Below are 453,728 nucleotides of genomic sequence, written 5' to 3'. Positions count from 1 at the left end.
GAACACGATTAGAAACGCCAGAAACACATACAGGTAATTGAAGGCGAGAAAGACTTTATCCCGCCGGGTTTCTCTGACTCCAGATAACATCGAAGCTCCTCCTCTCTACCACAAACTGTTCTCGCTCGTACGGCGGACGATCTGATTGACGACGATGAGCAATACCGCATTGATGACCGAGTTGAACAGGCCGATGGCAGTCGAGAAGCTGTACTGCGCATCCACCAGACCCGAGCGGTAGACGAAGGTGGAAATGACGTCCGACGAGCTCATGTTGAGCGGGTTTTGCAGCAGCAGGATTTTCTCAAAGCCGACCCCGAGCAGGCTGCCCATATTCAGGATGAGCAGGATGGTCATCGTCGGGATCAGCACCGGGATGTTGATGTGCCGCACGCGCTGGAAGCGCGAGGCCCCGTCAATAATCGCCGCCTCATGCAGCCCCGGATCGACGCCCGAGAGCGCGGCGAGATAGATGATCGTGCCCCAGCCGGCGCTCTGCCACACATCCGAGAAGACGTACATCGTCTTGAACCAGCGCGGGTCGGTAAGGAAGTCCGGCGCTTTCAGGCCCAGCCCCTCGATCATGTGGGTGACGATCCCCGTCGAAGGCGAGAGGAACGTAATAATCATCCCCGCCATAACGACCATGGAAATAAAGTGCGGTGCGTACGTCACCGTCTGGGACAGCTTCTTGAAGAAGCCGTTTCGGACTTCGTTGAAGGCCAGCGCCAGAATGATCGGGATCGGAAAACCAACGACCAGCGAGTACAAGCTGATGCTCAGCGTGTTCCAGAGCAGATCCCAGAAGTAGTAGGAATGAAAGAAGCGGACGAAGTGGTCGAAGCCGACCCACGGGCTTCCCGTAATTCCTTTTGTCGGAATGAAGTTTTTGAACGCGATCTGGATGCCGTACATCGGCCCGTAACAGAAAATAAGAAAGTAGAAAAAGGCCGGCGCAATAAACAGGTACAGCTCCCAGTTCAGAATGATGCGCTTCCACAAGCTTTTGTGGGTTTTCTTTCTCGGCATCACAGCCGGCGGGCCTGCGATGGCAGCTTTTGTCTCATGCATCGTATCACTCCTTCTCTGGTAGGTTCTTTGTTGCCTTTATCTCTCCGTGATGACGGATGTTAAAGCCCGAAAAAGGCGGGTGAATAAGGTTTGTGATCTAAACGTATTCGATCGGTAAAACCCTCGTAAATATGTCATTTTCCACATGAACCTGAAATTCAGGGCAAAACCCGTACGAACAAGAAGAAAATCGACCGGTTTTGGCCAGAGGAATATGTTGTTTTTGCAGCAAATTCGGGTGAATCGAGCAACACTTGACATAATAATGATAACTTAAGTTACATAATTGTGTTCGGTATATTACCTGAACAAGGAAGAGTTTTGGTTAAACTTCCTCTTTGTGAGCCCTATGACGATGTACCCTGCAAACTGTCTCGCATTGTTTCTCCCTTTTACTAAGGGAACAAAAATTTCGGCTGACCAGCATCTAGGTGATAGCCCATCCTCATTAGGGCAGTTAAACAAACCAGGCAAGCAGCTTAGCATCCTCGTTTCGAACAGGATCCCGAGAGAGCTTCCGATCGGTTCTGATGGTTTCGTACAATGAAGAAACATCCTTCTTCAATGAAACCTTCTCCTTAAATGAAACATCCTTCTTCGGTGAAGCTTCCATCCTCAAAGTATCTATCGTCGGGCTGATCCTCCACCAAATGTCCCTGTTTCTCGGCCACGGTTTTTGATCGTTAGTTAAGCCTGCCTGTTTCCCCCGCATCTCGCTTCAGCGGCGGGTGATAACGCTTACAATAAACATATCGGAGCCCCCGCCATGCGTAAATATGTCGTTTTCGCTCCCCCATCAAATCGGCTTGAAATCTGGCTCCGGTGGTTACATTCACTTGTGATTTAGGAGCCGAATATGTCATTTTTGATGATTTGGATAGCTTTTAAGGTATATATATCAAAAATGACAATTCCCGCACGAGCCCTTATGGGGCGCGGTTTTGCGACAGGTCAAAAATAACATGTATGCGTTTACATCAATTTTGCCGGCACAACCGGCTGACAATGGCGTTCGGTCATTTTCACTTCCACCTTTTGGATGCTGCAGCCCGATGATCATTATCGCCGGATGCACTTCGGTCAAGACGCATGGTCACATCAATCATCCTTAATACTCCTTCGAAAGTATTTGCGCACACCAAAAAGCCGCCTCATCAGATTTCAACCTGATGAGGCGGCTCTCACCGCTGCCGCGGGATTCAATCAATAATCGAACCACTCGTGCTTCTGTCCTTCCTTGTCGGTTAACTCCACACGAATGGCCTTAACCTGAAGGATCACATAATCCGGATCATCCGGGCCGGAGAAATCCGCGCTGAACTCTTCCCGCCAAATCTGCTGGCGGAGAGCTTCCTCCGTGTTCACGGTTAATTTTCCGTCGATTTCCACCGTTTCCCGGGAGTCGTTCTCCCCATGCCCTACCAGCAGCGACACCGGCGTCTTGCTTTCCAGGTCCCAGGTTTGGCTTTTCCGATTTGCGACAAGATAGATGCTCAGTCCTTTGTTATACTTAGGCATCCGGCGCAGCCGCGGCTTCTGATTCTCCACCGTCGCAACGGCGGCGTATTCGTGGTGATCCAGAATTTTGGCAACCTCATGCTCCATGGCAAATTTAGCTTCCATTAATAATCACACCCCTTCTCTTCTGACATAACCGACGAAAGGGCGCGAGCCCCTCGTTCATTGGAAATCGTTGAAATCAGCCAAGGTAGGATTCAAGCATCCATACATGCTTATCCAAGTCCGCCTGCATCGCGATCAGCATATCGGCGGTTGGGTGGTCACCGGCGCTTTCGGCCAAGTTGATGGTGTCATGCAGTTCCTTGCTTACCGCCGAGAAGTCATGGATGAGCGACTGCACCATGCCGCGCGCGTCCTCTTTTCCCGTAGCTTCCGCAATCGTGGCGATTTCCAGGTACTCTTTCAATGTAGCAGACGGTCTGCCCTTGATCGCCAGAAGGCGTTCGGCGATTTCGTCCGTTTTTTGCGTAACGTCGTTGTACAGTTCCTCGAATTTCGCATGCAGCGTAAAGAACTGTTCTCCTTTTACATACCAGTGATAGTTATGAATTTTCACGTAAAGGATGCTGAAGTTTGCCACCTGCTGGTTCAATGCCTGTTCCAATGTTAATGTCGTTGTGTTTGTCATCATTTATCCCATCCTTTTTTATCAGTCAGTGAAGGCCTTCGGCAAGCCTTTCAGTTCGTAAGCTTTCTTCTGTAACTGAATTGTACACAATTTAGTTACAGTAAATCAATATGCCATTTCTATCATTTTAATCCCAACCAGGCATGGGTACGATTTCACCCCCCTTCTACTGCCGCCCTTCGATTTTGATACCGTTGGACAATATGCACCCAGAGGCACAGCAGCGGAAGATAGACGTACAGCAGGACCAGTCCGGCCCAGGTTACCACAGAATCCAGCTTGTCGATCGTCTTGGGTCCTTGTAATACGGCGATAATGACAAACGACATCCCGCATGTGAACCATACCAGCGGCTTGGATCTCAGTGGGGTGACCTGTCTCAAAATTCTGGTTCCTGCCCACATTGCCATACATACCGGCGGCAGAATCACGATAAACCAATTGAACACGTACACGTAATCGAACCGGTCGATGAACGGGAGCCGGGCCACTTTCGACAGGATCAGCGTCGGCCAGATCGTATGCTCCAGCTGCTGAACGTTAAAGAACGCCAATGTGACTAGAGCGACGACCAAGTAAAGTACTGTGGAATGGGCTACGGCGATATGAGCCCACTTCCGGGACTTTTCTGGATGCTTGATAAAGGGATACAGCAGAAGCAGAAACTCCACCCCATAAAATAAATTGAGCGAATGAAACGCCGACTGGGCATATTCACGCGGCGTATGATTCATCAGCGGCAGGAGATTCGTCCAATGGGCATACTGCAGCGGAAAATAAATCGATACCAGGAGCAGGGTGGGAATGACGACGCAGAAAAAGCAGATTCCCGTGATCACCCGCAGCCCCCCGGTCACGATATATACGGCGGTCAGCAAAATGAGCAGGCATACGAACCAGAGCGGCGTCGTGGGAAACGCCCAAATATGGATGACCTCCATGTAAGACCGGATTTGATAGACGATAAACAGCAGCATATAACCGTAGAACAGGAGATTCATCGCATCTCCCAGCCATTTGCCGAACAACTGCCGATGCAGGTGGAGGATATCGCCTCCGTCCGCGTGCTTCATAATTGCATAAATGATCCACACGACCGCGTGCAGGCTGAGACCGACGAGCAGTAAGGATAACCAGGAGTCCTGCTGCGCCCCCTTAATGTTCCGGCTTTGAAAGTTCAGCATGGCAATGCCTGTCTGCGTTCCGTGGATCATAAACCACATCAGATAGGGGGATACGGTTAAGCTTTCTTTGATCTGTCTGGGCAACTTCGATCACCTGTCCTTGTCATTCTCCGATTCCCGATTTGGTCAGTTGAAGATTGATAGCGAAATCGAACGCCGTTTTCGGATATATCCTTTCGTAAAACTCCTTCTCGTCCCAGTCCCGGGAATATGCTCTGACCAAATCCCCTACGCCAAGCGGATCCACACCGCTGTCCCTCAGTTTGGCGAGCAGCGACATCAGGTGTTCCCGTATTTGCTTTTCCAGCTGGCGGTCTACCTCACGGTCATTGGAGTCCTTTCGCAAGTCCATCCATCTCGGATATTCCTTTACCATCCCGCTAATGGCGAGCTGGACCTGGATATGCAAGCCATCTGTTCTCATGACCACATGCTTGGATTCCCTTCCATAGCTCACCGAAAAAAGGGCCGTTCCTTCCTGCCCGTGCTTTTTCAGGGTAAACGGAATTTCCCCGCGCATGGAATATCCCTGAAGAAGCTTATAATAGAACATTTCCTCCGGATTCAAGGTGAGTTTTAACCGGTCCCCCTTGAAAATGCCATAGCCCGATACCTGCAATCTGCCCGCAGCGTTTAACCGGATGACCGGAAGCGAAACGTCCCTTCCCAGGCCATGGTAATCAAACAACATCGTCGAGAGGTTGGATCTCGGAATATTCCCCGATTTCATATTCTGCTCAATGAGATGGTATGGCAGCTCACGGCTGCCCTGCTCGGCTATGACCTTGGCCAGGGACGAGACTGGCTCCTCCGATACGGCCACCGTCAAATAATTGCTGATCAGCGGGTTGCGGCAGATCGAATTGATGAAATACGAAAGGCCGCTCTCCGCAAGCTCCCGGCTGAACAGGAGCAGCCGCAGCTTCTCGATTTTGACCGGCTGGGCCGACTGGCCGTTCATTTCGTTCAGGACGAGCTGGGTCTGCCCCGCCCGCCCCTGCAGCGTGCCGACCTTCCCCCTCTGCGTAAAATCGCTGTAGAGAGCGGTCCCGATATATCCCGGGCGGCCGTCGTCAAATCCGAGCACCGTGACGATACGGATATTATCGACCATTCGGTCGTTGCCGCATCCGGCGAGCACCAAGAAGATACCGACAGCTCCCAGCCATCTCGCGAGGCTACTCATGCTCAATATCCTCCTTGTCTTCACTCGGGGTATACCGCTTGGAATCCAGAGGCCTTAGGTAAATGTTCCGGTTGGTGATATAGCGGTACGATCGCCGAACGAAGCTGTCGCCGAAATTGCCTGTCCGCAGCGGGAACAGCGGCAGCAAGTACGGGATTCCGAGGGATTTGAGCCGCAGCAGGTGCCCAAGCAGCAAAAAGAACCCGGCCACTATCCCCATCCCGCCCCATAGGCCGGCCAGCAGGATCAGCGGGAAACGCAGGAGGCGGATGGTGTTGGCCATTTTAAATATCGGGGTCGTAAACGAGGCAAGCGCCGACAACGCAACAATGATCAGCAGGATACTGCTCGCCAAGGCGGCTTCCACCGTGGCTTGGCCGATGACGATCCCGCCTACGATGCCGAGCGTCTGGCCGATTTTGGTCGGGAGCCGGGCTCCAGCTTCCCGCAGCAGCTCGATCGTCACTTCCAGGAAAAGCGCCTCCAGCACAGGGGGAAGCGGGACATGGGTTCGGGACATGATCAACGGCTCCAGTATATTTTCCGGAATAACCTCGAAATGATACGTTAATACGGCGACATAGACAGGCGTGACAAAAATGGAGAAGATGACGCTCAGAATGCGGATGATGCGAAAGAAAGACCCGATAATCCAGGGCAAATAATAGTCCTCCGGCGATACGAAAAAGTCCAAAAACGTGGAAGGGCCCGTAAAGACATAGGGTGATCCGTCCGCAAACACCGCGACCTGTCCGGAAGTAATGGCGTAAGCCACCCGGTCTACCCTTTCCGTCGACAGATAAAGCGGGAACGGGGAGTTGGTATGATCGGATATAATCTGATCGAGAATCGATGTGTCGAATACGACCTCGAAGTCGATCTTGCCGAGCCGCTGTTTCATCGTTTCGATATGCTGCGGATTCGTCACTCCGTCAAGATAAGCAATCATGACCTTCGTATTGGACAGGCTGCCGACCGAAACCTCCTCGATCACCAGCCTCGTTACGGCGATTTGCTGTCTCAGCAAATGGACGTTGACATGAATGTTTTCCACAAAGCCGATTTTGGGTCCCACGACGCTGAATTCATTTTCGGTCTCGTTGCTTTGGCGGTGTCCCTGTTCGGTCTGGTTGATATTAACGATCAAAAAAGCCGGCTCTTCCGACGTGATCTGGAGGATCACATACCCTTTGACCAGCTTGGACTCGACTTCCGACGTATCCTCGGTGATTTGCGCTTCATCGAACGGGATTCGGTTCTGAATGTCCTCCAGCCGATGAATGTCATCATCATGCTGCTGGATTTCAGCGATAAGATAACGGTTGATTTTCTCCGCATCCACAAGAGAAGAATAGTAGCTGATCCGGATCCGGTCGTCCTTCGCAAAGGGTGAAAACTGCCGAAAATCGCTGGACTTGGCGGCTTGCTCCAATATTTCACGGAGGGTCTTGGGTGCATCAGGCTTCATGACGATTTCCTTTCCTGTGAGAAAATGAGCATAGATCCCATTATGTTCGGCGCCCGGTCAAAACATACCTGAAGTCAAGGGTGCAGCATATGGAACAAAACAAAAAGAACCCCCAAGGAAAGCCGGCAGTCCGTATCGGCTCGTTTGGGGGTCCATCGATTTAGCTCAGCGCATTTTTCATAAACCTAAAAATATCTTCTTCGCTCATTTCATTCCTCCGGAACCCTCGGCTTATTCACGTCATCCGGAATCCGCTCATCAAAAACGTCCTGCCCCGGGAAATCCCGGACATGGCCTTCGTGCAGCTCATGATTCTCGTAGTCGAATCGACCCGAGCTGCGCTGGTCCACCCGCCACGGCGTGCTTTTTCCCAGCTGCTCGGCGTTGACCGGCGACCCATAGGGCCCGTCCGGAAACTCCTCGAAGGCCAGATCGTTGCGCTGCGACTCCACGGTCGACAGGTCTGTCGAAAGGGCCCGCTTCTCATCCTTCATTTCTTGACTCATGGGCGATTCCTCCCTGCGTTTTCGGCTCCATGCTGCGTGGCATACTTGGACCCGATCATTCTCCTTATTATGGATGGAATAGAGCAAAGTATTCTGGTGGAAATCGTTGACAAACAAAAAGAAGCGAATTACTAAAAAATAAAAATACATTTTGTTTTTTAGGAGGTTTTAAGGTGCCTCAATTCTCTCCAGCTGAAAAAGAACAACTTCGTCAGGATTTAATCGATGCCGGTAAAAGGTTGTTTGCAGCACAGGGTCTTAAAAAAAATTCACTGGAACAGTTAACCGCCGCAACCGGGATCGCCACAAGCACCTTTTACGCTTTTTTCGACGCAAGGAAGCCATGTACTTGGATCTACTGGAGTTGAAATCGGCCGGGATGGAGGAAAGAGTGTGGGCCGCTGTAGAGAAACAGTCCTCTCGGGCAAATCAAAAATGCTGACCATAACCCTCAGCTGCCCCACCGTCGCCCACGCCCCTCCTCTAAAAAAATATTTCAAAAATTTCCTCCAGATATATTGTCTTCCGCTAATCCGCGTGTTAATATAGCGACAAATGAACAGATTGTGAACATAAACGAGCATATATTACGCAAATAATACTCATTTATGTTTGATTTGGGCATTGAATGTTCATTTTCGCTTGAGTTAAGGGGGAATGATGAATCGACAGTGTGTGGCATATCAGCAATTTGGATTTGACGCTCCGGCTGCTGTTATCGGTCGCCATGGGCGGATTGATCGGCATGGAACGCGAATGGAACAATCACGCCGCCGGCTTCCGGACCCATATCCTGGTCTGTCTCGGCTCTGCGTCCATCATGATCCTGTCCATGTACGGCTTTGAAGCCTTCGTGGACGAAACGAACGTCCGCCTGGATCCGGCGCGGCTCGCTGCGCAGGTGATCAGCGGGATCGGCTTTCTCGGCGCGGGAGCCATTCTCCGCTCGGGACAGACGGTATCCGGACTGACGACCGCCGCTTCGGTATGGGTCGTGGCCGCGATCGGATTGTCGATCGGCGCCGGATTTCTCTACTCGGCCCTTCTGACGACCGGTCTTGCTTTTATCAGCCTGTTTGCCCTGAACAAATGGGAAAAGCTCATCATGCACCGCAAGAGGAACTTCGACTTCCTCATCCGGGTGCCCGACAAGCCGGGCATGCTTGTGACGGTCGCCAGCGAGCTGGATGTGCTTGGCATCAAGATCAACAATATCGAAATCCGCACGCCCGACGGGCTGGCGGATGCCATGGTCGAACTGAAATTCCATATCCGCTCCCCAAATCCGATGCAGGTGGTTGCCGCCATGGACAAAATATCTTCCCTGCCCGATGTGCTTGGCATTGAATCGTCGGGAATCTCCTCAGAATTCGCACAAAAATTTTCCGCAAACAACAAGTATTCCAATTTCAAGATGTAATCGAACTGACGGCAAGCCTGACAAATGAGCAAAAATGAACAAATGTAAGCAATCGTATATGCGATTTGGCGGAAAGGATGGTTATATTGCTGGCAGCTGAACGAAAAATGAGAATCGTCGAATTTGTCAGACAGCATCGGTCGGCTTCTGTCGGCACGTTAGCCAAGGAATTCGGCGTTCATGAAGCGACGATCCGGCGCGACCTGGCCGAGGTCGAGCAGGAAGGGCTTCTGAAACGCACGCACGGCGGCGTTATTGTGGAACAGCTCACACATCACGAGCCTTCGTTCAACGAAAGATCGGGCATCCAGCTCGATCAGAAGGAACGCATCGGCCAGAAGGCGGCAAGCTTGGTGGAAGACGGGGACCACATCATTTTGGACTCCGGCACGACCACGCTGCACATCGCCCGCAACCTGGTCCACCGCTCCAACATCACCGTCATTACCAACGACATGAACGTGGCGGCCGAGCTTCGGGACGCTCCCGGCGTCAAAGTGACGGTCACCGGCGGGGAACTGTATCCGTCCAGCTTCATGCTGAACGGCATGTTTACGGATTACGTGCTGCGGTCGGTACACGTATCCAAAGCTTTTATCGCGACCACCGCGATCCATCCCAAATACGGCCTTACACTTCCAGAAGCCCAGCTGGTTGTCGCCAAGCAGGGCATGATCGCGGCCGCCCAGGAAGTCATCGTCGTCGCCGACGAAACGAAAATCGGCAAAATTTCGCTGTATAATGTCGCGCCGAATAGCTCGATCCATACCCTGATCACGGGCAAAGAAGTTGCGGATTACGACATTAAACAGTTTCAGGACGCCGGCATTCAAATTTTAACCGTATGACAAGACTCGGCTCCCTTAGCGGGAGCTGACGGTGGCCTAACGCCCTGGATGAATGAAAAGAAACCTCAGATCTTAAAAAAACCAAATAACGCTCACATGGAGGTGTTTCCTGATTTGAGTACGATTACGCAAACGGTGGACTCCCGGTCGCTCCGGCTCACCCACCCCCACCATGTCGAAGAAATGACGATGGATCGGACCGTCACGGAAGGTTTCGTCGTCATTGAACCCACTTTGGCCAGCATCTGTCATGCCGACCTGCGGTATTTCGGAGGCCTTCGGAAACCCGAAGTCCTTGCCCGCAAGCTGCCGATGGCCCTGCTTCATGAAGGGATCGGGAAAGTCGTCGGCGGCTCCCCCAAGCTTCAAGCGGGACAGCGGGTCGCCATCGTGCCGAACCTGCCGGGCTATCTGCTGAACGGCGTCAAGCACGACGAGTGCTGTCCGGCCTGCCGGGGAGACATTCCGGAGAATTACTGCTACAACGGCAAGTTTCTTGGGAGTACGATCGACGGTATCGCGCAGAGCCGGCTTGTCATTCCAGAGGCATGCGCCATTGCGATCCCGGATTCGATTCCGGATGACATTGCCGTGCTGGCGGAACTGTGCAGCGTATCCTACCGGGCGATCCGCCCCGTGGCCGATCTGCTGGACAGCGCACAGGTCGCCGTTTTCGGAGACGGCCCGGTCGGCTTCCTGACCGCCGCCATGCTCCATTACGCCTTTGGCGTCAGCACGGAGCGCTTGACTGTATTCGGTGCCATTCAGGAGAAGCTGGAGCATTTCACGTTTGCCCGGACCGAAATGGTGCAGGAATACGATTTTCAAGGCGGCTGGAAGGTTGACGTCGTGCTGGAATGCACAGGCGGAAGGTTTAGTGAAAGCGCCATCAATCAAGGGATCGACTTACTTCTGCCTGGGGGCCATCTGATCGCCATGGGCGTCAGCGAGGATCTGGTTCCTATCAATACGCGGGATGTGCTGGAGAAAGGCATTACGATCCACGGCAGCAGCCGGAGCTCGCACAGCGATTTTCGGAAGGTGCTTGAAGTGATGCAGCAGGAGGAATGTCAGGAGACGCTCCGGCAGTTGGTGCCGGATGACTATATCCCGGTGAGCAAGGCAGAAGACTTTGCGGGCGCAATGGAATCTGCCCTGGCTCACAGAGACTGGAAAAAGATGTACCTCGATTTTCGCTGGTGAGAGAGCGAAAATCTTGTTCAATAGTGTACCACACAAGCGGGTTGAAGTAAAAACGGCTGGAGGATGCCCAGGCATTCCTCCCTCCGTTCTTCATCATATGAAAGCGCTTGCCGTGGACGATGAACCCAAACAACACATAGCAACCGCTGGTGAAGGAGGAATCCGTGTGGCATCCATTGAGTTGGTCGATGTATCCCAATCGTTTGACAAAAACACCATCATCCCCCGTCTGAACCTGAAGATCGAAGACGGCAAATTCACCGTCCTGGTCGGTCCTTCGGGCTGCGGCAAGACCACCCTGCTCCGCATGATCGCCGGGCTCGACCGCCAGACTTCGGGGTCGGTTCTGATCGGTGGCAGCGACGTATCCGCCATTGCCCCGGGTCAAAGGGGCGTCGCGATGGTGTTTCAGAACTACGCCATTTATCCGACGATGTCCGTACGCGAGAATATCGAATTCGGCCTGAAAAACAACAAAGTACCCAAGGAGGAACGGACACGGCTCGTGGAAAGCATCAGCGAGACGGTTGGACTCCGCCCGTACCTCGACCGCAAGCCCTCCACCCTTTCGGGCGGCCAGCGGCAGCGGGTGGCGCTCGCGCGGGCGATGGTCAAGAAACCATCGGTGTTCCTGATGGACGAGCCCCTGTCCAACTTAGACGCCAAGCTTCGGGTACAGATGCGCGTCGAGCTCATCGAGCTGCACAAGAAGCTGGGCTCCACCTTCGTCTACGTCACGCACGATCAGGTCGAAGCGATGTCCATGGCCGATACCATCGTGCTGATGAACCAGGGGGAGATTCAGCAGGAGGCTTCGCCGGCTGAAATTTACCGCGAACCGGATAATTTATTTGCCGCGCAGTTTATCGGGGTGCCTCCGATGAACGTCGGCGACATGGGGCAGGACGGAGTCCGCTTTGGCTTTCGTCCGGAGCACGGGCTGCTGTCCACCGAGCCGGCGGATGCCCATTTTACGGCCAAAGGCGTCATCTCCACCCGGGAAATGCTTGGCTCAGAGACCATCTACCAGGTCCGTACCCGGGACCATTCCTTTATGATCAAATGCACCGAAGACCTGTTCAGCGTGGACCAGGACATCTATCTCTCGGTGGACGAATCCAAGCTTTTTCTCTTCGGAGCGGATGAAAAGCGGATTTACCGCGATGACCGACGGCATAACACCTACCTTCATGCGCTAAGGGGACGTTTCCAATGAACCGGCGCAGAGTATGGGAGACGACCAGGCCGTACGCGCTCATTTTGCCGGCGATGATCGCCTTGTTCCTATTCGTGGTCTACCCGGTCTTTTACCTCATTAAATTAAGCCTGTATAAATACAACCTGCTCAATAAGGACAAAAGCAAGTTCATCGGTCTTGACAACTACCGGGAAATCTTCACCAGGGACGATTTCTATCATGCCCTGGCCAACACCGCCGTCTACACGGTGGGCGTCGTGCTCTGCACCATGCTGCTCTCGCTCGGCGTGGCCGTATGGCTGCGGAAGCGGTCGCGGTTTAACTCCATTCTGCAGGCAGGCCTGTTCACGCCGCATATCATTTCGATCGTCTCCATCGCGCTCGTCTGGATGTGGCTGATGGAGCCGGGGCACGGTCTGCTCAATTATGTGCTGAAGGCCTTCGGACTTCCGGGATCGCCCTGGCTGCAGAGCTCCAGCACTTCCATGATCTCCGTGATCCTGGTCTCGGTGTGGCACAGCATCGGCTATTACGCCCTCATTATGGTAGCGGCGCTGCAGAGCATTCCCCCGACCATCTACGAAGCCGCTGCGCTGGACAATGCCAGCAGGTTCAAGGTGTTTTGGAAAATTACGCTGCCGCTGATCTCGCCGCAGTTGTTTTTCATCCTCGTCATCATGACGATCGGTTCCTTCAAGGTGTTCGATACCGTCAAAATCATGACCGGGGGCGGCCCCAACGGCTCAACGACGACGCTCGTGTACTATATCTACGAGTTCAGAACGACCAGCATCGGCTTCGCTTCGGCCACCGGCGTCGTGCTGATGGCGATAATCGCGGTGCTGACCTTTGTTTACTTCAAAGTCCTTGCCCAGCGGATTCACTACCAATGAGCCGCACCATGGGCAGACAACAACCTGAGGGGGTGCTTTTCCCGTGCTGATCCAGGAAAAGAAACAAGTCGGCGGGAAGCTGCGTTACCGGATCCGGGACCATGCGTCCCTCCGGCTTCTGAAACGGCTTCTGGGCTTCGTGGCCAAGCTCGCCGTGCTGATCGTGTTTATTTTCCCGTTCCTGTGGATGATATCCACTTCGCTGCAAACCTTTGAGGAGACGCTGGCCTTTCCGCCGACGTGGATTCCCGCCGCGCCGCAGTGGCATAACTTTGCCGAGGCCATGAGGTCGGCTCCCTTCGTGACCTATGCGAAAAACTCGGTCATCATCACCGTCTCCGTCATCGTGCTGCAAATGATCGTGATGATCCCGGCGGCGTACGCATTTGCCAAATACCGCTTCTGGGGCCGGAATCTGCTGTTCGGCATCGTGCTGCTCGCCTTCATGATTCCCGGGCAGGTGACGTTCATTCCCGTCTACCTGATGATGGCGGATTGGGGCATCAACAACACCCTTTTGCCCCAGATCATTCCCTTCATGGCCAATGCCTTCGGAATTTTCCTGCTCCGCCAGTATTTTATGCAAATCCCGCAGGAGATCATCGAGTCCGCCCGGCTGGATAATGCCAGCGAGTTCAAAATCATGCAGAAGATCATGATCCCTATGGCCGTTCCCGCCTTGGCCACCGTCGCCTTGTTCAGCTTTGTGAGCCATTGGAACGACTACTTCTGGCCGCTCGTCGTCACCGACTCGACCGCCGTCCGGCCGCTGACGATCGGGATCGCCATGCTCCGGGAATCCGAGGGCGTATCCAACTGGCATATCATCATGGCGGGCAACGTTGTGCTTGTCCTGCCGATCCTGATCGTGTATTTGTTTGCTTCCAAGCAGATCGTCAAGGCTTTTGTATACTCCGGTATTAAATAAGCTGTCGCTATAACGATTTAAATCACCTGAAAATGGAGGAGTTTCTGTGAAGAACAAGTTTCCATTCATCGCGCTGACACTGGCGCTGATCATGACTTTATTGGCAGGATGCAGCGGAGGCGGAAGCGGGTCCGAAGGCGAAACGGCAGGCACGGACAGCAAGACCGCTTCGGGAGAGGCATCCAGCAATGCCGGTAATTCCGGCTCCGGCAAAGAGACCATCCAGTTCTGGCACTCGATCGGCGGCAAGAACGGGGAGTTTCTGGACGCCATGATCAAGCGGTTCAACAGCTCCCAGGACAAAATCGAGGTCGTCGGAACGTTCCAGGGCAGCTACCAGGAAACGGTAACCAAGCTGCAGCAGGCCGTTGCGGCCAAGACCGCGCCGGACGTGACGATGCTTGAGCGTTCCAACGTCCAGCTGTTTGCAGACGCGGAAGTTCTGGAAGACCTGACCCCCTACATGGAAAAGTCCGGCCTCAGCAAGGACGATTTTGAGGAGGGGCTGATGGGGCATTCCTATTTTAACGATAAGCTGGTCTCCCTTCCGTTTAACCGCTCCACGCCGGTGATGCACATCAACAAGTCGATGCTGGACGAAAAAGGCTTGTCCATCCCGACAACCTGGGACGAATTGAAAAAAACAGCCGAAGCGCTGGTCGTCAAGGAAAACGGCGAGGTGAAACGCTACGGGCTGACGATGCCGTACGATACCTGGTATCCAATCGCCATGATTACGCAGGCCGGGGGCAAGTTCTTCAACGATGAAGGCACGTCCGTCGGTTATACGACCGAAGCGTCCAAGACATTCAAGTATCTGAAGGAGCTGCAAAATGCCGGCGCCCTCTACTATCCGCCAAGCCAGGACTCCGGCAACATTACAAACCAGATGTTTACGAGCGGCAAGGTAGGGATTCTTTTCCAATCGACCGGTTCGATCTCCGGCCTGACTCAAGGTGCGAAGTTCGATTATGTGACGGCATTCCTTCCGCAGGATAAGCAGTACGCTACTCCGACCGGGGGCGGCAACGTGGCCATGATGGCGGCCTCCAAGCATAAGGATGCGGCCTGGGAGTTCATGCATTGGCTGATGACCAGTCCGGAAGGCGCGCAGCAGTTCGTTATCGATACGGGCTACCTGCCTTTCACGAAGCAGATGGTCGAATCGGACGCCATCAAGCAGTTGTGGGAAAAGGAGCCGAACCGGAAGGTGGCTTTTGAGCAGCTCCAATATGCCGTTGATACCAACAAGAGCGTCCAGTGGCCGCAGGTCGAGCAGGAGTTTAACAAGGCGATCCAAGCGATCATGTACGATAATAAGGACGTTGATGCCACGCTGAACAGCTACAAGGAAGAAGTGGACCGGATCTTGAAAAATTAACGTGATCCCATTCCCGCCAATAACAAGGAGGTACACTGTCTTATGCTAGAGCATTTGCAGCAGCTGCAGTCCATCGTGGTGTCCGGACACCGCGGCTGGAAGTCCGCTTATCCGGAAAATACGCTCTTGTCGTTTCAACAGGCGCTGGATCTCGGCGTCGATATGCTGGAGCTGGACCTGCGCATGACCCGCGACGACGTCGTGGTGGTCATCCATGATGCCACCGTCGACCGGACGACTGACGGATCGGGCCCGGTCGGCGATTATACGCTGGAGGAGCTGAAGCGGCTGGATGCCGGCGGCTGGTTCGGCAAAGTGTTCGAGGGACTTAAGGTTCCGACCTTCGAGGAATTCTGCGAGCTGATCGCCCCTTATCCGGACGTTCTGCTGAACGTGGAGATCAAACCGGACGAACGGGCTCTGGAAACCGCGGACGCCGCCATTGTCCAGCTGGCATCCCGCGGGGAGCTTCACCGTTGCGTGTTTACGAGCTTTGACGCTACGGTTCTGGCGCATATCCACGACAAGCATGGCCTTAAGACACAGGGCTTCCCCGGTGAGCAGATGCACAACTATGTGCCGGGACCCGAGGGGACGATTTCGAAAATGTGGGCGGTGGGACTCAGCATGAAGCTGCTGACGCCTGCCCGGGTGAAGGAATACGAGGATTTGGGCATCCTGCCGTGGTGCTACTGCCCGGACGACGATCAGCAGGTCTACTACGCGCTTGGCTGCGGTTCCCTGCTGATGACGGTGAACAACCCGCTCCCGGCCATGCGGATTCGGGAGCAGATGGATCTCTCCCCCACAAGTTTCATGCCGCAGCCGTGAATGTCCGGTTTCATCCCAACCCTTGATTGGAGGATTGATGTCCATGGATCATTCGAAATTTAACAGCCGCTCAGCCGTGAAGGGATTGGCCCGCCGCACACTCATGAAATTAACGGCAGGCTTCCTGATCGCCGCCCTCCTGCCTCTCTCCGCTTCCGGCGCTCATGCGCAGCCGTCGCCGCTGAAGTCCAAAATGTTCGACCTGTCGCAGGAGGCGAAGGAAGTGATCCGCGAGAAGCCGCTGCATAACGGGACCGTGCTTCAGTCCTTTGCCATCGATAATGCGAACGGGCGTATTTATACCGTTCAGCTCATGGTCGGCGGACAGCAGCTCCCCGGCGAATCCGCACCAGTGAGCGGAGCCGCCCGCTCCAGCAGCGGCGATCTGGCCCTGACCCAGCTGGATATGAACGGAAACGAGCTGGGGCACATGTTCCTGAAGGGATTTGGCCACGGCGTGCAGATCGGCGTGGAGGCGGACGGGTCGCAGGCCTACTTATGGACGGAGACCGACTCGGTGACGGAGTCGGGCAGTGGCTGGGGAACCCAGCTGACCCGGTTCGCCTTCCAGGACGGTGCCATCCTGACGCCGGAGTCGCCGGAGCTAGAGAAGTACCGGCTCATCCCTGGAGCCGACCGGACGACGGTCCATATCGATCAGGCGAACGGGCTGCTGACGATGCGTTACCGTCTGAACGGAGCCTTCCATTTTGGCGTATATGAGCTTGAGAAAGTTAAGCAGCACATCTACGAGCCGGTGGCGGACGTCCTCCAGCCTTCCCTCGGCACGTTCCAGGGCTTCGCCTCCTACGGTGGTTACCTGTATCTCCTGGAGGGCAGCGCCTACGGTTCGGCCGGCTCGGTTGAAGGCACCGGCAATACGTACATCACCGTCGTGAAGCTGAGCACCGGGGAGGTCGTGGACCGGCAGCTGATCCTTACCGCGCCGGAGCTGACTTACCGGGAGCCTGAGGGCATGTCGATCCGGATTCCGGACATCAGGCACCCGCAGAAAGCCGTGCTGTGCTTCGGCTTTGCGTCCGCCTTTACGCCTAACCGGCTCGCCAGCATCTACGCCTTTGACCGGCTCCTGCCCGAGCAGGCGCTGCAGGATTAAAATTAAAATGAGGAAGGCGGCCGTGTATGGCCGCCTTCCTTTTTATATGAAGCCGTATTCTGGGGAAGTTCTAAGGACTATTCTTCAAGATGCTTATGCCCCTAGCAAATGTAAAGGAAATATTCATGTCTTTGATATTTTACGGCTTGAAGGAAATATCAACATACGTCGCGCTATCCTTGGCGGATGCATTGACGGTTGCCCCTAACACTTCAGAGATAAATCTGATGGGCACCATGACTCTCATAAAAGGCATCTCAGGAGCGCTTGGCAGAATTCTCGCCTCACCATTTACATAAGCAGTCGTACTTCCGATTGTCATGGTCATGACGGTTCCGTCATTCGATTGAATGGTCACTTGCTGTTTATTTTTGTCCCAGCTTACCGATTGTCCCATTCCTTCTGAAATAACCCTTAGCGGAACATATGCGGTATTTGTAGCCGTGTCAATATATGGGGGTGTCGAATTTGATTCAATTGGAGCACCATTTAATTGGACGTACAAAGAATAAACGATCCTTGGAGGAGAAGCATTTGCGGAAATACTCATAAAAATGGTTAGGAGACTGGTTAGGAAAACAGGAATGACAATTTTTTTGAACATTTTGTATTATCCTCTCTATTTAAATAAATCTACTCATAGGATTCATGAAACCACAACGCTGGTCTCGCTCTGGCTGTTACCCCATTTGCTCCATAACATCCCCTAGATGATTTCCGAAATTTTTCAAAGTAAGGAATGCAACGAGCAAGAGGATCGCAATCACACTAATCGCCACAACCACTCGTTTAAAGGTCATTTTTATACCCCATTTCTAATTAGGATCATTAACCATGGCCACGAAGGACAGCAGACTTCGCTCACTTTTTCATTCATATTTAAAACCCCTGTTACTAGAAAAAGTTTAATTCTTTCGGATTTACCATTTTATATGTAACTACTCTTATATTGAGAGCGTCTTGAAAATTCAGTAGAATAGCAGGTGGTTGCTCCCAGCCGTTGTTTATCTGCTATTATCTGTACCTCCGTTACCTTAAGGCTTACCGTGTAGCGGTCCGCTTTTTGTGGTATACTTGAAATAGATCAAGCGTAAACTAAAAAAGCCACGATGCTGGTAACATCGTGACTTTTGACAAAGGCCGGCGGGCGACCACGGCGAGAATTTCATAATTCTATGAAAAACCACCGGATTCCAAGGCGTCCAACCTAATCCCGGTGGTTTTTCTTGTTAAGCCGCGCTTGCTTCCAGGCACTGACCAAAGTTTTCAGGCCAGTAATAATACCGACCAGCTTCAGCAGTCCGTCCAAAAGCTTTATGGCCAATTCAAGAATGGACACGGCGCCACCCCCTTTCGGGTTCGCTTCGCCGCGTCCTCCCACCGGTTACTTTGTCCTTTCGATTATACCACAATATACCATTTGCTAATTGCTAATTCTCTCACTTATCCGGACACCGGATCCTCTCATTTCACATTAAAAATGCCTCTCTCTTCCGATATAATCTGATTTAACAGCCCCAGCTTCCAAACCATATTCCCCGGCTCCCTGAACACTCCACCTATTTGTGCCGCTTACTGATCACAATCAGCCCTTTTGTTGATGGCGTTTCGAAGGGTAAAAACTATAATGTACACATAAGCTCCAAAAAAAGGAGGCAGCGATCATGCAACCTCAGGTATTGATTGTCGGCGCCGGTCCTACCGGCCTCGTTTTGGCTCTGGCCCTGGAGAAGCAGGGAATCCCTTTTCGGCTCATCGATCAACGGACTGGACCGGGAGAAGCCTCCAGAGCCATGGTCGTTCATGCCAGAACCCTGGAATTCTACCAGCAGTTCGGCATAGCGGATTCATTTGTGCAGCGCGGCATCCCCATGCATACCGGCCAAATTATGAAGAATGGCAAGCTTAAGGGAACCATCAACTTTGGTGATTTTGGCGAAGAAATCAGCCCCTATCCCTATGTACTCAGCCTGCCTCAGGACGAGCATGAAGTCCTTCTCATCGAGCATCTCGACTCCAAAGGAATCCATGTGGAATGGGATACCGGGCTCGTTTCCCTTCAGGAAGGGAATGAAGCGGTGCATGCCGTCACGACCCGGCAAGGGATCGAAGAGAATCAAGCGTATGCCTATGTGTGCGGATGCGATGGGGCGCATAGTACGGTCCGCAAGGAGATGGGACTGGAATTTCCCGGAGGAACGTATGAGCAGATGTTTTTCGTGGCTGATGTGGGGAGTAAAGAGCCCGTGACAAACGTGACAATGAACTTTTTTGAAGAAGGCTTCTGTCTGGTCTTCCCGATCCGCACGAGCGGACAGGTCCGGCTCATCGGACTGATTCCGCCCAAGATCCTGAATCAGGGAATTCCCGCGGATTTGGAGCCTCTGATTCCTTATGTGGAAAGAAATACGGGTGTGCACATCAGCCAGGTGAACTGGTATTCGACTTATAAAAGCCATCACCGGGTATGCGAGCACTTCCGCAAAGGGCGGGTCTTTATCGCCGGGGATGCGGCCCATGTGCACAGCCCGGTCGGAGGGCAAGGGATGAATACCGGCATTGGGGACGCCATGAATCTGGGCTGGAAGCTTGCCACGGTTCTTCTGGACAAAGCGGACGCCGGCATTCTCGATTCCTACGAGACGGAGCGGATTGCTTTTGCCCGGACGCTCGTGGCCACCACAGACCGGCTGTTCCAATCGCTCGTAGGGGGCGGCATCATGACCTCCCTGGTTCAGGACATGGTCATTCCCCATATCGTTCCCCTGCTTCTCGATGTCCCGCCTATACGAAAAATGGCCTTCGAGCGGCTGTCGCAAACGCAAATCCGTTACCGGGACAGCATGCTGAGCAGCGGTGCTTCCGGTTCCGTTCACGGCGGCGACCGTCTGCCCTGGATTCAGACCGCCCATGGGGACAACTTCGAACCGCTGCAATCCGTCAATTGGCAGCTGCATGTGTACGGCCAGGCATCGCAAAGTCTGCGCCAGCTCAGCGAAACGACAGGCATCCCCTTGCATGAAATGGGATGGACGCCATCCATGAAAGCAGCCGGCATGCATCCCGATACGGCATTTCTCGTCCGGCCGGACGGATACGTCGCATTGGCGGAACCTCATCAGGATACCGATGCGATTCAGGCATACCTCGATCGATTTCATATCGCTCCGTTTACAAGCGAAAAGAGCTGACGCAGTCGTCGGCTCTTTTCATTTGTTGCCGCGATGCGGTTGTACCCGAGACATGCTGCAGCAGCTATGGCGGAATCAGTTTATCGCTTGGAATATTGCTTGAACTCTTAGCGAGGTACGGCGGCTGGAATTCAGTCCGGATCACAAAACATTGTCCAATCCTTCCGCCGTTTTCAACTCGCCATACCTTTCTATTGTTAGATCCCAGCAGTCACCTTATGTTTCGACGCCGCTATCCGCTTATTCAGCTCCTCCAAAAACAGATCCTCGTCGATGGGGAGCGCTACGGTGTCGCCGATCCAGCTCGACAGATGCATCGCATTGGACAGCATTAAACTGTTGATGCCCTCCTCACCGTCAGCGATCAGCGGCGCACTGTCCAGGACGGCCTTGGCAAACGAAGCGATGACGCCGGTATGCTGGCTGTTGTCACCTTGCGTCTCGATGACGGACACTTCCACGGGAAGCTTGGCAAAGCCGTCCTTCGTTGTAAAACAGTATTCACGCTCGTTCTGGCTCAGCTTGTGCAGCGTCAGCGTATTGTTTTCGCACACTAGCTTGCCCATTTCCAGCGTAATTTCCAAACGGTTCGTTCCCGGCAGGTCGGCGGTCGTCGTGACGAATACGCCCGTGGCTCCGTTCGGAAATTCCATATATGCCGTGACGTCATCCTCCACCTCGATGTTATGCCACTTGCCCTCATGGCAAAAGGCACGAACTTGGGTCGGCATGCCGCAAATCCATTGGAGAAGGTCGATGTTGTGCGGGCATTGGTTGATGAGCACGCCTCCGCCTTCCCCGGCCCAGGTGGCGCGCCAGCTTCCGGAATCATAATAGGCCTGCGACCGGTACCAGTCGGTAATGATCCAGTTCACCCGCTTAATCGCGCCAAGCTCGCCGCTGTGCACAAGCTCATGCATTTTGCGGTACATCGGATTGGTCCGCTGGTTAAACATCATGCCGAAGATGCGGCCGCTTTCCCGCGCCTTCTCGTTCATTTCCCGCACCTGCTTCGTGTAGACGCCGGCCGGCTTTTCGCATAAAACGTGCAGCCCTTTGGTGAAAGCCATAATGGCGAGCCTTGGATGGTCGTAGTGCGGCGTCGCAATAATCACGGCATCACATAGGCCGCTGTCCATCAACTCGTCCGGAGTCGCAAAGTACCCGATATCGCCTTGCAAATACGTTTTGGCGCCCTCCAGCCGGTTGCCGTCCATTTCCGACACTGCGGTCAGCTCCGCTTCAGGCACGATACCCTTGTTTATTTTTTTCGCATGATCCGACCCCATATTGCCCATCCCGATGACGCCGATCCGTAATTTAGACATCTAGACCCTCCATTCTCCTTAGCGGTAGCCAAGGGAAGCCAAATTGTTGTAGCTCGTCTGCAGGCAGTCGAACGGACTCGTCTGGCATACGTCCTGCTCGACCAGCAAATATTTCGTATTCGCTTGTTCAAGCGCTTTCAAAATTGCCGGAAAATTCATGTTCCCTTCCATGACGGGGGCCATCAGCTGCTGCGTTCCCTGGACGGCCATGTCCTTCAAATGCACGCAGTGAAGGCGGTCCTTCAACTTGCCGATCCATTCGCATACGTCGGCGCCGGCCGCCTGTACCCAATATGTATCGAGCGTAATGCCCATCTCCTCCGGCGTGAAATCCTCCACCAGCCGCTCAATCAGGCGCTTGCCGCCGATTTTTTCGAACTCAAAATGATGGTTGTGGTACATGAACAGCTTGCCTGCCTTGGCGATCCGCCCTGCCGCTTCCCGGAAGTCTTCCGCGAAATACCCATACCAGTCGAGACCGCGGTATTTATCAGGCATCGATCCAATTCCGATGTAATCGCAGCCCAGAATATGATGCTCCTCAATGACTTGATCCGTTTCGTTCAGGATCCGGTCCGGGCTCGTATGCGTCAGCGCGATTTGGAGCGACAGCTCGTCGCAAATGGCGCGAAGCGTCTCGGGACGGATGGAACCGATGGCCGAAATCTGGACCGTTGTATAGCCCATAGCCGCAATTTTTTGCAATGTTCGCCGAATATCTTTTTCCGTCTGGAGAAAGGATCGAACGGTATACAATTGTGCGCCTAAAATCATGAAATATGGCCCCTCCTTCAAGATTTCCAAAAGTGCATTCTCCCCTTAATTATAGTCCCGGCACCCGGAATCGCCATTGTAAATCGAAGCCATAACATTGCAAATATAGCGGTCATTCGTTAGACTAAACCCAACATCGCTTAAGGGGGCGAACGGATGCTGTACGCAAATATCCATACCGACTCATTGAATTTCCACCATGCGGCCGACCGGCGCAAAACGGACCAATATGCGCTGCACTGCCACAATTTTTACGAGGTGTACTATTTTATCGCCGGAGAAGTCAGCTATCTGGTCGAGGGCAAGCGCTACGTACCGGAACCGCACAGCCTGCTGCTCATCGCCCCACACGTGTTCCACGGCGTAAAAATCGAAAGCGACATCCCTTATGAAAGGATATCGCTCCATTTTGTGCCCGGATTTCTTCCGCCCGAAAACCAGTCCGCATTGTTGTCTCCCTTCCATCCCGATGATGGTCCGGCAGGGATCTATTACAAGGATGACGGAAACCGCGTCATGTTTACTTTTTTCAAGCAGCTGATGGATGCCCGGCACGCCGATGCCGCCATTCGCGATCTTGCGCTCCGGGTTCGCCTCGAGGCGCTGCTGTCGCAGATCTTGATCCACAGCTATGCGCTGAAAGGCACCTCGGATGCCTCTTCCTCCGGACCATCGGTCCCGCGGATTATCGCTTACGTCAACGACCACATCACCGAATCGGTCTCGCTCGACGATCTGTCCGCCGCCTTTTACATCAGCAAGCATCATTTGAACAAAATGTTCCGCAGAGCTACAGGTACAACCATCGGCAATTATATCATCCATAAGCGGGTCGTGATGGCGCAGAATTTGATGCTTCAAGGCCATACCGCGAGTTCGGCGGCCGCCGCCGTCGGCTTCCATGATTATTCTTCTTTTTTCCGCGCGTATAAAAAGGTGCTGGGCTGCGCTCCGTCCGCCAAACGTCATCCCATGCTGCTCCATTAAATCGCTTCAAGGGCTTGCAGCAGCTTACCCCCGGGTCAGCCATCCTTCGGGAATGACGGTCAGGTCTTCCGGTTTCCGGTACCGCTGTCCAATCTCCCGGAAGCGCTCCAGTACGTTCGCGTCCAGCAGTCCCTGCCGGTTGGGAGCCCCGTTCAACAGAAAGGTCACGTTCTGGCGGTTGCAGTCCTGAACCATGTCCAGTGCCCAATCCACCGTTTTCAGCTCCCTGGCCGTATCCGTCGTTCTCCAGAACCAGGTTTTCGTTAACACGTTACAGCTGGCCCCCGGTCCCACAAAGCCGTCTTCCACTTCCTGTCCTGCCGCATTTTCATAAAAAACGACGTCCGTATGATTCAGGTTGGTCTCGCAGCTGATGTTCATCAGCAAGCACTGAGGCTGCAGCGACTTCACCCATGCGTCGATTTCCTCGAACGGAAGGTTCTCGTACGAAGGGCCGCCCCAATGGGCATTCCAGCCGTCGATAATGAGGAACGGAAGCTCGCCGTAGTTCGTCAGCAGCTCCTCAAGCTGGTTTTTAATGAACTGCTTATCCTCCGGCGTGCATTTTCTCCGGCCGATTTGGTGATGCAGGTCCAGCATGGAAAAATACAGTCCCGCCTCGATCCCTTCCGCCCGGAACGCGTCCAGGTATTCCTTGACGACATCCCGCTGGCTCGCTGCGTTGCGTACGCAATGCTCCGTATGCTCGGTCGGCCACAAGCTGAAGCCTTCATGATGCTTCGCGGTCAATGCCGCAAAGCTCATCCCCGCCGATTTGGCGGCCTTCGCCCACTGAGAGCAGTCCAGCTGCTCCGGATTCCAGTCCTTCGGGTCAAAAGGGAACCGGCGGGGCTCATCCCCGTTCTCGTGATCGTACTCCCAATCGATAATGTCCGATTCGGCAAACTGAAACGTCGCGCTGTTGAAGTGGATAAACATCCCGAACCGCTGGTTCACAAACCACTGCTGCCTTTGGATGAGTGCCTGTTGATCCATAACTCACTGCCTCCCTAACTTCACTTAAATCATATAATATCTACCACTCTACAGGATCATTTCCCTTGACACAGCTGACAATGGCGACTTCTTATAGTACAATCTCTACATTCGTTTTTTCCGAAAAGGAGCTTTAGCGATATGCTCGTACTTGAACTCAAGGTGCCGCCGTTTCCGCTGCTGGCCGCGGTCGGCCATACAGTGTGGCAGGCGGGCGTGATGCACGCCGAGCGCCAATTCGAAGCCTTTGACCTGATCGTTTGCGCCAAAGGCACGCTATATATGGAAGAGGATGGGGTTTCGTATGATATCCGTGAGGGAACGATGCTCGTCCTGGAGCCTGGCAAGACGCACCGAGGCTGCCGTCCGACCGATCGTGAAACCGAGGTGTATTGGATCCATTTCGAATACCCGGCGGACGAGCAGCCGGTTCTGACTGAGAAAAACCACTGGCATCAGCCGCTGCTGAACCGGTCGGATCAGGATACCCAGGCCCAGCCAGGCCTGGTGGACATCCCCAAATTTGCCGAAATCGATTTGCGAACGATGGTGCCGATCCTGCAGGACATGCTGAAAGTGCACGGCATGCTTACCCCCTACGGGGTCTACGAACTGCACATGTTATTCGGCAAGTTCCTGATCGAGCTGCAAGGAAGCATGAGAAAAGGCAGTCCGCATGCCCGCTCTTTTTTCCTTGGAGAGCAGGTCGCAGCCTATTTGGCGGACACCCTTGAGGCTCCCTTCGACTCCGCCGGCATGGAGCGTGATCTGCATTACCATTTCGATTACTTGGCGCGCTGCCTGAAACAATATTCGGGGATGAGTCCGCTTCAATACCGGCATCATCTGCAGATGGAGCGGGCCAAGCGGCTGCTGGCGCATTCGGAGCTGCCCCTGGTCAAAGTCGCCGAACAATGCGGATTTCGGGACAACAACTATTTCACGCGTCTGTTCAAACGCCAAACCTCGTTCACCCCCGGCGAGTACAGGAAACGGTATCAGGTGTTCCGGATGGATTGAAATATCGGCTTGGTTTGATATACTAAATGAAAGCTATACACGGCTTGTGTGCACATTTAAAAGAACGTTTAACGAGAATCGGAGAAAAATAATGCCGAAAGACCCATCAAAATTGTTATATCAAATGATTAAGGACGACATCCTCGCCAGAATTGAAAATCATCAGTTCGAATACGATAAGCCGATTTGTACGGAGAAAAGCCTGTCCGAGCAATACGGCGTCAGCCGCATTACCTCCAAACGGGCAATCGAGGATTTGGAGCAGGCCGGCATCCTGTACCGCAAACGCGGGGTGGGGAGCTTCGTGCGGCGCATTCCTCTATCGGCTCAGCCGGCAAGCTCTGTCACTTCCCTTCCGGACGAACTGGCACCGGGGAGGACCATTCCGGTCATCCTGCCTTTCGCCGTCAACCAGGGCGGTTTCTTCCGGATCGTTGAGGCGGCTACTGCGCGGCTGGACGGCTCCAATGTTCATTTGGCGATCCATATTTGCGAGCCGGATCCGGATAAGATGAGAAGCCTGCTGCTCCGGCTCTTTGCTCAAGACGTGGACACCCTCATACTGTATCCGGCGGGCAACGAGCTGCATTTGGACGTGCTCAGGAAGTTTACCGAGCAGGGCAAGCAGGTCATCATTCTCGATAAGCCGCATGATATTCCTTATTTAAGCAGCGTGGTCTGCGACAATTTCGAGGGCAGCTACCAGCTGACCCGGCATCTGATCGATTACGGGCACCGCCGGATCGCCTACGTCTCCCGCTTCTCGCCCCGTGACATGTCCAGCTTGTCCGCACGCTTTAGCGGGTTTACGAAATGCATGAACGACCACGGGCTCGAAGTGGTCTCCGAGTACGTCAAATTTAATGTCACGCCCGATTACCATATGCTGAAGCATATCATCAACGGGTTTTACCGGTCGGGGGTCACCGCCATCGAGTGCGAGAACGACGAGGTCGCCTTTAACGTGTACATGTGCTGTCTCGGTTTGTCGATCCGGGTACCCAAGCAGATGAGCATTACCGGCTTCGACAATATCGAGTGGGCGGTGACCGGCAGCGCGCAAATCACCACCATCGACCAAAATTTCAGCGTCATCGGCGAAACGATCGCCGACCTCATTCTGAACGGAGACCGTCGCCCCGTCATCACGACCATCCCCGTAAGCCTCGTTCCCAGGGCCTCGACCGGGCCTGCAACGGCGGATTAACGGAAGGAAGACAGCATTCAGGAGACGCGGTTTACTAAATCCCTGGCACAACCATAAACGGCCCCTGCCGCCGATAAGCTTAACAGCTAACCGGTGTACAGGGGCCGCTTGTTTAAGCTAAGCCCAAATCTCTTATTCTTCGAACCGGCTGACCGACAGTCCGCCTACAGCAATGCGGCCATGCCCGCCCGTCAGCCGGATTGTATTCTGCGTTCCAGGCTGCAGACGGACCGTAAACGACGCGGTGCCCACCGCTTCCTCGCCGCTTCCCGTTCCGGGGGCGTTGATCAGCGTGTAATCATGGCCGTTGACCATTAAATTCAGCTTGGCCAGGGCTTCTTCCGTGCCGTAATGGATGTACAGTGCGGCCCGTCCACCGCTGCCGCCGTCGACACCGCCGAATTCACAGTAAGCCCCCTCGGCGTCCAGTCCTCGGACGACTGCTTCTGCCCCAGATCCGCCCGTAACTTCAGCACCGCCTCCCGTAGTGCTTACTGACGCTGCATAGTAGGCCGAAATTTCGGCTTCCGGCGCTTCACCGACAGGCTTGACGCTGTTCTTGGTCTGAACCACCGTTTGAATGGTCCCGTCATCGTTAAAATACAGGCTGTCGATGCACACGCTGCGCAGGTTCCCGTGTCCCGAAATGTCCTGGTTATGATAGAACAGGTACCACTGTCCTTTGTACTCCACCACCGAGCCATGTGTCGTCGAGCAGCCGGTCGGTTCCAGGAAAATGCCTTGATAGGTCCACGGGCCGAGCGGATGCCGGCTTGTCGCGTATCTCATCCGGTTGTTGTCCTCCAGATTGTCGGCGTAGGTGAGGTAGTACAGCCCGCCCCGCTTGAACACCCAGGCGGCTTCATGAAAGTCCTCCAGACCCGTCATGTCCTGCATCGAACCTTTGATGGACATCATGTCCTCGCCCAGTTCTCCGCCCTGGCATTTGCTGCCGCCGCCGTAATACATATACGCCCTGCTGTCGTCATCGACGAAGACGCAAGGGTCGATCATGGCGAAGCCGCCGAGCCCTTCGATATAGCCTTGATCGACAAATCCGCTGGCCGGCTTATCGCTGGTTGCCACGCCGATTTTCCAGGTATCGTTCCAGTCCGATCCGCTCGGATGCGGATAATAGAAATAATACGTGCCGTTCTTGTAAGCGCAGTCAGGAGCCCACATGAATCCGCCTTCCGGGCGCCCCCAGGCCACGTCCCGCGAATGGAGAATCTCGCCTTCGTCGACCCAATTCACCAGGTCATCTGAGGAAAATACGTGGTATGCGTCCATCAGATCGCATCCCCGCGGCGGATCGATATCATGGGAGGCGTATATGTATATTCTTCCGTCCTCCCACACATGGGCGGAAGGGTCCGCCGTGTAAATACTGGTGATGACCGGATTTTGGCCAGCCGGTTTGATAAAGGCTTTCGGAATTCCCTGAGTGGTCATGGTATGTTCTCCCCTCATCTGTATGATATATCATACTTCGTTATTTGATATATAACCACATTGTACACGGCGCCTCCCCATGCCGCAATACCAGATTTAACGCTCAGCTGACTTCCTGATCCGCCCCCCGTTCAGGCGTCGTCCTCTCTTCCCCGCCGGGCGGGAGAATCGGATGACGGATCGTAATTTTGGTTCCCTTGCCCTCCTGGGTCTCGATCCGCAGCTGGTAATCAGGGCCAAAATAAATTTTTAGCCGTTCGTTTACATTGCGCAGTCCGACGCCGGATCTGCCCGCCATTTTTCGGTTGCCGGCCGCATCGTTCAACTCCTTCAGCACCTCTTCCGGAATTCCCTTGCCGTTATCGCTAATATCGATGACCAGATCCCGCTCTTCCACGCGGCCGGAGAGGATGACCTTGCCCTTCTCGAAATTGCCGCGGATGCTGTGCTGGATGGCATTCTCGACCAAAGGCTGCAGCAGCAGGCGCATGAATGTCATATCCAGCATCTCTTCGTCAAAAAAATACAGAACGCGCAGCGGCATGCCGATGCGGGCCTGCTCGATCTGCACGTAGGCCTTCACCTGCTCGACTTCGCGGCCGACGGTCGTAATGTCTTTGCCTTGGTTCAAGCTGAGCCGCAGCAAATTCCCGAGCGCCGATACCATCTCCCCAATATCGTTGCGCCCGTGGTTTTCCGCTTTCCAGCGGATCGATTCCAGCGTGTTGTAGAGAAAATGCGGGTTGATCTGGTGGCTGAGCACCTGAAATTCCAGCTCCCTCTTCGTTCGCTCGGCGCGCGTGGACTGCAGGATGAGATCTTCGATTTTCCGGACGATGCTGCCAAAGCCGCGATACAGCCAGCCGATCTCGTCCTTGCGGTTCTGATGAGGAATGAGCATGCTGAAATCCCCTTCCTCCAGCTTGCGCATCAGCCGGACCAGTTGGAAGACGGGCTGGGTAAAATTCCGTGTGAGATAGATGACCACCCCAACGGCACAGAGCATATAAGCGATCAGAAAAAAGATCAGCAGTCTCTGCATCGCCGTAATAGGCTCCGTCAAAGCGTGCATCGGCGTCAGACTGACGATCGTCCAGGGCAGGCTGTCCATGCGGACAAAGGCGATCAAATTTTTCTCGTCATAAATAGACAGCGTCTCAACGCCCTCCTTGCGATCATTCCGCATCGCCAGTAATTTGGGGGACGGCAGCTGCTCTCCGGTCCACTCGCTTGCCGCCGAATCGTAAACAATTTTCCCTGTTTCGTCGACGATCAGGAACTTCTGCCCCTGCAGCCGTTTGGTCGGCGAGAAGAAGCGGCTGAAATGGTTATCCGCCAGATCGGCCACCACCAGCCCCCTCGGCGTTCGATTATGCAGGCTGGTGAACGTTTTGACATAGGAGAGCAGCGGACCACGGTTCGGCCCTCCATCCATCGACAGATGCCAGATCGGCAGCGTACTGTTCGCCGCGTTCTGAAACCATTCTTCATTTCGGGTCGATGTCGTAACTTCGAGCGCCCTCAAGTATGTGGGATAGGCCTCGGAATTCAGCGGATAGACTCGCAGCTGCAGCGCATCCATCTGCTTTTTCTTCTGGTACACGATGTTAAGGAGGTCCACCGAGGCCGATACTTCATCCTGGCTGCTGGCCGGCGGCTGTTCGAGCAAATCTTGCAGCTTCTTGTCTCCGATCAGCTCGTTCATCTGGTCGTTCAGTTTGGCCAAGTACGCCTCCAGATTAATCTTGGACTGCTCCAAATAGCTCATGGAGAAGGTAGCATTGGCCTGCTGGATTCCTTCCACCGACTTGGTATGCGCGTAAGCCGAGAATAAAATGAAAGGAACGATCGTAATCGCGAGAAAGATCAGAATCATCCGGTTCCGTAGCGAGGAGGCCAGCCGGAGAAAAGACCTAATCATCCAGAATCCCCTGCAGACGGCGGAATTCTTTGGGCGTAACGCCGACCAGCTTTTTGAACAGTTTCGTAAAATGGACCGGATCCTTGTACCCCACCTGATGGGAAACCTGATAAATTTTATATTTCGTATCGCCCAGCATCTCTTTGGCTCTGGCAATACGAACGTTGGTCAGCTCCTCGATGAAGGTGCGGCCCTTTTCTTTTTTGTACAGCTTGCTGAGCCAGATCGGCGTCACATGAACGGCCGCGGCCACCGACTGCAGCGACAGGTTTTCTGCGTAGCGGGTACGGATCATCTTCTCGGCCTCCTGGACGATCTGGCTGGAGGAGGTCGCCATTTTGCGGAAGTCTCCGGCCAGGGACAGCAGCCGGCTCTCCACCTGATCCTGAAGCGACTGCAGCGTGTCATACTGCTCCAATTGCTCCCACAGACCGATCGGGTCCTGCTCCCAGGAACGGTCGGGCCACCCGGCCGACGCGGCCGTACGGTAAATTCCCATCAGCCATTTGAACAACTGCTGCTGGATATCTTTTAGATTGGGCAGCTCCCACGATTTGACCATATCCTCAAAGTCAGCCATAGATTCCGAAATGTCGGCGTCCGTTCCGTACTTCACCAGATCAAGCACCGCCCCCGGCTCCCGGATCGTCAGCCTGCCGACCTCTGCGGCTCCGTCCTCTACGCTGCCGGTGAAGACCCGGTTGCCCCCGCAGACCACCTTTTGCTCCAGGGACTCGGTGCAATCCACGTAGAGCTGATGCAGTTTGTTCAGCTCTTTGGGTGCGGGGCTGATCCCGATGCTGGCCTTGACCTTCACGAATTGGTTGATACGAAGCAGGCAGGTCTCGGCGGTGGCATGGCATGAATCAAGCATCCCGGGATCGGGGCAGCCGATGACGGCCACCCACCGCTCGTGCGTATCCTTGAACAAGGCCGACGGCATGTTCAATTGCTCGGCAAGCGTATGGCTGACGACATTGCCGATGCCGAACAAGACAAGCTCCTTCTCATCCGGCATGCCTGGCCGGGCGGGCAGCGCTCTTAGGTCGTCCCCTTCAATGGCCATCAGCAGCAGCGGCATCCGGCTCATCCAGTCCAGTCTCAACGACTGCAGGCGGTGGGAGATGCGGGTCTCGCGGTACGGATCGTATTCGTTCTCCGCCATTTCACGCAGCAGCTCCTCCTGAAGCTTCGGCTCCGCAAACTGCACCTGGTACGTGAGGCGGTCATGCGTTTGCTGCTGCAGCCGTTCCCGTTCGATCGCATCCACCGCTTTACGGACGATCCGCTCCAGTTCATCCAGTTTGATCGGCTTCAGGATATAGTCCATCGCTCCAAGCTGGATCGCCTGTTTGACCAGGCTGAAATCGTCGTAGCCGCTGATCAGCACCGCTTTCCACAGGTAATCCGGTAAAGTATGCAGCTCCGCCAGAAACTCAAGTCCCGACATCCGGTTCATCTTGATGTCCGTCACGATCAGATTCGGCTGATGGCGACGGGCCATTTGCAGAGCCTCATCCCCATCCGAAGCCGCCATGACGGCGTTAACGCCGTATTCATTCCAGGGGACCCGCTTGCGGAGCCCCTCGCGAATTTCAAATTCATCGTCCACGATTAATACGCTGATCATAAAGGCATCCTCCCCTTGTCATGAATGTTGATGCTGTGCCGCCAGGAATTGGTCGACCTGACGCTGCACCTCCCGGATAATCGTATCCAGCCCATTATCTTTTTGCAGCATACGGTAATCCGACAGCGCCTTGGCGACATCCGGCATCATGCCGTACTCGATCGATTTGCCGTAGTCCTCATAGATCTGGTCGCGCTCTTCAAGCAGCGGACTGATCGACTGATCGTTCAGCAGGAGTCCTTCCACGGGAGAATCCACATTCACGGGCAGCTCCGCAAAGCGGGCTTCCTCCTTCCAGAAGTCCCCAGGGTACGTTTCGGTGGGGCGCAAAAATTGCGGTTTCCACAGCGCCCACTGTCCTCCCCAGTCCATGTAGTTGCTGGTGGAAAAGTTCAGGTTATCCGGGTACTTGACCTTCCCTCCGTCCAGCTCATAGGTTTTCCCCTGAATCCCATACACGACAAGATCAAACAACCTCTCGTCCGTCTCCAGCATATCAAGAAACCGCAGCACCAGCTCCGGATGCTCAGCATTCCGGTTGATGGCCACGACATTTGCGATCGGGCTGCGGTTGACCGTTTTTTTGTCGGGGTACAATAGCGACATCTGCTGCCGGTAGCTTGCATCGGTAAAACCCGGATCGGCTGCATAGGCCCACTCGTGGGAAGTGAGCGTGAACAGCATTTTTCCGTTGCGCCATTGATCCGCAGCGTCTTCGGTATCGATCTTTGAATCGGGATTTAGAATCCCGTCTTCGTACCATGCCTTGCTCATGAAGGCAGCATCCTCGTAAAAAGGCTGATCTTCGATCGCCTTCACTTTGTAATGAGGGTCATTCAGATAAAAACCGAGGCCGTGAAAGCCCAAGTCCACCCATTCGTCCCGGACCACATACAGGGGGAGCGCCGGAATCCGGCTCAGCTTCTGATTGGGATAGACTTTCTTCAGCTCGTGGAGAAGCGAATCGACATCCTCGGCAGTTCGTACCGATTCAGGTTCGCGGTAAATCCCCGCCTTCTCCGCCATGTCCACCCGCCATCCGGCATAGGGCCGCTGATTCATCTTGATCGACCAGGGCAAGCCGACGATATCCCCGCCAATCGTGGCAGAGGGCAGGTTATGCTGCTGCCGGTAGCGGTCATATAAGTGGGGGGCGTACACCGGAAGAAGATCGTTTAATCTCAAATAGGAACCCCGGGACGCCATTTGCTTGAATGAGCCTTCTGAATCGAAATTCAGGTCCCACCGGTCTCCTGCCGCCGCCATGACCAGCAGCTTCCCCGAATATTCCGGCCAGGGAATGAAATTGACGGAAAATTTGACGTTTAATCCTTTGGTTTTGACGTAATCGCTCACGGCCGCCCAAACTTCATCCGTCGCCGCCTTTTTCTCGCCGCCGAAATAAAACTTCAGCGTCGCTTCCGGCTCGCCGGACGTGGCGGCCGCATCGCCGAAAAGAGAGGGACCGTCCATACGGACATCGCCGCCGGCTGCGCAGCCCGCCAGTCCGGATGCCAGCGTGATGCACAGCAGACAGGCGACGAACCATCCCAGAGTTCGGCAAAAGGACATGGCTGCTCTTCCTTTCCGCATCTATTTTGTAAACGTTTTCACAAAAGAGTCCAAATATATTGCGCGGCTCTCTCTCCGATCTACAAAGATTAATATAAACGAAGTGCTGCCAATGGACAATGGGACGATATTAAACAATCCCGTCATATATTGGCCGATGTTTCCGCCCACGGCAAACAGCCCCACAAAGTGGAGCGAAGGCTCTCTCTTATATCTTCAAAAAGGAAGCCGCCAGACTGATGTCCGTCCGGCAGCTTCCCCTCTCTTATTGCTTTAAGGTGGCTCTCACTTCCTGCGTTTTCTTATTCCATGTCTCCGTTTCCGGAATAATGTCGTTGATATCCCGGTCGCCGAAAATAATGTCGTTCAAGATGTTGTTATAGTTGTAGTCGTTCCACCCCGGCACGGTCAGGCCGGATTGGATTTTGGCGTTCTTTTGGGCGATCTTGACGGCTTCGATATTTTTGCCCTGCCAGATCGGAGCCTGATCGTAGTAGCTCGTCAGCTCGGGATCGATGACGGAAGCATTGGCTCCCTGGTCAATTTTCCACTTCTGGGCTTCCGGCGTGAATTGGAAGCTGAGCCACAGGAAGGCTTCCTCCTTATGCTTCGAACCGGACAGAAGTGCCAGCGGTCCGTAAATCGAATACCCCGGCTGGCTGACCTTGCCTTTCGGGAACGGGAGAACGTCCCAGTCGAATGTCGCTTTTTCCTTCAGAGTCGGCAGGACCCAGTCGCCGCCGATAGCGAAGGCCGTTTTTCCGTTGATGAAATCCTTCGTCACGTTGCCGCCTTCTTCCGCGGCTGCGTTGCTCTGCATAGACCCGTCCTTCGTGACCAGCTCCTGGAACCATTTCACATCGTTCATGACGTCCGGCGTGCTGAGCATGCTCTGGGTCAGGTCTTCGTTCATGTATTGATGATTCGCCGCATGGCCGTCGGCAATCGCTTTGGAGGACAGCAGGCGCATTTGGATTTCGGGCTGCGTCGTAATGCCGTATTCACCGGCGCTCGGATCGGTCACCTGCTTGGCGATGTTACGGAAGTCGTCGTAACTCCAGTCGTTTGCCGGCATATCCACGCCGTGTTTGGCCAGCAGATCCTTGTTCACCAGCACCCACATCGGGACGTCAACCATCGGCACGGCAAGCTTCTTGTTGTTGAACATCATCGTTTCGAAGAAGCCGTCGGGGAATTTGGCGTTCTTGAAAATATCGCTCTTCTCGATGTAAGGCGTCAAATCTTCGATGAGATTGTTCTGCTCGAAGGTGATCAGATCGCTGTCGATCTCGGTCACGTCGGCAGGCGTGCCCGCTGCTTCCAGTGATGCGATGATTTCCATAATCGGCTGCGAATTGGTCACCGGTACCTGCTCAATGGTGATCCAGGGGTATTTCTGATGAAACAAGCTGTACAGCTCATCATAGGTTCCGTTTTTCCAGGAAATAAATTTGAGCGTAACCGGATCATGCTTTTCCTCTGCTGCCGGCTGGTTTGGCGCAGGCGTGGGTGCAGGATCATTGCCTGTTCCGGACGGTGAAGCACTGTCATTACTGCTGCTGCACCCGGCAAGGGTGAAGGTCATGAGCATGACCATCGATATAATGGATGACGCGATACGTTTTCTTTTCAATCCTTATTCCTCCCCAATTTGATTTCATCGGATGCTGACGATACCCCTTTGTTCCCAAGCTATACCTGCTAGTTCGGCATTCCCCCTTTCAATGCTTCCGGCAGATCGGCATACCAAGGCTTATTCCACAATCCCCGTCCGTTCGATGCCGGTAATGAACCAGCGCTGCAGAAACATGAAGATCACGAGCGGCGGAAGGATGATCAAGAAGGCGGCACCCATTTTGGTGCCTTCGGTCACCGGATTGCTGACCAGGTCTTTGCTTCCGAGCAGCGACGGGTTCAGCACATCCTCCAGCTGGTCCAGCCGGATGGAGAGCGGCGTGAAGCCCTTGGCCAGGAACATCGAAGGCTCATAGTACATGTTCCAGTACCAGATGAACGAGAACAGAAAGACGACCAGACAGGCCGACTGGGCAAGCGGCAGCATGATCCGGAAATACAGCCGGGCAGCGGAAGCGCCGTCCAGTTTGGCTGCCTCCTCCAGGCTGGGCGGCTGCGCCCTGAAGAACTGGCGGAAAATAAGGATAAACAATGCTCCCTTCAGCCCCTGCCCGAAAATCGCCGGCACAAGGAAGACAAACAGCGTATTAAGCAGGCCCAGCTTGCTGAAGATCACATACAGCGGAATAATGATCACCTGCGGCGGGATCAGAAACGTCAGCAGCACCAGCGCCGTGATCAGCCCTTTAAACGGAACGGCCAGCCGGGCGAGCGCATAGCCGGTCATCGAGCATATCAGCACCTGAACTATCGAGCAGCTCAGGGCGATGAGAGCGGTGTTCCGGAGGGCTTCCGGATACTGCAGCCCTTTGTAGGCTTTGGTCAGATTCTCCCAGGTGACGACCCGGGGAATCCATTTGACGCTGGGATCCAGCAAATCGCTGACCGTCTTCAGCATCGTGCTGATCATATAGAGCAGCGGCTGCAAGTACAGATAGGCCACGATGGACAGCAGCACATAAATGACCATTTTCGCCAGGAGACCGTCCGACAGATTCCTGCCCAGCATGACCATCTTGTACTTCTGCGCCTTACGGCTCCACAAGAAGCTCGTGGCGTAATTTCTGGCCCTTTGAACCCATGGTTCCGTATTCATGGTCTTCCTCCCTTGAGCCGCATGCTGCGGCTGAATAGTCCCGTCACGAGGGCGAGCAGGACGAAAATAAAGCCGAAATAAATCCAAGCGAGGGCACTGGCGTAGCCATATCCGGTGTCGACTTTGAACATGTTGTCCTTAATGTGCTTCAGGACCGGATTCAGCGGGAAGGTGAACAGGTCGATAATGGTATAGAGCACGTTCAGGCTGATAAACGGAACGCTGGCCGGAAGCGTAATCTTCCAGAAGCTCTCCCATGGAGAAGCGCCGTCGATGCGCACCGCTTCGTAAATCGACGGGGAAATCGTCTGGAAGCCGGCGATGAAGATCAGAATCTGCACGCCCGAGTACCAAAGGATAAGAACGACGCGCCCAAGCACTTCCATGACCGTCTTGGCCAACTCTCCCCCGACATACTGCCGGACGACAGGCTCCAGATTGTACTGGTCCAGAAACGGTATATCGCCCGCGCCCTGCGTAAACAGCTCGGACAGCACCTGCCCCGTCGCAAAGATGACCGGGAGGAAGAACAGCGCCCGATACACGAACCGGCCGGGGAACTGCTGGTTCAGCAGCAGGGAAATCAGCAGGGCGAAGATGACGATGATCGGCACCATCAGGATCATTTCCTGAAAGTAGGTGATCAGCTCGATCGGAAACACGTTGTCCTTGAGAAAGGCATCGCGGTAATTTTGCAGACCAAGCCACGTATACTTGAATCCCCCCGGCACCACCGCGACCTTGTGCAGGGACATGAACATGGACCAGCCGATCGGAATCGCCACAAACACGCAGAACCCGATGATCCATGGGAGCATAAACAGCAGTCCGACGCCGTAGCGCTTCAGATGATATTGGGCCGCTTTTCGTTTAAAATCCGGAACGCTGCTCATTTCCCCGCTCCTTTCTCCACGGTAAAGTCCTTGACTCCGTAATCCACGATAACCCTCGTGCCGTCCTCATAAGTGGTGGCATATTTTTGGCCGGACAGCTTTTCATGGCCGATGATCTTCATGGAATACAGCTGGCTCAGTGAATCGAACTTCGCGTATTCCTCCTCGATCCGTCGTTCCCATTTATCGAAACGGCTGCTGTACAAAAAGTTCGAGGGAGTATCCTTCAGCTTCCGGGAATCGTCATGGGTCACAAAGAACGAGGGCAGCGCCCCGTATTCGATTGCCCTTAAAAATTCGGTATCCTCATCGTCGCGAAGGTTGCCGTCCCCGAACGTGTAAGGAATGAAGCCGTGCAGCACAATCGGGTAAAAAGGAACCGTCTCGTCGATCATGAAATCGTAGCTCGATTCCGACGGCAGCCCGTCAATGTAATCCGTTTGACCGAGCGCATAAGCATCCCCCTGGTTGACCGACGCGCTTCCCAGTGCCTCCCGGGTATATTTCAGCAGCCCGTCGTAGACGGTTTTTGCATATTCCCGGGTTTGGATGCCGGAAGGCTCGTAATCGTTCAGCAGCATCTCGCCGATTCCGCTGAAATGGATGCCGTTTACTCCAAGTTTCTTCAGCCTGTTTACCGTATCTGCCGCCGTTACCGCCGTATAGGCGGGCTTGGCGATATACCAGCCGTCGTCAACATAGGCGGTCCCGTCGATCCCCCGGATGGCGTCCGTCTTGCCGGAAAAGGAGGAATGGCCGTCGACCCAGAGGAAGTCCTCGCTGAAGCTGACAGGGACGCCCCGCTCCTTCATCCCGGAAATGAACGTCTTCGCGGCCGCTTCGCCGCCAAGCGCCGGATCGATCGGAAACCGCTTCTCCATGTTGTAGTCGCCTTCATTCTGCCAGCCGTAGAATATGGTGCGTAATGAAGCGACGCCCTTGCTCTGCAAGGTACTGACGATATCGCCCGCCTGCTCGAAGGTCGTGGCGGCCACATACCGGATTCGGCCAAAAGCCTTTTCGTAATTGCCGCCCATGATTTTCAGGTACAGCGGCACATGATCCACCGGTTTCAGCGCCTCGGTAAGACGGCCGGTCTCCTGCAGGTAGCTTCGGTAAGCTCCCGCCATACCGACATAATCCGCGTCCGCGCCGTTCAGGAACCGGTATTCGACCTCCCGGTCCCGGTTCAGCCGTTCCTTCTGAACGGCCTTGCTCGGCGCGGCCAGCCGGCTCATCCGGTAGAGATATTCTTCGCGATAGATTTGACTGGAAAATACCTGATAGAATGACGACTTGAGTCCGGGCGCCATAGCGGATACGTTGGCGGAATCTTCGCCTTTGGTCATGACGGCCAGAAAGGCATGGTCGCCCTTCTTCAACCCGAACACAGGGTAAGCGATGTCTTCCCTCCGTTCTCCGGTACGCGTCCAATTCTCCTCATTCGTTATCTCTTTGCCGTAAACCTGATGCGAGTAACCCCTGGTAAGGCTCGCATGCTCCTGATCGAAGCGGATGAGTCCTCCAGGGCCGTCGGGAACGAACACATAACCATTCTCCTTGGCAGGTGCGGCTCCAAAATAAGGCAGAACGTCGAGCGAGAACAGCGCAGACGCTCCTTCCTCCCGAATGCCGGCTGCAGGTACCTTGACCTTGAGACCGTTATCCGTCAGCTCATACTGCATGACAAACCCCAGCTGTTTGGCGGGAAACGAGTATTCGATTTGCAGCCCCTCTGGCTTGCGGATCATGGCGATTTGCATGCCGGCCGTCTGGTTGCTCAGCGTCTCCCTGACCGTCTGATCGGCTCCCTGCGTCCGGACATGGGTCAGAAGAAAAGGGGATTGCAGGTTGGCCAGCAGCTGTCCTTTGACCGTTTCACCGGCCAGTTCCTCCTTGGTCGGATTGCTGGTCCAGCGGTAGCCGGATGCCTTATCCAGCACGGCGATCTGGGTGTTATCCGGGCGGACGTACAGCGCATAATGTTCGTTCTCCAGCGCCAGCGCATAACCGTCAGCCCCTGCGGCCGGTTTCCAGGGATCGCCCTCATACAAGGCGTCCGGAGTCGGAAGGTTCGCGGCGATGCCCGTTTGGGAGAAGCGCTCGGCTGTCGTTTGCTCCCAAGGCTTGAACACCAGCAGCAGAAGCACGATCAGAAGAGCAAGTATGATAGCGGCAGGCCACTTTGCTTGGCGGAATCGTCGTTTGGCAGCGTTAATGATAGATGTTCACCTCTTTGTAAAGCTCATAGAAAAAGTCATAAAGGTTATAGGACAATCCGAAAATGATGAAGCCGAACATCCAGATCGTCAGAATTGCAAACACCGAGATAGCCGAATTTTTCAGCGTCTCCAGGAAATCGAAGTTGTGGATCACCTGCGTCATCACGATGAACATGACAAGCAGCCATACGGTCATGATCGTGTTCAATGCATGAATGATGACCGCCTCATCCAGCGATGCGATGTTGGACAGCAGGATCGTCGGGACCGAAAAAAACACATAGGGCGACAGCGCATAGACGCTGCCCTGAATGACTTCCCGGAACCGGCCCTCCCCGTCCTTGATGCTGCAGACCAGGTAGTTGGCGATGATCCAGGTGACCCATGGCAGGGCAAACAGGCCGAGTTCCTTCATCAGATTGACTTCCGAGAGGTCGACGGGATGGAACAAAAACCCGGTAAGATAAACTCTGCACAGCTTGATGCCGATGACCAGGAGCAGCAGGGAAATCGTGATCCAGACGGGAATCCTCGCCTCCTTGATTTTGTAGAACCCCTCGTAAGGATGGATCAGGACGTAGCCCAAATTACGGATATACGCCAGCGGCTCCTTCCAGGATGCCGGCAGCGGACGCCTGCGCAGGAACCAGCGGATAAGACGATAGCCGAAGTAAAGGGCAAGCATCACCGCGGCCAGTCCGGCCACCAGGGCGACAAAATGGCGCTGAAGCCATTCCATACGGATCTGCCAAAAAGCCTTCGAATAGCCGTCGGTATCGAAAGCGGCCTTCATGTAGCTCAAGGCTTCGTCATTGCGGTCCTCGTGCAAAAACACTTTGCCCAAGCCTTGAAAGGTCCCGTTGTACATATCGTTGCGGGCATAGACCGCCTCCCAGTACGGCTTGCTCTCTTCGTATTTCCCGTCGGCATACAGTGCGAGCGCCTGAAGCGCGCTGCTGCCGAAGGCGGTACGGACGTATTTGTGGACCGTATTGGTACCACTGTCGGATATCCAGATCGCATGATCCGAGTCGATGCCGATCCCGGTCGGATAACCAAGCACGCCGTACTGCTGCGTTTCCTTATCGATATCGCCGAACTCGAACATAGCCTCGCCGCTGCGGTCATAGAGATTGATGCTCATGGAATCGAGGTCGATATTGTACAGGAAGCCTTCCGGATCAATGGCAACGTCGACGATGCCGTGTCCGTTCACCAGCGTCTTGTTTTTAAAAGCGTCCACCCCGCCTGCATTCAGCTTGCGGATCGCTCCCTTCCCTTCCCCGCCGGCGGTGGCCGTGTACACAAATCCGTACGGATCGATCGCCACATTCGTAATCGGCTTGGGAAGCGCGCCCTTTTCCTTGGACAGCTGCTCCTTGTTCAGCACCAGCTTCTTCAGCCAGTTCAGCATCGACTGATCCGCTTTGTTCGCACCGAAATAGCCCATGAATTCGCCTTTCGGATTCAGCCGGACCAGTCCCTGATACGAGGAGTTCAGCTGGATGTACATCACGCCGCGCCGGTCCACGACAAGTTTGACAGGGACAAAATGCTCCGAGCCGAGCAGCGGGGTCTCCGGCTTCTTGTACTCCCTCTGAAACCGTCCGCTCCCGTCAAACACGGCAATCCGCTGATTTCCGGAGTCCGCCACGTACACCTCGTTGTCCGGAGTAACGTATACGCCTTCCGGTCCCGAGAGCTGACCTTGGCCTTCGGCGTCGCCGAACGTCCGGAGCAGCGTGCCGTCCGGATTCAGCACCGCAATCCGGTCTTTCTTCTTGTCGGCGATATAGACCCGGTCGTCGGCGGCGATATCGAGATCAGCCGGCTCACCGAAATCGGCGGAAATGGCCCCGGCCGGACGGTATATCGGCTGGATGCGGAACCAGGACGACTGGTTCGAGTCATAGTAGGATGTCATATATGGAGGTTTGGCCATGGCGGTACCCGGCAGGGACGTCAAGACGGCCATAAAGACTAGCAGTAATGGAAACCATTTTTTCATCGTTCCGACTTCCTTTGCTGATGACATTACTTGATACCGGAATGGACCATCGTCTCAAGCACTCTGCGCTGAAAGAGCAGGAAAATGATCAGATTCGGGATGAAAATAAGCAGCCCGGCCGCCGCCGCCATGTTCTGCCCCGCCACGTTGTTCTGCAAGCCGCTCAGCAGGCTGTTGACGTAGAAAGCGAGCGTCCGCATCGTCTCCTTTTGCATGAACAGGGTTGAAGTCTCCACGTCACCCCATACGCCCTGGAACGTCAAAATCGAGATGGTCGCGATCGCCGGGACGGACAGGGGCAGAATCATGCGCACGAAGATGCCGACATGACCCGCGCCGTCGATCCGGGCCGCCTCCATCAGATCGCTCGGAATTTGCGAGATGAAGCCGACGAGCATAAACACCGCGACGGGAGATGCCAGCGACGGCAGGATATGCCCGAGATACGTATTGTTCAGCCCGATGCCGTTGATGACGAGATATCTCGGAATGGATACCGTTTCGGGCGCGAACATCAAGGACAAGGTAATCAGCGACATGATGAGCTGTTTGAAATGGAATTGGTATTTGGCCAGAACATAAGCCGCCATCGTACTGACCACCACGACGCTGACCAGCGTCAGCGAAACGACAATTAGGCTGTTGAACAAATACCGTGTGAACGGCACCGTCGCATTGGACGCATGCAGAAAGAGCGTTTCGAAATTGTGCAGGGTCGGATGCCGGACGAAAAACCGCGGCGGAAACAGGAACAGCTCGTTTTGCGGCTTAAACGCATGATTGAAGATGAAGACGATCGGCAGCGACATGAACAAGGCCAAGGCGGTAAAAAGCGTGATCAAAATGACCTGAAAGGGCGACGCCGTGCGGAGCCGGCGCAATTTGGGCATCATGGGCTTACAGTTCCTCCTTCGAGTTAAACATCCGGTAGGCAAACCTCATCACGAAGTAACTGAGGAGCAGCAGAATGACCGAAACCGCTGAAGCATAACCCAGTTCGAACCGGATGAACGCGTAATCGTCGACATGGTTGATGATGAGGTGCCCCGCATACTGCGGCGTAATCGCCATCCCGGTCAGCTGGGTTGAAATGCTGCCGGCCTTCAGGGTCGAAACGATCGTCATGACGGCACTGAACAGCATTTGCGGTTTCATGGACGGCACGGTAATGTAGAACACTTCCTGCAGCCGGTTCGATATGCCGTCGATCCGTCCGGCTTCGTACAGCTCCCGGTTGACCGTCTGCAGACCCGCCAGCATCGCCAGAAATCCTACGCTGAAGCTCATCCAGAGGGATACCAGAATCATGATATTCAGCAGGTACTTCGGATCCTGCAGCCAAGTTACCGGGGAATCGATCCAGCCCATATTCAGCAGGAAGTTGTTCAAATAGCCGACGCGGTCGCCGCTGAAAGCGGCAATCCAGACGACCGTCAGCGCCACGCCGCCCGCCATCGACGGCGCATAGAACACCAGCGTGTAATAATCGCGCACCTTCATCGGCAGCTGATGAATGAGCCAGGCAAACAGGAAAGACAGCAGATACCCGCCCGGCCCGACGATCAGTGCGAACACGAACGTGTTCGGAAGCGCCTTGGTCAGAAAAATAATGTCCTGCGTAAACAGCGCGATAAAGTTGTCAAAGCCGATAAAATGCAGCTTGCTGAATCCGTCGTAGGACGTGAAGCTGAGAGTCGCGGCCATCACGACCGGAATGACGATAAAGACGAGAAAGCAGATGAGAAAAGGAGCCAGGAACGCGTAGCAGAAGGCATCCTTCTTCAAATCCAGCACAAACCGTTTCAGCTTGACCGCTGCCGGGGATGGCGGCTTCGCGGCGGGCAAAGCGGGCGTAACTTCTGGTTTCACGGCTTAGCCTCCTCCCAGTTAAAAGGTTCGGTAATCTGCGGCACGTGCAAGTTTCTTCCCGCAATGCCGAAGTTCCGCTGCCTGCGGTCCATCTCCCGCTGCAGCGACAGGCTGGCCTCTTCCAGCGATTCGCTCGCCGGCACGCCGTCAAATACTGTCTTGTTCCAGGCGAAGTCCATTTCACGGGCCAGGAAGTAGTATCCTGGGACATTGGGCAGGTTCGCCGCCCAGCGGGCCTGTTCCCGGATCGCTTTCAGGTCTTCGGACGGCCAACTCAGCGACTTCATCGCCTCAACATTGGCCGTATTCCAGCGGTATTCGATGCCGTAGTACGACTCCATGTCCCCGGCATACCTCGACTGGACATCCGCCGAAGTCCACCATTTCAGAAACTGCCAGGCCGCATCCTTCTTGTCGCTCTTCTTCATGATCATGGCCGTGGACAGTCCTTGCGGCGACCAGCGGGCCACTTGACCGTCCGGCTGCTTGATCCCCGGCAGGGGCGCGACTTTCCAGTGCCCCGTGATCTCAGGCGCAGCCACCTGCAGCTGCACGTACGTGTTGAAATCGGATATGCCGATCGGGATATCCCCGTCACGGAAATGCTGGAAGAAAGCCGGTATGTCGATCGGCAGGTTGAATTTGGTGTACAGCTGCGTCCACTGCTTGAATGCCTTTTGCCCCGAATCGCTGAACAGGCTGGACTTCAGCCCGTCGGGCGTATACGGCGATGCGCCGTTTTCGAGAAAGAGGGTGGCGAAGTCCGCCTTCGGAACATTCATCGTCATGCCGTTCTCCTGCAGCGTCGGCAGGATGTCAAACACGTCGTCCCAAGTGTCCGGCGCCTTCAAGCCCAGGCTCTCGAAAATATCCGAGCGGTAAAACAGCAGCTGGAAGTTCTGCACCTCCGGCAGGCCGTAAGTGCCGCCGTTGTAGGTCAGGGCTCTCGACGCGCCCGGGATGAATCGTTTCATGACATCGGCAAATCCCGGATAAGAGGACAGATCCTGAACGGCGTCCCGCATCGCATAATCGGCCGGTGTGGCCTCTGCCAGCCCGAGCGCTACGTCGGGCACGTCGCCGGCAGCATTGCCCAGAATCAGCATGTTGGGATTCGGCATGAGATTGATGTTGACCTGAATCCCCGTTTTCGGCGTGAAATCCTGGCTCACCAGCTCCCGCAGCTCATCAACGTAATCGCGGCCGCGGCCGACCCAGATCTCCAGCGCCCCGTCCTTCTTCTCCCCGTCCAGGTCGTAATCCATCGTAAAGGAACGGGCGAAGTCGGCGATGGAATACGGAATCCGGGAGAGCGCCGTTGGCTCTTTGAGGCCAGTTTTGGCGTCTGGCGTCCGTACCACGAAATAATCGAGCATCAGCGGCTGCTGGGTCAGCGTGGACATCCATGTGCCGATGTTGGCCTGGATCGTAGAGAAATCGTTCACCTTGTTCGGAACGTTGTTGACGTCGGCCGTCATCTCTTCCAGCATGCTCACCGCTGAAGCGATCGCTTGCGACAAGTCGGAGCTGCCTTCATTGACGCGGTTAATGTAGTCCCGGATCAGCTTCAGGCGGTCGATCAAGGATTGAAGCGTTTTGCCCGCATTGGGGTCGTATTTATTCATATCCCAAGTGCGGCTGGCATCCAGATTGGCATCCGAGGCGCTTTTGCTGTAATTGCCGGTGATGAGCCGGATATGACGGTCGAAATCCGATATTTGCTTAAGGGTATCCTTCAACGCGATCAGAATCGGCTGCATCGTGCTTGAATCGGCTGTCATTCGCATCGTGTGGGTCCCTTTGTTCAGGTAAAACTGATAGGGCCTGCCTTCCGCATCCGCTATCGCCGATATTTCAAATTCCTTGTGATACGCCAGACCGTAATGAAGCAGCTCTTCGAACGGGACTTTTCCGTCGATTTCGATCGTCCGATACGCTTTGAACCCCGATCTGTAGTTTTGGAAGTTTTTCAGATCGATGACGTACCAGCCGTCGGCTGGAACCTCAAAGCTCCACTCCACCCACTCGCCCGGCTGCTTCCAACGGTTCCCTCCGAGCACGTTATAGGTGATACGGCCCTTGGGATCCGGTGAAATGTACGGCTCCGACCAGCGGTCCGTCTGAATGGACAGGCTTGACTTGCGCTGGAACTGCTCTGCTTCCGTCTGCTTGAACCAGCTCTCTTGGGCCTTCATCGCAGGCTGCTGCTTGACGTATTCCGCATAGGCCTCGATCGGCTGCTGGGTCCGGAAATAAATGTCCCGGATCGCGACTGCCCCCCTCTCTCCGGTCAACCTGAGCGTGTGCTGCCCGGGCTCAAGCCGGTACAGAAGCGGCCGGGAAGAAGCCGAATAATCGCTTGCCGCCTTGTCCGTCCATTCGGGGAGTTCAATCTGCTGCGGACGGACCTGCATCCCGATTTCGTTGACTTCGTACGGATATTTCGCGTCCTTCCACATCCGTTCCAGCTCGATGCGCTCCGATTCCGCGAAGGGGTATTTTCCGTCGATCATGGCCCCGCGGATCACGGAGCTGCCGCCGCCCGGCAGCGCCTTATAGTCCAAATGGAGCTCATACCAGCCAGCCTCGGGGACCGTAAAGGTCCACTCTACCCAGCCGGATTCGTTGCTCCAGCTCAGCATGCTTCGTCCGCTCTCGGTCTCCTTGGCCAGGTCCGCATCGGTGGATGCCGCCTTGTAATTGACCGGATCAAGCCGAATGGCCGTCTCTCCCGCAGCGGCATCTTCGCCTTCCTGCCCCTTCATGAGCTGGGCGTAAGAAAGCTCGCCTTCCTTGCTTGCCAGATCAAGCAGTTCGGCGGCGTTGACGCTGGTGGAGTAAACCACAGGCTCATCGGCCGACAGCCAGCGGACGAGTCCGAACAGAAGCGCTGCAACGATCAGCATTCTCAGGGAAATGCGCGCGAAGCGGGGCAAGGTGCGTTTTTTCATACCTCACCTCTCCCCACCAATTCCTCCGTACTCTCATCGAAAAAGTGGATTTTGTGCATCTGCAAGCCTACAGAGACCACGTCCCCGGCTGCGTACGTCTGTTCAGGATCGGTACGGGCGATCATTTGATAAGAACCGATTTGCACGTAAACATAGGAATCCGCGCCGGTGGCTTCCGTCATTTGCACAAGCCCGGTAATGAAGCCGGCTTCCTCCGTGCTGCCGCGCTTCAGAATGACGTGTTCCGGCCGTACGCCCAAGATGACGCTGCGAACGGTTTTCGGGGCCCGCTCAAAATTTCTGCCTAAGGCCTCAGGTAGGAGCAGCCTCATCCGTTTGTTGGAAAAATAGTATTCTCCGTCGTTTTTCTCGATTGTACCGTTTAGAAAGTTCATCTGGGGCGAACCGATGAATCCGGCGACAAACACATTGGCCGGTTCGTCGTACAATGCGCGCGGGGCGGCTACCTGCTGAATGACCCCGTCCTTCATCACCACGATGCGGGTGCCCATCGTCATTGCTTCGACCTGGTCGTGGGTGACATACACTGTCGTCCGCTTCAGGTCGCTCTGCAGCTTGATCAGCTCAGCCCGGGTCTGCGCGCGCAGCTTGGCATCGAGATTGGACAGCGGTTCGTCCATCAGAAACACCTGAGGCTCGCGGGCGATCGCCCTGCCGAGCGCGACCCGCTGCTTCTGGCCGCCGGACAGCTGACTTGGCTTGCGGTCCAGCAGATGGGCGATTTCCAGGATGGACGCCACCCGCTTCACGCGCACATCGATTTCATGCTTCGCCGTCTTGCGGAGCTTGAGGCCAAGCGCGATATTTTCATAAACGGACAGATTCGGATACAGGGCATAATTCTGAAAAACCATCGCGATATCGCGGTCCTTCGGGGAGACGTAATTGATGAATCTGCCGTCCAAATACAGCTCGCCGCTGCTGATCTCCTCAAGCCCCGCCAGCATGCGCAGCGTCGTCGATTTGCCGCAGCCGGATGGACCGACCAGGACAAGGAATTCTCCTTCTTCAATGGACAAATGGAAGTCGTTCACGGCGGGGCGGGATTCGCCCTTGTACCGTTTGAATACATGATTAAATGTGATGCTTCCCACCGTTCTCACCTCACGCTATCTAACTGCCGTTACTTCTTTAATGGTAGTGCATCCGTCACAGGGCCAAAATGAGGCGGAATTAATGTTTGCAGTCCATTTTTAACGTGTCTGCGTTTAGAGTGCGGCTGGCCCCGAAATTGCTGAATACCGAAATCGCCACACTCACCCCAGACGCAAAAAAAAGCCTGCGCACGATCGCTCGAAAGCGATACTGTGCACAGGCATGTCATGCTGGCCTGCCCTATGGCAGCAGATTATACAAGCGGTACGCCAGAACCGGAGTTCCCTCCTCCATTCGATCCCGGTCCTCCCGGATGCCCCTTTCCGCCCGGAACTGTCCCAAGTTTCGAACCAATGGCAGCGAGCCGGGCCTGCAAGGATGTCTTCAGTCCCCCATCCGGCAGGAGAAGCACGAAATTGGCAGCAGCATCGACGGTGCTGACTTCTCTCTTGTGCATGGCCGACTTCACACTGGCTTGGGCGGATTTCTCCAGCAGCTTCACATAATCGTCCTGCAGGAGGTACAGATTGCCGAATAATCCGGCATCCTTGCTTGTGCCAATGCCTCCGTTAAACTCCATGAATCCGGACCGGCCCTCCCCGTCATTTTCGTTGACAAGGAGTGCAAGCCCAATCGGTTTATCTGCGCGGAAATCGTAGCCTGCACCGTGAAGCGCCTCAAACGGAAGGGTCAGCTCATAATGCGTCACCTTGGTTGTTTCGTCGCGGGTAACGACTGCCTGAACGGATTCCAGCGGACCCGGCGTTATCCCATCCGGAGCACGCCATCTCCATTTCTGCACGCTGCCGTCCTCGTTCAGCGCAAACCCGAGCTCGTTCACCTGGCGGCTGGCCGCGCCATCTTCCTTCGCCAGGTCGATACCGACCTGCAGGCTGTCGCCCTGCCATATATCGCCGCCTGTAAACGTCTGGCTATGGACGTTGTCTTTGACATCCACGTTGACGTATAAATGGGCTTCATCCCAGGTGACCTTGGAGGTGAGCCCGAGATCATCGGCGCCTCCCCAGCTTCCGCCAACGCTGTAGTAATGCTCCGGACCGGACACCTCAATGGATGGTGTGTGATCCGCGGCCTCGCTCCGCGATGCGAAGGACTGGGACAGCTTGACTGAAGTTTCATAACGTTCCCCGTTATCCAGCGCAACCCTGAACTTCAGAGAATCGGCTGATAAGTACGGGATGGCCACACCGCGGGTTTCCCCCTTCTTCAGATCCTCAAAACGGATCGGCTTCAGCGCCTCCTTATACATGCCGGGGCTGACCCATTCGATTTGTCCCTTCAGCGTTCCATCTCCGGCCGCATTGGTTATCGACAGCTCCGTTCCTGTATTTTCCGGGTGTGAAGGATCGAAGGGCGCCTTCTCTAACTTCAGCGTCACAGGATAGAGGTTGCTTCCCGACACTTTGCCCGGCGCATCGTTCTGAATTTGAAGTCCCCCGCTGGCCAGGTTGTTGGATACGACCATCTTGTCGATGCCAGGCCCGGCATACACATGGGTCGTTTGGGACTGCTGGAAATAGGAATCGTACAGTCCGATGTCACCGCCGACGGCGTTAATACCGATGTCGCCGACTTTGGTGAAGTTGGCCTGCTGAATCCGCACGTTGCCCCCGAAGATGTCGAAGGAACGGTTCGTATCGCCCCACATCGAAGAATTGAAAAACACCGCTTTGGAGCCGAAGTCCTTGCCGACCTCGACATAGACCTTGTCGGTCGTGCTGATCGAGACCAACTCCGTGTTGATGAACTGGAGTCCCGCCTTGTCCGCGCCTTCCAGCACGGCTCCTTTTTTGCTTCCGTCCGTGCCGTGGCCGATCACGACGGCTTCAGGGCCCTGCCCGTCCTGTCCTTCGAAATGGATGCCGAACTTCGAACCGAAGACGAATGTGTTAAAAATGGTCTCCTGTTTCACGTTGCCGATGCGGAAAGCATCCAGATGGTCCTTCTGGTAACTCCAGACCATGTCGGAGTCCGCGCCGGTGGATGGATGGTTCGGGTAATTGCTGCGCCCGTAATAATGCGGATTGAACTGGACGTTCCGCAAGTATCCGCCCTGCGCACCTCCGCCCAGGTAAATCCCTTCCTTCAGCGGGGAACCTGCCACGTAATCGATGTAATGCCCGCTCGTATCGTAGGTTCCAAAATCGACGGCCTGGTATGGATTGACCAGCGTCGTATCAATAAGGTAAACGTCCTTCCCTTGGCCTTGAACGGTCCATGGGTAAGGCTTGACCGGATTCGCTTCGGTCCAGGTTTGATGGTCGTAATATACGGATATCCCACGGAGGCCCGCCGACGCTTTTAACTGGATCAACGCCGGGGCGTCCGGTTCATTTTCCCCGTAGTTCGTAAAAATGACCGTGCCGCCGCCAATCGTATGATGCGGAACATCAAAGTTGCCGCGCAATTCTACGCCGGTCGGTACAACCAGCGGCTGCTCGACCCGGTAAATCCCGGCCGGCATATACACCGTGCCGCCGCCAGCGTCACCGGCATCGCTTAGAGCCTGCTGGATCACCTGGGAAGCATCCTCATTCCCGGTCGGATCAGCGGAGTACGGAGCATTCACCACATTAAACAATCCGCTCGTCGCCGGCTTGGGACGTGCGGCGATATCCACGGATGGCACCTCAGGAAGGCGGTCCAGGACATACTTGTCGTCTTGGCGGATATTCAGGTCCGTCGACTGGCTGTGATTGGTTACGGACAGCTTGCCGTCATATCCCGAGTTGATGGAATTTACCGTTCCGACATTCCCTTCAAGCAGGAGATGGCGATCGGATTTGGCGAAGCTGGAAGCCCCCAGTATCAGCGATCCGCCTCGTGCGACGATCGCATAGTCCTCGCTGCCGTCCCCCCAGTTTTCGAACGAGCTGTTTTCGAAGGATAAGGTGCCGCTGCCCTCGTTCAGAACCGCCTGATCGGGGTGCCCGCCAACCGTAACGCCGTTAAACTGAACAATGGAATTGAAGCCCTGCGTCGCGTAAATGGCAATCGGATGCTGCCCGGCGCCAGCTTCGAACCGGCTGTCCGAAATCAGCAGGCCGTAATTGTTGACGCCCTCAATCTTGAGCGCGACATGGCAATCCTCGACCTGGATCTTGTACAGCTGCGCATTGGCCGATTCAAGGCTGCCGGTTCTCGTCGTCATCCGCATGCCCGTCTCATATCCGGAAATATGGATGTCCGACATGTATTCCCAGTCGGAGCGGCCCATCACGATGCCCTCGGCGTGGCCCGTCATGTAATCATGCAGTTCGCCGCGTTCGGGCGATCCCGTCAGGCCCGAGCCGGACCAGAGATCCGGGGACAAATGAATCCCCTCCAGCCGTCCGATATCCGTCGTATAATCGAGAAAAATGCCTGTCTTCAGCGTGGTACCATAGAGATTTTTGACGTAATGCAGCTCGTTCCAGTCAGGTCCGATCTTGATCCCCTGGTAAGCATTGACCAGCGTGACATTCTTGACGGTCGCACTGTCGCCGGGAAGCTGTTCGATCGTCCACGGATATGGAGACAGATCGGATGCGTTTTGTTCCGGATACCAGATGGACAGGTTCGTCACGCCGCTGGAAGGCTGCAGCCTGATGAAGCTCGTGCCTGTCTCCTGTCCCTTACCGGCGTAGACGGCAAGAACGGTGCCCAGAACCTTGCCGCCCTGCGCTTCCGGATTCGCCCAATCGCCGCGGAGCGTGACTCCTGTCGGGACGACAAGCTCGCTTGTCAGCCTGTACATGCCTGAAGGCACGTACACGACGCCCCCACCTTGGCTTCCCGCACCGGCCAGCGCTTCCTGGAAGGCGCGGGTGTCATCCGTGCTACCATCCCCTTTGGCGCCATAATCCGTCACACTGCGGTCGGCAATGACGATATCGTCCGTCGGATATACCGTGTCATAGACCTTGGTTTCGTGGGTCCCCGACGGTTCACGGATCTGCTTCGTCACAGTCACCTTCGCCAAAAACAGCTCGGGATTCTGCGCCTTCGCTCCGGCGCCGGTGACGCCGATCCGGAAATCCGCACCGTTTGTGCGGTTCTCAAAGCGCGCGTCGCTCAGCTTGAAGGTATGCGTCTTCCAGGTCCCCGAATTTTCGTACGAAAACAGCGGGGCGTCCTTAAAAGCGGACTGCTTGGAATCATACTGAAGCACCATGTCCCCATTGCCTTGGTCATAATATTCGGCCGTTACCAAAACGTCCTGATCGCTAAGATCTCCCGCGAAGTCGTCATCCACATTGAAATAAAAGTAGAGGATGTTCTGTGCCGGATCATTCGGATTTACCGCTTGATTGGTCTTCCAGTACGTTTTACCGTCCATTTCGCCCACCTGCAGGCCTTCCTCCGGACCGTCCCCCGGACGGGCGGTCATGCCTTGCCCTTCCGGCGTTTCCCCGAGCGTAATGTATACGGAATCGGTGACCGTTACCGGTGCGGATGGCGGAAGCTGGCTGCCGCCATCTGCATCCTCTCCATCGGCGGCGGCTCTAAGTGGAGCCGGGGCCATCCAGAATAAGGGGACGACCATCACGATGACGGTCATTTGCGCGATAAAGCGCCTAAAGCTCAATCGATTGTTCACGATTATTCCTCCCATGCTTGATTTGCTTATCAAGCTGCACGAAAGCAACGCTGCTTCGCTGCGGGATCATGATTGTATTCGCTTTCAAATTTGCAGCAAAAAAACCATCGGCAATACACTCGAGCTTGTCCCGTATCCAATTTAGCTTGCGGCACCTCCCCCTTTCAGCAGGCGGCTTGCTTCATCTATGCACCTTAAGGAAAACCGGCCTTAACGGCCGGCGTTCCTCCAGGAATGAGCAGGCTCCCAGTTCAGGACCGACTTCGCCCGGGCGTTCGACACGAGCGCCGTCAACTTACCTGGGTCCTTGCCTGGAAAAGGCACCTGCGGATAATACTTGGCTGCCAGCTCGCTGACGCTTGCATCGCTCAGCAAGTCGCTGGATGTGACGTTCAGGCGGCATGCCTCCGCCTGTCCTTGCACGGGTGCTTCCAGCGCAAGCCGGCAGGCTGAAGCGGCGTCGCGCGCGTCAACATAGCTCCATAGAATGCGGTGATGTCTGGCGGTATCACTGAAGGCAGCAATCTCCCGATCGTATTCATTCGGCGCCAGAATCAAAGAGAAGCGGAGGGCATAGACTTCCATACCTGTACGGCGGGCGAACATATCGCCCGTCTGTTCGTTCACCTGCTTGGACAGCCCGTAGCTTTCCTGCGGCAGCAGCACATGCTCCTCGTCAACGGGGAGCGTATGCGGCGGAAAGGGATGCTTCGCCCAGCAGAATCCATAGGCCGATTCGCTCGATCCGAATACGACGCGCTGGATGCCGAGCTTCGAAGAAGCCTCCAGGATGTTGTATGTCGCCATGACATTGTTGGCGAAGATCCGCTCCGGCGAAAAGTTGATAGGATTCGGCACGGCAGCCAGGTGAACCACCGCATCCGACTCCGCCAAAATACCGTACACCTCGCCAAGCTGGGTCAAGTCCCCCTGGACATAACGGGCATAACGGTTTCTCCCGCTTGCCGGGCGGGCATCCGTTCCGATGACCCGGTATCCTGCATGGTTAAGCTCTTGAACGACGTAGTGGCCCAATTTTCCTTCCGAGCCGGTCACGACGATTTGTTTCATGATCTTTTCCTCCTTCCAGCCGGACCTTACGGACGAATCAGCGTTCCATCCGGCTTGCGGTCCAGCTTGTATGGGTTATGGTATGCTGCCAGGGAACCTTGATCCTTTACCAGGGCTGCCGCCTTATGCTCGTCGATATCGATGCCAAGCCCCGGTTTATCGTTCAGCTTCAAATGCCCGTGCTCCAAAACCGCGTGGCCCGGGAAGGCCTCCTTCTCCTCGCTGCGGAAATGGTTGATCTCCTGTACGCCAAAGCTCATGATCGCCATGTCCAGATGCGCGGCCGCGATTTGGTTGACCGGGTCGTTCTCCCCGCCTTCCTGCCACGCGGTGCGAACGCCGAAAGCTTCGCAAACGGCGGCAATTTTGCGGCATGGGGTAATGCCGCCGGCCTTGGAGACGCGCATCCGGACAAAGTCGATCAAGCGCTCCTGAACTAGCGGCAGCCATTCCTGCGGGTGAACAAACAATTCGCCGACGGCCTGCGGCGTGGTGCTCGTTTCTTTGACCCGCCGGTACCATCCCGTATGCTCCGATTGCAGCAAGTCTTCCACGAAGAACAGGCGGTACGGATCCAGCGCTCTCGATAAGCTGACGGCGCCGGAAGGCGTCAGATGCTCGTGAACGTCATGCGTAAAGCCCAGGCTCATGCCGAACCGTACACGCAGCTTCTCGAACATGTCCGGGATCGCCGTGATGTAGCTGGCTTCATCGAATACATTGGCAGGAGGGAATTTCGATACGCCCTGCGGAGTGACGAATCCGCCTCCGCCGTAGCCCCCAAGCTGGCAGCGGATCACACCGAAGCCCTGCTCCTGGAAGGCTTGCACCTCTTCCTCCAGCTGCTCGTAGGTGGCACCGTTAGCATGCGCATAACAAGGAACGGCCGAACGGACCGCGCCGCCCAGAAGCTGGTACACGGGCATCCCCGCTTCCTTCCCCTTGATGTCCCACAGCGCCATGTCGATACCGCCCATGGCGGTATGGAGCGTAGAGCCGTTGCGCCAGTAACCGCTCGTATACATCGTCTGCCACAGGTCCTCGATTTGGCCTGCGTCCCGTCCGATAAGCACCGGTGCCAGCAGTTCCTCAATGACACTGACCACGGCTCCTGGCTGGTAAATATCGCTGGCCGAGCCGATGCCGTACAATCCGTCCTGGTCCGTCATGACTTTGACGATGACCCAGCTTCCATCATGTCTCGTTCGAATGCAGCGTACTGCCGTTATTTTGGCCATACCGCTTTCCCCTCCCCAAAATGGACTATATTATCGCAGAGCCGGACGAATGCCGACCGTCTGAATTTTTGCCGGTCCCAGCTCTGCCGTATACCCGCTTTGCTCGTTTCTTCCCATCTCTTCCCCGCGCTGTTCAATGATGGTGCTCTCATAGACGCCGTTCACATGGAATGAAGGCGTGACCGACAGGGTAGAAGGCGCAGCCGATGAAACGTTAAATACCCGGAACATCAGATCCTCGTTCTCCTCGCCCAGCTTGAGTGCGCTGAAGGCAAGACGGTCGCCTTCCCACTCGAGGAACGTATGATTCGCCGGCAGCTTGCCGCCGTGGACTCCCGTCTGATGAACCGTCCATGGAACCGGGAATTGATAAGCCTCGATAAATGCGCCCGATTCAACCACATCGGCATCATGGGAAATCAGATCCATTTCCAGGACATGCGTTCCCAGGCACTGCGCTTCGGGCGTCGAGAATACGCCCCAATCCCCAAGCTCTCTGACGCCGCGCACGAGCGTGACCGCCATCGTGTTATGCGCGGGCAGCACTTCGTATTCGTTCAGTCCCTGATTCGCGACGGTAAGGCCCGCTTGGCCGTCGCTCAAGCTGATGAACGCGTTCTGATGCTGGGCGTTGCTCGGATTGCTCCACGCGGCTTCAGGCTGAATCGGGCGCCGCGCCACTTCATAAATGGAGTCCGCCATCACATGAGCCGCCGCCAGTCCGGTCTTGAACAGCATACGGATGCGGTGGTCCTTCACCGTGTTGTCGATCATGCTCCGGATGCCTACGCAGCGGCTGTCCTTGCCCAGGGTGAGCTCCGTGACGATCTTCACCCCGGCCGTCTCGCTAACGCGGCGGGATTTGCGGTACCGGAAAGGGACCATGGAGCGAATCTCTTCGTCCAGCAGCGCATCCGCTCCAAGCGGCAGGTTCCAGACGTGCTCGATCCGGTATACGGCGGCCAGCGGCGTATGCTTCACCAGCCGGATACCCGCCGAAAGGCCCTCCGTCGTCAGCGGCGCTTCTCCATCCGGCTGCCGGTACATGTATTCGTTCCCGATGTCGCCCGTGTCCTCGTAAATGCCAAGCCCTTCATACTTCCGGCCATTCACTTTATCCAACAGCGTAAAGGAGCCGTCTTCCGCGATCTCCACCCGAAGATAACGGTTCTCCATCGCGTTGCCGCCTGCGTTCACGCCGCCTGCAGCAGGCGAAACGGACTCGGCTTTGGCCAGGGAATCCTTGCGGACAAGGGCGTAGGACCGATAACCGATCCCTAGAACGTCCTTGACATAGAGCTCCACATCCACCTGAAAAGCCCAATAAGGCTGACGGAATCGGTCATCCGGGAGGTCATAGCCGAATACCGGGCCGAGTGGCTCGATGTTAGCCTCAACGGGCTTGCCTCCTTCGTCCGTTACGATCCATTCCTCCGGATCAAAAGCCTGGTACTCTTCTTGGAACGCTTCGTATTTCTCGTGCGGAGCCTGATGATCGAAATAGCGGCGCTCTATGTCCACCGTCGTGCGAACCACGCCGGAACGGGAATGGCCCGACGTGTTAAAGACGACGAAAGGCCGCGCCGATTCCGGGTCAAAGCCGGAGGTGTCCACGGCAGCAGCTACCGCCGCGGCGCTGTCCGCAGCGATCGACTCCGCCACCTGCTGCGACTTGGCGAAGCGCGTCATCATCTCGCGGTGCACCTCGTCAACGCTGCAGCCGCAAATGCTGTCATGCGGATGGTTTTGCAGCAGCGTCTTCCACGCATACAGCAGTTCGTGCCGCGGATAGGCCGTACCGGTCAAATGGGCCATGACGGCGAGCGGCTCGGCCACCTTTTCCAGCAAGGTCTGGCTCCGCACGTTTTGCTGTTTGATGTACACCCGGGCCGACGCGGTATTGACGAGCGTGATCCACCCGTCCGTCCACTGGCTTCGGAGCTCGCCGCGCACGACATCGAGGGCATCCGGGTTCGCCTGACGAAGCGCTTCAATATACTCGGGGAAGCTGGAATGGCGGAACTCCACGTCCGGTAGCATCTCGGCGGCGGTGCGCAGCGCCCTGGACAGATCCTTCTGCAGCGGCTGGTGGTCGCAGCCGTTCATGAAGAGCAGCTCCGGTCCCGAGGCGAACGCTTCGGCGGCTGCCAGCTTTTCCGCCCAATACGCCTTCGCGGCTTCAGGGTCCGTCGGAATCTCCATTCCATTGTTGTACCAGTTGGCGAACAGGATCGCCAAAACCCGGGAGCCGTCGGGAGATTCCCAGTACATCTCGGAGTATTTTGACGTATGTTCGTTACCGGACTGGACCTCGTTGTTAAAGCCCACCGGCTTGACGCCGCGCCCGTATACGGCCACATCGATGCCCACCTGGCGAATAAGCTGGGGTGCCTGCCCCATATTGCCGAAGGAGTCGGGAAAATAACCGATTTTCGCATATCCCCCCATCTTTTTCGAAAGGAGGATCCCGATCAGCAGGTTGCGCGCATTCGCTTCGCTGCTGACCAGAAATTCATCCTGAAGAATGTACCAGGGGCCGACGATCAGCTTCCCCTGTTCGACCAGCGAACGCACTTGTTCCGCCCGGTGCGGCATCATCTGCAAATAATCCTCCAGGACGATATATTGGCCGTCCAAATGAAAGCTGGCAAACTCCGGGTCCCGCTCGAAGGCCTCGATCAAATCCTCCATCAGGCGGACCAGCTTCAGCCGGTGTTTTTCGTATGGCAAATACCACTCTCTATCCCAATGCGAATGCGCAATAATATGCGCTGTTTTTATGGTCATCTCTTTCATCCCATTCTTGTATGTTTTCTAGTGCGCTAACGAGGGTACGGCATGAATGATGCGTTTTACATTTTGACCGAACCGACGGTCATGCCTTTAACGTACATCTTTTGCATAAACGGAAACGCGATCAGGATCGGTATGACGGTGATCAGCGCTCCGGCCATCAGCTCGTTCCATTTTTTAAATGAGGAGGAATCCAGGTACATCAGCCCCATCGGCAGCGTAAACATCTCCTGCTTGTCGACGATAATCATCGGCCATAGAATGTTGTTCCAGCTTCCGATAAAGTTCAGGATGGCAATCGTTCCGATCGCCGGCAGGGCCAGCGGCAGATAGACCCGCCAGTAAATCTTGAAGTTGCCGCAGCCGTCCAGAACGGCGCACTCGTACAGCTCATGCGATATGGTCCGGAAATAGCTCGTAAACAGGAAAATGGCGAACGGCGCAGCCCCGTTAATCATCGGCAGGATCATGCCGACGTACGTATTCTGCAGGCCGAGATTCGTCATGTTGATATACAGCGGAATGAGCGTCGTCACGCCAGGAACGAGCAGCAGCGCGATGAACGTGTAATACACGAATTTTTTGCCTCTAAATCTGAACTTGGCGAACGAATACGCCATCATCGTATATATCAGAACGACCCCAATAATGACGATGATGCTGACGACCACACTGTTGACGAAAAAGCGGTAAAAGTTCAGCTTGTTCCACACTTCTGCAAACGTGGACCACTCAGGCGCCCCTTTGGGGAGGGGTGACTGCGGATTGGCCAGTGCATCCTGGGATGTTTTCAAAGAAGTGCCGATCATCCACAAGAAAGGATACACGCAGGTCAGCCCGTATAAAACCAGAATGATGTGTTTGATAGTCTTGACCATCTCGGGTCCTCCTCTAAATGTCGACTTTGAACGACCGGATACTGAACATGGCAATGGCTCCGGTAATCAGGAAGGATATCCATCCGATCGCGCTGGCCAGCCCGTAATCGTTATTCAGGAACGCCGTCCGGTACACGAGCGTCCCGATGACCTCCGAGCTGCCTGAGGGTCCGCCGCCGGTCATGATGAACACGTTCTCGAACGCCTGGAACGCGCCGTTGACCATCTGAATGACCGCGATCAGCGTAATTGGCTTCAGAAGCGGCCATGTGATTTTCGTGATCATCGTCAGCTTGCTGGCACCGTCAACGTTCGCGGCCTCATACAAGGTAGGATCGATCGAGGTTAATCCGGCATAATACAGAATCAGCGTGCCCGGAAGGCCGCCCCATATCGAGGTAATAATGATGCCGATCAGCGACGTGGACGAGCTCCCCAGCATCCCCCCGGGTACGGTCAGAAAGTCGAGTCCGATCGCATGAAACAGGGAATTAAAAGCGCCAGTAGGCTCAAACAGTCCTTTCCATACGTAAAAAATCGCCACGCCCGATGCGATCATCGGCAGGAAGTACACCGTGCGGTACAGCGACGCCATCTTTGTATTCTGCAGGACGAACGCCAGCACAATCGCGATAGGGATGACGATAACGACCTGGGCTGCACCGATCAGGACGTTATGCAGCAGTGAGTTGTAAAAGTTCTGAGTGACGATCGGGTCATCCCCGAGCAGAAACTGCCTGAAGTTAGCAAGGCCTTCGAAGCGGGCCGTCGAAAAGTCGATCCCCGACCAGTTGTAAAAACTGAGCAGGATCGAGAAGCCGACCGAATAGACGCCAACGGCGAGAAACAGGAGAACACCCGGCAGCAAAAACAGATACGGTACCCATTTATTTCTAGTTGTTATCATCTTCCATCACCTTTGGATTTGGATTAAGCAAGCGGCGGAAAGGCGCGTGTCCCTGCCGCCGTTTGCATCATACAGCCAGAGCCGATTATCAGTTGCCGCTGGCCTGCAGGCTCTTCATCGTATCGTCGAATTTTTTCGCAGCCTGTTCGGCCGTCATTTTCTTTTCGATCATGGATTGGATGGACTGGGCATACACTTCCCACTCCTTGTTCTTGCCCCGGTAAGCGTTGATAGCCGGCTGCGCTTCCGAATACGGTCCGGGCTCGGTAGCGAACGAGTCAACGATCGCCTTCAGGTTCGGATCGAGATCTTTGGCACGGTCGCCCAAATTCAGGGCCGGAACCGTATAGGCCGCATTCGCGAACGCAACGGCCGCATCCGGATCCGTGGTCATATACTTGATAAAATCAAGCGCGGCATCCTTGTTCTTCGAATCTTTATTCACGGACAGCATCGTCAGCGTAAACGGATCTGTCGTCCAGGAAGTGATTTTCGAGCCGTCAATCGGCGGCACAGGGAACGTGACGATATCCTCCGGTTTCATGCCCATCGCGAGCAGCGTGGACATCGTGAACGAACCGCCAAGGTCAAATGCGGCTTTGCCCGCGGCGAACGCCTGGTCCGCGCCGTCGATATCCGTCGACAAAATGCCCGGCATCAGCAAGTCTTTGTCAGCGAGCGTCTGTACCGCCTGAACAACCGGCAGATGCTCCGGATCGCTCATTTTCGCTTTTCGTTCCAGCAGGTCAATATACGATTGAGGCCCGCCATACATGATCGCCAGCGCGGATCCGGCCCAGTTCTCCCACAGGTCGGACGTTTTGGCGCCAAAGACAAGCCCCGGTGTTCCCGTCTTGCTCTTGATCGTTTCCATCATCGTGACGAACTCTTCCCACGTTTTGGGAGCTTCGGCGGTAAGCCCCGCCTTCTCGATCAGCTGCTTGTTGCCGTAAAAGGTAAAGAATCCGCCGATATCGAGCGGCAGTCCGTAGAACTGCCCCGCCTTCAGCGACTTTTGTACGGTCGTGGCGTTTTTGTCCTTCTGCCAGGAATCGACTTGGCTCTGGGTCACCTTGATCGGATCCATGGCCGTACCGTAATACTTGCTCAGCACGTCGTCGCCGACTTCGCCCGACAGCTCAAGCACGGAGCCTTCGATGGAGTCGCCCGCTGTCGCCCACCAGTTGACGACGTCGGGGAGATTTTTCGAGTTGGCCGCCGCCTGAAACTTTTGTCTGTAAGTATCGTCAGGCGTAAAGGTCTCGACATCCACTTTCACTCCGGTCTTCTCCTCGTACAGCTTGGCTGCCGCTTCGATTCCCGGCGTGTAAGCGACCTTCCAGGTCCACATGGTCAAATGCTTGCTGCCTTCCGCGCTGCTGCCGCCCTCCTGCTTCTGTCCGCCTGAGCAAGCGCTTACAAACAAACAAAGAACGGACAGCATCGTTACCATCAAGGTTGCTTTTCTTTTCATCGGATAACCACCTTTTCGCTTAATCGGTTAATATGGGTTTTTATTTCTGAAGGACCCTACGGATTGCAATCCCTTTCAATATGGCGGATTTGGATACCACCCCCTTGTTAAAATATGACAAGTGCCACCCTTGCCCCGCATCGCTTCCAGCCTTCTTTCCACGATGCCTTCACGATGTTCGACTCAACTTATGATAACAATATAAACATCTTATTTTTTAATGTAAATGTTTATTTTTTTATTACAACTTAATTAGAGATAAGATTAATATCACGAATAACCATTGAAATAACTCGTATTTTTCACTAGATTATTTAGGGAAAGTAACTATAAAAACATACCATTCGATATAATAACTTGTATTTTATACTTGTTCGGGTTGGATAATTGTAATATATTTTAAACAGACCTATTCTCGAATGGAGCGCCAAACATGACGAAAAAGTTTACTCCCATGTATAAAAAAATCGAAAATTATATCCTGGAGCAGATCCGCAGCGGGAACTGGAAGCCGATGAACCGGATCCCCTCGGAGAATGAGCTCTCGGATCAATTCGGAGTAAGCCGGATTACGGTCAAGAATGCGCTGTCCGACCTCGTGGACAGAGGCATCGTATACCGCATGCAGGGAAAAGGAACCTTCGTGTCGGAACAAAAAACGGAAGCTCTGTTTCCCCCGCTGTCGACCGAAGCGGCACTGCCGTCAAGCAAGACCGTCGGCTTTTTGCTGCCCCGCTTGGACAACCGTTTTACCGCCAATTTGCTCAGCGGTATTGAGGATTCGTTAGCGGAGGAAGGCTATCATCTGCTCTTTTCCAAAACGAATGACTCCCAGGAGTATGAAATCCAGAAAATACGCGAGATGAAGCAGGCCGGCGTCGCCGGACTGATCATTTATCCCGTAGAAGGCGAAAATTACAATAACGAAATTCTGTCGCTGACACTGAACCGATTTCCGTTGGTGCTGTTGGACCGGCTGCTGAAAGGAGTGGAGACCAACTCGGTCAGCTCCAACAACTACGATGCCGGCCAGCAGGCCGTTCAGCACTTGTACGATCTGGGGCATCGGCATATCGGATTTATCTCCACCAAATCGGAAGGAACCTCGAGTATCGAGGATCGGCTTGCCGGATATGAACAGGCACTGGAAGACCGCCACATTCTCATCGACCGCAGCCTGCAGATGACCCGTTTGGGGATGGACAATAGCGACGAAGAGGTCATCGAGATGATCCAGCAGTTTTTGCAGGCCAACCCGCATATGACCGCGGCCCTTTCTTCGAATTTCAGTCCGCATGTCATCCAGGCTGCCTTGGCTATGGGACTGCGGGTACCTGAGGATCTCTCCGTGGTCTTCTTTGATGACGTCGTATACCCCGATTTCAGCATCGTTCCCCCGACGGCCGTGGTGCAGCAGGAACGGGAGTTGGGCCGGGAGGCCGGAAAGCTCATTGTCGAGCAGATCGAAAACGACGCACCCGGGTACAGGCAGATCAAGCTGCCGACCCGCCTTATTCCGCGCCGTTCGACGTCGGTGCATGCCGGCGCTTCCGTTTCCCCAAGAGGGCTGTGACGACGCATTTAAAATGCAAAAAACCGACGTTTTCACGTCGGTTTTTTAATAGATAGAGAACCTTACGGCTCTCCCTATCGATTGAAAAATTATAGATATTCGCATGTGAAATTCGTAAATTGGGCAGCAGCGTCTTTGCCGCGTGCGTACAAACCGATGATCACACCCGTAAATCCTCCCGCTACTTCAGATGAAAGGTACTTCGTCTGCGCGGTGCCAAGCTGTATTTCCTGGCCGTCCGCTCGCAGAAGGAACCGGTAGTGCGTAGGGCTGGCCTGGATTACCAGGGAGGCGCGGCTGCTATTTTTCAAATCGACAGCCTTCTCGATGGACTTGATATCCCCAACATTCAGGCGCTCAATGACTTCATATCCGCTTCCGCCTTGACGTATCGCCAAATCGTAATGATGGTTCTCGTCCATATAGAGCGTAATGCCGGCCTCGCCTTGAGTGAGGCTTATGTCGCAGGAAATCACCGCTTCAAAATCTCTTTGGCGAATCCCGATGAAAGTGGGAGAATCCGCTTGATCGAGCGTTATCTCGGTTCCTCTCAGCTCCAGCACGCCATGCTCATACGAGTAGTTGCCAAGATCCGGATGGCGCAAATAGCACCAGTCCTTGCCCCATTCCATATTTTCAAAAGTATAGCGCTTCTTCTCCTGCTGAACGACTTCATCCGGAATGCGGTCGGTTTCAAAGGACGACAGCGTCGTGCCATGATGTCCTGCCGTGAACCAGCCGTCCTCGCCGAACGTAACCGGTGTCAAAAATACCTCGCGCCCCAGATGATGATAAGGAATCCACTGTCCCATCTGCCGGAATCCGAGGTGAAGCAGCCACCAGTTTCCTTTCTCGTCTTGAACGAGATCGCCGTGGCCCACTGCCTGCACTTCATAGCCGCCCATATTCCGGTTGGTTAACACAGGGTTATGGGAATACGGTTCAAACGGTCCGGAAGGAGAATCTCCCCGCGCATAGGTCACCATATGGCCAAACTCGGTGCCCCCTTCTGCGGCTACTAAATAATAGCGTCCGTCGATTTTGTATAAATGCGGGGCTTCGAGATAGCGTCCTCCCGTCCCCTGCCAGATGGAGCGGCTTGGCGTGAGCTTCCGTCCGGTTTCGATGTCGATTTCACACTGCACGATGCCGCCGATGCCTTCATCGTCCACGCCGTTGCTCATAAAATAAGCTTTGCCGTCTTCAAAATACAAATCCGGATCGATCCCGCCCTGATCCACACCGATCGGGTCCGACCATTCTCCGTAGATGTCGTCCGTCCATACATAGAAGTTTTGGCGCGTCGTATCGTTGGTCGTGGTCATGTAGAACCGTCCGCCGTTATACCGCAGGGTAGGAGCAAATATACCGCCCGAGCTGTTGACCTTGTCCAGCTGAATTTGGCTCTTGCGCGTCAGACAATGGCCGATCTGGGTCCAGTTGATCAAATCCTTGCTTTCAAAAAGAGGGACGCCGGGAAAATACTGCATCGAACTGCAAGCGAGATAATAAGTATCGTTCACCTTGCAAACGCTGGGATCGGGATAAAACCCTTTGATGACCGGGTTATCATATTTCATGGGTTCACCTCTGTATGAGATCTGCATAGATGGTTTGAATTTTACCTTACCGCGGATAACAAAAATACCCGAAAAATCAGCAGAAAAATCATGTCAAATTAAAACTTTATGATCATCCTGTTACTTGTTCAGAGCATCCATTGGATATAATCGCTAAAAAAGGAGGTATGTAGATGCCGCGTTTATCTAAACTTGCTCTGACCATGACTCTCCTTTCCGGAATTATTGGCTGCTCCCAGAGGACGGATCATCCCGGAACTCATCCCCAAGAGGCTGTTGTACACGAAACCGGAGGCAAGCTAAGTGAACAAGGCCAGCCCGATTCAAATGCGTTAGAGAATGCCAATTCGGGCACTCCGGATGATGCCACAGCAGAAACAAGTACGACAAAAGACAACCGCAGCAGTGAACCAACAGCTCGAGCAACTGAGGATTTCCCCGAACCAGCCCAAGTGCCGGAGAATGCCGAACAGATTTACGCCCATGCCACAAACTCTGAAGGTTGGTTTATCTATTCCGCCCTTCAAGGTGGCCAAGCCAGCTTATTGACCTTTTACAGTCCGGATCGGGGAGCAAACTGGAAATCGTCCGCATGGAAGCTGGACCCCGACATCAATCAAAAAATGACCGAACATCATATTTTTGTGGCGATAGCTAAAACAGGCGGGAAGAATCAGATTTGGCTCTTGCTTACTTCCGATCCTGGCGCGGGGTTAATGACGAAGAAATTGTACCTTTCAGACAACGAATTACAATCCTTTTCACTTGTTTCCGACGTGTCCGATAAGGTTGAAGGTTATGTATCCGGCGTTACTTTTGCTGATGCCCAGCATGGCTGGACTGCCGCAAGCTACCACGGCAGCGTAACCGTCCCTCTATACAGAACGACAGATGGGGGCAAAAGCTGGGTCCTGCAAAACATCGACATCCCTGAAGGCTTTAAATACGGAAACGTGTCCCCACCTCAATTCGATGCTGCCGACAGCAAGACCGGAAGCCTGACCATAGAATTCGTAAGTGATACGGAGACCCGGACATACATCTATAAAACAAAGGATGCCGGAGAACATTGGGCGAAATAACGCCCTCTTTGCAATCTTCAGATTTTCTTTAGATTTCCCCCCATAAAGTCCTCAGATTTTTTCGTTATGATGGTTCATGCCAACAACAAGCGATACAGCTTGATGAATCATAACTTTTCATAACTGTCTAATCACTTTATTGGGGGGAACACCGCTTGAACATCAATGAACATCTGCTATTTTTACAGGGATTTTTTAAAGAGCCCAAACGGGTAGGGAGCGTCATCCCGAGTTCCCGCTTCCTTGCCGCTAAAATGGTTCAGTCCGTACCCTGGAACGAGGTAAAGTCAGTTGCGGAACTCGGATCAGGTACAGGCGCGATCACACGTTTCATAAAGCCGCAGTTACATGAATCTGCAAAAGTGTTATTGTTCGAAAGAGATAAAAAGATGAGAAATAATTTAAGGATCGAGTACCCGGATTTTCCGTGTTATTCGAATGCCTGCCAGCTCGTTAAAACCATCCATCAAGAAGGCATCGGCCAGCTTGACTGTATTATCAGCGGATTACCCTTTTTTAATTTCACGAGTGAAATGCGCGAAACCTTGCTTCATCAAATGGTTGAGGCGCTTAAACCAGGAGGCGTTTTTATCGCTTTCCAGTACTCCCTGCAAATGAAAAAGCAGTTTGCCAAGGCATTCACCATTGAAAACATCGAGTTTGTCCCCCTCAACTTCCCTCCGGCTTTTGTTTATACCTGCCGCAAAAAGGAGATGCTGTAAAACATCTTTGCGCCGGATCAGCTTGGAAATTGGTTTTGGCTTAACGGTTATGTAGAATAAATATGGGCAGCAAATGTTGAACCACTGTAGGATCCGTAATCCGAAAATAAAGGAGCAGCATACCATGAACACCGTGCTTGTCGTAGACGACGATCCGGAAATTCGAGACGTTATCCACGTTTATTTACGCAATGAAGGATACCATGTTCTGGAGGCGGCAGATGGTCTGGAAGCGCTGAGTATCATCCAGACAACTCCAGTTCATCTGGTCATCCTGGATGTGATGATGCCGCGAATGGATGGGATTAAAGCTTGCATGAAAATCAGGGAAATATCCAGCACCCCCATCATCATGCTGTCAGCCAAAGAAGAAGATATCGATAAAATTACGGGACTGACGACCGGAGCGGATGATTACATGGTTAAACCCTTTAATCCGCTGGAACTGCTTGCCCGGGTCAAAGCTCAACTGCGGCGGCAATCCTTAATCGGAAAAGAGGAGTTTCATTCTCTGATCATCCTTAAAGACCTTGTCATAGATAAGGCCAAGCATGCCGTTACCTTAAAAGGGAACCACATTTCGCTGACACCTCTGGAGTTTTCCATTCTGGAGCTGCTCGCGACTCATCCTGGGCAGGTATTCAGCTCCGAGAAGATCTACGAAAGCGTCTGGAAAGAGCCGTACGGCTATTCGGACAATACCGTGATGGTTCATATTCGCAATCTACGGGAGAAAATAGAGGATCGCCCAAGAGAGCCAAAATACATTAAAACCGTTTGGGGAGTTGGCTATAAAATTGAATGAACACGTAAAAGAGCCAAAAAGAAAGAAAAAGATCCAGATCAATATTTTAATCCGCATGGTGCTCAGTTTGATCATCGCTACGGCCATAAATGATTTCTGCATCTTATTATTCTTAAAGATATTGAAATGGAACGTTCTCCGAGATATCTTTCCTTACTTTCTAACCCCCCTCTTTTTTATCATCTTTATCCTTACCTTTTTTATGTTGACACGGCGGATCGTAAAAGACCTGGTTCATCTGGAACATGGACTGCAAAAGATCTCTGAGGGCGATTTAAATTATCGCGTGGATGTGAACCGAAAAGATGAGCTCGGAAGGGTCGCGCACAACATCAATTTAATGGCGCAGCGTTTGCAGCATCAGATTGAAAAGGAGCGGGAACTGGAGAACTCCAAGATGGAGATGATCACGGGAATTTCCCACGACTTACGTACGCCGCTTACGAGCATTATCGGCTATATCGAGCTTTTAAGAACAAGTTCCTTCCAGGATCAAGACGAGTATACGCGGTTTGTGCAAAACACTTATAACAAGGCTGTGCATTTAAAAAAACTGCTCGATGATCTGTTTGAATATACCCGGCTGACCTCAACTGAGCCTCGGCTTGACTTAAAGCCGATCGACGTGCTTCAGCTTCTCGATCAGCTGCTTTTTGAATTTGAGCCGATTGCCCAGGAGAATGAAATCACCATCGTGAAAGAGAATGGCGGCTCTCCTGCTATTACCCTCATTGACAGTGAAAAGATAGCCAGAGCCATCGATAATCTGCTGATGAACGCCTTGAAATACTCGGAAAAACCGGGGACCGTGCGCGTCATGATGAAGTCGGATCATCGGCATATCATCATTGAAATCGAAAATAAAGGAACCCCCCTTACGGAAGAGCAGGAACATAAACTTTTCGAACGTTTTTATAAGGTAGACCATTCCCGAAGCAGTGAAGGCATTCAATCCGGCGCCGGTCTTGGCCTTTCCATTGCCCGGAACATTGTGGAGCTGCACGGAGGAACTTTGACGCTCCAGCATAGCAATCGATTGTTTACATTTCATCTGAGACTGCCTTTAAGGGATAATACAGATGAATAGGTCAATTAGGTATATAAAAAAACTTAAGCCAGTAGGGACGCAGGAGTCCCCAGCTTAAGTTTTTTTCTTTTCCAGAATAATCGGCAGCGTCCCCGCTCTCAAACACGCATTACAGGACGATTATTTACGTACAACTGTATAACCTTTATCCTCGAGCAGTTTAATCACGCCATGTTCACCCAGATAGTGGGCTGCGCCGACGACGATGAAGTACTCCGCTTTCTTGTCGCTTTTCAGGTATCCGTCGATTTTATCGGCCATGCCGATGTTGCGGTCGATCAGCATCGCTTTGTTATACTCCGCGTCTCCTGCCATGCTGTTCGTCAGCTCCAGCAGCGCCTTTTCGTCCCCTTTTTTCCACATGTCCGCCATTTGGTCAACGCCGTCGTCCAGGACGTCGAAATTGTCCAGTGCTGTATTGAGGTTCTTCTCCTGCAGCTCTTTGGAGAACTGATCAAACATGCTCAGCTGGGACTCGTAGGATTCCAGCTCCACGATCGGAATTTTGCGCTCCAGTGCCTTTTGAATGAAGTACAGGTCAATGCCTTCCGTTGCCTCGTATCCGGCCATGACCGATTTCAGGCTGCTGATGGTCGTCTCCACGACCCATGGTTTGAATGCATCCAGCGCATCCCGCTTCATTCCGTTTTGCTCCAGAATGTCCCCCACTTTTGCATACGTTCCCTTGGACACATGGTCCTTCAGCGTCGTGCCGTCCTGGTACATGCCGAGCTTCATGATCATGTTCTGCTGCTCTTCGTCGGCCGCCTTGCTGAGGTCAATCTCGACGCCCAAATAATCGGCTTCGGCAAAGGCCTGCTCGAATTCCGGGCGAAGCGGGTAGAAGCTGTCGTCCGCAATATGCATGGACCCTACCAGGTACACCGTGTTCCCGTTATTTTGCACTTCCCACATGAAGCCGCGGCCGGCTTCCTTTGTTGCTTTTGAGAGCAAGAATACCGTGCGGGTTGCCGGATCCCAATAGACCGTGTAACCGGCGGCTTCACCAATGGTCCGGACCGGCACGTAAGTCACGCCGTTAACCTGTTTCGTCTTGCTGCTCAGCGTGATCTTCTGATCACCCGCAACGGCATGAATGGTTCCGTTCTCTACATCGGTCAGCTTTACGTTTAGTGCTTCAAGCGTCGTGCGCAGCGGAACCAGCGTAGTGCCCTGATCGACAATAGGTGCACTCGTGGCAAAATCGATGGTCTTGTTATTGACCTTGAGTTCCGGCTGCTGCGGAGCAGCCATGGCCGGAGCCGCCGTAGCGAGCATCCCTGCGGAAATCATAAGAGATAAGAGCGTTCGTTTCCAACTTTTCATCTAGAGGTTCCCCTTATTGTAGTTTATAGACTGGGCTGTTACTGCTCTGCCGTCTTCCGCGGCATCTTGATCAGCGCCAGCAGCATACAGCCCATTCCCGCCCCAGTCAGCAGGCCGTCCGTAAAGTCGTTTAATGCCACACCCGTATGCTTCAGGGCCAGCGGACCGACGATCAGCAGCATGCCTGCCGCGATGACGTATGGAAAAGCCTTTTTACTCATGCCGATTCTCTCCTTATCAAGTTAGAATCCGTGCCTAAATCTTGTAAGCTTTCATGGCCTTACGCAGCTCTTTGATGGATGGGCGCTTGCCGTACATCAGGACGCCGGTGCGGTAGATTTTCGCGGACAGCCAGCCAAAAAACAGTATGGACACCAGCAGCAAAACGAGCGATATGAGAATCTGCCAGGTCGGTACCGTCCCCATCCCGATCCGCACAAGCATCGCGGTAGGAGCGGTGAAAGGAATGAAGCTCGTCACCTTGATCAGCATGCTGCCCGATGCAGTAATGCTGAACAGTCCGATGTAGAACGAGGCCAAACCCAGCATCGTAATCGGCATCACGGCCTGGCCGAGATCCTCGGTACGGCTGACAATCGATCCGATGGCCGCGTACAGCACCGCATACAGGAAGTAACCCAAGATATAGAACAGCAGTCCGTAGAGCAGCACCGGCAGGTTAATATCCGAGATGCTCAGGCTGTATCCTTGCAGAATGTCCTGGTTATGCGGCAGCATCAGGTTCGCCCCGACCACGACGCCAAACACTGCAATTTGCACGATCCCGACCAGGAAAATACCGATCACTTTCCCGAACATCTGGGCCAGCGGCGAAACGCTGGTGATGAGGATTTCCATGATCCGCGAGCTTTTCTCCGACGTTACTTCGGCTGCGATCATGTTGCCTGTCATCATATTGGAGGTAAAGAACAGAATCAGCAGCACATAAACGACCACATAGTTCATGGCTTTCTGCATGTCTTCGCGGTGGGTGTCTCCCCCCGCCTCCGTCTTACCCTCCGCGTTAATCCGCACCGTATCGAGCTTGACCGGTTCGTTCAGAGCGGCGATCTGCTCCGCGGTCAACGCATCCTTGGCGATCACGGTCGTCTTGACCGTCTGCAGCGCGGGCATCAGAAAGCTGCTGATTCCCTGTCCCATGCCGTCTTCACCGCCGGTGAAAGTGACAGCAGGAAATGCCCCATCCCCGCCGTCAAAAGAGAGGTAACCCTCGATCTTCCCGTCTTCCAGATCCTTTTTCGCCTGATCCGGAGCGGTCCCTTCGTATTTGACGAACGTATAGTCCTTATTGCCGGACTGCGCGGCATACTTCTCCAGTTCCGCAGCAATGACCGGCTGCGAGCCGTAGAGAATCCCGATCTGTTCGGCCTTGGATGCGTCGTCACCCTTGATCAGCTTAATGATATACGGCACGTTCATGCCGATCGTAATGAGCAGTGCAAGAATCAGAGTAGTAATCAGAAAAGATTTCGTTCTGGCTTTATTTTTAAACGTAAAGCCGATAATCGTCCCAAGCTTATTCATGCGAATCACCCACCTCTTGAATAAAGATTTGGTTCAGCGTCGGCTCCTTGATTTCAAAGCGCTCCACCGTGGTTTCCTGCATCGCTTTCTGCAGAATGGCCTGTGCCGTTTCCGGCGCAGCGATCCGGATGTGGTATCCCCGATCGATGCGTTCCACTGCCGTCACTCCCGGGATCGCATCCAGGCCGCCGACATCGCCTATCGTATGAAGCAGCACTTCCTCACGCGGATAACGGCTCTTGATATCCCGGATATTTCCCTGAACGACCGTATTGGATTTGTGCAAAATCGTAATGCGCTGGCACAACTCTTCGACATGCTCCATCCGGTGTGTAGAGAATAGAATGCTGGTTCCCTGGTCCCGCAGTTCCTTGACAGTCGCCTTCAGCAGTTCAACGTTGACCGGGTCCAGTCCGCTGAACGCCTCATCCAAAATGACGATTTGCGGCTTGTGCACGATGGCGGCGATAAAGCCCATTTTCTGCTGATTGCCCTTGGACAGCTCCTCGATCCGCTTATCGTAATACTCCGGAACGTCAAAGCGTTCCAGCCAGTAGCGCAGGCTCTTATCCGCGTCTTGCTGCGACATGCCCCGAAGACGGGCCAGATAGACGATCTGCTCGCTGACCTTGATTTTCGGATACAGCCCTCTTTCTTCCGGCAGGTATCCCATGATTTGCTGAAGCTCAGCATGGTAGGGCTTGCCGTTATACAGAATCTCTCCCCCGTCCGGATAAATCAGGCCAAGCACCATACGCATCGTCGTCGTTTTGCCGGCACCATTCGCCCCAAGCAGCCCGTAAATTTCTCCTCTGCCGACCTCCAGCGAGATTTGGTTGACTGCGGTTTTGTCTCCGTATTGTTTGACCACGTTAACTAGTTTTAATGGTTCCATGTGTCTGCTCCTCCCCCTCCTGCACGCCGGCAGGCTTATATCCTTGCACCCACAACGTTAAAATCTCGTCCAGCTCCAAAGCCCGTGTCTTCAGCACGTTGATACCTGAATCGTACAGGATCTGTTCCAACTCACGGCATGACGTCGTCACCACTCGCGTAACGCCATGGGATTCCTGCTGCGTCTGCACAATGTTCGGCAGTTCTTCCAGATCAGCCTCGGGGCACCCTGCCCACACTTCCTTCCAGTTATCCAGCAGACTGTCCTTCTCCGCCATCCCCATCCACTTGCCGTGGTGAATCAGCATGACGTAGTCCGCCAGCCTTTTCACCTCATCAATAATGTGCGTGGACAGTACAATCGTCGTATCTTCGGTCTGCAGGCATTCCCTAAGCACCTCGATCATCATTTTCCAGGCAAAAGGGTCCAGACCCGACGATGGTTCATCCAGCAGCAGCAGCTTGGGATGCGGCGCAAGGGCCGCGGCGATTTCGTATTTGCGGCGCTCCCCCTTGGACATTTTGCGTAGCCTCGTCGCTTTCGGTACCTGAAACAGATCGCACAGCTTTTCAAAATAAGGCTGATCCCATTCCGGATACCAGTACGCCCGAAAGGCGGCGGCTTCCTCGGCGGTCAAGTTATCCTCCTCCAGGTTGGATTTTTCCGCCACATACCCGATCTGTCTGCGCACTTCCATAGGAATGCCTTTACTGTAAGCGTGGCCGAACCAGGAAATGCGCCCCGAATCCGGAAACACCGTCTGCAGCAGCATGTGGATCAACGTGCTCTTGCCGGAGCCGTTCTCGCCAATCAGCCCGTACACATAGCCTTTCGGCAGGGCCAGGTCGATCGGTCCGATCGTTTTATGCCGTCTCTGCTTGGTCACGCCTTCCATTCGTATGATGGACTGTTCCATTTATGCCTCACCTTCTCCCTTCTCCGGATGGTACTTTCTTTTCAGTATCGATAAAAACAGCTCCCTCAGCTCATCTTCCTCGCATTTGACGGACATCCCGACATCCACCGCATGGCTGAGCGCCTCTTCCACCGCCTCCCGCCGGAATACTTCACGCTGTGAAGCACCAACCTTGGCGACAAATGTGCCGGTCCCCTGCTTCGTGCGCAGAAGTCCTTCGCTCTCCAGATCCTGATACACTCTTCGAACCGTAATTACGCTGCAGTTCAGCCCGTTGGCAAACTCTCTAATTGACGGCAAAAGGGTTCCCTCCTCGATCTGTCCGCTGATGATCAGCGATCTTAATTGGGATTCGATTTGATGATAGAGCGGTTCAGCGCTGTTCTCATTCACTTGTATAGGTATCCACACCTTTCGCACCTCACCTTGCTATACTCGTCAATCCTCTTATTGGTTTCAAAGCTTACACCAGATCTCTAGATTCCAGCCTGCGGAGCGTTCCGATCGAGCACAGCACGAGGCTGATGACTCCGGCCAGCAAGATCCCCCACATCACCGGCGATAGCAGGCTCCATCGTTTGGATACCTCCACCGTGTACACCAGCAGGTTCCCTCCCGCCGCATAAACGGCTGCCGCTGCCACTACGGAGCCAACGAGGAAAATGAGGGTCGACAACAGATAAGCTTTGCCATGATTGGAAAACTCAAAATAGATATAGGGTCCAGTCATCATAAGCCCGTAACCGACCCACGTCAGCGCAAAGGCCAGGTAATGGTCAAACCGCATATGATCCAGCAGGGTTCCCTGAACGCAATACATAATCACGAAGAAAATGATGCCGTTCACGGCAAAGGCCAGCACCGATTGTATCACCCGATATACCAGGACCACGCCGTTAGAGATCGGAAGCACCCGGAAGAATGCCAGCATTCGCGTATAGGAGTCTTCCGTTAAATACTTGAAGGATCTTCGGGAAAAGTAAAACCCCAGCATCGGAACTAACATCAGCAGGATGAAATCAGCTACCGGACCAAGGGATCGTGCCTCTTCGCTCCCCAGCATCATGACCCCTGTGGTTCCTCCCATGTAGGCAGCAAATATGATCGACCACAGGAGGTACCTTTTCTCGCTGTGCAGATCCTTTCGTACCATCATCCAAGCGTCTTTTATTGTGTTCAACAACAATCGCCCTCGCTTTTTCCGTAATCCATAAGGGTGTATATACAGCACAGGTTCACTGTGCTTATTCACCACTCAGTGTGTATACTGTGTATATGTTTATACACAGTATACAGTGTGCTTGCCGGAGATGCAACGGCGAAATGAAAATATTAACAAAAAAACAGCACCCCATTGTCGGGTGCTGCTTGAAGCAGTGCATGTTGAGTTAGGAAACGCTTGGCATTCCCAAGTATGGCTGAACCGAAAGGTCGGCGGCAACGGAACTCGGAAAGCGTGCAAAGAAATCCAGCATAACGTTCGCCATATCCAAATCCTCCGGCGGAACGCAGATTTCGTAACGGGTAAACATCGCATCCTGGGGTTCATGGCGCTCAAACGCAGCGCCGACCGTCTTATAAGCCGTGCTGCCCGGTGGTAAAACATACGTGACGACATGGTTCCGAACGTAAGCATGATGCAGGAACTTCATCGTCTTCCCGGGAAAGCCCTTTTCTTCGGCCCAATTCTTTAATGCCGTGAAATAGGAACCGATTAACGCAATGTTGCAGCCCTGACAGGGGCCGCCGTCCAAGTAAACGGCCCTGCGGTCCGGGTGCTGCGGATCAGCAAGCTCAAGGCCCACCGATCCGTTGGCTCCGGTATCGGCCCGGACGACTTCCCAGTGTCTCGGGGCGAGGAGCAGATGCCCCCAGGTTCCGGAAGAATCGCTTAACCAGAACGCTCCCAGATCCGACAGAATCTTCTCCGGGATGACGGTGTCGATCTTCACCTGAAGCGGGCTTGCCGGCTGCATCATGGGTGTGTCTCCGGCATGATATTTCCCTTCGATGCAGTACAGCGGGATTTGATCAACCTGCGGCTTTCGAGCGCCATGTCTCAGCTTCATCACGCCGCATTGAACGCTGCTTGGTTTGAAGCCAGCTTCCTGCTGCTGGCCGGTGGTTCCGCCGCCGGGACTGCCGGTTCCTTGACCCGCTGCCGGATCCCTGTCTGTTCCGCCGGCCTGGGCCGTACGGTCACCGTCGGTCACAGCCGGTATGTATTTCGGGATGAGCGAAGTGGTAAACATGACAATGAAGCCGCAGAAGAGCAGCATGATGAAGACCCACACCATTTTTTTACTATGTATAAAATTCCTTCTTCGCCTCATTTCATCCCCATACCTTCTCTTAGCTTCGTTCATTGAACCTTATATATGAATAACGTTTGAAGAAGCACAAAAGTTTCCGCTAGATTGAATGAACTAAAGAAATAATTGTAATAGGGCCGCATGGGACCCTTATAACTGGAAGTTCAATGCAAAACTTTGGTTCAATCTATGGATCTCGTCTATCTAGAACTTTTTTAACCATTTTTACTGTACCCGACGCCAGTGTCCTAAAAAATGCAATACAGCACTTCGGAACTGCCATCCGGCAAAGAAAACTTGGCGTTATTTCATCCTATTTAAACAAATACGAAAAACCTTGGCTTTCCAGCGGGATCAGCGGCTTTTCATAAAAAAAAGCCCAGCGGATTAATCCGCCAGACTCTCTTTGTACCCGATCCACTCGGGTTATGCTCCCAAAATAACATCCCATACCGGCTTCGTATGCCCGCCAGGATACAGGACGTACAGCAGCACGTAAACCACAACACCGGTGATGGCTGTGACAAACCAAATACTTGCCGTAACCCGGCCCCATTTCCGGTGCTTCGCAAACCTTTCCCGGAATGCCAGAACCAGCGTTGTAATCCCGAATACCGCGGCAACCGTCGCCAGAACGATATGGAAGATCAGGAAGATCTGATAGTAGATCTTCATTTCGTCCGAACCGCCCCATGAGGTGTTGCCGACAAAGGCTGTTCTGGACACGTAAATGATGAAAAACAGCAGCGCTGCGATCGCGCCCCAGATCATCACTTTTTTATGGGCGTCCCGTTTGCCTTGAACGATCAAGGCCCATCCGATGGCCACCAGAATCGCACTGATGACGATGAATGAAGTGCTGATCGTAGGGAACAGCATATACAAATCCATGAAAATCCTCCTTAACGCTTAGACCAACTCATGCCCGGTTCAAAGAACCGTCAGAAAGATCGGTTGGAATGATATCGTCGTCATCCTCTTTATTTTCGCTCTTGTACCAGCGGAAGAATACCCTCGCCAGCATCGAAGCGAATATAAATTCCTGAATGAACTTCATGACGATGCCGCCCAGTTGTTGGTCGACCTTGGTGCTCAGCCCATAGAAAAAGCTTGGTCCGCCGAAAGTCTGCAGCAGAGCCGACGTATCGCCCGATACGCAGTATCCCATCGCTTTAGCCCACGTATTGGGATCGCTGTAGGTCGCATACATCGGTTGCGTTGAGAAAATGATCAGGCCGCAAGCAGGCGTCAGCAGCACCATGTTCAGAAAAATAAACCCGATCTTCGCAAGGCCCGATGCCTGGTGTTTCTCCGGCAGCGGATTAATGAGCGTCCACCACATAAGCGCGGCAGCGATGAACAAAACAATATAGTACAGCCGGTGTACCGCAAAATGCAGCATGACGTAGTCGTGGATCGCAGGGATATGGTAGAACGAAAACAATCCGTTAAATACGACAGCTGCGACCACCGGCTTGGCCAGAAAACCTAGCTTCTTGAACGGGTTGATCCGGTCAAAAGCACGCCACAGCCAGGTTGGAATCCCCAGCATAATAAGCGGCGTAGCCACCAGGTAAGACAAAGCCATCGATGTCATGTGGAACGTAAACATAATGTGGCCCAGCAGACTCACCGGTCCGCCCTGAGCGAGATACAGGAAGAACATACCGCTGACGAACATGATCTTTTTGCCGATCGATACGGGCTCGGCATCCGCGAACTTCTCACTGAGCGGGCCGATAACAACAAAATACGCGGCCGTTACCAGCAGCATAAACGCCAGAAACAACGGACTGAACAAGGCGGCAAAGCTAAAATATTCTAACCCCAGCATATGAAAACCTCCTCCCGCCGGGCGGAATTTCTGTCGATATTGTGACACCTTGATGCCATTTAAAAAAAGAGGGGGCAACTGGCCCGCCTCTTTTTATTTTACCACCAAACCCAATACAATGCTGTGACGATCGCAGTAAATGCGACAAAGGCGCCACCGCACATGAAGATAATCGGCATCAAATGTCCTTTATCCTTCAAGTGCATCCAGTATCCCAACTGAACCAGTGCCTGCAGCACCGCCATCACGACGAGAAGTATAACCGTGAAGGCGACGTTCACCCCGCCAGCCATAACCGAAGCAAAAGCGATGGCGGTCAGGATAATGGAGAAAATAAATACGATGACATGCTTTTGCGGTCCTTCATGACGATGACCGTGTTTTACCGTATCATCTTGATGCTGTTCAACCGTAGTCATAATCTTAGCCCACCTTTCCAAGCAGGTAAACGACCGAGAAGATGAAGACCCATACGACGTCGATAAAGTGCCAGTACATGGCCGACACGTAAACCTTCGGAGCTGTTACGACCGTTAACCCCTTTTTGTACAGCTGTCCGATCAGAATACCGATCCAGCATACACCGAATGCAACGTGAGCTCCGTGGAAACCGACCAGCGTGTAGAACGCCGAACTGAAGGCACTTGTCGTCATGCCGAATTTCTCGGCGGTGACATACTCGTGGAACTCGTAAACCTCGAGGCCAAGGAAGCCAAGGCCCAGAATAACCGTAATGATCAACCACAATCTCAGTGAAGCTGCTTTATGACGGTGCATCGCCTGTACGGCGAATACACTCGTCAAACTGCTGACAAGCAGGATCAACGTGGCTGCAGCCGTCGTTCCCAGCGAGAAGAGCTCATGGGCTGTCGGGCCGTCATTGGTCTGGTTGCGAAGCGCCAGGAACGTGGCGAACAGGGTACCGAAGAGCACGGACTCTCCGCCAAGGAAGAGCCAGAAGCCAAGCACTTTGTTCCGGCCTTCCAGGGTTGCTTTCTCCGGTTCATGCGGCAATGAGCCGTTTACCGATTCTGCGTGTGCCGATGTCATGCTTTAACCCCCTCTTCTTCCAGTTCTTCCGGTTCGATATGCCAGCCATGATCGTCAAACAGCGAACGAAGCAGCATCGATCCGAACGTAATGACAAGTCCGATAATGACGACGATCCAGTTGTTGAAGATCATGCTCATAAAGGAATTGTTGAATTTCTCACTGCTGAACATCAGTCCGAGACCGGCGATGAAAATACCAACGGACATTACAAAAGGCAAAATCGTTGGCGAAGGCATATGGATAGATCCCAGCGGTTCTGCAGGAGTCATCTCTTTGTTGCCTGCCATTTTTTCTTTCCAGTAAGCGTCAAGTCCGCGTACCAGCGGGATTTGTTTAAAGTTGTACTCAGGAGGCGGCGATGGAATCGCCCATTCGAGCGTACGTCCGTCTTCCCAAGGATCGTTGGCCACGCCTTTTGGCTTGGCGGCTGTTATAAAACAGTTGAACAAGAACAGCAGAACGCCGACGGCCATCAAGAACGCACCGACCGTACTTACCAAGTTCAATGTATCGAAGTCCTGGTTAGGCAGATACGTAAAGATACGGCGCTGCATCCCCATGAGTCCGAGGAAATGCTGTACGAAGAATGTCAAATGGAAGCCGATTGCAAAGAACCAGAACGTCCATTTACCAATCGTTTCGTTGAGTACGCGGCCGAACATTTTAGGCCACCAGTAGTGCAGACCCGCAAAGAGACCGAATACCAGACCACCTACGATTACGTAGTGGAAGTGGGCAACGACGAAGTAAGTATCATGGAACTGATAGTCCGCAGGCGCGGATGCCAGCATGACCCCGGTAACACCACCCATGACGAATGTAGGAACGAAACCGATGGCAAACAGGTTTGCGCTCGTAAAGCGGATCTGTCCGCCCCACATCGTAAAGAGCCAGTTGAAGATCTTGATCCCCGTCGGAACGGCGATCAGCATCGTCGCGATCGAGAACAGCGCGTTCGCAATCGGTCCGAGACCGGTTGTGAACATGTGGTGAGCCCAAACCATGAAGCCCAGGAAGGCGATCAGGATGGTCGCGAACACCATCGAGCTGTAACCGAAAAGACGTTTGCGTGCAAAAGTCGGAATAACTTCAGAAATAACCCCGAAAGCAGGCAAAATGAGAATATATACTTCAGGGTGACCAAAGATCCAGAAAATATGCTGCCAAAGAACGGGGTTACCGCCATTGGATACTTCAAAGAAATTCGCTCCCAAAATACGGTCAAATGAGAGCAGCACCAGACCTACCGTAATGGCAGGGAAAGCAAACAGGATCATTGCGGAAGTAATGAAAGATGTCCATGTGAACATCGGCATCCGCATAAAAGACATTCCCGGTGCGCGCATCGTAATGATCGTCGCCAGGAAGTTGATGCCGCCGATCAGTGTACCGAGACCGGCGATCTGGAGACCGACCGTATAGAAGTCGACACCGTGCGTTGTACTGTAAGTTGAAGTCGACAACGGCGTATAGGCCGTCCAGCCGGCGTCAGGCGCGCCGCCCATAATCCAGCTCAGGTTCAGCAGGATTCCGCCGAACAGGAACGTCCAGAAGCCAAGTGCGTTGACGAATGGGAAAGCGACGTCACGGGCGCCGATTTGCAGCGGAATTACCGCATTCATCAATGCAAAGATCACTGGCATGACACCAAGGAAGATCATGGTCGTTCCGTGCATCGTGATCAATTCGTTAAAGGTTTGCGCTGATACTAAATCATTCATAGGCTTAATCAATTGCAGACGGATCAGCAAGGCCTCCACGCCGCCGAATCCGAAGAACAAGCCGCCTGCAAGCAAATACAGGATGGCTATCTTCTTGTGGTCCACGGTGGTGAGCCAGTCCATCAAGCCCGTATGACGCTTGACACTGTGAGCATGAGCCAAGGTTGGTACCCCCTCTTATTCAATCTTGCTGTTACTAGTAATTCAATTTATAGTTGGCCAAGTAATCGGCAATACCATCGATTTGTTCGTCAGTCAGACCGAGATCCTTCGGATTAGGCATTTTGTTGCCTGGCTTAACGGCTTGTGGATCCATCAGCCATTCTTTCAGGTTCTCTTTGACTGGTTTCCCGCCATCTTGGCCTTCGTTCAGCAAGATACCTGCAACCGATTCACGGGAACCGATGCCGGTAAGGTTAGGGCCTACAGGTCCGCCTTGGTCGCCAACAGCATGGCAGGACAAGCATTGTTTCTTGAAGGTTTCTGCCAAAGCCGGATCTTCAGGAAGCACAGCCGGTGCCTTCATGGCAGTTACCCAGTTATTGAAGGAATCTCCGTTAACCGCTTTAACCTTGAATTCCATGAAACCGTGGGAAGGTCCGCAGAGCTCCGCACATTTACCACGGTAAACGCCTTCTTTATCGGCGCTGAAGCTGAATCTGTTAATGGTACCATCCGGGTTGGTATCCATCTTACCCGAGAGCGAAGGAACCCAGAACGAGTGGAGTACATCCGCCGTTTTCAGCTCAAACGCAATCTTCTTCCCAGTCGGAATGACCAGGGTTTGGGCTGTTTTCACACCGTACTGCGGATACTCGAACTCCCACCAGTATTGGTGCGACGTAACCTTAACCTGTACGGCGTCCTTATCATTGTAATGATCGTCACCGAAAGCAAAGATCTGCTGTACGGTAGGAACAGCCAAAATAATAACCAGAACGAGCGGAATCACTGTCCAGATGATTTCCAGCTTGAAGTTGCCTTCAACTTGTTCAGGCACACCGTTCTGCCCTTTTCTTCTGCGGAACTTCACAAGTACGTATGCCGCAATCGCGAAAACGATTACGAGTACCACAATCATGATTGAGATTGCGAGCTTCATCAATCCCAGCTGTTCTTGAGCCACCGGTCCCTGTGGTCTCAGAACCGACAAGTCCTCGCGGCCGCACCCGGCTAAAAGCAGAGAAAATACTGCGAGCAAGGGAAGAAGTCGCTTTACAGCCTGCCACCGTTTCATCATTGATCTACCCCACTTTTTCCATTTTCGCAGGCTCCGCTGAAAGCACATTCAACGGCCATTCACCTGCACTATCACGAATGATTTGCTACTGTCAATTAAAACAATCACCTATTAAATATAAGTTTCCAGTACTATTTTGTCAATGTTTCCAACCTAGTTCACAAATTGTTCGAAAAGTGCCGAAAGTCGCGCCACAAAAGCTTTTGCAATCGTTTTCAGCGGGTTTACATCCCGCTTGCCAGCCCCTTTACGTGCAACCCGGTTCATCCTCCTTCGTATACCCAAGTTTCAACGATTACATTCATTTTTACCTGTTATGGAATTTTTGAATCGTCAAATTCAAACAAAAAAGAACCTGGGGACAGGTTCTTTTTGTCGATCGAAATATGACAAATTGTGGCGAATCCTTCCGGGTCACTGCTGCGTTAATATCAACGGGCCGTCCCGGGTGACCGCAACCGTATGCTCAAACTGCACGCCCCTGCTGCCGTCCGCCGTTTGCACGCTCCAACCGTCATCATTCCAGAGCACCGCCCCCGTAGGACCGAGGGTGAAAATCGGCTCGATGGTGATGACCAGCCCCTCCACAAGCTTCAGCCCCTCGTGACGTTTCCCAAACGCCGGCACGTCCGGCGGCTCATGCAGCGACCGGCCGATGCCGTGACCCACCAATGGCTTGACGATGCCGTATCGGCTCCGCCTGGCCACCTTCTCCAACGCGTAGCCGATATCTCCGATCGTGTTGCCCGCGACGGCCTGCGCGATGCCTTTGTACAGCGCCTTTTCGGTGCGCTTCAACAAACGCTCCAGCGGTTTGCTGACCCTGCCGACGGGATAACTCCATCCGGAGTCGGCCAGCCAGCCGTCTTTGTTGACTACGATGTCGATGGTGACCACGTCCCCTTCCGCCAAGGGAACCTCGTCGGGAAAGCCGTGGCATACGGTATCGTTCACCGAAGCACATGTGGCATAAGGATATCCCTTAAACCCCTTCTGTTCAGGAACGGCTCCCTGCCTGGCCAAATATTCCTCAACCCAGTCGTTGATCTGCATTGTCGTTATGCCGGGCGTGATTTTGTCCGCAACTCCCCGATGACAGGACGAAAGGATGCGTCCCGCTTCCTGCATGTATCCGATCTCTTCCCTGCTCTTCAGCGTAATCTCCAAGCGCCGCACGTCCTTTCCGATGCTAAAGAATGATGAATCAGACCGTGGTTTAGTATATGCCCGGAGCCATGCAGGCAGGTACATGAAATACAAAAAACCGTATCCCGCGAGTTTCCGCGGAATACGGTCATGTTATCAGGCTGTTCTTCAGCTTCATCGTAATCGTGTCCAAATCTTCAACTGCAATTCAATAAGCGATACGCTCGTTACGGCCAGCTTTGTCAGGAAACAGACGAATTCATCCGCCCTAACTCATGTTCCACAACCGAGGTTAATTCCTCTTCGTATCCCCCCATAATATGATATTTCCGGACGTACTCCTTAACAAACTTCTTCGGATCCTTGGGCCGGAAAATTCGTGTCATCTCGCGCAGACTTTCTTTAACTTCATTGTGACCTTTCGTTGCCATGATAGTTCCCTCCCAAAACACTTGAATGGATTGCTCCAGTTTGAGAATGCCGAAAAGACCTTACCTGACATCTGTGAAGTCGTCATTTGCAGTTATAGGTTTGGGCTGAACGCTCCCGGCTGCCGCTAAAGGTATCTGACACTAAGAATACCCTAAGAGGATGTTATTGAATCACTCCCTTCATTGTATCATATTCTAATGGCGAAAACAGCTTTCCAAAAAAATGTAAGGAATTACTTTTTTTCGAGTGCAGTCCTGCCGGATTAAAGTACTTTCCAGACTGCCCGTTTATTTGGATATCGGCATTTCGGGTTAAGTTAATGATACCGGTCAACCATCGCCCGTACCGGAGAACGATCCAGAAGAGAGGAGCCGGTCCCATTGAATCGTCCCGTTCTGCTGTTATCCTCCCCGCCGCTTCATACGCCTGCCTTCCCCACCTCCTCGCCGGAGCATGAAGACGTCAGGCCTGAACCGCTTGAAGAGGCACACGCCCAGATCTTGAGGCGTTATCCGAAAATGCTCAGCTTTCTCGTCATCAGACACGGCAGGCTTATTTATGAGCGGTACTATAATGAAGCTAGACCCGGCACCCTGCATGATCTCCGCTCGGCGACAAAGAGTATCACGTCCACCCTCGCAGGGATTGCCGTGAGCAGACGAGAGCTTCCCGGCCTGGACGAACCGCTGATGCCTTATCTGCGGGACTATGCGCGGAAAATGACCGACCCGCTCTTAGAGGAGGTGCTGACGCTTCGGCGCCTGCTTACAATGTCGACCGGGTTCCGCTGGCAGACAGGCAAAACGCTCGGCGAACCGTTGATCCACCGATTTCACCGCAGCCGTGCCTGGACATCGTTCGCCCTCTCGCTGCCGATAGATGCGCACATGGCCGGCGTCTTCCAATACAGAAGCATCGATTCGCACCTGATCTCGGTGCTGATCTCGGAATGCTGCGGCACGGATGCATACAGCTACGCCCGCCAGCATCTGTTCGGACCGCTCGGGATCGAATATGCCGCCTGGTCTTCCAGCCCCGAAGCCCATACGATGGGCCATATTGGCTTGTATCTGACCGCCCGGGACATGGCCAAGTTCGGTCTGTGCTGCCTGAATAAAGGCCGGTGGCAGAACCGCCCGGTCATTCCCGAAGCATGGCTTGAACAGGCGCTGACCCGGCAGCTCGACGGTTACCCCGCCTTTGGCGACTACGGATATCAGTGGTGGACAGGCCGGATGTGCGGTCAGCCGTTCAGCTGTGCCCATGGTCACGGCGGGCAGCAAATTTACCTTTTTCCAGAGCTGGATGCGGTAGTGGTGTTCACTGCGGACAGCAAGGTCAGCCGCTGGAGAAACCCGCGGTCCCTCCTTCAGCAGCATATTCTCGGCAGCATGGAATGATTAGGCCCGGCGGGATAATCCGCTCCCGGTCCGGGTAACTTAAATGAGAATCAGTTCGTTGAAGGATTTCCTATGGAACGAAGGAGGACTTGTCATGACTAATGAAGATAAACGCATGCTGCCGATTTCTCACGATAAGGTTGAGGTCGACGGCGTATATACCAACGAATCGGGCAGAGAGGAATTGCTTCACCGGGGTGACGAGTTCCCGGCTGACCTGATTTTGGGTTCGACGGAGTGGAAGCTGACCGAATTTACATTCGATAACCATCATGAGGGCCGTACGGACCCGCGCCTGGTTCCCAAAGAAAACGACACCAACAAACGCGAGAAAATCGTCGGCCCGCGGCGCCAGTTCGGCCAAGGCGGCCACGGAGGCCAGGCGTGAGAGCAGCCCCACTCGTTTAATGCTCTCTTTTATTAAGCCGATCCTACTCTAATGGACAGAGTGGATCACTAAGGGCATCCTGCTACCTGCACCCCAGGCGGCCGGGTGCCTTTTTCACTGCTCATAACTTGTCTCCGGGGTTCATATGATAGAAGACAATCCTGCCGTATAGAAGGAGTGGTCTATCTTGTCCCCTTTCAAATCATCCACCGGTCTGCCGGAAAATATGGCCGCCACGCTCTGCTACCTGTTCGCTTTTGTCGGAGGCATCGTCTTCCTTGCCGTTGAGAAGCGCAGCCGCTTCGTCCTCTTTCATGCCTTACAGTCCGTTCTGACTTTTGGCGCGATTATGATCGCCCACATTCTGTCCGGCCTGATCCCGCTGATCGGCCCGGTTATTGCCGCCCTGCTGTCCATCCTGACGCTCGTCGTGTGGGTGGTCATGCTGTTTACGTCCCTGCAGGGAAAATGGCTGAAGCTCCCCTGGATCGGCGACATCGCGGAAAAGCAGCTGCGGCACCTGTAGCCCCATCGCTAAGCTAGCCCTATCAATATGCCCCGTCTAATGCAGCATAGATACGGCCCGACTAAACCGTTCCCTTTTCGGTCCGGACTTCTTACAATAAGAAAGAAGGGTTTACGTTGGCGTTGGGGGAAAAGCAATGTACTTATTCATCATTAATCCAAAGTCCGGCAACGGCAGGAGCCTCCGTACCTGGAAAAGGGTGCGCGAGGCTCTCGATTTGAAAAAGATTGCATACGCATCGCTGTTTACTGATAGTGCGGAGGAAGTTGATGCGATGGTGACGGAAACGCTGGATCAGCACGGCAGCTGGAACGCTATCGTCGTCATCGGTGGCGACGGCACGATCCACAGCCTCCTGCCGGTATTGAAGCGGACCGGCATCCCGCTTGGGGTGATTCCCGCCGGTTCGGGCAACGACACCGCCCGGGGGTTTGGCATCCCCCGCGATCCGCTCGCCGCGCTGAAGCTCATTCTAACCGGCAGCGCCCGAGCGGCCGATCTCATCTCGGTCGCGGGCGTGCCCGTCATGACGGCGGTGGCCGCCGGCTTCGATGCGCAGGTGAGCGAGAACGTAAACGGCAGCCGGTACAAAAAGATCTGCAACGCCATCGGTGCCGGGCGCCTCGCTTACGTCATCGGCGTTCTGCATACGCTGGTCACGTTCAAGCCAGGTCCCGTAAGCGTGACCTGCGGCGGCCAGACGGTCAGCTATCCGTCAGCCTGGCTGACCGCGGTCAGCAATGTGCCCAGCTACGGCGGCGGACTGCTCATCAATCCGCAGGCGAAGGCGGATGACGGCATGCTGGACGTCTGCGTAGTCCACGATTGCTCCCGGCTGCAGCTGCTGTTCCTGTTCCCGACGGTCCTGAAGGGAACGCATGTGAAGCTGCCGATCGTGACCCTCCTGCGCGGAGACACGGTCGGCATCAGGTTTGACCGCCCGCGCCTGGCGCAGGGCGACGGCGAAGACGTATCCGCCCTCCCGATGGATTTCCGGGCGGATCCTGGCGCCATCCGTGTATTCTCGGCGCTGTAAGAAAAACGTCATCGACGTACATCCCATGAAGCCAGACCGCGTTTAGAGGAAGTTTTTCTTGCGATATCAGGAAGCCCATTCTCCGAAGCTTATACTTTCTGATATCTAAAAGAAAAACGTCATCGATGTACATCCCGAGAAGCCAGACCGCATTTAGAGGAAGTTTTTCTTGCGATATCAGGAAGCCCATTCTCCGAAGCTTATACTTTCTGATATCTAAAAGAAAAACGTCATCGACGCACAATCAAAGGCCCGCCCCGTAAGAACACGGGGCGGGCCTTTTGAACTTCTATTTTATTTAGAGGAATTAGGCGGCATGCTCATTCCGGGTGGCTTCTCCCTTTTCCGCTGAGGAGACCCCGCCTTTAAAACCGTTGAACATCAAATTCAGAACAATCGCCGTCACGCTGCCGGCCACGATGCCGTTATCCACGAGGATGCGGAGATCTTCCGGGATGGCCTTGAACAGATCCGGCACGACGCTGACACCCAGCCCCATACCGACGGAGCAGGCGATGACGAACAGATTTTCAAAGCGGTTCAGGTCAACCTGCCCGCCCAGCATGCGGATGCCGGAGGAGACGACCATTCCGAACAGGGCGACCATCGCCCCGCCGAGCACGGATGTCGGCACCAGCTGGGTCAGCGCCGCAATTTTCGGCACAAACCCGATCACGATCAGCAGGCCGCCGGCCACGACAATGACGTCGCGCGTTTTGACGCGGCTCATTTGAACCAGACCGACGTTTTGCGAGTACGTGGTGTACGGGAAGGAATTGAAAATCCCGCCGAGCACGATCGCCAAGCCTTCGGCGCGGTACCCGCGGGCCAGGTCTTTGGAGGAAATGTCTTTATCGACAATTTTGCCAAGCGCCATAAAGACGCCCGTGGACTCCGCCACGCTGACGATTGCCACCAGAATCATGGTCAGGATCGAGGAGGCATGGAACGTCGGCTTTCCAAAGTTAAACGGCTTGACCGCATGGAACCAGCCGGCTTCCTTCAGCGGCCCCAAATCCACATGGCCGAAAATCGCCGCGGCGGCCGTTCCGGCGATCAGGCCGATCAGCACCGAGATGGAACGCAGAAATCCGGTAGCAAAACGGTTCATTAAAATGATAAAGATCAATACACCGAAGCCGAGGCACAAATTCAGCGGACTGCCGAAATCCTCGGCCCCCTGGCCGCCGCCAAGATCGTTCAGCGCGACCGGGATGAGCGTCACCCCGATTATCGTGACGACCGAACCGGTGACTACCGGCGGGAACAGCTTAATCAGCTTGCCGAATATTCCTGAGAACAGAACAACGAAAATCCCCGACGCGATGATCGCGCCGTAAATGGCCGAGACCCCGTCCTTGAGACCGATAGCGATCATCGGCGATACCGCCTGAAACGCACAGCCCAGCATAACCGGCAGCCCGATGCCGAAGAACCGGTTGCCCCATACCTGAAGCAGCGTGGCGACGCCGCAGGCCAGCAGGTCGATCGAGATCAGATAGGTTAACTGTTCGGTCGTAAAATTCAGTGCATTCCCGACAATTAGGGGGACGAGAACAGCACCGGCGTACATCGCCAGCACATGCTGAATCCCGAGCGAAAAGGTTTTAAGCGGATGGCGTTTGCCTGAAAATTGAGTCGTGTCAGCCTGATGATTCTGTTCCATGCCGGTTTCATTCCTCCCGTGTATTGTTTATAAATGAGCTAGTCTTGATCTGCAAAAGTCACTTTACCGTCATCCAGCGCCGCTACGCGGACCAGCGACTCGACGCGGTAGCCGGCTTCCTTCAGCAGCCGCCCGCCAGGCTGGAACGCCTTCTCGATCACGATGCCGATTCCGGCAACGGTCGCGCCCGCCTGCTCCACGATCCGGGCCAGTCCAAAGGCCGCTTCGCCGTTCGCCAGAAAGTCGTCGATGATCAGCACCCGGTCCCCCGGCTGGATGAACTTTTTGGCCACCGTAATTTCGTTCGTTTCCTGCTTGGTGAAGGAGTATACTTTTTCCACGAAAATATCGTCACGAAGCGTCAATGACTTCTGCTTTCTTGCAAAGATCATCGGCACTTCCAGCTCCAAGGCGGTCATAATTCCGGGGGCAATCCCGGACGATTCGATCGTAAGCACCCGGTTCACGGCCTCCCCGGCAAACCGGCGCGTAAACTCGCAGCCGACTTCCTTCATCAGAACAGGATCCATCTGATGGTTCAGAAACGAATCCACCTTCAGCACCTGATTGCTGAGTACGATCCCTTCATCCAGCACTTTCTGCTTAAGTAATTGCAACTTGCTTCCCCCTTTGATGACGTTCCATTCCTCTGTAAAAATACAAAAAAAGCCCATCTCTTCCCCTGCCTTGATCGGCGGAAACAGACGGACTCAGGACAAACTCAAACATTCCGGACAAGCGCCCGAAACATATCGTTCATCCCGTAGTCCGATCATTCCGGTGATCGGGTAGAGACATGCAGGCCGATTCCTGCACATATACGAGAAACCTATATTCATTTATAGACTGATGAAATGACAATGCATGAAGTATAACGCATAATGGGCTGAAAAATAAAGAGGTATTTGATGGACAATTTGAAAACATTTCAGAAACAAATACCAGTTTCAATGTTACAATGCCCTATAGAAAATCTGCTAGAATAGATGCATGACACTCAGGAGGTTTGGTGAAATGAAAGGATTTATTCATGAGTTTAAAGAATTTGCAGTGCGCGGCAACGTGATCGATCTGGCCGTCGGGGTCATCATAGGGGGAGCGTTCGGGAAAATCGTCTCCTCGATTGTGAGCGACATTATTATGCCGCCGATCGGGGTGCTTCTTGGCGGTGTGAACTTCTCCGATCTCATTATCCGCCTGAACGACAGCAAGGTCACCACACTAGCGGAAGCAAAAAAAGTCGGGGCTCCAGTCATTGCTTACGGGCAGTTTCTGAACACGGTGATCGATTTTCTGATTATCTCGTTCTGTATTTTTCTGCTCGTTAAGGGCATCAACTGGATCAAAAACCGGGAGCATGAAAAGCCCGAGCCGGAGAAAACGACCAAAGAGTGCCCGTACTGCCTGTCGGAAATTCCTGCAGCAGCTACGCGCTGTGCGCACTGCACCTCTGTACTGGATACCGATCCCGAGCCGCAGCAGGCTTGAGGGGGCTCATTCAAGCAGAGAGACTGAACCGAGCGGACTTGATGGAGAGCTTGCTCTCCTGATGGTTTGCAGGTGTTATCCTTTTCCATAAAAAAGACCGCCAGCCCCTTTCGGAATTCACTTCCAGAATCAGAGGCCGAGCGGTCCTTTTGGCATCAGCGTGCTGATGACGTTTTTCAAATCGCGGTCTTCCGTGTACTTCTCTTTTCCGGTGTCCAGCTCCGTGATCCGAATCGACGTATACCCCGCGCCCGGATCGAGCGGAACAAATTGCAGCTGCTCCCGTTCGGATGCCCTCACGTTATATTTCATGTCCTTAAACATCTGAATAAGCTGATCTTCGGTGGGGTGTCCGTCCTCTCCCGTCCAGATCAAGCCTCGCAGCTGCTTGTTCCCTTCCGGATATTTGACCTCAAACCGTACGATGCATTCCATCAATGCTTCCTCCTTTCTCTGTTCATGATCAAAACGCTATACTTAAAAGCTTATTTTCAGCAGCCTGTCTCCAGTCTTGCTACTTTTCCGGTAATCCTCCATAATTCAAAAATATGAATGGAGGTTTTCGCCACATGAAGAAAGAGTTCTTCGACATTTATAACGACGACCACGAATGGATCGGCACCGCTCCGCGCGAAGAGGTTCATGCCAAGGGTTATCTCCACCATACGTTCCACTGCTGGATCGTGCGCGATACGCCGGATGGACGCAAGGTTCTATTCCAGAAGCGCCAGACGTCCAAAGACACCTTCCCGGGTTATTACGATATTACCGCAGCCGGACATCTGGCGGCTGGAGAAACCGTCGCCGATGCAGTCCGGGAGCTCGAGGAAGAACTCGGCGTGACCGTCAGCCTGGACCAGCTGATCCCGCTCGGAACCGCCGATTATGAGAATCGGGGGACAGCCGGGGGAAAAGCTTTTATCGACAGGGAGAGATGCTTCATCTTCGGCGCCAAACTGGATCTGCCGTTAGCCGCCTACCGGCTTCAGGCCGAGGAACTGACTGGTCTCTACGAAGCCGGCCTGGACGATGCCCTCAAACTGGCGAATGGCGAGATCGGGGAGATGCAGGCAACCGGCATCCTTTCGGAACCGCGGCCTGCTTCCGACGCCGAAACCTTTGCCTGTACAGTGAGCTTACAGCAATTTGTACCGCATAACAGTGATTATTATCACACGGTTTTTATGAAGCTGCGCGAACTGTAACGGGATTAGCACATCCCCAAACCCCGAAACCTCGTTGCGGCCGCTCCGTCGCAGAAAATCGTTCATGCCATGAACCATCTAACGCCGGACTTCACTAGACAAAACGGGCCCCGTCTCAACGGTACCCGTTTTCGTGTTTTATACTTCCTCCGAATCCTCAGTACCGTCAAAATCCCCGATGACTTCCGAGTCAGCCTCGCGCGTATCGACTTCCACGTACTTGCGGTAGATCCGCTCGTAAGCCGGACCGTACCGCTCCGCCAGCTCGCCGCCCAAGTCCTGCTCCACCTCGTAGAGCACCATTTCCTGTGTAAAATGATGCAGCAGCAGCTCCACCATCACAGGATGCTCGGTGACCAGCGCCTGCGTCGCGCAATCCTCCCCGCGCATGCCCAGCATGCACCAGCGGCGGTCAATGACGAAGGAGAACTTGCGGCCTTTTAAGGCATGCCGGTCCCCTGCGTCCTGATTCCACGCCGGCCAGGGAAGCAGCCGCTCCATGCCCGTATCGCTGCCGATACAGGACCAGAGCAGCTTCACCCCCCGCTGCTCGGCCTGCTCCAGCTCGCTGCGCATCAAAGCCGCTTCCTCGCGCCAAACGTCGACGACGATTTCATGCTCCGCCCGCTCAAGCTCTCGGGCCAGCGCCTCCATAACGTTCCGGTCCCCTTCCACGTTATAGAAGGGCTGCTGATCCGGCTCCACCCGCGGCATCCGGTTCTCGATGAACGAAAGCGATTCCTTCATCTGCCCGGCGATCATCCGGGTGAGCTCCTCCGTCTTCAGCATGCTGTAGCGGACCGGATCCCCTTCGCTGCGGTGCAGATATCCCTGCTGGCATAACCGCTGCAGCGTAGAGTACACATTGGAACGGGACACGCCCAGCCCCTTGGCCACCTCATATCCGGAGGACGGGCCCTTGCCCGCCAGCTCCACCATTATTTTCGCTTCCATCTCCGTGAATCCCAGATTCCGCAGATGATGTAGCAGTTGTTCCATTACGTTTTGTCCTCCCAAAGCTGCCTAAAACCGCTGTCCGCCAAAAAAGCTTCTATTAAGCGTAATCGTGTTTGTTTCTCGTACAACTAAATCTGTTCCGCACCGCATCTCGGGCACCACTTCGAGCCCTTAGGCAGGTCTGCACGGCAAATCTGGCATTTGACCGTATCGCGCGGACCTTCTTCACGCGCCCCCGTATCGTCATCTCCGCTGTTTTCCTTCCAATAGCGGATGCGGCGGTCCAGCTCCAGCTGGCGTTCCCGCTCGCGTTCGAGCTCCTCGGCCTGGCGCCGCTCCCGCTCCGCTTCCGGATCATTTTCGTCGGTAAGGTCAAGATCATCCCACGCTTCCCTCATCGGAAACTCATAGTCATAATCCTGTTCCACCGCGGCTGCGGCTTCCTGCTGGCCGGAATATTCCCGCTCCTCCGGTTCTTCCCGGTAGGTTGGCTCATCTTGGGCCTTGCTCCCGAAAATCGCTTCTTCATCAAAAGCAAAACCGACCTGTTTGGCGGGCTCGCTCGGTTTCACCCCATCATCCGCCAGCTTTCTTCCGCAGGACGGACAGAAGTTGGCATCCAGCGTGGCGACGTATCCGCATTTGCACAGCCGCTCGTTTTTCAGCTCGGCAATCCGGGTACGCAGCTCATCGATTTCTTCCTGAAGCAGGTCGCAGGATTTGCACAGGTCGACCATTTCCTTCTCAGCCTTGCTCATATCGCCAATGCGGTAGCCTTCGTAGAACACTTTTCCCATCTCTCTGTAGTGAATGCCCATTTCCCGTTCGATGTCGGCAATCTGGCTGTTCAGCTTGCTGACCTCCAGCGTTCCCTGAGCTTTTTCCGTTGCGCGGTTAGCCCCTTCTTTGAGGCGCTGAATAATGTTCATGAGTTCTCTCCTCCAGTTTCCATGTCATCCCATTTATTCATTCCAAATGATCATTTACAATAGTAATCTGTGCCCTTGAGCCCATGTCATCTGCCCAGGCCGCTGCCCGGGCTGCCTATTACCAAGATACCATGCCGGAGCTTTCCTGTGAAATCCGGGCCTGCCGTCAAACGGCCTTGAATCTTGGAGCTTGGAATCGAGCGGCTGAGGCGCATCCTTTCCGGATGTGCATATATCATACCAAATTTACAGTGCACTTGTGAAAAAGGCAATCCCTTACAGCCATAAAAGGAGGTCCTATCGATGGCTCAGCCCCCCATACATCTGAATGTTTCGATACATAGCGTGCCTGCGAAGGTGCCCTCTTCCTCTCCGGTTCCCCAGGCACGCCCCGCATCCCTCTCCACCAGCCGGGAGCTGGTGGGCGCAGGCGACGCGGACGCGTTTTTCTTTCGCGAACTGGAGCGGATGGGCATCCTGCTGAATGCGCCGCAGATCGATGCCGTACGCCACGGCGACGGGCCAATGCTGGCCCTGGCGGGCGCCGGCTGCGGCAAAACGACCGTTCTGGCCGCCCGGACGGCTTACTTGATCGCGGTCCGCGGCATTCCGGGTTCCCGGATTTTGCTGGTCACTTTTACGAGCAAGGCCGCCAAGGAGATCAAGGAAAGAATCGGACGCATGCCCGGCATTTCCGCAGCCGCGGCCCGTGCCGTAGAAGCGAGGACGTTCCATTCCTTCGGACTGCTGCTGCTACGCCAGCACGGATATACCGAGCAAATTTTTGGCGAATTCACGGCCCAGCACACCATCATGAAAATGATTTTGCGCCGCCTGGATCACACCGGATCCTATCAGCCCGAGACGCTGCTCGCGGCACTGTCCGCCTGGAAAATGCAGGGCATGTGGCCGGCTGACCTGCCTGAGGCAACCAAAGAAGAATCCGCCGTCAAACGCATTCTGCTCGGTTATGAAGATTGGAAGGCACAGCGGAACCAGTGGGATTTTGACGACATCCTCCTGCATGCCCGGAAGCTGCTCGACAACCCGGCTACGCTGAAACGGCTGCAGGACCGCTTTCATTATTTGATGGTCGATGAATTTCAGGATACCAACGCGATCCAGTACGACCTGGTCCGGCGGTTGGCCGAGCCCCGGCACAATTTGGCGGTCGTCGGGGACGATGACCAGACCATTTATTCGTTTAACGGAGCCCGGCAGGAATCGATTCTCGAGTTCGACCGCGTCTATCCGGGCACCAAAATCGTGAATCTCAACATCAATTACCGGAGCGACAGCCGGATTCTCGGCCTGGGGAGCGCCCTCGTCCGGCATAACCGGCAGCGCCGGCCCAAGGAACTGCTCGCAGCAGGAGCCCGCGGCTTCAAGCCTGCGTACTTGACCCCTGCAACCCCGGACGAAGAGGCACGCTGGGTCGTTCAGCATATCCAGGAGCATGTCGGCCGGGACGGGCTGGACTATGGCGATATCGCCATTTTGCACCGGACGTCCGACAGCAGCCGTGCCGTACTGGAGCAGCTGCTGCTGTGCGGGATTCCTTTTGTCCAGTTCGGCAGCGCACCGGTATTCTACGACCAGACATTGATCAAACCGCTGATGGATCACCTGCGGCTGAGCCTGACGCCCCGGCGGAAGGAATCGCTGCAGAGCGTGCTGGGTCCTTTGTATGTACCGAAAGAGGACGGTATGACTTATATCCGGCAGCAGGAGAAGCTTCAAGCCAAAAAGTATCCGCTCATCCATCTCGCCCGGTGGGAACGGCTTCAGCCTTTTCAGCAGGAGGCGGTCAAGGAGCGCATCCGGTTCATCAAGTCGCTGAAATCCCTCAAACCGGCCTATGCCATTCAGGAAATGCGCAGACAGTTCTACGACAAGTACCTTCAGGCAGGCGATCCTCTAATTTATACCCAGTATAAAGAGATGGTGAGCGATACACTGGAGGAGTTCGAGAGCGCGGCGGGACGCTTTGATACCATTGAGGAGTTCGTGGCTTATGCGGACGAGCTGACGGCCCGCCATGAGCAGATGGAGGCGGCCCGGGAGGAACGGAACGGCAGCGCCGTTCAGCTCATGACGATCCACCGGGCCAAGGGGCTGGAGTTCCGCCAGGTGTATTGGATCGGCGCCAGCGAAGGGATTCTCCCGCACAGCTCCGCCTTGAAGAAGCAGCCTCCGGCCGATATCAAAGCCGGGCAAGCGCTGACGGACGAGCAGCAGCTGGCGGCCGCGGCGCTGGAGGAGGAACGGCGGCTCGCTTATGTCGCGGTCACGCGGGCCAAGGAGAGGCTGTATATCAGCTCGCCCGCGTACTACCACGGCAAGCCGTCGGCGCCTTCCCGCTTTTTGCATGAAGCTTTCGGCATCCTGCCCCATCCGGACTCGCCCAAGCCCGTTTCACCCAGACGCTGAGGTGATTTCCTGATTCAAATATGCCGGTCCCGTGTAAAAAGCAGTAAAAGCGTTCATGCCTGTCCGGAGCATCCACCGGAACTTGCCAATACACGGGATGCGCGGGTGCCATGGATAAGGGAGGAATCTGCCTTATGGATACCGATAAGAAGCGTTACTATATTTCTGTGAGCCATCAGCTGATTCAAGATGTGCCCAATGACTCTGCCGAGTATGAGGTCCTGATGACCGAGACGGAAGTGTCGAAGCTGCGGGATCTGCTGGAGGATCTCACCAAGGAAGACGAGTATGCGTTCAAACGCACCTTTGTTCCGTATAAATCGGCCGACCATGATGAAGCGGCTGATGAGTATAACGATAGACTGATCGCCGTGTATGCTTATCTGCATGAGATCGGGGACGAAAAAACGCGGCGCACGATCGAGGATATGAATATTTTAGGTAAAATGCAGCATACCGATTACCACGATAAAGGGTATGAAGGATCTCCTCTGAACAAATAAAGGGATGATCCCCATATCCCTTTCCGGCCCTTGCCCCGCCTGACTTTCCGGTACCCCGGTACATGGGATTCGGGCGGATGGCAGGGGCTTTTGCGGCCTTTACAGGATTGCTGCACTGCCGTCTTGCTTTGCTTCACCCTCCTATTTTCAGGTAAAATGTATACATAAATAGAATGAACTAAAGCAGCCATTTCTTTCATTCATTCTATACAGCACCCCAATTTGCAGATAGGTAGGAGATTGGCATGAACGAACAGCAGAACCAACAGCTCGTCGTAAGTCCCGTAACGTTGAAAGACCTCCATCAGCTCGATATAGATAACAACCTGCTCCGTCAATTTGAAGAGTGGAAGAAGCTTCCGATGCTGTACAAACTGGCCCTGGAGGAGCTTCAGAGCAAAATCAAGCTGATCAAGACCGAACTGAAGCTGCAGGACGGTTACAGCCCCATCGAACATATCAAGGTCCGGATCAAGGAACCCAAGAGCATCATGAACAAAATGGAGCGCAAAGGATATGAGCTGACGATGGATAATATCCTGAATCATATCCACGATATCGCCGGCATGCGGATCGTCTGCGCGTTTGTCCAGGACATTTACCGGCTGCTTGACCATTTAACCCACCGCGACGACATCCGGCTGATTGAGGTCAAGGATTATATCGCCCATCCGAAGCCGAATGGCTACCAGAGCCTGCACGTCATCGTGGCCGTGCCGCTGATTCTGATCGAAGGCACCCGCTGGATGAAGGTTGAAATCCAGATGCGGACCTTGGCCATGGATTTCTGGGCGAGCATGGAGCATATTATTTTCTACAAATATGACAAGCAGGTTCCGCCCCATGTGGTGGCCGAGCTGAAAGAAGCTTCCCAGGCCGCCGACAAGCTGGATCACCAGATGCTCCGGCTCCGCCAGGAGATTCTTGCGGAGAACGGCGATTTGATCGAGGGAGCCCTGCATGAAATGCACGAGGGAGAAAGCTGATGCCGGGTGAAATTTGAGGTTGCGAATAAGACCAGCGACCATGGATCGAGTTATATAACGATTTATTAGTGAAAAAAAGCCGTCCCCCTAACTAGGGGGGGACGGCTTATTGGTGTAGTATAGCTAGATGGAACGCCATTACAGCTTCATGTTCGCTTCGTCAAAATAGTCCTCGAGCGCAAGCCCGCTCCGGGCGATGTCCGGTGCCAGGTCCGTTCCGATATAGCGGATGTGCCACGGCTCGTACACGTAGCCGGTCACGCTCTCCATTCCGTCGGGATACCGGACGATAAAGCCGTATTCCGCGGCATGCGCCGCAAGCCAGTGCCCTTCCTCGGACGAGCCGAATACAGCCCCCAGCACGTTGCCGACACTGGGGCTCGAAACGTCCATCGTCAGGCCCGTCTGATGCTCGCTCGTCCCAGGGACGGCGCTGACGCGGGCGGCTTCCTCCGCCCCCTTGGTGCGGACATGCTGCCCGTAAACGGCCTGCTGGCGCTCATACGAGCGGTAGCCAGAGACGGCCCGAAGCTCCAAGCCGGCCTGCGACGCCCCGGCGAACAGCCTTTCGAGCGCGGCGGCGGCTTCCTTTCGCAGCTGCCGTTTCTCATGGTGCCCGTCGAACGTAAAAGGCACGTCCGGTTCCACGAGGTCGGGAGGGGCATACCCTTCCGGAAGGCTGCGCTGCTTGTTGACTACCACGGTGACCGCTTCCGGATTGGTCACCACCTGCTTCCCGTTCACGGTCCGGGCCGTAGCCTGCAGCGAATTTTCGCTGCGCTTGGCCAGTACGGGATCGGCGACCCGCTCAAGGCCCGCCTGCCCTCCCGCATCCGAGCCTCCGGGAGCGTGCAGGGCTTGTCCGCTCTCCCGTGCTGCCCCCTCCGACCGCTCGCAGCCGCTGAGCACGGCGGACGCCGAGAGGATCAGCGCCGCCAGAAGGCAGGCGCCCCGGCTTCCGGGGGATGGCCCGGTCATGTTCTGTTCTCCGAAGCCGGAGCCGAGGCGGGGGCTGGCGCCAGCCCAGCTGAAGCCGGTGGTACCCGCTTCAGCTGCTCCTTGGCTCTCGCCGCAGTCTGCGTCTTGATCGAGCGGATCACCTGCCGGGCTGCCGTCACCTTGGGCAGGAGACCCGACCAATCCTCCTCCGGCATATCCTTGGCGGGCACCGCCTTCAGATGGACGGCCACCTCCCGGTACGGCGCTCCCGGTTCATGCAGCATGCCCTGCTGCGCCGCTTCTGCCAGCCATTCGCCGGGAGACGGGCCGCCTTTGCCCTTCTCCTCCAGGGAGGACAGGTCGCCGTCGGCCAACTTGGCGTCACCCGGGGGCAGGGAACCAGCCCAGTCGCTGAAGACCCGGCCGAGCAGCTCCTCGCGCGGAAGCCCCAGCAGTGCCAGCATCAGAAGCGGCTCCTCCGCCAAGCGCTGACGGATGGCCGGCATCGACTCCGAAGCGTGGGGGCATCCGTCTGCGCCGCAGCTGCAGACCGCCTCGCCCCAGGTCAGGGCGGTTTGCCCCAGCAGCTCATCCAGCCAAGGCAGCTGGCTTCCCTGAAGCAGTAAATAAAGGTCGGCAGGGCAATCGGCCAGCCTCTCCACGATGGTGCCTACGGGCACAGCTCCGTCTACCGTCACCGGAATGCCGAGGGTCCATTCCTCACGGCCTTCTGCGGTTGTCCCTTGAGCCCGGATCAATCCGGGTTCCACTTCCACGATCAGCTCCGTTCGGTCTTTACCTTGTGCCTTCATCCCTTGTTCCCTCCTTGGAGTGCCCCCAAAAAATCAGAAGCGTCGAATTAACATGATAGCCGTAGCCTGCTTAAGGAAGCCCTAAGCCGCCGGTTTACATTTACATCCAGTCTTCCCCTTGCAGCATGATCAATTCCTTCAGCTCGTGATCCGACATCTCGGTCAGCCACGTTTCTCCCGAACCGACGACCTGCTCGGAGAGCGACTTTTTATGCTCGATCAGCTCGTCGATCCGCTCCTCGAGCGTCCCTTGACAGATCAGCTTGTGAACCTGCACGTTTTTCTGCTGTCCGATCCGGAATACCCGGTCCGTGGCCTGATTCTCCACCGCCGGATTCCACCACCGGTCATAATGCAGCACATGATTGGCCCGGGTCAGATTCAGACCGACGCCCCCCGCCTTCAGCGACAGTACGAAGAAGGACGGGCCTTCGCCCTCCTGAAAGGCCATGACCATGTCGTCGCGCTCCTGTTTGGACACGCCGCCGTGAAGGAAGAAAGGCGCCCTGCCGTAACGCTCCTTCAGCCTGGACACCAGAAGATGCCCCATCGCCACGTATTGCGTGAAGATGAGCGCTGACTCCTGATTTTCCTGGATGTTGTCAAGTAGATCGAAGAGCCGCTCCATTTTCCCGGAAGACTCGGCTTTGGCGCCCCGCACGTCTTCCCTGCCGAGCAGAAGCGGCGAGTCGCAAATCTGCTTCAGCTTCGTCAGCGAGGACAGCACCAGCCCTTTCCGGGCGATCCCCGTCTGCTGTCCGATCTGGCCCATCATCTGGTCCACGACCGATTGGTACATCGCTCCCTGCACTTCGGTCAGCGTGCAGTAAGATTTGATTTCCAGCTTTTCTGGCAGATCCTTGCGGATGTCGGGATCGCTCTTCAGGCGTCTCATCATGAAGGGCGATACAAGCTTATGCAGCTCCTGCAGCTTCCCTGGCGCGACCTCCCCTGTCGTGTAACGCTGCCGGAACGATGTGGAAGAACCGAGATAACCCGGATTGAGGAATTGGAAAATCGACCACAGCTCACCGAGGCGGTTCTCCACCGGCGTCCCGGTCATCGCGATGCGGTGAGGCGCCGACAGCTTCATGACGCTCTGCGCCTGCTTGGTCCGGTAGTTCTTAATGTACTGGGCTTCGTCCAGCACCACGGTGGACCACAGCACCGAGGCCAGGTCGGAGCCGTCCCTTCCGGCCAAATGGTAGGTTGTCAGCACGACGTCATGCCGAAGCGCCTGTTCCAGAAATTCGTCCCCGTGAAGGCGGCGGTTGCCGTGATGAATGTACAGCTCGAGCCCGGGGGCAAAGCGCTGCATTTCGCGCTGCCAGTTGCCGAGCAGCGAGGTCGGGCACACGATCAGCACGGGAGGATTCCCTTCCTTGTGCTGCTCCAGCAGACAGGTGATCACCTGCACTGTCTTCCCGAGGCCCATGTCATCGGCCAGGCAGACGCCGAAGCCCATGTCCCGCATCGCCGCCAGCCATTGGTAGCCCCGCTCCTGATAAGGGCGGAGCACGCCGTGCAGCGAAGCGGGAACCGGGCGGACAGGCACCTTCTTCGGCCCCTCCTCGCCAAGAAGGGACTGCAGGTAGCCCATCGTCTCCAGCTCCAGCACCGGAATGCCCTTCCAGGTGCGTTCACCGTCTTCTCCTGCACTGAGATGCATCCAGTCGGACATGTTCATTTCGCCTTCGTCATGCTTCTTGATATAGCGCAGCACCTGGCGGATTTCCTTCAGATCCAGCTCGATCCATTCCCCGCGGAATTTCACATAAGGCAGGGTCGACTCGGCCAGCTCGGCCAATTCCTCCCGGGTGAGGGTATAGCCCTCAAGGGCGGCTTCCACCCGGAAAGAGACAAGCTGCTCCAGGCCGATGACCGGATGGCCGGGCGCGCCTCCGCCTGCATTTTCCGCCAGCATCTTCAGCGACAATCCCACGCGGCGGCGCCCCTTCCGGCTCCACCGGGAGGGCATCTGGACCGTGATTCCGGCTTTCGTCAGCTTCGGAACCGAGAGGCGGACAAAGGCGATCATTTCCTCCGTAGTGAGTTCAAGGCTCTCCGGAGCCGGGCCCCTCAGCGCTTCGGCCAGTTCCGGGGACAGCCTCGACGCATCGCCGAGCGCACGGAGCATTTGCTCCTTCACATTCGGAAAGACGCGGCCGCGGCGGCTGATATCCCGCTCCCGATACGACCAGATGGCCCGAATGGGAATCCATGCCCCGAACTCATCCTGAAACTCAGCCCAGAACGAGACGCACCAGCGTTCCTCTTCCTCGGTATGGCAGGGCTCGAGCCGCAGTCCCAGCTGCATCCGGCCCTGTGCCGAAGCATCCCCGTTTTCCACGGCCGGAATCGAGGTCCCCCCCGTCTCACCAACCGCGGACGCCAGCTCCTCCATCTCTTCCGTGCTCCCTTGAACCGGGATCATCCGGCTGGCGGTCAGGGTACTGTTCCACCACAGCTCCGCCACCGGGGAATATCCTCTCCGGTAATCGGCATGGTAGCGGGAAAATTTGCTCTCGTTCTCACGGATCACTTCCCGTACCTGTGCATGGATCATGGCGCCCATAAACGAGTGCAGCAAAAATGCCCCCGCTTCCTCCTTGGTCATCGCATCCCTGCCGGATAGCGCCGGTACTCCAAGCGCCACAGGCGGCATCGCCGCCGCCAGCTGCAGGAACCGCTCCGCGTCCTGCGGCTGGTTCAGGCTCGGCTTCCATTCCGCCGTCAGCGCCTGCTCGCCCGATTTGCGGCGGGTGCCGTTTGTCGGCACAGGGGCCGTACCCGGCGCGATACTGCCGCGCAGCATCAGCTCCAGGGCGAACCGGGCCGCCTGGGCCCAGTACCCCATCTCCGCCCCGGGCTCCATTCCCGCCTGCCGAATATAAGGCTCATCCCATGCGAGAAGCAGGCTGAAGGCGTCTGCGGCGCTCAGGGCAAGTCCCTCCAGCGTTCTGCCCATGAGCTGGCGCCGTTCCCCCCGGCGGCTCGTACGCTGAGCCGCATGCGCGGACGGGTACTTAAGCTCGGCCAGCCTGAGCGCAGCCTGGGCAAAAGGGCGCGTCCCGTCCGTCAGCGTCAGCTGCTTGACCACTTTGCTCCATGCATCCACTCTCGGTTCGGACATCTCTCCTGAAAAACAAAAAAACACATCGCCAAGCCATACGCCATAAAGCGGTTGATTCATGGTAGTCTCCTGTCGTATCCGTAATTACACATATACTTCCATCTTATACGAAAACGCATGAATTTAAAAACGAGATCCGGGTCTTTTTTAGGCATTTTTCACTATTTTTTTATGCTTTTTGCCCACCATGGGGCCGCCTGCCCTCTGCCTGACCTGATCATGCAGCATCAGAGTAAAAGCGTCTCATTGACGAGCATTCAACGAAGCCGAACCGCATTTAACGCCGTTTTTCTGGCAATACCAGAAAGACGACACTCGGAAAATTAAATTTTATTATATCTAAAAAACTAAAAAAGCCGGAAACCGTCCCGGGAGCACTAATCTCCCTGAACCGGTTCCGGCTTGAATCCACCATAGATCTGTATATAGGCTGATCAGGCGGAGATTACCGCCCACTGTCCGCCTTCGGGCAGATCCTGGACCTGAATGATCAGGTCGCCGCTCTGGCCATCGACGGCCCAGCCGAGCGCCCCCTGCTCCATTTGCTCAAGCGTCACCTGCCCGAGCCCTTCGACTTCAGCCGGGCGGAGCTTCGGCCGGCGCAGCACAAAGCGGAGGCGTTCGCGATTCGCTTCATACTGCCGATGCGGGTAAGCATACGACAGGACAAGCCGGCCTTGCTCGGCCCGCACCTTCAGCTCCAGCTCACTGTAAGCTCCGACTTCGTAGCCGTAGCTCACCCCGTCATCCTCATACAGGCGGTAAGAAGCCGCAAAGTCACCTTCCGCTTCCGCGCCGTACACATGGAACGTTAACGCATCATCCGCTCCGTCTTCGGCATGCTGCTTCAGCGGGCCTTCCGCAATCACACTGCCCGTCTTCACGTAGATCGGCATAACGGACAGCGGGCTGTGGGCCAGGATATACCGCCCGCCTTCATGCGCTTCGCCCGTCCAGTAGTCCAGCCAAGTCCCTTCGGGCAGGTATACGGCACGATGGTCGGTGTCCGGACGATAGACCGGCGCGATCAGCACGTTGTCGCCGAGCAGGAATTGATCGCACAGATTCGTCACGTTCGGATCGTGCGGATACTCCAGAATGAGCGGGCGAATGACCGGCAGCCCGGTCACGGCCGCCTCATGGAACAGGTTGTACAATTGCGGCATCCAGCGGTAGCGCAGGCCAATGTACTCCCGCAGGATAGCTTCGGCCTCTTCCCCGAACGACCACGGCTCCTGCCGCACCGTTTCGAGCGCCGAGTGGTTCCGGCAGTACGGGAAGAAGACGCCCATCTGCGTCCAGCGGATCAGAAGCTCCGCGGAGGTATGGTGGGCGAAGCCGCCAATGTCCGGACCCGCAAACGCCAGGCCGGAGAGCCCCATGTTCAGCACCATCGGCATGGCCATGGCCATATGCTCCCAGAAGCTCCGGTTGTCTCCCGTCCAGACGGCCGCATACCGCTGGATGCCCGCATACCCGGCGCGTGTCAGCACAAACGGACGGCGGCGGTCCAGCTGCTCTTTCAACCCTTCAAAGGTCGATTTGGACATAAGCAGGCCGTAGATATTGTGCAGTTCCTCATGCGTCAGCGGCTTGCCGTTGTTGCGGTGTATCACGTCCAGATCCATCGTCTTGGATTCGTTGAACACCGCCGGTTCGTTCATGTCGTTCCAAATGCCCTCGATGCCGAGTTCGGTATAAAAGGCATGCTGATCCGCCCACCACTTTGCTGTGCGGTCGTCGGTGAAATCCGGGAAAGCGCTTGTCCCTGGCCATACCTCACCGAAGAACAGATCCCCCTCCAGCTTCCTGCAGAAATGGTCCTCCCGGATCCCTTCCTGATAAATCGGGTATTTCGCATCCTTCTTGACGCCGGGATCCACAATCGGCACGATCCGGATCCCCATCTCCCGCAGCTCGCGGATCATGCCGGCCGGATCCGGAAACCGCACCGGATCGAACGTAAACACCCGGTATTCGTTCATATAATGAATATCCAAATAAATGACGTCGCACGGAATCTGCTTCGCCCGGAACGTCCGGCCAAGCTCCAGCACCTCCTGCTGGTTCATGTAGCTGTAACGGGACTGATGATACCCGATCGCCCATTTCGGCGGCAGGTTGATCCGCCCGGTCAGAGCGGTGTAACGCTTGACGACATCCTTCAGCTCCGGCCCGTTGATGAAGTACAGGTCGTAGCTTCCTGTCGTGCAGCTGACCGTGAAGGCGACTCCATGGCTGCGCATGTCGAAATCCGAGCGTCCCGGATTATCGAGGAACAGTCCGCAGCTGATGCCGCCGTGCATATGAATCAGCAGCGGAATCGACTCGTACAGCGCCTCGATTTCCGGCATATGCGGGGCGTATACGTCGGTGTTCCAGTTCGTGTACCGCTCGCCGCGTTTATCGAGGAAGCTCGATTTCTCCCCGAGTCCGTAGAAATGGGAATCCTTCGGCATGTCGTACACGCCGAAGGCCGATCCGTCCGGGCTGAAGGTGATGCTCTTCTGCTCGGCCAGCACGTTTCCTGCCAGGTCCCTGACGGTCATGGACAATCCCAGCTTGTCCAGCGTCACTTCCAGCGACGCCGTGCGGAACCGGACGCCCCCTGCCGTCTCCTCCAGCTGTGCCTGGACATCGCCCCCAGCCGCAGCGGCCGGATCGATGGCGACCGAAGTCGACATTTCCGGATCATTTCCGAGGAAATATTTGATGCGCAGCATGTCGTCCGTGACGAATTCCACAGCCGCTCCCCCGCGTTCCGTTCGTACCCAGTAGGTTCCTTCTCTTTTTTCCACGCCGGTATAGATACCCAGGTTCTCCCAAGCCTCCTGCACAATGACAGGTCCGTCTTTATCCGGCCGGATTGCTTCGCTGCCCTCCATATCCTGCTTCCCCCCTCTAAGATGAAGAGGCTCCCTTTCATTGGTTCAAAAGGAAGCCTCCAGGTCATTCGTATGCTGATTAAGCTATTATTTTTTCAAATTATCCCACGTTTTTTGGAAGTCCTCGAACAGCTTGGCCTTGTCGGTCTTGCCGGCGATATACCCCTGCATGCTTGCGCCAAATTCGTTCCAGGCCCCTTCCGGGAATCTCGCGAACTGCCAGCTCAGCAGCTTATTCTCTTTGCTGTATTTCAGCACTTCCGCGCCGAGCGCTCCCAGATCCTCTTCAGTGGCGTTAATGCTCTTGAAGGCCGGAATGAATTTGAATTCCTTGGTGATATAGTTTTTGCCCTCATCGGAGGTGACGAGCCAGTTCAGGAATTCCTTCGCGTCATCCTTCACCTTGGAGTTTTTGTTGATGACCCAGTTGTTCGGCACGCCAACGAGCAGCTTGTCGTTCTCCTCCGCGTTGTCGTTGATCGGCATCGGCAGGATCCCGATATTCATGTTCGGCGTGATGCCGTCGATCTGCACCTGCGTCCAGTTGCCCTGCTGCGTCATAGCCGCCTGTCCGTTCGCAAACATCGTCATTTCCGTGTTGTAGTCGGTCGTCAGCGGATTTTTATTGCCGTATTTCAGCGTCAGGTCAAACAGATTCATGAACTGGTCCATTTGCTCGTTGCCGGCAAACTTGGCCGTTCCGTTGTTGAGGCCCTCAATGTAAGCGCCCGGATCCTTCTGATGGGCAAAAGCCACGTTCAGCGAGTGCTGGCCGAGAATCCATCCTTCTTGGTATCCGTTGACGAACGGGGTGATACCCGCGTCTTGAAGCTTTTTGGCGGCTGCCTCAAGCTCGGTTAACGTCTTCGGAATATCGGTAATGCCCGCCTTTTTGAACAAGTCTTTATTGTAGACAAAGCCGTAGCCTTCCAGGTTCATCGGCATGCCGTACACTTTGCCGTCCTTGGAAATTTGGTCCTTGGCGACATCCACCATATCGCTGACCCATTTTTCACCCGACAGGTCTTCCAGCTTGGCCTGCCACGTTTCCAGATCGGTATAACCGCCTACGTTGAAAATATCCGGCTCCTCGCCCGATGCGAATTTCGCTTTCAGCGCCGCACCGTAATCCGAACCGCCGCCTACCGTCTGAATGTCAAGCTTCACACCAGGATGGCTGGCTTCATAGTCGGCTTTCAGCTTGTTGAGCGCCTCGGCGATCTCCACCTTGAATTGGAAAATGTGAATCGTCTTGGTGCCGCCGCTGCCGCCGCTCGCGCCTTCGGCGCTTTTATCTGTTTTGGAGGCGCAGCCGGCCAGTACTACGGAAAGGGCCAGCACGGAAGCCAGCGCCATTTTGGTCCGTTTTTTCATGATCAAGAATCCTCCCTTTTGTTCTTGCATATCAAGCGGAATGCTTCATTAAAAAAGTTCTCTCGTTGAAATCGCTTACTCCCTCATTATAGGGAACAGCCTGTCCCCCCGGCACTTACGATATTGATCAAACAGGGGGACGGGATTGACCTGTTGTTCGCAACTGAAGGATTCAGCCTTTGACCGCTCCCTGCGTAATGCCTTCGACGATATATTTTTGCATAGCCAGGAAAAAGACGATGACCGGCAGAATGCCCAAGACGAGCGCCGGCAGGGCCAGATCCCACTGCTTTGTGAACTGTCCGAAGAAGGCGAAGGTCGCGATCGGAATCGTCCGCAGGTCCGGGCTTTGCAGCACCAGCGACGGCAGCAGGTAATCGTTCCAGATCCAGAGCGTGTTCAGAATGATGACGGTAACGAACATCGGCTTCATCAGCGGAACGACGATTCGGAAGAACGTGCCGTAAATATTCGTTCCGTCCACCGTGGCGGCCTCCTCGATTTCCAGCGGAATCGATTTGACGAAACCGTGGAACAGGAATACCGTCATCGGCACCCCGAAGCCGAGGTAACAGGCGATCAGTCCCGGAATGCTGTTCATCAGGCCCAGCGTACTGGTGACTTTGACAAGCGGAATCATGATGGATTGGAACGGGATGACCATTGCAGCCACGAAAATCATAAACAGAAAGCGGTTGAACCGCGTATTGTGACGCACCATCCGGTACGAGGCCATGGCGCTGAACAGCGCCAGCAGCACGTTGCTGACCACGGTAATGACCAGCGAGTTCCACAGCGCCGACGGGAAGTTGGTAATGTCCCAGGCCCGGCTGTAATTGTGCCACTCAAAGGTTTTCGGCCAGCTGGCGGAGTTCGTCAGCAGGTCGCCAAACGTTTTCACCGAGTTAACGAACAGAAAGTAGAACGGAACCAGGAAGAGCAGCGCAACCAGCACCATAATGATTTCGGTGGCGAGCGTCCCCCAGCGGTATTGTTTGGATGCTTCCATTACGATTCGACCTCCTTGCTTTTCGTGATTTTAACCTGAAGGCTGGTAATGATGGCAACCACGACGAAGAAGATGATCGCTTTGGCGGTTCCAAGCCCGTAACGGTTGTTCTGGAATGCTTCATTATAAATGTTGAGCGCCACCGATTCCGTCGAGCGGAACGGTCCGCCCTTCGTCAGCGACAAGTTCAGGTCAAACATCTTGAACGACCAGGAAATGGCAAGGAACAGACAGACCGTAACGGCAGGCATCACCAGCGGCACGATGACCGATTTCAGAATTTGCAGCTTGCTGGCCCCGTCGATTTCGGCCGCTTCCAGAATATCTTTAGGGATATTATTGATCGAAGAAATGTAAATGACCATCAGGTAGCCCGCAGTTTGCCAGACGAACACGATAACGATGCCCCAGAAGGCGGTCGTTTCGTCCCCCAGCCAAGGCAGGTTGAAGAAGTGCCAGCCGGTAGCGCTGCCGAGCGCCGAGAAACCCTTTACAAAGATAAACTGCCAAATAAATCCAAGCAGCAGCCCGCCGATGACGTTCGGCATAAAGAAAATCGTCCGCAGCACATTGCGCGACTTCAATGGCTTGGTCAGGAAATAGGCAAGGAAAAATCCGAGGACATTGGTTAAAATAATGCCGATGACCGTGAACCTTACCGTAAACCAGAAAGCCTTCCCAAAATCGGGATCATTGGTTATGATTTGTTTGAAATTGTCGAATCCGACCCAAGTGACGTCGCCGGATACCCCGTTCCAGTCGGTAAAGGAATAATATAAGCCCAGCAGGAACGGAACGACAATGATGATGAGAAAAAAAATCGTGGATGGCCCCACGAATATCAGCTGCTGGAGCAGCCCGGATGACTTTTGGCGATTCATCCTGATCTCCCCTTTACGATTCGTATATGACTATTTCAGTATGAGGGAAGCGGTTCTTCAATAACACGGAGGATCGTGAACCGTTAGGGGGAAAATATTGATATGACATACCTCACGCACCCCGAAAGAGTGGTGTTTCCATGAAATTCCGCAGCATCCGTTCCCGGCTGATTCTGTTTATGCTGCTGGCGACAACCGTCCCGCTGCTGCTCTCCATCACGATCACATACATCCATACCAAGGAGACGATCAAAGAGCAGGCGCTCGAAGAGAACCGGAACCTGATCTACCAGGGCAAGGTCAATTTGACCAATTATCTGAACAGCATCAACCAGGCTTCGCTCACCCTGTACACGGACGCCAACTTCCTGCGCAATCTGCGGAAAATCCCGGACGATTACCGGGCGGTGGCCGAGGTGTACACGTCCTTGCAAAATATTTTGAATACGGTGCACGGCATCGAGCGGATTTACCTGCACGCTACCCAGTCCGGCCAATCCACCTTGGTTACGCCTGCGATCTACCCGAAGCGGGAGTACCGGACCGAGCCCTACATTTCGACCCAAGGGTATGAAAAATATACGACGGCGATCGAGCCGACCCATAAAAGCCATGACTATGGTTTTCCCCCGTCGCCGACCTCCTACTCGGACAAAATGGTCTTCACCTTCCACCGGTCCATCACCAATGTGCCGTCGGAGAAGGTGCTGGCCCTGCTGGCGATCGACGTCAGCCTGGATTCGGTGGCGGATATTACCGAGCAGCTGTTCAACAAGGACAAGGAGCAGCTGCTGGTCGTTGACCAGGGCGGCACCGTCGTCTATTCCGGGCGGGACAGCCAACTCGGCACCCAGATCACGGACAAGGAGCTGCTGACGCGGATCAAGGGAACACAGACCGAGGGCTTTTTCGAAAGCGGCGGAGCCATGAACGTATTCGAGAAGATGCAGACGCCATATACCGAATGGACGATTATTAAAAGAATTCCGAACAGCACGCTGTATGAGCGCGCGCGACAGCTGACCCAGATCAACGCCGCCATTGCGGTCATCGCCCTGGGAATCATCATCTTCGGCACGCTGTTCATCTCGATCCGGATCACCGAGCCGATCAAGAGGCTGACCAGCTACATGAACCGGATTCAATCCGGCCAGCTCGACGTCGACATATCCTGGAATCGGCAGGACGAGACGGGTATCATGTTCACCCGCTTCAGGCAGATGATGGATACGATCAACAACCTGATCCTGCGGGAATACCGGCTGGAGCTGGCGAACAAGACCAATCAGCTCAAAGCGCTGCAGGCCCAGATCAATCCCCATTTTCTGTACAACACCCTGCAGTCGATCGGAACGCTGGCGCTGCAAAATAACGTTCCGCGGATCTATGCCCTGCTCTCTTCCCTGGCCAAAATTATGCGCTACAGCATGCGCAACAACGATGTGCTGGTGACGCTGAGGGACGAGGCCGATCACGTCCGGCTCTATCTGGAACTGCAGAAGGAACGCTTCGGGGACCAGCTCGTCTACACGCTGGACCTGGCCCCGGATACGCTGGATAAGCCCATGCCGAAAATGATTCTTCAGCCGCTGATCGAAAATTACTTCAAGCACGGTATGGATCACGAAGGCCGTCAGGGCATGGTTCGCATTGAAAGCCATATGCGGGAAGACGGCGTGCTGCAGATCGTCATTGAAAATAACGGCAGCCGGATCGAGCCGGAGAAGCTTACCACGCTGCAGGAACAGCTGGCTGGCCGGGGAAACGGCGAACTGGAGGACGAATGGGCAGGCGACAACGGAGAAATCGGCGTGCGTAACGTCCTGCTTCGTCTGCAGCTGTATACGCCGCATGACGTCGGCATGCGGATCGAAAACCTCGAGCCGTATGGAGTCCGTATTTCCTTGGAAATCGATACAGAAGATATGCAAGATATGCACACCGGAGAAAATAAAACGGCTGAAGCCCGCACAGGGGCTGGGCCGAGGGAAGTTCATACAGAGGAGAATTGACAGCCATGAAAGTGTTAATTGTAGACGATGAGAAGCATGTCCGGGAAGCCATCAAGCTGCTCGGGGAATGGGAGCGCCATGGCATTACGGACATTCTGGAAGCGGCCGACGGGAAGTCAGCGACGGAGATGATCGAGGAGCACGCTCCCCAGATCGTGATGACGGATATGCGCATGCCGCGCATGGACGGCACGCAGCTGATGGAATGGCTGAGCGGAAGCCATTCCGGGATAAAGACGATCGTCATCAGCGGTTATGACGATTTCGATCTGGTCCGCCATGCCATCCGCTACGGCGGGATGGACTACATCCTGAAGCCGGTGGACCCCGCCGCCTTGAACGAGGCACTTGCCAAAGCCGCGGCCGCCTGCCGGGAAGAGGAGCTGAAGCGGCGGCAGAGCAGCCGCCAGAGCATCGAGATGAACCGGATGCGGCCGCATTATGCCGACAAGCTGCTGTCCGACCTGATCGGCGGGCACGGGCGCCGGGAGGAGATCCTTCAGCAGCTGCGGGAGGAATACGGCCTGCCGGAGCAAATCGACCGCTGCGCTGCGGCGGTCATCAGCACGGCACAGCTGGACGACGAGCTGCTGGAGAAGTTTGCCCGTATGAAGCAGCTGCTCTATTTTACGCTGACGAACATCGGCAACGAGCTGCTGTCGGCCAAACGAAAAGGGTTCGCCTTCCATCATCTGGCGAACCCCGAAGAAATCGTGCTGCTCCTATGGGATGACTCCATGCCGATGTCCTCCCTGCTGGTGGACATCCACCGCGGCATCGACGCCACCCTTCACCGCAGCGTGCATATCGGCGCCGGGTCCTTCCAGCCGTTCCCGGAGGGCCTCGCCCGCTCCTATCAGGAGGCGCACCGGGCGCTCTGGCAGCGCAGCCTGCAGGACCCCGCCGCCTGGCTGCATACGCTGAGCGCCGCCGGCCGGGCTGCTCCGCGGCCCCTGCGCCTGAGCGCGCATGAGGAGCAGTTCCGCCTGGCAGCGCTCAGCGGCAGCCCCGAGCAGATCAGCGCCGCCGTGGACGGCTGGATGCAGGCCGTACGGCAGCTCGATCGGGTGACGCCCGAGCAGCTGGTGCAGTGGAACGCGGAGTGGGACTGGATGCTGAAGCAGTGGATGGATCAGGGCGCCGAGGCAGCGGCGCCAAGTCCCGACAAGGACGCCCTGCTGGAGCTGCCCCGCTCCCTTCCGCTCGACAAGCATGGGCGGTTGTCCTATGACCTGTGGACTTCCCAATACGAAGGGCGGCTGACCGCAGCCAGCCGCATTTTGACACAGAAGCACTCGCGGGAGAACCATATCATCCACGACATTGCCGCATACCTGGAAAGCCATTATGCCGAGGATATTTCCCTACAGGAAATGGCTGTGCGCTTTTTTCTTAGCCGGGAATACATCTCCAGACGCTTCAAGCAGGAATTCCAGGTGAACCTCTCCGACTTTCTCGCCCGGATCCGGATTGAGAAGGCCAAGCTGCTGCTGCACAATCCGCAGCTGCGCATCTCCCAGATTGCCGAAATGGTCGGTTATCAGGACGAGAAATATTTCAGCAAGGTGTTCAAGAAGCAGGAAGGCCGCACGCCCAACGAGTTCCGGAAGGACCTCCCGGCTCAGACGCACTGAGCTCGGCGGTCATCAGCGGACGCTCAGGTTGTCCCAGTTCTGCTGGAACTGCTCAAACATCTCCAGCTTCGTGATTTTGCCGCCGATGTACCCCTGCATGGCCGCGGCAAATTCGGGCTGCATGCCGAACGGGAACCGGAACCAGTTCCAGGTCAGCGTCTTGCCTTCGTCGGTGTACTTCTGCACTTCCATGCCCAGCTGTCCCAGGTCTTCGTCCGTACCTTTAATGGACTTGAAGGCCGGAATGAATTTGAACTCCTTCGTAATGTACTTCTTCCCGGTATCGGAGGTCACCAGCCAGTTCAGAAACTCCTTGGCCTCCTCCTTGACCGGTGAATCCTTATAGATAACCCAGTTGTTCGGCACGCCGACGTACAGCTTGTCCCCGAGCTGCGGATCGTCATTGATCGGCATCGGCAGGATGCCCAGGTTCAGCTTCGGATTAATGCCGTCAATCTGCACCTGGGTCCAGTTCCCCTGCTGCATCATGGCGGCTTCCCCGCTGGCGAACATCGTAACCTGGGTGTTGTAGTCCGTTGTAAGCGGGCCTGGATTGCCATATTTCAGCGTCAGGTCGAGCAGGTTCGACCACTGCTTCACGACTTCGTTGTCCGCGAACGTTTCCGTCTTGTCGTTCAGATGCTGGATAAAGGCGCCAGGGTCCTTCTGGTCGGCAAAAGCCACGTTGATGTTATGGTTGCCGAGCACGAAGTTTTCCTGATACCCGTTGGCAAACGGGGTAATGCCGGCCGCCTTCAGCTTCTTGCATGCCTCTTCAAGCTCGCTGAGCGTGGTGGGCCGCTTCGTGATGCCCGCTTTTTCGAACAAATCCTTGTTGTAGATAAAGCCGTACCCTTCCAGGTTCATCGGCTGCCCGTACAGCTTGCCGTCCTTGGTCATCGGCTCTTTGGCGATGTCCTTCACGTCCTTGACCCAAGGCTGATCGGACAAGTCCTCCAAATATTCCTGCCACATGTCCATTTCGGCATACCCGCCGATGTTGAAGATGTCCGGCTCTTTCGAGGCTGCGAATTTGGCCCGGAGCGAGGCGCCGTAATCACTGCCCCCGCCGACGGTCTGTATATCCAGCTTGATCCCCGGGTGGGACTGCTCATACTCCGCTTTTAGTTTATTTAATGCATCCGCAATTTCCACCTTGAACTGAAAAATATGAATGGTCTTGACCCCGCCACTGCCACTGCCACTTCCGCTGCCGCATCCGACCAGCAGGGCGAACGAGGCCAGCAGCACACCAAGGCGGGCTCCAACGGCATAGGCCTTTTTCTTCATGCCGCATAACCTCCTTTATGGAATATACTTGAGCTGCCGGGACGGACTGAGGCTGGGTTCAGCCCTTCACCGATCCCTGAGCGATGCCTTCGATAATGTACTTCTGCATGGCCAGGAAGAAGATGACGATCGGCGTAATGCCGAGCACCAGCGCGGGCAGGGCCAGATCCCACTGCTTCGTAAACTGGCCGAAGAACGCATAGGTCGCAATCGGGATCGTCTGCCGTCCCGGGCTCTGCAAAATGAGCGACGGCATCAGATAATCGTTCCAGATCCACAGCGCGTTCAGGATGATGACGGTGACGATGATCGGCTGCATCAAGGGCAGGACGATGCGGAAAAAAATGCCGTACGTGGAGCAGCCGTCCACCCGGCCTGCCTCCTCGATCTCCCGCGGCACCGATTTGACGAAGCCGTGGAACAGAAATACGGACAGCGGCGCGCCAAATCCGAGGTAGCAGATGGTCAGCCCGGTTCTCGTGTCCATGAGGCCGAGCGTGCTGACGACCTTAACGAGCGGGATCATGATCGATTGGAACGGAATGACCATCGCGGCGACAAACGCAGCGAACAGCAGCCGGTTGAACACCGTGTCCCTGCGCACCATCCGGTACGCCGCCATCGAACTGATCAAGGCCAGCAGCACGTTGCTGATAACCGCGATCAGCAGGGAGTTGCCGAACACTTTCGGGAAGGCGGTAATTTTCCACGCCTGTGCATAGTTGTTCCATAGAAAGGCATGCGGCCAGCCCGCGGAGTTGGTCAGAATATCGCCGAAGGACTTGACCGAGTTGACGAGCAGAAAGTAGAACGGCACCAGGAACACCAGGGCCAGCAGAATCATCAGCAGTTCAAGAATCAGCCGTTTGGCGCGATACCCGCGGCTTGTGCTGGCGCTGGCTCTTGGGCTTGGACCTCGTTTGGTGCCTGGGTTTGTTCCTGGGTTGGTGCTTGTGTGCATCATACTTCCACCTCCTTGCGCTTTGTGGCGCGCACTTGAAGGATCGAAATCAGGGCCACGACGATAAAGAAGATGATCGCCTTCGCTGAACCCATGCCGAAGCGGCTGATGTTAAACGCCTCATTGTAAATGTTCAGCGCGACGGATTCGGTTGACTTGAACGGACCGCCCTTGGTGAGCGACAGATTCAGGTCAAAGAGCTTGAACGACCAGGAAATGGCGAGGAACAGACAGACCGTCACGGCCGGCATGACCAGCGGAACGGTGATCTTCCGGAGAACCTGTCCCCTGGATGCACCGTCGATTTGAGCGGCCTCAATGAGGCTTTTCGGCACATTGTTCAGCGAGGAAATGTAGATGACCATCAAATAGCCGGCGTTCTGCCAGACAAAGACGATGACGACCGCCCAGAAGGCCGTCGCCTCGGTGCCGAGCCAGGGCAGCTTGAAGAAGGAGAGCCCGGTGGCCGCACCGACAGAAGAAAACCCTTTCACGAAGATGAACTGCCAGATAAATCCGAGCAGCAGACCCCCGATAACATGAGGCACAAAAAATACGGTCCGCAGCGCATTTCGCGTCAGCAGCGACCGCGTCAGCACATAGGCGAGAATAAAACCGAGCACATTGGTTAGGATGACTCCAAGTACGGTAAATTTGACGGTAAACCAGAACGAATTCAGAAACGCCGGGTCTTCCGTGAAAATATGGATATAATTGCGGAAGCCGACCCAGCCCGCATGCCTCGACACCCCGTTCCAGTCGGTAAACGAATAATACAGTCCTAAAAGAAAGGGAACGACAACAATGACGAGGAAGCACAGGGCCGACGGTCCGACAAAAATGAGCTGCTGCAGCAGCTGAGACGATTTTTTCGAGTTCATGCCCTCACTCCTTACACTTTCATGGTTTTTCATTTAATTACCTATATCGACAAGGATTGAATCTGCATCATTTTGTTCTTTTTGGGACAAATTCGGGTATATTTGTAGGGAAAAGGCCGCTTTGCGGCAAGCCGTAGACATCACTTCAGGAGGCTGGTACGATGCTTAGAAGCAATCCGTATAAATGGTGGAACTGGCTCGCGTTCGTCGCCGCGATGGTGGTCAACGCGCTGGCCAATACTGCTGTGCTCGGGGGAAAAACGACAGGGGAAATATCGGACCAATACCCAACCATGATCACGCCCGAAGGGTATGCTTTTACCATTTGGTCCTTAATTTATGTACTGCTGCTTGGCTTTCTTCTCTATCAAAGCGGACGGGTCACCGAAACCCGGGATTCGGTCCGGTCCATCGGTCCGTGGTTTATCATCTCCTGCGTGCTGAACATCGCGTGGCTGCTCTTGTGGCAGTATGAATATATCGAGCTGTCGCTCGTCGCCATGGTCCTGCTGCTGCTCTCGCTGTTTGTCATCTATCGGCGGACGCGCAGCATCTATTATCCGACATCCGGAGAGATGTGGCTGATCAAGCTTCCCTTCAGCCTGTATTTCGGCTGGCTTAGCGTAGCCGTCATTCTTAATATCGCGATCGTGTTGAAAAAGAATGGTTGGAACGGCTTCGGATTGAGCGAGCTGGTGTGGGCCGTGGTTTTCCTGCTCGCCGGTACACTGATCGCCATTCTGGTCAGCTACCCTTACCGGGACAGCATCTATCCGCTGGTCTTCGTATGGGGCTATGTCGCCATTGCCCTGGAGCAGCAGGATCAGGTGGAGCGGGCGTTTATAGCCGCCCTCATCCTGGCGATCATTCTGTTCGTCTATGCCATCTATCTATTCTTCGCCCGAAGCCGGGATCGGGACTGAATGTAACCCCGCAAAGCGCGGCCTCAGCTCCGGCGTATATCCGGTATTATGCGGGGAGACCCGAGATATAAACAACACAAAAAAGCCGGGCTTTGCGAACGGGGCGGCGCCCCGGGCAAAGTCCGGCTTCCTATAGGATATGTAGCTTCCGATCTATTTAACGGCAGCAATCGTCTCGATTTCCACCAAGCCGTCTTTCGGCAAGCGTGCGACCTCAACAGCGCTGCGCGCAGGGTAAGGCTCGGTGAAGAAGGAGCTGTAAATCTCGTTGACCACGGCAAAATCGTTCATGTCTTTCAGGAACACGGTCGTCTTGACCACTTGATCCAGGCTGCTCCCTGCTGCTTCAAGAATCGCCTTCACGTTGTTCAGAGCCAGGCGGGCCTGCTCCTGAACGCCGCTGCCGAACTCACCGGTCGCCGGGTCGAGCCCCAATTGTCCCGATGTGAAAATAAAGTCGCCGACCTGAACGGCCTGGCTGTAAGGTCCGATCGCTCCTGGCGCGGACTCGGTCGAAATCACCTTTTTACTCATGGAAGTCACCCTTTCGTCTTCGTACTATCCTTCTCATTGTAAACAGAGGTTGGCCAAGTTGCAATACGGCACCGCGCTGCTCCAGGCGTGCGGCTGCCTCAATTGCAAGCTGCCCTTCACCCACCTTCTCCAGCTCTGGCTCCAAGGACCGCTCAGCATATATGAGCAGCGGAAGGACGGTTATTCCAGGCTCGGAACCGTTCCGGTGCGTCCCGGAAGCAGCGCCTTCTGCCCCACTCCGCCGACGGATGGGGTGATTTCCAGGGTGGCACATTCCTCCGCTTCATTGGCCAGCGGCAAATAGAGCGAGAAACAGCTGCCCCTCCCCACTTTGCTCTCCAGCCGGATAAACCCACCCAGCAGATGTGCCAGGTCCCGGCTGATCGAGAGCCCGAGGCCCGTCCCGCCGTATTTCCGGCTGATGGAGCCGTCCGCCTGGGCGAACGCTTCAAAGATCCGCCGCTGCTGCGGCGGCGAAATGCCGATACCGGTATCTTGAACGTCGAACACGATCCATGAGCCCGCAAGCTTTCCCTCCGGGTTATGCTCCGCACGAATGACGAGGCTCACCTTTCCCTGATGGGTAAACTTGAACGCATTAGACAGCAAATTTTTTAAAATCTGCTGCACCCGGCTCGGATCGGTCCGGAACGTTTCCGGAAGCGAGGGGTCCAGCTTGATGGAGAAGCCGACGTTTTCTTTTTGAGCGACCAGTTCAAAATGCATTTGCAGCAGCTGCGGAATTTCGCTGATATTCATCTCTTCATGCATGATTTCCAGCCGTCCGGCCTCCACCTTCGACAAGTCCAGAATGTCGTTGATGATGCGCAGCAGCTCATGGCCCGACTGGTGGATAATTTCACCGTACTCGGCCATTTCCTCCTTGGTGCGGCTGTCGTCGTTGTCGCTGATCAGCTCGGCAAAATTGATGATGCTGTTCAAGGGAGTGCGCAGCTCATGGGACATGTTCACCAGAAACTCAGTTTTGTAGCGCGAGGACCTCGCCAGCTCTTTGGCCCGCTCCTCCAGCACGCGCTTGGCCTGATGCAGCTCTTCGGCCTGGGCCGACAGCAGCACGTTGCTTTGTTTGAGCTGGATGGTGCGGGCTGCTTCAAGCTGAAAATCGCGGAGGATCAAAGAAAAGATCAAACTCAGCAAGAGGGTGAGCGGAAGCGTGGCCGGCATGATCGTTTCAAAATAATGAGCGGCAGGAATAACCCCTAATAATGCAATATCGATACAATTCAGTACGTTCAAGACCAGAATGGCCAAGAAGCCGCGGGTCACAAGACTGAGCCCCTTGCGTCTCATCCAAATATTGAGCAGTGCCGCCGCAGCGCCCAAAATGCACAGATTGAACAAACCGGCGACCGAGGCCTCGTTCACGCCGAACGTAAGGCGCGCGAATCCGATGCCGATGCCGATAATGACCAGCGTCACCGGCTCAGCATAAGCAACCGTCGCAATGATGAGGGGTATGATCCGGAGATCGAAAATCACATTTTCGCTAAGCTTGTATCCGAAAACCATGCTCAGCCATCCGCAAAAGATGATCAGCAGCACCGAGCAGGTGTATTTCACATGTTTAGGGGCACGGGCAAGTCCATATTTGTAGAACAGGTTGGCCATGTAGGCAGCCGCTATGAGCAGGGCTGTGTTACCAAGAAATATTTCGCAAAAATCCATGTACTCACTCCTGAAGATGGATATTAGCCGTGCTCTCATATCATATCACGGCAGATCCATATATCCAGAATTTATATATAAAACGATGCCGGGCTAAGCCGTGATTACCGCGGCAGCCCGCCGAAGCTGGGGGATTCTCGCTGATTTTGCGACCCATACCGGGTAAATGGGGAACCTTCTTGTGGGTAAACCGGTCAGACCTTTGAGGTAAGCCTATGGCGGATGGCGTGCTTGAAGTCATCCAGGTGAGGGCAGGGCTTACTTGGGTTAGGTAGGTGAACACCCGAAAGAAGCGCAGCGCTCCCCGGTTGCCGGAGATTCGCTGCGCCTTTTGCTGTTTCCACATGCCGACCGCAGGACGAAGAGGCCTACAACTGACGCGAACGCGTCCAGTCATGGTACTCTTTTTCCGCGGCGTCCTTAGTATGGCCATAGCGCTCCTGAAGCTTGCCGATCAGCTTGTCCTTTTCGCCGTCGATTTTATCCAAATCGTCATCCGTCAGCTCGCCCCACTGCTTTTTGGCTTCGCCTTTCAGTTGATTCCATTTTCCCTTGAATACGTTATGATCCATGAGGATCAGCTCCTCTCGGTATAAGTTGTTGGTCGGCGGAACCTATCCGCTCCGCCTGTAGTTCTTTATTACCCGCAGGAACGCGGGCTGAATCCAACGAGCACCAGCAATGCTGCCCCAGTCTTCATAGCCATAAACCGGTGTGAAAAAGATTTTAACCAAAATATTGATCGCCTATTGCATTAGGTGTATTAAGTGATATAATACACTTAAATCACATAAGTGACCTGAACGTTTGCGCTTATGCCGAGAAGGAAAGCTGTGCTTCCAGACCAGCAGAGCTTTTTAGGAGGGAAGGCCATGGAAGACCAACAGGTTGGCCCGCTGCGGTTCCACATCGACTTCAGCCAACCTTTATATGAACAAATTCTGGATCAGGTGCGCAGCGCCATTGCCAAAGGAGAGATTGGATTGGGAGACAAGATGCCTTCTGTGCGCGAGCTGGCTCAAGAGCTTCGGGTGAACCCGAACACCGTCATGCGGGCTTATCAGGAGCTTGAACGGGACGGACTTACCGAGAAACGACGGGGTCAAGGAACCTTCGTCACCTCTTCCCCGGAGCATGTCCGGTCGTTCCGAACGGCGCTCGCAGCCAAATATATCGACAGCTTTATGGATCAAATGGAACGCCTCGGACTAACCTGGAACGATATCCAGTCCTATATTGAACAAAAATACGACGCGGAGGAAGGAGGATCCATACGATGACGGCACCGATACTGCGATGCGAACAAGTGAGCAAGGTCTATGGGAAGAAGCAGGCGCTCAACGGGCTGAACATCACCGTTCCCGAAGGGCGGATCACCGGCATTCTGGGCCCGAATGGCTGCGGCAAATCCACGTTATTCCGGATGCTTACCGGCCTCGTCCGGCCAGACCAGGGCACCGTGGAAGTGCTCGGCTCGAAGCCCGGCTGGGAAACCAACCGCCACATTGCCTACCTCCCCGACCGGGCCCGCTGGTATCCGAACCATACGGTGCGGCAGGCGTTCGAATGGGGGCAGTCCTTCCTGTCCGGCTTCTCGATGGAACAGGCCATCCGCCTGGCGGATTATATGGATGTTGAATTGGATGCGAGAATCGGCGGAATGAGCAAGGGTCAGGAAGCCAGGGTTATGCTGATTCTGTGCCTTGCCCGGGAAGTGTCCCTTATTATTCTCGACGAGCCTTTTACCGGCATCGACGTCATGTCACGGGAGGCGATTGTGGCCGGTATCATCGACTACCTCGAGGACAGTGGGCAGTCCGTCCTGATCAGCACCCATGATATTCAGGAGGTTGAAGGGTTGTTCGATTACACGGTCATGATGAAGCAGGGTCAGGCGATCTGGTCCGGCGACACCGAAAGCTTGAGGGCGGAATACGGTTCACTGCGCGATGTATTCCGTAAAATGTACGCAAAGGAGTGGCAGCGTTGATGTCATCAGGCACGTTTATGGACCTTGTCCAGCATGAGTTTATGGTGCGGGGCAGCTGGAGAAAACTGAACCGCGTCCGATTATCCAGAAGATGGTGCGCCGCTTATATCCTGATTGTTGCCGCAGCTGTGGTCATCGTCACCACCTATCTGGCGGCGCGCAATGACCTAGAACTGAGCAGCTTCTGGTATATGACGCTGGCGTTCCCTTATTGGATTTTCTTCCTGGGATACGGCTCCATTAAAAGAGAGTGGTCCAACGATACGTACGGCTGGTGGCTGACGCTCCCAATCCCGAGGTTTCGCCTCATCGCCGCCAAATGGCTGGGTAACTGCCTGAAGGTATGGATCGCTATGATTGCTATCTATATCGCCTTCTCGGCGTACGTACTTATTCTGACCTCGACCATCGATCATTACACCTATGATATGGCTATCTCCTTCGTGATCACGGGCATTAACTGGCTGACCGTCGTCGCCGGCCTGACCCCATTCATCATAGCCGCAGGCATGCTGACCATTAGCGTCATGTACAGCACCGCCAAGCCGCTGACGCCGCTGCTCTGGATTCTATTTATGGGGGGCTTCAGCATCGTATACTCCAATTTGAACGAGTATTTGCTGCCTGAAGGCCGGCTGGAAACCGCAGGACCGGCGACGTTCTTCCCCTTTCCATGGGAGCTTCCGGCAATCATCATTGGCAGTTGGGCGGTAGCCTATGGCCTGATCCGGGCGGTGACATACGTCATGGATAAAAAGCTGGACCTGTAGCAAGTTCAAAACGCTTTTCTTCTATAAACTTAACGGGATATTCAACGTGGCCGCCGGAAGCCTTTCGTTCATCCGCGCGAGCCGGTACTGCCGGCGGCCCGTCATTTTGCAAACATGCTGCTTCACAAAAGTAAAAGCTTATGCTTCCGATGCTAGTTTTGCTGCGACGGTTTTACTTTGAGGTTATGCTTCACAAAACTTAAGCTTATGCTTCCGATGCTAGTTTTGCTGCGACGATTTTACTTTGAGGTTATGCTTCACAAAACTTAAGCTTATGCTTCCGGTGCCAGTTTTGCTGCGACGATTTTACTTTGAGGTTATGCTTCACAAAACTTTTAGGAGGTTGTCCCTATGATCCAAACGACGACTCGCAACAACACCGAATCTAATCAGACTTCTTATAACAACGATTATATGCTAGAGGTTTCCCAACTCCGCAAATCCTATCCGAAGAAACAGGCGCTCCAGGACGTGAGCTTCTCTCTGAAAGCCGGCACTTCGTTTGGCTTCCTCGGACCGAACGGCGCGGGAAAGTCCACCACGATGAAAATTTTGACCGGCATTGTCCAGGCCGACAGCGGCTCCGTCCGGCTGCTCGGCAAGGAAGCGACCAAAAATCCGGACGCCGTATCGAAATATATCGGCTACGTCCCACAGGAAATTACGCTGTATGATAAGCTGTCCGCTTACGACAATCTGGAGTTTTTCGGAGAGGCTTACGGCGTCCGGGGCAAAATGCTGAAGCAGCGCATCCACGAGGTGCTGAGCCAGACCGGTCTGCTGGACCGGGCCAAAGAGGAAGTCGGCACGTTCTCGGGAGGCATGAAGCGCCGGATTAACATCGCCGCCGCGCTCCTCCACCGTCCCAAGCTGCTGATTCTCGACGAGCCGACGGTTGGGATCGATCCGCAGTCGCGGAACCACATCTTCGAAATGATCCGCGACCTGAACCGCGAAGGCGTGACGATCATCTACTCCACCCACTACATGGAGGAAGTCGAAGCGCTGTGCGATGAAGTGGCCATTATGGATCAGGGCACGATCAAGGCGATGGGCCCGCTCGGGGAGCTGCTGGAGAATTACGGACAGAAGGCCATTTACGTGGAAATTGCAGGAGCCCATCACCTGCCGGAAGACCCGGATGTAACCGCGGTCCGCAAGGAGGGCTCCGGTTACGTGCTGGAAACGGAAAATCTGCACGGCGTGATGCAGCGCCTGCTTCGCCTCGCATCCCAGCACAGCTGGGACGTGAAACAATTGGAAATCGTCCGTCCCTCGCTGGAGAACGTATTCCTACGGGTAACAGGTACCGCTCTCCGGGATTAATTCTTTCACAAGCGTTCCTCTCACTCATTAAGGTGATAAATCGTTCATCGTATAAAATAGACAAAGAAATTAACACGCAAAGGAGCAAAACCCATGAGAGCCATGATTATCAAAGAATTGCGGCTGATCCGCAAAGACCGCAAAAGCTTCTTCTTCCTGCTGCTGATGCCAATCCTGTTCATCGCCATGTTCGGTACGATTTTCAATAGCGGCGGTGGCGACAGTTCCTCCGTATCCATCCGCACGATCGACCAGGATCAATCCGCTGCGTCACAAGCCTTTGTGAAGCAAATGCAGGGGATTATGGACGTGAAGCTGGAATCGGCATCCAGCCTGGACGACCAGGTCGACAGAATGAAGCAAGGCCAGTTCTCGGCCATGCTCGTCATTCCCGCCGGATTTGAAAAAGCAATGAAGGAAGGCAATCCCGCGGATATCCAGCTGTACCAGGATCCCACCGCACAGACCGAGCTTGCGCCGATTCAGGCGATCCTCAGCAGCATTTCCAGCCAATACCGCGAGCAGAAGCTGACGGACGTCCTGCTGGCCAAGGGAGATTCCAAGGAGCAGGCAGAGCAGGCGCTGGCCTCCCCGATCCAGATTAAAGATGTGGCGACGACGTCCGACCATGTCAGCTATATGGACTCCATGGTCCCCAGCATGACCGTTATGTTCGTCTTCTACATCATGATCACGATGGCCCGCCGCTTCTTTGACGAAAAGAAGACCGGCCTTCTGTCCCGCATTCGCAGCACGCGCGTAAAGCCGCTGCAGTATCTGGTCGGGATGTGGGTACCCTTCATCCTGACGGTTATCGCCCAGTGTGTCGTCCTGTTCGCCTTCGGCCACTTCGTCTATGATGTGAAGCTTGGCGACGTCGCCGCCCTTACCTTAATTGTGCTCAGCCTCAGCATCTGCGGAACCGGTATCGGGCTCGGCTTATCCTTCCTGGTGCCCGGCGAGGGAGCCGCCATGGTCATCACCCAGGTCATTGCCATGGGCGGTGCCATGCTGGGCGGCCTGTGGGTACCGTCCTACCTGCTTCCGCAATCCGTACAGACCGTCGGGCACTTTCTGCCGCAGTACTGGGCGCTGCACTCGCTGCAGAACATTATCGCCCATGGCGCCCATCTCGGCGACGTTGCGGGACCTGCCCTCATTCTCCTGACGTTCGGGGCCGCCGGCCTCCTGGTTGCATTCTTCCGTCTGCCAGGGTTCCTGCGCTCGGCTGCAAACTGATTCCTTATCCACGTTCAAAGCGACGAAAAAACCTCCCGTCCGGAAGTCATCCTTCACGGCCGGGAGGTTTTCTTGCTCTCCGAACCTTGGTCATCGCTTATGTATCGTTGCCTGCCGCTTTTTCCAACCTTTGATTTCTCATATAGTCGACAAAAATGCGGGCGTATTCCGGATCCCACTGCGTCCCTCCGCCCTCTTCGAGAATGGACAGCGCCTTGGCGACATCCATGCCTTTACGGTATGGCCGATCCGAAGTCATCGCATCAAAGGCGTCGGCTACGGCGATAATTCTCCCGAGCAGCGGGATATCGTCCCCGGCCAGTCCGTCCGGATACCCTTTCCCGTCATATCGCTCATGATGGGACCTTACGCCGGGAAGGAGCGGCGCCAGGGCATCCTTCGGCTCGATCTGCTTCAGAATCGTCTCACCAAGCACCGGATGGGCCTTGATTTGGTCGAACTCCTCTTCCGTCAGACGCCCTTCCTTCAACAGGACGGTGTCCCGGATGCCGATTTTCCCGATGTCATGCAGCAGCGCCGACTGGCGGATCACGTTGATATCCTCCTCCGTCATCCGGCTGAGCCGCCCGATCAGCTCCGAATATTCAGCCACTCGCAAGGAATGCCCTGCCGTGTAGGCGTCTCTGGCATCGAGCGCCACGGCGAGGGTCACAAAGTAGCTGTCCAGCATCGCCCTGGTCTGGGCTTCACGCGACTGAAGCGCCCGGACCATCATGTTGAAGCCAGTGGCCAGCCGGGAAAACTCGTCCGAATACACGTTTTGGACCGTCTTCAGCCGGCCGTCCTTGACATGATTCATGGCGTCGTACAGATGGGAGATCGGCCGCTCCACCTCATGGGTCAACAGCCTGGCACCCGTATACGTAAAAATGATGTCGACCAGCAGGATCAGCCCCGCCCAGCCCCAGTACCCGGTCATCATTTCCTCGTTTAAATTGCCCAGCCGAATCTGGGCAGCCAGGGTGAACAGCAGGAGCGGCGAGGTACCGATCAGCATGGCACTGAGCAGAAACTTCGGACGGATAGACAAGACGACATGCCCCTCCGGATTCAGCTCAATGCGGTGCGTTTCCTGGGCGAGCCGGTGAAATTCCTCCATCAGCGGCCGGACCGTCGCCGTCGTCAGGAAAAACTCGATCATCGCATGCATGCTGGCTACGAGGAAGGCGCCGGCTACCGCAGCCGCAACATAGATCGGCGGGAAATGAAGAAGGCCACGGCTCATCTGCCACAGCGTCAAGCCGGCCGCAGGTATGGCAAGCCCGAGGAAATGCGGGACCAGAATCCGGAACACCGCTAGCTGCGGCAGCTTATGTGCCTGCCGGTAGGCTGTTTCAATGGTCTGAACCGTACAGGTCCGGCAGAACAAACCCTGCCGGATCGGCCGAACGTGCCGCGTGAATACCCAGGATTCCACCGCGACCATGACCGCCATGGAGCAAGCAAAGATGATCGCCAGCCGTTTGATCTCCTGCGGAGAAATGCTGATCGTGGTCAGAACGAGAGCGCTGCCCACGATCCATACCGCGAATAGCGATCCGAAAATATAATTCCGTACCAATTTGTTCCGAAAAGCATAATACAGGGCAACCCCCTGCAAACGGGTAGAATCGGTATCCATAAGCCAGCCTTCCTTTTTCATCAATATAGGCCGTTCGGCGCAGCACTATTAAGAATATCGGTTATTTCATCCCAAAATGTGACATGAATCTGCGACAAAAACCAACTTTTATCATAAAATCCCTCCGTATGAAATGGTGCTTTTGCACATTTATACAAGTCTGGTGGGCGATATAATTTCCTATTGCATTTATAAATAATATGTGATATATTATATTAATATAACTTCATTTAACCCTTTTCGTTCCCCGCAAGAAAGAATAAATCTTCAACCTCGAAGACTTAATTTCCTATTTTGAAATAACCCAATGCGAAGTATGAGATTTAAGGATGCTATTTCTGATTCACGCTGGCGCGGTCATCGGAGCCGCAAGGACAAAAGAGAGGCAGGGCTTTTGTTGTTTTGGAAGTCATTATTCTGTTAACGAACTAGAACAAAGAACCAGACTGCAGCCTTGAACGGCTGTCAGGGGTTAAATATATGAGGCGGCCGCAGCGCCGCCAAAGCCAAACCCCCCGGAGAAATGTCCGGGGGGTTATCCATATTTTTCAATGTATTTACGGCCCACTGCCACTTCCTTCTCTCGTCAGGAGGCTTAGCCGGCTTTGCTGTATCCGCGGAGCGACTCCGCATGCTTCATCGATTCAACGAGCGCGATCGGGTTATTGTCCATGCCGCCCGCGTTGACCCGGTATCCCATGTACTGCCCGGGGCCGTCGATTCCCGGTTTGACGGTAAAGACTACCTGAATGCCGAGATTGCGGCAGAGACCCAGCACCCGCTGCGTATAGCCGCCGTAGGGAAAAGCGAGAATATCGCGGCGGTTGCCGATTTCATTCCGGAGGATTTGATCCGCCCGGGTTAAATCACCTTTCACCCGCCGGATATACTCCTGCTCTGTCTCCACATGCCCTGTGGTTTTGTTATGCTCCGGTCCCATCAGCATCGGCTCCAGCCTGTCATGGGTTTTCCCTTCGGGGCGAACATAAGCGTAAGCGTGCGAATCAAACGTATGGCTGTAAAAATCGATACCGCTCCGGTGCATGAGCTTGACCTGGGCCCAGGTCAGCTTCGGCAGTCCGGGATGCTTCGGATTCCCCACCGTCGACACGATCAGAAAATTCGTTGCCGGCACGTGGTACTTCTTCAGGATCGGGAACACATTGGTATAGAACGTCTCATAGCCGTCGTCAAACGTCATCAGCACGGCGTTGTCCGGCACCGGCTGATGCCGGGTGACGAAGTCGGCGTACTGCTCCATCGTAATCCAATGAAATCCGTTCGCCTTCATGGCCTGGAGCTGCTCCTCGAATACAGCGGTATCCAGACTCTTGTCATTGATCGGACGCGGAGAGACATCATGGTACATCAGCGTGATGACTTTGTTTTTATAATACACCGCATCTGGCGTCGGTCTGGTGGAAATAAAGCTGTAAGCCGGAACACCGCCCTCTTCCTTTTTGATGTGAGGCCTTCCGGGATAACGAACCAGATGATACACATAAGGGCCCTGCCTCCAGACGAAAAACGCCGCGAACAGCACAAGCACGGAAAAGGTGCAATAGAGGATAATTTTTTTTCTCAGCATCACGTTCCAATCCCCTTCGTTCCATAAATTCACTTGCAGAGGGATGCATTCCCCGCCCTATAAACATACTCTGGAAACAAGGAGTGATGCAAATGCCAAAATACCGGATCATCGTCGACCTGTCGGACCGCATGTTATATTTGCTGGACGGCGACCAGACCGTCAAATCTTATCCCGTTGGCATCGGAAAAATGGTGACGAAAACCCCGGCCGGAGAGTTCAAGATTGTCAATAAACAGGAAAATCCCGGCGGACCGTTCGGGGTGCTGTGGATGGGCCTCTCCAAGCCCCATTACGGCATTCATGGAACCAATGATCCCGCCTCCATCGGACGGGAAGTCTCCCACGGCTGCATCCGGATGCACAATGAGGATGTGCTGGATTTGTCTTCCTACGTTCCTGTGAATACAAGGGTGACCATCCGGCCGTAAGTCCCATCAGCCTTGATCCGAAACGACCTTGATTCCCTTCTCTTTGCGGTACTGGATCACCAGCTGCCGCCAGAAATCATAACTTCCCGTTTCATCAGCAATATAAGGCTTGTAATAGCGGTAAGCCTCCTTTGCCCAGTCCGGGCAGGGCATGCTTAACAGCGCCTGCTGCTGCTTGATCCATTCCGCCTGCTTCGCAACCGTGTTCTGCAGCTCGCTAAATGCCGCCTTTTCCTCAGGGGTCATATGCGCCCCCTCCTTCCAGGCATCGTATTGGTCCAGGTTATACTGTACAATAATCCGGATTAGCTTATCTGCATACTCCGGGTCCGTGGCATAACCGGCGGCGCCGATCGCGGCGGCGGCCGATCGCCCGTCTGTGCGGAGCGCGCCGGCATACTTGTCACGGTCCCAGGACACGCCGTTCACCAGCAGGCTTGAGTGATCGGCCACCGATTCGGCCCAGCTGTTGTACGCGCGGAAGTCGGCTATCACCCGGCCGGCCACGCCGCGAACGTACTCGGTGGTCTGCAGGCGCATGCTTCCTGCGGTGCCCTGTCCCTTGATGCCGAACAGATTGTTGGCCTTCACCGCCAGCTCGCTCGTACCCCAGGCGGATTCGAGGGCCGCCTGGGCGATCGTGAGCGATGCCGGCACACCTGACTGCAGCTGATCGAATTCAGCCAACGGTGCCATGATGGCGATAAAGTTTTGTTTCTTCATAATCCTCCCTCCCAACCCTCTGGTACATACAATGCTGACCGCTTGCTAACGGCCTGGACGCGGCTGCCGCCCCACGTCTTCAGAGCACCTGAGTCACATAAAAGTCTCCGGACCGCTCCGGTATGAAGCATTTGCCTAATTCTTCACGGCTTCTTACAATAAGAACATATGTAACGCTTGGAGGGTGGATGTATGAAGCAGGCAAAAGCAGATCATTTTATCATCAATCAGAAGTGGGTTACCTCGGAAATCCGTGCCGTTCAGGCCGGTCCGGAAGATGTCGCGGCCGCGCAGGGACTGCTGTTTCGAACGGCGCAATGGCTTCAGAGCATAGGCTCCAAGCAGTGGAATCAGCTGCTGACCGGCGAGGACAGGCATCATATCGACGAGGCGGTCCTGCGAGGGGACGTCTTCCTGTTTAAAAAGGAGGAGCGCCTTGCCGCCATCGTCATCCTCCAGCAGCATGCAAGCGAATGGGACCGCAACCTGTGGGGCGAGGAGGGGCACGATACCTCTGTCTATCTGCACCGGCTTGCCATTGAACGCGAATTCGGGGGGACGGGTCTTGGCAGCGCCATTCTGCACTGGGCCTTGACCGGAATAAGGTTCCAGGGCAAAGACCGAATCCGTCTCGACTGCATCGCCGACAACCCCGGCTTGAACCGGTTGTACGGCGGGGCCGGCTTTACGCTGAAGGGCCAGCATGAGAGCGGGTTTAATATTTATGAGAAAATGGTGAGGTAGCATTCGCTCCTCAAGCGGATAACTACGCAAAAAGCCTTCCGGCATGCCGGAAGGCTTCTCTCATATCGTATATAAAATGCAGGTTTTACGAGATGGTTAATGGGACGATACCGAGGCTACGCCAATCTTGTCGATGATACGCTGGCTCTCCGGATTCAATCCCCGGACGGCCACCTTTTTGTCCAGCGCCTCATATTTGGCCAGCACCTTGGACACGGCGTTCACGCCCGATTGATCCCAAACGTGGGAGTAGGAAAAGTCAATCGCAATCTGCTCCGGATCCTCCTGGTAATGAAAGAGATGCACAAAATGGTTCATCGTTCCGAAAAACATCTGCCCTTTGATTTCGTACACCTTTACCCCATGCTCATCGATATGGATCTGCGCGTGAATACGCGCCATTTTCCAGCCAAAATTCAGGGCGCTCAGAATGACTCCGGTCACAACGCCGATCGCCAGGTTGGACGTGGCCACAACGATTACGACGGTCACGACCATGACGATCGTGTCGCCCAGCGGCACCTTGTTCATCGTTCGTAAAGAATGCCAGTCGAACGTGCCCACCGACACCATGATCATAACGCCCACCAGCGCCGCCATCGGCACCTGCTTGACGACATCGCCGAGCACGAGGATCAGGAACAGCAGAAAGGCGCCGGCGATAAAGGTCGACAGCCGGGAGCGTCCCCCCGACTTCACATTGATGACCGTCTGGCCGATCATGGCGCAGCCGGCCATCCCGCCGAAAAAGCCGGTGAGGATGTTGGCGACGCCCTGCCCCTTGATCTCGCGGTTTTTGTTGCTGCCGGTATCGGTCAGCTCATCCACCAGGTTGGCGGTCAAGAGCGTCTCGGTCATACCGACGACGGCGAGCGCCAGCGCATAAGGCAAAATCGTCAGGAACATATGAAACGACAAGGGAACCGACGGAACATGAAATGCGGGAAGCGACTGCGTAATGGTACCCATATCGCCAACGGTACGGACATCGGCATGGGTCAGCACCGAAATGATCGTCATGACGATAATGGCGACAAGCGCTGAAGGCACCGCTTTGGTGAGCAGCGGGAACAGATAAATGATCAGCAGCGTCGCGGCCACCATCAAGTACATGATCCAGGTAGCCCCTTCAAAATTCGGCAGCTGCGCCATAAAAATAACGATCGCCAGCGCGTTAACAAAGCCCACGATGACCGATTGCGGGATAAATGTGATGAAGCGCCCGAATTTCAGCGCCCCCATGATCCACTGCAGAATGCCGGTCAGCACTGTGGTCGCAAACAAATACTCGATCCCGTACTTGGCAACGATCGGTCCCATCAAGGATGCCATGGCGCCGGTGGCCGCCGAAATCATCCCCGGGCGTCCGCCGAAAAATGAAATGCTGACGGCAATCACAAAGGATGCGTAGAGACCGACCATCGGATCCACGCCGGCCATAATAGAGAACGCGATGGCTTCGGGAATAAGCGCAAAGGCAACGGTTAGGCCGGACAAAATATCCTTTCTGACATTGCTAAAGAAGCCTTGTTTGATCCAGTTCAAAAACAAGAAATAATCCCTCCTGTGGATATAAAGTTGTATCTGTAGGGCTGATCGTGCTGCTATCCGTTCATGAAATGTTACGGGGTGTTCAAGCGGGCTCCCCACTCTCAGGTTCGCCGGGTCCGATGGTTCACTGTTTTTCATTATAGCGTTATAATCGTCTGAACCCAAAACTGCTTGTATGCGCTATTTCCCTCCGTATACTAATCCATTCTCCCATTTACTCGTCTATATTTCCTTTTTCAATCCCTATGTATATACTGCGGTATCTGCCCTTGTTATGAAATGGCGAAAGCCCCGCCGGAGGGCGGGAGCTTCGTTGCCCAAGGACCGCTTGGGCCCATGGATTAATAAATAAAGGATTTGGTAATGATGACGAGCAGAATAAACAGAACCAGGATGGCTCCCGTTGAGGTAAATGGGTTTCCTACACCACTCATGGTTTCTCCCCCTCTCTCCTGTTTATACTCTATCGTATGCCGCGTAAGGCGAATCGGTTTGGACAAATATCATTCAAGTCCATTTGCCCTATGAAAATGCGCAATGTTCCCGAGGTTAAAGGACCTTGCCGCCACAACTCTATCGAGCTTATCAATGCTGATCCGTGGAAGGAATGATATAGGAAATACCTATAAGTATAATACGGTTTATATATTTCCATAATGAGCGGACTGCCGGTACAATGAAGTCAATTCCAACAATCCACGGGTAAAGGAGAATGGTGATGGACAGATCTGTGATCAAGCTTTTTGACGCCAATGCAAAGGACTATGACCGGCAGCGGAGGGGGCTGATTCCCTGCTTCGACGACTTTTACGGGATGGCCCTGTCCCTGGTGGAGTGCGGCAATTCTTCTCCATGTATTTTGGATCTGGGGGCCGGAACAGGCCTGTTCTCCAGCATGGTACTGCTCAAATACCCTGAGGCCCGGCTTACACTGATGGATTTAAGCGACAGCATGCTGCAGGAGGCCCGCCGGCGGTTCCACGGGGCACCCAATGTAGATTATATTACCGGGGATTACAGCAGTTATCCGTTTACGCAAACTTACGACGTCGTCGCCTCTTCTCTGTCCATTCATCATCTGACCCACCCGGAAAAAAGGCAGCTGTTCGCCACGATTCATCGGCTGCTGAATGAAGGCGGCATCTTTGTCAATGCCGATCAGGTGAAGGGCCATACCGACCAGGCGGACGTATATTACCGGAGACGCTGGCTGGAAGAAATCAGGGCAAGCGGTCTGCCGGAAGAAGCCATTCAGGCGTCGATTGAACGCAGAAGCCTGGATATCAACGCTACCGCCGCCGACCAGATGCAGTGGATGGAAGAGGCCGGCTTTGAAGACGTGGACTGTATGTACAAGTATTTGGACTTCGCGGTGTTTTACGGAAAAAAATCAGGGCGGACTTCCTAGTCCCCCTGATTTTTTTGCTTAGCGCCGGATCAGACGGTCAGCCTCTGCCGGAAGCCGTCCATCAGGACGTCCAGCCCGAATTCGAATTCCTCCTGCCATCCGGTACCGGTCGTATGGGAAGCCAGACGGATCATATTCGGAAACTGCTCCCTTGGCAAACTGCGGAAGAACCCGGCGTACTCCTCGCTGAGCTGAGCCTGGGCTTCCTCGCCGGAACCGGCCATCCCCTTCAGCCGCACCTCCTCGGCCACAAAGCCGAGCACATGGTTCTTCACCATGGATGCCATCCACGGGATGTGATCATCCGCAAATCCGGCCGATGCAAAAATTTGGTACAGTCTTTCAATCTGCAGCAGACGGTGGTACCCCATGGCGATGCCGCCATTGAACAGGTCCACCGCATCACGGTAGCGGTGCAGTACGCGCCGGAATGCATGCCCCCACTGGATCAGCTGTTCCTGCCAAGGCAGGTCCGGGTCGGGCCTGTCCATTTCTTCGCTTATTTTATCCCCGATAAGCTGGAGCAGCTGGTCTTTATCCTTCACATGATAATACAGAGAAGCGGTCTTTACCTGGAGCTCATCGGCAATCTTGCGCATGCTCAGCTCCTTCAAGCCAAATTCGTTCAACACGCGGAGCGCCGTCCGGACAATCCGGTCACGGTCTAGTGGAATGTGCAGCTCCTCCTGTTCCCCCGTGCCGGAGAAGGGATGCTGGGGCACCGTTCGTTTTCTGGCCATCGAAGAGCCCTCCTTTTCACTTGACAATTATAGCATATGCCTTTATTCTAATTCCATTAGATTAATCTAAAACCATTAGATTAATGGGCAGAGTTTATTCCGCAACGGAATCAGAACAGCCTAAGCAAAATTTTACGATGTGAAGGGAGTTTTATATGAATCCAATTTATTCGGTTGTCCGGTCCATGAACCGGCACCTGGGCGAAATTTGGGATGCGATTCTTCAAGAGCATGCGGAGGAACTCAGCAGCATGTTTGCGGAATTCGGCGACCGCGCCTACGGCGTCTATATTCAACAGCTGATGGGTCCGATCTGCGAGGAGGTGCGGAAGTCGGGATATGAGGTCCCCGCCGGATTCCGCTTATCGGAGTCAGTCGAGAACTGGGGCCCGCCCGAGGAGCGTGAGCGATGCGTATGGTATGTGGTCAGAGACGAAACCGGCAATCCGTGCGGCACGGCAGTGCTGCAAATTTTCCATTCTCACGCCCAGTTTCATCTCCCGCAGCCGCCGCGCTTTTTAGCCCTGGAAGAAACGGAGCAAGAAGCCATTCTCCAAGCACTCTGCACCACAGGCGTGCGCCTAAGCGGACTGCCCCAGCATTACCGTCATTCCGCTGGCGACGAGCCGCTGGAATGGGAATACGGGACGGACGCGGGGCTGCTCGAATACGTGCAATCATACCGCGGCCATACGGCGGTGGACTTTAATTATGCACTGTCCTCGTGGGGGCGCCATGGCTGGGAGCTTGTACAGATCGTGCCGCATCAGGACCGCCTGATCGGTTTTTTCAAGCGTCCGGTTCAGCAAGCCGGCGAAGGGCAATAACAGCAAAAAAACACCCCCGGCGCTTGTTTTGAACAAGCACCTGGAGATGTCAGCCAGTGAGCGATACCCGTTACACCGCGGGCTGCCGCTGCTGCTTTACCGCATCAATCGTCGCGTGGATGATCACGCGCAGCGCCCGCAGCATCATTTCCTGCGGCAGCGAAGGCAGGCCCGGCTTCTGCAGCGCCATTTCCGTGGAGGCCGGAAAATGGACAAACCCCGCCAGCGTGGGCAGCTTCTGCTCACGGATATAATCCAGCACGGCGTACATCGTGTTGTTGCAAATAAACGTGCCGGCCGACTCGGACACGGCAGCCGGAATCCCCTCCGCCTTCAGCCGGTTCACGGCCTCACGGATCGGAAGCCGTGAGAACAATCCGTCCGGTCCTGCCGGATTAATGGGCAGATCCTGCGGTCTCTCCCCTTTGTTGTCGGCGTATGCCGCTTCCGGCGCCACGTCCTTGACGTTCACCGCGATCCGCTCCGGCGTTACCGCCGTCCGGCCTGCGGCCAGGCCGCAGCAGATTACGGCGTCCGGCTGAAAGTCACGCACCGCCTCAAGCAGCCTTTCGGCACATTCGTCATAATGGACCGGAAGCAGAACCGTCCGGATCTCGGCCTCCGCAAACGTCTCCTCCCGGATATCCCGCACGAGCTGCTCCGTCGGATTGACCGCATTTCCGCCAAAGGGCTCAAATCCTGATACCAGTATTTTCATGAAGCTTCTCCTCCCGGCAAGTCTTTCCTTCCATCATATCAAACGGGACAGATCGTTCCTACCCGAAATCGCGCCGCCAAGAAGGGATGCTGCTTCCCAGCGGATTCAGCTGCTTTGCGTGGAAACCGGAATTTGGCAAAAAAGACACCCTGCCCGGCAGCTGCAGGCTGCACGGCAGGGTTCCCGTCTACAAATTATATCCGCCGCTGTTCGGCTTGGTCGGGTTGGAGATAATCCCCAGCGTCGCCAAAATTCCGAGCACCAGGTCTGCGGCCGCCACGAGCTCTTGCCGCTTCATATCCGACAGTTCAAACGCGCCTGTGAGATGGCCGATCAGCTGCACCAGCAGAAGCACCTGCGAGACCATACTGATCCAGAGCGCATAGTTGCGAAACCGTTTCTTCTTGAGCATCATATGACCTCCTTTAAGGTCATATATATTCATCCGCCCCGGCAAACTTGTCCGAAACTTTCACGGATGGACGAGCGATACAGCGATCTTAGAGGAGCCCTGAGTCCAGAGCCTCCAAAAACGTCTCTTCGGACATCACCCGAATGCCCTCCCGTTCCAGCATGGCGGTTGTCACCCCGCTGCCAGCAACCTTCTCATTGGCGAAGGAACCGTTATATATCATGGCGCTTCCGCAGGAGGGGCTGTACTCTTTGAGCACCACCATGGACGCACCGACTTCACGGGCTTTTTCCAGCGTCCGGTGAGCCCCCTGAATATACATTCCGCTTACGTCACGGCCCGATTTCTCAACAACCCTGGCCCGGCCCTCCAGCACGTCCCTCCCATCACCGCCTACGATCTCCGCAGGCTCTCTCGGGGTGACGAATCCCCCCAGCAGTTCGGGGCAGACCGTCATTGCCCTGTTTTGCGCCACCAATTGCTGAATCACGTCATTCAGGCTGTCCGTTCCGTTATAGCGGACTTTCAGTCCGGCCAGGCAAGAACTGACCATAATCACATCGTTCACCTCCTGAACTGTTAATCCGTTTCACGTAAACTATTTATTCGTTCCACGTAAACTATTTATTACTTTAATGAAAGTATACTGCATAAGCCAACTGCTGGGGAGACCCGGCTTCACGGTGTAGGATTTGGCCGAAAAACGAGGAAAGCCCGGGACCAGGCTCCCGGACTTTCCTCGATATCTCTTTTCCCCCTTGCCCCAAGTGGTGGAGATGTTACATGCTTAACGCCTTTTTCGCATTTTCCAGATCATTGGCCAGGAGCCGCTCCAGGTCGTAAGCAGGGTACATCGAACGCTCCTCCATAAAATCAAAAACCTTGGCATGGAGTTTGATCGCATTGTTCAGATGCTTAACGAAAACCTCCCTTAAGGCCGGTGTTGCCGTTTCCGTAATCGCAAGCGCATAATTGCGAACCCAACCTTTGGCCTTGCCCAGCAAATGGCCGGCATAAAAGCCCGTCATGTCTGCCGCCTCGGCTTTGCCGCCTCTCGCTGCCGGGACCGGTGCTTGCGGGTAAAACTGCAGCAGGTCCTTTATGTTTTGCTCCAGGCTCATAATAGCCTCTTTATACAGGGCGTGCAGCTGCGGATCGGTGACCTTGCCGATGTCCATTTTCAGGCAAATCAGGTCGTTGGACTGTGCTGCTACCAGCTCATGCATTTCCAATGTTTCATGCCATGCTAAGTGTTTCACTTGAGCTTTCTTTCCAGAAGACAATGCAATCCCTCCAATCGATGATGGGATAGCATATGCCCAGGGCGCCCAGAGGGGAAGATGTCTTGCCAAAAAAATTAGGCGCGCTCCCTTTTCCCCTTCTGCCTTCCCTTCCTCCCTCGGACCGAAGCCAGCGTTGCCTGTTCCGGCAGGCGCAGCAGCCTGGACTTGGACACCCCAATCCGCTGCGACACATAGATGCCGGTATGCCCGGAAAAATAATAGCTGACGACGCAGGCGATGAACATGTATACCAAATTCCCCGAACCGAACAGCTCGATCCCCATAATAAAGCAGGCAATCGGGGTATTCGTCGCACCGCTGAACACTGCAATAAAACCGAGGGCTGCCATAAACGGCACCGCTAGATGCAGCAGGCTCGCCAGCGTGCTGCCCAGCGTAGCGCCGATGACGAAGAGCGGAGTCACCTCTCCGCCTTGAAATCCGGCCCCCAGCGTAATCGAAGTGAACACGGTTTTCCAGAGAAACGCCAGCTTTGGCGCCGTCCCTTCAAAAGCATCGCTGATCAGCGGAAGGCCAAGCCCGAGGTATTCCCTTGTGCCGAATGCGTAGACAATGGCAATCAGGATGCAGCCCCCGGCAAAGCTCTTGACCGCCGGATTCCGGAACCAGCCGGTGAACCGCGCCTTCAGCCAATGCGTCAGCTCGCTGAACAAAATGCTGGCCAGGCCGAACACCATCGACGCGAGCACGACCTTCAGCACCGTGATCAGCGTGATCGCCGGAATCGTGTTTACGGAATAATGAATATGATGAATTCCCCAGGCCTTCGTGGTCAAATCCCCGATAAAGCTCGCCACAAAACAGGCAAACAGCGCTTCGTAACGGATCATCCCTAACGCGAGCACCTCCAGCCCGAAGACCGTTCCGGCGAGCGGCGTCCCAAAGACCGAGCCAAAACCGCTGCTGATGCCGCACATTAGAATGATACGCCGGTCGGCGGGGCTCAGCCGAAGTCTCTTGCCGATCCACTCCGACAGGCTTCCACCCATCTGCACCGCCGTACCTTCCCGTCCGGCCGAGCCGCCGAACCAATGGGTCAGAATCGTTCCGAACAGGACGAGCGGAGCCATACGCAGCGGAATAGCCCCGCCGCCGTCATGAATCTGCTCCAGTATCAAGTTGTTGCCCTTGGATGCGTCCTTGCCGTATTTCCAATACAGGTAGCTCACCAAGGCTCCCCCAAATGGAAGCAGCCATAGGAGCCATGGGTGCTGCAGACGCTGCTGCGTAACGGCATCCAGCGCTGCCAGAAACAAGGCCGATCCGGTGCCTGTGAGCACCCCCACCAGACTCCCGATGACCGACCACTTCACGATATAGCCAAGCAGCGCGAGATGCATAAATTTGCCTGCGTATACATATAACCTGCGTTTTCCCCTCGTCATCCGTTTTCCCATTACAGCGGTTTCCCCCCAGCTATGATGTATTTCCTATTGTTCCTCATTCAGGGGCAAATTACCGCTCCCTGCTTGTCCCGGTGCCGGAATGTCTGCAAAAAAAATAGACTCCTACCAGTGTCTGCACTGGTAGGAGTCATTAGCTCACGGGCGGTTAAAGGCGAACTCCATCGCCTATGTTGTTACAAATTATTGTAATGAGCGATTGGCCTGAAGTCAACAGAAAATCTGAACGCCACAATAGAGAAAAAGCACCCGTATCGCGCTTTCTTTCGCTTTACGGGTGCTCTGCTGCGAAACTAGTTTCCCTGCCGCACCGTCCTCTTAATGGAGAGGTTCGGAAATTTGGCTGAGCGCATCGCCGGCTTCGTTGATGTGGATGTTCATCGTTGCCAGGTCGCCAATTGCGCAGATCCCTACCATTTCTCCGTTCTCTACAACCGGAATGCGGCGGATTTGATGGTCGGCCATCAATTGCGCGCACTCGTGGGCATCAGTGTCCGGCGAGCACGAAATGACATCGCTTGTCATGCAGTCATGGCAGTGTACGCTGCCCGGGTCTTTACCCGCAGCTACGCAGTTCAGCACGATATCGCGGTCGGTAATCATACCTACCACTTTTTTGCCTTCGCAGACCGGAACCGATCCACAGTTGACATCGCGCATGATTTGCGCCGCAGCCGTGATCGAATCATGGGGTGCGCATACCTTTACGTCTTTGGTCATTACGTCGCGAACCATCGTCATTGCTGTTTACCTCCTCTAGGAATGATCCCCCGTATTTTACCCAGGGATACCGGGATTATTCAGGCATGGGACGCTTTACTAGGACTACAGAAGCCCGGGGCAGGCTGTCAGCCTTAACGATTCATATCCGTGATCCCAGGGCTGTGCTCATCGGCCAGATCAGGCATCATCGGTACCGGGAAGCCCTCCGGCGGCTGGATCACTCTCAGCTCCCCGCCGTTACAGCTAGGCGTTTGTCCGCTGAAAATTCCGCCGATGATATGTATAAAAAAAGCGCAGGATCCGTAACGGATCACTGCGCTTCGCTTGTGCTGGTCTCATGCCCCCGGATCGACCAGGTGGGCTAAGGACCGTTCAGCAATTAGTATCCCCAAGTTTTCGCGATGATGACAAGCAGAATAAAGAGGACAAGAATGATGCCGACGCTCGTCGACCAGCCACCACCATAACCAACTCCACCAACTTCGCTCATGTGATATTCCCCTTTCTTCATAGGATCAGTTTTATTCTATGAAAGAAACCTTTCAGCGTTGTGGACAGAGTCAGCGGTTTAAAAGACTATTTTTTCTAGGTCTCGGAGAGCCCCGGCGGGCTGACGGGATTAGCACAACACGTGCTACCCTAGTAACAACTTGTACGTACCCAGATAGTAAGAAACTACTTTATTTATAAATAAAAAAGCCCCTGCCTGCACTTAGCCAGCAGGGGCTTCCTCATTCCTGACTTTTTATTACCAACAGAATGCCTTAACAATAATTACCAACAGAATAAAGAGCACCAGGATAGCACCTACATTGCTGTGCAAACCGTAACCGTATCCTACGCCACCAACAACACCGTCGCTCATACATGTACCTCCTTTGTCAGAAGTTAATATTACAATATGTATATTCCACTATTTGGTATGGGTAAACGCACTTAAGATTTAATTTTTTTTTTTGAATAAAAACGCCCGCTTCGAAAGCGGGCGTTGCCTTACATCAAGGAAGTTTTATGAGCCACTATATAATATGCCCCGTATAGATAATTGGTTCTTACATACAGGTCTTTATCATTCCTGATTCTTGTCCTAATTTGGAATACCTTTGCGTGCCTCTGGATCGCTCATGCTGCGCTGCTAGGACCTGCGACAGCTAACAGGGGAAATTCCATTTTCTTTTCATTGATGGCGAAAAACCCGCTTTACTCGACTAAAGGGTAGAAAAATGGTAGAAGATCGCCCAAATCAACAAAAAAGACGCGGTCTCCGAAATCCGGAAACCCGCGTCCTGTAAGGCTTATGAAAGATGCTGGTGAAGGGAATTGAACCCCCGACCTACGCATTACGAGTGCGTTGCTCTACCCCTGAGCTACACCAGCGTGGAAAATGAAATTTTCCGTCAAACAAAAACTATTATACAACTTCTTTTCCAAAATGCAATACTTCATTGCGATTGGAATTTATTTCAATTTGTCGCGGACCGATTGCAGCTTCTGGGCGCTGGATGAGGCTTTGTCCCGTCTGTCGTCGATTTTGACCGAAGTGGATACGCGCTGCGCGCCGGCCAGGAACGGTGCTTCGTGCAGGGCTGCTATCGCCTGCCATACATCCGGAAGAGCCCCCTCAATAATCGTGCTCATCGACGTCAGTTCGTAGCTGATCCCCTTCTGCTCCGCCAGCACCTGCTGCATTTGTGCCACATAGGAGCTCAGGCTGGTCGTGGCCGTTCCGATCGGAATGACCGTTACCTCTGCAATTGCCATGGTCGTGCGCCTCCTTTATCCTTTTGCAAGCGGATCGAACTTTATTCCTAATTTTATTGTACCCGACCGTCTATGGAATCGCAAAAGGATGGCCTGCAAAATTTTTTATTCGCGTTTTTCCTGCAAATTTCGCCCGATTTCTACCTTTTCAGCCCCCTCTAGAGGCTAATCTCCAATGGTTCACAGTAGCGCCCCGGGGGTCCATCTGGTATAATTCTCATTGCTCGTCTTTTAAGAGGAATTAGGTTTACAAACACAATATATTGGGTTAAATTAGTATGAAAGCAACCAAATATAGTGGAAACAGGTGAACACGGCTCGATTTGCCAGGCGTTCATAATAGGGAAGCACGGTGTGAATCCGTCACGGTCCCGCCACTGTAACCGGAAGGCCGAGAGCTCCGAGCTTTCGGCACGATATCGGCTAAGGCCACTGTCCGTCACGCGGACGGGAAGGCGCCGAATATCGCATTTTCGGGAGTCAGGAGACCTGCCTGTTTTGTCTCACGAAAGGCCTACGAGGAATAGGTGCGTGATGCCAGTCGATATCTATACATAGGGTGATAGATATTTTTTCCCATGCTCGAAAATAGGGCATACGGGATCTAGCGGCATTTTCGTACCTGTGCTCCAGGTTCTTCGGAAATGCCTTTTGTATGGGCAAGCACAGCAAGAGCTCCCTCTTAACAGCATCGTCCTACTTTCCGTTATACCAAATATACAAACTTTGAAAGGAGATCTGCACCATGCCGCAGCTCGTTACCAAACCGAACAACCGCCAGCTGGCTTTTGATGAAATCCGTCTCTCCGTTTATGCCGACCGAATCCTGGAGGGGCTGGAGACCCTGGACAAGGAGCGCCTCCTTCGGGGCGTGCAGAGCAAACTGCGCCGCGAGGAAGTCACCGGCGACGAAATCAGCAGCGCGTTCACGATGTCGGCGCTTGAGCTGGTCACCAAGGAGGAGCCGAACTGGAAGTTCGCCGCAGCGCGCTCGCTGCTGACCTCCCTGTACAAGAAGGCCGCTTACAACCGCCGCTACAAAGCCTATCCTGACGAGCCATATGGTGCGTTCTACCCTCTCATTACCGAGCTGGTGCAAAAAGGAATCTACCGCGAGGAGCTCCTCACCTGCTATACCAAAGAGCAAATTGAAGAATTGGGCCGCTGCATCGATTACAAATGCGACCTGCTGTTTGACTATATCGGGCTGCTGACCCTGTCCGACCGCTACCTGGCGCATGATTTCGACGGACGCGTTATGGAGCTTCCGCAGGAGCGCTACATGGTCATCGCCATGTACCTGATGCACACCGAGCCAGAGAACAAGCGCCTTGAGCTCGTGAAGGAAGCGTATTGGGCCATGAGCAACCTGTACATGACCGCCGCTACGCCAACGATGTCCAACGCCGGCAAGAAGGTCGCCGGACAGCTGTCCAGCTGCTTTATCGACACGGTGGACGACTCGTTGGAAGGGATTTTCGACTCCAATACCGACGTGGCCCGTCTCAGCAAAATGGGCGGCGGCATCGGCGTCTACCTCGGCAAAGTCCGGGCGCGCGGCTCCGACATTCGCGGTCACAAGAACACCAGCTCCGGCGTCATCCCTTGGATCCGCCAGCTGAACAACACGGCGGTCAGCGTTGACCAGCTCGGCACTCGCAAAGGTGCGGTTGCCGTCTACCTGGACGTCTTCCACAAGGACATCCTGGCCTTCCTGGACCTGAAGCTGAACAACGGTGACGAGCGCATGAGAGCGCATGACGTGTTCCATGGCGTGTGCCTGCCTGACCTGTTCATGGAGGCGGTCGAAGCTCGCAGCGAGTGGAGCCTGTTCTGCCCGCATGAAGTGAAGAAAATTATGGGCTGGAAGGATGCCAACGGCCGTCCGGCGGGTCTTGAGGATTATTACGACGAAACGGTAGGTCAAGGATCGTTCCGCGAGAAGTATGCCGAAGCGGTTGCCCACCCGCTGCTTCCAAGAATTACGGTGCCTGCGATCGACATCATGAAGCGCATCATGAAATCGCAGCTGGAAACCGGCACGCCGTACATGTTCTACCGGGATACCGTCAACCGAGCGAACCCGAACCGTGCCCATGGCATGATCTACTCGTCCAACCTGTGCACCGAAATTATGCAGAACCAGTCCGCCACCGTGGTGGAAAAAGAAGAACTCGTGACCAAGGACGGCCAAACCCGGATCGTCATTTCCAAGGTTCCCGGCGACTTCGTCGTCTGCAACCTGAACTCGATTCACCTGGCCCGTGCCGTTCCGGACAATGTGCTGGACCGTCTGGTGCCGATCCAGGTACGCATGCTGGATAACGTCATCGACATTAACAACATTGAAGTCCTGCAAGCCCAATATACGAACAGCCAATACCGCGCGGTTGGACTCGGCACCTTCGGCCTGCATCACCTGCTCGCCCTTGAAGGCATCCGCTGGGAGTCCGACGAAGCGGTTGAATATAACGACAATCTGTACGAAAAAATCAACTACCTGCTCGTCAAATCCAGCATGGAGCTGGCCAAAGAAAAAGGCCACTATCCGAAGTTCAAAGGCTCCGACTGGGAGAACGGCGCTTACTTCACCAGCCGCGGTTATGTCGACGGCGAGCATGAAGGCAAGTTCGTCACCACCGAGCAGTGGACAGAGCTCCAGCAGGAAGTGCAGCAGAACGGCGTCCGCAACGCCTGGCTGTTCGCTATCGCGCCAAACGGCTCGACTTCGATCATTGCCGGCTCCACCGCCAGCATCGATCCGCTGTACGACCTTCTGTCTTACGAGGAAAAAACGACCTACAAGATCGCCAACCCGGCTCCGGACCTGTCCGAGAAGACGATCTGGTATTATAAAACGGCATTCCTGATTGACCAGCATTGGTCCATCAAGATGGCCGCGGCGCGTCAGCGCCATATCGACCAGGCTCAAAGCTTCAATCTGTACGTTCGTCCGGATATCCGGGCGACGGAATTCCTGGAGCTTCACCTTCACGCCTGGAAAGCCGGCATCAAAACGACGTACTACGTCCGCAGCCGTGCGCTGACGATTGAAGAGTGCGAGTCGTGTGCATCGTAAAAGATATTAAAGCCTAAAACCTTTTTCGATCCCTCCCAAACCCTCCCTTCCAAGGGAGGGCCCCGAGGGCGCTGCCCTCTGGACACCCGGAATGTTGGCGGATGACCGGCGGGTGGCGGATTTTCTTGATGTGAATATGTGTTGTGAGTCGCTTTCGTCCCCCTCCTGCTTTGCAGGTTATGGGGGACACGCTTTTACGTTTGAGCGGTGCGCATGGTGGTCTCCTCGATTCTCGGAGACACCTTGCGTCGCGCGGCTTGCTCCCTGTTTTGGCTTTGCCAAAATACGGGAGCTCGCCACGCGTCCGGCTAAACTGCCAACTAAAAACGGGAAAGAGCTACTGTATCAAACCTTATAAATACACTACTGCATGATAAGTACAAAACCATTTAGACAGATTGTATGGGAAAGAGATGAATGATTTAGATCAACTGATATGGATTACAGCATTCTGCGGTGGATGTTGATATATAAGCAAGTAAAAACAGAACTACGAGGAGGAATCGAGTATGCAAATGCAAAAGATTTTTAACACCGAAGCGCCGAACCGCTCGACCCGCATCATCGAAGGTGAATGCTCGGGCATCCTGAACTGGAACGATATCCGCATGCCCCATATGTACAAATTGTATAAGGTTCTGCTGCTGAACCACTGGATCGCCGACGAAATTCCGATGGCCAAAGACGCGCAGCAGTTCGTCAACCTCGATCCGGAAGAGCGGCGCACCTTCAAGATCAACATTTCTTTGCTCGCCGTGCTGGACTCGATGCAGACGATGTTCATCGGCGACGTAAAGCGTTATTTTACCGATTCCTCACTGGAGGCCATCTCGGCTATCATCGGGCAGCAGGAAGTCGTGCACAACCAATCTTACTCCTACGTGCTTTCTTCGATCGTATCCGAGCAGGAGCAGAAAGAGATTTTCGAATACTGGAAGCATGATCCGGTGCTGCTCGACCGCAACCGTTTCATCTCGGAAATTTACCAGGAGTTCCGCGACGAGCAGAATCCGCAAACGTTCTTTAGAGCACTTGTGGCCGACTTGATCCTGGAAGGCATTTTCTTCTACAGCACATTCGCCTTCTTCTACAACCTGGCCCGTGACCAGAAGATGATGGCGACCAGCCAAATGATCTCCTACATCCAGCGCGACGAGAACCAGCACTGCTACTTCTTCGGCGAAGTGTTCAAGCAGCTGCTCAAGGATTTCCCTGAGCTGAACACGAAGGAGAACATGGACTACGTCTACCGCACGATCGACCGCGCGGTAGAGCTGGAAACGAACTGGGCGCACTACACGCTCAGCGAGGTTAAAGGCATCGATCTGAATGAGCTGTCCGACTACATCAAGTACATCGCCAACAAACGCCTGAAAATGATGGGGATGGAAAAAGGCTACGAAGGCGTGGATTCCAACTGCATGCCATGGATTCGTCCTTTCTCCGACGAGGCGCTCAACGCCACCAAAACGGACTTCTTCGAAGCCAAATCCCGCAACTACGGCAAAGTCGGCGACGACAACGGATTCGACGATCTGTAAGCCGCTCGCCTGTAATATACTCGTTTCGCAACAACCGGGAAGTGCAGCTCCGCTGCGCTTCCCTTTTTCATTGGATCGTGTATGATGGAACAAAAGATTAGTTCCGCATGTTACCGTTTTGAAAGGAGCTGCCCGTTGCCCGTGAATAAATCCTTGAAGGCTGTATTGTTTCTTGTCGCATCCGCGATTCTGACCCGGCTGATCCCGTTTTCCTCCTGGTTCCGCACCCTGGATACGATGATTCATGAGTTCGGCCATGCGGTCGTCACCCTGCTGCTCTCCGGAAGGGTTCTGCGCATCGAACTCAATGCCGATCACAGCGGGACCACCTACTCCTATTTATCCTCCGGCTGGAGCTCCGTGCTCGTCTCGCTGTCGGGGTATACGATCGCTTCAATCTTCGCTGTGCTTCTGTTCTACGGGTACGCCAAACGCAAGCAGGCCGCCGGGCTGATCCTGATCACGATGCTGGCTGCCGTCAACCTGCTCTTTTTTGTCCGGAACAGCTACGGCGTTTGGTGGCTCGTCATCTTTATGGCGCTGAACATCGTGTTTTATTTGCTGGGCAGCACCGTGCGCAATTTCTATTACCTTCTGCTCGCCTTCCTTTGCCTGGAAGAATCGGTTGTTGGGCCGCTTACCCTGGCCATCACTTCCTTGACCAATCCGCGGCAGGCCGGTGACGCGGCCAACCTGGCTCACATGACGGTGCTCCCTGCCATCGCCTGGTCGGTGCTGTTTCTGCTGTTTGCGCTTTGGTGCACCACCCAAAGCCTTACCTTGTTTTGGCGGAAGCCCGCGCGAAAGCCTGCTGCAAACACCAGCATGCGGACCGGATAAAACTCACGCCGTTTCGACTTTTCTCAACCCAAAAAAAGGCTTGTCCCACACGTATGTGGGCGCAAGCCTTTTCTGCTCTTATCGAGTCTTCGTATGAACGGGATCAGCGGCGCAGCTAGCGTCAACTGCTCCGTCTTCTGCCAAAAATCAGCGACAGAATAAACAGGATCAGGAAGACGAAAAACAGTACCTTTGCGACGCCAACGAGCGCAGAAACGATGCCGAAGAAGCCGAAAATCGCAGCTACGATGGCAATGATCAAAAACAAAATCGCGAGTCCGATCATCGTGATCACCTTTCTTTCGTTAGAATGTGGTACTTGTTTTTTAACCCTGAATCGGAGATTTGAACCTTGAAAAATGCCCCAGATCCGCATATAATTTGTCCATATTTGAACTGTTCATCATTGAACAAATTAATAAACGAAAGGTTGCCTGAGCCATGGATCACCAAGAACGCCAAGATCCTCCAATCAAGTTGGCCGGTGAAGTCGTTCAATCCTTTTCTGGCATTCAAAAACGCCTTCTGGAGTTTACCCGCAGCAACGCGGAGGGCCTAGGATTAACCGTGCTGCAGCTCGCCATCCTGAACACGCTGTATACCGCGCGCGGCATGACACTAAGAGAACTAACCGAGCGTCTCTCTTCTCCTAAAAGCACCCTTAGCGTTCAAGTGGAAGGCCTCGTCCAATCGGGATTGGTGGACCGTGTTATCTCCGAGACAGACCGCAGGGAGGTCAAACTGAGCCTTACCGCTGATGGACGGGAGCGTTCCCTTCAGTCGGCGGCTAAGCCCCGCTCCTACCAAGCCATGGCGTATGCCCTCGAGCAGCTCCCCGCTTCCGATGTGGAGAGCCTGCTCCGCATTCACCAAAGCATACAAAAGCTTTTGGAGGAGTATACATCCGGGTAAGGGATGTACGTATATTGTGCTTTTGATCGGTTTACGCTATACTAAACCGCAAAGAAATGAACAGTGACATTACGCCGATGAACAGCATCCAACTGTGAGGCGTTTTCGACCGGAGCGGATGGCGTTTCCCGCATGTACGCAGCATGACAGTGCAGCGGCTCCACCATTCTCTCTCTAAGTTAACCGGCCTCCGTCCGTTATCGCGGAACCAAGCGGATCGGCATTGCCTTCGGGCAGGCCGGTCAAATTGGGTGGCACCGCGAGCAAGCGCTCCTCGTCCCAAGGGATGAGGGCGCTTTTTGCATTTTTACAGGACAAAAGGACAAAGGAGACGGTATCGATGCTAAACATTCAATTCATCCGTGACCATCAGGAACAGGTACAGCAAGTCGCGGAGCAAAAAAACATTCCCTTTCAGGTGGACGATCTGCTGGAATGGGACGAGAAGCGAAGAAGGCTGCTGCAGGAGACGGAATCGCTAAGGGCGCAGCGCAATGAGCTGACCAAGAGCATCGCGGGGCTGCTGAAGCAGGGCAAGGACGAAGCCGCGGAGCAGCTTAAGGGCCAAGTGAAGGAGATTAACCGCAGCCTGGACGGCTGCGAAGCCGGTCTGCGCGAGGCAACCAGCAAATTCGGGGAACTGATGCTGCTCGCCCCCAACGTTGTCTCGGAGGACACGCCGATTGGCAAGGACGACAGCGACAATGTGGAAGTCCGCCGGATCGGGACGCCGCGGCCATTCGATTTTGAGATGAAGGATCATGTCACACTCGGCGAGCTGCACGATCTGTTCGATATTCCGCGCGGGGTCAAGACGGCGGGCAGCCGCAGCTATTATTTGAAGGGAGCCGGCCTGTTCCTTCATCTGGCCGTTCAGCGGCTGGCAATTGACCTCCTGGCGTCGCGCGGATTTACGCCGATGGACGTGCCGGTCATGGTCCGTCCCGAAGCGCTGGCCCGGTCGGGATTCTTCCCTACCGGGAAGGATCAGACCTATGAGCTGGCCGGTGAGGACAAGTGGCTCGTCGGCACTTCGGAGGTGTCGTTGGTGTCGTACTACAGCGACGAAGTGATCGACGCCGCCCTCCCTATCCGGCTCGCGGGCGTGTCGAGCTGCTTCCGCCGGGAAATAGGCTCGGCGGGCCGCGACGTACGCGGCTTGTACCGCGTCCACCAGTTCGCCAAGGTCGAGCAGGTCGTCCTCTGCGAGAACGACCCCGCGGCGTCGGAGGCGATGCTTCAGGAAATTACCGGCCATGCCGAGGAGATCCTGCGGCTGCTCGAGCTTCCTTACCGGGTGATGGCCGTCTGCACCGGAGACATGTCGCAGAAGACGTATAAGCAGTACGACATCGAAACCTGGATGCCGAGCCGCGGAGCCTACGGCGAAACCCATTCGTCGTCGAATCTGCTCGACTTCCAGGCCCGGCGCTCGAACATTCGCTACCGCGATGCGGAAGGCAGGCTGCAGTACTGCCATACGCTGAACAATACGGCGGTGGCCTCGCCCCGCATTCTGATCCCGCTGCTGGAAAACCATCAGCGGGAAGACGGCTCGATTTACATTCCGAGCGCCCTTCGGCCTTATATGGGCGGCATTGCCGAGCTGGTGCCCCCTGGCCCCAAAGCAGAGTAACCGTAATGTAGAATCACCTCCCTGCTTGCCGGGAAAGAAGGATGGCCCCTATACTGGTGTGAAGAAGTCATTTTATTGCGGAGGTGGTTGGAATGAGTGCCCACGACATCGGAACTGAATATTTCCGGGTGGTCAACGATAAATTCGCCGAGCTGAAGCGTTCCGCCGAGAAGGCGATCGCGCAGGTTCCGGACGATAAGCTGAATTGGTCGTTAAACGAAGACTCCAACAGCATTGCGGTTATCGTTCATCATATGAGCGGGAATATGATCTCTCGCTGGACGAACTTCCTTGATTCCGACGGGGAAAAAGAAGGCCGCGACCGGGACAGTGAGTTCGAGGGCACCGTGGCCTCAAGAGAAGAGCTGCTGGACATCTGGAACCGCGGCTGGGGCGTCTTTCTGCAGGCGCTCGGCTCCCTCGGCAGCGGGGACCTGCTGCGGACCGTCTACATCCGGGAAAAGCCGCATTCAGTGCTGGAAGCGATCGAACGGCAGATGTCGCACTATTCCAGCCATATCGGGCAGATCATTTACATCGCCAAACAGATCCAATCGGACGCTTGGGAGACACTGACGATTCCGCGCCGAAAGAACTAGCGGACAAAGAAAAACGCTTATCTCACGCACGTTCATATGAAGACAGACCGCGTTTATCCAAAAACGGGACCCGCCGGCATCACGCCGGGCAGGTCCCGTTTTTGCTTTCACGATCCTTATAGACTTTTCCCTTTCACCGCATACCGCTCTTCGATCCGGTAAACCTTCCAAAGGAGCACTGCCACGCCCCAAATGGCCAGAAACGCCACGACCAGGAAAATACCCAAATTTCCAAAGTCGATGCCTGCGATGACATCCCAGATGCCACCCGATAAATGAAGCTTCTCCGTCGTGATCTGCGCCAGCTCCACCGCGCCGACTGCCACAGCGGCGATCACCGAAATCGCCGTGACGATCAGGTTGTAGTAGACCTTCCGGATCGGACGGTCACTGGCCCAGGCATAGCTCTTGGTCATCATGAGGCCGTCCAGCGTGTCGAACAGGCTCATGCCAGCCGCAAACAGCAAAGGCAGCGCAATGATGCCCAGGACCGGAACCTGCTGGTTGGCCGCCCCAGCCGACATGGTAAGCAGCGAAATCTCGGTGGCGGTGTCAAAGCCGAGGCCGAACAGAAAGCCGATCGGGTAAATATGCCAGCTTTTCGTGACCAGCTTGAACCATTTGCCCATAAATCGCGTAAAGAAGCCTTTGGCTTCGAACATCTCCTCAAGCTCCGCTTCCCCGATCCGGTCTTCCCGAATTCGGCGGAACGTGCGCCAGAGCTGGGCAAACAGCATGAAATTGAGCACGGCCAGAAACAGCAGGAACACCCCTGACACGGTCACCCCGATGATGCCGCCGATCTCCTGCATCCCGGACATATGCTTGGCGACAAAGCGCACGGAAATGGCCGTCAGCACCGCCAGCAGGAAGACGACGGTCGAGTGCCCCAGGGAAAAGAAGAAGCCAACACCCCGGGAATCCTTTTTCTGCGCCACCAATTTGCGGATCGTGTTATCCACCGCGGCGATATGGTCGATATCAAAAGCATGGCGGACGCCAAAGACGTAAGCCGCAATTCCCATGCCGACAAAAGCCGGATGGGCGGGCACCACCGCAAATAAGGCAAGCAGCCCAAGGACATGGATCAATGCCACGCCCAGCATGTAACGGTTCCAAATGAATTTCATGTTTCCACCTTTCGCCCTTCATTCATAGGTATGTATCCCAATCCTGCCGTTTCCATCCTGCTGTCTAGTCCTAGTTTATCCTCTAACCTCTTAAAATGGTATCTTTCATTTGCAAAGGCTTACAAAAGTAACGGAAGGATTTCACCTCTCCTTTGTTCTTTGAATAAAACAGCACTCTTATATGAAAATAGCACCTAGTGTGCAATGAGCCCGTCAATGCAAATAAATTAAAAAGGGACAAAGCGAAAGGTCATCTTTCGCTTTGTCCCTCTTGTTTGTGGCCAGAATAGAAACTGGCCCCCCTCCATTGTTTAAGACGAATTCTTGGCCAAATCCGCCGCCTGCGCTGGCGTCAGTGCGCCATCGTACACGCGCAGCTCGTCGATCAGCCCTTTAAACGGCGGATCCCACCAATTGACGCCCAGGCTAAAGCTTGCCTTCGTGCCGGTAAACCAGTCCGGGAAGTTTGCTCCCTTGAACTTCTGCACCCCATTCACGTACACGGTCAGCGTGCCGTTCTCCACGGAAAAGGCCAAATGCGACCACTCGCCGGCCGGAATGGTCAGTCCGGTCGCCCCGTCATACCAGCTCGTGCTGCCCGACCAGACCATCGTATTGTCGGCGACGGCTCCCCGCGGCACGAGGCTCACCCAATGGTCGCCGTCCTTCGCGCCAAAGAAGGCCGTCGTGTACGTCGTCAGCTCCTCCGGTTTGATCCACAGCGCAACCGAATAGGCATTGCTTGAAATCAGACCGTCCGGCAGCCGGATCCCGGAGGCTCCGTCGAACTTGGCGGCCTGGCCTTGTCTGCCCTCCGCGAAGGTGATGCTGCCGCCGGACTTGTCAATCCGGTCGCCGGTCACCGTACCTGCGGCAAACCGCCCCTGACTGTCCGCCAAGTTACCCTCAAGGCCGTAATAAGCAGACAGCTTGGCGTCCTGGTACGGCAGAATGGTCACCGTAAAGGACTTCGTCAGCGACGCGCCGCCTTTGGTGATTGTCGCAGTGAGCACCGCTTGAACCGGGGCGCCACCCGCCGGACGGTGCACCTCACCTTTGGCCGATACAACCGCTTCGCCCGAGCTCTTCCAGGAAATCGCGGTGTGACGGGCTCCTTCCGCCGGAAGGGCCAGGTCCGACACGACCTTCGCCGTATCCCCCAGACTCAGATCGTTGTATACGTCCTGAACCAGCGCCTGATCGGTTTTGTCTTCAAGCCGGCTGCCCCAGACCGCCACGCCCTCCCGCGAAGAAGCCGTGAAGGTCATGACATAACGCTCGGACACCGGATCCCAGCCGCTGGCGAAGACGCCCTTGTACACAGAACCGGCAATGACAAGCTCCGCCTCGTTGTGCCCGGTCTTTTTCCAAGTGCCGGTCACATCGCCCGAAATCGTGTTGTCCTTGTTCAGCCGGATATACACGGAGGACTGGATATCCGCGGTCGTCCCTTTTCCGTGGTTGATGAATTTATATTCCCCGATCAGCTCCTGACGGTCCACCTTGCTCAACGTTTCTCCTGCATACCGGTATGGGGCAACCACCGGCCAGCCGTCCGCATTCATGTACATTTGATGCACCCGCACCTCATGCGCTTCGCCCATCTGCGGGAAACGGGTATGGAAAACGAGGAACCGCTTGCCGTTCGCATCATCCAGCAGCACGGAGTTATGCCCTGGAGACACATAGCCTACGCCGATGCCGGTGCCCGGATCGCCCACGTCTCTGGCAAACAGGTAGTTCCCCATCAGCTTGTTGCCGTACGGCGCGTTGTCCGTGTCTCCGGGCAGAACGGCGTTCTGGCCCTGGGCATCCACATACGGTCCGTCCGGGTTCTTCGCGCGGAACACCCGCATGTTGTAACCGCCGTCGGCTCCCAGCCAGCCGTAGGTCATGTACAGGTAGTAGTAGTCGGTAGCTTTATCAAACACCACATACGGACCTTCGCCCGATTTGCCGTAGCCTCCGGCCACCTTCGTGCCGAAATACCGGTCCACCAGGCGTCCGTCGGCGGTCTTGCCGTCTTTGCCGGGATATTTCACCTTGCCGGTCTTCGGGTCCACGGGAAGGACGAAGATACCACCGGACCAGGAGCCGTAAGACATCCAGAGCTGCCCGTTTTTGTCATAGTACAGATTCGGATCGATCGCATTCGGATACGTGCCGTTGGCAAACGACCCGTCAGCGTTGAACCAGGCACCGCTTGCCCCGCTGAGCTGTCCGGCGTCGATCAGCTTCGGAATGTTCGTGTTCGTCCACTTTTTATTGATCACGCTGTCCTTATCCTTGGCATCCCCCTCCGTAAAGCCGGAGTACACCAGGGTATCGACATACTGATAAGGCCCCTCGATCTTTGGCGACACGGCAAACCCGATGGCCGACCGGATATACGTCGAGGACGTGCAGTAGTACAGCATATAGGCGCCTTTGGTGCTGTCCGCATTCATATACTCAGGATTCCAGAACACGTCGGGGGCCCACACGGAGAAACCGCCCTTGCTGTCCGAATCATTCTGCCCGGCCCAGGCGAACGACCCGGCCAAATTTTGCGCCAGATCGCCATACAGCACGTTGCCCGGCGTCGTATACCCGTTCGTGAAGCGGGACCAGCTCTGCAGGTCCTTAGATTGGGCCGCCTCAATATGCGAACCGAAAACGTAATATGTATCGCCGTCCTTCACGATGGATGGATCGTGTACGGATACGTTTTGATACACCGGCGCCTGTCCCTGCTGCTCCTGCGTCTTGCCGCCTTTCTGCGCCGTACTGTCCGACCCGGTGCCAAATACCTGCCCCGGAACCGTGACGAACAGCATCATCATCAACAATGCCGAAACCCACCTTCTGTTCATGTTTGCTCCCTCCAACAAATAAAATCTTCAGAAAATAAGACCATTCAACCTTTTGCGAAAACGCATTCATTGATCCGCACAGCGCTGCTTCATCGTGACGCCTGCCGTGGCCCAGCGACCGATCCCTCCCTTTTTACCGTTTCATCGACCTGTAAACCGCTTTCAACATGTATTTCATTTAAATAAAACTAAAATGTTTTAAATAATCATATAATGGCAATCATGAAATTTCAATCGCTTTTGGAAAATTTTTAACTTATTGCTGCTGCAATAACAGTTATCACCCTTTATTAAGTTTAAAAAAGTATAAAACAAAATAAGGAATGAGACCCTAAAGTCCCATTCCTTTCGTCAATTCAAGTATTCAGCTGTAAAAAAACGGCTTCGACCGCTCAACCTTACACGTTCAAATCGCCCATACGCCGCAATACAACGCCCGCTTATTCCCAATAAAACGGTCCTTTCCCCTGCAGCCGGGCGAGGCCCTCCACGAAGAAAAAGTCGCCATAAATCAGCGGCACGTCCACATTCGTTTGGTTCGGATAATGGCTCGTCCCATGCAAAATGAGGCCTTCCTGCGCATAATCGTCAAAAGCGCCGTAGTTCACGTACAGCGACTCCAGCATGCGCACGGCCGGCTCACGATAGACGGCCGCTTCCAGCTCGCCCACCTGCTCTGACAGCAGGAGCAGCCCGCTGGCCGCGCACGCGCCGGCCGAGGAGTCGCGGTACTGCCTTTCTTCCAGCGGCGCCCGGAAGTCCCAGTGCGGCACGTGGTCCTCCGGCAGATTGGCAAGGAAGAAGTGGGCGACGCGCTTGGCCGTGTCCAGATAGGCTTGCTTGCCAGTATGATGATAGGCCAGCGTCAGGCCGTATATGGCCCAGGCCGTGCCGCGGGACCAGGCCGATTCCGGCGCATAACCCTGGCCGCCGAGGCCGCCGATGCGCTCGCCCGTATCCGGGTCGTAGCGCATGATGTGGTACACGGAGCCGTCCGGCCGGACAAAGTCGGCGGCCACCGTGTCCATATGCGCCTCGGCGACGTGGCGGTACCGCGGATCGCCGGTCATGGCGGACGCCTGGAACAGCAGCGGCACGTTCATGGCGCAGTCGATGATGGCGACGCCGGCATTATCCTCGCCTGCGGACCACGGATTCCAGGCGCGGATGAACCGGCCTTTCAAATTGAAGCGGGCAGCCAGGTAATTGGCCGCCTTGAGCGCCCTCCGTTTCGACTCCTCGCTTCCCGTCAGCTTGTAGGAAGCCAGGCTCGTCAGCGTCCACATAAATCCGAGGTCATGGTCGAGACGGGTGTAGCCGTCCAGCACTTCATCGAGCCGGGCCTCACATTCCTCGGCGATCCCCCGCAGACGCTCGTCCCCGCTGCCGTTATACAGCAGCCAGAGCATCCCCGGCCAGAAGCCCGCCGTCCACCAGTGCGGGGGTTCCAGCACATACTCGCCGTTTGGGCTGGCATGGGGAAATCCCGCCCCGATGCGCTGGCTCGTGCGCCGGACTTTATCCAGCGCCTTCCCCCAAGCTTCATTTACCCATACCGCTTGCGCGGCCTGTTCCGTCATATTCACTCCCGATCCCCACTTTCCTCTCATTTGGCTCAAACTCGAAGGTGACGACAACCCGGATGGAGGGCTCCGGCTTCCGGACCGTCAAATCGATCGTGTACCATTCGGCTTCACATCCGTCATGGTCCATAAACATCCGCCGGGTGATCTCCGGAGAGAGCATCCCGCCGTCATAACGCATGATCAGCTTCAAGCCCTGCTCTCCTGAACCTTGCAGTTCGATCCGGTCCCCCGCAAGCCGCGGCCGGACGCGGGTGACAAACCGCTCCACCACCGAGCTTGGCGCTCCCGTAAACTGGTACTCGTCCGTAAGCGCCAGACTCGGCAGCCCGCCCTGCATCTCCCAGCGGAGCGCACGGCGCAGGCTTTCCAGCCCTGCGTATCGGTAGGCTTGCGTGAGGTCCACGCCAAACACCGCTCCAGCCTCATCGACATAAGCCTCTTCGACCACCACCCGGCTGTCCTCTCCTTCGGCCTGATACTGGCCGCCGACGATCGGTACGCTGTGCCCCTGCGAGCCGTTGCAGTCGTAGGTGTAGCGCTCCGGTCCGAAATACGACTTCGTGTATTCTCCGCTGCCAAGGTCGGCGAGGAAAAACTCGCCGTCCCCGTACAGCATGAACTGCCCGAGGTCGTTATGATTGTGGGGCTCGGCGTTATGCCCGCCTTTGGCTGCAAAGCCGAACGCGCAGCTGGGGCCGGCATGCCGCCAGATGAGCCACTGTGCGTCGGGCAGGTAGCCGAAGAACGGCCCCCACTCGCTCTGGGCCGGCTCCCCGCTCTGCCACAGCAGATTCCGGATGGCCGGTGCCCAGCGGCTGCAGTGATCCTCCGTAAACGCAGCACGGAGGCGGGCCGGCGGCCGCTGGAACTCGGGATACAGGCCGGCCAGATAATCCGACAGCCCCGGCTGAATGCTGCCGCTTGGCCTGGAGTCGGAGAAGTTCGCCACCGCGCTTCCGCCAAGAAAGCATTTTTGCTGAAACAGCGCGATGCGGCGGACCTTGTCGCTGGCGAACCAGTCAAGCCGTCCACGGGACCGCTTCCGGAGCAGATCGGCGTAGTACGTAAAATAACCGAATCCGTAATTCCAGTAGCCGAGCCCCTCCTGACAGGCGCCGTCTTCACCGAACCCCGTCAGGTAGCAGTGCATGCTTCTCTCCGCCTTCGCCAGAACGGCCGCCAAACGGTCCGCATCCTCCATCAGCAGCAGCGCCGCCGCGCCGATCGAACCGGCGCACACGGCAGACCAGTTATGTACGGCCGACTCCCAGTGAAACTCCCGGGCCAAATACGGCTCGAACAGGCGGCGATGCACTTCATCCCGAATCCGGCTCCGGATCAGAGGCGGCAGACCGTCGCCCGTCAGGCACAGCAGCTCGCTGAGCGCGAAGCCGGTTTCAGCGCTGAACAAATCGATCTCTCCCCCGGCGTCCCCTTCCCCTAAGTGGGCGGGGAGGCACCAGGTATACTCCTCCAAAATAAGCCACAGCGTATCGCACAGAGCCTCGCGGTATTCATCCCGCTCCGGCTCAAGCATTGTCAGAATCGCAAAGGTGTTCAGCCGGCGGCGCCGCTCGAAATACACCCGCTCATACCCAAGCCGGCGCCCGGTGCGGGCAAAGTCGGCATACAGCGAGTACGTTAATACCGGCAGCGGCAGTCCAAGCAGCCGCTGACCTTCTGCCTGAATATCACGCCGGTCCGCTTCATACAGGTCCGAGGTCCGGACCTTCTGCCAGAAACGGGCCGCGTCGCCGTCCGGATAATACAGGTCCAACCCGGCGGGAGCCATGTCATGAGCCACTTCCTTCAGGGACGGACTTCCTTGCTCATGACAGGATGATGATTCCAGCAATTGCGAATCCTCCTCTCTTATGCGGTCCAAGCCTCACCGCAGCCGGCTCCGGTATTCGACCGGGGTCACGCCGGCGTAAGATTTGAATGTCTTAATAAAATAGCTTTGATTGTCATAGCCCAGCTGCTCGCAAATCTCCCCGACGGTCGCTCCCGTCCGGTCCAGCAGCTCCTGGGCCCGCATCATTTTGAGCCGGGTCACGTATTCAATAAAAGTGCTGCCCGTCTCCTTCTTGAACAGCCGGCAGAAGTAGCTGGTGTTCATGTGGAGGTGCTCCGCCACCTCGTCCAGCGAAATCCGGCTGTGCAGCCGCCGCGTGACGTACACGCAGGCTTCGGTAATCTCGGCCCGTCTGCCGGACTTATGTCCGCCAAAATCGGTCGCCGCCCACGACTCCAGATGCCCGTTCAGCCAGGCATGAAGATCAGCAAGCGAATCGATGTCCGCGATTTCCTTGTGGAGCGTATCCGCGGAAGATGCCGTCGAAACGGAAGGGATGGCTTGAAGCTTCAGCTTCAAATCGAGCAGCAGCTTGAGGACCCAATCCTTCACCGTCTCCGGCGGATACCGCTCCTTGCGGATCATCGCCATCCAGGCGGCCGTCGCCGACCGGATCGCCTGCGGCTCCCGGTCCAGCAAGGCCCCGCGCAGCTCGCCAAGTGCCTCATCGTAGAAGCTGAACAGATCCCGCGGCGGCAGGTCATCCCCTTCCGGCTCCGTTTCCAGCTTCGGCCTTGATGCGCGCAGCTTCACCGTCTCTCCGGGTTCCAGATAGAAACGCAGCCCGCCCGAGGCCAGCAGACCGCCAAGCGCCTGCTTCAAGCTCTCCGGCGAAGCGCAGGGCTCACCGATGCACAGCGACATGTCAACCTTAAGTACTTTTCGCAGCGCGGACTGGATTTCCTTCAGCATCTGCGCCGTTTCCTCATAAAAATTCCGATGGAGCCCCGGCTTGCCGGAGAAAAACAGCAGCCAGGTCCTGGCATCGTAACCCGCGTGTACCCCGCATGGTGCAAAGTTCTCCAGCACTTCCTTCATGACGTTGCCGACGGCAAAGCGCAGCGTTTGATCCGAGAAGAAGCGGTATTTCACCTGTCGGTAGTTCTCCAGAAATCCGGCGACAGGCAGGGTGTGCTCGCCTTCCCGGAGCAGGCCGTACTCCGCTGCTTCCTTCCTCCAGTTCTCCGGGAACAGAAGGGGCAGATCGATGAGGTTTTTCAGGCTTTGTTCCTTCCGCAGCTCCTTCGCCTCATCATACATGCGCTTCATCCGGCTGTGCTCCCATCCGGCCTGCTTCTCCTCATCCATCGCCTGCTTGAACCGGGTGAGCCGCTGTACCAGATCCTCCGGGTCAAGGGTGTCCTTCAGCAGATAGTCCTGTACGTTCAGACGGACGGCCTGCTGCGCATACTGAAACTCGCTGTGACAGGACAAAATGGCGATTCGCACGGCGGGATTCAGCTCCCGGATGCGTCCCGACAGCTCCAAGCCGTCCATCTTGGGCATCCCGATATCCGTAATGAGAATATCCGGGGTCTGGCGCTGGGCCTGCTCCCAGGCGCTCCATCCGTTCTCGTGGGTGGACATCAGCCTCAGCCCGAGCTCCTCCCAGCGGATCGTCTCTGACAGCAGCTCAATCACGGGGTAATCATCGTCGGCCAGCATGACATTATACATCCCGCAGCCCCTCCTTCCGTGGAATATGCATTTCAATCACGGTTCCGGCCCCCGGCTCGCTGTTCACGCAAGCCTGGAATCCATCGCCGAACATCATGTTCATCCGCTCCGACACATTAGGTAGGCCAATGCCTGAAAAGGAGCCGCTTGACGGCGAAGGCTCCGCTTCATAGGCGGCTCCGTTCAGGATCCGCATCAGCTCCTGCCTCCGCTCCTCTTCCATTCCCGCGCCGTCGTCAGCGACCGTCAGAATGATCCGCTCCGCCTCCGTCACCGCCCGGATCGATATCGTGCCCGCCTGGCGGCTCAGCCCATGGATCATCGCATTCTCGACCAAGGGCTGCAGGAAGAAGCGCGGCACTTTGATCAGAAACGCCTCCGGGTCAATATCCAGCTGCAGCGCGGCCTCCTCCTTCTGCCGCAGGTTCATCAGGGCGACGTAATGGGAAATCAGGTCGATCTCCTCATGCAGCAAAATTTCGTCTTCCTCGCGGCTGATCGTCATGCGGAGCAGGACTGACAGCGAGCCGATCATCTTGGCGCTCTCCGGATCGCCGCGCTTCATGACCTTCATCCGGATGGAATTTAACACGTTGAACAAAAAATGGGGGTGAATTTGCGCCTGCAGCATTTTAAGCTCGGCCCTTCGTTTGCGGGCCTGGTGGTCCGACACCTCGGCGATCATCTCTTTGACCCGGTCCAGCATCTGGTCAAACAACAGTCCGAGCCGCCCGATCTCATCGTTGCCGGCAACGCCTGAACGCACGTCCAGGTTGCCGCGCTGTACCGCGTTCGTTACCTTGCCAAGCCGGACGAGCGGCGTCGTGAACCTGCGCACCAGCACGATCAGCAGCAGAAGGAAGACGAAGAACGAGATCATTTCGAACAGAAATACTTTGCTGAAGATGGCATTCAGGTCCACGATTGCGTCCCGATACGGCTGCATCAGCACGAGATGCCAGCCGTTCATCGGAATCTCCTGCTCCACCATCAGGAACTTCTCCCCGTCGATCCGTTCAATCGAATACTGCTTGGTTCCCTCGTTCAGATCAGCATAAGCAAACTTCCTGCCGATTTGGCCGGCCGGTCCCGATACGATCGTGCCCGAGCCGTCTACCATCAGCACCCGGTTTCCTTTGGAGAGCCGGTCAAAGATGCCGCTAACCTGGTCCTCCACCCAAGACACCACCACATAGCCGTAAATTTCCGAATTGGCCAGCCGCAGCGACCGGGCTATGGATAACTGGTAAGGGTGATCGGCTTGATCCTGCACGTAGACGGTTCGCTCAGGCCCGGTCCAATAAGATTCCAGCCCTCTCAGCTCCTTCATCTGCCTGAACCAGGGCTGCCGGGTCAGGTCCGGCGGATTGTAATCGCTTACGGAATAATTCATGTAATACGCCCCGTTTGTCAGCAGCACGGTCACATACGTCTGCTCGCCGACCACCGTCAGGCTGTCGAGCTGCTCCAGCACCCGGTTCGCCTCGGTGAACCGGCGGTACGGATCCTTCTCCTCATTGCCTGAGGCGACCTGCTTGAAGTAGGTGTTCAAACCGGAATTGACCTGAATGTAGTTGGCGATGTTCAGCTTGCTGGACAGCAGGTTTGTGACGGATCCGGCCACCAGCTGCAGCGAATCCCTCGCGTTCGATACGGCCTGCCGCTTCACCGCCTCCCGCGATAAGCCGTTGTATACAATCAGGCTGATGACCGCGGGAACGACGATGCAGACAATCGACGCGAAAATGAGCTTGTGGCGAATCGAGCGCAGCGCCAAGTGCCGCAGCCGGTTGATCATGATGGTCCCCCCAGGGTACAAAAAAGGGACGAAATCGCCGTCCCCCGTTTTTGGATCATATTATACCAAAATTATTTTTGGTTGGATTCGATGATTTTGTTCACGCGCTCCTGCGAGTTTTTCACCGTCGCATCGATATCCTGGTTGCCGAGGATCAGCTTCTCGTATTCCTCGTTGACCGCTTTGAACACTTCGGCCTGGTAGGAGGCCGGCGGTACGATCGCCGATGCTTTCGAGGCGACCAGCGTGTCGACCAATGACTTCTTGTCGACCTTCTCCGGGGTTTTCGTGCCGGCGAGGATCGTATCGATGATTTGCTCCACCTGGTCGCTCTTCACCTGGCTCCAGGCCGGAATATTTTTACCCTGGACCGTCTGCCCTTCGGTCGTGTACCAGCGCACGAACTTGTAGGCTTCTTCCTTATGCTTGGACTTGGCGGCGACGGCGACATAATCGGTCGTGACCGGGGTGATACCCGTGGGATCGCCCTCCTTATTTTTCGGGAACGGCGCCACGGCGACGTTAAACTCCAGCGACACCTTATCCGTCCCGCCGATTTCGGTATTCATCCAGCTGCCGATCACGATCATGCTCGCCGATTGGTTAAAAAACTGCGTCCGGTAATTGAGCTTCTGCGAAATCATATCGGTATACGGAACGGAGGACTGGTCCTCTTTTTCCATTTTCAGCCGCAGTTCCAGCGTCGCCCGGAAATTGGGATCATCCAGATTCGAGGAGCCGTCGGCCTTGAGAAAGTCGGAATTTTCCGGCTGATTCTCCATCTTCAGCTTCAGGAATTCGAGCCAGCCCCCGCCCTGCGGGCCGTGGAAGTACGTGCCGTAGCGCTTGCTTGCACCTTCGCCCTTGGTAAGCTTTTTCGCATAATCGGCAAACTGGTCCCACGTCCAATCCGTCGGCACGCTCAGGCCCGCTTCATCCAAATGGTCCTTGTTCAATAGCACGTACCACGGGTTGAACTTGCCCGGAAGCGCATACACCTTGCCGTTCAGGCGGGTATCGACTTTATAATCCGTCTCTTCCTTATAACCGTCCTTGGCAATGTAGTCGTCCAGCGGTTCCGCCATGCCCAAAGCCACGCGCTGCGCGTATCCGGCCGGATCGCTGAACATGAGGATGTCCATCTGCGCGGAGGACGCCGCCTCCAGATCCAGTTTCTTGGAAGCCTCCTGCGTATCGCCTTTTTCGCTGAGCTGCACCAGCTCGATCGTGACGCCGGGGTTGGCGTCTTCGTAGGCTTTGAGCGTCTTGCTCCAATTGTAGGCTTCCTCGGTTCCATAGGTGTATAATCTCAGGTTGACCTTGTCCTGGCCGCCGCTTGATCCGCCGGAGCCGGACGCCGCCCCTTCGCTATCCCCGCCGCCGCTGCTTCCCCCGCAGCCTGACAGCAAACTGATCAGCAGCATGCCGGCTGCCGCGCCGGTAAGCCATCTTTTTCTCTTCATCCCTCAATAACCTCCCTTGGATTATGCTTGCCCGTGAAAATGCTTCTACCGCCAACTACCATACGGCTAACAGGACACGACCTTGGGCAGTATTTACCGCTTTATCTGCCTCCGTGTGCCTCCGTATGCCCACCGCTTGCCGGCTGCGTTTTCCCGTATCTGACGCTTTGATTATACCGGGGCCGTTCCCCCGGCTCATGACGCTAAATTGACCGTTGATCCTGCTATTTTGACGGATGCTAGCCCTTGACTCCCCCGAGGGCGATGCCAGCGATGACGTTTTTTTGCCCAATGATAAAAATCAGCAGCAGCGGGAAAATGGCGGATACCGCCGCGGCCATGATCAGCGAGTAGAACTCCCCGCTTAAAGACGTAAACTTCTGCATCGCCAGCGGAATCGTAAACAGCCGGTCGCTCCGCAGAAAGATCAGCGGATTCTGATAATCGTTCCATGTCCAGATAAACCGCAGAATGGCGTAAGTCGCCACCGCCGGCTTCACGAGCGGCAGCGCGATCGAGGAGAAGATGCGCGGATGGCCCGCGCCGTCGATTTTCGCCGACTCGATGAACTCCTGATGAATGCCCATAAAGAATTGACGGAGCATGAACGTGCCCAGCACGCTGAAGCTGCCTAGAATAATGAGGCCGAAATGGCTGTCGAACAAGCCGATGTTGCGGTACAAAATAAACTGCGGAATCAGGATGGCCTGCCCCGGAATCATGTAGGTGACCAGCACGATCATGAACAGCCAGCGGCCGGCGGCAAACTGGATTTTGGAGAAGCCGTAGGCGGCCAGGGCCGACGCCGTGCAGGAGATCAGCGTCGTCAGCACGCTTACCTTGATCGAGTTCCAGTAATAGAGATAAAAAGGGTAATCGCCGAACCACACCTCTTTATAATTCGCCACCGCGTTCCATTTCCTTGGAATCCACTGGATCGGGTAGACGAAGACGTCCTTTTCGATTTTGAAGGAAGTGACCAGCATCCAGATGAACGGCATCAGAAACAGGATGCTGACCGCCAGCATGACCACGGTGATGACTAGCCTGCGCCAGTCGGGCCCGGTATGTGTCGTCATTTTCCGCTCAGCTCCTTTCGCTTAGTAATTGACCCATTTCTTCTGGGCGGACCACTGTCCAAGGGTAATCAGCATAACAAAGGCGAACAGGACGGCGGCGATCGCCGAAGCGTAGCCCACCTTCAAATTGACGAATGCCGTGTCGTACAGGTACCAGACCATCATCGTCGTAGAGCCCACCGGGCCGCCCTGCGTCATCACCGCAATGATATCGAACACTTTGAACGTCGAAATGATACCCGTCACCATCAGGAAAAAGGACGTCGGCGACAGCAGCGGCACCGTAATCCGGGTGAATTTTGTCCAACCGTTGGCGCCGTCGATGTCAGCCGCCTCGTACAGGTCGCGCGGGATTGACTGCAGCCCGGCGATGTAAATGATCATGTTGAAGCCGATGGAGATCCAGACCGAAATCATCATGATCGACAGCAGCGCAAAATGCGGATCGGCAATCCATTTTGGCGGATGATGCACCCCGATCGATTTGAGCAGTTCGTTGATCGGGCCGTAGGAGGGCTGGAACAGCACCTGCCAAACGACGGCGACTGCGACGACGCTCGAGATATAGGGCATGAAGTAAGCGACTTTGAAGTAGCTCTTCATGTACACGAACCGGTCGATCAGGATGGCGAGCACCATCGAAATGAGCATGTACACCGGTACGGTCAGCAGAAAGATGACATTATTGCGGACCGATTTAATAAACATGTCATCATGAAGCAAATTACGAAAATTTTCAAATCCGACCCAGCGGATGCCGTTCCACCCCTGCACAAAGTTCCAGTCGGCAAATCCGAGCACCATCGTTGCGACGATCGGCACCAGCACGAGGATGAATACCCCGAGCAGCATCGGGCTGACAAACAGCATTCCCCACAGCGTTTCGCCCCGCTGGAGGGAGCCGCCCTTCTGGGTGCGTTCCCCTATGCCCGGCGGCGCTACCGCGGCCGTTTCCATTCGTTGTTCCAAGCTCCACACCCCGTTTCTTCTGCATTCCTTAAAGCCTGATTTGATTAAAAGAAAAACGTCGATCGACGTACCTTCACCGAAGACAGACCGCGTCTAAAGGAAGTTTTTCTTGCAATATCAGGAAGCAATGGCTCTGGATTTCATACTTGATATTATAAAAAAATACCGTCAGCAGCTTTGACGGTATTTTGATCATATTCACGCTAATTTTTACTTTTTTCAGCAGCGGAACTCCAAACCTGCACCGCTAAAACCTCTGCCGCCTGCAGATGACATCCCCAGTCACCTTTGCTCCGGCATCCGATTATGCTGTACTACGTACTATGGAATCACAAGGAGAGAAACTTGATGAATTCAGACCGCTCCCCCTTTATCTCGTCCAGGCTCAAATCGGGGCTGTACGCCCTGAACAAGCTCGCATCGGCCGGCTTGACGCTGCTCCTGCTGGTGATACTCTCCGGCATGCTGCCCCTTCAGGATCAGCTTCCTCTGGCATCGGACACCGATCTGCCCATTCCCTTGTCCTACTGGGTCTACGGTTATGCGATGACCGCCTCCATTCTGGCGGATTTTGTGCTGTACGTGCTGCCCCCCCTGTCCAGGGACAAACAAATCTCCATCTACGCGGCGGCCGGTTTTTTGTGCTTCTATGCGCTGTATGTACATGACGCCGCAGGAACGGACCATATCGCCTCCACGGTGGCGGGCATGTGTACGGTGCTGCTGTTTTACGTCGGGAAAAAGCTGTTTGTACGCGATTCGCTCATCACGCTGATTTTCGCCCTGCTGGTTCCCCTGCTCTGCTGGGGCTTTCTGTAGCCGCCGCTTTTGCGGCTCTGGCCGGCTACAGCGCTTCGATAATATCGCCCGCCACGAGGGATGCCGGATGTGCGCGGCGCCGCGCTGCGGCTTCGCCGGCCAGACCGTGCAGATACACGCCGAACGCGGCGGCCTGCGGACCGCTTGCGCCCTGGGCCAGCAGCCCGGCGATGATGCCGGTCAGCACGTCGCCGGCACCGCCGGTCGCCATGCCCGGGCTGCCGGTCGCGTTCACGTAAGCATCGCCGTCCGGCGTGGCGATGACCGTCCGTGCGCCCTTGAGCACCAGCGTCACCCGGTGCGCCTTGGCGTATTCGGACGCCAGGCGGATCCGGTCGCGCTGCACCTCGGCGGTAGACAAGCCGGCCAGCCGCGCCATTTCGCCGGGATGCGGCGTCAGCACCGTGGCCGCCCGGCGCGGCTTCCACGCGTCCAGGTCGTCGCTGGCGGCCAGCATGTTGAGCGCGTCGGCGTCGACGACCATCGGGCATGCCGCCTCCTCCCAGAGCGTGCGCAGCCAGCGTCCGTCGCCCTCGAAGCGCCCCAGCCCGGGGCCGACGGCGAGCACGTCGCGCCCGGCCAGCAGCTCGAGGACGCGGGCGGCGGAGGCCTCGTGCCAGTCGGCGGCGGTCGCCGAGGCGAGCATGACCTCCGGCGCGGCGCCCGCCATATGCGGCAGCAGCGGACCCGGCAGCGCCCAGGTAACGAGGCCGCTGCCGGCGCGCAGGGCCGCCCGCGAGCAGAGCAGGCCCGCGCCGCTCATCGGCAGGCTGCCCGCCGCTACAAGCACGTGGCCGTACGTGCCTTTATGGCCGTCCGGCGAGCGGCGGCGCGCCGTATCGACCCCAAGCCGCGTGCGCAGCACCTCCTCCGTCAGCAGAAACGTGCTGACGTTCTGCTGCGCGCACAGCAGCGCGGGGATGCCGATGGCGCGCACCACGATCTCCCCGGCGGCTTCCGCGCCGGGGAACTGCGCCAGGCCTCGCTTCAGGAACGCGAGGCCTACGGTCCGCCGTGCACGGATGCAGGGATCGTGCACGGCCCCCGTGTCGGCGTCCAGCCCGCTCGGGATGTCCGCCGACACGATGTCCCTGCCGCTGCCGTTCGCCGCGGCAATCAGCTCGGCGTAGGCGCCGCGTGGCGCACCGCGGCTGCCAGTGCCGAGCAGGGCATCCACGATGCCCGTGCAGGCGGTGAAGTCCACGTCGTCCCGGCCGTGGACGAGCACCGGGATGCCCAATACGCGGGCCGCGTCCCGCTGCAGCGCCGCCTCGCCGGTGAGGCGGCCGGGCTCTGCGGCGTAAACGATCGTGACGCGCATGCCCGCTTCACGCAAGTACCGCGCCGCGACCAGGCCGTCCCCGCCGTTGTTGCCCTTGCCGGCCAAGACGAGCCAATGCTCGCGCTCTGGTTCCGCCAGCCGGAGCGCGGCGTCTCCTTGAACCGCCGGCACAATATCGCCCGGGCTTCCACTCTTGGACTCGGCGCCTTGCCAGCTGCCGCTGCTGATATAACGGCACTCCCGGCACCACCGGATCACCTCCTCCGCGATAGCTCTGCCGGCGTTCTCCATCAGCGCCACCGCCGGGATGCCGACCTCCTCGATCGTTCGGCGGTCCAGCTCTCTCATTTCGTCGGATGTCACGATATACATCTGCCGTCTCCTCCTTATATGAAACAACCCCACAGATGTGGGGTTGTCTTCGATGTCATCCAGCTGTTTTAAAGGGACCCTCGTATTGTTCAATTCTAAGGCAGCCTCCGCCCGGATGCTTAATATAGAAGCAGCCCGACCGCAGAGACCCGTCGCTAACCTAGTAAGCTACCGTAAACCGGGTGCGGACGAAATACGGATCCTCCATTTCGTCGATCAGGGCCGCGGCCAGATCTTCGATCGAGATCCGGCTGCTGCCCAGCTCATCGGTGATGAGCATGTCCATGCCGATCCGGAAGTTGCCGGTGCGCCGTCCGGTTTCCAGCACCGCCGCCGGGCTGAGGTAGCTGTAATCCAGATCGGACAGTCTGTAAATGTCGTACGCATCCGCATGCGCCCTGGCAAGCGGCACCAGCTCCTGCGGAAATTCCGGCGTATCCATCAGCAGCGTATCCGGACCGGTCTTCAGGCTGCCCGCCCCGCCGACGATGAGCAGCCGCTTCACGCCGGCGCGCTGCACGCCCTCGATGAGTGAACGCGCGGCTTCCAGCAGCTCCTGCTCCTCGCCAAACGTCGGACCGTATGCGCTGATGACCGCATCCTGCCCCTCGCAAACGCTGGCCACCGATGCAGGGTCCAGAATGTTTCCGGTCACCACGTTCAGCCGTTCATGCTCCTCGGTCAGCTTGGCGGGATCCCGCACGACGGCCGTGACCCCGTGCCCGCGCTTCAGCGCCTCACGAACGATGGCTTTTCCGACCTGTCCACTGGCTCCAAATATCGTAATATGCATTGCATTGATCGTTTCCATAGGTTATTATCTCCTTCGCTGTTATGCCTGTTATTATTCTACATGACCTGTCTTCCGCATGCTATCCTTCCGCTTTTTGCAGCCGTCCGCTCCCCGTCTGCCCTTCCCGGTTATGCTGCAAAATGTATAATCCTTTCCCTTCCTCCCATTCGACATAGGCCAGCTTGCCTGGATCGCTGAAGCCTTTTTCCTTCAGCATGGCCGCCAGCCATTTCCGGTCTCTGCCGATCTGCTGCAATTTATCGTCGTTATAATCCCCATCCTCCAGCAGATTATAGGTCAGGCCGGATGGATCCGAATCCAGATCCAGATCCTGTTTTTGAACCGCTTCAAAATCCGCGTTCTTCAGAACGCTGAGCGAGCCGTTCGTTTCAAAGATGGCATAAGCAACCTCGCGCAGGGAAAAAATATCCTTTTGACGCAGCATCATGCGCAGCTGCTCAAAATCCAGCCGGTTCTTTTTCATTTCCCGCATATCCACTTTCCCGCTGTGTATTAATATGGAAGGCGTACCCTCCAAAGGCCCCCTCGTTCGGCGCGCATACTGGGTGACTTTTTCAAATAAATACGATAGGATGAACCAAACCGCCAGTCCGAACAGGAGCTGGCCATAGTGGACGTCCTTCTGGTATACCGTATTCCCCACCAGCTCGCTCAGCATAAGCGAGGAGACGAAGTCGAAGGGGGTCAGCTGGGAAATTTCCTTTTTCCCGAGAACCCGGGTCATCAGCCATAAGCCGATGAATCCCGTAATTAATTTTATGGTGATCATGCCATAATCCATAGCCTCCGCCTCCCGTGTCTCATCGTTTGCTCAATACTTACCCAATTCAGGGCGGGGGTGAAAATCCGATTGGCATCGGCGGGCTGAATGGGTAATGTTACCTGGGAAGCAGTACTTTAGGGACGGTGGATGGTTGCAAAAACATTTGTAGCATGGAGAGGAGTTGTTGTCACATGATTGGTGAATTTATCGTCCGGCTGGCCGTGGCCGGCCTGCTTGGAGCCGTAATCGGCCTTGAGCGGGAGCTGAGAGCCAAGGAGGCGGGGCTGCGCACCCACTTTCTCGTTGCGGTTGGAAGCGCATTAATTATGCTGGTATCCAAGTACGGTTTCTTCGACATTATGGACCACGACCACGTGGCGCTCGACCCGAGCCGGGTCGCCGCCCAAGCCGTCAGCGGCATCGGCTTTTTAGGTGCAGGCATGATCATTATCGAGCGGAAAAGCGTGCGCGGCCTGACGACCGCAGCCGGCGTGTGGGCTACATCCGGCATCGGCCTGACCATAGGCTCGGGCATGTATGCCGCCGGGATCAGCGCCACGATTCTCGTCATGATCGGCCTGGAGCTGCTGAGCATATTCAAAACCGGCAAAGCGCTCATCATTTCATTTGAGCTGGACGACAAGGAGTCCGTGAAGCCGATTCTAGAGCGCCTGTCGGCGCGGAAAATCGCAGTGACCTCCTACCAGCTCGAACAGGACCCGGGCGATAGCAGCCTGTATCACCTGAACATCAAAGCCAGGGCCAAGCATAACGGGACGCTGCAGGATCTGCTGCGGGAGCTGGGTGAACTGCCTCATATATTATCCGCAAACCTTGAGTAGCGAAGGTTAACCTGTTGAAATCCCGGAAAGGTTATGCAATAGTTAAGAAAAACGGCTATTGATGTATTTTCAAAGGAGACAGACCACATTTAGCGGAAGTTTTTCTTGCGATCATTGTATTTTTATCTTGCTTCACCTAAAGTTTGTAATTCCATGATCTAAAGAAAAACGGCTATTGATGAAACTTCACAGGAGACAGACCACGTTTAGAGGAAGTTTTTCTTGCGATCATTTAATGATTCAGCTTCACCTTTGAAATTCCTGATCTTGATAAAATAATAATGAATGAAGGGAGGTGGCGCTGTTGTCCCTTGCTCTACAGGCCGGCCTTGACCGGCTGACCGGAACAGAGTCAAATTTGATCATAGCTGGGCTCGCGGTCATCGTCTTCCTCTGGCTGTACATCCGCACATCCCGTTCCTTGAGGGCCGAGGCCGCCGCGCGGCTGGAGCTGCTGCAGCGCACCCTCGCCCTGTACAGCCGGGCGCAGGGCGTCCTTGGCGAAGAAGTGGAAGCCGCCCATGTCGGCGCCCAGGAGCCGGACCAGCTTGTCCAGCTGCTCCAGGAATGCAAGGCGGCCCCGCTGATGACTCCGGAGCTGCTGGACATGATCGATGCTTACATACGCGAACGGGATTTCTCCCGGCTCCTGATGCTGCAGAAAATGCTGGACCGGGAAATCCACCGGCGGATTCATGAACAATCGGTGCTGATCCGCAAAATAGACAATCCCGGCTGGGGCACCAGCTTCTGGAGAATGATCCGCCCGGCGGTTCCTTTCGCCGCTCTGGTCCTCACCCTGTATTGGTTCATCCAGCTGTATAACGGCTTTCAGGACAGCGGCGCCGCCGCCTTGTCGTGGACAAGCCTTGAGCTGTGGACGCGGCTCATTTCATGCCTCGCGGCCACGCTCTTCCTGTACTGGGTCATCATGGATACCCGAAGGGATACGCCGGGCATTCTGTACCGGCTGCTCGCCCTGATCATCGCCGCGGTGGCGCTTCTGCACCTGCTCGGTTTAACCGCGGCACCTTACATACTGGCCGTCCAGGTGGTGCTGTTCCTGTTCGGCTTTAACCTGAACCCCAAGCCCAGCCGCCGGAACCGGCCCTATGCCGGCCACCGCGAAGTATCCCAGGACAACGAGGAGAATCCGAAGGATCGCTGAGCCTCCAAAGCCTGCGTCCAGCGGATTTCCCCCTCGTTCCACTTGTGGAATAGGGTCGGCTCAAAGAAGACAGACCGCGTCTAGAGGAAGGTTTTTCTTGCGAGATCAGGAAGCAGAAGCTCCGAAACTTATACTTTCTGATCTCTTAAAAAATAACCCCGCTGTCCTGCCCCCTTCCACGATGGAAGGTAAGGCATTCAGCGGGGTTATTTATTGTCCGTTCGTCATGCTGACGGGGGCGTTCGAGGCTAGCGCAGCCCGGACTCTCTTCCGGTCCTCCGCTCGGCTCTTCCTGCCGCCTTCACGGAGCTGCCCGGCGTGTTCTCGAACCGTTTGCGTTCCGTCCGCTCCATCTGCACGATCTGTCCCTCATGCACAACGATGTGAAGCGAACCGAATTCCATATCGTTCAGCTGACTCGCAATACGTTCCTTCCATACTTCATCAACGATAAGAGGTTTTGCCACAATTGACGCCTCCTTTAGTTCCTGGATTTTAAGGAATATGAGCCATTGGGGATGAATGTAATAATAATCCTTCTTTTCCAACCAAATTAGTATGGTTTAACATTATCACGCGGGTAAAATCGCTGTCAATGAGCATTTTTCCACGACAGCCAACTTTTAAAAAGAAGAGTGACCAGCGCCAGCAGCAGGAGCAGCGACGCCACCGCAAACGACGCCGAGAACTGGTATTCGTTATACAAAATTTCAACGTGCAGCGGCAGCGTATTCGTCTGTCCGCGGATGTGCCCGGAGACGACTGACACCGCCCCGAATTCCCCCATAGCACGGGCGTTGCAGAGGATCATCCCGTACAGGAGGCCCCATTTAATATTTGGCAGGGTCACCCGAGTGAATACATGCCAGCCTCGCGCGCCAAGCGTTACAGCCGCCTCCTCCTCCTGGGTGCCCTGGTCCTCCATCAGCGGAATTAATTCCCTCGCCACGAAGGGAAAGGTCACGAACAGCGTCGCCAGGATGATGCCCGGCACGGCATAGATGATTTTGATATCGTGGTCGCTCAGCCAGGGGCCGAACCAGCCGTTGGCCCCAAACACGAGCACGAAGATCAGCCCTCCGATGACGGGCGACACCGCAAAGGGCAGGTCGATCAGCGTGATCAGCGCCCCTTTGCCGCGAAACTTGAATTTAGTAATGGCCCAGGCCGCGGCGATGCCGAACACCGTGTTCAGCGGAACGGTCACCAGCGCAACGATGAGCGTCAGTTTCAGGGCGGACAGCGCGTCTGGATCGGCGAGAGCCGCGACGTACACATCCCATCCCTTCTTGAGCGCCTCGGTGAGGACGATGAGCAGCGGCAGCACGATCAGCCAGAGCATCGCCAGCCCAGCCGCCGTAATCAGCAGCCATTTCACCCAGGCCGCTTCCGTCGTGGCCGGAGAAGCCTGGGCACTCGTTTGAACGGAAGTCATGGGCACGGTACCTGCCATAGGAAAGCCCTCCTTTTCTTAGTGACACTTGAGCATAGGGGATAGTCCGGGCCGGGTTAAACCCGTGCGGGGCATTAACGCACCGAGCGCCGTGTCCACCGCTGCAGCGAATTGATGACGAGCAGCAGCAGAAACGAGATCAGCAGCAACAGGATCGCTACGGCGGCGGCGCCGGCATAATCGTACTGCTCCAGCTTTGACATGATGAGCAGCGGGGCGATTTCCGTCTTCATCGGCATATTTCCGGAAATGAATACGACCGAGCCGTATTCCCCGATGCCGCGCGCGAACGCCAGGGCAAAACCCGTCAGGAGCGGCGGAATCAGCTCCGGCAAAATGATGGTCCGAAACGTCCGGAATCGCTTCGCCCCGAGCGTGGCGGCCGCCTCCTCGGCGTCCCGCTCCGCATCCTGCAGCACAGGCTGCACAGTCCGCACAACGAACGGAATGCCGATGAACATCAGCGCGATCGTAATGCCCAGCTGCGTAAAAGCCACCTTGATGCCCAGCGGCTCCAGCAGCGAGCCGATCCAGCCGTTTTGCGAGTAGAGCGCAGTCAGGGCGACCCCCGCTACCGCGGTCGGAAGCGCAAAGGGCAGGTCGATCAGCGCGTCAAACAGCCTTTTACCGGTAAACTCGTAACGCACCAGCACCCAAGCGATCAGCAGCCCCAGGATCGAGTCGATCAGGGCGGCCGCCGCCGAGGTCAAAAAGCTGATCTTGTAAGAGGCCAGCACCCGCGGGTCGGTAGCCACATGCCAAAATTTGTCCCAGCTCAGCCCTGTGGAATTTAGGAGGAGCGCCGACAGCGGGATCAGCACCACCAAGCTCAAATACAGCACGCTGTATCCCAGCGTCAGCCCAAAACCCGGCAGCACCCTCCGCCGGGCCGCATTCACTTGACTCATGACCGTTCATCCTTTCCTGCCTTCGGCCTTGTGTGCGCCGATCAGCTGCCAGGCGTATAAATTTGATCGAAAATGCCTCCGTCGCTAAAATGCTTCTGCTGCGTCTCATCCCACGTTCCGAACACATCCTGCAGCGTAAACAGGTTGATGTCGTGGAATTTATCCTTGAACTTCTCCTTGACGCTATCCAGTGTCGGCCGGTAGAAGTTTTCCGCGGCGATCGTTTGGCCTTCCTCCGAGTACAGGTACTTCAGGTAAGCTTCGGCCACTTCGCGGGTTCCTCGCTTATCCACGACTTTGTCAACGACTGCGACCGGCGGTTCGGCAAGGATACTGACCGACGGATAGACGATGTCGAATTTGTCCGGACCAAGCTCCTTGACCGACAGCATGGCCTCGTTCTCCCAGGCAAGCAGCACGTCGCCGATGCCGCGCTCTACGAAGGTTGTCGTCGCTCCGCGGGCGCCGGTGTCGAGCACGGGTACGTGCTTGAACAGTTCCTTGACGAACTCCTGCGCTTTGGCCTCGTCGTTATTGTTTTGCTTCAAGGCATAACCCCACGCCGCCAGGTAATTCCAGCGGGCGCCGCCCGATGTCTTCGGATTCGGCGTGATGACTTCCACGTCGCCTTTGATCAGATCGCCCCAATCCTTGATGTTCTTCGGGTTGCCCTTTTTCACCAGAAACACGATCGTCGAGCTGTATGGAGTGCTGTTGTGCTCGAATTTGCTTTCCCAGCCTTCATTGATCAGGCCTTTCTTCTGTATCGCATCGATGTCATAGCCGAGCGCCAACGTGACCACATCCGCTTCGAGTCCGTCGATAACGGAACGGCTTTGCGCCCCCGAGCCCCCATGCGACTGCTTAATTGTGACCTTCTGGCCCTTTTCTTTTTCCCAATAGGCCGCAAACGCCTTGTTGTAGTTCTCGTACAGCTCCCGCGTCGGGTCGTAGGAGACGTTCAGCAGTTCAACCGGTTTGGCCGAGCTGTCCGCCTGCGCCTCCGTGCTTTTCCCTTCGGTCGTGCCCCCCGCCTCTTTGTCAGTACTTCCGCTGCCGCTTCCATTTCCGCAGGCCGCTAGCGCAGCAGTCAGCAGCAGTGCCAGCCCTGCGCTCACTCCCCGCCTTACGATTTGTTTTCTTCTCCATACGTGTACCATAGACCCACTCCCCAGTGATAAATGTACGGCCTGACCATGATTCATCGTGAAATTCTCGGTTTGGCCGGTGTTCGCCAAGCAAAAAAGGACAGAGGAAAATCCGGCACAGCCTGCAGACAATCCGGTCATGAATCGACCTGTCTGCTCCTGTTCCAGAGGTTCCTCCGTCCGTACGGTGAGAACTGCAATTTGTAATTATTCCTACCTGATTAGTATGTTATATGGCTATATTGTAGTGAGCCGAAACGTACCTGTCAAACCTTTTTTTCACAAAAATCAATTTCTTTTTCTGGACCTGAACACCAGGTTCGTGACAGTGCCGACCACCAGACTGACCAGCATTGCGGATACAGCGAGACTGGCCACAATGGCAGCATAATTGGCCGGCGGGACGATATTGATGATCCCCAGACCAAAAACGAGGACAAACACAATCGCGTAATCGAGCCATCGGAACTTCCTCATCCTATTCCCCTCTCATCGCTCCGTCATATCGGAAATTTGCAATGGAGCTTAACCCCAATGTATCACAACAAAAAAACCAGGGGAACCATAAAATGGAACCCTGGTTTTGGTTGTTAAGAAATTAGCCTGCTATTCGCCCTTCACCCACTGCTGAATGCATACCGGCTTCGGCAGCTCCAGCGCAAAGCCGGTCGGCGTCAATCGCCCGGAATCCGAATCGATCTTGTACGACAGCATATTGCCGGTATTCTGGTTTGCCGCTATCAGGTATCCCGAAATGATCGCGAAATTGCGCGGAAACTCGCCGCCCGTCGATACCCAATCCACCGGGGTCAGCTCACCGGTCGACTCGTTGATATGGAACAGGACGATGCTGTCATCTCCCCGGTTGGACCCGTACAAGAAACGCCCGCAAGGGGAAATATGGATGTCGGCGCAGAAGCTCTCCCCGGTAAAATCCTCAGGCAGCGTAGATATGTTCTGCAGCACTTTCAATTCCCCGGCCTGCCCGTTATAGGCAAACACCGTTACCGTATTGTCGAGCTCGTTAATGCCGTACGCCCACTTGCCGGACGGATGAAAATCAAAGTGGCGCGGGCCCGCTCCCGGCGTCGTTTTTACTTCCCCATGGGTCACCAGCTTGCCGTCTTCCAGGCGGTAGAGCACGATTTCATCCAGCCCCAGGTCGCAGACCAGCACAAACCTACCTTCCGGATCCTGAAAAATCGAGTGCGGATGCGGCCCCTCCTGCCGGTCGTCCCGGATGCTGCGCCCGCTGTGCTTGACGATGGAGCTCATCTCCGCCAGCCCGCCGGTTTCGCCGATCCGGAACACATTGATATGCCCGCTGGAATAATTGGACACCATCGCAAACTGCCCGTCCCGGGTCAAGGAGACATAGCAGGGGTCCGCCCCTTCCGTCGGCATCCGGTCCAGCAGATGGAGCTCGCCGGTTTCATTGTCGATCGAATAGGCGAAGATCTCGCCGCTTCCCGTTTCGCTCACCGCATACAGCCGGTCCCCCGCCGCATTCAGCGTCAGATACGAGGGATTGGCAATGCCGGGCAGGCCGTTCACGACGGCCATTTCCCCGGTTTCCGTGTCGAGGGAACAGAGGAATATCCCCTTTTCCGCCTCAGGGGCGTATGTACCTGTATAGAAGAAGCTTTTATTTTCCGGGTTCACCATTCACCACTCCTTGTCCATTCAAAAATAGGATTCTCATCTGAATTAATTATAGATTCATTTCTGTAGTTCATTCTATATATTACCCTATTTTATTCTCGGCGACTGCCAGCGGCTGATGAAGAAGGGCGCAGCAAAAAAGCGCTCCTGCGAGCGCCTCGATGGTGTGGAAACGAACGGACCGGTGAGCGGTCACTTTCCCTGTATATTAAACCCGTTTATGAATGAATCCGTCTTCTCGCCTTAAACTGCTTGTATTGAAAATACACCGTACAGCCGATGCAGTAACCACACAGCGCCACGAATGCCGCCAGAAACAGCATCGCCGCAAAAATATACCCGAGCACCGGCAGCTGCAGTGCAAAAAAGAGCAGCGACAGCGTCAGGAACAGCACGGCCAGCACATTGTTGAACCGCTGCAGTTCCAGCGCCTGAGTCGGTTTGCCTTGGACACGCAGAAACGGTTTGGCCAGGAGCACGAACGCATTTTTCCCTGTCAGCAATCCAAGCACCTGAATGATCCACAGCGCCAGCAAAATGTACGGCTGGTTGAACACGGCGGTCAGGATCACAAACAGCACGATGCCGGTCTGATTCGCTTTGACGTAGGGTTCCGGAATTTCCTTCATCGGGGTTCACCGTCCTTTAAAGAAGAGATTGGGGTCTTTGACCTTACTATAGAATATTAATCCGATGAGTACAATAGGAATAAAATGAGATGTGGTTCACGCAATTAATCTTTTATGATCTAAAACGTTTACCGACTCCAATGAAAAAGGCCCTGCGCCGCGGCAGAGCCCTTCTGATCGTGAAGCTTACTTGATCTCGATTTTAAAATCCTGCTGTATCAGTCCTCCAGGGTAATCTGCCAGCCGTTCGATTAGACTGGCCCCCCATTCGGTTGTCCCTTCTCACGGCTTTCCTAAAGTTACCCGATCCGCTCCTCAGCCTCCTCGGCCAGGCGGAGCAGCTGCTCCCGCACATGCACCACCTCGCCAAAAATGAGCAAAGCCGGGTTTTTGACGTGCATGAGGGTGGCCAGCTTGTGGATGCTGCCCACCGTGCCGGTAATGACCCGCTCCTGCTCGCTCGTCCCCTGCTCGACGATCGCAGCCGGGGCCGAATGCGGCCGGCCGTGAGCGATCAGCTCGCGGCAGATATCGGCCATGCCGGCGACACCCATGTACACGACCAGGGTGTCGACGCCCTGGGCAAGCAGGTCCCAGCGGGGACCCTGCTCCCGGCCGGCACAGCTCGAGCCGCTGACGAAGGCGACCGAGGCGCTCCGCCCGCGGTGGGTCAGCGGGATGCCCGCCGACGAGGCGGCGCCGATCGCCGAGGTCACGCCCGGCACGAACTCGTACGGGATGCCGCGCAGCGCCATCTCCTGCGCCTCTTCGCCGCCGCGGCCGAAGATCAGCGGGTCGCCGCCCTTAAGCCGCACGACCTGCTTGCCCTTCATGGCGAACGCGGCGAGCTGCTCGTGGATTTCCGCCTGCGGCACCGCATGCTGCCCCGGCGCCTTGCCAACGTAGACTAGCGCAGCGCCTTTCTTCGCGTACCCAAGCAGTTCCTTGTTTACCAGGCGGTCATACAAGATGACATCCGCCTCCTGGATCCGCCGGAGCGCCTTTACCGTAATGAGCTCCGGATCACCAGGACCGGCGCCGACAATAGATACCATGCCCGGCTTCATCGGCCGCGTTCGGCAGACACAGCCGCCGCCTCCATGGAGCCGCGGGCTCCGGCCGATCCGATCGCGCTCGGCTTGCTTTTGCCAAATCCGCGGATGGACACGTAATACGCTACGCCCGTAAACAAAGCGCCGCCAATGAAGTTGCCGATCAGCACAGGGATCTGGTTCCACAGCCACCAATCGGCAAAGCTGACGTTGGCGCCCAGCATCATCCCGGCCGGAATGACGAACATATTGACGACGGCATGCTCGAAACCCTGGCCGAAGAAGATGAGAATCGGCAGCCACATCGCTGCGATTTTTCCAGCGGTGGACTTGGACGTAAACGCCATGACCACGCCCAGCGTCACCATCCAGTTGCACAGCATCGCCTTGATCACGACCAGCAGCAGACCTTCGCCGCCGAGCTCCTTATAGGCCAGCGTCTTTGCTTCGCTCGTCTTGATGATCGTCTGGACAAGCGGGCTGCTCATGTCGTGCCCCATTTTGGTAATGGTCAGGCCGTACAGCACCGCATAGACCAGGCAGCCGATCACATGGCCGAGGATGACCCAGCCATAGTTGCCAAGCATGGAACGGACCGAGGCCTTTTTCTGCAGCACCGCCAGCGGAATGAGCGCAAAGCTCCCCGTCACCAGCTCCAGCCCAAGCAGCACAATAATCACAAAGCCTACGGGAAAAATAAGCGCACCGGCCATCGGAATATTCGTTTGGGATGAAGCGGTAAAGGCCAGCGTCGTGGCACAGGCCAGAATCGCCCCCGCCAGCAAGCTGCGCACCAGCATTTGCCCCGGACTCAGCTTTGCTTTGTTCGCGCCTCCCTCAATCATGTCATTTAGAACCTCGCCTGGTTTTACGTAATCCATCGGCTGCTCCTCCTCCCTCTTCTTAAGATTCTGTCAGGCAATAAATCGCCCCGCTTTCCGGATCCACCTCAACCTCATAGGTGCCGACCTTGCCAGTATCCGGCTCCTGCACGCAACCGCTGCGCAGGTCGATTTTCCAGTCGTGCAGCGGACAATGCACATCCTTGCCGCACACCATGCCTTCGGAGAGCTTTCCTCCTTTGTGCGGGCACTTGTTCTCCACCGCCAAAATATCCCCGTCGCTTAAGCGGAACAAGGCAATCTCCGTCCCCTCCAGCACCACCGTCCGTGATCCTTTCGGATCGATTTCCGATATGTTTCCGATCAGATGTTTAACCATCCCGTTTCCCCCTTAGTTCTTCACAGGCTCTGCATTCGGCAGAGGTTCAAAGTTTTTGCGGAGTTCCTTGTCGGACAAAATCTCCTTCCACGGATCCTTCTGCGTGCTGAGCGCCAGCTTCAGCCGCGCATGGAGAGCCTCGCGGTCTTCCTTCTTCTCCAGCGCCTTCTTTACGCTGTCCAGCCCGACCCGCTCAATCCAGACCGAAGTTCGTTCATTCCACTGCGCATGCTCACGGTAATATTGAATAAAGGCACTCGCCCATTCGACCACTTCATCCTCCGTCTTCACGACGCAGAGCAGTTCGGTTGCCCGCACATGCACGCCGCCGTTGCCGCCGACATGAAGCTCCCAGCCGCCATCGATGGCGACTACGCCGAAATCCTTAATCGTCGCTTCCGCGCAGTTCCGCGGACATCCCGATACGGCCAGCTTCACCTTGGCCGGTGTACTCAGACGTTCCAGCTCTTTTTCAAGCCGGATGCCCATGCCGATGGAGTCCTGGGTACCGAACCGGCAAAAGGTGGAACCGACGCAGGTTTTGACCGTGCGGAGCGCTTTGCCGTAAGCATAACCGGAAGGCATGTCGAGCTCCTCCCACATTTTCGGGAGATCCTCCTTCTTGACGCCAAGCAGGTCGATCCGCTGCCCGCCGGTGATCTTGACCATCGGCACGTCGAATTTCTCGGCGACTTCGGCGATTTTCTTCAGCTCGGACGGGGAAGTGACGCCACCATATATCCGCGGCACCACGGAATAGGTTCCGTCCTTTTGAATGTTCCCGTGGTACCTCTCGTTGGTGAACCGGGATTCTTTTTCATCCTTATAAGACTCGGGGAACAGCATGCCCAAATAGTAGTTCAGCGAAGGACGGCATTTGGAGCAGCCTTCGGGATTGTTCCAGCCCAGCACGTTCATCACTTCTTTGATGGACTTCAGTCCCATCCGGGAGATTTCCGCGACGATTTCGTCGCGGTTCATTGTCGTGCAGCCGCATATGCCTTCTTTGACCGGCTCTCCTGCCGCATCACCCGCATAGAGCTGAACCAGTCCCTCGACCAGCGGCTTGCAGCCGCCGCAGGATCCGGACGCTTTGGTGCAGGCCTTAACCGACGACACGGTCGTGCAATTTTTGTTCAGGATCGCGTCCTTGATCGTCTCTTTGGTGACGCCGTTGCAGCCGCAGATGATCTCGTCATCCGGCAGACTGGCCAGCCGTTCTTCCGGCGATACGGAAGATCCGGCGCCGACGGCGAAGCCGAGCAGCAGCTCCTTTTCCCGGCCCTTGACCGATTCCCGGCTCTTCATCAGCGAGAACAGCTTGGAGCCGTCGCCCGTGTCCCCGAACAAAACGGCGCCGACGAGCCGGTCGTCGTGGATGACGATCTTTTTATACACACCCTCCACTTCATCTTGGTAGCGCAACGCCCTGGTGCCCTCCGGCTCGGCAAAATGCCCCGCGGAGAATACATCTACACCCGACACCTTCAACTTGGTTGAAGTCACGGAGCCGGCATAACCGGCGGTATCGACGCCCGCAAGCCGTTTGGCGAGCACGGCCCCTTGTTCATACAGGGGAGCGACCAGTCCGTAGGCGATGCCCCGGTGCTCCGCGCACTCGCCGACAGCATAGATGCCGGGAATGTTCGTTTCCATATAATCGTTGACGACGATGCCCCGGTTGACCTCAATTCCGGCGGACTTTGCCAAGGCCACATTCGGCCGGATGCCGACCGCCATAACGATTAAATCGGCGTCGACCCGGGTTCCGTCGGTGAAGCGAAGCTCCTTGACCCGCTTGCGCCCCATAATGGACTCGGAATGCTTGCTCAGCAGAAATGTCATCCCTTGGGCTTCCAGCTCCCGCTGCAGCATCCGCGATGCGGTTTCGTCCAGCTGACGCTCCATTAAATAAGGATGGATATGGACGACCGAGACGTCCATGCCGAGGTGCAGCAGCCCTCTCGCCGCTTCGAGCCCCAACAGTCCGCCGCCAATGACCACAGCTTTTTTATGCTTTTTAGACGTCTCCATCATCATTTCGCAGTCCTTGATATCCCGGAAGGCGATTACCCCTTCCTTATCTGCGCCCGGAAGCGGGAGCATGAACGGATTGGAGCCCGTCGCCATAATCAGCACGTCATATTTCGCCTCTGCACCTTGATCGGAGTAAACGACGCGGTTTTTCGTATCGATTCGGGTCACCATGTGCCCGGCATATAGTTGAATCCGGTTCTCTTTGTACCAGTCCCAGTCGTTGATCACAATTTCCTGAATATCCGCACCGCCCGCAAGGACCGATGACAACATGATCCGGTTGTAGTTGGGATGAGGCTCCGCCCCGAAAATCGTGATTTCGTACGCATCCGGCGCCAGCTTCAGCAGATGCTCCAGCGCCCTTACCCCCGCCATCCCGTTACCGACCATGACCAGCTTTTTCTTCGCCATGTCTCTTCCGCTCCCCTCAATAGTCCAATCTTCTGACTCTTGTACCAAAAACCAGAAAAGCCCGCCTTCGGACCCTGGACAGAGTGACGCACTCTGGCTCAGGAATCGAAAGCAGGCTTCATTGCCGCTATAAAGGATACACCGTTGTATCCGGCTGTTATCAAGTTCTTGAGGGAAATATACACTATCCCCCGAGCGTTTGTCAACATATTTAACATGAAAACACAATTTCATTTGGTTATCGACATGTCACCTTGTTTTATGTTATATAAATTAACATACAAATCTGTTGCACTCATCTTAAACTCTGACTGGACTGAATTAAGAAGGGAGCGTCTATGCATGCGTTCATTGCTGGTTATCCACCGCCAGACCCCTCCTTCAGAGCGAAGTGATTCAGATAGCAGGACGCTTCTGCCGGAGTACATCCTTCGTTCCTACGGGTACCAAGTCCATCTAGCGCGCAATGAGGAGCAGGCGATCGCTGGAATCGGAGATGCGGACGGTGCGGTGCTTCACCTTCCGGTCTCCGAGATCAAGGCTTGGTGCGGCAAGCTCGAGAAACACAAACAAACGCCGGTTCTTTGGTGGTGCAGCGATACGGCCGCCTCGTTGTCCCTGGAGGCATGTGAGGATGATGTCATCATTGACGGGCTTTTATTCCCGACCATGAAAGCACACGAGCTCCATTGGTCGCTGCATTTCAGCTCCGCCCACTTTTATGAGCGGCAGCAGTGGAAGAACGAGCGCAAGCAGCTTCTCGCCCGCATTGAGGAACGAAAGTGGATCGATATGGCCAAGGGGATTCTGTGCGAACTCAAAAATATATCGGAATCCGAAGCCTATGACGTCCTGCGCAAGCAGGCGATGAATGAACGGAAACGGATGGTGGACGTCGCGACCTCCATCGTCAAGCTGTATCAGCTGCTTCAGGAATCCGGTTCGGGAGGTGCCAAGAAATCATGATCCATTTATTAAAAGAAGTCGGCCGGGGCAAGCGGGGCGCCCGTGACCTGACCTATGAGGAAGCCCTCCAGGCGGCTGAAGCGATCCTCGGTTTAACGGCCACGCCCGCCCAGATCGGGGCGTTTTTTATCGCCGAACGCATCAAAATGGAAAGCGTAGAAGAGCTGGAAGCCTTCGTGTCGGTCCTGCGCAAACACGCCGCCCGTTCGGACCTTCCGCAAGGCATCGACTGCGCCGGCCCGTATGACGGGCGGAAGTCGTCCTTTATGTCCACGATCGCCACCTCGTTTGTGCTGGCTGCCGCAGGGCTGCCTGTCACCTTGCACGGGTCGGCGTCCCTTCCACCGAAGTGGGGGATGACGCTGGCCGATGTTTTTGCCGCAATGGGTATTTCCGATCCGTCGCTGTCCAGGGAGCTGTGCCTGGAAGCAGCGCGCCAGACGGGCGTACTGTACGCCCATGCCGAGACTTGGTGTCCTCCGCTGGCGAAGCTTCGCTCCATTCGCGAGGAGCTCGGCATGCGGACCGTGCTCAACACGGCCGAGAAGTTTGCGGATTACGGGCACTCCCCATTCTTAACGTTCGGGGTGTACCATAACACGGTCTTTGACCGGCTCGGCCGGCTCATCATGAACCTCGGCTATGAGCGGGCCATGATTATCCAGGGAAGCGAAGGCTCGGATGAGCTGTATATCCACCGCCCGACCCGAACCTACCGGATCGAACACGGGGAGGCTTCGCTCCAGATCATCGATCCGGAGAGCTTTGGTCTGGATACGCCGCTGCCGGAGGTCGACTGGACGCCAGCCGAGCAGGCGGCGGTCACCGGCCAGGTGCTGCAGGGCAAGGGCAATATGGCTTTTATGTATCAGGTGCTGCTGAACGCGGCCGTGCGCCTGCATCTGGCGGAGCGGGTGCAGTCTGTTGAGGAAGGCCTGTATACGGGCAAGGCGCTGCTGGAATCCGGCAAGCCGCGGGAGCTGTACGAAAAGTGGCAGGCAGTGCTCAAAAACCAGCCGTTAACGGTCTGAATTCCCTGTCTTCCTGCTGTCGGTAGAGGCAGAACAAAGAACGTCCCGGAAAATTCCGGGGCGTTCTTTGGTTTGTCTACAGCTTGTCTTTGGTTTGTCTTCGGTGCGGCATCGGTCTACATGGCGGGCTCCCTCGGCTTAAGCCGGGACCGGTCTTACCCCAGACCATGAGCTTTGGCGTAACCTATGGCTTCTTCGTTCCAGCCTGGTCCAAGCATGCGCCCATTAGCTGACTACTGCCGCTTAAGCCTCGTACTGCCTAACCCCGCCGCTTACGCCTCTGCCGTTCCGAACCGCTTCGCCGACCGCTCTTTCGCCTTCTGGGCCTCAATCTCGCGGTCACGGGGACTGGAGTTTGTAACCAGGGAGTCCAGCAGCTTCCTGGATGCCGCGGCGACCTCCGCTATCGCCAGATTAAAAGCTTCCTCATTCGCCTTCGACGGGCTCTGGAAGCCTGACAACTTGCGCACATACTGCAGGGACGCAGCCTGAATCTCTTCATCGGTAGCCGGCGGATCAAAATTAAACAGCGTTTTGATATTTCTGCACATAGCCCTTCTCCTTTGGAATGTTTTTCGAATGCGTTTTATGTCCAATATAACGCACCCGCTGCCGTTTTCCAAGAAAAGGGATACCGTTCTCCTGCATCAAATCTGTTTCCCGCATTTAAAACCGCATAGGAATCGGCTTCGCCTCATGATGGGCCAGCGCCGCAACGCAGTCCTCTCTCCCGGCGAAATCCCGCACCCACTGCAGCGATTTCATCGCCTGATCCGGATCCGATGTAATCCCCGGCAGAATCATCTCCTGCCAGGATCTCTCCGCATACCCAGCATCGGAAGCCAGGAGCAGCCATCCATTCTCTACTTTGGCCAAAATAGACAAATGTCCTGGCGTATGTCCCGGGGTATGAACCAGATACAGCAAGCCGTCGCCGAATACATCCAGACCCGATTGATACGGGCCGTAGGGAATCGGCTCGAGAGCAAACGGCGTTAAGGGCACTTCCCGATGCCATGCCTCCTGGCTCACGGCCGCAAACTCCCATTCCGGCTGGCTGACGAGAAAACGCCCCGCACCCTTCAGCAGCCCAAGGCCGCTGATATGATCGACATCCAGATGGCTGATGACAACAAGGTCAATATCTTTCGGGGTAAGCCCGCGCGCCTGCAGCTGTTCTCTGACAGAGCTGCCGGCAGGCAAATCGTATTCGATGAACTGCCATAAATCGCTGCCCAGGTGCTGCTCCGGCCGGGTTCGTATATCCTCATGCCATCCGGCATCGACTACAACGCGCCGTCCACTGGGGTGCTCAATCAAATAGCTGGACAGCGGAACCTCGGACTGGAAGGATTCGCCCCGCTGATTCACCGGAGGGATACTGTCCAGTTCTTTAAATGCGAGCGAGCGGTCATATTTCAATCGGCCTGTATGCAGCACCTCTACCTTAACAAAATCGTTCATGATAACTCCCCTCCCTAAATCGGATAAACGCATTATCCAATGTTTAGCGATTTTCGGGAAGAAGGCACTTTAAAGTGATATACGAACCCGAAAGTTCGTGCCGCACTCCAGTAACAGCACAAAAAAGCCCGGCTTACGCCGGACTTCATGTCGTTCCATTCTGTTCATCACGTGGGGTTTGCCGCGCTGCCCGCTTCCTCGATCTGCTTAATGACATCCGTCAGCGTAATGCCATCCAGATACCGCTCCAGCGCGGCTTCACCACCGCTGTATATCTGATCCATAATTCCCTCGATATTGGAAGCCACTTCACAAGGCAGCTCCTCTCCGCCTGAACACCAGCTCGGCTTCAAGGATCCTCTTGCAAGCAGACGGTACAAATCACCCAATGTGACCTTCTCGGTGCCCGGATTCAGCAAATAGCCCCCGCCGACACCTTCCTTGGTCGTTACATACCCCTGTTTGCGCAGCAATCCAAGCACCTTCCGAATCCGTGCCGGATGCGTGCAGACACTCTTGGCAATCTCTTCACTGTTAGCCATTCGTTCTTCTTTCAAGCTAAGAAGGGTTAAACAATGGACGGCAATGTTGAACTCACTATTCATTTTCGCTCCCCCTTATTACTGTAATTATATGGTTTACAGTTGCTTGTGTCAACCGGATTGCCAGGGTTTGGAACGTTTTCCGTTGAAAAATAAATAAAGGACGTTAACGAGACTGCCGGAGCTGTTTTTCCTCCGGACCAGTATGCTTAGTTTGACTTAAATCCCCTTGGATTAAACCTCCTCTCCTGACAGATCCAGCGATCGTTTTCCCGGCTTTGAAAAGTTTGTTATACTAAAGCGGGATCCTGTCCTTTAGATCTAAGGCTGCAGGCTCCCTAAATCCTGCGTAAAAGAGGTTGTGTAAACCATGATCATTCAGTTTATTCGTTACCGTTAATGTAAGGTACAGATAACAAAAGCCCCGTTTTTTAAAAAATACTGACGAGGGTTTATTTGTCTGTGCCTTTTTCATTCAAACGGAAAACGAATGAATGGGGTGTTTTTGGTGCACAACGCTAAATTAACCGTGCTCTCCGGACTGATATCCCGGCATGAGCACCTGTTTCGCTGCCCAATCTGCTCCCGCCCATTGCAAATGGACGGATCTCGCAGCATGATTTGCGGCAGTCGGCATTGTTTTGACTTGTCCAAGGAAGGTTACATCAACTTGATTCCGCACGCTGTGCGGTCCAAATACAACAAAGACCTGTTTACTTCACGGCGGGAAACCAGCCGCCACGGCTTGTTTGACCCGCTGATCGATGCGATTCGCAACAAAATTGAGGATACGGCGCCTTCTCGATCGAGGGAATTACGCATTTTGGATGCGGGATGCGGCGAGGGCTCCCATTTGGCGGCGATTCTGTCTGCCCTGCAGAAGCCGGATGCTCCAGACATCCTGGGCGTGGGCGTGGATATCGCCAAAGAAGGGATTCGCCTGGCCGCCAAGTCGGGCGTCCCCGCCATCTGGTGTGCGGCCGATCTGGCTGGCAGCCCGTTTGCCGACCGGCAGTTCGACGTCATCCTGAACATCTTGTCTCCGGCGAACTACCAGGAGTTCCAGCGCCTACTCCAGGATGATGGCCTGGTAATCAAAGTCATCCCGGGGAGCCGATATCTGCAGGAAATCCGCGCCTTGTTCCAAGGTGAGGCTGCAAACCGGCCGTCTCCGGCCGAGGGGTTTACCGACGGATGCACAATCGACCGCCCGTCTCCTGCTGCCGACAGCACCACCCGACGGCTCGTTCCTGCTACCGGGCGTACCGCCGAATTGTTCGGCAGGAATTTTGCCAGTGTTGATGTTCAGCATGTGGAATACGGCATGCTCGTCGCCGGGGAAGCTTTGGAGCATCTTTTGCGCATGACCCCGCTCTCTTGGGGCGTACCGAAAGAGGCCATTCGGAAGGCTGCCGGGCAAGGCCCCCTGCGTGTCACCTTTGATTATGTAATGTTGTGCGGCGGGATGAACGAATAAGTGATCGGTCTTATCGACATCAAAGCCCCTATCGGCCATCAGAGGCCGGTAGGGGCTTTTTTATACAACGATTCGGTTATGGGGTGGGCTGGGAGATCGTCATGGAGCTTCCCAATAATCCTCCGGATTCACGTTTTCCAGTCCCTTGATGGGCTCGCCCTTCGGCAGGTCGAAGAACCAATCGACGTTGGTGTACCACTTGTCGGTGACCTTGCGGATGAGGGTCGCTTTTTCAGGAAGGGTTGTTAAGCCTTCGACGATGAAGCCGGGGTCGCCATTAACGTCCTGAAACTCGGTCAATCCTCCATAAGAGCCCCTAAAGCTTGCGGGAAATTCCCTACCTGATTTTTCGTCTCTCATCACCCATTCGTCATGGGAAAACATATTTCTGAATTTTCCTTCCACCTGAAGCAAACCAACCATTTCTCTCTCAAGCGAATTCGGATCCTGGCCAATCTTCATGCTGCTGATCGTTAATGAATCCCCCTGCCCTTGAAACTCTACAGGCTTCAAAGACAATTCAAGAGGATGAAATTGCACCGAATCGTCACTTATCACAGGAATGGAGTACCCGTCCAAAACAAACCTTACCTTCTCGCGGTCATAGGGAAGATACTTGAACGTGTAGTACCAGTGAAGCGTATCTCCATCCAACTGAGGCTGTTGGGCAATCAACGTTTCCATATGCGGACTTCTATGGTTATTGACGCTTGAAAAGTCAGTTCCATTCTCGTCCTCAAAATGGTACATGAGCAGCATATTCTCCAAACCTGATTCCGGGACCAGCTTAGCCAGCTTTCCATCTAATGAAGTAGATAGCTCCAGCCGTACAGCACTTGGCGTTCGAACCAGCCGTTCCATCTTAACGTGTAATCCATCTGGTGTAGTATACTGCTGATCCAATAGCGTTACTTTGGTCAGTTCATTCGCTTTTTTCATATCCAGGGAAAATTTGAAATTCCAATTCCCCTTAACGACCTTATGGGAGAACAGCTTCCGCCCAATTTGGGTGATCTTCCCTTCCACGGTGAGCGTATCGGATTTAACTCCGTCCGGGAAAAGTGAAGATACATTTTCAATTACGGCGGATCCCCCTAAAGAATAAAGCTTTGCCACTTCTTTGCCCTCGGTATCCTTAACTGTAACTTGGCTCCAGTCTACCTTGTTTACCACTGGCTTCCCATTCGGGTCGGTAATTTTGACTCCCATCATAATCCGGGCCGCATCCACAACAACTTCATTAATTTCTAATGTATATCCTTTGTCCTTTACTTTGATATGCGGATTTTGGACAAGTCCGAGTGTTTGAGAATCCAACAGCCCAATATCCGTATTATCCCTCGCAAATATCGACCTCACCCAATCCGCTATCGAAGGCTGGGCGTAAACCGTTAGTGCGGCGGCGACGATCAGTAAGCAGGCTGCGGCCAGAGCGGCCCTACGAATGAACGGAGAACGTCTCTTTTTTCTCAACAAAATCGTGTCCGGCTCGTTTTCCTCAGCTGCAGGCTCAATCGGGACATCAGCCAGGGAAGCCATCACCTGCCGGGTGAAATCATCCGTCAACTGCTCCGGGTACAGCGCTTGGCTCCAGGCCTCCTGCTCCTGTCGGACTTCTGCCATCAATGCCTGACAGCGAGAGCAGTTCTGCACATGGATATTTAAGCCAGCCCCAGCAGACGCTTCTTCAAGAATGAACTCTTCCATCTGAGCACGATTCAAGCATTTCACGGCTGATCCCCTCCTTTCCTTTCAGCTTTTTTTGCAGCTGCTTTCTGGCCCGGTGCAGCCGGTTGCGAACCTGATCCACCGTCAGACCCGTGACACTGCCGATTTCGTCATAGCTCAGCTCATTTGTGTACCGCAGCAAAAACACCAGACGGTATTGTTCAGGCAGTTCCCGAACTAACTGCAAAGCCTCCTGCCGAGCTTCCTTCCGAAGGAGAGCCCTCTCGGGCGTGTTCTCATCCCGTACCGCTTGGTAGGCTTCTTCCTCCGGGGCCTGCGGAAACGACTTCCGCCTTCCCGCATCCCGCAGCACATTCACCGCGATCGTATACAGCCAAGACGCAAAGCTCGATTCCAGGCGGTAACTGGCCAGCTTGCGATACGCTTTGACAAAAGCCTCCTGCGTATAATCCTGGGCATCCTGATGACCCGCCCCCATACTCCGGAGCAGACCGTAGATTTTGTTTTTATGCGCATCGACCAGCTCGGCAAAGACTTCCTTGCGCCCAGCCAACACCTGCTCGATCAGCATGCTTTCCCGTTTCGGGTCTATCATGACGATCCTCCCTGCTTTAATAGCCATCTGAATCTATAGACGGCATATGAGGACGAATGCTCTCACTTTCTGGAAAAAACATCTGTTAATCGGTCGAACAGATGCCAAAGCGGATTGTCCCAACTCTCCCCGACTACCCGATCAGGCGCAAAAAAGTCCGCCACACTGAACATCACAGCGGCGGACTCGAGAGGGATTTTCGGAGTCAAAATCCCCAAAATCACAAAAAAATGAGCCCTTCAGCGAAGGAGCTCCAAATCAGATTAGACATATGAAAGGGTTTACAATAGGTATTATAGTATAAATCTTCCTGATTGAAAACGCTTTTTTATCCTTTAATTTCATTTTATCTCATGCGGGCTGTTTATCGTATATCTCTTGTACCTCATGTTCTTATATTACCTTCATGTCCTTTTATCCCCACACCCTTATATCCTCATGTCCTAGATTTCACATGTTTCTCAGTACATGTTTCTCATTACATGTTTTCCATCACATATTTACCAATTTTTTTTACACATCTCCGCCAATTATTTTTAAATGGGGTATTGCCAAAACTAATATCATTAGTTATTATACTAATATGATTAGTCTTGAGGAGGAGTTATCCATGAAAATGACGACCGTTCAGCAAGTAACCCAGGTTGCTTTTATGCCCCGCTTGTTTCCCGTTAATGTGTATCTGATTGAAGAAGAAGACGGGTTGACCCTAATCGATGCCGGCATGCCTTTTAGTATAAAAGGCATCCAGCAAGCCGCCGCCCGCCTAGGCAAACCGATCGTAAGAATCGTTCTTACTCATGCACATGGCGACCATATCGGGGCATTCGACCTGCTGAAGGCGGCTCTTCCTCAAGTGACGACTTATATTTCCCGCCGCGACAGCCGCCTCCTTACGGGCAGCAAGGAGCTCGAGCCCGGCGAGCCGCAGGAGCCGATCCGCGGAGACATCCCCGCCCCGGGCAAGGTCACCACGAAGCCTGACGTGCTGCTGGAAGACGGAGACCGCATCGGGTCGCTGCTGGCCGTCGCCTCCCCCGGACACACGCCGGGACATATGGCGTTCTACGACACGCGCAGCGGCGTACTCATCGCGGGCGACGCCTTCCAGACCCGCGCGGCGCTGGCCGTATCCGGCCATATGCAGCCGCTGTTCCCTTTCCCGGCGATGGCCACCTGGAGCAAGGCCACTTCCATCGCCAGCGCCAAACGGCTGGCCGGTCTGAATCCGACCTGGCTGGCGGTCGGCCACGGCAAAATGATTCCGCAGCCGACCGATAAGATGGCTGTCGCCATTTCCCGGGCCGAGGAGGCCTTGAAGAAGGGGGCGGTCTAATGGTGCGCCGCATGGGGCTTGACCGCGAAACCCTGCTGATTGCCGCGGCCGAACTGGCCGATGAAGCCGGATTGGATAACCTGACGCTGTCCGCTTTGGCCCAGAAGCTCGGCGTCCGCTCCCCTTCCCTGTATAACCACGTGAACGGACTGCCGGACCTGCGCAGCGCGCTTGCCGCTTACTGCATGCAGCATCTCGTCGATTTGATGCGCGACGCGGTCATCGGCAAATCGGGCGAGGAAGCGATCCTGAGCTTGAGCACAAGCTACTTGGCATTTGCCCGTCAGCGCCCCGGCCTCTATGAAGCCTTTTACAAAATCGAAGCGTCGGATTCCCCGGAAACCGCAAAGCTGGGTGAGCAGCTGTTGAGCATCTTTATCCGGGTTCTCGAACCCTACGGTCTCGGGGAACAGAACACATTGCATACGATCCGCGGTCTGCGGAGCCTCCTGCACGGCTTCGCCTCCCTGGAACAGAACAATGGCTTTCAGATGAAGCTGGATTTTGACGAGAGCCTGCATTTTGTCATGAGAGCCTTTCTGAAAGGACTGGAATCCGGCGCATAACCGCCCGGCAGGCTTGCCCTCAAGGCTTGGTAAAGATGTCATATGACGTTCAAGTTTACTTCTCTATTTGTGTGATATACTATTAGATGTGATTAATTATATTGACAAGAGGGGAGTCCTTGAACGTGCCTCATATCAGTCCCTTGTATTTGCAAATTGGAACAACCGTGGGGACGTTGGTTTTGGCCCTGATGACCATATTCATCCGTATCAAGGCGAGCCACAGACCCGTTACGATAAAGAAAATACTAATTCCGCCGATGGGCATGGCGACCGGTTTCCTGATGTTCGTCGCCCCGGCCGTGAGAATCCCGCTGTGGTGGGCGCTCATCGCCTTTTTAGTCGGCTGGTTCCTGTTCTCCTATCCGCTGATACGCAGCACCAAATTTGAAGTAAACGGAGGACAGGTCTTTGCGCAGCGCTCCAAGAGCTTTATCATTATCCTCTTCGCCCTGCTGGCCGTCCGCATGCTGCTGCACCAGGTGATTGAGGAATATGTATCGATTCCGCAGACCGGCGCCCTGTTCTTCATTCTGGCCTTTGGCATGATCCTCCGCTGGCGGATTTTCATGCTGAGACAGTACCGGAAGTATGCGCCCGCTGCCGTAGATTCGGTATCAGATCCCTTAAATCCGGCGGAATGATCCCATGATCGATACTAAGCCAACTAACGTCTTCCACGCAGGGTTTCCTGCCCGGGGCAAACGATAAGCCAATTTCCTTAAGATAAGGAGATTGGCTTTTTTGATATCAGAAGACTTTCCTCAAAAAATAAACCCGCCAATGCATAGCACCGGGCCGTTTGGAAAATGCTTAAAACGAATGAAATAAGCGGGTCCGCTGCGCTGGACGCCCGGCCTGCAAGCTCTTTTCCAATCGATGGCGGCGATACCATGTATATTTTTTCACATTTCTTTCGTAAAGTGGTCCTTTTTACGATCATTTATGTTAACATTAGGAGGACGATAGTGACTAGGCCTTTTCGGACGGAAAAGGTCTTGTGGCTTGTAGATACTCCTTCGAAGGGAGTCTATGAGCTCCTTTTCATTATAAAAATACTTAAGCACAACTGCTTACGCAAAGGAGAAATGGACATGTCAGAAGCAATTTCTGAACAAGAGACACAAAACGTGTCTGTCGGCAAGGAACAAAACGACGTGCTGGACCAGCTGCTCAAACCTGAGGTGCAGGAATCCCTTACGATTCTGGTCGACCAGCTTCCAAAGCTGACTGAGCTTGTGAATCTATTGACAAAGTCTTATGACTTCGCTCAAACCGTTGCTACCGACAAAGTGCTGAAGAGCGACACCGTCGGCGCGATCACCGAAATTGTGGAGCCTGTGAAGCATTCGGTGAAGAACATCGCCGCTACTGTCATCGAAGCGAAAGACCGCGCTGAAGACAGCAACGAAGTGATCGGTCTTTTTGGTCTGCTTAAAATGCTGAAGGATCCGCAAGCTCAAAAAATCTTCCGGTTCCTGAACGCTTACCTTCAAATCTCTGCGGAAAAAGCAAAACAACAATAATCTTTTATACATCTAACCAGTAAGGACGGAGGAAAAACCATGTCAAAACATATTGTCATTTTGGGTGCCGGTTACGGCGGCTTGCTTGCCGCTCTGACCGTACGCAAATATATGAACAAAGATCAAGCACGGGTTACGGTCGTGAACCAATACCCTACGCACCAAATCATTACCGAGCTGCACCGTCTGGCTGCAGGCAGCATTGCTGAGAAAGCCATCGCTATGCCGCTCGAAAAACTGTTCAAGGGCAAAGAAGTCGACCTGAAGATCGCAACGGTCAACTCTTTCTCCGTAGACAGCAAAGAAATCAAACTTTCCGACGGTTCCAGCCTGTCTTACGACGCTTTGGTTGTCGCACTCGGAAGTAAAACGGCTTACTTCGGCATTCCAGGGCTCGAGCAGTACAGCTTCGTGCTGAAGTCTGCTGAAGACGCGCTGAACATTCATAAGCACATCGAAGACCGCATCCGTGAATACTCCAAAACCAAAAACGAAGCTGACGCAACGATCCTCATCGGCGGCGGCGGCTTGACCGGCGTTGAGCTTGTCGGCGAAATCGCTGATATCATGCCTGGTCTGGCTAAAAAATACGGCGTAAATCCAGCCGAAGTGAAGCTGCTTCTGGTTGAAGCCGGCCCTAAAATCCTGCCTGTACTGCCTGATCCGCTCATCGAGCGCGCGCAAAGCAGTCTGGAAAAACGCGGCGTAACCTTCCTGACAGGATTGCCTGTAACAAACGTGGAAGGCAACGTGGTTGACCTGAAAGACGGTCAAAAGATCGTAACCAACACCTTCGTATGGACCGGCGGCGTGCAAGGCAACCCGCTCGTAGGCGAATCCGGCCTCGAAGTAAACCGCGGACGCGCTACCGTCAACGAATTCCTGCAATCCACTTCCCATCCGGACGTGTTTGTAGCTGGGGACAGCGCCGTTGTATTTGATCCAAGCGGACGTCCACAACCGCCAACCGCGCAAATCGCTTGGCAAATGGGCGAGCTGATCGGCTACAACCTGTATGCCCTGCTCGAAAACCATGCGTTCGAAACATTTGCTCCGGTGAACTCCGGTACGCTTGCAAGCCTTGGCCGTAAAGATGCCGTTGCTACCATTGGCGAAAGCAACACATCCCTCAAAGGCCTGCCTGCATCCCTGATGAAGGAAGCAAGTAACATCCGTTACCTGTCCCACATCAAAGCTCTCTACACGTTGGCTTACTAATCTGTAAACCATCGTTTGACGCATTAAACCAAACAGCCCTCTTTCCAAGGCATTTGCCATGGAAGAGGGCTGTTTTTTGTTGGGATTGGTGCCCGCTCACCTACCGTTCAGCGCATGCCGGAGATCGGCGAGCTCCTGCCCGATATCCGGCACCAGCGGCAGCTCCAGCCCGTCGGTTCCCTCTGGCCCCTCTTCCGTCTCCCGCCGCTGCTCTGCGGACTGGGCCATTTTCTCGAGATGGAGCAGCACAGCTCCCAGCTCCGGGTCAGGCAGGACGGGCCGGAGGGCGCTCAGCGCGTAGGAGTTCAGCACGTACCCGAACTGATCCAGCGACCAGATGACGGGCAGCAGCTTCTCCAGCTCCTCCTCGCTGCGCGGAATCTCGCCGAGCGCGGTCTGGTACACCGTCCTCAAATTGGACAGGTGCCGCCGCATGGAGCGCTGCTGAAGGATGAGGCTCAGCCTCGCTGCGGCACTCGCAGGCTGCCGAATGAACAGCAGTGCCAGAAACTGCGCCTGGCTGCGGATCGTCCGGCCGAGAAGGTACGGAATCCGGCTGGAAGCCGAGCGGCTGCCGACCAGCAGCACGCCGATCAGGCCGATAACGCTGCCGACGAGCACGTCGGTCAGCCTGGCGCCGGCAAAATAGCCGAAGTTATGTATCCGGGTATTGGTCTCCGCCATCAGCAGCGCGTTGGGCGTGATGAACAGCATGGCCAGGGCGTAGTTACGCACGATGAGCAGCTCCGTAAAAAAAGTGAACAGCATGATCGCAATGGATACGACAAATCCCTCCGGGTGGGTCCACAATATCGCGCTCGCGATGAGGATGCCAAGTATCGTTCCGAGGGATCGCTGAATCGCCCGGTGAAAGGTGGCAATGACGGTGGCACCGAGCATCACCGAAGCACAGGAGAGCGGCACCCAGTAGGACCGGTTCAGCTGAAACGCATACGCGATAGCGGCCGCCACCATCAAAATGACACCGAACCGGATTGCCTGCAGAAATACGATCGAGTCCTTATCCAAATTGCCCTCCAGGATGCTCCGCACCGGCGTGCGGGTCAGCTTGCGGCGGTCCTGCTCCCCCTCGGGTTCCGCATCGCTAAAAATAGCATCCAGCTGCCCAACAAGGTCCCTCAGATCCCGGATGCGGGGATCCGGGTCGTCCGGCAGCGGCGTTCGAACCCATGCATCCGGCTGCCCGCACGCTTCCCCTGCCCTTCTGACCGCGGCGCTGAGCTCGGGCGGCAGCTTCTCCCCCACGGCCAACGGAATTTTGTCCGTAATCAGATAAATGTGGTGCGCAAGCGAGTACATCCGCGACAACCGGCGCGGTGTTGCGTCGCTGCGCCGATCAAACCCGCCTGTCGCTAGCGTGGTTTCCGCGCTGTACATGGACAGCAGCGTCTGATGCCGGGCCCGGCTGTATTCCCGGGTGCCCGCACCATCCAATAGGGAGCCCAGGTCGAGATACAGCTGGCGGACGGCGCCGATTTCGGGACCGTGCGGCCGAAACAGCCAGCCGGCCATGGCAAAGCACCAGGCCAGCATTCCGCCTAGAAACACCAAGCCGCCGCGGAGGAACGCCTGGGAAGGATCGGGCGGCATCCCCGTGGCCAGCGTGAAGCTGAGCACGAAAAATAACGCCCCCGGACCTTTAAACTTCAGCACGCCGAACAGGTAGGACGCCGCTGCCCCGATGCAGCCCAGAACAAAGGCGGCAAGGAGCGGGGAGGGAGCCAGCAGCGTTCCAGCTGCCACAGAGAACGTCAGGCCCAGGGCGGCGAACAGAATTTTTCTGGCCCTTAACGCATACGGCTCACTCGCCACGTACAAATAGGCGAATCCGCCTGTTCCTGCCAGCATCCCGTACGAAAATTGGCCAAGCCAAAAACCGATCAGGGATGGCAGGCCAATGCACAAGCCGGCGCACAAAGCCCGGTTCCAAGGAAGCGCAACCTTTTTCATCTCTAAGGCTTGTTTGAGAGTACGCGATAAAAACGGGTGTTGCTTTTTCGTTACCCCAACTTGGATCCCCCCCCTTCCGCACCTGATCATGCCAAAAGAGCAGCCCCACACCTGTAAGGCCGCTCCCGGTTTACCATGTACTATATTTATTGCCAACCGTAATCCGCAATATGCTGAGGCCTGGTTGCTCCTCCGCCCATTTTTGAGGTCCTCTCGCATTGCGCCATGCTGCCGAAACCTTCCACTCCGCGTGAGGAGCGAATAGCCCAAGCCCGATTTTCCATAAAATAATATGATTCCACGATTCAAAGTGCCGCTTCAAAATTACCCCAGGGCACAGGGCAGGAGGAAAGGAATGAAGAAGGACCTAGGGCGCCCCAGGCGGCGTTCCGAGTTTACGGTTTGGGTCGTGTCCCGATCCGATGTGTTTACGTTTGTGGTCTACGAAATTATTCTCAGCTCTGCGGTGTATGCCGGCCTCAAGCGGGCCAACGGGCATGAGCTGATCGCCATACTGGGCAGTTCGGTCAGCACAACCGTGTGCAAAAAGTGGGTTCGCCTGGATGCGCTGGCCTGGTGGAGGCGCGGGCGGGAGCTCCATATTGTTCCCTGGCCGAAATCTCCCGTAGTGTAATTTGAGGAATTCTAGCTCACGGAGAAGGAGGTGGCGGAAATGAAAAGAAGAAAGCGCAGGGTCGCCATCGTCGGCTCGGGCATGGTCGGTGCAACTGCGGCCTATTCCATGATCAACCAATCGATCTGTGACGAGATCATGATGGTCGACCGCACTTATGACCGCGCGCTGGCGCAGGCGCTCGACTTGTCGCACTGCATTGATTTTACGCATACGCGCACTTCGGTTTACGCTGGAACATACGCGGACTGTTCAGATATGGACGTCGTAATATTGACGGCAGGAGCTAATCCGAAGCCGGGCCAGACCCGGCTGGACGTGCTTGAAGAGGCGGTACTTATCACCCGACAGATCGTTACGCCGATTTTGAAGAGCAGCTTCGAGGGCATATTCATCACCGCGGCCAATCCGGTCGATATCGTCACCTATCTGATCCAGCAGTTGTCGGGCTTTCCACGGAACCGGGTCATCGGCACCGGAACGTCCATCGACTCTTCGCGCCTCAAAACGCTGCTGTCGGACATTTTTTCGATCGACCCCCGTAGCGTTCACGGGTATGCTCTGGGTGAACACGGCGAGTCCCAGTTCGTCGCCTGGTCGCATGTCACGATTGGCGGCAAACCGGTTCTGGACATTCTCTCACAACACAAGGAGCGCTTTAAGCACGTGGACCTGACGGACATCGCCCGAAAAACGAAGGACGCCGGCTGGGAGATCTACACCCGCAAAGGATCTACGCATTTTGGCATCGGTAGTGCCATTGCCCACATCACCCGCTCGGTGCTGAACGATGAGCATAAAATAATCGCCGTGTCGGCCATCCTCGAGGGAGAATACGGCGAACACGGCGTGTGTACCGGCGTCCCGGCGATTATTCACAGCGACGGGATCCAAGAAATTATCGAGCTGAATCTGAATGAAGATGAGCGCGGGCTGTTTGCCGCGTCCTGTGGCGTCATCCGCAGCAATTTGGATAAGCTGAATCTGGTCTAGCCGGCTACATCCACCGGATAAAAAATCTCTGTTCCACGGCGATTTCATGCTCCTCCGCCCATTGCAGAAGCTCTGGCTCGCCGGCGGGCTGACGGGGCTGCAGGACAAAGCACAGCTTCATCGGCACGATCCGCCGCTGCTTCAGCTTGATTCCATACCAGCGCTCGTTGATCCACACGCCCTGAATGTCCGCAGCGGATACTTCCTTGCCTTCCAGAACAAGCTTTCCCGGTTCGAGCAGCAGTGACTTGGGTTTGCCTGCTGAGCGGAAGAGAGAAACCGCGATAGCTCCAATAATATATAGAAGCAGCAATATATTCATGACGTAAATGCTTATTTTAAAATTGTCATCCAACGAATTAACAATTAACATTTGAATCGTGATGGCTAGAATCACAACCATGCCGATTAAAAATTTTGCCCGCAGCGGATATTTAATAGCAAGCTGGGAACGCATGAGCTGCCCCCTTTCCGAGTGTTATTTTACATATTATGGGACGCAAGCTATACTGCTATCATACATCACTTTTCTGGAAAGGGGGAAGCCCGCGTGAATTTCGCCTTGATCGGTTTGGCGGCTGTCTTGATGGTGTTGTTTTGGTCCGCTCTAGTGATCGGGGGTATCAAGCTCCTCTTCAGCAAGGGACTAAAACGGAGGCTGGACCCTTTTATCCTGTTGTCACTCGTTCTTGGACTGGCTGCCGTCGCCCGGATCGTCCAATGCTGGATTTACGGCCAACCTATGCCCGCAAGTCTCATCATGCTTTTCGTTTCCATCCTTCTGGTCGGGTCATCGCGGCGTTACTTGAAAAACCAGCTTTAAGTTTTCACCATCCCCTTGCCTACTCCAGAACAGGAGGCACACGGTGCCTGGTGGCTTGTTCATAGCCGTGAGCGATCTTGATCAGCGTCGGCTCGCTGAACGCCCGGCCGATAAAAGTAATCCCCTGAGGCCCTTTGGTGGTATAACCCCCGGGTGCAATGACCCCGCGCTCGGCGAATCCGCCCGGCACGGTAATGACCGGGAAACCGGCCCGTGCCGCCAGGTCATCGCCCCCTTCATTCCCCAGAAACAAGAGGGCATCCAGCTTATGCTCATCGAAAGCCCCGTTCAGCCCCTGCCTTGCCTGACTGATGCTGCGCTTCAGGCTGTGGATATACTCCTTTTCGGTCAGTGTGCCGCTGGTAGCCTCCGAGTGGATCAGAACATCCTGCCCGTAGCGGAGGCAGGTATCCGCATGCTCCTCATTGAACCGGATCACCTCTTCGAGAGAATGCACCGGCACGGTTTCCGGCAAGCGGGACAGGTAGTCATTGACCCCTTTTTTAAATTCATAGGTCAGCACATGCCCATCCCACTCCGCCTGCTCGCAGGATAATTCGACGGGATCAATGATCTCGGCTCCCTTCTCCTTCAGCACCCTGATCGCGGCTTCGATAATATTCAGCCGATCCTCGTCCAGATCCTGATAGTAAAACCTCGGAATCCCGATTCTCGCCTGCGGGAGAAATTCGGCATCCAGAAACGGCGTATAGTCCGTATAAAATTGACCACTGCTGCCGTGTGTCACCTCGTCCTCCGGGTCTACGCCGGTCAAAGCGCCAAGCAGCACCGCTGCGTCGGCCACCGTTCGGGCCATGGGGCCTGCCGTATCCTGCGTATGCGATATCGGGATAATGCCGGCTCGGCTTACTAACCCGATCGTCGGTTTGATCCCGACGATATTGTTCTGGCTGGCCGGGCTGATGATCGACCCGGAGGTCTCCGTGCCGATGGCGGCCGCGGCCAGATTCGCCGCAACCGCGCTGGCCGAGCCGGAGCTCGAGCCGCCGACAAACAGTTCGCCGGGCCCGTAAGGGTTCAGGCATAACCCGGCACGGCTGCTGTATCCCGACCACATCGTGCTGGACATAAAGTTGGCCCACTCGGTCATATTGGCTTTTCCGAGCAATACCGCCCCGGCAGCCCGCAATTTTTCCGCCACGAAGGAGTCCTTCACGGCTACCGAATCCGCCAGCGCCAGCGCCCCTGCGCTGGTATGCATCGCATCCCGCGTAGCAATGTTGTCCTTCAACAGAATCGGGATGCCGTGCAGCGGCCCGCGGGTGCCAATTTCGTACCGCTCTTCGTCGAGCGCCCGCGCGATATCCAGCGCCTCGGGATTCACTTCGATGATCGATTTCAGTTTTCCGTCAAACTGCCGGATTCGTTCCAAATACAGCTGGACCAGCTCTTCCGAGGTGATGGTGCCGGTATTCATCGCTTCCTGCATGCCGGCGATATCGGCCTCCACGATCCACTCAGCCGGGTTTATTGGACTGCTGCTCATTATAATCGCCCCCCTGGGTAAGCTGCCTTCGTCAGCATGTATCTGCTTACCATTTTTCGTAACACTTGATCTGTATAACCGCTTTTTCCTTTTGTATTCTATAGGCCGCTAGTATTTTGCAGCACGATGCGCCAGCCGTCCGGGTCGCAGATGGTGATGCCGTTAACGTCCCAGTACGGGTTCTCTGCTTTGACGGCCGGGTAACCCATCGCCTGAAGACGCTGCGCGATGGCATTTCGCTTGTCGGCATCCGGTATGTAAAACACCAGTAGATTGTCCTCTGAAGGCGGCGGCACGGGAACCCCGTGTTCATGCTGCGTAAATTCAAGATGATAGGCGGAATCCGGCAAGCCGAACATCACGCCGTCATAGCCTTGATGCTGCTGAAATGAGCCGATGACCGGCAGTCCGAGCCCTTCATGGTAGAACTGTTTGATTTTCTCGATTTGGTGCGTCGGGCGCGCCACCCGGAACTGAACGGCCGGCATCTGCTCCGACCAGACAGGGTTGTTGTCCATGATTGACCTCCTATATAGTAAAGTCATACCAACTCATTTCATTTTCAGGAAAGAAGGTACACTCAATGATTATTTACCAGGACCATCTGCAGGGAATCACGGAGTCATCGGTTGCCCCCGGCTTTTTCGACGGCTGGCCCAACCCGCCCTCGCCCGCTGTGCTGATCCGGCTGCTTGCGAACTCCACCTTTATCATACTGGCTATCGATGCCGATACCAAGCGAATGATTGGCTTTATTAATTGTTTATCAGACAAAGTATTAACGGCCTACATTCCTTTGCTTGAAGTGATTCCGGATTATCAAGGCCGGGGGATCGGCAAGGAGCTGACGGCACGGATGCTGGAGAGGCTGAAGGGGCTGTATATGGTGGATCTGCTGTGCGATCCGGATGTTCAGGAGTTTTACGCCCGTTTGGGTATGAAAAAAGCGACGGGCATGCTGATGAGGAACTACGAGCATCAATCAGGGGCCGAGCAATAGGAATAGGCGGTCTCCGGGTCTTTCGAACTCTAGGGGGGAGGCGTTCCCAATGGACGACTTCTTCCTGATACAGGCGCGTTTACACGCCCTCATCGTTCCCCTCCCGATTCGCCAGGCTGCTTCAGCGCTTCCTCCAGCACCAGTCCCAATAAGGCATGATCAATGACATAACGAAACTCTTCAGGCTCCACCCAAATTCGGGCCAGGCACTCGTTTTCCCGGTTAAACGGCAGGCATTCCTCAATGTCCATCCGGTAAAACAGCTGGTAGCCGACCAGCGGATATTTGCCGTTCGGGTCAAAATGCTCGTTCTCCTCATGGCTCACTTCCATCATCCCGATGTACACGGCACGGCCGCGGACGCTGCCTTCCTCCAGCACCTCGCGGTGAAATGCCTCCTCCGGCGTCTCGCCCGGCTCGACATGCCCGCCGGGGATATCAAAACCGCGCCCGTCCACATGGACGGCCAGCACGTTGCCCCGCAGCATACAGATGCCGTGAACGCTGGTCACTTTGGCCGGATCCGGCATGTCCTTCGTTGGGATCCAGGTCAGCTTGACCGGCTGGCCGCCCCATTCTACGCGTATCGTTTGACTCACAGATATAATCCTCCTTCATTGCAGTGCACGATGCTTGCCGTCAGCCTCCGCTCATTTCCTCAATACAAAATGATGAGGGCAGCGGGCATTTGATTCTCTTTCCACACTGCCCAAAGTACCTTAATATGGGAATGAATACTTGGGAGGTGACTACTATTCCTCGTAAACCACTATTAATATTATTTCTCCGCCGCCGCGCCCTGATCCTGCCCTCCGCACTCCTGGCCATTGTTCTGCTGCTCACGACACTGCCGGGATGCGGCAGCCGAGAATCAGGAAGCACTGGTGCACACAAGACGGTGCAAACCGGCATCTCGCATTCCTGGGCTTTTTCGTTTATCCGCTGGGATAGCCGTCTGTATCGGCTGACCGAGCTGCACTCCGTCGAACTCGGCACCCGCCTCGGAACCGTAGAAACCTACGCCGATGTCGAAGGCCACGAATACCACGGAACCTATTCCAACGTATACGAGGTGGGAACCGGCATATTTTCCATCCAGGGAACGGCTCCTGATCAGGCTATTGCCGTCCAATCCATGGATGGGATCGATGTGCTGATCGAGTCTACGCTGAAGGATCCCCCCGATTCGCTGAAGCCGGCCGAAACCGCCGATCCAAGCGAGCCGGACTCTTCCCGCTAGTCTTCCGGATTGATGATGGCCAGCACCTGATGATCCTCCCACTTGCCGTTGATCAGCACATTGCTGCGGGCGACGCCTTCACGGTGAAAGCCCGCCTTTTCGAGCACGCGGATGGATCCCAGGTTGCGTGGCATAACGCCAGCTTCGATCCGGTGAAGCCTAAGTTCCGTAAAAGCATAGTCAACCATTAGCCGCACGGCTTCGGTCATATAGCCCTTCCCATTTTCGGTCCGGTCCAGAAAACCCTTATATCTAAAAAAACCGACAGCCCGCTCTTGCAGGCCATCGGTTTTTTCGGGAAATGATCTCTATCGACAAGTGCATTGGCTTTATTTCCCGGCAATCCGCCGGTACGTCGCCTCATCGGCAACCACATACAGCCTCGCATCGGCCGGGATCGGCTCGCTTAACCGCCGGTTGATCGACATGTCGTTCCGGTCGGCCAACAGGGTGGCGCCCTGTCCTAGCAGAGCCTGAAACGCTTCGCCATAGGTTTTCCAGGCCGGATTGCACGGAACTTCGTAGATATCGTCCCCGTGCTCGCGGCTGATCAGCTGGCTGATCACCGCCGAATTCCCCTCCTGCAGCGCAGCCCGCACCGCCAGGCTGGAGATCGCATCGTGGGACAGCACGAATTCGTTGACCTGGACAAACCGGAAGTTCTGAATGTGCTTCTCGTGCATGATTTCCACCGTCGTGTGCACCTCGGGCGAGATCCGTTCGATACTGGAGGCGATCAGCAGCGACTTGCCGTCGGTCAGCGATGTTTCCTCGATCCGGGTGTCGGCGAAAATAATAGCCGCCCGCGCCCGCTCAATTCCGGCCTTGATCAGCGTCTCCGCGGACGAAGGATCCCCGCTGACAAAATGCACCTGGTGCATCTGCAGAGCCGGATGGCGGTCCGTCTCATCGACGATGACGATCTGCGCCTTCGGGTCGTACGTGAGAATTTCGTCGATGGCGGACCTCGCCTTTCGGCTCCAATTGATTAAGATGACATGATTGCCTCCGTGAAAATTCAACGTTCCCGCCTCCCTCTGCCGCTGAATGCCCGCGATGGAATCGATGATTTTACCGATGACCAAGCTGAGCAGCCCGATACCGAAGATGTATAAAAACAGCGTAAATATTTTACCGGCTACCGTAGCAGCAAAGAAGTCGCCGTACCCGACCGTGGCCATCGTCGTCATGACCCAGTACAGGGCATTAAACCAGCTGTGAAAGGTAGACGGCTCGAGCAGATAGGCGATCGTTGCGCTCACCGTTACAAAAATAACAATAATCAGGCCAATCGTCGTTTTGCGCATCCGCATCATCCGGGCGGATAGCCGGAGGAAAAAATGCAGCGGTCTCACCCTCTCTTCAGCATGGCAGCTTGATCTACAGCTTTATACAATCAGGCTGCTGATGGCAAAAGCCATGCCGACGAACACCATGGACAAGAGGACGGCAACGGCCGTATTTCCCTTTTGCAGCTGCTCGGAAATTTTAAAGCCAGGGGTCACCAGCTCGAAAATCCAGTATACGGCGATCAGGCACACGTACCCGACGGCAAACCACATGGCCAAAAACCAAATGGACGTGTTCGTATAAGCCGCCACGCCGAGAATGATGGCCGTCCCCAAAAATTTGCCCCCAAGCGCGATGCCGACGGCCGTATTGCCTTTCTTCAGCTCTTCCATGTCCTTGAACGGCGTCATCCAGCTGAAGATCACCATCCCGAGCAGCTGCAGGATGATGATGACGATGACACTGACAACAATATTAACGACGACCATTAACTGGCCCACCCCCTGAATTTTGCGTATGCCGAATCGTAATCGGCGAAATCATGAACTTCCTCGAGTTTGACGGAAACTTTCTTCTTCTTCTCCAGTTCCTTGTAACGCGCATCGTCGATCGGCTGCTTGATCCGGTTGCCGGAAGGCAGCTCCACGACCGCAAAGTCCCGCGTCTGATCCTTGTATTTTGTTTGGTATACGCCGACCAGGTCGACTTCGGTCGTCACGTTAACTTTCAGATTGGCCAAGTCCTTCTTGGCCTCCTCCTGCGTCTTGAACGTCTTGATCGTGTCCCAGGAGGACAGGCGGACGTCGGTCTTCTGGTTGGCACCGGTCGTCATCTCGGCGTCCATGTACTGCAAAGACCAAATTTTGTCCCCCGTAGCATAGTTGCCGTCGTTAGGCATCAGCTCGTTGTCCGGAAGGACCGTCATGTCGCTGCCGATGAGATCGCCGACCGTTCCTTCGACAATCCGGTAATCCCAAGGAACCCGGGATACGTTCGTATCCTCCGACGTCGACACACTTGTATCGAATACGGAGGGTTCATTCGAGGAGCATGCGCTCAGCAGGAGCGCCGCCAGCAGGAACAGTCCCAGACCCGTCCGGAAGAACTTGTGGTAGGTCTTCATTTATTTCACTCCCATCGCGATAAAATGGCTCGTATTCCCCGTAATCAATCCGCCCGCTCTTCCAAGCAGCCCGCACGGCTGTCCGTTGATCACGAACATACCGGTCAGCAGGTGCCGCGGCCCTGCGGCGGTCTCAATCCGCGGGAGCTCCGCCCGCAGCTGATAGACGGAAGGGAACAGGACGCTCGTGTCGAATCCGGCCTCGTCCTGGATATCCATCTCTCCTTGTTCGTTAAACATCCGCACCGACCCGCCCTCGCGGCCGAACATCGATTTGGACACATAACTTCCTGAGAACACGGGCTTATTGTAGGTTGGCAAAATATATTTCTCTACCGTCTCCTGCTCCCGCTCGTCAAACAGGAGGCCCAGCTCATACAGGCCCCATGCCGCCGCCAGCAGTCCTTTGGACTGCAGCAGGATGCTGTGTGGTCCGTTAAAAAGCGCAAGCCTGCCGGTCTCGATCGCATAGGCAAGCGCGTCCCCGCCGTCGTCGACGGCCATCCACTCCTTCGGGTACAGCGCGAACATCCGCTTGATTTCCCGGCCCGTCGCGTCCTTGACGATCCCCTCGTCGATCCACAGATCGAGGCAGTCGACGCAGGTCATGGGAAGGCCGCTGTGCTTCACCAGCGCCTCGATCGTTCCCGAGTCCTCGAGGTGGCTGCCGTAGGCGACGCAGGCGGCGGTATCCGGGCGCTCCACGGCCCAGGCTGCCTTCACGAGCTCCTTCATCCGCCCGTTCGGCGTCGGAATTCCCGCTTCGCCGCACAGCCAGGGGGTCGCGATCGACGCTTCCACATAGCCGGTCGGCGTATCGGCGTTCAGCTCATACAGCTTGATGCTTCCGTCATGGCCGACCGCGTAATCGAACCGGGCGTAGCGGCTGATCAGACCTTGCCCTGGAATCGGACAGTCGTCCAGCATATCCCACAAAATCTGCGGAATGCCGATCAGCTCATACAGGTCGCGGCGCTTGTGCACATAGCGGACCGTCTTGTCGAGCACGCCCCACAGCCTCGAGGAGGCCTCCTCGAGTTCGCGGTACGTCTCCCCGTTCATGACGACGATCTGGTCCAGCCAGTACTCCTCGTCCTCCAGATCGGCCCAGGCAAAGCCCAGCTGCCGCAGCTGCTCGACCCGTTCCGCGCGTTCGCCGGTTCCCGGGGCAAGCACCTCAAATACGCTGCTCATCCGCCAAAACCGCCGCTTCTGGAGCTGGAGTGGGAGCTCGAAGAGGAGCTGAATCCGCTTGACTTGCCGCCGATGCTGCCGGACGAAGACGACGTTCCTCTCCGGGTGATCGACCCGGTCGAAGTCGACGTCTTCGGGCGCACCGTCGAGCCGACGACCGGCTTGTTCTGGAACGTGCCGCTGGTATAGGACCGCGGCTTATACGTTTGGCTGGTGCCGGTGTAGTACGTCGGCCGGCCGTTGTAATAGTTGGTGGTAGAATAGCTGGATCCGCTGTTGAACAGCATGTGGTACAGCAGCAGGTCATCCCAGCCGAATCCGGAATGAGCCGAGCCGTAATTGTTAATGACGGTCGTTCCGCCGCCCGACGATCCAGAACCTGTCGACGCCGATTGCCCCTCCTTGCCTTCCTCCGGCTGCTCCTTAAGCGGAATGTTCCAGTCCGCGTTTTTATCAAAATACTGTTTTACTTCCTCTGTCGACCAGGAGACCAGGATCGGTTCATCCGCCGCGGTCTGGTCACCTGATGTATTGGCCGACGCTCCGGCCGCTGTCGCTCCCGGGATCAGAAAGGCATTGGCCAGCAGCGCTACGCCCAGGGACGTGGACAATACCCGGGCTGCCTTCCCTTCAACCGGAAAACGTCTTGATCCGGATTCGTCGCTCCGCTTCGCCTTTTCTTCGTTTGCCATGATCGCATCTCCTTTCACCGAGTTCCCTGTTACTCGTTTCGTATCTGCACCAGCAAAAGCTCAAGCTTGCCGGTATCGACATTCAGCCTTCCCTCAATCGTTTCGTATTCCTTGCCGTCGACGACGATATAGTTGACATGCTCCAGCGCAGCCACCATATTCATGCCCCATCTGCGCTCTTCCATCGTCCGCAGGCTGCCGTTTGACATCTTTTCGACCAAAATGACATCCATCTCATTTCCCATTTTCGTTACACCCCTTATTTCATTGCTTTGTACTTTACAGCATTTTTTTACGTCGGATCTTCCAGCCGGTTCCAAACGATTTTCACTTCCGACTATGAAAGGATGTACATATCCTCCCAAAACGCTCTCCATTCAAGCCTTGATGGCATTTTGTCAAATTTAAGTATAAATTGTCTGCTGCTGGAGGGAAACCAAAAGTTTGGGGTTTTTCCTGTTTTCCGAATCTTACCTGCAGAAACGATTGGAGATATCGCAGTACGGTCAAATGATTCAGGGCATCGAACACAACACTCGCGGTGAAAAGAGAAGTCCTTAACGAGTCTTGTGGCCTACGATAAAAGGCTGCCCCGGATTAAACGGAGCAGCCTTTTGCTGCAGCGTTACTCATATACGTATTAGCCTGTCCTCGCGGGTGCGGATGCGGTCAAGCGCGGAATGGTACGCTTCAACCCGGGCCACAGCTTCCCTGAGCTCAGCCTCCCTTTTGCTTCGTCTTGTTGATCATCGCGCGGCTCTTCTCCAGGTAGTCCACCGACTGGTCATAGCTGCGGCTGGCGACGCCCAGGTACAGCATGTCGATAATGTTCAGCTGTGTGATCCGGGAGGCGGTCGCCCCGCTGCGGATATCGTTTTCGGTCGATGATGTGTACAGCTGGATGTCGGCAATCTCGCTCAACGGCGAGTTTCCGTATTTCGTAATGCAGATCGTTACCGCCCCCGCCTCCTTGGCAGCTTTCATGCCGGAGATGACATAGTCCGTTTTGCCGGAATACGAAATGCCGACGGCGGCATCCCGCTCCGTGAGCAGCACCGAAGAGGTCAGCTGCAGATGCGGGTCGGCAAACGAAAAGCTTGGCTTGTTGATCCGCAGAAACTTGTGCTGTGCATCCTGGGCAATGAGATTCGAGGCGCCGATCCCGAAGAAAAAAATCCGCTCCGCCCGGCCGAGCGCCTCGATCGCCCGTTCAACCATGTGCTTGTCCAGCACCTTAACCGTGTTGCGGATCGACTGAATATTGTTATTCGTCACATTATGAATAATGGCATCCACCGAGTCATGCGGGCGGATCTCCTGATACCCTCCGGGCTCCTCCTGGCCTTCCTGCAGATCGCCCGCCACCTTGAGCATCAGCTCCTGGTAGCTCTTAAATCCGGCCGATTTGCACAATCTGACGACGGCGGCCTGGCTCCCCCCGCTCCGGCGGGACAACTCGGCGATCGAAAGCCCGATCATCTCGCCCGGGTGCTGCAGAATAAAATCGGCTACCTTGCGCTCCGATGGTGTAATGTCATCCAGAATTTCCCGCAGTCGGACTATTCCTCCGTTCATGTCATTCCTCACTTTCGCTGGCTCGAAAATATGGATCCGTTATGATCCGCTGACCTTCACAAAACTGGAAAATGTTCACAGACCTTATCCCTCTATTTTAAAGGAATCATACTCCCGAGATAAAGTGATTTTTTAAAGATATCCGCACACATCCGAGGTTCCTCCATCTCCGAAATCCGGCCTGGTTGTCGCCCGATGAGTCTGATGGTAGAATACACCTGATTTTACCAGTATGGTTTGGAACGAGCTGAGCCAAGAGAAAGGTGAGATGAGCTGAGATGAGTGTAGACATTTTACGTGCCCATGAGGCGGACGCGTAGGAAATCCTGCAGCAGCAGAAGCTGGTCTATACCCGTGAGGCCGAGCTGTACGGCAACTACGCGATTGAGCCCCTGACGCAGACTTTGGAAGATATCCGGAAGCAGTTTGGAGACTATGTGTTCATTAAATTTCCGGCCGCTTAAGCAGGACCCTATAAGCCGTTGGGAATTTTGAGTCATGAGATTTCATTATAAAAGGAGCCGTTTGCCATAGCGCAGACTGCTCCTTTTTTTGATTTCAGAAAGGATATGTGGCGGTTTGAAGGGTATCCGCTTATCGATGGTCAAACAGGATATCCGCAGTGAGTTGGATGTGCGCCTTAAAAATCTCGACGGCACGATCGCCGTCACGGCTTACTACGGCATCCGCTAATGCCTTATGTTCGGCGCGGCCATCACGAACGGACTGCTGCGGGGGTGAATAATGCCGATAAAATTCGCTTAAATCCCACAAGCGTCTGCAAATATCCAGAAGCACCGGATTGGGACATGCAGCGATAAGTTCGTAATGAAATTGACGGTGAATGTCGGACCACTCTTCGCGAACGACGAGCTTTGGATGACCATCCTCGTACTCGGGTGTTTGCGATAGTTTATGGTGAACAGCGATGACATTGGATTCCCATGTGAGATCGCCGTGAGCGATGGACAGGCGTAAGGCTGCGGATTCATTGATCGACCGCGCTTCTATGATGCTTTTCAGTTCTTCTTCCGACGCCGTCTTCACGGAAAATCCGTGATTCGGGTTCTGTATGACGAGGCCTTGGGTCGCTAAACGGGTTAGCGCTTCCCGAACGACGGCAACCGAGACTTCGAAACCTTTGGCTAATTCCGAAACGGTTAATGGAGCGCCCGGTTCATATTGTCCGTCCAAAATATCATACCTCAGTTTTTTTGTGACATTTTCACTTAAAGTGGACGAACCGTTTCTTTTGGCCATGAAGCCGACACCATCCTTTATGCATATCGGGATTGTACACGTTTAAATAATTTACACCGAAACCTACAAAAAAACAAGAAATAAATCGATAATACATATACAAAACGATTTTTATTTACAGAATCGATTCTTATGTATATAATCGACTCATACAAAAAAGGAGGAGTTTACAATGAACAACAACCCATTTGCCAAATTGCCGGAAGTTGAAGCCTTTCGGTTAACGAGTAATGATATTGCGGAGGGCCTTCCCCTGCCTCCTCAGCACTACGCGTCTGGAGTGGAGGGCGGTAAAGATCTTTCGCCCCATTTGAAATGGTCCGGTGCGCCCGAAGGAACGAAGAGTTACGCCGTAACCGCATATGACCCGGATGCCCCGACCGGATCGGGCTTCTGGCACTGGGCCGTCATCAACATCCCTGCCAATGTCACCGAGCTGCCGACTGGCGCAGGCGACGAACATGGCAGCGGTTTGCCGCAAGGCGCCCTTCAGCTGCCGAACGATGCCCGGCTCGAACGCTTTATCGGTGCGGCGCCTCCAGCGGGACATGGTCCGCATCGGTATTATTTTGTCGTTCATGCGCTGGATGTCGAGGATATCGGCGTTGATCGCAGCGCCACGCCGGCTGTCTTAGGATTCACCATGCTGGGTCATACGCTGGGGAGAGCCGTGCTCGTGGCTACAGGGGAAAGCAAGTAACCCAAACCGTTTGTCGATGGAATGAAAAAAGAGTTCGTTTGCGTTGTTGCCGGTATTGAGCATCGAGGCAGGAACCGCACGACAAATGCACCAAGCGAAGCCGAGTTAAGTACGGAGGTGGCTGTGAGATTGAACGATCCAATTCATCAAAGCATATGCCCCCTGTGCCATCAGCCAATTAAAGATCTGAAGCACACGATCATATGCGGCTGTGGGAGCAAAATTAAAAACACCCTCAAATTCAAATAACCCAGTAAGCAAAAAAGTACCCGTACACTAAACACTTTTTGAAGTGTCAGTGTACGGGTACCTTTTCAGTTCCCTAACCTTTTTTTCTATAGCAAACGGCGGCACGGTTTACCCCTGCGTCCGGTCTTCAACCTAATGCCGCTCCAGGCCAACCCTTTTCCTTATCTCGCTTCAATCTTTTTCTCTATACACCATTTGATCACGTACAAAAAAGCTACGCATAACAGCCCTTCAAACACGATGGAGCCCCAGGTTTGCCAGGCAGACAGGAGACCCGGCAGCTCCCGGGCCAGCACGCCGGACTGAGAGCTCCACTCCAGATCCACGCTTCCGAACAACGCGGACGAATCCTGGCCGAACAGAAAGTCTTCAACATAAGACAGGACGATGGTCAGGACGATAAAAATCAGCAGTCCGACCCAAAACACGCCTTTGGTTACCAGGCTGCGCGCCAAGGCGATCGTCATATAAAAGGTCAAAAAGCCGTATACGAGCAGAAACAGATATTCTACAACGATCAGCACGATGGCCCAGACCGGTATCTGGCCGGCCCAGCTGAATCCGCCCCCAAGGTTGACCACCATATAGGCAGTGAATGCCGCTCCAATTACGATCAGCACCAGCGAGTTCAGCAGCCCGTACAGCAGGGAAGCTCCCACATAAGACAAAGCACCTACCGGAACGAGCCGGCGGCTGACCGTAGTGATGTTGTAGTCAAACACACGGAGGCTGGAAATGAAGTAAATCACCGCGACTGCGCCGAAGAACAGAACCGAGAGGACAATTTTGACTTCATCCGTGGCCCTGGACCAGAGGAGGACGAACTCGCACAGGAGGAGAATCGCCATCCCGCCAAGGAGCAGCGTCGCGTTGCGCTTTAAATCGTATTTTAACAGCTTGATCATTCGCCAAACACCTCTTTAAACAGATCGTCAATGCCTTTTCCACGGTTGATGCGGATGCTCTCGACTTCCTCGTGCAGGACGATGACGCCGTCTTGGATAAACATGACTTCATCAAAAATCCGCTCCATATCGCGCACCAGATGCGTGCTGACAATCAGGCTGCTGTCTTCACTGTAGAATCGGACGATCGCGTCCAGAATTTTACCCCGGGCCACCGGATCCACGCCGCCGATCGGCTCGTCGAGCAGATACAGGTTCACTTGGCGGGAGAGGGCCAGCGTCAGCTGCAGCCGTTCGCCCATGCCCTTGGAAAGGGAGCTGACCCGGTCGTTCTCCTTCAAATTCATAAAGTCGAGCATTTCGCGCGCCTTTTCCAAGTCGAAATCATCATAGAAATCCCGGTAAAAAGCAACCGCATCCTTCACCCGCATCCAGCTCTCCGTCAGCGGAAGGTCCGGCATATAAGAGATCAGGCTGCGCGTCTCCTTGCCCACCGGCTTGCCCAGCACGGAAATGCTTCCCGCGGAAGGCGGCGTCAGCCCGGCGGCGATCCGCATCAGCGTGCTCTTCCCGCTGCCGTTCGACCCGAGCAGGCCGACGATCCGTCCCGGTCCGATGCGCAGTGACACGCTGTTCAGAGCCAGCTTGCCTCCGTATTTCTTGGATACGCCGTCAACTTTGAGCAGTGTTTCCACCCTTAGCCCCCTCCTTTACGCCTTGCTTTCGGTCCTCCGCGACCGCCTCGCTTACGATGGAGACGATGTCTTGATTTTTGAACCCCAGCTCCTGCATGCCATGGATAAACTGGTGAAGCAATTCGCCCGCCATTTCCTTTTTAATCGCCATAATCTTCGATTCCTCGCTTGTCACATATCTTCCCAGCCCGCGCCGGGTCTCTACGACTTCCTCGCGTTCCAGCTCCTGAAACGTGCGCTGGATCGTGTTCGGGTTGATCTGCAGATCGGCCGCCAGTTCCCTTACGGAAGGGATTTTATCGCCCGGCTGCAGAATGCCCGAGACAATTTGTCTCTTAATATGGTTCATGATTTGCAGATAGATCGGCAAATTGTTGTCGAATTCAATACTCACTTCAGGACAGACTCCTTTCGCCGTCAGCTTACGTTCCCGCGCATCAGGCTATATCACGTTTCTTAAACGTAACAAAGCTGGCGACAAGAAACAAGACGAGATATGCCGCCAGAACGGCGATGGAAAAGCCCAGGCTCATCCCCTGAATCGGTGCGTGTCCGCCCTGACTGTACACCGACAGGTCTGCGTTAGGGAACAGCACGTATTTATAGAAGCTTTTCGGAATAACGATTCCGCTGAACATCACCGAGGCCATACCTACGCCCATCGCGGCACCCGTCGACCGGGTCAGCACCCCCATCATAAAGGCCAGCGTCATGAAAATGATGCTGTACACCAGCGTGCTGCCTCCGGCCACCAGCACATCCCGCCAGCCGGCTTCCCCTGCATCCGTGCCGAAGAAGAACGCGCCCGCTGCGAAGCTCAGCACCGTCAGCCATACGGCCAGCGACAGTGTAAACAGGACGGCCGCCGTGTACTTGGATGCCAGAACTGCGGACCGGCTCTGCCCGCGGATCAGCAGGAACTTGATCGTCCCTTGGCCGTGCTCCCCGGATACGATGCCGGCCGTGAAGATGATCGCCAGCATGGCCGTCATTTGGCCAAATCCGCTCATTCCCGCCATCAACACCGTATAATCCAGGGCGCTCGCCCCTGTCATCATCTCGCCACCCCAACGCTTGAGAATCCAGCCCAGGGCGATCGCGGCCACCGCAGCGATGGCGTAAGGAATGAAGAAGCTGCGCTTCTTGGCCATCTTGAGCCATTCGTTGACCACCAGCAAAGAAAAACTACGCAATTTGGTTTCCTCCCGTCCATTTCAGGAATTCGTCTTCTAGAGACTGCTTGAGCTCGGTAATGAGGTAAATCGGGATCCGGCCGGTGCCCAGCCGCTCCACTACCCCCGGAATGTCCTTGTACTGCAAGGAAAGTATCAGCTCGCTTTGTTCCGGATTCACCGCCAGTACCTCGGCCAGATCCAGCCCTTCGAGCAGTCTCTTCGCCTCTTCGAGGCGGCCGACGCGGAACATGACGCGCATCGCTTCCTGCTGCCCCGGCTGCTCCGCTTCCCCGCTGCCTCCGCCAATGGAGCGGACGGTCACCAGCTTGCCGTCTTGAATGACGACGACCCGGCTGCAGAGCTGCTCCATTTCAAGCAGGAGGTGACTCGACACCAGAATGGAGATGCCTTCTTCGCGGGCGATATTTTTGAGATAGTCGCGCATCTCCCGGATGCCCGCCGGATCCAGGCCGTTCGTCGGCTCATCCAGAATCAGGACCGACGGCTCATGCAGCAGCGCCTGGGCGATACCGAGCCGCTGGCGCATGCCGAGCGAGTAGGCTTTCACTTTCTTCTTCATGGCCTGCTCCAGCCCTACGAGCCGGACAACCTCGTCGATCCGCTCCCGGCTGATCCATGGATTCATCCGCTGATACTGCTTCAAATTATCGTATCCGGTCATATACGGGTAGAACTCCGGGTTTTCGATAATCGCCCCGATATGGCGGATCGCCTGCTTCCAGTCGCGGCGGATGCTGCTCCCGCGGACCAGCACATCTCCTTCCGTCATCCCGATCAATCCGGCGATCATGCGGATGGTTGTCGTCTTGCCCGCACCGTTGGGCCCCAACAGGCCTACCACCTCGCCTTTATGCACATCAAAAGAAAGCTGGCTGACGATCCACTTGCTTCCGATCCGTTTCGATACCCCTTGGAGTGAAAGAACCGGCGCATCGGCATCCGCCTGCATATTTGTTCGATGGTTCATGCTCACAACTCCCTTGTATTAGTGTTATAGTTGGATAGTACACTAGAACATTGAGATTGTAAAGCCCAATCATTTGTTTTCGGAGTGAATTTTCTCTGTGTCACTCCGACCAAGCCGCGCAGTTTGTAGGAAAATTTGAGAAGAAAAAAATCGGCGACCACTCTCCGGTTGAATACCGGGAAGCGATCGCCGTGCAGTGTAATCCTTTTATATACTTTTCAATCGGCGCAGGCCGTTTTCTCATGTAACAAGCTGGTTTTTATTATTAAACGGCCCATCTACTAGTTACGCTTCAAACATTACCGTTAAAGCGCTCTTGGGCGGCATCTCAAGCTGCAATGCCTCTTTTCCGTACAGCTGAACAGCTACACTCTCCGATGCTTCGCTGTCGTTAAACATAACGGCTGCAATAGAGCCATCCGTATTTTTAAAGGCAACCGAGCGGATCAGATCATTGCTGGTCGAAGCAATACGACGCGCTTTCGGACGGATCCCCTTGCTGAAATGCGCCAGCGCATAGTAGTCCAGCGTATAGGTTAGTTCCTTCGTCTGTTGATTCACGGTCACAATACCGCGACAGGTGCTTGTACCAAAGCCGGGTACGGTAGGGCCGTTCTTCTCATCCAGTGCCATATTCCACAAGACGTAAGACTTGCTATGATTGCGGAGAATCTCGATACCTGTTCGCATGACATTCGAGAAGGCTTGCTCAAACGGCGGAATCCACTCCCCGCCTGACCCTTCCGTGAAATGAACCTCTTTATCAGGGAAAGCTTCGAATACGTCCGATTGAGCTGACGGCTTACCGCCGTACCAGTGCCAAGCGACACCATCCACCGCATCGCCGGCCTGCTCAAGCACCGTCAGCGGGTAGTCGGGTTTATCCCAATTGTGATCATAGCAGAGAATTTTCGTATCGATATGATTCTTCACGAATTGCGGCTTCAGGTGATTCTTAATAAAATCACTTTGTGCCTCAGGCAGCATGATCATGCCGGGATAGTGACCTGGTGAATACAAGGCCTCATTTTGTGGTGTAACCGCATAGATAGGCAGACCTTTTGATGCATACTCCTGAATATAACGGACGAAATAATTGGCATAAACCGAATAGCACTCTTGCTTCAGCTCCCCGCCGATCATCGATCCGCTAGTCTTCATCCAGCCTGGCGGACTCCAAGGCGAACCCATCAGCTTCATATCCGGATTCAATCGCAGCGCTTCCTGCAGGAGTGGAATAATATCATCCTCATCGTGTGCAATGGAAAACTGCTTCAGCTCCATATCGGACTGGCCTTCCGGCAGATCATTATAACTGTAGAAGTCACGTGCATAATCAGATGCGCCCATGGGCTGGCGCAGTACCGACAAACCAATCCCTTCGTTCGGATCGAACAATTGGGTCATAAGCTCCGAACGCTGCTCGGCCCCTAGTACTTGATGAATCAGATAAGCCGCAGAATCCGTGAAGGACGCGCCAAAGCCATCCATCTCCTGATACGTCTGCTCCTCATCGATAACAACCGTATTCAGCGGTGCAGTGGGAGATACAGGCGAAAGCTCCTCCTTGGTTTTCTTAATGAATAATTCCTCTTCCCCATTCGACTGGTAGATTGTCATGTTCAGCATGTTGTTCCCTCCAGATTTCTATATATCGTTTCCTATCCGTGAACGCTTATTTCAGCCCAAGCTTTTCTTTGTTCGCTTTCATCTTCTCATTGCGAACTTCTACGATTTTGTCCCAATTGTTACTGTCCAGGAACTTTTTGTATTCATTCAAGAGGCTATCGAACGCAGCATCATCCTTCGAACGAATCATACTGATGAGTGTTGAGTTCCATTTGGTATTGATTGCGGTCAAAGAACGCGCTTCCGGTGTGCCTTGGTCAGGGTTGATATTTTCCAGAATAAAGTGTGGTACCAGCTTTCCTTTACCCCATTCCTGCATTTGCTTGATGGCATCCGGGAATGCGTCACCACTGAGCGCTTTATGGCGGTCATGGCCAAAGAACATGAATTCGCCCATGCGGTAATCCTTTTTAAAAGAATCCGGGTTGTTCAACTGAAGCTCCTTCACAGCAGGCAGGAACTCGACCTTTCCATCCGCGTTCACTTTATAGGTCTCGCCTTCAATACCATAGTTCATCAGCATTTGTCCTTCTTCGCTTAACAAGTAGGTGAAGAGCTGAATCGATTTAGCGGGATCCACATTATTTTTCGTAATAAAGCTGATCATCCAGCCTGTGATCCCGGATTGGTTCAGTGTCGGTGTATGCCCGACCGTGCTTTGGGGTCCGTCAATCGCGATATACTCTTTGCCTTTATTATTACTGTAGAAGCTTTGCAGGTTGCCGCCCTGCTGCGGTGTTCCATCCAGCAAAATGGTTGCATATTTGCCGGCCTTGACCTTTTCTTCAAAAGCTGTTCCGTCATCGGCAAAGCTGTCATCGCTGATCGCCCCGGCTCTGTATACGGAATTAAGCGTCTTTACCCAAGTTAAATAGTCTTCATCGAGGTTACGGTTATAGAATCCACCATTCTTGTCTTCCAGCGGCACGCCGATGAAGTCCTGAAGCGTATCGCCAAGCGATCCTGTTCCTTCACCAATGGAGTTGAACCCGAATGGAATCAGGTCAGGGAATTTATTCTTGATATCCTGGAGGACAGCCTGAAATTGTTCTGGTGTGCCCATGACCGGCTTACCCAGGGCTTCGTAAACATCCTTACGGATGATAAATGCCGTTTTCGCAGGAATATTGCCGCTGTCATAGTCCTTTTGTGTATTGGAATAGTTCGGATATCCGTAGGTTTTGCCGTCCTTGAGCTGGAACCAGTTGAGCGTGTCTTGTGCAGCAACTTTATTGAAGTAGGGATCATATTTCTCAGCCAGATCATTTAACGGCAGCGCCCAAGTAGCCGCTTTTTGTACCACCGGGGAGTTGGAGTCAAACGTTGTGATCAAATCCGGCATTTCCCCGCCGGCAAAAAACGTGTTCAATTTGGTATCGTCACCCGTGATGAACTTGATATTGATATTCAGATCTTCCTTGATTTTCTTGGTGACAACGTCCTTGCCGAAATCCGTATTCCACCAATCCGCATTTACATACCAAGTCAGGTTGGTTACCTCTTCTTTTTTATCCAGCTTCCAGGCCGGAGTCTCGGCATCCGGTGTATAACGGTCTTCGATCGAAACCCAATTCTCCTTCTTTGAGCCGGACTTGCCGCCCGATCCGCTGCAGCCACTTACAACCAATACAACACTCATCAATACAGTAAACAGTGTGAGTCCTTTATTTCCAAAAGCTTTGTTCGTAAACATCCTGTACCCTCCCTTTTAATTAAAGCGCTTTCCTGATAGAGCCTGTTTCTTTACAGCCAGCTTCATTTTCACTTATTCCTTGACTGCCCCAAGCATCATCCCCGAGATAAAATATCTTTGCAATATCGGATACATCACAACAATCGGCAGTGTTGTTACGACGATTGTTGCTAGTTGGACCCCTTTCGTGGTGGTTTGAATCGCTACCGAACCGATATTTTGCATCGATTGCGTCTGAGACTGCACAATAATTTCATACAGCATCATCTGTAAGGGATATAGCGATTGGTCGGTGATATACAGTTTCGTGGTCATAAAATCGTTCCATTGCCCTACCCCGTTAAACAGGGCGATTGTGGCCATGGCCGGCATAGAAAGAGGAATGAATATGCTCAGAAAAACTCTCCAGTCGCCACCGCCGTCGATCTTCGCCGACTCTTCCAGCGAATCGGGCACATTGCGGAAGAAATTCATCAGGATGATGACATCATAGAAGCTTAAGAGAGCTGGAATAATATAAACCCAGAAGGTGTTTAGCAGGCCCAAGCTTTTAATCAATAAGTAGGTCGGAATCATACCGCCCGAGAAAAACATGGTGATGACACCCATCGCAACGTAGAACTTGCGGCCGCGGACGTATTTTTTGCTCAGGCCATAACCTACCATGGCACAGAAGAATACATGGGTGATAACCCCGATCACGGTTTTGGCAACCGAGATGAAAAAGGCCTGCCATATGCCTGTATCTCTGAATACAGCCTGATAATTTTCAAGAGATAATTCCTTAGGCCAGAAGATAAACCCGCCCTCGGCAAGGGCCCTGCCCGAACTGAAGGATGAAACGACGACGTTCCATAACGGAACGACAATAATAATCGTAAATACAACCAATAGGATGATGTTGATCGTATCAAAGATCTTGCTATCGAGATCCCCTTTTGCTGCTTTCAAATTCACCGTAATGCCTCCCCCTGCATGGCCTATAGAACGGATTGATTATCATTTAGTTTGCTGGTCACCTTATTAGCCGTAACGAGCAGAATGACCGATATGATGGATACTCCTAAACCAACCGCGGTGGCATAAGAGAAATCCCCTTGCGTCATCCCCATCCGGTACACGTACGAGTTAATGACTTCTGCCTTTTCCCGGTTCTGTGAATTCATGAGCACCAAGGTTTGATCCAAATTCGACCCCAATAAACCGCTTACAGTCAAGATCAGATTTAAGCTGATAATCATCTTCATGTTAGGCAGTGTGATGTTCCAGATTTGTCTGAGGCGACTCGCACCATCGATTTTTGCGGCTTCATAGTAGGTAGGATCAATCTTGGACATGACCGCCAAGTACAGAATCGTCCCCCATCCAGCTTCTTTCCAGATGTCCGATAAGGTCGCAATCCACCAATACTTGCTCGGGTCGAGCAAAATGTTTTGCGGCTGCGAGATCAGCCCTAAACCAAGCAGCACTTCGTTAAGTAAACCGGAGGTGGAGAACCAGGTAATGAGCATTCCGCCCAGCACGATCCATGACAAGAAGTGAGGCAGATACGAAATGGTCTGTACGAACTTTTTGAACCGGCCCATGCTAACCTCGTAAATCATAATGGCCAGAATGATCGGAATGACAAAGCCCACCGCCAATTTCAAAAAGCTGATGCCCAGCGTGTTGATTACGGAATCCCAAAAGTACTTGTCCGATATAATAATTTTGAAATTGTCCAGGCCAACCCACGGAGCGGAATCCAGCGTATCAATGACGGTGTAATTTTTGAAAGCAATGGATAAACCATAAATCGGTATGTAGCAAAAAATAAACATAAAGATAATACCGGGAAGAATCATCGATTGAAGCTCCCATTGCCGCTTGAAATCAATGAAAAACTCCTTGATTCTCTGCCCTCGCGGCTTCTTTCCGGTTGATTGAACCGGGCCTGTGCCGGTTGGCTGAACTAAAACTGTTTTGCCCACCTGGTAAGCCTCCTTTGATCACAAAATGACAGACTTAAATAAAAACGTTTTTATTTTTTGGCAAAAAATATCCTCCTATTTTGTATCATTTTTAAAAAAAGAATCGGAATAATCATCAGCCCTTTCACTTAAACCGGTTTATTCCGACTGATCTTCACATGACTGGTGCCGCGAACGACAAGCTCCCCAGGCAATTTCTGAGTCTTGCCTTGCTCTTTCTTCTGAATCATGCGAACCAGGTGATCCACTGCCAGAATGCCTTGTCTGGCAATCTGATTGCGTACGGTCGATAGAGGCGGTGTAAAATACTGTGCAATATCAATATCATCAAAGCCCACGACGCTTATATCTTGGGGAACCTCGTATCCCAGAGATTTCAGGGCCCGAATACAACCGATGGCACTCACGTCGTTACCGGCAAGAAAAGCATCCGGCACTTTGTCGGGGTGTAAGTGAAGAAAGGATTTCACAGCGTTATAGGAGCCTTCTTCCTCAAAATAACCTTGCAGGATATAGTCTCCATCGATGGGAAACTGACACTCGCGCAGTGCAGCCAGATATCCTTCTTTCCGCTGAACGCTGTCAAACATCGTATCCACGCCGGAAATATAAGCAATCTTCTTATGCCCCAGGCTGATCAAATATTTAGTCGCTTCATAACCGGCCTCATAGGAGTCGAAAATGATGCTGCCCATCGTCTCTTTCTGAATCTCGCGATCCAGAAACACGGCATTGATCTTGTCCTTCTCCATAGCGGCGATGTCTTTATCGTCGATCCTCAGCTCTTCGAATATGATGACACCATCCACCCGGCCGCCCATAATATTGCTCATGATAACCTGCTTATCCTTCGTAATAAACACATTCAATCCGTAACCCAGACGGTCGCATTCATGTGACATCGACTCAACCAGTGTGTAGAAGTAGGGCCCTGCCACGCTTGTTGTAAAGAAGCCAAGCATCTTGGTCTTCCCCGACTTCAGCAGCTTCCCGTTCAGGTTCGGTACATAATTTAATTGTTCTGCCACCTTCAGAACATGTGATTTGGTCTCCGGTGTCAATACATCTACGTCATTCAACGCGTTCGAAACCGTAGAAATGGAGACTCCGGCCGCTTTAGCCACATCCTTGATCGTTACCTTACCCATATAACCATTCTTCCTTTGCTATAAAAACGTTTTTATGTACATAAAATACCATACAAGCGCTTTCAACACAATCCTTTTTTTAGCAAGCGGGAAAACAAGCCAAAAGACCGCCCACTTTACGTGAACGGTCCACTGAGCCTGTCTTTCATACCAACGATGAAGTTCTACTGTTTAAGATATCGTTAAACATGTTTATTGTTTATTCTCATGATCGGCAAACCCCAGTTTCTCCAGCACCGCCATGCGCTCCAGCAGCTTTACGCCGCTCAGCTGGGTGCTCAGGGATACCGGTTCTGCCGACGCCTGGCTCCAGTCCGTTCCGAACAGGCATGCGGCGCTTCGCCCGGCGTCCCACAGCGCGCCGGCATTTGCGGCGAGCATCGGGACGGCAAGCCGGGCCGTTTCCTCCGAGGCCAGGCTCAGCTCAGCCAGGTAGCGGACCAGGATGCCTTTGAATAGGCCGCCGTCCCCGCTTCCTTCGTCCGGGAACACGCCGTCATCCGCGGCAAGCTCTGCCTTGGCGGCCTCGGCCGTGCGCAGAGCATCCCTGAGGAAGCCCGGCTCCCCGCTCACCCGCCACAGCTCCACGCCCGCTCCGATAAAGACACCCTGGCAGTAGGTAAACTTCCAGTCCTTATCAATCCTTCCGTCCCCGGTCCGGTTCATGCCGTCCCAGACGAAGCCGGTGGCGGGATCAACCAAAGAGCGCTGCTGCCAATCGTATATCTTGCAGGCCCACTCCAAATCCTCCGCGCTGCCAAAGCACCGGTACAGCCTTGCCGCGAGAATGGCGGCGGGCGCATTGGCCGGGGTGTTTTTGTAAGCCAGCTGGGATTTATGCCACGCAATGCCGCCTCCCATATGGTCGTTCCATCCGCTCTGGATGTCCTCCCACAGGATGTGGACGGTTTCCTTGTACTTCTCCTCGCCGGTCGCCTCATACGCGCGCAGCCAGGCGAGCGCCATCCATTCCATATCGTCGTACAGCTCATTCGGGTACACGCCGCCGTTCCGGCGCCGGATGCCGTCATGCAGCTCCGCAAGCATTTCCCCGTACACCGCCTCGCCGGTGCGCAGCATTCCGTCCACCAGCACGTCGGCGGCATGCGCCATCCACCAGTAATGAAAAATCGTGTTGCAATCTCCGTTCGGGCACGGCGTTTCAATATTGAACATCGCGATATCCGGATTCCAATAATGCCGGCGCAGCGCTTCCTGCGCCGCATCCGCGCGTTCTGACCACAGCATGGCGACCTCTCTCCCCTTTCAACGGCACCCGAATGGAGTGCTTTTCATTCCACTTACTCAACCAGCCCGGAACGCTCCACACCTTGAATGAAATACCGCTGCAGAAAGAGATAGACGACAAGCATCGGAATCAGTGCAAGGAATGTAGCGGCCATGACGACAGGCAGGCTGAACACTTCAAAGCTGCTGCCTGTCAATGTATCCAGGGATTGATAGAGCCGCGGAAGCATCATCGGCAAGGTGAACTTCTCCTCCGACGTCAGGAAGATCGACGGCTCAAAGAAGTCATTCCAGTGCCATACCAAGGACAGCAGGGTTGTTACGACGATCGCAGGCGGTGTAAGCGGGAGAATAATTTTCCAGTATACGCGGAAGCTTCCGCAGCCATCCACCCTGGCCGCATCCTCCAGCTCCCACGGAAGCCCGCGGAACAGCTGGCGGAAGATAAAGATGAATAAGGCCCCCCTTAGCCCATTGGCAAAGAAGGATGGCACGATCAGCGGCATCACGCTGTCCAGCCAGCCGATCGTCTTGTACTGCATATACAAAGGGACGATGATCGTTTGCGGCGGAATGATCATCGTGAACATGCACAGCACGAACAGGACTTCCCGCCCGGGAAACTTAATGCGCGAGAAACCATAGGCGACGAAAGAGCAGGATAATACCTGGCCGATCACGCTCACTACGGAAATCAGGGCCGAGTTATTGAAATGCGTCCAAAACTGCAGCCCCTTCATGCCGTAGTAGAAGTTTTCCCAGGCCAGACTCGTCGGAATCCACTTGATCGCGAAGTCGATCAGATCCACCGGATGCTTGAGCGAGGTCGTGATCATATAGATAAACGGATAGAGAAAAACAAAGGCCAAATCGATCAGAATGACGTACACGAAGATGCGGTAAATGAGCGCGAACCAGCGGCTTCTGCTGCTGATCCGGCTGATGACGCTGTTATTTCTTAACGCTTTCGCCCGGTTAGCGATACTTTCGGGCTGCACAGCCACACGCTGCCTGGTCTTCGACATCGGAATCGGTTTCACGCTGCACCACCTCCTTGCTCCTCATTCTCATTTTTCACCTGTGTATACGACTAAGCGTCTGGTCGAAGCAAATACGATAATGAGCAGCAGGAAGATAAACAAGAAGTAGATCCAGCCCATACCGGACGCGTAGCCCATTTCGATCTTCGTAAAGGCCGTATCTTTGATATAGACCATCATCCTGTTGTTGATATCCGTAAAGGAATCCACGCATGTATAGACCAGATTAAGCAGGATGATCGGCGAAATCAGCGGCAGCGTGATTTTCCAGAACATCTCCCATTCGGTTGCACCGTCGCATCTTGCCGACTCATAGAGCGACGGAGAAATCCCCTGAAGTCCGGCTAAAAAGAGCAGGATCTGCACGCCCGTTTTCCAGAAGATCACGGTAAGCCTGCTCAGCATATCAAAAACGATCTGCGAGAACGTCGGGCCCATATACAGAAATACTTCTTCCGGAACGCCGATGCCGTTCACCAGCGTGTCTTTGCCGACCCCTGCATAGAGCAGCTGCTGCATTGCAAGGCCGGAGCCGATCAAGACGGGCAGGAAGAACGCCGCGCGGAAGAAGGCGCGCCCGCGGATTTTATGATTCAGCAGGATCGCGATAAACAAAGAGAAGACCAGAATCAGCGGCGTATTGATGACGGCATCCTGCACCACCGAAATGAACAACGGAATAAACTGCGTATCCAGCACGAACGCTTTGTTGAAATTACCCCAGCCGACAGGCTCCAGGTCGAAATTGCCGACACCGACCACTTCATGAAAGGCCAGCCAAAGGGAGTAAATCAAGGGATACAGCATGAACAATGCGAACCCGATCGCCCATGGAGCGATATAAACATAGCCTGCCAGCATCTTTTTTCGTTCCAGACTCAACTTTTTCCCTGTCATGCTGATCCCCCCTTCGGCACCACGATGAAGTTTTTGCCCGGAACGAGATGATGATCGACCGTCACCTCACCCGGCGTATAATTGACAATGACGCGAGTCCCGTCCTCATATACGACCTCATAAACATCATCCTGCAGCTTGCGGTGCTCCTTCATCGTCTGCGACCATACCGGCCTCAGCTTGTCGTTCATCTCTTTGTAGTATTGGACCGCTTGATCCACCCAGTTGCTGTAGGCCGAGCTGAACAAATCGCTGTAGATGGTATCCTTTAAATCTTCAGAGTGGTTCATCGTTAATTGGTAGTACGGCATATAGCCGTATTCCACCATTTTGAGGTACTGCAGCTGTGGATCGTAGAACAAGTTTTGCGGATCGCCCGAGTAAGGAATAATGCCATGCAGCGCCATTTGGTAGAACGGAATCGTCTCGTCGGTAAAGAAGAAGCCGCTGTCCTCCATCGGGATGCCGAACAGGCGGGAGGAATGCTTCAGGCTGTATCCATTGCCCCCAACCGAGGCCGCACCGCCGAATTGCAGGACCGATTTCTCCATCATTTCCGTCCACTGCTTGGCTGTCCCCCCACGCTTCAGCGGATAATCATCGTTATAATCGTAGTAGAGCTGACTGCCGATGCCGTCGAAGTTAATGCCGGTAATGCCCAGCTTGCGCAGCGGATTCAGCACTTTCTTCTGGAAATGCGCATTCTGCTTGCCTGCATTCAAGTAGAAGAGCTCGCTGTAACGGTCGGTCACGACAAAATGGTTGGCTCCGACAACGACATCCTTACGCGACGAGAACCCGTCGTTGCCCTTCCATGCCTCGACATAGTTGTCCTGCAGGAAAAGCTGGTAGTTCTTCTCCTTCGCGTACTCGCTCAGCTTCGCCAGCCCGCTTGTGCCGCCCAGCTTACGGGAAGGCTTATATCCCGACGGATAACTCATGTAGCCTTCGCCCGTCCATCCGAGCAGGTTCGCCGAGATAGCCTGTACGCCGCGCTGGCTGAGGTCTTTCATCATGTCCTGCGCCTCTGAGAAGGTCGTATTCTGAATAAAATGATCGATCAGAATCTGGTTCTTCTTAATGCCCATAAGCAGGTCAAGCCCGAAAGGAACCGCCTCCCCTTTCTTCACCTTCGGAATCAAGCCTTGCTCGTCGAGCAAATACTCCCTGTAGGCGGTCGCCATATGGCTGTAATCGGCCTCTTTGCCGCTAAAGAACACGTAACGGATGGTATGATCCTCGCGAATCAGATCCTTTTCGGGCTTCTTCGTCAGGTTGCCGTCTTTCTTAACCGCTTCATACTCGCGCCTGTAAACAAGCTCGGAAGATACACGGTTCAAATTAATGAGATAGCCGCTCGGCGAATAGAGGATATTCGCGTCGTATTCCCCCTGGGTGATGATCCCCATAAAGGAGTTATCGCCCACTTTCAAGCCGAATATCGGCAGCATCGCGTTCTGTTCCCGTCCGAAAAAATTGAAGGTAATCGTATCCGCGCCGTAAACGCTCGCACGATAAGGATTCAAATAATTCGGGTGGTTCTTCTTAAAATAAGACAGCGCACCCGGCCCGTCGGGATAGACCGCATAGCCTTGATCGTGATCCGATGCCGCCCCGAAGAAGGGAAGCGGAGCAACCGACATGAGCCAGTTGTCTTCCCCTTCCTGGATCGATTGGCCGGGTACGGTGACTTCGAGGGCGTTCCCCTTCAATTGGAAGCTCATATCGAAGCTGATTTTCAGCCTTGGCAGCTCGTAACGGACCGATATCCCGTTTTCCAGTGAAGTCGTCGTCATCTTCGGCTGCTCGAGGGCAAAGTTCGTCTCCTGCGTTTCCAGCGCAGGCAGATGGGGATCCGTGTAGGTCAGATGAAAAATGGACTGACTGCTGGCGGTCCACAGCTCATTCCCGTCCGTGTCGACATCCTGGAGCGGAACTGCCGATTCCCACCGGTACCCGTTGCTCTTGTCGATCACCGCGATGGCGGAATCGGAAGAGCGGAACTGCAGCTCAAGCCGGTCGTTTTCGGCGATCTTCTCATAATGGGTTGGCTTCTGCGGCTGTCCGCTCTCCTCCGGAGCCGGCATCTGCTCACTCTCAACGACCTGGTTCTTATTCGGCCGCATTTCCTCCTTGGCCCGTTCAATAGCTTTTTGCACGGAGGGTAACGCCAGGAGCACGAGCGCAGCAATGATGACGCTGACGGTTAAATAGTAGATCCATCGTTTGGCGAGTCTCGTTTTCATGGTACCCCCCTCAGTTTTCCAGTAAGTATCTGACTTCTACGGCCACTTCACGCACAAATTGAAGAACGTGGTTCGTCAAGGCGAAGACAAGCCCTACCGTTCCCCAGAAAATAATAAAAGCAAAGATGGATAAAAGGAGGACGCCGACCGCCTTCTTAAAGGTATAGTCGTTCAGCACCTTCAGTTGAATGAAGATGAGCAGGGCCACCCACAGCCATATGATCGAATTGATGCTGTTGTACAGCCCCAGTTCGCCCCTTGACATCACCAAGGAGACGGCAGCCAGCGGGATGGTAAATACGATATAGGGAATCAAGGCATAGGACATCGCGGTCAGCACCTGGCTGAAGTAGGCCTCGCCGTCCATAATCGCCGTAATTAAATAACAGGCAATAACGCCCGAGATCAGCGGCACGACGAAGCGGATGATTTCCAAATTCAAATTGGCATCCTTCGGCTGAAGCGACGTCATATGAAAGCTGGTCATATAGATCGAGATAATTCTGACGCTGATGGTCAGCAGGATTAAGACGAATGCCGAGATCAGATGCTTGTTTTTCTGCAGCTCCTCGAATCCGTCCACGGGATGAAACAGTATTGCTATGCCCAGCCGCAGTGACCGGAGACCCGACTGTTTGAAATCCGCCGTTCTGATCAATAGCCATACCTCCTTATGACGGTATTCGTGACGCGGATCATGAATTTGACGATAAAGTAGATGGCGACCACGATGAGAACGACGGCCATAATGATCCAGCCCAAATATTCGCGCAACAAGCCATGCCGATACTCGGCGAAGGCCAGTGAATACCCTTCCTGGTCATTGCCCAGCTTAAATTCCCGCATCGCTTCCTTCCATCTCTCTTCCTTCATCAGCGCTTTCGCCACGCCGCGGTGGGCGAGCGGATAGTTCTCGTCGATCTTCAGCACTTCCTTCCAGGGCACCATCGCTTCCTGGTAACGCCCGTTGAAGTGCAGCTGGCTCGCTTGGTGGACCAATTCCGCGAAGCGTGTCGGCTGAAAAATTTGAATGTTATTGCGGTCCCGGTCCAGCACGTAGATTTTGCCCGCCTTATCGACGACGATGCTCGTCGGGTATTCGAAGCGCCCCTTCTCATCGCCTTGTCCGCCGAATACGGCAAGCAGATTGCCTTCCTGATCGTATTGATAGATCTTCCGCGACATTGCGTCGAGCGCGTTCACAACCCCGTACTGATCGACAGCCATATCGATGAAATAAGGGTTTTCCAGCGCCCCGCTTTCGATCGAGGCTTCGCCGAAAAATGCCTTCTTGTAGATGTTTTCACCCATGGCATTGAACTTCTTGAGCTGGTCCGCTTCGATCAGAACCGTCGGCGTATAAATAAATCCTTTACCGTCGATCGTGATATTTGAGTTTTGCGGAGGAACCGCATTGTTCAGCTGCTCCCGCTGCTCCGGCGTTGCCAGTAAACGGATGAGCAGCTTCTTCCAGTCGAACGGAACGCGGTTGGCGCCGATGTAGCCGCGGAACTGGTTCATCGCGTCTATCATCATAAAGCCGCTGTAGTCATTTTTATTGAGCGCATAGAGATAACCGCGCCGGTCCATGATGACTTTATCCGGGGAAAAGTCCAAATCCTCGCTCAGCAAGGAAGATTCCGGCTTGACGAATTCTTCGATCAATTCACCTTTCGGAGACAGATGAATGATCCTGCCGCTGCCCGTGTCCGCTACGAACATATGACCGAGGCTATCGACATAGATACCGCTCGGACTGCTGAGCTCGACGCCTTGTTCTTTCCCGAAGATGCCCAGCACTTTCCCTTGACCGTCCAATTTCACAATCCGGTTGTTATCCGTGTCGGCAACGTATAAGAGCCCCTTCTCGTCGATAAACAAGTCGTTCGGTTTATTCAAGCCGGGCTGGCCGACGTCCATAATGATCGTGTCTACCGTATAGGTCAGGGGGATCGGCATCCGATAACCATACATCGGATCGAGCGTATAGGACATTTGCGGGAGCGCATGGGCAGGCAAGCTGCAGATCAGAAACAGCAGACCGCCGAGTATACCCGCTGTTATTCGTTTGTACACCATATCCGCCCCCTATGATTTGATCCCGGAATGAACCATCGTATTCATAATCAGCTTCTGGAACAGCAGGAAGATGAGAATCGGAGGAAGCGTCATCAAGAACGTGCCGGCAGCCAGCGCACCCGTCCGCGCAACGACGCCCGGCCCTCCAGCCAGTGTCTGAATCGCCAGCGGCAGCGTCTTCATCGATTCGCTTGTCGTAAACACGAGCGCCGAGAAGAAATCGTTCCAGTTCCCGATGAAAGAGAAAATAATCAACGTTGCCCAGGCCGGCTTGCTCACCGCCATAATCACCCTCCAGAAGATTTTCCAATCCGATGCGCCGTCGATATGCGCAGCCTCGATCAGGGCATCGGGAATTTGATCGAAGAATTGTTTCATGAGGAAGATGTTGAAGGCCACGGCGATCTTCGGCAGAATTAACGCCCAATACGTATTGACCAAGCCTAAGCTCGATACGATCATATAGGTCGGAATCTGGGTCACCTGCGGCGAAAACATCAGAGCCGACAAGATAACGGAGAAGATGAAGCCCGCACCCGGCGGTTTGAACTTGGATAACACGTACGCTCCCAGGCAGCACACAACCAAGCTGGAGAGCACGACCGCAACGGAGACGAACAAGCTGTTAAAGATGTACCGCGAGAAAGGAACGACAGAGCTGTCCGTCGCGGTAAGCAGATCAAAGAAGCTGCGCAGGGTCGGCTTCTGCACGAAGAATCTCGGCGGGTAAAGGAACAGCTCGTCGAGCGGTTTGAAAGCCGTGGAAATCATATATACGATCGGCAAGGACGTAAATCCGACCAATGCGATCATAAACGCGTATAACAAACCCCTGTTGAAACGGGCGATAAATTTCGTAAAGCTCATCGTCACGTCCTTTAACCCCCCTTATTGATCTTTGGACGATAGTAACCGCATCACGATGCGGCCTAAGCCGAACGTGACTACAAACAGGAAGACGGCGATTGCCGATGCGTATCCCAACTCGAACCGGATGAAGGCATAGTCGAACAGATGCGAAATAATCGTATGGCCCGCATAGTTCGGGCTCGGCATACCGGAGATGGCTACGGCAATGTCGAACACCCCGAATGCGCCGACGATGGCGTTGACCGCGCCGAACAGCAGCTGCGGCTTCATTAGCGGCAGCGTAATGAACCACAATTCCTGAAACTTGCTGGAAATCCCGTCAATGGCGCCCGCTTCATACAGCTCTGGCGATACATTCTGCAGCCCCGCCAGGAATACCAGGAACCCCGTACCCATGCTCATCCACAAAGAAACGATGATGATAACCGGCATGATCGTGTTCGGATCCGTATTCCAGAGAATCGGTTCGCTGATCATGCCCCAGTTGAGCAGCGCATTGTTCAATAAACCGTAGCGGTCTCCGGAGAATATGTACAGCCAGACGATCGATAAAGCGATTCCGCTCGTAATTGAAGGGACGTAAAAGGCCAACGAGAAGATCATTTTGGCCTTCAGCGTATTGATCACCCACGCGAGCATAAAGGATAAGCAATAGCTTAGCGGCCCGGCGATCACAGCGAAGATAAACGTATTCTTAAGCGATGTGAGAAAGATGTCGTCTTCCAGAAACAAGACGCTGTAGTTGGATAAGCCTACCCACCTCGCCGGTTGGAGCATGTTGTAATAGGTGAAGCTGAGATAGACCGACTGCACGACGGGAATGACGGTAAACACGATGAAGAGAATCAGGAACGGGCTGAGAAACAAATAACCGAGCACAGCCCTCTTTCTCGCGTGAGTCAATTTGAATCGACGTGCCTTCTGCGGTGCCAGCTGGAGCGGCCCCTTAACCTCTACGCTGCTTTGCATACTGCTCCTCCTTCCGCCGCCTTAGTCTTTCGGCGTGAACCCGAATTCCTTCTGCTTGGCGTTAAGCTCTTTGTTAATATCCTTGATGCCCTTCTCCAGCGACTCCCTGATATTCATGCCGCCAAGAACAACGCGGTTCCAGGCATTATCGATGTTCCGCCCCGTGAAGTAGCCGCCGAGTACGTACGGCTGCTCTTTGTAGTACTTCCATTGATCCTTCAATGCCTTGAGGTCGTCCTCCGGCCATGGCAGCTGAGATAAGGCGTCTATATTCGCCGTATTCCAGCGGGCCTCGACGCCGAGCAGCGCCTCCAGCTCTTGGCCGAACTGCAGCTGAACCTCTGTACTCGTCCACCATTTCAGGAACTCCCAGGATTCCTGCTGATGCTCCGATTGCTTGAAGATCGCAACGGACTGTACTGCTCCACCGGTCGTACGGTCAATCGACCCATCGGCCTTCTGATGGCCGGGAGACGGCGCGACGCCCCAGCGTCCGATCAGCTCCGGCGCTGCGGTAGAGAGCTGTACATACGTGAGATAATCCGCGATCCCGATCGGCATTTCCCCGGTACGGAACCTGTTGAAGAAGTTCGCCATGATCGGGAACTTGTAATTGGTATACAGCTCCGTCCATTCCGTGAAGGCCTGGAAGGCTTCCGGTGAATCCAGCGCCGACTTTGCTCCGTTCTCCTTGTAATAGTCGCCGCCATTCTGGTAGAGAAACGGCATGAAGCCCAGCTGCGTGATCGGATAATACATCTGCATCCCGTTCTGCTGCAGAATCGGAAGCAGAGCATAGACCTCATCCCATGTCTTCGGGATGCTGACGCCCAGCTCGTTCAAGATATCCTTCCGGAAGACCAACAAGTTGAAATCCTGCGTTTCCGGTAGCGCATAGTTCCCCCCATTGTATTTGAAAGGAATGAGCGATCCCGCAAGGAACCGTTTACTGACCTCTTCATAATCAGGAAACTGCGTTAAATCGACAGAAGCGTCCCGGATCGCAAATTCGACGGGCAGATGCGCATCGACGCCTGTTGCGACATCCGGCGCTCTGCCGGAGCTTGCCGCGAGCAGCAGCGTGTTGACGGAGCCCGAGTTCAATTGACCGGCGGGAAGCGTATTGATGTTGATGCGTATGCCGGTTTTGGGCGTGAAGTCTTCCTCCGCCATTTCCTTCATAATTTCCGCCCACTCTTTGCCACGGGATACCCAAACCTCGATAACCGGACCCTCTTCCTCCCCCGTTTCGTTGTCGTAGACGCTGCCTACACCCGTATAGTCCTTCGTAAAGGAAGCCATGAAGTTTTTGAACGTGCTGACCGATTTTTGCAGAACGTTGGATTTTACCTTCGGATATTTCGTATCCGGGGCACTGATCAGGATGTAATCCAGAACAAGCGGCACATTCTGGAGATCCATCAGCAGCGTGCTGAGGTTCGTTTGGCTGTTGCTGAGCTCCGATAATTGTCTTGGAATCGAATCGGGGTTACGGATCATTTTCTCGAACGTGTGGTTCATCATCCGCAGACTGTTCACCGTGCTCGGCTCTACATCCGACAGAGCCTTGAGCGCATCCATCTGAACGAGCAGATCGTCCGCGATGACCTTCAAGTCTTCAATCAGCTTCGGCACCTTCTTGTTCAGCTCGTATTCGAAGTTCGGATCCGGCGTCGGTCCCGTGATCATAATAATGCGTCTGTACAGATCAGAGAGCTTCTGGGTATCGGCCGTCAAAGCTTCCATGATCGGTTGATACGGCCCGACCTGGGCGGCCATCGTCAGCGTATGCTCGCCTTTCGTTAAGTACACGAGCAGGGGTTCGTCTTTGCCTGTTTGTTCATTGTCCTTATGCAGCGTTTCGATCCGCCAGTTGCGCGAGTAGGTAAAAGGGTAGAGCTCCATTTCCTTGAACGGAACTTTTCCATCTATAAGAATTTGACGATAGGACGGCAGCCCATCGCCCCACCATTGTCCAAATTTCAGCCCAATCTTATACAACCCGTCCTGCGGAACCGAGAACACCCACGATGCCTTCTGACCGCCCTTCCTCCAGCGCCAGTCGCCAAATGCGTTCAGCCGGATTCTCCCATCGCCTGCCGGCTCCATTAACGGATCGCCATTCGATTCTCTGCGGATCGTCGGATCGGATTTCGTCGGATTGTTCTCCGCCTGCACTTTCACATTGATCTGCTGGGCAGGCTCATAACCTTGCGCGGTGTAGGCCTGCTTCACTTCGGCATAGCTGGGTAGCTGCTCCGGTGACGTAATCCGGATCTCGTCGATGGCCATCGGTTCGAGCAAATAATTCATCCGAATGACATGCTTGCCTGCGGTCATATAAAATTGGAAGGGTTCCGGGTACAGACCGTTCCCGTCCGAAACCGGAAGGTCCATCCACTGCGGCTTCTCGATTTGCTTGGGTCTGACGTCGTCTCCCTGGTTGTTTTGGGCCGGATCGCCCCGGTCGACCCAGCTGCGGTAGAAATAGATACGCTGCGCCTCGCGAAACGGGCTTTCTCCGTCAATAAGCAGCTCCCGCTGAATCGGCATTCTTTTTCCCGGCATCGGATAATAACTTAGGGCCAGGTTGTAAAGACCGTCCTGCGGGATATCTACCGACCATTCGATCCACGTTGTCGTGCTGTCCCACACAAGAGCGGAAAGACCGTCTACCGTTTCCAAGACCGGCTTCGTGCCTCCAAACGCCGAATGCTGATCGGCTTTCATCACGATGTCCGGTTGATCGGCAGGCGGATAGCCCTCTTTCTTATATCCAGCCAGCGTGGTCGCATAAGTCGGCTCCAAAATACTGTTCATGGCTAATTGGTCATTCGTCAGCGAAACGCCTTGATTCTGATTCCGGTCCCGTAAACGTTCGTTGTTGGCATAAGAATGAAAGCTCTCACCGAAGGTCAGCGAAAAGACAAGAAAAGTGATCGATATAAGCATGACTCTCTTCCACTTTAGTGCATCATTCCAACGCCATTTCAAGCACCGTCACCTCTTTGTCGTTCAATTCATCAGGATGTCCCTTAAGCGGTTCTCTTCCTTCTAATGAAGAAAGGGGACAGGCGATTCACCCGCCCCCCTCCTTATGAAACCGGTCCACCTTGATTATTTCGATTCCAGTTTTTTGAGCTCGTTATCGACGTTCTTCTTGACTTCGTCCAGCAGCTTCTTCGGCTCGCCCTTTCCGTTCAAGGCCAAATCCTGAACACGGAAGGTTTCATCCCACAGCTTCTGGCCAACAGGCGTAACAGGGCGGTAATGCGCCACAGGCATCAAATCGACGAATACCTTCAGCTTCGGATTCTCGGTAATCTTAATTTCTTCGTTCACCTTCGGCATCGTCGTAATATCGTTGCCCGCATCCGCCCGCTTGGCCCAGAGCAGCGTGCCCTTATAGCCGCCGATAAACTTGAGGAGCTCCCACGCTTCCTGCGGATGCTTGGCTCCCTTCGGCATGACCCAGGAATGGCCGCCTGCCCATGTCGTTTGAGGATAGCCTTCCGCGGAAGGCATCGGGGCGACGCCCCACTCGAAGGTAGGCTTCACCTTCGCATTGCTGGTCAAATCGTTCAGAACCCAGTTGCCGTCCACGACGAATCCGACTTTGCCGGTCCAGAACGAATTGATGCCGGTTTTGCCCATGACATCGTTGAACTTGTTGATTTTGGACATATCGTATTTTTTGGCGTAGCTGACCATCCATTCAAGCGCTTTTACAATTTGCGGGTGGTTTGGCGTCAATTCCTCGCCATTGGTCCATTCTCCGCCAAAGTTCCAGCTTTGCGTGTATAAGTAGGTTTGATTTGCCCAAGGAATAAAGCCGACCTGCTCATAGCCGCTGCCGTTGCTTGTTTTCTTGAACATTTTCTCCGCCATCGCATCCAATTCCGCAATCGTAACCGGCGGCTTCTCCGGGTCGAGACCCGCTTCCTTCATAAGCGTTTTATTATAATAAAGCGCCCGGTTATCTGTGGTGAACGGCATCGCATAGAGCTGGTCCTTGTAATTCGCTTCCGCCCAGACGCCCGGATAATAATCGTCGGCGCGTACTTCGTCTCCGGCATCGACGAACGGCTGCAGGCTTTCCAGCGATCCCTTCGCCGCCCATTGCCCTACCATGAAGCGGTCGAGCACCGCTACGTCCGGAGGCGTACCGCCGGCAATCAGCGTCGTCAGCTTATCCGTGCCCCCTTGATCGATGATGTATTTCACCTTGATATTCGGGTGCTCTTTCTCAAATTCGCTGATGACAATTTTCGTGTAGTCCGTCTGGAATTTGCCTCCCCAACCCCAGAGCTCAAGCGTTACCTTTTCACCGCTGCCTTTACCCGTATCGGTATTTTTCTTGGCGGTATCGGTCTGTTGATTCGTACTTTCCGTTCCCTTTGTATCACTGGCTCCATTCTCTCCGCTGGACCCGCCCGAGCCCCCGCAGCCTGTTAATACGAAACATACCGATAATGCGGTAACCAGATACTTGAGCATCGCTCTTCTCAAATGAGTGGCGCCCTTCTTTTTCCTCACTTACATGCCTCCTTTTTGCATATATAAGTTGAAATATTGAACTAGGAATGGGGGCAAGTACGGCCTACATCCTATTCTTTAGTTCATCTTATATAGGTTTTAAATGATACTAATGAAGTTAATTCCTCTTTAGTGTAAACGCTTTTATGAGAGGGGATAATGAGACTGCTTTTGTATTTCGTGTACTATCTTTACTATCTTGGAAGGGGAGCCATCGGCTTCGCGTATCAATGCGGGGCAAGAAAAAAAGAGTGCCTGTCAAAAAGCATGACAGACACTCTTACGGCTGCACATCGCGGCCTTGGGGATGCTCCATTTTGCTGTTGCCGTCCCCCATAACCTTAGCCAATTCAGCATCGACGTTCTTCTTCATTTCATTCAAGAGCTCTTCCGGTTCCCCCTGCAGATTCATCGCCAGCGTTTGTACGCGGAGCATTTCATCCCACATGTATCCGCCCACAGGTGTGACAGGCCTGATGTAAGCATTCCCGAGCAGCTCCGTAAACACCTTCATCGGTTCCTTCTGATCCAGGCCGAGCTTGGCATTCACTTCCGGAATACACATCAGATCATTCTTGCCGCCCTCACGGCCGGCCCATAAGAGCGAGCCTTCCTTGCCCGCTACGTACTTCATAAACCTCCAAGCTTCCTCTTTATTTTTCGCCCCTTTGGGCATGACGAACGACCACCCCCCTGACCATGTGACCGGCCGGCTGCCATCGATTGTAGGCATCGGCGCTACACCCCACTCGAAATCCAAGTCTTCCATCCCATTAAGAAGCCAGTTGCCTTCATAGACAAATCCGACTTTGCCGGACAAGAAGGAGTTTCTTCCGGTTTGTCTCATCATCTCCGAAAACTTCAACAGTTTCTTTACATCGTACTTCTCGGCGTAGCCCTGCACCCATTCCAGCGCTTTAACGTTCCGCGGATCGTTTGGCGTCAGCTTCCCGCCTCGTCCCCATTCGCCGCCAAAATTCCATCCATGCGTATACAAGAAGCCCTGGCCCATCCATGGGACGAATCCGACCTGCTCATATGCGCCGTCCCCGTTCGTTTTGAACATCCTCTCTGCCATGGCATCCAGGCCGGCAATGGTTCTCGGGGGATGGTCAGGATCAAAACCCGCCTGCTTCATCATCGTTTTGTTATAATACATGGCGCGGCTGTCCATATTCCAAGGGAGGGCGTACGTTTTGCCTTCGTATTGGGATTCCGCCCACACGCTTTTATAATAAATACTCGCCATATCTTCACGATTCGCATAAGCCGAAATGTCTTCAATGGAGCCCATCGCCGCCCATTCGCCTACAATAAACCGGTCGATCATCGCGACATCCGGCGCCTTTCCTCCGGCAATCGCCGTCAGCAGCTTATCCGAGCCTTGCGAATTGTCCGAGTTCTCGATGAAGGTCATTTCAACCTTGATATCCGGGTTTGCCTCTTCGAACGGCTTCACGACCGTATCGTAGAATTCGTCCTGAAATCCTCCGACCCACGAATACCAGAAGCTTATCGTTACAGGGCCGTTATGCTTAATCGAGCTGCTCGCAGCATTTTTGCCTAATATTTCTGAATTAACGTTGAATGTCGCTCCCTTGCTGACATAAGCGTTCCATACCATGATTACGGTGGCCAGGAGTACAAGTATGAAAAGAACAGGCATCTTTCGACGAGTCAAGAACACTTTCATCGTTACCTCCACTTTTAACTTTCTCTTGTAATCATCCTACGCACGCTGTCATATGAAACTCGTTTCAACTGACTTGCTGAGCAGGGCTTCGCTTCGTGAGCGGGATCGTCATGGTTACTTTCGTTCCTTCCCCCAAGCTGCTCTCCATCTCAATCCCGTACTGGGCACCATATGCGATTTTGATTTGTGAATTAATATTTCTCAGCGCAAAGCTGCTTTCCTCCGCAGGCTGTTCTCCGCCCAGAATGTGCTGCAATTCAGCCAACTTATCCGGCGCAATTCCCGCACCGTCGTCCGTAACGACGAATTTCAGGCAGCTGCCTTCCCGGGTAAAGGCGATATCCAGCCGGCCCTTGCCTGATTTTCGCTCCAGCCCGTGATAAATCGCATTCTCTACGATCGGCTGAAAAATAAATTTGAGCACTCTATAATCCATCAGCGATTCGTCCGCTTGCACATAGAGCGTAAACTTGTCCTTATACCGGACCTTCTGGATCATGATATAGCTCTCGATCAAATGGACGACCTGGCTGACCGGCACTTCATCCCTTCCCTCGCTCAGACTGATCCGCAAATACTTCGACAGTCCGAAGATCATCGTGCTAATGTCGTCAACTTTATGTATGCGGGCAATCCAGTGGACGGAATCGAGCGTATTGTACAGAAAATGAGCGTTAATTTGAGACCCCAGCATTTTCAGCTGAAGATCCCGTTCCAGCAGCTTCTGCACATACAGTTCGTTGATTAATTCTTTGATATGGGCCACCATCTGGTTAAAATGGGTGAACAAATAGCCGAATTCGTCCTCTCGTTTATCGACAATCCGGATGTTGAAATCGCCATCCCTGGCTCGGCGCATCGCATGCGTCATCTTCTGAAGCGGCCGGTGAACGGCAGAAGCGATAATGATCGCGAGCAGGATACCGATGCAGGAAAAAACAATGCCCAGCGACAGCATATACCAGCGAATATCCATCGCTTCCTTCATCAAATCATTGCTGCGCAGCATGCCGACGAGCCTCCAATGGTTCGTCTCCAGTTGACTGTAGACGACCAGCATCTCTTGCCCGTCTATAGAGTAGCTTAGCGTTCCTTGACGCTCTTCCTTAAACGGAATGTCCAGTTTGCTGGACAATAGAATTCCACCCTTATCCCCTTTGATCTGGCCGGTATCGTCCATTATGACGTTGATTCCCGACCCGTCATAATCGATTTCCGCCAAAATTTCCCGGACCTCCGCCGGATCGACTTCGTACAGCACGACGCCGATAATTTCTCCGCGGCCTTTCATGTTTTTCTGGGCACGGCCAAAGGTAAAAACAGGCTCGGAGCTCGGGCCTTTTATTAATGAAGGCATGATGCCGAAATAGACGAGCCTGCCGTCAGCCTGACGGATTTGTTGATACCAGGCCTCCGTGAAATATTCATAGGGGTAAGAATTGTAGACCGGAAAGGATTCTTTGGGTGAATAGCGGTAGGAGTAGCCCCTCTCGCTGAGCAGATAGATATTATTCATATCATTCCTGGAGTTTACCAGGTTCGATAGAAAGGCGGTATTCGCGTTATTCGTCTGAATCCTTTCCTTCTCGTCCATAAAATCTCCCATGAGCTGCTTCTGAATATCCTTATTGCCGACGACAAGAAGGGAACGGTCCTCGTATCCCTCCAGAAGGATATCGACCCGCTTGCTCATCTGCTGAACATTCTGAAGCGCCATGCCTCCGATTTTGTTCTCCATCATCTGAGCGGATTTATCATAGGATAGATATCCCATAACGGTAATAATGACGATCATGCTGGCTACATAGAATCCGAACACCTTCATTCCGACCGAATTGAACTTGATTCTATCGATGAACTGCAGTCTCATGAGGTCCCTCTCTTCTTATGCCCCGTAATTACGGTATTGAGCGGGCGTCATGCCTTCCCATTCCTTAAAAGTTTTGACGAAATGCCGAAAATCCCGATATCCGACCCGGTCTGCGACTTCATATACCTTTAGAGGGGTCTGTTCAAGCAATTCTTTCGCCTTCGTGATTCGGATTCGAATGAGATAGCGGCTGAGCGTTTCGCCAACCTCTTCGTGAAACACTCTGCTGAAGTAAGAGGGATTCATGTAAATCTTTTCGGCCACGTTATGAAGGCTGATGCCAAGGTGGTAGTTATCATGGATATAACGCAGCGCCGTTTCTATCGTTCGCTTATGCGCAATTGAGGGTGCACGAGTATCCTTTATGAGGAAGGTGTCCATGATCATGGCCTTCCAATCGCCAATTGAACACCTGTAGAGCTGAAGCTTGCGTTGATGCGTAATGGTGGAAGCCTTGGAATGATCCTTTGCCTGGAGCAGCTCCTGCCACTTGGACAAAAGAATGCTGATGTGCATATTCATTTCATACCGCACAGCAATGGCCGGCGTCTGCTTGATGAGCTCTTGAAGCAGCCCGGTTTGTACATCGAGCAGTTCGGACAGCCTGGCCGCGTCCATCAGCTTCATGGCATGCAGAATCCGATTCGACAATGCCGAGTCAAGGGAGTCCGCTTTGTGATCCGTGAGCAGAACGTCCGCCGTCAATTGCCCCATGCATGCAGCCATGCGGTAGTCCAGCTGCTCAGCCGGGCGGGGCTTGGATCCATGACCTGCTGAACTGCCGTCCATCGGGGCAGTATGGACCTGCCCGGGTCCGTGAACCAAATAGTTCATACTTATGGTAAGCGCTTCCCTAAAAGAGGATGCAAGCTGCGTCCTCTCTCTTAAGCCGCTGATCCCTATGCTGATTCGAACGCCTAACACTTGAAGCGCATCTTCAATAACGCCCTCCATATAGCGGTACAAGTCCTCGACGCCGAAAGAGGTATCGGGCTCACTTAGCGAAGCAATCAGTGCAATGTCCGCAAAATCATTCCCTTGTAAAGGACAAGCCAAGCACCGGATCCCCTTTTGAGACAGGATTTCTTCCACCAAATTCCCAAGCGCGTACCTCATGAGCGAGCATCCGCTTTCGTCCATCTCCCGGTCTCCCCACTCGTGGACGACCATCGCCATAACGATCAGCCGTTTCGGATCGAGGTTGATATGAAGGGCTTCCCATGTGGATTGCATCTCTCGTTCTGTCAAAGATCGGGTTAAACTCATCTCCAGGTGCTTCTGTCTGGCGAGCGGCAAGCTTTCCCGAATGCGGCCCGACAATTCCTGCAGGCGGGAGCTCAGCTCCTGCTTCTGTTTAATTTCGCTGATGCAGCGTTCAATAATTTCAAGCAAAATCGGTTCTTCGACTGGTTTGAGAATATAGTCAAACGCTCCTAGCTTGACCGCCTTCTGCGCATACGCAAAGTCGCTGAAGCCGCTAATAAAAATAACCTTTGTATCGATTCCGCGCTTTTTGATTTCTTCCATTAAATCCATACCGTCCATCGTGGGCATCTTGATATCCGAAATGATAATTTCCGGAACATGGGCTTCGATTAATTCCAACGCCTTGCAACCATCCTCGGCGTCACCGATAAATTGGATTCCGTGTGAGCTCCAATCAATGGTCCTTTTCAAGCCTTCCCGAATCCAGTGCTCGTCATCGACTACCATGAGTTTTATCACTGTGTATGCCCTCCTTTTCGATCAGCCCAACACAAACCAGGCTGTGTTACACCAATATTACAGAAGCAGCAAAAGTAATATAATGTTTTTATCTTTGGATTAAGTGTAATATTTTTACTTCGCTCTGTCTCCTCACATATGCAACAAGCTCTTGGCCGTCGCCAAGGCAATGAAACAAAAATTCCCCCTACGGAAGTAGGAGGAAAGTAATATCGAGGTGCAGGAAAGCCTTCGTCCAACTCCGCACTTTATTAGATATCTGGGATTATCTCTCTTAGCGCATCACGCGGATGCCGCAGTAATCCATCAGCAGTTCGCAGAACATCATGTTTGCCCACGAGAACCAAGGTCTCGTATACTCCGCCGGATCATCGGCCTTAAAGCTTTCGTGCATCAGCCCGGTTCCCGCGTCCGTTCGGCTCATCACCTGCAGCAGGCGCAGCTTCTCCTCAGGGCTGTCCGCGGTCAGCCCTTGCATCGCCAGGGCGATATGCCAAATGTAGCCCTGCGGTGTATGCGGGCTGCCGATCCCCTCGGCCGCAGTTCCTTCATAATAATAAGGATTGTTCCGACTCAAAATAAACCGCCGTGTATTCTGGTACACCTCATTCGACGCATCCCGGTAACCGAGATACGGAATCGACAGCAGGCTCGGCACGTTGGCGTCGTCCATCAGATTGTGATGGCCCAAGCCATCGGTTTCGTAGGCGTAGATCGGGCCGAATTCCGGATGCTGTACAATGCCGTGCTCTCGGATGCCCTGCTCGATCTCCTGGGCAAGCTTGGCGGCCCTGCCCTGCAGTTCTTCATCCTGCAGCACCTCTCCGGCGACTTCCCGCAAATAGCCGAGCACCACGACGGCGAACATATTGGAAGGAACCAGATAGCCGTATTCGCACGCATCGTCGCTCGGCCGGAATCCGGACCAGGTCATGCCCGTATAGGCCGTCTCCGCGCCTTTGCCGTCCCGCACCAGCGTATCGCTCGGCACGCAGTCCTTCCGCTGGAACCGGTAAGGCGACCGCTCTTCATGGCGCTGCTCCACCGTCCACAAATCCAATATGGCCTCCGCAGCTTGACGGAAGCTGCCTTGGAATTGCGAGGTTCTGCCCGTGTTCTTCCAGAGCAGGTAGCTGAGCTGAAGCGGATAGCAGAGCGAATCGATTTCGTATTTGCGTTCCCATATCCAGGGGGTCATCTCTGTCTCGTCCGCTTGGTGGCCGCGCCCGTTGGCTTCCTCGTTGAAGGCGTTTGCATAAGGGTCCAGCAAAATCGAATCCAGCTGCCGCCGCACCAAGCCTTCGATCATGTCCGCAGCTTCCGGATCCTCCTTCGCCAGCACCAGAAACGGCCGCACCTGCGCGGCTGAGTCGCGCAGCCACATCGCCGGAATATCGCCGGTGATGACGAAAGTCGTTCTGTCCTCCATCCGTTTCAGCGTCGTCCCCCAAGTATTCCGTATCGCATTTTGGAAAATGTCCAGCAAACGCGTCTCTCCGGCCAGCTGTTCGGACATTCTCCCGGCCAACCGTTCCAAAGTAACAGGCTCCGTACCCAGTGATTTCATGCGCTCTCCTCCTTGGTTATGGCATCATAAGCGTCGAAAGTTAATGAATATATCAGCTATGCTACCGTATGAATACACAAAAATTATATTTGTTGGTAAGTTAACATGTCAATATACTTTTTATAACATTTTATCATTAAATATTATATTATTTAAAAGAAAAACGGCATTCCCGCTGAGGCCTGCCGCTTTGGTTTCAACTCTATTTGTGTTTCATGGCAAGCCCGCCGTTTCGGACAGGTCCAGCCGACAAGCCTTCGACGAGCTCGGCATCCAGCAGGATTTTACCGGGAACGCTCTCGCCGTTTCGCAATTTAAGCACGTTTTCAAAGGCGAGCCTCCCCATCTCATTCTGCTTCTGCCGCATATGGGTGAACAAGGAGCCGGCAGCGTCATCCGGACTGTCAAAGCATACGATCGACAGGTCTTCCGGCACGCGGATCCCCGACTCCAGCGCAGCCTCATAAGCAAGCCTGGCGATGTTGTATTCCATGGCGAACAGAGCGGTAATCTCCGGATGGGCCGCGAGATGGCGCTTGATATGTTCCTTCTCCTTCTTCTTGTTCTCCGGTACAAAGGCAGCCGGCAGCGTCGCCGTAATGTTCTCCATCCACAGGCTCCGGTCGGCGGCAATGCCGCTTTCCGCATGGGCCTGGATAAACCCTTCGATCCGCTCCTCGATGGCGGTCGTATCGCGGGGCGGGGTGGTCATAAGGCCGATATGGGTATGCCCAAGTCCGAACAGGTAATGGATCAGCTGCTTGGACGCCGATACGTTGTCCGTGCTGATGGAGCTGGCGGAAACACCTTTCAGGTGCCGGTCCAGCAGCACGAACGGATACTCGCTGATGACCAGCTTCAAAATTTCGGCATTGAAGTATTCACCTTGCGCCGGGAAAATAATGAGCCCGTCCACCCCGATCTCCAGAAGGCCCTGAATCGCTTCCTGCTCTCTGGCGGTCTCTCCCAGCGACCTGCGGAGAATCAAATAGCTGTCATGCTCGCGGGATGCTTCCTCCATGCCGAAGACGAGGTCCGTTCCATAGCTGTCCCCAAAGTCGGTCATGACCAGTCCGATCAGCAGCTTGCCGCTCTCCCGGCGCCGCTTGGACGCTGCCCCCGCACGGGACGGCGGTGTTCCTCCCCCGCTTTCATAATCCTCGGCTACAAAGGAGCCTCTCCCCGGCTGGCGGACAATGTATCCCTCCTGCGTAAGCATCTCCAGCGCCTTCTTGCTGGTGATCCGGCTGACGCTGTAGGCTTCGCCCAGCTCCTTTTCCGATGGGATCCGCTCCCCCGGCATATATTTTCCGGCTACGATCTGATCGCGCAGTTCTTCAAAGATTTGTTCGTACATCGGCTTCGACGACGATTCATGCGACACGTTGCAACCTCCTCTGTCTCTGGGTCCACAAGTTCAGCTCCGCTGAACCATTCTACAATCTCTAAATAATATATCATGTTATATTCGCTTTGTGAATAGCCGCCGGACTGGAAGCCCCGTTGAACGGCATCTTCACCCTGCACCAGCATAAAAAAAGAGCGCCCCCAGCGGGGACGCCCTTATGATGCTTTACCCTTATTTTCAGTAGCCCAAACCTTCTATACTTCCTTCATCCGGAAGTAGATCCACCCGATTAGGAAAAAGACTACAAAACTGCCGACGACTGTAATCATCAGACTTTCAAACGGCAGGTTCAGTGCCCCGAATCCGCCTCCCTCCATCGTGCCTGCCGGCAGGGTTGCCAGAAACGGCTGCGCCCAGGGATAGTAAGGACCATAGGTGGCCGAGTTCACCACCAGCATATTCGGGATGGTGAACATCACGTTCAGCGCCAGCGGAGCCGCGAAGCTGCTCCACATAAGCGAGGCGGCCAGCTGCAGCGCCGCGAGCGGCAGGCAGGCGACCCAGCCGCCCAGCAGGCTGCGGCCGATCTCCGTCCACGGAATCGGACCGGGCAGGCCCTTCACGTCGCCGACCAGCAGCAGTGCGCCGAGAAAGAGCACCTGCATGATCAGCAGCAGAGCGATAATGACCGTATACTTTGCCAGAAACACCCCGGATCGGGTCACCGGCAGGACCAGCAGCTGCTTCCACCCGCCCCCTTGATGCTCGTAGCGGCAGATGAAGGCGGCGAAGATTCCCGACATGATCGGCATGAACAGCAGCGCATGCAGCATGCTCAAGGCGCCGAGCAGCACCAGCCATGGCTGCTGCCGGCTGTCTACATCCGACAGCAGCCCGACCAGGACGGAGACGAGCGGACTGACCAGGATAAGCAGCACGATCAGAGAGCGGGACATCTTCAGCCGTTCGGCGGATAACACCCGAAAGTAACTCAGCATCTCTAGTCCACATCCTTTCCGCGGAATTGCCCCATGCCAGCCAAATAAATGATAAATGCCAAAATGATGCCTCCGCCTACCGGCAAGGCCGGGGACGCCTTTCCGTAGAACGACAGCAGGGGCCAGGCCAGCGGGAACCATTCCGGGTAATTCCCCGCGAACAGCGAAGCGATGGCGGCGGTAATGCCGAGCGTGATCGGCAGCGCCTGATTTTTAAACGTCAGGGACAGCCACAGCTCCAGGGCAAACAGCGGCAGCGCCGCCAGGAAAGGCACAAAGCTGAGCTTCAGAATCGTCAAATACGGAATATGGTCCGGATTGAATTTGAGGGCCAGTCCCAGGACGACGGTTCCGCAGGACAAAATCAGGCAGGATGCCGCCAGGGCAATGATCCCCAGCAGGTATTTGGCCGTAAACACCGCGCCCCGCGAAATCGGCAGTGCCAGCAGCTGCTTCCAGGAGTTGCTGCCATGCTCGACGTTGGCAATTTGCGAAGCGATCAGCGTTGTGCCCAGGAACAGGGCGATCGGCACGAATGAGAAGATCTCCCCGATCAACCCGGCCCACGGATCATCCTGATAGCGCTGCAGCAGGTAGTCGTACCGGAGGCCGAAATTCAGCCCCTGCATCGCCAGCAGTCCGACCGAGCCCAGAATAACGAGGAGCCAGATCCCTTTGCGGCGCATTTTCAGAAAATCGGCCGACAGCGCGCGTGCCACCATCATGAGAATCCCCCCTGCTCGATCACCTGCATGAAGATATCCTCCAGCGACCGGCGCTTCTCTTCCACCCGGTAAATCGCATGGTTGTTGTCTACGAGGCGCTTGACGAGCAGCGCCACTTCCGGGTCGCTCAGCTGGTCCAGCTTGATCGCCCCGTCATCCATCCGGCCGGTATAGCCTTGGCCGATCAGGTGAACCAGAGCCTCCTGCGGCTCCGATACGACCAGGCGGAATCCGCCTGAGGCCTGCTGCTTCAGGTTGTCGATCGTATCCTGGAACACCATTTCCCCTTCGCGGATAATACCGACGGTCCCGGCCATTTGCTCGACCTCGGAAAGAAGGTGGCTCGAGACGAGCACGGTAATCCCGTGCTGCTTCGGCATGCTGCGGATGAGCTCGCGAATTTCGTGGATCCCGGCCGGATCCAGCCCGTTGGTCGGCTCGTCCAGAATCAGCAGCTCCGGACTTCCGAGGAGAGCGGCGGCAATGCCCAGCCGCTGCTTCATCCCGAGCGAATACCCTTTGACGGGGCGCTTCGCGTCCTTCGTGAGGGACACGATGTCCAGCACTTCGTGGATGCGCGCCTTCGGCACATCGAGGATGCGGCGGATCGCCTCCAGATTTTGCACGGCCGTCAGATGGCCGTAGTTCGAAGGATATTCGACCAGCGAACCGACCTTGCGCAGGATGTTCATTTTATCCTTCCTCAGGTCCTTGCCGAAAATCTGGATCGAGCCCACGGTCGGGCGAATCAGGCCGAGCAGCATCCGGATCGTCGTCGTCTTCCCGGCCCCGTTCGGTCCGAGAAAGCCGTAAATTTCCCCCTTGGCGATTTCCAAATCCAAATTGCGTACGGCATAGCGGCCGCGGTATTTTTTGTTCAAATTTCTCGTCTGTATCACGAGTTCACTCACGATCATCACCTCGATACCCATCTTACCGGGCCAAGGTTAAAAGACAGGCTGCTCCAAGTTTAAATTTCGTTTAAAACTCCATTGCCAAAATCCGCTCCAGCCTCTACCATAAATGAGAGAAACTTGTCATCTCTTGACGATTGGAGGCGTAACATTGACGGATTGCACGGTTAGGCAGATTGAAGCAGCGGATTACCGCGATATTTACGTATTGAATCAGGATTTCAACCCGGATCTGCGGTTGTTTACCGAAGACCGGGTGAAGAAGAGGATTGAAGCCATCACGGCTCAGACGAAGGATGTCATTTTTGTATGCGAGCAAAATGAAGAAGTCGTCGGATACATTCACGGCAGTCCTTATGAGCTGCTCTTTTCCGACTCTCTGATCAACGTTCTGGGGTTTGTCGTAAAAAAATCGCACCGGAATCAAGGGGTCGGCAGTTTGCTGATCAGCCACCTGGAGCAGTGGGGGAGAAGCCACGGGTTTTCCGGAGTCAAGCTGCTGTCGCATCCGAGCCGCGTCCAGGCCCACCGATTCTACGAACGCCGTGGATACGTGTTCACCAAGGATCAGAAAAACTTCATCAAATCCTTTAACAGCTGAAATATTCATCACGTGAAAGTATACAGAAAACCGCTCTGATTAAACTACACCCCTTGTTAGGCTTCGGCTAACAAGGGGTGTAGTTTTCTATGGTCAAAACCAAGGCTTCACTTGATCATTAGCCCCGGTTTTTCCGAGCCCGCGGGGTACAGCAAAACCCTTGTCCCCTGTGAATCGCTCTCGATCATCATGGACAGCCCCATCTCCCGCGTCAGGAAGCCGACGATCGCGAGGCCGATCCCGGCGCCCTTGCCGCCGGAAGACGACTGCATGCCCTGGCCGCGATCGGAAATGACAATGGCCGTCCTGCCCCCGGCCGCCTCCGTAGCTATGCCGATATACAATCCGGAATGAGCGTGCCTCAGCACGTTCTGGAACAGATTGTCCAGAATCCGCCGGAACCACTGGATATCGACAAGCCACCACAGCGGCTCTTCCTGCAGCGAGACATCCACTTCAAACCCTTCCTTTTCCCACAGCGGATACCAGGCGGCCGCGCTTTCCCTCACGATCCGGAGCACGTCCGCCTGCACCGGCTGCAGGGTGTACCTGCCGCTCGTCAGGAGATTATACGACAGCAGGTTATCGATCAGCCCGCCCAAATCACCGAGCTTGGCTTCGGTCAGCTTCAGCAGCTCATGTCCCCGATCGGACAAGGGCTCTTTTTGCAGCGTATGGACATGGCCACGGATGACGGTCAGCGGTGTACGCAGGTCATGCGACAGGTTGGCGATCAGCCGCTTGCGCAGCTCCTCCTCTTCCCGTTCGCGCTTTAAACTTCGGCCCAGCTTGGCCACCATCCCGTTAAATGCGTTTTCCAGCTGTCCGATTTCATCCTCCCTTTTGACCTGGATCGGCTCCGGCAGTCCGTTCTGACCCTGCACCGTCATGGCATGCTGCAGGCTCAGCAGCCGCCTTCTCATGTTCACGAAGAACATCCATGAGACGGCGACAAAGGCCAAAAACATCAGTAGAATAAGTACATATACGAAGTAAAACGTCCGGTCTGACACCGAGTCGCTGCGGGTGCTCTGCACTTCCTTCGGCACCTCGATGACCATAAACCCCTTGCCCAGAGACTCTGCATCCCCGATAAAAGCCACCACCGTAAACTTCCCGTAGGATTCCCGGTACTTCTTCATATAGGCCATCGCATCCGACGCGCTCCACCGCTTCGGAAGATCCAGCTTGCTGCCCCCCGGCTCCCTGAGGTTGCCCTGTCCGTCAACCCAGAACACGGCCGCCTTATCGTACTCCTGGCTAAGCTTTTTTAGCCTGGCATCGATCTGCGCCGGGGTTTTGTCCTTCAGCTGCTTGGCTTCCTGATGCCACGTTCTCTCAAGACGCAAGCCGGCGTATGGATTCTCCTGCTCTGGCTCCGAGGGAAACAGCGGATCGACGATATTCAAGTTGACGAGCTGATATCCGATCAGCGCCGCAGGAAACACCACCGGAATAAAAAGCAGAGCGATGACCATAATTAAAAGGTATCTCGACAGCAGCGAACCGCGGAACTTTCCGCTTTTGCCCGTCTTCATGCCTTGATGCGGTAGCCGACACCGCGGATCGTTTCAATGATTTCGGGCGAGGCCGGGTCACGTTCCAGCTTCTCGCGGAGATAACGGATGTGCACCATCAGCGTTTTGTCTCCATCAAAATAAGGCTCGCCCCACACGCCCTCATAGATCTGCTCTTTGGTCAGGATCTGGCCCAAATGCCGGAGCATAAACTTGAAAATTTGATACTGCTTGCCGGTCAGGATGATCTCTTCCCCGGTCTCGCGGTTCACGATCCGGTTCTCCCGCTCGTATACCGACAAGTGCTTCAGTTCCAGCACATCGGACGCGACCGATCCCGACCGGCGGAGCAGCACTTCGATGCGGGCCGCCAGCTCGTCGGGGTGAAAAGGCTTCGTGAGGTAATCGTCGGCAAACTGCAGCCCTTCCAGCTTGTCGTCGATGGACGTCCGCGCGGACAGCATCAGAATCGGCAGCTCCGGGTACGCCTTCTTCAGCCTTTGTCCAACCGTAAATCCGTCCAGGCCCGGCAGCATGACATCGAGAATAACCAGCTTGCAGTTGGCCGCAAGCTCCGCGGCCCTTTCGCCGCTGCGCTGCCATTCCACCTGATATCCGCGTTCAGCCAGGTCCCGGCAGACCCATTCGCCGATCTCGGCGTCGTCTTCGATATATAACAATGATACGTTCAATGATATCGTTCCCTTCTGTCTGTTTCAGGCATAAGCATCCAAGGTAATTTCAATGTGATTATACCTTATTTCGCTGGAAGAGGAGGAGCGTTCACTGATCGGCCGCACAATTTTGCAGGTTGAAGCCCAGAAGGAATCATGCTATATTTTAGCTACCTGAGCACGGACGTTTCCTTAACTTACGTTCTCAGCATTTCCAATTTAAAGGCTATGTTACCCTAAATGAAGGTACAACCTCGGGCTGAAGTATGTGGACCCTGGTTGTGCCTTTTTTGCGTGAGGAGGAAAATGAGATGCTGCTGGAAGCTGTGTACCACCGCCCCAAACTTAACTGGTGTTATGCCTATGACGGACGTACCATCCACCTGAGAATCCGCACCAAACGAGACGACGTGACCTCGGTTTCGGCCATGGCCGGCGACAAGTACATTTGGGATGAGTCGATGGAGTATATCCCGATGATCAAGCTGGTTTCCGACGAACTGTTTGATTACTGGGAATGCGAAGTGACGCCTCCCTACCGCCGGCTGAAATACGGATTTTTGCTGGAGGACGGTAAGGAAAAGTACTGGATGACCGAATACGATTTCCTTCCGGAGCCACCTGAGACCCCGGACCGTTTGTTCGAATATCCTTTTATCAATCCGGTCGATATTTTCACCGTGCCGGCATGGGTGAAGGACGCGGTCTTTTATCAAATTTTCCCTGAGCGCTTCGCGAACGGCGATTCGTCGTTGGATCCGAAAGGAACGCTGCCTTGGGGCGGCGAGCCTGAGCGGGACAACTTCTTCGGCGGGGATCTGCTGGGGGTTCTTGACCACCTGGATCATTTAAGTGAGCTGGGCATCAATGCGATTTATTTCACGCCGATTTTCAAGGCGACGACCAACCATAAATACGATACCGAAGATTACTTAACGATCGACCCCCAATTCGGGGATATGGATCTGCTGAAAAAGGTCGTGGCCGCCTGCCACGAGCGGGGAATCCGCGTGCTGCTGGATGCGGTGTTCAATCATTCGGGCCGGACGTTCGCCCCTTTCCTGGACCTGCGGGAAAAGGGGGAGCAGTCGCGCTACAAGGACTGGTTCCATATCCGCAATTTCCCGATCGGCGTGGAGGACGGCGTACCGAGCTACGACACGTTTGCTTTTGAGCCGCTCATGCCGAAATTGAATACCGAGAACCCCGAGGTGAAGGAGTATCTCCTGAAGGTCGCGGAGTACTGGATCAAGGAAGCCGACATCGACGGCTGGCGCCTGGACGTGGCCAACGAAGTCGACCATCAGTTCTGGCGTGAATTCCGCCAGGTCGTAAAACAGGCTAAACCGGACGCCTATATTCTCGGCGAAATCTGGCATGAGTCCTCGCCCTGGCTGCAGGGAGACCAGTTTGACGCCGTCATGAACTATCCGTTCACCAACGCAGCGCTCGATTTCTTCGTCGACGGAATTACAGATGCCGAAGGAATCGCCCATGCGATCGGCAAACAGCTCTCCCGCTATCCGCGCCAGGCGAACGAAGTGGCGTTCAACCTGCTGGACAGCCATGATACGCCGCGCCTGCTGACCAAATGCAAAGGGAACAAGGATAAAATGAAGCTGGCCGTCCAGTTCCAGTTCACGTTCCCTGGAACCCCGTGCATTTTCTACGGGGATGAGGTCGGCCTCAGCGGCGGTCAGGACCCGGAATGCCGCCAGTGCATGCAGTGGGATTCCGCCAAACAGGACCAGGACCTGCTGGCCTTTTACAAGGATCTGATCGCTTTGCGCCATCAGTATGGCGCGCTCCGCACCGGAAGACTGACGTTCCTGTCCGCGGAGGAAGGAAGCAAGCAGCTGGCTTACTCCCGCGAGGACGAGAACGACAAGATCGTCATTCTCATGAACAATTCGGACCAAGAGGACACCCTCTCGGTCGACGTGGAGGAATCAAGCTGGACGGATATCCGCACAGGCCAAACCGCGTCTGCCCCCCAGGGCAAGCTTGAAGTAAAGCTGCCGGCATACGGCTGCGCCATGCTTAAAGCGGACAAATAAGAAGCAAGGGCCCCCAGGTACGAAACCTGGGGGCCCTTATTTTTCTCCATATGCTTAGTTTTACACAAAGTTTCGCGTATCGTTGTTTCGGCCGAACTTATAGGTCGCGATCAGGAAAAATACCACCGCGAAGGCAAACAGGATCGACAGGTTAAACCATACGCCGGCGAAGCCTTCGCCGGACTGCAGCTTCTCGATCGACTGCAGCACCCAGTTCTGGGGCAGGAAGTCGGACACCCGGCGGATTGCATCCGGCATGATGCTGATCGGGAAGAAGCAGCCGGAGAGCAGGCAGGTCGGCGTAACGATCAGGTTCGAAAGTGCGCCGGCCATGGCGGTGCTCTTCGAGAAGGCCACAATCACCAGGGAGATGCTCACCGATACCAAGGAGAACAGCAGCAGGATGCCGAACATCTGCGCCACCGGCATGCCCGGATCGATCCGGAACACGACGCGCATGAAGAACAGGACGATCACGATCTGCGCCAGCATGACGATCAGATTCATCAAAATGTTGGCCATGACGTACGTCCTGGCGTTAATCGGCGAAGACAGCACCCGGAAGTACGTGCGGTTCTCCCGGTTTTTCAGGATGAGCTCCGACAAGCTCACTGCCGAGGTCATCATAAACATAAGCAGAAAGCCGATGGACTGGTAGGACATCTCCTTCGTGGTCGACGTGTCATTGACAGACTCGGAGGTGACCTTGAAGTCCGCCGAACGGTAGCGGTCATACAGCTGCTGGAACTTCGCGTCGTTCCCGGCCGAAATTCTGCCCATGGCCGCCACGTTGTCGATATATCCGTACAGCATAGATTTCATATACGCCGTTACCTGGGCGCCCTTCACCGACTGAATCGCGATATGGTCCGGGCTGCCGCTCCGAACGCTCTCCGAATAGCCGGACTCGATGATCAGCCCGCTGTCGAGATCGCTTGCGGCAAGCTGATCCTGCAGCTCCTGCTGCGTCACGTTCACGACCTTGACATGGTCCAGACCTTGAACAAACTGAACCGTATCGGCCGCGATGGTTTGCCCGTCATCCCCGTTCACTACTCCCACCCGCAGCTCCGTTGCTCCCTGCGATCCATAGAGCAGCAAGGAAGCCAAGATGCCGGCGATCGGCAGCCCGAAGTACAGAATCATCGTGCTGCGTTTGCGAAATGTGGCCCGGAGTGTCCGGATCACCAAAAACCAGATATCCTTCCACATGTTACAATCCCTCCCTGCGTCTCATGACGGCGATGGATGCGCCCAGAAACAGTATGGCAAAGCCGATATACAGGCCGACCGCCGGCCAGGCAGCGGATACGTCGTTTCCGTAAATCACCTGGGTCAATCCATGATTTCCCCAGCGTATCGGAGACAAATTCACGAGAAATCCCATGATGCCTCCCCCGGATTCGTCCCCGATCGGGAAGTACGCTCCCCCAAAGAAGGACATCAGCTGAACGATCAGAGAGATAATGCCCCGCGATGCACTGCCTTTGAGCAGATAACTGAAGGCAAGGCCCAGGCTTAGCGCCATGATGACTTCCGACAGCAGCACGATCAGGACGATGCCCATATGTTCTCCCCAATACGCCTTGAAGACGTACTTGCTGAAGACGATAATGACGATCACGAACAGAAAGTTGGTCACGATGCCGCCCAGCACCTTGCCGGCAAATATCTCGCTTTTGCGTACCGGCGCCGTCACCAGCCGCACCGCCGTTCCGCGCAAGATTTCCCTTTGGATCAGCCCTCCGGCCGGCATGGCCGCCCACATACCGACCATTACCGTCAGGGCCAGCGCGTAGTAATCAATGGACCCCGGCGTCCGGTCCGCGTTGATCGATAGTTCCTTAATGTAATCCGATCCGGCTCCGCCCGCAAACACCGCCTGAACCTGTGCAGGCTCGGTCTGCGCAACCGCCGCAGCGGCATTGTACTTATCGGCAAAGGACGTCAGCATCCCCTGCACAATATTGCTCTCAATCGTACTGCGGCTGCTGCCGTAGAGGGAAATCCCCTGCCCGCTCAGCTCCACATAATCCACGTAGCGGTTGTTCTCCACTTCGGTCCGGCCGTTCTTCCCTGCCGGGAGCGAATCGAACGTGATCCCCGACTTTCCGGCCTCCTTGGTAAAGGCAGCAAACGCTTCGGACAGCGGTCCTCCTCCGGTGGTGTCCTTCACGACCACCTTCAGGTCACCGACGCTCAAGTCGCCGCTGAATGCGTTCGTCAGGGCCAGGCCTAGAATCAGCATCAGAATGATCGGAAAGCCCAGCATAAAAATCAGTGTGCGCCGATCCCGGAAATCCTGTTTGATTTCTTTAAATGCAATCGATAAAATATTCACCTCATGAACCTCCTCCCCGCTTAAGCGATTAATCCCGTAAATTTCTTCCGGTCAAGGTCAGAAACACCGTCTCCAGATTGGGCTCCTTCTCTTCCACCGAGCGAATTTCCATCCCGTCATCCATGAGCTGCTTCAGGATCCGGTTCAGGTTGTCGACCGCCGCGTCGCTGTGAATCCGGATCACGTTCTCTTCCTGCAGCACCGTCCGCACGCCCGGAATCGCTTTGAGCGCCCCTGCCGCCGCAGGCTGCGCCGATTTCACTTCGATGCGGATGTCTTTCACGTCGGTAATCGTTGACTTCAACTGCTCCTTTGTGCCCTCGGCGATGATTTTGCCATGATCCACAATGGCGATCCGCGAGCAGATTTCCTCGACTTCTTCCATATAGTGACTCGTATAAATAATCGTGCAGCCCGATTCATTCAAATTCCGCACCGAGGTCAGGATATAGTTCCGCGACTGGGGATCGATGCCGACCGTCGGCTCATCCATAATAATAAGCTTCGGCTTATGAGCGATCGCGCAGGCGATGTTCAAGCGCCGCTTCATCCCGCCTGAGAAGTTCTTCGGCAGGCTCTTCGCCTTGTCGCTGAGGCCGACAAATTCGAGCGCTTCCTCCGTCCGTTCTTTGAGCTGGGTGCCGCGCAGACCGTACAATCCGGCAAAGAAGCTCACGTTCTCATAGGCCGTCATATCTTCATAGATCGCCAGATCCTGCGGCACGATGCCCAGGTTCAGCTTGGCGAACCGGCTCTGCTTCGTGATGTCCCGGTCCAAAATCCGGATTTCCCCGCTGCTTGGGCGCAGCAGTGAGGATACCATATTGATTGTTGTGCTTTTGCCGGCGCCGTTGGCCCCGAGAAAGCCGAAGATTTCCCCTTCCCTTACCGTCAGCGACATATTGTCCACGGCGACGAATTCGCCGAATTTTTTGGTCAGCCCCCGAATATCGAGCACGTTCATTTCATCCCACTCCGTTTCGTTGTCCTTTTAACAGATCGACAGGGCGGCATGCATCTCGCCCGCTCCATCTGTCTTGATGCTCTTATCTTAATAAAAAAGGATGACCTTATGTCAGTGCATAAGTTCATCCTTGATCCATGAGAAAATTCATGTCTTTGCCGTGGGGGCATGACCTGTCATATGAAATTTATCATTCCCTGCCGTACGGAATCAGCGTGGTGACCGTGAAGCCCTGGGAGCCGTCGGCGATGACCGTGCCGTTCACGGATGCCGTCCGCTCTTCCATGCCGATCAGGCCCAGGCCTTTAACGATCTTGGAGGAGCCCTGGCCGTTATCGGAGACGACCGCTTTGATGAAGCGATTCAGCACGCGGATTTCCACATGCACCGACGTAGCCCCGGAATACTTGGCGCTGTTGGTCAGCGCCTCGGTCACATTTTCATAGATGATCTTCCATTGGAGAGGGGTGATGATTTCCATGTTCCCGTCATGAACGACAGAGGTCATCATCCCCGTTTTGCCGCTAAAGGCTTCAACCGCCGTTTTCAGGCGGCTTAGTCCGAGCTGTTCCACAGGGGGTTTGTTGTTCTTCAGCGTGAGGCGGATTTCCTCGATGGCTTCCTTCGAGATGCCGATGGCGTTCTGGAGGAGATTCTCCGCGGTATGGGGGTCGCTGTGCAGCAGCCGCTTGGCGGCCTCCATCTGGATCAAGGCCCCGGTCATGGCATGCCCGATCCCGTCATGAATCTGCTGGGTAAGCCGGCTGCGTTCCTCCAGCTTGACCATATATTCCGAGGCCCTGGCGAAGTCCCTGTTTTCGTTCAAGCTCCGGGCCAGCCGGTGCATATCCTTACGTATCAGCTCGTTTTCGTCTTCCTGGCGGACGATCCTGCCCATATACTGCCGGACCAGCACATAATTGAAATAGCTCAGCGCGGCCACGAACATATACAGAACCATCATCGAATCCCGCAGGAAGATCAGCGGAATGAGGATGACGAGGAGCACGACCCCGTTCTTCCGGGGATAAAACGTGGCCAGCTCATAACATCCGAAGGGCAGCAGCAGCGTGAAAAAGGGATGATACATCGCACAGCCGATCAAAAACAGCTCGATCAGCACGATGGCTCCCTGCTTCAGCCGGCTGCCCTTCACGATATGCAGCACCAGATTCAGTGCCGAGTAAATGAGAAACAGCAGCACGATCCACGGGTCCGGTTGGGCTGCCGTAAAATAGGTGGCGATCACGACAAAGAGCAGCAGTATCGTTTTGTTGCCGACAGTCCACAGTTCCATACAATCCGCCGCCTACCGGACCTTGCCGGTCAAATAATAGATGGCGATCTGGGTGCGGTGCGACAGCGCCGTTTTGTTCAGGATCGATGTAATATAGTTGGCCGTGGTCCCTTCCGAAATAAACAGCTCCTTGGAAATTTCCTTGTTGGACAGCCCCTGGGCGATCAGGGACATCACCTCCAGCTCGCGCTCGGTGAATACGCTGCGGTCAAACGGGTAATCGGTAGACGAGGCTCCCTTAACCTGCGCCGCTGATGTGCCCGATGCCCCCGCTGTTCCCCGACCAGATGTACTCCCCGTGCTCGCAGACGCTCCTTTCCCGCCAGCCTCCTGCATACCCGCTTGCTGGGCTCCACCATGTTCCTGATGGGCACTGCTTTCCGTCCTTTTCCCCTGGCCCGCAGGCAGTCCGTCCATCACTGACTTCAGCTTATCCAGCACCACGTCCTGCAGCACGTTATTGCCGCTGTGCACGCTCTTGATCGCATCCCGGATGCGCTCGGGGTCATTGTTCTTCAGCAGATACCCTTTGGCGCCGTAACGGATCGCATCGAGTATGTATTCGTCGTCATCAAAGGTCGTCAGGATCAGCGGCTTGGTTCCGGTCTCTTCGGTCAATATTTTGGTCGCTTCCACCCCGTTCATATTCGGCATCCGCACGTCCAGAAGCGCCACGTCCACCTCATGGGTCCTGCAGTAGTCCACCGCTTCCTGCCCGTCGTTCACCGTAGCCAGCACCTCAAACTCCCCGAACGTATTCAGGATGATCTTCATTCCTTCCCGGATAAACGAGTTATCATCCGCAATCAGCACTCTAATTTTCATGCCAGGCCTCCTTGTCGAACCTATTGTACCTGATGGCCGGCCTGGATTGGAAGGAGTTTCTAAGCGGCAAAAAAAGCCCCTCTGCGAGGGGCTTATAACGAACGGTTACCATATGACGAGAAAAATAATAGCGGCCAGCACGATCCGGTACACGGCGAACGGTACCAGCTTGATGCGGTTGATGAGCTTCAGGAAGAAGCGGATGGCGATCAGCGCCACGATAAACGAGCTGATAAAGCCTGCCAAGAAAAACGGCATCATATCCATCGTAAAATACTCCCAGTTCTTCAGCAGCGACAACCCGCTGGCACCGAGCATAATCGGCACGGCCATAATAAACGTAAAGTCGGAAGCCGCCCGGTAGCTCATGCCCATCAGAACCCCGCCGGAGATGGTGGAACCGGAGCGGGAGAAGCCCGGCCACAGGGACAGGCACTGAACCAGTCCGATGCCAAAGGCCTGCCCGTATGTAATCTGGTCCACCGTCTCGGCTTTCGGACGCTTCGGCCGCCATACGTCGGCCGCGATCATCAGGAGCGCCCCGATGACCAGCCCGATCAGCACCGTCCGCGTCGAAAACAGATGCTCGTCAATATAGTCATCAAACAGCAGGCCGAGCACGCCGGCCGGAATCAGGCCGACGATGACCTGGGTCAGCTTCAGGCGTCCCTGCACCCGGCTGCCTCCTGCCTCCGGTTTTCTTCTCCGCAGGCCAAGCAGGTCGAGAAACCGGCTCCAGAACACGACGACCACCGCCAGGATCGAGCCCAGCTGAATAACGACTTTAAAGGTATTGGCTACGGGCGAAGCCAGAAACTCCCCGGTCTTCAGCCACATATCGTCCACGATGATCATATGCCCGGTCGATGATACCGGGGCGAACTCCGTCAATCCTTCGACGATCCCGAGGATCACCGCTTTAATGATTTCCATCAAATCCAAAACGTTTCACAACTCCTTCAGTTTACTTTTCAACCCGCATTCCCCGCGCGCGGCGGAGGTACAGGAACAGCACGCATACAATAACCAGGCCGATCACGGCGTAGGCGGCATGCGAATACACGTCCATATAGTGCAGAATGCTCTCCCAGGAATCTCCCAGGGCCGCCCCCAAGTACACGAGCACCGTGTTCCAGATCAGCGTTCCGACGGTGGTAAAGAGCAGAAACAGACCAAACTTCATCCGGGCCATCCCGGCCGGAATCGAGATCAGGGACCGCACGAGCGGAATCATCCGGCAGAAGAACACCGTAAAGTAGCCGTAACGGCTGAACCACTTCTCCGACTTGGCGATATCGGAGGATTTGACTCGCAGGATGCGGCCCCATTTGGCCACGATCCGCTCCAGGCGGTTCACATCCAGCAGCAGGCCGATGCCGTACAGAATGACCGCTCCGATCACGGAGCCGACTGTAGCCGCCGCGATGACGCCCGGGATGGTCAGATGCGATTTCGTTGTCATAAAGCCCCCGAACGTAAGGATCAGCTCCGACGGAATCGGGGGAAATATATTTTCAAGGGCAATAATGAGCGCAATACCGACATAACCGAACTGTTCCACGACGCTGGTAATCCACTGCTCCATGGAATTCCCTCCCATACGGTTTATAGTGAAGCCCTGCGTTAAATAAGGGTCTTTCTTACGTTCCGCAAATAGTTGTAACGGATGAAGAAAAAATACGCCACCTGGGCCGTAACGAAGCACGCCAGCACCGCCCCCATTTCCCAAGCGATGGAGAGATAATAGAAGCTTTGCAGCGCCATAAAAGCGAAAATGCTGTGCAGAGCGGCTAGTAATATCGGCACGAAAAAGAGCATCGCGAGCTGGCCGGTCACGATCCGGTTCAGCTCCCGGTCCGTCAGTCCCATCTTGGCGATCGTGTCGTATTGGCGCCGGTCGTAGTCCAGGTCCGCATAGAGGCGGAAATACAAGAAGCTGCCCGCCGCAATAAAGAAAACCGTCCCCACCAACAGCGCTGCAAACAGCATCGCCCGGTAAGACGTCATCTGCGTCACATACAGCGTGCCGCTCACCGTCATCGCGTACGGCTGTCCGGCGTCATACCGGACTTCGCCGCGCGGCGCGAGCCGCTCTCCAAGGCCCAGCGTACGCTCGAAATCGTCCACGTAGAATCCGGTATACCGGTCCACTGACACGGGAGATGTTAGACGGTCAAACAGGCGGTCGCTGACGACGAGGCCGCTGAAATCGCCTTCCCGCTTCCATTTCATCTCCCGCAGGACATGCTCAGGCACGGGAACCCGCGACGTGTACCCGATCTCCCGGAGTTGCAGCCTCTCTTCCGCCAGCGTATAGACCTCCATCTCCCGGATCCGGGTGTAGGTACGGTCGCGCTCGGAACTGATCATCACCAGGGCGTCAATGCCTTCCAGCGGCTTCTCCAGGTCGCTGTCCCCGGCGGATTCCACCGCCTGCTTGTAGCTGGAATAAGAGATGACCGGAAGCAGCGCGCTGTCCCCTTCGCCGGCTGGCAGGACGACCTGGATGTTTTTGACCGGAAAGCTGACGATCGCTGGACTGAGCCCCTTCGCACGAAATTCGTCCTCAAGCTGCTGCACATGCTGCGCTTCCAGAGAATTTCCGCCCTTGGACAGATAGCTGACCGCCGCCGGGTAGTCCTCCCGGAACTGGCCTGAGAGCGTATTAATGGAAGCAAACACGCCGACAGCACAGAACGAAACCGTCGAAATGATCGTCACCATGAACAGCATGTTCGCGTTGTCTTTGAGGCGGTACGCCAGATTCGAGACCGTCACGATATTCGTCTTTTTCCAGAAAAAGAGCCTCCGCTTCTGCAGCAGCCGGACGACCCATACGCCAAGCTGGGTGTACAGGAAATACGTGCCGGCGATGGTCATGATGACGACCGGAAGCATGCGGATGTAGATCGTATTCACCGTGGTCGTCGCGGCCAGCGCATAGGATGCAAGCAGCAGCACGGCCGCCAGCAGCGACTGGATGCCGGACGCCCGCGGCGGCGTCTTCGGCCTTTGCCCGGACTGAAACAGCTCGATGAGCGTCCGGTTTCGGAGCATGACGGAGGTGCAGACCGAAATCAGCAGGAACAACAGCACAAATGCACCCGCTGTCAGCGCCAGAGCCTGCCAGGGCAGGTAAAACGGAATCGGCGCCATCCCAAAGGAACGGGAGCCGATCATCAGAAAGAGCTTGCCTGTGATGAGGCCGGCGGCCATACCGGTCAGAATGGCTCCGAGGCCGATCAGCATGTTCTCCATCAGGACCATCCGGTTCAGCTGTCCCTTGGTCATCCCGTGCATCAGCAGGATTCCGATCTCCCGCTTCCGCGAGGTCAGAAAGGAGCCTACCGAATACAGCACGAAGAAAAAGGAGAACAGATACATGATGCATTCGGCGGTGATCATCGTCTGCATTACGATCGGATAGATCAGCTGCCCGCGGATATAGGGGCTGAACAGGAACAGAGCGCAGATGAAGAAGATCATGACCGAGAAGGCGCTGCTGAGAAAATAAGCCGCATAGGTCCGCTTGCTGCGGGCGACGTTTCTATAAACGAACTGTAGAAAGGACACGGCTGTCTCCCCCCAGCAGCGACAGCATGTCGATGATTTTCTGGAAAAACGCCTGCCGGTTGCTGCCCTGATAGATTTCGTTATAGAATTTGCCGTCTTTGATAAAAATGACCCGGTGGCAGAAGCTCGCCGCGACCGGATCATGGGTCACCATCAGCACCGTCGCCTGCTCCTGCCGGTTCATCTGATCCAGCGTCTCCATGACGTCCTTGGACGCCTTGGAGTCGAGATTGCCCGTCGGCTCATCCGCCAGAATCAGCGAAGGCCGGTGGATCAGCGCCCGTGCGATGGCCGTCCGCTGCATCTGTCCCCCCGAAATCTCGTAGGTGCGCTTGTCCAGAATCCCGCGAATGCCGAGCTTCTCCGCCACTTCCTCCAGCCTGCGCTCCATCTCCCGTACGGGCACCCCGTCCAGCGACAGGGACAGCACGATGTTCTCCCCGACGCTCAACGTATCGAGCAGGTTGAAGTGCTGGAACACGAAGCCAAGCTCGCGCCTGCGGAACAGCGCGGTCTGTTTGCGGCTCAACTGATGCGGGTTGGTCCCGTTAATCCAGACTTCGCCGGCTGTCGGCTCGTCGATGGTCGCAATCACGTTGAGCAGCGTGGTCTTGCCGCTCCCCGAGGGCCCCATCACACCAACGAATTCGCCGGCGGACACCGCGAACTGGATATGGTCGAGCGCCTGCAGCGGTACGCGGCCTTCATAGATTTTCGACAAATGCTTCACTTCCAGAATCGTCACGTACTCCAGGCTCCTCCGCTTTGATTTCTGTCATAGGCTTATTATAGGCAGTGCCTGCTTCAGCCTGCCATCGCGCAACATTACACTAGCTTACACATTTGTAAGCTTGAACCTGATCCGGACGGTCGTTCCCCGTCCTTCCTCCGATTCGATCTCGACGCCGTGTCCCATGCGGCTGCAAATCTGCTTGACCAGGTACAGTCCCATCCCGGTTGATTCCTGGTACAACCGGCCGTTCTCGCCGGTAAAATACGGGTCGAACACGCGCGGCAGATCCCCCTGAGGAATGCCGATGCCCTCGTCCTGGATGTCCAGAACCGCCTCGCTGCCGCTCTGGTATCCGCGGAACTGGATTTGCCGGCGCTCCTCCCCTGCGGAATACCGGACCGCGTTCGTGACCAGCTGGGTCACCACAAAGGACAGCCACTTCTCGTCTGAAGTAATCCGAAGCGGCCGTTCGAACTCGATGGCAGGAAAGATGCGGCTTCGTATAAACAGCCGGCGCTGGGAGGACGTCACCGAACGCACCACCTGCTCCAGATCCAGCTCTTCCACATAAAAGTCTTTTTCGAACGTGTCGAGCCGGGCGGTGTACAGCACCATGTCCAGCCCCTTGCGGAGCCGGTCGAGCTCATCGCCGATCGCGGTAAACTCCGGCTTGTCCTGATGCTGAATGATCAGATGGATGACCGACACAGGCGTCTTCATCTGATGCACCCACTGGTTGATGAATTGAATATGGGAATCGAGCTTGTGCTTATACTGCTGCAGCTCGGTTTGATAGCGGCGGTACTGCCCCTTGATCAGACGGTGCAGGCTCAGGGACAAGGGAGTCTGCTGCTTGTTGTTCAGCAGCTCTTCCGTCGTCGGGGACGGCGCGGACAGCCGAGCATAGAAGGTCCGGTTGCGCCAGTACCGGATCAGGAGGTACCCGGCGAACAGGAAGCTGCTGAGCAGCGCCGCATATAGGCTGACCTCGGTGTTCCGGTATCCGTCGAGCCGGTATACCAGCGTGATGAGAAATAATTGCAGAATATAAAGGGCGATAAGCGGGGCTTGGTCTCTCAGATACAGCTTCATGCTTCGTCCTCCCAGTTTGGAAGCAGCCGATAACCTTGGCCCCTGACGGTCTGGACGGCATCCTGAACGCCGAGCCCCGACAGTTTTTTGCGGACGCGGGTAACGTAGACATTCAGGGTGTTGTCATCCACGAACGACTGGTCATCCCAGATCCGGTCCAGCAGCCGGTCGCGGCTGACGACCTGCTCCTGGCGGGTCAGCAGTTCCTCTAATATTTTGGCTTCGGTATGGCTGAGTTCCACCTTTTGCCCGTTCAAGGTCAGAGAGAGCCGGTCCACGTCCAGCGTAAGCCCTGAGACCGTGACGGACCGCGTCTGCTGGGATGCGGCATACGAACCGTACGCCCGGCGAAGCTGGCTGCTGATTTTGGCAACGGCGATTTCATAATCGAACGGCTTGGTCAAATAATCGTCCGCCCCGTTTTCCAGCGCCATCACTTGGTCCATCTTGCCCTCCCGGGCCGATATGAAAATAATCGGGCATGTCGACAGGCCGCGAATTTGCCGGCACCAATAGTATCCGTCGTATTTCGGCAAATTGATGTCGAGCAGCACCAGGTGAGGATCGTAGCTCTGGAAGTCGCTCAGAACCGCAGCAAAATCTGTCACGGAACGCGTGTCATATTCGAATTTATGCAAATGCTCCTCCAGCAGGCTGACAAGCTTCTTGTCATCTTCGACAATGAAAATTTTAAACATGACGAAAAATCTCCTTTGGAAAAGTAAAGGTGTCTTCTCACTCCTTTGGTATTGTACCATGTCCGGCCTGCCGGGCCGAATTCCAGGCAGGAATCCCATAAAAAAAGGAGCTGCAGCCTCAAAGGGCGCAGCTCCTTGTCTCAAACGATCCAATTGCATACATTCACTGAAAGCAGACCGCTTGCAGCGAAAATCTTGTTACCGAATATGGAATGGTCCAGCATCGCTGAGGCCTTTATTCTCTTCAGTCAGGTGCTCAACCGGTGAGCCCGAAGCAAGTGCTGCAACGGCGCTCTCATGGGTCTCATGACGACTCTCCCGATCATGCAAAGTACATTTCGGCTGCATCGAGCTCGCGGCTTCCGGATACCTGATAATTCTCCTGATGGAGAACACCGTCCTCATCCTGCAGCTCGATTCCCCGGCGCTGCAGCTCCGACATCAACAGGGCCAGAAATTCCCGATCCAGTTCCAACTGCTTGGCCAGCATCACGCATTCCAGCAGCTGTTCATCAGACAAGATTTGCATTTCAATCCCCCCGATCTTCCAAGGTTCCCTAAGAATCCTGGAGATCTTCCAGGAGGAAAGGAACCCTTAATGATGAGTAACCAATTTTGCGAGGAAAATGGGCTTACCCTATTTAAAACCAAGTCAGCCGGTTTGTAAACGCACTTTCATCGGGATGAATGTTTTCCAGAAAAATATCAATTCGTCAAATTAATCCCTAATCAGACAAAACTTTACTTCCATTACGCTTAATTACAAAGATACCAAATCCGTGCTTAAACGATTCAGCCGCTCCACGCCGTTCTCCGTAATCAGAAGCATATCCTCAATCATGATGGCTCCAATCCCGTAGCCGTAGTAAGGCGTCTCGATGCAGACGACCATGTTCGGCTCAAAAACCGCCGTCTCGGACGGGCTGATGAACGGCCCTTCCTCCGCGGCAAGGCTCAGCCCTGCGCTATGCCCCAGGTGCCCCCGGTTGTACTGGCTCAGCCCCGCCGCACGGATGACGCTCATCCCCTCTTGGAATGCCGCCTGCATCGGCATCCCGGGCTCGATCGTCTGCAGCAGGCGGTCATGCCCGCGCCGGAGGGCCTCATAGATCCGCTTCGTGACATCCGTAGGCTCGCCCAGCACGAAGGTGCGGGCGATGTCCGAGCCGTAGCCGGCCACCTCGACGCCTACGTCGAACTTGATCACGTCCCCCGGCTGGCTTGGCCGGGTATCAAACACTTGCACAGGGGCAAAGTGGTCCCCGACCGAAATCATATGGAACCGCGGCGTCGACCCGTCCGGATTCCGCATCAGCGATCTCCGGAACGCATCCACGATCCCTGCGGCAGAAACACCCGGCTCGATTTCGCGGACCGCGTACTCGACGCCTGCTTCCGCATAAGCGCATGCCCGGCGCAGCTGCTGAATTTCCCACGGCGTCTTGATCGCCCGAAGCCGCGTGAAGATCGGCCCCGCCTCGGCCAGCTCGGAAATGTCCGGGCACGCCTTGCGCAGCGCCATCACGGATGAATGCCGCATCAAATCCAGCTCGGCCGCAACTCGCCCCCGGGAGATGCCGTACTCCTCCAGCACCTGCTGAAGGACGCCGAACATCTCCTCCGCCTGCGGGGACACCGGCCGCTTCCCTTGATAACTGCCGCCTTTCAAATGAAGCGGATCATCCACATCTACCCAAGTAGGGTAGGTGCGAACCTCATACTGCTCGGGATCCCCGGCAAACCCGGCGGCTTCGAAATCGTTCATGATGACGACTGCCTTCCGCGCGGGATCGCGGAAATGAACCGCCAGCCCAACCTCACTCATGCGCAGGGTATACATAAAGGCACTCTGATGCCCTGAGAGATAATAAAAATTTTCGCTGCTGGTCGCGACCAGCGCGTCGATATTTTCACTGTCCATGATCCGCCGTACCCGCTCCGAAATCATGTCCAGATGCTGCTGATGATCATTCATGCTGCGCTTCAACTCCTTCGGATCAGGCTGTCCTGTCTCCGTATTTCCGTTCTTAAGTCCGTGTATCATCGTTTATATTCCAGCCTTAGACCGGCTCCTGCGCCATCTGGCGAAGGAACTTGCGCGCCCGTTCCGTCTTCGGTCCGGCAAAGAAATGCTCCGGCGCCCCTTCTTCCTGAATGATGCCTTCGCTCATAAACACGATCCGATTCGCCACTTCCTGCGCGAATTTCATCTCATGCGTAACGACGACCATCGTCATTCCTTCTTCCGCCAGCTGCCGCATCACCTGCAGCACCTCGCCGGTCAGCTCCGGATCCAGCGCCGATGTCGGCTCGTCGAACAGCATGATCTTCGGCTCCATCGCCAAAGCGCGGGCGATTGCCACCCGCTGCTGCTGCCCGCCGGACAGCCGCGAAGGATACTCGTCCCTCTTCTCCGCCAGGCCTACCTTGCCAAGCAGTTTTTCGGCAATGTCAACCGCTTGTTCCTTTGGCATATTTTTCACCGTCATCGGGGCCATGATCACATTGTCCAGGACGGTGAGGTGAGGGAACAGATTGAACGACTGAAACACCATGCCCGTCAGGCTGCGCAGCTCGTGGACCGCCTTTTTTCGCTCTTTGGCGCGCATCGCAGCTTCGATGTGGACGCTGTCGATGCGGACCGAGCCGGCATCAGCCTGTTCCAGGCCGTTCAGGCACCGGAGCAAGGTACTTTTGCCCGAGCCGCTGGGACCCAAGAGCACCACGATTTCGCCCTGCCGAATGTTCAGGCTCACATCCTTCAGAACCGATAACGATCCGAAGCTTTTGCTTAAATGGCTGACTTCGATCATGCCTTCTCCCTCCTTAATAAGCCTTGGACAGCTTCCGCTCAATGACGTTCAAAATCGCCGAAAAGCCTGTGCTCATCACCCAGTACATGACGGCGATAGCAAGGTAGAACGGCATCGCCACGTAATACTGCGCGATCAGCAGCTGTGCCGATCGCAGCAGCTCTGTAACCGTGACGATGGACACGAGCGACGTTTCCTTTAAGATGCCGATAAACGTGTTGCCCATTGGCGGAATCGCCGCCCGGGCCGCCTGGGGCAGAACGACCTTGCGCATCGTCTGCCACGGCGTCAGCCCCAGAGTCAGTGCCGCTTCGGTCTGCCCTTTATCCACGGACAGAATCGCCCCGCGGAAAGTTTCAGACAAATAAGCGCCGATATTGATGCTAAGCGCAATATATGCTGCCGTCAGCGGCCCCAGGGTAATCCCATAATCGGGCAAGCCGAAATAAATGATGAAGATTTGCACGATAATCGGGGTTCCGCGGATGATGGACACATATACCCTGGCGATGCCGGCGATCAGCCGGTTTCCTTTTAACCGGGCGATGGCTGTGAACAGTCCGATAAACAACCCAAAAAACATGGAGACGATCGTGATGAGCAGGGTGTAATAGGCTCCCGTAAACAGAAAACCCAAATTATCCATTACCAATTTCATTTAAAACGGCCTCCCACAGCTGTAAGACTCATAACTTAAAAGCTTGGATCGACGCCAAACCATTTTTGGTGGATTTCCTTCAGCGTTCCGTCGGTCTTCATTTCGTCCAGCGCTTTGTTGATTGCATCCAGCAGTTCCGGATTGTTCTTGCGCATCGCAACACCGGCATAATCGTCCTTGATGGAATCGCCGACCGCTTTGATCTTCAGATGGTTCTGGTCGATAAGAGGCTTCAGGGCGAACATGTTGTTGATCGTTGCGTCAATCCGGCCCGTGTTCAAATCCATCAGAGACGAAATGACGTCGTTGTATGTCGCGATTTCAAACTTGCCAACCTTCGGCATCGCTTCGTCGCGCAGGTATTTCTCGTCATTGGTGCCAAGTCCGACACCGATCTTCTTGCCCTTGAAATCATCGATCGACTTGATCGTATCGTTGTCGCTCTTCACGACCACATTTACGGAGTTCTTGATGTATGGCTCCGAAAAGTCCATCGTTTTCTTCCGGTCATCCGTGATCGTCACCTGGCTGATCAGCACATCGTATTTCCCCTGCTGCAGCCCCTCGATCAGGCCCGAAAATTCGCCGGTAATGAACTCAGCCTCAACCCCGAGCTTCTTGGCGATCGCTTTGGCGATGTCGGCGTCGTACCCGTCTACTTCCTTCTTGTCGTTCAAGAAGTTATACGGGGCATACGTCCCCATCAAACCTACCTTGATTTTTCCGTTCTTCTTGACCTGTTCAAGCAGATTGACAGCCGACGAAGACGCCTGATTGCCGCTTCCTCCGGAAGCATTGCTGCCCGAAGACGCCGGATCTTTGCCGCAGCCGGCCAGTACCAGAGCGATAACGGCGATCAGCGACAGCGACATAAATAGTGATTTGACTCTAAACTTCATTTCTATAATCCCCCTTAAAATATATAGATTGAACTAATGTTTTTATTGAACTTCCTGTTATACGGCCCAATAGAGGCCTGTGTTATTCATTTCTTTAGTTCATTCTATATAGGTTGTAATATTTAACCCAGCAGCCCGCGGAACTCGAACCGGGCCGTTTCTTCGGCAATCTGCGATGCGGTGTATACCGGCTCGTAGTCCACGTCATGCAGCGGACCGAACAACCATTTGGTCAAAACGCCCGTGATGAGCGACACGAGAATGTTCACGCGCAGCGAAACGTCCGTAAACTGCGGCAGCATGCCCAACTCTATAGCGCGGAGCACATTTTTCTTAAAGGCCTCTTCAAACGCGATCCACACTTCCGATACCGCCGAACGGACCTTGGGATCAGCGCCCTGCCCCTTGATCAGCAGAAAGGCCATCAAATTCCGGTTTTCATTGGCAAACTCGAACAGGTTGGTCAGCAGGTTGGCTGAGGAATTCACCATGTCGTCTACAGATCCCGCATGCTTGCGGTATCCCTGTTCAATGACCTCGACCAGCTTGTCCCGACCGTTCTCCACCAAACGGATGGCCATCTGCTCCTTCCCGTCAAAATACCAGTAGAACGTCCCCTGCGAGACGCCGGCCGCCTTCACCACTTCCGATATCTTTGTATTATGGTAACCTTTGCGTGCAAACAGCTCGAGGGCGGCCTGCCTCAGTTCCTGCTCGCGCTGCGGTTCCTCATTAGTTTGCGATGGCAGAATCAGGACCCCTTTCATCACTTGACTGACGAGTCAGTTAATTTAATTCCGATGGGTTTACTATAGTATATGAAGCCTTTGGGGTCAAGCGTAATTTCTTCCTCGCGAGCAGCTCTGCGCCTTTTGAGAAGCGTTGAAGAAGCAAAAAAAAGAGCTGCTTAGCGCAGCTCCTTTCAGACGATCAATATTCCCGGGTTATAGGCTAATAGCTCCTCTTTAATCTTGTTGTACCTTTTAAACGCCATGGTGCAGCATTTGGAGCCTTTATGGATTTCCGGCTCAAAATACGCCTTCTTGTACACGCTGTCGATCAGCATAATCCTGTCCACGTTGACGAGGTTCCGGTCCACGTTGCGGAACGTGTACCCGCTCGCGCTCAGCATGCCGGACCAGTATTTGAGCGTGCCGTTCATATAAAACTGCTCTTCCATCGTATGAACGACAACCCGATCCGCCGGAATGCTGAATTCCATGAACAAAATATCGTGTACCCGAAGATTGACGATGCCTGATTCCCCTTCAATATCTCGTGAAACCGTAAGATATTGCATCTGAATCAGCTCCTCCATTTCACTTCAGCAGCTCCTCTGGCGTCTCACCGCTGTAAATATACACAGGACTGGCAACACTTACGAGATACACAGCTACCAGCGTTAATGCCGAAGCAATGGCTGTGAATGTGCTGTGCTTAACTTTGCTGATCAGTGACATGGCGTTTCACCTCCTTTCGGTGAATCAGGCTGAGGGCTTGGACGAAGAAGACGACGGCAAGCGTCTGCGACTGGATCAGGATGTTGGCCAGTACAATGAGGACTCCGATCACCCGCAGCTTGGGATAATGCCTGCGCGGTATTCTGGATTGCTTTTCGATTTTGCTCGGAGCAAATACAGCCACAAGCACCATGCTGAGAACGTTCAGTATCTGAACATAGAAGGCGGACAGCTCGATGAACGACACCAGGGTGAACAAGGCGGTGGTGACAAGCACGCACCATTCCCCGGTTTTCAGATGAATACCGCCCGTGAATTGGCGCAGCAACGCAAATCCGATCAGCGCTGTCGCCGCGCGGTCCATATGCCCTGTGAAGAACGCGATCAGCAGCGTGAGGGCGATAATCAACACCACGTTCAGAATGACGGCAATCGCATGTTTGAGGATGTTCACCGAGGATTTATGATCCGGAACCTGCCGCTTGATCCCTTCGGCGATTCGTACGGCGGCCGTTTCAATCAGCATGGATATCCTCCTCTTCCTTTCGGATGGTGTAATACAAAAAGAGGCCGAACGTGCAGGCGAAAAACAGAACGTTGATCCATACCTTGTTGTAATAGAAAATAAATTCCACCAAGACGAGCGTGACCATAATCAGCAGCACCAGCACGATGTGCTCTTTCTTGAAGCGCAGCCTTTCAAAGTCAAAGGCGAACCCGATGCCAAACTTGTACATGAGCCACGATACCCCAAGTCCCGTTAACGCCGAGACAACCTGCAAGCTGTAAGAGTTAACGTCCGTGGCGCTGGCTTCCTGAACCGATCCGAACAACCAGAGCACATAGACGGTCTGGATGAGCGCATACAGCGCATAACCCAGAATCGTGCAGATAGCCGACCAGGCCAGAGGAATCTTCATCACGGTCGTATACAGCAGAATGTAAATCAGAATCGTGATTAACGGTGCCGCAAATGCCAGCGACAGCTCGTCCCTCATAACATAGCTCTGCACATTCGCCAGCAGCGTGATACACAGAGCCTGCCACAAGTAATCCGAGGTTTTGAACCTAAACAGCGACATCGTCAGCGAATAGATCGCAAATGTCTCCAGCGTTGAAAAAAACATGAAGCCGAGAGCTTCCACCTAACTTCCTCCTACTACCGTACCATTCCTATGTTTGACTTTTCTTCCGTTATTCTCACGGTTCACAGGCGGCGGCCAGCATCCATACGCCGAGGGACTTCCCCGGTGCATTTCGCTTCCCTAATATATTTTATAAATTGGAATTTTTTACTTACTATAAACATACGACGTTGTCGATAAAAACGAAAGATGGAATTTTATGTTTTAGCGAATTTTTTTACGACATGTTCCCGGTTAAATCGACACAAACCCTTTTTATTTGAATACGCTTTCAAAATGGGTGGTAGCTCGCCGCTCTGGAGGCCGTCTCATCCGGCAGCAAATCCACGTAATGCGCTCCGCACTCATCGCATCCCGCCGCCAGCCGGTGAGTGTGCATATAGTATCCGGTCTTCAGCACTTGTCTGGCCTCGTGCTCCTTCACGAGCTTGCCGCATCCCATACAGTAAATCCGGTCTTCGAAACATGATTGATTCATATAGGTAAACTCCCTTCGATCTATTTCTTTTCACCTCTATAACATATACTTCATATGAATGCGAATCCCTCCCTATCCGGTACTTTTTATCCAAGGAAAACCTTTCCTGATTGTACGTGAATTGGGCCCGGTGCACTCTGGAGCTACAGCCAGCCTCCAAATAAAAAGGCACAGCCTGCATGCATGATGCGAAAACTGTGCCTTTCATTTTTTTATTATGTCTATCAAAAAAACAACCCGTTACGGCAGCTCGCCCGTGGATGAGTAAATCTCCATCCTCTGCTTACCCTTTGCTCGCTCCCGATGTTAAACCGTCTACCAGTAGGCGCTGCAAGAAAATAAAGAGGATCGTAATCGGCACCGCGATCAGAACCGCCCCTGCGGCGAAGGTGGTAAAGTTCGTATTCTGATTTGTGCTGACCATGTCGAACAATCCGACCGCCAGCGTCCAATTTTCTTTCGTCCGCAGCACGAGGCGAGCAAAAATGTAGTCCACCCATGGGCCGACGAACTGCGTCAGCGCCATATAGGTCAGCATCGGCCGGGACAGCGGCAGAATAATGCGGCTGAAAATCGTCCAGTTGCTCGCTCCGTCGATCTTTGCCGCCTCGTCCAGCGTCCGCGGGATCGTGTCGAGAAAGCCTTTGGCGATAAAGGTGCCGCCTAGCGGCGCTCCCGCCGCATAGACGATGATCAGTGCGAGATGCGTATCCAGCAAATGCCACTCCTTCAGCAGCAGGTAAATCGCGATCATGCTCATGAATCCTGGGAACATGCCGAGGATGAGCACGGTCGACAAAGCCGTCTTGCGCCACTTGAAGCGGAAACGCGACACCGCATAGCTCGTGAGCAGGGTCAGGAAGACGCCGATGATCATCGAGCACACGGCGATTTTCAGGGTGTTCATGTACCACTGGCCGAACAAAATGCTGCTGGACGTAAACAGTTCCCGGTAATGGTCCAGCGTGAACGCTTCCGGAAGAAGCGTCTTGCTGTAGAGCGATTTCCCCGGGCGGAAGGAGCCGAGAATGACCCAGAGGGCCGGATAGATCGAGCCGATGGCCATGATGATGAGAATGATGTAGCTGACCGTTAGCCGAACTGCTTTTCTGCCTTGACGTCCGCTCATTGGATCATATCCTCCTCTTTAAATGATTTGGTCCGCCGGTAATTGTAGATGGAGAATATGGCGATGATCAGGAAGATAATGATGCCGACAGCCGACGCCATATTGTATTTGTTCTGATCCAGCGTCAGTTTGTACAGCCAGGTCACGAGAAGGTCCGTTGCTCCCGCGTACTGATAGTCTCCGACCACCGGGTTCCCGTTTGTCAGCAGGAAAATCATGTTGAAGTTGTTGATGTTTCCGGCAAACTGCATGATCAGTGTCGGTGCCGTCGAGAAGAGGATCATCGGCAGCGTAACGATGCGAAACTTCTGATACGCGTTTGCCCCGTCGACCTCAGCCGCTTCGTACATATCCTTCGGAATGGTCGTAAGCACGCCCATGATCAGGATCATCGAGACCGGGATGCCCACCCACATGTTGACGAGAATAACCGTCACCTTGGCCCAGAACGGATCGGTCAGCCAAGGAAGGCCGCCGAGCCCGAAGTAGCCGAGGTACTGGTTGATCGGCCCGAACTGGCCGTTAAACATATTCCTCATGACGAGCAGCGAAATCAGCTGCGGAATGGCATAAGGGATAACCAGGATCGTCCGCCACATGCCCTTGAATTTGATGCCCTGCTGGTTGATCAAAAGCGCAACGAGCAGGCCGCCCAAATACGTGGTCGCCGTGGACAGAACCGCCCAGATAATGGTCCAAGTTAATACGCCGAAAAACGTATGGCTCCAGGTTTTCAGCGACACCAGATCTTTGAAGGTCTGGAATCCGACCCAGTCGACCAGCTTCGCCGGAGGGATATGGTTCGGTGCGGAATAGTTTGTAAAAGCCAGCATGATCATAAACAGGATCGGCATGATCGTAAAGAACAAGATGCCGAGCGCCGGCAGCGTCAAAAAGGCTTGGGCGAATTTATAATCCATCACAAATTTAATGGATTTGGCGAAACTGTTTGGGGCTTGCCCGTTTTCCCGTTTGATCGCCGTATGGTACGCGTCTCTGACGTTCATGACATATACGACGATAAAGATCAGCAGAAACAGCAGCGTAATTAAGCTTTGAATCATGATAAAGATGGAGTGGTCGCCATCGATCCACTTGCCTTTCACGAGCAGACGCGGCGTATCCCCGAGCGACGTAATCCCCCAAAGCGCTCTTCCTAAATTGTTGATGAAGTAGTAAATGCCAAAAGCCTCGATCAGCAGGAACAAGATGCCTTTGATCCATTGGCGGTTATAGATTTGTCCCAATCCCATGCTGATAATCGACAGTAAAGCGGCTTTGCCGCGGAGCCTGTTCATCGTATCCTCTTCTCCTCTCCCCGGGTCAACGGAAGCACCCCCGGAGGTACTGCTTCCAAGAAGACAGGCCGCGCTTTCCCGGCTCTGTTCCTTGGCGATACCGGCAGCCGAAGCGTGCGCGCTTTCCAGCGGTACCGGTATGTCAGGGAATGACCCGCTGCGGTTGATGGCGGCGGGTCATACTTCCATTCATAACGTTTGCCTTACCTGACAGCGGTGCGCCGATGCCTTACTTGGTTGCGCCGTTGTTCAGATCTTTGATTTGCTGTGCCGCTTTATCCATCGCCGCCTTCGGATCCGCATTGTTGTCCCAAATTTCAGGCAGCGCCGCATTCACCGGACTCCATACGTTGCCCATTTCCGGGATGGAAGGCATCGGCTGGGAGTTTTTCGTCTGCTCCGCAAACGCTGAAATGTACGGATCGTTTTTGATTTGATCGGATTCCAGCGCCTCTTTGTTCGTCGGGATGGAGCCAACCTTCGTGTTCAGCAGCAGCTGAGCGTCCTTGCTGGAGGCGAAGTTCGCGAACAGTTGGGCTGCATTCGGATACTGCGTAAAGGAGTTGACGTACCAGGCTTTGATGCCGGAGAACGAGATTGCCGCTTTGCCGCCGATCGTAGGGATCGGAGCTACGCCAAGGTTGTCGCCGAGCGCTTGCTTGTAGCCGGCAAGCTCCCACGGACCGTTAATGTCCATCGCCACGTCACCCGCGTTGAACAAGCTGCGCTTGATGTCCGGCGAAATGTCGCCGCTCTTCACCGGAAGGATTTCCTTCAGCTTCACATAGGTTTTCAGGCCTTCGACCGCGCCTTCGCTGTTGAGGCCGATATCGTCTTTATCCGTACCGTCTTTACCGAAAATGTATCCGCCGGTCGTTGCGATAAACGGATAGTTGAAATACATGTTGCCTGTTTCCCACATGATGCCGTATTTTTTCTTGGCTTTGTCGGTGAAGGTTTTGCCGAACGCGATGACGTCATCGAACGTCTTTGGCGCTTCCTTCACAAGGCTCTTGTTGTAATACAGGGCGTACGTTTCGGCCGCTCTCGGGTACCCGTACAGCACGCCGTCATAGGTAACGCCTTGAATCGAGGCTTCCGTGTTGTTTTTCACCGTTTCGTCCTTGAACGCATCGTTGGCGAGCAGCAGTCCCGCTGCCGCGGCTCTGCCCAGGTTATCGTGAGGGAACATTACGATGTCGGCTGCAAGCCCCGACGGACCGTCCTGGGACAGCTTCGTTACCTGATCTGTTGCCGCTACCTCTTCAATCTTGACCGGTACGTTGTACTTTTCGGTAAACTGCTTGGCGATTTCATCCGTAAAAGAGCGCTCTTCTTTGGACTCCCATACGACGAGGGAAGCCCCTTCTTCCGGCTGGAGGCTGTCGCCCGAAGCCGCTGTGTTATCCGACTGGCCGTCTGTAGCCGCCGTTTCGGTTGTTGTCGTGGATGGAGTTTGCTCCTCTGCCTTGCTGCCGGAGCTGCCGCACGCCGTAATCGAGAATGCCATGGTCAACGTTGCGACCAGCGCCATAACCTTTTTCATCTTCATTCCAAAACGAACCCCTCTCTGATCATTTACTTCGTAACACGACTGCCTTGCTGACTCCCTGTAATACCTGCTACTTTGCTGACTTCCTGTAACACCCGCTGCCTTGCTGACTCCCATTCATGCCTGATACCTCGTCGATTCCAATGAATACCTGATGCCTGCCTACTGATGCCCTGCCGACTCTCCTTGAGGATCTGCATACTTGCGCAAACGATTTCATAAACATGCCTAACTCCCCATTTGCAAGCGCCTTTCTCGGCACGACATGATTGGATGCATGTTATGAAGCCCTTCCCGGACAATGATCGACTACGCAATCATATGGCAAGGTCAGCGTAAATCCGCAGTTTTTTCAAGAATCGTCGGTATTTTCTTTAGCGGAAGTTACCAAGTAAGCGCTTTAAACATGCGTTTATCATACACAACGTCTATATTTTTGTAAAAACGTTTGCACAATGTGTTTTAGCCCATTTACAGAATATAAACATCACTTTTCTCCACAATTCTTTTCATATCGCAATATATCTTTAAATTACATCAATTTTATTCCAAAACTACACTGGAATATGGAGGGATGCGAAGCAAACTTTGCTCTAAAACCGTGGATTTATTGCTGCTTTTGAGCACTTTCGCGATTCCCCTTCCCTGCCCTGCTTCGAGCTGGACTTGCTGTTCCTTGCCTGACAAGTTGTGCAACACTAGCACAGTTTGTTGTGCACTACGGCGCACAAAGGACACCAGGGCCGGATTGCCGGAGTCATAGCTTTGGATATCGCCATCCCGCAATGCGGGAACGTCCTCTCTCCAGCGGATCAGATCCCGATAGGTGGACAGCAGCGAGTTCGGGTCGGCCGATTCTGACTGGACGCTGATTCCTTTCGCTGCTTCTCCGGTGAGAAGCGGCTGTTCCCACGACGTCTGGCCGGGCTGAGGGGACAGATCGCTCCACACCATCGGTTCCCGGATCCGCTCGTCGGGCTCCACGCCGCGCATGCCGATTTCCTCGCCGTAATAAATAAACGAATTGCCCGGCAGCGTCAGCAGCAGCGCCGCGGCCATCCGCGCATGGTCCGGATTTCCGTCCAGCTGGCTCATTACGCGGTCCTGGTCGTGATTCGACAGAAAAATGGCGTCGGTGAACCGTCCCTGCGATTGTTTGCCGTAGAATTGCTGGGTCCGCTGCAGCGTAAAGGCAAGGTTGTTGTCTTTCTCGTCCTTCACCGCGCTCAGGATACTCTCCGCCAGGCTGAAATTAAACCCCGAATCAAAGGCCTGATCCAGATACGGCGCGATGGCAGCGGCCGAATTCTCCCATACCTCACCCACGATATAGGCATCCTTGTTCACCGGATTCATGCCGGTCCGGAATTCCTGCCACCACGCCGTGTTTTTGGCTGTGGCCGCCTGGCCCCGGTCACTCTGCAGGTTCTCGTAAATGTGTTTGGCGCCGTCCACCCGGAATCCATCCATGCCGAGCTTCAGCCAATATTGGCCGATCCGGACGGCTTCCGCCCGCACCTCGGGATTGTCGTAATTCAGATCTGGCATCCCTTCCCAGAACGTGGCTAGATAGTGGCTTCCGTTCAAGGCATGCCACGGACTGCCGCTGCCGGCCGCACTGACCCCGGTGGGACTGAGCTTCTGGTCTTCCGCCCACACGTACCAGTCCCTATATTTGCTGCCCGGATCCTTCGAAGCGCTGACAAACCAGGGGTGCTGCGTGCTGGTGTGGTTCAACACCAGATCCATGATGACCTTGATCCCGCGCTTGTGTGCCTCGGCGATCAGCACCTGCAGATCTTCCAGCGTCCCGTAATCGGGATTAATGCCCTCGTAGTCGGTAATGTCATACCCATGGTAGCTGGGCGACGCTTGAATCGGCATCAGCCAGATGCCGCCGACACCGAGATCGTCGGTCGTAGCCGGATTGCCGTCGTTCAGGTAATCAAGCTTCTGCGTCAGCCCCTTCAAATCGCCGATGCCATCCCCGTTTGAATCATAGAACGAGCGGACAAACACCTCATAGAACACGGTCGACGGCTGCTCGTCGACGGCCGTGGCGGCAGTTCCTCCACGCTGTTCCCCTGCTGTGGTTCCCGTTCCCGGCTGCCCCTGTTGTTCTGCCGTCTGGCTGCCAGCTCCTGCATCGGGCCGGCCTTGAGCCCCGCTGTCATTCCCAGCATGGTTTCCCGTGCTGCTGCATCCCGACAGCAGGGCAACCGCCATGAATACCGCCGTTACGCTTGCTGCCAGCCTCCGCAGTTGTTGTCCTTCCGGCATGCCCCATTTGTTTGTTTTCATGACATCCTCCTTTGCTTGATCCGGCATCCTTTGAGCAGAATACTGCCGATCAGCCCCGTCAATCACCTGAAAGAAAGCGGATACAATTGCTGGCGAACTGGACTGACCCTGGGCAGCTTTCGGACGACACCGGTCTGTATGGAGAATACGACGGCTTAATTTCTATGAAAAGCTGGATTTATACCCGATTTTTCGTAATATATAGCGATATATACTGTATTATCTTTCATTTTCTTGACTATTCTATCTATATCATGGTTTTTTATAATATCTCCGCCTATTCCTGCTTGTAAAAAGTGCCACAAGCCAGATCCCACCGGCTTCTTTCGCCGCCTCAGGTTGGATATTTACAAGCTTGGGGCTTTCGGCTAAGATAGCAATTGTAAAATAGCCAGCGTCTATGAGACGGCCGTTTCTCATTTACGATATAGTGCAAACGGTTCCACAGGGAGGTAACAAATGTCTGTAACGATTAAAGATGTCGCCAAACGAGCGGGCGTTTCCCCCTCCACCGTCTCCCGAGTGCTGTCCAATAACACCAGAATCAGCCGTGAAACGTCGCAGAAGGTACGGGATGTCATGGAGGAGCTCGGATACCACCCCAACATGACGGCCAAAAGTCTGGTTTCCAAGACGACGAGCAGCATTTGCGTCATTTTGCCCAAGCCTGCCGAAGAGCTGTTCCTGAATCTGTTCTTCATGGAATTGATCCGCGGTATCGTCACCCAGGCCAACCGCTCGGGATACGATGTGCTGATCAGTTCCGGAGGCAGTGAGAAGGAGGAGGTTGAGGCCGTCTCCCGGCTGCTGAACGGCAAGCGTGTTGACGGGGCGATCCTGCTCTATTCACGCAAAGAGGATCCGGTGGTCGATTTTCTGCGGCAGAACGGCCATCCGTTCGTACTGATCGGACGCAGCGAGAAGTACCCGGACATCCTGTCCGTGGACAATGACAATGTTCAGGCCGCTTACGACGCAACCAAGCACCTGATATCCCTCGGCCACCAGCGGATTGGTTTTGTCAGCGGGCCCCCGAATCACATCGTCTCGCGCGACCGGCTGAAAGGTTATACGGACGCTCTGAAAGAGGCGGGTCTCGAGATGCGCAAGGACTGGATCGTCGAAGGAGAGTTTCTCCAGGAGAGCGGCTACCGGGCGATGTCGTTTTTCATGAATCTGCCGGAGCGTCCCACTGCCCTCGTGGTTATGGACGATCTCGTCTCGCTCGGTGTCCTGCGTGGACTTCACGAGCTCGGTTACCGTGTTCCGGACGACCTGTGCATCGTCAGCTTCAACAACATTTCCATCGCCGAACTGTCCACGCCGCCCATCAGCAGCATGGATATCGGCATCTATAACTTGGGTTACACCGCAGCCCAGGCGCTGATTCAGTCCATTCAGCACGACGGGGACCGGCAGTTTCAGAAACGACACATTATTCCCCACCGCCTGGTGATTCGGGAGTCGTCCATTTTTACGCCGCCTAAACTATCGTAAACGTATCAAAACCATATGGAGCATCCCGGTGCTTCATTTCTTTTCACCTGTTTGTTCAAACGTTTGCACAACTACATAAGGAGGAATGACAAATGACAGCTGCAGCTCCCATTAAAGCTTGCCTGTTCGATCTGGACGGGGTCCTGGTTGACACAGCCAAATACCACTATCTTGCATGGAAACGCCTGGCCGAAGAGCTCGGCTTTGTATTTACGCCGGAGGATAACGAGCGCCTCAAGGGTGTCAGCCGGATGGCGTCGCTGGACATTTTGCTTGAAGTCGGCGGGCTTGAGCTGGACGATGCGACCAAATCCGCGCTGGCCGACAAGAAAAACCGCTGGTATGTCGAGTATATTTCGCATATGGATGAACAGGAGATCCTTCCGGGGGCGCTCGCCTTCCTGCGAGAGCTGCGGGAGAACGGAATCCTCATTGCCCTGGGATCGGCCAGCAAAAATGCGATGACCATCCTGAACAACACCGGCCTTGTTCCGTATTTCGACGCGATCATCGACGGGACCAAAACGGCAAGTGCCAAACCCGATCCGGAGGTTTTCCTGCTGGGTGCCCGGGAGCTTGGCGCACAGCCGCAGGAATGCGTCGTATTCGAGGATGCCGAGGCCGGCATCGAAGCCGCCAAGCGGGCCGGGATGCGCAGCATCGGCATCGGCTCGCCGGAAGTACTGGGTGCGGCGGATGCCGTGGTGCCTTCGCTGCAGGACATGACGACAGTCCGCCTGCTTGAGCTCGTTTCTCACCGCTAGGTTCCCCGAACCAGGTGGCGTTCGTGAAGCAAGGGGGCCTGCAATGATCAAAATCTGGCCCCCCTGTCTTCCGCAGCACAATGGTTATACGTCGCATAACAAGGGATTAATATTTTTTTTCGAAGGAGCCAATTCATTATGAAGCAATATCTAACGTTGGACCCATGGAATATTATTGAGGAGCAGTACGATCCCCAGCAGCAGGAAATATCCGAGAGCGTCTTCAGCATCGGCAACGGATATATGGGCCAGCGCGCCAACTTTGAGGAGGCTTACAGCGGTCCGTCTCTGCAGGGAAGCTACATGGCCGGTGTCTACTATCCCGACAAAACACGGGTGGGCTGGTGGAAAAATGGATATCCCGAGTATTTTGCCAAGGTGCTGAACAGTACCAACTGGATCGGCATCGGCATCTCGGTTGATGGCACCGAGCTTGATCTCGCAGCCTGTCAGGTCAAGGCTTTCAGACGCGTGCTGAACATGAAGGAAGGTACGCTGTCGCGCAGCTTTACCGCCGCCCTGCCGGACGGGAAGGAGATTCGCGTCGAGGCGGTCCGTTTCGTCAGCCTGGCCCGGCATGAGATCGGAGCGATCCGCTATGTGGTGACCCCGCTGAACTTTAGCGGAACGCTGACCGTCACGCCCTACTTGGACGGCGATGTCCAGAACAAAGATTCAAACTATGACGAGAAGTTCTGGGTCGAAGTGCACAAGGAAGTGACCGCGGACAACGCCGCATTAACGGTCCGGACCAAAAAGCTCGATTTTCACGTCACCTCGGTCATGACGTTTGAGATCCATCAGAACGGCGCCAAGCTGGCGCTGGAACCGGAGCAGATCGAGCAGGAGAAGTACGCCGGCTACCGCGTACAGGTGGAAGCCAAGCAGCATGAGGAGACCGTCATCTACAAATACGTAGCGAACGTGACCTCGCGCGACTACGGGTACGCCCAGCTGCTGGACGCCGGACGATCGGCGCTTCAGGAAGCTGCTGCTGCCGGTTTCGGGCAGCTCTATGAGGAGCAGGTGCAGGCTTGGGCGGCCAAATGGCGCGAGAGCGACATCGTGATCGAAGGGGACGTGGCGGCGCAGCAGGCGATCCGGTTTAACATTTTTCAGCTGAACCAGACGTACACCGGCGAGGACGACCGGTTGAACATCGGGCCCAAAGGCTTTACCGGGGAAAAATACGGCGGCAGCACGTACTGGGACACCGAAGCCTACTGCCTGCCCTTCTATCTCAGCACGGCGGATGCCACAATCGCCCGCAACCTGCTGATCTACCGCTATAAGCACCTTGAGAAGGCGTGCGAGAACGCCCGTAAACTCGGCTTTGCCAAAGGCGCACTCTACCCGATGGTGACGATGAACGGCGAAGAGTGCCATAACGAGTGGGAGATTACGTTTGAGGAAATCCACCGTAACGGAGCGATCGCCTATGCCATTTACAACTACGTCAACTACACCGGCGATAACAGCTACCTCGCCCAATACGGCGTGGAGGTGCTCGTTGAAATTTCCCGCTTCTGGGAAGAACGGGTAAACTACGTCCCAGCCAAGGACCAGTACATGATTCTGGGCGTGACCGGGCCGAACGAATACGAAAACAACGTCAACAACAACTGGTATACCAACCGGATCGCCTGCTGGACGATGGAGTATACGCTGCAGGTGCTGTCCGACCTTCAGGCAAGCGACCCGGCACACTACGAGGAGCTGGTGGCCAAGCTGGCGCTGGCGCCCGAAGAAACGGCCAAATGGGGCGACATCCTTGCGAAAATGTATTACCCGGTCGATGCGGAGCGCGGCATTTTCCTTCAGCAGGACGGCTTCCTCGACAAGGATCTGACGCCGGTCAAGGACCTGGCCCCGTCGAACCTGCCGTTGAACCAGAACTGGTCCTGGGACCGGATCCTGCGCTCGGCGTACATCAAGCAGGCCGACGTGCTGCAGGGGCTGTTTTTCCTGGGGGACCGATATGACCTCGATACGAAAAAGCGGAACTTCGACTTTTACGAACCGCTGACCGTGCACGAGTCCTCCCTCTCCCCTTGTGTTCACTCGATCATCGCCTGTGAGCTGGGCTACCGGGAGAAGGCGTACGAAATGTACCTGCGCACATCGCGCCTAGATCTGGACAATTACAACAACGACACCGAGGACGGCTGCCACATCACCAGCATGGCCGGCACCTGGATGTCCGTCGTGCACGGGTTCGGCGGGCTGCGCGTCAAGGATGGAGTGCTGCACCTGAATCCGTTCAATCCGGGACATTGGAGTGCCTTCTCCTTCAAAGTGATGTTCCGCGGCGCGCGTCTCCAAGTGACGGTCGGCGAGCAGGATGTGACCGTGACCAATGAGACCGAAACTCCGGTCAGCATCAGCGTCTACGGGCGCGGCTATCAGCTCGACGGGCTGGGTCAGGTCCAAGCAGGCATCGGCAGTCCGAGCAGCAGCGCGATTGTAGGCTGAAATTGGGCAGCGCAGCGTAGGTGTCATTAAGCAGTACAGCGTAACTGACATTGAACAGTGCAGATGTAATCTAAATTGAGAATACTGTCTTGGACTAACATCAACTCCACTGCCTAAAAGCGGCCTGGCTTTATGAAAGCCGGGCTGCTTTTTCCTATGTAAAGAGCGGGCGTTTGCCCTTGACAAGAGCAAACCCGAAGATTATGATGACAGTAAGTACTGACAGTCATATTATGGAAAGTAGGCAGAGTTACATGAACGAAAACAACCAGTTATGCACCCAGGATAAGCTGATGCAGGCGGCAATCGATCTCATCTCCGCCAAAGGCTATGACGGGGTGTCCACACGTGAAATCGCCGCTGAAGCCGGGCTGAGCGAGAAGACGCTCTTCCGTCATTTCGGCAGCAAACAGAACCTGCTGGAGAAGGCGTATGACCGCTATTTATACGCAGCCGAGATGCAAAAGCTATTTAAGGAAAAGCTCACGGGAAATCTGCACGAGGACTTGCTTATGATCAGCCGGACCTATCATAAAGTTATGGACCGCAACCGAAAGCTGGTTATTATCAGCATCCAGGTCGGCGATCATTTGCCCGGCTTCCGGGATTATTCCGAAAGCCACCCCCGGCAGTTTCGGGAGGTTCTGACGAATTACTTCAAGTACATGTCCGATCAAGGGAAGCTGGTCACGAAGGACCCGTCGCTGACGGCTGTCGCTTTTATGTGGATGAACCTCGGGGCCTTCCTCAATACGACCCATGCGGTCCAAACGTTTACGGATATCGAGATGGACGCCTTTATTGAGGAAAGCGTCCGGCTGTTCACTAGGGCGTTAACGCCTTAGCTTTGATCGCAAGAGTGCATCTATTTATCCCGGCGTGGCGTTGAACCCGCTGCTCGACCGCCAATAAGTGCATCTATTTCTTCAAATCGGGCGTATACCTTGGAAATCAGTGCCCTTTTGCAGTCAAAAAAGGCTTTGAGCTTAAAAAAAGCGCATATTGCAGCGCTTTTCCGTACTATATGTCAGTAAGTGCTGACAGACATTTTGTCCGCCGCCGAATGGCTCCTCAGTTAATCACATATCCGAAAGAAGGGAAAAACGATGAAATCTACGGCCGAGTCCGTCAATCAAGGCAACAAACTGATCCAGATTCTCATGTTCACGCTGGTTATTTCGGTCATGAACGTTTCCATGTTCAATATCGCGCTGCCCGGCATCCGGGCGGAATTTCACCTGAGCGCCGCCCAGGTCAGCTGGGTGTCCTCCGCCTACATGCTCGTCTATGCGGTCGGATCGGTGACCTATGGAAAGTTGGCGGACAAATACGCCCTGAAAAAACTGATCACCATCGGGCTGATCGTGTTCGTGCTCGGCTCCGTCTTCGGGCTCGCCGCCGGCGCCTACTGGATGATCGTCATCGGCCGGGTATTTCAGGCGGCCGGATCGTCGGTGATCCCGGCGGCGGCCATGATCATCCCCGTCCGCTATTTCCCGCCGGAGACCCGGGGCCGCGCCCTCGGCAAGTCGGCGATCGGCCTCGCCGTCGGCAATACGCTCGCCCCCGTGGTCTCCGGGCTCATTATGGGCTACGCCGGGTGGCGCTGGCTCTTCTGCTTCTCGGTCCTCGTCCTGCTCACCCTGCCCTTTTACCGGAAATACCTTGACGATGCCAAGGAAAGCAGTGGGCGCATGGACGTTCTGGGCGGCGGACTGCTCGCCGCCGCGACCGGTCTGATCCTGTTCGCCTTGACCGGTGGAGGCTGGGTTGCGGCAGCCGCCGGAGCGCTGCTGCTTATTCTGTTCGTCATCCGTATCCGCAAAGCAGCCGATCCGTTCGTGCAGCCCCGGCTGTTCCGGAATCTAAACTATACTTTTGGCATCGGCATTGCCTTTGTCATTTCCTGCATTGCGTTCTCGATCCCGTTCCTGATCCCGCAGCTGCTGTCCCAGTCCAATCATCTGGACGCCAGCATTATCGGATTGATTATGATTCCGGGTGCCGCGGCTTCCGCGCTGCTCGGCTTCGCGGGAGGAAAGTTCGCCGACCTGAAGGGCAATCTCTTCGTCGTCTGCATCGCAGCCCTTCTTCAAATGATCGGTTTCTTTCTCCTCTCCGCCTTTGTCGGCATCAATGCCTGGATCATCGCCATCGTGCTTATTTTCAGCAATGTCGGCCAGACCTTCATGCAGGTCGCGCTCTCGAACACCGTCTCCCGCACGCTGGCCAAGGAAGAGATCGGCGTCGGGATGGGACTGCTCAGCATGCTGAACTTCATCGGCGCAGCGGTTGCCACGTCCGTGTACAGCAGCATTCTCGACACCGGCTCCTCTGCCCATTGGAACCCGCTGAACACGTATCCGGGCAGCTATTTGTACAGCAGCATTTTCCTGGTGCTGGCCGTCATGATGTTTATCGTCGCCGCCGTCTACCTGCTTCGCTTTGGACGCAGCGCGGCACCGCAGCCGAACAACCGCGCCGGTGTCGGCTCATAATCCGTCCCGCTGCTGTCCTCCGCAGCCCCTGTCCTCGTGTCCCAAGCCAGGGGGGTGGCGGTCAACAGCTAAGGTTTTTGAGCCAGCTGATCCTTCGCGGTTTTACCGCAGACCGCCTAGCATCAAAACAACAGCGGAGACTTGGAATCCTCTCTAAAAGCCGTATGCCGATCACTTTCACGATCAGCGTACGGCTTGTTCCACTTGTTTCGCCAGGTTTTCCAAGTTCGCTAGGTTCCCTTGTTCCAGTTCCCTTACAGACGGTTTTCTTTCAGCCACCCAATCATCTTCTCGCACCATTCGATATTGGTTTGTTCAAAGGCCATCCCCATCTCGATCACGGCAACTGATGAGAAAATCGGGTGGTCGCTCGTCAGCAGGCCGCTCTGTTCCCGCAGGGACTCCACCTTATTTCGGTACATATCCAGCTGCTCCTCATGCTCCCGCTTCTTCAGCGTAAGCACCGGGATCAGCTCTTCCGGCTTCACCAGCCAGGAGCTGTACTGCTTCAGCAGAAATTCGTTCCAGTCCCCCGGCTCCCCCGGTTCCAGCACCCAGTTCTTCAACCGTTCCAGGCCGGCATCCGTAATCTCATAAATTTTCTTCGCCGGGCGATACGTTTCGCGCTCCAGCGCCTGTAACCGGATGACCCCCTCAGCTTCGAGCTTGGCCAGTGCCGGGTACAGCTGATTGTTGTTGATTTTAAAGAAAAAATCGGTGCGTCCCTTGATTTGCTGCTTGATGTCATAGCCGCTTAGCGGCTCGCGGGCCAGCAAACTTAACAGTACGGCATGTATAGAATTCATGATCGGCCTCCAAATTAATAAGTTATTTTTAACATAAGTTATACTTGACGCATTAGTTCATCTTGTTATAGGTTAATATTAACCTATTAACGGATTGGAGACAATCCAAAACAAAGGAGCTAATGTGTATGAAACTAGTATTCCATGACCAAACGTTTTCGTTTGAACTGCTGCGGACAATGAGCTATGCGCCTTACGGGGGAGCCGATATCGGGGAGTGCCTCGCCACGGCTTACCGGATCGAGGAAGGAAATTTGGAGAGCTGGTACGCCGAATGGCACCGGACCGCCTCCCGCATGCACAGTCTGGCCGATGAAAGCCTGGGGCGGGGCAACCGGATCAGCGCCCGGGAATTCTATATGCGGGCCTCAAACTACTACCGGACAGCGGAGTTTTTCCTGCACGGCTCCCCGGCGGATCCGCGGATTCTGGACACCTGGGGCAAAAGCCGTTCTACCTTTCTCAAGGCAATGGAACTGTCCGAGGTGAAGATGGAGAGCGTGAGCATTCCTTATGAAGGCACCCATTTACCGGGCTACTTCTACCGGGTTGATGATAAACCCCGGCCGACGCTGATCGTCCATGGGGGCTATGACTCGACCGGTGAGGAGCTGTATTGGGAGGTGGCAGCTTCAGCACTGGAACGCGGTTACCACTGCCTCACCTTCGAAGGGCCGGGGCAAGGCGCGGTGATCCGGGAGCATCAGCTTCCGTTCCGCCCGGATTGGGAGAACGTGGTCACGCCGGTGGTCGATTACCTGCTGACCCGCCCCGAGGCAGATCCGGAGCGTCTCGCCCTGGTCGGTATCAGTTTTGGCGGATATTTGGCCCCCCGCGCGGCCGCTTATGAGCACCGGCTGGCCGCACTCGTCGCAAACGACGGCATGTTCAGCTTCCGTTTTGGCGAAATGGGCCGCCGTTTCCATCAAGGGAGCGACGAAGAATGGAACGATCCGTCCTTCCTCGAGGCGTTCATGCACAGCTTGATGGAGAAGAGCATCAACATTCGCTGGGCAGTAGAGAACGGAAAGTTTACGTTCCGTGTCTCCTCTATCCAGGAGCTTGTCGCTGCAACGGAGCCATTCTCCCTGGAAGGCGCCGCCGGGCTCATCCAGTGCCCGACCCTCGTCTGCGAAGCCGAGGCGGACCATTTCTTCGCCGGACAGCCGCAGCAGCTGTTCCAGGCGCTGAACTGCCTCAAAACCTTCATGCTCTTCACAGCAGAAGAAGGCGCCGAGGAGCACTGCCAATTCGGGGCGCTGCTGTACTTCAACCACCGCATGCTGGAGTGGCTGGACGGCGTCCTCAATGTACGGCCTGAAGTCCCCGCCTCGCTGCCGCCGGTTTCGCAGTGATAAAAGCCCCGTCTGCGCAAAATATCCTCACTGAGGCTCGCCGCAGACCTCCATGCCGATTCCGAGTACCTTGCAGGGTTCCCCGGACGCTCGTAAATTTCTTGTAGAACACAAAAAAGGACGAAAAAGCAGAACTTTCACTGCTTTTTCGTCCTTTCGCTGTAAATCACGAATCGTGCCTATAAATTGAAACTTACGGAATCATAATTTGCTGTCCGACCTTCAATCCATGCACGTTCGTAATGCCGTTGACATGGGCGATGGTCTTCCAGTCCACACCGAACTTGATGCCGATGCGGTACAGGTTGTCACCCTTCTTGATGACGTATACTTTGCCGGAAGGCTTCGTTTCCGGTGCCGGAGCAGGTTTGGACGGCGTGGACGGTTTCGAAGGCTGCGCCGGAGTCGATGGCTCGGACGGCTTCGAAGGCTTCTCCGGTGTGGTAGCCGGTGGCGTCACTGGTGCCGTACCTGCCGTGCTGACCGACAAATCGAGTCCGTACTTGGCGAATCCGTCCTCGGCCGCGCCGATGTATTTCATGTTTTTGCTGCTGGCCGCAAGGTCCTTCGCATCCGGGGAAGAGGTAAAGGTCACGTTCAGCTTGGCATCCACCGGCGCAAAAGTCCAGTTGCCGTCAGCGGACGGGTTGATGGTTCCGTTGTCGCGGATGTAGTCGATGATGACCTGACGGTTTTCGTCCGGAGCGGCCATGATGATCCGCTTGCCGTCCGGGTTGGCGAGCTTCGAGGACGAAGCGCGGTAGTTGTTGGTCGCCACGACAAACTTCTGCTTCAGATCGATCGGCTTGCCGTCGAACTGCAAATTCTTGATACGGTTTGCCGAAGGATTCACTACCGTGCCCTTTGCATCGTATTTGTTCGGTTGGGTCACATCGATTTGATACGTTACGCCGTCGATGACATCGTAATTGTATGTCGGGAAGTCCATGTTTACGAGCGGCTGCTCGGTCGTCTTGGAAGGATCGATCTGGTTAAACTGGCCTGCGGACCACTCCAGCCATTCCTTCACCTCGGCTCCCGTAACGACAACGGCATGCACGGTATTCGGGTACACATAGAGGTCGGAGACGTTCTTGATCGCGATCGTTCCGGCCGGAATGTTCGTATAATACGAAGCGCCGTTACGTCCGCCTGCCTTGAAAGGAGCACCTGCCGACAGCACCGGAAGGTTTTCGTATTCGGTCCCCTTCAGGTTTTTCTCGACGTACCATTTCTGGGCGTTGGTGACGATTTGAATGGACGGATCGTCCTGTACAAGTGCAAAATAGCTGTTGATCGGCGCACTGGTTTTGCCTACCGGTCCGCGTACATAATCGATTGTTGCATCATGTTCTGTTTTTACTGCGTTCACGATTTCTTGATCGGCATCAACGAGCGCCTTTTTGTTTGCCGTATCGTAGATCGGGCGCGCTTCGGTTTTTGAGTCAACTACTTTCCACTTGCCGTCTACGTTCTCCAGGTTCAGGTCGATGATGCCGAGGTGATCGCCCCAGAATCCAGGTTCGACCGAAGGAACGCCGTTAATCGTGCCTTTCTCCAGGTCGACGCCGGTTTTCCCCTTAAATTCTGCGCTCGGGAACGTTTTATGGGCATGTCCGAACAGGATGGCGTCAATACCTTCCACCTTGCTCAGATACAGAACCGTATTCTCCATCAAAGGTGTCTCCGGAATATCCTCAAAGCCGGAATGAGGAATGGCGACGATGACGTCGGCTCCTTCCTTCTTCATCTGCGGAATGAACTTTTTGGCGGTCTCGACCATGTCCTTCACGATGACTTTGCCTTCCAGGTTGGCTTTATCCCATTGGGAAATTTGCGGAGGAACGAATGCGATCACACCGACCTTGATCGTCTGCTCCTTGCCGTTCTCGTCCGTTACCTTTTTGTCCAAAATCGTATAAGGGGTAAAATAGTTCACGTCGTTGCTGTCATCCTTGTCCCCGTCGTCCTTGTAGACGTTGGCGTTGACAATCGGGAAGTTAGCTCCCTCTTCCGACAGTTTCAGGAAATCCAGGCCATAGTTGAATTCATGGTTGCCGACGCCGCTGGCATCGTAATCCATCAGGTCCATCGCTTTGTAAACCGGGTGCACTTCGCCCTCTTTAAGCGGTTTCACTTTGGCCACGTAGTCGCCAAGCGGATTCCCTTGGATCAAGTCCCCGTTATCGAACAGCAGGCTGTTCTTCGCTTCGTTTCTGGCTGCCTTGATCAGGCTGGCCGTCTTGGCAAACCCATATTCGTCAGTGGGCTTGTCCGCATAGTAGTCATAGTTGACCATGTTCACGTGCAAATCGGATGTTTCCATGATCCGCAGCTTCACCTTGGATCCGTTGCTGCTGCTGTCCGCAAATACCGGCACCATTGGAACGGCGAGCACGTTGATCGCAACGGCTGCGGCGGTGATGCCTTTGAGGACTTTTTTACGGGACTTCGACATGTTACCCCTCCTAATAGATGTACATCGAGTACGGTGGGCAGAACAAATTTAACCCCTTTATTTAACTAACCATTGTTAAATTAAGTTCTGTCTACAAGAGTAGTTTATATCGATGTAACCTATGAAATAAAGACAAATACACCCAATTCCCAAAAAATAATGCCCGAGAACAAGGTCTCGAGCATCAGGGCGTATCACGGATCTATGAAAATGGTTCCAATTGCTTATGGACACAGTAAATTTACTCGATCCATTCGTGCTTTTCTCCATCTTTCCCCGTATATTCTACACGGACGGGCGTGATTTCAAGCAAGACGTAATCCGGATCATCGGGACCAGTAAACCGCTTCTTGAATTCTTCCTTCCAGATCTGCTTACGCAAGGAGTCCTCAGCCGTTACTTTGCAGGTTCCTTCAATCTCCACAACCTCCCGCGATCCCCCGATTTCATAGCCCAGCAGCAGGGAGACGTGAGGGTTTTCCTCCAGTTCCTCGACTTTATGCGTCTTGCGGTCGGTGACCAGATGGATACTGAGGCCCTGATTATATAAAGCCATATACCGCTGCTTCGGCCGGTTACCTTCCACCGTGGCAAATGAGCAAAACTGGTTGTGATCCAGTATTTTGGCCAGATTTTGTTCCAGAATGATTTTCGCTTCCATCTCTAGATGTTCCGCTCCTTTCTGCTTCGTGTTGTCCATGGGCACAGCCCGTACCCATAGTGTACCCTGTCCGGTATAGGATGAACCTTGGAACACGTCAGCTTTTATCCAAGAATAGGCATGACGTGCCCTGAATACCTTGTTATGATGGAGATACCGGCCGTCATCCGGCTTGTCCGCACCAAGAATTTAATACTTGTAAAGGAGTTCCTCATGAAACGACTCATTTGGATAGGATGTCTATCCTATTTTCTGATCGGCCTGGCGCATGTCGTGCTGGGATCGGTCCTTCCCGTCCTGCTGGAGCATTATGACCGCGAATACAGCGAAGGCGGGACGCTGATCTTCACCCAGTTCGCCGGTTTTCTGGCCGGTGTGCTCGTATCCCCGTGGCTGAACCGCCGTTTTGGTAAAAGGGGCGGGCTTCTGATCGCCATCGGCCTGCTTACGGCCGCCGAGCTGGTCTATACCCTGCTGCCGCCTTGGGAATGGCTGTACGCCATTGCCGTGTGCGCAGGCTTTGGTTTCGGCATGATCGAAGCGGTGATCGGGACCATTATTATTGCGGCGATTACCGATAAAACCGCTGTGGCGATGAGCCGCCTGGAGGTCTTTTTCGGGGTCGGGGCCATGGTCATGCCGCTGATCGCAAGCGGCTTCATTACGGAAGGATGGTGGAGGTTCTCGTTCCTCGTCATTTCGCTGATCGCACTCGTCACGCTGTTGTTCTGGTCGAAGGCCTCCTTCGGTGAAATCGATGCCGTGCTGAGCGCCAAAGGGCCTGCCGCTTCCGTATCGGGTCAAGAGCAATCTTCGGCCAAACGCTTCCCTTATCAAGGCGGAGCCTTCGGCATTCTCGTCCTCTTTATCGTATTCTTCTTTCTGTACGTCGGCACCGAGATGAGCCTGGCCAACTTTATGCCCGCCATCCTGATTGAGAAAATGGGCATGAAGGAAGCCGCCGCTGCGCTCAGCGTTACCTGCTTCTGGATCGCCATGTCCGTCGGTCGGATCTTTGCCGGTGTCGTCGCCGAAAAGATCCATTACCGGGTCTACGTGCTGTTCAGCTGCCTCATCACCTTGGTGCTGCTGATCGTGTTCCCGCTGATGGGCCAGGTATGGTCGGCTTTCGCGATCATCCTGCTGCTCGGGCTGTTCATGTCGGGGATCTTTTCGATTGCGCTCGTATTTGCGAGCAAGCTGCTGCAGGGCAGCGAAGAATCGACACCCAGCATTTTGATCGCCTCCGGCGGCGTCGGCGGAGCCATCCTGCCGCTTATCATGGGCTGGAGCCTGGACCATCTGGAAGTAAACCAGTCGGCTTGGATGCTCGCGGTGTTCACCGCCGGCATGGTCGTGCTCAGCTTTGCGGCCTTCCAGCTGCAGCGGCGGAAGCTGGTTCACCAGAGTGGACTGCAGGGGCCGTCAGGTGCAGGAAAATAAGCTATTCAAATTAATTGCGGGCCAGCCGGTCCGCTTTTTTTGTTTTTATATAACCTTCAAAAATATATTTACAGGTTATAAAAATACGGTTATACTCCAATTATAACTTGTAATATACATTTTAAAGGTTATACAAAGGAGATGGATGACATGGAACTTCAAAAGCTTCCCTGGGCAGGCATTCGGGTGACGGCAGGAGCCACATCGGTGGTCATAGACCCGCTTTATCATTTTCCGGAAAGATACGGCCAGTCTCACGAACCGCTCTTCCCGCTTAACGAATACGGCCCGGCAGATGCGGTGCTGATCACCCATGAGCATACCGATCACTTTGATCCCCAGGCCATCATCGATGCCTACTGGGCAGACATTCCCGTGTACCTCCCGCAGGAGGGCGTCCTCCTTGCCGAAAATAGCGGTCTCAACCGCGTAATCGGTGCTTCCGTCGGCGATGCCTTCCAAATCGGTGCGCTGGGCGCAGCCGCCACGTACTCCGTCGACGGGGTCGGAGACGTGCAGATCGCCTGGGCGCTGAGCGACGGCGAGCACCGCCTGCTCCACTGCGGAGATACGCTGTGGCACGGCTACTGGTGGAAAATTGCCGCGGCTCACGGCGCATTCGATGCGGTATGCCTGCCGGTGAACGGTGCCGTTCTGGAACGCCCTGATCGTCAGCCGCCCAGCGGCATGCCGATTACGCTGCTTCCGGAACAAGCGGCCGCGGCCGCACGCGTTCTCGGGGCCAAACGGCTGGTGCCGATCCACCATACGACCATCCACCATCCGCCTGTATACCTGCAGACTCCCGATTGGCAACATCGCCTGCGGGCTGCAGTTGGTGATACAATGGACATAGCATTCCTGAACACAAAGGAAACGATTACTCTATAAAGGATGACGCATCATGGATAAATCCCCTTCCCGCAACGTGTTGGGGGGCGCCCTGTGGATCAATCTCGCCAATACGGTGCGCATGCGGGAGCACCGGGTCACGGATATGCTGGAGGAGCCAGGTTATTTAGACGAATGGCTCCACGATAATGAATTGCACGGCTTGGACAATACCGCAGGGGCAGCTTCAGCTGTGCCGCGGGAAGACCTGCTGCCCGAACTGCTCCGTCTGCGCGGCGTGTGCCGGCTCGTTCTAGAAGACCTGGACCATGGAGGTACCTTGTCGGATGAGGCATTCGCCGCCATGGAGGCCGAAGCGTCGCGATTAGACGTGGCGCTCCGGGCTGAGCGGGATGACCAAGGCCTCCCCCATCTCATCACCTACGGACAAACCGCCGTCCAAGGCGTGCTGTACCCCATCGTCCGCTCCCTGTTCGAGACGCTGGCAAACGTATCTTCGGACCGCATCCGGATCTGCGAGCATGACGACTGCATCCTGCACTTTGTGGACACCTCCAAGAGCGGCAAGCGGCGCTGGTGCAGCATGGAAACTTGCGGCAACCGCCATAAGGCGGCCGAATTTTATGCGAAGAAGAAGCAGCGCGAGAACTAAAAAAAGCCTGGGATCGTCTGATAGACATCCCGGGCTTTTTTTAGTGGTTCTATTTCGTTGCTGACTGCCCTTCATTGATATGGCGGACACTCAGCAGTTTAGCTCCTTTGTCCAACGACTTGTAGGAGTATGTCGATAAGTACGTTCTTCCGACCTCTAACAAGTTCCAAGTATTTTCATTATCGACTTTAATTTTAAATGCTCCTTCTTCTTTACTATGGGTTTTCTCGGCGACAATCCAATATGTCGAGCCAATGAGCTGCTTATCGAGTATCGTTATGTCCCCTCCACTGGATGATGGCCCGGTACATGCTGTCAACATACACATGAAAAGCCATGCCGCAATTATTTTTTTCAGGGCCCTCTTCCCCCGTTCCTGACTATTTCAATACCTAACGATGCCACCAAACAGCCTATAATTTATAAACAATGATGTTTGCATAAAGTTGCCTTACAACTCGGATTTAAATGCTATAATGGCCTTAATTTAGGGCAATCCCATTACTTATAAGTACTATGAAAAGGAGCTTATACATATGGCTAATAAACGTTTGGATCATGTCGGCATCGTCGTACGGGATTTGGAGTCAACCATCCGATTTTATACCGAGATCGTGGGCCTGGAGCTGAAAGGCCGCCTGACGCACACCAATGGCGTGTTCCAGCTGGCGTTTCTCGGCTTCGGGGACAGTAACGAGACGGAAATCGAGCTCATTCAAGGCTACAGCTACGACCTGCCGGCCGAAGGCACGGTGCACCATTTTGCGATCCATGTCGACGACATTCAGAAGGAATTTGAGCGGATCCAGGCACTGGACGGCGTGGAGCTGATCGATCAGGAAATCGTGACCCTGCCGAACGGATACCAATATTTCTTTATCTATGGTCCGGAAAAAGAATGGATCGAATTTTTCCAGAGATAATCTGGAATCGGGCGGATGTCTGGACACCCCCATGGGGATGGACTATAATATGGGAGGAAAACAACCCAAAAACCTTATAGAATCCGGGGTGCTGGAATCGGCCGGCTGAGATTGTATCCCTTCAAGATACTGACCCTTTTAACCTGATCTGGGTAATGCCAGCGTAGGAAACCGTTTGTCACGGCATACAAGCCGTGCTGATCTTGCGCATGTGAAGCGTCCCGTTTACGGGGCGTTTTTTTCATTCATACTAGTGAAAAACGGGATTACGCCTTGCGAATGCTTCTATGATTCAGCCACTCAGATCGGCTCACGATTCTAAATCTAACAAGGATAGGGGATCACCGGCCGATGCTTCCACAGAGAGAATAAAGAACGGCCGGATATCGAAGGAGAGAGAAAGCCATGAAGAACAAATCCATCGGCCTGCTGCTGCTGGTCTGCATGCTCATACTGGCGCTTGCCGGATGCGGCGGCAGCCAGAACAATACGGGCAGCGGAGAAGGCACATCCGCTTCCGATAGCACGGCAGGCCAGGACAACACCGCAGCGAAGCCGCTGAAGGACGTCAAAGTCGTCCTCGACTGGACGCCCAACACGAACCACACTGGGCTCTATGCTGCCAAAGACTTGGGCTATTATAAAGAAGAAGGCTTGAACGTCGAGATCGTGCAGCCGGGCTCCACCGGCGCCGACGCCATGGTCGCTTCCGGCAAAGTGCCTTTCGGCGTAAGCTATCAGGAGAGCGTGACCCAGGCCCGCACGCAGGGCGTGCCGCTCGTCTCGATTGCGGCGGTCATCCAGCACAACACGTCGGGCTTTGCCGCACCAGTCGACCGGGGGATCAAGACGCCGAAAGATTTTGAAGGTAAAACCTACGGCGGCTGGGGCTCTCCTGTTGAAGAAGCCGTTATGGGCTCCATCATGGGGATCGACAAGGCTGACGTGAAGAAGGTGAAAATCGTCAACATCGGCGACGCCGATTATTTTACCGCCGTGAAACGGGACATCGATTTCGCCTGGATCTTCTACGGCTGGACCGGAATTGAAGCGAAGCTGCGCGGCGAGCCGCTGGACATGCTGTATGTTAAAGATTATTCCGAGAAGCTGGACTACTATACGCCGGTGCTTGTGACGAACGAGAAGCAGATCAAGGAAGACCCTGAGCTGGTTAAGGCGTTTATGCGCGCGACCGCCAAAGGCTACCAATACGCGATCGACAAGCCGGAAGACGCCGCCAACCTGCTGCTGAAGGACGTGCCGGATCTCGACAAGGAACTGGTGATCGAAAGCCAGAAGTGGTTAAGTCCTAAATACCAGGACGACGCAGCCCGCTGGGGCGAGCAGAAAGAACAGATCTGGAAAGGCTATTCCGACTGGATGTACGAGCACAAGCTGCTGGATAAGCCGCTGGACGTGAAGAGTGCGTATACGAACGACTTTTTGCCGGAACAATAAGCCGCCTACAACCCAAAACATCCGTAACCAATGAAGAGAGGAAGTTGATTCGCATGGCCAATACGCTGTTAAGCATCCAGGTGATCCCGAAGACGCCGGGCAACGAAGATTCTTATGCTTACGTCGACCGCGCCATTGAGGTCATTCAGCAGTCCGGCGTGAAGCATGAGGTGCACCCGCTGGAAACGACGATGGAGGGCGAGCTGGAGGAGCTGCTGGACGTCGTGCGCAAAATGCACGAAGCTCTGGTGGCCGCAGGCAGCCCGAGTATCATCTCCCAGGTCAAAATCGCCCATAATCCCGGCGGAATCAGCATGGACAAGCTGACGGAGAAGTACCGTCCATGAGAAGCTGGTGGAAAAACGTATGGCCGCCCCTCGTGGCGGTCATCTTCTTTTTGCTCGTATGGCAGCTGCTGACCTCCCTGTTCCATATTGAACAATGGATTTTGCCTGCGCCGAGCGACATCGCCCGGGAAGCCGCGGCCGCTTCCGGCGGCTTGTGGGAGCATGTATGGGCCACGCTGAAGCTGACCGTATTCGGCTTCGCCATCGGAACCGCCATCGGGCTGGTCATCGCACTGATTCTGCATTTGATTCCGTTTTTAAAACAGGCGCTGTATCCGCTGCTCATTCTAAGCCAAAATATCCCGACCATCGCCCTCGCCCCCCTGCTGATGATCTGGTTCGGCTTCGGCCTCCTGCCCAAGCTGATCGTCATTACGCTCGTCTGCTTTTTCCCGGTGGCGGTCGCCGCCCTTGGCGGCTTGAAACAGACCGATCCCATCATGATGAACTACATGCGCATGATCGGGGCGGGCAAGGGCCAAATCTTCGCCAAGCTGGAGCTGCCCCACGCACTCCCTTCCATCTTCTCCGGCATTAAAATCGCCGCCACCTACAGCGTCATGGGAGCGATTATCGCCGAGTGGCTGGGGGCTGACAAGGGCATCGGCTATTATATGATGCTGCAAAAATCGGGCTACCGCACCGACCGCATGTTCGTGGCGATCATGATCATCGTCGTGCTGAGCCTGCTGATGTTCGGGCTGATTGCGCTGCTCGAAAAATGGTTCGTCCGCTGGAAGCCGAAGCAGGGCTAGCGGGCCTGGCCGGAAAGGAGAATTGCCGTGATAAATCAAGAAACCACGCCTGCACTGGAGATCGTCTCCGTCAGCAAAAGCTTCAAAGAGAAGCGCCGGACGCTGCCGGTACTCAGCGACATCTCGCTGACCGTGGGCCAAGGCCAATTCGTGTCCATCATCGGACCGTCGGGAAGCGGCAAGAGCACGCTGCTGCACGTGATCGGCGGGCTGACCCGTCCGGATGCCGGCACCGTCCGGATGAACGGCGCCGAGGTGACCGGGCAGCAGGGGCATATCAGCTACATGCCGCAGCAGCCCGCCCTGTTTCCTTGGCGGACGATCGAGGACAATGTGCTGCTGGCCCAGGAGGTGCACGGCACCGTCAGCCGGGAGGCCCGTGAGGACGCGCGGCGCTGGCTCGCCAAAGTCGGCCTGGCCGGCTTTGAGAAGGCGCATCCGCATACGCTGTCGGGCGGCATGCAGCAGAGGGCGGCTTTTCTCCGCGCGCTGCTCAGCCCGCAGGAGCTGATGTGCCTGGATGAGCCGTTCAGCGCGCTCGATGCGCTGACCCGCAGCGACATGCAGCGCTGGCTGCTGGACATTTGGGAAGAGAACCGCCGCTCGGTTCTCTTCATTACGCACAACATCGAGGAGGCGCTGCTGCTATCGAGCCGGATTTACGTCTTCTCGAGCCGGCCGGCCGCGGTGCTGCACGCCATCGATGTGCCGTTTCCGCGCCCGCGGCGCGAGGAAGTGACGGAGGCTCCCGAGTTTCTGCAGCTGAAGCGTCAGCTGAGCGAATGGATGCGCGAGGAGCAGCGAAAAATGCAGGCTGCACAGCAAGGAGGTTCACGCCAATGAGCGGCAATAACAGCGAAGTAAACCCCGCAAACGGCCAAGAGATGGTCCTCGACCGGGCAGCAGCGGTATCCGCATCGCCGGCGGAGGCGAACCTGCCGCCGCTCGCGCCCTTGATCGATGCCCATATTCATCTCGATACTTATAAGGAGCACGAGACGCAGACGCTGCTTGGGAGTCTGAAAGATGCCGGCGTCGCAGCCGTCATCGGCGTGTCCATGGATTTGGCATCGAGCCAAGCCAATCTGAGGCTTGCCCAGGCTTGGCCCGGGCAGGTCTATCCCGCCTTCGGCTTCCATCCCGAGCAGCCGCTCCCTGCTGACCGCGAGATCGACGCGCTCTTCGGCTGGATGGCGGAGCATGCGGACGACATGGTCGCCGTCGGCGAAGTCGGCCTGCCGTACTACTCGCGGCTGGGGGCTGCCGAAGCCGGACTTCCTTGGGATAACGGGCCGTACGAGGCGCTGCTTGAGCGCTTCGTACGTTTTGCCCGGGACCATAACAAGCCGATCGTGCTGCATGCCGTGTACGAGGATGCGGATATCGCCTGCGATCTGCTGGAAAAGCACGGCGTCTCCCGCGCCCATTTCCACTGGTTCAAAGGATCGGCGGACACCGTGCGGCGCATGGCGGATAACGGATATTACGTCTCGTTTACGCCGGATATCGCCTACGAGGCGGAAATCCAGGAGCTCGCACGCCGGTATCCCGCCTCCCAGGTGATGACCGAGACCGACGGGCCTTGGCCGTTCGAAGGGCCGTTCGCCGGTCAGATGACCCATCCCAACATGACCGCAGAGGTGGCTTCGGTATGGAGCAGCATTTGTGGCGTCCCCCTGCCGGAAGCCAGGGCGCTGCTGCATGCCAATGCCTGCCGTTTTTACGGCCTTCCGCGCTAAATCAAAAAAGGGTCTGCCCGCTATGGGCAGGCCTTTTTCTTTTTACAAACCCAGGATATGCCCTTAATACAGCTTCTGCTTGTTTTCAATCCGCTTGGTATCCAGATTCAGTTCCTGATAATAGATCATGTTCTTGTCCACCTTGGTCACGTTGAAGATAACGCCGGTCTTCCGGGACGTTTCGGGACCCTTCACCACTGTGACGGTCTCAGCGAACACCTCGTCCGGATCCGGCACGGCTTTCAAGGAATTCACACTGATCTGGCTTCGGTACGTATTCGGATGCTTATCGAAATACTCCGTAGACCGAATCAGCCTGCCATCCTCGTCCCATCTGGGCTCGCCGAAGGTGTTCAGCACAGCGTAGGGCTTCAAATCTCCGGTATAGTAAAGCTCCGACTTATAGCGTTCGGGATTGCGGCTCGTTACGCGGGTGACGATAAAGTATGGCCCGGTAGGGCTTAGGGATACGCTTGACTCCTTGGCGCTGTATGTATGCTTGATGACGAGCTTTTCCGTTTTCGCCTGATAGTCTCCGAGATAGACCTCGAAGCTGCTGCCGTCCGTCGATTTGATGTATACGTATTTTTGGGTGAGCCGGGAATAGCTCAAGCTTTTCACCGTCCCCGTGTTGGTCAGGGCCTTCATCTGATCGGCAAAAGAGGCGTTACTCCCCTGCGTCCCCTGCTCCGCTGTTCCGGCCGCCCCACCTGATGAATGACCGTTCTCCGCATTGTCAGGCTTACCTGCCTCCTCACCGGCGCTGATGGGAGCGGGAGTCCTTCCAAGGCCGTCATTCAAGCCGCCCGGTTCCGTGCAACCCGCCAAGGCCAGAAGCATACAGCATCCCGGCAGTACCATTTTGAATCTTGTCCGCATGTATGGCTGCTCCTTTTCCATATAATGATCATTTCTATAATCTTTCAATCTGGGATAAGCGATTATAAGCATTATAGAGACCCCTGCTTGTCTATAAAAGAGTGGCTCCGTTACTTTTGGATGAAGGTTTTGTCACCATTCCTAAGTTATTTACCCAGGAAAAGGAAAATTGGCACAACAGACACAATAAAAAAAAGACCTGCGCTATTTAAACGCAAGCCTCTTTTTGTATCATAATCGAGTTACGGCGGCTGCCGGTTTATTTTTTCATAAAGCCTTTACCGCTCAAAAACTCCCGCATGTGCAGCCGGATTGGCTCGGCCAAACGATCGGCCATAATCTGTGACCATGGCGTATCCCGCTTGCCGCCGGTCCGCTCGGCCAGGTAGCGCTGCATCGTTTGGTCATATGCCTGCACCGGCTCCTGAATCCGCTCCTCCTGGTAACCGTTGCGGTGCAGAACCGCCTCCACCGGCAGACGCGGACGAATGCCCGGCTCCTGATCCGGTACACCCAAGCACATGCCGAATACCGGGTAGACAAGCTCCGGCAGGTTCAGCAGCTCGGACAATTCGGCGATCCGGTTACGGATGCCGCCGATATAGACGATGCCAAGCCCGAGCGATTCCGCGGCGACTGCCGCCGTCTGTGCCGCTAAGGCCGCATCGACCGTGGCCACGATAAAATTCTCCGTCGAATCCACATACGACTCCCGGCCGGCCATGTGCCCGGCGGTGACCTGATCCAAACGGTGCAAATCCGCGCACCAGATCAGAAACACCGGGCATTCCTCGATATAGGCCTGATTGCCGGCTAATTCGGCCAGCTGCTTCTTCAGGGCCGGGTCCGTGGCCGCGATAACACTGTAGGCCTGAACATTGCTGGAAGTGGAAGCGCACTGTGCCGCAGAAATGATCTCGTTCAGCTGCTCCTCCGTGACCGGTTCATTCTTGAACTTGCGGATGGAGCGGTGGTTTTTTATTAAGGATATAACCTCGTTCATCAGTCATACATCTCCTAACGCGAGTGGTTGTTCACAAGACGTCTCATGGTTGAATCCCGCCTGCAATCATGTGCAACAGGCAGACACCGGACCCTTTTATTATAAACCAATCCTCGTCCTTTCAAAAAATTGATGCGCGGTGGCTTCCCCTGTTCTATTTTTCATAGAAATCCATTAGAGTGTATTTAGATAAATATCTAATTTCACTTATGCTAAATCATTTATTGTTTGTTAATCACGTTAACGATTTGAACCGCAACACTAACGGTCTATGCCAAGGAGGTCCCTCATGAATCCGATTGCCACCAGCACCACCTTTTATCTCGTCCGGCACGGCACCAAGGTCCGCGCCATAGGCGATGTCCCGCTTTCCCCCGAGGGAGTACTGGAAGCCCGTCAGACCGCCCGGCATTTAGGCCGGCTGCCCCTGGCCGCGATTGTATCCAGCCCGCTCCGGCGGGCGGCGGACACGGCCGGATATATCGCTGAAGCGTCCGGCCTTCCCGTGCACACCGATGTGCGCCTGAGGGAGCGCGCCAACTGGGGCGACCTTCCCGGTCAAACCTTCGAAGCGTTTGTGCGCATGTGGGAACGATGCACGAACGACCGGGATTACGTCCCACCCGTCGGCGACTCCGCGCGGCAGGCCGGCGACCGGCTGTCATCGCTGCTGTCGGAGCAGGCTTTACAGCATCCGGGCCAACATCTCGCCTTGGTCACCCACGGCGGACTGATCACGGATTTTCTGCTCAATGCCTTTCCCGAGAGCGAGCTGAACCACTGGCACCCCTCCTTTGTCTCCAGGCAGAGCGAGCTGGTGCCGGAGTGCTCGATCACGACCGTCCTGTCCGGCGGGCACGGCGGATTCGTTCTGGCCGGGTTCGCCTCCATCCAGCATCTTCAGAAGTAACCGGCAGCACAAAGCCCCGGCAGGGGGATTGTGGCAAAGTCCCTGCCAGGGCTCGGATGGATCCGTCCATGAAGCGCATGGCGATCCGTTATCTGTTGAGCGAGTTCCACATTGAAACTTGGCTTCATTACAGTGTAGCCATATCAATGACGAACCGGTACCGCACGTCGCTGCGAAGGACGCGTTCATAAGCCTCGTCGACCTGGTCGGCGCGGATCACCTCAATTTTAGGAGCAATGCCGTGCTCCGCTGAGAATTCAAGCATCTCCTGCGTTTCCCGAATGCCGCCTACGAGCGATCCAGCAATGCTGCGGCGGCCCATAATTAAGGAGAACACGTTGTACTGATCCGGCGTGCCCGGTGCACCGACATTCACAAGCGTACCGTCGACGCGAAGGAGTGATAGATACGCATCTACTTCAAGATTCGCGGATACGGTGTTCAGGATGAGATCGAAACGGCCGGCCAGCGTTTTGAACGTATCCGGATCACTCGTGGAAAAGTAATAGTCTGCGCCGAAGCTCCGGGCTTCGTCTTTTTTACCCATGGAGCGGCTCAAAACCGTGACTTCCGCACCCAGGGCATGCGCATATTGGATCGCCAGGTGGCCGAGTCCGCCCATCCCCAAAATGGCTACTTTTTTGCCGGGACCAGCGTTCCAATGCTTCAATGGGGAATACGTGGTGATGCCGGCGCAGAGCAGCGGGCTTGCCTCGCTCAACTCCAGACCTTCCGGGATCCGGACTACGAATCTTTCCGTAACGACGATCCTTTGGCTGTACCCGCCATAGGTCGGGTTGCCGTCATAGTCCAGCGAATTATAGGTCTGAACGACGCCCTTCGTGCAATACTGTTCTTCCCCCATGAGGCAGTATTCACACGCTCCGCACGAGTCTACAAAGCAGCCCACGCCAACGCGGTCACCCACCGCAAATTGGGTTACTTCCGAACCTACGGCCGCTACGATGCCGGCAATTTCATGACCGGGAACCATAGGGAATATCCCCCCGCCCCACTCATCGTAGGCACTATGTATATCCGAATGGCAAATACCGCTGTAATGAATATCGATTAAAACGTCGTCCGGCCGCAGCTCTCTCCGCTCAATCGTTGTTTTTTCAAAAGGCTTTTTTGCGCCTGGGGCGCTGAGCACGCGTGTTTTACACATGTTTTCTCACTACTCCTTTACTCATGGAATTGGGTTGCCTTATTGGATTGCATGTTTAGCATAAATCTTAAAGTTCACTTTAAGTCAAGGGTATTTTTCCATCACTTAAAGGACCACGATCCTTTGGCATAAACACTTCCTATTCCTGAGTTCTTTACGCAGATTTTGCTCAGGCATCCTCTGTTTTTCATATTGTGTTCCGTTTTCTCCAACAACCTGCTGCCTGCCCCATCAGCATTCTACACATCCAGCCGCTCATTTCTGTTACCTCTGAACATCACTTATGCTAAAGTTAACTTTAACAACAAATACAGAGGGGTGTATCCATGAACAGTATAAAAGAGGTCACGCAGATGACTGGAATATCGGCTTCCACGCTCCGGTACTATGAAAATGAAGGCTTGCTCCCTCATGTCAAACGCGATGAGAACGGAAAACGCCAATACGATGATGAGGACCTGGAATGGGTCCATTTCATTACCGCACTTCGGGCAACGGGCATGCCAATCGTGCAGATACAGAGATATGTCCAGTTGTATCAAGCGGGCGATTTCACCATTTCGGAACGTAAAGCGATGATGCTCCAGCATAAAAAGGATATTGAACACAAAATAGCCGATCTCTACCGCAATTTGGATAAAATCAATTATAAATTGGCGCTGTACGACGTGCTCGAAGCTCAAAGGAATCATGCGGACATTAAAATTTGACCGACCCGGGCCATATTGCCAGGCATCAGTCCTGATCAGGAGATACGGGAAATGATTTACACGCAAAAAGCCCAAGGGGCCGGCGTTCATCCGGTTCCCTTGGGCGTATTTGACGTGCAGCATATGCAGTTAAACTAGCGACCGGCATAACCTTTGCCACCGCCGTTTAAGTCTAATCGGCGGCAGCGTCACAGCTTCACCCGCTGCAGGCGCAGCGCGTTCAGCACGACCGACACGGAGCTGAACGCCATCGCGGCGCCGGCCAGCCATGGCGCCAGGAAGCCCGCCGCGGCGATCGGGATGCCGACCGTGTTATAGGCGAGCGCCCAGAACAGGTTCTGCTTGATGTTGCCCATCGTCCGGCGGCTCATCAGAATCGCGTCGGCGATGGCGTTCAGGTCGCCCCGCATCAAGGTGACGTCGGCGGCCTCCATCGCCACGTCCGTCCCTGTGCCGATCGCCATGCCGATATCAGCTGTGGCCAGGGCCGGGGCGTCGTTGATGCCGTCCCCGACCATCGCGACCTTGCGGCCGGCCTGCTGCAGCTTCTTCACTTCCTCGGCCTTGCCTTCCGGCAGCACCTCCGCCAGCACGCGGCGGATGCCGGCCTGGGCCGCAATCGCCTGCGCCGTCCGCTCGTTGTCGCCGGTGATCATGACGACCTCGATGCCCATCTCCTGCAGGCGGGACACCGCCTCGCGCGACGTCTCCTTGATCGTATCGGCGACGGCTACGAGCCCGGCATATCTGCCGTCCACCGCCACCAGCATCGCCGTCTTCCCGGCCTCCTCCAGCCGATTCATCACCGGAATGGCGCTGTCCAGCGCTACTCCTCGTTCGGCCATCAGCTTCCGGGTGCCGATCAGCACGAAGCGGCCGTCGACCCGGGCGGAGACGCCGTAGCCCGGCAGATTGGCAAAATCCTTCGCTTCCGGCAGCGGCAGCCCTTTGCTCCGCTCCTGCGCGCCCGCCACAATGGCTTCCGCCAGCGGGTGCTCGGAATGCTTCTCAACCGCCGCGGTCATCCGCAGCAGCGACTGCTCGGTCATGAGCGGCGCGGGCACCACGTCCGTCAGCTGCGGCTTGCCGCTCGTCACGGTGCCGGTTTTGTCCAGCACCACCACCTGGACGTCCTGCGCCGACTCCAGATGCTCCCCACCCTTAAACAGGATGCCGAACTCCGCGGCCCGGCCGGAGCCGGCCATGATGGAGGTCGGCGTCGCCAGTCCGAGCGCGCACGGGCAGGCGATGACGAGCACCGCGATGGCTTTCTCCAAGGCAGGGGCAAAGTGGCCCGGGTCCACAAGGAAGTACCAGGCCAGCCCGGTTACAATCGCTATGCCGACCACGATCGGCACGAAAATGCCGGAAATGACGTCAGCGATCCGCTGGATCGGTGCCTTGGAGCCCTGCGCCTCCTCCACCACCTTGATGATCTGGGCCAGCGCCGTCTCGCTGCCGACCTTCGTCGCCCGGATGCGCAGCACGCCGTTCTTGTTCAGCGTGGCGCCCACTACGTTGTCCCCGGCCCGTTTCTCGACCGGGAGGCTTTCGCCGGTAAGCATCGACTCATCTACAGAGGACGATCCTTCGAGTACCCGCCCGTCCACCGGGATCTTCTCCCCGGGACGGACGAGCACGGTATCGCCGGCGGCCACGTCCGCGACCGGGATGCTGACCTCTTTCCCGTCCCTCAGAACGAGTGCCGTTTTGGCCTGCAGCCCCATCAAGCTTTTGATCGCCTCCGAGGACCGGCCTTTGGCAAGCGCCTCAAACCACTTGCCCACCAGAATCAGCGTGATCAGAATGCTGCTCGTCTCATAATACATTTCCACCGAATGGTTCATTCCCATCGCGGCGGAGGCAATCGTCAGATACAGACTGTAAAAATAAGCGGCCGATGTACCCAGAGCGACCAGCACGTCCATGTTGGCGCTCCAATTGCGCAGCGCTTTATAGGCTCCGACATAGAACTGCCCGCCGATGATGAACTGTACCGGCGTAGCCACAATCAGCTGGAACCAAGGGTTCATGAACAGCGAGGGTACCGGGATCCATGCCGTAAAGGAAAAGTGGCCAACCATCGCCCATAGAAGCGGCAGGGAGAGAATGGCCGACATCATCCACTTCCACCGCTTGTGCTGGATCTCCTGACGGCGGAGCTCGGCGGTATCCTTGGCTTCCTGCTTCGGAATCGCCTTGTACCCGAGCTGCTCCACCTTATGCATCATGTCCTGCACGGTCACCGTCCCCGGCATATATTCCACCCGGGCCGTTTCCAGCGCCAGATTGACATTCGCCTCCGTCACGCCGGACAGCCGGCCGAGCCCCTTCTCGATCCGGGTCGCGCAGGCCGCGCAGGTCATTCCCGTAATGTCAAAATCCATCGTTTCCTTCATCGTGCCGTAACCGAGCGATACGATTTTGTCTTCCAGCTGCTTCAGATTTGTCTGCTTCGGATCATAGGTGACGGAGGCCTTCTCCAATGCCAGGTTCACGTTCGCCCGGCTGACGCCCTCCATCCGGCCTAGCCCCTTCTCGATCCGGGCTGCGCAGGCCGCACAGGTCATTCCCGTAATGGACAGGGTCGTATGCTTCTCCGATTGATCCGGCGTATGCTGTTCCATAGCCGCGTCCTCTCCTTTCCCCAAGTCTATGGCATACCCCAGCGGGGTATAAACTAGAGTCAAAAAAGGCAGCGCCCGCAAATCACGTAAATTCGCATCGCTGCCTGGTATAAGCGGAGGACATCCTCGCCTCAGCTATCTTCTGAAACTCGTATTCGAGGCGTAACATCCGCCTGATCTAATGTTTAGACAACATCGTAGCCTTGATCCTCAATCGCTGCCTTAATGGTGTCCAGGCTTACTTTGTTCTCGTCGTAGTCCACAGTCACCGTATTGGACGGCAAGTCAACCTTGCCTGCGGCGCCGGCATTCTTCACCGCGCCTTCTACCGCATTGACGCAGTGGTTGCACGACATACCTTCAACGTTAAGCGTAACCTGTTTCATCATATATTCCTCCTTAAGTTGGATAATCCCTGCTTCTCATGCAGGTATTATTTCATTAATTTCTTCACAGTAACCAGCAGTTCGTCAATCACTTCATGGTCCCCGGCTTCGATCCGCTCGACCACGCAGCTCTTCATATGACCCTCCAGGAGCAGCTTGCCTACGCCGTTCAGGGCCGATTGGATCGCCGCGATCTGGTTCAGCACATCATCGCAATAGGTATCCTTCTCGATCAGGCCTTTCACGCCGCGGATCTGTCCTTCAATCCGGTTCAAACGGGTAATCAAATTGTTCTTGGTTTGTTCCGAATGGTGGCTGTGCCGCTCGCTGCATCCCCCTTCGCAGGAGCTGTCAGGACCGGCAGCGGAGAGCAGGGCATCGCCCCTCATTCCTTCGACCTTCATTTCGACCTTCGCCATAAGGACACCTCCTATGCCGCTTTGATACTATCATTATACGATACCCCCCAATAGTATGCAAGCACAGAACCGTCAGATGATGATTCGTTTTCCATTCCGCCTTGAAAATTAAAGGAATTAAGATTTAACAAGGCGAAATAAACATCTGATTCGAATATCCATTTTTTTGCTGCAGGGAGATAAATCTTATGTTCAAAAAACGTCTAATTACACAGCAGCAAATTCCCGGGTTGGTCGGCACGACGGTGTTCTGCCTGCTTGGCACCCTTCTGTTCCTGCTCCACATGCGCAGCCTGTCCCTCGCATATACTTCGGCGGACTGGTTTCTTCTTGGCTCCATGCTTGCCGCGTCGCTGGTCCTGTATATGTATACCTTCCAGGTTCCCCCGGACGGGAGCAAACAGTCGATGGACTCGGTCGTGTATCTGGCGTGCATCTTTACTTATGGGAGCGCGGCTTCTCTGGTCATGCTGCTGGTCAGCGCGGTCATCTTCGCCTTCATCGAACGGAAATTGGCATGGTGGAAGCACCTTCTCAACTTCTCCATCTATTCCATTATGATTTCCGGTGCAGGCGGCATGTTTCATCTGATGGGCGGCCGTCAGGGCTACCTTCAGAACGTTCATTTGCCGGCATACTTCGGCGCCCTCGTTGCTTATTTTATACTGAACCTGATATGTATCAGCTTGTACTACTGCTTGATGTACCGCAACCGGGACAACCTGTACGCCCTGCTGAAGGGGTTGCTGCGGGAATCCATGCTTGTCTACTTATGCATCCTGATCCTCTCTCTCGTGCTCACGATCATGGTCGTTCATAACGGCGTGACGGGACTGGGGCTGTTTCTCGGCATCAGCCTGCTGCTGTCCCACCTGTTCCGGATGCAGTTCGGCATGTATCAGCAGGTGCAGGAGCGCGCCAATACGGATCAGCGGACGGGATTGTACAATCACACCTACTTCGAGCAAATACTCGACGTGCAGCTGCAGCAGGCGAGAAATACCGGCAAGCCGCTGTCCCTGGCCATGGTCGATATCGACGATTTCAAAAAGTACAACGACCACTTCGGTCATCTGAAGGGAGACCGGCTGCTGGGCCTCATGGGCCAAATTTTAAAAGAGGAATCGGAAATGGCCGGCATTTCCGCCTCCCGGTACGGCGGCGAGGAGTTTTCCCTGCTGATGCCCGGTTACGATACGCAGCAAGCCCTCGAGTTTATCAACCGTCTGCGCAAACGGATCAACGACACCCCTTACGAAGGCGTAGAAATTTTTCCGCATGGATGCTTGTCCTTCTCAGCCGGCATTTCCGGATACAAGCCCGACATTCACGACAAATCGCTATTGGTGGATCAGGCGGACCAGGCCCTCTACGGCGCCAAAAAACAGGGTAAAAACACCGTACAAATCTTCGGGGAATCCCAGCCTGTTCGGGATGAGCAGGACATCGCCCAGGACGTCAAAAACATCGAGCAGCTGCTCAGCCTGTTTCTGTACAAGGATATCGATACGTTCAAGCATTCCAAGCGGGTGTTTCGCTACGCCATGGATATGAGCAAAGTACTCGGGCTGGACCCGGTCAGCCGGAAGCAGTTCGTGCTCGGGGCACTCATCCACGATATCGGCAAGCTCGAAATACCGCGCGACATTATCCGGAAGCAGGGCAAGCTGAGCCCTTCGGAATGGGAAACGGTGAAAAAGCATGTCGTTTGGGGCAAGGAAATCGCGCTCATTCAGGAGCCGTTCAAAGCGCTGGTGCCTTATATCGAGCTGCATCATGAACGGTACGACGGCAAGGGGTATCCGCACGGGTATCAGAGGGAGGAAATCCCCCTGCTGTGCCGGATGCTCACCGTGATCGATTCCTTTGACGCCATGACCTCGGAGCGCCCATACCAGAACACCAAATCGGTCGAAGATGCAATCCGCGAGCTGCGCGCCTGTGCCGGAACCCAGTTTGACCCGGACCTGACCGAGCTGTTCATTCGGTATATCGAAGCCAGACAGAAGGGCAAAGCCCTTCCTGCTGCGGATGTGAACCTTCTCTATGCGGGTTCGCCAACAACGTCTTGATTTCACACGTATTCTATTTATATGAACGAAAAACCCGGCGCATGTCTGCAAGCATGATCCGGGTTTCTTTAACTTGATTTAATTGCTTTCTTAATCTAAAAAGATACCCTTGCGGGTACCTTTTTCTGTCCGTCCGGATCAGCCCAGCCGGCTTACCCGCGCTCCGTGTTTAACTCGTATGATGTTTGGTGTAATTCCTTAATCATGTGCTGCAGGAACATGTTCTGTTGACGGCTGATTCCGTACTGGTTATCCTTGATGATCAATTGTTGAATCCGTTTCTTCAGCAGCTCACTCCGACGTTCCAATACAGCCAAACTCATGAATAACATCACTCCTGATTTCAATTTTTTCGTTCATTGGGAACTCCCTTTTTATTATATCGAGACCTGAAACTTATTGAAAATGTGCTGAAAATGGCTGATCCCGGCCCTCGCGGGCTGAACCGCGATGACCGGGGCTCAGAGCCCCCAGCCGGAGAAATCCTGCCGTATCCTCCGGTATCCGGCAAGTCAGCCGCCAAATATCCCATTTCATGGAAAAATTTAGCTTCCGAAAAAGAAGAATCGCCTAGATCCATCCAGCTTCATGGCGAAAGTTCACGAAATCGATGAATCCTGTGGTCGGCTATAGCCCATTAGGGTCATTTTCATCACGGAACGATGGCTATACAATTACCAATGTGCCGGCCGCAAGCGGCGGTAACGGCACCGAAATCAAAGTAGGTGAATCCTTGATATGTTCAAACGTAATATGAACCCGCTATGGGTGTGGATGCTGGTGATCTTTATCGGAGTGCTCATTCATCCTGCCGCCAGTTCGGCCCATGCCTATCTGACCAAGTCCAGCCCGTCCGATAATGAAGTGATGACGCAGGCGCCAGCTAAAGTGACGCTTAAGTTCAATGAGGCGCTGCAGCCGGCCTTTCACTCCATCATCGTGATGGATTCGTCCGGAGCAAAGGTTAACCAGGGCAGCAGCAGAGTTCCGGCCGGACAGCCGGCCGTCCTGGAAGTGGACCTGAAGACTGGTCTTCCGGACGGTATTTATACAGTTCAGTGGAAAGCCGTGTCCGGCGACGGCCATCCGGTGAACGGAACGTTTCCGTTCCAAATCGGCACAGGCAGCCAGAATACGGCCAGCCACATTGTGTACGCTGGTTATACGCCGGGCGCCGATCTAATCCTGATCCGCTGGGTCTTTTATGTAAGCTTGGCTTTTCTGCTTGGCGTTTTATGTTTTTATCTATATTTGCTGCCTGCGGGCGGAGGATCCCGGCATCCGGTGTTGTCTCCTCGGAGCAGTAAGCTTCTGGGCATATCCTATGCCGCTCTGATCCTCGGTGTGCTCCTGAGCCTGCCGATGCAGACGGCGATCGAAGCTGGAGTCGGCTGGAGCGAGGTGTGGAACGCGGAGCTCCTCGGCAAAATGCTGCGCATTACGAGCTTCGGCCATATTTGGCTGGTGCAGGTCATCCTTGTACTGCTCCTGGGCGCGCTGCTCTACGCCGCAACCCAGAGCACCGAGCAAAAAGGGCTCCGTGCGTTGTATGCGGGCACGCTGCTGACCGGCGTGGGGCTGCTGCTGTCCAAGGCATTCATTGGGCACGCCGCTTCGGCCGAATCGATATGGATGCCGGTATTTATGGATTTCCTTCATCTCGTGTCGGTTTCCATCTGGCTCGGCTGCCTGCTCGCACTCGGCTTGATTCTGCCTAGGGAGGCATCACTGCCAGCCGAACCGGATCTTCGTAAAAAGAGTTACTTCGCGGTCATTGAGCGCTTCTCTCTATGGGGCACCACCTTGGTGGCGGCTGTGCTGATCAGCGGCGTGTACGCCTCGCTGACGTATGTACCGACCTGGTATTCGCTCCTTCACACCGCCTACGGACGCATCCTGCTGCTGAAATGTGTGCTGCTGCTGGTGATGCTCGGCTTCGCCGCCGTGCACCTCATCCGCGGGCAGCGCCGCAGCAAGCCTCTTGGCGCCGGCGTATGGATCGAGTTCGCGGCCGGCATTGCGGCCTTGGTGCTCGCCGCCGCCCTCTCGAACCTGCCCCCGGCATCCTCTAATCCGGGGCCGGTGAATGTGCAGCAGACGCTGGATAACCGCACCGTCGTCACGCTGCAGATCAGCCCGAATATCGCGGGCGAGAATACCTTCGAGGTAGGCGTGAAGGATGCCAGCGGCAAGCCGGTGCAGGGCATTCAGCAGATCAAGCTGACGCTGACCTCGCTGGACATGGATATGGGCAAATACGAAATCGAAATTCCCGGCGCCGACAAGACGTATAAAGCCCAGGACCTGATCAGCATGGCAGGCCGCTGGAACGTCCATGTCCATATTTTGACCGAGTCCCTCGACGCTTGGGATACCGACTTCCAGATTACCGTAGGAAGCAGTTGAAGCATGCGGGGCAAATGATATCGGCCTCATCACAAAATACAATATAAAGGGGTATTGAGCATGAAAAAATTGTTGAGCAAACGCATCCCGTTCTTGATCACGGCAGCCGCCGGCCTGCTTCTGTTTTCCGGCATCGCCAGCGCCCATGTGACGGTCAAGCCGGCCACATCGGCTCCGGGAGCCTGGGAAACGTACACGATCAAGATTCCATCAGAGAAAGAAGCTGCCACTACCAAGGTAACGTTAAAAGTGCCGGAGAACGTGGACCTTAAACAGTACCAGCCGGTGCCGGAGTGGAAAGTCACGACCGAAAAGGATGCCTCGGGTAAAATCAAAACCATCACGTGGAGCGCTACCGGGGCCGGCATTAATGCCGGAGAATTCCAGCAGTTTAACTTCGTTGCGCAGAACCCGGACCAGGATGCCGATGTCGCCTGGGACGCCTACCAATATTACAAAGACGGCAGCATCGTGGAATGGACGGGTGACGAAGGCGCGGATTCACCGCACTCCATCACCAAAATCACTGCCACGGAATCCACGGAGCCTGCCGATCACGGCCATGACGACACAGCCTCCACGGATAACGGAGCCGGGGCCGACACGTCCGCTCAGGACCAGGCTGCCGCATCGACTCCTGCCCCGGCCGCAGCGGATTCCGGAAGCAGCGGCGTTCAGACCGCGACACTGGTCGCTTCGATTGCCGCCCTGCTGCTGTCCATCGTGTCCTTGATCACTTCGTTTACGAAAAGACGGCAATAAATGACCAGCAAAAACAGCTGATCAGAGAAATTGTCCATGACAGCTCGACAAAGCGATGTTAAAAACAAAAAGAAGCTGCCCCGCATCAAAGCGGAGCAGCTTCTTTTTCGTTACCGGCAGGCGGGTATCAAGCGTTGCCGCCTGGGCACCCTATATGCTAATTCCTATTTCTTACCACTGTGTTCGAGGATCATATCCACGAACAAATCGATTTGGCCCATAATAGCAATCGGATCATAGCGGTAGAACGTGTCAAAGTCGTTATAGTAGATGCGGTCGTTCTTTGCGGCCGCCAGGCTGTTCCATACCGGGGAAGCCTTCAGTTCCTTCAGCTTGTCGCCCTTCTTCTCCGGATCGTAGGTCGTCAGGAACATGTAATCCGCCGCATACTCGGGCAGGAGTTCCATGGACAGCTGCAGCGTCTGGTTTTCCTTGCTGTTCTTCGCAGGACGTTTCAGCTGAAGTGCATTGTACAGCACCTGGCCGCCGCGGCCGGCATTGTCGCCGAACGTCCACAGCTCGCCCTTGTCCGTCAACTCGTAGATGCCGAAGGTGGCGTTCTCGTCCACAACGCCTTTGAGCTTCTCACGGGCAGCTGCTGCTTTTTCGTCGAACGCTTTGATGAATTCCTCTGCCTTTTCCTTTTCGCCGGCAATGTCGCCGAACAGGCGCACCGTATCGTCAACGTTAGTTGCTGTGCCGTAAGGAATGTAGATAGTCGGTGCGATTTTGGACAACGCTTCATAATTGTCGTCATACATGACGACGATCAGGTCCGGCTTGAGCGAGAGCGCCTTCTCAGTATTGATTGGATAGCCTACATCCTCTACTCCGTTCAGCTTATCCTTCAGGAACGGGTTTTGGAAAATGCTCGGTTCCGCGCCCACCACAGGGGCGCCAACGGACAGCAGCTCGCCGCCATAATAATCGGTTACGATGCGCTGCGGCTTTACGGGAATCTCCACGTCGCCTTTTTCTGTCTTGTACGTACGCGTTCCTCCGTCCGACGCCGTTTCCTTCGAATCCGATGCGGCTGTCTCCTTGCCTGAAGTTTCGGCTGCCGTCCCGCCGGATGCCGCTGACCCGCTGCCGCCGTTATTGCCGCCGCAGGCCGTCACCAGCATGGAGAGCATGACCACCAGGATCATGACCGTAAACGATGATTTGGACCTTGTAAACATAATAACCCCCCATAGGTATGTAATACGTCAGTAATGATAATCATTATCAATTGAAAACTTATCAGCTCGCCGGCCCCTTGTCAATCTTTATTTTCTTGCCGGGAAATCAGCATCGTCCAGAGATTTACCTAATACCTGTAGGGTTTCACCTGCGCACTTCCTTATGGAGAATGGCCTTCTTCCAGTGCATTGCAGAACCAACGCTCAATTGTGCCAGATTTATGCCGATTTCATATTTCTCATTGCCAAGAGGCCTGCTGTTCATATAAAATGAGTAATTGAGAATGAAGTGAGAATGAGAATCAATTTCACGGAAATAGGTGACAATATATGAATCAGCAGGCAGCAGCGAATATGACCCCGGACTCCAAGGAACGCCTCCGTTCCCGTCCGAAGACCGCCAGCCTGATACTCATCGGCGGCCTTGCCGCGCTCGTTCTGAGCATGGGATTATCGATCTCCTTCGGAGCGGCCAATATCCGGCTGTCTGAAGTATGGTCGGCCGTGTTCAATTTCCATGCGGATGTGGTCAATCATCAAATTATTCGGGATTTGCGCCTGCCGCGGGTCCTTGCCAGCGCGATGATTGGTGCAAGCTTTGCGGTAGCCGGCGCATTGATGCAGGGGATGACCCGCAATCCGCTCGCTGACTCGGGACTCCTTGGCATTAATGCGGGTGCAGGCTTCGCCCTTGCGCTATGCTTTGCCTTCTTCCCCGGTCTGTCCTTTATGTACCTGATCCTGTACGCCTTTCTCGGCGCGGGCGTCGGTGCCGGACTCGTCTACGGCGTCGGATCGCTCGCCCCGGGAGGGCTTACCCCGGTACGCCTCGTTCTGGCCGGCGCGGCGCTCAGCTTGCTGCTGACCGCGCTCAGCGAAGGCGTGGCGCTGTACTTTCACATCGGCCAGGACCTGGCCTTCTGGTATGCCGGCGGCGTAGCCGGTACGAAGTGGGTGCAGCTCAAGATCATGTTCCCATGGATCGCCGGCGCCTTGATCGGCTCGCTGCTCATTTCGCGGTCGATCACGATGCTGAGTCTCGGCGATGAAGTCGCCAAGGGGCTCGGGCAGCGCACCGCCCTAATCAAGCTGGCCGCCGTACTCATCGTGCTCGTCCTGGCGGGTTCCTCGGTAGCCGTGGTCGGATCGGTGGGCTTCATCGGGCTCATTATCCCGCATGTCACCCGCTATCTCGTCGGCGTCGATTACCGCTGGATCGTCCCTTGCTCGGCGGTGCTGGGCAGCCTGCTGGCGGTCCTCGCCGACTTGGCGGCAAGAATGATCAATCCGCCGCATGAAACCCCGATCGGGGCGATCATCTCGCTGATCGGCGTTCCGTTCTTCCTCTATCTTGCACGAAGAGAGGTAGGGGATCTGTAATGTCCGAACGACAAGCGGTTTCTACTTACGAACAGCGGAGAAAGCTTCGCGGCATGACCGTCATGCTGATTCTCGCGCTGCTCATTATTGCAGTCTTTATTATCAGCATGAACACCGGCTACATACGGTTAAGCCCGCTCGACCTGATCCGGACGCTGTTCGGGCAGGGATCGGATCAGGAGAACCTGATTCTCTTCGAATTCCGGCTCCCGCGGATCGTCATTTCGGTGCTGATCGGTGCGGGACTGGCGGTGTCCGGAGCGGTCATGCAGGGGATTTTCCGCAATCCGTTGGCCGACCCGGGCATCCTCGGCATCAACTCGGGAGCGGGGCTGATGGTCATGCTGCTCGTGTCGTTCTATCCGACGACGCAGGCGATGCCGGTATTCCTGCTCCCTCTCTTAGCCTTTGTGGGCGCGGGATTGACGGCTGCACTGATTTACTCCCTGTCCTACACGCGGAACAAGGGAATCCGCCCGATCCGGCTGATGCTGACAGGCATTGCCGTCGCCGCCGGCATTCAGGCGGCCATGATCGTGCTGACGCTCCGGCTGAAGCCCGAGCAGTATCAATTCGTCGCGACATGGCTAGCAGGGAGCATCTGGGGAACAAACTGGAAGTTTGTCCTCTCCCTTCTCCCTTGGATCGTAGTTCTGGTGCCGTACATTATTTATCGGGCACGGGTGATGAACGTGCTGCAGATGGGAGAGCAGATGGCGACCAGCCTTGGCGAAAATGTACGCAAAGAGCAGTTCCGCCTGCTCGCCGCTGCCGTCGCCCTGGCTGCGGCCAGCGTAGCCGTCAGCGGCGGGATCGCCTTCGTCGGGCTCGTCGGTCCGCATTTGGCCAGACGCCTCGTCGGTCCGAAGCATCAGATGCTGCTGCCGGTCTCGGCGCTCATCGGGGCGCTGCTCGTTATCGCGGCCGACACGATCGGCCGCTGGATTCTGCAGCCCTCCGGCGTACCGACGGGCATCGTGGTCGCCGTCATCGGCGCACCTTATTTTCTGTATCTGCTCGCAAGAGCGAAAAGTTAAATGCCAGTGCTTGATATAGATCTTATTTTCCGACTTTTGGATCGGATCATACCTGAATGGACTTGGAGGGAAAACCATGAGTGAATCATTGGAGCTGTACGACGTAACCATCATCGGGGGTGGCCCTGCCGGCATGTATGCGGCTTTTTACAGCGGGATGCGCGACCTGAAGACCAAGCTGATCGAAGCGAAGGACGAACTGGGCGGACGGATGCTGATTTATCCGGAGAAGATGATCTGGGACGTCGGCGGTACGGGACCGATTCTATGCCGCAACCTGATCGAGCAGTTGAAGCAGCAGGCGCTGACTTTTGATCCGACCGTCGTGCTGGGCCAGCAGATTGTCGGCCAAGAGCGCCTGGAGGACGGCACCATTCTGCTTACTTCCTCAACCGGAGAGAAGCACTGGACCCGCACCGTCATCATGGCGATCGGTTACGGCATCCTGGAGATGGCGAAGCTCGATATCGAAGGTGCCGACAGGTTCGAAGTGAGCAACCTTCACTATACGGTGCAGGAGCTCGAGCCCTTCCGCGGCAAGCGCGTGCTCATCTCCGGCGGCGGCGATTCCGCCGTGGACTGGGCCAATGAGCTCGAGCCGATCGCAGCCAGCGTCTGTGTGGTACACCGGCGCGAGCAGTTTGGCGGCCATGAGCGCAACGTGGTTCGCATGAAGCAGTCCTCCGTCCAGATCCATGTTCCCTATACCGTCCGCCAGCTGCACAGCAGCGACGGGTGCGCGATTAACCAGGTTTCGATCTGCCACGAAGAGAGCGGCGATACCCTTCGCGTGGACGTTGATGCGGTCATCGTCAACCACGGCATGCGGTATAACTTTGGGGCGATCCGCGACTGGGGCATCGATATGGGCGAATGGACGGCGAACGTCAGCGACAAGCTGGAAACGAATGTGCCGGGAATTTTTGCCGCAGGAGACTTTGTGGACTACAGCAGCAAAGTGAGACTGATCGCTGGCACATTCACCGATGCTGTGCTTGCCACGAACAGCGCCAAGCTCTACATGGATCCCGAAGCTCCCAAGGTTGCATATGTTTCTTCGCACAATGAGCGGTTCAAGGAGAAAAACCGGGCGCTTGGCGTCATCGACGAAGACCACTAACACCGGGTACCGGCCAGGAAAGACTGTCTAGGCTTCAGGACATGAACCATTAACAGGATAAATTAACCGAACCAGAACCTTCAATGGGATAACTTCGATCTGAATCCCATAGAAAAAAGGCCTGCATGATCGTGCAGACCTTTTTGCCGTTTATATCGGATTATTCTATGATTTCACACGGGTTCATTGCTTAGGAGTCGATCTTGACGCCCTTCTTGGCCGATTTCTGATCGGCACTCGAATTGTTCAGAACAGGAAGCATTTTCGTATCCCGCACCATCGGGGAATTACACAACCTGCAGGTCGGCTCATGCTCAAAGGCGAAATTATCGCGCATCCACCCTTTGCACCCTTCCTTCGTACAGGACCAGATCGCTGTATTTTCCTCAGGTATTTCCTCCATCGACTTTTTGCGGTAGTTCATGCTCAGTCCCCCTTTTATGAAGTATAAAACCAAACTGTATAAACGGACGCCCTGCAGCAGTCAACCTCCGCCAAGAACGGATCTTGGACAAGCCTGCTTGGTCTATATGAAAAAACTGCCCTTAACGAATCTGTTAAGGGCAGCCGCTTGTTGATGTTACAGTTTCACTACGTTCTCAGCTTGTGGTCCACGGTTGCCTTCAACCACGTTGAATTGGACGCGTTGTCCTTCGTCCAACGTTTTGAAACCATCGCCAGTGATTGCACTGTAGTGTACGAAAACATCGTTTCCGCCTTCAACTTCGATGAATCCGAAGCCTTTATCGGCGTTAAACCATTTAACTGTACCTGTTTGCATGGGGCTGTACCTCCAAAATTGAAATTTAATATGATCCTTCTTTTAAATAAAGCTAAAAAAAATTCACACATTGAAAAAAGTTCCATCGTAAACATGATACCCTTTTCAATATGTGAATTGGTTTCAAATTTCAGAACTGAATACAGTGTACCACGGAAATCACCAAAATGCAAGGATTTGGGAAATGTTGATATGCCATGCCAAGATATGACTTCGAGGTGACGGCATTTGGGCAGGTTAATCATTTTATCGGGCTTACAGCAATATAGTGTTACGAGCACGTCGGGCCGACATGCTCCTTAAAGAGGTTGTTCAAAAAGTCCGCTTTTGATCACGAAGTAAATCGGGAAGCTGATTCGGCATCGAATCTTGAATTCAGCCGGGCCTTCCGGTGCTCACGTACCCACTACGTACGCTCTGCTCCTCAGTCCCTTGCTTCATTCAATCTTCTCGGTGCTGAAAACCGAACTTTTTGAACACGCACTTAAAGGTTACATAGGAAGGGAGGTATATTTCTGATCGAATTCAAGAACGTCAGTAAATTTTACGGCAGCTTCCATGTCCTCCAGAATATCGACCTTCGGATCGAAGAGGGCGAAGTGGTCGTGATTATCGGACCGTCCGGTTCCGGCAAGAGCACCCTGCTCCGCTGCATCAATCGGCTGGAAAAAATCTCGTCGGGCGAGCTCTACGTAAACGGAACGGCGCTGCATGACAAAAAGATCGACATTAACCGGTTCCGCCGCGAGATCGGCATCGTCTTTCAGCATTTTAATCTGTATCCCCATAAAACGGTGATCGACAACATTGTGCTTGCGCCGGTTAAGGTGCTTGGCCTCTCCAAAGAAGAAGCGGCCGAGCGTGCGACTTCTTATCTATCCCGCGTCGGCATTGCGGATAAGGCATCCAGCTACCCTTCCCAGCTCTCGGGGGGACAGCAGCAGCGGGTCGCCATCGCCCGGGGCCTGGCCATGCATCCGAAGATCATGCTGTTCGACGAGCCCACATCGGCTCTCGATCCCGAAATGATCGGCGAAGTGCTGGACGTGATGCGCTCTCTCGCCTACGACGGGATGACGATGGTCATCGTTACGCATGAGATGGGATTCGCCCGCGAGGTTGCCGACCGTGTCGTTTTTATGGACAACGGTCAGATCATCGAGGAAGGCCCGGCGGCAAGCTTCTTTGACCATCCGCGGGAAGAGCGCGCGCGGACGTTTCTCAGCCGGCTGATTCATCATTAAATTCAGTGAAAGCATATGGAAAGGGGTTATTGAATTCATGAAAAAACCTTTGAGGTGGAGTGTTGCGTTTGTTCTGTTGGCGATGTGCCTGGTGTTCACGGCCTGCGGAGGCTCGAAGAGCGAGCCCACGGCCGCGACCGGCGGCGGTTCGACCGACACGACCACAAGCGGGAACAAGGACGACGGCGGGGACACGGCCGCCAAGGGCGGTACGCTGGAAGCGATCAAGGCCCGCGGCAAGCTTATCGCCGGCGTGAAATACGACACCAAGCTGTTCGGGCTGAAGGACCCGACTTCCGGCAAGGTAGAGGGCTTTGACATCGACATCGCCAAGGCGCTGGCCAAAAAAATACTCGGCGATGAAACCAAGATCGAGCTGAAGGAAGTGACGTCCAAAACCCGCATTCCGCTGCTGCAAAACGGGGACATCGACCTCATCGTCGCTACAATGACCATCACCGAGGAGCGCAAGCAGCAGGTCGACTTCAGCGACGTCTATTTTAAAGCCGGTCAATCCCTGCTCGTGAAGAAAGGCAGCGCCATCAAAGGCCTGGAGGACTTAAAAAAAGGCGTGAAGGTGCTGACCGTCAAAGGATCCACCTCAGCTAAAAACATCCGCGAAAAGGCGCCGGACGCCACCGTGCTGGAGTTTGAAAACTATCAGGACGCATTTACAGCGCTGAAAGCCGGCCAAGGGGAAGCCCTGACGACCGACAACGCCATCCTGCTCGGCATGCAAAAACAGGATCCGAACTACGTGCTGGTCGGCGGCACCTTCACCGACGAGCCTTACGGAATCGCCATCAAAAAAGGCGACGCCGAGTTTGTGAAAACCGTCAACGATTTGCTCAAGGAAATGAAGGACAGCGGCGAATACGACAAGCTGTATGAGCAGTGGATGGGTGTCAAACCCGAGTAGGGCCTTGGCTTTCGATGCCTTTCCCGGCACGCTGCGGGGAGCCCTGAAAACCTTTAAGAAAGGACGAAGGCCATGCCGGGCAAATTTGACATTCACGTCTTGTTTAACCACTGGGACCGTTTTGCCGAAGGCTTTATCCACACGATCGAAGCCAGCGTCCTCGCCTTGATCGGGAGCTTCGTGCTCGGCGTTATCATCGCCGTGATGCGGATCTCCCCGATCCGGGCCCTGAATGTGATCGGAACGGTGTATGTTGAGTTTATCCGCAACATCCCGCTCCTGCTCGTCGTGTTTTTCTTTTTCCTGGGAATCCCGTCGCTCGGACTGCCGCTGGACGGCTTTACCTCGGGGACGCTCGGGCTGATGGTCTACACCGCCTCATTCATCGCGGAAGCCATCCGTGCCGGCATCCAGTCCGTACCGACCGGCCAGACCGAGGCCGCCCGCGCGACGGGACTGTCGTACATCCAGACGATGCTTCATATCGTGCTGCCCCAGGCAATCAAGATCGTGCTGCCGGCGATCGGCAACCAGTTTATTAATCTCGTTAAAAATTCGTCCATTCTGGCCGTCGTGACTGGGATGGACCTGATGTATTACGCCGACCTGATCAACTCCGACACCTTCCTGCCCCTGACCGTGTATACGATCGTCGCCGTCTTTTACCTGGTGCTTACGCTTCCGCTCAGCTTTGCGGTCCATTACATGGAACGCCGGTTCCGCTCGGCTGACCGATAAAGGGGCTTTATTCTGGCAAGAGGAGAAGATGCCGCCATGGATTTTATAGGTGCCTATTCCCTACCCAACGTCAAGTTTCTGCTTGAGGGGTTTCTCGTTACGATCGAGGTCGCGGTGTTGTCCATTGTGTTCAGCTTCGTGCTGGGAACCGTTCTCGGGACGCTGCGTTACGCCAAAATCCCCGTATTGTCCCGGATTGTCGCAGCCATCGTCGATATTATCCGGAATCTGCCGCTGCTGCTGATCATCTTCTTCATGTACATCGTGCTCCCTCAGCTCGGCATCAAGATGTCCCCCTTCTGGGCGACGGTCGTCGGCCTGACCTTGTTCGAAGGGGCCATGATTTCGGAGATCGTCCGCGGCGGACTCAATTCCGTTGACCGGGGACAGATCGAGGCGGCCCGCTCTTCGGGGCTGAGCTATATGCAGACGCTCCGGCATATCATTCTGCCGCAGGCGCTGCGCCGCATGGTTCCGCCCCTGGTCAGCCAGTTCATCTCGCTGCTCAAGGATACGTCGCTCGCGGTTATCATTTCGCTTCCCGAGCTCATGCACAATGTGCAGATCCTGCAGGGACACAGCCCGAACTACGTCATCCCGGCCCTTATCTTCGCTGCCGCCCTGTACTTCATCGTGAACTACATTCTCTCGATCATCGCCCGGCGGCTGGAGGCCAAGACGCTCTGACACGGCTGCTCGGCCCGGACAAAGAAAACAAGCCCAGCTCTCCCCCTTCATGGGTGAGGCTGGGCTTGCTTGGGTTTGGTGTGTATCCGTATCAAGTATGGTGTGGGCGGTTAACGCGCCAGCGATACCACCAGCGTTTTGATTTCGTACGGCTTGAAGCGCAGCTCCGTACCATTGCCCGATACGCTCAACGGCTCGCCGCCTTCTTCCATTAAATTCGTCTCGGCCGCCGCGCTGACCGCACCGGCCTGCGGATCCAGCTCGATCCGGGCGCGGGTGCGGATGCCGCCGTATTCGTACATGCGGATGACGATATCGTCGCTGTCCTCGGCCTTTTTGACCGTGTCGATCATAATATTCGGCTGATTCACCTTAACCAGGCCAAGCGCCTCCGGCAGAATGCCTTCCTGTACCGGCACGGCCAGCAGCGGCGTGTTCAGGCCGCAGGCCGCTTGGTGGGTTCCGCCTTCATACCAGCCGCCGCGGTGCGGATACAGCGAATACGTAAATTCATGCTCCCCCTGATCGGCGGTTCCGTCCGGATAGACGGCGGATTTGATCAGGCTGAGGCGGATGACATGGTTGCGGATGTCATGCCCGTATTTGCAGTCGTTCAGCAGGCTGACGCCGTAACCGCCCTCGGAGAGGTCCACCCAGCGCTGCGCCACGGATTCGAACCGGGCGTAATCCCAGCTCGTGTTCCAGTGGGTCGGACGCTCCACGTTGCCGAACTGGATTTCGTAAGTGGCCTTGGTGGACCGGATGTCGACCGGAAAGGCGGCCTTGAGCAGCTGCTGGTGCTCGTGCCAATCCACTTTGGTCACAAAATCAATCCGCGGGTCGTCCCGGTACACCGTGAACCGCTGCTCGATGGTGGAGTTGTGATACGCATACACCAGCTTGATCACGCCGCGCAGGGGTCCTTCCTCCAGGACCGTCAGTTCCTTCAGATCCTCGACCGTCCGCATTTTTTCCTGGTAGAAAATATCGATGTCCCAGGCGTCGTGCGCCATCGGCTTATCCTCGAACACCTGCAGCACGTTCGCCGGCTCGCCCGGCTTCAGCACTTCGCGGTCCGCCTGCTTGTCGTACAGCGATACCAGCTGACCGGCTTCGTTCAAGCGGATGCTGTAGAACGGCGTTTCCACGACGTCTCCCGTGATCTGCCAATCCGTCTCAGCCGCTGCTGCGCCTGCAGCGGAAGCCGAACCTTGGGTGCCTGCCCCCTCGCTGCGGCCGTAAATGGTCGTGTAGCCGTAGGCCGGCACATCCTTCACGGTGACCAGCACGCGGGCAGATCCACCCTCCTGCGCTGGAATGATCTGGGTCGCCAGCTCTTCTCCGGCTGCGGAATACCACACCAACTGTGCGGCCCCTTCCACGGAAACTTCGCTGACGAAAGAGCGTTCCCAGCCGAGCGGATTGAAAATCCGGACAGGGAAGCCTTTGCTTTCCGCCTTGGCGGAGTCCGGCTGTGCGCCCGCTTCTCCGCGGCCCTCGGCGGTAAACTGCGACAGCCCCTGTTCCAACACCTGTACGGCCAGCTGCTCAGCTTCGGCGTACTCGACCCGGCTGTCCTCATACACTTCGTGAATAGACGAGCCCGGGATAATGTCGTGGAACTGGTTGCGCAGCACGATTTCCCAGCTGTCCGCGAGGCCCCCGGCCGGATAGGCATAGCCCGGATTCAGCATCAGCGCCAGCGCGTTCACGAATTCCGCGTTGTGCAGCAGCTGCTCCAACCGGCGGTTCATCCGCTTGTTATAAGCCTGGGACGTATAGGTGCCGCGATGGTATTCCAGATACAGCTCCCCGTCCCACAAGTGAAGCTGCGGATCATCCTTGACCCGTTCCTCCAGCTGTTCGAAGAATGCTTCCGCTCCGCCCTGCTTCACCTGCGGCGCCGCCGGCATGTCTTCATAACGGCGGGCCGCTTCAAGCATATCCCGGGTCGGACCGCCGCCGCCGTCGCCCCAGCCGTAGGCGAGCAGCAGGTTCTCGTTGATGTCCTTCTGCCGGTAGTTATCCCACAGTCCCTGAATCGAGGAGCCGGTAATGTTGCCGTTGTACGTATAAAACCAACTGCCGTCGTTGTCCGGGGTCGTGATGTAGTGCGTCAGCATTTCGGTTCCGTCGATGCCGCGCCACATGAACGTGTCGTACGGGAAGCGGTTGTACTGGCTCCAGCTGATTTTGGTCGTCATGAAGTAGTCGATGCCGCTCTTCTTCAAAATTTGCGGCAGCGCCCAGCTGTATCCGAACACGTCCGGCAGCCATAAGACGCGGTTGTCGACGCCGAATTCTCTCTTGAAGAAGCGCTTGCCCGTCAGCAGCTGCCGGACCAGCGACTCCCCGGAAGGAATGTTGCAGTCCGACTCCAGCCACATCGCCCCGGTCGCCTCCCAGTTGCCTTCCTTCACGCGATCCTTGATTTTCTCGTACAGCGTCGGAAAATCCTTCTTCAAATAAGCGTACAGCTGCGGCTGGGACTGAAGGAAGACATACTCCGGAAAGCGGTCCATGAGCGTCAGCACCGTCGAGAACGAGCGCCCGGACTTCTCCCGGGTATGCTTCAGACGCCACAACCAGGCGACGTCGATATGGCAGTGGCCGACCGCGGTGATCTGCGGCCGCGGGCCGCGCGGAATCGCCTCAAGCCGCTCCTTCAGCACGTTCAGCGCCTGCTCGGTGGAGGCGTAGAAGCGGTCCGATCCCGGCGCGCTCCAGTCCAGCAGCCGGAACGCCTCCTCCAGCGCAGACGTCATCGCCTGCTTCTCCAAGGCGCGTTCGTCCAGCAGCTTCACCGTCTGCAGCATGTGCAGCGCCGTGTAGTACAGATCGTCGGTCGCCGCATCAAGCATCGCAAGTTCCAGCACATCAACCCGATGATCAAACGGCATATGGCTGCCGTTCGGGGGCGTCAGTCCGCTCCATGCGCGGATGGCCAGCTCCACGCGGCCTTCGTCCACAGCCTGCGCCGGGAAGAACAGCTCGGCATGGTTGCGGTCCACGGCCTGCGCCGGCTCCCCGTTCAGATACACCTGGCCTTCATAACCGCTGCAGTTGCCCCCGCCGGTTTCCCCAAGCTTGATCAGTCCTATGACGTCCTGCGCCCGCCACGATGCGGGAAACGTCACGTCGGCGATGAACCAGGCGTAGCGGTCCCTTCCTCCCCAGCGGTCCCCTACCTTCACGACCGGCTGGCTGCCTGCGGCGGCCTTCGCTTCCGCCAAACTCTCCACATCCGGTACGATATGCATGTTCTCCAGCGGCTTGCGGTCCCGGTATCTCAGCCCGGCCAGCTCCTGAATGCGCCGCTCCAGCTTTTCAATCATAAATCTCATGGATGATCACCTTTTCCCCTTCTGCATCCTTCCGTCTCCGGCCATGCATGCTCCCGGAATTTCCGGAGTAATAAATTGCTGCTTCGTCGGTTACAGCACATCGGCAATAAGTTTTGCTCGTATTAATATATATAATATAGCATTTATGTTTAATATAAAACAAAAAAAACAGCATCTCTTGTTTCAAGAAATGCCGTTTCTCGATTCCCCTGGTTATAGCGGGCCTGTCGTATGGTGAATGACGAGACGGGGTTTAAAAATCCGCTTCGTGTACTTGACGTCCTTGATGTTCCCTTCCAAAATATCCAGCAGCAGGCTAGCCGCCTCGCGCCCCATCTCTTCCTCGCTTTGATCGATATACGTAAATACGCTGAGCTCTTCGAGCATGGGACTCGGGTTATCAAACGTGACGATGGACAGGTCACCCGGGACATCCAGCCCCAATTCCTTGGCCATGGACCACAGGTTGACCCCAAGCTTGCAGTTCAGCGCGATAAACGCCGTCGCCATCCGGCTTTTGAGGAAGCGGTACAGCGGGTGATCCGTACGGGAACGCCCCGTTGGGATACTGAAGTCGGTAAGAATCAAAGCAGGATTGATCATCGCGCCCTTGTTCTTCAGCGCTTCGTTATATCCTTGAATCCGTTCATCGACCGTCACCGTCGGTATTGGAGAATCCGAGCATATCGCAATGTTCCGGTGTCCCAGCTCCCACAGATGATCCACCGCCAGAATGGAACCCAGAGCCGGATCGGACAGGACCACGTTCGTCTCTACGCCGGGCAGATGCCGATCCAGGAGCACGAACGGGTAATTCTGCATCTTCAGCGCGATAATTTCTTCACTGTACACCTCGGCATCCACCGGAAAAATAATCAGCCCGTCCGTCGTGCTGCGGAGCTCGCGGATCGCTTCCTTCTCCAGTTCCTTGGAATTGTAAGTGAACATGACGACCAGCGAGTATTTGCTCCCCGACAGCGCGCTGCGGATCCCCCGTACCATTTGGATGGCAAAATAATCTTCAATGGAAGGAAACACGAGCCCGATCTTGGGAGCCGACGACGATTTGGCCTCAGAAACGAGGGAGACCGGATTACCCGATATGTACTTCTCAGGCACGCCCTTGACGTAACTTCCCCGGCCCGGAATCCGGTAGATCCAGCCTTCGCCCGCCAGCTCGGCCAGCGCATTGGCCACGGTGATCCGGCTCACCTGAAACTGGTCGATCAGCTCCTTCTCGGTCGGAATCCGGTCGTCTTCCTTCAGCTGCCTGGAAGCAATCAACTGCTTGAAATGGTTTTGTATTTGAATGTACAGCGGCTCCCTGTCCTGGCTCATGACAATAATCCTCCAATACCTGATCTTTCGGTCATCTTCCTTTTAGCATTATATCCCATGGGACATACATGTCAACGCCGCTGCCCAGCCGCGGGCTCACCCGGACCGCTGAATATCGTACCGGATATCCAGGAAACGGAGTCCGAAAATCCACATCCGGTGGCGGGCCGTCAGCCGCTGTCCGGACTCCCCCTCCCGGATCCAGAAGGTTTCCTTCAGGGGCAAACGCATCGTGAACCATGAGGCATGCAGGTAAATGCCCTCATCGCCCCGGTGAGCCGGGCTGTGGGCGCTGGTCAAGACGAGCCCGGAGCCTTCATTATACAGGCGCAGCATCCCGGTCATATTGGCGCCCGGCAGCGGCAGGGCGATATTCATGTAGGGCTCGTCTCCGAACCAATGCAGGGAATAGAGTGCAATGAAAATTGCCTCCCCCTGCCCGTTCAAACGCTGCCAGGCGCGAACCCGCTGCCTGCCGTCCCTTCCCGACGCCACCGGAAGAACCCGGCCGTACATCCCCTGCCACCCTTTAAATGTGCCAAGATGGATCTGCCCGATCCGGCGGCTGATGACTTGATAGACCACAGCCAACGGCCTAAACCACCCGGCCCAGCGGATGTCGGCCCGCATCGCGTACTGATCGGTATGCTCGTAAAAATCCCGAATGACGGGCGACAGCCTCCGGGCGCGGAACGAGGCGGAGTCAAACCCGTCGATCCGGTCGACCAGCCCTGAGTAGGATGCCGTTTCGTCAAGGAGTCCTTTCCTGCTTAAGAAGTGGCTCCCGATATGCCTTCCGCCGGTGATGGAGCTTACCGGTTTGCCATAATAGCTCTCCTTCGGGAAGTTTCCCTCCAGCAGCCAGCCCGCAAGCGACGGAAGAGCTACGCCTACCGCGTTCGTGAAGCCGTGAATCCAGATCATCCGGTTGATCGAGAGACTTCCGAACCCCATCGCCCTTCCGGCTGCGTAAATCAGGGAGAACAGAATCGTCACCATCAATACGAGCGCCGAAAAAGATATGAGGTATTTGGCCTCCCGCCGGGTAAAGGAAGCTTTGAAAACAAGCAGTCCGTAGCTGTACAGGGCAGCCAGGTACGCCGCCACCAGAATGAACTCAAGGGCGGTGGAAAAAGCAATGCCCAGCGCAATGCCGGCCGGGGCCAGCATGATGATGACGGTCGAGGTTAGGTACAGCTTCCGTCCAACCGTTATTTTTCGCCCCAGCAGCCCGGCCAGGATCGGGATAATAAATGAAGAGTAATGAAAATGAACGGCTGTCAGCATGATGAGCACGTCCGAAAAATCCATTATACGCCAATGCAGTGACGCAGCCAGGAACCAGAAACCGCCCCCGGCCAAGTACATCAGTCCGAAATCTACCGCGGTTTCAGCAAGCGGATGCAGCCCCCTCTCCAGCAGCCGTCTCAGCCCATACAGCGCCGTAATTACCGTAAAAGCCACCCAGGGGAGGCATAACAGCGGGATATCTCCCATGAAGGAGAGTGCCGCACAGACGGCAGCCGGAGGGTAAAGGATCGTCATGATTTTGTACAAAGCCATCGTTTTCCCGTTTCGCAAGCGGGCATCCACGAGCATCAGGAAACCCGGTACCAGCACCAGCACCGCCAGCATCAGCACCGCTTCAAGCACTTGAAGCTGCCGCCCGCTGACGCCGAGAAACATCACATACAGCAGCAATCCGAACCATGCGTTACGCTTCATCCCGGCTTCCTCCGCTCCCGTCTTTCCTTGTTCCCGTAAAGCTCCCCTTATAGGCGAAAAGGGTGCCGAACAGCGGATTGCGCACATGCACCCGAATCCGGAAGCACTGCCGCTCCTCGTCGTAGGACTCCACGATCTGGGCCGCCCCGTGAAAAACCCGGGGAAGCGGGATCCGCATGCCGAACAGGGGCAGCCACTGGCTTCTCGAGGAGATGTGCATGGCTCCTTTGTCGTCCACGTGGAGGGACAGGGAGGAACCGAGCAGCGCCGGCTTGCCGAACAAGTCCAGGATCTGCTCCTCCTCACTGTCCCATTTCATCACGGCATCGAAATGGCGCTTTTTGCCCCGGAAATCAAACGTCCGATCCCAATGTACCGTCTCCTGGCCCTTTGCATCCCGAGATACTTTGTTGTGGATAACAAAAGGGATGTTCCGACCCCGCTCGGGAAAGAACAGACGGGCCCGAACGCCCAGCACCATCATGGCCCGTACGGCAAACGAACCGCCGCTGATTTCCTCCATCCGGCCGGCAGCGGTAAACACGGCATCTCCCGTCAGCCGGTAACGTTCCTGCAGTTTGGGATGCAGCAGCTGATAGGTATCGCCGAGCGCCTGTTCATAGATCGATTTCATAGGTCACCTGCCTTCTTTCGGCGGCAGTGGGCGGCGCTGGGCAGATGTCGGCTGTTCCCGTAGCCGATCAGCGACAGGACGATCAGCATACCGTTTAGCGTCACGGGATTAAACGGGGCAACGAAACTGCCGATGTCCCCGATCCCCGCAGAGGCGGTCAGACCGCAGATGGCAACGATCTGGAGAATAAACAGCGGGCGCTTCAGCTTATACAGCGGCAGCAGCCACACGAGTCCAAAGAGCATTTCCAGCATGCCGACCATCCGGATCATCGCCACACCGCTGCCCATGCTCCCGGTTACGGCTTCCATCATACGAATTTCGTCCGGATGGGCCATGATTAGCTTGGGAACGAGGCCGTGGTACAGCCATACAAAGGCGATCACCCCGCACACGGTCCAGTACGTGAGAAAGCGCTGGAGCAGCAGCTTCGGATGAAATCCCTGCTCCAGCCACATTTTTAACGCGTCAAAGCTCCAAGCCGTCGCCCATCCGAGCAGCGGCCTGAACAGGTAGGCGTCGGCAAGACGCCCCGCCGCGCTGAAAGCCGACTCATATTGGTACAGCGTCTCGAAGCCGATACCGCCGTCTTTCTTCGTATACTTCCAATACCCGCTGCCCTTTCGGATTAGCGACAGCCGGTCATGCGTCCAAAACTTCAGCGAGGAGACCCGGTCCCCGGATTCCTTCTCCACTTGTCCCGCCGATTCTCCCTCGCCTGCAATATCGATGCCCATGCCGATCCGGGTTCGGTACCGAAAACGTTGAGGTTCATCCTGTGCCCGCGGCAAATACGAAATTTCCGTAAACCGGGCATCCCATACGGTATGCAAATCCGGGTTCTGGGTATATTCCCATAGCTTATCCATCGTTGTGTCGATATCGATTTGCACATAGATGGGCCGTTGCTTTTTCATGGCGTCTCCCCCTTGCTTTGCTCCCTTCCTAATTCGCGGAAAAAGCCCGATGTCCTTCTAAATTCCTTCCTGTTTAGACAAGATCATACACCGATGGCATTTGTTTGGAGGCCTCCGGCGGCGCGAAAGCTGGAAGGAACTGGCGAAGAAAGGGCGAATCCTTAATAGATTGTTATAATCTGCCGATGTTGGGGAGGAAAAAGTCCATGAGTTTTTTAGACCGTTTGGAAAAATACGCCGAGCTCGCCGTCCATGTTGCGGTTCATATTCAGCCGGGGCAGTCCTTGTGGATCAGCGCTCCGATCCATGTGCCGGAATTCGTGCGCATGATCGCCAAGCAAGCGTATCAAGCCGGGGCAAAGCTGGTTCATATTGAGTGGCAGGACGAAATCAGCACACAGCTGAAGTATCATCTCGCTCCTGACGAGGCTTTTGAGGAGTACCCGGTGTGGAGAGCAAAGTGGGTTCAGGAATTCGCCGAGAACGACGGGGCATTTCTTTTTATCGAATCGGCCAATCCCGAGCTGCTGAAGGGCGTGGACCCCAAGCGGATCTCAGCCCATTCCAAAGCGGCAAGCGCCGCACTCTCCAAATGGCGGGAGTATATGTCCGCAAGCAAAATGACCTGGTCCATTATCGGCGTCCCGTCCGAAGCCTGGGCGAAGCTGGTCTTCCCGGACCTGACACCGGAAGCCGCGGTCGAGGCGCTGTGGGAGGCGATTTTCCAAACCGCCCGCGTGAGCGGCGGCGATCCCATCCAGGCTTGGAACGAGCATAATGCGAATTTGCGCAGCAAGCGCGAATATTTGAACCGCAAGCAGTACAAGCAGCTTCATTATAAAGCTCCGGGCACCGACCTGCTGATCGAGCTTCCGGAGCATCATGTCTGGAACGGCGGTACCGCCCGAAACGAAGCGGGCAATGAGTTCAACCCGAACGTTCCGACGGAAGAAGTGTTCACTTCGCCCCGCAGGGAAGGGACCCGGGGAACCGTCCGCAGCACCAAGCCGCTCAGCTACCAGGGAAACTTGATCGAAAACTTCAGCCTGACGTTTGAGGACGGAAAAGTCGTCGATTTTACGGCAGAGAATGGATACGAATTTTTAAAGGGCATGCTCGACATGGACGCGTCGGCCCGCTTTTTGGGCGAAGCCGCGCTTGTGCCGCACCACTCGCCGATCTCGGAGACCGGGCTCATTTTCTTCAATACGTTATTTGACGAAAATGCATCGAACCATCTGGCCCTGGGCGAAGCCTTCCCGACCTGCATCGAGAACGGAACCTCGCTCACCCGGGAAGAGCTTGACCGTGCCGGGCTGAATCACAGCATGATCCACGTGGATTTCATGATCGGCTCTGCGGACATGGACATCGACGGCATCACGGCGGACGGCCAAAGGGAACCTGTATTCCGTAAGGGCAACTGGGCGTTCTGATCCACCATACTAGTTAAGCAAAGCCCTCCACCCGCCTCACATGCAGGCCGGATGGAGGTTTTTTTCTTGTCATCGGTTCCAGCCGTGCTGTGAGAGCAGCCTTTACGACTGATTCGATCCAATCCGAAACGAGATGCTCCGAAGGTCCGACCGCTGCATCCAGCGCTCAAATGCCTGCACGGCGGCCTCCGCCACCTGGATATCCTGCTCGCTCGTCCCTCCGCTGACCCCGATGCCCCCAATGATGACATCACCTGCTTTTAACGGGATTCCTCCCCCCAGGATGACCACCCTGCCCTGATTCGTCGTATTGATCCCGAAGGATGGCTGCCCGGGCTGAGCCGTTCTGGTCAGATTCGAGGTCGGCATCTGCAGGGCCACGCTGGTCCAGGCTTTGTTCTGGGCGATATCGATGCCCCCGATCCGGGCGTGGTCCATCCGGTGAAAGGCGACCAGGTTCGCGCCGTCGTCCACGATGGCGATGTCCTCCGCCAGCCCCATTTCCTTGGCTTTTTTCTCGGCTGCTTCGAGCAGCATTTTGGCAAGATCCAACGTCATTTTCATGATCAGGCTACCTCCAGCTTCAATGTTCTTTCCCCATTGTATGGCCGCCAGCCCATAAGCGTGTTATTGGACGGAGAACGCTGTGAATTTGCCTGCAATGTGCAACATTTGGCATGACCGCCTCGTCAGGAACTATGAAGAGCAAGCATCATTTACCAATTGCATGCACGGTGAAACATTCCGATCCGCACTCGCAAGAACGCCATATAGAGGAGGAAAATGACAGATGAACAAAATTTACAAAGTATTGGCAACCGCATCAATTTTCGCTCTGGCAGCCGTTCCGGTTGCGGCCAGCGCCCAGGAGGTGCCGCCCGCAGCCGCTCAAAGCGGACAAGGCCAGGTTCAACATGAGGCCAAAGTGGTTCCTGCCACATGGGGACAAATCACGGACTTCGTGAACGACAAGACGGGCAAATCCGTTACGGTTACGGGACGGGGGCTGGCTCCAAGCGATCAAAGCCAGATCGTCCTGGCCATCACGCCGGAGACCAAGATCATCGATGCCCGCGGGAAAAGCGTTCCCCTGAAAACCGTCATCGATGAGAAAAAAGTCGTGAAGGCGTTCTATGGACCGAATATTACGAAAAGCCTCCCGGCCCGCGGCACGGCGCTAACGCTTGTCGTTCAGGATAAGAGCTTTACCGCCATTGACGGAACCGTATCCGAAGTGAGAGAGAACGGCATCCTGGTCAAAGGAACCGATATTTATACCTCTAATGAGGACACGATTCTTCTGCACCTGGCCGATAAAGCCACCATCCTCAGCCAGGACGGCAAGGCGCTGACCAGCGGCGACATTAAAGAGGGCACGAGCATCCGGGCTTTCTATGGTCCTGAAGTGGCCATGAGCCTGCCGCCGCAAGCCGGAACGAATTATGTGATCGTGAACACGGAAGATACCGGAAGTGGTGAAACCGGCAATACGGATCAGGAACTTAAAGCCGGCACAGACGGCATCGTCACCAATACGGCGGATGGCAAAGTAACGGTCGTCGGCAAGGCGCATGACAAGGGCGGCGTCAACTACGTCATCCTCTCCGTCGATGACAAAACCCAAATCGTCGACGAAGACGGCAAGGCGCTGACCAAGGATGCCCTGAAGGCGGATATCCGCGTGGACGCATATTACAGCGATATCATGACGATGATTTATCCGGCCCAAACGCATGCCGGCAAAATCGTAGTGAAGAAGGCGGAAACGGTCAAAATTGAAGGTACCGTTAAAGCATCAGACCGCGCTTCAGCCGATCAGGTCTATGTAAACGTAGGATCCGATGATTCCACCGACAACGACGTCATTCTGAACATCTCGAAAGATACGCCAGTCATCCCTACGATGGGCGGCGATACCAAGCTTCGCCCTGGCACCAAAATTATCGCCTATCATTCTCCAATCATGACCAAATCGATTCCCGGCATCACGAATGCCGAAGCGATTATTGTGACGTCGGACGCCGATACGGTACAGCCTAAGTAATATCAACGTATACGCAACTTGCATAAAAGCGCCCAAACCCTGCCGATTCTTCTGAAGAATCGGCAGGGTTTTTTTGGAGGTACGAACGTATAACTTAGGGCTGCCTGATTCACGGGCGGGACCCGTTCATCCGATAATTGGCGAGCCTCGGACGATCTTCAATCCCTTGCCCGATCGTCCGCTGCGCCTTCAGCTCTTCCGTTTTCTCCCGGCGAGAGCGACCGTCATCGGAATGATCAGCATCGTGTAGAATCCAAGCACCGTCATGCTGAGGATAAAGGCGCTCGTGTAGCTGCGCGCATTCGACTGCGATACGCCGTCCGCCACCAGCCTCTCGGCACCCCCGGCAGCGGAAGCGGTAACCTTGCATGCGCCGGGAGCCGCCTGTGCCTGACCGGCCGCTGCCGGGAAGCAATCACGCAGCCTGGCCAGCGCCGTCTGCCCCTGCTCCTCCGACAAGGCGTAGGATGTCAGATGCTGCCGCAGTTCAAGCTCGGTCCGCGCCTCCGCCTGATTGGCATAATGGCTTAATGAGCTCATCCAGACAATTCCGATGAGGCCGATACCGATGGCAGAGGCGAGCTGCATCCCCGTCGTCAAAATGCCGGAGCCCGACCCGATATCCTGCTTCTCTACCTTGGACAGCACCACATTGGTCAGCGGCGCGGCGATAAAGCCTTGGCCTATGCCCAGCAGGACCAGAGCCGGCAGCCAGAACCATACGTTCGGCGACCACCCGGTGGCCCAGATCGTCAGCGCGACCGCGAAATAGCCGACGGAGGTCAGCACCGAACCGACCGTAAGGACGTGGGCTCCAATTTTGCCCGCTAGCTTCGGTGACAACAGCGAGGCCAGAAAATACCCGATGCCCATGGGCAGGATGATCAATCCGGATTTCAGGGCACTGAATCCATGCCCCATTTGCAGCAAATAGGCCGTGATCAGAAAGAAGGCGGCTTGAGCGGTCATCATGAGAAAGATCACGGCCAGGCCCAAGCTGAATGCTTTCTGGCCGAACAGCCTTACGTTCATAAACGGCCGGCGTCCTTTGGCAAGCAGCCTGCGCTGCGTCCATACGAATACGGCGAGGACAGGGCCGGACAGAATCAGGCTGATGACGAGCAGTGCCGGCCACCCCTCCTTCTGCCCCTGGACCAGCGGATACACGAGGAGCAGCAGTCCTGCTGCCGCCATGGCCGCACCGAACCAGTCCATCCGCGAGCGGTCCGAATCCTTCGATTCCGGAACGAACGGAGCCATGGCCAGGATGATCAATCCGATCGGGACGCTGAAGAAAAAGACCAGCCGCCAGTCGAGATGCCACGGATTCCAGCCGAGCAGCAAACCGCCGATCAGCTGTCCGGTCGAAGCGGCCAATCCCTGGGCTGCGCCATACAGCCCGAAGATCATTCCCCTCTTCTCCGGCGGGTACTGCGCCTGAATGAGGGACAGCACCTGCGGCGATATCAGCGCCGCACTAAAGCCTTGAAGCACGCGGATGGCCGTAAGCACACCGACACTGCCCGAAAAGCCGCATAACAAGGATGTTAATGTAAAGCCGGCCACGCCGATCAGGAGCATCTTCCGCCGTCCGTACCGGTCGCCCAGCCGCCCGCCGATAATCAAGGCCACGGCATAAGACAAGGTATAGGCCGAAACGACGAACTGTACGCCGTAGAAATCGGCGTGAAGCCCCCGCTGAATCGAAGGGGTTGCCACATTGATGATAAAAATGTTCGCTACGGCCATAAATACGGACAGCAGCATCACCGCCAGCATTAAACGCGGCCTCTGGCGCGGCTCGGCCGCCGCCTGCGCAAGAGGCGCGGGAATGGAATTGACCGGTTGGTTCATCGCTTGCTTCATCCTCCTCAGGCGAATCCGGATATTTGACAGCAGCCGGAATCAGCCATTAAAATAAATGAGACAGATCTGTCTCGTTTGATAATCGTATGATACAGACAGATCTGTCTCATGTCAACAGCGAATTTACCTTATTCAGGAACAGGTGATTAGAATGACTAAGAAGGAATCCGCCAAAGAACGGATACTGAAGGTGGCGTCCGATTTATTTTATAGCGAAGGCGTGCGCGCTGTAGGGATCGACCGGATCATTGAAGAGTCGGGGGTTGCCAAGGCCAGCTTTTACCGCAACTTTCCGACCAAGGACCATCTGGTCGTGGCCTATTTGGAGCTGCGCTCCAAGACTAGAATGGAGGCCGTTGAAGAAGTAAAGCGTCAGTTCCCCGATTCGCCCAAAGAACAGCTCTATGCCCTTCTGGAGGAATTGGTCGAACGGATGAAGAGCTCCCGATTCCGCGGCTGTCCTTTTATGAACGCCATTGTCGAATTTCCGGATGAGGACCATCCCGGACACCAGGCAGCCATAACATACCGCTCCACCCTTTGGAAAAATATTGAGGATATTGCCCGCCAGGCCGGCGCCCGCGACCCGGTTCAGCTCACTTACCAGCTTCAGCTGCTGAAGGATGGCGCCATGATGAGTGCCTATATGGATAAGGGGTACTACCATGCCGACTATTTTCTGAATGCCTGCCAAGTGCTGATCGATCGGCAGTTTGATGAGCCTACTCCGTCCCGCCGGACAACCGAATAACATGGCGCCGCAGGCAGCAAACATGCGGGCAAGACCGAGGGCACCCTTCGTGCTTATTCCCGGCCTTGCCCGTTTTCATGCCTTATGACTTCGCTATAGCAAGCAGGTGGGAAGTGACGCCCACATACTCCCGGAAGGAGCGGATCCGTTCCTGCTCGAAACGGAACACGATTACCAGTTCATTCGTGTACGGCATTTCGTTAAAGATCCCCTCCGCTTGAAAGATAACGATCCCGGTATCCTCCTGCTCTACGCAGATGACCGGCGTTAGTTTGGCACTCATGCTTGCCCGTTCAAGCTCGACCAATTCCCGGAACCTCCCGGTTCCCCTCTGCTCTCCCTGCCATTCCTCAAAAGGGATCGGGACGATAAAACCAAAATCAGAGGTCACCAGCGCTTCAAACGCCCCCGTATCCCCTTCCTCAATCGCCCGGCGAAATGTATGAAATGCTTGCAGACTGCGCTCGTTTCCCTTTTCCATTGGTTCCATACAGCATCCTCCTCTATTGGGGTTGATTATGCCTTTCCAAATCTTATGAACTCATCATATCGTTTAAACACGACAGGTGCTGTCTTGTTTTTGTGATACACTTGAGAAAAAAATGAAAGGACGGGACGCCGATGTATAAATCCCAGCGGTTGATCCGGCTTATCATGCTCGTCAATGCTAAGAAAAACTTTACCCTCCGCGAGCTTGCGGATGAGCTGGGCGTGTCCCAGCGGACCATATCCAGGGACCTCATCGAGCTTGGCGAGCTGGGCATCCCCGTGTACTCCGTTCAAGGACGGGGCGGCGGTTTCCGCCTGTTAAACGAGCGGCTGCTGCCCGCAATCGCTTTTACCGAAAGCGAAGCGACCGCCTTGTTCTTCGCCTCCCAATCGCTGGCTTATTTTGGCTCCGTCCCGTTCGGTAAAGCGGCCGCTTCCGCCCTCGACAAGTTCTATCACTATCTCCCGCCGGACCTGAAAGAGAGAATTAGCCGCTTAACCGGTAAAATGGCGATTTGGAGCCCCCGGCGCAGCATGTCGGCCGAGTGTCTGGAGGTGCTGCTGCAGGCGGTTATGAGTCGCAGCGCCGCAACCATTGTCTATCAATCCGGCACGTCCGCGGACGAAAGAGTCATTCAGCCGATCGGCCTCTACTCGGACCAAGGATACTGGTACTGCCCTGCCTACTGCTTTACCCGCAAAGCGTATCGCCTGTTCCGGGCGGACCGTATCCGCTCGGCCGTGCTGAATGAAGAGGTCTGCTGCCTTGATGAGGTTGATGAGAAAACGGTGTTTAACTGGAATGAGGAGGAACTGAAGAAGGCGCCGAAGACCGACTTCATCGTCCGACTGACTCCGGAAGGCGTCCGAATGCTGGAAGGGAACGGCAGACTTCAGCCTCATATCGAGTGCGAGCCCGATGGCAGCGGCAGGATCGACATATCCATTCCCCGGAAGGACGTGGCGTTCTTTGCCGATATGGTCTGGATATTGGGGCCCGAAGCGGTCATTATGGAGCCTACCGAAGCCCGGGAATGGGTTAACGGCCGGCTGGCGGTCATGCAACGGCAGTACGCGGAGCGCATTCCGGAATCTGAATCCAGGCAGGTAACGGACATACCAAAAAGCCAGGCCCCTTAAGGACCTGGCTGTAGTTTATCCCATTAATTACTTTGATGCTGTAAAGTGGTGCCGTATAGGTATTTCTGGACCCACGTGCAAGTTATAATACTACAGCCGGAAGTATAAGTCTATATTTTTGGCGGATTTTTTCTATACTTAGACTTATTCTTTCACAGGGAGGGTCTAAGATGTTGAACCAAAGCGAAGCCGATGAAAGGCGTTATGCCGAAGCGATGACAGACAAGCTGGGACGGGCGCTGGAAGACATCCGCGGGAAAATATCCGCTTCCTACCGCGATGTCATCGAGGCGAAAAAATATATGTGGGAAAACATTTCCCAGCTGGATCCCGCGGAGCGAGCCGCGAACAAGGTCGACATCTCGCTTCAGATCGACTCGGGTGAGAAAGCGATCGACAAGGAGCGGAAGCTGCATAAGCTGTACCAGTCTCCTTATTTCGGCAGGGTAGACTTTCGGGAAAATGGCCTAAAAGAAGCCGATGCCTATTATATCGGGATTCATTCCTTCGCCGGGACGGACGGGCATACGAATCTGATTTACGACTGGCGTTCGCCGGTCGCCAGCATGTTTTACGATTTCGGCGTCGGCCACGCCTATTTCCTAGCTCCGCTGGGGCCGATCGAGGGCGAGCTGACGGTGAAGCGGCAGTACAAAATCAGGGACGGCCGCATGGAATATATGATCGAAAGCTCGATTAACATCGACGATGACGTCCTTCAGAAGGAGCTCAGCAGCACCTCGGACGAAAAGATGAAAAACATCGTCGCCACGATTCAAAAGGAGCAGAACGTCATCATCCGCAATGAAACTTCCGATGAGCTCATCATTCAGGGCGTGGCCGGTTCCGGGAAAACGTCGGTCGCCCTGCACCGTATCGCCTTCCTGCTGTACCGCTACAAGGAAACGCTGACGTCAAGAAACGTGCTGATCATCTCGCCGAACAACGTGTTCTCCGATTATATTTCGAGCGTTCTGCCTGAGCTTGGTGAAGAAAATATGATGGAAATGCGCCTCGAGGAGCTGGCGGAAGCGGAGCTCAAAGGGATCGCCGGTTTTCAGACGTTCTATGAGCAAGTTTCCGTGTTGATGGACCAAGAAGACCCGGGCATGGTCGAACGCATCCGGTTTAAGGCGTCGGCCGGCTTCATCCGGAAGCTGGATGAGTTTATCGCTTATGCAGAGCAGCATTATTTTGCGCCGGAGGATGTGCAGATCGACGGAATGCGGATTTCTGCCGCGGAGCTGCGAGCCATCTATGACGGCACCCGCCGGATGCCCGTACTGTCCAGGCTAGAGCGGACCGCAAACCAGGCGGCGGCAAACCTCAGGGACGAGGATGGACAGAGGCTGTCCGCACCCCGGATTCGCAAAATCAAGACAGCTGTTAAAAAAATGTTCCGCGCCTCCAGCCTGCTGGCGCTGTACAAGGATTTTTACGACTGGCTGGGCAGACCGGAGCTGCTTCGCATGGCAGGGCCGAAGAAGCTGGAATATTCGGATGTCTTTCCCCTCGTCTACCTGAAAATGTACTGGGAAGGAACGGCGCCGTTTGATTTTGTAAAGCATCTGATCGTCGACGAAATGCAGGATTACACGCCCATCCAGTACGCTGTCCTTTCCAGGCTGTTCAACTGCCGCAAGACGATCCTCGGCGATGCCGGCCAATCCGTCAATCCCTACTCCTCCTCTTCGCTTGCCGAGATCAAAAAGGTGTTCCCGAACGCGGATACGGTAGAGCTGTTAAAGAGCTACCGGTCCACCTATGAAATAACGACCTTTGCCCGGCAGCTCAAAGACAACAGCAGCGTCGTCCCCATTGAGCGGCACGGCGAGCTTCCGCGGATGGTCGCTTGCGAAGACAAGGAGGAGGAAATGGAGCGGATCCGGTCTGTCCTCCGGGAATTTGTACATTCCGAGTCACGTTCCATGGGGATCGTCTGCAAAACAAAGGCCCAGGCAGACGAGGTCTATCACCGCCTGAGGGACGCGTTTGACAACCTGTATCTGCTGGATTTCGACAGTGAGGAGTTCCGCGAGGGCATCATCGTCACATCCGCCCATTTGGCGAAAGGCCTGGAGTTCGATGAGGTGATCGTTCCTTTCGTGAGCAGCGAAGTCTACCGGAACGAGATGGACCGATCGCTGCTTTATATCGCCTGCACCCGGGCGATGCATAAGCTGACGCTGACGCATAGCGGGGCACGGACGACATTATTAAAAGAGCCCGGGGAGCATTAGTCCCCGGGCTCTTCCTTTTTATCCAAGATAAGATTCCAGCATCCAGACGTGCTTGTCGAGGTCCGCCTGAATCCCGATCAGCATATCTGCCGTCGGATGGTCGCCGGCGTCTTCCGCCAAACGGATCCCGTCCTGCAGCTCCTTGCTGACCGCAGAGAAGTCATGGATAAGCGACTGCACCATACCGCGCGCGTCCTCTTTTCCCGTGGCTTCCGCTACCGTGCCGATTTCCAGATATTCTTTGATCGTCGCGGCCGGTCTTCCCTTGATCGTCAGGAGGCGTTCGGCGATGTCGTCCGCTTTTTGCGTAATGTCGTTGTACAGCTCTTCGAACTTCGCATGGAGCGTGAAGAACTGTTCCCCTTTTACGTACCAGTGGTAGTTATGGATTTTAACGTAAAGAATGCTGAAGTTCGCCACCTGCTGATTCAATACCTGTTCCAGCGTAATTGTTGTGTTTGCCATTTGTCATCCATCCCTTCTTTATATATAATGGACCGCCTTAGGCGATCCGGCTGACCAAGAAGCTTTTGCGGCGGCCGATCGTTATGGCTGCTTGGCGTCTTCTACGGGGACAACGGTAATGTCATCCACGTTCGATTCGCAGTGCGGGCAATAATGGCGGAGTTCGACTTCGTGGCCGCAGGCGGTATGCTTCAGGCTTTTATAGCATTTATCCAGGTGCTTCTCTCCCCATAGGATAAAAGCATGAAAGATCATTTCCATATCCCGTCCGCTTTCCGTCAACTCATACTCATACCGCGGAGGATGCGCAGAGTACAGATTGGATACGATCAGCCCGTCCTCCTCCAGCTGTCTGAGCCGCTCGGATAACACATTCGCAGAGATCGTCGCCAGCCCCTGTTTGATCTCGTTGAACGTTTTTTTACCGACCAAAATTTCATGTATGATCATCAAAGACCATCGATCGCCAACGATGTTCAATGTCTGCGCAATGTTGCAATCCAGGTTGTAAATATTCTTCGGCATATCCATGACCCCCCGTGTATCTTTGCCTCAAATGTGGTACTGCCTTCTAATCCTACAGTGCCACAAATGACCGCTTCACGCAAACCGGCCCCAGCGCGGCTCCCGTCAGAATCCTTCCAGTACGACCTTGCCCACCGTACGGCCGGTCTCCAGCAGAGCATGGGCCTTGCGCAGATTGGCGGCATTGATCGGTGTCAGCGTCTCGCTTGTAGTGGTCCGGATGACGCCCTCGTCCACGAGGCGTGCGACTTCGTCCAGCAGCTTGTGCTGCTCGATCATATCCGGCGTTTGGTACGTGGAACGGGTAAACATGAGCTCCCATACGAACGTGACGCTTTTATTCTTGAGCAGGGTCAGGTTGAGCAGTTCATCCGTCTCCACGATCGAGCAAATCTTGCCTTGCGGCGCGATCGCTTCCGCCATGTTCGCCCAGTGCTTCTCCGTGCTGTTCAAGCAGAGGATGTAATCGACCTGCTCGATGCCGACGGCCTTAAGCTGCGGCAGGAACGCTTCAAAATGGTTGATGACGTAGTCCGCCCCCAGCCCTTTCACCCAATCGGCCGATTCCGGCCGGGAAGCCGTGCCGATGACCGTCAGGCCGGAATATTTGGAGAGCTGTGTCGCAATCGATCCGACCCCGCCGGCTGCTCCGATAATCAGGATGGTTTTGCCGGTGTTGTCCGCCTGGTTCTTGGAGACTCCAAGCCGGTCGTACAGGCTTTCCCAGGCTGTAATGGTCGTTAACGGCAGCGCCGCCGCCTGTGCAAAATCCAGCGTGGATGGCTTCTTGCCCACGATCCGTTCGTCCACCAGATGAAATTCGCTGTTGCCGCCAGGACGCGTAATGCTGCCGGCATAGTACACTTCATCGCCCGGCTTAAACAACGTCACATCCGGACCTACCTGCTCGACGACGCCCGCGACGTCCCATCCCAGCACTTTTGGCACACTTTCCACGCGGTCTTTAGGCGAACGGACTTTATAATCGACAGGATTCACTGAGATGGCATGCACTTTCACCAGCAAGTCCTTGCCTGTTGGCACCGGTTTATCCAGCTCAACATCAATCAGGCTTTCTTGATGATCAATCGGTAAATACTTATACAGGCCTACGGCTTTCATCGTCTCTTTTACTTTCGTCATGGTTGTTCTCTCCCTTATAAATGTGATTTATCGTGTTAAGCTGAATGGCATTGTGTACGTCAATATGTAAGCGATGAGCTCGTAGAGGAGCTCATTGGATCGCACCGAGCAAGTCGTTAATCGTCTCCGCCATCGACGGATGTGTAAAAATGGTATCGCGGAGGACAGTGTACGGCTGCCCGGACTGCATGAACACGGACACGATGTTCACAACCTCGCTGGACTCCGCACCGAACATGGTGAAACCGAGCAGACGGTCCGTTTCGGCGTCGACGACCGCCTTCAGCAGACCTTCCGTCTGTTTCAGCTGGCGTGCCCTCGTCGATGCGGTAACAGGTAATTTTGCCGTTTTCACGGTGTGTCCCCGCTTCAGCGCCTCCTGTTCCGTATATCCGACTTGGGCCAGCGGAGGATCGATAAACACGGAGTAAGGGACGAATCGCCGGTCGCCGGTCGTACGCGTCCGGTCGCCGAACAATTGATTCTTGAGAATCCGGTAGTCGTCCAGCGAAATGTACGTAAACTGCGGACCGCCGTTCACGTCGCCGATCGCCCAGATATGCGGCACATTGGTCTGAAGCGTCTCGTCGACCCGGACGAAACCGCGCTCCGTCACTTCAACGCCTGCGGCTTCAAGATTCAGTCCTTCCGTATTGGCCTGTCTTCCAGTGGCGACCAGTACGGCATCCGCTTGGAGCGTGTCCTCACCATCAGGCGTGGACAGCAGTAGCTGAACGGATTCCCGTTGTTCCGTAATCCGGGACACCTTGGTCTGCAGCCGGAAGCGGATGCCCTTGGCCTCCAGCACCTTTTTGACCTCTTCGGCAATCTCCCGGTCCTCTCTCGGCATAAATACGCCGCCATTCTCAAGAACGGTCACCTCTGAGCCGAAGCCTGCATAGATGGAGGCGAATTCCAGGCCGATATAGCCGCCGCCGATGATGGCCAACCGGGAAGGCAGCTTCGCCAAGTCCAGCATTTCCGTGCTCGTATAGACATGAACTCCGTCAATCCCGGGAATGTCGGGAAGGACCGGCTTTGCCCCCGTATTGATGAAAATCCGCTCGGCCTCGGCGAGGATGGTCCCAGCTTCCGTTTCCACCCGAACCTCGTGCGGGGATTGGAACGAAGCCGTCCCGGTCAATACCGTGATCCCCGGATGGCTGTTCAGGTTATTGAAGTTCTTGCCGCGCAGCAGGGTAACCAGCTCATCTTTCTCCTGAAGGGCGCGGCCATACTTCGCCTGCCGGGAATCCGGACCGTTCCCTTCCTCCTGCGAAACGATATGCGACTGATAGGCAAGCGCCTTTGTAGGAATGCAGCCGATATTGATGCAGGTTCCGCCATACATCAGAGGTGACTTTTCCACGACGGCGACTTTCAATCCCTGCTCGGCCAGAAAGGGGGCCAACGTTTTTCCGCCTTTGCCAAAGCCGATAATTAACGCATCGAACGTTTCCTTGATCATCGGATGATCCATCCCTTCTCGAATGAAGCTCTTGCTTAATTTTTTTCTCGTCATGATCTGCTTTGCTGAGCGCTCATATGTTGTGCTCGTTTCTATGTAAGTCATAATACAATACTTAGTTAGTTTTTGCAACTCACTAATTTTAAAAAACTTTCTTTTTGGCTTTTTGGAACCCATTCGTTCCCTTAACGAAGGGGGAAAAGGTAAGTTTGACGCCGGTTGATCAACGGTTCCCCGCTGTTCACTGCAGCAAAAAGACAGCCGATCCTCATAGCGGCTGCCTTCCTTGAACTGCTTTATCTGCTGCTTCCCATCGTTATATTTGCCGGGTTTCGTTCCCGCCATTACATCTTCGTAATCATCCACGTTACACCGAATCGGTCAATGACCTCACCATAATAAGCGCCCCATGGCTGAAGGGCAAAAGGATATTTGCTTTCTCCGCCCTCACTCAGCTTGGTATAGGCCGCTCTGGCTTCCTCCTCATCGGTATACGTTAAAGAAAGGCTGACGCTGCGGTTATACGAAACCGGTTCAAACGCGTCGGACAGCATCAGCGGATTCGCTCCCGCCACCGTTACTGCCAAGTGCATCACTTTATCCTTCATCGCCTCAGGCGCTCCGGGCGCGTCTCCGTATGTACTGACAAACTGGATTTCCCCGCCTAGGGCCTCGATATAGTAATTCGCCTGGCTTCTTGCATCCACCGACATCAGATAAGCGTTCATTTGTGCTCCCATATTGTTCAACAACCTTTCACCTGTTTTTTGTCTTTACATCAATACGACGAATGCTTGTCGGCGAATTCGACACGGAAGCAAAAAAACGTTCAAAAAGTTTTTTAATACAAAAAAGAGCTGCTTCCACGGTCATCTTCGCCCCGTTCGAGCAGCCCTTTGCTATCGTTATCGATCTGTATTTGTTTTTAAGGTTGAATGGATGCACCGGTCGCATACCATTTTCCGGATTTAAGCTTAAGCGTCAGACGGACCGGCTCCCTGAACCCGAAAGGCTCACCGGAGTACTGCTGGGTCACATAAGCCAGAGATACTCCGAAGAAATGCAGCGGAAATACGAAGCCGATGTCGTGAACGGCGGGGTCATACGCATAGTCCTTGTTCGTCATGCCTCGCTGGACCGGATGGATGTCATGATAGACAGCCTCATCCATGTATTCGGTATAGCCCGGATCCCCGCTCATGGCTGCCACCAATATCCGTTTCGTATCAAGGGCGACCCAAGCCCCAAACCCGATGTACGCAGCCACAAAAGCGATGATCAGCGATAACGCTAGCCTTTTCCCCTTCATGCCGGTCCCCCCAGGTTCCGCAGTTCTGAAGTACTCCCTGCTAGTGAACGAGCCGCGTAATCTGCTTCTTTTTCCATGAGAAGCGGTAGTAGCTGTACACCAGAATGAAGCTGGCGATGAACGCTGCCGGATACCCGATCCAAATGCCTTCGATGCCAAGGCTTGTATGGTACGAGAGCACATAGGCCACAGGGACCTCTACGCACCAGATCGACACGATGTTGAACACCGTCGGCCACAGCACTGTGCCGCTGGACCGCATCGTCGCCCCGTAAATCTGCGTATGGCCGAAGATAAGGTAGCTCCACAGCGTGATCATGAGCAGCCTGTGGGCGATGTCCAGCGTATCGCCGCTCGTAATGAACCAGGACAAAATATGCTCCGAGAACAGGTACACCGGGATAATGATGATGGCCCCAATGATATAGTTGAGCATAATACCCACGCGGATGACCTGTTTCAGCCGGTCCAGCTGACCGGCCCCGATCGACTGCGCTCCCAGCACCGATACGGTCATGCCCAAGCTAATCGCCGGCATCTGGACGTAACTCGCCACCTGGTTCCCCGCGCCGTAGGCGGCGGTTGCGTCCGAGCCGAACCGGTTGACAAATATGATGACCGCAATCTCGGACAGCGACACCAGAATCATGCTGATGCTGGAGGGAATGCCGAGACGAAGCAGCAGCTTCAGCATTTCCCGGTCCATCCCCAGGTGCCTGCGCACCGAAGCGTCGAACTGCAGCGGGTGCTTCTTCCAGCGGAGATACCAGAGCATCGCGATAAAGGTCACGATCGTGGAGACGAGATTCGCATAAGCTGCACCGTACAGGCCGAGCTTGGGCAGCCCGATCCAGCCGAAGATCAGCACGGGCAGCAGAATCAGGTTCAGCGCCGTACTGACGATCAGAAAATAAAACGGCGTTTTCGAATCGCCTGTTCCGCGCATAAATGTCGTATAGACCGCATACAGGAACAAAAACGGCAGGCTCCAGAACATGATGCGGGCATAATGTACGGAAATGTCGATGATGTTGGACGGGGTTCCGATCAGAAGCAAAATGTCCTCGGTAAAGATGCCCCCCAGCACCGCCAGGACGATGCCGAGGATGACTGTGAAGGTCAGCGTCGTGCCGACGACCGCCTTAAGCTTCTCCTCGTTGCGGGCACCGTAAGCCTGACCGATCAGAATGGCACTGCCGGAGCCGATCCCGATCACAAAGGATATGACCAGAAAAAATAACGGGAAAAACGCGGATATCGCCGCCAGTGCCTCAACCCCGATCCAGCGCCCTACGACGATGCTGCCGACCAGCTGGCCGACGGACTGCAGGGCGTTGCTCAGAATAAGGGGGATGAGGAAGGCGATCATGGCCCGCAGTACCGTATCCTTCTTGTCGGGAGCACCCGGCCCCGGCCTCTCGGATGGTACGGCACTGGAGGCGCCTTTTAAACCTTGCTCGGTAGAACTCATGTAAAACCATCTCCTTTAATGATCATCCATTGGAAAAGCTTCCGCTTGCTCATCAATATCCCATGTCCTTGAGCAGGCGGGACAAAATGCGGAACCGCTCGCCCAGCAGCTCGCCGTCTTCGTTCAGCGCTTGGGCAAACAGTTTGATATCCTCGTCGATCATCGGATTGTCCGTGCATACCGCCACTTCCATGGCATCGCCCTGTACCCCTACACGGTCGATGGTCGTCTCTTCCGGATCATACAGCTTGGGATAGCGGTACGCCTCGCTGAAGTAAGCGCTGCTGCGCAGGATCAGAATCGCCAGATCCAGCACCCGGTGCATCGGAAGCTCTTCGGATTGGCGCGACCATTTCTCGCCGGTATAACGCCAGACCTTGGCGGAAATGTCCACCTTCCCGCGCTCGTTCCACTGGGCAAGGCCCAGGGACAACCCCTTGGCATCCGTGCTGTACGCCTTTCTGCCGTCGATGTTTTCGTAATTCTCGGATACGATGACCGGTTTATGTTTTAACGTTGTTGGGATCCTCATGGTTAGATCATCTCCACATTTTCTAATTTATCTTTCCAGATGTCGCGCAGGAGATCCAGGTCCTCCGTATAGTCGGTTTTGGACTCATCCTTGTCGTAGACGAGCGTGTCCACAACCTTCACTTCAAACCGGCTCTCCCCGTATTCGTTCCATTCCCGCTGCAGCTCCTTGCATTTGTGCAGCCCGGATCTTAACATAAACTGATGCCGGTTCAGCATACTTTTCATATCCTGCGTGGAACCCAGATAGATGCGTCCGGAAGGGACACACTTGAGCATATATACGCCCATTTGGGGTTTCATTTCTTTGTATTGGGCGATCAGCTCCGCCCTGCGGCTTTTATCCATCCGATTCATCTCACCTTCCCGATTAATATTTAGTAATTTACTAAATCAGTAATTTACTAAATAACTAGATCATTTATATTACAGATATTGTATCCTGTCAAGGAATTTGGAAAACCTTTGGGATGGAATATCGGCATCCGCCCTTTTGTGATGGGGAAATTGCCTTAAAAGAAAAAAAGCACCCGGCCGTTAGCCAGGTGCCTCAGGGAATCGGCGCAACCTCGCGCCTTCCTATTTATTTTCCAGCTTCGCCTGCTCCACCCGCTGCTGCGCCGCCGTATAGGTGTCGATCAGCTTTTGGACGCCGAGGCCGTTGATTTCCTCCACATATTTATCCCACTCGCTTAATTTCCGCGTGCCCAGGACGAACTTGGAGAAGTTCTCTTCGCGGTATTTCTTCACAGCCTGCCCGGTCACCGACAGCACCTCGTTCTCCGTGTCGGTAAAGGCCGGCTTCGGCTGCATCGCCGGCGGATCGTATTTGGCCGCTTCCTCATAGGCCTTCTTCAAATCGCCCGAGAACAGCGACAGATGCGCATTGAAATCGATCCACGTATACGTGCCGCTCGTCTGCAGGCCGGTCTGCTTCCGCATTTCCGTCACGTCGGTATACTCCGACTTAAATTTCTTTTCCCCGTTTTCCACCGTATAAGTCTCGCCTTCCTTGCCCCAGCTGCTTAAGTTTCGCCCATCTTCACTGTAGAAAAAGTCCATGTACTTCATAATTTCGTCTTTATGCTTGGAGCTCGAGGCAACGGTCAGACCGCCCTCAAGATAGTGGAAATACGGGTTCAGCTGTTTCATGCCCGGCAGTCCTGCCGGCGGCGCCATGAACTGCAGGCTGTACTCCGGATTGTCCTTGCGCATCGCGTTGTTGAAGAAGTCGACGCGGCTGATGTAATCGATTGTCACAAAGGATTGGCCCGTGGACATGACGTCCTGCCACTGCTTCGTCTGGATCGACAGGAAATCCGGCGGAATCAACCCTTCCTCGTAGAAGGTATGCCACATCTCCACCATTTTCTTATAGTTGTCCTCGGTCGGTCCGAACTTCCACTTGTTGTCGTCAAAATCGTAATACACGTCCGTGCCCGTATCGAAGTTGGTCGTCAGGTTGGCGTACATCTCATCCGGTATTTGCCCGAAGCGCATCGACAGCGGATAGCTGTCCGGGTACAGCTGCTTCAGCTTTTTCAGTACCTGGTGCAGCTCCTCATAAGTCTTAGGCGGCTGCAGTCCGTTTTTCTTGAACACATCCTCGCGGTACAGCCAGATCATCCGGTTCGTCTCACCAAAGCCCTGGTTCGGGAACATATACATTTTACCGTCCGCGGACAGCGCGGCCTTGGCTTCCTCCGGATACTGCTCCATCCACTTTTTCAGGTTCGGCATTTGGTCGACATGGTCCAAAATATTTTCCAGCGCGCCCTGGTCCCCGTATTTGTTGGAGTCCCTGCGGCTCGACATATACATGAGGTCCGGGAGATTGGCCGAGGCCATGACGAGGTTCAACGTGTCGCTCAGCTTGCCCGAAGGCGTCTGTACGTTCAGCGTGACCCCGGTTTTCTCCTGAATCCACTTCCAGATCGGCCAATCCTTGCTGTACGGGAAGGTCGCATTGTTGTCGAGGAGAGCCGTTAAGGTGACCGTCTCCTTCTGTCCTCCGGTTCCGGCATTTGGTGCCGAATTCGTCTCTTCCTTCTTCCCGCTGGTGCATCCGGCTGCGGCAATGACGATCAGCAGTGCGGCCAGCAGCGCTGAAGCGATCTTTCTTTTCTTCATTCGTTTCGCCCCTTTGATCAAAATTGGAACATCACAGTTATCCCTTCACCGCGCCGATCATCGATCCTTTCACAAAATATTTCTGGACGAACGGATATATGATCAGGATCGGAATGGTGGATACCATGATCGTCGCAAACTTCAGCGAATCCTCGACCACCATGTTGTCTCCGCCGATCTGCGTCACCTGCCCGGAGCTGACGCTTCCGGCAAGCACCAGATTGCGAAGGATGACCTGAAGCGGGAACAGGTCGGGATTGCGTAAATACAGCAGCGGATTCATGAAGTTGTTCCAGATGCCTACCGCATAGAACAATGAGATCGTAGCGAACACCGGCTTGGATAACGGCACGATGATGCGGAAGAAGATGCCGATGTCGTTCAGCCCGTCGATCCGTCCCGATTCCTCCAGCTCCTTCGGAATGCCGCTGAAGAACGTCCGCATCAGAATGAGATTCCACGTGCTGACCGCTCCCGGGAGCACCATGCCCCAGATCGTATCAACCAGCCCGAGCGAGCGGACCACCAGAAACGTCGGGATCATGCCCCCGCTGAAAAACATCGTAAACACGATCAATAGCGTAAAGCCCTTGTGAAACGTCATGTCGCTCCGGGACAGCGCATAAGCGCCCATGGACGTAATGATCATCGCAATCGCTGTGCCGAGCACGGTGTAGATGATCGTGTTCCGGTAGGCCGACCAAATTTTCGGGTCTCCCAGCACCAGATCGTACATCCGGAGATTAAAGCCTTTTGGCCACAGCGTGACTTCTCCCTTCATGACGTACACGTCCCCGCTGAGCGAAACCGCAAGCATGTAAACGAACGGATACAGTGTCACGGCGGCGACACCGAGCAGAATCAGCGTATTGACGATGGTAAACAGGCTGATCCTGCGGCGGCCGCGAACTTCCCCTGTACTTACCATAGGCTGGTTCCCCCCAGTCTGCGGCTGATAAAGTTGGCCGAAAAAATAAAGATGAAGCTGATGACCCCCATGAACAGATCAATGGAAGAGGCGTAGCTGAAGTTCCCCTGCTCCATCCCGACCCGGTACACATAGGTGCTGATGATGTCCGCCGTATCGTAAATGGCCGGGTTATACATCAGAAATACTTTCTCGAAGCCGATCTCGAGCACCTTCCCGATATCGAGGATCAGGATGATCATGATGGTCGGGGCAATGCCGGGCAGCGTCACATGCCACAGCTTCCGCCACCGGTTCGCCCCGTCGATGCTGGCTGCTTCATACAGCTGCGGATCGACCGCGGTCAGCGCCGCCAGGAAGATGATCGTCTCCCATCCGATGTGCTGCCAGATTTCCGACAGGACATAGACCGGCCGGAACCATCCCGGCTCCATCATGAAGTTGACCGGCTTGCCGCCAAGCGCAGTAATCAGTTCATTGATGATTCCGCCGTTCGGGGACAGGAACATGATCACCATGCTGGCCACGATGACGTTGGAAATGAAATGCGGCAGGTAGCTGACGGTCTGCACCCATTTTTTGAACACGGCATTCCGGACTTCGTTCAGCAGCAGGGCCAGAATGATGGGCGCCGGGAAGCCGAAGACCAGCTTGTAAACGCCGAGCAGCACCGTGTTTTTCATCAGCACCCAGAAATCCGGGTTCTCGAAAAACATCCGGTAATACTTGAAGCCCACCCACTCGCTCGCCCAAATGCCCTTGAACACATTGTAGTTTTTGAATGTAATCACGAGGCCGAACATCGGTGCATACTTAAAAATCGCGTAATACAGCAGGCACGGGAGAAACAGCAGCCATAAGTATTTGCTTCGTCTCCAGGCCCGCTTCAGCCTGCTCTGCATGGTCATGCCGCTGCGGCGCTTTACGTTCAGGCCCGGCAGGCCTGCTTCAACGATTCCCGACACTTCCGATTGTGCTTGTTTCACCCACATGCGCACCTCCCTCTTTGGTCATGGGCCGTGAAACCCTGTACCCGAATCATACTTGAACGCTTCTCCATAAATAAATCTGCACGTTTGTGAGGATATCCCCTTTTTCCGGGGTCAGCCGGAAGATTGTAGAGATACCCGAAAAGGTGAATATTGTTTGAACGCGAAAATAAATCTTATGATATAGGTAACAGAGCGCACATTGCCGGAGGTGTTCAAAAGATGTCACTCATGCTGACGAAAAAACTGGGGTATACGACGCTTTTCACGAAATTGCTGCTTGGATTTCTGGCCGTCATCTTGCTTCTTGCCGCCTTCAACCTGGTTTCCTTCTTCTATTTAAAACGCCAGATCCACCAGGAGATCGTCAAGTACAACGAGCTGAGCATTAATCACGCGGTGGAGGGCTATGAGGATCATTTTCGGCTGACCCGGGAAATGGTGCTCGGTCTGAACCAGAACGGCCTCTGGGCGACCCACATCAATTTGCTCCGGCATGCCAGAGTCAACAAGGCTTATGGCTACGTCAACGACGTCATTGCCGAGATGAAGCAGCTGTACACGAATCCCTTCCTTTATATTGACAACCTCATCATTGACTTCCGCAGCGATGCCTACGTCATCGAGAAGGACGGGACAAGCAGCGCAAAAGCGATGTTTGGCACGTATTACATTAGCCCTTCCTACCCGCCGGAGTTTTGGGACCGCCAATTTGACGAATCGTACGCATACCGCGTGTTTCCGGCTGCCGCCTTTACCGAGAACACGGCGGGCCATACGGTGTCCAAAGGCATACTGATGCCCATGATCATTAAAATGATGCCTTACCGCGACATGTACTTCATCGTCATGATCGATGCCCAAAAGCTGACGCAGGACCTGCACGTTTCGATCAGCGACCAGTTTTATATTTTGAATGCTGACGGGGAGCCGCTCTACCAGACGTCGGCCGACATCAATTCGGGTCTGGTCACTTCGTTTGACCCGAGCCGCTCCTATATGCAAACGAAGGATTACTATTATTTTTATAAAAAGGGGGCCGGTACGGGTTTCACCTATGTCAGCCGGGTTCCGGTCCAGAGCATTTCCGGCCAGCTCCTCAATCTGAACCTGATCCTGCTGTCACTGCTCGCCATCGTCGGCGTCCTGATCGTGCTGACCTTCCTGTTCAGCCGGCGCATGCACCAGCCGATTCGGCTCATCGTCGACGAACTGAAGGGCTACGAGACCGACGCCGGAAGCGGCACGGATAACGAACCCGTTCGCGAAATCGAGCTGATCACGCGAAAAATGCACCACATGCGCATCTCCCACCAAAGCATTTCGCGCGATCTGGCACGCAAAAACTCCATGCTCCGGCATTACGCCTACACCAACAAGCTGAAGAACATCCATATGAACCTGAAGGAGATCCAGGAGCTGACCGATACGAGCCTGCCTTATGTGGTGGTGGTCTACCAGGTGCTGTTCAAGGATGCCTTCGAGCATTATCAGCAGAAATCGGGTAAAGGCTCTTATTACCTCCGCGTGTACGTCGACAATGTATGGCGTCAGGCTTTTCCCGACGCTGTCACGATCCAGACTGAGCCCCACCAGATCCTCACGCTGCTGTTCCTGCCCGATCCGGAAGCGGATCTTGCCCCGTACATGCAGCGGCTGCTGCAGGTGTTCTCCGTGGACCGCGACAGCTATCTCGTCACGATGGCCCATGGAGCCGTTCAGCCGGCGGGGGCGGACTTTACGGCTGCGTATGAGCAGGTCCAGGAGCGGCTGAAGCTGCGCCGCCTGGTGGATGAAACGCAGTGGATTCGGCCGGACGCCCCTGACGGCGGAGCGCGAGGCGAGCGCTACCTCAAAGCAATGTGGGAGCAGGAGTTCCAGACCCGTCTGATGAGCGGCAGCGAGGAAGGCATGCAGGAGTGGGTCCGGCGCAGCCTGGACCAGCTCGAGAAGAAGCAGGCGGTGGCCAGCGACTACCGGCAGTTCGCCAAGGATGTGGCGGGCGAGCTGGATAAAGCGCTGCGCCAGCTTCCCGCGGCTGCATCGGCCGATGCCGGCGGCCGACCGCCGCTCGAGGAGACCCGGCGCTTCTACTGCCGGGCGCAGTACGAGCGCTGGTTCGCGGACCTGCTGCACCCCGTGCTGCAGGGAATCCGGCGCAAGACGGAGGAGCATGATCCGATCACATCGTTCGTGACGGAGTATATGTGCACGCATCTGGACGAGGACATCAACCTCGACATGATGGCCGACAAGCTGAACATTACGTCCGGCTACCTGTCGACGTATTTTAAGGAGAAGACCGGCGTCAATTTCAGCGACTATCTGAACGACCTGCGCATTCGGACCGCCAAGGAGCTGCTGCAGAACCTGGATCTGCGCATCCAGGACGTAGCGGCCCGGGTCGGCTACCGTAACGTGAACTCGTTCATCCGCATGTTCAAGCGGCATGCGGGGATTACGCCCGGGGAGTATCGGCGCAAATATGCGTCGTAGGGGGAGTGATGGCGGGCAGGCTGGGCGTGAGCAGCGTGGTGCAGGCAGGCGTCCGGTAAATGACAGCTCATAATAAAGCTGGTACTTCGGCGTTCGAGTGGACGCTCCGTGTACGGATCGTTCTTCGTTGGTACTTCGACGTTCGCGTGGACGCTCCGTGTACGGATCGTTCTTCCGATCGCTGTTGTCTTTGGATTTCTTGACCGGAAACATACCAAGGGTGAAATCCAAAGACAAAGGCGACCGCTTCGCTTCTCCAGATCGATTCCGCCCACTCCGCTGGGTCGAGGTTGGAGTTACGGTGCATGAAGATTAATGGCATGAACGGCAGCCGAACCTCAGCAGGGCCTGCCGCCATCACATGTGGGTAAAGTAAAAACCCCCCACCCGGTCTGCGTATCCGGGTGGGGGTTATGTTTTGGTCAGCCCGCGCCAAGCTTTGGGCTGGATAAGGCAAAGGCGGCCGCTTCGCTTCTCCAGATCGATTCCGCCCACTCCGCTGGGTAGAGGTTGGAGTTACGGTGCATAAAGATTAATGGCATGAACGGCCGCCCAACCTCAGCAGGGCCTGCCGCCATCACATGTGGGTAAAGTAAAAAACCCCCACCCGGTCTGCGTATCCGGGTGGGGGTTATGTTTGGGTCAGCCCGCACAAGCCTTGCGGCTGTATATTGGCTGCGATGCGCCGGTGGTGCGTGGATTAGGGGTATGGTGCGAGGTGAGTACATCGTCGGGTGGAGATGGCCATGGCTCATGGTTCGGACGTCATCGGGTGGAGATGGCCGCGGTGTGTGGTGTGGGCATCATCGTGTGGAGTAGTGCATCGCGTATCGTGCGGGCGTTATCGTGTACGTGGTGCTGGTGTTATCGTGTGGCGATGGAGAGCTTGCACCGTGCAGATGTTACCGGGTAAAGCCGGTATCGTGCGGATCGCGGTCAGCGCTCACATTGCGGGCATCGTACTTCAGCTGCCCGCGCTTGTAGGTGCGAAGGATGCGGATGCCCGCCGCATCCTTCGTGAAGAGCGCCACGTCTGCGGGCGCGCCGGGCGCAAGGCCCTGGGCCGCGGGCAGGCCCAGCAGGCCAGCGGGCCGCACCGAGGCCATCGCCCATGCCTCGCCGAGGCTGGCGATGCCCCGCCCCGCGAGGTGCGCGATGCCGGCGGTCATGGGCAGCGCCGAGCCCGCAAGCAACGCGGGCTGCCCGGCCAGGTGCAGCCGCCCTGCCGGCGTCAGCGTGACGCGGCCGCCGATATGCGTGTCGTACGTGCCGGGCGGCATCCCGCCGAAGCTGACGGCATCGCTGACCAGGATCAGCCGCTCGCCCTTCACCTTGGCGGCGACGCGGAGAAAAGCGTCCGGCAGGTGAAAGCCGTCCGCAATCACGCTCGCCCACAAGGGCTCCTCCGCCAGCTGATCCCATATGTAATTCGGGTGGCGGGGCAGCACCGGGTGGGCGCCGTTGCCCAGATGCGTGGACATGCGCGCCCCGGCTTGAACGGCCGCCTGGATCTGGGCCGAGTTGGCCGCTGTGTGGCCGATCGAGACCAGCACGCCGCTGCCCGTGCACCGCTCGATAAAATCCACGGCCTCCGGCCACTCCGGCGATACCGTGACGATTCGAATCCGCCCTCCGGCAGCCTCCTGCCACGACTGGAACAGTTCCCAGTCCGGCGCCCTGACATACTGGGTGTCATGGGCGCCTCTCGGCCCGTCCTCCGGGGAGATAAACGGCCCCTCCAGGTGAATTCCCGCCATATTGTGATTGGGGTCCGTTTCGCACACTTCGGCAATCGTGCTGAGTCCGCTGCGCAGCGCTTCATCGCTGTTCGTGATCAGCGTGGGCAAATACGAGGTAACACCCTCCGCCCACAGCCTCTCATTTAACTGCCGGACGGTGTCCGCCTGCAGCGGATGGGTGTTGAGATCCAGCCCCGCGTACCCATTAATCTGCAGATCCACAAGTCCCGGTCCGATGAGGAGCAGCTCCTGCCCGCCCGCCTGTGCCCCGGTAACCTGCCGGATCTCCACCTCCTCCGGTGTCCCGAGTACCTCGTACCCGGCAATCACCCCGCCTGCCAGGGTGAGCCGGATATGCTCCCCGGTCAGGGCATGAATGCCCTCCAGCCGGGTCAGGGCGTCACGGCCACCTGCTGCCGTGGGTTCCATCTCGCAGCGGTCAGATTCCATACGAATCCCGGTCCAGGTATAACGTACAGTTCGGGTGCTCCCGCAAAATGGAGGCCGGGCAGGCGGTCGTAATCGGTCCCTCCAGCGTCTGCGTCACCGCGCTGCGCTTCGTGGGGCCCGGCACGATGCAGAACAGGCGGCCGCCGGAGAGCAGCGTAGGGATCGTCAGCGTCATCGCGGTTTCGGGCACCTCCCGGAACCGGTCAAAGCAGCCGTCCCGAACCTGCTGTTCCCGGCACATGTCGTCGAGCTCGACGATTTTTACTGTCTTCGGGTCGTTGAAATCGGCTACCGGCGGATCGTTAAAAGCTAAATGGCCGTTCTCCCCGATGCCGAGGCAGACGATATCGATCGGGGCCTCCTGCAGCAGTGCCGCATACCGTTCACACTCCGCGGCGGGATCGGCGGAGCCGTCGATCAGGTGGACGGTTCCCGGGCGGACCCGGGAGAACAGCCGGGTATCCAGAAAAGTGCTGAATCGCTGGGGAGCATCTTCGTCCAGTCCGATATATTCGTCCATGTGAAACGCGGTCACCCGGCCCCACTCGATATCTTTATCCGCTGCGAGGTAGTCCAGCAGCTCGTTCTGCGACGGAGCCGCGGCAAACACGATCCGCAGGCTGCCCCGGTCCGCCAGGATCGCCTTCATTGCTTGGGAGACATCGGCTGCCGCCGCTCTTCCCATCTCGTCTCTCGACGCGTACTGCCGGACCTGAAGACGGTCCTTCCACCACTTTTTCTCCGCCAAACGGGGACTGGGCATGATCATTCCTCCTCCATTAATATACGAACCGCTCTTGTTTATTGCTTGCTTATTGAAATGGAGCTCCGCTCCAGCAGCTCAAACAAGGAATTCAGGCAGTCGATCGTAGCCTCTTCCCCTCCCTCGGAAAAAGCATATCCGGCCGGGCGCTTGAGCTGTTCTTCCGTCAGGCTTGACTGAAGCCTGTAGTGGGTTTCGACCACCAAATAGCCGTCATACCCCTCTTGAACCAGGCGGCGCAGCAGGCCGGCGTAATCCACCTGACCTTTTCCGATCGCCACCGCTTCGGTATGATCTCCCTGCTTCACCGCATCCTTCAGGTGGATGTGGCAGATCCGCCCCCGCAAAGCATCGTAGCCGTCAGGGTAAGGAACCTCCTGGTCCGGGTCCCACAGGTCGTTACCCGGGTCATACAATCCTTGAACATAAGGCGAATCCACCGCCCGGATCAGAGCTGCGGCTTTGGCCGCATTGGAGGCGTAGACCGCCGGATCCGCTTCCAGCGCGTAAATGACGCCATACTTCTCCAGGATTGGCACCACGTCCTTTAATTCCCGGACAATGTCGTCGAATGCCTCCTCCAGCGGGCCTTCGGCCCAGAAGCTGAAGCCGCGGACATACCGGGTGCCGAGCCGCTGCGCCAATTCCGCATAATGGGTCAAAATTCCCCGGTGTTCGGCTACTTCTTCCGCACTCCGGAGGTTGCATTTAAACACCGGGGCGGATAAGCCGCTGACCTTCAGGCCAGCCGCCCGGATCGCCGCAGCGATCTCTTCTATGCGCGAATCGCTCAGCCGATACAGCTGCTCACCGTCCACGGAGCGCAGCTCCAGCGCGGCCAGCCCGTATCTGTGGGCAATGCGGATCGCATCGGCGATATCCTGGGAGATTTCGTCGGTAATGACGCCCAGTTGAAAAGCCGCATTCATGTCGCCCTTCCCCTCCTTTCATCACCATCATTCATCGTCTATGCAAAATCAGATCATTGCACATCTTCTCGCATGTTTCAGGTAACCCGTTATTGACTCTCAGGGTGCGCTTCGTCCAACCGTCATAGTCTGGATGCGGCAGCAGCATCTAAGACACCGAGCCTGGAGCGAACCTGGATGGCTTTTACCGCGGCGCAAGAAGCAAGCGGCAACATCAGGAGCTTGCAACCGGGCTGATGCCCGTATCCAGCTTCACGGTTCTGCCGGTCTCCCGGCTTTCGTTGGCCGCCTCCAGAAACGCAATGACTTCCAGCGTCTCCGTCATGTCGATCGGAGCGGCGCCCGTTTGGAACATGCGGATCACTTCCTCCAACATGCTGGCATAATACGGCTTGCCGTCCGCATACACGTCGACATGTTCGGTCCCCTGCTCACGGTGAATCAACGCTCCGAAACGGCGGTTGCCCTTCCGGTTGCCGCGCAGCGTTCCGACCCGGCCGTCCTCCCATATACCTACGGCCAGATCATGGTCGGCATTCGTGGTGACCGTGACCTCTTTACACCCTTTGCCCATGCTGCGGTACAGCATATCGGCGGCATGAATGCCGTACCAGTAAAAGCCCGGCTGCGTAGACTGCAGCTCCATGGGGCCGTAGGTATCCACCCCGATGATGTTCCCCTGATCGGCAGAGTCCAGCGCGCGGCCCAGGCCTTCCGACCAGCGGACAGAGGAGCAGCTCATGAGCGGAATTCCGTGCTCCTGTGCCAGCCGGTAAATCGCCTTGGCGTCACGGGTCGTGACGGCAAACGGCTTGTCGATAAAAACCGGCTTTCCATAAGGAACGATCTGCCGGAACTGCTCCAGGTGCACGCGCCCGTCCACGGAGAGCAGCAGGATGGCATCGGCGTTTTCGGCTGCCTCCTGGATGCTCTGGACGATGGGGACGCCGCTGTTGTCCCTGACTTCAGCCGTGAATTTGTCCACCCGCCCGATACTCAGTTCAAAATCCGGTGATCCGCCCGGATAGGCGGCCGTCACTTTCCCGCCGCGCACATGGTGCGGGTGATCCGGGTTGTTCAGCAGCTCGGCAAAGAGCGGCGCATGCGACGTGTCCAGCCCAATGATTCCGATCTTCAGTTCTTCTGTACTCATTTCCGATAATCGCCTCTTCCTACAGTTTGATTTCCTTGCCCGTGCGCGAGGACTCGTAAATGGCCAGGATCAGGTCCACCGATTTCCTCGCTTCCTCTCCCGAAATGAGCGGCTCACGATCCTCCCACACCGCCTGAATCAGGTCGTCGATCAGAATGTAGTGCCCGTCGGAAGAAATGGCATTCGGGTCGTCCGCGCCTTCGGCGGAGCCTTCTGACACGAGCGGGGCTGTATCACCGTCAACCGTTTTCCATACTTTAAAACCGCTGTCTCCGTAAATGATCGTCCCGTGCTCGCCGTGAATTTCAAAACGCGGCTCCTGGCCGGGATTGACCGACGTCGTTCCCTGGATGACCCCAAACGCCCCATTCTTATATTTCAAAACCGCAACCGCCGTATCCTCCACCTCGATGTCATGAATTAATGGAGCCGTGTAGGCAAAGACGCTGTCTACATCCCCCATCATCCAGCGGATGATGTCGATGCCGTGCACCCCCTGATTCATGAGGGCGCCACCTCCGTCAATGGCCCATGTTCCGCGCCATCCGGCGCTTTTGTAATATTCCGGGCTGCGGTAGTACTTCAAGTAGGCGTCTCCAAGCACTAACTTGCCCAGCTTGCCTTCGTTAATGGCCTTTTTGGTCAGCAGTGCATGCGGCGTGGTCCGTTTCTGGAATACGGTGGCCAGCTTGACGCCATGGCTCCGGCAGGCTTCGATCATCTCGTCCATGTCCGCCTTGGTAATGCCGAGGGGCTTTTCGCACAGCACATGCTTGCCCGCCTCCGCTGCCGCGACGGTTGCATCCCTATGGCCTCCGCTGGGCACGCAGATGCAGACGGCGTCCACGTCACACTCCTGAAGCATTTGCCGGGTATCCGTATATACGTGGGCCGCTCCGAATTCCTCTGCTATTCTTGCCGCTTTTTCCGGAACGGCGTCTACGACCGCCGCCAGCTCCGCTTCCGGATGGCTCACGATGGCTCTCGCGTGCAGAGGGGCGATCACGCCGGCCCCAATAATGGCAAAACGCATTTTTTTGCTCATACCAATCTCCTCCCGGTGGGAACCACCTGTAAGTTTACAACCCCATTCTAGTGGGACCCGTCTCCACGGCCAATCGCCCATTCTGTGGCTTTGCGCACAACTTTGGCGTCATCCGCAGGATCGAAGATGAATCCGTAAAGATGTATATGACAGCGCTCTCCGGGACTTGACCATAAGCCAACAAAAAAAGCGCCCCCTGCCCTTCGGCAGGAAACGCTCTTCTTACAAAAAATAATTCGTGATCGACTGGTCGCTGGCCAGCAGGCCCTCGCTGTCCAGCTTCTTTTTCAAATACTTTTTATCCGAGGAAATAAACACGCTCATGATCAAATCGACCACGAACAGGAACGTAATATGATTGGACATAAAGGCGCTGTTATTGACGGATATTTTATCCGGGACAATAATATCAACGGCCGCGTTCTCCGTAATCGGCGAAGCGTCGTAGCAGGTAATCGCGATCACCTTCGCCTGATTGACCCGCGCGATGGATACCGCATCGATAATTTCCCTCGTTGAACCCGAACGGGAGAAAGCGATGACCACATCGTCCGGACCGCACTGGGAGGCGGCGATCTTCATTTCCCTGCTGTCGTTGATGGCTTCCGCCATCATGCCGATAATTGCCAGCCGGTTGCGGAGCGCCATTGCCGCCAAAAATGAATCGAACAATCCGATGACCACGATCCGGCGGGCATTCTTCAGCAGATCCACGACCTGGTTCAGCTGCTCCTCCGTCACGAGCGCAGATGTGTTCACGATCAGCTCATTATAATCCAAAGCGAGCGCATCAATGGGATTGATCTCGCGTCTTTCCTTCTTCTTCGCCTGCATATCCCGGTAGAACGCGTCCTGGGCAAAGGCAATCTTAAAGTCGTTGAAGCCTTTGTAGCCGACCTTTTTACAGAAGCGGTTAATGCTCGTCTCGGACACGCCGATCTCATTCGCAATCGCCGTGATGGTATTGCGGGTAATAAACTCCGGATTATGAATGACAAAGTTGGCGATTTGATTTTCGCCGTAGGTTAACTTTTGGGTTTGCGATACGATTTTTGCGATGACGGCCGGAACCTGTGAAGACATGTGACCTCCTCCTGACCTACCTGTGGGAAAATAGCTAATCCGGTAACCCCCGCTAGCACACCCCATTATATCATACAAGGGAAGGTATTTAGAAAACGATGTCACAACGCCGCCGCATGGCCGCTCTTCCAAGCCTCGACTTCCCGGTAAAAGTCCTCTTCGCTTAAAGAACCGGTTTGGATCAGGAAGGCGTAATCCAGTACATTCGGCAGGAAAGGCAGGCCCATCATTTCCTTACAAAAGGCGTGGGCAGCGATTTCGCTGCACTGAACGACGCTCGAGCGCTTCACCAGCCGCCTGCCCAGCCGGAACACTTCGACCGGCTCGAGCATGTCGTTGGTAAACTGCGCGGCCCGGTATTCCACATAGTGAAAAAATTCATGCGCCAGGTGGATATCGACCAGCCGCTCCAGTTCATCGTCCTGAGGGGTTGAAGAGCGCTGCGCCTGTTCTCCCGGGCTCATGACCGCCCGGTATGCATCAGCCATACCGCGGAGGGATGCGGCGTAAACGACTACCTCCGGCGGCGTTTGGTTGAAATCAATCTGCGCCCGCAGAGAGAGCTGATGAAACGTACCGGAGCGGTCGGTGATTTCGTAGCGGAGGCCTTCCCTGCGGTACAGCTCGCGGATGGACATGCCCCGGCAGGCCTGTGCCGCTTCCCTGCCCCTTTGAAGCGACCTGTCCACATAATAGGCCAAGCGGTCCTGGGGAATTTTGCGGTACAGCGGGTCTTTGGTGAGCTCCGCATGGGCGAGCACCTCATCGGTCAGTCCAAGATGTTGAACATTCAAACCGAATTCCTGGAACTCCGGCATGCCTGTCACCCCCCTCTTCGTGTTCTAACCTTGATCTATCTCTTCATCTCTTTAGCTGTTCTATTGGTACGCAATGACGATCATTTCGTCCTCGGACTTCAGCATCTCCGTTTCAAGCGTGAGAATCGACAGCAGCTGCTCCTTCGTCTGCATGCCGGTCAGATCCAGCATTTTCTCCTTATAAAAGGCAAACACCTTCGGGATCGTCGCGTTGGCGTCGGAGTAAATCGTATTGTCGTCCAGAAATTCGTTAAGCCGGTCATCAGCCGCAGCTTTCGTGACTTTCGTAAATTGGACGCCGCTCTTCTTGAAGCGGACAACCCCTTCGCGGTCCAGCACGGCGACGTAGTTGACCTTCTTCTTCATCAGACCGAACAGGGATTTCTTCGTCTGCTCCGCTTCGAACAGGCTCCAGCGTCCGCTCTGCGCCGCCAGCCGGGTGTTCTCCGGCGATTGGTCGACCGAGCTGGCCGCGACCACCGTCATTTCTTCCAGCGGCATCGCCTGCTGGCCGAGGTCTTTGGAGCGCAGCTCGGTCGAACCGGTTGCGATGGCCCGCAGAATGTTCTTCTGGCTGTCGATTTCTATCGTGACCTCCACCGTCTCCTCGCTGGCTCCCGATTGGACGATCCGCTCCACGATGTCGGCCCGGATCCGCTTGATATCCTCTTCCGTCGGATTGACGACGGTCCGCTCCAGCTGCTCCTTGACCATGGCCAGCGCCACACCGATCGTGGAGACATAAGGCGCGTTGCTGGCGATCTGGCTCTTGAAGCCTTCCCGTTCGGCCATCGCCGGCACCAGCACCGCCCCGCTGCCACCGCCGCCAACGAGCGTAACAAAGGCCCGGTCCAGCTCATAATCCTGAATCATTTCATTTACGGTTTTCATCGTTTTATCGATCGCAATGTCCATCACCTTGCGCGCGGCTTCCTCCACGCTCAGACCAACATGTGCGGCAAGGGCTTCCCATGCTTTTACTGCCGCTTCCTTGTTACCATATGCATAGTCGCCCTCCGGCACGTAGCCGAGGATGTTGGCTGCACCCGCCAGCGTATACGAGAACTCCCGTCCATTTCCGCACTCGCAGATGGCGTATTCGGCCGGATCGCCTGCCCGGGGGCTGACGAATTTCACCTTCGGACTGACGATTTCGTCCGCCGGTGCAAACGCCTCGTACTCCTTGCCGGCGATGTGCGCGCTCCGCGGGCCGACGTCGGTAATTTTGCCGCCGGACACCTTAATCATGCTGCCGCCGGCAATGCCGAGCGTGCGGACGTCCAGCGACTGCAGGTACGTGCGGTGGCCGCCGACCTGGGCGTTCTGGATCATGACCTTGCCGTTTTTAATGACGGAAATGTCCACGCTCGTTCCGCCGACCTCGAAGAAAATGCCGTCCGAAATTTTCTCATACATCAAAGCGCCCGCCACCCCGGCCGCGAGGCCCGACAGCATGGTCAGGATCGGGCGCTTCCGCACCTCGTCGATGCTCATCACGCCGCCGTCGCAGCGCATGATCATCAGCTGGGACTGGATATTGGCGTTTTTGACGGACTTCTCGGTCATGTTGGCCGTTTCCATCATTTTTGGAATGAGGGATGCGTTCACGACTGCCGTCCGCGTCCGCGTCTTCAGCCCGTACAGCTGGGAAATTTCGTGGCCGCCGGTGGCATAGATGCCCTTGCGGTTCGCCAGTTCGATGACCCGCAGCTCATTGGTCGGATCGTCGACGCTGTACGCCTCGGAGGCGACGATGACTTCGGCCCCCTGCTGCACCAGGGCGTCGATGGCGGTCTCGATGTCTGCGTCAGTGAGATTTTTGGAGTCGAGGAACGTATGATATGTTTTCAAAAACTTGCCTGGCGCCAGCTCAATATCCCCCGGATTGGACTCGGACCTTGCGCTCATACCGTCGAGTCCCGTGCCCATACCGATGATGCCGACTCTGGCCACGTCCCCTTCAAGCAGGGCGTTGGTCGCCTGGGTTGTCCCATGGGCGATAAACGTGACATCCTCCGGGAGAATGCCCTGACTCTCCAGAATCCGGTTCAAAATCTGCACGATCCCCTTTGCCACACCGTCCTCATCATGGTGCGTCGTCGGGATTTTCATTTTGCCGATGACTTCAAACGTTTCGTTGTCGATGACGGCCGCGTCCGTAAACGTTCCGCCGACGTCGATGCCTACCCTAACTTTTTTTCTCTCCATGTTACCCTCCTGAAGTCAGGACAGGGGAAGGTCCGCATCAAGCCGCGCAGTCCGTTCCCCGTCCGGAATCATCCGTAAAAGCTGTCTTTATCAAAACACCATGAATGCGCCGATGATCATCGAGATCAGGACGGCGACCATCATCCAAGGCAGCGTCTTCTTCAAGATTTCGTTGATATCGGTCTTCGTAAAATCCGAAACCCATACGTTATGCGAGTTCGTCGGGTCGGATACGGCCTGAACGTTGCTGACCACGCGCAGCGCCAACATGGCGGCGACCGGCGTCATGCCTGCCGTCACGAACAGGGCGGCGATGCCGCTGCCAAGACCCCACACGTTGAGCGGACCGCGGTAAATCGCCAGCGGCGACAGGATAGTGAAGAAGAGAATGTACATGATCGGATTCCCCGGAAGCACCGCCTCAATGAGCGGGGAAATCAGCGCCGAAACCTGCGGTGCCATAACCGAATTGAGCAGGATGCCGATGCCGATCATCAGCGCCATGGCGCCGGCGACGTCCTGAATGCCTTCGATCAGCGCGCTGGAGAGCACGTGGATCGGGCGCTTCGGCCAGGCCAGCAGGATCGTGACGAGTGCGCCGATGATGACGGCCGGAACGATATCGATTTTAAAAGCGAACACCAGAATAACCGGCACCAGCGGGCTGATCAGCGCATAGGTCGGCACTTTCTTGCCGTCACCGCCGGTAGCTGCGGGCATCGCCCACGCTCTGCGGCCCTTGCCGTCCTTGCGGATATAGAACACGATCATGGCCAGGGAAAGCACGATCAGCGGCAGCGCGGCCACCATCGTGTAGTCGGCGATTTGGTCGACCGAGAGCCCGAGCACATCAACATACACGGCCCAGTTGGATACGTTGAAAAGTGCGCCCACCCCGACCGCGGACAGCACAACGATCGACGCAACGAACTGCGAAATGCCGGCGGTCAGCATGATCGGAATGACGATCGTACCGACCAGGATCACCATGCCCAGCCCGCCTGCGGCGGAGAAAATAATGGACGCGGTCACGAAAAACAAAATCGCGATCAGCATCGGCTTATCCCCGGCCAGCTCAGCGGCTTTGCGGATAATCGATTTGGTAATACCGACCTTGTTCAGGATTTGTCCGAACCAGGCGCCGAACACGAGGCCGGCAATCGCCCCGGACAGCCGCATCGAGCCGGACGCCAGGATCGTTTTGGCAATGCTTGTCGTATCGGGATTATTCGAGTTCCATGGTACCCCGGCGATGATCGCAAACAGGATCGCCATCAGCGGAAGCGCCAGAATTGCCGGGATTTTGCGCGTCATCATCAGCCCGACGAACACCAAAAACACAATCAAAATACCGATCGCTTGCACCCACATTACACCAGTCACTTTGGTTACCCCTCTCGTCATGAGATTCCTTCACGTGGTTCATTCACATGTTTACTTCATATGCTTAATGATTCATGGCCTATATTTCCAAATGGGCTCCTTGGGCCTTGAGCTGAGCCTGCACCGCTTTGATGTCCACATCCTGCACGTTAACGCCATGTTTGGCCGCGTACGCCGCAGCCACGCCTCCCGCATGGCCGATCGCTCCCGTCGTCGGGGTCGTTCGCATGGCCGCCTGGGCTTCAAACGTCGCCGAGATGCAGCGGCCGATGACGATGAGGTTTTTCACGGAATTCGTGATCATGCAGGAGTACGGAATGCTGTACATGCCGCCCCACTCCAGCTTCTGATGCTTCGTCCCTTCCCCGTCCGGGCTGTGAATATCGATCGGATAACCGGAATGGGCAATGGTATCGTCAAAAAGCTTCTGTTCCAGCAGATCCTCGGCGGTCAGCGTGTACACCCCTTTGATCTGGCGGGAGCTGCGTACCCCGATGTTCGGACCGGTGGACTCCACGACTGCGTTCTCGAAGCCCGGAATGTATTTGCGGACAAACAGCTCCAGCTCGCGGCACTGCTTCCGTCCTTCCATCTCAGCCAGGCTGAGGCTGAACGCATCGGTCGGATCGTGGCCCAGAATCCGGGTCGTATTCAGAATGACCTCGCCCGGATTGTTCGTTTCGAAGAACAGCACGTTCTCGCGCTGGATCGAAATTTCGCCGCGCTCCTTCGCCTTCCGGAACAAGCTGTCAAAACCGCCGACCGACAGGCGCGGCGCCTTCTCGATGATGGAGGTGTCGCCGTTGTAAAGCGGAAAGTCCTCCGGATGCGCGTGGATGTACTCCTTCACTTTGGGGATGTTCACGTTGTACATTTTCATTTTCAGCGTCATTGGCTGCATTGCCCCGTCGGATTCCCGGCCCTTCGTGAACTCCGCTCCGGCGCCTACGGAAAGGTCCCCGTCCCCGGTTCCGTCGATAAACACGGATGCCTCGATGTCGGTCAGGCCCGACTTGTTGCACACCTTAATGCTGACGATGCGTCCGTCCTCCGCCTTCACGCCGGCGAGCATCGTGTGGTACAAAATCTCCCCACCGCTTTCGGTCACCATCAACTCCAGTTCATGCTTCATCGCCTCGGCGTCGAACGGGGTTACCGAATACGTAAAGCCGACCGTGTCAAAAATATGCCCCGGCGACTTCCCCTGCCGCTTCAGCCGCTCGATCAGCTGGTCGGTAAAGCCCCGGATCGCCAGCTTATCCCCCGCATGGAAGGTCATCATCGGTCCGACGCCGTTCGCCGTCAGCGTACCACCGAGAAACCCGTGGGACTCCACGATCAGCGTCTTGGCCCCCGAGCTTGCGGCCGCCACCGCAGCCATCGAGCCGGAAATACCGCCGCCCATAACCACCACATCATACTTCAGCTTGTTCTCCAATTCGTCCTCACTCCTCCGGTAAATGATGTATGATTGCTTCTTGATTCATAGACTATCAAAACCTTCAGTTTATGTAAACGCTTTTAGGAAAATATTTTTCTATATATCCGGATTTTTAGTAAATTATTTTCCGACAGTTCTATTGTGCGGTTACACGGCATATAACAATGAGTTTGGAGTGGGATTGGGTGGAGGAGTTTACGGACATTGTTGGGACGGGAAAGTGGTCAGAGGAAAGTGATAGGGGATAGAGTAATAGGGAAGATTACAGACACAGTGGTAGTGGATAGTAGTGGGGAAGAAAGTAGGTAGCTTGGGGAAGTCAGTCTCGCCTGCCCACAAATTGCCGCCCTTCAAGGCGCACTCGAAACAAAAAAACACCGGATTTCCATCCGGTGCATCCTTCAACAGACCTGCTAATGCTGTTTGTATTATAGATTACTTCTCATAGTTTCTCGCCATAAACGGCTCCGCCAGTCTTGACGGGTGCAGCTTGCGGCCGAGGCCGAAAAACTCGCAAAAGCTCATGATCAGCGGGTTCCACCGCTCGGGGTTGATGTAGTTTTTCTCCCCCATCAGCAGCTCCTCGTCGATGTGGATCCGCTTGATCTTCATCTCCATCGCCGCGATGGAGCTTGGCTCTTCGAAGGAGTGGATCTGCACCAGCTCCGCCTCCAATTGAACCGGGCACTCCCCGGCCCGCGGCGCTTTTACCAGGTCCGAAGGGATTTGTGTAAACCCGGAAAGACCGAATTTATCGGGCTCGTACCGGTAACCCATCTCCGCCTTGTAATCAGGGACGGGGCTCGCCCCTGTCGTCAGCGCCAGACGATCCACCTGACTGACCAGATCGGCCGACGGCAGATTCAGCACGCATTCGCGCTCACGCTTGATGTTTTGGACCGTCTTCGATTTGCCGCTCATGCCGAGCATGCAGGACTGATTCAGCCACCAGGCCGAAGACATCGGGGCTAAATTGGCCGAACCGTCCTCATTCAAAGTGCTGATCAGAACTACAGGCGTACCAAAGTAGAGAATATTAGGTTCAATCGTTGTAAGCATCCTCTTACTTCCCCCTATCCAATTGTAAAAAATCGTTGACCAAGGGATATCCTGCTGGGCTGCAGCCACCTCAAGAAATATCTCGGCTTAAGTATACTGCCGCCGGCGAGGGCTTGGAAGGCTTCCCAAGTATAAGCGCAAGATAACAAAACCGCACAAACAGGCGCAGGTGCTCAGGTTCTATCTGAAGCCGCAAGCCAAAAAGCACCGGGATCTCTCCCGGTGCCTCAATCTATCATATAAAGCTACAGCAAAGCGGATCCTATCTGGCTCCCGGCATATGGTGGCGAACCTTTGACACGCGCCGCCACAGTGAACCTGCGCTCACCTGACTGCCCTTATACACACGCTTTACCCTATACCGAATACAGCCGCCCGTCTTCCTCTTCCTTCAGCCAGACCTGCATGAATCCCGGCTCCCGGTTGTCCCACAAATGGTACGGGACAAAGCGGTACTGCCGCTGCCCGTCAATCCCGGTGAGGGCCACCATGCCGCCCAGCTCGTCCCGCTGCTCCAGGCCAAAGGAAATGCCCGGCCGGACCGCAAACTCGTCATAAACGAGTTCCGGGTTATCCGCCTGCTCCAGGCAGTACACCAGCGGCCCGCGCTGAACCGCGACACGTCCCCGGTCGGCCTCGACCTCCGGCCGAGCGTGCACCTGCTGAACCGGCATCTCCATCACGTAGTCCATCGTGTCGCCCGGCTTCCAGCGGCGGCTGAGCACAAGGAATCCCCGGTCTATGGTCCAATCCGCAGGAGCCACGTTCTCCCCGTTAATGGACAGCTTCGCCCCGCGGCACCATCCCGGCAGGCGCAGCCGCACCGCGAATTCGGCCTCCCGGGCCGGCTCCACCTCGACATGAACATGCCCGTCCCAAGGATAGCGGGTTACGGTCTTCATCAAAACCCGGCTGCCGTCCTTCAGTTCCAGGTCGGCCGTACCGGCGACGAACTGCAGCATGACGGGGCCTTCCTCGTTCACGGCGTAATTGTATCCGCCGATCGAAGGCAGAAACCTCACCAAATTCGTCGGGCAGCAGGACGTGTCGAACCATTCGGTCCGGTGATGATCGCCCTGTGACGCCAGCGGATTGACGTAGAAAAAGCGGTCGCCGGACAGCGAGATCCCCGCCAAAGCCCCGTTGTACATGGCGCGTTCCACGACGTCGGCGTACTTCGCCTCGCCAAACAGCAGGCTCATCCGGTGGTTCCAGAACACCATCGCGATCGAGGCGCAGGTTTCGCAGTAAGCGCTCTCGTTCGGGAGGTCATAGTCGTGCGTGAACCCTTCATTATGCCGGGACGGCCCGATGCCTCCGGTAATGTACATGTTCCGCTCGACCGTGTGCGCCCACACTTTGCGCAGGGCGTCTTCGTAGGTCCGGTCTCCGGAGGCCAGCACCACGTCCGCCATGGCGGTGTACAAATACATCGCACGGACGGCGTGCCCGGTCACCTTCTCGATGTCGCGGACAGGCACATCGTCCTGGCAGTACGCCGGTCCCCACTCCTCGCGGTCCCATATCGCACCATGTCCATGCCCGTGCCCCCGCTCCTCGAGCAGCCACAGGGAGAGCTTCCAATAACGCTCCTCACCGGTCGCGTGATACAGCTTGATCAGCGCCAGCTCGATCTCCTCATGGCCTTCCACCCAGTGCCGCTTGCCCGGCCCGAACAGGCTGTCGTAATGGTCAGCCAGCTTGCAGGCCACGTCCAGCAGCGTGCGCTTGCCTGTAGCCGCGTGGTACGCAACCGCCGCTTCGATCAGGTGCCCGCCGTTATACATTTCGTGCTTTTCCATATCCGTCCACTTCTGGTCCGGGGCTTCAAGCGTGTAATACGTCGTCAGGTATCCGTCCGGCTCCTGCGCCGCTGCAATCAAGCCGATGATCCGGTCGATCTCCGCCTCCAGCTCGGGGTCCCGGTCCGCCATCAGCAGATATGCCGCGCCTTCAAGCACCTTGTACACATCGGAGTCGTTAAAATAGATACCCTCGAATTCCCCTTCCATAAGGCCGGCCGCTTTGGCGAAATTGCTGATCCGCCCGGTCGATTCGCATTTGTCCAGGCAGGTCCGGAGCGTCACCTGCTTGCATACCTCCAGCCTCTGCTTCCACAGTTCATCTTGGATCTTCACTTGAGTAAAAGGCACGCCCTGCCAGCCCTGCTGCGAATGAGTCGTTGTCATCCTGCACCCTCTCCCTTCATGCAATATCTTGCGATGCTTATCCTTTCAACCCCGTCAGGGTAATTCCTTCCAGAAAATAACGCTGTCCCAGCAAAAAAATGACCACGCACGGGAGGATGACCACCGCAGAGGCTGCCATGAGCAAATCCCACTGGGCCGAGTAGCTGCCCTGGAACATCTGAAGGCCAAGCGCCAGCGTGAAGCGGCTGTCGCTCTTCAAGTAAATGAGCGGTCCCATAAAGTCGTTCCAGGTGCCCAGGAAGGTGAACAAGGCAACGACGATCACCGCGGAGCGGCTGAGCGGCAGAATGATGCGCCAATAGATTTGAAAGTAACCCGCCCCGTCGACGACGGCCGCTTCGTCAAAGTCCTTCGGAATCGACATATAGAACTGCCGCAGCAAAAAGATGTTGAAGATCCCGCCTCCAAAAAAGGACGGCACGATGAGCGGATAATACGTATCGTAGAATCCGAGCTCCTTCCAGCCGAGAAAGCTCGGGATGAGCGTCACCGCTCCTGGCAGCATCATGCTCGACAGCAGGACGGCGAACACGGCATCCCGCCCTTTCCAGCGGATCCGTGAAAACCCGAACGCCGAGATCGTGCTCGTCAGTACCGTTCCGATCAGCACGCTCGCCACAATGACCAGCGTATTGACGAAGTACGTGCCAAACGGGAGGGACGTAAGCGCCCTTTTATAATTGTCCCAGTGGAAGGGATGCGGAATCCATTCCGGCGGCATCACGAAGATTTGCGATAAATCCATCAGCGAGCTTCGGACCAGCCAAATAAACGGGATGATAAACAACAGCGAGATCACTCCAAGCGCCACATAGCCCGCGCCCAGCTTCAGTCTGGATTCCCTCATGACGGCCCGCCTCCTTCGTAATGAACCCAGGATTTCGACGATCGGAACACGAGGAACGTAAACGCCAGAATGATCACGAACAGCACCCAGGCCAGCGCCGAGGCATAACCCATTTCCGTATCCCGGAACGCGGTCCGCCACAGGTAGAATACGAAGAACAAACTCTTGTCGTTCGGTCCACCCTGGGTCAGAATATATGCCTCGTTAAACACCTGGAAGGAGCTGATGATGGTCATCACCGCGTTGAAAAAGATCGTCGGCGTCACCATCGGTACCGTAATATGACGCAGCTTGTGGTACCACCCGCCTCCGTCCACATCAACCGCCTCGTAGTACTGCTTGGGAATGCCGGACAAGCCCGCCAGAAAAATGATGACGGTCCCTCCGATGCCCCACAGCGTCGTCAGCACGATGGAGGGGATAACGCTCTTTTCGGAAAAAATCCAGTCGCTCGTCGGCAGATGAAGCCATTTCAGCATCATGTTGATCAGCCCCAGGTCCGGGTTGAGCAGCCACATCCAAATCATCGCCGAGGCTACCGCCGGCACGATGCTCGGCAGATAAATGATCGTCCGGAACAAGGCGCGTGTCTTAATGTTCATGTTCAGCAGCAGGGCGATAATGAAGGAAATGATGATGCAGGCCGGCACCCGCAGCACGACGAAATAAAACGTGACGCCAAGCGAGCGGTAGAAGCTCTCGTCCTGGCCGGAGAAGAGCCGGGCATAATTGCCGAAGCCGATAAAAGACACCGACTCCTTGAATACGTTGTAATCGGTCAAGCTCAGCACAAAGCTCGCGATCATGGGACCGGCGGTAAACAGAATAAACCCGAGTACCGCCGGAGCCGTAAACAGCAGCCCGTAGAACAGAGCTTTGCGTTCCCGTACGCCCGCCTTGCGGCGCACAGGAACCGGAGCGTTCATCGGAATGTTTGTCTGCATGTGTACTTTAAGCCCCCTATTTTACGTCTCGCCGTCCCTGCACCTGTGCCTGAGCCTTAGCCGCGATGCTGTCCATGGCCTCCTTGGCCGTTGTCTTGCCCAGCCATACGTTATCCATGGCAGGATTGACGATATCCATGATCTTGTTGAAGTTCTTAACGTAACCGGTAGGCGTAGCATGGCTATGATTGAGCACGACGTCAATAACCGCATCTTTGTAGCCTGATGGCCGGGAAGGCTGATTCACCGCCCATTTCGACAGCAGGGCATCATCCGTATACCAGTCCTTCAGCGAAGGCATCCAGGTGCCGTAAGTCAGCATCTCGATTGACGCATCTGGATCAATAAGCGCCTTGAGCAGCTCCCAGGACTCTTGGGGATGCTTGGTCGATTTAAAGATGGAAAACATCGCGCAAACTACCGTGGTCGCCGGCTTTTTCATGACAGGAAGCACCCCGACGTTAAAGTGAACCTTCGATTCCGCAAGCGTGCTGGTATTCCATTGTCCGTCAATCACCATCGCCACTTTTCTCGTCTGCAGAGCCACATTTGTTGCCGGAATGTTCTTGGCCTGCAGCGGCGACGGAGCAACGTGGTACTTATTGATCAGATCGGCGATATTCTGCAGCGCCTCGACGGCTTCCGGCTGGTTCAAAGCAAACGTCTTGCCGTCCGGGGAGACAAAGTCGCCGCCGTTTGAAAAAATAAAGCTGCTGTACGCTCCCCACCAGTTGCCGGGGTTCACTCCGTATTGCTTAATGTTTTTCGGATCAAAATTCGGATCGTCCGCATTCCGTCCTTTGTTGTCCAAGGTCAGCTTCTTGGCGGTATCCACGAACTGTTCCCAGGTCCACGCTTCCGATACCTTGGAAGGCGGCGGCGTCAACCCAGCCTCCTTGAAGGCATCTTCGTTATAAAAAAGCGTAAACGATTCCGGGCCGGGGGCTATACCGATGATATTGCCGGGCTCTGAGGAATAGGTGATATTCGGAACCAGAGAATCGGCCTTAATTTCGGGGTCCTTGTCCAGGAATTCCTGAAGATTCAGGAATTTCCCCTGTTCCGCAAGCGGAAAGGCGATCGTCGCCGATTCCATCATCGCTACGTCCGGTTCATCGTTGCCGGCAACCATGGTCGTCAGCTTGGTGTCGTAATCGGTAGGAATCTGCTGCAATTCGACCTTCACGTTGGGATGCTCTGCTTCGAACCGGGCGATGACCTTTTTGTTTACGGCAATTTCATTAGGCGCTCCCCATAAGGTGAGCCGGAGCTTGATCTGCTCGCCGGTCGCCGCCTGGGTTCCCCCCTTGTCCGCGCTTCCGGCTGCAGGCCCGCCGCTTTCCTCCGATCGGGTGCAGGCGCTCAGCAGCAATCCTGCCGTGAGCAGAAATGCAATCGCTGCCGTCAGCGGCTTTCGGTGTTTTTTCATCATGAACTTTAACCCCTCTCCTGCTTTACGAATGATTTCATAGCTGCAGCCTATGTTGCCTTTGATTATAGATTTTAGGCAGCGCTTTCAAAACCGGATTATTTTTGGAATGGTGGACTTTGATTAGAAAAGTGGGGCAGTGTGATGATCACGCGTGTTCCCTGGCCTACAGCGGATTCGATATCGATGCCGTACTCGTCCCCATACGCAAGACGAATGCGGGAAATCGTGTTTTTGATTCCGATCGAGGCGGACTCTGCATACAAAATCCGCTGAATCGTTTCCCGGCTCATGCCGCGCCCGTTATCCGAAACAACCAGCACACGAGTCCCGCCCTTGATCTCTCCGGTAACTTCGATGCGTCCCCCTTCCTCCATTTGCTCGAAGCCGTGGAGAATGGCATTTTCGACGAACGGCTGGAACAGCAGCCTCGGTACCGGGGTGTCCAGCAGCTCGGGAGCGATGCCAAAATGAACCGTGAACTTCGATTCAAAGCGGGCCTCCATAATGTAAAAATAGTCCTTCATCCACTCGAGCTCTTCGGCAACCGTTACGGCTCCCCAGTCCTTGCGCGAGGTGTAATGCAGCATATTGGACAGGCGGACGAGCATCCGGTTCAGCTCCCTCTGTCCCGATTCGATGGCCATCCAGTTCATGATGTTGAGCGTATTGTAGAGAAAATGCGGGTTCATCTGCATATTGAGCGCCATGATTTCCGCCTCTTTCTCCTTGATTCGGATTTCGTAGTTCTCCTTCACCAGCGTTTCGATGCGCGAATTCATCCGGTTGAACCGCTGCAGCAGCACCCCGAATTCGTCATGGGTTTTGACTTCTACCCGGGTCTGAAAGTCCCCTTCGCCGACCGAGCGCATGGCGGTGAAGAGCTGCCGGATCGGGCCTGTCATTTTGCGGACGATAAAATAAGCAAACAAGTATGCAATCAATGCCAGGAGCGCGGCCAGCAGGATCGTCGACGTGCGGATGGTCGGAATAAAGCCGCGGACGAGCGTGGATTCCGGAATCATGACCACCGACAGCCACCCAGTTACGGCAGACCGGTCGAAGCACAGGATCGTCTTTTGGCCGTCCAGGACCAATCGCTGCGTTCCGCTTCCAGCCTTTCGAATGGCGTTCACCCATTGTTCATTGAACACTCGGGTTACCTGGGAGGCGTTCGAGCTCGCCACGACCTTGTTATCCGGATCAATCACCAAATAGCTTGATCCTGTCGGAATGCTCTGCTCGAATTGGGAGTTGAAAAAGTCCGCTTTAAAGCCAATCGTCAGTACCGGCCGCTCCACGTTCGGCCGCAGTCTGGCAATCGTGGAATTATCGACATAGGAAAATTCCATCAGGCGGGTGGCAGAAAACATATATCGGTATTCGATATCGCTGTTTTGCAGCCAGGGTTGATCGAACATTTGGACAAAATCGTAGGTCGGGTACCAGACCATTTTGCCATGTGCCCTCTCCGCCTCCTGATACAGCGCCGTGCGAGTCGGATCCCCCTGCGGAAGATTGCGCTGTGAGCCGAAACTGTAGTAGGAGGTCCACAGCTGGTACGTGTAGACATCCTCATTTTGCGTAAAATACTTGCTCAGAATGGCGGACACCTGCCTGTCCGCATTCAGCAGCTCCGACGGAACGGAAGGATCCAGCTGGTTGAAGATCCGAAAAAGGTCCCGGTCGACGAACAAGGCCAAGCTGCCCTGGTCTACCTTCCTCAGCTTCGTATCCATCACTTCATTGCTCTTCTTGACGATTTCGAGCACGTTGTTTTGCGCCTGATCCCGCATCGAGCTCAAGCTGTTCCGGTAGTAGATGAAGCTCAGGAGCAGCAGGGGCAGCGCAATGAGGACGACATAGCTGGCCAGAAGCCTGGAGCGGAATTTCATCTGGACCTTCCCTCCCCTGATTTTTGCTGCCCGGCCCAATGACGGTACGCCTCCGGCGTAACGCCGACATGCTTTTTAAAGCTCCGGGAAAAGTATTTCGTATCGCGGAAGCCGCACCTTTCGGCGATCTCGTACACCTTTAATCCGCTGCCGTCCCGCAGCAGCTCTTCGGCTTTGCGCATCCGGATCTCAATGAGAACATCCGAGAAAGAACAGCCTGTGGCCTCTTTGAACAAGGTGCTGAAATAAGACGGGTTGAAGCGGAATGACTCCGCCACCGATTCCAGCGATAAATCCTCCATGTACCGCTCGCGCATCAGCTCCAGGCAGCTGTCGATCACGAGCTCGCGTTTGCTTTTTTTCTGCTCCTTCAGCGTGACGCCCATTTGCTCGAGCACCGAATCCAAAATCTCCAGCAGCTCCACAAACCGCCGGCAGGTGCGGATCTGCCGCACAGCTTCTTCCGTCAGCGGGTTCATCCCCCACCCTGATTTGCTGTCCGCCAACTTCAGCAGGAGCAGGCAGGTCTGGTCCTTGACGGACTGCGGTTCGGCCATGCCGTCAGCCGACATGACGGTCACGGCTGCACGGCACAATTCCTTTGCACCTTTCGTATCGCCGGCATTCAGGAGATCCAACAGTTCTGCGGCAGAGCACATTAAAACCGGATGTACCGGCAGAAGCTCGCCATGAGACAAGATCGCCCCATGCTGGTCGTAGAACAGATACGGGAGCGCAGCCAGAGCCGTCCGGTAAGACTGAGGGCCCCCCTCGGCTAGATCAACGCATTCTTCTCCGATCGCATGCACCCATCTGCCGGAATACCCTACAGCGGTGAGTTCTGCCTGTAGGCTCATAAGCCCCCTGCGGATGTCTTCCCGCTTTTCACCAAAGCTTGTACCCGTTTGGAGGATCGTGACCCACCTCGGCCGCGTCCAATCCGCCGCATCCCAGGCGATCGTCAAGGCCGTACCGAAGGCAGAGCAGGCGCGCTCCAGCGCTCGGTGCAGCCTATCGGCCGTCAGAGAGGTGGAGCGGGGTTCGGTGTAAGTGCCAGGCGATGGGGCGTAGAACCCTGATGACATCCCGCGATCCGAATGTTCCATGGCAGAGACGCTCCCATCCCCGCTGGCTGGCTCCAACTCTGAAACGATGACCACACCAGGACCATCCACGATTCCAGCCGAAAGCCAGCTCTGTTCCTCCTCCAAGCTCAGGCTGCCGGACAGCCACTGCTGCATTAAACGCCCTTGATGGGCCAATGAAGCTGCCGTCATTTGCTGCTCCAGTGTTATGGCTCGAGCCCGTGCCTCACACTCTTCACGGTAGATGTGTTCCAGCCGCTCCAGCACTTCCTCCAGCTTGTCGACATCAACCGGCTTTAACAAATAATCAAAAGCCCCCTGCCGCAATGCCTCCTGGGCATATTCGAAAAGGTTGTACGCGGACAGCATCACGATCCGCGGCTTGTAAGGCAAGGCTTCGTTCGCCCGCCGCAGGAACGTAAGCCCGTCCATTTGCGGCATCCGGATATCCGTAAATATGACCTCGGGCCGGTCGATGCCGGCCAATTCAAGCGCCTTGGCTCCGTCCCCGGCCGTAAACACTTCGCAGCCGGGCCGGCTCGCCAGCAGCATCCCGGCCATGCCCCGGCGGTGCCGCGGCTCATCATCTACAATCATGAATTTCAAGCGGTTCACCCCCAGAATATTCATAGCATTAAATTCAACAACATCGTACCAGATGGGAGATGAGGTAGGTATATAAAAAAAACGTCTATCGACGTACCTTCAAAGAAGACAGACCGCGTTTAAAGGAAGTTTTTCTTGCGAGATCCGGAAGCGGAGGCTCCGAATCTTATACTTTCTGATCTCTAAAAAAAACAACCCGGCAGGAGGGATCCTGTCCGGGTTGTTTATGAATGCGTCTAAGTTATTCGCTTAAAGCGTATCTTCCTGTGGGAAATCGACCGTGAAAGGGATGGGGAACGGTTTTCCTAATGAAAAGGGCTCTTCGCTCTCACCTGATTGCCCCATCCATTGGAGCTCTGCTGTATACTGTCCGTTATCCGGCACATGGCCTTCTACATCTATCCACTGAAGGGTTAAATTTGCCCCTTCCGCAGAACGTCCGTTTTCGTCGACGAGACCTAACGTAAGTGCGGTTTTTTCTTGGTCTAGCAAAAGATTAGCGTAACCGTATTCCGTTGTACCTTCAGCTATAACATCTTCCCCATGTAACAGTTTAAACATTGCTCCTGATACTGGCTTTCCATCCGCTATATTCAGATTAATCCGAAGCGCCAATTTAGTGTCAGGCTTAATCCAATCACCCTGTACAAAGAGATTATACTCCAAAGGACTGTCCTCAATAGGAGAAGGATCGGTTGTTATAAAATGGACATGGAAATCCTTATCGACCGTTACGAGCGGATCATCCGCACCTCCTTCATCCTTTAAGAGCTCAATCTTCAAGTGATAGTCGCCAACATGAGGCCAGCTTGTTTCGAAGGAAATTGGTGCTCCGTCCAGCTCTTCAATGGTAAAAGCATCCCCGTTTGGCTTTGCTAGGGTTACGCCCCCATTCTCGAGCTGACCAGGAATGATATCACTATGATCAAACTGATATTTGTATTCGATGTTATCCAAGCTGGCACCTGACTTGGAACTATACGTCAGCCTCACCTTCACCTTCATATCCTTCTCTGACTCACTGCCACGGAAGCCAAACGAGAATTGATGAGGGGCGTTCATAAGTACCTGTTCCGGAATACTCGGATCAAATACCGCCTTGATATCCGAAGGTTCCGGTTCCGGATCGACCGGAGGATCGACCGGAGGATCCACTGGCGGTTTCACCGGAGGTGTCATCGACCCACCCGGCGAATTTGGCTGCGTAGGGGCAGTCGGCTGTGTAGGAGCGGCAGGCTGCTGGCCTCCCATTTGGATCCGCTCCTGTTCGCGCCGTTTCGCTTCTTCAGCAAAACGCTTCTTTTCTTCAGCGCTCAGCTGCTGCGTGTACTGCCCCTCGGCCTTCTTCGTGATTTCTTCCTTTACCCTCTGGTTGGCCTGCTGCATTTCAGTGATCATTTTCAGGATCTTATCAAGTATAGCCTGTATTTGCTGCTGCATCTGCTGTTGCATTTGCTGCTGCATTTGCTGTTGCATTTGTTGTTGCAGCAACTCTTCCTGCAGCTGCTGCTCCTTAACCTGTTCCTGAAGCTTCTTCAGCTGCTCCTGCTGAGCTTTCTCCAGCTCTTTGCGTTTAGCCTCCAGCTGCGGGTCCAATCCCACGGTCGGATCAAACGGACGCACATTTCCAAGGTCAATTTTTCCGTTCGGGTCGTCAATCCCGCGGTTCACCTGTTCTATCAACTGATCCAATTTACTTTTTTCGATCTTACCCTGACTACTCGCCTCCTTGGCTACATTGCCGACCAAGACATTCAAATTTTGCTGGATTTTTTGAAGGTCTTCCAGTTGGCTTACCAAAAAGGGGGCGTTTGACCCGTTTGATGCCGAAGAACCGGAAGGTTTGGACTGACCTTGTTCCAATTGCTTCTTCTGCTGCTCAATCAACTCCTGGTTCTCCCGGTCAATCTGCGCCTTGTTTTGGATGATGGCTTTAATGATGTCCGGTGAAGCCTGATGAACAAGATCCGAAATATCGACGCCGGTCGGCGTTTGAAGGGATGGATCCACGCCGGGCGTTAAGCTGATTTGCTGGGCTGGATATAAAGTGACGGGTGACCCGGCCTTCCCGGCAAAGCTTTGAGGGTTCGTACCCGAAACCTTGACCACACCTGCTCCCGCGGCAACATCAGGGATACCTGTCAATGGATTGATAATGACAAAAAACTGCGTTCCTTTGACCTCCAGCTTCTGCCCGGGGACATCCATCTCGAACACGTCCCGGGACTCACGCAGATCATGGACGCTCGTATACGCCTGGCCTGACATCAGCTCCAGCTTGGTCGTCGACTGTACTGCTCCACCCGTCAGCACCTTGATCCGAATTTCGCTGTTCGGAGCCAGCGTGATTTCGTCCCCTTCGTCCTGAATGGACAGCACCGCACCGCCGGATTCGGTAACAAGTGTGTCACCCTCATGCAAAAGCATTCCCGGATACGCCTGAATGCGCAGCGCTCCCCCGCTCTGCTGGATATAAGCCGGTCCGTCAATGCGGCTGATGGTCATGCTGCGTGTGCTGTCGGCGGAAGCCTGCGTCGTCCAAGCCGCCGAGCCTGCAAGAAGCAGAATCAGCGTCGAGCTGACCATTTTCCAAGATAGTTTTCCTCGTCTCACGTTGTTTTCAACTCCTTTCCTTTATTTATCACGGATAACCACGGTTTTCTCCGAAGCCAGCCATTTCACGTCCTTGTCCAGCAGGTCCGTCAGCGTCCGGATCGGCACATACAGCTTCCCGTCGATGGACTGGGCGGTACTGCCGGCCTCCAGCTGAATCATGCGGTCTCCCGATTGAACCACGGCAGACTTGGCCGAAGCCGATACCAGCTTCAGTCCAAGCTCGGAAGCGATAGATCGCAGCGGGATGAGCGTCTGGCCGTCCTTGGTCACCCGCGTATCGATCTGCAGCCATTTGGCGTTGTAGGCCACGTAAACGGTACCAGCCGGTTTCATCGGTTTATGATCCGGCTGCCGATACAAGCTCCACTGGCGCAAGCCGTTTCCGGCAATCCAGCCGACACTCCCATCCTGGCTTACAGCAACGCCCTGCGGATAAGAAAGCAAAGAGGTGCTCTCGATACCGTCTGCCTTCCCTTCTTCTCCCTGCAAAGAGCCCACAAGCGTATGGACCTGGCCGTCTTTCAACGTTCGCACGACCTGATTGAGCGAATCGGCAATGACCAGCTCATGCTGAGAGGGGGACCAAGCCACATCAACGGGATGATTAAATTTCGCCGAAGCTGCCGCGCCGTCTTGGTAACCCCCGTCCCGGTAGAGTTTCGTGGATGTCGCCCCTTGGCCATCGCCCGCTACCGATCCGGCGACCGTCGTGACCATGCCGGTTTTCAGATTAATATAGCGAATGACCTGGTTGCCGGAGTCACTGACGTAGAGGTTCCCCTCATCGTCCAGCGCCAGCCCTGAAGGCTCGTTAAACCGCGCATCCTTCAGCGCCCCGTCCTTGTAATCGCCAGCGAATGCCGCCACTCCCGAATAGACCTCTACTACACGGTCGGAAGAGCCGGTTAGCGTGCTGACCGTACCGTCTGCGGTGATTTTCCGAATCACATGATTCAGCGTGTCGGCAACGTACACGGATCCGTCCTTCGCCACCGCCACATCCTCTGGCGTATTCAACGCGGCTGCCGAACCAGTGCCATCCTTGAGCCCCTGCACTCCGTTTCCTGCCAGCGTACTGACCTGCCCTGTAGGGGTAACTTTGCGGATCGCATGGTTCCCCGAGTCGGCGACGTACAAATTGCCGGCGGCATCCGTATCCATGCCCATCGGCTGATTAAACAGCGCGGTATTCGCAGCCCCGTCCAGCAATCCGCCCAGCGGCTCGCTGCTCTTGTTATAGCCCGCAAACCGCATTCCCGCAAAAACGGTCCGCTGCGTGCCGCTGACCTTCCATATCACGTGGTTCACCGTGTCGGACACCAGCACACTGCCGTCCTTTGCGGCCAGCGCCCTGCCGTATCCAACCCATCCCGCGGTGAGCAAATCCCCCTTCGTGCTGGCGGTAGCATCCGGCTGCCAAGTGCTGACGCTGAGCCATGCCGAGTCCTCTCTGACCCCTGCGCCCCAAGCCAGCGAAGGCACACCAAGTGCCAAGCACAGCGTCAACGCGGCGGTAACCCACCTTTTACCGTACCCCTGCAAATTTCATTCCTCCTACGTATTTATGAATGGATGCAAGCCACAACGCTGAATTGTTCTGCATCGATCTTATCCTGATTAAAGACATCCGACTAGTAAAATTTTTCTATTTTAGGGCGGACAGGCAGGGTATCTTCCTTTTGAGTGAAAAAAAGATTCCCGCCTAACATTCAGGCAGGAATCTCACCAATTTCTATATGCTATTGTTTACCGGGACAGCGACTCCACAATCCCGCGGGCAATCCAAACGCCGGCCGCCCCGGCTTGGGCCAGACCGCGCGTGATCCCCGCTCCGTCGCCGCCGCAGTACAGCCCGCGGATTTCCGTCTCCAGCGTCTCCGACAGCTTGGGACGGGCAGAGTAGAACTTGGCTTCGACGCCATAGAAAAGCGTATGCTCCGAAGCGATGCCCGGCGTGACATGGTTCAGCGCCTCGACCATTTCGATCAGGCTTTTCATCGTGTTGTAGGGCAGAACGAGACCCAGGTCTCCCGGTACAGCCTCCTTCAGGGTAGGCTCCAGAAATCCTTCCCGGATCCGCCCTTCGGTCGAGCGCCGTCCACGCAAAATATCCCCGTATTTCTGGACGATGATCCCGCCATTGGACAAATCGTTGGCCCGTTTGCATATTTCACGAGCATACTCGTTCGGCTTATCAAACGGTTCCGTAAATTTATGTGAGACGAGCAACGCAAAGTTGGTATTGGACGAGCCCAGCGCCGGATCTTTGAAAGAATGGCCGTTGGCCGCCATCGCTCCGCTGTGATTCTCGACCACGACGTGGCCGGAAGGGTTGCTGCAGAACGTGCGGACCCGAGTGCCTACGGAGGTGTTAAAGACGAATTTTCCCTCGTACAGATGCTGATTGATTTCCGACATCACCACATCGGAGGTTTCGACGCGAACGCCGACGTCGACCTGGTTGTTGTACATTTTGAGCCGGCGCTTCTTCAGGATGCTTGTCAGCCAGGCTGATCCGTCCCGGCCGGGAGCAATGATGACGCGGTCCGCCTCGTAACTGTCCCCGTTCTTCAGGACGATGCCCTGCACCGTGTGGACGCCGTCTTCCTTGACGGTGAGGATGTCTTCCACCTCGGCCTTGAACATCATGTCGATGCGCGTGTTCAGAAACTCGTAGATCGATTTTAAAATTTCCAGGTTCTGCTCCGTGCCGAGATGCCGTACCTGTGCCCGCAGCAGCTTCAGACCCGCCGCATAACCGCGCTGCTCAATGCCCCGGATGACATCCGTCGTCGGATCGGTAATATTCGTCGTAGCGCCATGATGCAGGTTCAGCTCGTCAACGTAACGGATGAGCTCAAGCACTTTGGATGGTGGCAGATAGTCCGTCATCCAGCCACCAAATTCGGTTGTAATGTTAAATTTTCCGTCGCTGTAAGCTCCGGCTCCGCCAAAGCCCGCTGTGATCGAGCAGGCGGGCACGCAGCCCGCAAACTCCTTACGGCCGCCGGCAGGCGGACATAACTTGATTTTGTCCTCCAGAATCGGACAGCTGCGGCGGTAAATATCATGCCCTTTATCCACCAGAAGCACCTTCAGATGAGGCGCCTTTAACGCAAATTCATAACAGGCAAAAATACCGGCCGGACCGGCTCCAACGACAATGACATCATATTTACTCATCATGTTCCTCCTGAAATGGATTAGGTCAACAAAAAAATCCCCGGCATAGAATAGGTATGCAAAGCAGCCTATTCGTAGCCAGGGATTTACGGCCCCTAGTAGAAACCCTCAAACCATATCATTGAGGTTATACGAACAATGTATCTGTTATTTATCGTTTACAGGAGTTAGTGTAATGGATAAACACGAATGTGTCAACATTGTATATGACAATCGTTCGTATTTTATTGAAAAATAATTAAATCAAATGCATTTTACATAACACAATACCATAAAAGACGAACATTATGGATACTCGAAAATACAAATTGCCAATAGCGCTTTGGTTAGATAAGATGAAAGCGTTACCTTCGGACGACGAATCATACCGAATCGGAATTCTAAATCAATCTACGGGAGGTAGACCGGATGATTAGAGGGATTGGGCATTTGGCCTTTGATGTAGCCGATATGAACAAATCGATCGATTTTTACTGTGGCATTCTCGGATTTAAAAAGGCCTTTTCGATTGAGGATGATCATGGCAACCCCTGGATCGAGTATATCAAGGTGCGTGAAGGCCAGTTTATCGAACTGTTTTATGGGGCTGAAAATAAACCCGAAGCGGTGAAACGCCCCATCGGATTCTCGCATTTGTGCCTGGAAGTGGACAGCATCGAAGAAATCGCCGCCCATCTGAAACGGCATGGTGTTCCGTTGGACGTGGAGCCCCAACAGGGAAAAGACACCAATTGGCAGTGCTGGGTGAAGGATCCGGACGGAAACCGCATTGAATTTATGCAGCTTAACCCGGATTCCCCGCAAATGAAGGCTTAAAAAAACCCCTTAATCGCATGAATGGTGCGATTAAGGGGTTTCCTTTTAGCCATTTATGAATTTCTATTAATGGGGCCAATCTATCCTGCCTCTGAAATTCATCCTTATTTCCCATCCGTCGACGGCTGATCGCCGGATGCCTTTTCGTCGGTCGTATCGCCAGTTTCCTGATCCGTGTTTCCTTGCCCAGAATTTACGGTCAAGACAAACGATCCGCCGGCCGCGTTGACTTTATCAATCTGGCTAATGTCCAGCTTTTTGCCCAGCTTCACGGTTACGGTGCTCGTGTATTCGTCCGTCAACGTATTACCGGAACCGGGTGCACCTGTAGTTCCCGTAGTTCCTGAACTGTCCGCCGCTCCCCCGGTGCCACCGTTACTGGTGTCTCCGCTGCCTGAAGCTGTACCGTCTTTACCGCCGGCAGTGCCGGTCGATGCATCCGATTGATCGGCAGCCTTGTCGGACGACTGACCGGCGTCCGCTCCCCCACCGTTCGAGTCCGTTCCCGCCGTTCCATCCGTAACGTTCGTCTTTCCGGAAGACCCGCCGGTATCCGCCTGTCCGTCCTTCGTCGTATCCGTATCGGTCCCGCCAGGCGTTTCGCCGGTCTGTCCGCCTTCCGTCGCATCCGTGCCTGACGTTGACGTTCCTGCCGAATCGGAGGTCTGCCCGTCGGTTGCCTTGCCACCTGCCGTATCTCCGGACGTGGAATCCGTTCCCCCGGCCGGATCCGCTGCGCACTGACTGACCGTCTGCGGATCAATCGCCTCAAACAGGATGTTACCGTCCTTGTCCAGGACGGTCACTTCACCGGCTTTGAAGTCCCGGCAGGCTTCCGGCTGCTTGAAGTGGAAGGTGAGCTCCGTCAATTCCCCTTGCTCCCCATCCTTGACCTGCTCCGCCGTAAGCAGCGGAATTTCCGTTGCCGTCTCCGTCGCCGGAGGCTGGGAAGCGACCGGCGTTTTCGTAACGTCTACCGGGTCCGCCTTCCGGTCAAAGGTGCCGTTCGCCTGCAGCGTCAGCATCGTTACGCCTGCCGCAATCACGATGACCAGCAGCACTGAGCTGAGCATGATCGGCTTGCGGTTGTTTCTGAAAAATTTCATCCACGATGGCGCAAGTTCCGACCGTGCCCGGGCGTAAGCCGGCTGAAGCGCCTGCGGAGCGGAGTCAAAGTATCTTTTCACCTTGTCTTTGTTCCGGAACGCGCCCGGGTCATTTCTTTTCATAAACGACACGATCGCCGCGGCATACGCGGGCACCAGGCCTCGCGGACGCACAAACAGCGGCTGGTCCGCCGACCACTGGATGTACTCATACACCGTCTCCGGGCTGTCTCCGTACTTATACACGAAATCCAGCAGGGATCCGTAATCCACCGCGCCGGTCTCCACGTCCTGACAGAAGGCCAGAGTAATCCACTCGAACACCTCCGGCTTCACTTCCCGCTGCAGCCAGCCACGGCCGATATACTGCACCTGATCCCTCTCCGCAAAGGACAATCCGTCCAGCACGTCCTCCCTTTTCGGATGGTCGGTACCGAACCATTGATAGAGCGCCAGCATGACATTCGCTTTGGAGCGGATGCGGGCATCGAATCGGGATACCCACGATCTTAATTCCTTCGGCTCCCGCAGAAATCCAATATCCAGCAGCTGCTCTCTCGAAAGACGCTCCAAATCCAGATCCTTCAGCAAAAAGAGATTGGCCGCATACACCAGCCGGTCGACAAACCGCGACCCGCCTTCGATTTGGCCCAGTCCGCGGCCCGGATCCCGCTCGAGATCGTCCAACTGGTCCATCACCGCATTCACGGCGCGGACCGGATCGGACTCCCGACCCAGCTTGTCCATCAGCTGCGTTTCCGCAAGCTTGGTGAACACCGCGTTCTCCAGCACGATCGGGTGATTCTGCACCCAGACGCCGGCTAGCTCGACCAGATCGCTGGCTGTCGCTGCCTGTTTCAGCCTGTTTTCTATGTAAGGCTCGAACAGCAGGGCGGGTAGCCCCGGGCTGCTCAGCACACGGGCGAAGAAAGTGCGGCTCAAGGCCGGTGTGCTCTCCAGCATGCCGTACGCGGCTTGCGCAATATCCTCACGCTGCTGCGACAGCGCATTGTTGATCGTACGGATGAAATACTCCACGATGCGCAGGCCAAAATTTTTGCCGTCGACGGCATAGTAATCCTTGATGCTTTCGATGATGTCCGTTCCTGGCACCTCGCCCAGCTTCACCCGATCCAGCTCCTTGTCAAAACGCGTCAAGAACAGCTGATTCAGCCGGGCTTTGGCATGAATTGCCCCAGGTGTGGACAGATAATCAAGGATGCAGCGCAGCACCGTGCCGGGTTGCGCCCTATACAGCTCTTCCCGGCCCTGATCGATCTGGTACAGCGCGCAAAGCTCATGGTAGCCCGCAATCGAAATCCGCCGGATCGGCTCCATGCCCTCCATCATTTGGTCGGCAAAAGCATAAAATTCCTCTGCCCGCTCCGGATTCCGCAGATTCGCCCAGGCAAAATCCAGATACGGCTGCTTGGACCAGTCCAAGTCCACGTTAATGACGCGGCCCGCCGCCAGCTCAAACAAATAATCCTTCTCCACGCTGCGGTCACCGAGGCGCAGGCCCCCTTTTTCCACGAAGGTCAGGTGGATGCCTTTTTTGCTCTGCGGCTCTTTGGCATACGTCAGAAAACCAAGCTCACTGCGCAGCGCGTAAGGCAGGCTGCCATACAGCACATGCAGCAGTTCGCGCGCCTTGACTGACAACTGCTCCACCGGAACGTCCAAGACGATGTATACCTTCTTTTTGCCCGATACCGACGACATGGCTGCAAACAGCAGCTGTTTGAACACCTTCTCGTCAATATGCAGCTCCTCCAGGAGCGCCATGACCTCGGCCGCCGCCATATTCTGCCCGTCTTTCGCCACCGGCAAATCCCCCAGTTCGGGGAGGTCCGGGCCCAGCTCAATGTCATAATGATCGGTAAACTGGGCGTTCAGCAGCCTGCGGTAATCTGTGCCCGTCTGCTCCATCCAGCCCGGCGGGAGTACATAGTTATGGGTAAAAAAGGCGCTGCGCAGCCCGGTAAAATCCGCCGGCTGGTACACGCTGCGCCCCAGAACCGTTTCCCCGGTCTCGGCCCGAAACAGATGCAGGGCGTCCGGATAAGCGGCTGCTTCCTTCTCGCTCCGAGCGGTCAGCTCCGCCGGGGCGTCGTATTGGCAGAACGGATGCAGCACCTTTTTAATAAAACCATGTTCCAGCCCCAGCGATCTTGCGATCGTATCAAACCCTTCGGTAGAGCGGAAAATCCCACGCCGTTCGCGGGTATACATTTGCTGCTGAACCTTTTTGGGAGTGAAATCCGGCACTAGTCTTCTCTCCCCTCAATGTATTTCAGCTTGTACAGAAGCCAGATAAAGGGCTCATCCACCCGGATCGGGCTGACCACGCTCTGCAGCTTCTGCCCCACCGGATTGCTGCCCAGCGCAGACACCGCGAAATAAGCCGTATTGGAAAAATACACGTCCATCGTCCCCTTAAACGGCCGGTCGACCTTTTCGATGAAGCGGCGGATTTCTCCGTCGATATTTTCGAACTCGGTCAGATTCAAATATTTGCGGTGCACCATGTTGTTGAAAATGTTGCTGTTCGGCTTCACGTACTCGCCGTCCTCGTCCTTCAGCGAGTGGAGCATGTCGCTCTTGGTCAGGACCACCGCTGTCGGTATGTCGGTTTTGCCCTTGTCCTCGTAGGCGATAAAGTCGCCGAACAGAGTCAGCACCACGTCCCGCGGCTCATCGTACTGCGACACCCATTCCCCCGGCTGGTCGCCTAAATTCAGGCGGATCTTCTCGCGGATCGAACGGATCTGCAGCGGATCGATCATGAACAAGATGCCGGCGGAGTTTTTGATGTGCTGCCCGTGCAGGCCGAGATAATCCTCGTCGACCATGCCCTCGCCAGCCACATCGAAGAACACCAGCGTGAGCGGCGGTTTCGTCTCGTCCTTGAACACGAATTGGAAAATAAACGGCTCCTGCATCTTCTCCTTCTGCGTGGAAGCGAGCAGGTCCCCGCGGTCAAACAGCGGCTCCTCGTACATCGTGCGGAACTTGCGGCTGATCTCCGCATTCAGCGGCATACAGGCCGCATTGAAATGGTCCGCCGTCATATGCTGAAGCGTATGGATCAGCGAGGTCATATACACCGACTTGCCGACCTGCGAGGCGCCGATGATCGAGATGATATTGCTCGGCACTTTGCCCGCCGTTACCGGAAGTTCGTTATGGCACTTCGGGCACAGCCGTCTGCGCGTGACCACCCCGTAGCGGTCGTTCAGCCCGATCAGTACGTGATCGGAGTAGATCTGATGCTCCTCGGGAATGTCCCGCGGATAGAGGATCGCCTCCATGTCGTACACCGAATCCAGGCCGAAGCGTTCCCGGTAGCGGTTCAGCTCCTCATCCTCGCGGAGCGCGTAATCCTCGTCGTCTTCCCGATGGTGGGCAGCGCGGAACACGACCTCCTCCGGCGAAAATTTGCTGAAGCAGTACGGACATACGATATCGTAAAACAATGGCCGGGGCTCCGGCTCCGGCTTCCTCTTGAACCTGTCAAAAATGCCCATGATGCTGTCGTTCCCCCTTTCCCGTACTTCTATGTTCAATAGCTGGCTCAAAGAGCCGCTAGTAATCTCATTGTGAGCTGGCTCGAAAGCCGTTGATGCCTTATCGTAAGCTGGCTCGAAGAGCCGCTGATGACCTTTCGTGAGCTGACTCGAAGAGGCGCTGATGCCTTATCGTGAGCTGACTCGAAGAGGCGCTGATATCTCACGTTTTGCGGAAGCAAAACATCGAGAATATCTTCCTCGAGCCGTGGCAGAGAAGCTAAAGCCCGCTCCGATGCCGGATCATTCTTCCGATCGCTGTTGCCTCCAAATTTCCTGATTTGATTAACCCTATTAAAGGTTGAAATTCCGAGGCAAAGGCGACCGCTGCCGCTTCTCCAGAATGATTCCGTCCTCTCCGCTGGGTCTTCTCCGGCAGCATTTTTAACCCTGGGCTTCGCAATGCTTATGCCCAATGGAGTACGCTCACTCTTATGCTCTAAGCTGTTATTCTCTAGGCACTTCTCTCTAGGCACTTCTCTCTATTCACTTCACTCAAAGCACTGCTCCCTTAATGTATACGTCCTGCTAATCTATTCGTTCTGGTCATCTTCTTGTTCTTCTAATCTATTTGTTCTACTAATTTATTTGTTCCGCAGGCCCAACCTTTAACTCTACCTCGAACCTTCAAACTCCATTCTGCAACTTTACAGGTCAATTCCGCAAGCTTTCGCACTTTTAGTCCTGTAATTCGTCCCTCAAAGCTAGCAATCCGCCCTTGAATATAATTCCGTTCAATCTAACCCTTAATTTCACTAGTTTAATAGTTCATATGTTTAATCTCTATATTTTATCGCACATTCCTGCCTAAAGGCAGCCGATACGGCCTGCCCGGGATCTCTGAATCGCCTCATACCAGCCATCTTCAGCTAACCAACTTCCGCCTGTTCCTCTGAGTTTGCTCATAGCTTCCTTCAGCCAAGCGAACATAGAGCACTCTGAGTCCGCCCACAAACGCTCCCTGCCATGTCAATATAGGGCATCCTAAGTCTACCCTCAAATTGCTCCCTGCCATGTCTATATGGAGCATCCTGAGTCTACCCACAAATTGCCCCCTGCCAAGCGGAATATATGGACCGGAGAGTTTACGTGCTTCCTTTGAAATCGTGTTATTCCCTTCCTATCTCATCAAAATAACACGATTTCAACAGAAGCCGAAGGGGCATATATGGAGCGACCCAACAGAAGCCGGAGGGGCTTATATGGAGTGTAACTCGAAGAGCTGCCCGTACTTCTTCCCGTCCGTAAAAAACAGGCGCACGTAGTCGTTTTTGCCCACCTCGATGGCGGGCAGCACGTTTTTCCCCGCCGCGAAATCCATGACGAACGGATACACCGTTCCGTCTTCCTTGTGGGCGGGGTAGCTTCCCTGCTTCTTGACATAGCAGAGCGCTTCCTTTGGGATCGGGACCTCGGTCGTCACCCGGATTTCCACGGTCTTGAACTTCTGCAGCCATCCGCCCTTCTCGCGGATGGAGACGGTCACGCGGGCTTTGCCTGTGCTAAAGACGGCACGATTGGCCCCGTCAGGCTGGCGGAACAGGACGGCATCGCCTTGTTCCGTTACCGAAGCATAGACGGTGTAGATGACGCGTCCGACGCCCTCAATCCGGTCGTGATAACCGTTGTTCGCTTTATATTCGTTTCGGGTATACAGCCTCAGCTTGTCGGAAGGCGAATCGGACGGAGCCGAAGCTCCGCCCTCTCCCGCGTCCTCCGCAAGAATGTCAAAAGCTCTGCCGATGTACACGGCCTGAATCCCCTCCGGCCACTGCCAACGGAGGGTGCAGCGATCCTCGTCCAGCTGGTGGGACAAGCCGCGGATGACCGGGTCGCCCGGCTGTGCATCGATAAACCGCATAAGTCATGCGCCTCCCTGCTTAGAATCCTCTGCTCGTGTTGTCTTTCTGGCGCCGATCGAAGCCGGACTGCGTCCGTCCGGCCTGGCCCGGGCGCTGAAGACCGGCCGCCAGCTTGCCGTTCTCCTTCACCGGAATGACGCCGGTGAACAAGGCGAGCACGCCGGCCAGGATCAGGCACGACAGCAGGCGGACCATCTCGTCGCCGACGGTGTGGCCCGACAGGCCGAATTCGAGCACGGCTCCGGCGATAAGGCCGGACACCACGCCGCCAATACCAAAGCTGCGGGCCAGATACCGGTTGTCGAAGATCAGGCCGAGGGACAAGCCGATCGCCCCGCCGATGATGGCGATGAAGGCAATGTGCAGCATCCGGTAATAGACGCTGTCCTGCGTCGGACCGGTCCGTTCGGTCAGAAGCGTCCGGTCGCCTACGTCTTCATAGATTTGCTGGAAGACCGGCGACAGGTCGCCCGCATTGGACACGTCGTAATACTGCCCGCCCGTCTCCCGGGCAATATCCTGCAGCAGCTGCGCCCCATCTGCCTGAACCAGGCTGAGCCCGATCGTGTTGACGGCGATTTGGCGCTGCTTGTACGCCGCGAGGGCGCTGTTCAGGTCGACATCGCTGATGCCGTCCGACAGCAGGATAACCATCGTGTTCCGGCTGGCGTCATTCGTTTCCTCGATATGCTTCATCGTATCCGCCAGCGCCAGGCTGATGTTCGTTCCCCCGTCGGTTGCTTCAAGCCCGTCAATTTCGGAGATGACCTTATGTTTGGCATCCTTATTTTTGACCTTCATAAACGGCTGCAGCAGGGTCGTCTGGTCGTTGAAGACCATCACCGCCACCCGGTTGTCACTGTCCATCCGGTTGATCAGGTTTTTGGCTGCCGTGTAGCGGTCATTGTCCGGGTCAGTCTCCCCCATGCTTCCGGAGTTGTCGATAACCAGAGCAATGTCCTTGACCGGCTTTGCATGGCCGGGATTGATTTCATAGACGAACTCCAAAACCAAACCCAGCACGAAGACCAGCACCAGTGTGGCTGGCACGAGCAGTTTCCAGGAAGTCCCCATATACCGCTGTCTCCAGGACGGCCCATTCAGGCGCGGTGACATCATCTCCGCGATCAGGCACCCGGTGCCGATGCAGAGAGCCAGTATTCCCAAATATAATCCAATGGCCACGATTCGCGGAAGATCGCTGCCCCACACGTGCAGCACGACCTCTCCGATGACGTAGCCGGCCGCGCCGCCAATCAGGCTGAGGAGCAGCAGAAGCAGATTGATTTTACGCTGCATGATACCATGCTTCCTTTCTTAAGTGGCGCCCGGGCCCTTACCGCAGCTCCGGCAGCTGCCCGGGGTCCACACCGTGAAATTCGTAGCCGTTCTGGACGTACGTCTCATAATAGGCTTTGCCGTTGCGGTAATACATCAAGTCCTCCAGATGGAATCCGCCCATCAGGTTCAGCTTCTCGACGCCGCTGCTGCGCTTCTCGTGCACGACCCCGAGCTTGTAGATGCGCGAGGTCTCGTCTGCCCCTAGGGCATACCGGACGAATTCGCTGCTGGCATCGCCAAAGAAATACTTTTCCTCATAGCGGTGCTCCTGCGTATAGTCAAACAGCCGCACGTTAATGACCGCATGCTCCTCAAGGGTTCGGTACAGCATCTTGAACAGGTCTTCCTTCGACAGCACCTGCTTGTTGCTGTAATCGATCGTTACGTTAGCCCGGCGCAGCAATTCATCCTCAAAGGTCTGATCAAAAGGCTCTGCCGTCAGCAAATCACGTTCCACGACAGCAATGAGCCTCTCCAGCAGTCTGTCGGTACCTGCAACTGACAATGCGGACAGGTTCCCGACATAACGGTCCTCGAAAAAGATAAACGGCCCCCTCTTCGCCTCCAGGTCGCGCATGATGTCTTCGGTCACGAGTCCGTAATACTCCATAATGTTCTGCCCGATATAATCGTCGGCAGCCCGAATGCTCTGCTGCGCGGAGGCATGCAGCTCGCCCTCCAGCTGCTCGAGTCGCTGCGCCTGCCGTTTGTAATGGCCGTGCAGACGCTCCAGCTCCGCCTCGTAGCGGCGGTACAGCTTCAGCTCGGTCTCCAGAAGCAGCAATTCCAGCTTGCGCTGATAGATGGTCTCCAGAAAATAGCGGATAAAGCTCCGCACATTATGCTTGTCCATCAGCGGCCGTTTTGGAAAAGGCAGGTTCCCCACCTGCTCGCCGTAATACCGGTCGAGCTCGGCCCGGTCAGCCTCCAGCTGGCCGGCCATATCACGGATCCGGGCTCGCAGCGCCTCCAGCACACCGCCTGCCCCGTCTTTCTCGCCGGTCCACGCCGCAATGTGGAACACGCTGATCTCCGGATGCTCCGCCATCTGCTGCCGGATGACGGAATCCAGCTCCTCCGCCCCGTCCAGGCGGCTCAGCGCTTCGCTTGCCTCCTGCTCGTAGTTGGCTTGAAAATACCGCCGGCATCCATCACCGAACAGCGCCTCCTCCGCTTCGCGTACGGACATGCCTTTCAGCGAAGCGAAGCCGACCGGCCGGGTCATCATGCCGTTCATTTCCTCGATCCGGCTGCCGTCCGGCACCACATGGTCCGCTCGCGACGAAACCGCCGCCGGATCCAGCCCGAAGAATGCCAGGCGTTCCTTGATGCCGAGCTCCCTTCCGGCCTTCATCCGCAGCAGCAGCTGGCTGTAGAAATGGTACAGCACCGTCAGGGCAATCGGCTGGTTCGGCCGCTTGACCCTGGAGAAACCGGCGGAGACATAGCCCTGCCGGCCGGACTCGGTCATGATGTTGTTTTTGAAGGAGGTATTGTTATAGCTTCCCGCCTGACCGTCGACCTGATGTTCCTTCTGCTTGCGGTTCTTCAGCAGGCCGAGGTGGCAGATGATCTCATAGTTGTCCTGCATGCCGCCAGGATCGGCGATGCCGCGCTCGTTTTTGTCCGACAGCACATACACCAGATCGAACAGCGGCGAAGCCGGATGCGTCACCGGAATGGACAATCCGTCCTCCGTTACGTGCAGCGGTGCGGAGAACATGTACTCGGGGCGCTGCATCATGTCGAGCTCCCGCAGAAAAGCCATCCCCGCCGAGCTGGCATATCCGAACGACTCCAGCTGCTCCCGTTCGCTGATCAGCGCGTACAGGTCCATCTGAACCGACTTGAAGGACTGGCTGAAGATCGACTGGGCAAGCAGCGAAATTTCCGGTATAAACACATTAAGCGGGTCGTCGACCCGCGTAATGACAGAGAGATGGATCCGGTCGAACGAGGAATACATCCGGCCGTAGCCCGCAATATGAGACTCTAGCCGGCGGATCGCCTTATTCAGCTCGAACAACTGCTTTTCATTCCGGTAGAACGCCCGGTGCAGCTCTTTGCGTATCGTTTTGGGATCACCCGGCACAGCGGAGTCGTCCAACAGAAACCGGCTCAGCAAGGAGCCGCCGTCTTCGGAGCGCACTTCGCCGAACCCGTACTCTTTGGCTTCGAACCGTCCATTCGCATGACTTTCCTGGGAGGCCATGGACGCCAAAGTGCCTTGGGTCTCGTCTGAAGCGGCTGCCCCCCGGTCGCTGCCGGACACCGTGCCGACATGGAAATACGTCACTCCGGCGCTGTTATCCCACTTTTGCCGGTGGATCTTCATGATCGGTCCGATGGCGTCCGCCGTCTTGTCGCCGATAAACAGAAGCACCGCCGGGTAATGGATGCTGCTCTGGTCGTCTCCCTTACCCGTCAGGCTCTCCTGGGCTGCGGCATAGCTGGATGCAAACTGCTCTAAAATACCGTTCATCGCTTACTTCAGCCTTCTGCGGATATCGTTCAGCTTGGAAGAAATCTGTCTGTAGAACTGATAGCGGTCTTCCCCGTCCGCCAGCTCCACCTTCTCGTATTCGAGACGGTCGCGGGCTTCCAGGAAGGTCGCCGACAGCTCCTCCAGCTTGGTGAGCAGCGGGGTGATATCCTCCGAAGCGGTCAGCTCGGCATCCCGGCGGGACGATTTGCGCAGCAGGGTGCTGCGGCTCTTCTCATCCAGCCCGCGGAAATGCTTGAACACTTCGAATTCGACGTAATTGACGCTTTTCAGCAGATTGGCGAACGGCTGCCACGCTTCTTCTTCCGGGTCGCGGTCGTAGACGTACAAGGCGCCCTTCTTGCAGATCGTGCCGGTGTACATCGCTTCGATAAACTGGTCCAGCCATTTCTCCTCATCCTGATGCTGGCTGATGATGTCTTCCAGCTCGGCAGCCTTGGCGGCAATGGCTGTATACTTGGCCAATTCGGCCCGTACCCGGGTGATGAGCTCCGGCGAACGGATCAGGTTCTCCTTGGCCAGATCCTCATTGATCGAGCCGAAGATATCCTTCGATCCTTCCCGCTCCAATCCCTCACGCAAGTAACGCTTCAGCTCGGTCAGCGCCCGCTTCACTTCGCCAAGGTTCGGCTTGGCGGCATTCAGCTGCATGTCGTACGCGCGCAGCGCAGACTCCACGTCAAACGGCTTCGTAAACACCACCGCGTAGCGGTTGCTGGTGTTCTGGTCGGCATCCTTCAGCTGAACCACCTTCAGCTGCAGCGCTTGGTCGAATTCGGTGCGGACACGGGCGTTATAGCTCTGCACGCGCGAGTTCACGTAGGTTTCGCCCCACGATTTTTCCGGAATCGGCGAAGGCAGGTACGTCCAGTTCACGCGGTCGGTCTGCACCAGGTGGCGGCCGATGCCTTCTTTGTCCAGAATCGTGCGTTCGTAGCTTTCCTCGTACACCTTAAGCGGCGTATACACAAACAGCGGCACGCCATTTTTCGTGTTCAGCCAGAAGATCCGGTTCTTCACTTCGCTCTCTTTGACGGTAAAATGCGATTTGCCCACCGAGTTGTTCTGGTAATTGCGGATCCCCTTCAGGATGCTCGGCGCCTGCACCGGCACGGAGACAAAGCCCCACGACGGGAAGTACAGATTGCCCGCGCTGTTGCTCAAGTGGAAGACCGGCACAGCCTCTTCGTCCAGCTTGCTGGCGATGTTCCGCTCCACAAACTTCTCGATCGACTCCTCCTGGCCGAACTTCATGATCAGGAAGTCTTCCATCGAGCGGGTAATGAGGTCGCCGAACTTGTCGGTCAGAAACTCCGAAATGGAGCTGACCACGTCGATCTCCTGCTCGCGAATCCAGCGGTTGGAATGGTCCAGCAGCTCCTGCGCAAAGTCGCGGATCAGATCGTCAACATCCTTCTGCTCCATCATGCGGTTAATGACCTTCGAGATGTCGGGCACGCTGACCAGATTCCAGTAGTAGGTTTTGTTGCCCTTGTGATCCTGCTGCTCTTCCCCATTCAGGAGAATGTCTCCGTTTTTGGCGAAAATGGAGTTCAGCGCGTTCAAAATTTCGGTATATACGTTATAAATGCGGTTGTTTTCCTTGTTCAGCAGATCGTACAGATCCTCGTAGAACTCGATCATCTGCTCGGTACGCTCTACATCCGCCATCAGCCAGTATTCGTTGATCTTGGCCTCGATGTAGACGTTTTTCTTCTTCTCTTTGGATACGAAGGCGCTCTTTGCATCGCCCAGACGCTCATCCGCCTGCTCCCGGGCCACCTCGATGTCCCGCGGAATGCGGGTCAGGTTCTCGCGCAGCGTCTCAATATAGGAGAGCAGCATTTTGAGCAGGCTGAATCCCTTCTCCGTGTAGATCAGGCGGGACACGTAGAACGGCCCTTGCTGCGGGTGCAGGAACATGCGGCGGATCTGGTCGCTGAACTGCGCCACGATTTCCCCTGGCAGCTGCTTCTTCGCCTTGATATACTCCTCACGGGCCCGCGCCAGGAAATTTTGCTCCAGCTCGGTGTCCATGTTGATGACCTGATTTTTAACAACGTTCGTGTAGCTCAAGCGCTCGCTGTTCTGGTAGCCGGGCAGCGGCTCCGGCACGCGCGATTCAAACGTCTTCACCATCGTGTCGAGATCGACGCCGAGCTTGCGGGCGAACTTCTCCACGTCTTCCTGATTCGGCGCTTTTTCGAACATCGTCTCCATTTTGCCGAACAGGCGGTACGCCAGAAACGTCGTCATTTCCTCAATCGGAAGCACGGCCGACGAGGCGCCGATAATATTGTAGTCGTAGTTGGCCGGATACGCCTTGTTCATTTGGGCGATGTTCGTGCGGATGTTGCTGATGTAGTCATGAATGGCGAATTCTTCGCCCGATTGCTTTTCCTCGCTCGCCATGAAGTTCGTAATGTTCTCGGCGGTCACGTTCATGCAGTAATCGTAGGCATTTTCCAGCAGCTTGCCTTCCGTGTTGGTCGCCGAAATCAGATGGCACAGGTTAAACGGCGGCAGCGGCGAGTTGACGGTCAGAATGTTGCCGTACTGCTGTTTGAACCGTTCCCCGCGCGCGTCCACGTTCATCCAGTAGTCGAGCTCTTTGAGGGCTGCATAACCGTTCTTCTTGATGTACTCACGCGTATGTTCGCTAAGGCTCTTGTTCGCCAGGTTGATATCCGGCGTGAACAGATAACCGAGCGTGTTGACCCGGTCGATCCCGGCGGAGCCATGGTCGCGCTCGATAATGCCGCGGACGATATAGGCGATGTCCAGGAAGCAGCCGCTTCCGGTACCGCCGGAGAGGCCGGTCAGCAGGAACACCATCAGCTTCTTGTTGGTGCCTACGGACAGCGTCTTGATCTTCTTGTCGATGGCCTGCACGACCTGGTTGATCTTCGTGAAGAGCAGCAGGCGTCCCGCCTGGCGGACGCCCGCCGCGCCGTTCATGCCGTCGGTGATGCTGAGCTCGGGCGACAGCCAGTCCGTAATGTACGGCTCCAAAATGCTGCGGTTCTGCAGCAGTCCGCCGATCTCGGCGTTCGACAGCAGCACGAATTCGTTGATCGGGTCGAGGCCCACGCCTTTGTAGCGCTTGTTCCGGTCCTGCTCGTTCGTTTCAAAAGCCAGGAACTCGACGTTGTCCGGCTTGTCCATTTTCTTCTTGGAGAGCGGATCTTCAGGCAGCTTAAAGCGCCGATTGATCTGGTATTTCAGACGCAGCAGCGCATCGATGCCGGTGCCTCCGAGGCCGATGATCAGAATCGGGTTGTCAATCGTGTCCACCCGGATTTTTTCGCTGACGATACCGCCTCCCAGCGACACGTCCAGCTGCTGTATATGTTCTCTAACGACCGGTTTCATAGATTCCCCTCCTGGAAAAGGTGTACGGATATGAATATACCGTTACACCAAATATTCAAATTGTATCGTTTTGTCAATCTGCTGCAGAGACACGCTCAGGCGGTCTCCGCTCTTCAGCTCCACGCCGGCGGAAGCATCCAGCACGCGGCCGGACCGCTCAATCGTGCAAGGCGAGGCATTTTTCAGCACCAGGCGGTCGTTCTTGCCCGGCGTAAACATGATTTTGTCGGTTTCCTTCAATTCCGGCGCCAGCTGCAGCAGCTGGTGCAGGTTGAATTTGCCCCGGAATGAGGTCAGCTTCTTATATTGCGGGTATGTCTTCTCCCCGGTGTTCTCGTCGCGGATCTCGATGACCATCTGCCCGACAAAGCCCCGATTCGCCTTCTTCACGGCATTTAAAATGAAATACGCCGCGGCCGCGATGATCAGAAGGGCAATAACCCCGATCACGACGAGCATCGTAGGGAACGGTTTATCCTTGGACACTCCTGAAGCTGCCGTCCCGGCCCCCGTGCCCGCAGACGCCGGCTTGGCGCTGACGGTAACTGGCTGGGTTTCGCGGTAGAAGCTTTGGTCTTCCGCACGCACCTTCAGTTCGTACTGGTGCTTGGCGGGAATTTGGTAAGAACCCTCGAAATGGTCTCCTTGGTTCGTCAGCTTAACTTCCTCGGTCTTGCCCGTATCGAGGTCCTTCACCAGAAGCTTGGCGGCCATGCTGCCATACAGCGCCTGATCCTGAAGCTTCTGGCCGCTGCTGACCAGATACGACTTGATCTCTATCGTGTCACCCGGCTTCACCGATTTGGACGGCAGCGGATCCATCGTCAGGTCCAAATCATAGTTAAAGACGAGATTGATGTCGATTTTGTCCTTCGGAACGCCCTTCACCTGAAGCTTCCAGTCGCCCTGCTTAGGCTTCAGCAGCTTGATCAGGGAGTACGTCTTCGACTTGGAGCTCAGCACGTTCGCCGAAGGAATGGTCTGAGCCGCCCCGGCAGGATCGGTTAATTTCACGTCAACCGGGCTTCCGGACATCATCGAAATGTTCGCTTCCAGCACGTTCGCATTCGGAACGCTGATGGTCACTTCCTGATAGCTGCCGTTCGCGGTGATCGACTGCACCGGAACGATCTTCAGCTTCTGGTGGCTGGCAAAAATTTCGCTCAAAATTTGCGGCAAATCATCCGCCGAGCTGGTGGAGAACGATTTGGCCCCGGTCTGGCTGGCCAGATCCGCCAGGGCAGCCTTGTTCAGCTTACCATCGGCATTCAGCCCGATCGTATAGATGGGGATGCCTGCCTGCTTCGCCTCCTGCACGGCGGCGCTCAGCTGCTGGTCGGCCTGCTGCTCCGTCTTGCCTGATTTCGGGTCAAGCTCATTGTTGCCGTCCGCCAGGACGACGATCATCGGCTCGTGGCTCTTGTCCATGCCCTGTTTCAGCACCTTCACCGCTTCATCCACGCCGACCGAAATGTCGGTATAGGCGCCGCGGTCGAGCTGGTCGATGAACTGCTTCAGATCTTCCTTGTCCGCCGCGGACTGGATTTCAAGCAGCGCCTTCTCCCGCTGGATCTTGTCCGTATAGGAGACGATTCCGACCTTGTCCCCCTGGGTGGACAGCATGTCGATGAACATCTTCATCGCCTCGCCGCTGATCCGGTTGGGATCGCTAGCCTTCATCGAATTACTGGCATCCATCACCAGTACAGCGTCAATCTGGGATGACGGCTGCCCGGCAGCCGATACCGTCGGCAGGAAGCCGCACCATGACACAAGCAGCAGCACCCCGGCCAGCAGGCACAGCGTCCATTTATTTTTTAAATGCATAGCGTTTCTCCTTCACAACATTAGTCTTCGGTTTCCAATATTCGAGGCCAGTATTCCGCAAAATTCGACCTTTCCAAGCCGTAAGAGTTCCATTATTAACTCTAGGCAAAAAGTCTTAAATATTCCTTAAGAAACGATAAAAAAACGTGAAGCGACGTTTCTAGTTTCATTCCATATTCAGTAGAAACTTCCATGCCGAGCACTAAAATATCCCAATCTATAACATTATGATATAATTATACCTGCCAAAGTTCAATGTTTACAGGAGCTCCGCGGATTGTAGGCATTAGGACCTAACTATCAATTTGCATAATTATCCATCCGATAGAAAGGAATATTGATATGATTGCTTACGGATGTCTCGCCGTTTTGTTTCTTTTTGTTTTGATCAAATCCGTCAATTATTTCAGACGCCAGAAGACCGCGCCGCTTCCGGAAGAGCTGGACGAAATGCTGCTCACCATCGCCAACCCGGGAGACCGCCATGGTTAAGAAGAAGCCGGTACGTCTGCGCCCTTATTATAGAACGAGATATGCCTATCAAAAGTTAAGAGTTTGCAAACATTGCCATCATTTTACCGTCCTGTGGGAAGACACTTGCGCCAACTGCGGCCGTCACGCGCTGATCCCAGTCATGGACCAGGCGGCGATTAACGCCAAGCGGTCGATGCAGACGGAAAGGCTTGCCGCCCTTCTGCTGACGCTGGTGGCTGTGCTGCTAAGCCAGACATTCCTACAGATTGCCGTCTGCCTGGGCGGGGGCATCCTGCTGACGGTGCTGCTGTGGCTGCTCCAGCGGCGCATGCTGCCGTCCGAGACGCGCCGCCAGCTGGACAAGCTGCTCCACGGCAGCCAGCGTCTGATCCTGGAAGGCATCTATTTGAATCTGTCCACCGCCTCAGCCGCCATTAAGGATGACGAACAGATCGGTTACGAGATTCTTCGGGAGATTGCCACCATCGTGCATAACGACCGGATCCGGCTGCAGCAAATCGTGCTGCTCCAGTCGTTCGTGCTGCGCAAAGACATGGATCTCGAGCTGGAACCGCTGCTGATCGAGGATTTCGACCCCGATCTGGCCGCTTATATCGGCGAAATCGCCAAGGTCAAACGCGAGCTGATTAAAGCCAGCGCCATTCGTTATCTGCTCATTCATGAGCGTTACATCCTGCAAATGAAGCAGGGTGCCAGCATTATGACGGCTGCGGCTGGCGCCGCGGTACGGATGAAGAAGTATGTAGATATGTATCCTGATTTCATCCGGCGCTACGCGCGCGGCCTGCCGCGGGAGCGGTTTTTGCGCCTGTACCAGATCGTGCGGCGCAATCCGGACCAGTCCTGGGACGGTCTCCGCGACGAGGTTTCCGCCATTTATAATGAAAAGTACCGCTGGGACCCGGATTTTCAAAAATGGGAATAAAGAGGCCATAAAGATATGACGATGAAAAACGCGCTAACCCTGCGTAATTTGTATATTTTGCTCTGCGCCGCGGCTTTGGTCCTGATCGGAGTCAAGGGTTATGACATGAACCGGAAGATCGATTGGGTCGCCACAGCGGGTCAGTACTACGACCGGAAAGATCTGATCAATGCAGAGGAATGGTACCAAAAAGCCGCAGCAAACCGGTCCATACGCTATAAGGAAGATCTAATCGCCTCCCGGCTGAAAGAGCTTGAGCCGATCACCTCCATGAGGCAGTCGCTGTCCCGTCTGGATCGCCGCGCGGAAACTGCTGCCCGAAACAGGGATTTTGACGGGCTTATGAATGTGTACGCCGACTTGATTGCCGCCAAGAAGAAGTATATGGCTGCGATCCAGCCGCTGGCCGCCTACTATCCGAAGATCTCCGCCATGTACGGCATTTCGGACGATCTGACCAAGGACTTCAAGCAATTCCAGTCCCTCTTTTACCAGCAGGCGAAGGATCAATTGGCCCAGGGGGACGTTAACGACAACGCCTTTAAATGGAATCTGCTGGCCATTCCGGCGGAATTTTACGGCGGTGCAGAAGCCAAAAGCAAGCAGTTAAGCGGAAAATTTCAATCGTATGACGAGGCCCTGACGGCCCGCATGGCGGGTGCCGGGCAGTATCAGAACATGCTGGACTGGTCGCTGTCCATGATGACCGAATACAAGAGTCGCAGCTTTAAGGCGAATTGGGTAAAAGAAAAGGCCGACTCCCTCGCCCGCACCCTGCTCACAAAGGACGTGCAGGGAGACCAGGCGGCAAACTTTGCCGCCCACGCCAAGATGTACAACGCCTACATGGCCGGCGCCGGCATGAAGCAGTCCGCTGTCCAGGATTACATCACCCGGCAAATCGGCACCTGGCTGAAGAGCGCCGACCGCAAAGTGAAGAACCATAAGTATGAAGAGGCGATCGCGATTTACCAGGCCTTATCCGGCTACGAGGATACGGAAGACAAGATCAAGGCGGCCCAGCTGGCCTGGACGGTTCACGATCCGGTCCGCCTGCTGCAGAGCGCCGATCCCTCCCCCTCCTACGACTTCGTCAGCGGAGGAGCGGATCGCTTCGGCGGTAAAGCCTATGCCATCGGGGCGGACGGCAGCAACACCGTCTATTTCACCCGGATGAACAGCGATGAGACGGTGCAGGGTTACAGCAGCCATGATTTCCCGCAGGGAGCCGCCATCCGGAAAGTCTCCATCGAACCGTCGCTCAGCACGGGCAGCACGCCGGTCATTCTCGTCGAAGCGGACTCAACGACCCGGAAGGCGCTGTATGCCGCTTATGAAGTCCGGGAGAACGGCATGGTCCAGCTGTTCCAATTCAGCGCGGACGGCTATAGCGTTCAATCGGACAAGTCGCTCCTGGTGACGAATCCGGAGATCGGCGGAGGCAGCGTGACCGGTGGGATGGACGCTGCCGGAGGCACGGCATCGGAGGCGATATATGAGCGGCGCGGCGATGCCTATGAGTTTGCGGGCATCCAGCAGGACTTTACGGATATCGTAGCGACCGACCTGCCGTCGCATCCGGGCGAGAAGGTTCGCTTTACCATTTATATCGTCCAAGGCGGCCAGGGCGAGGCGCTCGCGGAAATGGAAGGGTCGTATATCAAACTGAGGGGCAATTTCCAATTCACCGAGGGCAGCGTGACCGTCATCGGAACCTATAACGAGTCCGAGGAGATGTACCCGGACGGCGATCAAACCGTCGAGCCTGTGAACGTACCGGTCGTAGACGTGGAACGGCTGGAGTAGATTCGGGAAGTTCGGCTGCTTCCAACTTCCAACAAGATATAGCCCTACATGGTCTTGTCCGATGGAGACGAAAACAGACCAAAGACCAATTGCAAAAAGAATATCGTGCATGAATCGTTCCTAGCATGGTTATTAGGATCGTTCGTGAACATTAAAAGGCTTCCGCTTCGGCGTGAGGCCTTTTTTACTATGCCATCTCCCCAATTACGTCATCTTTTGTCGTATATATGAATTATTCTAAAACCATCCAAGGTACCGTATCGCAAAATGAAAGAGAGGGATGGATTCGTGGATGAATATATTGAAATCGAAGGGGCCCGGGAGCATAATCTGAAGAATATTTCGCTCCGCATTCCCAAACGCAGGCTGGTCGTGCTGACAGGCTTGTCCGGGTCGGGCAAATCGTCGCTCGCAATGGATACGCTGCAAAAGGAATGCCAACGGCAGTACATGGAGTCCATGGGGATGGTAACGGACTTCATCAGCAAACCGCGGGTGGATTCCATCCGCGGCCTGTCCCCTTCCATCAGCGTCAGCCAGCATGTGACCAACAGGAACCCCCGGTCCACCGTCGGGACCGTTACGGAGATCTATACGTACCTGCGTGTGCTGTACGCCAAGCTTGGCGTGCGGGTATGTCCAGCTTGCGGTCAAAGCATTCACCCCGTCTTCGAAGACAGTCCAGCGGTGTCCGAAGAAGTTCTTGAACCATCGGAAGATGCGATTGAGGAGCCTAAGCATATGCCCTGCCCGCACTGCCATGCCTCGATCCCGAAGCTGACGATGGCCCACTTCTCCTTCAACAAGCCTGAAGGAGCCTGCCCGACCTGCACAGGAATCGGCATCGTGACCGATATTGCCGTGGACCGGCTTTTGCAGGAAGACCTCAGTATCTTGGAAGGAGGCGTAACGCTCTGGGACGGCTGGGTTCGCGAATACTATGCGGACGTGCTGTTAGCGGCATCTAAACATTACGGTTTCCCGTACGAGCCGCACCTGCGCATCCGCGATTATGGCGCGATCGCACGCGACATGCTGCTCTACGGCGCAGCCAGTGAGCAGTTCCAGCGCCATTTCCCCCGCGTTAAGCCTCCCAAAACCGTGGGCAAGGGCAATTTTGAAGGCTTGATCACCCATTTGCTGCGCAAGTACAGGGAACATGACGGAGACCCGGAAGAATCGGGCTCTAAAAAATGGGACCCGTATTTTATGAAGCAGACCTGCCCCGATTGCCGGGGATCGCGATTGGGGAGAGAGGGCCGGCTCGTTACCATTAGGGGTACGACTATCATCGAGGCGGCTTCTTACACCCTTCTCCCGCTCTATGCCTGGCTCAAGCAGTTGAAACAGGAGCTGCCAGGCGAAAGCCTGGCCGTATGGGAGCCTATTTTCAACGGGTTGGCGGACCGTATCCAGCGGCTGATCGACGTCGGGCTCGAATATTTGTCGCTGGACCGGAAGGCGAGCACGTTGTCCGGCGGGGAAGCCCAGCGGCTCCGGCTCGCTTCACTGCTCGGTTCGGGTCTCACCGGGGTTCTGTACGTACTGGACGAGCCCACGGCCGGGCTCCATCCGCGGGATACCCATAAGCTGATCCGAGTGCTGAGGCGGCTCCGCGATTTGGGAAATACCGTGCTGGTCATCGAACATGACACCGAGGTAATGAAGGCCGCGGACCATCTGATCGAGATTGGCCCCGGCTCCGGAAAAGAAGGCGGGACCGTCGTTGGCACCGGAACGCTCGAACAGTTGAAAGCAATCCCCGAATCCGCTACCGGACGGTATTTGCGGGAATTGGACATCACCGGCACTCGGGTTACACGGAGAGCAGGCAGCGGCAGCAAGCTTACGATCGAGCAGGCTTCCGCCCATAACCTGAAGCAGTTGACCGTCAGCTTTCCGCTCGGATGCCTGATTACAGTGACGGGGGTTTCAGGTTCGGGCAAATCCACTCTTCTGTTCGACATCCTCGAGCCTGCGGCAAAATCCCATCTTCGTTTGTCCGGCGATATGCCAGGCCAATACGAACGCATCACCGGCCTGGAGCTTATCTGCAAGGTCATCGCCGTCGACCAAGCCCCGGTCGGAAAAATTTCGCGGTCCAATATCGCGACATACACCGACCTGTTTACCCCGATCCGCAGCCTATTCGCGGAGCTGCCAGAGGCCCGAAAACAACGGCTGAGTCCCAAGCACTTCTCCTTTAACACGCCGGGCGGCCGATGCGAGAAATGCCGCGGCATGGGCACCCTGCAGCTGGATATGCACTTTCTGCCGGATGTGGAGGTGCGCTGCCCCGTTTGCCTGGGAAAACGATTCAAAGAGAATGTGCTGGCCGTTCAGTACAAGGGCTTCAGCATTTCGGACATTCTGAACCTGACCGTCCTGGAGAATGCCGCCCTCTTTGAGGAGCCGGTAATAACCGGCATGCTGAACCTGCTGGGTGAAGTAGGGCTCGGCTACCTGCAGCTGGGGCAGCCCACGACGACGCTGTCGGGCGGAGAAGCCCAGCGGATCAAGCTGGCGAAGGAGCTTGGCAAAAAAAGCAGAGGAAATACCTTGTACTTGCTGGATGAGCCCACGACCGGGCTTCATCCCAGTGATGTCCGGCATCTGTGCCGTCTGTTAAACCGGCTCGTGGACGCCGGCAACACGGTTATCGTGATCGAGCACCATCTCGATCTGATCGCCGCGTCCGACTGGATCGCCGATTTTGGACCCGAAGGCGGGGATGCCGGAGGGCATTTGGTCGCGCAGGGTACGCCGGAAGATGTGGCGGCCGTTCAAGCCTCATATACAGGCCGCTATCTGGCCGGGCATCTGTCACGCTGATCGTGCTTCCCATCGCCATTGCTCCTGCAGCTCGCGCAAGCAAAAAAGAATCAAAAAAAGAATCACCCTTAGTCACATGGACTATGGGTGATTCTTCATATTCGGATCGCTTTGATCCGCTTATGTTCTATTGTACGGTCACGACCACCTTGGTCGATTTGCCGCCGAAGCTGACCGTGATCGTCGCTTTGCCTTTGCCGTTAGCCGTGATCTGGCCGTCCTTCACCGTCGCCGTCAAAATTTTGGAGGACTTCCACAGAGCCGGCTTGGAGACGTCCACATCGGTTCCGTCCATGTAGGTCGCCGTGGCCGCCAGCGTCAGCTTGTCGCCGACGTTCAGCGTCACGCTCACCTTGTCAGTCTGCAAATATTTCAGCGTATCCACTTCGACCGGAATCCGAACCGTCTTGTTGCCGTACTTGGCCGTCACAGTCGTTTTGCCGTAAGCGGCGGCGGTAATGACACCGTCGTTAACCGATGCTACTTTATAGTTTCCGGTTTTCCATTCCGCCTTGGACGTCACGTCCTTGGTGCTGCCGTCACTGAACGTCACTTCCAGCTTGACGGTAGCCGTTTTATCCTTGGCTTTGCCTACCGTCTTCAACGATACCGCAGTCTCGCTCGCCTCAATGGCGGAAATGACGTCAACCTCCACCGGGATCGTTACTTTCTGTCCGCCGTACTCGGCGGTAATGTTGGCTTTCCCGCTCTTCAGACCGGATACCAGACCGTTATTGTCTACTCCGGCAACCGTAGAGCTGCTGGACTTCCAAGACGCTTCCTTAGTCACGTCCACCACTGTACCCGTGGCATCCTTCGCGGTCAGCGTCAGCTGCTTCTTGTCGCCGGCGGACATGATCACGAGCGTCTCCGACGCTTTCAGGTCGCTGACCAGTCCAACTTCCACGGTCATCGTGTAGGATTTGCCTTCATATTTGGCCGTAATCGTTGCGGTGCCTGTCGCCACGCCGGTGATGAGTCCATTTTCATCAATGTCGGCGATATCCTTTTTGCTAGTGCTCCATTCTACTTTGTCCTTAGACGAGACCGTCTCGGCCGCACGGTCCGCACCGTAATCCAGCACGATGCTCGCCTGGTAGGTGGCGTCCACTTTCAGGGACAGCTTCTTCACCGGCAGCGAGATGCTGAGTGGCATGTCGACCGCTACGGATGTCGTTACCGTCACTCCGCCGTAGGTGGCGCTGACTTTGGATTCCCCTTTTTTGAAAGCCGTCAAATTCCCGCCGCTGACAAAAACGACGTCCTCATTGCTGGATTTCCACACGGCTTTGCCCTGAACCTTCTCGGTTTCCCCATTCGCATAGGTAGCGATCAGGTCCAGCTGCTTCGTCTTCTCACCCGTCAAGCTCAGCGCGACCTTCTCGACCAGATCGAGGTGGCGCGGTACGTCAACGTCGACATTTATGGCCACGCTCTTGTCCCCGTATTTGGCAGAAATGATGGCTGCGCCCGGTGCGATGGCCGTAATGACGCCTTTGTTCACATAAGCGACCTTCTCGTCGCTGGAAGACCATACGGCATCTCCCGTAATGTCCACCGGATCTTTGTCCGGATACACCGCTTCAACCTTGATCGGCTGTGTGGTGGAGTCCCCTGCATGAAGGAACATATCCTGCTTGTCCGCCTTCAGGCGGATCGTCTTGTCGACATCGACCTGAATCGTTGCCGTTTTCGTACCGTACTTCGCCGTAATCGTGGCGGTACCCGGACCGTAAGGAGTAATCTGCCCCTTGATGACGTCCGCCACGCCTTCGTTGCTCGACGTCCATTCAGCGTCGGCCGCAACGTTATCTTTGGTTGTGCCGTCCGGATAGGTCGCTTTCAGCGTCACTTGCACCGGCGTCTTCTCGCTCAGCAGCATGGACACCTGCGCAGGGTCCGCATCGAGCCGCTTCACCACTTCTACGCTCACCGGAATCGTTACGGTCTGCTTGCCGTACACCGCCGTCAGCGTAGCCGTACCCGGACCCACCGGCGTCACCGTTCCGTTCACGACCGTCGCCACGCTGGCGTTATCCGTCGACCAGTCCGCTTTGCCGGAAACTTCCTCCGTATTGTTGTCTGTATAGGTTGCGGTCAGCTTGATCTGGGGCTTGTCCCCCAGCTTCAAATCCAGGCTCTGCACATCTTTCGTAAGCGCCTTGACCTTCTTCGTTACGGTCACCGACACCGATTCGGATACGTCCCCGAATACGGCTGTTACCGTTGTCGTACCTTCGCTCTTCGCGGTTACGGTACCGTTATATATGGTGGCAACTACGTTGTTCGAGCTGCTCCAGCTCGCCTTTACCGTCAAATCTGCCGTTGAATTATCCGAATATACACCCGTCGCGGTTACTTTCGCCGTATCGCCGATTTCAAGGGTAAGCTCATTTTTGGACAAAACCAGCTTGGTCAACTCCGCCGTGGCGGCCCAGGTCGTTCCGGCATAGGCCATGCACAGCACCATAACCAGGGACATGACCAGTACCCTTTTTAATCTGATTCGCAATGTAAATTCCCTCCAATTCCCTTATTTTGAGTAGAAACAAAAAAAGACCCTACCTCCCATATCGGTCAGTCCAGCCAAAAATGTTAGTTTTTTGGAGATTTTCTGTAATTTTTCGATAAAAACCGCCGTTTGATTCTGAAATTTGCGCGTCACGCACGCTAAAAAGGGGTAATCCTCTAATTGGTAAACCTTCTAGCGAAACCTGTACGGGGGTCATGGCGTCTAATTAAGATAGGAGGTGCCATAAGCGCATGATCATTCCTGACCATGAAATCATTGAAGAAGCCAACTACCTGGTGCAGGAGCATTACGGGGAAAGAAACCCGCTGAGCGTCACCATCGGCATTCTGGAGAACGGGGACCATTTTTACACCGGCTGGGGACAACCTCCGGGCTTCGATTACGCATCAGCCATCTATGAAATCGCATCCGTAACGAAAGTTTTTACGACCTCACTTCTGTGTATCCTGCAGCGTCAGGGCAAACTGCAGCTCAAGGATACCGTAGGCCAATACATACCTGAAATCGCCTCTAACGCCAAAGTCAGCGCCATCACGCTGGAACAGCTCGCCACGCATACCTCCGGACTCCCCCGGCTGCCGGCCGGTCTCAAGCAGACCGTCACCGACAAACTGAACCCGTACCAAAACTACACCGAGCAGCATCTGCTGCAGGACCTGCTGAAAACCAGACCTTCGTCGGGAGGAAGCTTCGAGTATTCCAATTTGGGCGTAGGCCTGCTTGGGGTTATCTTGAGCCGCTGCACCGGCCGGAGTCTGGAACAGCTTATGCGGGAAGAGATCTGCGGTCCGTTATTTATGGAGGACACGCTATTTGAACTAAACGATGAGCAGCAGTCCCGTCTCCTCCCGGTGTATACGGCCAACGGCAAGCCGGTTCCCCATTGGGATCTGGGCGTTCTCGCCGGCGCGGGAGGCTTGCGTTCCACGGCGCACGATCTGCTCCAATTTGCAAAAGCGAACGTCGGCATGGGCTCCGCCCCAATCACGGCCGCGCTTCGCGACGGGCAGAAGCCCCGCCACCGGGTGCGCCGCGGCGAGGATGTCAGCCTCGGATGGATGGTCAAAACCGGCATCTACCACGACCGGATTCACTGGCATAACGGCGGTACGTACGGCTCAAGCAGCTTCCTGGGCTTTCACATGGAAAAAAACACGGCGGTCGTCGTACTGTCCAACAACGGCAGCTTTGCGATGAAAATGCTGTCCATGATGAGGCCGCAGAAACGGCATGTGGACGAGATCGGTTTCCAGCTGTTCAAGCAGCTGACCAAAACGGTCTATTAACCGGTCTAACCGCATCCTCATGTAAAAAATCCTTAATAAAATATACAGCCAAAAAGGCTGCCTCCCGGATTGCTCGCAAGCCCGGTTGTAGGCAGCCTTTCTTCTGCTAACAGCCTTTATTCAATTTCAGGCGACTAGTGTTTACGCCTTTTTATCCGTCGGCACCTGGCAGGAGCCGTCCGTGCAGGAGAGGTCATCCCCGTCAGCACTGTTCCCCAGCAGCGTCAGCGGATGCTCCTCTTTCCAGATATTGTCCAGCGCTTCGGCAAACACCTGAGTCGGCTGAGCGCCGGAAATGCCGTATTTCTGGTTTATGACGAAGAACGGCACGCCGTTGATGCCGAGTCGTCCCGCATCCCCCTCGTCCTTGCGGACATCGTTCGTGTAAGCATCGCTCTCCAGCATGGAGGCTGCCGCAGAGGCGTCCAGCCCGATTTCGCTGGCCAAGCGCGCCAATACCGCACGGTCTCCCAAATGTTCCGAATCGGTGAAGTACGCCTTGAACAGCCGTTCCGTCATCTCATACTTCTTGCCGAACTCCCCGGCCCACTGCGTCAGACGATGCGCGTCAAACGTATTGGTCGGGACCAGCGTATCGAAATTGTACGTGAGCCCCACCGTCTTGGCCTGCTCGGTCATGTTGTCGTTGGCCGCCTTGGCCTGCTCCCAGCTCATGCCGTACTTGGAGGCCAGGATGCTGTGAATGTCCTTGTCGTTGTCTTTCGGCGCGCCTGGGTCCAGCTCGAAACTGCGGAACACAACCTCGACGTCATCCTTGTGCGCGAACGGCTCGAGGGCAGCCTCGAAACGGCGCTTGCCGATATAGCAGAACGGACAGGCAAAGTCCGACCATACTTCGATTTTCATATGCAAACCTCTCCTTTTCGGGTGATGTTCTTTGATTGGTAAACTGATACTTTTTCCATCACAGTAAGAGTCAAAAGAAAAGCAGTCACTCGGATAAACCAGCTGTAACTGCATCAGGTACATTATATCGCGATTACCGGGAGCGCGCAACCTGCCTGCGCCGATCTCCCGTATATCCAGCCGGGTTAACTTCTCGTGTTAACCCGTCGTCGGCACCGTTGCCGGCACGGCCTCCGGTCCGTCCTGCGGTTCGATCAGCGCATGCTTCTCCCACGCCCGGCTCCGCCAGCGGAAATACATGATGACGGCACGGGCCCATTCGTCCGCGGCAATGGCGAGCCACACGCCGGCAAGGCCCATGTGAAGCTTGAATATGAGGAAGTATCCCAGCGGCAGAGACATGCATACCATAGACAACAGCCCCATGTAGACCGGGAACTTGGCGTCTCCCGAAGCGCGCAGCGAGTTGATGATGACGATGTTGACGGTGCGGCCGGTCTCCAGCACGATACTGAGCAGGATGACCTGCGCCCCCATTTTGATAATGAGTGCATCGTCCGTAAACAAGCCCATCAGCGGAACGCGGAACAGGATAATGATCAAGTCGATGACGATTGTCGCGGCCAGCGCCCACTTCACGCTCTGGAACACCTGGGTGTAGGCGTCCTGGTTGCGTCGTTCACCGACGTAATGGCCGACCATAATGGCCGTGCCCATGCCGATCGCCATGCTGAACAAATAGATGTACATCGAGATGTTCACGGCATACTGCCGGGTGGCCATCGCCTCTGCCCCAAGGTAGGTGACATACAGCGTGAAGGTCAGCTGGCACATTTGGTATACGATGCTTTCCAGAGCCGACGGAATGCCGACATTCAAAATTTTAAGCACAAATTTCTTCGACAGACGGATGTAATAACGCCATTCCACGTGCACTTCCATGACCCGGTACAGCAGCCAGAAGAAGATCAGCAGGCAGACCAGGCGGCTGAATACCGTCGAGATCGCCGCCCCCTGTACGCCCAGCGCCGGCAGGCCGAAATGCCCGAAGATCAGAGCGTAGTTCCCTGCCACGTGAATGATGTTCATCAGAAGCGACACGACCATCGTTTCTTTGGTGAATCCGTGGGTCCGGATCGTTGCGGCAAGGGCGTTAATGAGCGCCTGTAGGAAAATGCCGCCTCCGACGATCTGGATGTAGGACTGGGCATACCCGTAAATTTCCCCGGTGACGTTAAGCAGGCGCAGCATCATTCCGCCGAAGGCGAGAAAAATAACGCTTAGGAGCACCCCTACGGCCAGGTTCAGCGTGATTGCATTTCCGGTCACCTGCGCCGCGTCGCTAAGCTTCTTGGAGCCCAGGTACTGAGCCACCACGATCGCCGCCCCGCTGCCGATCACCTCCAGCACGAGGATGGCGATGGAAATAATTTGGTTGGCGGCGCCGACGCCGGAGACGGCATTGTCGGAAACCGAACTGAGCATCAATGTATCGACACTGCCCATCAGCATGAACAGGAACAATTCGAGAAATATAGGCCAGGTGAGGCGGACAAGACTGAGCCGTTTTTCTGACCGTGCAGAAGGCTCTTGAACAGTTGCGGTCATGAGTCAGAATTCACCTTTCTTTCAAACGTATTCTTTGAAACAAAGGTATGTTAGCACAGTTTTCATGAAAATACATGACATTTAACAGAAAAATACTGAAAATTTAATATTCTTTTTTTGGTAAGCCTTTACTTCCCTAAAAATGACCATTATTCGTACCGGGACAGCAGCTCAGCGAGTTTTTCGCGGATCAGACCGACCAGTGCCTGAGGCTCTTTCACAGTCGCATTCGTTCCCAAGCCGATAAAAAATTGGGCGTAAAACGAAAGGTCATGCTCCGGAATCATCCCGTCCACCCAGCCGGTCCCATCCTCGCGGATATGCAGCTTGGACTCCAGCCATAATTCTCCCTCGCACCGTTCCACGCCTTCCGGGGTCAGCTCCACATAGCAGCGAAGCTCCGCCGAGTCCTCCCCGTGGAATGACTTCCGATTCCCAAGATGCACATGGCTGAGGTCGGCCGCTTCAAGGCTGGTTGTATCCTCGGCGGCATCCGTAATCCGGTCGCAGCGGAACAGGCGGAAGTCCTTCCGCTGGAAGCAGTACGCCGGGCAGTACCACAGTCCCTGGCTGGCATAGATGCCGATCGGCTGGATCTGCCGAATCGAGCTGCTGCCGCGGGATTCGTAAACGATCCGCAGCACCTTCTGGTTCACGGCCCCGTCCAGCAGTACGGACAAATGGGGCGCACCCGCCCGCCGGGACGGGGTAATAAAGTCGACCCGGTTCTTCATCCGGTCGATCCGGTCGCGCACATCCCCGGGCATGTAGTGGTAGAATTTCTGGAGCGCGGACGAGCTCTCCGTCTCAAACGGGATATGGACATAATGCCGGAGACCGTGCACGGCGAAAAAAATCGCCACCGCCTCTTCCTCCGTAAAGGCAATCGGGGGCAGGATCCGTTCCTTCAGTACTTGGTAGCCGCCATGCGGCCCCACTTCCGAATATAAAGGGACGCCGAGCTCGCTCAGTTCCTGCAGGTCCCTTAGGATCGTCCGGGTGGACACCCCGAATTCGTCGGCCAGCTCCTTGACTTTGAAGCGGCGCATCCGGTTAATCGTCATCATCAGGTCGAGCAGTCTTTTGGATTTGGACATGTCGGCACTCCCGTTACTGGATTTGGCGGTATACACCATCGAAAACAAATATGGTCGGTGACAAACCTTGTCATTATTATAAACGAACTATAGGAATCGGCCCAAAACATCGGCACAGCCCTGATTCCTCGCAGCCCGCCCAAGGCTGCCCATTTTTCTGTTATATTAGTGTTATATTTCATAACATCTCACTGTGCAACAGCGGAGGACAGTGGTATTAGGCAGCTAATAAAGTGAGACATGTCTTTTTTCAATCCGAAAGTCACGTCGCTAACCGGCATAAACCCGATTTTCCGCTTGAAATCATGAAGATTCCCTTTCCGAATGTAACCTTTTATAACAGGTAACGCTTACAAGTCTGAAATTTAGTATTGATTATTTGCAGACCATCCACTATGATAATGGCAAAAGGCAGGAGATAAAAGTTAAAGCACTTTAACTTTTGGGATTATAACCCGCTATAATTTATAAAAATTTAGGGTTTAATTTGTCCCTTAAGTTAAAGCGTTTAAACTTTTATAAACTTTGTGAGAAAGGTTGATGCTCCCGTGACCCATCGCGAAAGCAGGCGACAGACGCTGTACATGTATCTGTTTATTTCCCCCTGGCTCATCGGCTTTCTGGTTTTTGCCCTGTATCCCATCTTGTCCTCGCTTTATTACAGCTTCACGGATTACGACATCATTCACCCGCCCCAATTTATCGGCCTGGCCAATTATGCGGAGATGTTCGGCAATGATCTGTTCTGGAAATCCGTCACCGTGACGCTGAGGTATACGCTTATCAGCGTGCCGATCCAGCTGCTGCTGGCCCTTGGATTCGCCCTGCTGCTGAACCAGAAGATCCCGCTGCGCGGATTTTTCCGGACCGCGATGTATTTCCCGAGCATGGTATCCGGCGTGGCAATGTCGCTGCTCTGGTACTGGATTTTCAACCCGCAGATCGGACTGTTCAACTACATGCTCTCCTGGTTCGGCATCAAAGGTCCGGCCTGGCTCATGAACCCGGACACGGCTCTATACGCCTTGATGATTATGTCCTTCTGGACGGCGGGCTCGGGCATGATTCTCTTTCTGGCGGGACTGCAGGGCGTTCCGGCGAGCCTCGTGGAAGCCGCCAAGCTGGACGGGGCGGGACGCTTCAAAGTTTTTCTCCATGTCACCCTGCCGATGATCTCGCCTGTACTGCTGTTCCAGCTGATTATGGGCATGATCGATTCCTTCCAGGTGTTTACCCAGGCTTTTGTCATGACCCAGGGCGGCCCGAACTACTCCACCTGGTTCTATGTCTACAACCTGTACACCAGCGCCTTTAAAGAGTATCGCGCCGGTTATTCCTCCGCCTTGGCCTGGGTGCTGCTCGTCGTCGTCATGCTTTTTACCGCGCTCGTGATGAAGCTGTCGAACCGATACGTTCACTACGAAGGAGGCAAACGCTAGATGAGTACCCTTCCGGCCGCCGGCCCGCACTCGGACAACGCCGTCCCCAAGCGGCGGCGCAGCACTGACCCCGTAGGCATTGTCAGCTTTATCGCGCTGGTCGTTACCACCTTTCTGATGCTGCTGCCCCTGTTCTTCATGGTATCGACGTCGCTGAAGTCGAAGAAGGAAATGCTGAAGTTTCCGCCGACCTTCCTGCCGGAAAGCTGGCAGTGGAGCAATTACAAGGAGATTTTCGATACCCTCTCCTTCGGCACGATGTACATGAACAGCCTGATTATCGGCGTTCTTACCGTGATCGGAACGCTGCTCTCATCGGCGCTCGCGGCCTACGGCTTTGCCAGATACCGCGGCAAGGGGAGCAACGCGTGGTTCCTGCTCATGCTGAGCACGATGATGCTGCCCTACCCGGCCATCATGATTCCCCAGTTCATCCTTTTCTCGAAGCTGAACTGGATCGACACGTTCCTGCCGCTGATCGTCCCGGCGTTCTTCGGCTCAGCGTACAACATCTTCCTGCTGCGCCAATTCTTCTCGACGCTCCCTGAAGAGCTGTTCGACGCCGGGCGCATCGATGGCTGCAGCGAGTTTCGCATGTGGCGCCAAATCGCCCTCCCGCTTTCGGGACCGGCGCTCGCCACCGTAGCGATCTTCGCTTTCATCTACAGCTGGAACGATCTGCTGACGCCGGTGCTGTACCTGAGCTCCACCGAGAAATTCACGCTGCCGGTCGGTATGGCATCCCTGACGTCATCCCGCTTCCGGATTCCGCCGTGGCACCTGCTGATGGTCGCCTCCGTGCTGGCCATGCTGCCGATCGTGACGCTGTTCGCCATAGCCCAGAAGCGGTTCGTGGAGGGCATCGTGCTTACAGGGATCAAGTAATGGCATCACGGATCTATTGGAAGACCCGTCGTCCCGGCGGTTATCCTCAAGTGCCACCCGGGACGCCGTCGATGCCAGCATGCTCCAAGCCCTTCCCCACAGGACTAGCAAGCCGGCTTTTACTTCAACAAGTTCAGACAGCAGCAGCACCCATTACATGAAGGCAATGGAGGTATCGGTTCATGAACAAAAACAGAAAAAGATCAGGTTTTACCCTTCTTCTGATGACGCTAATGCTGGTGGCCGCCGCGCTGTCCGGCTGTAGCGGCGGCAAATCGGCGGGCGATGTGGTTTCCGGAGGCGAGAGCTCCGCAGGGGGCGATAAAGGCGGCACAGTGACGATTACCCACTACACGATCGACTCGGAGGACCGCACGTTCGTCGAGCAACTGATTCCCGACTTTGAAGCAAAGCACCCGAATATTAAGGTCAAGGTCGAAAAAGCGCCTTACGAGCAGTTTGACAGCAAGCTGCAGACGCTGATCGCCGGCGGCAAGTCCCCGGACGTCACCAGCCATTACGGCTACGGCGGCTTTGCCGAATATTACAACAAGGATATGCTGCTGGATCTGACGGACATCATCCAGGAGGACGGATTCAAGGCCGGGGATTACGGCATTCCGGACAACCTGATGAGCATCTACAAGGTAAAGGACCGTACTTACGGCATTCCGGTCAATATGTATGTCACGCTGATGCTCTACAACAAGGATATGTTCGACGCGGCGAAGGTGCCTTATCCGCCGAGCGATTATGAGGACAAGAGCTGGACGTTCGACAAAATGGTCGAAGACGCCAAGAAGCTGACCGTTATTTCGGACGACATCGCCAAAACCCAGTACGGCGTGGACTTTACCTGGGCTGAGCGCGATAACCGCCCTCTCTACTTCGGCGCCGAGCCATATTCGGAAGACACCTGGACCAACGGCGGTGTTCCATCCGCTACCCATTTCGATTCGCCTGAAGTGATGGCGGCGTATAACAAGCTGTTCGGTTTGATTTTCAAAGAGAAGGTCTCCCCGACGACTGAGTGGAGCAAGAGCGTCGCCGGTCAGAACGGCGATCCCTTCGTCGCCGGCAAAATCGGCATGTCCGTCGGCGGTTCGTGGAACCTGGCCGGAGCCAACGATTTTCCGTTCAAAGTGGGCGTGGCGGCTGTTCCTTGGGGCGGCAACGACAAGGTGCGCAGCACGCTGTACGTCGATCCGCTCATGGTCCTGAAAGGTTCCAAGCATCCGAAGGAAGCTTTTGAATGGATCAAGTATCTGGTCACCGCCGATGTGCAGGAAAAATCCATCGAGCTCAGCGGAGGCAATCCGCCGGTCAACACGCAGGCAGCTGAGGCTTATTACCAACATTTTGAGGGCGTCGACCCGCAGGATATTAAGAACGTATACGAAGGCGCCATTAAATACGGCTTTGAGTCCTATAACCACCTGATCACGAACTACTCGCAAATCAACGACATGTTCATTAACGAGATGCAGCCGATCGAAAGCGGACACAAGACGGTGGAAGAAGTCATGCCGACGATTCAGAAGAAGCTGCAGGAGATCATCAAGCGGTAAACGGAAAGTTTGTGGAACATGAATAGAGAAATTTCCCCTTCCATCGTAAAAATGTCCTCCTCGGTGGAACGGGCCATAATTTTATAATGTAGATATTCGATTCAATTCGTTATACCTTTTTACGGCGTATCGGCGATCGGATGCCGTCCTCTGCGGGGCGGTATCCGGTTTATGCCATCCCATGCTTCGCGGACAGACTTCCGTCCATGTATACTAGGGATAAGTTTATAGGTTCGGAAAAATCTGCCCAAGGAGAAATGAGAGATGAAAGTAAGTATTTTTGACGTTGCCAAAAAATCAGGACTGTCCGTCGTAACGGTATCCCGTGTGTTGAACGGGGCCGAAACCGTCCGGGAAAAAAACCGGCAGAAAGTGCTCGATGCGATCAAAGAGCTGGGATACCACCCAAACGCCGCCGCCCGGAGCCTTGCCCGCGGGAAAACCGGCATCATCGGCCTGATTGTAACGACCCTGCAGGATTCCTTCTTCGATGCCGTCGTCAAAGAGCTGAACGAAGTGTTAGCGCTTCACGGCTACTACCTGGCCATTTCGGTATCGACGGGCATCGGTTCGGACGAGAGCCATTACCTGATTCAGGAGGACCGGGTGGACGGGCTCATTCTGCTCTCCCCCATGGAAGAAGACAACTATATCGTGGAATTAAAAAAACGCGGCATTCCATACGTACTGATCGACAATCAGAAGCCGGAAAACGACAATTTCTCGGTGACGATCGACAACTTCAAGGGCGGCTATGCGGCAGCAAATCATCTGCTCGATAACGGATATACGTCCATCGCCCATTTGTGCGGACAGGAGATGTTCCGAAGTACCCGGGAGAGACGCGACGGATTTATGCAGGCGCTGTCAGAGCGGGGGCTTGCCCCCTTTGAAATCGTAAACGGAGACTTTGAAATCGGGTTCGGCTATGAAACGGCCGTACGGTGGCTGAAGGAAGGGCAGCTTCCGCAAGCGGTCTTCGCCGGCGACGACAATATCGCCCTCGGTGTGGTGAACGCGCTGATGGAAGCGGGCGTTCAGGTGCCCGGCCAGGTAGCCGTCGTTGGCTATGACGACCAGACAATATCCTCCCAGCTTCATCCGTATCTGACGACGGTACGCCAGCCGGCAGACCGGATCGGCATCGCCGCAGCCGACATGCTGCTGAAGCGGATCGACGGTACGATGAAGCGCGGAGCCAACTTGAAAATCGATCCGGAGCTCATCGTCCGGGAGTCGTCCGTTCCTGGGCGTCGAGCCTGACTTTAATTACCCGGCTCCGGATCATCATGTAATGCAAAAGCATGAATTGATCATATAGGAGTGACGACTATTGGCTTATTATTTGGGAATCGACGGGGGAGGCACCAAAACCTATGCCCTGCTCACCGACGAGCAGGGGCAAGTGCTCGGCAAAGGCCAGAGCGGCAACGGGAATCACCAGATTGACGCCGCCGTGGCTGCCGAGAGCATCCGGAGCGCCGCCTTCGGCGCCATCGCCGACGCCGGGCTGCAGCTTGCGGACATCCGCCACACCTTCTTCGGCCTGGCGGGAGCCGACCGTGAGCCGGATTACCGGATCCTGCATCCCATGATCCGAAATATGGGCTTCACGGATTATTCGGTCGACTGTGATACCGTCATCGGCCTCCGGGCCGGGACGAAGCGGCCGTACGGGGTCGCCCTCATCTGCGGCACGGGCACCAATGCTGCCGGCCGGAATCCGCAAGGCGAGCATGTGCAGTGCGGCGGCTTCGATTATATGTACGGCGATTTTGGCGGAGGCGGAGCCTTGAACATCGAGGTGTTCCGCTCCGTCATCCGCGCCTGGGACGGACGCGAGCAGCCGACGCAGCTGACGGAGCTGCTGTTGTCCCTGCTGGGCTACGATACCGTCGGCGAGATGTTCGACGATTTCTACGACAACCAGCGCAGCGTGCCCGTAGACGCCGCACGCCTGCTGTTTGCAGCTGCTGCCGGCCAGGATGCGGTGGCGCTGGAAATTTTGAACCGCCAGGGCGTAGAGCTCGGCAAATCGGCCGCTGCCGTCATTCGCAGGCTCGGTATGGAGAACGAGGCCTTTGATGTGGTGCTTGCCGGCAGCCTGCTGACGCGGGGTGACCGCGGATGGATCCGCGGCCCGATTGAGCAGGCCGTTCGAGCCGTTGCACCAGCGGCCTCGGTCGTGACGCTCGCGACGGAGCCGGTCGTCGGCGCCGTGTGGGCGGCCATGGAAGCGGACGGTCTAACGATTCCGGAACTGGTCTATGAGCAGATGCGGCTGTTTCGCAATTTTGAACATATTCACCAAACTACCCGATAGGAGTGAAGGAACATGACTTCAAAACAGGGGTTGAAAATAGCAGTAATCGGCGGGGGCTCCTCGTATACGCCAGAGCTGGTCGAAGGGTTTATCCTGCATCACCGTGAGCTTCCGGTCCATGAGCTGTGGCTCGTCGATATCGAGCCAGGTCTCCGGAAGCTGAACATCGTCGGCAGCCTAGCGAAGCGGATGGTTGAGAAATCCGGGCTGCCGATTGAGGTGCATCTGACCACCGACCGCCGCAAAGCGATCGAAGGCGCCGACTTCGTCAGCACCCAAATGCGCGTAGGCATGCTGGATGCCCGGGGACGCGACGAATCAATTCCGCTCAAGTACGGGGTCATCGGTCAGGAAACGACCGGTCCCGGCGGCATGATGAAGGCGCTGCGCACGATCCCGGTCCTGCTCGATATTTGCCGGGATATGGAGGAGCTGGCGCCAAACGCCTGGCTGCTTAACTTTACCAACCCGGCCGGCATGGTCACCGAAGCCATCCTGAAGTATTCCAATGTCCGCAGCATCGGGTTATGCAACGCGCCCATCGGCCTGATCAAGCAAACTTCCGCCAAATACCAGGTCGCTCCTGACCGGGTCTACGCTGAGTTTGTGGGTCTGAATCATCTTCACTGGGTCACCCGCGTCGATGTCGAGGGCGAAGACAAACTCGATGAACTACTCGCCGATACCGCCGGCTACAGCGCTTCGAACGTGCCGGCCCGCGAATGGAATCCCGAGTTTCTGCAGTCGCTGCGTGCCCTGCCCTCCTATTATTTAAAATATTTTTACATGACGGACGCGATGCTGGAGGAGCAGCTTGAGTCCTTCCATCAGGGCATCAACCGCGCCGAGGTCGTGAAGCGGGTCGAAGAGGAGCTGTTCGAGCTCTACAGCGACCCGGATCTGAAAGAGAAGCCGAAGCAGCTGGAGCAGCGCGGCGGCGCCTTTTACTCCGAAGCCGCCGTCAACCTGATGCGGTCGCTCTATAACGGCACCAATGACATCCAGACGCTGAACGTGGCCAACCGCGGGACGCTGCCGTTCCTGCCCGAGGACGCCAGCATTGAGATCAACTGCGTCGTAACGAGGAACGGGCCGCTCCCGCTGCCTGTGACGCGCATCCCGCGGATGGCCGTCGGCCTGATTCAGGCCGTCAAAACCTATGAGCAGCTCGCCATCGACGCCGCGGTCACCGGTGACCGCGGGCTGGCGATCCAAGCGCTGGCCCACCACCCGCTTGTGCCGTCGGTCGAAGTAGCCATCAAGATGCTGGATGAGATGCTGGAGGCCAACAAAGAATACTTGGCGCAGTTTTTCGGGAAAACACCGGCTCATCCCTGAAGCAGAGGGATGGTCTCAAGGGATGCGCGGATGATCTTGACGCCTGTCTGCGGAAGACCCCTTCTCCTTTTCCGTGAAAATAAATGCAGATTGGCAGTACTGCCGCTACAAAGCACACAAAAAACCTTGAACGGCACGTTCCCGTTCAAGGTTTTTTTCAGTCCGCGCCGCGCAGCGGCAAGCAGTGAAGGCGGCCCAGCGGCCCGCTGGGCCGCCTTCCGGCCGGGCCACCCACGGCGTCCCCGGCCTCACAGCCCTGCCGAGGCGTCCGCCGAGCCGGCTTGGCTGGCACGCGTGTGCCGGCGCACCAGCAGCACGTAGCACAGCACGGCGCCGACGTCCGCGCAGGCGATGACGATGCCCATCGGCAAGGCCGAGGTACTGCCTCCGATGCCCACGAGCGGGCTGACGATCCCGCCGAAGATGTAGGAGAGCAGCCCAAGCAGCGCCGAGGCGCTGCCTGCCGAGCGGCCGTAATCCTGCAGAGCCAGCGAGGAACCTGCGGTTCCGACGATGCCAACGCAGGATACGACCACGAACAGCGGCGGCAGGATCGCCGCAAGGCCTGCCCCGGCGGCGAGCAGGATCAGCAGCAGCACGCCGCCGATCGTCGCCAGGGTAATGCCGGTCACGAGCAGCTTCCTCTCGCTGACGCGTCCGGCCAAGCGGCCGGTGATCTGCCCCGCGATAATGATCCCGAGCCCGTTCGTGGCGAAGATCACGCTGAACATTTGCGGGGATACCCCGTAGATTTCCTGCAGCACGAACGGCGAACCTGAAATGTAGGCAAACATTGCGGCTGATATGAAGCCTGAGCTGAGCGCCAGGCCCATAAACTTGCCGTCGCGCAGCAGCTTGCCGAACGTCTTCACCGTGCCCAGCGTCCCGCCGCTGGAGCGGTTGCCGGGCGCCAGCGTCTCCGGCAGTCCGAGCATGACGGCCAGCAGCATGGCGACCCCGATGGCGGTCAGCACGATAAATACGCCGCGCCACGAAGTCACCTGAAGCAGCTGCCCGCCCAGGATCGGCGACAGAATCGGCGCCGCCCCATTCACCAGCATCAGCATGGAGAAAAACTTGGTCAGCTCGCTCCCGGAGTACATGTCCCGGACGATCGCCCTCGAAATGACAATGCCCGCTGAGCCGGCAATGCCCTGGATAAACCGGAGCAGAATCAGCAGCTCAATCGACGGGCTGAAGGCGCACAGCAGCGACGAAACCCCGTAAACCACCATCCCGATCATTAGCGGCGTGCGGCGTCCCCTCACATCGCTGATTGGCCCCGCCAGCAGCTGGCCTACCGCAAGCCCGATGAGGCAGGACGTCAAGCTGAGCTGGGTCAGCGAGGCCGTCGTGTGCATCGACTTGGCCATTTCCGGCAAAGACGGCAAATACATATCAAGTGAAAACGGACCGAAGGCCGACAGCGCCCCCAGCACAATAATCATCCAGACCCGGTTCGCACCCGGTCCGGAAGCAGCTGCGGCCGCAGAGCCGCCTGCCTTCGCATCCGTATGTGAACGTTTATTCATAAGTTCTATCTTGTTCCCCCTCTGTGTTCCCTGCTCCGATGCATGGCCTTTATAAAGTGAATTTTCTTCACCAGATAGATTGAACTAAAGTATAGCGTATCATATTTCCCCCGCAAAATGAGCGGCTTGCCTATATTTCCAAGAAACATCGCCCCCCTTCAACCGTTCCCCCAAACTGCTATCCCCATTTCCTTGGCGCTCGGTCACCCCGCCTTTTTGGCAGTTTACGTCTACAAAGAAAAACAGCCTGGCCAAAGAAATTTGGCCACGCTGCGGCGACTTGCTAACAAACACGTTTAACGACATACTTTTTAAGAAGACATACCGCGTTTAGCGGAAGTCTTTCTTGCGAGATAAGGATGTTTGCCTGGGAAGTTAATACTTTCTTATCTCCAAACATAAACACAACCCGTTAACCCTTGATCCCGGACAGCGTTACTCCCTCGATGATATACCGCTGGCCGATAATATACACAATCAGCACCGGAATCAGCGCAATCGAGGCGCCGGCCATCATGAGCGTCCAGTCCGTGGAATACATGCCGCGGTACAGGTTCAGCATCATCGGGACGGTGAATTTTTCGGGAGTGTTCAGGAAAATGAGCGGATAGAAGAAGCTGTTCCACATGCCGAGGAACGTGAAAATGCCGAGCGCCGACAAAGCCGGCTTCACCAGGGGCAGCATGATCCGCGCATAAATCGTCCAGCGGTTGGCGCCGTCCACGATGGCGGCCTCCTCCATCTCCTTCGGAATGCCTCTGAAAAACTGGCGCAGCAGAAACACGCCGAAGGCGTTAAACAGCGCGGCGGGCACAATGATTGACAAGTGCGAGTCCAGCCAGCCGATGCTTTTCATCATCAAATACAGGGGAATGATCGTGACTTGCCCCGGCACCATCATCGTCGCCAGAAACAGGACGAAGAGGGGCTCCCGGAAGGGAAAGCGGATCTTGGCAAACGCGTAAGCCGCCATCGAGCAGGTGAACAGCTGCGAAGCAACGACGATGATGTTGATATAGAAGCTGTTGAAATACGCCCTTCCGAAGGGCAAAGCCGTTAACGAGGTTTTGAAATTGGACCACACGAACGGATCGGGAATCCATTTGGGCGGCACGATAAAAACTTGGGACAGATCCTTGAGCGAGCTGAGCAGCATCCATACAAACGGCAGTGCCATAATGCACGCGCCGATCAGCAATATAATGTGAAGCAGGACGGTGGACAAACGTAGTCCTCTGGTCTGCATGCGTTCTCCTCCTTATCCGGTCGATTCTAGTCCTCGTAATGGACCCAGCGTTTGGACATTTTCATTTGGAACAGCGTCAGCGCCAAGATCATGATGAACAAAATGACTGCGGTCGCCGTGCTTTTTCCGAACGTAAAGTCCACGAACGCCGTATCGTAAATGTGAAACACGATCGTATAGCTCGCTTTCGCGGGCCCGCCGGAGGTCATGACGAACGACTGGTCGAACACCTGAAACGAACCGATGATCGTCATAATCGTCACGAAAAAGGTCGTCGGAGACAGCAGCGGAACGGTTATATTGACAAACTGCTGCCATTTGCTGGCGCCGTCAATCTGTGCCGCTTCGTAATAGCTGGCGGATATGCCCTGCAGCCCGGCCAGGAACAAGACCATATTCCCGCCAAGCCCCATCCAGACGCTGAGCATGGCGATCGACGGCATAACAAACCGCGTGTCGGTCAGCCAGCGGGGACCGTCGATCCCGAACCACTCCTTCAAATAAAGGTTGATCAACCCGAAATCGGCGTTAAACAGCCACATAAAGACGACGGCGACCGCCACGGACATCGTAATGTTCGGCATAAAATAAATGAGTCTGTAGATCAGCTTGCCTTTTACCCGGTTCAGGCCCACCGCGATGAGCATCGCCAGAATAATGCCTGTAGGCACGGTTAGCACCGTATAATACAGCGTGTTGACCACGGCGATCCGGAAATCCTCATCCTTGAACGTGTTGATGAAGTTATCCAGTCCGACAAACTGCTTCTCCCCCATCCCGTCCCATTTCATCATGCTGAGCACGAAAGCCGAAATCAGGGGAATTAAGGAGAACAGCAGCAGTCCGACCAATTGGGGAAAAATAAAGACATAGCCCCATATGCCATCCGATGTCTTGCTCGTCATAGCGGTCTTCCGTTTGTTGTCCGGCTGCAAGGCCGGCGCAGAAGCCGTTCGATCGGCCGTCTGATTCTGCATAAACATCCACCTTCCTCTTGCGAATTACGCCTTATGAAGCGCTGGCCGCCAGCCGCCGGCCGGCATGGAAAGAGGGAAGGAACGCTGCGCTGTGCCCTGCGCTCCTTCCCTCCGGACCTTCGTTATTTGCCGTTTTTATAATCGTCGATTTTTTTGTTGGCCATTTCCTGAATGCCTTTGAGCGATGCGTCCAACTCGCCGTTCTTGAGCCACAATGCCTCGAACTTGGAAGTAATATCCGTGCTCAATCCTGGGATGCCGGCCTCGAACGGCGTCAGGGAATAACCTACCTCACGGGCATCGAGGAACAGCTGGGCATGCTCCGGCAGATTGCCTTCCAGAACGACGTCATCCACACCTTGAACGGACGGAACGGCGTTACCTCCGCCTTGCAAACGGAACTTCTGGCCATCCGAGCTCAGGAATTCGGAATAGAAGGTGTAGGCGGCGTCTTTATGCTTCGATGCGCTGTTCATGACCAGGAATGCCGTCGGAATTCCGGCCGGTTCAATCTTGTTCCCGGTGTTCGTCGGCCAGGTCACGACATCGTACTCCAGGCTGGAGTTTTTCTTGAACAGCGGCAGATACCAGCGTCCGGCTCCGACGAATCCGACTTGGTTGGACATAAACATGGCGTCACCGCCCTGCCCCTTCGGCAGCGTACCGGCAAATGTAATATTTTTCTCCTTCACGTTATCGTACAGGAACTGGAACGCTTCCTTCGACTTTGGATCGTCGTAGCCGATGAACTTGCCATTGTCGTCGTAAACCTTGCCGCCGTTGGACGTTACCCAGCTGTAATAGCTGTTCCAGGAGTTATCAAGCACGTAACCGTACTTTTTCGAGTCGCGGATTTTCTCCACCATGCCTTTGAACGCGTCCCAGGTCCATTGACCTTTCGCCTGAAGGTCAGCCGGCATCTCCGTAATTCCCGCGTCGTTCAGCACTTTCTTGTTGTACCACAGCACCATCGGATTGCAGTCGACCGGCACACCGTAGATTTTGCCGTCGCGCTTGGCCGCGCCCCACAGCCCTTCGAAGTAGTCGTCCGGTTTGATTTTGCTGTCTGCCGCCGTCATTCTCGGCGTCATTTCCTCAATGCTCTTGTTCTCAATCAGTTTCACGACGAAGCCATCGCCGGCATAAAACACGTCAGGAGCGGTTCCTCCCGTCAGCTGTGTCAAAATTTTCTGGTCGTATTCCCCCGGAATCGGAATCAGCTCCGCCTCAATGTCCGGATGCCTCGAGTTGAAATCCTTCGTAAACTCCTGGAAGCGGGTCAGCTCTCCGGGATTGCCCCAGGTCGCCCATTTAATCTTGACCTTCTCCCCGCTGCCTTTGCCGTCCTCCGCCACCGCTCCCTGGTTATCGCTGCTGCCGCCACCCGATCCGCATGCCTGCAGCACAACCGACGCCAACAATACCACCGCTAGCAAGGACTTTCTGAGCTTCTTCATTTCTTTACTCCCCCATTCAAAAGAGTAGTCATCGGCTTAGCACCTTGGTGTGAAAACGCTTACGTGATTATTATAAAACGGCGCCCTTCGCCTTTTGAACGGCACATATTTCCGAAATCGTGTCATGTTTTCCTGTGTTTTTGGACACCTCACCTGCGCGGCATTCCCTGGAATTCCGCCGGCGTCAGTCCGACGACCTTTTTGAACTGCTTGCTGAAATGCTTGGTGTCATTGAAGCCGGACATCTCTGCGACCTCATATACCTTCAGCGTTGGATTTTGCAGAAGCTCCTTGGCCCGGTTCACCCGCAGCGTAATCAAGTAATCGATGAAATTATGTCCGGTGACCCGCTTGAACATTTCACTGAAGTAGTTGCGGCTGACGCACACCTTGTCGGCAACCTGCTGCAGAGAGATCGACTCTGTAAAATGCTCCGAAATATACTCGACCGCCTGCTGGACGATCCGTTGGTGCAGCGATTTATCCGGAGGAGGACAATCCGCAGGGAGGGGCAGCGGCATCACGGCAACCGCCGGATCTGCGCTGTTTTTTTCTTTGTACTGCTCCAGAATGCGGTGATCCTCCTTCTCCTTCTGCAGGCTGTGGCGCATTTCGTACAGCACCGTTTTCAACGATTCCGCACTCAGCATCGGCTTTAAAATATAGTCAAAGGCACCCAGCCGGATCCCCTCGCGGACGTACTCGAAGTCGCTGTGGCAGCTGAGCAGGAGCACCTTGACCCAAGGACAGATTTCCCTGGTCCTGCGCGCCAGCTCAAGCCCATCCATGACCGGCATGGCAATATCGGTAATCAGAATGTCGATCTCCTTGCTCTCGACCCATTTCATCGCCCGCTGGCCGTTGGAGGCTTCTCCCACCAGCTCGAATCCGTTGACTTCCCACTCAAAAGTAGACCGAATCCCCATTCTTGCGATGGCTTCATCATCAACCAACAGCACTTTGTACATCCTGATCCCCCTTTAAATTTGAAAAAGTAATCGTGACCTCCGTCCCCTGCATGAGCTCGCTGGTCACGTTGACCCCATATCCGCTGCCGTAATACAGCCGAATCGTTTGGTGCACATGGCGCAGCCCGATGTTGGTCATCCCCCGGTGATGATGGGCACGCTCGTCGGCGAAGATGTGGGCCAGCCGCTCTTCGCTCATACCTACGCCGTCGTCGGCGATGCTGACGATGATCTCCTCCCCTTCTTGGCGCGCGCGGATCTCAATCGTGCCCGGTTCGTCTTTGGGCGCGATACCGTGGAAGACCGCGTTCTCCACGATCGGCTGCAGCAGCATGCGTGGAATCGGAATTTGCTTCAGCTCATCGGGACAATCGATTAGCAGGGTCATGGCATTGTCATATCGGTACCCTTGAATGACCATGTATTTCTGCAGCAGGTCCAGCTCCTCGCCTAACTGGATAAAGACGCCGCTGCGCCCCATACTGACCTCAAGCAGCTGGACGAGCGAAGTGACGGCTTGGTCGACGTCGTTCGTACGGTTCAGCTTGGCCAGCCAGCGGATCGAATTCAGCGTGTTGTACAGAAAATGCGGATTAATCTGGTACCGAAGCGCCCGGATTTCGGCCTTCTTCTTCTCAGATTCCTCCTTGGCAATCCGCTCGATGAGCAGCTCGATCTGTTCGATCATCTTGTTGAAGCTGCGTCCCAGCTGGCCGATTTCGTTGCGTCCGACGCTGCGGCTGCGGATGGTCAGGTCGCCGGCTTCCCCTTTGCGCATCAAGCGGCTCAAGTTGACGAGCGGATTCCCGATTCTGCGCGTAACGTAGTAGCCCATGCCGATCGCCAGCACGATCGAGCAGAGGGTAATCAGCACCGTCAGATTGCGGATACTGGCCGAATCGGCTGTCATCTCCTCCAGCGGCACGACGCCGACGACACGCCAGTCGTTGTCGAGCAGCTCGGGAATCATCAGCGTGTTGCGCCGTCCTTCGCGCAGCTGCGTCTTCCGGGTCGGCAGCGGCAGCTTCGACGTTTGGCCGTACTCATCCGGGTCGGGATGGTAGAAATACTGATTCCGGTCGTTGACGATGTAGACGTATCCCGTATCGCCGAATTGAACGCGGTTCAGCTCATCGATCAGCACGTTCCCCATCACCTCGACAAACATGACGCCGATAATTTCGCCGGTCTCCCAGCTGCGGATGGCCCTGCCGAGACCGAACACCGGGAAGCCCATCCCGGTCTTTTTCAGGTATGAGGTTTCGGAGAGCCCAAACCATACGGTATTTCCGTTCGCCTTCAAAATGGCTTTGTACCAGTCGGAATCCCACTGATTCGGAATCGACATAAGCGAGTCTGCGCTGAGCACCGAGTTTTTGCCTTTGACATCAAAAATATAAATATCGAGAATTTCCGGTGAATTGATCATAATCGAGGTCAGCATATCTTTACCGTCCTTCACCTTGAGCGTCGTTTCATAGGCGTTGTCGCCCTGCCTTTGCTCCAAAATGTTGTGGACGATTTTGCTGTTTAATACCATCATCGAGGAGTCATCCAGTTTCTTAAAAAACATGTTCAGCTTGTCGCTGACCTGCACGATCGTTAGCGCGGCCACCTTGCTGACCTGCTGTTCAACGATCAAGGACGATTTGTGGTAGGACAAAAAACCTCCTATAAGGACAGGAAGAGTCATCCCGAAGAAAAAGAAGAGGAAGAGCTGCACGACAATCGAGTGTAGCGGGGGAAAGCGCGTGAGGAGCCAGGATCTCATATGCGAATCACCCTCTTTTTCCAAGTGTGAATTTCGTAATGTTATTGTATATACGAATGATTGCGCTTTCAAAGTCTTGTTGCATAAATTCCGAACAAAGCACGAAAGATCAGAAGAAAAGCCCTATCGACGTAAACTCATGATAGCTGAACCGCGTTTAGCGGCATCCTCAGACCAGGCATCTGCCCAGCCCGGGGATGGCCGAAGCGCCTTTATCGGAATTCGGCTGCCGTTCTACAACCTCAGATCGGCTAACGTTTCATACCAGCGGGTGAGCACGGCTTCGGGCTCCTTAAAGTCGACCTGTATGCCGGACCTAATGTCCGCATACGCGGCCACGTCCGCTCGGACGGATAAGATGTCCGCCTCAAAACGCTCTCGTGGATGCTTGGCTGCGGGAAGCACCGGCAGAAGTCTCAGCGCAAGCTTTACGTAATAAGCCTTGCCGGAGTAGATCAGAACGAGCGTCGCTTTTCCCGTACGGATCATGTTTCGGGTCGTGGCGGTTCCGTTCCACATGGCCAGCCGGACCTGCCCCCGGTCCAGGGCCACGATCTCGCCCACACTAATCATGGCCGTGTGCGGCCATCCCTCCTCCGTAACGGTCATCAGCATCATCGCCTCATGCTGTTTCGTGATCAGCTCCCTGCCGTCCAGCAGCTCGTACAGCTCGTCCGGAAGTTCCGCCGTCTCCATGTATTTCATTGACTGACATCTCCTTTCTTCCCTGTGGTTCCCCTATTGTACTCTATGAAACAAACGATGGCTGTATAAAAAGAAACACGTAATCTCAGCGATCCCGATGTTTTAGCCCCGCTTTCCTGTACAAAACAAAAAGCAGCCCGGCCAAACGAATTTGACCAAGCTGCTCTAATTTACGGCGAAATCCTTAGGGTAAGTACCCCAGCTCCACTTCCTGCAGAACGCTTCTTGCGCGCTGTACCCACTCGTCCTCCAGATGTGCGTCAGGATCGAGCGGTGCCTGAAACTGGTCGAATAAGGCGCCGAGCAGATGGGGCATGGCATGCTTGTCAGTTCCCGTGTTGTATACGTACTTGAATACGAAAGGGCGTCCCAGCTTAACGGTCGCCCGGCAGCCGCCGCATTCGCCGTCCAGGTTGCCTTTGGTTACATGAAAAGGGATCCGCAGCCACACCATTCTTTCCTGGTCAAGGCGCTTATCCAGATAGCCGTGCTTATAATCCCAGTTACCAGCCAGCGAAAAATCATGCTTGCATAGGTAGCTGTCAATATTGACGAATTCGTCTTCCACATTTTCGAGTCTGGACTCCAGATTGATCATTCCTGCATCCTCCTGTCGGTTTACCTTCAGGATGAGCAGGAATATCTTTCTTTATACTTCAGCGGCTGCCGTCCGGCGGGATTAGGCTGATTCGACCGCCTTAACCGATTCCGCCTTGACCAAAGTCACATAAATCCGCTCATTTTCGACCGGCTTGCCTTCAATGATTTTGATCAGCTGCTCGGATGCGAGCGAACCCCACTTTTTCTTGGAATAATCGATCGTCGCAAGCCTTGGGCGGATGTACTCGGACAGCTCGATATTATCGAAACCGATGATGTGGATGTCCTTGCCCATCTCCAAATCCGTTTCGGATATATAGTCATACATGCCGATCGCCATTTCATCATTCAGGCAAAAGACCGCCACCGGACCTTCGAATTCCGCAGCAATCTGTTTGCCGGCCCGCTCGCCGCCCGTGCGGTTAAAGTCACCGGGAATTTCAATACATTCCACGTCGCTGTTTCGTTCGACCGTTTGTCTGACCGCGGCCATACGCTGCTTCGAGTCGTAAGAGCCCTCGGGACCGGTAACCACGTAAATTTTCCGGTGTCCCAGGTCGATCAGATACTCCATCGCCAGGCTGGCCCCGGCTTTGTTATCAAGAAGAACGTGATTGATATTCGGATGCTTCAGCTCCCGGTCCAGCACCACCAGCCGGTGCCCAAGCTCGGCAAAGTTCAGCAGCTGCTCGTCCGAGAACGTGTGGTCGAGGATCAGCGCCCCATCAAACAGCTTCTCAGCCAGCAGCCGGTGCGACTGGGGGCCGCTGCATACTACCAGATCGTATCCTTTTTGAATCAGCGTGCCCTTCATTCCCTGAAGCAGATCTCCGTAGAAACCGCCGCTAAAATCCGGCAGAAAGGCCCCGATAATTTTCGACTCCTTTTTCTTCAGGCTTCGTGCCGCCGCATTGGGTACATAATTCAGTTCTTTGGCGATGGCCAAAATCCGGGCGCAGGTCTCATCCGTCACCTTCGAGCTTCCGTTCAGCGCGTAGGATACCGTTGATATGGATACGCCGGCTTTTTTGGCGATATCTTTAATACTGGCCACGGCTTCTCACTCCAATCGTTTGGCTTATCATTTCATTTTATCATTCTGTTTGAATCGTTTCGACACCGGTGCCTCGTTCCCCTGCACAACAGCGCATTCATACAGGCTACATTTCATTTCTACCAACGGCGCTTGACCTGTTCTTGAAAAATAAAAGGACCGCCCGGGCAGCGGATTTGCTGTCCCGGGCCGGTCCCTCATATATACCGCTTTGGAAAGGGGCAGGATGCCGATCGTGGGCAGTCCTCACCGCATGGACGGCAGCAGGTCCCTCTTTTGAGATGGATCCCTGCGCGTCCTTTTTCAAATTACTTCTTGGCGTTGTACTCGACCGTAACCTCAAGGCTTGCCTTGTTCCCTGCCAGGTCGGATGCTTCCAGCACAATCCGGTTTTTCCCGCTGGCCAAGGTCAGCTTATGATTGAACTTTCCATTCACGACTTTTATGGTAAAAGGCTTTCCGCCATTTAAGGAAACGCTGATCGTGGAATCCTGCAGAGCCTCGTTAACGCGGCCGGAGAGCACATAGTTCCGGTTGTTTTGCGGTTTGCCTTTGTCGTCAACCGTGATGACCGGTGCCGCCGTATCCGGGCTGCCGGCGATATCGCCAAGGACAATGCCGAGGCCGTTGGTCGCCAAATATACGCGGCCGTAAACCCTTGGATCCCCGGTGATCGCCGCGTTGGCCGAACCGAACTGGTGCTGGTCGTCATTGATGCGTGTCCACGTCTTGCCTGCGTCATCGGAGCGGTAAATGCCGTCCACATTGTTGATGGTGGCATGGGCATACAGCGCCATGTATTTCTGGCCGGGAGCGGCTTTGCCGAAACCGATGGCCGCTGCTTCCTGAATCTGTCCCAGCTTCGTAAACGTACGTCCCGAATCCGTGGAATGCCATAATCCAAAAAGGCTGTCCTGGTTCTTGTTATCCGCGGCAGCGGCCACCCAGATGTCCCCTTCCACGCCAGGTACGGCTTTGAAGTTACTTGTCAGGTTGGTCGGCAGGCCCGCGGCTGCCTTGACGAAGGAGGCTCCTCCGTCCTGGCTGACATAGAACGTGCCGTCCGCAATCGCGTAAAACTTATTCGGATTCACCCGGTCCGAGGCTACTCTCGCGCCGCTTGGAACCCCGGACGAGGCCGTCCACGTGGCGCCCAGGTCGCGCGAATAGCTCACCGGCTTCGGAGCGGCCGAGTTGGACGGGCTCCAGACGATGGAAGAGCCGTCTGCACCGACCGCGACATAGCCGCCTTGCGTGGCATCGTCGGAAGCCGACGCCCAGGCGTTGGCCGCCGGCTTCCATGTCTTGCCGTTATCCGTGGACACGCCCATCCTCGGGTTCGCCCCGTCGCTGTTGCCGACGTGGACGACGATGTCCGGGTTCAGTTCGGCATAGTCGATATCCGTGCTTGTCCCGATATACGGATTCGTAATCATGGACGGTGCCTTGGTCAAATCGTCGTGGCGGAAGCCTCCGATATCCCCCATGGCGCTCAGCAGATGGGCCCCGCTCGGCGGGCTGATCAAGCCGAGAATCGCCGTCTCTTCGATCCCGTCGGCCATGACGGAGATATTGACATTTTCTCCTTTGTCCAGGGCAGTCACGTTCTCCGACCCGTACAGCGTCGCGCCCGTACCGTACATGATCCGGTCCGGATTAAACGGATCGATCTCCAGGTCGCCGATCATCCAGCCGAGCTTCGGATTCTGCTCCGGCAGATTCTTTTTCTCGCCCCAATCCAGCCATGGTGACAGCGAATAGTCAATGGTGTAGTTGTTCGTCCTTACCGGGTCTTTGTCGTAATCCAGTGTCCAGAACGGCTTCCACGTTTTGCCGCCGTCCGTGCTGCGGTAGATGAATTCGTCCGGCCACCATTTGTTCATCGTAGCGACCATGATCGTATCCGGGTGCTGCGCATCGACGGCAAGGCCGCCGTACGGACTGTCCGTCGAACCTGCACCGGTCGGGCTGATATCGGCCCACTGTCCGGTTAACGTATCGTATTTCCACACCGAGCCTTCACCGCCGTTATACGGACCCACTTCCTTGGTGTAGGTCACGTAGAGGCTGCCGTTCTTCGAAAGCACGCCATGGTGCGGGAGGAACCCTTGATTAGGCTGCCCCGGTACGGGCTCCCAGGTTTGACCGCCGTCGGTGCTCCGATAGATGCTATGCTCGGTATCGGCGACTCCGACGTAAATCGTCTTGGTTGTTTTCCCTTTGCTTCCCGTTGACGGGTCAAACGTCACCCACACGACGCCGACCAGATCGTTGGTTGAGTCCTTCACGTTGCCGGCGGCGTTGAAGCTGTCGACTTTGCTCCAGGTGACTCCGTAATCAGTGCTGCGCCACAGCCCGTTGCCGCTGCGGGTACCCATGTAGAGGATACGGTTATTGTTCGGATCGATCGCCAGCCGCTCGCCCATCGACCTTCCCGGCATATTGCCCCCGAGTTTAAAAGGAAGCTCCGTGCGCTGCCACGTCTCCCCTTTATCCGTAGAGCGGAGCAGCACGCCGTTCATGTCGGTCCAGTCGTTGGTGTAGGTTCCGGCCGCCACATACAAACGGTTCGTTTCCACCGGATCCGTCGCCAGGGTGTCCACGCCGAGCATGTTCCATTCTTTTGCACTGACAAAATCCAGCAGCTGCTTCCAGGTCTTCGTGGCCGGGTCCCAGCGGTAGGCTCCTCCGATATCCGTCCGTGCGTAGATCAGATCCTTTTCGCTCGGGTTGTAGACAATCCCAGGAACAAAACCTCCGCCGACAACCTTGACCCGGTCCCAGCTGTACGTTTGGACAGGCGCCTTGGGTTCTTTACCATTGTTCTCCTTGTCAGCAGACACCGGGCCCACCGCACCGGCCAGCGGCAGCGCGATGGAAGCGGCGAGAACCAAGCTTAACGTCTTCTTGAACATCATTGCCCTCCTCAATCATAAAATGGATGGTTATTCGAAAGCGTTTTCGAAAAATGCGATGATGACTGACATGAGGATTTGCTGCAGCCGCAGCACTTTATGTAAGCGGTTACCTCGATGAGTAGATTTATTGTACAGGCAAAGAATCCCGCAAGAATACCCTAATAATTGGATGATTTTTCATATGGAAATTAGACATACGCAATAAAAACAGCCCCTGGAATCAATCATCCAGGAGCTGTGATTTGCGGGCCGATGATCGGCAAGTTAATGCCAATTCCGTTATCAGCCCTTTGTTTTGCTGGAGACGGTTGCCTTGGCTTCCGCCTTCTTCAGCAGTTTATAGTCACCGGAGTTGCCCGGCGTTCCCTGCGGCGAGTCCTTTAGCACTTGATAAATGCTGCCTTGATCGCTCACCAGCTGATTTTTGGCGTAACCCTTCGTGTCCTTCTCATCAAAAGCCGTTACGAACATAAAACCTGTTTCGGAAGAAAGCACGCTTTTGGAAGCCTGGTCCCCTTTCAACACGGACAGGACGTATACCAGGTAGCTGGCATTCTTATCCAGCTCCTGACCGTAAATATCTTTGTCGCCCGCCTGGAAAGCCGTCTCGTAAGAACCCTTGTTAGCCTTATCCACTTTCTTGAAGCTGTCCGGTACCTCCTTGGCGGATTTCGCCGTCATGAACGTAGTCGATCCAACCGGCACGGCGAACACCTTGTAATAATCGATGGTGCTTTCATCCGTCGCTTTCGCAAAGGTAACTTTGACCTCTTCATCCTTTAGCTCCGAAGCGGTGACGCGAGTCACCAGGGTCGGGTTGGACTGCAGTTTGATTTCATTGGAAGGTTTCGACAGGACGCTTCCTTTACCGGACGTGGTCATCATGGACAAGACCAGCACCTTATAAGATTTTCCGTTCTCAATCAGTTTATCGTCGATGTCTCTGGCATCCGGACTGAGCTTTTGTTTAAAGTTATTTCCCTTCAGGGCCTCCGTATAATTTCGGATCTCTGCTGCTGCTTCCGCCTTAAGTCCGTCTGCTTTATCGGCAGGCACGACCAAGACGCGGTATCCGTAAACATCGCTCTCATCCGCCGCTTTGGTAAAGGAAACCTCCAGGTCACTGCCGTTGTTGTTGTCCCCTACGTCCGACACGCTGACATCCGTTGCCGGACTTGCAGACTTCGTGGACAGTGTGATCGGCGCAGATGGTTCAGACAGCGCATTGGTACCGTTCGCTCCTACAGACAGAACGAACACCTTATAGCTGAGGCCATTTTTGATGGCATTATTATCGACGGACCGGTCTCCAGTATTCAGTACAACACTCAAATTAGAGCCAGTCGTGCTAACGGACGTGTAGAGCGAACCTGGCACTTTTTCAGCATCGGATAGATCAAAAAATTGTGCCTGAGATTCCTGTACAACGAGAATCCGGTAACCTTTAATGTTGCTTTCGTCCTTGGCACGATTGAAAGTCACTTGCAGATCGCGTCCATCGCCGTTATCGCCGATATCCGCCGCCTTCACATTCGTTGCCGGGTCGACCTTCACATTGCCCGATAGCGTGATGGATAGCGAATAAGAGGAGAGAGCGTTCGTTCCGGCGTAGCTGCCCGTTCCTACCGACAAAATAAATACCCGATAGGAGATGCCGTTCCGGATGGCGTCCCCATCCACATCCCGCGCTCCCGAAGCGAGAGCCTTGCTTACGTTGGCACCATTCGGCGTGACTGCCGTGTAGTTCGAGCTGCGCACCGCGCTGGCATCATTCAGGTCAAAACGTGCGGCATCCCCGTTTTTCACGACGAGAATCCGGTATTGGCCGATATATCTTTCGTCGTCGGCACGCTTAAAGTTCACAAGCAGATCCCGGCCGTCGCCGTAGTCCGAAACGTCGGATACGCTCACGTTGCTTGCCGGTCCTACGTAGCCGTTGGTTCCCAGCGTGATCGCCGGGGAATAGGAAGACAGCGCGTTGCTGCCGGAGTAGCCGCCGGAACCGATCGACAGAACGAACACCCGGTAGCTGGTGCCATTGCGGATATAGTCGCCGTCCACGTCCCTTGCTCCGGAAGACAGCACCTTCGTAATGTTATATCCGGTTTTGTCTACCGTCGTGTAATTCGAGCTGGACACCGAGTTCGCCCAGGACAGATTGAAGCTCCCTGCCTGGTTCGACTTCACGACCATGATCCGGTAGCCGGAAATGCGGCTCTCGTCGGATGCCCGGTTAAAAGTAACCCGCAGATCGCGGCCATCGCCGTAATCGCTAATGTCGCTGACATTCACATTGCTTGCCGCATCGACATTACCGTTGCCATAAAGCACGATGGAAGAAGACGCCGAGGACAGCGCATTGCTGCCGGAATAGCTTCCCGTTCCCACGGCCATGACAAACACGCGGTATACAACGCCGTTCGCGATCAGCGATCCGTCGACGTCACGCGCTCCGGAAGACAGCGCCTGGCTGATGTTATAACCGGTTTTGCCCACCTGCGTGTAATAAGCACTCGGAACATTGTTCGCTGCCGAGAGGCTAAAGCTGCCTGCCTTGCTGTCCTTCACGACGAAAATCCGGTAAGAACCGATGCGGGATTCGTCGGACACCTTGTTGAAGTTCACGCGCAGATCCCGGCCGTCGCCATAATTGCTGATGTCATCCACACGGGTAATGACCGGTGCGGATACCGCATTGGCCGCCAGTGTAATGGACGATGAAGCGGCGGACAGCTGCGACGTGTAGCTGCCGGTATTGCTGACGGACATCACAAAAACCGTGTAAGGAACCCCATTCCGGATCAGTTCGCCGGAGGTATCCCTTGCCGAAGAAGAAAGATTGCCGGACAAGGTCGTTCCAGCCTTGTTCACCACTGTGAAGTTTGAGGACGACACCTTGTTCGCAGCCGCCAAGTCAAAGCTGTTCTTATCCTTGGTTTTGACCACATAGATGCGGTAATTCGTAATATTGTTTTCGGTTTGGGCCTTGGTAAAGCTGACGGACAGGTCCCGGCCGTCCCCGTAGTCACTCGCATCGGATACTTTGAGGTTCGAAACCGCTCCAACGGATGGAAGGGTCGGAGCCTGAGACAGCGTGATTGTCTGGGATACACCGGACAGAGCGCTGTTTCCGCGTTTGCCCACGGTGAGAACAAATGCTGCATACGACTGACCCGACCGGAGCAAATCGCCGTTGACGTCGCGGGTCTGGGACGACAACGTAATCGACACGTCATCCCCATCCGGGCGGATCGAGGTGTAGCTGCTGGTCGAAAGTGCTTGGGCGAGATTGAAATTGTAAGCATTGCCCGATTTGACCATCAGCACCCGGTATTCGCTTACGCCGGACTCCGGCGAAACTTTCGGGAAGCTGACCTCCACATCGCGTCCGTCGCCGTTTTTAGAAATGACCCGGGCCGAAACATAGGCCACGGAATTAACCGGTCCGCCGGATGTCGTGATCGTTACCGTCTTGTTAGAAGCATTCCAGTCGACCTTTTCACCCAGCGCCTCGCTGACGAACCGGACAGGCACCATCGTGCTGCCCTTATAGATCTGGCCGGGTACATCCAGGGACAATGTCCGGTTGTTGACGATCGCAGATGTAGAGCCGATCTTCAGTACAATCGTCGTTTGATCCCGTTTCGCGGTGACGGTTTTCGTCTTCGCGTTCCAGTCGAGCGTGGCGTCGAGCGCCTCAAAAATGGCTCGCATCGGGAGCATGGCCCTGCCTTTCACCATAATGGGAGCCTGAGGGGAGTATAGCTTCTGGCCGTCAATATAAATCGAGATTTGACTGGCTGCGGCTTCTGCCTGCCCCTGATTGGCGCCGAGGGCGACCGAGAAGATCATCACGGCGGCCATAAGCGTTAACCAAATTTTTTTCACAAACGCGCCTCCTTTTGTTTTTCCTGATATAGAAATTATTGACTGTGTAATATCTGACGGAGGAAGACAGCAAAAAGTTATCTGCTCCGAAAAATAATTTTTTTAACGGAATCTCCGGACCCTTATTTTTTGTCCCCCGTTCCCCGTCCAGAACCCTGGCCGCCTGAATCCCGCAGCGGTTTACGTGTATAATGATACTGAGTTAACGATTATAGGAACACGAGTACTGCTTTCATAAGGAGAATTCGGATATGTATAAAATATTGATCGTCGAGGACGATCCGAAGATCGCCGGTCTGCTTCAGTCCCATATCCAAAAATACGGAGACGAGGCCATCGTGATTCACGATTTCGACCGCGTGCTGGATGAGTTTACGGCGGCCGCCCCCCATATCGTGCTGCTGGATGTCAACCTGCCGAGCTTCGACGGCTACTACTGGTGCCGGCAGATCCGTCAGGTTTCGACCTGCCCGATCATTTTTATTTCAGCCCGCAACGAGAAAATGGACCAGGTCATGGCCCTGGAGAACGGCGGCGACGACTATATCACCAAGCCGTTTCACTACGAAATCGTGATGGCCAAAGTCCGCAGCCAGCTCCGGAGGGTCTACGGGGATTACGCCGCCGGCGGCGAGCGGACGGTCGAACAAGCCGGGCTTGTCCTGTATCCCGAACGGATGGAGCTGGAACTGGGGGACAAGCGGATCTCCCTGACCCGGAAGGAAACGATTCTGATCGAAACCCTGCTGGAACGCAGTCCGCGGCTGGTCTCCCGGGAAACGATCCTCGAGAAGCTGTGGGACGACACGTTCGTGGACGACAACACCTTGAGCGTGAATATTACCCGTGTCCGCAAAAGGCTGGCGGAGCTGGGCATCGGGGAGGCGCTGGAAACGGTGCGCGGCTCGGGCTACCGTCTCAATATGGCATGGAAGGATGAGGCATGACGTTGAAGCTCTTCATTCGCGATCATATTCCGCTGCTGATCTTTACGATGCTGGAACTGCTGGCCGTTGTGGCTGTGTTCTGGTTTGACGGATACGACCATCCGCTCACGGCTCTCTACGGGGTTTTTCTCGGCCTGTTTATTTTGGCCGGATATCTCATCTTTCGTTTCTTCAGCCAGCGGCTGCTGTACATGCGCTTATCCCGTCCATTTGAAGCCTTGAACGAGTCGATCGCCGCAGGCGGTACCGCACCGGTGTCCCAAGCCTTCAACCACCTGCTGGAGACGCAGTACCGGCATTACCAGAACCTGCTTCAGACCTGGGAACGCAAGCAGCAGGAGCACCTGACCTTCATGAACCAGTGGGTGCATCAGATGAAGACGCCGGTATCCGTCATCGAAATGATTACGCAGGGTGAAGACGATGAGCGTCTGCTCAGCATATCGGAGGAAACCGACCGCATCCGGCGCGGTCTGGAGATGGTGCTGTACGTGTCCCGTCTCGAAACCTTCGAGCAGGACTTCAGCGTGGAGCCCGTCGGGCTCCGGCAGGCCGTAAACGAGACGGTGCACGAGCTCAAGCGGTATTTTATCCGAAGTCATGTGTATCCGGAAGTTCAGGTGGACGACGGGATTATGGTGCAAACCGATGCCAAATGGATGCGGTTCATGCTCGAGCAGCTGCTGTCCAACGCCATCAAATATGCCGCCGGCACCGGCAGCAAAATTACGGTTTCGGCCAGGACAGAAGACGACCGTTCCTTGACCCTGGAAATCCGGGACCGGGGCGTCGGCATCCCGAGGGTGGACCTCGGACGGGTCTTCCGTCCCTTCTACACGGGCGAGAACGGCCGCAGATTCAAGGAATCGACGGGTATGGGGCTGTATCTCGTAAAAGAGGTCGCGGACAAGTTGGGCCACGGCATTCGCATTGAATCGGTGCCCGGGGAAGGGACGGCGGTCCGTCTCCATTTTGAGCGCTCGCAGGTACAGGTGCGGAATCGTTGATTTCGGCGCCTTTTTGCCGCGCGTCCGGACAAGACAAGCCTGCAGGCGGTGACGCAAGCTTACATCCGTGTAAGATTGCTGAAAGGTCCATCCATAGGAGATTTGGGCTCCATCGCTTACACTGGACCTAGATGAACCCCGCAAAGCATCCCTTTACCTCGATGCGCCATCACTGATCTTGTGGGGTCTGAAATTGAACGGACCGCCAGTTCCGCCGCTCTCCCGCGCGCGGGCAGGTGTCCGGGTTGAAGAGAAGGAGTGCTTCGAATGACGGACATTTTATCCGCCAAAAATATAGGCAAAATTTATAAAGGCATGGTTTCCTACGAGGCTCTGTCCAATATCGATTTAACGATTCAGGAAGGCGAGTTTGTCGGCATCATGGGGCCGTCCGGCAGCGGAAAAACGACCCTGCTGAACATCGTATCGACCATCGACCGCCCGACCTCGGGCGAAATCCGCATCGGCGGGGAAGATCCGTACCGCCTGTCCCAGGATCAGCTGGCACTATTCCGCCGCCGGGAGCTGGGCTTCGTCTTTCAGTCGTTCAATATGCTTCATACGCTGACGGTGAAGGAGAACATTATACTGCCGTTAACGCTGGATGGCGTCGGCGTGCAGGAAATGAACGAACGGGTCGCCGCTCTGGCTGAGAAACTTGGCATTACCCCGATCCTGGATAAGCGGACCTACGAGATATCCGGAGGGCAGGCGCAGCGAACCGCGATCGCGCGGGCGCTGATCCACCGGCCCAAGCTGCTGCTTGCCGACGAGCCGACAGGCAACCTGGACTCCAAGGCGGCGCGTGACGTGATGGAAATTCTGGAGAAGCGCAATCAGGAGGACGGGGCCACGATGCTGCTCGTCACCCACGATCCGGTGGCGGCAAGCTACTGTCACCGCGTTATTTTTATCAAAGACGGCCAGCTGTACAACGAAATCCATGACGGGGATAACCGCGCGGCGTTCTACCAAAAGATCATCAACGTGCTGTCGCTGCTGGGAGGGAACGGACATGAATTTTCGCCAGTTCGCCTTTAATAACGTCTTCCGGAACAAGCGGGCGTACGTCGCCCATTTTCTGAGCAGCGCCTTTTCAGTCATGATTTTCTTCATCTATGCCCTGCTGCTCTTTCATCCCGACCTGAAGGGAAACATCGTGTCTTCCAGCGGAACGCTGAGCATGCTCGGCACGATGGGGCTGCGGGTGTCCCAATGTATCGTGTTCATTTTCTCGTTCTTTTTCCTGCTGTACTCGGCGTCTTCGTTTATCAAGCTGCGCAAAAAGGAATTCGGCATTCTGCTCCTGCTCGGCATGTCCCGCAAACAGCTGAACCGGATGCTTTTTATTGAAAATATCGCGATCGGCGCCGCCGCCATTATCGCCGGGATCATCGTCGGTGCCGTGTTCTCGAAGCTGATCCTGCTCATCTCCGCCTCGATGCTGGCGATCGTCGACGGGCTGCCCTTTTACCTGCCGGGAAAAGCCATACTGCTGACGGCCGGGGCGTACCTGCTTTTGTTCCTGCTGGTCGCTTCCTTTACCTCGGTGATGACCCGGAAGGGCACGCTCATCGAGCTGATCAAAGCGGAGGATAAACCCAAGCCCGAACCGAAGGCATCGGTCCTGCTGTCCATCCTATCCGCCCTGCTCATTCTGCTCGGCTACGCCTGCGTGTTACTGTTCGCGCTGCGCCGGATGTTCTCATTCCCTCTGCTGCTTGGCGGCGTGGCCCTGGTCATCGTCGGCACGTACTTTCTGTTCACCCAGCTTAGCGTGTACGTAATGAGAGCGATGAAGAAGCGGCCCCGTATCTTCCTCAAGCGGACGAACCTGCTGACGATTTCCGAGCTGATCTACCGGTTGCGGGACAATGCGGTCATGTTCTTCATGGTTGCGGTCATTTCCGCTACCGCTTTTACCGGGATCGGAACCGCGCTGGCCATTGGCGACCCCGGGCTCGCCGCGATGAAAAATCCGTATGCGTTCACGTACGATTCATACAATGATTCGGACCATAAAAATTCGTTGGAGCATAAGCATGTCCGCCTGATTGAAGATACACTGCGGAGGGAGGGGTTTGACTACCGCAAAGTATCCTATATCCCGACTTATTCGGATAACGGGTTCATGCTGATCAAGCTGGACGATTATAACCGTCTGGCTGCGGCCCTCGGTTACGAGCAGGAGACGCTTCGTGAAGGGGAAGCACTCGCAACGCCCTCGACGGTCACGCAAACCGGCAAGTTCAAGCTGGACGGATTAACCCAGGACAGCCTGACCCTGACAAAGGAAGGCTCGGAAATGACCCTGCATCTGCTCAAAGCGCTGCCGCATATCGTCGTACCCAATACCACCAACGTGTATGTCGTGTCCGACGCAGACTATGCGAAGATAAACGCTGGCAATCTGCTCAAGATCGTCTCTGTGCAGTTTGTCGTTCCGGACTGGCACCACACGCTGCGCATCGCGCAGGAGCTCCGCGACACCATTAATAATGACGTCGATGAGTCGGGAAATATGAATTACAACTTCCAGGCGCTCGTCATCGACTGGGTCGAGTCCAGGCAGTTAAACGGCCTGCTGCTGATCGTCAGCGGGCTCGTCGGGATCGTGTTCTTTACCTTTGCTGCGAGCTTCATCTACTTCCGGCTCTATGCCGACCTGGCCCGCGACGAAGAGCAGTACCGGATGATCTCCAAGGTGGGCTTAAGCCGGAAGGAATTGGGGCGAACCGTCTCGAGACAGCTGCTGCTGATGTTCTTCCTGCCGATGCTGGTGGCGGTCATCCACAGCAGCGTCGCCTTTCTGGCCCTGCAGCAGCTGGTCGACTTCTCCGTTGCTTCGCATACGCTGGCCATCTTCGCCACGTTCCTGGCAATCCAGGTCGTTTATTATTGGATCACGCGCTGGCGCTATTTAAATCATTTACATCAGAAAATGATCTGAAGCGGGGTCAAATCCCATAGAAGCAAGCCCTGGTACGTGTAAACGTGCCAGGGCTTGTGTTATGTAGCCGGGGGAGCCACGGCTCGCTAAAGCTGCTCCATCTCATTCTTGATATCCCGGCGCCGGTCTTCAATATATTCCCTGATGACATCCGGTTCCGTATCAAATATACCGACATCCCACTTATATTTAGGGTCATCATAGATATCCTGAGCAATGGCGCTGTGCATTTTCCTGACCACAGGCATCAGGCGGGATACGGTAAAGGTAGATTCCAGTGCCCGCTCAAGGATTCGCTTATACTTCTGTCTGTTCGCCTTGTAAGCCAGCACTTTTCCAGTCAGCACGTTGTATCCCTTAATTCTGACCAGGTCCGATTTTACAGCTTTACCATAGCAGTTTCTGCCCCATGTGCCCTCATAATCCCAAGGGATCATTCCATACTTACTGCGTTTGCCGGATTCGAATATCGTATAGTTCTGGAGGAAACCGTCGTAATTTCCCGTCAGCACCGCCCCGCATAACCAGCGTAAATAATTGTCCATATCCAGTCGCTGCCGAAGATAATCGCTTAGCTCGGTCCCTTTTTTCCGGTTAATGCTGCGGATGAAGTCGCTGAGGCGGTTCCTGTCCGTTTCGCCGCCTTTAATGAAAGCGTATCCTGACAGCAATTTGCTCGACTTCGCATTTTTTTCCGGCATTGCAAAGTCAGCATTATCATTGACCGCATAGATGATGCTTCGTGCATGGAGCCCCCTTTTGCGGAAAAAAGCGGACTTCACCGCCTCGATTCTTAAATACACCCCTTCCTTCTTTCCATTTATATAAAGCACGCAGTGTTTCGTCGAGGGGCTGGGGACGCCAAGCACATTAAAATAATGAAATGAAAGGGCGTTTCTCATCAGGGACGGATCATCGTGTTCCGCGTTAAAGTGGTACGTCGCCTTGGCCGTCCGAATCTCATAGGATTTTTTCGGATATTCACGGGTATGGCCCCCGCGGTAACGAATGCGAATCGGAGTCCTCTGGCCATCCATACTCATCGTTCCACTGACAAACGAATCGGACCATATGTTGCTCTCCAGCTTTTTCATCGCCGAATCCTTTAACTCGATCCGGTATACAGGCAGACCCATGCCGTAACCGCCCTTCTAGATTGAATCGCCTGATCTACGGCCTGCCGGCCCACTGGGGCTGAACACGGCGTGATCATTTGCCCTATTTAGGCTTTGTTCAACCTATGCGGCGCCGGCAGTTCACGTAAGGGCTGACGCCTTTCTAGTGTAAAAACTATTCGGCAGACATAGAAAGATAGACTCCGGTTTGATTTTGGATAATCTAGTATTTTCGGCTAGTCCCCTTTTTTCCAAGACACATATAAATAGATTACAGATAGACTCGAAGGACAAATAAAGCCCTTCATGAGACTATCCAAACTATCTTGGAAGGGGTAATTGGTATGTCGTTAGCAGGTCTTAACACAATGAACTCCATCGGGAGCGAGGTGAAAATCAATCGCGGCGGGCCGGACTCGATCGTAGGTGTTCTGGTGGGAATACAAAACGGTTACCTGGCCGTTGCGACGAAAGAGGGCATCGTCTATGTCAACAGCACCCATATCAAAAGCATCAGCAGCACAGGCAAATCCGGAGGGGCAAAGGCCATGACGGTGGACCCGATTATGGCAGGAAACTTCGCTGGATTGCTGCACGCGCTCCGCTATCAACGCGTACAGATTAACCGCGGCGGACCCGAGAAAGTCGAAGGTGTAGTTGCGGAAGTGAACCAATCCACATTGACATTGGTAGCCAAAAAAGATGAAGTCATCAGTATTCCGATATTCCATGTGAAATCCGTTATGGTAATCGGCTCGAACACCAGTGGAGGAAACAAGAACAAGAGCGGCGGTAATAAAAACCAATCTAAAGGCAATCAGTCTGGAGGCAACCAAAGCAAAGGCAACCAAACCCACGGTAATCAAACCAAAGGTAACCAAACCCGTGGTAATCAAACTCGAGGTAACAAAACTCGCGGCAACCAAACCAAAGGCAACCAAACCAAAGGTAACCAAACCAAAGGTAACCAAACCCGCGGTAATCAAACTCGTGGCAACAAAACCAGAGGTAACCAAACCCGCGGCAACCATACCAAAGGCAATCTGACAAGAGGAGCCATGGAATGGGCTAACAGATCCTGGAGAAAGACCAAAACGATTAAACGTACGGTGCGCAAGCGCAAAATCAGTAAATAAGCCATGACTGCATTCAACCAAATAGACCTTTCGCGTTGAATCCAATCCACAAAGGGGGGAATAAACCATGTATGTATTTATTGCAGTTTTAATTGCCGGAATCCCGTTATACTGGATGATTCGTCCAGGAAAAGCTACACGGACCGTAGATCCAGTCATTCAGCCAGTATCCAGTGTTCTCCCCCTGGGAGGTGAGTCAAAGTAAATGTCTGACTACCAAATGTGGCTAACAGTCGGCGTATTTGCCATCACCGTCATTTTCTTGATGTGGCGTCCCCGCGGAATCAACGAATCCATTTCAACAACCGCCGGAGCATTTATTCTGCTCGCCGCCGGGGTCGTCCCTTTAACGGACCTGATCACCATTTTCAACATCGTTTCCGGAGCCGCTGTGACGATTCTGTCTACAATCGTGATGTCCCTGGTGCTGGACAGCGTCGGTGTTTTTCGCTGGGTTGCTCTCAACCTGATTGAACGGGTAAACGGTTCCGGCCGAAAACTGTTCTGGTACGTGATCCTGCTCTGCTTCCTAATGACGATTTTCTTTAATAACGATGGCAGCATCCTGATCACAACGCCCATCATTATTCAAATCTGCTCGATGCTGAAATTAAAGCCGCATCAAAAAATACCGTATCTCCTTTCCGGCGCACTCATCGCAACGGCATCCAGCGCACCGATCGGCGTGAGCAACCTCGCGAATCTCATTGCGCTTAATATCGTAGGCCTGGACCTGAACAGCTATACCCTAATTATGTTCGTCCCCTCCATGATCGGGATCGCAACGATCGCCATGCTGCTCTACCTTTATTTCCGCAAACAGATACCCGTTACCATCTCCCGTTACCCCGCCCGTGATTATTCATTGGTTAACATACACCCGCTTCAACAGCCAACCGAATCCCGAACCCAAATCGACTGGTGGCTGTTTCGTGTCAGCATCTGCATCGTAGTCCTCTTCCGGGCAGGTTTTTTTCTAGCAGCAAGCTTGGGTATACCGCTCGAGTATGTCGCAATCACCGGGGCTGCCCTCATCGTTTTCGTCCGCTGGTTTCGGACCAAAACAGGGGTCAAGGACATCGTCACGAAGACACCCTGGCATATCCTGCTGTTCGCCTTCAGCATCTATATTATCGTCAAAAGCCTGGATAACGCCGGGTTAACCGCCGCTTTAATCAACGGATTACAACCTTTTGCCGGCATGGGTGAAGCCAGTCTGATCGCCGCATTCGGACTTTTGCTGACCCTGTTGTCCAATATCGTGAATAACCTGCCGTCCGTCATGATCGGAACCTTAGCGGTGCTCGGCATGGGACTTGATCCGCAGCATGTCCATCTCGCTTATATGGCAACGATTATCGGAAGCGACATCGGTTCGCTGTTGACGCCCGTCGGAACCCTCGCTACCTTGATATGGATGTTCATGTTAAGAAGCAGCAAAATTCATATCACATGGAAGCAGTATATGCGCGTTACGTTCATTGTGATACCTGTCGGTCTAATCGTCAGCCTCGCCAGCCTTTATCTCTGGACTCAATATGTCATATGAAAGGAGGCAAGCTATGGAGTCCATCCGTTCTCTACTTGGAAAAACAATAGAATTAAAGATCTCGGGCTATAAAATCCCGATCATCGGTGAACTCATTGATGTCGGCAGTGATATTTTGGTCCTCTACTCCGAAAACAAATATATTTACACTCCAGTGCACCATCTTCAGCACATGAAGGTCATGGAGGAGGCCGAGGATTCGTCTCAAGCCAACAAAGAGCCCGTTCTTGACCATGCCCATATTTCTTTTCGCAAGATGCTGATGAATGCAAGAGGCATATTTACGGAAATCCATCTTGGCGGTGCCAGCTCGATTCATGGGTATGTAACCAGCATTATGAATGATTATTTCCTTTTCTACTCCCCTGTTCACCATACCATCTATATCCCGCTGCACCATGTAAAATATTTGTCTCCGTACCCTCCGAATATGACCCCCTATGATTTGAGCGATTCGCATTTTCCCGTGCAGCCGGGAACACCGGCCCTATCGCGGAACTTGGAACAGCAGCTTGAAAAATTCCAGAATGGTCTGGTCGTGTTCGATTTGGGTGAATCTCCCCTCAAAGCCGGGCTCCTCAAAAAAGTAGACAGTCATATTATAGAGCTGATCGAGGCGGGAGGCCAAACCATCCTTCTTCACACGGATCATATCAAATCCATTCATCTTCCCTAACCAAAAACAGCCAATGCAGAGCATGCTCTGGTTGGCTGTTTTTGCATTTTTGCATAACGCCGGAATCTGGCAGGGGGGGCCGTTTCCGGTTTCCGGGGAGCTTTCGCGGCAGAGTTGCGGGGGAGGGGGATCTAGGACCCAGGAGCAGGGCCCCTGCGTGGGGAGAATGGCGTTGTTTGGTTAACTGGGGTGACCGGCTCATCGTCTCACTTTCCGATCTGCGCATATTTTAACCGAAGAACAGGCCTTTGGCGATTAACGAAAGTTAACGGATCTGCCGTTTTTTTATATAATGAGAGAAAAAGTACGGAAAAGGCATCCATTTTGTCGGAAATTTGGAGGATACAATGATCACGCGGACCGATGCAATCATCTTAAAAACAAAAATCACCCTGCCCTTTCCGAAGGATGGCCTGGTCGAAAGGGAACGCCTGCTTCAATCTCTGTCGGGTGGAGTTCATGGCAGACTCACCTTGATTTATGCCCCTGCCGGCTCAGGCAAAACCACCCTGTTGACGCAGTGGGCCCGAAGCGAAGGCGTCAACTGCGCCTGGCTGGCGCTGGACGGCCGTGACAACGATCCGGTCCGGTTCTGGCGCTATGCGGCGTTTGCATTGGCGGAAGTCCTGCCGGTCCCGGCAGCCCTGCGAATGCTGGAACTGGCCGATGCCCTGCCTTCCCTGTCGGCAGACGCCTTCCTGGATGCGTTAATAAATGAGCTTTATGGACTGTCCGAGCCTGTAAAGCTCGTATTGGACGATTATCATTGGATAGAGGATGACCGCATCCATAACGGCTTGTCTTACCTGATCGACTATATGCCCCCCACCCTCCATGTGACGATCGCGAGCCGCAAGGAAGTACCTTTTCCTGCATCAAAATGGCTCTCCAAGCGGGAATGCATCGTCATTGACGCCGATAGGCTCCAGTTTACCCGGGACGAGTCCGAGCAGTTTTACCACAAGTCCGGCATCATGCGGCTGACCCCGCGGCAGATCGACCGGATTGCGGAACGGACCGAGGGATGGGCAGCCGGTCTGCAGCTGGCTTCGCTCTCTTTAAGAACGGCGGAAGACGTGGACCGATGGATCGAAGGGTTCTATGGGGACCACCGGGATGTGGCCGATTACCTTTTTCAGGAGGTACTTGCGCAGCTTCCTGCCGACCTGAGATCGTTCGTGCTGACGACGGCCGTCCTCGACCGGATGGATGCAGGCATATGCAGCCTGCTCACGGGTGACCCTGCCAGCGGGGACAAGCTTGACGCGGCCCGCCGGTTCAATTTATTTCTCATCCCGCTGGACCTGAAGCATGAATGGTTCCGCTACCACCATCTATTCGCCGGATTCGTCCGGGAACACCTCAAGCGGCATCAGCCCGATGAGTGGTTGCAGCTGAACCGGCTGGCAAGCCGGGGCTTTGCGTCCCGCGCATTGCTGGACGAAGCCGTAGACCACGCCATGGCTGCCGGAGATTACGCCGAGGCGGGCCGCCTGCTCGAGCAGCATATTCCAGCCGTGCTGGAGCGCGGGGAAGTTTCCGTCCTGCTGCGCTGGTTCGAGGGGTTCCCGCCAGCCTATGAGCTGTCTATGGAGCTGTCGCTCCTGTACGCGTTCGTACTGGTGCTCACCGGGCACTTCGGCCAGGCTGAAGCCAGACTCGGATCACTGGAGGCGTCGACCCGGATGCTGAAGGAATCGGAGCGGCTGAAGCAGCTGCAGAGCGGCATCCTGTTCGTCCGTTCCAATCTGATGTTCGCCAGCGGTGACTTCACGAATTGGTTTGCCTTCATCGGTACCATGCTGGACGAGATCCTCCCGGCTGACCCGACTTATTATATGTTTAACTACAACAAAACGGAGCCTCTTGTGAGACGGACCGCACTGGGGTTAAAAGGAGTTCTGTCGGCGGACACGGAAAAAATCGGCACACTGTTTATGGGTGTGCTCGCCGCCCATGGCTGGCAGGGGTCGCTCATTCATCTTTATGTAAAGCAGTCGCTCGTTGAAGGATATTATGAATGGAACCGTCTCGGCGATTGCCGCCAAATGCTCCAGGAGATGACAGCTCTGACCGAAAAATTAAACGTACCGGGACTGCTCGTCCCTATGCTGATCATGAAGGCCCGCCTGCTCATTGCGGACGGGCGGACCGCTCTGGCGCATGACGTCATCGACGAAGTGGTGGATGCCCCGCTCTCATCTTCTGCCGGCTGGGGTGCGCCCTGGGTCCATCTGCTGACGGCATTCAAAATCCGCATGCATCTTGCGGACGGGCAGATGCCGGCCGCCAAGAAGCTGATGGCCCGGCTGGGGCTGTCCGCCAAGGACAAGCCGACATTTCAGCGGGAGTATGAAATGATGACGCTTGTGCGCCTGCTTGGCAAGCAGCGGAAGGAGAACGAGGCGCTGCGGATTCTGGAGCATCTGCTGCCCCAATCGGAGCGCGAGCAGCTCGTTTCCGGCATCGTGGAGAACCATATCCTGCAGGCGCTGCTGAAGGAACAGCTGGGGCAAAAAACGGCCGCCCTCCGCCACCTCCATACCGCCCTGTTCCTGGGAGAACAGAACGGGTATATCCGGAGTTTCGTGGATGAGGGCAAGCCGATGATGTCGCTGCTTGGCCGGTATGAGGCGGTCGTCATTCGCGGGGAGTCCGGTGGAAGCCATGAGGACTTTGGTGCCGGGCTCCCGGGGGAAGTATCCGGGGATTATGTCCGCGCGCTTATGGAGCTATTCCCCGTGGCCATGCAGGAAACAGCGGCTGCGGCTGCAGCTCCGGCGGCCTCGGCCGAGCCGCTGAGCCGCAGCGAATCCGAGCTGCTCCGGCTGATCGGCCAAGGGGCGAGCAATAAGGAGATGGCCGCCGAGCTGGCGTTGTCGGAAGGGACCATTAAGGTCTACTTATCCCGCCTGTATGAAAAGCTTGGCGTATCCTCGCGAACCCAGGCGCTCGTTACGGCCCGGCAGCTCGGTCTGCTGTCTTAGGCAGCCGGACCGTCATCTCCGTGCCTTCTCCCGGAGCGCTTTGGACCGAGACGCTGCCGCCGTGCATCTGCACGATTTTCTGGATAATAGACAGTCCCAGCCCGCTTCCCCCGCCGGAGCGGGTTCTTGATTTATCCGCTTTAAAGAATCTTTCAAAAATATGCTCGAGGTCTTCGGCCGAAATGCCTATGCCCGAGTCCCTGACACGAACGACGGCCTCCTGCCCGCTTTCCTCGAGAAAAACCTGGACCGTTCCGCCCTCCGGCGTAAACTTAATCGCATTATGGAGCAGATTCACCCAGACCTGGCTGAGCAAATCCCGATCCGCCTCGATCGTCACGGGCTCAAACTCTACGGACATGTCCAGGTCCTTGCCCTGCCACTGGGGCTCACAGGCGAGAACGAGCATTTGCAGCTGTTTGTCCAGCCGGACGGGTTCAGCGTGAAACGGATGTTTGTCGGAATCCAGCGACGCCAGGCGCAGCATGTTCTCCGACAGCCGGGAGAGCCGTACGCTCTCCTCCTCAATAATGTTCAAGTAATGGTCCAGCTGGCCGGGGCTCAGGTTCTCCTCGCGCAGGACGCGGGCAAAGCCGCTGATCGAAGTCAGCGGGGATTGAATCTCGTGGGACACGTTCGATATAAACTCCTGGCGCATATGCTCCAGGTTGTTCAGGTCGGCCGCCATGTTGTTGATTCCCTTCACAATCCCGCCCCAGTGGCCGTTTTCACCGAACACCGGAATTTCCACCTTGAAGTCGCCTTTGGAGATTCGCTTCAGCGCATCGATGACCAATTGGTAAAACTCCGACTGTCTCCGCTTCGCAAACCGCGAAATAATCGAGATGGAGACGCCGAAAATGACAAAGCCCAGCACGGAGTTCAACAGCTGCCTCACGAGCGGGGAGATGTGCCAGCGAAGGCCGTGAGTTAAATAGAACGCGGCGGTCCAGCAAACGATGAGCGCTGACAGCACAAGGATCATGAAAAAGATGATCCGGACGCGCAGCCAAAAGTTCGGCGGCTCACCGTCCATGCCCCGAATCTCATCCTCTCTCCGCTTCGCAATTTCCTCCCGCTTTCTTCTCCGCTCTTCCTTCTTGAGCCCGCGGGCCACCTGCCGGTCCTCCGGCATCGTCCCCCTCGCGTGATTCATGCGCTGCCACGTTTCGTTCCGCTCCCGATCCAGACGGCGGCGCTGAATCCGTTCCCGCTGTGTGCTGTAACGATCCGGCCCGCTTCGCTCCATGTTCCCGGAACGGGTATCGGTAGCGTCAGCCTGGAACGCATCAACCGGCCCCTGCTCCCGCTCCTTCATGACAGCACCTCGAGCCGATAGCCGAGGCCGCGGATCGTGCGGATCTGAAAGCGGTCCTGCTGGTCGGCAAATCGTTCCCGCAGCCGCTTGATATGCACATCGACGGTCCGTTCGTCACCTTCATAGTCATAGCCCCAAATATGTTCAATGATTTGATCCCGGGAAAACGTCTTGCCCGGGTAGCTGCCGAGCAAAAACAGCAGCTCAAATTCCTTCAGCGGGAGCGTCAGCGCAGCCGATCCTGCGTAGCATTCGTACGTTTTGCGGTTCAGACGCACGTCGCCAAACTGGATTTCCTGCGAGGCCGATATTTTGTAACGTTTGAGCAGCGCCTTCACCCGGACGGTCAGCTCGAGCGGGTCAAACGGTTTGACGAGATAGTCGTCGGTCCCGAGCTCAAACCCTTTGACCTTTTGCGAAGTCTCACCTTTGGCCGTCAGCATCAGCAGCGGGATGTCATAAGCCGCATCCAGCTCACGGCACAGCTCCCAGCCGTCCATGCCCGGCATCATAATATCGAGGATGACCAGATCGGCCTTGAACGACTCCATTGCCTCCAAGGCTTCATTTCCGTTCGCCGCCTCCGCTATCGTATAGCCCTCATTCTTCAGCAGATGGCTGACGAGCTCCCGGATATGAGGATCGTCGTCAACAACCAGTATATGAGCCAAGTCGCCCCACTCCTTTCTATAATAGATATGAAATGAACACGAACGTTCGCGGTTATGCGTTTCATGCATTCATGCCCCAACCGGAGGGGCCATTTTCGTCCTACCTGCATTTTACCGATTCCGTTCCGATCTCGTAAACATCAATGTGCCCACGATCGTGAAGACCAGGAAGAATCCGGCCATCACGAGCAGATCCGTCACCGGATGGTACAGCACGACCTGCGAGTAAACCGGCGTCCCGGAATAAAACACCGCCCGGGCCAAATCGATGCAATACGTCATCGGCATAATATGGGCTAGAAAGCCGAGAATGCCGGTGGAATGCTGGATCGGAATCATCGCTCCGGACAGGAACATCTGCGGCATGACGAGCAGCATCGAACCGATATCCGCCGTCTTACTGTCTTGGACAAACCCGATGAAGAAAATACCCAGCGATCCGCCGATCAGGCAGAACAGCGGCGTAATGAGAAACAGCCATACAATATGCATGCCGCCTAATGGAATTTGCATCAGGAGCGCAACGATCAGAATGCCGATCAGTCCCACGATGCTGGTGAAGCTTGAACCGATCATTTTACCGAGGATAATGGAATACCTGGAGATCGGAGACACATACAGCTCCTGCGTCAAATTCTGGTTTCTTTCCTCGATCAGGGAGCTCATCCCCGTAATAAGGCCCGTGAACACGCTGTTCACGATCATGCCGATCATCATGAACTGCAAATAATTGTAGCCAAGATTGCCGGCCATGTTCTGCGACAGGCTTCCGCCGAAGATGCCGATGAAAATGATCGGAAAGACGATGCTCACGATCATCAGCACCGGATTTTTGATCCCCTTCGTAATTTCCCGTGCGGCGATCGCCACAACCGCGTTGCTTTCCTTTTGCGCTTTGGTCATGAGCATTTAGACCGCCCCCTTTCTCGATTCGTCGTTCTGACTCTGCTGTACCAGGCTCAGATAGGCCTCCTCCAGCGTCTGCTGGTGCACTTCCATCCGGCTTAATGGCGTTTGCAGACGGGCTACGAGGGACTGTGGCGTTTTATCCTGAAAACGGACCCGGAAGCACTGTTCCTCTTCGGTAAAGGAAACCTCAAGCTCCTCCAGCTCCGCCCGCAGCGCCTTCCGGTCGCCGGCGTCGATCAGCATACTTCTGTCGCCCAGCAGCTTGTGCTTGATCTCTTCCGGCGTTCCGAGCACCGCCACTTTGCCGTCCGTAATCATGCATACCCGGTCGGCTTCCTCCGCCTCTTCCAAATAGTGTGTCGTCAGGAAAATCGTAATGTTTTCCTCCTTACGGATCTTCTGCAGGTAAGCCCACAGCGATTGGCGGGCAGAGGCGTCCAGCCCCTGCGTCGGCTCATCCAAAAATAAAATTTGCGGCTTGTGCATCAAGCTGCGCATGATTTCCAGCTTGCGCTTCATCCCGCCGGAGAAGCCTTTGACCTTCTTGAACAAATTGTCGTGAATGCCGACAATGGCGGCCAGCTCCTCGATCCGCTGCTTATATTCCTTCGGCATCATGCTGTAGAACGGCCGGTAGGCGTAAACGCCGTAGATGCTGACATGGAGGCGGATGTTCTCTTCCGCCGTCAAATCGAGGTCCAGGCTCGGGTTCTGAAAAATAATGCCGACATTCCGGCGTACCTTCGCCGCTTCCTTCTCCACGTCATAGCCGGCGATCATGACCGTGCCTTCGGTTTTGGACAGCGTGGTGGTCAGGATCGAAATCGTGGTCGTTTTCCCCGCCCCGTTGGGGCCCAGGAAGGCGAAAAATTCGCCCCGCCCCACCTCGAAACTGATCCCGTCCACGGCCGGACGTTTGCTGCTTTTATATTGTTTTCGCAATTGTTCTACGCGAATGATGGGTTCCATCTTCATACCTCCCTTGATTCTGGGTCACCGGCCAGGCCTGCAACAAGCAGCGCCAAGCTTGTGAACGGTACTAAGATTAAACCTACATTATGAACTGAATATGAACTGGGGGGCTCCGCATGCGGATCATGCCCCGAAATATCCCCTTACCCTCTCCCCTTTTGATTAAGCCAGCTTTTATTCCCTTGTCTGGTTTGTGGAATGGCTTCAACGGAGCAGGCGGAATCGTGCTGGAGAAACGAAGTGGTCCCCTTTATTCCCGGATTTCAACCTTCTACCCGTTCCATGGAAATCCGGGAATAACAGGGATCAGAAGCATGATCCGCATGCGCAGTGACGATTAGGCTGCGGACTGGACCGATAAAGTTTGGATTTAGTCAAACTTTATCTTGAATCGCTTCCAAATTATTGTATGATGGATATTATTTGCATCCGGTCAATTATGAAAGCCGGGCGAAAGCAAGTCACCATACATAAGGTTTCGTTTGGAATTGGGGGGTTTTACCATGCAACAATCCGCAAAGCCGTCGATGTCCTGGCTGCTGAAGTATTTGAAGCCGGTCCGGGGGCGGCTGCTCCTGCTGCTTATTCTGCTGCTCGCCTCGACCGGGGCGCAGCTGGTCAATCCGCAGATCGTGCAGCGCTTTATCGATACGGCCGCCGCGAACGGCATCGTCTCCAGCCTGCTCGTGCTGGCGGGGATTTACCTGGTCTTTGCCGTGCTGAACCAGGTCCTGACCGTGGCGATCAGCTATCTCGGCAACGACGTGTCCTGGCGCGCCACCAACCAGCTGCGCGGCGACCTGCTGAAGCACTGCCTGCGGCTCGACATGCGGTTTCACAACTTGAAAACGCCGGGAGAAATGATTGAGCGGATCGACGGGGACGTCACCAACATGTCGAACTTTTTCGCCATGTTTATCATTAAGGTCATCGGCAGCTTCGTGCTCCTTGCCGGCATTCTCGGCTATATGTTTACGATCAATTGGCCGATTGCCTCGGTCATGACCCTGTTCACTTTGGCATCCATTGGAGCCATGGTGTTTATCCGCGATCTGGGCGTCACTTCCTCCAAAGATGAACGCGGCGCCAGCGCAGCAATGTTCGGCCTGATCGAGGAACGGATCGCCGGCATTGAGGACGTTCAGGCGAACGGCAACGTGCCGTACGTCATGAACCGCTTCTACCGCTCCATGCGAAATGTGTTCCTCAAAGGTCGCAAAGCCTGGATGCTGCGCGTCATTCCCTGGAATACGACGGTCGTGCTGTTTGCTATCGCCGTGACGGCGGTGCTGATGCTCGGTGTTCATTATTTTCTGACCGACCAAATATCGCTCGGAACGCTATTCCTCATCTATCAATACACCCAAATGCTGAACGATCCGATCGAGCAGCTCGGGGATCAGGTTCAGGAGTTCCAAAAGGCTAAATCCGGCATGCTGCGCTCCCAGGAGCTGCTGGCGAGCCGCACCGAAATCATGGAAGGGTCGCAAACGGCGCTGCCTGATGGAGCGCTTGGTCTGGAATTCGACCATGTCCATTTCAGCTATAACCCGGATAAGCCGGTACTCCACGATATTACGTTCACCGTCCGGCCCGGCGAGCGTCTGGGCATCATCGGACGTACCGGAAGCGGTAAGTCGAGCCTCAGCCGGGTCCTGCTGCGCCTGTACAATATCAACAGCGGCACCGTCCGGGTGGGGGGCATAGACATCCGCGACCTGAAGCTCGAGGCGCTGTACCGCCGGGTCGGCATGGTCACGCAGGACGTGCAGCTGTTTGACGGCACGCTCCGGGACAATCTGACGCTGTTTGACGGCAGCATATCGGACGACTATATTCTGGGCACGACGGAAAGGCTCGGACTCAAGCAGTGGATCGACTCGCAGCCGGAAGGTCTGGATACGCATCTAAAGGCCGGCGGCGCCTCGCTGTCCGCCGGGGAAGCGCAGCTTTTCGCCCTGACACGGGTCTTTCTGACCCAGCCGAGCCTGGTGATTCTGGATGAGCCGTCGTCCCGGCTGGATGCCGCTACCGAAGCGATGCTGCAGTCTGCCGTGGATCAGCTCATGCAGAACTGCACGGGCATCGTGATCGCGCACCGGCTCTCCACGCTGGAGCAGGTCGACCACATTATGGTGCTGGGCGACGGCCGGATTCTTGAATTCGGGGAACGGGAGGTATTGGCGAAAGACCCAACCTCACACTACGCCCAGCTGCTGATTACCGGACGAGAGGAGGACTTGGCATGACCGTAACCCGGTTTATCCAGCGCCTGTTTACGTATAACATCTCGCTGTTTATTGTGAACGGCCTCTTGTGGGGGCTGTTCCATTCCATGCCGCTGCTGCTGGGCCTTGGCATGCAGTGGTTTTTCGACAGAGCGACCGGCCAGTCGCATAACTATTTGTGGCTCGTCGCCCCGCTCATTTTTATCGCGATCGTCCGCATTTCTCGGACCGGCGTCTTCTTCTGGGCCTTTTTTAAATGGGTCACCTATATTTACGACATCCAGGCCATTCTCCGCACGAATATGCTGAAAGGCATCATGCGCTGGCCCGGACGCAACCTCCCCGCTTCACCGGGCGAAGCCGTGAGCCGGTTCCGCGAAGACGTGGATGAAGTGGTCGAATATGTGGAGTCCTGGGTCGACTTCTGGGGACGGTTTGCGTTTGCGATCATCTCCCTGGTCATCATGGCCCGCATCAACTGGCAGATCACCCTGGTCGCGATTCTGCCGCTGGTTGCGGTGACGCTGCTGAACAATCTGTCCGGCAACCGGGCGAGACGCTACGGCCAGCAGAACCGCGAAGCCACCGGGCGCATTACCAGCTTCATTGCCGAGTCTTTCGGCGCGGTGCAGGCGCTGAAGCTGGGGCAGGCCGAGGAGCATGTCCACCGGCGCTTTGTGGAGCTGAATGAATCGCGGCGGCAGGCAGCGCTGAAGGATAACCTGTTCAAGCAGTGGATGCGCTCGCTCAATCAGCATGTGCTCAGCATTTGTACCGGGATCATCCTGCTGATGTGCGCCTCGGCGATGAAGGCCGGGCAGTTTACCGTTGGCGATTTCGCCCTGTTCACCTCCTATTTGACCAATATCGCGTTTAGTATTTCCCTGTTTGGATATATGGTTTTTCAGCATAAAAGACTTAAGGTGTCCCTGGACCGCATGAGCGTTCTCTTCCGGCCGGGGGAGCAGGAGCGAATCATGGATTTCAGCGAAACGTACCTTTACGGCGAACCGCCCGAGCTGCCGGCGGTCGAGCGCAGCTCCGATGACCAGCTGCAAACGCTGGAAATCCGGAACCTTTCCTACACCTATCCGGGCTCGGAGAACGGCATTGCCGATGTGAGCTTTGCGGTAACAAGGGGTCAGTTCGTCGTTATTACCGGACGGATCGGTTCCGGCAAATCGACCCTCGTCCGCACGCTGCTCGGCTTGCTGCCCAAATCGGGCGGTGATGTGCGCTGGAACGGCCGCGACATCGATCCGGCGGCGTTCCTGGTTCCGCCGCGCTCCGCTTATACGCCGCAGGTTCCGCGGCTGTTCAGCGACACGCTGCAGGAGAACATCGTCCAGGGCAGCCCGCCCGAGGCGGATGCGCTCTCCCGGGCGATCCGGCTGGCCGTCATGGAGAAGGATATCGAGGACCTGGAGAAAGGTCTCGATACCTTCGTCGGCCCGAGAGGCGTCATGCTGTCTGGCGGCCAGATCCAGCGCGCTGCCACAGCGCGCATGATGATGACCGAGTCGGACCTGTTTATCTTCGACGATCTGTCGAGCGCGCTCGACGTGGAGACGGAGAAGAAGCTATGGGAGCGCCTGTTTCAGGAACGCGACGTCACCTGCATCGCCGTGTCCCACCGCCGGGCGGCGCTGGCGCAGGCCGACCATATCATCGTGATGAAGGACGGCCGCATCGAAGCGGAAGGCAGCCTTGCCGAACTGCTGGAGTCCAGCACGGAAATGCAGCTGCTGTGGCAGGGGGAACTGACGGATTCATCGGAGTCGGGTGAGCAAACTGACAGCAAAAACGAGACGGTGAAGGTCTGAACCACTTCATCACTTGGGGATAGCCAAACAGCCCCGGCCAAATTGCGGCCGGGGCTGTTCATGTTATTTTCCCATAGACAGGCTTCCCCAGAAATCAATACGTCCACCAATTGCCGGACATCACAAGGAGCGAGAACAGCTTGATGCTGTCTTCGTAGTATCCTTCGCTTGAGCTTCCGGCAGTATACGTCCACACGGAATTCAGCCAGGTTTGGTTCGACGAGGAAGTCATGGCGCTGACACCGAACGGGGCGAAAAAGGCGCCGCTGTTATACGAACCGATGACGCTTCCGTTCAGCTTGTATCCGTCCTTGACGGCGCCCGGGTTGCTGTTCACCTTGCCTTTGATCCAGCTGTTCATCTGGTTCAGCTGATTCAGGGCCCGGTTGTCGCCGGTCATCAGGTAATCGGTCGTAATCCGCCAAGGCGTACGGCAGGAATTATAGGCGTAGGAGCCGTCGGTCGTATCTTCCAGGAAGTCGGCCGGCGCCGGCTTGTACGCGCCTCCCGAGTAGACGACAAAGTCGGGCAGCAATCCCGTCGATGCACTGTAATTTGTATAAATCGAATTGATAATGGAGTAGGTTTTATCAATGACCTTGGTCCACCGGGTATCACCGGTAGCCTGCTGGAACGCCTTCAGATGGTTTAGCATGAAGTCTGAAGGACGGGTCGCCGTAGCGTAGGAACCGTCGGTAGCCCAATCGCCAAGCCGGAGGGTCCATTGCGTCTGGTTCACGTCGTTTTGCATAATGGCGTTGATGATATTTTTGGCTGCCTGCAAGTAGTTCACTGTGCCGCTGCTGCCCCACTGCTTGTCCGCCAACAGGAGCGAATAAGCGATGTCCATATCGCCGTCGGTGGCGGAATCGGCTCCTTCAACATTCTGAAAGCTGCTGTTCTGCTTCCATGCCATCAAGTACGGATTATTGTCGCTGGGATGCTCGGTGTAGTACTTATACAGTCCGTTAAAATAGGTCTGCGCGCTGCTGTCGTATCCGGCCATCAGCACGGTCAGCAGCATGCCGTAGCCATGCGCTTCGGACACCGTCGCGCCGCTCGCATCGTACTTCACATAATATTTGCCGGTCCCGGCCGGCTTCAGATAAGCTGATTTCCAGCTGTCCCATTTGGATTTGACTGCATCGTCCATTGTGGTCTGGGTTACATGACTCGGCTTGATTGAGCCGCTGGTGTAAGTCGTATGCTGAGGAAAAGGCTTGTTCGGCGCCGCCAGCGCAAATCCGGCGGGAGCCATCAGAAAAGCGAGACAACAGATCAGAACGGCTTTGCCGCTTAATGAAAATCTCTTATTTCTTTTCATCACCCATTACGCTCCTTTAATTTCATAGATTAGGAAACAGGTTATGCCTCGGTTCATCTCAGCTGTAACCGCCCGGGACGCCATCGGCGCGGGCAGCAGATCACAGGATTAACACAGTCCCACCCCCTCCGAAAGTTAAAGCGCTTTAATATTAGTTTCTCTATTAGTCTATCTGATTTCCAATTATTTGTAAAATATATTTTTATATGTAATCCAACAGCTGCACGGCATTACGCCGCATATCCTCCGTGCGCTGCCTAAAAGCGCAGTAGGCGATATGGTCCAAGCCAATGTGGAGCAAACAGCAGCGAAGACGCTCCTCCATCTGCGAAGGAAAGCCTCCCTGCCGTTCCCAAACATCATTCAGAACCTCCTGCAGATCGATCTCCTGCCACTGCGGATACCAAGGCCACCAGTATAAAAGCCAGGCAATGTCATACAAGGGATCGCCGTAAATGGCATTTCCCCAATCGATGATGCCGGTCAACCCGCCGCGGTCCACCAATACATTCCGGTTCAAAAGATCGCAGTGAGCGATACCTCTGTACTCTGGAAGACGGGGGGAGAGACGCCGCAAAGCCGAGACGCCGCTATCAAAGATTTTGGACTCCGTGGGGAATAAATCCAGCCGCTCCCGCCAGCCGAGAAGCCGGTCCCTCGGTCCGGTCACGGACAGCAGCTCCTCACTCCAGCTTGCGCGACGGCCCCCAAGACGCCACTCTCCACCATGGCTTATACTTCCTGTATCTACCTGCTGGAGTCCCGAGAGCGCATCAATCAGCCCCGGAAGGATCAGCCGCATTTCCCCAGCCTCAAGCTCATCCAGATGTCCGCTACGGACCCGCCTCGATACGGCATAAAAACCTTCGGATGTCTCTCCGATCAAGGTAACTTCAGGAACGGGTACCATTGGCGGGGCGAGTGAACCCATGACCTGATCTTTTTGAAAATCTTCCACATGAGCGCCGAAACGGATCACCATTTCCTGGCCGTCCAGCGTGAATCCGTAAGCCGTTGACCAGTCTCCGGCACCCACCGGGGCAATATCCTTTGCCCGGCTGCCGAAACGGCTGTTTATAAACCGGACTGCACCAAGAAGATCAATAGTCATGAGGCTTCCTCCTTTAATTACCAGATTACAAGCAGTCTACCAGCCATGTTCCCCTGCTTCAAGTAAAACGTCAAAAAACCGCATCCCTCTCGGATACGGTTCGATTTCACAGCTCCAATTTAAGTTTTTTAGATCAAGCGGCGTCCTTCCGATTTCCGGTACTGCTCCGGCGTCATGCCGGTCATTTTGGCAAAGGCCCGAAAAAATTGGCTCGTGCTCGAGAACCCAAGGTTGAAACTGATATCGGTGACAGTGTCCGCGGACTTCTTCAGCTGTTCCATCGCTTCCCTCACCCGGAGCTGCAGCACATACTGATACGGGGGCACGCCCGTCAGGGACTTGAACGACCGGATAAAATGGTACCGGCTCTGCATCGCCATCGCTGCGAGGCTGCTGACGCTCAGCTGTTCCGTGAAATGCGCATGCACATATTCGAGCACCTGTGCCAGATGCCGGTCGGCGGCGGCATGAGCTATCTTGGGACCGGCCGGAACGGTCCTCTCCCAAATAAGCTCCCGCAGATCGCAGATCATCCGGGCTTCCAGCTCCTCCTCCACGAGCGGATCAGCCATGTCGAGAGCCATCATGTCCGCTGTCCATTGCCGAAACACCTTCGATACCCGGCTCACGTCAAACTGCTTTCTGTGCCGGGGTTCACTGTAAACCGAGGAATCACCCGGGTACAGGCTCTCGGGCCGGATCCGGATCACCACGACGCCCGTGCCGTCGCCGATGTAGAAGGAATGCCGGTCGCTAGGCTGCAGCACAATTCCTTCGCCGGGTGGGAGCGCCAGCTGTTTATGCTCATGCGTAAAATGGCAGGTCCCTTGAAGCGGAATCGTGATCTGGTATTGATCGTCGTGCGCATGCGGCGTATTTTCGAACGGGCTGGAGAAACGGTGAACCTCCAGCTGCGGCATTACGATCTGCATTCTCATGTGCCCTCACCCCGCTTCAGTATAGCATATCGTGCTCTGTCCAAAAGGCAATTTTCGCTGCGACAGCTTCGGGTTTGATCCGCTATGATGGGTAGAAAAAAAGAGGATGTGGAGAAATGTCACAATCTGAAATGACCGTGGATACGGCGAAAAATACGGCTCTGGCCGTTCTGCTCGGCGTCAGCTGCGCCCACCTGCTGAACGATGCGATGCAGTCGGTCGTTCCCGCGGTGTTTCCGCTCTTTCAGCAGCAGATGCACCTGAGCTTTACCGAGATCGGCTGGGTTGCCTTTACGCTCAATATTACGGCTTCCATTCTGCAGCCGGCCATTGGGTACTATACCGACCGCCGCCCGCTGCCGCTGCTCCTTCCGCTTGGCATGCTGTTCACCCTGCTCGGTATGGCAGGTTTAGCCCTGGCACCATCGTTTTGGTACCTGCTGCTGTCAGCAGCCCTGATCGGGATCGGTTCCTCGGTGCTCCATCCCGAGTCGTCCCGGGTCGCCCACCTGGCCATGAACCAGCGGAAAGGACTGGCGCAGTCCGTATTCCAGGTCGGGGGCAACACCGGCCAGGCGTTTGCTCCGCTGATGGCCGCGTTCATCATCAGCCCGCAGGGGCAGCTCGGTTTTCTATGGTTTATCGTGCTGGCCGGACTCGGCATCGCGCTGCAGCTCGGCGTCAGCCGCTGGTACAGCCGGCAGACCCGTCCCGCCCGGACCGCAAACCGTACCCATCGCCAGGAGCCTAGCCGGTTCAGCAAGCGCTTCATAGCGTATGTGCTCGCGATCTTGATCCTCATGCTGTTTTCCAAGTTCGTATATCTCGCCAGCATGACCGGTTATTACGCCTTCTATTACATGGATCAATACCACCTTCCGCTAACCAGCGCGCAGTTGAGTATTTTTGCCCTGCAGTTCGCCGGCATGGCCGGTACGTTCCTGGGCGGTCCGCTGGCGGACCGGTTCGGGCGTCAAAAAATCATCTGGTTCTCCATCCTTGGCACGTCCCCGTTCTCCCTCCTGCTGCCCTATGCCGGGCCGATCGGGTCGGTGATCCTCTGCGCGGCCATTGGCCTGATCCTGATGTCCGGCTTCTCGGTCATTATCGTGTACGCACAGGAGATGCTGCCGGGTCACGTGGGAACCGTTGCTGGTTTGTTCTTCGGACTGGCCTTCGGCATGGGCGGCCTGGGTTCGGTCATCATGGGCTGGCTGATGGACTCGCACGGGGTTGCGCTGATGACGCAGGTATGCGCTTTTCTCCCGCTGCTCGGCCTGTTCGCGCTGCTTCTGCCTAAAGACTCGGTGATCATGGGCGCAGCCGGTAAGGCCAGCAGCAGCTCGTCTTCGGCTGAAGCGCTATAAGAAAAACGTCTATCGACGTACATTCTAAGAAGCCAGACCGCACTTAACGGAAGTTTTTCTTGCGATATAAGGAAGCAAAATCTCCGAAGTTTATACTTTCTTATATCTAAACAAAAACTTTTATCGAAGCAAATTCTAAGAAGCCAGACTGCATTTAGCGGAAGTTTTTCTTGCGATATAAGGAAGCAAAATCTCCGAAGCTTATACTTTCTTATATCTAAACAAAAAACGTCTATCGACGTACATTCTAAGAAGCCAGACCGCACTTAACGGAA

General features: G+C 55.2%; 385 protein-coding genes, 1 tRNA gene, 1 pseudogene and 5 riboswitches. Of the genes and pseudogenes, 121 read left to right on the top strand and 266 right to left on the bottom strand.

What is annotated here, in order from left to right:
• Positions 1-105: 105 nt before the first annotated feature.
• The 7 genes from IAE55_RS15675 to IAE55_RS15645 all read right to left on the bottom strand — a co-directional run bounded on the left by IAE55_RS15675 (position 106) and on the right by IAE55_RS15645 (position 7,564).
• Positions 106-1,029 (bottom strand): ABC transporter permease, encoded by a 924-nt coding sequence (locus IAE55_RS15675; protein ID WP_234489601.1) that lies wholly within the window; start codon positions 1,027-1,029, stop codon positions 106-108.
• 1,245 nt (positions 1,030-2,274) lie between these two features.
• The gene (locus IAE55_RS15670; protein ID WP_145026641.1) at positions 2,275-2,694 is read right to left on the bottom strand and encodes a pyridoxamine 5'-phosphate oxidase family protein; all 420 of its coding nucleotides are present in this window, start codon (positions 2,692-2,694) and stop codon (positions 2,275-2,277) included.
• Between the two features lie 76 nt (positions 2,695-2,770).
• Positions 2,771-3,220, bottom strand: a complete 450-nt coding sequence (locus IAE55_RS15665; RefSeq protein WP_116234557.1) for a Dps family protein — start codon at positions 3,218-3,220, stop codon at positions 2,771-2,773.
• A gap of 155 nt (positions 3,221-3,375) precedes the next feature.
• Positions 3,376-4,488, bottom strand: a complete 1,113-nt coding sequence (locus IAE55_RS15660; protein WP_200633207.1) for a GerAB/ArcD/ProY family transporter — start codon at positions 4,486-4,488, stop codon at positions 3,376-3,378.
• A gap of 19 nt (positions 4,489-4,507) precedes the next feature.
• Positions 4,508-5,590, bottom strand: coding sequence for a Ger(x)C family spore germination protein (locus IAE55_RS15655; RefSeq protein WP_200633206.1), 1,083 nt, complete (start codon positions 5,588-5,590; stop codon positions 4,508-4,510).
• Positions 5,583-7,058 (bottom strand): spore germination protein, encoded by a 1,476-nt coding sequence (locus IAE55_RS15650; protein ID WP_200633205.1) that lies wholly within the window; start codon positions 7,056-7,058, stop codon positions 5,583-5,585. Before IAE55_RS15650 ends, IAE55_RS15655 begins: the two co-directional genes overlap by 8 nt.
• 209 nt (positions 7,059-7,267) lie before the next feature.
• Positions 7,268-7,564: a hypothetical protein gene (locus IAE55_RS15645; protein WP_076172932.1), complete on the bottom strand. Its 297-nt coding sequence runs from the start codon at positions 7,562-7,564 to the stop codon at positions 7,268-7,270.
• A gap of 173 nt (positions 7,565-7,737) precedes the next feature.
• Between IAE55_RS15645 and IAE55_RS15640 the strand changes: the two genes are divergently transcribed.
• The 10 genes from IAE55_RS15640 (at position 7,738) to IAE55_RS15595 (ending at position 17,383) form a co-directional block, all read left to right on the top strand.
• Complete coding sequence (locus tag IAE55_RS15640) at positions 7,738-7,932, top strand: TetR/AcrR family transcriptional regulator (RefSeq protein WP_200633204.1); 195 nt, start codon at positions 7,738-7,740, stop codon at positions 7,930-7,932.
• 359 nt (positions 7,933-8,291) lie between these two features.
• On the top strand, positions 8,292-8,984 hold the full coding sequence (locus tag IAE55_RS15635; RefSeq protein WP_200633233.1) for an MgtC/SapB family protein: 693 nt from the start codon (positions 8,292-8,294) through the stop codon (positions 8,982-8,984).
• A gap of 86 nt (positions 8,985-9,070) precedes the next feature.
• On the top strand, positions 9,071-9,832 hold the full coding sequence (locus IAE55_RS15630) for a DeoR/GlpR family DNA-binding transcription regulator (RefSeq protein ID WP_116234532.1): 762 nt from the start codon (positions 9,071-9,073) through the stop codon (positions 9,830-9,832).
• 114 nt (positions 9,833-9,946) lie between these two features.
• Positions 9,947-11,035, top strand: coding sequence for a zinc-binding dehydrogenase (locus IAE55_RS15625; RefSeq protein WP_234489566.1), 1,089 nt, complete (start codon positions 9,947-9,949; stop codon positions 11,033-11,035).
• 166 nt (positions 11,036-11,201) lie between these two features.
• Positions 11,202-12,251 (top strand): ABC transporter ATP-binding protein, encoded by a 1,050-nt coding sequence (locus IAE55_RS15620; protein ID WP_152399315.1) that lies wholly within the window; start codon positions 11,202-11,204, stop codon positions 12,249-12,251.
• Complete coding sequence (locus IAE55_RS15615) at positions 12,248-13,126, top strand: carbohydrate ABC transporter permease (protein ID WP_200633203.1); 879 nt, start codon at positions 12,248-12,250, stop codon at positions 13,124-13,126. The genes IAE55_RS15620 and IAE55_RS15615 overlap by 4 nt, the downstream gene beginning before the upstream one ends.
• Positions 13,127-13,313: 187 nt before the next feature.
• Positions 13,314-14,054, top strand: coding sequence for a carbohydrate ABC transporter permease (locus IAE55_RS15610; protein ID WP_084204006.1), 741 nt, complete (start codon positions 13,314-13,316; stop codon positions 14,052-14,054).
• Between the two features lie 46 nt (positions 14,055-14,100).
• Positions 14,101-15,435 carry an ABC transporter substrate-binding protein gene (locus tag IAE55_RS15605; RefSeq protein ID WP_325168646.1) on the top strand — a complete coding sequence of 445 codons (1,335 nt, stop codon included), beginning with the start codon at positions 14,101-14,103 and terminating at the stop codon, positions 15,433-15,435.
• Positions 15,436-15,477: 42 nt separating this feature from the next.
• Positions 15,478-16,266 (top strand): glycerophosphodiester phosphodiesterase family protein, encoded by a 789-nt coding sequence (locus IAE55_RS15600; protein ID WP_200633202.1) that lies wholly within the window; start codon positions 15,478-15,480, stop codon positions 16,264-16,266.
• A 43-nt stretch (positions 16,267-16,309) separates the two neighbouring features.
• Positions 16,310-17,383, top strand: coding sequence for a phage baseplate protein (locus IAE55_RS15595; RefSeq protein WP_200633201.1), 1,074 nt, complete (start codon positions 16,310-16,312; stop codon positions 17,381-17,383).
• Between the two features lie 139 nt (positions 17,384-17,522).
• Here the strand turns inward: IAE55_RS15595 and IAE55_RS15590 are convergent, their stop codons facing one another.
• Together IAE55_RS15590 and IAE55_RS34125 are read right to left on the bottom strand one after the other, a co-directional pair.
• Entirely contained in the window at positions 17,523-17,987 is a 465-nt protein-coding gene (locus tag IAE55_RS15590; RefSeq protein ID WP_200633200.1) for a copper amine oxidase N-terminal domain-containing protein, read from the bottom strand.
• Positions 17,988-18,590: 603 nt separating this feature from the next.
• A complete protein-coding gene (locus tag IAE55_RS34125; RefSeq protein ID WP_258168998.1) occupies positions 18,591-18,722 on the bottom strand; it encodes a hypothetical protein in 132 nt (43 codons plus the stop codon).
• A gap of 325 nt (positions 18,723-19,047) precedes the next feature.
• Here IAE55_RS34125 and IAE55_RS15585 point away from each other — a divergent pair, with 325 nt between their 5' ends.
• On the top strand, positions 19,048-20,574 hold the full coding sequence (locus tag IAE55_RS15585; protein ID WP_200633199.1) for an FAD-dependent monooxygenase: 1,527 nt from the start codon (positions 19,048-19,050) through the stop codon (positions 20,572-20,574).
• A gap of 197 nt (positions 20,575-20,771) precedes the next feature.
• On the opposite strand, the gene IAE55_RS15580 is transcribed toward IAE55_RS15585, so the two are convergent.
• A complete protein-coding gene (locus tag IAE55_RS15580) occupies positions 20,772-21,902 on the bottom strand; it encodes a Gfo/Idh/MocA family protein (RefSeq protein ID WP_145949730.1) in 1,131 nt (376 codons plus the stop codon).
• 18 nt (positions 21,903-21,920) lie between these two features.
• Entirely contained in the window at positions 21,921-22,676 is a 756-nt protein-coding gene (locus tag IAE55_RS15575; protein ID WP_145161213.1) for a sugar phosphate isomerase/epimerase family protein, read from the bottom strand.
• Between the two features lie 156 nt (positions 22,677-22,832).
• Here IAE55_RS15575 and IAE55_RS15570 point away from each other — a divergent pair, with 156 nt between their 5' ends.
• Positions 22,833-23,663: a helix-turn-helix transcriptional regulator gene (locus IAE55_RS15570; RefSeq protein WP_089549063.1), complete on the top strand. Its 831-nt coding sequence runs from the start codon at positions 22,833-22,835 to the stop codon at positions 23,661-23,663.
• Between the two features lie 24 nt (positions 23,664-23,687).
• On the opposite strand, the gene IAE55_RS15565 is transcribed toward IAE55_RS15570, so the two are convergent.
• A complete protein-coding gene (locus IAE55_RS15565; RefSeq protein ID WP_200633198.1) occupies positions 23,688-24,659 on the bottom strand; it encodes an alpha-L-fucosidase in 972 nt (323 codons plus the stop codon).
• A 141-nt stretch (positions 24,660-24,800) separates the two neighbouring features.
• On the opposite strand from IAE55_RS15565, the gene IAE55_RS15560 reads away from it, so the two are divergent.
• The gene (locus IAE55_RS15560) at positions 24,801-25,679 is read left to right on the top strand and encodes an AraC family transcriptional regulator (protein ID WP_200633197.1); all 879 of its coding nucleotides are present in this window, start codon (positions 24,801-24,803) and stop codon (positions 25,677-25,679) included.
• Between the two features lie 91 nt (positions 25,680-25,770).
• A complete protein-coding gene (locus IAE55_RS15555) occupies positions 25,771-26,886 on the top strand; it encodes a GntR family transcriptional regulator (protein WP_200633196.1) in 1,116 nt (371 codons plus the stop codon).
• Positions 26,887-27,018: 132 nt separating this feature from the next.
• On the opposite strand, the gene IAE55_RS15550 is transcribed toward IAE55_RS15555, so the two are convergent.
• From IAE55_RS15550 to IAE55_RS15455, 20 genes are all read right to left on the bottom strand, one after another.
• On the bottom strand, positions 27,019-28,338 hold the full coding sequence (locus tag IAE55_RS15550; RefSeq protein ID WP_200633195.1) for a family 43 glycosylhydrolase: 1,320 nt from the start codon (positions 28,336-28,338) through the stop codon (positions 27,019-27,021).
• 103 nt (positions 28,339-28,441) lie between these two features.
• The gene (locus IAE55_RS15545; RefSeq protein WP_200633194.1) at positions 28,442-30,259 is read right to left on the bottom strand and encodes a cache domain-containing sensor histidine kinase; all 1,818 of its coding nucleotides are present in this window, start codon (positions 30,257-30,259) and stop codon (positions 28,442-28,444) included.
• On the bottom strand, positions 30,252-31,889 hold the full coding sequence (locus IAE55_RS15540; RefSeq protein ID WP_105445614.1) for a response regulator transcription factor: 1,638 nt from the start codon (positions 31,887-31,889) through the stop codon (positions 30,252-30,254). Before IAE55_RS15540 ends, IAE55_RS15545 begins: the two co-directional genes overlap by 8 nt.
• Before the next feature lie 18 nt (positions 31,890-31,907).
• Entirely contained in the window at positions 31,908-33,461 is a 1,554-nt protein-coding gene (locus IAE55_RS15535) for an extracellular solute-binding protein (protein ID WP_200633193.1), read from the bottom strand.
• Positions 33,462-33,726: 265 nt separating this feature from the next.
• Positions 33,727-35,094: an ABC transporter substrate-binding protein gene (locus tag IAE55_RS15530; RefSeq protein ID WP_200633192.1), complete on the bottom strand. Its 1,368-nt coding sequence runs from the start codon at positions 35,092-35,094 to the stop codon at positions 33,727-33,729.
• Between the two features lie 120 nt (positions 35,095-35,214).
• Positions 35,215-36,192 carry a carbohydrate ABC transporter permease gene (locus IAE55_RS15525; protein WP_076172909.1) on the bottom strand — a complete coding sequence of 326 codons (978 nt, stop codon included), beginning with the start codon at positions 36,190-36,192 and terminating at the stop codon, positions 35,215-35,217.
• Positions 36,189-37,085: a carbohydrate ABC transporter permease gene (locus tag IAE55_RS15520; RefSeq protein WP_143811899.1), complete on the bottom strand. Its 897-nt coding sequence runs from the start codon at positions 37,083-37,085 to the stop codon at positions 36,189-36,191. Before IAE55_RS15520 ends, IAE55_RS15525 begins: the two co-directional genes overlap by 4 nt.
• Positions 37,082-39,235, bottom strand: a complete 2,154-nt coding sequence (locus IAE55_RS15515) for a DUF5696 domain-containing protein (RefSeq protein ID WP_105445620.1) — start codon at positions 39,233-39,235, stop codon at positions 37,082-37,084. Before IAE55_RS15515 ends, IAE55_RS15520 begins: the two co-directional genes overlap by 4 nt.
• A gap of 64 nt (positions 39,236-39,299) precedes the next feature.
• Positions 39,300-41,315: a YIP1 family protein gene (locus tag IAE55_RS15510; RefSeq protein WP_200633191.1), complete on the bottom strand. Its 2,016-nt coding sequence runs from the start codon at positions 41,313-41,315 to the stop codon at positions 39,300-39,302.
• Between the two features lie 26 nt (positions 41,316-41,341).
• Positions 41,342-42,208 carry a carbohydrate ABC transporter permease gene (locus IAE55_RS15505; RefSeq protein ID WP_145161229.1) on the bottom strand — a complete coding sequence of 289 codons (867 nt, stop codon included), beginning with the start codon at positions 42,206-42,208 and terminating at the stop codon, positions 41,342-41,344.
• 4 nt (positions 42,209-42,212) lie between these two features.
• A complete protein-coding gene (locus IAE55_RS15500) occupies positions 42,213-43,184 on the bottom strand; it encodes a carbohydrate ABC transporter permease (protein ID WP_260867083.1) in 972 nt (323 codons plus the stop codon).
• Entirely contained in the window at positions 43,181-46,135 is a 2,955-nt protein-coding gene (locus IAE55_RS15495; protein WP_145161231.1) for an extracellular solute-binding protein, read from the bottom strand. Before IAE55_RS15495 ends, IAE55_RS15500 begins: the two co-directional genes overlap by 4 nt.
• A complete protein-coding gene (locus tag IAE55_RS15490; RefSeq protein WP_145161233.1) occupies positions 46,132-47,250 on the bottom strand; it encodes an ABC transporter ATP-binding protein in 1,119 nt (372 codons plus the stop codon). The genes IAE55_RS15495 and IAE55_RS15490 overlap by 4 nt, the downstream gene beginning before the upstream one ends.
• 254 nt (positions 47,251-47,504) lie before the next feature.
• The gene (locus tag IAE55_RS15485; protein ID WP_325168645.1) at positions 47,505-51,851 is read right to left on the bottom strand and encodes a glycosyl hydrolase family 28-related protein; all 4,347 of its coding nucleotides are present in this window, start codon (positions 51,849-51,851) and stop codon (positions 47,505-47,507) included.
• Positions 51,852-52,061: 210 nt separating this feature from the next.
• Positions 52,062-52,922 carry an NAD-dependent epimerase/dehydratase family protein gene (locus IAE55_RS15480; RefSeq protein WP_200633189.1) on the bottom strand — a complete coding sequence of 287 codons (861 nt, stop codon included), beginning with the start codon at positions 52,920-52,922 and terminating at the stop codon, positions 52,062-52,064.
• 26 nt (positions 52,923-52,948) lie between these two features.
• The gene (locus tag IAE55_RS15475; protein ID WP_200633188.1) at positions 52,949-54,160 is read right to left on the bottom strand and encodes an enolase C-terminal domain-like protein; all 1,212 of its coding nucleotides are present in this window, start codon (positions 54,158-54,160) and stop codon (positions 52,949-52,951) included.
• Positions 54,161-54,190: 30 nt separating this feature from the next.
• Positions 54,191-56,947: an alpha-mannosidase gene (locus IAE55_RS15470; RefSeq protein ID WP_200633187.1), complete on the bottom strand. Its 2,757-nt coding sequence runs from the start codon at positions 56,945-56,947 to the stop codon at positions 54,191-54,193.
• Between the two features lie 65 nt (positions 56,948-57,012).
• Positions 57,013-57,831 carry a carbohydrate ABC transporter permease gene (locus IAE55_RS15465; RefSeq protein ID WP_076172898.1) on the bottom strand — a complete coding sequence of 273 codons (819 nt, stop codon included), beginning with the start codon at positions 57,829-57,831 and terminating at the stop codon, positions 57,013-57,015.
• 13 nt (positions 57,832-57,844) lie between these two features.
• Positions 57,845-58,738, bottom strand: coding sequence for a carbohydrate ABC transporter permease (locus IAE55_RS15460; protein ID WP_076172897.1), 894 nt, complete (start codon positions 58,736-58,738; stop codon positions 57,845-57,847).
• Positions 58,739-58,826: 88 nt separating this feature from the next.
• Entirely contained in the window at positions 58,827-60,212 is a 1,386-nt protein-coding gene (locus tag IAE55_RS15455; protein ID WP_145161243.1) for an ABC transporter substrate-binding protein, read from the bottom strand.
• Between the two features lie 433 nt (positions 60,213-60,645).
• Here IAE55_RS15455 and IAE55_RS15450 point away from each other — a divergent pair, with 433 nt between their 5' ends.
• Entirely contained in the window at positions 60,646-61,785 is a 1,140-nt protein-coding gene (locus IAE55_RS15450) for a GntR family transcriptional regulator (RefSeq protein ID WP_200633186.1), read from the top strand.
• 89 nt (positions 61,786-61,874) lie between these two features.
• On the opposite strand, the gene IAE55_RS15445 is transcribed toward IAE55_RS15450, so the two are convergent.
• The gene (locus IAE55_RS15445; protein WP_200633185.1) at positions 61,875-63,365 is read right to left on the bottom strand and encodes a glycoside hydrolase family 43 protein; all 1,491 of its coding nucleotides are present in this window, start codon (positions 63,363-63,365) and stop codon (positions 61,875-61,877) included.
• A 173-nt stretch (positions 63,366-63,538) separates the two neighbouring features.
• Here IAE55_RS15445 and IAE55_RS15440 point away from each other — a divergent pair, with 173 nt between their 5' ends.
• From IAE55_RS15440 to IAE55_RS15425, 4 genes are all read left to right on the top strand, one after another.
• Positions 63,539-64,447, top strand: a complete 909-nt coding sequence (locus IAE55_RS15440) for a WD40/YVTN/BNR-like repeat-containing protein (RefSeq protein ID WP_200633184.1) — start codon at positions 63,539-63,541, stop codon at positions 64,445-64,447.
• A gap of 155 nt (positions 64,448-64,602) precedes the next feature.
• On the top strand, positions 64,603-65,169 hold the full coding sequence (locus IAE55_RS15435; RefSeq protein ID WP_200633183.1) for a class I SAM-dependent methyltransferase: 567 nt from the start codon (positions 64,603-64,605) through the stop codon (positions 65,167-65,169).
• 124 nt (positions 65,170-65,293) lie between these two features.
• Positions 65,294-65,974, top strand: coding sequence for a response regulator transcription factor (locus tag IAE55_RS15430; protein ID WP_105445633.1), 681 nt, complete (start codon positions 65,294-65,296; stop codon positions 65,972-65,974).
• Positions 65,967-67,061, top strand: a complete 1,095-nt coding sequence (locus IAE55_RS15425) for a sensor histidine kinase (RefSeq protein ID WP_200633182.1) — start codon at positions 65,967-65,969, stop codon at positions 67,059-67,061. Before IAE55_RS15430 ends, IAE55_RS15425 begins: the two co-directional genes overlap by 8 nt.
• Positions 67,062-67,181: 120 nt before the next feature.
• Here IAE55_RS15425 and IAE55_RS15420 read toward each other — a convergent pair whose 3' ends face one another.
• The 16 genes from IAE55_RS15420 to IAE55_RS15345 all read right to left on the bottom strand — a co-directional run bounded on the left by IAE55_RS15420 (position 67,182) and on the right by IAE55_RS15345 (position 81,480).
• On the bottom strand, positions 67,182-68,387 hold the full coding sequence (locus tag IAE55_RS15420) for a TraB/GumN family protein (protein WP_200633181.1): 1,206 nt from the start codon (positions 68,385-68,387) through the stop codon (positions 67,182-67,184).
• Positions 68,388-68,425: 38 nt separating this feature from the next.
• Positions 68,426-68,608, bottom strand: coding sequence for a hypothetical protein (locus IAE55_RS15415; RefSeq protein ID WP_200633180.1), 183 nt, complete (start codon positions 68,606-68,608; stop codon positions 68,426-68,428).
• A gap of 34 nt (positions 68,609-68,642) precedes the next feature.
• On the bottom strand, positions 68,643-69,932 hold the full coding sequence (locus IAE55_RS15410; protein WP_200633179.1) for an ABC transporter permease: 1,290 nt from the start codon (positions 69,930-69,932) through the stop codon (positions 68,643-68,645).
• Entirely contained in the window at positions 69,925-70,827 is a 903-nt protein-coding gene (locus IAE55_RS15405) for an ABC transporter ATP-binding protein (protein WP_145026726.1), read from the bottom strand. Before IAE55_RS15405 ends, IAE55_RS15410 begins: the two co-directional genes overlap by 8 nt.
• Complete coding sequence (locus tag IAE55_RS15400; protein WP_200633178.1) at positions 70,805-71,743, bottom strand: ABC transporter ATP-binding protein; 939 nt, start codon at positions 71,741-71,743, stop codon at positions 70,805-70,807. The genes IAE55_RS15405 and IAE55_RS15400 overlap by 23 nt, the downstream gene beginning before the upstream one ends.
• A complete protein-coding gene (locus IAE55_RS15395; protein ID WP_200633177.1) occupies positions 71,744-72,154 on the bottom strand; it encodes a GntR family transcriptional regulator in 411 nt (136 codons plus the stop codon).
• Positions 72,155-72,206: 52 nt separating this feature from the next.
• Positions 72,207-72,923 carry a hypothetical protein gene (locus tag IAE55_RS15390; protein WP_145949706.1) on the bottom strand — a complete coding sequence of 239 codons (717 nt, stop codon included), beginning with the start codon at positions 72,921-72,923 and terminating at the stop codon, positions 72,207-72,209.
• 208 nt (positions 72,924-73,131) lie between these two features.
• Positions 73,132-74,076 carry a DUF4850 domain-containing protein gene (locus IAE55_RS15385; protein WP_186327597.1) on the bottom strand — a complete coding sequence of 315 codons (945 nt, stop codon included), beginning with the start codon at positions 74,074-74,076 and terminating at the stop codon, positions 73,132-73,134.
• 405 nt (positions 74,077-74,481) lie between these two features.
• Positions 74,482-74,946, bottom strand: coding sequence for a DUF420 domain-containing protein (locus IAE55_RS15380; RefSeq protein ID WP_105445641.1), 465 nt, complete (start codon positions 74,944-74,946; stop codon positions 74,482-74,484).
• Positions 74,947-74,974: 28 nt separating this feature from the next.
• Positions 74,975-75,889 carry a cytochrome c oxidase assembly factor CtaG gene (gene ctaG / locus IAE55_RS15375; RefSeq protein WP_200633176.1) on the bottom strand — a complete coding sequence of 305 codons (915 nt, stop codon included), beginning with the start codon at positions 75,887-75,889 and terminating at the stop codon, positions 74,975-74,977.
• A gap of 98 nt (positions 75,890-75,987) precedes the next feature.
• Positions 75,988-76,308, bottom strand: a complete 321-nt coding sequence (locus IAE55_RS15370; RefSeq protein ID WP_076172878.1) for a cytochrome C oxidase subunit IV family protein — start codon at positions 76,306-76,308, stop codon at positions 75,988-75,990.
• A 4-nt stretch (positions 76,309-76,312) separates the two neighbouring features.
• On the bottom strand, positions 76,313-76,939 hold the full coding sequence (locus tag IAE55_RS15365; RefSeq protein ID WP_145161271.1) for a cytochrome (ubi)quinol oxidase subunit III: 627 nt from the start codon (positions 76,937-76,939) through the stop codon (positions 76,313-76,315).
• Positions 76,936-78,786 (bottom strand): cytochrome c oxidase subunit I, encoded by a 1,851-nt coding sequence (ctaD, locus tag IAE55_RS15360; RefSeq protein ID WP_076172975.1) that lies wholly within the window; start codon positions 78,784-78,786, stop codon positions 76,936-76,938. The genes IAE55_RS15365 and ctaD overlap by 4 nt, the downstream gene beginning before the upstream one ends.
• Positions 78,787-78,859: 73 nt before the next feature.
• The gene (gene coxB / locus IAE55_RS15355) at positions 78,860-79,903 is read right to left on the bottom strand and encodes a cytochrome c oxidase subunit II (RefSeq protein WP_076172876.1); all 1,044 of its coding nucleotides are present in this window, start codon (positions 79,901-79,903) and stop codon (positions 78,860-78,862) included.
• A gap of 414 nt (positions 79,904-80,317) precedes the next feature.
• Positions 80,318-81,070: a type I methionyl aminopeptidase gene (map, locus tag IAE55_RS15350; RefSeq protein ID WP_145949702.1), complete on the bottom strand. Its 753-nt coding sequence runs from the start codon at positions 81,068-81,070 to the stop codon at positions 80,318-80,320.
• Positions 81,071-81,291: 221 nt separating this feature from the next.
• Positions 81,292-81,480: a hypothetical protein gene (locus IAE55_RS15345; protein ID WP_036651115.1), complete on the bottom strand. Its 189-nt coding sequence runs from the start codon at positions 81,478-81,480 to the stop codon at positions 81,292-81,294.
• Positions 81,481-81,861: 381 nt separating this feature from the next.
• Here IAE55_RS15345 and IAE55_RS15340 point away from each other — a divergent pair, with 381 nt between their 5' ends.
• The 4 genes from IAE55_RS15340 to IAE55_RS15325 all read left to right on the top strand — a co-directional run bounded on the left by IAE55_RS15340 (position 81,862) and on the right by IAE55_RS15325 (position 84,831).
• Positions 81,862-82,881: a serine hydrolase domain-containing protein gene (locus IAE55_RS15340; RefSeq protein ID WP_234489565.1), complete on the top strand. Its 1,020-nt coding sequence runs from the start codon at positions 81,862-81,864 to the stop codon at positions 82,879-82,881.
• 94 nt (positions 82,882-82,975) lie between these two features.
• On the top strand, positions 82,976-83,269 hold the full coding sequence (locus IAE55_RS15335; protein ID WP_116232722.1) for a transposase: 294 nt from the start codon (positions 82,976-82,978) through the stop codon (positions 83,267-83,269).
• Positions 83,270-83,456: 187 nt separating this feature from the next.
• Complete coding sequence (locus IAE55_RS15330; RefSeq protein ID WP_076172872.1) at positions 83,457-83,795, top strand: DUF4870 domain-containing protein; 339 nt, start codon at positions 83,457-83,459, stop codon at positions 83,793-83,795.
• Positions 83,796-83,931: 136 nt separating this feature from the next.
• Positions 83,932-84,831 (top strand): diacylglycerol/lipid kinase family protein, encoded by a 900-nt coding sequence (locus IAE55_RS15325; protein ID WP_200633175.1) that lies wholly within the window; start codon positions 83,932-83,934, stop codon positions 84,829-84,831.
• Between the two features lie 307 nt (positions 84,832-85,138).
• On the opposite strand, the gene IAE55_RS15320 is transcribed toward IAE55_RS15325, so the two are convergent.
• Both IAE55_RS15320 and IAE55_RS15315 read right to left on the bottom strand, forming a co-directional pair.
• Positions 85,139-86,497: a nucleobase:cation symporter-2 family protein gene (locus IAE55_RS15320; RefSeq protein WP_200633174.1), complete on the bottom strand. Its 1,359-nt coding sequence runs from the start codon at positions 86,495-86,497 to the stop codon at positions 85,139-85,141.
• 38 nt (positions 86,498-86,535) lie between these two features.
• A complete protein-coding gene (locus IAE55_RS15315; protein WP_200633173.1) occupies positions 86,536-87,114 on the bottom strand; it encodes a xanthine phosphoribosyltransferase in 579 nt (192 codons plus the stop codon).
• Positions 87,115-87,241: 127 nt separating this feature from the next.
• Positions 87,242-87,341, bottom strand: a riboswitch (purine riboswitch).
• Positions 87,342-87,511: 170 nt separating this feature from the next.
• On the opposite strand from IAE55_RS15315, the gene mscL reads away from it, so the two are divergent.
• Complete coding sequence (gene mscL / locus IAE55_RS15310; protein WP_089549095.1) at positions 87,512-87,985, top strand: large conductance mechanosensitive channel protein MscL; 474 nt, start codon at positions 87,512-87,514, stop codon at positions 87,983-87,985.
• A gap of 129 nt (positions 87,986-88,114) precedes the next feature.
• Here the strand turns inward: mscL and IAE55_RS15305 are convergent, their stop codons facing one another.
• A complete protein-coding gene (locus IAE55_RS15305) occupies positions 88,115-88,420 on the bottom strand; it encodes a hypothetical protein (protein WP_076172867.1) in 306 nt (101 codons plus the stop codon).
• 134 nt (positions 88,421-88,554) lie between these two features.
• On the opposite strand from IAE55_RS15305, the gene IAE55_RS15300 reads away from it, so the two are divergent.
• Positions 88,555-89,190, top strand: coding sequence for an NUDIX hydrolase (locus IAE55_RS15300; RefSeq protein WP_200633172.1), 636 nt, complete (start codon positions 88,555-88,557; stop codon positions 89,188-89,190).
• A 138-nt stretch (positions 89,191-89,328) separates the two neighbouring features.
• On the opposite strand, the gene IAE55_RS15295 is transcribed toward IAE55_RS15300, so the two are convergent.
• Positions 89,329-90,189: a TrmB family transcriptional regulator gene (locus IAE55_RS15295; RefSeq protein WP_200633171.1), complete on the bottom strand. Its 861-nt coding sequence runs from the start codon at positions 90,187-90,189 to the stop codon at positions 89,329-89,331.
• Positions 90,190-90,275: 86 nt separating this feature from the next.
• Entirely contained in the window at positions 90,276-91,076 is an 801-nt protein-coding gene (locus tag IAE55_RS15290; protein WP_200633170.1) for a zinc ribbon domain-containing protein, read from the bottom strand.
• 303 nt (positions 91,077-91,379) lie between these two features.
• Here IAE55_RS15290 and IAE55_RS15285 point away from each other — a divergent pair, with 303 nt between their 5' ends.
• From IAE55_RS15285 to IAE55_RS15275, 3 genes are all read left to right on the top strand, one after another.
• Positions 91,380-93,506 (top strand): ATP-dependent helicase, encoded by a 2,127-nt coding sequence (locus IAE55_RS15285; RefSeq protein ID WP_200633169.1) that lies wholly within the window; start codon positions 91,380-91,382, stop codon positions 93,504-93,506.
• 134 nt (positions 93,507-93,640) lie between these two features.
• Positions 93,641-94,009, top strand: coding sequence for a hypothetical protein (locus tag IAE55_RS15280; protein WP_105445653.1), 369 nt, complete (start codon positions 93,641-93,643; stop codon positions 94,007-94,009).
• 245 nt (positions 94,010-94,254) lie between these two features.
• Positions 94,255-94,995 (top strand): GTP pyrophosphokinase, encoded by a 741-nt coding sequence (locus tag IAE55_RS15275; RefSeq protein ID WP_105445654.1) that lies wholly within the window; start codon positions 94,255-94,257, stop codon positions 94,993-94,995.
• A 138-nt stretch (positions 94,996-95,133) separates the two neighbouring features.
• Here IAE55_RS15275 and IAE55_RS15270 read toward each other — a convergent pair whose 3' ends face one another.
• From IAE55_RS15270 to IAE55_RS15240, 7 genes are all read right to left on the bottom strand, one after another.
• Positions 95,134-95,973 carry a M15 family metallopeptidase gene (locus IAE55_RS15270; RefSeq protein WP_200633230.1) on the bottom strand — a complete coding sequence of 280 codons (840 nt, stop codon included), beginning with the start codon at positions 95,971-95,973 and terminating at the stop codon, positions 95,134-95,136.
• Complete coding sequence (locus IAE55_RS15265; RefSeq protein ID WP_200633168.1) at positions 95,970-96,746, bottom strand: hypothetical protein; 777 nt, start codon at positions 96,744-96,746, stop codon at positions 95,970-95,972. Before IAE55_RS15265 ends, IAE55_RS15270 begins: the two co-directional genes overlap by 4 nt.
• A 100-nt stretch (positions 96,747-96,846) precedes the next feature.
• Positions 96,847-99,939 (bottom strand): DEAD/DEAH box helicase, encoded by a 3,093-nt coding sequence (locus IAE55_RS15260; protein ID WP_200633167.1) that lies wholly within the window; start codon positions 99,937-99,939, stop codon positions 96,847-96,849.
• A 374-nt stretch (positions 99,940-100,313) separates the two neighbouring features.
• Positions 100,314-102,764 carry a glycoside hydrolase family 31 protein gene (locus tag IAE55_RS15255; RefSeq protein WP_200633166.1) on the bottom strand — a complete coding sequence of 817 codons (2,451 nt, stop codon included), beginning with the start codon at positions 102,762-102,764 and terminating at the stop codon, positions 100,314-100,316.
• An 87-nt stretch (positions 102,765-102,851) separates the two neighbouring features.
• A complete protein-coding gene (locus IAE55_RS15250; protein ID WP_200633165.1) occupies positions 102,852-104,138 on the bottom strand; it encodes an ABC transporter substrate-binding protein in 1,287 nt (428 codons plus the stop codon).
• Between the two features lie 172 nt (positions 104,139-104,310).
• Positions 104,311-105,147: a carbohydrate ABC transporter permease gene (locus tag IAE55_RS15245; protein WP_200633164.1), complete on the bottom strand. Its 837-nt coding sequence runs from the start codon at positions 105,145-105,147 to the stop codon at positions 104,311-104,313.
• Positions 105,147-106,028 carry a carbohydrate ABC transporter permease gene (locus tag IAE55_RS15240; RefSeq protein ID WP_200633163.1) on the bottom strand — a complete coding sequence of 294 codons (882 nt, stop codon included), beginning with the start codon at positions 106,026-106,028 and terminating at the stop codon, positions 105,147-105,149. The genes IAE55_RS15245 and IAE55_RS15240 overlap by 1 nt, the downstream gene beginning before the upstream one ends.
• Before the next feature lie 140 nt (positions 106,029-106,168).
• On the opposite strand from IAE55_RS15240, the gene IAE55_RS15235 reads away from it, so the two are divergent.
• Complete coding sequence (locus IAE55_RS15235) at positions 106,169-108,040, top strand: cache domain-containing sensor histidine kinase (RefSeq protein ID WP_200633162.1); 1,872 nt, start codon at positions 106,169-106,171, stop codon at positions 108,038-108,040.
• 5 nt (positions 108,041-108,045) lie between these two features.
• A complete protein-coding gene (locus IAE55_RS15230) occupies positions 108,046-109,674 on the top strand; it encodes a response regulator (RefSeq protein ID WP_200633161.1) in 1,629 nt (542 codons plus the stop codon).
• Positions 109,675-109,686: 12 nt separating this feature from the next.
• Here the strand turns inward: IAE55_RS15230 and IAE55_RS15225 are convergent, their stop codons facing one another.
• The 3 genes from IAE55_RS15225 to IAE55_RS15215 all read right to left on the bottom strand — a co-directional run bounded on the left by IAE55_RS15225 (position 109,687) and on the right by IAE55_RS15215 (position 112,806).
• Positions 109,687-110,964, bottom strand: a complete 1,278-nt coding sequence (locus IAE55_RS15225; protein ID WP_200633160.1) for an ABC transporter substrate-binding protein — start codon at positions 110,962-110,964, stop codon at positions 109,687-109,689.
• Positions 110,965-111,022: 58 nt separating this feature from the next.
• Positions 111,023-111,808 carry a carbohydrate ABC transporter permease gene (locus IAE55_RS15220; RefSeq protein ID WP_234489594.1) on the bottom strand — a complete coding sequence of 262 codons (786 nt, stop codon included), beginning with the start codon at positions 111,806-111,808 and terminating at the stop codon, positions 111,023-111,025.
• A gap of 116 nt (positions 111,809-111,924) precedes the next feature.
• Positions 111,925-112,806, bottom strand: a complete 882-nt coding sequence (locus IAE55_RS15215) for a carbohydrate ABC transporter permease (RefSeq protein WP_116232741.1) — start codon at positions 112,804-112,806, stop codon at positions 111,925-111,927.
• Positions 112,807-112,967: 161 nt separating this feature from the next.
• On the opposite strand from IAE55_RS15215, the gene IAE55_RS15210 reads away from it, so the two are divergent.
• Positions 112,968-113,729, top strand: a complete 762-nt coding sequence (locus tag IAE55_RS15210; protein WP_200633159.1) for a tryptophan-rich sensory protein — start codon at positions 112,968-112,970, stop codon at positions 113,727-113,729.
• Between the two features lie 153 nt (positions 113,730-113,882).
• On the opposite strand, the gene IAE55_RS15205 is transcribed toward IAE55_RS15210, so the two are convergent.
• The 3 genes from IAE55_RS15205 to IAE55_RS15195 form a co-directional block, all read right to left on the bottom strand.
• A complete protein-coding gene (locus tag IAE55_RS15205; protein ID WP_200633158.1) occupies positions 113,883-114,263 on the bottom strand; it encodes a RidA family protein in 381 nt (126 codons plus the stop codon).
• 180 nt (positions 114,264-114,443) lie between these two features.
• On the bottom strand, positions 114,444-115,949 hold the full coding sequence (locus IAE55_RS15200) for a sensor histidine kinase (protein ID WP_200633157.1): 1,506 nt from the start codon (positions 115,947-115,949) through the stop codon (positions 114,444-114,446).
• A 368-nt stretch (positions 115,950-116,317) separates the two neighbouring features.
• Positions 116,318-116,521 (bottom strand): CsbD family protein, encoded by a 204-nt coding sequence (locus IAE55_RS15195; RefSeq protein WP_105445664.1) that lies wholly within the window; start codon positions 116,519-116,521, stop codon positions 116,318-116,320.
• 300 nt (positions 116,522-116,821) lie between these two features.
• On the opposite strand from IAE55_RS15195, the gene IAE55_RS15190 reads away from it, so the two are divergent.
• From IAE55_RS15190 to IAE55_RS15170, 5 genes are all read left to right on the top strand, one after another.
• On the top strand, positions 116,822-117,229 hold the full coding sequence (locus IAE55_RS15190; RefSeq protein ID WP_145161306.1) for a GntR family transcriptional regulator: 408 nt from the start codon (positions 116,822-116,824) through the stop codon (positions 117,227-117,229).
• Positions 117,226-117,939 carry an ABC transporter ATP-binding protein gene (locus tag IAE55_RS15185; RefSeq protein ID WP_105445666.1) on the top strand — a complete coding sequence of 238 codons (714 nt, stop codon included), beginning with the start codon at positions 117,226-117,228 and terminating at the stop codon, positions 117,937-117,939. The genes IAE55_RS15190 and IAE55_RS15185 overlap by 4 nt, the downstream gene beginning before the upstream one ends.
• Complete coding sequence (locus tag IAE55_RS15180; RefSeq protein WP_200633156.1) at positions 117,939-118,709, top strand: ABC transporter permease subunit; 771 nt, start codon at positions 117,939-117,941, stop codon at positions 118,707-118,709. The genes IAE55_RS15185 and IAE55_RS15180 overlap by 1 nt, the downstream gene beginning before the upstream one ends.
• A gap of 351 nt (positions 118,710-119,060) precedes the next feature.
• The gene (locus tag IAE55_RS15175; RefSeq protein WP_234489564.1) at positions 119,061-120,035 is read left to right on the top strand and encodes an ABC transporter ATP-binding protein; all 975 of its coding nucleotides are present in this window, start codon (positions 119,061-119,063) and stop codon (positions 120,033-120,035) included.
• A 93-nt stretch (positions 120,036-120,128) separates the two neighbouring features.
• Entirely contained in the window at positions 120,129-121,274 is a 1,146-nt protein-coding gene (locus IAE55_RS15170) for an ABC transporter permease (protein ID WP_145161311.1), read from the top strand.
• A gap of 97 nt (positions 121,275-121,371) precedes the next feature.
• On the opposite strand, the gene IAE55_RS15165 is transcribed toward IAE55_RS15170, so the two are convergent.
• Complete coding sequence (locus IAE55_RS15165) at positions 121,372-122,916, bottom strand: HD-GYP domain-containing protein (RefSeq protein ID WP_200633155.1); 1,545 nt, start codon at positions 122,914-122,916, stop codon at positions 121,372-121,374.
• Between the two features lie 595 nt (positions 122,917-123,511).
• A complete protein-coding gene (locus IAE55_RS15160; RefSeq protein WP_200633154.1) occupies positions 123,512-124,504 on the bottom strand; it encodes a polysaccharide deacetylase family protein in 993 nt (330 codons plus the stop codon).
• A gap of 92 nt (positions 124,505-124,596) precedes the next feature.
• Here IAE55_RS15160 and IAE55_RS15155 point away from each other — a divergent pair, with 92 nt between their 5' ends.
• Positions 124,597-124,935 carry a L,D-transpeptidase gene (locus IAE55_RS15155; protein WP_145161318.1) on the top strand — a complete coding sequence of 113 codons (339 nt, stop codon included), beginning with the start codon at positions 124,597-124,599 and terminating at the stop codon, positions 124,933-124,935.
• A 6-nt stretch (positions 124,936-124,941) separates the two neighbouring features.
• Here the strand turns inward: IAE55_RS15155 and IAE55_RS15150 are convergent, their stop codons facing one another.
• The gene (locus IAE55_RS15150; protein WP_200633153.1) at positions 124,942-125,658 is read right to left on the bottom strand and encodes a glycoside hydrolase family 73 protein; all 717 of its coding nucleotides are present in this window, start codon (positions 125,656-125,658) and stop codon (positions 124,942-124,944) included.
• Positions 125,659-125,850: 192 nt separating this feature from the next.
• Here IAE55_RS15150 and IAE55_RS15145 point away from each other — a divergent pair, with 192 nt between their 5' ends.
• Entirely contained in the window at positions 125,851-126,402 is a 552-nt protein-coding gene (locus IAE55_RS15145) for a GNAT family N-acetyltransferase (protein WP_200633152.1), read from the top strand.
• Positions 126,403-126,498: 96 nt separating this feature from the next.
• Here IAE55_RS15145 and IAE55_RS15140 read toward each other — a convergent pair whose 3' ends face one another.
• Both IAE55_RS15140 and IAE55_RS15135 read right to left on the bottom strand, forming a co-directional pair.
• Positions 126,499-127,953, bottom strand: coding sequence for a SulP family inorganic anion transporter (locus tag IAE55_RS15140; RefSeq protein WP_234489563.1), 1,455 nt, complete (start codon positions 127,951-127,953; stop codon positions 126,499-126,501).
• A gap of 341 nt (positions 127,954-128,294) precedes the next feature.
• The gene (locus tag IAE55_RS15135; protein ID WP_084203986.1) at positions 128,295-128,387 is read right to left on the bottom strand and encodes a sporulation protein YjcZ; all 93 of its coding nucleotides are present in this window, start codon (positions 128,385-128,387) and stop codon (positions 128,295-128,297) included.
• Positions 128,388-128,671: 284 nt separating this feature from the next.
• Here IAE55_RS15135 and IAE55_RS15130 point away from each other — a divergent pair, with 284 nt between their 5' ends.
• Entirely contained in the window at positions 128,672-129,361 is a 690-nt protein-coding gene (locus IAE55_RS15130; RefSeq protein ID WP_145161326.1) for a class I SAM-dependent methyltransferase, read from the top strand.
• A gap of 29 nt (positions 129,362-129,390) precedes the next feature.
• Here the strand turns inward: IAE55_RS15130 and IAE55_RS15125 are convergent, their stop codons facing one another.
• Positions 129,391-130,101 carry a TetR/AcrR family transcriptional regulator gene (locus IAE55_RS15125; protein WP_200633150.1) on the bottom strand — a complete coding sequence of 237 codons (711 nt, stop codon included), beginning with the start codon at positions 130,099-130,101 and terminating at the stop codon, positions 129,391-129,393.
• Between the two features lie 155 nt (positions 130,102-130,256).
• On the opposite strand from IAE55_RS15125, the gene IAE55_RS15120 reads away from it, so the two are divergent.
• Entirely contained in the window at positions 130,257-130,928 is a 672-nt protein-coding gene (locus tag IAE55_RS15120) for a DUF6022 family protein (protein ID WP_145161331.1), read from the top strand.
• Between the two features lie 70 nt (positions 130,929-130,998).
• Here IAE55_RS15120 and IAE55_RS15115 read toward each other — a convergent pair whose 3' ends face one another.
• From IAE55_RS15115 to IAE55_RS15075, 10 genes are all read right to left on the bottom strand, one after another.
• Positions 130,999-131,646, bottom strand: a complete 648-nt coding sequence (locus tag IAE55_RS15115) for a pyroglutamyl-peptidase I (protein ID WP_105445676.1) — start codon at positions 131,644-131,646, stop codon at positions 130,999-131,001.
• Positions 131,647-131,833: 187 nt separating this feature from the next.
• Positions 131,834-132,061 carry a phage holin gene (locus IAE55_RS15110; protein WP_094599702.1) on the bottom strand — a complete coding sequence of 76 codons (228 nt, stop codon included), beginning with the start codon at positions 132,059-132,061 and terminating at the stop codon, positions 131,834-131,836.
• An 85-nt stretch (positions 132,062-132,146) separates the two neighbouring features.
• Positions 132,147-132,617: a DUF523 domain-containing protein gene (locus IAE55_RS15105; protein ID WP_200633149.1), complete on the bottom strand. Its 471-nt coding sequence runs from the start codon at positions 132,615-132,617 to the stop codon at positions 132,147-132,149.
• A 220-nt stretch (positions 132,618-132,837) separates the two neighbouring features.
• A complete protein-coding gene (locus IAE55_RS15100; protein ID WP_105445830.1) occupies positions 132,838-133,284 on the bottom strand; it encodes a spore coat protein in 447 nt (148 codons plus the stop codon).
• A 131-nt stretch (positions 133,285-133,415) separates the two neighbouring features.
• Positions 133,416-134,747: a voltage-gated chloride channel family protein gene (locus IAE55_RS15095; protein ID WP_200633228.1), complete on the bottom strand. Its 1,332-nt coding sequence runs from the start codon at positions 134,745-134,747 to the stop codon at positions 133,416-133,418.
• A gap of 135 nt (positions 134,748-134,882) precedes the next feature.
• Positions 134,883-134,943, bottom strand: a riboswitch (Fluoride riboswitch).
• 140 nt (positions 134,944-135,083) lie between these two features.
• Complete coding sequence (locus IAE55_RS15090; RefSeq protein WP_200633148.1) at positions 135,084-135,506, bottom strand: CBS domain-containing protein; 423 nt, start codon at positions 135,504-135,506, stop codon at positions 135,084-135,086.
• 361 nt (positions 135,507-135,867) lie between these two features.
• Positions 135,868-135,978: a sporulation protein YjcZ gene (locus IAE55_RS15085; protein WP_105445680.1), complete on the bottom strand. Its 111-nt coding sequence runs from the start codon at positions 135,976-135,978 to the stop codon at positions 135,868-135,870.
• A 258-nt stretch (positions 135,979-136,236) separates the two neighbouring features.
• On the bottom strand, positions 136,237-136,353 hold the full coding sequence (locus tag IAE55_RS33820) for a YjcZ family sporulation protein (RefSeq protein ID WP_208837126.1): 117 nt from the start codon (positions 136,351-136,353) through the stop codon (positions 136,237-136,239).
• 440 nt (positions 136,354-136,793) lie between these two features.
• Positions 136,794-136,865 (bottom strand) — tRNA-Thr (locus IAE55_RS15080).
• Between the two features lie 81 nt (positions 136,866-136,946).
• The gene (locus IAE55_RS15075) at positions 136,947-137,249 is read right to left on the bottom strand and encodes an MTH1187 family thiamine-binding protein (protein ID WP_076172827.1); all 303 of its coding nucleotides are present in this window, start codon (positions 137,247-137,249) and stop codon (positions 136,947-136,949) included.
• Between the two features lie 288 nt (positions 137,250-137,537).
• A riboswitch (cobalamin riboswitch) is annotated at positions 137,538-137,760 on the top strand.
• A gap of 234 nt (positions 137,761-137,994) precedes the next feature.
• On the opposite strand from IAE55_RS15075, the gene IAE55_RS15070 reads away from it, so the two are divergent.
• The 3 genes from IAE55_RS15070 to IAE55_RS15060 all read left to right on the top strand — a co-directional run bounded on the left by IAE55_RS15070 (position 137,995) and on the right by IAE55_RS15060 (position 142,709).
• The gene (locus IAE55_RS15070) at positions 137,995-140,328 is read left to right on the top strand and encodes a ribonucleoside-diphosphate reductase subunit alpha (protein WP_200633147.1); all 2,334 of its coding nucleotides are present in this window, start codon (positions 137,995-137,997) and stop codon (positions 140,326-140,328) included.
• A 509-nt stretch (positions 140,329-140,837) separates the two neighbouring features.
• Complete coding sequence (locus IAE55_RS15065; RefSeq protein WP_145026826.1) at positions 140,838-141,869, top strand: ribonucleotide-diphosphate reductase subunit beta; 1,032 nt, start codon at positions 140,838-140,840, stop codon at positions 141,867-141,869.
• Between the two features lie 141 nt (positions 141,870-142,010).
• On the top strand, positions 142,011-142,709 hold the full coding sequence (locus IAE55_RS15060; RefSeq protein ID WP_200633146.1) for a M50 family metallopeptidase: 699 nt from the start codon (positions 142,011-142,013) through the stop codon (positions 142,707-142,709).
• A gap of 121 nt (positions 142,710-142,830) precedes the next feature.
• Here the strand turns inward: IAE55_RS15060 and IAE55_RS15055 are convergent, their stop codons facing one another.
• On the bottom strand, positions 142,831-142,995 hold the full coding sequence (locus IAE55_RS15055) for a DUF1328 domain-containing protein (RefSeq protein WP_076172824.1): 165 nt from the start codon (positions 142,993-142,995) through the stop codon (positions 142,831-142,833).
• A 155-nt stretch (positions 142,996-143,150) separates the two neighbouring features.
• Here IAE55_RS15055 and IAE55_RS15050 point away from each other — a divergent pair, with 155 nt between their 5' ends.
• Positions 143,151-143,621 (top strand): MarR family winged helix-turn-helix transcriptional regulator, encoded by a 471-nt coding sequence (locus IAE55_RS15050; protein WP_200633145.1) that lies wholly within the window; start codon positions 143,151-143,153, stop codon positions 143,619-143,621.
• Positions 143,622-143,795: 174 nt separating this feature from the next.
• Here IAE55_RS15050 and IAE55_RS15045 read toward each other — a convergent pair whose 3' ends face one another.
• Positions 143,796-143,972 (bottom strand): hypothetical protein, encoded by a 177-nt coding sequence (locus IAE55_RS15045; RefSeq protein ID WP_186327594.1) that lies wholly within the window; start codon positions 143,970-143,972, stop codon positions 143,796-143,798.
• Here IAE55_RS15045 and serS point away from each other — a divergent pair.
• Both serS and IAE55_RS15035 read left to right on the top strand, forming a co-directional pair.
• Positions 143,962-145,257 carry a serine--tRNA ligase gene (gene serS / locus IAE55_RS15040; protein WP_200633144.1) on the top strand — a complete coding sequence of 432 codons (1,296 nt, stop codon included), beginning with the start codon at positions 143,962-143,964 and terminating at the stop codon, positions 145,255-145,257. The genes IAE55_RS15045 and serS overlap by 11 nt on opposite strands.
• A gap of 92 nt (positions 145,258-145,349) precedes the next feature.
• Positions 145,350-145,856 (top strand): DUF1572 family protein, encoded by a 507-nt coding sequence (locus tag IAE55_RS15035; protein ID WP_105445692.1) that lies wholly within the window; start codon positions 145,350-145,352, stop codon positions 145,854-145,856.
• Positions 145,857-145,972: 116 nt separating this feature from the next.
• Here the strand turns inward: IAE55_RS15035 and IAE55_RS15030 are convergent, their stop codons facing one another.
• The 9 genes from IAE55_RS15030 to IAE55_RS14990 all read right to left on the bottom strand — a co-directional run bounded on the left by IAE55_RS15030 (position 145,973) and on the right by IAE55_RS14990 (position 160,265).
• Positions 145,973-146,986, bottom strand: coding sequence for a HoxN/HupN/NixA family nickel/cobalt transporter (locus tag IAE55_RS15030; RefSeq protein WP_200633143.1), 1,014 nt, complete (start codon positions 146,984-146,986; stop codon positions 145,973-145,975).
• Positions 146,987-147,297: 311 nt separating this feature from the next.
• Positions 147,298-149,838, bottom strand: coding sequence for a LamG-like jellyroll fold domain-containing protein (locus IAE55_RS15025; RefSeq protein WP_200633142.1), 2,541 nt, complete (start codon positions 149,836-149,838; stop codon positions 147,298-147,300).
• A 440-nt stretch (positions 149,839-150,278) separates the two neighbouring features.
• Entirely contained in the window at positions 150,279-151,418 is a 1,140-nt protein-coding gene (locus IAE55_RS15020) for a glycoside hydrolase family 88 protein (protein ID WP_200633227.1), read from the bottom strand.
• Positions 151,381-153,279, bottom strand: coding sequence for a heparinase II/III family protein (locus IAE55_RS15015; protein WP_234489562.1), 1,899 nt, complete (start codon positions 153,277-153,279; stop codon positions 151,381-151,383). Before IAE55_RS15015 ends, IAE55_RS15020 begins: the two co-directional genes overlap by 38 nt.
• Before the next feature lie 33 nt (positions 153,280-153,312).
• Positions 153,313-154,956, bottom strand: a complete 1,644-nt coding sequence (locus tag IAE55_RS15010) for a response regulator transcription factor (RefSeq protein WP_145161348.1) — start codon at positions 154,954-154,956, stop codon at positions 153,313-153,315.
• The gene (locus IAE55_RS15005; protein WP_145161350.1) at positions 154,949-156,754 is read right to left on the bottom strand and encodes a sensor histidine kinase; all 1,806 of its coding nucleotides are present in this window, start codon (positions 156,752-156,754) and stop codon (positions 154,949-154,951) included. Before IAE55_RS15005 ends, IAE55_RS15010 begins: the two co-directional genes overlap by 8 nt.
• 71 nt (positions 156,755-156,825) lie before the next feature.
• Positions 156,826-158,217 (bottom strand): ABC transporter substrate-binding protein, encoded by a 1,392-nt coding sequence (locus tag IAE55_RS15000; protein ID WP_145161352.1) that lies wholly within the window; start codon positions 158,215-158,217, stop codon positions 156,826-156,828.
• A 239-nt stretch (positions 158,218-158,456) separates the two neighbouring features.
• Complete coding sequence (locus IAE55_RS14995) at positions 158,457-159,296, bottom strand: carbohydrate ABC transporter permease (protein WP_200633141.1); 840 nt, start codon at positions 159,294-159,296, stop codon at positions 158,457-158,459.
• Positions 159,297-159,317: 21 nt separating this feature from the next.
• On the bottom strand, positions 159,318-160,265 hold the full coding sequence (locus tag IAE55_RS14990) for a carbohydrate ABC transporter permease (protein ID WP_442793335.1): 948 nt from the start codon (positions 160,263-160,265) through the stop codon (positions 159,318-159,320).
• 348 nt (positions 160,266-160,613) lie between these two features.
• Between IAE55_RS14990 and IAE55_RS14985 the strand changes: the two genes are divergently transcribed.
• A complete protein-coding gene (locus IAE55_RS14985; protein ID WP_076172813.1) occupies positions 160,614-161,084 on the top strand; it encodes a hypothetical protein in 471 nt (156 codons plus the stop codon).
• 25 nt (positions 161,085-161,109) lie between these two features.
• Here the strand turns inward: IAE55_RS14985 and IAE55_RS14980 are convergent, their stop codons facing one another.
• The 3 genes from IAE55_RS14980 to IAE55_RS14970 all read right to left on the bottom strand — a co-directional run bounded on the left by IAE55_RS14980 (position 161,110) and on the right by IAE55_RS14970 (position 164,333).
• Entirely contained in the window at positions 161,110-162,738 is a 1,629-nt protein-coding gene (locus IAE55_RS14980; RefSeq protein ID WP_200633140.1) for an NAD(P)H-hydrate dehydratase, read from the bottom strand.
• 160 nt (positions 162,739-162,898) lie between these two features.
• Positions 162,899-163,531, bottom strand: a complete 633-nt coding sequence (locus IAE55_RS14975) for an NAD(P)-dependent oxidoreductase (protein WP_105445833.1) — start codon at positions 163,529-163,531, stop codon at positions 162,899-162,901.
• A 79-nt stretch (positions 163,532-163,610) separates the two neighbouring features.
• On the bottom strand, positions 163,611-164,333 hold the full coding sequence (locus IAE55_RS14970) for a DUF421 domain-containing protein (protein WP_200633139.1): 723 nt from the start codon (positions 164,331-164,333) through the stop codon (positions 163,611-163,613).
• A gap of 173 nt (positions 164,334-164,506) precedes the next feature.
• On the opposite strand from IAE55_RS14970, the gene IAE55_RS14965 reads away from it, so the two are divergent.
• Together IAE55_RS14965 and IAE55_RS14960 are read left to right on the top strand one after the other, a co-directional pair.
• Positions 164,507-165,157 carry an MgtC/SapB family protein gene (locus IAE55_RS14965; RefSeq protein WP_200633138.1) on the top strand — a complete coding sequence of 217 codons (651 nt, stop codon included), beginning with the start codon at positions 164,507-164,509 and terminating at the stop codon, positions 165,155-165,157.
• Between the two features lie 304 nt (positions 165,158-165,461).
• On the top strand, positions 165,462-166,325 hold the full coding sequence (locus tag IAE55_RS14960; RefSeq protein WP_145161362.1) for a hypothetical protein: 864 nt from the start codon (positions 165,462-165,464) through the stop codon (positions 166,323-166,325).
• Positions 166,326-166,573: 248 nt separating this feature from the next.
• On the opposite strand, the gene IAE55_RS14955 is transcribed toward IAE55_RS14960, so the two are convergent.
• The 11 genes from IAE55_RS14955 to nirB all read right to left on the bottom strand — a co-directional run bounded on the left by IAE55_RS14955 (position 166,574) and on the right by nirB (position 176,846).
• A complete protein-coding gene (locus IAE55_RS14955; RefSeq protein WP_200633137.1) occupies positions 166,574-166,792 on the bottom strand; it encodes a YezD family protein in 219 nt (72 codons plus the stop codon).
• A 125-nt stretch (positions 166,793-166,917) separates the two neighbouring features.
• Complete coding sequence (gene cysW, locus IAE55_RS14950) at positions 166,918-167,778, bottom strand: sulfate ABC transporter permease subunit CysW (protein ID WP_145161364.1); 861 nt, start codon at positions 167,776-167,778, stop codon at positions 166,918-166,920.
• A 74-nt stretch (positions 167,779-167,852) separates the two neighbouring features.
• Entirely contained in the window at positions 167,853-168,686 is an 834-nt protein-coding gene (gene cysT / locus IAE55_RS14945; protein ID WP_200633136.1) for a sulfate ABC transporter permease subunit CysT, read from the bottom strand.
• Between the two features lie 41 nt (positions 168,687-168,727).
• On the bottom strand, positions 168,728-169,846 hold the full coding sequence (locus tag IAE55_RS14940) for a sulfate ABC transporter substrate-binding protein (protein ID WP_200633135.1): 1,119 nt from the start codon (positions 169,844-169,846) through the stop codon (positions 168,728-168,730).
• Between the two features lie 276 nt (positions 169,847-170,122).
• Complete coding sequence (locus IAE55_RS14935) at positions 170,123-170,311, bottom strand: hypothetical protein (protein ID WP_200633134.1); 189 nt, start codon at positions 170,309-170,311, stop codon at positions 170,123-170,125.
• Positions 170,312-170,440: 129 nt separating this feature from the next.
• Entirely contained in the window at positions 170,441-171,499 is a 1,059-nt protein-coding gene (locus tag IAE55_RS14930; protein ID WP_234489561.1) for a lactonase family protein, read from the bottom strand.
• Between the two features lie 215 nt (positions 171,500-171,714).
• Positions 171,715-172,125 (bottom strand): DUF4395 domain-containing protein, encoded by a 411-nt coding sequence (locus tag IAE55_RS14925; RefSeq protein ID WP_105445708.1) that lies wholly within the window; start codon positions 172,123-172,125, stop codon positions 171,715-171,717.
• 299 nt (positions 172,126-172,424) lie between these two features.
• Positions 172,425-173,192 (bottom strand): uroporphyrinogen-III C-methyltransferase, encoded by a 768-nt coding sequence (gene cobA / locus IAE55_RS14920; RefSeq protein ID WP_145161374.1) that lies wholly within the window; start codon positions 173,190-173,192, stop codon positions 172,425-172,427.
• Positions 173,189-174,058 carry a formate/nitrite transporter family protein gene (locus IAE55_RS14915; RefSeq protein ID WP_145161377.1) on the bottom strand — a complete coding sequence of 290 codons (870 nt, stop codon included), beginning with the start codon at positions 174,056-174,058 and terminating at the stop codon, positions 173,189-173,191. The genes cobA and IAE55_RS14915 overlap by 4 nt, the downstream gene beginning before the upstream one ends.
• 22 nt (positions 174,059-174,080) lie before the next feature.
• The gene (nirD, locus tag IAE55_RS14910; protein ID WP_105445714.1) at positions 174,081-174,398 is read right to left on the bottom strand and encodes a nitrite reductase small subunit NirD; all 318 of its coding nucleotides are present in this window, start codon (positions 174,396-174,398) and stop codon (positions 174,081-174,083) included.
• A 12-nt stretch (positions 174,399-174,410) separates the two neighbouring features.
• Complete coding sequence (gene nirB / locus IAE55_RS14905; protein WP_145161380.1) at positions 174,411-176,846, bottom strand: nitrite reductase large subunit NirB; 2,436 nt, start codon at positions 176,844-176,846, stop codon at positions 174,411-174,413.
• 342 nt (positions 176,847-177,188) lie between these two features.
• Here nirB and IAE55_RS14900 point away from each other — a divergent pair, with 342 nt between their 5' ends.
• Both IAE55_RS14900 and IAE55_RS14895 read left to right on the top strand, forming a co-directional pair.
• Positions 177,189-177,812 carry an ANTAR domain-containing response regulator gene (locus IAE55_RS14900; RefSeq protein ID WP_145161382.1) on the top strand — a complete coding sequence of 208 codons (624 nt, stop codon included), beginning with the start codon at positions 177,189-177,191 and terminating at the stop codon, positions 177,810-177,812.
• Entirely contained in the window at positions 177,809-178,843 is a 1,035-nt protein-coding gene (locus IAE55_RS14895; RefSeq protein ID WP_145161385.1) for an anthranilate phosphoribosyltransferase, read from the top strand. Before IAE55_RS14900 ends, IAE55_RS14895 begins: the two co-directional genes overlap by 4 nt.
• A 272-nt stretch (positions 178,844-179,115) precedes the next feature.
• Here IAE55_RS14895 and IAE55_RS14890 read toward each other — a convergent pair whose 3' ends face one another.
• From IAE55_RS14890 to IAE55_RS14880, 3 genes are all read right to left on the bottom strand, one after another.
• Positions 179,116-179,394, bottom strand: coding sequence for a DUF2277 domain-containing protein (locus IAE55_RS14890; protein WP_076172796.1), 279 nt, complete (start codon positions 179,392-179,394; stop codon positions 179,116-179,118).
• Positions 179,395-179,509: 115 nt separating this feature from the next.
• Complete coding sequence (locus tag IAE55_RS14885; RefSeq protein WP_186382014.1) at positions 179,510-180,307, bottom strand: N-acyl homoserine lactonase family protein; 798 nt, start codon at positions 180,305-180,307, stop codon at positions 179,510-179,512.
• Between the two features lie 167 nt (positions 180,308-180,474).
• Positions 180,475-180,912: an RrF2 family transcriptional regulator gene (locus IAE55_RS14880; protein ID WP_076172795.1), complete on the bottom strand. Its 438-nt coding sequence runs from the start codon at positions 180,910-180,912 to the stop codon at positions 180,475-180,477.
• A gap of 445 nt (positions 180,913-181,357) precedes the next feature.
• Here IAE55_RS14880 and IAE55_RS14875 point away from each other — a divergent pair, with 445 nt between their 5' ends.
• Positions 181,358-182,326 carry a putative RNA methyltransferase gene (locus IAE55_RS14875; RefSeq protein ID WP_186382015.1) on the top strand — a complete coding sequence of 323 codons (969 nt, stop codon included), beginning with the start codon at positions 181,358-181,360 and terminating at the stop codon, positions 182,324-182,326.
• Positions 182,327-182,425: 99 nt separating this feature from the next.
• Here IAE55_RS14875 and IAE55_RS14870 read toward each other — a convergent pair whose 3' ends face one another.
• Both IAE55_RS14870 and IAE55_RS14865 read right to left on the bottom strand, forming a co-directional pair.
• Entirely contained in the window at positions 182,426-184,057 is a 1,632-nt protein-coding gene (locus IAE55_RS14870) for a DUF4179 domain-containing protein (RefSeq protein WP_200633133.1), read from the bottom strand.
• Positions 184,014-184,610 carry an RNA polymerase sigma factor gene (locus tag IAE55_RS14865; protein WP_105445719.1) on the bottom strand — a complete coding sequence of 199 codons (597 nt, stop codon included), beginning with the start codon at positions 184,608-184,610 and terminating at the stop codon, positions 184,014-184,016. Before IAE55_RS14865 ends, IAE55_RS14870 begins: the two co-directional genes overlap by 44 nt.
• 610 nt (positions 184,611-185,220) lie before the next feature.
• Between IAE55_RS14865 and IAE55_RS14860 the strand changes: the two genes are divergently transcribed.
• The 5 genes from IAE55_RS14860 (at position 185,221) to IAE55_RS14840 (ending at position 189,256) form a co-directional block, all read left to right on the top strand.
• Complete coding sequence (locus tag IAE55_RS14860; protein WP_145161396.1) at positions 185,221-185,946, top strand: MBL fold metallo-hydrolase; 726 nt, start codon at positions 185,221-185,223, stop codon at positions 185,944-185,946.
• Positions 185,946-186,512 (top strand): TetR/AcrR family transcriptional regulator, encoded by a 567-nt coding sequence (locus IAE55_RS14855; protein ID WP_105445721.1) that lies wholly within the window; start codon positions 185,946-185,948, stop codon positions 186,510-186,512. Before IAE55_RS14860 ends, IAE55_RS14855 begins: the two co-directional genes overlap by 1 nt.
• Before the next feature lie 125 nt (positions 186,513-186,637).
• Positions 186,638-187,156 (top strand): CcdC family protein, encoded by a 519-nt coding sequence (locus tag IAE55_RS14850; protein WP_145162112.1) that lies wholly within the window; start codon positions 186,638-186,640, stop codon positions 187,154-187,156.
• Positions 187,157-187,606: 450 nt separating this feature from the next.
• The gene (locus IAE55_RS14845) at positions 187,607-188,038 is read left to right on the top strand and encodes a DUF1641 domain-containing protein (protein WP_076172788.1); all 432 of its coding nucleotides are present in this window, start codon (positions 187,607-187,609) and stop codon (positions 188,036-188,038) included.
• Positions 188,039-188,077: 39 nt separating this feature from the next.
• Positions 188,078-189,256, top strand: coding sequence for an NAD(P)/FAD-dependent oxidoreductase (locus IAE55_RS14840; protein WP_145161399.1), 1,179 nt, complete (start codon positions 188,078-188,080; stop codon positions 189,254-189,256).
• A gap of 96 nt (positions 189,257-189,352) precedes the next feature.
• Here IAE55_RS14840 and IAE55_RS14835 read toward each other — a convergent pair whose 3' ends face one another.
• On the bottom strand, positions 189,353-191,227 hold the full coding sequence (locus tag IAE55_RS14835) for an FUSC family protein (RefSeq protein ID WP_200633132.1): 1,875 nt from the start codon (positions 191,225-191,227) through the stop codon (positions 189,353-189,355).
• A 355-nt stretch (positions 191,228-191,582) separates the two neighbouring features.
• Here IAE55_RS14835 and IAE55_RS14830 point away from each other — a divergent pair, with 355 nt between their 5' ends.
• Positions 191,583-191,861 carry a hypothetical protein gene (locus IAE55_RS14830; protein ID WP_145161404.1) on the top strand — a complete coding sequence of 93 codons (279 nt, stop codon included), beginning with the start codon at positions 191,583-191,585 and terminating at the stop codon, positions 191,859-191,861.
• 39 nt (positions 191,862-191,900) lie between these two features.
• Positions 191,901-192,854, top strand: coding sequence for an L-lactate dehydrogenase (locus tag IAE55_RS14825; protein ID WP_145161407.1), 954 nt, complete (start codon positions 191,901-191,903; stop codon positions 192,852-192,854).
• A gap of 4 nt (positions 192,855-192,858) precedes the next feature.
• Here IAE55_RS14825 and IAE55_RS14820 read toward each other — a convergent pair whose 3' ends face one another.
• Positions 192,859-193,311 carry a hypothetical protein gene (locus IAE55_RS14820; protein ID WP_145161409.1) on the bottom strand — a complete coding sequence of 151 codons (453 nt, stop codon included), beginning with the start codon at positions 193,309-193,311 and terminating at the stop codon, positions 192,859-192,861.
• 93 nt (positions 193,312-193,404) lie between these two features.
• On the opposite strand from IAE55_RS14820, the gene IAE55_RS14815 reads away from it, so the two are divergent.
• Positions 193,405-193,677, top strand: coding sequence for a hypothetical protein (locus tag IAE55_RS14815; RefSeq protein ID WP_145161412.1), 273 nt, complete (start codon positions 193,405-193,407; stop codon positions 193,675-193,677).
• A 19-nt stretch (positions 193,678-193,696) separates the two neighbouring features.
• Here IAE55_RS14815 and IAE55_RS14810 read toward each other — a convergent pair whose 3' ends face one another.
• Positions 193,697-195,184, bottom strand: coding sequence for an amidase family protein (locus tag IAE55_RS14810; RefSeq protein ID WP_145161415.1), 1,488 nt, complete (start codon positions 195,182-195,184; stop codon positions 193,697-193,699).
• Between the two features lie 98 nt (positions 195,185-195,282).
• Complete coding sequence (locus IAE55_RS14805; protein ID WP_076172780.1) at positions 195,283-195,702, bottom strand: VOC family protein; 420 nt, start codon at positions 195,700-195,702, stop codon at positions 195,283-195,285.
• A gap of 65 nt (positions 195,703-195,767) precedes the next feature.
• Between IAE55_RS14805 and IAE55_RS14800 the strand changes: the two genes are divergently transcribed.
• Complete coding sequence (locus tag IAE55_RS14800; RefSeq protein ID WP_105445729.1) at positions 195,768-196,184, top strand: GNAT family N-acetyltransferase; 417 nt, start codon at positions 195,768-195,770, stop codon at positions 196,182-196,184.
• Between the two features lie 89 nt (positions 196,185-196,273).
• On the opposite strand, the gene IAE55_RS14795 is transcribed toward IAE55_RS14800, so the two are convergent.
• Positions 196,274-196,783, bottom strand: coding sequence for an NUDIX domain-containing protein (locus IAE55_RS14795; RefSeq protein ID WP_260986906.1), 510 nt, complete (start codon positions 196,781-196,783; stop codon positions 196,274-196,276).
• 146 nt (positions 196,784-196,929) lie between these two features.
• On the opposite strand from IAE55_RS14795, the gene IAE55_RS14790 reads away from it, so the two are divergent.
• Positions 196,930-197,424: a hypothetical protein gene (locus IAE55_RS14790; RefSeq protein ID WP_146116493.1), complete on the top strand. Its 495-nt coding sequence runs from the start codon at positions 196,930-196,932 to the stop codon at positions 197,422-197,424.
• Here the strand turns inward: IAE55_RS14790 and IAE55_RS14785 are convergent.
• The 9 genes and pseudogenes from IAE55_RS14785 to IAE55_RS14745 all read right to left on the bottom strand — a co-directional run.
• Positions 197,421-197,666, bottom strand: a pseudogene (locus tag IAE55_RS14785) (GNAT family N-acetyltransferase); the annotation flags it as partial. The gene IAE55_RS14790 and the pseudogene IAE55_RS14785 sit on opposite strands and share 4 nt — an antisense overlap.
• Positions 197,667-197,753: 87 nt before the next feature.
• Positions 197,754-198,731, bottom strand: a complete 978-nt coding sequence (locus tag IAE55_RS14780; RefSeq protein ID WP_325168643.1) for a potassium channel family protein — start codon at positions 198,729-198,731, stop codon at positions 197,754-197,756.
• Between the two features lie 81 nt (positions 198,732-198,812).
• Positions 198,813-199,202: a DUF350 domain-containing protein gene (locus IAE55_RS14775; protein ID WP_105445732.1), complete on the bottom strand. Its 390-nt coding sequence runs from the start codon at positions 199,200-199,202 to the stop codon at positions 198,813-198,815.
• The gene (locus IAE55_RS14770) at positions 199,202-199,837 is read right to left on the bottom strand and encodes a hypothetical protein (protein WP_105445733.1); all 636 of its coding nucleotides are present in this window, start codon (positions 199,835-199,837) and stop codon (positions 199,202-199,204) included. The genes IAE55_RS14775 and IAE55_RS14770 overlap by 1 nt, the downstream gene beginning before the upstream one ends.
• Positions 199,838-201,031, bottom strand: a complete 1,194-nt coding sequence (locus IAE55_RS14765; protein WP_200633131.1) for a glutathionylspermidine synthase family protein — start codon at positions 201,029-201,031, stop codon at positions 199,838-199,840.
• A complete protein-coding gene (locus IAE55_RS14760; RefSeq protein ID WP_200633130.1) occupies positions 201,028-201,723 on the bottom strand; it encodes a hypothetical protein in 696 nt (231 codons plus the stop codon). The genes IAE55_RS14765 and IAE55_RS14760 overlap by 4 nt, the downstream gene beginning before the upstream one ends.
• Before the next feature lie 29 nt (positions 201,724-201,752).
• The gene (locus tag IAE55_RS14755; protein ID WP_105445736.1) at positions 201,753-201,968 is read right to left on the bottom strand and encodes a hypothetical protein; all 216 of its coding nucleotides are present in this window, start codon (positions 201,966-201,968) and stop codon (positions 201,753-201,755) included.
• A 472-nt stretch (positions 201,969-202,440) separates the two neighbouring features.
• On the bottom strand, positions 202,441-203,298 hold the full coding sequence (locus tag IAE55_RS14750; protein WP_116232856.1) for a MurR/RpiR family transcriptional regulator: 858 nt from the start codon (positions 203,296-203,298) through the stop codon (positions 202,441-202,443).
• A 594-nt stretch (positions 203,299-203,892) separates the two neighbouring features.
• On the bottom strand, positions 203,893-204,558 hold the full coding sequence (locus IAE55_RS14745; RefSeq protein ID WP_145026926.1) for a GntR family transcriptional regulator: 666 nt from the start codon (positions 204,556-204,558) through the stop codon (positions 203,893-203,895).
• Between the two features lie 172 nt (positions 204,559-204,730).
• Here IAE55_RS14745 and IAE55_RS14740 point away from each other — a divergent pair, with 172 nt between their 5' ends.
• Positions 204,731-205,258 (top strand): YbhB/YbcL family Raf kinase inhibitor-like protein, encoded by a 528-nt coding sequence (locus IAE55_RS14740; RefSeq protein ID WP_145161442.1) that lies wholly within the window; start codon positions 204,731-204,733, stop codon positions 205,256-205,258.
• Between the two features lie 410 nt (positions 205,259-205,668).
• On the opposite strand, the gene IAE55_RS14735 is transcribed toward IAE55_RS14740, so the two are convergent.
• The 28 genes from IAE55_RS14735 to IAE55_RS14600 form a co-directional block, all read right to left on the bottom strand.
• Positions 205,669-206,412, bottom strand: coding sequence for a hypothetical protein (locus IAE55_RS14735; protein ID WP_200633129.1), 744 nt, complete (start codon positions 206,410-206,412; stop codon positions 205,669-205,671).
• A complete protein-coding gene (locus IAE55_RS14730) occupies positions 206,409-207,107 on the bottom strand; it encodes an ABC transporter ATP-binding protein (protein WP_200633128.1) in 699 nt (232 codons plus the stop codon). The genes IAE55_RS14735 and IAE55_RS14730 overlap by 4 nt, the downstream gene beginning before the upstream one ends.
• Positions 207,085-207,501, bottom strand: coding sequence for a GntR family transcriptional regulator (locus IAE55_RS14725; RefSeq protein WP_076172765.1), 417 nt, complete (start codon positions 207,499-207,501; stop codon positions 207,085-207,087). The genes IAE55_RS14730 and IAE55_RS14725 overlap by 23 nt, the downstream gene beginning before the upstream one ends.
• A gap of 43 nt (positions 207,502-207,544) precedes the next feature.
• Positions 207,545-208,300 (bottom strand): ABC transporter permease, encoded by a 756-nt coding sequence (locus IAE55_RS14720; protein WP_145949096.1) that lies wholly within the window; start codon positions 208,298-208,300, stop codon positions 207,545-207,547.
• Entirely contained in the window at positions 208,293-209,270 is a 978-nt protein-coding gene (locus IAE55_RS14715) for an ABC transporter ATP-binding protein (protein WP_234489559.1), read from the bottom strand. Before IAE55_RS14715 ends, IAE55_RS14720 begins: the two co-directional genes overlap by 8 nt.
• Before the next feature lie 285 nt (positions 209,271-209,555).
• A complete protein-coding gene (locus IAE55_RS14710; protein ID WP_145949097.1) occupies positions 209,556-210,899 on the bottom strand; it encodes a glycoside hydrolase family 30 protein in 1,344 nt (447 codons plus the stop codon).
• Between the two features lie 46 nt (positions 210,900-210,945).
• On the bottom strand, positions 210,946-212,592 hold the full coding sequence (locus IAE55_RS14705) for a sugar ABC transporter substrate-binding protein (RefSeq protein ID WP_145161453.1): 1,647 nt from the start codon (positions 212,590-212,592) through the stop codon (positions 210,946-210,948).
• 72 nt (positions 212,593-212,664) lie between these two features.
• Positions 212,665-213,549 carry a carbohydrate ABC transporter permease gene (locus IAE55_RS14700; RefSeq protein WP_089549172.1) on the bottom strand — a complete coding sequence of 295 codons (885 nt, stop codon included), beginning with the start codon at positions 213,547-213,549 and terminating at the stop codon, positions 212,665-212,667.
• A 23-nt stretch (positions 213,550-213,572) separates the two neighbouring features.
• Positions 213,573-214,562 (bottom strand): ABC transporter permease, encoded by a 990-nt coding sequence (locus tag IAE55_RS14695; protein ID WP_186327531.1) that lies wholly within the window; start codon positions 214,560-214,562, stop codon positions 213,573-213,575.
• A 128-nt stretch (positions 214,563-214,690) separates the two neighbouring features.
• Positions 214,691-215,710, bottom strand: coding sequence for a LacI family DNA-binding transcriptional regulator (locus IAE55_RS14690; protein ID WP_105445744.1), 1,020 nt, complete (start codon positions 215,708-215,710; stop codon positions 214,691-214,693).
• 192 nt (positions 215,711-215,902) lie between these two features.
• Positions 215,903-216,958, bottom strand: coding sequence for a glycoside hydrolase family 76 protein (locus tag IAE55_RS14685; protein ID WP_200633127.1), 1,056 nt, complete (start codon positions 216,956-216,958; stop codon positions 215,903-215,905).
• Positions 216,959-217,011: 53 nt separating this feature from the next.
• Positions 217,012-217,998, bottom strand: coding sequence for a carbohydrate ABC transporter permease (locus tag IAE55_RS33815; RefSeq protein WP_145161459.1), 987 nt, complete (start codon positions 217,996-217,998; stop codon positions 217,012-217,014).
• Between the two features lie 27 nt (positions 217,999-218,025).
• A complete protein-coding gene (locus IAE55_RS14675; protein ID WP_105445746.1) occupies positions 218,026-218,895 on the bottom strand; it encodes a carbohydrate ABC transporter permease in 870 nt (289 codons plus the stop codon).
• Positions 218,892-221,141 (bottom strand): DUF5696 domain-containing protein, encoded by a 2,250-nt coding sequence (locus tag IAE55_RS14670; RefSeq protein ID WP_200633126.1) that lies wholly within the window; start codon positions 221,139-221,141, stop codon positions 218,892-218,894. The genes IAE55_RS14675 and IAE55_RS14670 overlap by 4 nt, the downstream gene beginning before the upstream one ends.
• 10 nt (positions 221,142-221,151) lie before the next feature.
• Positions 221,152-221,799 (bottom strand): Yip1 family protein, encoded by a 648-nt coding sequence (locus IAE55_RS14665; protein WP_186326079.1) that lies wholly within the window; start codon positions 221,797-221,799, stop codon positions 221,152-221,154.
• Entirely contained in the window at positions 221,796-223,220 is a 1,425-nt protein-coding gene (locus IAE55_RS14660) for an NHL repeat-containing protein (protein WP_200633125.1), read from the bottom strand. The genes IAE55_RS14665 and IAE55_RS14660 overlap by 4 nt, the downstream gene beginning before the upstream one ends.
• A 9-nt stretch (positions 223,221-223,229) precedes the next feature.
• On the bottom strand, positions 223,230-224,087 hold the full coding sequence (locus tag IAE55_RS14655) for a carbohydrate ABC transporter permease (protein WP_089550416.1): 858 nt from the start codon (positions 224,085-224,087) through the stop codon (positions 223,230-223,232).
• Positions 224,088-224,108: 21 nt separating this feature from the next.
• Complete coding sequence (locus tag IAE55_RS14650) at positions 224,109-225,059, bottom strand: carbohydrate ABC transporter permease (RefSeq protein WP_200633123.1); 951 nt, start codon at positions 225,057-225,059, stop codon at positions 224,109-224,111.
• A gap of 21 nt (positions 225,060-225,080) precedes the next feature.
• Entirely contained in the window at positions 225,081-228,011 is a 2,931-nt protein-coding gene (locus IAE55_RS14645; RefSeq protein ID WP_145161473.1) for an extracellular solute-binding protein, read from the bottom strand.
• Positions 228,012-228,176: 165 nt separating this feature from the next.
• Positions 228,177-229,595: an ABC transporter substrate-binding protein gene (locus IAE55_RS14640; protein ID WP_145161476.1), complete on the bottom strand. Its 1,419-nt coding sequence runs from the start codon at positions 229,593-229,595 to the stop codon at positions 228,177-228,179.
• 280 nt (positions 229,596-229,875) lie between these two features.
• Positions 229,876-231,288 carry an ABC transporter substrate-binding protein gene (locus IAE55_RS14635; RefSeq protein WP_145161479.1) on the bottom strand — a complete coding sequence of 471 codons (1,413 nt, stop codon included), beginning with the start codon at positions 231,286-231,288 and terminating at the stop codon, positions 229,876-229,878.
• Between the two features lie 64 nt (positions 231,289-231,352).
• The gene (locus IAE55_RS14630) at positions 231,353-233,158 is read right to left on the bottom strand and encodes a cache domain-containing sensor histidine kinase (RefSeq protein ID WP_145161482.1); all 1,806 of its coding nucleotides are present in this window, start codon (positions 233,156-233,158) and stop codon (positions 231,353-231,355) included.
• Positions 233,159-233,173: 15 nt separating this feature from the next.
• Positions 233,174-234,883, bottom strand: a complete 1,710-nt coding sequence (locus IAE55_RS14625) for a response regulator transcription factor (protein ID WP_145161485.1) — start codon at positions 234,881-234,883, stop codon at positions 233,174-233,176.
• Between the two features lie 274 nt (positions 234,884-235,157).
• Positions 235,158-236,450: a glycoside hydrolase family 125 protein gene (locus IAE55_RS14620; RefSeq protein WP_200633122.1), complete on the bottom strand. Its 1,293-nt coding sequence runs from the start codon at positions 236,448-236,450 to the stop codon at positions 235,158-235,160.
• Between the two features lie 202 nt (positions 236,451-236,652).
• Positions 236,653-237,834, bottom strand: coding sequence for a GntR family transcriptional regulator (locus IAE55_RS14615; protein WP_240913339.1), 1,182 nt, complete (start codon positions 237,832-237,834; stop codon positions 236,653-236,655).
• Positions 237,835-238,052: 218 nt separating this feature from the next.
• A complete protein-coding gene (locus IAE55_RS14610; protein WP_200633121.1) occupies positions 238,053-238,796 on the bottom strand; it encodes an ABC transporter permease in 744 nt (247 codons plus the stop codon).
• Positions 238,797-238,798: 2 nt separating this feature from the next.
• Positions 238,799-239,518, bottom strand: coding sequence for an ABC transporter permease (locus tag IAE55_RS14605; protein ID WP_200633222.1), 720 nt, complete (start codon positions 239,516-239,518; stop codon positions 238,799-238,801).
• Complete coding sequence (locus tag IAE55_RS14600) at positions 239,518-240,438, bottom strand: ABC transporter ATP-binding protein (protein ID WP_234489578.1); 921 nt, start codon at positions 240,436-240,438, stop codon at positions 239,518-239,520. Before IAE55_RS14600 ends, IAE55_RS14605 begins: the two co-directional genes overlap by 1 nt.
• 148 nt (positions 240,439-240,586) lie before the next feature.
• Between IAE55_RS14600 and IAE55_RS14595 the strand changes: the two genes are divergently transcribed.
• Positions 240,587-241,036 carry a GNAT family N-acetyltransferase gene (locus IAE55_RS14595; RefSeq protein ID WP_181153186.1) on the top strand — a complete coding sequence of 150 codons (450 nt, stop codon included), beginning with the start codon at positions 240,587-240,589 and terminating at the stop codon, positions 241,034-241,036.
• Positions 241,037-241,143: 107 nt separating this feature from the next.
• Here IAE55_RS14595 and IAE55_RS14590 read toward each other — a convergent pair whose 3' ends face one another.
• Entirely contained in the window at positions 241,144-242,574 is a 1,431-nt protein-coding gene (locus tag IAE55_RS14590; RefSeq protein WP_145161490.1) for a HAMP domain-containing sensor histidine kinase, read from the bottom strand.
• A complete protein-coding gene (locus tag IAE55_RS14585) occupies positions 242,571-243,245 on the bottom strand; it encodes a response regulator transcription factor (protein ID WP_105445760.1) in 675 nt (224 codons plus the stop codon). The genes IAE55_RS14590 and IAE55_RS14585 overlap by 4 nt, the downstream gene beginning before the upstream one ends.
• A 293-nt stretch (positions 243,246-243,538) precedes the next feature.
• Here IAE55_RS14585 and IAE55_RS14580 point away from each other — a divergent pair, with 293 nt between their 5' ends.
• Positions 243,539-245,284, top strand: coding sequence for an alpha-glycosidase (locus tag IAE55_RS14580; RefSeq protein WP_200633119.1), 1,746 nt, complete (start codon positions 243,539-243,541; stop codon positions 245,282-245,284).
• Positions 245,285-245,344: 60 nt separating this feature from the next.
• Here IAE55_RS14580 and IAE55_RS14575 read toward each other — a convergent pair whose 3' ends face one another.
• The 26 genes from IAE55_RS14575 to IAE55_RS14450 form a co-directional block, all read right to left on the bottom strand.
• Complete coding sequence (locus tag IAE55_RS14575; protein ID WP_152399451.1) at positions 245,345-246,496, bottom strand: ABC transporter permease; 1,152 nt, start codon at positions 246,494-246,496, stop codon at positions 245,345-245,347.
• Position 246,497: 1 nt separating this feature from the next.
• A complete protein-coding gene (locus IAE55_RS14570; RefSeq protein WP_200633118.1) occupies positions 246,498-247,625 on the bottom strand; it encodes an ABC transporter permease in 1,128 nt (375 codons plus the stop codon).
• A 28-nt stretch (positions 247,626-247,653) separates the two neighbouring features.
• Positions 247,654-248,589 carry an ABC transporter ATP-binding protein gene (locus IAE55_RS14565; protein ID WP_116232885.1) on the bottom strand — a complete coding sequence of 312 codons (936 nt, stop codon included), beginning with the start codon at positions 248,587-248,589 and terminating at the stop codon, positions 247,654-247,656.
• A 190-nt stretch (positions 248,590-248,779) separates the two neighbouring features.
• On the bottom strand, positions 248,780-249,886 hold the full coding sequence (locus IAE55_RS14560) for a sensor histidine kinase (RefSeq protein ID WP_145161508.1): 1,107 nt from the start codon (positions 249,884-249,886) through the stop codon (positions 248,780-248,782).
• 12 nt (positions 249,887-249,898) lie between these two features.
• Positions 249,899-250,711, bottom strand: coding sequence for a response regulator transcription factor (locus IAE55_RS14555; protein WP_145161511.1), 813 nt, complete (start codon positions 250,709-250,711; stop codon positions 249,899-249,901).
• Positions 250,712-250,816: 105 nt separating this feature from the next.
• The gene (locus IAE55_RS14550; RefSeq protein WP_186382034.1) at positions 250,817-251,644 is read right to left on the bottom strand and encodes an undecaprenyl-diphosphate phosphatase; all 828 of its coding nucleotides are present in this window, start codon (positions 251,642-251,644) and stop codon (positions 250,817-250,819) included.
• A 31-nt stretch (positions 251,645-251,675) separates the two neighbouring features.
• Positions 251,676-252,296 (bottom strand): DedA family protein, encoded by a 621-nt coding sequence (locus IAE55_RS14545; RefSeq protein ID WP_105445766.1) that lies wholly within the window; start codon positions 252,294-252,296, stop codon positions 251,676-251,678.
• A 38-nt stretch (positions 252,297-252,334) separates the two neighbouring features.
• Positions 252,335-254,284 carry an ABC transporter permease gene (locus tag IAE55_RS14540; protein ID WP_200633117.1) on the bottom strand — a complete coding sequence of 650 codons (1,950 nt, stop codon included), beginning with the start codon at positions 254,282-254,284 and terminating at the stop codon, positions 252,335-252,337.
• Complete coding sequence (locus tag IAE55_RS14535) at positions 254,259-255,029, bottom strand: ABC transporter ATP-binding protein (RefSeq protein ID WP_200633116.1); 771 nt, start codon at positions 255,027-255,029, stop codon at positions 254,259-254,261. The genes IAE55_RS14540 and IAE55_RS14535 overlap by 26 nt, the downstream gene beginning before the upstream one ends.
• Before the next feature lie 90 nt (positions 255,030-255,119).
• On the bottom strand, positions 255,120-256,109 hold the full coding sequence (locus tag IAE55_RS14530) for a sensor histidine kinase (protein ID WP_200633115.1): 990 nt from the start codon (positions 256,107-256,109) through the stop codon (positions 255,120-255,122).
• A complete protein-coding gene (locus tag IAE55_RS14525) occupies positions 256,106-256,807 on the bottom strand; it encodes a response regulator transcription factor (protein WP_200633114.1) in 702 nt (233 codons plus the stop codon). The genes IAE55_RS14530 and IAE55_RS14525 overlap by 4 nt, the downstream gene beginning before the upstream one ends.
• A 322-nt stretch (positions 256,808-257,129) precedes the next feature.
• A complete protein-coding gene (gene sda, locus IAE55_RS14520) occupies positions 257,130-257,336 on the bottom strand; it encodes a sporulation histidine kinase inhibitor Sda (protein ID WP_105445770.1) in 207 nt (68 codons plus the stop codon).
• A 231-nt stretch (positions 257,337-257,567) separates the two neighbouring features.
• Positions 257,568-258,782 carry a M24 family metallopeptidase gene (locus IAE55_RS14515; RefSeq protein WP_145161529.1) on the bottom strand — a complete coding sequence of 405 codons (1,215 nt, stop codon included), beginning with the start codon at positions 258,780-258,782 and terminating at the stop codon, positions 257,568-257,570.
• 85 nt (positions 258,783-258,867) lie between these two features.
• Positions 258,868-259,620 carry an amino acid ABC transporter ATP-binding protein gene (locus IAE55_RS14510; RefSeq protein WP_105445771.1) on the bottom strand — a complete coding sequence of 251 codons (753 nt, stop codon included), beginning with the start codon at positions 259,618-259,620 and terminating at the stop codon, positions 258,868-258,870.
• 13 nt (positions 259,621-259,633) lie between these two features.
• Complete coding sequence (locus tag IAE55_RS14505; RefSeq protein ID WP_076172728.1) at positions 259,634-260,278, bottom strand: amino acid ABC transporter permease; 645 nt, start codon at positions 260,276-260,278, stop codon at positions 259,634-259,636.
• A gap of 35 nt (positions 260,279-260,313) precedes the next feature.
• A complete protein-coding gene (locus tag IAE55_RS14500; protein ID WP_145161532.1) occupies positions 260,314-261,177 on the bottom strand; it encodes a transporter substrate-binding domain-containing protein in 864 nt (287 codons plus the stop codon).
• Between the two features lie 122 nt (positions 261,178-261,299).
• Positions 261,300-261,944, bottom strand: coding sequence for a TetR/AcrR family transcriptional regulator (locus IAE55_RS14495; protein WP_105445773.1), 645 nt, complete (start codon positions 261,942-261,944; stop codon positions 261,300-261,302).
• A gap of 155 nt (positions 261,945-262,099) precedes the next feature.
• Complete coding sequence (locus IAE55_RS14490; RefSeq protein WP_163880297.1) at positions 262,100-262,477, bottom strand: LytTR family transcriptional regulator; 378 nt, start codon at positions 262,475-262,477, stop codon at positions 262,100-262,102.
• Positions 262,478-262,496: 19 nt separating this feature from the next.
• Positions 262,497-262,637 (bottom strand): AgrD family cyclic lactone autoinducer peptide, encoded by a 141-nt coding sequence (locus IAE55_RS14485; protein ID WP_089549203.1) that lies wholly within the window; start codon positions 262,635-262,637, stop codon positions 262,497-262,499.
• Entirely contained in the window at positions 262,615-263,163 is a 549-nt protein-coding gene (locus IAE55_RS14480; protein ID WP_234489558.1) for an accessory gene regulator ArgB-like protein, read from the bottom strand. The genes IAE55_RS14485 and IAE55_RS14480 overlap by 23 nt, the downstream gene beginning before the upstream one ends.
• Positions 263,153-263,782, bottom strand: a complete 630-nt coding sequence (locus IAE55_RS14475) for a hypothetical protein (RefSeq protein ID WP_105445775.1) — start codon at positions 263,780-263,782, stop codon at positions 263,153-263,155. Before IAE55_RS14475 ends, IAE55_RS14480 begins: the two co-directional genes overlap by 11 nt.
• 271 nt (positions 263,783-264,053) lie before the next feature.
• Positions 264,054-264,260: a hypothetical protein gene (locus tag IAE55_RS14470; protein ID WP_105445776.1), complete on the bottom strand. Its 207-nt coding sequence runs from the start codon at positions 264,258-264,260 to the stop codon at positions 264,054-264,056.
• 283 nt (positions 264,261-264,543) lie between these two features.
• On the bottom strand, positions 264,544-265,389 hold the full coding sequence (locus tag IAE55_RS14465; RefSeq protein ID WP_076172723.1) for a sugar ABC transporter permease: 846 nt from the start codon (positions 265,387-265,389) through the stop codon (positions 264,544-264,546).
• The gene (locus IAE55_RS14460; protein ID WP_200633113.1) at positions 265,386-266,687 is read right to left on the bottom strand and encodes a sugar ABC transporter permease; all 1,302 of its coding nucleotides are present in this window, start codon (positions 266,685-266,687) and stop codon (positions 265,386-265,388) included. The genes IAE55_RS14465 and IAE55_RS14460 overlap by 4 nt, the downstream gene beginning before the upstream one ends.
• A 229-nt stretch (positions 266,688-266,916) precedes the next feature.
• Entirely contained in the window at positions 266,917-268,239 is a 1,323-nt protein-coding gene (locus IAE55_RS14455) for a sugar ABC transporter substrate-binding protein (protein ID WP_200633112.1), read from the bottom strand.
• A gap of 543 nt (positions 268,240-268,782) precedes the next feature.
• Positions 268,783-270,540: an alpha-amylase family glycosyl hydrolase gene (locus IAE55_RS14450; RefSeq protein ID WP_234489557.1), complete on the bottom strand. Its 1,758-nt coding sequence runs from the start codon at positions 270,538-270,540 to the stop codon at positions 268,783-268,785.
• Positions 270,541-270,999: 459 nt separating this feature from the next.
• On the opposite strand from IAE55_RS14450, the gene IAE55_RS14445 reads away from it, so the two are divergent.
• From IAE55_RS14445 to IAE55_RS14425, 5 genes are all read left to right on the top strand, one after another.
• Positions 271,000-272,037: a LacI family DNA-binding transcriptional regulator gene (locus IAE55_RS14445; protein ID WP_200633111.1), complete on the top strand. Its 1,038-nt coding sequence runs from the start codon at positions 271,000-271,002 to the stop codon at positions 272,035-272,037.
• 92 nt (positions 272,038-272,129) lie between these two features.
• Positions 272,130-272,801, top strand: a complete 672-nt coding sequence (gene pgmB / locus IAE55_RS14440) for a beta-phosphoglucomutase (RefSeq protein WP_200633110.1) — start codon at positions 272,130-272,132, stop codon at positions 272,799-272,801.
• 138 nt (positions 272,802-272,939) lie between these two features.
• Entirely contained in the window at positions 272,940-275,273 is a 2,334-nt protein-coding gene (locus IAE55_RS14435) for a glycoside hydrolase family 65 protein (RefSeq protein ID WP_200633109.1), read from the top strand.
• A gap of 254 nt (positions 275,274-275,527) precedes the next feature.
• The gene (locus tag IAE55_RS14430; protein ID WP_200633108.1) at positions 275,528-276,118 is read left to right on the top strand and encodes a TetR/AcrR family transcriptional regulator; all 591 of its coding nucleotides are present in this window, start codon (positions 275,528-275,530) and stop codon (positions 276,116-276,118) included.
• 261 nt (positions 276,119-276,379) lie between these two features.
• Entirely contained in the window at positions 276,380-277,771 is a 1,392-nt protein-coding gene (locus IAE55_RS14425) for an MFS transporter (protein ID WP_200633107.1), read from the top strand.
• Between the two features lie 254 nt (positions 277,772-278,025).
• On the opposite strand, the gene IAE55_RS14420 is transcribed toward IAE55_RS14425, so the two are convergent.
• Positions 278,026-278,577, bottom strand: a complete 552-nt coding sequence (locus tag IAE55_RS14420; protein ID WP_200633106.1) for a PadR family transcriptional regulator — start codon at positions 278,575-278,577, stop codon at positions 278,026-278,028.
• 128 nt (positions 278,578-278,705) lie between these two features.
• Between IAE55_RS14420 and IAE55_RS14415 the strand changes: the two genes are divergently transcribed.
• Positions 278,706-279,932: an alpha/beta hydrolase family protein gene (locus IAE55_RS14415; RefSeq protein ID WP_200633105.1), complete on the top strand. Its 1,227-nt coding sequence runs from the start codon at positions 278,706-278,708 to the stop codon at positions 279,930-279,932.
• 193 nt (positions 279,933-280,125) lie between these two features.
• Here the strand turns inward: IAE55_RS14415 and IAE55_RS14410 are convergent, their stop codons facing one another.
• Together IAE55_RS14410 and IAE55_RS14405 are read right to left on the bottom strand one after the other, a co-directional pair.
• Positions 280,126-282,390 (bottom strand): bifunctional 2',3'-cyclic-nucleotide 2'-phosphodiesterase/3'-nucleotidase, encoded by a 2,265-nt coding sequence (locus IAE55_RS14410; protein ID WP_200633104.1) that lies wholly within the window; start codon positions 282,388-282,390, stop codon positions 280,126-280,128.
• A gap of 241 nt (positions 282,391-282,631) precedes the next feature.
• Entirely contained in the window at positions 282,632-283,051 is a 420-nt protein-coding gene (locus IAE55_RS14405) for a pyridoxamine 5'-phosphate oxidase family protein (protein ID WP_076172713.1), read from the bottom strand.
• 213 nt (positions 283,052-283,264) lie between these two features.
• On the opposite strand from IAE55_RS14405, the gene IAE55_RS14400 reads away from it, so the two are divergent.
• The 9 genes from IAE55_RS14400 to IAE55_RS14360 all read left to right on the top strand — a co-directional run bounded on the left by IAE55_RS14400 (position 283,265) and on the right by IAE55_RS14360 (position 291,220).
• Entirely contained in the window at positions 283,265-284,494 is a 1,230-nt protein-coding gene (locus IAE55_RS14400; RefSeq protein WP_234489556.1) for an MFS transporter, read from the top strand.
• A gap of 150 nt (positions 284,495-284,644) precedes the next feature.
• A complete protein-coding gene (locus IAE55_RS14395) occupies positions 284,645-285,385 on the top strand; it encodes an MBL fold metallo-hydrolase (RefSeq protein ID WP_200633103.1) in 741 nt (246 codons plus the stop codon).
• Between the two features lie 13 nt (positions 285,386-285,398).
• Positions 285,399-285,998: a CGNR zinc finger domain-containing protein gene (locus IAE55_RS14390; protein WP_200633102.1), complete on the top strand. Its 600-nt coding sequence runs from the start codon at positions 285,399-285,401 to the stop codon at positions 285,996-285,998.
• A gap of 536 nt (positions 285,999-286,534) precedes the next feature.
• Positions 286,535-286,921 carry a VOC family protein gene (locus IAE55_RS14385; protein ID WP_116232908.1) on the top strand — a complete coding sequence of 129 codons (387 nt, stop codon included), beginning with the start codon at positions 286,535-286,537 and terminating at the stop codon, positions 286,919-286,921.
• A gap of 74 nt (positions 286,922-286,995) precedes the next feature.
• Positions 286,996-287,108, top strand: a riboswitch (TPP riboswitch).
• 218 nt (positions 287,109-287,326) lie between these two features.
• On the top strand, positions 287,327-288,379 hold the full coding sequence (locus IAE55_RS14380) for an ABC transporter substrate-binding protein (RefSeq protein ID WP_200633101.1): 1,053 nt from the start codon (positions 287,327-287,329) through the stop codon (positions 288,377-288,379).
• Between the two features lie 53 nt (positions 288,380-288,432).
• The gene (locus IAE55_RS14375) at positions 288,433-288,726 is read left to right on the top strand and encodes a thiamine-binding protein (RefSeq protein ID WP_076172706.1); all 294 of its coding nucleotides are present in this window, start codon (positions 288,433-288,435) and stop codon (positions 288,724-288,726) included.
• Positions 288,723-289,481 carry an ABC transporter permease gene (locus tag IAE55_RS14370; RefSeq protein ID WP_200633100.1) on the top strand — a complete coding sequence of 253 codons (759 nt, stop codon included), beginning with the start codon at positions 288,723-288,725 and terminating at the stop codon, positions 289,479-289,481. Before IAE55_RS14375 ends, IAE55_RS14370 begins: the two co-directional genes overlap by 4 nt.
• 27 nt (positions 289,482-289,508) lie before the next feature.
• Positions 289,509-290,324, top strand: a complete 816-nt coding sequence (locus IAE55_RS14365; RefSeq protein ID WP_325168641.1) for an ABC transporter ATP-binding protein — start codon at positions 289,509-289,511, stop codon at positions 290,322-290,324.
• 41 nt (positions 290,325-290,365) lie between these two features.
• Positions 290,366-291,220: a TatD family hydrolase gene (locus IAE55_RS14360; RefSeq protein ID WP_200633217.1), complete on the top strand. Its 855-nt coding sequence runs from the start codon at positions 290,366-290,368 to the stop codon at positions 291,218-291,220.
• 63 nt (positions 291,221-291,283) lie between these two features.
• Here the strand turns inward: IAE55_RS14360 and IAE55_RS14355 are convergent, their stop codons facing one another.
• Positions 291,284-292,099, bottom strand: coding sequence for a hypothetical protein (locus IAE55_RS14355; RefSeq protein ID WP_200633099.1), 816 nt, complete (start codon positions 292,097-292,099; stop codon positions 291,284-291,286).
• Positions 292,100-292,358: 259 nt separating this feature from the next.
• On the bottom strand, positions 292,359-293,102 hold the full coding sequence (gene nfsA / locus IAE55_RS14350; protein WP_200633098.1) for an oxygen-insensitive NADPH nitroreductase: 744 nt from the start codon (positions 293,100-293,102) through the stop codon (positions 292,359-292,361).
• A gap of 271 nt (positions 293,103-293,373) precedes the next feature.
• On the opposite strand from nfsA, the gene IAE55_RS14345 reads away from it, so the two are divergent.
• Entirely contained in the window at positions 293,374-294,012 is a 639-nt protein-coding gene (locus IAE55_RS14345; protein WP_234489554.1) for a histidine phosphatase family protein, read from the top strand.
• A gap of 127 nt (positions 294,013-294,139) precedes the next feature.
• Here IAE55_RS14345 and IAE55_RS14340 read toward each other — a convergent pair whose 3' ends face one another.
• Positions 294,140-295,180 carry an NAD(P)-dependent alcohol dehydrogenase gene (locus IAE55_RS14340; RefSeq protein ID WP_200633097.1) on the bottom strand — a complete coding sequence of 347 codons (1,041 nt, stop codon included), beginning with the start codon at positions 295,178-295,180 and terminating at the stop codon, positions 294,140-294,142.
• Between the two features lie 326 nt (positions 295,181-295,506).
• Between IAE55_RS14340 and IAE55_RS14335 the strand changes: the two genes are divergently transcribed.
• Positions 295,507-295,890, top strand: coding sequence for a MerR family transcriptional regulator (locus IAE55_RS14335; protein WP_200633096.1), 384 nt, complete (start codon positions 295,507-295,509; stop codon positions 295,888-295,890).
• Between the two features lie 188 nt (positions 295,891-296,078).
• Here IAE55_RS14335 and IAE55_RS14330 read toward each other — a convergent pair whose 3' ends face one another.
• The 3 genes from IAE55_RS14330 to IAE55_RS14320 form a co-directional block, all read right to left on the bottom strand.
• A complete protein-coding gene (locus IAE55_RS14330) occupies positions 296,079-298,517 on the bottom strand; it encodes a heavy metal translocating P-type ATPase (protein ID WP_200633095.1) in 2,439 nt (812 codons plus the stop codon).
• 185 nt (positions 298,518-298,702) lie between these two features.
• Positions 298,703-298,903, bottom strand: coding sequence for a copper ion binding protein (locus IAE55_RS14325; protein ID WP_105445797.1), 201 nt, complete (start codon positions 298,901-298,903; stop codon positions 298,703-298,705).
• A gap of 47 nt (positions 298,904-298,950) precedes the next feature.
• On the bottom strand, positions 298,951-299,292 hold the full coding sequence (locus IAE55_RS14320) for a metal-sensitive transcriptional regulator (RefSeq protein ID WP_105445843.1): 342 nt from the start codon (positions 299,290-299,292) through the stop codon (positions 298,951-298,953).
• A gap of 218 nt (positions 299,293-299,510) precedes the next feature.
• Here IAE55_RS14320 and IAE55_RS14315 point away from each other — a divergent pair, with 218 nt between their 5' ends.
• Entirely contained in the window at positions 299,511-301,394 is a 1,884-nt protein-coding gene (locus IAE55_RS14315) for a bifunctional diguanylate cyclase/phosphohydrolase (RefSeq protein WP_200633094.1), read from the top strand.
• Between the two features lie 152 nt (positions 301,395-301,546).
• Here IAE55_RS14315 and IAE55_RS14310 read toward each other — a convergent pair whose 3' ends face one another.
• Positions 301,547-301,717, bottom strand: a complete 171-nt coding sequence (locus tag IAE55_RS14310) for a hypothetical protein (protein ID WP_163880247.1) — start codon at positions 301,715-301,717, stop codon at positions 301,547-301,549.
• 415 nt (positions 301,718-302,132) lie between these two features.
• On the opposite strand from IAE55_RS14310, the gene IAE55_RS14305 reads away from it, so the two are divergent.
• Together IAE55_RS14305 and IAE55_RS14300 are read left to right on the top strand one after the other, a co-directional pair.
• Positions 302,133-303,800 (top strand): copper resistance CopC/CopD family protein, encoded by a 1,668-nt coding sequence (locus IAE55_RS14305; protein ID WP_145161585.1) that lies wholly within the window; start codon positions 302,133-302,135, stop codon positions 303,798-303,800.
• Between the two features lie 60 nt (positions 303,801-303,860).
• Positions 303,861-304,562 carry a YcnI family copper-binding membrane protein gene (locus tag IAE55_RS14300; protein WP_200633093.1) on the top strand — a complete coding sequence of 234 codons (702 nt, stop codon included), beginning with the start codon at positions 303,861-303,863 and terminating at the stop codon, positions 304,560-304,562.
• A 164-nt stretch (positions 304,563-304,726) separates the two neighbouring features.
• On the opposite strand, the gene IAE55_RS14295 is transcribed toward IAE55_RS14300, so the two are convergent.
• Positions 304,727-305,743, bottom strand: coding sequence for an ABC transporter substrate-binding protein (locus IAE55_RS14295; protein ID WP_105445800.1), 1,017 nt, complete (start codon positions 305,741-305,743; stop codon positions 304,727-304,729).
• Between the two features lie 330 nt (positions 305,744-306,073).
• On the opposite strand from IAE55_RS14295, the gene IAE55_RS14290 reads away from it, so the two are divergent.
• The 3 genes from IAE55_RS14290 to IAE55_RS14280 all read left to right on the top strand — a co-directional run bounded on the left by IAE55_RS14290 (position 306,074) and on the right by IAE55_RS14280 (position 309,280).
• The gene (locus tag IAE55_RS14290) at positions 306,074-307,123 is read left to right on the top strand and encodes a FecCD family ABC transporter permease (RefSeq protein WP_076172685.1); all 1,050 of its coding nucleotides are present in this window, start codon (positions 306,074-306,076) and stop codon (positions 307,121-307,123) included.
• On the top strand, positions 307,123-308,160 hold the full coding sequence (locus IAE55_RS14285) for a FecCD family ABC transporter permease (RefSeq protein ID WP_145161591.1): 1,038 nt from the start codon (positions 307,123-307,125) through the stop codon (positions 308,158-308,160). Before IAE55_RS14290 ends, IAE55_RS14285 begins: the two co-directional genes overlap by 1 nt.
• A gap of 76 nt (positions 308,161-308,236) precedes the next feature.
• Positions 308,237-309,280, top strand: coding sequence for an NAD(P)/FAD-dependent oxidoreductase (locus tag IAE55_RS14280; RefSeq protein ID WP_076172681.1), 1,044 nt, complete (start codon positions 308,237-308,239; stop codon positions 309,278-309,280).
• Positions 309,281-309,470: 190 nt separating this feature from the next.
• On the opposite strand, the gene IAE55_RS14275 is transcribed toward IAE55_RS14280, so the two are convergent.
• Complete coding sequence (locus IAE55_RS14275) at positions 309,471-309,704, bottom strand: cold-shock protein (RefSeq protein ID WP_076172678.1); 234 nt, start codon at positions 309,702-309,704, stop codon at positions 309,471-309,473.
• A gap of 156 nt (positions 309,705-309,860) precedes the next feature.
• On the bottom strand, positions 309,861-310,061 hold the full coding sequence (locus tag IAE55_RS14270; RefSeq protein ID WP_076172675.1) for a cold-shock protein: 201 nt from the start codon (positions 310,059-310,061) through the stop codon (positions 309,861-309,863).
• A 515-nt stretch (positions 310,062-310,576) separates the two neighbouring features.
• Between IAE55_RS14270 and IAE55_RS14265 the strand changes: the two genes are divergently transcribed.
• The 4 genes from IAE55_RS14265 (at position 310,577) to IAE55_RS14250 (ending at position 313,649) form a co-directional block, all read left to right on the top strand.
• Complete coding sequence (locus IAE55_RS14265) at positions 310,577-311,305, top strand: amino acid ABC transporter ATP-binding protein (protein ID WP_076172673.1); 729 nt, start codon at positions 310,577-310,579, stop codon at positions 311,303-311,305.
• A gap of 37 nt (positions 311,306-311,342) precedes the next feature.
• A complete protein-coding gene (locus IAE55_RS14260) occupies positions 311,343-312,224 on the top strand; it encodes an ABC transporter substrate-binding protein (protein ID WP_200633092.1) in 882 nt (293 codons plus the stop codon).
• A 72-nt stretch (positions 312,225-312,296) separates the two neighbouring features.
• Positions 312,297-312,962 carry an amino acid ABC transporter permease gene (locus tag IAE55_RS14255; RefSeq protein ID WP_145161597.1) on the top strand — a complete coding sequence of 222 codons (666 nt, stop codon included), beginning with the start codon at positions 312,297-312,299 and terminating at the stop codon, positions 312,960-312,962.
• A gap of 36 nt (positions 312,963-312,998) precedes the next feature.
• The gene (locus IAE55_RS14250) at positions 312,999-313,649 is read left to right on the top strand and encodes an amino acid ABC transporter permease (protein WP_076172665.1); all 651 of its coding nucleotides are present in this window, start codon (positions 312,999-313,001) and stop codon (positions 313,647-313,649) included.
• A gap of 110 nt (positions 313,650-313,759) precedes the next feature.
• On the opposite strand, the gene IAE55_RS14245 is transcribed toward IAE55_RS14250, so the two are convergent.
• From IAE55_RS14245 to IAE55_RS14225, 5 genes are all read right to left on the bottom strand, one after another.
• The gene (locus tag IAE55_RS14245; RefSeq protein ID WP_200633091.1) at positions 313,760-316,993 is read right to left on the bottom strand and encodes an alpha-mannosidase; all 3,234 of its coding nucleotides are present in this window, start codon (positions 316,991-316,993) and stop codon (positions 313,760-313,762) included.
• A 213-nt stretch (positions 316,994-317,206) separates the two neighbouring features.
• A complete protein-coding gene (locus IAE55_RS14240; RefSeq protein WP_200633090.1) occupies positions 317,207-318,331 on the bottom strand; it encodes a GntR family transcriptional regulator in 1,125 nt (374 codons plus the stop codon).
• Between the two features lie 96 nt (positions 318,332-318,427).
• Positions 318,428-320,056 (bottom strand): YndJ family protein, encoded by a 1,629-nt coding sequence (locus tag IAE55_RS14235; RefSeq protein WP_200633089.1) that lies wholly within the window; start codon positions 320,054-320,056, stop codon positions 318,428-318,430.
• The gene (locus IAE55_RS14230; RefSeq protein ID WP_145161611.1) at positions 320,046-320,690 is read right to left on the bottom strand and encodes a DUF4166 domain-containing protein; all 645 of its coding nucleotides are present in this window, start codon (positions 320,688-320,690) and stop codon (positions 320,046-320,048) included. The genes IAE55_RS14235 and IAE55_RS14230 overlap by 11 nt, the downstream gene beginning before the upstream one ends.
• A complete protein-coding gene (locus tag IAE55_RS14225; protein WP_200633088.1) occupies positions 320,687-321,607 on the bottom strand; it encodes a DoxX-like family protein in 921 nt (306 codons plus the stop codon). The genes IAE55_RS14230 and IAE55_RS14225 overlap by 4 nt, the downstream gene beginning before the upstream one ends.
• Before the next feature lie 206 nt (positions 321,608-321,813).
• Between IAE55_RS14225 and IAE55_RS14220 the strand changes: the two genes are divergently transcribed.
• Positions 321,814-323,043 carry an aminopeptidase gene (locus tag IAE55_RS14220; RefSeq protein ID WP_200633087.1) on the top strand — a complete coding sequence of 410 codons (1,230 nt, stop codon included), beginning with the start codon at positions 321,814-321,816 and terminating at the stop codon, positions 323,041-323,043.
• A 102-nt stretch (positions 323,044-323,145) separates the two neighbouring features.
• Here the strand turns inward: IAE55_RS14220 and IAE55_RS14215 are convergent, their stop codons facing one another.
• Complete coding sequence (locus IAE55_RS14215) at positions 323,146-323,610, bottom strand: GlcG/HbpS family heme-binding protein (RefSeq protein WP_089549234.1); 465 nt, start codon at positions 323,608-323,610, stop codon at positions 323,146-323,148.
• A gap of 223 nt (positions 323,611-323,833) precedes the next feature.
• Between IAE55_RS14215 and IAE55_RS14210 the strand changes: the two genes are divergently transcribed.
• Positions 323,834-325,087 carry a peptidase gene (locus tag IAE55_RS14210; protein ID WP_200633086.1) on the top strand — a complete coding sequence of 418 codons (1,254 nt, stop codon included), beginning with the start codon at positions 323,834-323,836 and terminating at the stop codon, positions 325,085-325,087.
• 189 nt (positions 325,088-325,276) lie between these two features.
• On the opposite strand, the gene IAE55_RS14205 is transcribed toward IAE55_RS14210, so the two are convergent.
• Positions 325,277-326,941: an MFS transporter gene (locus IAE55_RS14205; RefSeq protein WP_200633085.1), complete on the bottom strand. Its 1,665-nt coding sequence runs from the start codon at positions 326,939-326,941 to the stop codon at positions 325,277-325,279.
• Positions 326,942-327,104: 163 nt separating this feature from the next.
• Between IAE55_RS14205 and IAE55_RS14200 the strand changes: the two genes are divergently transcribed.
• Positions 327,105-327,704 carry a TetR/AcrR family transcriptional regulator gene (locus IAE55_RS14200; RefSeq protein WP_200633084.1) on the top strand — a complete coding sequence of 200 codons (600 nt, stop codon included), beginning with the start codon at positions 327,105-327,107 and terminating at the stop codon, positions 327,702-327,704.
• Between the two features lie 82 nt (positions 327,705-327,786).
• Here the strand turns inward: IAE55_RS14200 and IAE55_RS14195 are convergent, their stop codons facing one another.
• On the bottom strand, positions 327,787-328,194 hold the full coding sequence (locus IAE55_RS14195) for a nuclear transport factor 2 family protein (RefSeq protein WP_234489552.1): 408 nt from the start codon (positions 328,192-328,194) through the stop codon (positions 327,787-327,789).
• 131 nt (positions 328,195-328,325) lie between these two features.
• Between IAE55_RS14195 and IAE55_RS14190 the strand changes: the two genes are divergently transcribed.
• Both IAE55_RS14190 and IAE55_RS14185 read left to right on the top strand, forming a co-directional pair.
• A complete protein-coding gene (locus IAE55_RS14190; protein ID WP_200633082.1) occupies positions 328,326-329,333 on the top strand; it encodes a helix-turn-helix transcriptional regulator in 1,008 nt (335 codons plus the stop codon).
• 170 nt (positions 329,334-329,503) lie between these two features.
• On the top strand, positions 329,504-331,573 hold the full coding sequence (locus IAE55_RS14185) for a HelD family protein (RefSeq protein ID WP_200633080.1): 2,070 nt from the start codon (positions 329,504-329,506) through the stop codon (positions 331,571-331,573).
• 18 nt (positions 331,574-331,591) lie between these two features.
• Here the strand turns inward: IAE55_RS14185 and IAE55_RS14180 are convergent, their stop codons facing one another.
• The 12 genes from IAE55_RS14180 to IAE55_RS14125 all read right to left on the bottom strand — a co-directional run bounded on the left by IAE55_RS14180 (position 331,592) and on the right by IAE55_RS14125 (position 342,451).
• Entirely contained in the window at positions 331,592-332,038 is a 447-nt protein-coding gene (locus tag IAE55_RS14180) for a Dps family protein (protein ID WP_145161634.1), read from the bottom strand.
• Between the two features lie 81 nt (positions 332,039-332,119).
• On the bottom strand, positions 332,120-332,563 hold the full coding sequence (locus tag IAE55_RS14175) for a winged helix-turn-helix transcriptional regulator (protein ID WP_076172945.1): 444 nt from the start codon (positions 332,561-332,563) through the stop codon (positions 332,120-332,122).
• Positions 332,564-332,668: 105 nt separating this feature from the next.
• Positions 332,669-333,706: a zinc-binding alcohol dehydrogenase family protein gene (locus IAE55_RS14170; protein WP_234489551.1), complete on the bottom strand. Its 1,038-nt coding sequence runs from the start codon at positions 333,704-333,706 to the stop codon at positions 332,669-332,671.
• Between the two features lie 91 nt (positions 333,707-333,797).
• Entirely contained in the window at positions 333,798-335,228 is a 1,431-nt protein-coding gene (locus tag IAE55_RS14165; RefSeq protein ID WP_234489550.1) for an FAD-dependent oxidoreductase, read from the bottom strand.
• Between the two features lie 290 nt (positions 335,229-335,518).
• Positions 335,519-335,914: a VOC family protein gene (locus tag IAE55_RS14160; RefSeq protein WP_105445846.1), complete on the bottom strand. Its 396-nt coding sequence runs from the start codon at positions 335,912-335,914 to the stop codon at positions 335,519-335,521.
• A 185-nt stretch (positions 335,915-336,099) separates the two neighbouring features.
• Positions 336,100-336,483, bottom strand: coding sequence for a hypothetical protein (locus tag IAE55_RS14155; protein WP_105445814.1), 384 nt, complete (start codon positions 336,481-336,483; stop codon positions 336,100-336,102).
• 40 nt (positions 336,484-336,523) lie between these two features.
• Positions 336,524-337,852, bottom strand: coding sequence for an MATE family efflux transporter (locus IAE55_RS14150; protein WP_234489573.1), 1,329 nt, complete (start codon positions 337,850-337,852; stop codon positions 336,524-336,526).
• Positions 337,853-338,006: 154 nt separating this feature from the next.
• Positions 338,007-338,486 carry a DUF6530 family protein gene (locus IAE55_RS14145; RefSeq protein ID WP_105445818.1) on the bottom strand — a complete coding sequence of 160 codons (480 nt, stop codon included), beginning with the start codon at positions 338,484-338,486 and terminating at the stop codon, positions 338,007-338,009.
• 2 nt (positions 338,487-338,488) lie between these two features.
• Entirely contained in the window at positions 338,489-338,833 is a 345-nt protein-coding gene (locus IAE55_RS14140; protein WP_200633076.1) for a GIY-YIG nuclease family protein, read from the bottom strand.
• Positions 338,834-339,064: 231 nt separating this feature from the next.
• On the bottom strand, positions 339,065-340,615 hold the full coding sequence (locus IAE55_RS14135) for an extracellular solute-binding protein (protein WP_200633074.1): 1,551 nt from the start codon (positions 340,613-340,615) through the stop codon (positions 339,065-339,067).
• 37 nt (positions 340,616-340,652) lie between these two features.
• Positions 340,653-341,543 (bottom strand): carbohydrate ABC transporter permease, encoded by an 891-nt coding sequence (locus tag IAE55_RS14130; protein ID WP_200633066.1) that lies wholly within the window; start codon positions 341,541-341,543, stop codon positions 340,653-340,655.
• Complete coding sequence (locus IAE55_RS14125) at positions 341,537-342,451, bottom strand: ABC transporter permease (protein ID WP_089550423.1); 915 nt, start codon at positions 342,449-342,451, stop codon at positions 341,537-341,539. Before IAE55_RS14125 ends, IAE55_RS14130 begins: the two co-directional genes overlap by 7 nt.
• A 303-nt stretch (positions 342,452-342,754) precedes the next feature.
• Between IAE55_RS14125 and IAE55_RS14120 the strand changes: the two genes are divergently transcribed.
• On the top strand, positions 342,755-345,028 hold the full coding sequence (locus tag IAE55_RS14120; protein WP_200633064.1) for a helix-turn-helix transcriptional regulator: 2,274 nt from the start codon (positions 342,755-342,757) through the stop codon (positions 345,026-345,028).
• A gap of 902 nt (positions 345,029-345,930) precedes the next feature.
• Here IAE55_RS14120 and nagA read toward each other — a convergent pair.
• The 20 genes from nagA to IAE55_RS14020 all read right to left on the bottom strand — a co-directional run bounded on the left by nagA (position 345,931) and on the right by IAE55_RS14020 (position 373,914).
• The gene (gene nagA, locus IAE55_RS14115; protein WP_234489549.1) at positions 345,931-347,217 is read right to left on the bottom strand and encodes an N-acetylglucosamine-6-phosphate deacetylase; all 1,287 of its coding nucleotides are present in this window, start codon (positions 347,215-347,217) and stop codon (positions 345,931-345,933) included.
• Entirely contained in the window at positions 347,207-347,980 is a 774-nt protein-coding gene (locus tag IAE55_RS14110; protein WP_105445245.1) for a glucosamine-6-phosphate deaminase, read from the bottom strand. Before IAE55_RS14110 ends, nagA begins: the two co-directional genes overlap by 11 nt.
• A gap of 38 nt (positions 347,981-348,018) precedes the next feature.
• Positions 348,019-348,909, bottom strand: coding sequence for a sugar phosphate isomerase/epimerase family protein (locus IAE55_RS14105; RefSeq protein ID WP_200633062.1), 891 nt, complete (start codon positions 348,907-348,909; stop codon positions 348,019-348,021).
• A gap of 214 nt (positions 348,910-349,123) precedes the next feature.
• Positions 349,124-350,062 carry a Gfo/Idh/MocA family protein gene (locus tag IAE55_RS14100; RefSeq protein ID WP_200633060.1) on the bottom strand — a complete coding sequence of 313 codons (939 nt, stop codon included), beginning with the start codon at positions 350,060-350,062 and terminating at the stop codon, positions 349,124-349,126.
• A 19-nt stretch (positions 350,063-350,081) separates the two neighbouring features.
• Positions 350,082-351,107 carry a Gfo/Idh/MocA family protein gene (locus tag IAE55_RS14095; protein ID WP_200633058.1) on the bottom strand — a complete coding sequence of 342 codons (1,026 nt, stop codon included), beginning with the start codon at positions 351,105-351,107 and terminating at the stop codon, positions 350,082-350,084.
• A gap of 222 nt (positions 351,108-351,329) precedes the next feature.
• A complete protein-coding gene (locus tag IAE55_RS14090) occupies positions 351,330-352,190 on the bottom strand; it encodes a MurR/RpiR family transcriptional regulator (protein WP_076172985.1) in 861 nt (286 codons plus the stop codon).
• 101 nt (positions 352,191-352,291) lie between these two features.
• Positions 352,292-353,008, bottom strand: a complete 717-nt coding sequence (locus tag IAE55_RS14085; RefSeq protein WP_200633056.1) for a hypothetical protein — start codon at positions 353,006-353,008, stop codon at positions 352,292-352,294.
• A gap of 60 nt (positions 353,009-353,068) precedes the next feature.
• Positions 353,069-355,216 (bottom strand): hydantoinase/oxoprolinase family protein, encoded by a 2,148-nt coding sequence (locus tag IAE55_RS14080; RefSeq protein ID WP_200633054.1) that lies wholly within the window; start codon positions 355,214-355,216, stop codon positions 353,069-353,071.
• 90 nt (positions 355,217-355,306) lie between these two features.
• Positions 355,307-356,620 carry a citrate transporter gene (locus IAE55_RS14075; protein WP_234489548.1) on the bottom strand — a complete coding sequence of 438 codons (1,314 nt, stop codon included), beginning with the start codon at positions 356,618-356,620 and terminating at the stop codon, positions 355,307-355,309.
• Between the two features lie 58 nt (positions 356,621-356,678).
• Entirely contained in the window at positions 356,679-358,037 is a 1,359-nt protein-coding gene (locus IAE55_RS14070; protein WP_234489547.1) for an FAD-dependent oxidoreductase, read from the bottom strand.
• Positions 358,038-358,475: 438 nt separating this feature from the next.
• Entirely contained in the window at positions 358,476-359,099 is a 624-nt protein-coding gene (locus tag IAE55_RS14065; RefSeq protein ID WP_200633052.1) for a flavin reductase family protein, read from the bottom strand.
• 356 nt (positions 359,100-359,455) lie between these two features.
• A complete protein-coding gene (locus tag IAE55_RS14060) occupies positions 359,456-361,288 on the bottom strand; it encodes a glycoside hydrolase family 127 protein (protein ID WP_200633050.1) in 1,833 nt (610 codons plus the stop codon).
• Between the two features lie 37 nt (positions 361,289-361,325).
• The gene (locus IAE55_RS14055; protein ID WP_145161680.1) at positions 361,326-362,156 is read right to left on the bottom strand and encodes a carbohydrate ABC transporter permease; all 831 of its coding nucleotides are present in this window, start codon (positions 362,154-362,156) and stop codon (positions 361,326-361,328) included.
• On the bottom strand, positions 362,153-363,100 hold the full coding sequence (locus IAE55_RS14050; protein ID WP_442793334.1) for a carbohydrate ABC transporter permease: 948 nt from the start codon (positions 363,098-363,100) through the stop codon (positions 362,153-362,155). The genes IAE55_RS14055 and IAE55_RS14050 overlap by 4 nt, the downstream gene beginning before the upstream one ends.
• 16 nt (positions 363,101-363,116) lie before the next feature.
• Positions 363,117-364,532, bottom strand: coding sequence for an ABC transporter substrate-binding protein (locus tag IAE55_RS14045; RefSeq protein ID WP_200633049.1), 1,416 nt, complete (start codon positions 364,530-364,532; stop codon positions 363,117-363,119).
• A 95-nt stretch (positions 364,533-364,627) separates the two neighbouring features.
• Positions 364,628-366,424, bottom strand: coding sequence for a sensor histidine kinase (locus tag IAE55_RS14040; protein ID WP_200633048.1), 1,797 nt, complete (start codon positions 366,422-366,424; stop codon positions 364,628-364,630).
• Positions 366,421-368,106: a response regulator gene (locus IAE55_RS14035; protein ID WP_234489572.1), complete on the bottom strand. Its 1,686-nt coding sequence runs from the start codon at positions 368,104-368,106 to the stop codon at positions 366,421-366,423. The genes IAE55_RS14040 and IAE55_RS14035 overlap by 4 nt, the downstream gene beginning before the upstream one ends.
• Positions 368,107-368,364: 258 nt before the next feature.
• Complete coding sequence (locus IAE55_RS14030; RefSeq protein ID WP_200633044.1) at positions 368,365-370,542, bottom strand: FecR family protein; 2,178 nt, start codon at positions 370,540-370,542, stop codon at positions 368,365-368,367.
• 207 nt (positions 370,543-370,749) lie between these two features.
• Positions 370,750-372,273: a stalk domain-containing protein gene (locus tag IAE55_RS14025; RefSeq protein WP_200633042.1), complete on the bottom strand. Its 1,524-nt coding sequence runs from the start codon at positions 372,271-372,273 to the stop codon at positions 370,750-370,752.
• Positions 372,274-372,477: 204 nt separating this feature from the next.
• On the bottom strand, positions 372,478-373,914 hold the full coding sequence (locus IAE55_RS14020) for an NAD(P)/FAD-dependent oxidoreductase (RefSeq protein ID WP_145161698.1): 1,437 nt from the start codon (positions 373,912-373,914) through the stop codon (positions 372,478-372,480).
• Positions 373,915-373,969: 55 nt separating this feature from the next.
• Positions 373,970-374,069, bottom strand: a riboswitch (purine riboswitch).
• A 253-nt stretch (positions 374,070-374,322) separates the two neighbouring features.
• Between IAE55_RS14020 and IAE55_RS14015 the strand changes: the two genes are divergently transcribed.
• On the top strand, positions 374,323-374,730 hold the full coding sequence (locus tag IAE55_RS14015; RefSeq protein ID WP_192716075.1) for a VOC family protein: 408 nt from the start codon (positions 374,323-374,325) through the stop codon (positions 374,728-374,730).
• A gap of 104 nt (positions 374,731-374,834) precedes the next feature.
• Here IAE55_RS14015 and IAE55_RS14010 read toward each other — a convergent pair whose 3' ends face one another.
• From IAE55_RS14010 to IAE55_RS13980, 7 genes are all read right to left on the bottom strand, one after another.
• Positions 374,835-378,104: a GAP1-N2 domain-containing protein gene (locus IAE55_RS14010; protein WP_200633040.1), complete on the bottom strand. Its 3,270-nt coding sequence runs from the start codon at positions 378,102-378,104 to the stop codon at positions 374,835-374,837.
• Positions 378,104-379,363: a hypothetical protein gene (locus IAE55_RS14005; RefSeq protein ID WP_200633038.1), complete on the bottom strand. Its 1,260-nt coding sequence runs from the start codon at positions 379,361-379,363 to the stop codon at positions 378,104-378,106. The genes IAE55_RS14010 and IAE55_RS14005 overlap by 1 nt, the downstream gene beginning before the upstream one ends.
• Before the next feature lie 1,237 nt (positions 379,364-380,600).
• Positions 380,601-381,263: a beta-mannanase gene (locus tag IAE55_RS14000; RefSeq protein ID WP_200633036.1), complete on the bottom strand. Its 663-nt coding sequence runs from the start codon at positions 381,261-381,263 to the stop codon at positions 380,601-380,603.
• A 19-nt stretch (positions 381,264-381,282) separates the two neighbouring features.
• Positions 381,283-382,563 carry a vWA domain-containing protein gene (locus IAE55_RS13995; RefSeq protein ID WP_105445237.1) on the bottom strand — a complete coding sequence of 427 codons (1,281 nt, stop codon included), beginning with the start codon at positions 382,561-382,563 and terminating at the stop codon, positions 381,283-381,285.
• Between the two features lie 37 nt (positions 382,564-382,600).
• On the bottom strand, positions 382,601-385,087 hold the full coding sequence (locus tag IAE55_RS13990; RefSeq protein ID WP_200633034.1) for a transcription initiation factor TFIID: 2,487 nt from the start codon (positions 385,085-385,087) through the stop codon (positions 382,601-382,603).
• A gap of 3 nt (positions 385,088-385,090) precedes the next feature.
• Positions 385,091-388,480, bottom strand: a complete 3,390-nt coding sequence (locus IAE55_RS13985) for a tubulin-like doman-containing protein (protein ID WP_200633033.1) — start codon at positions 388,478-388,480, stop codon at positions 385,091-385,093.
• A gap of 42 nt (positions 388,481-388,522) precedes the next feature.
• The gene (locus IAE55_RS13980) at positions 388,523-390,307 is read right to left on the bottom strand and encodes a vWA domain-containing protein (RefSeq protein ID WP_200633031.1); all 1,785 of its coding nucleotides are present in this window, start codon (positions 390,305-390,307) and stop codon (positions 388,523-388,525) included.
• A 342-nt stretch (positions 390,308-390,649) separates the two neighbouring features.
• Here IAE55_RS13980 and IAE55_RS13975 point away from each other — a divergent pair, with 342 nt between their 5' ends.
• From IAE55_RS13975 to uvrA, 4 genes are all read left to right on the top strand, one after another.
• Entirely contained in the window at positions 390,650-390,799 is a 150-nt protein-coding gene (locus tag IAE55_RS13975; protein WP_200633029.1) for a hypothetical protein, read from the top strand.
• Positions 390,792-391,727 carry a hypothetical protein gene (locus tag IAE55_RS13970; RefSeq protein ID WP_200633027.1) on the top strand — a complete coding sequence of 312 codons (936 nt, stop codon included), beginning with the start codon at positions 390,792-390,794 and terminating at the stop codon, positions 391,725-391,727. The genes IAE55_RS13975 and IAE55_RS13970 overlap by 8 nt, the downstream gene beginning before the upstream one ends.
• 15 nt (positions 391,728-391,742) lie before the next feature.
• Entirely contained in the window at positions 391,743-393,533 is a 1,791-nt protein-coding gene (locus tag IAE55_RS13965; RefSeq protein WP_200633025.1) for a hypothetical protein, read from the top strand.
• A 288-nt stretch (positions 393,534-393,821) separates the two neighbouring features.
• The gene (gene uvrA, locus IAE55_RS13960; RefSeq protein WP_200633023.1) at positions 393,822-396,365 is read left to right on the top strand and encodes an excinuclease ABC subunit UvrA; all 2,544 of its coding nucleotides are present in this window, start codon (positions 393,822-393,824) and stop codon (positions 396,363-396,365) included.
• Between the two features lie 127 nt (positions 396,366-396,492).
• Here the strand turns inward: uvrA and IAE55_RS13955 are convergent, their stop codons facing one another.
• Positions 396,493-398,877, bottom strand: a complete 2,385-nt coding sequence (locus IAE55_RS13955; protein WP_234489546.1) for an Ig-like domain-containing protein — start codon at positions 398,875-398,877, stop codon at positions 396,493-396,495.
• 251 nt (positions 398,878-399,128) lie between these two features.
• Between IAE55_RS13955 and IAE55_RS13950 the strand changes: the two genes are divergently transcribed.
• The gene (locus IAE55_RS13950) at positions 399,129-400,184 is read left to right on the top strand and encodes a serine hydrolase domain-containing protein (protein WP_145161726.1); all 1,056 of its coding nucleotides are present in this window, start codon (positions 399,129-399,131) and stop codon (positions 400,182-400,184) included.
• Between the two features lie 141 nt (positions 400,185-400,325).
• Here the strand turns inward: IAE55_RS13950 and IAE55_RS13945 are convergent, their stop codons facing one another.
• The 3 genes from IAE55_RS13945 to IAE55_RS13935 form a co-directional block, all read right to left on the bottom strand.
• Positions 400,326-401,051, bottom strand: a complete 726-nt coding sequence (locus tag IAE55_RS13945; RefSeq protein WP_145949199.1) for a DsbA family oxidoreductase — start codon at positions 401,049-401,051, stop codon at positions 400,326-400,328.
• A gap of 198 nt (positions 401,052-401,249) precedes the next feature.
• Entirely contained in the window at positions 401,250-402,659 is a 1,410-nt protein-coding gene (locus IAE55_RS13940) for an MATE family efflux transporter (RefSeq protein ID WP_145949200.1), read from the bottom strand.
• Between the two features lie 149 nt (positions 402,660-402,808).
• Complete coding sequence (locus IAE55_RS13935) at positions 402,809-403,756, bottom strand: helix-turn-helix transcriptional regulator (RefSeq protein ID WP_145949201.1); 948 nt, start codon at positions 403,754-403,756, stop codon at positions 402,809-402,811.
• Between the two features lie 548 nt (positions 403,757-404,304).
• Between IAE55_RS13935 and IAE55_RS13930 the strand changes: the two genes are divergently transcribed.
• From IAE55_RS13930 to IAE55_RS13905, 6 genes are all read left to right on the top strand, one after another.
• A complete protein-coding gene (locus IAE55_RS13930) occupies positions 404,305-405,195 on the top strand; it encodes a carbohydrate ABC transporter permease (protein WP_240913327.1) in 891 nt (296 codons plus the stop codon).
• A complete protein-coding gene (locus tag IAE55_RS13925) occupies positions 405,196-406,080 on the top strand; it encodes a carbohydrate ABC transporter permease (protein ID WP_200633021.1) in 885 nt (294 codons plus the stop codon).
• Positions 406,081-406,262: 182 nt separating this feature from the next.
• Positions 406,263-407,648, top strand: coding sequence for an ABC transporter substrate-binding protein (locus IAE55_RS13920; RefSeq protein WP_200633019.1), 1,386 nt, complete (start codon positions 406,263-406,265; stop codon positions 407,646-407,648).
• A 264-nt stretch (positions 407,649-407,912) separates the two neighbouring features.
• Complete coding sequence (locus tag IAE55_RS13915; RefSeq protein WP_200633017.1) at positions 407,913-408,911, top strand: LacI family DNA-binding transcriptional regulator; 999 nt, start codon at positions 407,913-407,915, stop codon at positions 408,909-408,911.
• A 70-nt stretch (positions 408,912-408,981) separates the two neighbouring features.
• Positions 408,982-409,971, top strand: coding sequence for an N-acetylglucosamine kinase (locus IAE55_RS13910; protein WP_200633015.1), 990 nt, complete (start codon positions 408,982-408,984; stop codon positions 409,969-409,971).
• 12 nt (positions 409,972-409,983) lie between these two features.
• Positions 409,984-411,309, top strand: a complete 1,326-nt coding sequence (locus tag IAE55_RS13905; RefSeq protein WP_200633013.1) for a 6-phospho-beta-glucosidase — start codon at positions 409,984-409,986, stop codon at positions 411,307-411,309.
• Between the two features lie 248 nt (positions 411,310-411,557).
• Here IAE55_RS13905 and IAE55_RS13900 read toward each other — a convergent pair whose 3' ends face one another.
• The 11 genes from IAE55_RS13900 to IAE55_RS13850 form a co-directional block, all read right to left on the bottom strand.
• Positions 411,558-412,841, bottom strand: coding sequence for a multidrug effflux MFS transporter (locus tag IAE55_RS13900; RefSeq protein ID WP_200633011.1), 1,284 nt, complete (start codon positions 412,839-412,841; stop codon positions 411,558-411,560).
• A 412-nt stretch (positions 412,842-413,253) separates the two neighbouring features.
• The gene (locus IAE55_RS13895) at positions 413,254-414,087 is read right to left on the bottom strand and encodes a carbohydrate ABC transporter permease (RefSeq protein ID WP_076173020.1); all 834 of its coding nucleotides are present in this window, start codon (positions 414,085-414,087) and stop codon (positions 413,254-413,256) included.
• Positions 414,088-414,113: 26 nt separating this feature from the next.
• A complete protein-coding gene (locus tag IAE55_RS13890) occupies positions 414,114-414,992 on the bottom strand; it encodes a carbohydrate ABC transporter permease (RefSeq protein ID WP_145162159.1) in 879 nt (292 codons plus the stop codon).
• A gap of 194 nt (positions 414,993-415,186) precedes the next feature.
• Positions 415,187-416,521: an ABC transporter substrate-binding protein gene (locus IAE55_RS13885; RefSeq protein ID WP_105445226.1), complete on the bottom strand. Its 1,335-nt coding sequence runs from the start codon at positions 416,519-416,521 to the stop codon at positions 415,187-415,189.
• A 149-nt stretch (positions 416,522-416,670) separates the two neighbouring features.
• Entirely contained in the window at positions 416,671-417,489 is an 819-nt protein-coding gene (locus IAE55_RS13880; protein WP_076173022.1) for a response regulator transcription factor, read from the bottom strand.
• Entirely contained in the window at positions 417,467-419,152 is a 1,686-nt protein-coding gene (locus tag IAE55_RS13875) for a sensor histidine kinase (protein WP_325168640.1), read from the bottom strand. Before IAE55_RS13875 ends, IAE55_RS13880 begins: the two co-directional genes overlap by 23 nt.
• Before the next feature lie 342 nt (positions 419,153-419,494).
• Positions 419,495-419,956, bottom strand: coding sequence for a pyridoxamine 5'-phosphate oxidase family protein (locus tag IAE55_RS13870; protein ID WP_145949255.1), 462 nt, complete (start codon positions 419,954-419,956; stop codon positions 419,495-419,497).
• A gap of 193 nt (positions 419,957-420,149) precedes the next feature.
• Complete coding sequence (locus tag IAE55_RS13865) at positions 420,150-420,563, bottom strand: YugN-like family protein (RefSeq protein WP_076173024.1); 414 nt, start codon at positions 420,561-420,563, stop codon at positions 420,150-420,152.
• 81 nt (positions 420,564-420,644) lie between these two features.
• Positions 420,645-421,619: a LacI family DNA-binding transcriptional regulator gene (locus IAE55_RS13860; RefSeq protein ID WP_145949204.1), complete on the bottom strand. Its 975-nt coding sequence runs from the start codon at positions 421,617-421,619 to the stop codon at positions 420,645-420,647.
• A 308-nt stretch (positions 421,620-421,927) separates the two neighbouring features.
• Positions 421,928-424,534 (bottom strand): xyloglucanase, encoded by a 2,607-nt coding sequence (locus tag IAE55_RS13855; RefSeq protein ID WP_200633007.1) that lies wholly within the window; start codon positions 424,532-424,534, stop codon positions 421,928-421,930.
• 285 nt (positions 424,535-424,819) lie between these two features.
• Positions 424,820-428,425 (bottom strand): stalk domain-containing protein, encoded by a 3,606-nt coding sequence (locus tag IAE55_RS13850; protein ID WP_200633005.1) that lies wholly within the window; start codon positions 428,423-428,425, stop codon positions 424,820-424,822.
• Positions 428,426-428,676: 251 nt separating this feature from the next.
• Here IAE55_RS13850 and IAE55_RS13845 point away from each other — a divergent pair, with 251 nt between their 5' ends.
• The 4 genes from IAE55_RS13845 to IAE55_RS13830 all read left to right on the top strand — a co-directional run bounded on the left by IAE55_RS13845 (position 428,677) and on the right by IAE55_RS13830 (position 433,329).
• Positions 428,677-429,372 (top strand): response regulator transcription factor, encoded by a 696-nt coding sequence (locus tag IAE55_RS13845; RefSeq protein WP_200633004.1) that lies wholly within the window; start codon positions 428,677-428,679, stop codon positions 429,370-429,372.
• A gap of 2 nt (positions 429,373-429,374) precedes the next feature.
• A complete protein-coding gene (locus IAE55_RS13840; protein ID WP_200633210.1) occupies positions 429,375-430,379 on the top strand; it encodes a sensor histidine kinase in 1,005 nt (334 codons plus the stop codon).
• A gap of 267 nt (positions 430,380-430,646) precedes the next feature.
• On the top strand, positions 430,647-431,420 hold the full coding sequence (locus IAE55_RS13835) for an ABC transporter ATP-binding protein (RefSeq protein ID WP_145161759.1): 774 nt from the start codon (positions 430,647-430,649) through the stop codon (positions 431,418-431,420).
• A complete protein-coding gene (locus tag IAE55_RS13830; protein WP_200633002.1) occupies positions 431,395-433,329 on the top strand; it encodes an ABC transporter permease in 1,935 nt (644 codons plus the stop codon). Before IAE55_RS13835 ends, IAE55_RS13830 begins: the two co-directional genes overlap by 26 nt.
• Positions 433,330-433,415: 86 nt before the next feature.
• Here the strand turns inward: IAE55_RS13830 and IAE55_RS13825 are convergent, their stop codons facing one another.
• The gene (locus IAE55_RS13825; RefSeq protein WP_200633000.1) at positions 433,416-434,465 is read right to left on the bottom strand and encodes a CotH kinase family protein; all 1,050 of its coding nucleotides are present in this window, start codon (positions 434,463-434,465) and stop codon (positions 433,416-433,418) included.
• A 347-nt stretch (positions 434,466-434,812) separates the two neighbouring features.
• Here IAE55_RS13825 and IAE55_RS33810 point away from each other — a divergent pair, with 347 nt between their 5' ends.
• From IAE55_RS33810 to IAE55_RS13805, 4 genes are all read left to right on the top strand, one after another.
• Positions 434,813-435,580, top strand: coding sequence for a hypothetical protein (locus IAE55_RS33810; RefSeq protein ID WP_234489545.1), 768 nt, complete (start codon positions 434,813-434,815; stop codon positions 435,578-435,580).
• 205 nt (positions 435,581-435,785) lie between these two features.
• Positions 435,786-437,129, top strand: a complete 1,344-nt coding sequence (locus IAE55_RS13815) for an arsenic transporter (protein WP_145161767.1) — start codon at positions 435,786-435,788, stop codon at positions 437,127-437,129.
• A gap of 13 nt (positions 437,130-437,142) precedes the next feature.
• Complete coding sequence (locus tag IAE55_RS13810; protein ID WP_105445215.1) at positions 437,143-437,805, top strand: DUF2642 domain-containing protein; 663 nt, start codon at positions 437,143-437,145, stop codon at positions 437,803-437,805.
• 347 nt (positions 437,806-438,152) lie between these two features.
• Complete coding sequence (locus tag IAE55_RS13805; RefSeq protein WP_200632996.1) at positions 438,153-440,792, top strand: LuxR C-terminal-related transcriptional regulator; 2,640 nt, start codon at positions 438,153-438,155, stop codon at positions 440,790-440,792.
• Here the strand turns inward: IAE55_RS13805 and IAE55_RS13800 are convergent.
• The 4 genes from IAE55_RS13800 to IAE55_RS13785 form a co-directional block, all read right to left on the bottom strand.
• Positions 440,761-442,110, bottom strand: a complete 1,350-nt coding sequence (locus IAE55_RS13800; protein WP_325168639.1) for a sensor histidine kinase — start codon at positions 442,108-442,110, stop codon at positions 440,761-440,763. The genes IAE55_RS13805 and IAE55_RS13800 overlap by 32 nt on opposite strands.
• Positions 442,107-442,781 carry a response regulator transcription factor gene (locus tag IAE55_RS13795; RefSeq protein ID WP_076173037.1) on the bottom strand — a complete coding sequence of 225 codons (675 nt, stop codon included), beginning with the start codon at positions 442,779-442,781 and terminating at the stop codon, positions 442,107-442,109. Before IAE55_RS13795 ends, IAE55_RS13800 begins: the two co-directional genes overlap by 4 nt.
• A gap of 111 nt (positions 442,782-442,892) precedes the next feature.
• On the bottom strand, positions 442,893-443,690 hold the full coding sequence (locus IAE55_RS13790) for an ABC transporter permease (RefSeq protein WP_094598014.1): 798 nt from the start codon (positions 443,688-443,690) through the stop codon (positions 442,893-442,895).
• On the bottom strand, positions 443,691-444,659 hold the full coding sequence (locus tag IAE55_RS13785; protein ID WP_200632994.1) for an ABC transporter ATP-binding protein: 969 nt from the start codon (positions 444,657-444,659) through the stop codon (positions 443,691-443,693).
• A gap of 506 nt (positions 444,660-445,165) precedes the next feature.
• On the opposite strand from IAE55_RS13785, the gene IAE55_RS13780 reads away from it, so the two are divergent.
• Positions 445,166-446,911: an ABC transporter ATP-binding protein gene (locus tag IAE55_RS13780; protein WP_105445211.1), complete on the top strand. Its 1,746-nt coding sequence runs from the start codon at positions 445,166-445,168 to the stop codon at positions 446,909-446,911.
• Complete coding sequence (locus IAE55_RS13775; RefSeq protein ID WP_200632992.1) at positions 446,908-448,713, top strand: ABC transporter ATP-binding protein; 1,806 nt, start codon at positions 446,908-446,910, stop codon at positions 448,711-448,713. Before IAE55_RS13780 ends, IAE55_RS13775 begins: the two co-directional genes overlap by 4 nt.
• Before the next feature lie 94 nt (positions 448,714-448,807).
• Here IAE55_RS13775 and IAE55_RS13770 read toward each other — a convergent pair whose 3' ends face one another.
• From IAE55_RS13770 to IAE55_RS13760, 3 genes are all read right to left on the bottom strand, one after another.
• A complete protein-coding gene (locus IAE55_RS13770; RefSeq protein ID WP_145027189.1) occupies positions 448,808-450,037 on the bottom strand; it encodes a glycosyl hydrolase family 8 in 1,230 nt (409 codons plus the stop codon).
• Positions 450,038-450,239: 202 nt separating this feature from the next.
• Complete coding sequence (locus IAE55_RS13765; protein ID WP_200632990.1) at positions 450,240-451,148, bottom strand: phosphotransferase family protein; 909 nt, start codon at positions 451,146-451,148, stop codon at positions 450,240-450,242.
• A 128-nt stretch (positions 451,149-451,276) separates the two neighbouring features.
• The gene (locus IAE55_RS13760) at positions 451,277-452,086 is read right to left on the bottom strand and encodes an AraC family transcriptional regulator (protein ID WP_105445208.1); all 810 of its coding nucleotides are present in this window, start codon (positions 452,084-452,086) and stop codon (positions 451,277-451,279) included.
• A gap of 116 nt (positions 452,087-452,202) precedes the next feature.
• Here IAE55_RS13760 and IAE55_RS13755 point away from each other — a divergent pair, with 116 nt between their 5' ends.
• Positions 452,203-453,453: an MFS transporter gene (locus tag IAE55_RS13755; RefSeq protein WP_200632981.1), complete on the top strand. Its 1,251-nt coding sequence runs from the start codon at positions 452,203-452,205 to the stop codon at positions 453,451-453,453.
• The last annotated feature ends 275 nt before the right edge of the window (positions 453,454-453,728 follow it).

Source organism: Paenibacillus sp. S28, assembly GCF_016624415.1.
Taxonomy (GTDB): domain Bacteria; phylum Bacillota; class Bacilli; order Paenibacillales; family Paenibacillaceae; genus Paenibacillus_AQ; species Paenibacillus_AQ favisporus.
The sequence above is the reverse complement of the archived record's forward strand: the minus strand, read 5'-3'. Positions and strand labels throughout refer to the sequence as shown.

What these genes read in the sequence shown, in the direction of transcription:
- IAE55_RS15675 (WP_234489601.1), bottom strand. Translation starts at nt 1,029, where the DNA reads ATGCCGAGAAAGAAAACCCACAAAAGCTTGTGGAAGCGCATCATTCTG.
- IAE55_RS15670 (WP_145026641.1), bottom strand. Translation starts at nt 2,694, where the DNA reads ATGGAAGCTAAATTTGCCATGGAGCATGAGGTTGCCAAAATTCTGGAT.
- IAE55_RS15665 (WP_116234557.1), bottom strand. Translation starts at nt 3,220, where the DNA reads ATGACAAACACAACGACATTAACATTGGAACAGGCATTGAACCAGCAG.
- IAE55_RS15655 (WP_200633206.1), bottom strand. Translation starts at nt 5,590, where the DNA reads ATGAGTAGCCTCGCGAGATGGCTGGGAGCTGTCGGTATCTTCTTGGTG.
- IAE55_RS15650 (WP_200633205.1), bottom strand. Translation starts at nt 7,058, where the DNA reads ATGAAGCCTGATGCACCCAAGACCCTCCGTGAAATATTGGAGCAAGCC.
- IAE55_RS15645 (WP_076172932.1), bottom strand. Translation starts at nt 7,564, where the DNA reads ATGAGTCAAGAAATGAAGGATGAGAAGCGGGCCCTTTCGACAGACCTG.
- IAE55_RS15635 (WP_200633233.1), top strand. Translation starts at nt 8,292, where the DNA reads ATGGGCGGATTGATCGGCATGGAACGCGAATGGAACAATCACGCCGCC.
- IAE55_RS15615 (WP_200633203.1), top strand. Translation starts at nt 12,248, where the DNA reads ATGAACCGGCGCAGAGTATGGGAGACGACCAGGCCGTACGCGCTCATT.
- IAE55_RS15610 (WP_084204006.1), top strand. Translation starts at nt 13,314, where the DNA reads ATGATATCCACTTCGCTGCAAACCTTTGAGGAGACGCTGGCCTTTCCG.
- IAE55_RS15600 (WP_200633202.1), top strand. Translation starts at nt 15,478, where the DNA reads ATGCTAGAGCATTTGCAGCAGCTGCAGTCCATCGTGGTGTCCGGACAC.
- IAE55_RS15595 (WP_200633201.1), top strand. Translation starts at nt 16,310, where the DNA reads ATGGATCATTCGAAATTTAACAGCCGCTCAGCCGTGAAGGGATTGGCC.
- IAE55_RS15590 (WP_200633200.1), bottom strand. Translation starts at nt 17,987, where the DNA reads ATGTTCAAAAAAATTGTCATTCCTGTTTTCCTAACCAGTCTCCTAACC.
- IAE55_RS15585 (WP_200633199.1), top strand. Translation starts at nt 19,048, where the DNA reads ATGCAACCTCAGGTATTGATTGTCGGCGCCGGTCCTACCGGCCTCGTT.
- IAE55_RS15580 (WP_145949730.1), bottom strand. Translation starts at nt 21,902, where the DNA reads ATGTCTAAATTACGGATCGGCGTCATCGGGATGGGCAATATGGGGTCG.
- IAE55_RS15575 (WP_145161213.1), bottom strand. Translation starts at nt 22,676, where the DNA reads ATGATTTTAGGCGCACAATTGTATACCGTTCGATCCTTTCTCCAGACG.
- IAE55_RS15570 (WP_089549063.1), top strand. Translation starts at nt 22,833, where the DNA reads ATGCTGTACGCAAATATCCATACCGACTCATTGAATTTCCACCATGCG.
- IAE55_RS15565 (WP_200633198.1), bottom strand. Translation starts at nt 24,659, where the DNA reads ATGGATCAACAGGCACTCATCCAAAGGCAGCAGTGGTTTGTGAACCAG.
- IAE55_RS15560 (WP_200633197.1), top strand. Translation starts at nt 24,801, where the DNA reads ATGCTCGTACTTGAACTCAAGGTGCCGCCGTTTCCGCTGCTGGCCGCG.
- IAE55_RS15555 (WP_200633196.1), top strand. Translation starts at nt 25,771, where the DNA reads ATGCCGAAAGACCCATCAAAATTGTTATATCAAATGATTAAGGACGAC.
- IAE55_RS15550 (WP_200633195.1), bottom strand. Translation starts at nt 28,338, where the DNA reads ATGACCACTCAGGGAATTCCGAAAGCCTTTATCAAACCGGCTGGCCAA.
- IAE55_RS15545 (WP_200633194.1), bottom strand. Translation starts at nt 30,259, where the DNA reads ATGATTAGGTCTTTTCTCCGGCTGGCCTCCTCGCTACGGAACCGGATG.
- IAE55_RS15540 (WP_105445614.1), bottom strand. Translation starts at nt 31,889, where the DNA reads ATGATCAGCGTATTAATCGTGGACGATGAATTTGAAATTCGCGAGGGG.
- IAE55_RS15535 (WP_200633193.1), bottom strand. Translation starts at nt 33,461, where the DNA reads ATGTCCTTTTGCCGAACTCTGGGATGGTTCGTCGCCTGTCTGCTGTGC.
- IAE55_RS15525 (WP_076172909.1), bottom strand. Translation starts at nt 36,192, where the DNA reads ATGAATACGGAACCATGGGTTCAAAGGGCCAGAAATTACGCCACGAGC.
- IAE55_RS15520 (WP_143811899.1), bottom strand. Translation starts at nt 37,085, where the DNA reads ATGAGCAGCGTTCCGGATTTTAAACGAAAAGCGGCCCAATATCATCTG.
- IAE55_RS15510 (WP_200633191.1), bottom strand. Translation starts at nt 41,315, where the DNA reads ATGAAAAAATGGTTTCCATTACTGCTAGTCTTTATGGCCGTCTTGACG.
- IAE55_RS15505 (WP_145161229.1), bottom strand. Translation starts at nt 42,208, where the DNA reads ATGATGCCCAAATTGCGCCGGCTCCGCACGGCGTCGCCCTTTCAGGTC.
- IAE55_RS15495 (WP_145161231.1), bottom strand. Translation starts at nt 46,135, where the DNA reads ATGAAAAAACGCACCTTGCCCCGCTTCGCGCGCATTTCCCTGAGAATG.
- IAE55_RS15480 (WP_200633189.1), bottom strand. Translation starts at nt 52,922, where the DNA reads ATGAAACAAATCGTCGTGACCGGCTCGGAAGGAAAATTGGGCCACTAC.
- IAE55_RS15475 (WP_200633188.1), bottom strand. Translation starts at nt 54,160, where the DNA reads ATGGCCAAAATAACGGCAGTACGCTGCATTCGAACGAGACATGATGGA.
- IAE55_RS15470 (WP_200633187.1), bottom strand. Translation starts at nt 56,947, where the DNA reads ATGACCATAAAAACAGCGCATATTATTGCGCATTCGCATTGGGATAGA.
- IAE55_RS15465 (WP_076172898.1), bottom strand. Translation starts at nt 57,831, where the DNA reads ATGGTCAAGACTATCAAACACATCATTCTGGTTTTATACGGGCTGACC.
- IAE55_RS15460 (WP_076172897.1), bottom strand. Translation starts at nt 58,738, where the DNA reads ATGATAACAACTAGAAATAAATGGGTACCGTATCTGTTTTTGCTGCCG.
- IAE55_RS15455 (WP_145161243.1), bottom strand. Translation starts at nt 60,212, where the DNA reads ATGAAAAGAAAAGCAACCTTGATGGTAACGATGCTGTCCGTTCTTTGT.
- IAE55_RS15450 (WP_200633186.1), top strand. Translation starts at nt 60,646, where the DNA reads ATGACGAAAAAGTTTACTCCCATGTATAAAAAAATCGAAAATTATATC.
- IAE55_RS15445 (WP_200633185.1), bottom strand. Translation starts at nt 63,365, where the DNA reads ATGAAATATGATAACCCGGTCATCAAAGGGTTTTATCCCGATCCCAGC.
- IAE55_RS15440 (WP_200633184.1), top strand. Translation starts at nt 63,539, where the DNA reads ATGCCGCGTTTATCTAAACTTGCTCTGACCATGACTCTCCTTTCCGGA.
- IAE55_RS15430 (WP_105445633.1), top strand. Translation starts at nt 65,294, where the DNA reads ATGAACACCGTGCTTGTCGTAGACGACGATCCGGAAATTCGAGACGTT.
- IAE55_RS15420 (WP_200633181.1), bottom strand. Translation starts at nt 68,387, where the DNA reads ATGAAAAGTTGGAAACGAACGCTCTTATCTCTTATGATTTCCGCAGGG.
- IAE55_RS15415 (WP_200633180.1), bottom strand. Translation starts at nt 68,608, where the DNA reads ATGAGTAAAAAGGCTTTTCCATACGTCATCGCGGCAGGCATGCTGCTG.
- IAE55_RS15410 (WP_200633179.1), bottom strand. Translation starts at nt 69,932, where the DNA reads ATGAATAAGCTTGGGACGATTATCGGCTTTACGTTTAAAAATAAAGCC.
- IAE55_RS15405 (WP_145026726.1), bottom strand. Translation starts at nt 70,827, where the DNA reads ATGGAACCATTAAAACTAGTTAACGTGGTCAAACAATACGGAGACAAA.
- IAE55_RS15400 (WP_200633178.1), bottom strand. Translation starts at nt 71,743, where the DNA reads ATGGAACAGTCCATCATACGAATGGAAGGCGTGACCAAGCAGAGACGG.
- IAE55_RS15385 (WP_186327597.1), bottom strand. Translation starts at nt 74,076, where the DNA reads ATGAGGCGAAGAAGGAATTTTATACATAGTAAAAAAATGGTGTGGGTC.
- IAE55_RS15380 (WP_105445641.1), bottom strand. Translation starts at nt 74,946, where the DNA reads ATGGATTTGTATATGCTGTTCCCTACGATCAGCACTTCATTCATCGTC.
- ctaG (WP_200633176.1), bottom strand. Translation starts at nt 75,889, where the DNA reads ATGCTGGGGTTAGAATATTTTAGCTTTGCCGCCTTGTTCAGTCCGTTG.
- IAE55_RS15370 (WP_076172878.1), bottom strand. Translation starts at nt 76,308, where the DNA reads ATGACTACGGTTGAACAGCATCAAGATGATACGGTAAAACACGGTCAT.
- IAE55_RS15365 (WP_145161271.1), bottom strand. Translation starts at nt 76,939, where the DNA reads ATGACATCGGCACACGCAGAATCGGTAAACGGCTCATTGCCGCATGAA.
- ctaD (WP_076172975.1), bottom strand. Translation starts at nt 78,786, where the DNA reads ATGGACTGGCTCACCACCGTGGACCACAAGAAGATAGCCATCCTGTAT.
- coxB (WP_076172876.1), bottom strand. Translation starts at nt 79,903, where the DNA reads ATGATGAAACGGTGGCAGGCTGTAAAGCGACTTCTTCCCTTGCTCGCA.
- IAE55_RS15345 (WP_036651115.1), bottom strand. Translation starts at nt 81,480, where the DNA reads ATGGCAACGAAAGGTCACAATGAAGTTAAAGAAAGTCTGCGCGAGATG.
- IAE55_RS15335 (WP_116232722.1), top strand. Translation starts at nt 82,976, where the DNA reads ATGACTAATGAAGATAAACGCATGCTGCCGATTTCTCACGATAAGGTT.
- IAE55_RS15325 (WP_200633175.1), top strand. Translation starts at nt 83,932, where the DNA reads ATGTACTTATTCATCATTAATCCAAAGTCCGGCAACGGCAGGAGCCTC.
- IAE55_RS15320 (WP_200633174.1), bottom strand. Translation starts at nt 86,497, where the DNA reads ATGGAACAGAATCATCAGGCTGACACGACTCAATTTTCAGGCAAACGC.
- mscL (WP_089549095.1), top strand. Translation starts at nt 87,512, where the DNA reads ATGAAAGGATTTATTCATGAGTTTAAAGAATTTGCAGTGCGCGGCAAC.
- IAE55_RS15305 (WP_076172867.1), bottom strand. Translation starts at nt 88,420, where the DNA reads ATGGAATGCATCGTACGGTTTGAGGTCAAATATCCGGAAGGGAACAAG.
- IAE55_RS15300 (WP_200633172.1), top strand. Translation starts at nt 88,555, where the DNA reads ATGAAGAAAGAGTTCTTCGACATTTATAACGACGACCACGAATGGATC.
- IAE55_RS15295 (WP_200633171.1), bottom strand. Translation starts at nt 90,189, where the DNA reads ATGGAACAACTGCTACATCATCTGCGGAATCTGGGATTCACGGAGATG.
- IAE55_RS15290 (WP_200633170.1), bottom strand. Translation starts at nt 91,076, where the DNA reads ATGAACATTATTCAGCGCCTCAAAGAAGGGGCTAACCGCGCAACGGAA.
- IAE55_RS15285 (WP_200633169.1), top strand. Translation starts at nt 91,380, where the DNA reads ATGGCTCAGCCCCCCATACATCTGAATGTTTCGATACATAGCGTGCCT.
- IAE55_RS15280 (WP_105445653.1), top strand. Translation starts at nt 93,641, where the DNA reads ATGGATACCGATAAGAAGCGTTACTATATTTCTGTGAGCCATCAGCTG.
- IAE55_RS15275 (WP_105445654.1), top strand. Translation starts at nt 94,255, where the DNA reads ATGAACGAACAGCAGAACCAACAGCTCGTCGTAAGTCCCGTAACGTTG.
- IAE55_RS15270 (WP_200633230.1), bottom strand. Translation starts at nt 95,973, where the DNA reads ATGACCGGGCCATCCCCCGGAAGCCGGGGCGCCTGCCTTCTGGCGGCG.
- IAE55_RS15265 (WP_200633168.1), bottom strand. Translation starts at nt 96,746, where the DNA reads ATGAAGGCACAAGGTAAAGACCGAACGGAGCTGATCGTGGAAGTGGAA.
- IAE55_RS15260 (WP_200633167.1), bottom strand. Translation starts at nt 99,939, where the DNA reads ATGAATCAACCGCTTTATGGCGTATGGCTTGGCGATGTGTTTTTTTGT.
- IAE55_RS15255 (WP_200633166.1), bottom strand. Translation starts at nt 102,764, where the DNA reads ATGGAGGGCAGCGAAGCAATCCGGCCGGATAAAGACGGACCTGTCATT.
- IAE55_RS15250 (WP_200633165.1), bottom strand. Translation starts at nt 104,138, where the DNA reads ATGAAAAAACGGACCAAAATGGCGCTGGCTTCCGTGCTGGCCCTTTCC.
- IAE55_RS15245 (WP_200633164.1), bottom strand. Translation starts at nt 105,147, where the DNA reads ATGGAAGCATCCAAACAATACCGCTGGGGGACGCTCGCCACCGAAATC.
- IAE55_RS15240 (WP_200633163.1), bottom strand. Translation starts at nt 106,028, where the DNA reads ATGAATCGCCAAAAGTCATCCGGGCTGCTCCAGCAGCTGATATTCGTG.
- IAE55_RS15235 (WP_200633162.1), top strand. Translation starts at nt 106,169, where the DNA reads ATGAAATTCCGCAGCATCCGTTCCCGGCTGATTCTGTTTATGCTGCTG.
- IAE55_RS15230 (WP_200633161.1), top strand. Translation starts at nt 108,046, where the DNA reads ATGAAAGTGTTAATTGTAGACGATGAGAAGCATGTCCGGGAAGCCATC.
- IAE55_RS15225 (WP_200633160.1), bottom strand. Translation starts at nt 110,964, where the DNA reads ATGAAGAAAAAGGCCTATGCCGTTGGAGCCCGCCTTGGTGTGCTGCTG.
- IAE55_RS15220 (WP_234489594.1), bottom strand. Translation starts at nt 111,808, where the DNA reads ATGATTCTGCTGGCCCTGGTGTTCCTGGTGCCGTTCTACTTTCTGCTC.
- IAE55_RS15215 (WP_116232741.1), bottom strand. Translation starts at nt 112,806, where the DNA reads ATGAACTCGAAAAAATCGTCTCAGCTGCTGCAGCAGCTCATTTTTGTC.
- IAE55_RS15210 (WP_200633159.1), top strand. Translation starts at nt 112,968, where the DNA reads ATGCTTAGAAGCAATCCGTATAAATGGTGGAACTGGCTCGCGTTCGTC.
- IAE55_RS15205 (WP_200633158.1), bottom strand. Translation starts at nt 114,263, where the DNA reads ATGAGTAAAAAGGTGATTTCGACCGAGTCCGCGCCAGGAGCGATCGGA.
- IAE55_RS15200 (WP_200633157.1), bottom strand. Translation starts at nt 115,949, where the DNA reads ATGGATTTTTGCGAAATATTTCTTGGTAACACAGCCCTGCTCATAGCG.
- IAE55_RS15195 (WP_105445664.1), bottom strand. Translation starts at nt 116,521, where the DNA reads ATGGATCATAACGTATTCAAGGGAAAATGGAATCAACTGAAAGGCGAA.
- IAE55_RS15190 (WP_145161306.1), top strand. Translation starts at nt 116,822, where the DNA reads ATGGAAGACCAACAGGTTGGCCCGCTGCGGTTCCACATCGACTTCAGC.
- IAE55_RS15185 (WP_105445666.1), top strand. Translation starts at nt 117,226, where the DNA reads ATGACGGCACCGATACTGCGATGCGAACAAGTGAGCAAGGTCTATGGG.
- IAE55_RS15180 (WP_200633156.1), top strand. Translation starts at nt 117,939, where the DNA reads ATGTCATCAGGCACGTTTATGGACCTTGTCCAGCATGAGTTTATGGTG.
- IAE55_RS15175 (WP_234489564.1), top strand. Translation starts at nt 119,061, where the DNA reads ATGATCCAAACGACGACTCGCAACAACACCGAATCTAATCAGACTTCT.
- IAE55_RS15170 (WP_145161311.1), top strand. Translation starts at nt 120,129, where the DNA reads ATGAGAGCCATGATTATCAAAGAATTGCGGCTGATCCGCAAAGACCGC.
- IAE55_RS15165 (WP_200633155.1), bottom strand. Translation starts at nt 122,916, where the DNA reads ATGGATACCGATTCTACCCGTTTGCAGGGGGTTGCCCTGTATTATGCT.
- IAE55_RS15160 (WP_200633154.1), bottom strand. Translation starts at nt 124,504, where the DNA reads ATGCTGAGAAAAAAAATTATCCTCTATTGCACCTTTTCCGTGCTTGTG.
- IAE55_RS15155 (WP_145161318.1), top strand. Translation starts at nt 124,597, where the DNA reads ATGCCAAAATACCGGATCATCGTCGACCTGTCGGACCGCATGTTATAT.
- IAE55_RS15150 (WP_200633153.1), bottom strand. Translation starts at nt 125,658, where the DNA reads ATGAAGAAACAAAACTTTATCGCCATCATGGCACCGTTGGCTGAATTC.
- IAE55_RS15145 (WP_200633152.1), top strand. Translation starts at nt 125,851, where the DNA reads ATGAAGCAGGCAAAAGCAGATCATTTTATCATCAATCAGAAGTGGGTT.
- IAE55_RS15135 (WP_084203986.1), bottom strand. Translation starts at nt 128,387, where the DNA reads ATGAGTGGTGTAGGAAACCCATTTACCTCAACGGGAGCCATCCTGGTT.
- IAE55_RS15130 (WP_145161326.1), top strand. Translation starts at nt 128,672, where the DNA reads ATGGACAGATCTGTGATCAAGCTTTTTGACGCCAATGCAAAGGACTAT.
- IAE55_RS15125 (WP_200633150.1), bottom strand. Translation starts at nt 130,101, where the DNA reads ATGGCCAGAAAACGAACGGTGCCCCAGCATCCCTTCTCCGGCACGGGG.
- IAE55_RS15120 (WP_145161331.1), top strand. Translation starts at nt 130,257, where the DNA reads ATGAATCCAATTTATTCGGTTGTCCGGTCCATGAACCGGCACCTGGGC.
- IAE55_RS15115 (WP_105445676.1), bottom strand. Translation starts at nt 131,646, where the DNA reads ATGAAAATACTGGTATCAGGATTTGAGCCCTTTGGCGGAAATGCGGTC.
- IAE55_RS15110 (WP_094599702.1), bottom strand. Translation starts at nt 132,061, where the DNA reads ATGATGCTCAAGAAGAAACGGTTTCGCAACTATGCGCTCTGGATCAGT.
- IAE55_RS15100 (WP_105445830.1), bottom strand. Translation starts at nt 133,284, where the DNA reads ATGCATGAGCTGGTAGCAGCACAGTCCAACGACCTGATTTGCCTGAAA.
- IAE55_RS15095 (WP_200633228.1), bottom strand. Translation starts at nt 134,747, where the DNA reads ATGACGAGGGGAAAACGCAGGTTATATGTATACGCAGGCAAATTTATG.
- IAE55_RS15090 (WP_200633148.1), bottom strand. Translation starts at nt 135,506, where the DNA reads ATGACGATGGTTCGCGACGTAATGACCAAAGACGTAAAGGTATGCGCA.
- IAE55_RS15085 (WP_105445680.1), bottom strand. Translation starts at nt 135,978, where the DNA reads ATGAGCGAAGTTGGTGGAGTTGGTTATGGTGGTGGCTGGTCGACGAGC.
- IAE55_RS33820 (WP_208837126.1), bottom strand. Translation starts at nt 136,353, where the DNA reads ATGAGCGACGGTGTTGTTGGTGGCGTAGGATACGGTTACGGTTTGCAC.
- IAE55_RS15075 (WP_076172827.1), bottom strand. Translation starts at nt 137,249, where the DNA reads ATGGCAATTGCAGAGGTAACGGTCATTCCGATCGGAACGGCCACGACC.
- IAE55_RS15070 (WP_200633147.1), top strand. Translation starts at nt 137,995, where the DNA reads ATGCCGCAGCTCGTTACCAAACCGAACAACCGCCAGCTGGCTTTTGAT.
- IAE55_RS15065 (WP_145026826.1), top strand. Translation starts at nt 140,838, where the DNA reads ATGCAAATGCAAAAGATTTTTAACACCGAAGCGCCGAACCGCTCGACC.
- IAE55_RS15055 (WP_076172824.1), bottom strand. Translation starts at nt 142,995, where the DNA reads ATGATCGGACTCGCGATTTTGTTTTTGATCATTGCCATCGTAGCTGCG.
- IAE55_RS15050 (WP_200633145.1), top strand. Translation starts at nt 143,151, where the DNA reads ATGGATCACCAAGAACGCCAAGATCCTCCAATCAAGTTGGCCGGTGAA.
- serS (WP_200633144.1), top strand. Translation starts at nt 143,962, where the DNA reads ATGCTAAACATTCAATTCATCCGTGACCATCAGGAACAGGTACAGCAA.
- IAE55_RS15045 (WP_186327594.1), bottom strand. Translation starts at nt 143,972, where the DNA reads ATGTTTAGCATCGATACCGTCTCCTTTGTCCTTTTGTCCTGTAAAAAT.
- IAE55_RS15035 (WP_105445692.1), top strand. Translation starts at nt 145,350, where the DNA reads ATGAGTGCCCACGACATCGGAACTGAATATTTCCGGGTGGTCAACGAT.
- IAE55_RS15030 (WP_200633143.1), bottom strand. Translation starts at nt 146,986, where the DNA reads ATGAAATTCATTTGGAACCGTTACATGCTGGGCGTGGCATTGATCCAT.
- IAE55_RS15025 (WP_200633142.1), bottom strand. Translation starts at nt 149,838, where the DNA reads ATGAACAGAAGGTGGGTTTCGGCATTGTTGATGATGATGCTGTTCGTC.
- IAE55_RS15020 (WP_200633227.1), bottom strand. Translation starts at nt 151,418, where the DNA reads ATGACGGAACAGGCCGCGCAAGCGGTATGGGTAAATGAAGCTTGGGGG.
- IAE55_RS15010 (WP_145161348.1), bottom strand. Translation starts at nt 154,956, where the DNA reads ATGTATAATGTCATGCTGGCCGACGATGATTACCCCGTGATTGAGCTG.
- IAE55_RS15005 (WP_145161350.1), bottom strand. Translation starts at nt 156,754, where the DNA reads ATGATCAACCGGCTGCGGCACTTGGCGCTGCGCTCGATTCGCCACAAG.
- IAE55_RS15000 (WP_145161352.1), bottom strand. Translation starts at nt 158,217, where the DNA reads ATGAAGAGAAAAAGATGGCTTACCGGCGCGGCAGCCGGCATGCTGCTG.
- IAE55_RS14995 (WP_200633141.1), bottom strand. Translation starts at nt 159,296, where the DNA reads ATGACGACACATACCGGGCCCGACTGGCGCAGGCTAGTCATCACCGTG.
- IAE55_RS14985 (WP_076172813.1), top strand. Translation starts at nt 160,614, where the DNA reads ATGAATTCAGACCGCTCCCCCTTTATCTCGTCCAGGCTCAAATCGGGG.
- IAE55_RS14980 (WP_200633140.1), bottom strand. Translation starts at nt 162,738, where the DNA reads ATGTATATCGTGACATCCGACGAAATGAGAGAGCTGGACCGCCGAACG.
- IAE55_RS14975 (WP_105445833.1), bottom strand. Translation starts at nt 163,531, where the DNA reads ATGCATATTACGATATTTGGAGCCAGTGGACAGGTCGGAAAAGCCATC.
- IAE55_RS14970 (WP_200633139.1), bottom strand. Translation starts at nt 164,333, where the DNA reads ATGGATTATGGCATGATCACCATAAAATTAATTACGGGATTCATCGGC.
- IAE55_RS14965 (WP_200633138.1), top strand. Translation starts at nt 164,507, where the DNA reads ATGATTGGTGAATTTATCGTCCGGCTGGCCGTGGCCGGCCTGCTTGGA.
- cysW (WP_145161364.1), bottom strand. Translation starts at nt 167,778, where the DNA reads ATGGCAGGTACCGTGCCCATGACTTCCGTTCAAACGAGTGCCCAGGCT.
- cysT (WP_200633136.1), bottom strand. Translation starts at nt 168,686, where the DNA reads ATGAGTCAAGTGAATGCGGCCCGGCGGAGGGTGCTGCCGGGTTTTGGG.
- IAE55_RS14940 (WP_200633135.1), bottom strand. Translation starts at nt 169,846, where the DNA reads ATGGTACACGTATGGAGAAGAAAACAAATCGTAAGGCGGGGAGTGAGC.
- IAE55_RS14935 (WP_200633134.1), bottom strand. Translation starts at nt 170,311, where the DNA reads ATGAGGAAGTTCCGATGGCTCGATTACGCGATTGTGTTTGTCCTCGTT.
- IAE55_RS14930 (WP_234489561.1), bottom strand. Translation starts at nt 171,499, where the DNA reads ATGGTGAACCCGGAAAATAAAAGCTTCTTCTATACAGGTACATACGCC.
- IAE55_RS14925 (WP_105445708.1), bottom strand. Translation starts at nt 172,125, where the DNA reads ATGAAGGAAATTCCGGAACCCTACGTCAAAGCGAATCAGACCGGCATC.
- cobA (WP_145161374.1), bottom strand. Translation starts at nt 173,192, where the DNA reads ATGAAGCCGGGCATGGTATCTATTGTCGGCGCCGGTCCTGGTGATCCG.
- IAE55_RS14915 (WP_145161377.1), bottom strand. Translation starts at nt 174,058, where the DNA reads ATGGATTACGTAAAACCAGGCGAGGTTCTAAATGACATGATTGAGGGA.
- nirD (WP_105445714.1), bottom strand. Translation starts at nt 174,398, where the DNA reads ATGGTTAAACATCTGATCGGAAACATATCGGAAATCGATCCGAAAGGA.
- nirB (WP_145161380.1), bottom strand. Translation starts at nt 176,846, where the DNA reads ATGGCGAAGAAAAAGCTGGTCATGGTCGGTAACGGGATGGCGGGGGTA.
- IAE55_RS14900 (WP_145161382.1), top strand. Translation starts at nt 177,189, where the DNA reads ATGCGTTCATTGCTGGTTATCCACCGCCAGACCCCTCCTTCAGAGCGA.
- IAE55_RS14895 (WP_145161385.1), top strand. Translation starts at nt 177,809, where the DNA reads ATGATCCATTTATTAAAAGAAGTCGGCCGGGGCAAGCGGGGCGCCCGT.
- IAE55_RS14890 (WP_076172796.1), bottom strand. Translation starts at nt 179,394, where the DNA reads ATGTGCAGAAATATCAAAACGCTGTTTAATTTTGATCCGCCGGCTACC.
- IAE55_RS14885 (WP_186382014.1), bottom strand. Translation starts at nt 180,307, where the DNA reads ATGAACGATTTTGTTAAGGTAGAGGTGCTGCATACAGGCCGATTGAAA.
- IAE55_RS14880 (WP_076172795.1), bottom strand. Translation starts at nt 180,912, where the DNA reads ATGAATAGTGAGTTCAACATTGCCGTCCATTGTTTAACCCTTCTTAGC.
- IAE55_RS14865 (WP_105445719.1), bottom strand. Translation starts at nt 184,610, where the DNA reads ATGATAGACCCGAAACGGGAAAGCATGCTGATCGAGCAGGTGTTGGCT.
- IAE55_RS14860 (WP_145161396.1), top strand. Translation starts at nt 185,221, where the DNA reads ATGAAAATGACGACCGTTCAGCAAGTAACCCAGGTTGCTTTTATGCCC.
- IAE55_RS14855 (WP_105445721.1), top strand. Translation starts at nt 185,946, where the DNA reads ATGGTGCGCCGCATGGGGCTTGACCGCGAAACCCTGCTGATTGCCGCG.
- IAE55_RS14845 (WP_076172788.1), top strand. Translation starts at nt 187,607, where the DNA reads ATGTCAGAAGCAATTTCTGAACAAGAGACACAAAACGTGTCTGTCGGC.
- IAE55_RS14840 (WP_145161399.1), top strand. Translation starts at nt 188,078, where the DNA reads ATGTCAAAACATATTGTCATTTTGGGTGCCGGTTACGGCGGCTTGCTT.
- IAE55_RS14835 (WP_200633132.1), bottom strand. Translation starts at nt 191,227, where the DNA reads ATGAAAAAGGTTGCGCTTCCTTGGAACCGGGCTTTGTGCGCCGGCTTG.
- IAE55_RS14830 (WP_145161404.1), top strand. Translation starts at nt 191,583, where the DNA reads ATGAAGAAGGACCTAGGGCGCCCCAGGCGGCGTTCCGAGTTTACGGTT.
- IAE55_RS14825 (WP_145161407.1), top strand. Translation starts at nt 191,901, where the DNA reads ATGAAAAGAAGAAAGCGCAGGGTCGCCATCGTCGGCTCGGGCATGGTC.
- IAE55_RS14820 (WP_145161409.1), bottom strand. Translation starts at nt 193,311, where the DNA reads ATGCGTTCCCAGCTTGCTATTAAATATCCGCTGCGGGCAAAATTTTTA.
- IAE55_RS14810 (WP_145161415.1), bottom strand. Translation starts at nt 195,184, where the DNA reads ATGAGCAGCAGTCCAATAAACCCGGCTGAGTGGATCGTGGAGGCCGAT.
- IAE55_RS14805 (WP_076172780.1), bottom strand. Translation starts at nt 195,702, where the DNA reads ATGGACAACAACCCTGTCTGGTCGGAGCAGATGCCGGCCGTTCAGTTC.
- IAE55_RS14800 (WP_105445729.1), top strand. Translation starts at nt 195,768, where the DNA reads ATGATTATTTACCAGGACCATCTGCAGGGAATCACGGAGTCATCGGTT.
- IAE55_RS14780 (WP_325168643.1), bottom strand. Translation starts at nt 198,731, where the DNA reads ATGCGCAAAACGACGATTGGCCTGATTATTGTTATTTTTGTAACGGTG.
- IAE55_RS14775 (WP_105445732.1), bottom strand. Translation starts at nt 199,202, where the DNA reads ATGGTCGTCGTTAATATTGTTGTCAGTGTCATCGTCATCATCATCCTG.
- IAE55_RS14770 (WP_105445733.1), bottom strand. Translation starts at nt 199,837, where the DNA reads ATGAAGACCTACCACAAGTTCTTCCGGACGGGTCTGGGACTGTTCCTG.
- IAE55_RS14765 (WP_200633131.1), bottom strand. Translation starts at nt 201,031, where the DNA reads ATGAGCAGCGTATTTGAGGTGCTTGCCCCGGGAACCGGCGAACGCGCG.
- IAE55_RS14760 (WP_200633130.1), bottom strand. Translation starts at nt 201,723, where the DNA reads ATGGCAAACGAAGAAAAGGCGAAGCGGAGCGACGAATCCGGATCAAGA.
- IAE55_RS14755 (WP_105445736.1), bottom strand. Translation starts at nt 201,968, where the DNA reads ATGGGAAATGAGATGGATGTCATTTTGGTCGAAAAGATGTCAAACGGC.
- IAE55_RS14750 (WP_116232856.1), bottom strand. Translation starts at nt 203,298, where the DNA reads ATGAACGGAGGAATAGTCCGACTGCGGGAAATTCTGGATGACATTACA.
- IAE55_RS14745 (WP_145026926.1), bottom strand. Translation starts at nt 204,558, where the DNA reads ATGGCCAAAAGAAACGGTTCGTCCACTTTAAGTGAAAATGTCACAAAA.
- IAE55_RS14740 (WP_145161442.1), top strand. Translation starts at nt 204,731, where the DNA reads ATGAACAACAACCCATTTGCCAAATTGCCGGAAGTTGAAGCCTTTCGG.
- IAE55_RS14735 (WP_200633129.1), bottom strand. Translation starts at nt 206,412, where the DNA reads ATGATCAAGCTGTTAAAATACGATTTAAAGCGCAACGCGACGCTGCTC.
- IAE55_RS14715 (WP_234489559.1), bottom strand. Translation starts at nt 209,270, where the DNA reads ATGAACCATCGAACAAATATGCAGGCGGATGCCGATGCGCCGGTTCTT.
- IAE55_RS14710 (WP_145949097.1), bottom strand. Translation starts at nt 210,899, where the DNA reads ATGCTGAACATGACAATCTACCAGTCGAATGGGGAAGAGGAATTATTC.
- IAE55_RS14705 (WP_145161453.1), bottom strand. Translation starts at nt 212,592, where the DNA reads ATGTTTACGAACAAAGCTTTTGGAAATAAAGGACTCACACTGTTTACT.
- IAE55_RS14690 (WP_105445744.1), bottom strand. Translation starts at nt 215,710, where the DNA reads ATGGGTAAGGTAACGATCAAGGATGTGGCTAAAGCGGCCGGAGTCTCC.
- IAE55_RS14685 (WP_200633127.1), bottom strand. Translation starts at nt 216,958, where the DNA reads ATGCTGTGGTCAGAACGCGCGGATGCGGCGCAGGAAGCGCTGCGCCGG.
- IAE55_RS14675 (WP_105445746.1), bottom strand. Translation starts at nt 218,895, where the DNA reads ATGACAGGGAAAAAGTTGAGTCTGGAACGAAAAAAGATGCTGGCAGGC.
- IAE55_RS14670 (WP_200633126.1), bottom strand. Translation starts at nt 221,141, where the DNA reads ATGAAAACGAGACTCGCCAAACGATGGATCTACTATTTAACCGTCAGC.
- IAE55_RS14660 (WP_200633125.1), bottom strand. Translation starts at nt 223,220, where the DNA reads ATGGTGTACAAACGAATAACAGCGGGTATACTCGGCGGTCTGCTGTTT.
- IAE55_RS14655 (WP_089550416.1), bottom strand. Translation starts at nt 224,087, where the DNA reads ATGAGCTTTACGAAATTTATCGCCCGTTTCAACAGGGGTTTGTTATAC.
- IAE55_RS14650 (WP_200633123.1), bottom strand. Translation starts at nt 225,059, where the DNA reads ATGCAAAGCAGCGTAGAGGTTAAGGGGCCGCTCCAGCTGGCACCGCAG.
- IAE55_RS14645 (WP_145161473.1), bottom strand. Translation starts at nt 228,011, where the DNA reads ATGCTTATATCGATCACTTTTCTTGTCTTTTCGCTGACCTTCGGTGAG.
- IAE55_RS14635 (WP_145161479.1), bottom strand. Translation starts at nt 231,288, where the DNA reads ATGAAAGTGTTCTTGACTCGTCGAAAGATGCCTGTTCTTTTCATACTT.
- IAE55_RS14630 (WP_145161482.1), bottom strand. Translation starts at nt 233,158, where the DNA reads ATGAGACTGCAGTTCATCGATAGAATCAAGTTCAATTCGGTCGGAATG.
- IAE55_RS14620 (WP_200633122.1), bottom strand. Translation starts at nt 236,450, where the DNA reads ATGAAATCACTGGGTACGGAGCCTGTTACTTTGGAACGGTTGGCCGGG.
- IAE55_RS14610 (WP_200633121.1), bottom strand. Translation starts at nt 238,796, where the DNA reads ATGCTGAGTTACTTTCGGGTGTTATCCGCCGAACGGCTGAAGATGTCC.
- IAE55_RS14605 (WP_200633222.1), bottom strand. Translation starts at nt 239,518, where the DNA reads ATGGTGGCACGCGCGCTGTCGGCCGATTTTCTGAAAATGCGCCGCAAA.
- IAE55_RS14600 (WP_234489578.1), bottom strand. Translation starts at nt 240,438, where the DNA reads ATGATCGTGAGTGAACTCGTGATACAGACGAGAAATTTGAACAAAAAA.
- IAE55_RS14590 (WP_145161490.1), bottom strand. Translation starts at nt 242,574, where the DNA reads ATGAAGACGGGCAAAAGCGGAAAGTTCCGCGGTTCGCTGCTGTCGAGA.
- IAE55_RS14580 (WP_200633119.1), top strand. Translation starts at nt 243,539, where the DNA reads ATGCTGCTGGAAGCTGTGTACCACCGCCCCAAACTTAACTGGTGTTAT.
- IAE55_RS14575 (WP_152399451.1), bottom strand. Translation starts at nt 246,496, where the DNA reads ATGTGGAAGGATATCTGGTTTTTGGTGATCCGGACACTCCGGGCCACA.
- IAE55_RS14565 (WP_116232885.1), bottom strand. Translation starts at nt 248,589, where the DNA reads ATGAACGTGCTCGATATTCGGGGGCTGACCAAAAAATTCGGCGAATTC.
- IAE55_RS14560 (WP_145161508.1), bottom strand. Translation starts at nt 249,886, where the DNA reads ATGGAACTGTGGACTGTCGGCAACAAAACGATACTGCTGCTCTTTGTC.
- IAE55_RS14555 (WP_145161511.1), bottom strand. Translation starts at nt 250,711, where the DNA reads ATGAAAATTAGAGTGCTGATTGCGGATGATAACTCGTTTATCCGGGAA.
- IAE55_RS14550 (WP_186382034.1), bottom strand. Translation starts at nt 251,644, where the DNA reads ATGGAAATCATTAAAGCGGTGATCCTCGGGATCGTCGAAGGATTGACG.
- IAE55_RS14545 (WP_105445766.1), bottom strand. Translation starts at nt 252,296, where the DNA reads ATGGAGCAGTGGATTACCAGCGTCGTGGAACAGTTCGGTTATGTCGGT.
- IAE55_RS14530 (WP_200633115.1), bottom strand. Translation starts at nt 256,109, where the DNA reads ATGAAGCTGTATCTGAGAGACCAAGCCCCGCTTATCGCCCTTTATATT.
- IAE55_RS14525 (WP_200633114.1), bottom strand. Translation starts at nt 256,807, where the DNA reads ATGTTTAAAATTTTCATTGTCGAAGATGACAAGAAGCTTGTCAGCCTG.
- sda (WP_105445770.1), bottom strand. Translation starts at nt 257,336, where the DNA reads ATGCAAATCTTGTCTGATGAACAGCTGCTGGAATGCGTGATGCTGGCC.
- IAE55_RS14515 (WP_145161529.1), bottom strand. Translation starts at nt 258,782, where the DNA reads ATGAATGATCATCAGCAGCATCTGGACATGATTTCGGAGCGGGTACGG.
- IAE55_RS14510 (WP_105445771.1), bottom strand. Translation starts at nt 259,620, where the DNA reads ATGATCGAAGTCAGCCATTTAAGCAAAAGCTTCGGATCGTTATCGGTT.
- IAE55_RS14505 (WP_076172728.1), bottom strand. Translation starts at nt 260,278, where the DNA reads ATGAAATTGGTAATGGATAATTTGGGTTTTCTGTTTACGGGAGCCTAT.
- IAE55_RS14500 (WP_145161532.1), bottom strand. Translation starts at nt 261,177, where the DNA reads ATGAAGTTTAGAGTCAAATCACTATTTATGTCGCTGTCGCTGATCGCC.
- IAE55_RS14495 (WP_105445773.1), bottom strand. Translation starts at nt 261,944, where the DNA reads ATGAAAGGGGTCCTGATTCTGCCATCGCAAACTAATGAGGAACCGCAG.
- IAE55_RS14490 (WP_163880297.1), bottom strand. Translation starts at nt 262,477, where the DNA reads ATGCAATATCTTACGGTTTCACGAGATATTGAAGGGGAATCAGGCATC.
- IAE55_RS14485 (WP_089549203.1), bottom strand. Translation starts at nt 262,637, where the DNA reads ATGTCACTGATCAGCAAAGTTAAGCACAGCACATTCACAGCCATTGCT.
- IAE55_RS14480 (WP_234489558.1), bottom strand. Translation starts at nt 263,163, where the DNA reads ATGCTGATTGAAACGGCCGCCGTACGAATCGCCGAAGGGATCAAGCGG.
- IAE55_RS14470 (WP_105445776.1), bottom strand. Translation starts at nt 264,260, where the DNA reads ATGAATCAATCATGTTTCGAAGACCGGATTTACTGTATGGGATGCGGC.
- IAE55_RS14465 (WP_076172723.1), bottom strand. Translation starts at nt 265,389, where the DNA reads ATGAGCGGACGTCAAGGCAGAAAAGCAGTTCGGCTAACGGTCAGCTAC.
- IAE55_RS14460 (WP_200633113.1), bottom strand. Translation starts at nt 266,687, where the DNA reads ATGAACAGGCTCCGCGGCAAAGCCGCTTTACTGTCGATTATCAGCATG.
- IAE55_RS14455 (WP_200633112.1), bottom strand. Translation starts at nt 268,239, where the DNA reads ATGAAGATGAAAAAGGTTATGGCGCTGGTCGCAACGTTGACCATGGCA.
- IAE55_RS14450 (WP_234489557.1), bottom strand. Translation starts at nt 270,540, where the DNA reads ATGAAAACAAACAAATGGGGCATGCCGGAAGGACAACAACTGCGGAGG.
- IAE55_RS14445 (WP_200633111.1), top strand. Translation starts at nt 271,000, where the DNA reads ATGTCTGTAACGATTAAAGATGTCGCCAAACGAGCGGGCGTTTCCCCC.
- pgmB (WP_200633110.1), top strand. Translation starts at nt 272,130, where the DNA reads ATGACAGCTGCAGCTCCCATTAAAGCTTGCCTGTTCGATCTGGACGGG.
- IAE55_RS14435 (WP_200633109.1), top strand. Translation starts at nt 272,940, where the DNA reads ATGAAGCAATATCTAACGTTGGACCCATGGAATATTATTGAGGAGCAG.
- IAE55_RS14430 (WP_200633108.1), top strand. Translation starts at nt 275,528, where the DNA reads ATGAACGAAAACAACCAGTTATGCACCCAGGATAAGCTGATGCAGGCG.
- IAE55_RS14425 (WP_200633107.1), top strand. Translation starts at nt 276,380, where the DNA reads ATGAAATCTACGGCCGAGTCCGTCAATCAAGGCAACAAACTGATCCAG.
- IAE55_RS14420 (WP_200633106.1), bottom strand. Translation starts at nt 278,577, where the DNA reads ATGAATTCTATACATGCCGTACTGTTAAGTTTGCTGGCCCGCGAGCCG.
- IAE55_RS14415 (WP_200633105.1), top strand. Translation starts at nt 278,706, where the DNA reads ATGAAACTAGTATTCCATGACCAAACGTTTTCGTTTGAACTGCTGCGG.
- IAE55_RS14410 (WP_200633104.1), bottom strand. Translation starts at nt 282,390, where the DNA reads ATGTCGAAGTCCCGTAAAAAAGTCCTCAAAGGCATCACCGCCGCAGCC.
- IAE55_RS14405 (WP_076172713.1), bottom strand. Translation starts at nt 283,051, where the DNA reads ATGGAAGCGAAAATCATTCTGGAACAAAATCTGGCCAAAATACTGGAT.
- IAE55_RS14400 (WP_234489556.1), top strand. Translation starts at nt 283,265, where the DNA reads ATGAAACGACTCATTTGGATAGGATGTCTATCCTATTTTCTGATCGGC.
- IAE55_RS14395 (WP_200633103.1), top strand. Translation starts at nt 284,645, where the DNA reads ATGGAACTTCAAAAGCTTCCCTGGGCAGGCATTCGGGTGACGGCAGGA.
- IAE55_RS14390 (WP_200633102.1), top strand. Translation starts at nt 285,399, where the DNA reads ATGGATAAATCCCCTTCCCGCAACGTGTTGGGGGGCGCCCTGTGGATC.
- IAE55_RS14385 (WP_116232908.1), top strand. Translation starts at nt 286,535, where the DNA reads ATGGCTAATAAACGTTTGGATCATGTCGGCATCGTCGTACGGGATTTG.
- IAE55_RS14380 (WP_200633101.1), top strand. Translation starts at nt 287,327, where the DNA reads ATGAAGAACAAATCCATCGGCCTGCTGCTGCTGGTCTGCATGCTCATA.
- IAE55_RS14375 (WP_076172706.1), top strand. Translation starts at nt 288,433, where the DNA reads ATGGCCAATACGCTGTTAAGCATCCAGGTGATCCCGAAGACGCCGGGC.
- IAE55_RS14370 (WP_200633100.1), top strand. Translation starts at nt 288,723, where the DNA reads ATGAGAAGCTGGTGGAAAAACGTATGGCCGCCCCTCGTGGCGGTCATC.
- IAE55_RS14360 (WP_200633217.1), top strand. Translation starts at nt 290,366, where the DNA reads ATGGTCCTCGACCGGGCAGCAGCGGTATCCGCATCGCCGGCGGAGGCG.
- IAE55_RS14355 (WP_200633099.1), bottom strand. Translation starts at nt 292,099, where the DNA reads ATGCGGACAAGATTCAAAATGGTACTGCCGGGATGCTGTATGCTTCTG.
- nfsA (WP_200633098.1), bottom strand. Translation starts at nt 293,102, where the DNA reads ATGAACGAGGTTATATCCTTAATAAAAAACCACCGCTCCATCCGCAAG.
- IAE55_RS14345 (WP_234489554.1), top strand. Translation starts at nt 293,374, where the DNA reads ATGCCAAGGAGGTCCCTCATGAATCCGATTGCCACCAGCACCACCTTT.
- IAE55_RS14340 (WP_200633097.1), bottom strand. Translation starts at nt 295,180, where the DNA reads ATGTGTAAAACACGCGTGCTCAGCGCCCCAGGCGCAAAAAAGCCTTTT.
- IAE55_RS14335 (WP_200633096.1), top strand. Translation starts at nt 295,507, where the DNA reads ATGAACAGTATAAAAGAGGTCACGCAGATGACTGGAATATCGGCTTCC.
- IAE55_RS14330 (WP_200633095.1), bottom strand. Translation starts at nt 298,517, where the DNA reads ATGGAACAGCATACGCCGGATCAATCGGAGAAGCATACGACCCTGTCC.
- IAE55_RS14325 (WP_105445797.1), bottom strand. Translation starts at nt 298,903, where the DNA reads ATGAAACAGGTTACGCTTAACGTTGAAGGTATGTCGTGCAACCACTGC.
- IAE55_RS14320 (WP_105445843.1), bottom strand. Translation starts at nt 299,292, where the DNA reads ATGAGGGGCGATGCCCTGCTCTCCGCTGCCGGTCCTGACAGCTCCTGC.
- IAE55_RS14315 (WP_200633094.1), top strand. Translation starts at nt 299,511, where the DNA reads ATGTTCAAAAAACGTCTAATTACACAGCAGCAAATTCCCGGGTTGGTC.
- IAE55_RS14310 (WP_163880247.1), bottom strand. Translation starts at nt 301,717, where the DNA reads ATGAGTTTGGCTGTATTGGAACGTCGGAGTGAGCTGCTGAAGAAACGG.
- IAE55_RS14305 (WP_145161585.1), top strand. Translation starts at nt 302,133, where the DNA reads ATGTTCAAACGTAATATGAACCCGCTATGGGTGTGGATGCTGGTGATC.
- IAE55_RS14300 (WP_200633093.1), top strand. Translation starts at nt 303,861, where the DNA reads ATGAAAAAATTGTTGAGCAAACGCATCCCGTTCTTGATCACGGCAGCC.
- IAE55_RS14295 (WP_105445800.1), bottom strand. Translation starts at nt 305,743, where the DNA reads ATGTTTACAAGGTCCAAATCATCGTTTACGGTCATGATCCTGGTGGTC.
- IAE55_RS14290 (WP_076172685.1), top strand. Translation starts at nt 306,074, where the DNA reads ATGAATCAGCAGGCAGCAGCGAATATGACCCCGGACTCCAAGGAACGC.
- IAE55_RS14285 (WP_145161591.1), top strand. Translation starts at nt 307,123, where the DNA reads ATGTCCGAACGACAAGCGGTTTCTACTTACGAACAGCGGAGAAAGCTT.
- IAE55_RS14280 (WP_076172681.1), top strand. Translation starts at nt 308,237, where the DNA reads ATGAGTGAATCATTGGAGCTGTACGACGTAACCATCATCGGGGGTGGC.
- IAE55_RS14275 (WP_076172678.1), bottom strand. Translation starts at nt 309,704, where the DNA reads ATGAACTACCGCAAAAAGTCGATGGAGGAAATACCTGAGGAAAATACA.
- IAE55_RS14270 (WP_076172675.1), bottom strand. Translation starts at nt 310,061, where the DNA reads ATGCAAACAGGTACAGTTAAATGGTTTAACGCCGATAAAGGCTTCGGA.
- IAE55_RS14260 (WP_200633092.1), top strand. Translation starts at nt 311,343, where the DNA reads ATGAAAAAACCTTTGAGGTGGAGTGTTGCGTTTGTTCTGTTGGCGATG.
- IAE55_RS14255 (WP_145161597.1), top strand. Translation starts at nt 312,297, where the DNA reads ATGCCGGGCAAATTTGACATTCACGTCTTGTTTAACCACTGGGACCGT.
- IAE55_RS14250 (WP_076172665.1), top strand. Translation starts at nt 312,999, where the DNA reads ATGGATTTTATAGGTGCCTATTCCCTACCCAACGTCAAGTTTCTGCTT.
- IAE55_RS14245 (WP_200633091.1), bottom strand. Translation starts at nt 316,993, where the DNA reads ATGAGATTTATGATTGAAAAGCTGGAGCGGCGCATTCAGGAGCTGGCC.
- IAE55_RS14240 (WP_200633090.1), bottom strand. Translation starts at nt 318,331, where the DNA reads ATGAGCCAGGACAGGGAGCCGCTGTACATTCAAATACAAAACCATTTC.
- IAE55_RS14235 (WP_200633089.1), bottom strand. Translation starts at nt 320,056, where the DNA reads ATGAAGCGTAACGCATGGTTCGGATTGCTGCTGTATGTGATGTTTCTC.
- IAE55_RS14230 (WP_145161611.1), bottom strand. Translation starts at nt 320,690, where the DNA reads ATGAAATCGATCTATGAACAGGCGCTCGGCGATACCTATCAGCTGCTG.
- IAE55_RS14225 (WP_200633088.1), bottom strand. Translation starts at nt 321,607, where the DNA reads ATGAAAAAGCAACGGCCCATCTATGTGCAAATCGATATCGACACAACG.
- IAE55_RS14220 (WP_200633087.1), top strand. Translation starts at nt 321,814, where the DNA reads ATGAGTTTTTTAGACCGTTTGGAAAAATACGCCGAGCTCGCCGTCCAT.
- IAE55_RS14210 (WP_200633086.1), top strand. Translation starts at nt 323,834, where the DNA reads ATGAACAAAATTTACAAAGTATTGGCAACCGCATCAATTTTCGCTCTG.
- IAE55_RS14205 (WP_200633085.1), bottom strand. Translation starts at nt 326,941, where the DNA reads ATGAACCAACCGGTCAATTCCATTCCCGCGCCTCTTGCGCAGGCGGCG.
- IAE55_RS14200 (WP_200633084.1), top strand. Translation starts at nt 327,105, where the DNA reads ATGACTAAGAAGGAATCCGCCAAAGAACGGATACTGAAGGTGGCGTCC.
- IAE55_RS14195 (WP_234489552.1), bottom strand. Translation starts at nt 328,194, where the DNA reads ATGGAACCAATGGAAAAGGGAAACGAGCGCAGTCTGCAAGCATTTCAT.
- IAE55_RS14190 (WP_200633082.1), top strand. Translation starts at nt 328,326, where the DNA reads ATGTATAAATCCCAGCGGTTGATCCGGCTTATCATGCTCGTCAATGCT.
- IAE55_RS14185 (WP_200633080.1), top strand. Translation starts at nt 329,504, where the DNA reads ATGTTGAACCAAAGCGAAGCCGATGAAAGGCGTTATGCCGAAGCGATG.
- IAE55_RS14180 (WP_145161634.1), bottom strand. Translation starts at nt 332,038, where the DNA reads ATGGCAAACACAACAATTACGCTGGAACAGGTATTGAATCAGCAGGTG.
- IAE55_RS14175 (WP_076172945.1), bottom strand. Translation starts at nt 332,563, where the DNA reads ATGCCGAAGAATATTTACAACCTGGATTGCAACATTGCGCAGACATTG.
- IAE55_RS14170 (WP_234489551.1), bottom strand. Translation starts at nt 333,706, where the DNA reads ATGACGAAAGTAAAAGAGACGATGAAAGCCGTAGGCCTGTATAAGTAT.
- IAE55_RS14165 (WP_234489550.1), bottom strand. Translation starts at nt 335,228, where the DNA reads ATGACGAGAAAAAAATTAAGCAAGAGCTTCATTCGAGAAGGGATGGAT.
- IAE55_RS14160 (WP_105445846.1), bottom strand. Translation starts at nt 335,914, where the DNA reads ATGGGAGCACAAATGAACGCTTATCTGATGTCGGTGGATGCAAGAAGC.
- IAE55_RS14155 (WP_105445814.1), bottom strand. Translation starts at nt 336,483, where the DNA reads ATGAAGGGGAAAAGGCTAGCGTTATCGCTGATCATCGCTTTTGTGGCT.
- IAE55_RS14150 (WP_234489573.1), bottom strand. Translation starts at nt 337,852, where the DNA reads ATGATCGCCTTCCTCATCCCCCTTATTCTGAGCAACGCCCTGCAGTCC.
- IAE55_RS14145 (WP_105445818.1), bottom strand. Translation starts at nt 338,486, where the DNA reads ATGAGGATCCCAACAACGTTAAAACATAAACCGGTCATCGTATCCGAG.
- IAE55_RS14140 (WP_200633076.1), bottom strand. Translation starts at nt 338,833, where the DNA reads ATGGATAAAAGCCGCAGGGCGGAGCTGATCGCCCAATACAAAGAAATG.
- IAE55_RS14135 (WP_200633074.1), bottom strand. Translation starts at nt 340,615, where the DNA reads ATGAAGAAAAGAAAGATCGCTTCAGCGCTGCTGGCCGCACTGCTGATC.
- IAE55_RS14130 (WP_200633066.1), bottom strand. Translation starts at nt 341,543, where the DNA reads ATGGTAAGTACAGGGGAAGTTCGCGGCCGCCGCAGGATCAGCCTGTTT.
- IAE55_RS14125 (WP_089550423.1), bottom strand. Translation starts at nt 342,451, where the DNA reads ATGACCATGCAGAGCAGGCTGAAGCGGGCCTGGAGACGAAGCAAATAC.
- IAE55_RS14120 (WP_200633064.1), top strand. Translation starts at nt 342,755, where the DNA reads ATGTCACTCATGCTGACGAAAAAACTGGGGTATACGACGCTTTTCACG.
- nagA (WP_234489549.1), bottom strand. Translation starts at nt 347,217, where the DNA reads ATGGAATCTGACCGCTGCGAGATGGAACCCACGGCAGCAGGTGGCCGT.
- IAE55_RS14110 (WP_105445245.1), bottom strand. Translation starts at nt 347,980, where the DNA reads ATGCCCAGTCCCCGTTTGGCGGAGAAAAAGTGGTGGAAGGACCGTCTT.
- IAE55_RS14105 (WP_200633062.1), bottom strand. Translation starts at nt 348,909, where the DNA reads ATGAATGCGGCTTTTCAACTGGGCGTCATTACCGACGAAATCTCCCAG.
- IAE55_RS14100 (WP_200633060.1), bottom strand. Translation starts at nt 350,062, where the DNA reads ATGAGTACAGAAGAACTGAAGATCGGAATCATTGGGCTGGACACGTCG.
- IAE55_RS14095 (WP_200633058.1), bottom strand. Translation starts at nt 351,107, where the DNA reads ATGAGCAAAAAAATGCGTTTTGCCATTATTGGGGCCGGCGTGATCGCC.
- IAE55_RS14090 (WP_076172985.1), bottom strand. Translation starts at nt 352,190, where the DNA reads ATGTCTTCACAGGTTCCGGCCGTCATCGCAAAAATCGTATCGCAAACC.
- IAE55_RS14085 (WP_200633056.1), bottom strand. Translation starts at nt 353,008, where the DNA reads ATGCCGGAGTTCCAGGAATTCGGTTTGAATGTTCAACATCTTGGACTG.
- IAE55_RS14080 (WP_200633054.1), bottom strand. Translation starts at nt 355,216, where the DNA reads ATGGAGAGAAAAAAAGTTAGGGTAGGCATCGACGTCGGCGGAACGTTT.
- IAE55_RS14075 (WP_234489548.1), bottom strand. Translation starts at nt 356,620, where the DNA reads ATGACGAGAGGGGTAACCAAAGTGACTGGTGTAATGTGGGTGCAAGCG.
- IAE55_RS14065 (WP_200633052.1), bottom strand. Translation starts at nt 359,099, where the DNA reads ATGCTTACAACGATTGAACCTAATATTCTCTACTTTGGTACGCCTGTA.
- IAE55_RS14060 (WP_200633050.1), bottom strand. Translation starts at nt 361,288, where the DNA reads ATGACAACGACTCATTCGCAGCAGGGCTGGCAGGGCGTGCCTTTTACT.
- IAE55_RS14055 (WP_145161680.1), bottom strand. Translation starts at nt 362,156, where the DNA reads ATGAGGGAATCCAGACTGAAGCTGGGCGCGGGCTATGTGGCGCTTGGA.
- IAE55_RS14050 (WP_442793334.1), bottom strand. Translation starts at nt 363,100, where the DNA reads ATGCAGACAAACATTCCGATGAACGCTCCGGTTCCTGTGCGCCGCAAG.
- IAE55_RS14045 (WP_200633049.1), bottom strand. Translation starts at nt 364,532, where the DNA reads ATGATGAAAAAACACCGAAAGCCGCTGACGGCAGCGATTGCATTTCTG.
- IAE55_RS14040 (WP_200633048.1), bottom strand. Translation starts at nt 366,424, where the DNA reads ATGAAATTCCGCTCCAGGCTTCTGGCCAGCTATGTCGTCCTCATTGCG.
- IAE55_RS14035 (WP_234489572.1), bottom strand. Translation starts at nt 368,106, where the DNA reads ATGATTGTAGATGATGAGCCGCGGCACCGCCGGGGCATGGCCGGGATG.
- IAE55_RS14030 (WP_200633044.1), bottom strand. Translation starts at nt 370,542, where the DNA reads ATGCTTTTGCATGAGGGTGACACACTTGTTACCGAATCCGGCGGTGCG.
- IAE55_RS14020 (WP_145161698.1), bottom strand. Translation starts at nt 373,914, where the DNA reads ATGAGTAAATATGATGTCATTGTCGTTGGAGCCGGTCCGGCCGGTATT.
- IAE55_RS14015 (WP_192716075.1), top strand. Translation starts at nt 374,323, where the DNA reads ATGATTAGAGGGATTGGGCATTTGGCCTTTGATGTAGCCGATATGAAC.
- IAE55_RS14005 (WP_200633038.1), bottom strand. Translation starts at nt 379,363, where the DNA reads ATGGGCATTTTTGACAGGTTCAAGAGGAAGCCGGAGCCGGAGCCCCGG.
- IAE55_RS14000 (WP_200633036.1), bottom strand. Translation starts at nt 381,263, where the DNA reads ATGCGGTTTATCGATGCACAGCCGGGCGACCCGGTCATCCGCGGCTTG.
- IAE55_RS13995 (WP_105445237.1), bottom strand. Translation starts at nt 382,563, where the DNA reads ATGCAGCGTAAAATCAATCTGCTTCTGCTGCTCCTCAGCCTGATTGGC.
- IAE55_RS13990 (WP_200633034.1), bottom strand. Translation starts at nt 385,087, where the DNA reads ATGAACGGTATTTTAGAGCAGTTTGCATCCAGCTATGCCGCAGCCCAG.
- IAE55_RS13985 (WP_200633033.1), bottom strand. Translation starts at nt 388,480, where the DNA reads ATGAAACCGGTCGTTAGAGAACATATACAGCAGCTGGACGTGTCGCTG.
- IAE55_RS13980 (WP_200633031.1), bottom strand. Translation starts at nt 390,307, where the DNA reads ATGCATTTAAAAAATAAATGGACGCTGTGCCTGCTGGCCGGGGTGCTG.
- IAE55_RS13975 (WP_200633029.1), top strand. Translation starts at nt 390,650, where the DNA reads ATGATTGCTTACGGATGTCTCGCCGTTTTGTTTCTTTTTGTTTTGATC.
- IAE55_RS13970 (WP_200633027.1), top strand. Translation starts at nt 390,792, where the DNA reads ATGGTTAAGAAGAAGCCGGTACGTCTGCGCCCTTATTATAGAACGAGA.
- IAE55_RS13965 (WP_200633025.1), top strand. Translation starts at nt 391,743, where the DNA reads ATGACGATGAAAAACGCGCTAACCCTGCGTAATTTGTATATTTTGCTC.
- IAE55_RS13950 (WP_145161726.1), top strand. Translation starts at nt 399,129, where the DNA reads ATGATCATTCCTGACCATGAAATCATTGAAGAAGCCAACTACCTGGTG.
- IAE55_RS13945 (WP_145949199.1), bottom strand. Translation starts at nt 401,051, where the DNA reads ATGAAAATCGAAGTATGGTCGGACTTTGCCTGTCCGTTCTGCTATATC.
- IAE55_RS13940 (WP_145949200.1), bottom strand. Translation starts at nt 402,659, where the DNA reads ATGACCGCAACTGTTCAAGAGCCTTCTGCACGGTCAGAAAAACGGCTC.
- IAE55_RS13935 (WP_145949201.1), bottom strand. Translation starts at nt 403,756, where the DNA reads ATGTCCAAATCCAAAAGACTGCTCGACCTGATGATGACGATTAACCGG.
- IAE55_RS13925 (WP_200633021.1), top strand. Translation starts at nt 405,196, where the DNA reads ATGAGTACCCTTCCGGCCGCCGGCCCGCACTCGGACAACGCCGTCCCC.
- IAE55_RS13920 (WP_200633019.1), top strand. Translation starts at nt 406,263, where the DNA reads ATGAACAAAAACAGAAAAAGATCAGGTTTTACCCTTCTTCTGATGACG.
- IAE55_RS13915 (WP_200633017.1), top strand. Translation starts at nt 407,913, where the DNA reads ATGAAAGTAAGTATTTTTGACGTTGCCAAAAAATCAGGACTGTCCGTC.
- IAE55_RS13905 (WP_200633013.1), top strand. Translation starts at nt 409,984, where the DNA reads ATGACTTCAAAACAGGGGTTGAAAATAGCAGTAATCGGCGGGGGCTCC.
- IAE55_RS13900 (WP_200633011.1), bottom strand. Translation starts at nt 412,841, where the DNA reads ATGAATAAACGTTCACATACGGATGCGAAGGCAGGCGGCTCTGCGGCC.
- IAE55_RS13895 (WP_076173020.1), bottom strand. Translation starts at nt 414,087, where the DNA reads ATGCAGACCAGAGGACTACGTTTGTCCACCGTCCTGCTTCACATTATA.
- IAE55_RS13890 (WP_145162159.1), bottom strand. Translation starts at nt 414,992, where the DNA reads ATGACGAGCAAGACATCGGATGGCATATGGGGCTATGTCTTTATTTTT.
- IAE55_RS13885 (WP_105445226.1), bottom strand. Translation starts at nt 416,521, where the DNA reads ATGAAGAAGCTCAGAAAGTCCTTGCTAGCGGTGGTATTGTTGGCGTCG.
- IAE55_RS13880 (WP_076173022.1), bottom strand. Translation starts at nt 417,489, where the DNA reads ATGTACAAAGTGCTGTTGGTTGATGATGAAGCCATCGCAAGAATGGGG.
- IAE55_RS13870 (WP_145949255.1), bottom strand. Translation starts at nt 419,956, where the DNA reads ATGGAGACGGCGGAACTTCCGGACGAGCTGTACGAGCTGCTGGACGGC.
- IAE55_RS13865 (WP_076173024.1), bottom strand. Translation starts at nt 420,563, where the DNA reads ATGATCAATCTGGAGTCCAGACTCGAAAATGTGGAAGACGAATTCGTC.
- IAE55_RS13855 (WP_200633007.1), bottom strand. Translation starts at nt 424,534, where the DNA reads ATGTTCAAGAAGACGTTAAGCTTGGTTCTCGCCGCTTCCATCGCGCTG.
- IAE55_RS13845 (WP_200633004.1), top strand. Translation starts at nt 428,677, where the DNA reads ATGTATAAAATATTGATCGTCGAGGACGATCCGAAGATCGCCGGTCTG.
- IAE55_RS13835 (WP_145161759.1), top strand. Translation starts at nt 430,647, where the DNA reads ATGACGGACATTTTATCCGCCAAAAATATAGGCAAAATTTATAAAGGC.
- IAE55_RS13830 (WP_200633002.1), top strand. Translation starts at nt 431,395, where the DNA reads ATGAATTTTCGCCAGTTCGCCTTTAATAACGTCTTCCGGAACAAGCGG.
- IAE55_RS13825 (WP_200633000.1), bottom strand. Translation starts at nt 434,465, where the DNA reads ATGGGTCTGCCTGTATACCGGATCGAGTTAAAGGATTCGGCGATGAAA.
- IAE55_RS33810 (WP_234489545.1), top strand. Translation starts at nt 434,813, where the DNA reads ATGAACTCCATCGGGAGCGAGGTGAAAATCAATCGCGGCGGGCCGGAC.
- IAE55_RS13815 (WP_145161767.1), top strand. Translation starts at nt 435,786, where the DNA reads ATGTCTGACTACCAAATGTGGCTAACAGTCGGCGTATTTGCCATCACC.
- IAE55_RS13810 (WP_105445215.1), top strand. Translation starts at nt 437,143, where the DNA reads ATGGAGTCCATCCGTTCTCTACTTGGAAAAACAATAGAATTAAAGATC.
- IAE55_RS13805 (WP_200632996.1), top strand. Translation starts at nt 438,153, where the DNA reads ATGATCACGCGGACCGATGCAATCATCTTAAAAACAAAAATCACCCTG.
- IAE55_RS13800 (WP_325168639.1), bottom strand. Translation starts at nt 442,110, where the DNA reads ATGAAGGAGCGGGAGCAGGGGCCGGTTGATGCGTTCCAGGCTGACGCT.
- IAE55_RS13790 (WP_094598014.1), bottom strand. Translation starts at nt 443,690, where the DNA reads ATGCTCATGACCAAAGCGCAAAAGGAAAGCAACGCGGTTGTGGCGATC.
- IAE55_RS13785 (WP_200632994.1), bottom strand. Translation starts at nt 444,659, where the DNA reads ATGGAACCCATCATTCGCGTAGAACAATTGCGAAAACAATATAAAAGC.
- IAE55_RS13780 (WP_105445211.1), top strand. Translation starts at nt 445,166, where the DNA reads ATGCAACAATCCGCAAAGCCGTCGATGTCCTGGCTGCTGAAGTATTTG.
- IAE55_RS13775 (WP_200632992.1), top strand. Translation starts at nt 446,908, where the DNA reads ATGACCGTAACCCGGTTTATCCAGCGCCTGTTTACGTATAACATCTCG.
- IAE55_RS13770 (WP_145027189.1), bottom strand. Translation starts at nt 450,037, where the DNA reads ATGAAAAGAAATAAGAGATTTTCATTAAGCGGCAAAGCCGTTCTGATC.
- IAE55_RS13765 (WP_200632990.1), bottom strand. Translation starts at nt 451,148, where the DNA reads ATGACTATTGATCTTCTTGGTGCAGTCCGGTTTATAAACAGCCGTTTC.
- IAE55_RS13760 (WP_105445208.1), bottom strand. Translation starts at nt 452,086, where the DNA reads ATGAGAATGCAGATCGTAATGCCGCAGCTGGAGGTTCACCGTTTCTCC.
- IAE55_RS13755 (WP_200632981.1), top strand. Translation starts at nt 452,203, where the DNA reads ATGTCACAATCTGAAATGACCGTGGATACGGCGAAAAATACGGCTCTG.